The following is a 458,758-nucleotide window of genomic DNA, read 5'->3' as shown; positions in this document are numbered from 1 at the left end:
AAGAACGACTGAGGCTGCGTGGGCATGCCTGCTCCCACAGGGATAGCGTATCCCTGCACTCAACGCGGAACCTGTGGGTGGTCACAGATGAGGCAGCGGCAGGGTGGGCCAAGCCTCAGCGATTGGTCCATTTCTCCAGCAAGATCGAAACGAACTTCTCCGCCGCAGGCGACAACGATGCGCCGCGCCGGTATACCAACCCCAGCGTGCGGCTAACCTGCGGCTCGATCAGCGGCACGCTGACCAGCGTCGGGTGGTCGGCGTCGGGCATGGCCAGGCTGGGCATGGCGGACACACCCAGCCCGGCCTCGACCATGCCCAGCGACGTGGACAGGTGTTGCACTTCGTAGAACCATTTGGGTCGCAGGTTGAGCCCGGACAACGCGTGGTCCAGTAGCATGCGGTTGCCGCTCAGGCGGCCGACGCCGATCAGGCGGTAGTCAGCCAGTTCCGTCCAGGTAACGGAGGCCCGGTTCGCCAGTGGGTGGTCGCGCCTGCAGGCCAGCACAAAGTGCTCTTGCACCAGTGTGACAAACTCGATGTCCGGGTGCTGGCCGCTCATCATGTTGATGCCGAAATCGGCCTCGCCGCGCAGCACGGCTTCGAGCCCGTCGTTGGCGCTAAGGTCCAGCAGGCGAATGCGGATTTTCGGGTATTGCTCGTTGTAATCGCGGATCACCGACGGCAGGAAGTAGAACGCTGCGGTGGGGATGCAAGCAAGGGTAACCTGGCCGGTCTGGCGCTCGGCCAGCTCGCGAATGCTGAGGATCGAGTCTTCAAAATCATCCAGCAGGCGCCTGGCCTTGGGCAGGAAGTCGCGGCCCACGCTGGTCAGGCTGACCCGGCGGGTGGTGCGCTCCAGTAGCGAGGTGCCCAGGCCTTCCTCCAGCTTCTTGATCCGCCGGCTCAAGGCCGGCTGGGACAGGTGAAGTGCTTCGGCGGCTTCGTGGAAACTGCCGAGTTCGGCGATTTTCACGAAAGATCTGATGTCTTGCAGCTCATATTCCATAAGAAAACCCGCTACTGTCGCCGTGTTTGATTGATGTTTGAATCGCAATAATGGCTACGATATTTGCATTGGATTGATTTATCCAGGCCTGTCACTCTTTTGCTCACAGCATCAATGATGTCCATTGATCAACAAGAGTGCAAAATCATGCAACGTATTCCTTGCGTACTCATGCGCGGTGGTACCTCGAAAGGGCCGTTCTTCCACGCCTGGGACCTGCCTGCCAATGTGGTCGAACGTGACGAGTTGCTGATCAACCTGATGGGCTCTGGCCATGAGCTGGAAATCGATGGCATCGGTGGCGGCAGCCCGCAAACCAGCAAGGTGGCGATCGTCAGCCCTTCGTTGCACCCCGAGGCTGATGTCGATTACCTGTTCGTTCAGGTGATGGTTGCCCAGCGCCGTGTCGACACCGCGCCCAATTGCGGCAACATGCTGTGCGCCGTGGGCCCGTTCGCCATCGAGCAAGGCCTGGTCAAAGGGCAGGATGGCAAGACCTTGGTCCGCATCCGTAACCTGAACACCGGTACCTTGGTCAATTCGCTGGTGGAAACCCCCGGCGGTATCGTGCGCTACGAAGGCCGCACGGCAATCGATGGCGTACCGGGCACTGCCGCCCCGGTGCACCTGACCTTTCTCGATGCCGTGGGCAGCAAGACCGGCAAGCTGTTCCCCACCGGCAAGGCCACGGATGTGATCGATGGCGTACCGGTAACCTGCATCGACATGGCCATGCCCATGATGGTCGTGCAGGCCAGTCAACTGGGGGTGACCGGATCGGAAACCCCTGCAGAACTCGACGCCAATGAAAAACTGCTCAAGCGCCTTGAAGCACTGCGCCTGAAAGCTGGCAGGGCCATGGGCCTTGGCGACGTCAGTGGCATGGTAATCCCCAAGCCGGTGCTGGTGTCTGCGCCACGCTACGACGGCACATTGCAGGTGCGTTACTTCATGCCGCACAACTGTCACCGTGCGTTGGCCATCACCGGGGCGGTAGGGCTGGCGACTGCCTGCGTCAGCCTCGGTACGGTAATTGGCGACCTGCTTGGCGAGGGCGCCCGGCAGTTGACCGACGTGCGCCTGGAGCACCCGAGCGGCGGTATCGATGTGGCGCTGTCGCGCAGTGCTGCCGACGGCAAGACAACCCAGGTTTCGGTGGTACGAACCGCTCGGCGGCTCTTCTCAGGCTTTGTCTACGCCCCTACCTTGCGCAGGCTGGCAGGGTAGTCAAAGGCGGCATGCCGCCTGCTTCATACATGCACCAAGCGCATCCGCACAATTTCAACAATGGTGATGCCCCATGAAACTCGCCAAATCGCTGTATTTCCAGATCCTTTGCGCCGTCCTGCTGGGCGTATTGGTCGGCCACTTCTGGGCGCAACAGGCCGTTGCGCTCAAGCCCTTGGGCGACGCCTTCATCAAGCTGATCAAGATGATGATCGCCCCGGTGGTGTTCTGCACCATTGTCACCGGCATCGCCGGGATGACCGACAAGCGCTCGCTGGGGCGTCTGATGAGCAAGACGTTGCTGTTGTTCCTGGGCCTGACGGTGGTGAGCCTGGTGATTGGCCTGGCGGCGGTTTACCTGTTCAAGCCGGGTGTGGGCATGAACATCGACCCCGCCACCCTCAGCACCGAAGGCCTCAGCCAGTACACCGCGTCGGCAGCCAAGCTGGGCGTGGTCGACTTCTTCATGCACATCATTCCCGATACCTTCATTGGCGCCTTCAACAAGGGTGAAGTGTTGCCGGTGCTGTTCATTGCCGTGCTCAGCGGCTTCGCCCTGTCGTCGATGGGGGACAAGGGCAAGCCAGTGCTGGATGTGCTGGAGTCTGCCTCGACCATGGTGTTCCGCATTTTTGGCTACCTGATGCGCTTTGCGCCGGTGGGTGCCTTTGGTGCGCTGGCTTTTACCGTCGGGCAGTACGGCATCACCTCGCTCGGTGCCCTGGCCAAGCTGGTGGGTACGCTGTACATCGCCTGTGCGTTCTTCGTACTGGTCGTACTGGGTGGCATCTGCCGTGCCCATGGTTTCAGCCTGTGGAAACTGCTGCGCTATTTTCGCGAGGAATTCCTGGTGGTGCTGGGTACTTCGTCCACCGAGCCGGTGCTGCCGCGCATGCTGGAAAAGCTCGAAAAGCTGGGTTGCAAGAAAGGTGTGGTAGGCCTGGTGTTGCCAACCGGTTACTCGTTCAACCTCGACGGCACAGCCATCTACCTGTCGCTGGCGGCCATCTTCATCGCCCAGGCCTGCAACATCGACATCACCCTGGGGCAGACGCTGACCATGCTGGCGATCATGTTGCTGTCGTCCAAAGGTGCCGCCGGGGTGACAGGCAGTGGTTTCGTCGCCCTGGCCTCGACCCTGACTGTGATTCACGACATCCCTCTGGCCGGCCTGGCGCTGCTGATCGGCGTCGACCGCTTCATGTCTGAAGCCCGCGCCCTGACCAGCCTTGCCAGCAATGCAGTTGCCACCGTGGTGATCTCGCTGTCCGAGAATGCCTGTGAGCGGGATACGCTGCTGCGCACACTCAACGGTGAACAACCGGTACAGCCGGATTGCGCTACACCTGGCCAGGCCACTTGGCCCGCCGAGCCGCACCGCCAGGGCTGAACGCCCTTCGTACTACTGAACATTGACTTAGAATTCCACTCAGCGTCGCAGCGGTGCCGAGTGGGGTTGGAGGCTGCCTGCCCGGCGGGCGGCCACGCACAATAAAAACAAGAGAGAAAGACCATGCTCGCACTCCTGGGCCTGATCATGGTGGTGACCTTCACCTACCTGATCATGAGCAAGCGCCTGTCGCCTATCGTTGCGCTGACCGTTGTCCCGATCGTGTTCGCCGTCATCGGCGGCTTTGCCCCCGAACTGGGCAAGATGATGCTCGACGGCCTGAAAATGGTTGCGCCATCGGCAGCGCTGCTGCTGTTTGCCATCCTGTTCTTTGGCCTGATGATCGATGCCGGCCTGTTCGACCCGCTGATCCGCAAGATCCTCAAGCGGGTAAATGGCGACCCGGTCAAGATCGCCATCGGCACTGCACTGCTGTCACTTCTGGTGGCGCTGGACGGCGATGGCACGACCACCTACATGATCACCTGTGCCGCCATGCTGCCGCTCTACAAGCGTATCGGCATGAACCCGATGATTCTGGCCACGGTGTCGATGCTGTCGCTGAGCATCATGAGCGGCCTGAGCCCCTGGGGCGGGCCGGCCACGCGGGCCATCGCCGCGCTTGGGCTGGACGCCAGCGAGTACTTCATCCCGATGCTGCCGACCATGATTGGCGGTGCAGCCTGGGTGGTGTTCACGGCCTTCCTGCTGGGGCGCACCGAACGCCGCCGCATCGGCAACATCGCCCTGGAGTCCGGTGGCGGCAACTGCTACATCAAGGAAATCCTCGGCGACAACCCGTACAAGCGCCCGCGCCTGGCCTATGTGAACCTGTTGCTGGTGATCGCCGTCATGACCGCACTGGTGATGGGGCTGATGCATGCCGCCATCCTGTTCATGATCGGCTTCGTTGCCGCGCTGATGATCAACTACCCCCAGCTGGAGCTGCAGAAGGAACGCATTCTGGCGCATTCGGGCAACGCCATGACGGTGGTGCTGCTGGTGTTCGCCGCGGGTATCTTTGCCGGGATCTTCTCGGGTACCAAGATGGTCGACGCCCTGGCGCAAACCCTGGTGGACTGGATTCCCGAAGAATGGAGCCACTGGTTCCCGTTGGTGGTGGCGCTGACCAGCATGCCACTGACCTTCGTGCTGTCCAACGACGCCTATTACTTTGGCGTGGTGCCGATCCTGGCCAACGCCGCAGCGGCTTACGGCATCGACCCGCTGGAAATTGCCCGCGCCTCGGTGCTCGGCCAGCCGGTGCACCTGATGAGCCCGCTGGTGGCGTCGACGTTGCTGCTGGTCGGCATGGTCGACCGCGACATCGGTGACTTCCAGAAGGCGACCTTCAAGTGGGCCGTGCTCACCTCGCTGGTGATCACTGCACTGGCTTTGCTCACAGGGGCCTTGTCCTTCTTCGTCTGAGCGTTACGGGCGCTGCCCGGCGCCCGGCACCTTGTGCATCCTGAAAACAACAACAAGAGTACCGATCATGTCCCGTGCTGTGTTCCGTGGGGCCACGTGTGGCCTGCTCTGCGGCTGGCTGCCTGTTGCCGGCGCTGCCGGTTTCGTCGATGACAGCAAGCTCAAGCTTCAACTACGCAACGTCTACTTCAACGAGAATTTCCGCGACGAACACGGCATGAGTGCACGTGCTGCCGCTAGCGCCAAAAGCGAGCGGGTGGAGTGGGCACAGGGTTTTCTGCTGGACTACCAATCCGGATTCACACCCGGCGCATTGGGCGTGGGGCTGGACGCCCTCGGGCTGGTGGGTGTCAGGCTGGACTCTGGCCGTGGGCGCAGCGGCACCGGGCTGCTGCCGGTTCATGACGACGGCCGTGCGGCGGACGAATTTGCCAGCGCCGGGGTAACGGCCAAGGCCCGCGTCGGGCAGACTGTGGTCAAGCACGGTACCTTGCTGCCGAAAACGCCGGTGCTGGTCTACAACGACGCGCGGCTGTTGCCGCAGACGTACGAGGGTACCCAGCTGACCAGTACGGATATCGACGGGCTGACACTGACAGCGGGCCACCTGGACCGCTTCAAACAGCGTGATTCATCGGACAGCACCGGCCTGTACCTGGATGGGTACGCGGGCGGCAGGTCCGGTGGCTTCAACTTCGCCGGCGCCGATTATGCCGTCAGCAAACAACTGCGCCTGAGCTACTTCCATGGCCAGCTCGAGCACTTCTACCGGCAGGACTTCGCCGGCCTGGTACACGAACTGCCGCTGGCGGGTGGTGTGTTGAGCACTGACCTGCGCTATTTCAAGAGCCGCGACAGCGGTGCCGCCCAGGGCGGCGCAATCGACAACGACATGTTCAGCGGGCAGATGGCCTATGCCCATTCGGGCCATACCCTCGGTGCCGGCTACCAGGTGCTCGACGGTGAGGCAGGGTTGCCTTACATCAGCGGTGCGACGGTGTATTCGTTCAGCAACGTCGGCATCGGCAAGTTCATCGAGGAAGAAGAAAAGACCTGGATGGCAAGCTACGCCTACAACTTTGCGGCAGCAGGCGTGCCGGGCCTGACCTTCATGGCGCGATACCTGAGTGGCGATAATGGCCGCTCGGGTGCCGAGGGCATCAAAGAGTGGGAACGTGACGCCGAGCTTGCCTACGTGGTGCAGGGCGGGCCGCTGAAAGGTTTGGGTGTGAAGCTGCGCAACTATATCTATCGTTCGGATTTTGCCCGCGGGCGCGACAGCAATCGCTTGTACCTTACCTACGATATCGCCATCTGGTGAGGGTGCAGGCCGGACCACATGTCCGGCCCTGAACCGGCTGCTGCGCCCTGGGTCAACGGCGCAGTAGGCGAGAAATCACCAGTGTGACAGCGGCGGTGATTGCCAGCGCGGCGATAGGTTTTTCCTTGACGAACGAAGACACCGTGTCCAGGGCATCCCCATAGGTCTTGGTCACCTGGCCTGCAGCCTGACGCGCATCGCCTTCGGCTTCCAGCGAGGGGTCTTCGACCAGCCGGCCGACAGCGCTCTGCGCCTTGCCTGCAAGGTTCTCTGCAACACCTTCGATCTGTTCGCGTTTCATGATGGCTTAGTTCCTTCCTGTGAGCGGCTAGGGTTAACAGCACAGGCTTAGGGCGTTGGCAGGCCGCAATGGTTCCAAGCGATTGCTTATTACCGTCAGGCCACGCGGTCCCTGTAGGAGCGGCCTTGTGTCGCGATCGGGCCGCAAAGCGGCCCCAGGATCTCAGCAACGACGCACACATTGCCGGGGCTGCCCTGCAGCCCGATCGCGACACAAGGCCGCTCCTACAAGGGATCGCACCTGGCTTGAGAGGGCGAGGCTAGCGGGCCTTCTTCTCAAGAATTCGCGCCCCGCTACCTTCCTTGGCCAGCACATCCTCGGGGTTACGCAGCGGGCAGTCCTCCAGTGACAGGCAACCGCAACCAATGCAGTTGTCCAGGCTGTCGCGCAACGCCTCCAGCGTGCGGATGCGGGCATTGAGGTCTTCGCGCCAGGCCGTGGACATCTCGCCCCACTGCGCCGCCGTAAGCTTGCTGTTGGGCGCATAACGGCTGAATGCCTGCTTGATGTCCTCCAGCGGAATACCGGTGCGCTGTGCCACTTTGATAATCGCCAGTGTACGCAGCACCAGTGAGGGGTAGCGGCGCTGGTTGCCCGCCGTACGGACGCTGGCGATCAGCCCCTTGGTTTCGTAGAAATGCAGCGCAGACACCGCCACGCCACTGCGTTTGGCCACTTCACCCACTGTGAGCATTCGCGTGTTGTCCACCGCCATGCGTGTTGACCTCAAGTTAAGTTGAGCTCTTATAGTCCTGCCCGATCTTCCCCGCAACCGCTTTCCTCATGATCGGAGCTCTGCATGAACAAACGGACGTTATTGGCCTGGGCCGGCGCTGTAGCCGGTGTGCTGGCCGCTGCCTATGCGTTGGTGGGTAGCGGCTCGGCGCCACCCGCTGCGGCGGCGTGGCCGGCGACCAAGGTGGCCTTGGCCACGGCCGAGCAGGTGCAGTTGGCGCGGCAGAACTTTGCGTCGGGGGAGCTGGAGGCGGTCAACCAGGTGCAGGTGGCGGCTGAGACGGCGGGGCGTATTACCCGCATCGCCTTCGAGTCGGGGCAGACGGTAACGGCCGGGCAGTTGCTGGTGCAGCTCAACGACGCGCCGGAGCAGGCCCAGCGGGTGCAGTTGCGGGCAAAATTGCGTAACGCTGAAGTGGTGCTGCAGCGCAGCCGCAAGCTGCGGGCGATGAATGCCGTGTCGCAAGAGCTGCTGGACAACGCCGCCACTGCCGTGGACGTGGCCAGTGGTGAGCTGCAGCATGTCGAGGCGTTGATCGCGCAGAAGGCCATTCGCGCACCGTTTGCCGGCAAGCTCGGCATCCGTCGGGTGCATCAGGGCCAATACCTGGGCGCCGGCGAGGCGATTGTCAGCCTGGCTGACATCAGCCAGTTGCATGTGAATTTTGCCTTGGGCGAGCAGGCTGCCCCCGAAGTGCACGTCGGGCAAGTGCTGGCACTGACGGTGGACGCAGTGCGCGGGCAAGGCTTCCAGGCCCGGGTGGTGGCGGTCGATCCGGTGGTCAGCAAGGCGCGCCTGGTGCAGGTGCAGGCAGCCTTGCCGAACCCGGATGGGCAGTTGCAGCCGGGCATGTACGCTGGCGTGCGCCTGGATGCCGCGCAGCCGTCGACCGTGCTGGCCGTGCCGGAAACCGCGATCACCTACACCGCTTATGGCCAGACGGTATTCGTTGCGACCCAGGACCCGGCGCATGGCACTCGGGTCAGCCGGGTGCGGGTAACCACCGGTGAGCGCTGGCAAGGGCGGGTGGAGGTCACGTCCGGCCTGGCGCCCGGTGACCGGGTGGTGGTTTCCGGCCAGTTGAAGCTCAGTGACGGCATGCCGGTCGAGCCCGTGGCGCAGGACAGCCTGCAGGCCAGCCAGGGAGGGCGGCAGTCGTGAAGTTTACCGATGTCTTCGTGCGCCGGCCGGTGCTGGCGCTGGTGGTCAGCAGCCTGATCATCCTGATGGGGCTGTTTGCCATGGGCAAATTGCCGATCCGCCAGTACCCCTTGCTGGAAAGCTCGACCATTACCATCAGTACCGAGTACCCCGGCGCCTCCGCCGAGCTGATGCAGGGTTTTGTGACCCAGCCGATTACCCAGGCGGTGTCGTCGGTCGAGGGCATCGACTACCTGTCGTCGTCCTCGCAGCAGGGGCGCAGCCTGATCACGTTGCGCATGGTGCTCAACCGCGACTCGACCCAGGCGCTGGCCGAGACCATGGCCAAGGTCAACCAGGTGCGCTATCGCCTGCCGGAAAAGGCCTACGACCCGGTGGTAGAGCTTTCGGCTGGCGACTCCACGGCGGTAGCCTACGTGGGCTTTGCCAGCGACAGCCTGTCGATACCGGAGCTGAGCGATTACCTGTCGCGGGTGGTGGAACCGCAGTTTTCTGGCATCGACGGCGTGGCCAAGGTGCAGTCGTTTGGCGGGCAGCGCCTGGCCATGCGCCTGTGGCTGGACAGTGAACAGATGGCTGGGCGCGGGGTGACAGCAGCGGACGTGGCGCAGGCGGTGCGGGCCAACAACTACCAGGCGACGCCGGGCCAGGTGCGCGGACAATACGTGCTGGCCGACATCCAGGTGGACACCGACCTGACCCGGGTCGAGGACTTCCGTGAGCTGATCATTCGCAACGATGGCACCGATTTGGTACGCCTGCGCGATGTCGGCACCGTCGAGCTGAATGCGGCGGCCACCCAGACCAGCGCCACCATGGATGGCAGGCCTGCCGTGCACCTGGGGCTGTTCCCCACGCCGACCGGCAACCCACTGGTGATCGTCGAGGGTATTCGCCAACTGTTGCCGCAGATTCAGCAGACCCTGCCACCCGGTGTGCATGTGGCGCTGGCCTACGAGACCGCACGTTTCATCGACGCTTCGATCCATGAAGTGCTGCGCACCTTGGTGGAGGCGATGCTGATCGTGGTGCTGGTGATCTGGCTGTGCCTGGGTTCGCTGCGCAGCGTGCTGATTGCGGTGGTTGCCATCCCGCTGTCGATGCTCGGTGCCGCGGGCCTGATGTTGCTGTTCGGCTTCAGCCTCAACCTGCTGACGTTGCTGGCGATGGTGTTGGCCATCGGCTTGGTGGTGGACGATGCCATCGTGGTGGTGGAGAACGTGCACCGGCATATCGAAGAGGGCAGGTCACCGGTCGCTGCGGCATTGATCGGGGCACGGGAAATCGCCGGGCCGGTGATCGCCATGACCCTGACCCTGGCGGCGGTGTATGCGCCGATCGGGCTGATGGGCGGGCTGACCGGCACGCTGTTCCGCGAATTTGCCCTGACCTTGGCGGGAGCGGTGATCGTTTCGGGCATCGTGGCGCTGACGTTGTCGCCGGTAATGAGCTCGTTGCTATTGCAACCCGGACAGCAGCATGGCGCGATGGCCAACATGGCCGATCGGTTGTTCGCTGGGTTGACTGGCGCCTATGGACGGGTGCTGGCCTACACCCTGACACATCGCTGGATCAGTGGCGGCGTGGCGCTGCTGGTGTGCCTGAGCCTGCCCTGGCTGTACCTGCTGCCCCAGCGTGAGCTGGCCCCGGCCGAGGACCAGGCGGCGGTGCTGACCGCCATCAAGTCGCCGCAGCATGCCAGCTTGGAATATGTGGAGCACTTTGCGCTGAAACTGGACGAGGTGATGAAGTCCATCGGCGAAACCACCGACACCTGGATCATCAACGGCACCGACGGCCCGGCCGCCAGTTTTGGTGGCATCAACCTCAGCGCCTGGCAGGTGCGCGAGCGTTCTGCCGCGCAGGTGCAGGCACAGTTGCAGCAGGCAGTGGCGGATATCGAAGGCAGCAGCATCTTCGCCTTCCAGGTCGCTTCGCTGCCGGGTTCCAGTGGCGGCCTGCCGGTGCAGATGGTGCTGCGCAGTGCCCAGGATTACCCCGAGCTGTACCAGACCATGGAGGTGCTCAAGCAGCGCGCCCGCGACAGCGGGCTGTTTGCCGTGGTGGACAGCGACCTCGACTACAACAACCCAGTGGTCAAGGTGCGCGTCGACCGCGCCAAGGCGGCTAGCCTGGGCATCAGCATGCAGGCCATTGGCGAGTCGCTGGGGGTGCTGGTGGGCGAGCAGTACCTCAACCGTTTCGCCCTGTTCGGGCGGTCCTATGACGTGATCCCGCAGAGTATTCAGGACCAGCGCCTGACGCCTGCGGCGCTCAATCGTCAATACGTGCGCGCCGAAAACGGCAGCCTGGTGCCGTTGGCTACGGTGGTGCACCTGGATATCGAGGTGGCGCCCAACCGCCTATTGCAGTTCGATCAGCAGAACGCCAGTACCCTGCAGGCGATCCCGGCGCCAGGAGTGTCGATGGGCAACGCCGTGGCATTTCTCGAACAGCTCACCACCGAACTGCCGCCGGGCTTCAGCCACGATTGGCAATCGGAGTCGCGCCAGTATGTGCAGGAGGGTTTTGCCTTGATGTGGGCGTTTCTCGCTGCCTTGGTGGTGATCTACCTGGTGCTGGCGGCGCAGTACGAAAGCCTGGTCGACCCGTTGATCATTCTGGTGACCGTGCCGCTGTCGATCTGCGGCGCACTGCTGCCGCTGGCGCTGGGCTGGGCCACGTTGAACATCTACACGCAGATTGGCCTGGTGACGCTGATCGGCCTGATCAGCAAGCACGGCATCCTGATGGTGGAGTTCGCCAACGAGATCCAGGTGCGCGACAACCTTGATCGTGCTGCCGCCATTGTCCGAGCTGCGCAGATACGCTTGCGGCCGGTGCTGATGACCACGGCGGCGATGACCTTTGGCGTGCTGCCACTGCTGTTCGCCAGTGGCGCCGGGGCCAATAGCCGCTTCGGGCTGGGGGTGGTGATTGTGTGCGGGATGCTGGTGGGTACGTTGTTTACCTTGTTCGTGTTGCCGACGATCTATGGGTGGTTGGCGCGAGATCATCGGGTGACCACGGGGCGGGCGCAGCAGTTGCTGGAGGCTGAACGCGTTCTGGGTATGTGAAGCGCAGCAGCCCCGATTGCGCGATCAGGATGGCGAACGGTCGCGACGCATCTGGGTGACCAGGGTAAAGCGGTCATCCGGGTGCACGGTCTCGGAAACCGCCATCAGGTCACCGTTTTCCTCGCGGTAATGGCGGGTGATCTTCAGCCCAGGCGAACCCGCCTCGGCCCTTAGCACCCGGGCCATTTCAGCGGTCAGCAACACCGCCCGCACCTGCTGGTCGACCACGGCGATCGACCGGCCATAGTGCTGCTCGATCAGCCCGGCAATCAGCTGGTCGGGGTGTTCGCGCGCCAGCTCGATAACCTCGGCATGGTCGCGCTGTGCATACACATCGGTCCAGCACAGCGGTGCGGCATTGTGCAGGCGGTCGACGCGAATGCTCGACACGCAGAAGTAATGCTCCCCCGGCACCAACCCCAGCCGCGTGGCCTCGCTCAGGTCGGCGACGAAGTGGCGCACGTTCTGGATTTCCCGCTGCTGGGTTTCGGCCAGGTGTGCAAGGTCGGCCACGCTGGCCAGCGATTGCGAATAGCCGCCGCGCGGGCTGCTGGCCTCGACCCGAGTGCCCACGCGCTTGCGCCGCGACACCAGCCCCTGGTTGAGCAGCTGGTCGATCGCTGCGCGCACCGTATGACGGCTCACCTCGTAAAGGTCGCACAGCTCGAACTCGGTCGGCAGCAGGCTGCCTACCGGGTAGCGGCCACTGGCAATGCCTTCCATCAAGTCCTTTGCCACGGTGGAATAGCGCGTCGGGTTCATACCTTTGCTCGGTCTCGCAAACTTCATCGCTTGATAGTGTATCAGCGACAGAATTTCGAACGCTTCACCGGCCCTCTGCAGGTTGGTCGCCCAGTGTCGGTCATGGATCGGCGGGCAAGCTCATGTGCAGCAAAGGGAACGGGCGGCCTTCACCGTCCAGCGGCGAGCGGCCGGTCTGGACAAAGCCATAGTGCTGGTAAAACCCTGTTGCCTGCGGGTTCTGCTCGTTGACATCGACACTCATCGTGCTGCGCGACTGGCGGCCGAAATCCAGCAGTTCGCGGCCAATGCCCTGGCCGTGGCGCGCGGGGTCGACGAAGAGCATTTCCACGTGGTTTTCATTGAAGCCGATGAAGCCCAGGGGCTGGTCATCGGTGTCTACTGCAACCCACAGCTCGACGGCCGGAAAATACAGGTCACGCAGCTGTGGCAACAGCGCGTCGATGTCGCAGGGTTGTAGAAAGTGGTGCGTCGCGCGTACGGCGCGCAGCCAGATGTCGAGCAACTGCGGGTAGTCTGCAGCGATGCCTTGGCGAATGATCATGCGGTCATCCTGAGTGAATTGATGGCGGATGGGCGCGCCAACAGGTGGCGGCCATGCGGGGTCGGCATCATGAATGACCGCTTCGCGAGTTAACGCCTGGGCGGTGCACGGCAGGGGAGGCCGGAAGGGAAGAGTGCGGAAGATTACCCGGATTGCGCAGTGTGGGGCAATGGCGGTGCGCTGCAGGTTTTGACTCGACTAGGCTGCTTGTCGATGCTGGAATTGAACCCGCACAACACGAACGGGCCGGGGGCGCCAATGAACCGCAACGAACTGCGCAAAGCCGATATCAACCTGATGGTGGTGTTCGAAGCCCTGATGCAGGAGCGCAACCTCACCCGTGCCGCGGAAAAGCTGTTCGTCGCCCAACCCACGGTCAGCGCCGCGCTGGCCAGGTTGCGTGCGATGTTCAACGACCCGTTGCTGGTCCGTGTGGGTAACCGCATGGAGCCCTCGGCCAGGGCCGAAGAGGTGATCAAGTACCTCACCCCGGCCCTGGATGCGATGTCCGTCGCCCTCAGCCTGACCCACGATTTCGACCCCTTGACCAGCAAGATGACCTTCCGCATCGGTTTGTCCGATGACGTCGAGTCCGGGCTGTTGCCGCCGCTGTTGCGGGCGTTGCGGGTCGAGGCGCCGAATGTGGTGGTGGTCGTGCAGCATGTGGATTACTGGCGCATCCCCGACTTGCTGGCAGCGGGCGATGTAACGGTCGGCATCAGCCAGACCAAGGGGCTGCCTGCCAATGCCAAGCGCAAGGTACTGCGCACGATGCAGGGCAGGGTAGTGCGCGCCGACAAGTCGGCCACGCCACTGACACTGGATGAGTTCTGCGCCCGCCCGCACGTTCAGGTTTCGCCCACCGCCAACACCCAGGGTGTGGTAGACGATTGGCTTAAAGAGATTGGCCGCGAACGCAAGGTGGTGTTGTCGGTGCCGCAGTTCAGTTCGCTGCCGGCGATTCTGGCTGGCACCGACCTGCTGGCCTGTTGCCCGGACTATGCCGCACAGGGCATGGAGCGTTGGGGCAACCTGCAGGCTGAGCAGTTGCCGTTCGAAACCACGGCGCTGGAGCTGGCGATGGTCTGGTTGAGCACTACCGACAGCGACCCCGCCGAGCGCTGGCTGCGCAGCCGCCTGGAGCACTACATGGGCGGCGTGCGCTCGTTGGACGGTGGCCAGGTTTAGAACGCCCCCTGCAAGGTCACCATGAAGTTACGCGGCTCACCATAGAAGTTACCCCAGCCCGGCGCACCGATGGTGGCGTAGTACTTCTTGTCGAACAGGTTGTTGCCGTTGAGGGCGACGGTCCAGTTCTGGTCCAGGCGATACTGCACGCGGCCGTTCCACACGGTGTAGCCCGCCTGCTCGACGCGGGTGTTGCGGGTGGTGCGGAAGTTCTCGCTCTGGCTGTTCAGACCGGCACCGAGGGTCCAGCGTTCCAGGGCACCGCCCAGCTGGTAGTCACCCCACACTTTGAACATGTGCCGTGGAATGAAGCTGGAGGTGAACGTCAGCTCGGTGGGGTCGCTGTCTTCGATGGTCTTCAGGTATTTGGTCTGGGTGTAGGTGTAGCCCGCCAACAGTTGCAGGCGCTCGATCGGCGAGCCGCTGATCTCGGCTTCGAAACCCTGCGCGCGCACCTTGCCGCTGTCGGTGTAGCAATACCCGTCGCCTGACGGGCAGGTCTCGATGTAGTCGCTTTCCGCGCGGTGGTTCTCGACGGTGCGGAACAGGTTGAACGAGGTATTCAGCGCGCCGCCAAGCAGCTCGCCCTTGATGCCAATCTCGTAGTTGGCACCGGTCTTGGGCTGAAGTGGCTGCCGCTCGGCGTTCACCTTGTCGCTCTGCGGCTGGAAGATGTCGGCGTAGCTGGCGTAGGCGGTCCACTGGTCGTTCAGGTCGTAAAGCACGGCGGCGAACGGCGTGACCTGGCCGTTTTCCTCACTGCGGTTGTTCACCCAGTAATCGTAGAACTCGGTGTAGGAGTCGCTCTTGTTGCGGTACCAGCTGACCCGCGCGCCCAGTACCAGGGTAAGCGGCTCTGCCAGCTTCAAGCGCAGGTTGGCGTAGGTGCCGTATTGGGTGGTGGTGGAATCGGTTGGTACGCTGCCACCACGGGTCGGGTTGACCAGGTAATCGTCCTTGGACGGGCGAGGGAAGTTCGGGGAGGGGTTGAACGGGTTCTGCTTGCCGTCCAGTAGAATCAGCGCGAAGTAATCATGGGTTTTCTGCCGGCTGGCGTTGGCGCCGATGATCAGCTCGTGCTGCAGGCCGAACGCCTCGAACTTGCCATCAATATAGCTATCGAAGCCGTAGTCGTCCTGGTCGTAGTCGAAACGACCGGCGCGGACGGCCATGCTGGCAGTGTTGGCGCCGACCGGCACCGTGCCTTCGGAGTAGGCGTATTCGATGTCCTGGTCGTTGTGGGTGTAGACCGAGGCGAAGTTCAGTGTCCAGTCATCGTTGAAGCGGTGCTTGAAGTCGGCAAAGCCGGTAATACGCTGGCTTTGCAGGTCGTTCCAACTGGCCCCCAGGCAGGTGGAACGCGACAGCTTCAGGTCACTGCCATCGGCGTAGCGTGGCACGCCGGCATAGCACGGTGTGGCATCGACGTCCTCGTAGGCCAGGCCGAAGCCCAGGGTGGTGTCGGCGCTGACGTCCCAGTCGATGGCGCCATACAGTATCTGGTCCTGGCGCTTGGCCGTGTCATAGAAATACTGGCGGTCCTGCAGGGCTGCCACCGCGCGGCCCCGCACGCTGCCCGACTCGTTCAGCGGGCCGCCTACGTCGACTTGGCCGCGATAGTTGTCCCAGCTGCCGGCGGACAGGGTGACAGTGGTCGCGGCCTTGTCCTGGCCGCGCTTGCGCACGAAGTTGACACCACCAGCGGAGGAGCCGGAGCCCTTCATCATCCCGGCCGCGCCTTTGAGGATTTCGACGCGGTCGTAGAACGCCATGTCGCTGGAAAAGCTGTTGGCCTGCACGTAGTTGCCACCCACGTCCAGCGGCACGCCGTCGTACTGGTACTGGCCGTCCAGGTTGAAACCACGGGAGTAGAAGTATTTGCCGCCCATGGGCGAGTCATACACGGTGATGCCAGGGGTCTTGTCCAGTACCTGTTCGAGGGTGTTCAGGTTCTGGTCGTCAAGCATCTTGCGGGTCATCACGGTGACCGCCTGCGGGGTTTCTTTCAGCGTATGGACGCCCTTGCCGATGGTCACTGCGCGGGCGGTGTATGACTGGGTGCCCTCGCTGGTCGCATCCAGCCGATTGGAGTCGATGTTCAGCGGCCCCAGCTCCATGGCCGTGCCGTAGTCTGCCGGCACCAGCACATAACCGCCATTGCCCTGGCGCTGCGCCTGCAAGCCGCTATTGCTCAGTAACCGCACCAGCCCTTCCTCGACGCTGTAGCTGCCTTCCAGGCCTGCGCTGCTCAGGTTGCGGGTCTGCTCGGTGTCGAACGAAATGGTCACACCCGCCTGCACGCCAAACTGGGTTATGGCATTGCCCAAAGGGCCAGCGGGGACATGGTAGGCGGTCTGGCTTTGAGCCATGGCCTGGGCAGGCATCAGCAGCAGGCACGGCGCGCTGGCAAGGGACATGCCGAACAGCACCAGGCGCACGGCCTGGGTCAGTTTGGTTGCAGGGGTGGGGTACAGATGAGGCATTGCGTGATCCTTCCGAGTCATGGCAGAAAGTCGCTGTCGTCGCGGCTTGTGTCAGGGACGGACGAGAATCGAAATCAGCAAGGTTCGCGCGTAGGTTTTTCAGCGCCTGCTCAGGCAGGCTCCACGCTCACCCAATAGCGGCTGAGGTAGTGCACCCTCACAGGGAGGGTTTTCGGCAGGTTGGCCAAAGCGATATCGGTATCATCGATGCGAAATGCTCCGGAGATACTCATGGCCCGGATTGCGGAGGCGCAGCGCAGCACGCCTGGCCGATAGCGCCCCAGTTCTTCGATGAAGTCGCCCAGCCGCCAGTCGTTAACGCTCAGCATGCCCTGCAGCCAGGCCGTGGAATCGGCGGGTAGAGCCTGGGCGGTGGCGAAGTCATCCTGGTCAAAACTCACTTGTTGGCCCGCTTGCAGTTGCAGCAGCCGATCAAGGTGGCGCTGTGGACGTACCTCGACGCTGCCCTGAAGCACGCCCACGCGGGTCTGGCGCGCAAGTTTGCGGATGCTGAACTCGGTACTGCGGGCAAGCACGCTGCCGTCATCGGTGTGCACGATGAATGGGCGCTGCTGAAGGTCGCTGACCGGGCGGACCAGAATTTCCCCTTGATACAGCTGAATCGCCCGCACTTTCGCGTCATAGCGCACGTCCAGCGCGGTGCCCACGTTCAGCTCCAACTGCGAGCCGTCCACCAATTGCAGGGTGCTTCGTTCGCGGCTGCCGGTACGTTGTTGGGCCAGCAGGGAGCGATAGGGCACCTGCTCGGCGGCCAGCCAGCCACCTGCGCCCATCGCCAGCAACAGGCTCAGCACCTTCAGCACTTCGCGCCGCTGCGCCTGTGCCGCGCCGAGGCTGGACAGCGCCGCCTGTGGTGGCAGCATGGCCCACTGTTGCTGCAGCTTTTCTACTCGCGCCCAGGCGGCAGCGTGTTGTGGGCTGGCCTGCAACCACTGCCGCCAGGCCTGGGTGCGGGCCTCGCTGTTGGCGCCGTCGTTGAGCTGTACATACCAGGTGGCAGCGGCTTCGAGTGTCTTGAGATCCATCGGCTCAGCCTTCGACTGCCAGCAGGCAGCGGGTCATGGCCTTGATCAGGTGATTCTTCACGGTGGTCACCGACACGCCGAAGCGCTCGGCCGCAGCACCGTAGGTCAGGCCTTCCAGTTGCACCGCCAGGAAGATGGCGCGGGTCTTGGCGCCGAGTTCGTCGAGCAGGTTGTCCACGGTTACCAGCATTTCGATGATGGACAAGCGCACCTCTGGCGAAACCTCCACCGGTTCCGGGCGCAAGGCCAGGGCCTGCAGATAGGCTTGTTCGATGGTGCGGCGGCGGACCTTGTCGATCAGCAGCGCACGGGCGATGGCGCTGAGGTAGCTGCGCGGCTCGCGGATCGGCAATTGATTGCGCGCGGTCATCACCCGCAAAAAGGTATCGTGCGCCAGGTCGGAGGCATCGGCGGAGTTGCCCAGGCGGGCGCGTAGCCAGCCCTTCAGCCAGCCGTTGTTTTCGCTGTAGAGCTGATGCAGGGCCTGATGATCGAGCGTCGACATGGCGTCAAATTCGCAATATGAATAGGAATTGATCGCATTGTCGCGATGAGCCAGGGCGATTGCAAGGGGGCATTTGGGGCCGCAGGGCGGCCCCCAATGATGCGGCGGTTAAAAGCCCGCTTCCAAGTCCAGGAGGTCCTGCACGGTCTGGCGCCGACGGATCATGCGCAGTGCCCCGTCCTCGATCAGAAACTCCGGCAGCAGCGGCCGGCTGTTGTAGCTCGACGACATCGACGCGCCATAGGCACCGGCGTCGTGGATCACCAGCAGGTCGCCCACCTGTGCCTGGGGCAGCTCCTGCGGGGTCAGTTCCTGGTCATCCTGGGTGAACACGTCACCCGACTCGCACAGCGGCCCGGCCACCACGGTCGGTTGCCGTGGACGGTCCACCGGCTGGCCGTTGGCATCGAGCAGGGTCATGCCGTGGTAAGCGCCGTACATCGCCGGGCGCATCAGGTCGTTGAAGCCGGCGTCGATCATGACGAAGGTATTGCGGCCCACTTGCTTGACGGCACGCACTTCGGCCACGAGGTAGCCCGACTCGGCCACCAGGAAGCGCCCCGGCTCGATTTCCATGCGCACCGGGTGGCCGAGCATCGCTTCGATTTCCTTGCGCGCCACTGCCCAGGTCTGGGCATAGCGTTGCAGGTCGACTGGCTTGTCGGTTTTGCGGTACGGGGTGGACAGCCCGCCACCAATGGAGAAGGCTTCGATGTCCACGCCCAGGCGGCCGATCAGCTCGATCATCGAGCGAGCCACCTGCTCCAGGTGCTGGTAGTCCACTCCCGAGCCAATGTGCATGTGCACGCCCACCAGGTGCAGGCCGTGCGCCTTGATGCACGCCAGCGCCTCGTCCAGCTCTTCGTGCCAGATGCCATGCTTGCTGTTTTCACCGCCGGTGTTGGTCTTGCGGCTGTGGCCATGGCCGAAGCCTGGGTTGATACGGATCCAGACGCGGTGGCCGGGCGAGCGTTCCCCGAGTTGGCGCAGCATGTCGATGGAGCCGGCGTTGACTTCGATTTTCGAGGCCACCACGCGTTCCAGGGTGGGGCGGTCCAGTGCGTCACAGGTCAGCACCACGCCGGCAGGGTCACCGCCCACGCTGGCACCTGCGGCGAAGGCCCGTTCCATTTCGCCCAGCGACACGGCGTCCAGCACCAGGCCATGGGCGCGCATCAGGCGCAGCACATGCAGGTTGGGGTTGGCTTTCTGGGCGAAGCGCACGGTGTCGAACACCTTCAACTGCTCGACACGTTCGGCGATGGTACCGGTGTCGTACGCCCACAGCGGCGAGCCGTGCTGGCGGACGGCTTCGGCCAGGAGGGTGAAGGGTGCGGTCATGGTGGCGCTACTCCTATAAGAAAGGCCACGAGCATGAGGCAAAGCAGGAATTCAGAAAAATAGCTATTTTTCTGATGGCCATTCATATTTGATATGCCCATTGTCGACCCACCGAGTGCTGCCGTGAAACTGTCCGTCCGCCATATCGAAGTGTTCCGCGCCATCATGGCCGCAGGCAGTGTCACCGGCGCGGCGCGGCTGCTGTTCACCTCGCAGCCCACTGTCAGTCGCGAGCTGGCGCGCCTGGAGCAGGTGACCGGGCTGAATCTGTTCGAGCGCGAAGGTGGGCGTTTGGTGGCAACGGCCCAGGCATTGCTGTTGATCGAAGAGGTCGAGCGTGCCTATGTCGGGCTGGAGCGCATCGATCGCTTTGCCCAAGCCATCCGCAATTTCGAGCAGGGGCGGCTGGCCATCACCTGCCTGCCGCTGTTTTCACAGACCTTGTTGCCCAAGGCCTGTCAGCGCTTTCACCAGCAGCACCGGGGCGTGAGCGTGAGCATCCTGGCGCAGGAGTCGCCCTTGCTGGAGGAGTCGCTGGTTGCCCAGCAGCACGACCTTGGCCTGACCGAGGTCGAGCAGATACCGCGCGGCGCTTATGGTGAATTGCTGTTCAGCGCCAACATGGTGTGCGTGTTACCCGAGCATCACCCGTTACAGGCCAAGGCCGAGCTGGAACTGAGCGATTTTCACGAGGTCGATTTCATCAACCTGGCCAGCCTGGACACCTACCGCCAGCGCCTGGACCAGCACTTTCGTGCAGCGGGGGTTAACCGCCGCACCATCATCGAGACCACCAGCGCCGCGTCGGTGTGCGCCATGGTCAGGCAAGGCCTGGGGGTGGCGATCATCAATCCGCTGAGCGGGCTGGAGGCGGCCCAGGGCGGGCTGCCGATCCGCAGGTTACGGGTGTCGGTGCCGTACCAGGTGATGCTGATACGCCCGGACCACCGGCCGGCCTCGGCGGCGGTGGAGCCGTTTTGCGAGGCGTTGCGGGAGCAGGCGCAGGCGATGCAGGCGGCGTTGCGGTAGGTTCGGGCTCAGAGCTCGCAGACGAAGGTCCCGGTCCCGGCCAGGATGTTCTCCAGGGTTTGCTTCACTTCATCCATGTCGCTCAGTGCGCTGGTCAGGTTGATTTCCAGCACCTCGTCCCCCTTCAATGCATCCCGGTCGCCGGCCGCCACTTCGATCAGCAGGTGCTTGGCGCTCAGGGTGACTTTCAGCCCATCCAGCGTCGACGGCTCGTCATCCAGGGTCAGGTCGACGGTGTCTTCGTCCGGGTAGCGGGTAAGCAGAAACATCTGACCCTTGTCGCTGTGGCAGCACAGGGTCGCCATGTTGTCTTCCTCGTCATCGCAAGGGGTGGCGAACAGCAGCGCGGTGTTGATTTGCATGAGCAGGCTCGGATCAAAGGAAACGGAAGGGAATTCTGACAGTCTTGCGTACAGGCATAAACGTAAAGTTACCGCCCCTTGACCGAAATTGTCGCAGCGCTGCAAGCGTTGATGACCGATCAGTCGTTAAGCTTCGGCGAGCCCTGGGCGTGCCTGCGCACGTTCAACGCCTGGTTTTACCGTCCGCCTTGCCACGGGTTGGCTATCGTTGATCCGTACACGGCGCACGCAGCGACGCTTCAACTATTACAAAGCCCAAGCGGAGTACCACAGATGGCGTTCTTCACCGCAGCCAGCAAAGCCGACTTCCAGCATCAACTGCAAGCGGCCCTGGCGCAGCACATCAGCGAACAGTCCCTGCCACAAGTGACGCTGTTCGCCGAGCAGTTCTTCGGCATCATCTCTCTGGACGAACTCACCCAGCGCAGGCTTTCCGACCTGGCCGGCTGCACCCTGTCAGCCTGGCGCATCATCGAGCGTTTCGACCCCGAGTACCCGCAAGTGCGCGTGTACAACCCTGATTACGAACGCAACGGCTGGCAATCGACCCATACCGTGGTCGAGGTGCTGCACCACGACCTGCCGTTCCTGGTCGACTCGGTGCGCACCGAGCTCAACCGCCGCGGCTACAGTATCCACACCCTGCAGACCACCGTGCTCAGCGTGCGCCGTGGTGCCAAGGGCGAGCTGCTTGAACTGCTGCCCAAGGGCACCCAGGGCGAGGGCGTGCGCCACGAGTCGCTGATGTACCTGGAGATCGACCGCTGCGCCAACGCCGCCGAGCTGACGGTGCTGACCCGAGAAATCGAGCAGGTGCTGGCCGAAGTACGGGTGGCAGTGGCCGACTTCGAACCGATGAAGGCCAAGCTGCGTGAAGTGGTGGCGCAAGTGGAGCAGACCGCCTTTGGCCCAGCGCAACACGAAAAGGGCGAAGTCAAAGCCTTCCTCGAATGGCTGCTGGATAACCACTTCACCTTCCTGGGCTATGAAGAGTTCACCGTCAAGGGCGACGCCGATGGCGGCCAGATGGTGTACGACGAGCAGTCGTTCCTTGGCCTGCCGCGCCGCCTGCGTGTGGGCCTGACGACAGAAGAGCTGCGCATCGAAGACTACGCCGTGGCCTACCTCAACGAGCCGCTGCTGCTGTCGTTCGCCAAGGCTGCACTGCCCAGCCGCGTACACCGCCCGGCCTACCCTGACTACGTGTCGATCCGCCAGCTGGATGCCGATGGCAAGGTGGTCAAGGAACACCGCTTCATGGGCCTGTACACCTCGTCGGTGTATGGCGAAAGCGTGCATGCCATTCCGTACATCCGCGTGAAGGTGGCCGAAGTCGAGCGCCGCTCGGGCTTCGATCCCAAGGCCCACCTGGGCAAGGAACTGGCGCAGGTGCTGGAAGTGCTGCCGCGCGACGACCTGTTCCAGACACCAATCGATGAGCTGTTCAGCACGGTCATGGCGATCGTGCAGATCCAGGAGCGCAACAAGATCCGCGTGTTCCTGCGCAAGGACCCGTACGGCCGCTTCTGCTACTGCCTGGCTTACGTACCAAGGGAAATCTATTCCACCGAAGTGCGGCAGAAGATCCAGCAGGTGCTGATGGAGCGCCTGAAGGCCAGCGACTGTGAGTTCTGGACCTTCTTCTCCGAATCGGTACTGGCCCGTGTGCAACTGATTCTACGGGTCGACCCAAAGAACCGCATCGACATCGACCCGCAGCAGCTCGAGCGTGAAGTGGTCCAGGCGTGCCGCTCGTGGCATGACGACTACTCGGCGCTGGTGGTGGAGAACTTCGGCGAAGCCCAGGGCACCAACATCCTCGCCGACTTCCCCAAAGGCTTCCCGGCCGGTTACCGCGAGCGCTTCGCCGCGCACTCGGCCGTGGTCGACCTGCAGCATGTGCTGAACCTGTCTGAAAGCAAGCCACTGGCGATGAGCTTCTACCAGCCGCTGACCCAAGTGGGTGAGCGCATCCTGCACTGCAAGCTGTACCACGCCGACACCCCGCTGGCGCTGTCCGATGTGCTGCCGATCCTGGAAAACCTTGGCCTGCGCGTGCTTGGCGAGTTCCCCTACCGCCTGCGCCATGCCAATGGCCGCGAGTACTGGATCCACGACTTCGCCTTCACCTACAGCGAAGGCCTGAGCCTGGATATCCAGCAGCTCAACGACACCCTGCAGGATGCCTTCATCCATATCGTGCGCGGTGACGCCGAAAACGACGCCTTCAACCGCCTGGTGCTGACTGCCGGCCTGCCGTGGCGCGACGTGGCGCTGCTGCGCGCGTACGCCCGTTACCTGAAGCAGATCCGCCTGGGCTTCGACCTGGGTTACATCGCCAGCACCCTGAACAACCACACCGACATCGCCCGCGAGCTGACCCGGTTGTTCAAGACCCGCTTCTACCTGGCGCGCAAGCTCACCCAGGACGACCTGGACGACAAGCAGCAGCGCCTGGAACAGGCCATCCTGACCGCGCTGGACGATGTCCAGGTGCTCAACGAAGACCGCATCCTGCGGCGCTACCTGGACCTGATCAAGGCCACCCTGCGCACCAACTTCTACCAGCCGGATGCCAACGGCCAGAACAAGTCGTACTTCAGCTTCAAGTTCAACCCCAAACTGATCCCCGAACTGCCCAAACCGGTGCCCAAGTTCGAGATTTTCGTCTATTCACCGCGCGTAGAGGGCGTGCACCTGCGCTTTGGCAACGTTGCCCGCGGGGGCCTGCGCTGGTCCGACCGCGAAGAAGACTTCCGCACCGAAGTGCTGGGCCTGGTCAAAGCCCAGCAGGTGAAGAACTCGGTGATCGTGCCGGTTGGCGCCAAAGGCGGCTTCCTGCCGCGTCGTCTGCCGCTGGGCGGCGGCCGTGACGAGATCGCCGCCGAAGGCGTGGCGTGCTACCGCATCTTCATTTCCGGCCTGCTCGACATCACCGACAACCTCAAGGACGGTGGCGTGGTGCCGCCGGCCAACGTGGTGCGTCACGACGATGACGACCCGTACCTGGTGGTGGCGGCCGACAAGGGCACCGCGACCTTCTCCGACATCGCCAACGGCATCGCCATCGACTACGGCTTCTGGCTGGGTGATGCCTTTGCCTCGGGCGGCTCGGCCGGTTACGACCACAAGAAGATGGGCATCACCGCACGTGGCGCCTGGGTGGGCGTGCAGCGCCACTTCCGCGAGCGCGGCATCAACGTGCAGGAAGACCCGATCACCGTCATCGGCGTGGGCGACATGGCCGGCGATGTGTTCGGCAACGGCCTGCTGATGTCCGACAAGTTGCAGCTGGTGGCGGCGTTCAACCACCTGCATATCTTCATCGACCCGAATCCTGAGCCGGCATCGAGCTTCGCTGAGCGCAAGCGCCTGTTCGACCTGCCGCGTTCGGCCTGGAGCGATTACGACACCAGCATCATGTCCGAAGGCGGCGGGATCTTCCCGCGCAGTGCCAAAAGCATCGCCATCAGCCCGCAGATGAAAGAGCGCTTCGCCATCGAAGCCGACCGCCTGACCCCGACCGAGCTGCTGAACGCGCTGCTGAAGGCGCCGGTGGACCTGCTGTGGAACGGCGGTATCGGTACCTATGTGAAGGCCAGCAGCGAAAGCCACGCCGATGTTGGCGACAAGGCCAACGATGCACTGCGGGTCAATGGCAACGAACTGCGCTGCAAGGTGGTGGGCGAGGGCGGCAACCTGGGCATGACCCAGCTTGGCCGGGTCGAATTCGGCCTGAACGGCGGCGCCACCAATACCGACTTCATCGACAACGCCGGCGGCGTGGACTGCTCCGACCACGAGGTCAACATCAAGATCCTGCTCAACGAAGTGGTGCAGGGTGGCGACATGACCGAGAAGCAGCGCAACCAGCTGCTGGGTAGCATGACCGATGAAGTGGCCGGCCTGGTGCTGGGCAACAACTACAAGCAGACCCAGGCGCTGTCGCTGGCGGCCCGCCGTGCCCGTGAGCGGATTGCCGAATACAAGCGCCTGATGGCCGACCTGGAATCGCGTGGCAAGCTGGACCGCGCCATCGAGTTCCTGCCGTCCGAAGAACAGCTGGCCGAGCGCCTGGCCGCCGGCCAGGGCCTGACCCGCGCCGAGCTGTCGGTGCTGATCTCGTACAGCAAGATCGACCTCAAGGAGCAACTGCTCAAGTCGCTGGTGCCGGACGACGACTACCTGACCCGCGACATGGAAACCGCCTTCCCACCGTCGTTGGTCAGCAAGTTCGCCGAGGCCATGCGCCGCCATCGCCTGAAGCGCGAAATCGTCAGCACCCAGATCGCCAACGACCTGGTCAACAACATGGGCATCACCTTCGTCCAGCGCCTGAAGGAGTCGACCGGGATGAGCCCGGCCAACGTTGCAGGGGCCTATGTGATCGTGCGCGATATCTTCCACCTGCCGCACTGGTTCCGCCAGATCGAGGCACTGGACTACCAGGTGCCGGCAGAAATCCAGCTCACCCTGATGGACGAGCTGATGCGCCTGGGGCGTCGTGCCACGCGCTGGTTCTTGCGTAGTCGCCGCAACGAACAGGACGCCGGGCGCGACACCGCGCACTTCGGGCCGAAGATCGCGCAACTGGGGCTCAAGCTGGACGAGCTGCTCGAAGGCCCGACCCGCGAGCGCTGGATGGTGCGCTATCAGGGCTTCGTCGAGGCCGGTGTGCCGGAGTTGCTGGCGCGCATGGTGGCCGGTACCAGCCACCTGTACACCCTGCTGCCGATCATCGAAGCGGCCGACGTCACCGGCCATGATCCGGCGCAGGTGGCCAAGGCGTTCTTCGCCGTGGGCAGCTCGCTGGACCTGACCTGGTACCTGCAGGAAATCAGCAACCTGCCGGTGGAAAACAACTGGCAGGCGCTGGCCCGCGAGGCGTTCCGCGACGACATCGACCTTCAGCAGCGGGCGATCACCATCTCGGTACTGCAGATGGCCGATGCCCCGCAAGACATGGACGCCCGTGTGGCACTGTGGGCCGAGCAGCATCGGGTGATGGTGGAGCGCTGGCGCGCCATGCTCGACGACCTGCGCAATGCCACTGGCACCGACTATGCGATGTACGCGGTGGCCAACCGCGAGCTGGTCGACCTGGCCATGAGCGGGCAGGCGGCGGTGGTGCCGTCCTGAACACCAGGCTGAAATGAAAAAGCCCCGGCAGTGATGCCGGGGCTTTCTTGTTTTCCTGGGCTGGCCCTTTCGCGGGTAAACCCGCGAAGAGGCCGGTGCAGGCTTACTTGAACCTGCGCTCCACCCCTTTCTCGACCAGAATCTTCGCCGAAATCTCTTCCACCGAAAAATGCGTGGAATTGATGTTGGGAATGTTCTCCCTGCGGAACAGGCTCTCCACCTCGCGCACTTCGAATTCGCACTGGGCAAAGCTGGAATAGCGGCTGTTGGGCTTGCGCTCGTGGCGGATGGCGGTGAGGCGGTCGGGGTCGATGGTCAGGCCGAACAGCTTGTTGTGGTGCTTTTTCAGCACCGCCGGCAACTGCAGGCGTTCCATGTCGTCCTCGGTCAGCGGGTAGTTGGCGGCGCGGATGCCGAACTGCATGGCCATGTACAGGCAGGTAGGGGTTTTGCCGCAGCGCGACACGCCAACCAGGATAAGGTCGGCCTTGTCGTAGTAGTGGGTGCGCGCACCGTCGTCGTTATCCAAGGCGAAATTCACCGCCTCGATGCGTTCCATGTAGTTTGAGTTGCCGCCGATCGAGTGCGATTTGCCCACGGAATACGACGAATGGGCGGTCAATTCTTGCTCAAGTGGGGATAAAAACGAAGAAAAGATGTCGATCATGAAGCCATTCGACGTTGCCAGAATCTCGCGAATGTCCTGGTTGACGATGGTGTCGAAGATGATCGGGCGTACCCCGTCACGCTCGGCCGCAGCGTTGATTTGCTGGACCATGGTCCGCGCTTTGTCTGGCGAATCGATGTAGGGACGGGTGAATTTGTTGAACGGAATGCTCTCGAATTGCGCGAGCAGACTCTGGCCCAGGGTTTCGGCAGTGATACCGGTGCCGTCGGAGATGAAGAACGCGGTTCGTTTCATTTGCGATCTGGGCCTTAAGCTGATGAAGATTCTTGGATATGATAAATTCGGTTTGCCGAATGCGGCTGTCGACATTCTGCCACATTTGCAGAGCCTATTTTCCAGGTACAGGCCACAAACGCCCGGCCAAGTCACAGAAGACAGGCGGGCGCCTTTTGAGCTTTTCCAACACAGTTAGTGGAGAGATCACCTTGGTAGAGTACGTAGTTTCCCTCGATAAGCTCGGCGTCCATGATGTGGAGCATGTGGGGGGCAAGAACGCATCCCTGGGCGAGATGATCAGCAACCTTGCCGGTGCTGGTGTATCGGTGCCGGGCGGCTTTGCCACTACGGCGCAGGCGTACCGCGATTTTCTCGAACAGAGTGGTCTGAACGACAGGATTCACGCCGCGCTCGACGCACTGGACGTGGATGACATCAATGCCCTGACCAAAACCGGCGCGCAGATTCGCCAGTGGGTCATGGAAGCCGAATTCCCGGCACGCCTGGATTCGGAAATCCGTACGGCCTTCGCCGAAATGGCCGCCGGCAACGACAACATGGCCGTTGCCGTGCGCTCCTCGGCCACTGCCGAAGACCTGCCGGACGCCTCGTTTGCCGGCCAGCAGGAAACTTTCCTGAACATCCGCGGCGTCGATAACGTGATCCGCGCGGCCAAGGAAGTGTTCGCTTCGCTGTTCAATGACCGCGCCATCGCCTACCGCGTGCATCAGGGCTTCGACCACAAACTGGTCGCCCTGTCTGCCGGCGTGCAGCGCATGGTCCGCTCCGAAACCGGCACCGCTGGCGTCATGTTCACCCTCGACACCGAATCGGGCTTCCGCGACGTGGTGTTCATCACCGGCGCCTATGGCCTGGGCGAAACCGTGGTGCAGGGTGCAGTCAACCCTGACGAATTCTACGTACACAAGAACACCCTGCAGGCCGGCCGCCCGGCCATCCTGCGCCGCAACCTGGGCAGCAAGGCGATCAAGATGGTCTATGGCGAAGAAGCCAAGGCCGGCCGTTCGGTCAAGACCGTCGAAGTCGACCGTGCCGAACGCGCACGTTTCTGCCTGAGCGATGACGAGGTCAGCGAGCTGGCCAAGCAGGCCATGATCATCGAACAGCACTACCAGCGCCCGATGGACATCGAGTGGGCCAAGGACGGTGACGACGGCAAGCTGTACATCGTCCAGGCCCGCCCTGAAACGGTGAAGAGCCGCTCCAGCGCCAACGTCATGGAACGCTACCTGCTGAAAGAAAAAGGCACCGTGCTGGTCGAAGGCCGTGCCATTGGTCAGCGCATCGGCGCCGGCAAGGTTCGTGTGATCAACGACGTATCGGAAATGGACAAGGTCCAGCCGGGCGACGTGCTGGTCTCCGACATGACCGACCCGGACTGGGAGCCGGTGATGAAGCGCGCCAGCGCCATCGTCACCAACCGCGGTGGCCGTACCTGCCACGCGGCGATCATCGCCCGTGAGCTGGGTATTCCGGCGGTAGTCGGTTGCGGCAACGCCACCCAGGTACTCAAAGACGGCCAGGGCGTGACGGTATCCTGCGCCGAAGGTGACACCGGCTTCATCTTCGAAGGTGAGCTGGGCTTCGACATCAAGCAGAACTCGGTCGATGCCATGCCCGAGCTGCCGTTCAAGATCATGATGAACGTCGGCAACCCGGACCGCGCATTCGACTTCGCCCAGCTGCCCAACGCCGGTGTCGGCCTGGCGCGCCTGGAATTCATCATCAACCGCATGATCGGTGTGCACCCCAAGGCGCTGCTGAACTATGCGGGCCTGCCTGCCGACCTGAAAGACAGCGTCGACAAGCGCATCGCCGGCTACAACGACCCGGTTGGCTTCTACGTCGAGAAGCTGGTCGAGGGCATCAGCACCCTGGCGGCGGCCTTCTACCCGAAAAAGGTCATCGTGCGCCTGTCGGACTTCAAGTCCAACGAGTACGCCAACCTGATCGGCGGCAAGCTGTACGAGCCGGAAGAAGAAAACCCGATGCTGGGCTTCCGCGGTGCTTCGCGCTACATCAGCGAATCGTTCCGTGACTGCTTCGAACTCGAGTGCCGTGCGCTGAAGCGTGTGCGCAACGAAATGGGCCTGACCAACGTCGAAATCATGGTGCCGTTCGTGCGCACCTTGGGCGAAGCCAGCCAGGTGGTCGACCTGCTCGCCGAGAACGGCCTGGCCCGCGGCGACAACGGCCTACGCGTGATCATGATGTGCGAGCTGCCGTCCAACGCCATCCTCGCCGAAGAGTTCCTGGAATACTTCGACGGCTTCTCGATCGGCTCCAACGACCTGACCCAGCTGACCCTGGGCCTGGACCGCGACTCGGGCATCATTGCCCACCTGTTCGACGAGCGTAACCCTGCGGTCAAGAAGCTGCTGGCCAACGCCATTGCCGCGTGCAACAAGGCCGGCAAGTACATCGGCATCTGCGGTCAGGGCCCATCGGACCACCCGGACCTGGCCAAGTGGCTGATGGAGCAGGGCATTGAAAGCGTGTCGCTGAACCCGGACTCGGTACTCGAAACCTGGTTCTTCCTGGCCGAAGGCCAGGGCGCGGCCTGATGCGGTAAAACGCGGGGGGCGTCTGGCGTCCTCCCGCCTGGTTTTTTCCAGGGCGAGCTCCAGCAATGGACCCCGCCCTTTTTTGTGCACCAAGCAACCTTATGCAAAGCAGCAGCATTCTTTTCCCCGTGGCCCTGCTCAGTGCCGAGCGCCGCGGCGACCTCAGCGAAGACGTGTACCGGATCAAGGCCGGCAACGGCCCGGACCCCAGCGTCGAACTGGCCGTCACCCGGCTGGGGCTAGCCGACCAAGGCCAGGCTCAGGGCGTGCCGGTCATTCTCCTGCATGGCAGTTTTTCCAATCGGCGTTTCTGGTATTCGCCCAAAGGGGTTGGTCTGGGCGCCTACCTTGCGCGCGCCGGTTTCGATGTGTGGATCCCGGAAATGCGTGGCCACGGCCTGTCGCCGCGTAACCAGGCCTGGAAGCACAACAGTGTTGCTGCGTATGCCCGTGAAGACCTGCCACTGATCAACGCATTCGTGCGCGAACAGTCGGGCCAGGCACCGCATTGGGTGGGCCATTCTCTTGGCGGCACCACGCTGGCGGCCGCCTTGGGCGGTGGTTTCCTGGCTGCCGAGCAGGTGGCCAGCGTGGCACTGTTCGGTACACAGATCAGCCGCGTCTATTGGCCGCTGAAAGTGCCACCGCTGGCCTGGGGCGCGAAACTGCTGCTCAAGCGCTGGGGGCAGATATCGGGGCCGCGCTTCAAGCGTGGGCCGGAAGACGAGCCCATAGGCCTGGCTCTGGAGAGCATGCGCTGGCACGGTCTGTTCGGGCGTTTTGGCGACAAGAAGCACGATTGGTGGGCGGGGCTCGCAGAGGTGGATGTGCCGTTGCTGGCGGTGGCCGGTGCGGGCGACTTCCAGGACCCAGTATGGGCCTGTCGCAAGCTGTTCGAGCAGTTGGGTGGTGAGCGCAAGCAGTTCCTGCGGCTGGGGCGTGAGGAAGGCTTCGATGCCTTCGGGCATGTCGACATGCTGGTAAGCAAGGCCGCGCAGGTGCAGGTATGGCCGCTGGTGGAACGCTGGTTGCGCGACCCGCTGTTGCCGGTGCATGAGTCCACCTTGGCAGTGGAGCCGGTGCCCGCCAGCTGACTCTGCTCTGCCTGTACCGGCCTTTTCGCAGACGCGCCCGCGAAGAGGCCGGTACAGGATGAATACAAATGACTGCCCGGTCCCGGATGACTGCGACAGCCTCCACGGTGTAGCCTTGGCCGATACCCGCTTTCGTTGTGACTGACAGGAGCTTCCCATGCAGCATTACGTAACGCCCGACTTGTGTGACGCCTACCCGGACCTGGTGCAAGTGCTGGAGCCGATGTTCAGCAATTTCGGCGGCCGCGATTCGTTCGGTGGTCAGATCGTCACCATCAAGTGCTTCGAGGACAACTCGCTGGTCAAGGAACAGGTCGAACTTGACGGCAAGGGCAAGGTGCTGGTGGTCGATGGCGGTGGTTCGCTGCGCCGTGCACTGCTCGGCGACATGCTGGCCGAAAAGGCCGCCAAGAATGGTTGGGAAGGCCTGGTGATCTACGGTTGCGTGCGTGACGTCGACGTGTTGATCCAGACCGATGTCGGCGTGCAGGCCCTGGCCAGCCACCCAATGAAAACCGACAAGCGCGGTATCGGCGACCTCAACGTGGTGGTGGCCTTCGCCGGGGTAACATTCCGCCCGGGCGAATACGTATATGCCGACAACAATGGTGTTCTGGTATCGCCAAGCCCGCTGGAAATGCCGGAGTGATGCGCCGCACGCGCTGATGGAGCTTTGATGTTCGAGGAAGACAACGCGCAGTGGGGGCTGGTGCATGCCCTGGTGCTCGATGGCAGAGGCGGCGCGCGCTCGATTGCCCGTACCGAACTGGACGACCTGCAGCTGCAGCCGGAGCAGAGCCTGTGGCTGCACTGGGACCGCAGCCATCCGCAAACCCGCACCTGGCTGTTGCATGACAGCGGCCTGAGCGAGTTTGCCTGCGACCTGCTGTTGGAAGAAAACACCCGGCCACGCCTGCTGCCCATGGCGGACGAACAGCTGTTGCTGTTCCTGCGCGGGGTCAACCTGAACCCCGGCGCAGAGCCCGAAGACATGGTTTCGGTACGTATCTTCGCCGAGGCTCAGCGGGTCATCTCGCTGCGCCTGCGGCCGTTGCGTGCCAGCGACGAAATTCTGCAGCTGCTGGAGCAGGGCAGGGGGCCGAAATCCGCCTCTGAGCTGTTGCTGTTGATGGGTGAACTGCTGACCGAAAAGGTCCAGGGCCTGGTCAGTGACCTGTCCGAGCTGGTCGACCTGGAGGAAGAAAAGGTCGAATCCGACGAACGGTATACTCCAGAGCAAGGCAGCCTGCAGCAAATTCGCCGCCGTGCCGCCGGCTTGCGCCGCTTCCTCGCCCCACAAAGGGAGATCTACGCCCAGTTGTCGCGCAGCAAATGGAGCTGGTTCGCCGATGCCGATGCCGATTACTGGAACGAGCTGAACAACAGCCTGATCCGCTACCTCGAAGAGCTGGAACTGACCCGCGAGCGTGCCGCGCTGGTGCTGGAAAGCGAAGACCGCCGGCGTAGCGAGCGGATGAACCGCACCATGTACCGCTTCGGCATCATCACCTGCATCTTCCTGCCCATGAGCTTCATCACCGGGCTGCTGGGCATCAATGTCGGCGGCATACCCGGGGCGGATAATCCTTTGGGTTTTTTGTTCGCCTGCATCGTTGTGCTAGGGCTGGCGGTGGGGCAGTGGTGGCTGTTCCGGCGGTTGCGATGGGTCTAGGCGTGCATTTTGAAACATTCGTCCCAATCGGATGTGTGACCCATTGCCGGGCTACCTCGTCTCTTGCTGATACTGCGCGAGGTGCCTATGCACGATCCGTTTGAAGAATCCCTGCGCGACCTGCTCAAAGCGTCACCCTCCGGCAATGACCGGGATGACCGGGACGATGCCGCTTGCCTGGGTCGCGTGCTGAAAACCGCCAACCGCCAAGTTGGCGCGGGCGATCTGTTCAGCCTGCTTGGCCGCTGGTGCCAGGCGCTGCTGATTGCCGTGAACAATGGCTCGGCGCATGTCGCGCCGGTGCGTCGACACTCTTCCCGCAACGCTGCCACTGGCAGCAAAGCAGATAAGGCCGATTGAATATGGAACTCGATCTCTGGACCCAGAGCCTGGTCACCGCGATGACCGCCCTTTGGACCAAGGTGGCGAACTTCATCCCTAACCTGTTCGGCGCGCTGGTCGTGGTGCTGCTCGGTTTCGTGGTGGCCAAGCTGCTCGACACGCTGCTGTCCAAGCTGCTGGCCAAGTTTGGCCTGGACCGCCTGATGGCCGGCACTGGCCTCACCAAGATGCTTGGTCGGGTTGGCATCCAAGTGCCGATCTCGACCTTGATCGGCAAGATCGTCTACTGGTTCGTGCTGCTCATCTTCCTTGTCTCGGCCGCTGAGTCGCTGGGCCTGGAACGGGTTTCGGCCACCCTCGACATGCTCGCCCTGTACCTGCCCAAGGTATTCGGCGCCGCCCTGGTGCTGCTGGCTGGCGTGCTGCTGGCACAGGTTGCCAACGGTCTGGTTCGTGGCGCCGCCGAAGGTATCGGCCTAGAGTACTCGGCGGGGCTTGGGCGTATTACCCAGGGCCTGGTGATCATCATCAGCATCTCGGTAGCCATCAGCCAGCTGGAGGTGAAAACCGACCTGCTGAACCACGTCATCGTTATTGGGCTGATTACCGTTGGTCTGGCCGTTGCGCTGGCCATGGGCCTCGGCAGCCGCGAAATCGCCGGGCAGATCCTGGCCGGTATTTATGTGCGCGAGCTGTACCAGGTAGGCCAGCAAGTGCGGATTGGAGAGGTCGAAGGGCATATCGAGGAGATCGGTACGGTGAAGACGACGCTGCTGACCGATGATGGCGAAATGGTGTCACTGTCTAACCGCGAGCTGCTTGAACAGCGTGTCAATAGCCGCTAACCGCACAAAAGCTGTTAATGTATGCCGCCGCGAAATTCGACCCACGGGGTCGGCGCGGCGACATTGACCTGACTGTCGGCCAGATTCGTTTTGAATAAAGTTCATTCGCCGCCCATGCGTTATGACCCCCGCGAGCTCACCGACGAAGAGTTGGTGGCGCGTTCGCATGAGGAGCTGTACCACGTTACCCGCGCCTATGAGGAGCTCATGCGGCGCTACCAGCGGACCCTGTTCAACGTCTGTGCGCGTTATCTGGGGAACGACCGGGACGCGGACGATGTCTGTCAGGAGGTGATGCTCAAAGTGCTGTATGGGCTGAAGAACTTCGAGGGTAAATCCAAGTTCAAGACCTGGCTCTACAGCATCACCTACAACGAGTGCATTACCCAGTACCGCAAGGAGCGCCGTAAACGTCGGTTAATGGATGCCTTGAGCCTGGACCCTGTTGAAGAGGCGTCTGAAGACAAGGCCCCGAAGCCGGAAGAAAAAGGCGGGCTGGACAAGTGGTTGGTGCATGTGAACCCGATTGACCGGGAAATTCTGGTGCTACGTTTTGTCGCAGAATTGGAATTTCAGGAAATTGCCGACATCATGCACATGGGTCTTAGCGCGACGAAAATGCGTTACAAGCGCGCGCTAGACAAGCTTCGTGAGAAATTTGCTGGCCTCGATGAAACTTAGTGGCGTGCAAATATCTCTAACGGATCGGCGAGTTCTGCTAGACTTGCCGTCGAGTTGTCCCCCTTGTTTGTGGTGGGACTGCTTAACTATCACCAGATGGGGATTTAACGGATGAAATTGAAAAACACCTTGGGCTTGGCCATTGGTTCGCTCGTAGCCGCCACCTCGATTGGCGCTATGGCACAAGGTCAAGGCGCCGTCGAGACCGAAGTTTTCTACAAGAAAGAATTCTTCGACAGCCAGCGCGACTTCAAGAACGACGGCAACCTGTTCGGCGGCTCGATCGGTTACTTCCTGACCGACGACGTTGAACTGCGTCTGGGCTACGACGAAGTGCACAACGCTCGTGGCGAAGACGGCAAGAACATCAAGGGCTCGAACACCGCCCTGGACGCCGTTTACCACTTCAACAACCCGTACGACGCTATCCGTCCGTACGTTTCCGCTGGTTTCTCGCACCAGTCGCTGGGCCAGACCGGCCGTGGCGGTCGTGACCACTCCACCTTCGCCAACGTTGGCGCTGGCGCCAAGTGGTACATCACCGACATGTTCTACGCCCGTGCCGGCGTAGAAGCTCAGTACAACATCGACCAGGGCGACACCGAGTGGGCCCCAAGCGTTGGTGTTGGCCTGAACTTCGGCGGTAGCCCGAAGCAAGCCGAAGCCGCTCCAGCTCCAGTTGCTGAAGTTTGCTCCGACTCCGACAACGACGGCGTTTGCGACAACGTCGACAAGTGCCCAGACACCCCGGCCAACGTTACCGTTGACGCCGACGGCTGCCCGGCTGTTGCCGAAGTCGTTCGTGTTGAGCTGGACGTCAAGTTCGACTTCGACAAGTCGGTCGTCAAGCCAAACAGCTACGGCGACATCAAAAACCTGGCTGACTTCATGAAGCAGTACCCACAAACCACCACCGTGGTTGAAGGTCACACTGACTCCGTGGGTCCAGACGCTTACAACCAGAAGCTGTCCGAGCGTCGTGCCAACGCTGTCAAGCAAGTCCTGACCCAGCAGTACGGCGTAGAATCCAGCCGTGTTGACTCGGTTGGCTACGGCGAAACCCGTCCGGTTGCTGACAACGCCACCGAAGAAGGCCGTGCTATCAACCGTCGCGTTGAAGCTCAGGTAGAAGCTCAGTCCAAGTAATTGGCCTGATGTTTCATGAAAAACCCGGCCTCGGCCGGGTTTTTCTTTGCCTGGGTTTTATCCGGGCTCAAAGGCTGCTCCTGTAAGGACAGGCATTCAGCCCGCGATTGCGTCCAGTCGCAGAATCTGCTGCTCCCCAACCACCTCTCCAATCACCAGCACTGCCGGGCTGCGCAAGCCAAACCCGTGCGCATCCTCGACCATTCTCCGCACGTCACTCCTGTGCGCTCGCTGTTGCAGCAATGAAGCATTCTCGATCATCGCCACCGGCATCCCTGGCGCCATACCGCCATCCAGCAAGCCCTGGCGCACCTGCTCCAGCCGCGCTACCCCCATGTACACCACCAGCGTCGTGCCGCCCTGGGCCAATGCCGCCCAGTTCAGTGCGCTGTCATCCTGGGTATGCGCCGTCACCAGCGTGACGCCCCGGCTGACACCGCGCGAAGTCAGGGAGATCCCGCACTGCGTTGCGCCGGCCAGGCCGGCGGTAATGCCGTTGACCAGCTCTACCTCGATGCCATGCCCGCGTAACCACAGCGCCTCTTCACCGCCACGGCCAAAGATGCAGGGGTCGCCGCCCTTGAGCCTCACCACGCAGCGGCCCTGTCGCGCATGGCGCAGCATCAGGCGCTGGATGAACGCCTGCGGTGTAGAGCGGCAGCCGCCGCGCTTGCCCACGGCAATCACCCGTGCTTGCGGGCAGTGCGCCAGCACCGCCGGGTTGACCAGGTCGTCGATCAGGACCACGGCGGCTTGCTGCAAAGCTCGCACAGCCTTGAGGGTGAGCAGTTCGGGGTCACCAGGGCCGGCACCCACCAACCATATTTTTGCATTCATCGAGGTGTCCTCATCGGCAAGTTCCGTCAGCCCTTGAGCAGGGTAAGCAGCAGTATCAGATTGATCAGCAACGACAGCAGGGCCAGCGTGCGCCACACTTTCACCGGCTCGCGCTCAAGCAGTGGGCGTGGTCGGCTGGGCAGTTCCTGACGGTCGCCGCGTTCGAGCAGCAGCAACCAGTGCTCGGCGGTTTCGAAGCGCTGGGCAGGGTCGACCGCCAGGGCCTGTTGCAGGTTGTGCTGCAACCATTCCGGCAGGTCGGGGCGATAGCGCGAGGCGTTGACCGGCTGGCCGAAGCGCGGGCGTTGAAAGGCTTCTATCTCGCCGTACGGGTAGTGGCCGGTCAGCAGGTGGTACAGCGTCACGCCCACTGCATACAAGTCCTGGCGCGGGCTGGGTGGCAGGCCATCGAACGCTTCCGGGGCAATGTACGAGGGCGTGCCGGGCAGCTCGTGCCGCGGGTCTTCGGACAGGCCCGGGCAATAGGCCAGGCCGAAGTCCAGCAGGCGCAGTTGGCCATCGCGGCCCAGGTGCAGGTTGTCGGGCTTGATGTCGCGGTGCAGCAAGTTGCGCCGGTGCAGCACGCCAACTGCCTGTAGCAGTTGCCGAGCGACCTCCAGCCATTGCGCCAAAGGCAGCGGGCCGTGTGCGGCCAGCAGTGCCGCCAGGCTTTGGCCGGGGTATTCGCGCATCACGTAGTACAGGTGCTGGCGCTGACTGGCGGCGTGCAGCTCGGGGAAGTGCCGGCCAGCGATGCGGCGCAGGAACCACTCCTCCAGCAACAGGCCTTGCGCTGCCCCCGCTTCCTGTTCGCGCGCAGCGGGCAGGGTTTTGAGCAGCCACGGTTGGTTCTGGCTATCGCGCACTTGGTACAGCAGGGACTGGCGGCTGTGTGCATGCAGTTTTTCAACCTGCCAGCCGTCTATCACCTGGCCTTCACGCAGCGGGCCGGGCACTGGCCATTCTTGCAGCTGTGCCAGGGTATCGCCCAGGTTGGCTGGGCCCAGTTGCTCGACGTGCACCAGCAAGGCGCTGGCGTTGTCCTGGCTGCCATTGAGGTGCGCGCTGGCAACCAGGGTGTCGGCGGCCAGTTGCAGATCAGGCTGCTCGCGCAGCACGGCCTGGATGTGTTGCTCGCCCAGGCTGGCCCAGACCCCGTCGCTGAGCAGCAGAAAGCACTCGCCCGGCTGCAGCTCGCCTTCCAGGTAATCCACCAGCAGGTGCTGGTCCAGGCCCAGCGCGCGTTTGAGTACGTGCTGCATGCCCGGCTGGTCCCATACATGGTCTTCGCTAAGGCACTGCAGGTTCTCATCGTGCCAGCGGTACACCCGGCAGTCGCCAACGTGGGCCAGGGTAAAGCGCCGGCCGCGCAACACCAGCGCGCTAAGGGTGGTCAGCAACGGCTGGCCGCTGCCCTGGGCACGCAACCAGCGGTTTTGCGCCAGCAACAGGCGGTCGAGGGCCTGGGCGACGCTCCAGGTGGCCGGAGTGGCGTAGTAATCCAGGGCCAGCGCCTGCAGGCTGGCTCGCGCTGCCAGGCCGCCGTCGGCGCATTGGCTGACGCCATCGGCCAGGGCGAACAGGTAGCCTTTGCTGGCGGCCAGCTCTGGCGCCGGGGTAACCAGGCGCAGGGCGTCCTGGTTTTCCGCGCGAGGCCCAGTGGCGCTGGCTTGGGCAAAGCTCAATTGCAGGCTCATCTCAGACCCGTGCTGCCGTGACTGCAGCCGAGCCCCAGGTGGTGCGCCAGCGCTGTTTCACGCCATGCAGGCCAAACCACGCCAGCAGGCCCAGGCTGGCGAACAGCCACAAGCCAAGTTGGTAGTCGCCGGTGTGCTGCTTGATAGTGCCAAGCCCGGCCGCCAGCAGGAAACCGCCAATGCCGCCGGCCATGCCGATCAGCCCGGTCATTACACCGATTTCCTGGCGAAAACGTTGCGGCACCAGCTGGAACACCGCGCCGTTGCCGGCGCCCAGGCCAAGCATGGCGCTGACGAACAGCGCCAGTGCGGCTGCGGCAGAGGGCAGGTTGAAACCAACTGCGGCGATGCAGATAGCTGCCACGCTGTACATGCCCAACAGGGTACGGATGCCGCCAAAACGGTCAGCCAGCGCGCCGCCGAGCGGGCGCATCAGGCTGCCGGCGAACACGCAAGCTGCGGTGTAATAGCCGGCGGTGATCGGGCTCAGGCCGTACTGGTCGCTGAAATAGCCGGGCAGGGCGCTGGCCAGGCCGATGAAGCCACCGAAGGTGACGCTGTAGAAGAACATGAACCACCAGCTGTCTCGGTCACCCAGGGCCTTGAGGTAGTCGGCCATGGCTTTCGGTTTGGGCCGTTGTGGGGCGTTACGCGCCAGCAGGGCGAACACCGCCAGCGCCAGTGTCAACGGGATCAGCGCAAAGCCGAACACATTGTTCCAGCCAAAGCCTGCAGCCAGCGCCGGCGCCAGCAGGGCGGCGAACACGGTGCCGGAGTTGCCGGCGCCGGCGATGCCCATGGCCTTGCCCTGGTGCTGTGGCGGGTACCACTGCGAAGCCAGTGGCAGCGACACAGCGAACGAAGCACCCGCGAACCCCAGAAACACCCCCAGCAGCAGCGCTTGTTCATAGCTGTGCACGCCCAGGTGCCAGGCTGCGGCCAGTGCGACGATAACCACCACCTGGCCGATCAGGCCGGCGGTCTTGGGTGACAGGCGGTCCACCAGCACGCCCATGGCAAAGCGCAGGATAGCCCCGGCCAGGATCGGCATGGCCACCATCAGGCCCCGTTGTTGTGCGCTCAGTTGCAGGTCGGCAGCAATCTGCACCGCCAGTGGGCCCAGCAGGTACCACACCATGAAGCTGAGGTCGAAGTACAGGAACGCGGCGAACAGCGTGGGCACATGCCCGGATTTCCAGAAGCTGGTACTCATCGAACACCTCACTCGGCAATGCAACGGAACGAAAAAGACGCCGCCACCCGCTCCACGGGGGTGGAGGGGAGAGCGACGTCTTTGTCGGGATTTAAGTGGGGCAACCGCCGTTGGCTACCGGTGATGTTTGTTCAGCAAGAGATGGGCCAAGTGTTGGCGTGCCTATGGGTTTTCAGTGCCTGTGAGGTCTCAGGCCAGGCGCATTACCCCAGCATCTCGTGCATGGCAATGATCTGTTCGGCCACCTGGATCAGCTTCTGCTGCCGGCTCATGGCCTGTCGGCGCATCAAGGTGTACGCCTGCTCTTCGTTGCAATCCTTCATCTTCATCAGCAAGCCCTTGGCCTGCTCGATACGCTTGCGCTCGGCCAGTTGCTGATCGCGCGCCAGCAGCTGCGCTTTCAGTGCCTGGTCGCTTTCGAAGCGGGCCATGGCCACATCCAGGATCGGCTGCAGCCGCGCCGCATGGATGCCCTCTACGATATAGGCGCTCACCCCTGCCTGTATCGCCTGACGCATCACTCCGGGGTCGTGCTCGTCAGTAAACAGCACGATGGGGCGTGGCTGGTCACGGCTGACCAGTACTACCTGCTCCATCACATCGCGGTCGGGTGAGTCGGTGTCGATCAGCACCACGTCCGGGCGCACTGTTTCGACGCAGGCGGGCAGGTCGATGGTCAGGTCTGGGGCTTCGATGACTTCGAAGCCTGCCTCGCTCAATGCTGCCTTGAGGCGGCCGAGTTTGTTCTGGGTGTCGTCGATCAGCAGGATGCGCAACATGCTGGTCTCCCTCACAGGCCGACACGGGCATTGGGCTGGTCGCCCAAGGCGTGCAGGCTGAAACTGCGGGCATAGCCGTAGGGGTCGCTGCCGTCCCAGCGGGTGCCGTCGATCAGCAGGCTGCTGCGCATCGGTAGCTCCAGGCAGGCGATGCCCAGGCTTTGCGCGGCCTCACTGTACAGCCGCAGCTGGTGGACCTGACGGGCCACGCCCAAGTAGTCGGGGTCTTCGCGCAGCAGCCCCCAGCGGCGGAACTGGGTCATGAACCACATGCCGTCGGACAGGTAGGGCCAGTTGGCCCGACCCTGGTCGAACAGGCGCAGGGCGTGCGGGTCTTGCCAATGGTTGCCCAGGCCGTCCTGATAGTGGCCGAGCAGCCGCGGTTCTATGGTGTCCAGTGGGGTATCCAGATAGGCGCTGCCACTGAGCAGTTGCGCGGTGCTGCGGCGGTTTTCCGGGCTTTGCTCGATGAACCGGCTGGCCGCGAGGATCGCCTTGATCAGCGCGCGGGCACTGTTGGGGTATTGCTCGGCAAAGGCGCGCGCGCAGGCCAGGACCTTTTCCGGGTGATCCGGCCAGATCGACTGGCTGGTGGCCAAGGTGAAGCCTTGGCCCTTGGCCACAGCGTCGGCGGCCCACGGTTCACCCGCGCAGAAACCGTCAATGCGCCCGGCCTGGATGTGTGCAGCCATCTGCGCCGGTGGCACCACTACGCTGTCGACGTCGCGCAGTGGGTGGATACCTTGGCTGGCCAGCCAGTAATACAGCCACATGGCATGGGTGCCGGTGGGGAAGGTCTGGGCGAATGTCAGGCGTGCGCCATGCTGGTGCACCAGGCGCGCCAGCGCTTCAGGGTTGGTCACGCCCTTGCGCTGCAGGGCCGGCGACAGGTTGATGGTCTGGGCGTTCTGGTTCAGCCCCATGAGCACGGCCATGTCGTAGGCGGGCACGCCACCGATGCCCAGGTGTACGGCGTAGACCAGGCCATACAGGCAATGCGCGGCGTCCAGTTCGCCGCTGACCAGCTTGTCGCGTAACCCGGCCCACGAGCCCTGGCGCTTGAGATTGAGAGTAAGGCCGTGCTGCTGGGCGAAGCCCTGGGTGGCGGCGACCACTACCGACGCGCAGTCGGTCAGGGCCATGTAACCGATGTTCAGGCTGGGCTTTTCTGGCGCGTCGCTGCCGTTGACCCAGGCCAGGGGCGTTGCTCGGGGTGCGGTGTTCACAAGGGTCCTCGCCAGTACTGATAAGGCTGTGGGTGGATTGGTGCAACCCATGTGCCAAGCGCTCCCACGATTTGCTGTCCTGCCAGGCCCGTGCTGGCTATAATCGCACCCTCACTCACCCTGAGCCTTGCCCGTCCATGTATACCCTGGCCCGCCAGCTGCTGTTCAAGCTTTCCCCGGAAACTTCCCACGACTTGTCCCTGGACCTGATCGGCGCCGGTGGCCGTCTCGGCCTCAACGGCATGCTGTGCAAGCAACCGGCGGCATTGCCGGTTTCGGTCATGGGCTTGAACTTCGCCAACCCGGTTGGCCTGGCGGCTGGCCTGGACAAGAACGGTGCGGCCATCGACGGTTTCGCCCAACTGGGTTTCGGGTTTGTCGAAATTGGCACTGTCACCCCGCGTCCGCAGCCGGGCAACCCTAAGCCGCGGCTGTTCCGTTTGCCGGAAGCCACGGCCATCATCAACCGCATGGGCTTCAACAACCTGGGCGTTGATCACCTGCTAGAGCGGGTACGTGCCGCGCGCTACAACGGGGTGCTGGGCATCAACATCGGCAAGAACTTCGACACGCCAGTCGAGCGTGCCGTCGATGACTACCTGATCTGCCTCGACAAGGTGTACACGGCTGCCAGCTACATTACGGTCAATGTCAGTTCGCCAAACACTCCGGGCCTGCGCAGCCTGCAGTTTGGCGATTCGCTCAAGCAGTTGCTCGATGCCTTGGCCGAGCGCCGCGAGCAACTGGCCGTCACCCATGGCAAGCGTGTACCACTGGCAATCAAGATTGCCCCGGACATGAGTGATGAAGAAACCGCGCTGGTGGCCGCTGCGCTGATGGCGTCGGGCATGGATGCGGTGATCGCCACCAACACCACGCTGGGCCGTGAAGGTGTCGAAGCGCTGCCGCATGGTGGCGAAGCGGGGGGGCTGTCGGGCGCGCCGGTGCTGGCGAAGAGTACCCACATCGTCAAGGTGCTGGCAGGCGAGTTGGGTGGCAAGTTGCCGATCATTGCCGCCGGTGGCATTACCGAAGGCCGCCATGCCGCCGAAAAAATCGCTGCGGGGGCGAGCCTGGTGCAGATCTACTCGGGCTTCATTTACAAGGGGCCTGCGCTGATCCGCGAGGCGGTGGACGCTATCGCCGCCATGCCACGGGTATAATCGGCAGGCAAAAAAAGGGCCCCATCAAGGGGCCCCTGGGCCTTCGCCCGCCGCCCGGATGGGGCGTGCATGGTAAATCGAATTCAGTGTCCTCGATCAGCCAACGGCGTGATTTTCGTTGAGTCTATGGATGCCAGCGGTGCCAGTCATTCCGTCCCAGTTATCACCGCGACCTTCGCGCCAGCCGTTGATCCAGGCTTGGCGAACAGAAGGAAGATTGAACGGGCAAAGTTCGCGGGATTTGCCGGTGACCCCGTATTGGTAGCCACGTGAATATGCTCTTTCCAACGGATCACGCTTAAGTCTTCTCATAGGGTGTTGCCCTCACTTGTTGACTGTAATGTCCCGTCGGCCTCTCCGAGGCCGGGCAGAGTCTTTCTGCCGGTTTGCGCTCGCTGCCGGCGTGGCGAGCTGAAGGTGCCGCCTCGTTGCGATGCGGCCTAAGACCAGTTCTAACGAATGCGAGTCACGGTGTGAATGATCAATTTGTCATAAGCACGTAACCTTTCTGAGGGTGAAAGGATAAGTAAATAAATGCGACTCAACCTTATTTGGCGTTGAGCCCGCTATGATCGGGGTTTGCCGATCAATGACGTCATTTGGCCAGCGGTGCTCGCGGATGACAGAAATAATTTGAAATGCGACGAAGGGTCACATCTGCCCGGCAATCGCCAGAATTTCTCGTACTGCCTGATGATCTAAGCTGTCTTTGCCACTTGGCCAAGCGTGGCTCGGTCAGGCGGCCCGGCCTTTCGCGGCACGCTTTCGTGCCAAAAAGGGTCACCCGCACGTCTGCTGGAAAGGCGTGCGGGCAAACATCGCGGGGCGATGCGTTGCCTCGTCAGTCAAATAGCCCAAGGCTCTGGAATACTCATGTCGGACCGTTTCGAACTTTATCTCACCTGCCCTAAAGGCCTTGAAGGCCTGCTTGCCGAAGAGGCCAAGGGCCTTGGCCTTGAAGAGGTGCGCGAGCACACCTCGGCCATTCGCGGCGCCGCCGACATGGAAACCGCCTACCGCCTGTGCGTATGGTCTCGCCTGGCCAACCGGGTACTGTTGGTACTCAAGCGCTTCAGCATGAAGAACGCCGATGACCTTTACGATGGCGTCAATGCCGTCGACTGGGCCGACCACCTGGCGGCTGACGGCACGCTGGCGGTTGAATTCAGCGGCCATGGCTCGGGCATCGACAACACCCACTTCGGTGCGCTGAAGGTCAAGGATGCGATCGTCGACAAGCTGCGCAATCGCGAGGGCCTGCGCCCGTCGGTGGAAAAGATCGACCCGGACGTGCGCGTGCACCTGCGCCTGGACCGCGGCGAGGCCATCCTCTCCCTCGACCTGTCCGGCCACAGCCTGCACCAGCGTGGCTACCGCCTGCAGCAGGGCGCCGCGCCATTGAAAGAAAACCTGGCGGCAGCGGTGTTGATCCGTTCCGGCTGGCCGCGCATTGCCGCCGAAGGCGGCGCACTGGCCGACCCGATGTGCGGCGTGGGTACCTTCCTGGTCGAGGCGGCGATGATCGCTGCCGACATCGCCCCCAACCTCAAACGTGAACGCTGGGGCTTCAGTGCCTGGCTCGGCCACGTGCCGGCGTTGTGGCGCAAGGTGCATGACGAAGCGCAGGCCCGCGCGCAGGCTGGCCTCGCCAAGCCACCTCTGTGGATCCGTGGCTACGAGGCCGACCCGCGGCTGATCCAGCCGGGCCGCAACAACGTCGAGCGTGCCGGCCTGGGCGACTGGGTGAAGATCTACCAGGGCGAAGTCAGCACGTTCGAGCCACGCCCGGACCAGAACCAGAAAGGCCTGGTCATCAGTAACCCGCCCTACGGCGAGCGTCTGGGTGACGAGGCCAGCCTGCTGTACCTCTACCAGAACCTCGGCGAGCGCCTGCGCCAGGCTTGCATGGGCTGGGAGGCGGCGGTGTTCACCGGCGCACCGCAGCTGGGCAAGCGCATGGGTATTCGCAGCCACAAGCAATACGCGTTCTGGAACGGCGCCTTGCCGTGCAAGCTGTTGCTGTTCAAGGTGCAGCCTGACCAGTTCGTCACTGGCGAACGCCGTGAGGCGCAGCCTGAAGGCACCGAAGTCCGCCAGCAGGCCCCGCAGGCCAGCGAGCCGGCGCGGCTGTCGGAAGGGGCGCAGATGTTTGCCAATCGCCTGCAGAAAAACCTCAAGCAACTGGGCAAGTGGGCCCGTCGCGAGCAGATCGACTGCTACCGCCTGTACGATGCCGACATGCCCGAATATGCCCTGGCGGTCGACCTGTACCAGGACTGGGTCCATGTGCAGGAGTACGCTGCGCCACGTTCGATCGACCCGGACAAGGCCCAGGCCCGCCTGCTCGATGCGCTGGCGGCTATCCCGCAGGCGCTGGGCATTTCGCCGCAACGTGTGGTGCTCAAACGACGCGAGCGCCAGAGCGGCACGCGCCAGTATGAGCGCCAGGCGACCGAGGGCCGTTTCCAGGAGGTCAACGAAGGTGGCGTCAAGTTGCTGGTCAACCTTACCGACTACCTCGATACAGGGCTGTTCCTCGACCACCGCCCGATGCGCATGCGCATTCAGCGCGAAGCGGCCGGCAAGCGCTTCCTCAACTTGTTCTGCTACACCGCCACGGCCACCGTGCATGCGGCCAAGGGCGGTGCGCGCAGCACCACCAGTGTCGACTTGTCGAAAACCTACCTGGACTGGGCACGGCGCAACCTGGCGCTCAATGGCTACTCCGAGCGCAACCGCCTTGAGCAGAGCGATGTGATGGCCTGGCTGGAAGGTAACCGCGACAGCTACGACCTGATCTTCATCGACCCGCCAACCTTCTCCAACTCCAAACGCATGGAAGGCGTGTTCGACGTGCAGCGTGACCATGTGCAACTGCTGGACCTGGCCATGGCCCGCCTGGCACCGGGCGGCGTGCTGTATTTCTCCAACAACTTCCGCAAGTTCCAGTTGGACGAGCATCTGATGGCACGTTATGCCGTGGAGGAAATCACCGCCCAGACGCTGGACCCGGACTTTGCCCGTAACAACCGGATCCACCGCGCCTGGCGCCTGCAATTGCGTTGAGCCGACGAGGTACATTGCGCGGCTAATGGCCAATAGCTATAACTGAGGGCAGGGCAAGATAATCCGCAGGACGCTGACGTGACGAGATGGGTGTATGTCAAAGTATGGCGTGCGTGCGCGGTTGCTTGGCCTGTGCACAGAGGCGGTGTCCGCCTGGGCGGTGGCACTGGTGGCCTTGGTGGCGGGCGGCCTGTTGACGGCCGCCCTGGCGCTTGCCGCGCAGACGTTCTACAAGCAGCAGTTGCGCCAGCGTTTCGAGTTGCTGGCCAGCGAACGCTCCAGCCGCATTGCCGAGCGCTTCGATGAACAAGAGCAACGCCTGGACGGCCTGCGGCGTTTCTTCAGTTTTTCCAACGAAGTTACCCCGCACGAATTTGACGGTTACGCCCGGCCGTTGCTGCAGCGCACCCTGGCCTACGCTTGGGCACCACGCGTCGAAGCCGCGCAGCGCGCCGAGTTCGAGCGTCACGCCAGTGAGCACTCGGGCCCAGGCTATGTGATCCGAGACCAGGACGCACAAGGCCAGTGGCGCCTCGCGCCGCCGCGCGACCATTACTTTCCGGTGCTGTATACCCAATCCGGTGAAATGCCGGGGCTGCCCTATGGGCTGGACCTTGCCGGACAGGGGGCACCCCAGGCAGCACTGGCGCGGGCGCTCGGGCCTGGCAGCATGGCCGTGTCCGAACCCTTGGCCCTGTACGATATCCCTTCGTACGCGCGCGGCCTGCTGATGGTGGCGCCGGTGTTTTCCGATGCCAACCCCCACGGCGCGGCAGCAGGTTATGTGATGGCCTTGCTGAGCATGCGCGAGCTGGTCAGCGACGCTCGACCGGTAGCGGCCGATGACAACCTGGTCGTGCGCATCACCGACCCGTCTGGGTTGCAAGGCCCCGAAGTGATGTTCGATTCGCAGAACCCGGTCGCCTCCCTGGCGCTGGCCAGCAACCAGGTACTGCACCTGGCCGATCACCATTTCCAGCTGAGCATTTTGCCGAGCCAGGCGTTCGTGCAGGCCAACCGTTCCTCGGCGGTGCTGGCGGTGAGTTTGTTGGGCGGGTTGTTGAGCCTGCTGCTCAGCGTGCTGCTCTATAGCCTGTTCAGCCAGCGTCAGCGCGCCCTGGCCTTGGTCGAGCAGCGAACTGCCGAGTTGCAGGTCAGCGAGCAGTCGTTGCGCGGCACCCACAACCAGCTGCGCAGTGTGCTGGATGCCGCAACCCAGGTGGCGATCATCGCCACCAACCTCAAGGGGATTATCAGCACCTTCAATGCCGGTGCTGAACGCATGCTCGGTTACCCGGCCAGCGAAGCGATCGGGCAGTTGCGCCTTGAGGATTTGGTGCTGCCCGAGGAGCTGAACCTGCGTGCCCATGCGTTGAGCTTGCGCTTTGGTCGCCCGATTGCTGGCGGCCAGGCAATGTTCGCCGAAACGGTGCAGGAGCACGGCGCAGAGCCCGGTGAGTGGACCTTGCTACGTGCCGATGGCAGCCAGCTGTTGGCCAACATGCTGGTTACCGCCATGCTCGACGAGCAGGGTTTGTGGGTTGGCTACCTGGCCATCTGTATTGATGTCACCGAGCGGCGTCGGGTGCATGAGGCGCTGGCGGCGCGTGACCGGTTGCTGGAAAAGCTCAGCGCCGAGGTGCCAGGCGGCATCTACCAATACCGCCTGGATGCCAACGGCCATTCGTGCTTCCCGTATGCCAGCATGGGCCTGTATGACATCTACGAGGTTGATCTGCAGCAGTTGCGCGAGGATGCCACGGTGGTGTTCGAGCGCATCCACCCCGATGACCTGGAGCGTGTGCGCCGTTCGGTGCGCTACTCGGCCGAACACCTGTCACCCTGGCGCGAGGAGTATCGGGTCTGCCTGCCTCGGGCCGGATTGCGCTGGGTGCGTGGTGAGGCGACGCCGGAAGTGGGTGAGCAGGGCTGTACCTTGTGGCATGGCTACCTGACGGACATTTCCGACCTCAAGGGTGTGGAAGAAGAGCTGCGGGCGCTGTCGGTTACCGATTCGCTGACCGGCATCCACAACCGCCGTTACTTTCAGGAGCGGCTCAAGGTCGAACTGGAGCGGGCCCAGCGCGATGGCCTGGCGCTGGCGGTGATCATGCTCGACATCGATCACTTCAAGCGCATCAACGACCGTTTCGGCCATGCGGTCGGCGATCGGGTGTTGCGTAGCCTGTGCCAGCGCATCGGCCAACGTTTGCGGCGTACCGATGTGTTCTGCCGCTTGGGCGGGGAGGAATTCATGGTGCTGTGCCCGGGCAGCGATGCCGAGCAGGCGCGGCTGCTGGCGCTCGAGCTGTGGCAAGGCGTACGCAATATGCCGGTGGAGGGCGTGGGCAGGGTAACCGCGAGTTTTGGGGTGGCGGGATGGCGACCAGAGGAGGGTGCCGATGCCTTGCTGTTGCGTGCCGATGCAGGGGTGTATGCGGCCAAGCAGGCCGGGCGGGACCGGGTGGAAGGGGAGTCGGCCTGATAGCTGTTAGGTGTCAATGCCGGCCCTTTCGCGGCTATAGCCGCGAAAGGGCCGGTACCGACCAACCCATCAGTTGGCCGCTGTGCTGCCAGCCAGCTTCGGCTGGCGATACAGGTCCAGCAACACCTGGTCCAGCACCTGCGAGGCGCCCCACGGTTTTGGGTCGTTGAGGATCGCCGCCACCGCCCAGGTATGGCCGTTGCTGTCGCGGCTGAAACCGGCAATCGCCCGTACGGTGTTCAGCGTACCGGTCTTGATGTGCCCTTCACCGGTCATGGCGGTGCGCTTCAAGCGCTTGCGCATGGTGCCGTCCATGCCCACCAGCGGCATCGAGCTCATGAACTCGGCAGCGTAAGGGCTCTTCCAGGCAGCCTGCAGCATGGCAGCCATTTCCCGGGTACTGACCCGTTCGGCACGCGACAGGCCAGAGCCGTTTTCCATTACCAGGTGCGGCGCGGTAATACCCTTTTTGGCCAGCCATTGGCGCACCACGCGCTGGGCGGCGCGGGCGTCGTCGCCATCGGCATCGGTGCGGAACTGCGCGCCAAGGCTCAGGAACAGCTGCTGGGCCATGGTGTTGTTGCTGTATTTGTTGATGTCGCGGATCACCTCCACCAGGTCTGGCGAGAAGGCGCGGGCCAGCAAGCGAGCGCTTTTGGGAACATTCTCGATGCGGTCGCCACCCTGAATGCTGCCACCCAGTTCGTTCCAGATCGCGCGCACGGCACCGGCGGCGTAAGTCGGGTGGTCGAGCAGCGAAAGGTAAGTCTGCGAGTTGCAGCCGTCACCCAACTGGCCGCTGACCGTCACGCTGATGCCGTCGGCCTGGGGCACCGGGTTGTAGCGCACATCACCGGTGCACTGTTTCGATGCCACGGCCTTGACCTGGTTGTCGATACGGATGCTGGCAATCGGTGGTTCCACTGCGATGGTAACTTTGCCGCCGTCGTTACGGGCGACGAAGCGCAGGGCCTTGAGGTTGACCAGCAGCGAGTCGGGCTTGACCAGGAACGGCTTGTTTTCATCCCCGCCGTCGTCGTTGAACTGCGGCAGGTTGGGCTGCACGAAGTGGCTGCGGTCCAGCACCAGGTCACCGGTGACGGTGCGCACGCCATTGGCGCGCAGGTCACGCATCAGCAACCACAGCTTTTCCATGTTCAGTTTGGGGTCCCCGCCACCTTTGAGGTACAGGTTACCGTTGAGCACCCCGTTGCTCAGGGTGCCGTCCGTATAGAACTCGGTTTTCCACTGAAAGGTCGGGCCCAGCAGCTCGAGGGCGGCGTAAGTGGTGACCAGTTTCATGGTCGAGGCCGGGTTCACCGAAACATCGGCATTGAACACGGTCGGGGTTCCGGGGCCGTCCAGCGGCAGCATCACCAGCGACAGCGCAGTGTCCTGCAGCTTGTTGGCCTTGAGTGCCTGCTGCACTTTGGCAGGCAGGGTGGTATTGACGGCGGCGGCGTGGCTGGGCAAGGCAATTGGCAACAGCAAGCCGGCGAGAAAGAGGGGACGAAGCGTTTTGATCATAGTGAGTAAATACCCTGCGGCGAGGGAAAAGGGCTTTGGGGCTGTAAGAGATGATGGCCCCACGACGTAAAGAATACGCATTATGCCCCAAGCGCAGCGTCGATGCGCCACGTTCGACGGAAAAGCATCGCCAATAAAAAGGCCACCTCGGGGGGTGGCCTTTTCAGCAATCAACCTTTCAGCACGAAGCTGACAAGTCTCACTCAGCCTTGTTGATCGGCTTTTCCGGGTACCAGGCGTCCAGCAGCGGGCTGACTTCGATCTTGGTCAGTTCGCTACGGCCTTTGAGCCAGGCTTCAACGGCAGCACGCTGTTCTTCGCTGACCGAGCCACGTTTGACCGAGCAAACCAGGCCGAAATCGTCACCGCCTACATAATCCAGGCCGTTGGCGTCCATGGCTTCTTCCAGGAACGCGTCGAGGAAAGCATCGATTGCCTGGTCATCCAGATCTTCCTTGAATTCCAGGTTCAGCTCGAAGCCCAATTCCTGAAACTCGTCGACACACAGCTTCTTGCGCAGACGACGGGAGCGGTTTGTGGCCATGAAACAATCCTCTTAGGTAATAACGCCGCGCAGTCTACCAGTTAACACGCTTGGCTGCCTGCCTGAGTATCTGTGCTTGTGGCCAACTCCTTGGTCAGCGCACGTTCCACGCGGCACATATGCCGTGCCAGTGCCTGGCGCCGCAAGCGCACCTGGGCAGTGGGCAAACCAGCGGCTTCAAGCGCTTCGCAGGCCGCCATCAGGTAAGGGGCTTTCAGCATGCGCGCGGCGCTCAGCACCTTGTGGGCATGCTCGGTGATCGCGCCGCTGTCATGTTGCGGATGCAGCATCATCAAGCTGGCGAGGTCGGCCTGCAGGCTCTGCTGCAAGGCCAGCAGGAAGCGCTGGCGCTCGAGTGGGTCAGGCCCTACCACGGCGGCCAGGCCGTCCAGCTGGTACAGCTTGCGTCGGGGGCGGTGTTGGCGGCGAGGGCGAATACCCGCCAGTCGCTGGCTGAGGGTGCTCAAGCTGATGGGCTTGAGCAGGCAGTCGTCCATGCCTGCGCTCAGGCACTTGCGGCGTACTTCCGGCTGTGCGTTGGCGGTATAGCCAAGGATGGTGCAGCGTGGCCGCTTGCCATGGCGTTCTTCGGTACGCACGGCCGTCGCCAGTTGGTAACCGTTCATGTGCGGCATGTTGCAGTCGAGTACCACGACATCGAATTCGCCCGCTCGCCAGGTGGCCAGGCCCTCGCGGCCATCGCGGGCGCTGCTGTGTTCCAGGCCCAGGTAGGCAAGCTGTTGCGCCATCAGCTGCAGGTTGGCCGGGTGATCATCGATCACCAGCACGTTCAGCCGTGGGTCGGGGACATCGAGGTGCTCGGGCAACGGTGCCGGCAGCACGGCGCCATCGACCCGTAGCAATGGCATCTTCAGCCGCACCTGGGTGCCGACATCTTCCAGGCTCTTGATGGACAGGTTGGCGCCCATCATGTCGCACAGGTTGCGGCAGATGGCCAGGCCCAGCCCGGTACCTGCACGGGCGCCCTGGCTGTGCGGGTTGGCCTGAATGAACGGGTTGAACAGGCGCTGCAGGTCGTCGGCGTGGATGCCGATGCCACTGTCGCGCACTTCAAGCTCCAGCGTTGCTGGCGTGTCAGCGCCCTCGTTCAGCAGGTCGACGCAAATACGCACCTGGCCGTGCTCGGTGAACTTTATGGCGTTGCTCACCAGGTTGGACAGCACCTGCTTGAAGCGCAGGGGGTCAAGCAGAACGTGGCAACGTGCGGCCGGCGCGATCATCACTTCCAGGACCAGGCCTTTTTGCCGCGCCTGGCCATCGAAAATGCGCCCCACCGATTCGATCAAGGCCGCCAGGTCGACCGCCTCCGGGGCCAGGGACAAGTGCCCGGACTCGATCCGTACGTTTTGATTTTTACCCCAAATCAACCTTCAGATCGTCAACGACCACAGACCTTTACCCTTTACTAATGCTTTCCTTCCCCTCACTCCTGTAGTTAAACCACCACCTCTACAAGGTGCAGTACAGAGGAAGTGGAGTGAAGATCACCCCCTCCAACCCCGCCCCACCATATACCCTCACGTTTTCCCCAGTAGACATCCAGAGTTTTGTTAATGTGTGAGGGTGTGTGAAGGTTTTTTTGTTACCCCATCAAAGCTGGGACTGTAGTGGTCTAATGAAACCGGACACCCATTTAGGCGAGAATGCTCGCCACAGAGAGGTGTCTGATGACCAAGCAACGTCGTACCTTTACCCCTGAGTTCAAGCGCGAAGCTGCCTGCCTGGTGCTCGACCAAGGCTACAGCCATGCTGAAGCAGCCCGCTCGCTCGGTTTGGTCGAGTCGGCCCTGCGCCGTTGGGTCAACCAGCTTCAGCAGGAGCGTGGCGGCATCACGCCGACCAGCCAAGCGTTGACGCCAGAGCAGCAAAAAATCCAAGAGTTGGAAGCTCGGATCACGCGCCTGGAGCGCGAGAAATCGATACTAAAAAAGGCTACCGCGCTCTTGATGTCGGAAGATCTCGAGCGCATACGCTGATCCGTCAGCTTAGCGCCCATGAACCCGTTGATTTCCTGTGCGAAGTGTTTGAAATCACTCGCTCAACTTATTACGCGCATCGCCACAAAAGGCGGACGCCTGACGTTGAGCGCCTGAAGTTGCGCAGTCGAGTGAATGAGCTATTCACACAAGGTCGAGGTGCACCCGGCAGCCGCAGCATCAAGTTAATGCTGCAAGATGAAGGCGAGAAAATCGGACGATTCAAGGTGCGCAGCCTGATGCGTGAGCTGTCGCTGGTCAGCAAGCAGCCAGGGTCACACGCTTACAAGAAAGCAACGGTGGAGCGGCCGGACATTCCGAATGTGTTGAACCGAGCGTTTGATGTCGACGCGCCAAATCAGGTCTGGTGTGGCGACATCACTTACATTTGGGCGCAGGGTAAATGGCACTATCTGGCGGTTGTCCTCGATCTCTATGCGCGGCGCGTGGTGGGCTGGGCTTTGTCAGAAAGACCGGATGCAGAGTTGGTCATCAGGGCGCTGGACGTGGCGTACGAACAACGTGGAAAGCCCCAAGGGCTGCTGTTTCACTCCGATCAGGGATCGCAATATGGTAGCCGTCAGTTCCGCCAGCGATTGTGGCGCTACCGCATGCGCCAGAGCATGAGCCGCCGAGGCAACTGCTGGGATAATGCGCCGATGGAGCGGGTGTTTCGCAGCTTGAAAACAGAGTGGATACCGGTCACGGGCTACCTGACCGGACAGCAAGCTCAGCGAGACATTAGCCAGTACCTGATGGATCATTACAACTGGATAAGACCCCATCAGTTCAACGATGGGCTGGCTCCGGCCAAAGCTGAGGAAAAACTCAAAACTGTGTCCGGGATTAGTTGACCACTACAGAACAACCTTAGGGGTATGCCGTGTCATTGTAAATCCAGAGCTATAATGCCAAGGCCGGCCAGCATTGAGTGGATTTCGGAGGCATCTGTAGCGTATCGCGCTCTGATTGAATCAGGGGGGGCGAAAGCAACAGTCCTATATCGATCTAAGACTTCACGAATCATGTATGTTAACTTCATGTTGTTTTCACGAAGAATGCGTATCTGTTGCTCTAGGTGTGACTTTCCCTTTAACAGCTCAGCTTTTGAATCGCTTCTAGGTATAGGGCTAACCTCTTTAGGTGCCGTCAATTGGCTGTGAATCTCCTTGCGCAAGGAATCCATAGCTAAGAAGCCGCCATCTAATGCTACATCGGCGGTGGCTTTGAGGTTGTTTAGTGAAATCCTATGAAGCAAAAGCTCAGGATATTCAAATGCGGCGAATGACGCTTGAGATTTAACTCCCTCAATGATCTTCCCATCTCCATCAGTAATGCGCGTGCGGTATAGTTCCTTCAGGAACTCCATCTTTCGGACTGCGATTTCAACGCTCGTGATTGAGATTGCCATTAAATGTCCTTTACTTTCAATACTAAGTTGAACTTCGAAATCACCTGGCCGTCTGCTCCTACCACCTCAAAGAAATCTGGTTCAAGAGTGATTTTTCCATCTGTAAGATAGTCAAGGATCTGGCCTTCGCATGTGTAAGTCGAGAGGTATTCATCGAAGCCAGGTTGGGTTTCAATAAGCTTGTCTTCGTGCATAGGGGTAAGGCTGTTAAAAACCTCATTGTATGTTTTGATGTGGATCTGCTTAGTATTGAAATCTTTACGAAGCTTTTGGATTAGCTCGTCCAGACCCTCGATGTCTCGCCTACCTGCTTTGAGACTTGCTTGAATTCGGTTCGCCTTGGCTTCCTGTAGAATGCGTCCCGTCACGTGTTCAGTGACGTAGTGGTAAAAAAGCTTGGCATCTGAGTGCCCGAGCATATAGCTAAGTGTTTCAAACTCAGGATTATCAGTACCCCAAAAGAAGGCGATAGCATAAAAGCGGCGAAGTTGATGCTGCCGGATGTAATAGCGTTTCTCCACTCCGTCATCCATGATGGTGGGGAGTTGGAAGTAATCGCATGCAAGGTTCACTGTGTTGTAATGGGTGAAACGTCCGCCCTCGGTGACAGCGGCATTGATTCTGCTTATGCCCCTGAAGAGCGTACTGACTTTATTGGTTATCACCGCGTCCACTCGGCGGTTAAATTCCTTTAGTTTCCAAATAAATAAAGCTACCACTCGGGGGAGAGGTCGCTTCAACTGTTCTCGCCGACCTGCTGCGCCGAGTTTCGCTGCATCGAATACCAGGTAGTAGTGAGTATTAGCATTTTCGGGGAGAGAGGGATCTGTTCGCGGCTCCAAGCAGATTTTGCTGTCCAGATAGGTAATTTCATCTCGGCGCCTAGCCATCACTGCGCCGGTTACAATTTGTACAGAGCCGATCAATACTTGATACAGCTCAGCAAGCGTTGAATTCGCCCGCAGGAGGTTGTAAAACTCGGGGTTCGAACGTTGTACTGACCAATAGCGAATTCCGCATGCGATAGGATGCTTTGGCGTCATGCCCAGCACGAAATCGTTAAGGCTAATTGAGTCCATCGTCTGATTGGATTTAGCTTCGATAACCCTATAAACAGCATCAAGTACCCAGTCAGTATTTTCGAATAGAAATTCCAAGCTGCACCTAATCGCTTGCAGCGTTACTTCAATCGGAGCAGTTCTGTAGCGCATGGGCTGCATAAACTCTTTTCCCGCGATAACGCGCTGTAATGTGAGGCTTTGAAGCATATTGTTATCGGCGCCGGTTTCGCATTCCTCGATTATGGAAAGTGTTCTGAATGTTTGGATGTAGCTGTTCAATGTTCTATGAGATGGGCCTTCCTTTTCATTGCGCTTTACTTCAACAGATGGGTATTCTGCGTCATATGACGACTCGCCGATATTCAGTTCGCCAAAATGAAGCGGCCTAATGGACTTTCCGTTCAATGTTCCTGAATATATTTCATTCAGTATTGGCTGGGGTCGCAAAAGCAGAGATCCGTTAACTTTTTCATAATAGCCAAGTTTTAGAAAAAGGACGCGTGATCTGATCAGTTCGTGGTCCGTTAGATTAAGTTCTCGATCAACGGTCTCAAAGTCGAGAATGAAGTCGTTATCACTGGCGGCCTCAGCAATCTCGTGTTCGCTGACCAAATGCAGGTGTTGTCTGATCCAGTCGGTCAATTTTGACGAATAGTTATACACTGCTTCGCTTGTAGGCAGAATGGTTATTTCATTCAGTAGATGATAGATGCTATTTGCGCTCAATTGAGAAAGCCCTTGCTCGCAAATTCGGAAGCGCTCGCCGTTAAGGAGCATCCAGTCAGCTATTTGGAGCGTCCTTGTTAGTGTTTGATATGCGTATTCTGGTGCGAATACTTGGCCACCTGTAAACCGATTGTGAACACGATACGCAATCAGCAGGCGGATCGTATTGAGTAAGTTTTCGTTCTTTGGGTCAAGTAAATTAGAGCCATCGTAGAGTTTAATGTCAAAGTCGATTGTTCTTTTGAGGGAGGGCCCTTTCTTGGTCTCAATCAACAGTCTCCATTGTGCATGATTGAACTCGGTGCCTGGAGCAAACCAATAAGGTTTGGTGATCGGGCTTCCTGCCGGCATTGATGAGAATAAGTGGTCTCTCAGTTCCAGAGCTTGTTGGTATGGATTGCTGCCGTTAAACTCATAGCCCAACAGCTTATAGCGATCGAAAAGATCTGGAATGATTTCATGCATGTATAACTCCTTTCAGCTTCTCTTGTAGTTGTGGGGTCGGGTTCGCTTTTGAGAATAGTGTGAGTACGCTTCGAGAACAGTAGCCTTGCAGTAGCCCCTCGCGATAGAGGTGCACTGCTTGATGAATTAAAGTGGCGACGGCAAACCATTTTTCAGCAACAGGTGTGATGCATCTACCCGCTTGCAGCGCTGAGTTTGCAAGCTCATAAATGCACAGTAAAACCTCAACCTTATCAAGGTTTAACTCTATATACATACGGTCAGCAGTTTCGCCAATAGTGGCTGGATTGAAAGGGGCCGAAGTTGGTGAATTCTTGCCAACAATAACGTAGTTGTCTTTATGGATTTTCAGGAACTCATTAAGCTCTTCTTGAGTATTGAAGTCCAACGAGGCTAACAGGTATGGGCTGTCCTTCATTGCCTCATAAAGGATCGCGTTATAGAATAAGCGAACCCATCTCTCCATCATAAAATGTAGAAGGGTGTCGGGGATGTAAACATCTACAAGATGTTTACTACGATCGGCATGTCTTAATTCTATAGTTACAGCGCGCCTGCTTAATGTTCTGACGTAAGTTTGAATCGCAAGTGTGGCCCTGAGGCTTCGCAGCGTTAAATTCATTAATATGCGCTGCGCACGAGCTTCTTGCGCTGCGCAATTAGCATTCTTCAAAATAGTCGCTGCGAGTGGAATACTATTTTCCTCGCTCGAAAGGCGGGGAAGGTTTTCAATTGCAGTAGGTGTGCCAAAGTTTCTACCTCCACTTAGAAATAGCTTTCTGTAGCTGTCGTCTCCTATCGTTTTGAGGTGGTCTCTCGCAGGCTTAGTGATAGCGATTATTTGGTCAAATGCAGCTTTAGTAGCGCTAGTTAAAACGACTCTTTGTTCTTCATGGCCCTTAGCGCGCGGTTTATATCCGATCGCGATCCAATCATCTCCAGCTTGAGTGTAATTGACCTGTCTACCATTCACGTCGAAAAGCTCGAATCCGAGTAGCCATGAAGGCGTAATGAAAGGATGATGGCGTACTAGCAAAAACATAAAGGGGAGCAGAGTATAGGCACCAAGCGGATTTATTATGTTTCTCACCTCTGTCGGACTTATGGCCTCAAATATTCCAGTGTCCGCGATGTTGTAAGTGTATTCGATCCACGTGCGGCATATATCTGACGGTGTGAAGTCTTTTCCGGCCTCTAGGTTTGCAAAACTATCAATCACTCTGCCGTTTGCTGCCTTGTGCAGTGTCGCTTCATGATCGCGAATTGCATTTAAGCATGCTTCGTTGCAGCAGTCCTGGACATATTGTATGTCTCCGTCAATGCCAGCAGAGAAAGCTTTAAAAGCGTCATCGTCGGATACTGTGAGCGGGATATCCATGAGCGCTTTATCATACAGAGTCTTTGTTTTATCTGTGTGGGGTGACGATTTGTAGGTTGGGCAAAATAATGGATAGTGAGGTTCGGCCATTATCGCGGTGCCAAGAAATATATTTTCCATGGTAATGAGAGCCTGCGGCCATTCTTTATAGAAAACCTCCAAGCTATATTCCTTGACAATTACTTCGGACTTCCATTGTGCAAAAAGTATTTCTACGAACTCGTTTACCTTTCTTCCTGATTGCAGGGTTGATAGATCGCTGCGTGTAGGATAGAGCTTGCAGAGGAGGGGTATTATTCTCCTCATGTGCATAGACCGCTGTTTGACGGCGCTGTGAGAGTAACGAAGACATTCGTCCTCTACCAATGTCAATAAATAACTAGTTAACTTTTCGCCATAGCACAAATAGAAAGGGATTAGATTGATAAATTGCTTTTTTCCGTTTCGAGCAGATGCATGCCAGCCCGAGTAATATTTAAGTGTTGATAACGATTTTGGAATGAATTCCCAAAATTTTACGCTTGTGCTCTGGCGTTCTTCTAGTCTAATTTTCTTGCCGTTGTTAGCGGTATTTATTTTTAAACCGGATACTTCAGCAAGTAACTTTCGGGCTCTGTTGTAAAGGCGCGCGACGACAATTTTTAAAAGCTCAGTGTTCTTGATTAAAAATCCTTCAAATCCATAAAGTATGGTGTCGATGTCTTCTGGGGTGTGAATAGCTTCTAGTTTGAAGCCTGTAATGTGGAGGTATGCGTTTGCATATTTTATTGCTCTCAACGAGTCGTTATCGTTTTCAGCAACGTTGAAAAGCTCTTGTTGCATTCCTGGCTCAATGGCCAAGAGTGGGTACTCATTGATGTTGTAGGTGGCGAGCATGGCCGAGGTCCGACAGCAGGGTCAGAAAATTCAAAAGCTTATCGGTATAGAAGTCAATGATTTTATTTGTTCTAAAGTTGGTTTGTGAATTGCATGGCTAGTTGTTAAGTGATTTATTATTGTTTGTTTTGTGTGATTGTTTTTTGTAATTACGTTTTTTGTTTTTTTCTTCTTGTGAGGAATGAGCGGTGTTTGTTGGCTTTGCGGGATAGTGTTTCAAAATCTAGGTGTTATTTTTGATTTGTGACATCAATTAATAAAGTGCAAAGGTTAGTGCGTATTGATGATCGTCAAAATAATTTTTCTAGCAAGAGCCGCAGAATCCGCGGGCTGAGAGGGTGATGATTAGGGAATCTCCGAACAAGCCTTCAGTTATGCGAGAATCCCCGCAACACCTGATCCGAGCCGCCCATGAGCCAGATGAGCTTTTCCGACTTTGAGTACGCCGGCAAGCGCAAGCAAACCCGCCGAGAGCGCTTCCTCGCCGAAATGGATCAGGTGGTGCCCTGGGCAGGCCTGCTGGAGCTGATCGAACCGTTCTACCCCAAGGCCGGCGGCGGTAGAAAACCCTATCCTCTGGAAACCATGCTGCGCATCCATCTGTTGCAGAACTGGTTCTCCCTGAGCGACCCGGCCATGGAAGAAGCGCTCTACGAAATCACGCCCATGCGCCAGTTCGCACGCCTGACGCTGAGCGCGCCAATCCCCGAAGACACCACGATCATGAACTTCCGGCACTTGCTGGAGAAGCATCAGCTCGCACCGGCAATCCTTGCGGTCATCAATGGTTATCTGCAGGAAAAAGGCCTGTCGCTGCGCCAAGGCACCATCGTCGATGCCACCATTATTCATGCCCCCAGCTCGACCAAGAATAAAGAAGGCAAGCGTGATCCCGAGATGCACCAGACCAAGAAAGGCGGTCAGTATTTCTTCGGGATGAAGGCGCACATCGGTGCCGATGTCGAGTCCGGCCTGGTGCATCACGTCCATGGCACCGCTGCCAATGTGGCCGATGTCACGCAGGTGGCTGAACTGCTGCATGGCGAAGAAAACGCCGTGTATGCAGATGCCGGTTACACCGGTGTCGAAAGGCGCGAAGAGCATGAAAATCGGGGGGTGATCTGGCAGATTGCAGCGCGTCGCAGCACCTATTCCAAGCTGAACCAGCGCAGCGTACTGTACAAAGCCAAGCGCAAGATCGAGTTCTGCAAGGCTCAGACACGGGCCAAGGTCGAGCATCCGTTTCGCGTGATCAAGCGGCAGTTTGGTTACGTGAAAGTACGTTTTCGTGGGCTGATGAAAAACACGGCTCAGTTGACCACGCTGTTCGCCCTGGCAAACCTGTGGAGGGTTCGAAAACAGCTCATGGGTATGGGTGAGGTTCGCGTTTAACACGGAGAACCGGTCGAAAAAGCTCTCCGTACATGATTTTTCGGTCACTTTTCGTCCAATGACGCTGTAGGTGCCTGGAAAATTGCAACTTGCCGCGGCTGCACGACAAGTTGATCGGAGCATCCTTAGGTAGGTAAAAAGCAAAACTTACCATATCCAGAATATCGCCGATCAGGCCCAGCAGGTCCTTGGCCGAATGGTGTGCCAGCTCCAGCGCGCTGCGGTCCACCCGGCCCTGGTCGGCACGCTTGACTGCCAGCTCGAGCATGCCGATGACGGCGTTCATCGGGGTGCGAATTTCGTGGCTGATGGTGGCCAGAAACGTGCTTTTGGCGCGGTTGGCATCGTCCGCCTGCTGCTTGGCCTGGCGCAGATCCATGACCAGTTGGCGGCGATCGCTGATGTCTATCCAGCCGCCGATGATGCCCTGCACTTCACCCAGGGAGTCGCGGTACGGCAAGATCCAGTGGTAGATGGTCAGTTCCCGACCCTTGATCCGTAGTGGACGGTCCTTGATCAGCGGTGAGCCCGCGGCCATGACTTCCAGGTGATCAGCCTGGATCTGCCGAGTCTGCTCGCTATCGGCGAACAGGCTGCAGTCCAGCTGTTTGCCGATAACCTGATCAGAGCTGGCCTGCACGGCTTCGAGGTAGCTGTAGTTACAACTTTTCAGGCACCCCTCGCGGTCACGCACATACATCGGGTGGGGGGTGCCGTTAAGCAGGGCACGCATGAATGCCAGCTGGTCGTTCAGCGCACGCTCGGCATGCTGACGCTGGCGAATCTGCAGGCGCAGGCGAGCGTTCCAGAGCAAGGCCAGCAGCAGAAGCAGGGCCGTGCCCAGCACCACCTGCAGGGCAAGCTGGCTATAGTCCCTGACGTTGTTATCTTCATGTCGGCCAAAGCCGCTCCAGCGGTTGTTGATTACCCCCAGCTCCTCCGGTGAGATGCTCAGCAGGGCCTTGTCGAGGATCGACACCAACGCAGGTGACTGGGCAGTGGTGGCCATCGCGAAATTGGCCGGTTCGCTACCGATCGAGGTGCGGATCACCAGTTCGGGGTTGCTGGCCAAGGCGTGGTTAGCATCTATCAGGGTGGTGATCACCGCATCTACGGCACCGCTGTTGAGTAACGCCATCGAGTAGAACGCGCTTTCGGTCTCGACCCAGCCGACCTGCGGATAGTGCCGCGACAGCATGGCGTCCATGGCGCTGTAGCGGGCGATGGCGATGCGATGACCTTGCAGTTGATCCAGCGAATTGAAGGCCGGATTGTCCTTGCAACTGACCAGCACATAGGTGCTTTCCAGGTAGGGACGGCTTAGTTGGAGGTTGTCCTCGCCCACCTCCGTGGTAGCCAATGCAGCAATCACATCCGCCCGGCCATCCTTCAGGCGAGCGATCATGTCGGCGATGCCGCTGGCGCGCTGTACTTCGAAACGCAAACCAGTGCGCAGGCGAATGAGCTCCAGCAGGTCGGCGGTGATGCCGCGAAAATGCCCCGCGTCGTCGAAATAGGATAGCGGGGCAGCTGTGTCGTCGATGACCACACGCATCACCGGGTGATCCTGCAACCATTGTTCCTCGCTTTCGCTCAACTGCAGGTTGCGGTCGGTCAACAGTAGGTCGCTGCCGGCGCTCCAGCGTTTGAAGATGCTGGCGCGCAGGGCTGGGGGCTGGTTGTCGAGGACGGCGTTCACCAGGTCCAACAGCAGGGTATCCTGCTGGCGCAGGGCAAAGCCGAAGCCGATGGCCTCATGCTTGCTGAAGTTGGCCATGCGCAGGCGTGGCAGGTGGCCGCGGTTGAGCAGGTAGTGCGTGGAGATGGTGTCACCGATGAACACGTCGGCCTGGCCGAACGCCACGGCGTTCAATGCCTGGCTGGAAGAACCAAAGGCCAGCAGCTCTGCCTTGGGGTAGGCGCTGAGCACTTCCTGTCTGGGCAGGTAGTGGTAGAGCATGCCCAGGCGCATGCCGGTCAGGTCCAGGTCCAGCGCCCAGTTTTCGTCTTCACGCGTTACCAGTACCGGTTGATCGATGGCATAGGGGTGTGACAGCGCCAGGGCGTCATTGTCCGCCTCGTACCCATTGGCACTGCCCAGCAGGTCGATATCGCCGTTTCTGAGCGCCTCTACCGCAGCCTGTCGGCTGGAGAAGCGCAGCACCCGTACCGGCAACTGCAGGGCCTTGCCGATCAGGCTGGCGTAGTCGGCGGTCAGGCCCTGGTAATCATGGCCGCCACTGGTGATGTCAAACGGCGGATAGTCGGGGGCCGAGGTACCCAGCACCAGTTCCTGACGACCTTCCAGCCATTGCCGTTGTTCGGTCGTGAGCCGGGGCTGAGCCGGGGCGGACGATGTGCGTGCCAGCAACGTAAAGGACGAGGCTTCAAGATGGGCAGCCTGTGTCCCACCGCTGAACAGCAGCAGCGCGAGCAACAGGCGGGCGAGCGCGCAGGTCATGACCACTCTCAGACCAGCGCATTGCGCTTGGCCATCTCGATCAAGTCGACCAGCGTGTTGACCTGTAGCTTGTGCATGAGGCGCTTCTTGTAGGTGCTGACGGTCTTGCTGCTGAGAAACATGCCCTTGGCGATTTCCTTGTTGCTGCGGCCTTGAGCGAAAAGTTGCAGTACCATCAATTCACGGTCATTTACCTGGCGAAAAAGTTGCAAGTCGGTATCGATCACCTGGTTGTGCTTAATGGCCTGGCTGGGGAAATAGTTATAACCGGCCAGTACGGCTTTGATAGCACTGAGCAGTTCACTCAGGTCTTCCTGCTTGCACACGTAACCTGCGGCACCCGAGTGCATGCAGCGTACGGCAAACAATGCCGGGGATTGTGCAGTCAATACCAGCACCTTCAAGGGCAGGGCCATGGACTGAAACCGGGAAAGCACCTCCAGGCCGTCTAGCTTGGGAATGCTGATGTCGAGGATGACCAGGTCGGGGTTGCTCTCGCGGATCATCTGCATGGCGTCTACGCCATTGTCCGACTCGCCGACAATTTTGTAGTTCTGGTTTTCCAGCAGCATACGGACGGCCAGGCGGATGACCGGGTGGTCGTCAACAATAAATATGGAGTGCATGTTCAACTTCCCTGCGGTCGATTGACGGTGACAGGTGGCACCTTATCGCAGTTGGAAGTCGTCTGGCATGGGAGGAAGGGCTGTTAGCGCCATATGGGAAATGGCTTACAAGATAAAACAAAACGGGCTACGAAATAGGCATGCTTAACGCAATGTCAAAGCGCACTTAGTAACTTTTCATTGATATTTATACGTGGTGTTTAGTTTGCAGCCAGCATGCGTAGGAAGTTTCCTGCAACACGCGGAGCAGCGCTGGGCCGAGCCCAGGCTGCACCGACGTGGTTCAGGTCGGGCTGGAGCGCCCGGTCATTTCCCGCGCCATTTCACTGGCGTAGCTGTCGGTCATGCCGGCGATAAAGTCGATCATGCGCAGGAAGGCGCTGTGCAACGAGGCGTGCGGGTCTGGTGCGTTGTTGCCGATCAGGTCCAGCACCCGGCGGCTCTTGAACGATGGCGTGCGCCCTCCGTGCTGTTCGAGTGCCGCACCGCAGAAGGTGTTCAGCAGTATTTCCAGGGTGGTGTAGGCGCCGATTTCGTGCAGGGTCTTACGCTTGTCCTGGAAGATTTTGTTGCGTGCCATGTCCTTGGCCTGCAGCACGCAGCGCTTGGCCGGGCCGTGCATATGCTCGACCAGGTCACCCGGCAGTCGCCCGGCCAGCAACGCCTGCTGCTGTTCGACGAAGGCGTGGGCTGCGGCGTTGGTCAGGTGTTCGATGGCCTTGCCGCGCAGGATTGCCAGCTTGCGTCTGCGGGAGTCGCGCGGGCCGAGCTGGCGGTAGGTTTCCGGCAGGTCTTCGCCGACCAGGTCGAGCAACAGCGCTTCGACTTCGGCGTATTGCAGCAGCTCCATTTCCAGGCCGTCTTCCAGGTCGATCAGCGCGTAACAGATGTCATCGGCAGCTTCCATCAGGTAAACCAGTGGGTGGCGCGCCCAGCGCTGGTGCTCCAGTTGGGGCAGGCCGAGCTTGCGGGCTATCTGCTCGAGCAGGGGTAGCCTGCTACTGGTGATTTGACAACCAAATAATCCAACCCTAAGAGCCTGATTTCATTGGGGTTTTTGGTAAAGCTGCGTTTTGTGGTGATTTTCGTGTGTGTCATAGGTGTTGGCCTACAAGTGCTGCGTTAGAGCGGCCCGGTAGGAACGGTATGACTGGTAGGAACGTTCGCACCAGTAGGAACGGTATGACCAATGCGACGCTGTGAAGCCTCCTACTGGGTAGGAATAGTAAGACCAGTAGGAAGGGTAGGAAAGCTCTTACCGGGTGCGATGGGTAGGAATGGTGGGAAGGGTAGGAATAGTGCTACCCGGTGCGATTGGTAAGAAAGGTAAGAACGGTAGGAATGGTATGACCCGGTAGGAAAGAAAACAAAGAAATGGGCAAAAAGTACAAATTATTTCTAAAGGTTGTTTTGTTGAGAATAAAGCAAAAAATCGGTAGGAAAGGTATGACTGGGTAGGAATAGTAGGAAGTTGGGGCTTGATTTATGTTTATTAAATGTTAAAACAATAGATATACAAACAAACACAAAAGGAGATACATAATGTTAACAATCAATAAGCAATCATTCTTTCAAAAGGCAATCGTAATTCACAATGATAAAGGGGGTGTTGGTAAGTCAACAATGAGCTTAAACATTCACTTCGCCATTCAGCAAATGACTGGCTTGGTAGGCCATTTTGTTGATGCTGATGCACAAGAAACATCTGTGGAATGGATGGATGCTCGTGTTGAACTCGGCTTTGGAACTCCAGAATACATTGGTAAGAAAACAGCATTGATTGCTCATGTTAGTAAGGTTGCTGACAAGCATGACTTCATCACTGTAGATACACCCGGTGCTGATACACCAGCAAGCCGTGAGGCGATGACCTTTGCTGATATTTTGATTATTCCTGTAAATGCTTCCGGTTTTGTCGTGAATAAGCTGGTTCCATTGCTTGAAAAAGTGGCATTAGCGAAGTCAAATAACCCTGACATGAAAGTGTTCATTGTCTTTAATATGGTAGAGAAAAAGAACACCGCACAAATCAGAAAGCACAAAGCCAATGTTCAGGCAATACTTGATGAGTTGTTGGCGAAATACGAAACAACATCAGAAGAAGCTGAAATTTTTATTTGCCAAACCTGTGTTTCACATAAGCCTAGTTTGTATGACCAAATGAGTGAAGGCAGAACAATATTTGAAATAGCCCAAGGAAAAACCCTTGACCCAACACTTGAATACACTGCATTGCTTGGTGAGATTCAAGACAAATTCATTACTAACATTGAGGTGGCAGCATGAGTAACTTATGGAAAAAGAAAGCAGAAGAACAAGGTCTAAATCCTGATGATTTCGTTGACCTTGCATTAGCAGGTGGAAAGCTTACAGAAGAAGAACCAGTTGCTTTGACAGTAGTTGAGAAATTCATAGCACCTGAACCAGAATCTGAAGTTGAAGTTCAAGCTGATGCTGGTAGCCTTGAAGCTCTCTTGAAAGAATTGAAAGATATTGAGAGCGGCAAGAAGAAAGCAGGTAAGCACAAGAAGATTTCTATCAGCATTGATGCAGTAACCCACTTGAAAATTGAAATCATGAAGAAGAAATTTGAAGAAGGTTTCTTCATGGAGGTTCCTTTCTCCAAGGTCGTAGGTTCAGCCATTGATGAGCATTATGATACGAAATACAGAAAGAACAAAAAACCAAAAGCCCCTTAATGGGGTTTTTTGTTGTCTTGATAAAAGGCTTGTTTTTGGCTATATTGTCTGATTGATGAATATGGAAGGGGTGATTATGAGCAGCATGAGTTGGGATAAATTGCTGAATAATACTCGCCTCGGTGGTCGTCCACCAAAATCAGAGATAGGACGTTCACCCTTCCATTCTGACCATGATAAGGTCATCTTCTCAGGGGCTTTTAGACGCCTTGCACGCAAAACACAGGTTCACCCACTCGCTACTAATGACCACGTTCATAATCGCCTCACACATAGCTTAGAAGTCGCTTGTGTGGGTAGAACGCTTGGTGTGAGGGTAGGGCAAGAACTACTAAATGAAAGACTTATTCCAGAATCAATTTCAGCTTCTGACATTGGTGATATCGTACAGACAGCTTGTCTAGCTCATGATATTGGCAACCCTCCTTTTGGTCATACGGGTGAAGAAGCTATTCGTCACTGGTTCTCCAATGATGTTGGAGCCAAGATGATTGAACATCTGCCATTCAATGAAGCTACCGACCTTCGTAGATTTGAAGGGAATGCCCAAGGGTTCAGGGTTTTAACCACATCAGAATATCATCCCTATGATGGTGGAATGCGGCTGACCTATGCGTCACTAGGGGCTTTCATTAAGTATCCTTGGATGGCTGGTGATGCGATGAATCAGCAAAGGCCCATAAAGAATAAATATGGTGTTTATTGCTCTGAATTGGCCTTGTTCGATGAAGTAGCTGATGCAACTGGCTTGTTGAAGCTGGGTGATGGTTGGCGGTGCCGCCATCCACTGGCTAACCTTATGGAAGTCTCTGATGACTTCTGCTACGCCATCCTTGATTTAGAAGATGGTGTAGAAATGGGAATCCTTGAGTGGGACAAGGTTTTTGAAATTTTGTGTCTTGTTCTCGATGACCACCAAAAGAACCAACTGGTCAAAGAGATTCAAGGTATGAAGGTTGGTCGCCGGTTGTCGATGGTGCGGGGCAAAGTCATTTCAGCATTTGTAGATGCTGGTGCTGCAGCGTTCATGAGCAACCACAATGAAATCATGTCTGGTCAGGCACTCGGAATCTTTGAGCTGTGTAGCAAGAACGTTCGTGATTGTGTGAATGCAGCCAAAGCACTTGCCCGAGACGAAATCTTTCAACACCCACGCAAGGTTGAGCTTGAAATAGGGGCATACAGCACCATTTCCACCTTGTTGAACGTGAGCTGTTCAGCGGCTCTCATCTACGCCAGAAACGGCGGTGTAGCTGATTCAAAGACCAAACGTGTAGTTGACCTGCTGGGCCTTGACCTAGCGGCTCTAAACGCTTCTGTGGGCGTCTCCAAGGACTATGCAGCAATAATGCAAGTCTTGGACTACGTGAGCGGTATGACTGATAACTACGCCATGCATCTTGCTCGTCAATTCAATGGCATGGGCATAGAGCGGTGATGGTGTAGGTCATGAAGAAACCCCTTTGCTGGGGTTTTTTATTTTCTTTGCTCTTGCTTTTATTCACCAGAAGCTTTTGATTTTATGTCTTGATTGCAAAATAAAACCCCATCGGAGCTTAGGTCTTACTCAGTGAAGCGTGTGCATTGGTATGAGCTTCAAACCTATTTCATACCAGTATGGCCCCCTATCTGTCACTATCTGATACTGAATAGCGGTTTTAACTGGTGATTGAACAACATCCACTACAAACAGCTTTTTAATTCTGCAATGCATATTTTGGATTTCTTGTATTTGCATATTGTAGATTACAGGAAAAGCATCCAGCCCTTTCTGGCTAAGGTTCAATTCCTTAAACCTATCATGTAATACTTGCTCAAATTTCTTGACTATCATTTGTTCGACCTGTTTTGCTTTTCCCATATTTTTACCTTCGTTGTTTAATTGTTTATTGCTCCTAATCTCAGTAGTGTTTGACGTTCAGTCGATGAGATAATATTCAAGCTTGTTTTCTGTGAAGTGATGAAGCCTTGTCGCTGCTTCATAGCTAATATCAATCCCGTACCTTGTTCTTTTGGCGTGGTTCAAGCTGAACTGAACCAAAGGGCTATCAAGCCCTTTGTACTCGTCCAAATGGCTCTGTAATTCTTCGTTAATCGACTTAACAGCGTGTGCTGGTGCATTCAATTCTTTAAGTTTCAATGCTAGAAGGTTCTTGAATTGCAAGATAACTCTTAGCTCAATTACTTTGTCTTTGTTCATTGTTTTTGTGGGTGTTTGTTATTTCATTGTCTCACGTAACAAATATTCGTCAATGATGCAAGTGAAAAAATAAGGTATTTAAATTGAATAATATGAATGGAATGGTATAACTAACTAAAAAAGGAGAAAATATGAAAGCAACACGCATACAAAAACTAGCACTACTCATCACCCTTTCAATGACAGCCGCTTTGGTTCATGCTGAGGAAAAAGTGACGGTCATTAACCCTGAATGTTTAGAACGAATTGAAGCCACACATCAAGCCCTTGATGCTGCTCACGCAAAAGGGGAATTCATGAAGGTAACAGTCAATAAAGACATGCCAGCCTTCCTTGATGGTGAGGTGTGTAACGTTAATCTAGAAATGGAAGTCAAAAGCTTGGCTGATGCTAAAAAGCTTCAAGCTGAGTTTCGTGAATATTTGTTGTTAAATTCAAAAATAACAACGTCACATCGATCAATTACTAAGATAAAATAATTCGTAATTTATAAAAAATATAAGTAATAACGAAAATAAAAAAAGCCCTCATGTGAGGGTTTTATATTGCCTTGGGTTTGAGCTTGGGGGTCTTGGCTAGTTCTAATTTAACTTCTTGGGCAAAGTTAACAATGGAAAGGGAGCCGCCAATGTGGTTCATTTCTTCAACCATTACTCCTTCGGGGGTCAACAAGAATTCATTATTTCCGTAGGGTATGGTGGTTTGTTCAGCGTTGACTGCAATGAATCCTTGGTTATTAATGATTGCCAAGCAATTTATCTCAGACAGAATAAAAGTCACATTAATGTTATCTGTTGTTCTAATCCTTGTTATACGCTGAATCTTAGTGCTTTCTAGCTCAGGCTCAAATTGACCATGTATTTTCTTCAAGTAGTCTACCGGGCTACCTTCTGTGACTAAGGTGAAAACTGTATTGATTGCTGTGAGCGGTCTTCTATTTGATTTATAGGTGTTGAGGTGATTTAAGCCCCATTGAAGGAAGTGAAAGATAGAGCTATTTACTACTTTAGGTAGGAAATTGAAAAAATCATGGGAATGATAATCGTATTTGTGATTGGCTATACCTAGGCATAGATGCTGGAGCAACGGTGTAGCATCAAAGTTGGTGAGATATTCTATTTGGTTCCTAGAAGCTTTAGAGCGTGGTGTAACGTATGGGAATTTACTTTTAGAAGCCTTGAACCTCCCAGCTTCTTTGATTGTGCTGTATTGCTTGAAAACCTGCAAAAGCGGCTGAGGAATGAAAGCATTGCCATCAGGGCAATTATTTAGAAATTCATCAATACGCAATACTAGCTTGGAAATTTCAGCATTAATCAAATCCTCTGTTAACTGTGATGGTGTTTTTGATTGTTCGCTCATAATGCTCCTTCTGTAATTCATTACTAACATATTAACACTTAATAATTCTTTAGCAATTTATAGCAGGCACAAAAAACCCTCACTCGGAAGGCTTCGTTGTTAGATTTACTGCTTCTATTTCCAGTGCTGTGATTGTTTCTACTCTACCCCCAGCTACTACAAACTGTTGAAGGGAATCACTGTATGTAACGTCTGAGCATCTGATTGACCCTTTGAACGATGGGGTAGGGCTGATGATGTAGGCCATGATGACCGCTCCATTGAGCGTGTTCACGCCTGTGCTAGTGATGTAGTTCCTAGATGTACCATTCTTCGTCAGAACCGCTGTACCAGCGTTGTAGCTAGCTCCGGGGCCATCACTGATGGTTTCGGTCATTGGCTGGTCTGAGCGAGCTGCAAAAGGGCAATAGACGTAAGGTTGTTTGAGTGGGTTGAGTGTCTTCAACATGGCTGCAGGAAGCCTATGATAGTCACCTTGATTCTGACCCATTGGCAGAGCTGGGTAGCGTATGGTTGAATCATCAACTGTTTCTTCATACACAGTAGATAAAACAAGAAGAGAATTTTTAATCATTTGCAATTCTTCCTTGACTTTAATGCTGTCTACAAGAAGATTCTGTGCCCCTAAAGAAGTATAAGCATTCATCATATGAATGCTTAAAGTTATTGCTGCAATTGAAAGTATTACTAAAAGGGCAATCATGATTGCCTCAATTAAATCTGAAAGTTACGTTAGAAAGCGGGAGCGTGATATTCCCTGAGCAGGTGAAGGATAAATTGTATTCATCATGCTTATTTGATGAACCGCCCACTGTTGCAAATGTTTCACCACTTTTGCCACACCCGAGCATTTCACCATTTTGCTCCACATAAATAGTGTTGTAGCTGGTTCTGAAATTAGGCATGTCAATTTGATTTGGGATTTTGTTCAAAGAAGCATAGGTGTAGGTGATAACCGTATTGCTTCCGCTATAAAGAATGGAATATGCCCCTTTAACGTATGGGTCATTCACAGTAACACATTCAGACGTTATGGCAGGGTCGCATGGGTATGCTTCGCGGTTAGGTAATTCACTGTTATTGGATGAATAATCACGGGCATTGTAACCAAGCAAAATAGTCTTGAAGTTAGAGCCAGTTTTCGTTGACTTATAAATAGTTGAAAAAGTAACTGAGCCTCTGTATGTAGGTTCTGTTGGTTCTTCTGGCTCCACTGGTTCTGTTGGTTCTTCGTTTGGGGTTACAAACTGTATGGTGCCATCAGGAAGTGAACCACGTAATTTAACCTCAGTTGGAATATACATTACATAAGCAGCTTGTGCGGATGCAGAAGCTAAAAGTGTTAGTGAGAAAAGACCTTTGATGATGTTGTTCATAAAAAATAGCAAGTTGTTTATTATAGTATTACATGTAAATACCCTTAATGCAAATGATTGGGATTAAATATTAACATGAGGAAAACAAAAAACCCTCATGAGAAGGTCTTTTTAGTATCAGTGATTTTAATTTGAGCAACTTCCAGAATAACTATATCTCCATGTTGTCTCTATTGGTTGCATCACATCAAAGTTTGCCTCTAGGTATGAAACAGCACTTGTTCTGTATGAGTTATTGCTTACGCAAGGCGACATTTTAGAGTTCGGAATGTTAAGCGTCACTGTGCATCTTTCTTTTTCACCGCCTGTTTCGGTAAAGCTCATTCTATAAGCATAACTAGCTACATATATATCGGAATAGCCAGATGAAAGTAGCACTTGACCAATTTGGCTTGCGTTATTACTACATTGAACAACAGGTTCTGTTGGGGTTTCTGGATCAGTTGGCTCTGTTGTCTCTGTTGGCTCTGTTGGCGTAGTAGGGTCTGTTGAGCCATTATCTGTGCCGTTACCGTTTCCATTTGAACCGTTGGTGCCGTCAGGATTCACACCCATGCTTATTGAACCATTGGATAATGGGCCACCTAATGATGATTCCAATGGAATTTTGATTTCAAAGCTTGCTGAAGCAATAGTGCTTAGTGATGACAATATGGTAAATGCTAATGTAGATGTTATTAATTGTTTCATAAATATAATGATGTTGTTTATTATAGTATTACATGTAAATACCCTTATTGCAAGTGATTGATATTAAATATTCATCTCCAGAAAACAAAAAAACCTTCTTAAGAAGGCTTGTTTGTTTATCTGGCTGATTAGATTGTCAATGTATCTAAAAAAAGTTCTTGCATTGACAATTCACGTCTTCTGTTATTGTTGATAGCGAATAGTCTATCTGATTCACTGACAAGCACTCTTGAGAGCGAGCTGTAGTTAGTCTCTTCAAGCATAATCTTCACTGATTCACCATGCTTTGCGTAGCAGCGGCGTATGGCATCTAAGGCTTGCTTCTTGTCGTGGCTTACGGCTATCCCAAGAGCTGATTCAACAGCATCAATGTTGTAGTTGAATTTACCATCAATGAAAATGTTGATAACGGTTTCAAGAAGGTTGTCAGGGTCAGCAATGTCAAGGGTTTGGAAATTGTCAGCGGTTACTGTGAAGAGGTTGAGCTTTCTTTCAAATTCACTTGCATAAACTCTTACAAATAATTCTCCTTCTTCAATGTTATTTAATATTAGGTACATGTTACACCTTTTGTAGTTTGTTATATATTACTATAATACGCATTTATTAAATGTCAATAAGTGTCACGTTGTTTAAGTGCAAAAAATCCAGCATATTGCTGGATGATTTGTTTCTTTCCTATTTAATTGTGCTTCAAATTGAAAGGGTCTTTGTGTTTGGTGTAGTAGGCTACCAAATCTTTATACTCCCACAACACGACATAAAGCTGAGTGACCATGTATTGCTCAGTCAGTGCAATTTCATCTTTGGTCTTGAATTTGAATAAAGATGTTATCCTGTCGAAAATATTATCTAGCCCATTCTCCAAGCCTGAATAAAGCCACTCTGGATGTGATACTGATGTGATGAGTTCTTGATTGACAAATAGAAGGGTAGCGAATCTATTCAATGCATTGATGGTATATGAGTCATGACCTGATGCCTTGAAGCTCATGGTGTCGAATGAAATGAACAAGCTGAATTCATTATTCTTAAAGTAGAATGATTTTCTGTTTTTAGCGGGTTCTTCACTGGTTTTGGTTGGCGTTTCATCGAATTCAGAGAAATCAAAATCATCAGTTTTAACTATCTCATCATCACCACTTGAAGAAGGGGCAGGATTTTCATCAAGCTCATCAAAGTTGAAGTCATCGAAATCATTTATCTTACTGGCTTCTTCATTCGTTGTTTTCTCATCTACAAAGTCATCCAATATAGGAATGTCTTCATTGTCAAAAGAACTGTCACTTTCAAAATCAAAATCACCAGAAAACACATCACCTAAATTTTGAGGTTTAACTGATGTTAATTTTTCCAATGTATCAAGTTCATCAAAATCAAAATCATCATTTATATTATGAGGGTTTGACAGTATCTTTATAGTTATATCATCAATGATATCTTGAAATTCCTTGATAAATTTTTGTCTGTCAGGTTCATTAGGCCCAATCTTTCGTTTGTAGAAGATTCTAAACAGTTCATTGAAATCCTTGTTAACACCATTCAGGAACCTTGTGTTTTTAGTTAATTGCTCATACGACTTTAGCTTGTCTCCTAAATAATCCAACACCGTTTTTCTTGATAAGCCAGTCTCGTTATGCTCAAAGATATTTGATTTGAAACTAAATCTTTTGTATTCGTTAATTAGCTCTAAATTTATCCCATATTTCATAATTATCCTCTTGATAGTTTGTTGATTAACACTTGCTCTTCTTCATTGCTACTGACTAGTAGTTCAGGCAAAATTTCTTCTTCAGGTTTAAGGTCGCCATCCAAAAGACTGAAATAGTCTTCTGCTGACAAACCAGATAGCTCAATAGCATCTTCAATTGTGTAGTATTCTTTACTCATAATAAGTTCCTCATTGGGTTAGTGGTTGATTTGTATTTAGTAGAATCATTAGCCGCATTCTTGTAAGCGTGTTTCGGTGCCAATGCTGCTGGCTCTACCTTCACTGGCTCAGGCTTCTCAGGGTTATGGATAAGGTCATAGACGTTATCAGCCTTGAGCTGTGCATCTATACGGGTCTTCATGGACTCAAAGCACTGTTGTGATTGACGCATAGCTTCAACGATTAGAAGCGGGTCTTTCTTAAAGGCTGGTACAGCCCATCCAAGGTTATAGGCGTCTTCGTTGGCGTTGTAGGCTTGCTGCTGCTCGTTCTGGTCAAGTCCATAGTGTCTAACGAGCTGTTGAGCGGCTACGTTCACAAGAAGCTCTTCAAAGCCCCTGTGAGCGTTACTGATGTGGTAGTCGTTCAATGACTGGCGGTTGAGCTTGGAAGAGTGACCCTGAGCGTGTGCGTCTTCATGGAAGGTAGTAGAAAGCTCTTGTAAGACACTCTTGAAGTTCTCGCTATGTGCAAGGTTGATAGCGTTCTTCTTCGGCATGTAGTAATTGGTAGTGCCGCCCCTAGTGATAGGAATGTCTATGGATTTAAGGTAACAATCTCTGAATTTGATGAGGTCTTCATTATTCATGGCCTTGAACTGAGGCTTCTGGAACTCTTCAAGCCACTTGATTCTAGGGTCAGGCTTGTCTTCATGCTTCCATTCAAGCTGGTCAATGTTGAAAACGGTAACTGTCTTAGCGGCTCTACGCCAGAAATGTTGTGGCTCTCCATTGGTGTCTAGGACTGGTTGAGATTCACCAGATTCATTGGTTGTCTCAATTGCTTTACCTTTCATACCAAAGCGTTGAACAATTTGTGTTCCTTTGGTGCCTTTCGGCATGGCAAAACCTGAGTTGATAGCATCATTGAAGCTCATGTAAAGTGGTGCTTTAAATCCCCTAGATTCAGTGTCATCCATCAACAGAACTTGATTTTCGTTGCCATACTTGTAACCCGATTTAGGGTTCATTCCTAGCTGCTGAAATACAGGGTCTTCCCAGATTGGTATACCTGAGCGGTCATTTGTTTCTAAACGTTCAATTAGACGTTCACCAATTTTCTTGAATAGATTCTCCGTTTCACCCGTGAAATGAATGTCATTTTTCTTGTATTTACCTTCTGTGTATTCACCCGGCTCAAACACAATGTCACTGTGTTCTTGCTTCATTTTTGGGATTTCGTTTTCTTGGATAGCAAGGCTAAGACTTAAAGCTTTATCAACAACAGTTTGTTCGATGAAGCCTGAATATAGATTTGTGAATTTCAATCCTGTATCAGCATAGGCTGTCAAGGTCATGCCTACATCATTTCTGTGTTCGTTGATTTGTTCGGCGTATTTGATGAGATTGCTGAATAAATGCTCATGCCCAGCTAAGGATGATTTGAATTTCTGTAGGGCATACTCCGGTGTACAACCTTTCAAATCCTTAGAGTCAAAATACTTAAACTCTACTCCAAACTCAGTGGAAACAGATTTCTCTTTTTCATCAGGGATAGAGTTAATAAGGTTTTGGTATGTTTCTAGTGCCCTAACTTCTGCTGGTTCAGTTTCTAGGCTGAATCCATATTTTGAGTTGATATAGGCTTTGGTTAGTAAGTGAACGTCATACGGCACTAATGGTTGGGTTAAAACGTTTTTGCTGAATAAGGCTTTGTTTTCATCAAAGAAATCTACAAAGCTTTCTATTTCTGCTCCTAATTTAGATAGGTCAATTCCTTCATACATAGTAAACCTTCAGTTGTTATTTCTATTATTATAATATAACGAGAATACTTTACAAGTTATGTATGTTAATAAGGTTGTTGGTGCAACAAAAAAGCCCTTGTTGGGCTTATCTGATGTTGTATTTTATTTTATGTCGTTCATGTTTTGCTGAATCAACATTTTCAAAGCTCTTAACCAGATGAGCTTTTAATTCATTCATGGTTAAAGATTCACTGGTGTAGTCAGTGTTTAAATTCTTCATGGTTGAAGCTCGTTCAAGGCGTTCCAGCCCTTGCTTCATCAACTGGTCTTTCCCCAACATTTTCTTGTCATCAAGGAATGCAAGGTAAGCAATCACCTGTTCAGTAGCTGCAGGGCAAAACTCATTGACCGGGCCATATTCATACTCAAACTTCTCTACGGCGTTTTGAGCCTGTCTGTGGTAGGTAGATAGGAGTGAGTAGAGTGAGTTCCTATCGCCAGCCATAGCCACCTTCTGAGCGTGTGGGAGGTTGCGTAGAAAGGCGTTCACTGCATCCGGGTCGGTGTAGAGCTGCTTAGGGTCGAATCCTTCCACCTTCATCAATGGGTCTGTCTTACGGTCAAACCTACGCTTGAAATCGGGCTGCTCGAGCACGCTGGTTTCATTGTTGCGGTAGAGTTCGCATAGGTTGACTATGACCTTCTGAACGCTGAATTTACGGGCTGGTAGAGCCTCTGGCGTTGGATCTGGCTGGACTGATGGGGTAGGGGATACCACGGGTTCTGGCCTGTTCTGGTCGTGGTGATACTTGTCCCCTTGTTCAGACAGCATCCCCAGTATCTGCAGGTTGTCGTAGGTGGCTTCAAGCTCTAAGCCAAGCAACGTGGCTTGCTGGCCGGTAGGGGAGGCTATCACCTGACCTGTTTGGAACGTCTCAAAACGCCCGGTAGCGTTCGTGTGCCATAGCTCTCTGTCTCTATCCACTATGACGATGGTGTCACTGGACTGGAAGAAACTGAACCTGTCTTCTAGGCCATTGAGTTTGATGAATGAGAGAGGGTCATTCACATTCTCAAAATGGTGAAATTTTTCCATCAAAAGCGAGCCATAGCTGTGAGCGTAGGCAAGATGACCTTCTTGGAAGGGTTTGATTAGCTGAGCGTTAGCTTGCTCGTTTTCAAGGATGGCTGAAAAGAAGGGTAGGTGCTCGGGTTCAAAATGATTTGGGCTGATGATGATTAGCTTATCATCGGTGATTCTGAAATGAATGTTCTTCTCGCGTCTTTCCTGTGCTTCTTCTTTATTCTGTATAAATTCCTTAGCTGACATAATTTCCTACGATGTTATTACTTAACATTATAATGCTTAAGAAATTTAACGCAAATCATACAGGCATAAAAAAGCCCCCGGTGAAGGAGGCTCTTTTACAACTTAGAGAATGAAAACTTAAAGGTATTTGCTGTATTTGTTAACCTTTGGTTTGTAAACCGTTGAAAGGGCAGAACCAAGAACAGAACCAAGAATGTTACCAATACCTCTGTAAAGTGCCTTATAGAACCCAGCTTTTTCAAGTACCTTACAGAAGCCGTTGAAGAATATCGAATAAATTATACCACCAAACCCAAGGCTAGAAATTAGCAAGATGGTGCCTGCTGCCATGGAAACTACCATCATGGTTGTGTTGAAGTGTTCAATGTCGGTGATGAACAAGAACAAGAAACCCAATGCAATCAAAGTAGCAATACCGCACACATAGAAAAGGCCAGCGTGTTTCGGTTCCAAGTAATCGAATGCGATAAGGAACTTGAGAAGTAAAGAAATGCTGATTAGACTACCAACTATTGCCAATCCTGAGCCAATGTATAATTTTAAACTGTTCATATGTAATGTCCTCTAAGTTGTACTTCAATTATAACATGTAAATAGAAATACTCAAGCGGATAACTGTAGTAAATAATTATCGCCTGTCAAGTACCGATTTGAAAAGCCTATTACTTTAACGAAAATTCCAGACAACGCAAAAGGGCCAGATTAACACCCAGCCCCCTTACAACTAACTATTACACCACTGTCCAACCCCATGCTTTAAGTTGCAATGCTACCCTTATAAGACTTGATTAAAGATTTAGCCTCTCTTTCACCTTGTACTCTCATGTCTTGTTTAGTGACAGTACCGTGCATGTAACCTTCTTGGAAGCCACTTGTCATTTCCATTAACTTAGAAGTTATTTTGTAGATGATGAATATGACCATGATGGACATGATGACTGAAAGGGAAATAGCTCTTAAGCTTTCACTCCATCCGAACAAGGAAAGTGAAAAATCATTCAAGTCACCAATCACTACTTTGAAGGTTGTAGCAAATACATGAGGAATGAGTAAGAAACCTAATGTGGCGTTCAATGCCGCAAAGATTAATTTTTCAGCGTAAAGAACGATAGCTATTCTGTCTAAGTCCTTACGTTCTGCTTTAGCATCAAGGTTAATTAACCAGCGAATCTTGTATGTAACACTATTAAACACCAACTCAAACAATAATCCAGATAGGATAGCAAAGAAAATCAAATAGTCTGATAAAGGTAAAAGGAATATGAACAACTGGCCTAGAGCTGTCATAGCATTAGCTAGTTTCATAACCAAATCAGCCGCATCATCGTTCAATTGGCTTATGAACATGAAGAGATAAAATTCAGAATACGTGTTGGTTACTGAGTGGAAGTCTTCAGCAAATCCATTGTCATTTGCAGCAAAGGAAACCAATGAGCCTGATACATCAGTTAATGCTGGTAAACCCCATGCTATGAATTTCTTAGCAGTACCTACGCTCATGAAGCTCATCATCATCTTCTTCATAGATGTGAATGAAGCATCAGCACTTTGCATTTGTTTCTTGAAGCTGTGGCTGTTGTTTAAAGAGCCAGCCAATTTCAATTGGGTACCAAGGATGGTGAGCTTGATTCCAAACTGGTGCATTTCCTGATAGACGTTGCCGCAATCAAAGCCGTTGTACATCACGTTAGGATGCTGCATACAGGTGATGAACTTTGTGGAACCAGCAAGCCCATCACGGCCAGTAAAGCGGCCTAAGATGGTGTCTATACCGAATCCGCCCATGCCTTCCTTCTTCATTTCATAGCCGATTCTGAACGCATTGGTGAGCTGGTTCAGGGTGTTCGTACCCTTTGTGGTAGTGACCGGGAAGTTAGCTATCTCTGCACCTACGCTGTCGTAATACTCACGCTTCTCCATCACACTGAAATCAGCGTTGAAGGTGTTAATCAACGTTTCTGCTGACGCATTGTCGAAGGTCTTACGTCTCACATCGTTAGCCGGTAAGGTGAAGAATGACTTGGCTTTATCGTCCATGAGCATTGAGTAGCCATTCAAGGCGGTACCACATGCATAAGGTGAGCTTGAGCCGTTGCAATTCTCAGAGACGCATTGCTGGTATAGCTGCTTGATGTTGTCTAAGGAAACCACTGATTTTGGCTCATAGCCGCCTGAGCAAATGAAATTCCTTCTGTGACCTTGGCTAGCCTGTTGGCGGTCGATTGACTCCATGGTGATGCTATGGGTCTTGGTTAGGTCAAAGACGAAATTACGGCTGAGACAGTTCAGAGCAAAGGCTTTGTATTTCTCTAAATCCCTTGCTGGGAAGTATCTTGTATCAATGCTGGTCAATGCATCAACGCTGCAGCTTGCTGTCTGCTCGTTGAATACACCTTTTAAGATGACTGGTGTAAGTCCTACTGAATATTTGGCTGCAACCTTGTCAGCATCAGCAATGAATTTACTAAGGGCTTTCTCAACAGCATCATCTTGAATCTGTGTGTAATCTCCTAGGTTGTATTTCTTCGCTACGGCAATTCCTTTCGTGTCTAAGGCGTATCCTCCTTGCAACTTACATTGACCATAGGATGCAGATAGCATTCTGCCATTCACTACTTTTGAAATTGAGATTGCTGCTGATTGGTCTGAGTATTGAACAGCCGTAGATTTAACACAAATGAGATAGTCAAGGATGTTGGCTAATCGTTCGTTCTTGTATGAGAAATCTGGAATGACTTGAGCTGTTTCTTTCAACTGGGCTGAATCATTTTCCATCTTGATAGCAACGCCTGACCATCCCAAGCCAATTTTGAGTATCAAAAGTAAAATAGAAAAGATGAAGAAGACAATGCAGAATTCAAATATGCTCTTCAAGAATGTTATGGGTGTGTTGTTCACACGTTTAAGGTTCCATCCCATGATGGCTAACACCTTTTGGATAGCGATGATAGCCATTAATACACCAGCTACCCCTGTGATAATCCAATTAATACGGCTCTCGATGGTACCGATTGTCTCGCCAGCGGCTTGTGGTATTGGGTTGTTTTCTTCTTGACAGTTGTAGCCGTTAGAAAGGTCTGTCTTAGTTCCAGTGAAAATATATTGATTGCTGGCTATGGATTCGATTTCTTTGGCTAACGTACATCCACCTAGAACCTCATTGACGTTGTTGTCTATTGCTCTGTCCTTGACCAAAGGGTCTGAGACAACGGCTTGCTTGCTGGCTTCTGCTTGGATGGTGGTTAGACCGTTTTTCCCAGTAGGTTCATCAAAACAACCTGATAGAAGAATTGAAAGCACTGCGATGATTAAATATTTCATGAATAAATCAGATATTATATAGTGTCATTATAATATATAAATAAACTAATTCAAATTATAAGAACAACTAAAAAGAGTGAGTTAATATCCTGATGTGCAAACTTTCAGTAGCAAACAAAAAATAGGTTTTTGCATAAACACTACCGTTCGTCGGATTTAATAAATGTTAGTTTTGATTCTAATGCTCTGCAAGCCACGCAACTAAAGGCTTAGAGAATAAACCTCATTTTTGATTCTCTTTGTTGGCAAAAAATAACTATAGACAAACTAATTTCCAAGCTGTATATTCGCTGCAACTCAACCAATCAAGGTTTTGCTTATGACTCAAAGGAAAAATTAAATGAATGAGAAAAAATCATGTTTAAACAAGGCTAATAAATTCATTAAAGATATTAAGAGGAAGTCCCTAGGGCGTGAAGATTTTCTAAATATGTATATGCTTGGAGCCTACATTGAGCTATATCTTGAAGGCTTTGAGGTAATTTCTGTTAAGGATACGGAAACACGCTTCAGTAGTTGTTATTTGCACATTGCTAAAGATAAACAAGAATTCATCCTTAGTGAGCAAGTAGCTCAGGCGTTTGTTTCATGTCTACGTTACGTCGAAGGTTGTCAGGATAAACTGAATAGCACAAGTGCTAAATTACTGATGAGCTGCTTTGATGCTGAGTCTGTTCTCAGGGATTTTATTTCTTTATATGAATCCATAGAAAGTTTTCACACAAAGGATCAAGTTAGAGAACGGTTGGCTTCAAGGGTTGACCAGTTTTTGAATGATTTGCAACAAGCATATGAAGCAAAGCTGAAACTCAGATCTAATGCTATTTTGTACGCGATTGAAAAACTGGCTTTTGAGCTATAACATTTCGAATATTAAATAATTTAAGGTTTTGCTTATGAACAAACCGTAGGAGAAAAAAATGGTAACTAAGAAAGAATTGATAAATAAACATCTTAAAGTTTCAGAAGTTAAGCTTAAAGAAAAACTCCAGTCACCTGTAGATATTCAGACAATCAAACAGTTGTTCAATGTCTCCTTGCTACGTGCAATAGAGCTGATGGTGACAATTGGTGATTATCGGGGCGATGACTTATACATCAGCGTATCATCAGCAGCATACTTGGAATATGACCTTGATTTTGATACGTCAAATGTTTTGATTGATAACTGCCGTCATTTAGATGAACGCCGTGATTATGATTATGCGAGAGCGGTAACTGACTATTTCTTTGATACTTTGATTAGTGACTATCATTATGTTGAAGATTCATTTGCTTTCTTAGCAATGGAGCTTCCCGATTATTATACTCCGCGAAATGACTTGCCTGAGTTCGATGATGATTACATTGTAGGATTGTTGAAGGAAGCAATTGAAATGGGAGTTTCAAGTGGCTGGAAGTATCTGACTAAGAAGAAAGCAAAAGAGATAGAAGAATTCTTGAAAGCCTTCTAGTGCTCCGTTGTTTTTTTTGTTATTAATTCTAACTAAAGAGAATGATTCATGTAAGCATTCTCTGAGGGGTGCGTGTGTCTATTTAAAATAATCCAAGAGGTGATATATGAATAATGATGATGAAAACGTTGTAAAAATACCAAGTGCTCCAAGTGATGCCAATATTGCATATGAGGTTGATGGCTATAAAGAGCTTTATGATTATGCTTGTAAAGTAGTCAGGTCAGATAGACCAAACGCTGATAAATGCTGGTTTATGGAAAGGGTTATCTGCTGGATGAATCCACTTTGGACATTAGCATTTGATGAAAGCTTTTCTAAGGTGGAAATATTCAATAGAGCAAATCAATCTGTTGGAGAACAAACATTCATCGAGTTGGTTGATGACTTCATGAGTGATGGAATGAAGTCTCTGGTTGATAAAAATAATTCGCCTGAACAGCTAAATTTCATGAGTATGGTTGGTCAAATGATGAGTTATCGTAATCTGTATTGGACTGTTAAAGAAGAAGCATCAAGTCTTTGCGAAGATGATGTATTTGTGCTTATCGAATTGCTCATTTGCACAATGTGTCCGTCAGTCACCATGATTCTAGATGAAGGCACTGTTGAAGTTTTTCAATGTTCAGAGCTTTGGTTAATGGCGGGTGACTTCTCTGATTTGTTGAAGTGTGTGCTTGGGCCAGAATTCTATGAACTGGTTGAAGGTGAGAAAGATTTCACTACTGATGATGTATTGGGTGTCATGGAGCAATATTTTGAATCATCAGGTGGTTGTGAAGTATTCATGATTAATGATTGATTGTATAGTTTTGTATAATAAAAGGAGAATTCTATGTTTGATTGTGCAGGTGAGATTGAGGAATTTTATGATAACTCAAAAATGATAGATGTGTGGTTTGAGTGGGATGGTTGCAAGGGTTTAGTTGTTCATTATAACTGTCATGCTAAGGCGTTTTGTTATGATGATAATGAGTTGGTGAAAATCGTCCGCACCTTAGATGTTGATACAACAGATGGTGAGTTTCTGGAAGCATTAGGTGTATATGACCATAAAGAGGTTTGCACGACCTACCAAAACATAAGTCTGTTATCTGAATCAAAACCAATAAAGTGCTTATTGCCAAGAATTCAGGAAATGTTTAAAAGCATTGGCATTGGTTTTAATGCTAGTGGTGATAGCGTTTATTTTGATTTCAAAGGCGGTAGGATTTTGAAACTGGAATACACTGACTTTGAATTCCTGTTTGAGTTGCATATAGGTCTGATGATTGGGGTTTACCCTGAAAGGGATATGTATGTTGAGTTGAAAAAATGGCAAAAAGAATTAGTGGCTAGAAGACATAAAAGGAGTTGTGTATGAATTCACAAGAAAAACAGAATCTATTGGGTAAATTCAAGAATGAATTGTTGAATGTTTCAAACTACCTGAAAGGTAGTGAAAAGGGCAAATTATCTGAAAGCTATAAATTGTTTATTGAATATAGTTTTCAAATGATTTGTGAAGCTTGGATTGATAAGAACATGAATCGTCGTTTGGACAATGGTGCATGGTTCTATGTCTGTCAAGATTCTAATAGGGCTTATGAGGTCTTCCAAGAGAATCATGCACTTGGTGATGCTTTGATAAGCTACTTTGATTTAGTAGCCGCACATGAGCCATTCACTGACCTGCTGACAATGGTTCATGAAGACCTGCTTCTGACTGGTAAAGGTGGGGATGGAATTGGTCAGTTCTTTACACCATCTGACCTTTCTAACCTACTGTCAGAATTGGCTTTCGTGAGTGGTTGTTTCACAGGAGCTAATCAATCCGATGATTGCTCTGGTGCTGGAAGTCTCACACTGGGCCTGTTGAAGCGTCGTTTCAAGGCCGATCCTGAGTCATTGAAATCACTCACTGTTGAAATGACTGATATTGATGAGCTGGCTTGTAAGGCTGCATTCATTCAAGTAGCAGCGTCTATATTAAGTCATGACATTGCAATGAAAAGAGTCCTTGTGTTCAAAAGCAACGTTCTGACTGAATATGGTGAGAATCGTAGATTGCTGGTCGAGCTGCAAAGCCCGAGTATTGACCTTGGTAGCTCCAACAAGGATGGAATGTTAGCAGCATTCAATAAAATTTGTGAGTTGTGCAATTAAAGTTTTGAACTAAAATTAAATATGAGGAAATGTTATGAATATAAAATCACTGAAAAACAAAATATTTGCAATAACTAAGTCTTTGCCAATGAATGAGCGTGAATCACAAGAGTTAGCTTTGAGAATTTTTATAGATTATTGCTACGGGTCAGCAATTCTTGCATGGCGTAGAATGAATTTTAGAGCATCTATGTTCACTATGTCCAATATACAATGTGAAATGCCTTATGATGCTGATGAGGTTGCTCTGAAAGAAGCTTTTGATATGTATGTAGGAATGGTAGCTAGTTCAAAGCCATTTGCTGATGTTTTCTCAATACTAACAGAAGAGATTGTGCTTTCAGGTCGGAAAGGGAAGAGCAGGGGAAAAGGTCGAGGTCAATTCTTCACGCCAGAAGAGATTGCTTATGCTTTACCTGAGCTGTCATTCCCTGACCCAAATGAAATTAAGGCTTGGGATTCATTAAAGCTTGCTGGTGATATTTGTTGTGGTGCCGGTAGCTTGACGTTGGCCTTCTTGTCACACATTCATGATGTTGATGCAGAAAAATTAAACATGCTTGGCTTGATTCTAAATGATATTGATGAGTTTGCGTGTAAATCTACACTGGTTCAAATTCTATCAACCCTGATGCTCCATCATTTGAATATTAATAATTTGAAAATGTTTAATGCTAATGCTATTACAGAATATTTTGAAGAGGGTCATCTTTATTTCGGTTATACGTCGCCTGATGAATCGGAAATACTTTTTGATGCTGATGTGATGGCTGATATTCCTATTGAAAAGTCTTCTGCTGTGAATAATCACTGTAATCTGTAAAAAAGCCTCTGAGGGGGCTTGTACTCTGGTTCGATTCGATCAACTCTAGCAACAGAAGGATTTACACAAGACAAAATTACTAAGGAGAAATCTATGTCTATGTTCTACGCACAAATCAAACACAAGCTTGTAGAAGCTAATACACCTGACTATCAAATGATTATGACCAACGATGAATTCCTATCGTCGTGTGCTGCAGCTGCTCGGTCTATGGTCAAAGATACCGGATTCAAAATGGTTGGTTTCGCTGACCTTTCCGCAAAGAAATACTTTCTTATCAGCAAGCTTGGCCGTGCTGGTGATGTGATTGAAATTCCAATCTCAACGGATTTTCTAGACATTATCGTCAAGGCAACTGGTGCTGACATTCCAAAGCAACGAATGAAGAAAGCCCTAAAACGGGAAGACTTGGGTAAGTTTTCCATTGAGGTTGCAAAGTTTGCTGATTCCCAAATGGCTAAGCTGGAAGTGTCATATCTTTGATTTGCTTATGGCATAAGATACAGAGGATAAAAAGCAACCTACGAATAGGTTGCTAGTGTTTTAGCGTCTTCTGCGAACTGCTCGGTTTATTCTGATGAATAGAAGCGGTAAGCCAAAGGTGATGACGATTAGGCAAAGCTGCAATGAATCACTCATGATTTCTGCCAATAGGCTGTTACCGCCAAGTCTTTCAGCGTAGGCATCAAGCAATTTGATGACGCCTTGCAACATGCCTATAATCACAAAGTAACAGACTGGTGCAAGTAGTATTGAGCCAAATATAGCTTCTGTTACGCCTTGTTCCATGAAGGTGAGCATATAGAAGCAAACAACCTTCAATGCCCATCCTAACGCTTTGTAGAAAAAGACTTGAACGATGATAAGCACTGATTTGATTGAAACGTCATAAATGAATTCGTTCGCCATTTTTCTGAAATTCATGGTGATATTGTTTCTGTCGTTAGGAAATAGCATCCACATAAATCTGAAAACACTGAGGAAAATTGAGAATAGCAAATAAATCAGTATCAGCAATCCAACAATAACAAAGAACAATGGTATCACTGCTAGGATATACGCAATGAGCCAACCTATGTAGAACATCCAGTATCCATATGTTGAGAATATAGAGAATAAGAACTCAACCACTTTCAATAATTTTTGTTTTACTGAGCTGTGTTTCTTTTCTTTCCCGTCCAAGCTCATCGACTTGTCATCAGCTTTTTTGAATTTAGAAGAAAGAATTGAAGCTGATAAGCTGAATGTTGCTATGTAGAATCCTGAGTCAATCATTTTCTCTGAGACGTTTTGTAGAGCTGGAATCACGTTCTCAGACTTGATGCAACGATACATACTACCTTTGCATTCTTCAGTCCACCCTAAATCTCTTTTGAAAGAGGTGGCTGGGTTGATGATGAACATGATGGTGTCAGTCAATGAATTCACATCACCTAAGTTGCCAGTTATCAAAGTCTCTAAATAGGCATCTTTGTTGGTTTCTCTGAACTCTACTTTTACTTCAACACTGTTGTACATTTCAGTCATGATGGTGTCAAAGCTGCGTATCATCATGCTGTCAGACTGAGAGTTTCTTTTAAGAAGGTAGTTGGTATCAACATAATTTCCTTCACCGTTCCCGGTCATCGTGAAGTTACCAGCGGTCATGTTGATGATTTGTCTGTTGGCTGATGACTCCCTCAAGCATTGTGGGTAGTAGCGGGCAAAGTCAGTGTTAAGACCCTTACGAGCCTTCACGCAAGCACTACCGTTGGTTTCATCAATGGTCACGTTGCTCAAGGCTGTGGCCTGATTCCCGATGATTTCATAGTTGTGGTCTACGAGCTGTTTAAAGGCCGTATTTCGCTCATTGGTGACAGTAGCCATGTCACGACTACCATACAGCTTGAACGCTCCCTGCTTGCCGCCTACGCACTCAATAGCCCCGTCATACTGGTAGAGGTCTGTGGTGCCATTCAAGAATTTAATGTATGTCTCAATGTCCTTCACATAGGTCTTACCTGCAAGTTGTGACTCTGAGATACACATAATTTCTTCGTTTAAGCGTGCTGTCATCCTTATAAAAGTCTGGTTTCTCATTTCTTCAAGGAAGATTGCTTTGACAATCTCATTAGACTGGGCTGTAACCGCATTGTTGATATCAGCATTTGCCTTATCTACACCTACCTTGTTCATGAGAGCGGCTTTGAAGCCCGCAAGCATGGTCTGCTGTTGACCAGATTCAGTAGTGGTGTATTGTGCTCTTAGTGAAACAGCATCTGATTTAACCGTAGGATTCAGGGTGTAAGACTCTTTGATGTTCATGGTAGCTACTTCTGAAATCGTCTGGTCTTGCCTTTGGCTTCCCACTTCTAATCTTCTGATTGAGACAGTGTTACCATCAAAGAAATAGGCGAATGGTTCCTGAAACTCTACTTGTCTTTGACTAGGTGGTACAAGCTGGTTGTTAAGCTTGTAGTAGTGTTTTGCTGTGAGGTTGTCTAGTAGCTGGGCATTGACCTGAGCATAGGCAATGGAGCGAGCATTAGCGTAGGACGGGTCATAGATTCTGGTCTTTTCACCTAGAACTCCACCTAGCTGACCTTTCTGTTCATTAGCTAGATAAGAAGATGCTATTGACGCCTCTAGGGAATCACCCCACATTATTTTAAGAATTGGATAGTAGGTTGAAACCGTAGAGTAACTGTAAGCGTCATCACCTTTGTAGGTCACTGGCAACATGGCTATAATGCCTATGATTGGCAACCAGTAACTCATGAATGGGTATCGTGGCTTGTCAGTTTCATATTGGTCTTTCTCTTGAACAGCTCTTGAAAGAAGTATTCTAGCCACGGTGTAAATTAGGATGAATGCTGAGACAAACCACAAGGACGTAACCCAACTGAATTTAGCTATGCTGGTGGTTGTATTGGCTTGTTGTTGAAGCTTTAAGTGTGATGGGTCTGCATCAATGTCTTTTTGTGTTTCCGTGGCTGCTTCATCACCAGAAGGGATAGAGGCTGTGCCTTCACCTTTTAGCAAGGTCATGTTGAAACGAGCTGAGACACTTTCTTTGCATTGCTCGTTGTTGTATCCAACCACTAGGTTGGCATTACCTTCACTGACTCCACACTTGCCCGGTATCCTATCGCCTTGGTCAGTACAACCAACAAGTAGTGTTAGGCCAAGCAATACTGCTGATAATTTGAACTTATTCATTATGATAATTATGTTTTCATACTATCATACTAACATAATTAAATATTCATTCAATCTTGATTTTGGATATTTATATGTAATACTTGAATATTAGATGAGTTAACTAATATGGATATTATAATGGGTGCAAAAAGAAAGGTGGTTAAAAGAGGAGCAACCACTACTGATAAAAACAAAACCAAACGTTGCAAGAACTTTATATGTTCTGTTGAGTCTGGTGAGTTAGAAAGGTTTGACGTTAGAGTGATGGAGAAATACCCAGCATACTATGACTTCTTCCCTAGGATGTTGATTAATGATTTCATCAGGAAGTATGACATTAAGGATGCTGCATACAGGCACTTCAATTATCTTTGCAGGCTTGTAGTGGATAGAAAGGTGAGTGCTGAGCCAGATTTCACGCCAGAAATCGGAAAGAAGCGTATCAAGGCGGGGAGGTTTGCTAGGGTTCGTTTCTACACAGAACGTTTCCTAATGGCCGTGTATGAGGCAATCAAGATTGCTAATGCTAGAAAGCCTCGCAGAACAACCCGTAGAAGGGTGAAGAGTCAAATGGAAGCCTGTTGATATTAGGAGTATCAGCAAATGGTTTGTCAGGATGATAGACACAAAAAAGCCCCAGTTAAGGGGCTTTCTTGTCATCGACTGGTTAATCAGTCAATTTTGATTTTCTCAACCTTCCAGCCGTCGAACTGAGCGGCTGTCTGTTTTTCGATGGCGTCCATCAGATTCACACGGTTAACCATCACCTCGCCACCAGCTTTAAGCTCAATGGTGCTTGGTTCGACAACGTATTCATCACCATCTTGCTTAACTTCAAAGCCAAGAGCCTTGTAGGCATCTTCTACGGCCTTGTAGTCGGTGTTGCCCTTTGGCCCCATGATGACTGGGAAATCAACAACGGTGCCATCAGGCTTAGTCACTTTGAACATCGACTTTTTACGAGTAGTTTTTTCACTACCAGCATCTTCGCCAGTAGCCTTGGAGCCACGCGGGGCACGGGTCGATTTAGCAGCTTCTACGATGGCAGTGTGGGAGCCAGTCAGAACGTTGTAAGCGATCTCGTAGATGATGGCATCGAATTCAGCACGGAAGGCTTTCAGAACCAGTGGGAAGTCATGCTTGCGAATTTCCTTGATGATGTTGCCATCTTTGGCTTGGTTCGCTTTGACTTCCTTACGCTGAGCCATCAGCGATTCAGCGGTATCCCAATCATCACGGGCAATTGCCGCTTTGATATCAGCATTCAGCTTGATTTCAGCCTTTGGAACCAAAATTTCATTGAAGGTATCAATAACACCCTTTGCAATTTTCTTGGCATTGGGGTTATGCAGATGGGAAGTACCTTCAACAGTAGTGTCTTGGTACAGCTTTTTAAAGTCTTCGGTTTCGGTAGCTGCAGGGGCGTTGGTAGCGGTAGCGTTCATGCTGTAAATCTCCAAATGAATGAAATGATGATGAAGCTTCAAGGCTTATTTTTGTGCCTTGTTGAGACGAATAGTAGAAGGTTTGGGTATCTCTAGCAACCACTAATTCAAGTATTTTTAAAAAAAACTAAGACAATTTGCTGAATGAACACTTATCAAGGCTGAATTAATGCCGTGATGCGGATGATTTGGTTAAAAATTGAACAGGATGCACGCGGGCCATCAAACACCGCTAACACTGTCCAACCCGCTCTTGGCTGGGCTTATGATGCGTTAGCTGGGAAGTGCTTGGTATGGGGAGGGGAGTGCGGTATAGTGCTGTTCTTTACAGTCACACAACCAAATGGTGTGAATGATGATTTTAGGCCCCTAATTGGGGCTTTTTTTTGTCTGGTGATAAAGGCGGTTTAGGCCATTAAATTATTCTCCACGCTGTTGAAGATATTCGTGAAGCTGTATTTTAGTTTCATTTATAGGCTCTGACGGACATGTGTTGTTCATTACCCATTTCATAGATTTTTGATAGTCATATCTAATGTCAGTGCGAACTTTGACGTTTTCGCAGTCACTGAGAACCATGAGTAGCAATTCTAGATGTTGGTTCTCCATGAAGTCATCATCTATACAGAACTCGTTCCCTCTGATGATTAGACTGTCCTTTTTAGATGTATCATATAGGTTGCACATAATTATACCGTTTGGGTCAAAGTCATCTTGATAAATAAGGTGAGCTACTTGGCCTTCTCTTTTTATGAAGATTTCATATTCAATAATATTTTCATCAATCTCTTTTTGCAAAGTTACAGTAGATATTGTTGAGGGATTTGTTCCTAAATACGGTATGCTGGTGTATTTATCGCTGATGAGTTTATAAAATTGACTATTATTCATAGTGCCAATGTCAAGGAAAATGCCGAATAAGAAATTTAGGTCTTCATTTTGATAGGCATAGGAAAATATATGATAAGCCATCAAGTACAGCTTATTTGTATAGGCACTTCCTGCGTAATCATTGGCAATATTTTCTGCTTTGATTCTTGAGTTTGCAGCTAAGCCCGTGAAGTATAAATCTGTTATGTAGCTTAGAGTAAGCCCTATAGCATTTGTATCCATCAATTTTTGAGTTTCTTTTAAATACTCTGAGCTTTGCTTTACAAACAGTTTTCGCATTGATATCACTGGATAACCGAATTCACACAATTTCTTGTATGCATTGTATTCTTTTGAAATGAATGCAGAAACATCAAGTATTAAAATGTTATACCCTTCATTGTTATCTCTCAATTCGCTTCTTAAATCACATGTTGTTCCTATCTGGCTGATTTTGAATTTAATTTCAAATGGATGCCCGAATTCTTGGACTTCCAGCGGGTGATTTTTGAAAGTGTATATCCTACGATTAGATGCAATGCCTCTGTTTAATTTAGCCAGTCTGTTATAGACTTTCTCACGCATGATGATTGCTTTGGTGCCGTCTCTGGTAATGCTGATTATGGCGTTGATAACTTCAAGCTCAAAACTTGAGAATACATCCTTCAATATTTTATTTCTGCTGTTTATGTTTAGTAAGTTCTTCATAATATGGAGTATGTTGTTTATTATATTGTTACATGTAAATATCCTTAAGTAAAATATAGCCAATAAAAAACCCCTATTAGGGGCTGTTTATAAGGCGTATGAATTTCTAATTAGCCAAAAAATAAGTAAGCAGCTATTAATACTGGTATTGTCCACATAACGAACTTTACACTTTTCTTAAACTTACGTTTTTCTTGTGGCTGAGATTCATCAGTTTCATGCTTATCAATGGTGGTCGTGATAATTCCATAATCTTTGACAGATAATGATTCATCAGGTTCTCCACCAAAATTAAAGTCATGAAAGTCTTGCGTTTCTTCCTGTTCTGGTTCAGGTGCGTGTAACTGAGCTGGGGTAGCGTTAAGACGTTGCTGCTCTAAAGCTGATTTTTCTTCTTCTGTTAAGCATATTTCGCCATTCTCACGCAAACGTTCCCTCTCTATACCCTCGACGCTTATTGCGTAGTCATTTTTCAATTTTACTGGCGATTGAATCCAAGCTCCTTTATGCTGAATGAAGTAATTTGATATTTCAGAGTTGAAGTGTTGATAGTGCTCATTTCTACAAAACTCTAATAATGTAGATTCATTTAATTCAAGGTTATCAACGTATCTGATTGGTGTTTCTCCTATCACAAGGCCATTCAGCATTGTGAGTTCTTCTAGGTTGATAGTTCTTTCGCTACCAAACACTGTGGCTACGCTTCCATACTCAATAACCTGAGTGGTGTGGAACCAGTCACGGAAAGGGTAATCAATTTTCAAGTGAACGCTAAAGCAGTCTTTATTTGTGATGAAAAGATACTCACATACGTCTGTGTCTTCTGGTTTGTAGTAATAGACGCCTAATACTTCGGTTTGACCTTCTGTATATGGATAAACTGGTATATCAGTTGTAAGGTGCTTATCAATGTCATCTGAAGTATACAGTCTGGTTGCTTTGTAGATTTCTTTTAGCAAAAAGCTACATGCATCTCTGTCAGCTTCAATATTGTAGTTGATTGAACCGATAACGTTCTGAATGTAGTTTTTTGCTGCATACTGTGAAATAACTTCCAATGGATTGTTTTTCTCAACTTTGAATAGGGCGGTACCATTAGATACAATCTCATATTCCCTGCTGGTTGAGTTTTTAACTAATGAGCTGAGTATAAAATATGAGCTGCAAACATCACAGGGTATCTTGTGTGCCCTTTTGAAATCATAGAATTCATGGAATATCGTTCCAATGTCTGATATGCATGATGGGTGTAGATAGTAGTGAGGGTCTTCACTATGGGATATATCTTCAAAGTAGAAAATGTCATCACATCTATCTGAACCATGAAAATATGGTTCGCTTCGTAAGGTTGCTAGGATATTTTCACTGGTTTGAATCTCTTCGTCAGTTTTGATGAAGTATCTCTTCTGTATTTCAAAAGCCCTTTCACTGAGTGTATACATGCCGTCATCATCATCACTTCGACTGAACCAATCTCTATAAACCTCAATCTTGCTGTAGTCTCTAATCTTGTCTGAGTGTTTTGATATAAGGTCAAATATCTTTTCATGGGTCATAAGAATATAACCTTTATCAACCAACTCTTCAGTTTCTCTTATGATTTCGCCAAACTGTCTGGTGAGTGTTTCATGAAATATTTTTGGTAAATCTTGTTTTTCTCTCATCGGTGATTCTCCTTTAGTTTTGTTATTATTTATGGTTTCACAATCCAACTATATGAATGAGTAAAGCCATAGTACTCATGCCAAAAAAGCAAGCAAGAAGGAAGCTCCAGTTCAATTCTCTTTTAGCTGGCTCTGATTTAATTTCAATTTTCTGTTCAGGTTCTTCGCCATAATAAAAGGCTGTTTCTGGTATTTCATCAAAAGATGAAGTAGGTGTTATTTGTTTGTTTTCCATGGGATACCTAAGTTATTCATATATTATAATTATTGCATATAAGTATCCTAATGCAAGTAAGCTAGATAATTATTTGAATATCACATCCATTTATTTGATTTAAGGGTATTTATATATTATAATAATATTAGATAACTACATAAGGAAACTATGTCTAAGCTAAATGAAAAAATAATAGCTGCAAACTTCGTCGCAAGGGATAACGAGTTTGTTGGTGAAAAGATAAGCCTTGATGTATCAACACATCAAAAGTATATGAAAGAATTTTCTGGTTTTACAAAGAAGATTCTGAAAGAAAATCCTGACATTTCATTTGATTATTCACACTACCCATCTTTAACCATTTCCCACAACTACGCTACGGTAGCGGTCGTAAGAGCTGCTGATGGTGTAAATCTGTCGAATTCATTCTGTGCATTGGTCGATGATGCTTTCAGAAACAAAGACACAATAGATGCTTTGAAAAGGGTTCTCCCATCGTTCGGCGTGGACTTCGATAAGATAACAGCTCGTAAGGATTTGGGTGAAAAGCAACAGCTTGTGAATGAATCATTTGCTGCTATCAAGAATGGCACTGATGAATTCCAGCATTTCACCAACGTAAGACAGGCCAGAAAGCCAGTTAAAAAGGTGGTTGAAGCTGCTCCAGTCGATGCTCCTGAAGATGACTTGTTCACCTTGACTAATCCTGATTTAGTCAAAAAGGAAAATGACGTTAAAGACGCCAATGAAGCTAGGCAAACCCTAGTGACTAATTTTGACCATAATAACGTTGAGGACCAGTTCAAGAAGTCAAAGCTTCATGATGGTATCAAGAAATCCTTGGTTGACCAGAATGGTAGAGCTGCTGATGAAGATGATTGGTTAGAAAAACGTATGAAAGAATTGGGCTTGTATTTCAACCATCACAAAGCCCCAGCTTACAAGAACCTTCCTTTGCCATTCATCCATGATGTGACCATTCACGACAAATACAACCGAGAATTGTTGAGCTGGAGAACGGGTGGCGGCACCATCAAAATACATGAAGCTGGAATCTTCAATGAGGCTGCTGGTCAGCTTGCGTGTGATGCTGCTTACAAGAAGTTTGGACATGACAAGGTGTTCTTCAACGTCAAGCCTGCCGCTGCTGAGCGTTACAAAGACAACCTTGGCATGATTTATGAACAGAAGCTAAATCAATTGATAAAGGCTGGTTTTGAGCCTGAGCAAATCCATTTCCACAAGGATTGGCAATATCTCGTCACCATGAAAATTGACGAAATGAAGAATCTTGCTGAACTCGATCAGGCTACCCCTGAACAGGTTGCCGCTTCCAAGCAAGCTGAAAATGAGTACAGGGCCAAGCAAGAAGCGAATCAGGATGTAGAAGGTGTGAAGCCCGATCAAGCCAAGCCAGCGGCCCCGGTCGCTGCTGATGAGCCTGCTAAGCCTGTTCCTGCTGGATCTACACCAGTAGCTGAACAGTCCATACCCAATGAGCCTGCAGCTGCTGATGGGCCAGCGAAAGCGGCTCCTGCTGAGCCTGCAGCACCTGCTTCTAAACAGGTCATCGTCAACAAATGCATCCTCGTTAAGACTGGCTCACATGAAGACCATAGCAAGGAGCGTTACAACCTCATAGGCGTGAAAGGTGAGGTCGAATCCATGTCAGATAAGACCTTGGAGAAGGTGTTAGCCAAAGTCGTTGAAACGGCTGGAATCGACATAAAACAGGTTGCCGGGTGCTGGTTGAGTGATAAACAGGTCCATAGTTACAGTGATTTCATGAAGGAAGTCAGTGCAAGACATGAAGGTATGTCTGATGAGCAAATCAAGGAATCCAAGGAACAATACAGCTTCCAAGCGGCCTATGACGTTCTCAAAGGTATGAAAGAAGCGGCTAAGCTTGCTGCCGTTCCTGATGTGCCGGTGGCTGACGTTGCGGTTGATGTTGCCTTGGATGTGGCTATTGATGCTGCTCTTAAAGAGTCAGTGCCTTCTGACAAACCATCAGTAGCTGAGCCTGATTTCAGTGATATTCCTGCTCATGTGACAGAGGCTATTCCAGATGTTGACTATGATTTTGACAGAGACATTCTGGAAGGGATTTTCACCAATTCATTCGATGAACCAGCTCCTGTCATGGGTGAGAAGCCGCCTACTGCTGAGGAAATTGAAGAGTTTCTAGCTAAAGAGTTTGGTGCTCCTGAGATACTTGATACACCAGAATACACTGAGTTGAAAGAAGCTAGAGCAACAGCATCTGATAAGGTTGAAGGTCAAAAGAATGATGATTCAGGTATAGATTATGCTTCTGCTACCCGAGATTTGGAAAGTGAGAAACAGAAGATTGAAAATGCTAAGAAAGGGGTAAGAGCTGCTATTGCTAACGAAAACCCTTATGAAAACAAACACACAAAATTAAAATCATGAGGTGATTCTATGGGATTGAATTTAAGAAACGCAAATGCATACAAAACCAGAAAGGCGAAAAGCTTTTCTGAGAAATTAACAGCTTTATCTACTGAGCTTCTAAGTGATTCATACCGCAAGAAACAGGTTGAGTATTATAGTGACAGCTCTAATTTCAGTGCTGGCTTCATGGGTACACCAAACCCTTTCCTTGTGGAGTTAAAGAAATTCTCTGTACAAGAAATTGTGGTGAAGTCTATCGTTGACTCCCTGTCAAAACAAACGTTGGACCTGCTCATAGAAGAGTTCACCAATAGAGTCTGTAAGGTAGAAGCTGACGCCATTAAGGTAGCTAGACCAGACAATGACCAGCGTAAACTGGCTATCATGTTGGCTGAAAAGGTTGATGTGTTAAGAGCGGGTAAGTCATCGCTCATGACTCATGAGGTCTTCAAATTCAACAATGGTCAAGGCTTCGATGATGAAATAACTGTTGCTGAATACGTGTATGAATTGTGTTATGAATTGGTGCTGTCTGACATGGATGAGAAAGCCCAACAAGAAAAGTTCTTGCAAGAAGCTAGAACGCTCTTTGTTGAATTCGCCAAAGCTTATGGCACAAGCATTAAGCAAAAATACCGCTTCAAATCTGAATCCAGTTTGAAAGGTATCATGAGTTCAATTGAATTAAGAAATGAGGCTAATGCACAATCGCCTAGTAAGATAGTGAATAAGGTCTATAAAGACTCTTTCCTATTCGATGATGACTACTGAACAAAACCAGCTACGGCTGGTTTGTTTAATTGAAGTTCAAGGTTGATTTCTTTTCGCCTGTGGTTTCACTGGAACCATCCATGACTACAACACTTTCATCTTTAGTCAAAGCTGGTGGTGTTTCGTTGGATGTTGTAGTGGATGTGTCTTGTTGGGTATCATCAGTCAATATACCTGCATCATATAAATCTTGGACTATTTTTTTCTGAATTTTTTCCAATCTTAAGCCAATGGGTTTCAATAGTTTCTGTCCATTGTCATTCCAATAGACTTCCAGTTCTGGATTAATGCCAGCGGTTATGGGTAAATTTAGCCTGATTAGTTCCTTAGCAATTTTCCGCAAAAGCTCCAAGTGATTCATGTAGCAACGAGACATGAAGTCTTTGCGTTCATAGTTAATGATAAGGTTTATGATTTCAAGCTCATCTTTGTATTGCTCTAGTTCTTCTGGAAGAAATTCACCTTTGTTTTTAATCTCGGCCTGCCGTGCATCCCTAATATCGTAAACATCACCCAGCTTGAATTTAAAAGCATGGTCTAAGAAAATACGTTGAACCTTATCTTCCGTAAGATGAAGGTTACTGACCCTGAGCGTTGTGTTAGGCGTAGGGGTAAAGTCAAAATCATCTGATGATTCTGGTGTTTCTTCAGCCACTGGCTTAGCAGTGGTGAATGAAGCTAGCCATGACTTTAACTTACTCCACATCATCTTGCTTAGGCTGTTGTTCAGCTAGATTCTTCTCAAAGATAGAAGCCATATCTTTAAGGATTTCTTCTTTGTCATCAGGCTTGATGTAGTTTTTATTCTCCTTCAAAAACTCATTCCACTTGTTGAGAAAGTGATTAGTTGATTGGTTCATCATTTGAATTCTCCTTGTCATTGATTATTTGATTTATTATTTCTTCTTTTGCTTCTTCCTTGGCTTCAGGTGAATCAGGAATAGACTTTTCACCCTTGTAGATTTCGTAAGTGCCCAATTTTCCATCAACGCCATGTGCTAGGTCTTTGTAATAAATTGCATCTTTGTAGAGGTCCATTTTACGGCTTTCTCCATTTGAAAATTCAACATTTAAGCCATAGTTGTTAAATATCAAGTCCCTGTAAGATAGTTTCACTAGAGCCTTGGTTGATGGTTTGTCCTTGCTTCTTGAGTATTCAAAGAAGGTGATTGAAGTGATTATAGGCTTTCCGCCATTCTTTTCTTCAAGCTGTTGATGTAGTGCCTCTTTAATCAGGTCTAGGTTAGCTCTTTTCTTACCTTCGTCATCAACAAAGAATGTCTCATATTTTTTCATGAGCAATTCATTTGAGAATACATTTATTGTCTGGTGTTTTAGCTCAATTCTGATTTTTAATATTTTGTTATGAAGCTCAATATGGTTGAATATTTGTGTTAGGTATTCTTCCCTAATTGACTCACTAACATCACTACGCTTTACGATGTAATTCCTCAACGTTGGAATGATGTTTTGTGTATGGTTGTGGTCGTTTGCAGGATTGCATAAGTAGTTATTGAAGACCATAAGGTTTTCATGAAACTTCAATAAGCCTACTGTTTTCGTAAGCAATTTACTTTTTGAATGCACCTGTTCTGCTGAATCTTTTAGCTTCAGTTTTCCTTTACCATGTAACTCTTTTAATTTCTCATAACGCTCATCATTCATGATTCCCTCTTTCATTAAGTGTTGCATTAGCTTGTGTGATAATTTTTTGAAGCTCAATTATCTGAGCATCGTAACGCTTTTTAAATTCTCTTCTGAGAGGGGCCGTCAATGTAAGATAGTCATGCTCAACATCAGTAGAATATTCATCCATAAGGAAGATATTCTCATTGTGTCTGTAACGCTTCGGTGAAACTTCCATCAGTTTACTTTTCGTGATGCTATTGAGTTTATCTTCAATGGGTAGAGTCTTGAATTGTTCAATATCTGCTCTGATTTGAATGTAGAGTTTATTTAGTAAATTCAATGCTTGCTCATGAGAATCTTTGACTTTATGTAGATGCTTCATGTCCCTTAAATCAAATTGCATCTTATCGTAGCATGAAATATTGACTATCTCATAAAGCTTGCTGAGTTTGTCAGATGGTGATTCAAATTCTGAATCATTATAAATTTCTGCAAGATTGTCTAATGTTTCTTGTTTGTATTTCTTTTGTAGTCTCATAGTTAATCCGTTGGTATCTTATTTCAATATAACATATAAATACCCCTAATCAATAATATCGAGTCCAAATTGTTGAAATTGTATTTGCTTTAGGTAAAATGTAAGTAACCAACAAATTTCAAATACCATGAATGCACACAATGAGAAATTCCTAGAAGACGATGATGTAGAATTTTTTGAAAGATTAGCTGCTGAAGAATTAGAATCTGGCACTATAGCTGTATTGTCTGATGCATATGACTATGACCACGACTATGACTATCCCGAAGGTGAATCAGATATTGAATTTGATACAGAAGCCGCTTACAATCTTCTCTTGGAATACAACAAGTCTAAAGAGCTAGAGGCATTGGAAGATTACATTTGGTTAGACGATTTGATTGATAAGATTGAGCGACCATAAAACTAAACCCCATGAAGGGGTTTTCGTTTATTTGGATTTTGGTTTTACTGACTTAGGGTCATCAGGGTTGACCTTGGGTTCTTGTCCAGCACGTTCACTTTCCCTGACTTCACTGAGGTTACGTCTCACAATCTCGGCTTCGATTTCACGCCTAGACCTTGCGGGTGCCGGTGCTGGCTCTGGTGTAGGGGTAGCCTTGTCTTCCGTTGGAGCTGGTATGACTGGTGCTACTGGTGCCACTGGTGTGACCGTTTCTGCTGGTTTTGCCGGGGCTTCTTGAACCTGAACCATTTCCACTGGCTTGAACCTATCCATGAGCTTTTGAGCCTGTTCCAAGCGGGTAGGGCACTCTGATTTCACCAGCTCCAGAATCTGGTGGTACTGGGCCTTAAGGTCGTCTTCTTCTGCTCGATGCTTGGATTTCTTCGGTGGGTTCATGACCATGAGCGGATCTAGACCAGCTTTCAGCAAGTCCACGAAAGCAAAGGCTATGGGGCTTCTGTCTACTGATTTCCACTGGTTTGAGACGGTCTTAATGTCGAAGTCCTGCCCGGTGGCTTTGTAAGCCGTAATGGCACGTTGGTTGGCTTCACGCACGGCCAATGCCTTCTTCTGCAGCTCGACCTTCAACCACTGCTCATCCTCGGGGGTAGGGGTGTACCCTTCGACCTTCAAGCCAAGCATGGATGCCTCACGCCAGATGTTTTGGGCTTTTCTGGTGGTACCTTGGCTGGTGATGATGATGGTGGAGTAACCGTTTTCCAGATACATCTGAGCCAGTGCCCTAGCTGCTGCAGGGCTTTCGCTGGTCAAGCTGGTCTTCAGGGTGTCATCGGTGTATTCCCTTACCACAATGGCTTGCTTCTGGAATCGCTTGTCATAGAAGACGCCACGGTCATAGGTCAGGTAGTTCTTCAACGTGATACCGAATTTACCCCCGGTGTCTGCCATGTACTCAGGGATACCCGCATAGTCATACATGAATTTCTTCTTGTAGCTGAACGTGTGCTCCCATGGTTTACCAGACAGCTCAATGTCAGGCTCTGGTAACAGGCCGGGGTCTTTGCGTGTGGTCTTGGTCTTGCGGTGAAGGTTGGCATCACGCACAGCACGGATAGCGTCCATGGTGGCCGGGTCGTTCAGATCGATCGGTAGGTCTTTCTTGAACGAAATGCCCAGCTTGGACATGGAAACCTCAGTGTCAGTATCAGCTAGGTAGACGGTGAATCCCTGCACGGCACCGGTCTTGGTGATGTTGGGTATCAAGAAGACGTTGTGAGCCTCGAGGGCGGCGTTCAGGTCAGCGAATGACTGATGGTCAGGGTTCTTCAAAATCTCCACCACATCGGCCATCTGAGCCTTGGCTGATGCTGATAGGTTCTCAGAGTGGTAGAGGTTGGTAGCTCGGGTCAACGACTGCTTGCCGAATTTCCCTGAACCTGCACAGTATTTGAGGTTGTAGGTCTTATCACCCCACTTGACCAGCAATTTGTCTTTTGAGCTGGCTGGTGAATTTTCATCGTCTTCAAGAGCTGGGTCTAATGGCTTGAACCAGTTAGGATTAGGAACAATCGTAATCCCAAGCTCGGCCATCATTTTTTTCTGGATGGTTATATCACTGCTTTTGAATACTTTGTTCATCACTGATTGAAAGGCTTTATATTCCTTCTCGCTTGAAGGTATGAAACGTTCCTGAGCTGCTAAGGTGTTTGTCTTGTCAAGATACTGGCTGAACTCTGGTGAATTCTCTAAATGAACCAATGCCCAAAACATTCTGAGCTTGGTATTATTCAAATCAAGGTTCTTACCATCGTAAGACTTACTAAGCATAGGAATGTGTAGGTGAGATTTGTATTCACCATTTTCAATCTTGATGTGTGGAACAGGGAATGTAGGATAATTGTCTTCCTTTTCTCTGGTGAAAAGCTTTGTGAATTCAACACGCATATCAAGTAGTAATCTGACCTGCTGCTTCTCCGTTAACCTACCTGCCTCTGCTGGTGAAAGGGTCAAGAAGTGGTCATAGACATAGTAGGCTTTCATGATTTCAGCACGTTCAGCTTCTGTTGAACCTTTCATGCTCTGGTTCTTTTTCAACTGCTTCAATTCGGCTGGTGTGGCGTGTCTCTCCCACTCGGCAATCAAAGCATCTGCAACAGCATAGCTATATTCATTAAGCTTCTCTTCATAACATGGCTGACCGTAGTACACATGTGGGAAGGGGAGGGCAACAAGCCCGGTTAATTCAGTAGGTATACGCTGGGTTATACCTTGTTCTTTCAGATAGATTGAATCTGATATTAGATATTTGATAACGCCTTTCAAGCCTTCTCTGGTGTGGATGAATTCACGGTTCATGGAGACGAATTTCTTTCCACCTTTGGCTTTCTGTATCTTCTGTTTATTATCGTGGTCAGCTTCCATCGGTGCTGCTGTTGTCATGTGTGTACCTATAGTTATTGATTAGCTTCTTTTTTAAGTGCGGTAATCTCCTTAAACAATTCTGTAATGCCATGTGATGCACCTTCAAGCAAAGCTGTGTTGATTTCTTTATTGATGGCGTTCCACCTTTTCAACAGTTCAAAAGCTTTCTTGAACTGGTCAGGGTTGACATGCTCAATCATGAAGTCAGCTCTGGTAGCTAGTGAGTGTTTTAAAGCTCGACGGTTGTAGGCGTCAGGACGTTCACCAGCTTTGAATACACCATTGTTTTTGAAGTGTTTCGCGTAGGTTGCATCTGTGTGTCTAGAGTAGAAATTTCGCTTGCGGGGTAGCCTACCATTTACATCAATCTCACTGAGACGCCTTTTGAACCTCAAGGCTTCTTTTGACGTATCAGGTTCATATCTGATGTTGTTTGTGATGATGTTGCCAATACCTTTTGCAAGAGACTCAATGTTGTCTTGGAATATTTCAAGTACGTCAGCATTGTCTTCACCATGTAAGACTCTGAACCCAGCTCTAAGCTCGTTAATCTCTTTGATAGCGAGAGGCTTTTTCTTGACCTTGGCATTCTTGATGACGGCCTTCACAAGCTGGATAGACTGAGTAGATTGACTGGCAACGTTACCAGTTATCTTCATGGTGTCTCGGCCTGACTGGCTGCGTGTGAGTGACTTTCCATTAAGCATCATGTCAACAAGGGTGCTGACATTATTTATGCGGTATGTATCTGCAATCTCACTAAGTAAACTGATGTAAGAAGGGTTGACCTTCATTTCAAGTTTCTTGGTTCTTTTCTCTTTGACTTCCTTCATTCATCCCTCTGTTAGTTGTTGTTTGATAGAGCTGATTTCAACTGCTCTACGGTTGAGATACCTTTTTGTTTTAAATATTTCAAAAGCTGCTCTTGGTTCTTCTTGGTGACAATCTTATCTAGGGTGTTGTCGATGAATGACATTACATCATCATAAGCAAGAACGTCATTGCGAACTAACTCAATCTCCAAGCCCTTGCTTTGAATTTGGCCTTTAAGTTTTTCAAGTTCGTCTGGATTTTCTAGAACATCATAAGCCATAGACTTTAGATTTCTTTCTTCTGCTTCAAGCTTGGCTAATGCCTTTTCTTGTTCAGCGATTAGCTTTGTGAATTTAGTCTTGTTTCTGTTTAGCTCGTACTCGCTGGTAGGTGATATATCCTTAATAATATCTTCTGCTAGTAAAGTATGTATTGTCATAGTTGCTCCGTTGTTGTTGTTGGTTTAGAAATTAATGATTAACTCCTATTTTAAATATTATCATACTAATAAAGGTAGTCAATTAATGGTGAGTAAATTGAAATGTTGGTGGTGATAAATATGGTGGGTAGAGTAGGTAATTTAAGCTTGAAATAAAAGACAACTGAAAGGCGTCAGAAAACTATTTGACGGTAGACAAATACATACATCTTGCTTTAATGCTTTCTTTAGCTTGTAGATAGTGTCTACCGGATAGTGTCTACCGTATTGTGTCTACCGTTGCAATTTGGGTTGTCTACCGTGGCGTGTCTACCGTGTTGAGATTTCTGCAGGTCAACAGCTTTTGCTGGGTATTCATTTCTTTCTGTCAATAAAAATTTAGCATTATAATACTTGGTTCATTTGCAATAAATATTGTGCATGGTAATATTAAAGTATAAACATCTTTATCACATATGAATAACCAACCAACTAATCAAGTTAGAAGAGCCAAGCCTAGGTTGTTTGGTGTCATTCTAACAAGCCTAGCTCAATCAGTAGTCTTCACATTTTCTGTTCTTATGGTGGGTGTGTTCTACATAACATCATTCCTTTTCTGTTCTGTGATTCCGTTAATCATAACTATTAACATAATGGTTGTAGTCTACACCGTATCACTTGCCACTCTCAATATTGTATTGAATATACATAACGCTCACTTGATGGCGGCATTATGGATGGCATGTCTTGTATTTTCATACCCTGTGTTCATGATTGTTAAGTTGAAAGTGACAGATATTTTTTTAGAGTTTGTTAGTCCATCTACCAAAGAAAGAAAGGAGGTGGGTCATGAATGATATTAAAAATAGCTTTCTGTTTATATTAGAGTTTGTGAAGCGATTAAGGTTTGTAAAGTCTGACTTCAAGGAGCTTGTAGACTTCGCTCGCAATGACTTGATGATGCAGGACATTCTGAAGTTTATGTGTTGGCCGTTAGTTGCTTGTTTGTATCTAATGTTCGTATGTGCATTGATGATTCTATGGACTACCTTTTCAAATCTTCTTCCTCTGAGTGAAGATGTTATTGAATATCTTACACTTCTTGTCTTGTTAGCTTCGCTTTACATAGTTGCAGTGATTTTTGAGGCGATGAAGGGTAGGGTAGTAAATGCCATTAAGAATTGGTTTGAGGATTCATTGACAAAAGATTGCTCTGATATGGAAGCTGATGAGCAAATTAATTTAAACGTAACTAGAGGTAAAAATGAAATGGATATATAAATTAATGCTGGTAGTGACACTGGCCTTCTCTGGTAGTGTCTATGCAGAAAGAACAGTACAAGAGGTCGCTGCTGAAGCTCGCGTTTCATCTTCTCCGGTGGATACCACTGACCTTAAAAAATTTGCAATTGCTCAAGATGATGCCTCGGCTGGGTTGTTGAATGACCTGAGCCAGAAGACGTTACAACAACCCATAGTCAAAGCATACGCAAGGTGGCTTGGCTATGACCCTGACAAGGCTGAGGGTGGTGGTAACTTCTTTGATGTGTTCTTTGACAACATCTACGTCACGTTAAGTCAATATTTAGCTGCCGTCTTTCTCATAACAGGTGGTTTATACGGTATCTGGTATGCTCGTATGTTAAAAGACAGACAGGCCGAAAAAGAACGTGCTAGAAAGATGTTGGACTTTGCTATCATCATATTAATAAGTGGACTGATGATAGTTCCTACGATAGCTATGGCTGTCTTTGGTGTCTTCATTCTTACCATGATTGCCTCACTTAATTGGATGGCTCTCATCTTTACTCTTTATACAGTGAGTGATGAAGCTGACAACATTGAGCAAACCTACACAACCAATCAACAATTGTCTCAGTGGGATACTGGTGAGGTTGCGGGCCTATGGAATGGTATGGTTGAGAACATTACTAAGAGTGCTGTTGTTAACGTCAACAATGTTCAGCTTGGTAGAAGTGGTTTCTTCTCGTCAAATCTTACTAAGGCTCAAGTGGTTCAGGATATTCAAGATAATGTGAAGCTCAACCTTGTGCCACGCTTCAAAGATGGTGTGGTTACTACACTTGACTTTATGTACAACGAGAATTTCAAAAACTACTCTCCTGAGAAATATGGTAAAGCTAGTAGAGCCTTCTCTGTAAAAGCCAATAACCTAACCAGTTCAAGCCAGATTGGTATGGATAAGGACGTTATTCGTGCTGTTAGATTAAAAGCTCAGGCTGATGGTGAATCTGTCATGAGTGCTGCTGACCATCATAGCAAGTTGGTAGGTTATGAAAATCAGGCGTATCCAGTAGTAGCGGCTGGTAACTGGCGTGAAGCTCAAGCGTTTTATGATGAAGCGTTGATTATGAAAGTCTCTATGAAGATGGATGATGGCTTGAATGAAATCAAGAGCCAATATCTATCTGCTGGGTATGGTGAAAGTATGTTCATACTCTATGAGCTTTATGCTGGTGAATTCTTAAACTCTGCTCAAGGTTTGAATCCATCAATCACCTATGCTGGTAAGTGGCAGTATCAACAAGAAGCGTCCAACTATTTCTGGAAATACAATTGTTCCATTCTCAAAAATCAGGATATCGCTAACATCCATATCAACGGTTTTAACATCCTTGCTGGTGGTTCAGAATGGATGGATATAGGGAATATTTCTGCGTCTCTTCCTACCCAATGCGTTCAGTTCATGGGTGGTCGTGCCTACTATGTGGGTGTCGATGGTGAAACGGATAAGGAGAACGTTACCATGTTCCAACATAAATCCGCTTCTGCTGCCATTGCTCTTGGTAACTTATCCAGCAACATTACTGAGGGTGCTTTGACAGGCCAGTTGAAATTTATGATGAAGAACAACCCATACAAGAATATTGCTTTGTCCTACATTGACCTTGGCTTTGTTCACTTGGGTATTTCTGCTGGTGCTCTTGGTAAGGCCATGAACTACACATCAAGAATGAATGGAGCTATCAGAAACGGACTAACAGTTGAGAAAGCGGCTGGTGGTGAATTCAACATTGGTGCTGATTTGAACATGTTGTTCGGTGATGATTTACAGAAAGCCAAAGATACTGAGGCTTACAAACGTCTAACCACTGACTACAAACCATTCATCTTCAATTCATTAGCTGACCCTTCAATTTCTGCTAGTGCTGAAACAGCACAACAAATGCAAAACTTCAATGAAGCTGATGAAGATGTTAGTGATATGCTCATCAATATCATCCAGAACCAATCTTCATTGCTATTGAATAGAAAGGCGGCAATGGGTCTACCATCAGATAAGTCATTCACACAAGGCGTAGCTGAGTGTAACGCTAATCCTTCTGTTTGTAACAAGCGTGCGACGGGTACCATTTCTGATATTTATAGCAGTGACCCATTGAAATTGGGCATAGGTATAAAAATAGGGACAACCGCGATAGCTGCTATTAGTAAGTTTGACATTGGTGACATTATGTCGAAATTCAATATCAGTGGTGATTCATTCGCTGGTAAATTGATGAGTAAGTTAAGCACTGCAGCAAACTATGTGGGTTGGCTCTTCAAGCTCGGCGTGTTTGTTATGGAAGTCATGGTTGTGCCGATTGACTGGTTTGCAAACTTCTTAATCGCCATTGGTGTGTGGGCAATCGGTCTTAGCGTCATGCCAGCTATCATGTTGATAATGATGGTGATGAGATTGGGTGTGATGTTCATATCAACAATTCTTATTGTCTACTCATCACTCTTCCAAGCGGCTCTTAAAAGAGAGCCAAGATATGTATACACTGGTTGTAAACTTATCCTAAGTGAATGGATGGGTGCTGTATTCTACCTTGTAGGTTTCGCCGTGATGCTTTACTTCATCTACGGTATTGGTACTGGGAAATTAGAAAGAGCTATTTATGGTAGCATAGCGGGTGATGGTGGATTTTTCGCTATGTTAACTGGTCTTTTAGTAAGCCTATTTGTGTTGGCAATGCTTCACACATTATGCTTCAAAATACCTAGCCAATTCATGGATATGAAAAACAGAATCTTTGGTGACTCTTCAAGAATTCTAGATGAAGATGCATCTAATAAAACATTTGAAACGTTAGTGTTTGCTAATGCCGGTGAAAGAGCTGGTGTTAGAATTCTTGATGGTTTCTCAAATTCTGTTAAAGGCAAAGTAGGTAGTATTGTTGATAAGTGGAAAGGTAAGCCAGAAACGCCACCAGCTTCTGGTAAACCAGCAACCGATACAGAAGGGAGGTAAAAATTAGTGAGTTAAAACAAGCCAGCGTATGCTGGTTTTGTTGTTTAATAATCCTTAGATGTAAATTGATTACTTATATATTCATGATAAAATGGTTATTAATAACTATGAGTTTATTATGAATGACAAAGACATTGCTAACACTGAGGAATTTATTGAATTAGATATTTACGATAAATGTGATGAAATATCAGATGACATTGAAGACATAGAAGAAGTTAAAGAACCTGAAGTGATGCATCTGACTGATGATTTCAAGAATTTACAAAAATGGAATAAGGTTGGTGTTCAGTATCTTACTGATGATTTAGATAGAGGCTTGCATTCATTAAATGCGTTTTTCACATGTTATGTTGACATGGAATACTTCGGTGAGTTGAATCTTTCATTGCTTCAAAGAAAGGGGGCTGCAAGCGACAAATTAGCTGCATCCTACTTCGGACTGTCTGTTGATGGTGAAGTGATGTTCAATGGTGTTCAGACTACCATGGCTGGTGAAGTCTTGTTGCATGGGGTTCAAACAAAGAATCTTTACAAGATGGTCAAGTTCATCACTGAAAATAATTTATGGCCAACAATCAAAACATCAAGAAGACGCCTAAGATTCTGGAAGAAGAAAATCATTACTGATAAACGCTTCTCTGATGTGGTTAATGCTCTGGATGATTTGAAAGACCCTGAGCTTACTGAATGCTTGAGGTCATACCCGGCTTACCTTTTTGCGGGTGCTTACACTATGGTAGGTTTGAAAGGTCATGAATACATCATGAATCTTCAAGCTGCTGAGGCTGGAAGAATGGCTTATAGAGACGTTTGTAAGCGTATTTACAGTGTTAAAGGAGAATTCTTTAAGAAGCTGTTCCTATTTGTTGGTGCGGCTACTTTAGCTTATGTTGCTTACTCTGTATTTGCATCTGGTGTTTTAATGACATTATAATTTGATGTAGGATATTTATATGGTATATTGAAATATAAGAACTACCTCAATTTTTATGAAAAGATTTATTTCACTGTTATTCCTTACAGTTCTTTTCTCGTTTAGTTCTCAAAGTTCTGCTGAATCCGCTTGTCAAGCGGGGAAGGGGGCTTTGAGTAGTGATGAGATTGCCGCTTGTGTTCAACAAGAGGCTGAAAGTGGTATGTGGCTTAAGGTCGCATTCGTAAACCAAAACAAACAAACCATAGGGCTTGCTCTAGGTGTCATAGAGCATATATTCAAACAGGACTATTCCAAACAGGCACTTGAACTGGTTGAGAAGAAAGATGCTGGAGCACGCCTGATGCAAGGCATTGAATACGCTCTCAACGTCATAGCCATGGTGTTCTTTGCCATCATTTACGCAGCCATAATTCTCAAAAGCTTGTTTAATGGAGCGTACAAAGGAATGGTCATGGGGTGGAACGTGTTTCCATTCTCTGCCATCACATTTATTCTTGCTATTGCTATTGCAACCGGGCATTTCACTATATTCTGCAAAATACTGATTGCCGTTGTCATCTTTGGTTGTTTCGCCATGGCCTATGGCGTCAATATCTTCATGCACTTAGCAAATGACGTTTCCGGGGTTTCTACTAGGTTCAACGCTAAGGCCAATGAGTTTGCTCAAGGCATGGTCTATGGTGCCGTTGAGTGGCATATTCAAGACATTACCGCTCGTAGAGGGATGTTGGTTGAGACTGGCAACGTCGAGAATACGAACAAAGGCGTGGTTCTGAGGGATAAAGAATTTACTAAGTGTCTCTTATCTGATGCTCATACACCTGCTGGTAAATCCGCACCAAAATACTATCAAGCGGCTGATATTGAAAAGACTCAATACTGTGCTGACAAAGAGCTTGGCTATTCCACCTACCGCATTGGCTATGTAAAAGACCTAAAAGCGACTGATGAAAGTGCTGAGGTTTTCGCAAGGTTCATTGCCAATCAACCCCAGTACAGGGCTGTTGCTGATGACATAGTAACAAACATATGTGGTAGCGTTTACAGACAACATCAAGATTTAATCAATGACTATAACTCTGTATGTCTTGATTTGAAGCCAAACGGTTTCATCTTGGTAGGCAATGATGACATTGTTCAAACTCTTAAAGGTTCTACGGTTGTTGACCCTGATGTGATGAAGTCTAAGCTTGATGCCCTTGTTTCAGATTATGCCACTTTCACCTACACTGAAATGTTGAAGAACGCTAACAAGGTAGATAATAAATTCGATAAAAGTGTTTCTCTTGACGAAATTTTCCAGAATTTCCAAATAGGTGCTGAATACAAGAAGGCGTATGAAGTCGCTGGTATGAAGACAATTGATATTCAGATAATCAATGAAGTGGCTATTAAGAAGAGTAAATTGCAGCAAGCACTTGGCATAGAAGAGAATCTTGATATCTTTGGTGGCAATGGCACGAACGAAACGTTTGGACTCAACAAATACTTCCAAAGTTTGAAGCCTCAATTCAACATGAATTCCGAAATCATCAAGTTGTTAGATGGTATTGCGGGGAATTCTCTAAGTAACATAGGCTTGCAATACGCTGATTGCTTTGAAGAGAAAGGCCGTTGCAATTCGGGTACTGTTAACTTCGTTACTCCATTGATAGAGACAGCTCATACTGCCATTCCATGGATGGCTAGTGCTTATACAATGGCGTTAATGGTGAAAACCTACTACAAGTCAAAATTTGAATCTGCTGAAGAGCATGACCCAAATAGAGAATACTATAAGCAAAACGAAAGATTCTATAATGGTTTTGCTAATGCTGCACTAGGTATGATGCTTGTGTTGGGTGTAGCGTTCCTATTTTTGTTCAAAGTGCTTATTCTCGACTACGCCAACCTAATGATTAAGGGTATCACCACGCCAATTCTTTTACCTTTTGCGGCTGGCTTTGCCTTTATTGTGAGTAGCCACAACCAAATGTTCAGGGATGACGGTGAATCATTCAATGACTTGATGAAAAAATACGGCGTGTATGATGTTATTTTGAGACTGCCGCTAGTCGTAACTGGTTTTATCATTGGCTTATGCGTTATGACTATTGTTATGTTCATAGCCAGCATAACCCTAGCCACAATGTTTGGTGGTTTTGCAGTAGATAATTCTGGTGCTGGAACATTAACCTTAGCATTGAAAGCCATGTATTTTGTCTTTATGTATATTCTTGCTTATCTTGCATCGTTTGTCATCGGTATGCAGGTTGCTTTCAAATCAACTGAAAAAGCAATTAATGAGCTTTGTGGTAACGCAGTTAAGTTTGATGATGGTGTAGGTGAAATCTTGGCAAAAACTAAATCAGTTCTTGCAAAATGATTATAATATTAGACGTGCAACCTTGTGTTGCATTTCTTTTATGTTAACATGGTCATATAGAATATAAATTATGGAGTAGTATGAATGTATTGAAAATAAAGCATCTGGTAAAACAACCAAAATCATTGCTTTGGAATTTGCTAGTCAGTGAAATTTTGTTGGTTTACGTCTTCTTCAACCTAGCTTTACAAGGTTTGGCGTTTTCCATAGATTATAAGTTTTTAGGTTTGTTGGGTGCTGGTCTGTGTTCCATATCGGCCATAGGATTTATGTTCCATGCTTTACTTGTGGCAATATTTATCATGAAAAGATTCAAAAAAGAGCCAGCATGAAGCTGGTTTTTTAATGCCTTTAATTTGCAAGGTGATTTATATGTGATAATATGATATTAAGAAACTACTAAAAAACCCATGAACGATTTAAAACCACTCGCAAAGCTTTATGCTCTACTTTTCATCATTTCTTTCCTAGCTTTTTTCCATCTGCATTTAGCATTTAATCTGAGCGTTGCTGTATCGCTTATTGTTTCATTTTTAATCAGTGCTGTTCCTGCTGTGCATGTGTCATTACTGCTCTATCGTTTCTTCATATCCAAGAGGGTAGGTGATGAATAACCTACCTACCTTTGTGATAAATACGAATGAGCGAAATGTATCATTTGAGCTTGAGCTTTCCATGAGGGCATTCAATATTTTCACGAATTTGATTAAGAGTAAGCATTATCTGTTCAATCCTGAGCTGATGCGTTTAAGAGCTGCCTACATCAAAACCCATGGTAAAGAACCTGCTGAAGAAATTCATGTCATGTCACCTAAGCTGCTGGAAGGTGTTGTTGAGCGTGTGAGCATGAAGACTTATAGGTCAGTTGTAGATGTTGAAGATTTAGAGCTTTTCTACATCAGTGAACGCAACGTTTTTCGTTTGAAGTTTTTAAGCTCAGTTTCAGATGAGTTCGACTACATCCAAATTTTCAAGAAAAGTAAAGGAGCCTGATAGCTCCTACTTTTTACCTCCATGGTTTCAGCTCTTCCTAACCTCTACATCCTTCATCCAGCCGAAATCATTGGCTATTGAATCACTCACATCACCATCATCAATGTCTACCAGCTCGTTACCATTCTCATCAACCTCCACTAAGCCCAGCTCTTCATGCATGGCATCGTCTAAGAAGCTGTCGTTATCAACCTCCACTTCTTCGATGTGAAGCACAATTTCTTCTTCCTGTTCAACCGGCTTTAAAGGCTTTAAAAGCTCTTCTGGTGGGTTAAAAGCGGGTAGAGCTGGTGTGATTGTGGATATCGTCTCATCGACCTTGGCTGTGCTGGCTAGTAGCTCCTGCAGGCGGGCATAGCGTTTGCTCTTGTAGTAGTCCTTGCCCAGTAGGTGCTGGTACTGGAAAGGTCGTTTTGTCTCTACGGCGTTGTAGAAAGCCATAGGGCTGTTGCTGAACCTCACGAATTCACCCGTTTTGCCGCTCGCTTTTGCTTCTAGGTCTTTGGGTATGGCCGATGGGTTAAACCCTTCCAAAAGGCCCATTGCGACGATGAGAGCACCTTGCTCGGTCAGATCGATCACATCCCACAAGTCACCCGGTAGGTCATCAGCAAAAATGTAGGAAATGGCTAGGGCTAGATCCTGACGGTTGTAGTCCCTGATGGCCGTGTAGATAGGTAGGTGAGAGGATATCGGGAACAAGTGGGCTTTCATCAACGCCTCTGCCTTGTCCTTGTCTTCAGGCTTGCTGAATCTGCCGATTTTCTGCATGTAGGCCAATACCTTTGGGATAAAGCCTATCTCTGATGAATCAACGTATTTTTGTAGGATTGATGCTGATTCAACAAGCTTCACTATGTTCATGAAAGCTTCAAAGTTTTCTATCTGTGATGTGTTTGAGGAAAATTCAAGCTTTCCTTCTGCTATGGATATTTTCATGTAATAATATGATGTTTATATCTATAATTCTAACATCGCATGAAAGTTAATCAAGCTGGATAAATAATGGTCCATTCTTTTTAACGGATTATTAGCAATTGCTGACTAATAATGCTGAATTTCAGGCAAAGAAAAAACCCTTTCGGGCTTCTTGTTTGCTTCCTTAAACCTCATTGTCTGTTGCTGAATTCAAACTCTAATTGTGGGTGGTTGCCGGTTGTTTTGATTTTCATGAGTGCGACAATCAAACCAATGTAGTAGGTGGTTATTGAGCCGTATCCAATCACTTGGCTAGTCATGTCAAGATGCATGTTCATGAATAACGTTGTTGCAAATGATGCTGATAGACCTGCTGCAATTATTGTGATGATTGTTACTATCGCTTTTAATGTAGTGGTGTCTTTTATTTTCATGGATAATCTCTTTGTTGGTTATATGCTATCAATGTAACATAATAATATTAAATGTAAATAGGTTTGGCATAATATTTTATAGTTATTATTGAAATTATCTTGTGATTCGGTAATATTTGATTAATAACTTCATGAATTATATGATATCCAAATTTCTTTTATTCTTCTTTTCCATAATCATCTTCTTTGCTTTTGTAATGTTCGTGTCAGGCGGTCACTATCAGCATGATAATCTTCTGGTGTCGTTCAACGGCTGTATTGACATGGTGCTCAGGAAACAGTGGTACTATGCTGCGGGTGGGGCGGTTTGTCTTTGTTTAATCCATAAGCGGATATCAGAACCCCATACTGACCAGAACTAACATCCAAAAAAAAGAAACCCTGATTATCCAACAAATCTAGGGTTTTCCTTCTTTCAATCTACTTCAACTGTGCTCTACGCTTCAATCATCAACAACCTTTCCAGTGCAATTATGTGTTCATCTGGCATGGTCTGTGTGATGTTGATAGCTTCACCTAATTCAGCTTCTGCAACTCCCAGTATGACTTTAAGTTTTTCCACTGCTGGTAGGTAGTATGCGGCTTTGTAGTGATATGCCCTAGCTTCTTTACCATAAGCTACTCTGCCCGATAAGAACTTATATTCACTACCTTTTACTGTGATTGTGTCGGTGTGGTGTCTGCTGAACTTTCTACCATAGTCTTTCAATTCGTTGGTGATGAAGTGATAGTTTGAGCTGGTTCTTTCGACTAAGATGAAGTTTTTACCAATCGAATTTACGTGTGTAGGTAGTTCAACATCAGCAACTATAAGGCTCTTAATCGTTTCTTTTATGGTGATGATTCTTTTGATTCTGTCTCTAAATGTTAGTTTGTCCATTGATGTTCTCATTGTTTCTTAATACTAATTAAATCATGCCTATTCATATTTGCAATAGCATTAGCAAAAAAAAATTTCATAATGCTTTGATTGGTCTTATTCATAACGCAATAGCATTAGCAAAATTAAATAATTTCTCTAATGTTTTGGCTCTTATCACCAGAAGCTTTTTCAGTACAATATAATAGTATTAATTACTAATAATCTTTAATAAGGAAAAAACACCGCTACAAGCCACGTATTTCAAGGCTTCCAGAAAATATACCGGTTTATAATTCCGACTTACCTCGTTATAATTCCGACATACCGGGTTATAATTCCGATTTTTGCAATAGCATTAGCATAATAATATTTATTCCGCCTATATGATGTTCTAGCTGTAGGAAGAAATTCAACAATTGTTCAATTTAACTTTATAGCCATGCAATAGTATTAGCAAAATTACATAAAAGATTTATTGTTTTAAGCTCTTATCACCAGATGCTTTTCGGTACAATATAATAGTATTAATTACTAATAATCTTTAATAATGAAAAAACACCTCTGCAAGCCACGTATTTCAAGGCTTCCAGAAAATATACCGGTTTATAATTCCGACATACCGGTTTATAATTCCGACTTACCGGGTTATAATTCCGATTTTTGCAATGGCATTAGCAAAACATTATAATACTTGTCTTCTTTTCTGGTTAACTTCGCAATAGCATTAGCAAAGCCTAATAAGAGAAAATTAATTCAGCTTCCTTCAATACATGCTAGCTCCATATTAAAAATATATTGCTAATGGTATTGCATTGTTAAATATACATGATAAATTGTATATATAACATAGAGTAGGAGAAATAATGGAAGCTAGCAATCAAACTTTAAGCACAAATGCACTAATGGTCAAAACGGGTGAGGTTGTATTCCCTGACGTTCTAGTTCATCTACCAATCTTTTCACCAGCTAGAACTGATGAAATAGTTAAGTATGAAATAAAGAAATTACACATCAGCAATAGCTGTGACTTCACTGATATAGTCATTGAAGGGAAAAAACTCAATGTTAAATTCCATAAGAAAGCCTACGCCTACTGCTTGAGCAAGGCTCAACAACAGAACAATACAACAGTGACCATTGACCTTCCAGAAATGTTCGCTAGATTTGGTTTTGATGCTAAGGATTTCTCCCACTATACAAAGTCATTTGATGAATTGATGACTGCCTTGTTTGAAATGAAGATAAGCTACACTTCCCCAAGTGGCGTTAAATTCCATGGTCGTTTAATCAATTTCCACACTGAGCCTATGGATGGTGTATCCACCGTTGATTTCGGCGGAATCTTTCAGCAATTGCTCAACTCTCATCCGAATTTTTCAAGGCTCAATTACCTTGAAGATAGAATCAAAGGTGATGTTGCATCAGTTTTGAAAGAGAAGCTTGATATTGAGTACAGAAAGCTATCAGGCACCAACAAGAAGACAATTAGCGTGAAGGCTGAGTATTTGATTCAGTCACTCATGCTCAGTGGTGATAGAGACAGTCAAGTTAAGTCAATCAACAATGCTTTCAAGTATTTCATGGAAAAGAAATATATTGTTGCTGTTGAAAAGAAAACTAGACTCAAGAAGATTTATGAATTCAAAATCACATTCAATACTAACTTTAAGATTGAAGATTTTGATGAGGTGATTACCAAGGGTAAAATTGCTAAAGCTAAGGCTAAGGCAAGCAAACCACTTGCTACTGAATCACAAGCTCCAGTGATTATGAACATTTCAGATGGTGTTGATTTAGTCGGGCCAGAAGAAAAAAGCGATGAAGACTATCAAAGAGAATTTGATGCTCTGTTTGCTGTGGAAGAAGACAAGGAGACAGATGCAACAAGGTCTTCACCAGAACAAGCTGTTGACGTTGTGACCACTGACCCTTGGGAAACTATTTGTGATTTCAATAGCTGGGTAGATGAATCTAACAAAGAAAATTGAAGGCTAATCCGTGCCTTCTTTGACAATTACAAGATTTGTTGTATTTGTAGTAGTTAATGGCATGGAAATTTATGATGATTTATTTAGAGACAAGGATATTGAGCGACATAGACAAAGATTCATTTCAAGATTCGCTGCTCTCCGCATTGGAAGAGCTGAGAAACTTTGGTACCACTCGACCTACGCTCACTGGTGTTGAGCTGACTGAGAAGCTGCTGAAGGCTGATTTCCGCCTAGACGGGGAGGGTAGCCCGCTGGTGTGCATTCACATCGCCGGGTTGGCTGCTTCTGTCGCTGAGTGGGAAGAGGTGACATGCATTAAGTTCCTGATGTTCCCTACGCTCAAAACAGCCTCATTTGAGCTGGTTTACTGAGTTGGATAGGTTACGCCTAGGCTGTCATGATTGTGGCCTTGTAAATGGCTATTATGCGGTGAATCTTCATGATGCATTCCTGACTGAACATGATGCGTTTGGTCTTCACCTCTGGTTCATGCTCAGATGATTCCAGCATTTCAATGTAAAGCTCAAAGAATTTGATGTAGCGTTTGTATTCGTTGATTAGCTTAAAATTGTGTTCATTGTAGTTGAATGCTTGTCTAACGTCTTCTGTTGACCAACGTGTTTTTCTTTTCATGAAAACTACGTGAGGTTTCCTTTTCTTGTAGTGACCTTGGGCGTTAGCTAATCCTTTAGCAAGGCTGGGTGAAACGATGTTCACTGAGTAGCCATCAAACGTTTCATCAAATTCTATCAGCTCATCATAAAAGTGGTTTTCCATAATGATTTAGTAGTTCATTACTATAATACTACCAAAAATTCATCATAAGTAAATGTCACGCCAAAAGGCACAAAAAACCAGCACTAGGCTGGATTTGTTGGTTTTCTGATTTTCTTTATTCCTGCTTCTTTAAGTCTAGCTCTGATAACGTAACTGCTGCAATTGTATTGTTTTGCTATCTGGTTTGCACTCATGTCTTGTGTTATGTACAAATCATAAAGTGTTGCTTTGGGGGCTACTTTAACTCTATTTGGACCTTTCAATATCTTACTGATGCCTGCTTCTCTCAATCTTGCTCTGACAACTGACTTGCTGCATTTGTATTTCATAGCTATCTGACTAGCTGTCATGTCTTGGATTATAAATAAATCATAGAGGGTTTCTCTTGGGACTACAAAGCTCTTACCCGGTCCACTGCTCCTTTTGCACTTAACACCAGCATCTTTCAGTATGTGGTAAATTGAGACTTTTGAGCTACCAGTTTCCCTAGATATATCAGATAATGTTTTATTCTGATTTACACAAAGGTCTATTATTCTATCTTTGTTGACTGGCTTCTTCTTTTTAACCCAAACCTTCAACGTTTTCAATCTGCTGAGCATAACCTGTCTACTAACACCAAACTCTTTTGCTATGTCAGCAATGCTCATGCCCTTACCACGTTTATAAAGTTTCTTTATCTGTGAGTCTTCTTGTGGCGTTCTTGTAAGTATGTCATGTCTTGTTGAACGGCCTTTTGAATCTGATACAACTGTGCTCATCTTATCTCCTGATTATTAATTGTTTATATATTCAGGTTATCATTTATTTGTTAAATGTGAAGAGGTATCATTAATATTTTTGGTTTATTTAAAATTCAGGCACAAAAAAACCAGCATGTGTGCTGGTAGTTTAAGGTGTCAATCTTTCTTAATCAGATTCTCTTTTTGTTTGATTAACTCATCAATTTCAATGTTTCTAATCTTGAGGTCTTCTAACATCCTCGTTTTCTCTTTCACATATTCAGCATAGCGTCTTTCCAATGATTCCAGCTCATCCCTTTTTCCTTCAACGAAACGTTCAATTGGTGTTAGTTTTGTTTTGCAATTCTGGTCAACGCCTATAATCCTTATAATGGTTGTCACGAAAACGTATGGAGTTACGATAAAAATTGCTGTTGCTATTAAATGAAGCAAAATTATTCCTTTCAGCAAATCAAATAAAGCGGTGTTTTCTTGAAAGAAATTATTTATCCACTGAGGCAGGAAAGTAGGGTCTATAAACGGGATTGCCCAAATCAAGACAGAGAAGGCTACAATAATAATCCATCCTACATTAGTAAGTCTGTTAATGCTTCTATCTAGCCTGAATGGCTTGTCAGGATTATTCTGAATATTAGAAAATTTTACTCTCTCTTCATTAACTTTGACATTTGCATCATATAGAGCATATTCTAACTTACCAATATTCTTCATGTTTTCTTTTTTCGTTTCGATTAGCTCGTTCCTTGTTTGGTCAGATGTAGGCTTTGTATTGTTGTTGGATAAAACTATAAGCCATAGAAATGCGATAAGTAAAAGTTCCATGATGCTCCTTTTGTTGTTTGTATGTATATATGTTAACCTTTAATCATTAAATGTAAATAGATGAAAGATAATATTTATCGTTATTAATTGTAGAGGGCACAAAAAAACCAGCTCGTTGGCTGGTCGTTTGTTGGTGATTTATCACTTGTGGTTCTTGATTACGTCTTGTGCTAAAACTTCTGCAAGGTCAGCTATGTTGTGTTTGCATTCTAGGATTTCAACAAATGCACCTTCTTTACAGCTATTCACTTCCTTAGCCACAATGCTGCTCACTGATTTTACTTCTTCGTATGAGTAGCTAGAATTTTCAGCTTCTAGTTTAGCATTCACTTTGTCCATCAATTCGCTGTAACCAGCTTCTGCTTTGATTGCGTCTGCTGCTGGAACAGTGATGAAGCCTGAGTGATTGAATTCAACATCAGCGAAAGCGAAAGTTGATACAGTTAATAAGATAAGAGTTGATAATATTTTCATTGTTATTCCTTTTGTTGTTTGTATAATAATAGTATACTATATAATTATTAAATGTAAATAGCACATACTTAAATACTTGTGAAATAATTGAAATAAAAACCAGCTATTTGCTGGCTTGTTGGTTAAGTATTGTATGTTTGTGGTTGTGTTCTGTATTCTTACTGATGCAGTGAACCGCATTGCTTGCTAACGATATTAGCAATACCATCGTTACGAAAAAGCGGAAATAGTTAAGCAATGATTTTGCCAATGCAGTCTTTGAGAATTTAGCGTTTTTATCAACCAGTAGCTTTAAAGTCTTATAGAGTGCTTTCGCTATATAATAAAATATAGAAATGATGTAGACTAACCATAATAACATCAATGCCCCATTCGCTATGTATGTGTGATTGCTTTGTGGTATGAGTGACGTTCCTGCATAAAATACTAATCCAACACCCAAAACTTTCAGTGTGTTTTTTCCTAATCTGTACATGTTCGCTTTGGTGAAGAATTTTCTGATTGAGGAAATTATACTTTTCTCAAAAGTGAAATATGATTTGAATGTTGATTTTACTCTGGTGTAATTCATGTTGATATTTTGTATGTTGTTTCTTTTATGCTAACTCAAGTATGTTAAATGTAAATACATAGGTGATGATATTTAATAAAAAACCAGCTCAGGGCTGGTCGTTTATTTTCAGAATGGCTTGTTATGGTTATCCATGTATTTTGATTTGAGTTCTTCATAGCTATTCACGCCATAGTAATCAAAAATTGTTTTTTCTTCTAAAAATCTTAGGACAGCACCAAATGTCTTTTCACATCCTGTTCTTTCAGCGGTTTCTTCTATCGGATAGAATTCATCTTTGTATGCTGTACATGACATGTGTTTAACCGCAATTTGTGCCGCTAATTTTTCTTCATAGTCACTCTCATTTAAATACATTTGCCCAAAATCAGCCCAGTTTAGATATCTTGTATTTTCAGTGGTGTTCGTTTCTGCGTTCCATGTTCCTGTTGTGCCAATGCTAGATGACTGTCTATCATTCTCTTTCAAAGAGGCTAGGAGTTGTTCCGTACGTTTTTTAGCTCTTATGTCAGTTATGGCTTGTCTGTATTCATTAATTAAATCTTTCTTCAATTCATCATCAAGTAATATTGAGCCAGAATCTGACATTTCCTTGAGCTTGTAACATGTGCTGTCAAATTTACCACCATATTCACCACCATAATAACTATTATAATTAATGCTTGAATTGTATTTCATGCAGTCTCTAGCATTATCGAGCTGTTTAGAATTAATTCTGGATGATTCTTTTAAGCCAATCTTATATAGACCTATAGTTTCACTTCCAAGGTAATAGTCTGCTTTGTCCTTTAGGACTGAATAAAATAAAGTTCCTTTATCTAAGGTCGGGTCAAATGATGATGGCAAGGTTATTGAGTGTAGTAATAGTGCCGTTGTGAAAAATGATAGAATCAATGAATAGATAATGCTTTTCAATAATTGAATTGGTCTTATGTTCATAATTTCCTTTTTGAAGTTGTTTGTTATATGATAACTCCAGTATGTTAAATGTAAATAGAGGGATATTAAAATACTCAGTCAATTCTTACTTTAAGAAGCTCAGTCCATTTGGTTGTGTAAGCTGGGCTGAGAAATTCACGCTTCATTCCCCAGCTAGACGTTTCAGGTTCGATAGCAAACCTGAGCGTGCCAGCTCCTTGCAGCTTGTTGACCGAATCCATAAGGGCCATCAGCTTGTCATTGTTCCTACGCTCTGGTTTAGCGAAAAGGTCAGGAATGTAGCCAGCTTTTGGCGTGAACTGGCTGAGCATGATTCCAGCTTTCGCATAGGGGAGGCCGGATCTGAATATGCGAGTTAGACCCGCCTGAGCGGCTGCTATCAGCTCGCGGGTGTCGTCTGTTGGTGACTCCAAGCCAATGATTGTGGCATTGCTGTATGGCTTGTCATCAAAGCGACTGGTCTGAATGAACACCTGCAGATAGCTCGTCAACATGCCTTCCTTGCGGAGTTTTACCGCTGCTTTGGCTGCGTATGATGCTACGGCCTGTCGAAGCTCTAACAGCTCGTAAACACGCTTACCAAACATTCTGGTTGAAGCTATGTTCTGCTTGGGTTCCGGGGATTCTTCTAGACCAAAGCACACGGTACCTTCAAGCTCGCGTGCTGTGCGTTCAATGTTGACGTTGAACATCTGGCGTAAGGCTTTCTTGTCATACCGTGCTAGGTCAATGGCCTTGGTGACGTTCATCAATTCCAGACGCTTTTGAGTTCTTGAACCGCACCCCCACACTTCACCTACATCAGCAAAGGATAAGAGCTTGTTCTGACGTTCATCATCGAGGATGACCACCACGCTACCCGTCTTGGCTTTCCACTTCTTAGAAGCCCAATTGTTGAGCTTTGCGAGGGTCTTTGTCTTACCCACTCCTACGCCTACGGGCATTCCAACCTGACGATAGATTTGGCTCTTAATTTCCAGACAAAGCTTTTCTAAGTCTTCATTCACACCTGATAGGTCAATGAATGATTCATCAATTGAATACACTTCATAAGCTGGAACGTATTGACTGATTACTTTTGTGACCCGATTTGATATGTCTTGATACAACGCATAATTTGAAGAGCAAACCCTTAATTGTTTACTTTCTACAAGGTGCTTGATTTCAAAGAATGGAGTGCCCATTTTCACACCCATTGCCTTGACTTCATCAGACCTTGCTACAACCGCACCATCATTGTTTGACAAAACTACAACGGGTTTACCAATCAATTTAGGGTTAAAGATACGTTCACAGCTCACATAGCAGCTATGACAATCAATCAAGCCAAATACTTTTCCAATGCTATTAGTCATGGAGTTTATGAAGATTCCACATGACAACACCCCACACCTCGGATTCTTCAAATTCTCCAATGACAATGGTTTTGTAGTCAGGGTTTGCCGGTTTCAGCACTGGAACGTCATTGACCTTTGCGTAGGTCTTCACAGTGAATTCAGCCCCTATACGGGCTACCACAACGCTTCCTACGGTGGGTTCTACTGCTCGATCTACTACAAGGTAGTCACCATCGTAGACCCCTATACCACTCATGCTGTCACCCCACGCTATCAGCAGGAATAGGGACGGCCTACCCACACCACAAAGCTCGTCGAGGCTCAAAGCGGCTTCTGCGTATTCCTCTGCAGGCGATGGGAAGCCACAAGCGGCACGCCCGAAAACCCGTGCGTTTCGGGGGCTTAGAGCGAATGGGAAGGGTATCGGTTGGCTGAGCATGGATCACTACCAAAAGGGCTGTATGTGCATACAGTACCAGCTACTGAGGATCGATCAAGCTCTGGTGACGGTCGGCGGGGAAGGGGAGGCGTGAAAAAACCGCCTAAGCGGTCTTTAGTTGCGTTTTTCCTTTTGCTCAAATCCTATTTCTTTGCTGAATAACATCATCTTCTGTGCTTCATAGATGATGCTTTTTAATACGTTTTCCTTGAAATACTCCTGCTGGTCAGCTTTCAAAGCTGCGTATGATAGTTTGGTCATTTTGCCGTCTTCTCTCAACTGGTGACAGAACCAGCTAAATCTGAATTCAGGGCGTGAGAATGAGCAACGTAGGAAGTTGATTTGTGCGGCTTCTGACCTGTCGATAATGGCGGCTTCGCTAAGGCTGATGTGGTGTAAGCCGTTGGTGGTTAGGTCTAGGGAGTGTTTAGCTTTATCAACAATGACTGCTGATGTAACGTCTTTTGTTGCGATGTAAGCTGATGTGCTTAATGTGATGGTGGCGAATGTTGCTAATGCCATGACAAGGTTTGTTAGTTTCATAATTTCCTTTTTGTTGTTTATATAGTTACAATGTAGCACGAATTTATTAAATGTAAATACTGCATTGTTTAAATTGTTATATTTTTGATACAAAAAAACCAGCTCTAGGCTGGCTCGTTCTTTATTCTCTTTTAACTTTTGAACTCTATCTTCGTATTTCTCATGTCTGTCTTATCATTCACTGATGCGTCAACCGCACCTAAGACTATAAACGCCATAAACACAACCGCTGTTGCTATAACTACTCTATCTTTTAACTTCTCTAATGCTTTGCTGAATGCTGTTGGTTTTAAAGTAATGTCCTTCATTGTTATCCTCATTGATTGTATAGTATCAATGTATCAAGCATACATTAAATGTCAATAGGTTAATAATGAATTAATTAGCATAGATAAAAAGAAACCAGCACTTGGCTGGCTTTTTTTAGATTTTAGGTTTATTTCTTTTGTTCTTAAAATCTTCATTATTTTCTAGTGATTGCTTGCTAGTGGATGGCTCTAGAAAATCTTTCTTAAATTTTTCTGGTGCTATACCATTTTCTTTCAATCTTGACTCTAAAACGTTGAGTGCTTGATTGTCAAAAGACTTTAATGTTTGTAGCATCACGCCTTTATCACCAGTGTTGCTCTTGTAAGCATTCAATATTTTGTCAATTTCTCTATGTGTGTCTCTGAACTCTGGAGCGAACTTCTCAACTTCGTTCCATACAGGGCGATACTCAGGTTTGTGATTGCTATAACGTCTTTGAACGTTTTGTCTGTATTCTTCTAACCCAGCGGCTGTACCTACAAACTCATTGGTAAAGGAGGTAATGCTATTGTCTCTTGGTGATTTAATAGAGGAACGTATCAAATAGAAGTGTTCTGGTTCAGGCTGAGCTTTTAGCTCTTGTTCAGCCTTCGCACCAAAGTTATCAAGCCTAGTGTTGAATTCATTCTTCAAATGTTCTGGAAGCTTCGCAACAAGGCTATTAATCGTTTCAGGGGCTACTCTATCATTCGACATGGAGTGAGCTAATGCGGCTACGTAAATGGTGTTTACGGCGTTAGAAAGGTAGGTGTTATCTCTGAATGTTAATTCACCTGCAAGCTTTGCTCTAACTTTCGATATGGATTCTACGTTAGATGGGAAGTCTACATGTGCCACTCTGAATGAGTCTTCAACAAGATAAAGTCTATTTTTACGGTCCCTTTGGCTAGTGGCTTGAATTGTATAACCTAGGCTTTCTATCGCGTTAACTATTTCATTCTTGCTGTTTTCTTTGTTGTCAGTGCTATTCATTTAAGCTCCTTTTGTTGTTTATATATAGATAACTTATCATCTGAATAATATAAGTCAAGGGAAGTTAAGGGATATTTTTTGAATAAAAGTAACCAGCTTGGTAGCTGGTCTGTTGTTGAATGTTTTTGTTTTAAGGGATTTGTATTGATTTCACTCTGAGCCTTGATGTTTCTACAGGTGAGTTATCAATCTCTTTTTTCATGGATTGGTAAAGTCTGTTATCAGGTTCATAGCTCATGTGTTCAGTGCGGATGTTGTCAAAGAAAGCCTTGTCTTTAACGATGGTTGAGATTTCGTAACCCCCGCCTAAATTGTTGATTAGGTCAACGCTGGTATTGTGATGAATCAACATGGCTTTGGATGGCAGAATCAGTAAACCATGGTCATAGCTCCACTGGTCTTTCTTATCAGCGTCTCTAAACACAACCCTCATGTTGTCATAACCATCACCCATTTCTTTTAGGATGGTGTGAAGGTGCTTGTTCTCCAATAGGGCTGGGTCTAGTGGTTGTCTAGTGTGGTAGAAATAATCATGTACCAAGGTTTGAGCTAGCTCTACAAATTTCGTGCAATTGTTCGTGAACAGATTCACCTGTTTTTCATTGCATCCTACTTCTTTCAAGAAATTTGCCGCCTGCTCTGTAACAAGCTTGTAGTTGTCAAAGACGTTTTCTTTAATCTTGGCAAAGTCTATATTTACCTCAATGTCTCTATTGAATAAGGTGCTGTATATGGATTTGAATTTGTTATCAGAGAACGTAACCTTGTGATTTTGAATGAAGTCGAACATTTCCTGTCCGTTGGTCTTCCCGAACAAATACATATAATTTGAGCCTAGTTCTAAGACTGACTCAAAATTCATGTCTGAATTGATAAGATGACCATGTGTTTTCTTGATGCTACTGGCGGTTTCATTGTGCTTGTGTTTGGTGTATAGATTTAGAAATATCTCTTCCTTTTTGCTTAGATTATCCATATTGGTCAATATTGTTCATGTACTAGTATTATAATATATAAATAACCAATTACAAGAAATTGCAATTAATTATTTGACTATAGAAAATGCTTTGATAATATGAATGTATAACAGGTATTGTTGTTATCTTAATTTATTGATTCTATGTTTTGTTTCGTAATGCTTGTTATTTATATATTCTATTTTGGAGTTTGTTGCAAATCCCCCTTGATATTATGGGTATGTCATGGGGGTTTTTGCTTCAGGCACAAAAAAGCCCCAATGAAGGGGCTTCGTCGTCTCTGATTGGTCAAATCAGGTAGCAGGCTCTGTTGTAGGCTATGGTAGCTAAATCGTGTAGGTCAGTGCCTTGGAGCTTCACTTGAAGCCGGGAAAGCTGGCTGTAACACCTGATGCTGATGATTTCAGCACTGGTTTTCACCTCGGCATTCACTAGCAGCTCAAACGCTGATTTCAGCTCGTTTAGGCTCGTTTCAGTGGATTGGTCATGGTCGTAGGACTCGATCACCGTTACAGCGTCTTTCAAGGCTTGTAGGGCTTCTGGCTCATTCCAGCCAATGGCTTTGGGGTAGGCTTTCATTGCCAGCTCTACGGCCTTCCTGCTGCCCGTGCTGGTGGATGACTCACTGAACAGAACCAGCTTCAACACCTCAGTCAGTTCTTTTTCCATGTGAGGAACGAACAAGGCCCGCATGAAGATAGAGTAGGGGGCAAAGCTCCCACTGCTCAGAAACCGCTTGTAGGAGCGGGAGTGACTAGGCTCAACAGCTTTTACAGCAACAGCTTCTGAAATGGTCTTTTTCAGCCGGGGCTTTTGCTTTTCAGTAGCAATGTTGTGAAGCCTGCGAATCTCGCTTGAATAGCGTGAATTCCAGTAGGCACGTTTTAATAGGTCATCCACTTGACTTTGAAAATCCCTGTCTTTCATCGTTTCACTGACCTTCCTGTCAATACATCATATGGATATTCCCGATGCGGTGCGTCATCAGGTTCTGCTAGATGAAGCTTATAGAATTCCGTTCCAGTCTGCTCTTCATAGAAGCGGTATTCATCATTGGTTATGTCTTGTGTCATCTTGCAGAGGTTGTCAGGCCCGAGAATATCAAGGAAGCTCAACGCTTCTCGGTTCATTGATTCAATATTGCCTAACGCCCAAAAGCTTTTCATGATGCCGATGACATGAAAAGTAGAAATACCATTGTCCCTGTGCTTTTCGATATGGTCAAAAAGCTCTTCTATTTTCCAGTGGAAGTATTCATAGACTGTATCTAGGAAATCAGGTTCATGTTTATGAACTGCTTCATATTCCAGAATGGCTTTTAAAAGAGCTTCTGACTCTTTCTGAATTTCATGTTGAATCTCAAGCATACCTTATAAATCCCTTGGTTTTTGAATGAGATTGTAGCCAAGGTTTTCTGATGAAATGTCATCAGTTTCAACTTCGCCTTTATAGAACAAGTTTAAGCTGATGTTTGCTGAAATAGCGTCGATGTGTTCAAATATGAATATCGCCTGTGCAATAGTCATTTTTACTCCATGAACCATTATTTCTTTATTTTCGTCTTCACCATCTTCAAGCATTGCACTAAGCGAGCGTATCGGTTTCATAACGTGCAAGATTGCACTGTCAAGGTAGCTATCAATATTTCCTTCAAATGTTTCACCATTATAGCTTTCAATTTTAGATACTAATTGCAGTGCTTGCCTTAAATCACGAAACTGGTCAAGGGTTAGATGCAGTGACGTTTCACCAATAATTTTCTTGGCAAATTCTTCAACGAACTGTTGATAGCGTTCGTCAGGTTCATCACCGTCTTTATGAACCATTACCAGTTCTACCATTTCAGCCGCGAATTGTTGGGCTTGCTCTAAGTAGGTTGTAGTAGTCATTAGTCACCTTTTTTGGATGTATGCAACTAGGCTATATCGGCTAGCTGCTGAAATTCTTTAACTATTCGCCACGCTGGTAGCTTTCAGGCTGAGGTAAGCTACGGTTGATGTATTCTTCTTCAAATACTTCAATGTCACTCATCTTGAAGGCTTTAACAATCTCATAAAGCTTGCCTTCTTTGTAGTTCGTAGAAATTTCTTTCAGATGATTAAGCTTGTCTTGAAAGAGGGTCATTGAATCAGCCGTGCGGGTTGGCTCAATCACCTTTTGGCGACGGTTCATTATCTGAACCTTGAAAAAACCAGCTCCACCAGTCTTTTCAACAGACATGACAATATGGTCTTCTGTGAAGATGAAGAACCCAGCATAACGCTGTTTAACAGCTACTTTGAACGCTACCCGGCCTTCATCATTGGAAATGTCAAAGCTGCTCACATCCTCGCTTTCCATGTATTCAATTGTCTTGTCTCTCTGCAATTGAAGCTCTTTGAGTTGATGGAATTTGAAGTCTTTATCAGATTCCAGCTCAGACAGGAAAGAAAGAGCAATAGAAGGCTTTATGCTTTTATTGGTACGCATTTCTTTTCGGTAGGCTTCAATGTGGTCTTCGATAGACTTGATTTCACCTTCCAGTTCAAGAATTTTTTCGTTGCGTGATTCATTGATGATTTTTGATGCATCACTCAAATGAGCTTCATTGGTTGGCATCACCAAATACTTGACTAGCTCGCGTTCAAGTTCGTGGTAAGGAATCATCTTTGCGTCACAGGCTTTGTGCCGTGCTGCATAGCAGACCAGATAGAAACGCTGATAGGTTCCTTTCTTGGTTGTTCGCTTGCTCTGAATCAAGTGCATTGAATCGCCGCATTTGCCGCAAAACAGAAGGTTTTGAAACAGGTTGGTGTTAGTAGTCCTACCCGCTACCCGGCCTTTCTTTTTGGCGTTAGCTCTGGCACGTAACCCCATGACAACCTTTTTGTCTATCACTGCTGGATAGTAGTTAGGTATGTTTTCAACATGGGTTCGTTTGCCAACCTTTTTCTTAACCATCACCTCTTCATATTCAAATTCTTTTTCAACATAGAAATTGTCATAAAGGGCTAAGTCACCAAAGATGGCATCACTGTTGACAAACTCGTTAACTGCTCTGTTTGTCCAAATGTCTTTGCGTGTGCTTTTCTTGCGATTAGCAGCAAAATCAATCCTTGGAATACCTTCACGGTTAAGAGTGGCTGCAACGTTCATGTAACCGTTGTCATCATTAAGAAGCGACAAGGCATAGCGGATGATTTCTGCCTTTTCTTCACTGATGACAAATTTTCTGAATTTACGCCCGCTGATGATCTCAACCTTTTGGTCAATCCAGAAAGGAACCTGAGAGGAAAACTGAATCTGGTTGATGAGTGGTTCAAGCACCGGCTTTTGACCTACACGGTTCTTTTCCCAGTCTGCCAGCGTTTTCTTTTGCTCTTGGGCCAGTTCCTTCAGGTTCTTGATTTTGGTGGCGTAGGCACCTTTGATGCGGTCAGATTTTTTCAGCGACTCTTGGTGTGCCTGCTCCATCAGGAAGAGGGAATACAGCACCTCCATGAAATTGCTCAGGGATTTTTTTGTGTAAATCCGGTTGTCCATGAGCGTGATGACGTTGACGTTTTTCCTCAGAATTTTCTTGAAAAGGTCTTGTGCCTTGTCAATGTCCTCCCGGCTCAAACGGTCGAACTGCTCAACCGCTAGGTAGGCGGTGCCATCTGTAGGAATCAGACCTTTATCAATGGCGAGTAGGAATCGGCCTAACCCTTGGTCAACGTCAGTGTTGAAGCCATGGAAGCCCGATTTGGCGAAGTCCTTCAGGTCTAGGCTGTCGTCAATCTCGAATCCGTTTTCCTCTGCGTACTTTTCGAGGCGTGCGTTTTGACGGGCGAAGGATGAACCCTTGGCCTGCTGGATCGAGCTGAACCGAATGTATTTGTAGAGGATTTTGCGAGCGGGGAGGGCGTCGTCTTGTGCCATGGATCTTGCTTCGTTCGGGCTGGTCATATACGCTACCACAAATGGTTGCTTAATTGCCCGTAATCATAGTTCGCTCTGGTAGCTGCCGAACTTGTGCTTCTTGTAGCCCAAGGCGTCGGCATGGCGGGCGCTCCAGGGGTACTTGAGGTAGGTGCCGAGGGTGGCATAGGTCAGCCGGGTGCCCCCGTCGAACTGGTGATACTCCAGTTGGGTGAGCACGCGAAAGCCTTGGGCGTTGCCTTCGAAGTTGAGGAAGTCGGCTCGCTCGTCGTCGCTCATGTCGTCCAGCCAGCCACGCCCGGCGGCCTGCTGGAACCAGTGGCGAATGGCGTCTTCGCCGGAGTGGCCGAAGGGCGGGTTGCCGATGTCGTGGGCCAGGCAGGCCGACTGCACGATCATCCCCAGGTCACTGGGGGCGCACCAGTCCGGCAGGCTGTCGCGCAGGGTTTCGCCGACGCGCATGCCCAGCGAGCGACCCACGCAGCTGACTTCCAGCGAATGGGTCAGGCGCGTGTGGATATGGTCGTTGCTGGAAACCGGGTGCACCTGGGTCTTGCGCCCGAGGCGGCGAAAGGCACCAGAGAAGATGATGCGGTCGTGGTCTTTGTGGAAGGGGCTGCGCCCGAGTTCATCGGCGCTGTACAGGGCTTTGCCCAGGCGTTCGCGGGTAAGCAGGGTGTGCCAGTCCAAGGCGCGGTCTCCGGTCGTTCGAAGCCAGCAGCATAGCCTGTAGGGGCAGCACAAGGCAGCTCCTGCAGGCTGCGCGCGTGTTCAGGGGCGGCGGTTGCCTTGCAGGTACAGGCGTACCAGCGGCAGCAGGCTGGTGCCCAACCGTACCAGGCGCGTCAGGTTGCCGCTGCGCACGCCTTTACCCGTGAGAAAGCCCAGCGCTACCACGGCGCCGATGCCCCACAGGGGCGCATGCTTGATTCCCAGGCCATCTTGCAGCGAGCTGCCCATGCCGCGTACGCGGCGCAGCGGCTCAAGCAACTGCCCGGACTCGTGGCGAATTTCCTGGCGGTGCATCTCCATGCGCAGGCGCAACAGCGCCTTGCGCAGTTCTCGCGGGTTACGCGTGTTCGGCAGTTCTGGCAGGCTCATGGCAACAGGCGCTCCCGGTCCTTGGCAAGTTCTTCGAGGGTGGCGCCGAAGGGCGATGACTCGTCGAACACCGCCGCCTTAAGGCGTACACCGCAGTACAGCGCAGCAATGCCATAGAACACGCACAGGCCGATGATCCCGGCCAGTCGATAGCTGTCCCACAGCAGCACCAGCAGCAGCCCGGACAGTGCGGTCAGCAGCAGCAGGGCGAACACCAGGCCCAGCCCGGCGAACAGCAGCAGGCGCAAGGTCCGGCCTTTCTGCTCCTGCAGCTCGATGCCGAACAGCTCGATGTGGCTGTGCAGCAGCCCCAGCGCGGCCGCGCCCAGGCGCCTGCCCGAGGCGCCGGAAGCGTTGGCTTCATTCTCCATGGGAACCCCTTAGCGCCGGTTGGCCAGCAGGCCGATCAACAGGCCGACGCCGGCCGCGATGCCGATCGCCTGCCACGGGTTTTCCTGTACGTACTGCTCGGCGCTGCCCAGCGCCGCCTGGCCGCGATCACGCACCGAGTCCTGGGTCAGTTGCAGGGTTTCGCGGGCCTGGGCCAGACGGTCGTGAATCTGTTCGCGCAATTCGTCGGCCTGGTCTCCGGCCAGGTTCGCGGTGTCCGCCAGCAGCTTCTCGGTGTCGCGCACCAAGGCCTGGAAGTCAGCCATCAATATCTCTTGTGCAGTCTTTGCCGATTTGCTGGCCATGGGTCTCTCCCTGTCGATGAGTGTTGGTAGTTCGAGTAACAGCACGCGTGGAAGGTTCAAGTGCCGGTGCTGGTATGGGCCTTGCTAAGCCTTTGCCACGTTGCGGGGCGCCTCTGGCGGGTTTTGCGCCGTTTCAGGGCGCCATACGCAGCGAATACCGATAAACCTTAACCCAATCCACGACAAACCCAAGAAAAAACCACGCAGGCTTCGCCCGGCTCACCGAAGCAGGGCAGGGGGCTGGCACCGATTCGGTGCAGGGATGCAGGTTCTTGAACTGTCCTGGTGCCTTTTCAGCAGGTCTGCCTATTTCATGGAAAACATGCACAGCGCGATGGACTCCCTGGTCCACGGTTCCAACACCCTGTTCATACTCATGGGCGCCATTCTGGTGCTGGCCATGCATGCCGGCTTCGCGTTCCTCGAAGTGGGCACGGTGCGCCACAAGAACCAGGTCAACGCCTTGTCGAAGATCCTCAGCGACTTTGCCATTTCAGCGCTGGTGTACTTCTTTATAGGCTACTGGATCGCTTATGGGGTCAACTTCCTCCAGCCAGCGGCGACCCTGGCTGCCGACCATGGCTATGCGCTGGTCAAGTGCTTCTTCCTGCTCACCTTCGCGGCGGCGATCCCGGCGATCATCTCGGGTGGTATCGCCGAGCGGGCGCGCTTCGTTCCGCAGCTGTGTGCCACGGCGTTGATCGTGGCGTTCGTCTACCCGTTCTTCGAGGGTGTGGTATGGAACGGTAACCTGGGCGTGCAGGCCTGGCTGCAAGCACGCTTCGGCGCGCCGTTCCATGACTTTGCCGGCTCTGTGGTGGTGCATGCCATGGGCGGCTGGCTGGCGCTGGCGGCGGTGCTGTTGCTGGGTGCGCGCCGTGGGCGCTACCGCGATGGGCGGCTGGTGGCGTTTGCGCCGTCGAGCATTCCTTTCCTGGCACTGGGCTCGTGGATCCTGATCATCGGCTGGTTCGGCTTCAACGTCATGAGCGCCCAGACCTTGCAGGGTGTCAGCGGCCTGGTGGCGATCAACTCGCTGATGGCCATGGTCGGCGGCACACTGTCGGCCCTGCTGGCCGGGCGCAACGACCCGGGCTTCCTGCACAACGGGCCGCTGGCCGGGCTGGTGGCAATTTGCGCCGGCTCCGACCTGATGCACCCGATTGGCGCACTGGCCACGGGCCTGGTGGCGGGTGCGCTGTTCGTCTGGACCTTCACCGCAGCGCAGAACCGCTGGAAGATCGACGACGTACTCGGCGTGTGGCCATTGCACGGCTTGTGCGGTGTGTGGGGTGGCATTGCCTGCGGCATCTTCGGCCAGGTGGCGTTGGGCGGCATGGGGGGTGTCAGCCTGGTCAGCCAACTGCTGGGCAGCCTGATGGGCGTGCTGGTGGCCTTGGTCGGTGGCTTTGCCGTGTACGGGGCAATTCGTGCGCTGCACGGCCTGCGTTTGAGCCATGAGCAGGAGTTCCAGGGCGCGGACTTGTCGTTGCACCGTATTGGCGCCACCAGCCAGGATTGAGCCAGGTCAGGTGCATGACGGGCGCGACAGACCTAGAATAGGTTTCTCTGCATGCCAAACCGGGATCTGCTCCATGCTGCCTGAATGCCAACTGTTCGGCACCCTCGGCTGCCACCTGTGCGAAGTGGCCGAGGCTGTGCTGATGCCTTTCGTCGATCACGGCCTGCTGGTGGAACTGGTCGACATCGCCGAGAGCGAGTCCTTGTTCGAGCGCTATGGCTTGATCATTCCGGTGCTGCGGCGCTGCGACAACAGCGCCGAGTTGCACTGGCCGTTCGATGCCGAACAGGTGGTGGCCTTTCTTGGGCAATGAAGGCCGCAGAGGAGTTGCAACCCTACTCCATGGTCTGTGAAGCGAGCTGATGATCAGGTTCCGGCGCACTGGCGCCCAGACCTTCTCCATCATCGGAATCGCTCGCCATGTTGATCACTCCCCATTTCACCTTCGATGAAATGACCGTTTCCCAGCTCGCCGCCAGGGACGGATTCGATAACACCCCACCCCCTGAAGCCAGGGCCAACCTGCTGTTGCTGTGCTGTGCGCTGGAGCAGGTACGTGCACTGTTCGACGCGCCCATCATTGTCAGCAGCGGCTATCGCAGCGAAAAGGTCAACCGGCTGATCGGCGGTGCCGTGAGCAGCCAGCATGTGCAAGGGCTGGCGGCGGACTTCACGGTGGTCGAGGTCAGCCCGCGTGAGACCGTGCGGCGGATCAGCGAAAGTGGCGTGCCCTTCGATCAACTCATTCTGGAATTCGACAAGTGGGTGCATCTGTCAGTGGCGCGAGACACGCCGCGTAGACAGGTGCTGACCATACGCAAAGGGAGCGGCTACCTGGCGGGGCTGCAATGAAGCGCATTGACGGCAGCAACGGTATGTTCGTATGCTGTATATAAATACAGTATTGAGGTGAAACCATGCTCAACGTCGAGCAACTCAAGTACAGCGTCAACCGCATGCCCGTGGAGCGGGTGGCCGACGCCGTTCTGGAACTGCGCCTCGAAGGCCTGGTGACCGACGACCGCACGCCGTTCGGCAAGGTCCACTTCAATACCTGCTTCGCCGAGATCGAGGCCTTGTTCCAGCGTGCGGGTTATCACCGGGGGCTGGATGTGGTGGGCTACCAGGGGTTGCTCTATGCCCTCTATGACCCTGGCCGCTGGGAACCTGTGCAGGTGCTGCGCTGGCTGAAGGAACGCAGCGAGGCAGTGGCCGAGGCTGGTTGAGGGCGCGGGCTTGGGCGATAATGCGCGGCCGTGAACGTTACGAGCCTTGCCATGACCACGCCTTTCGACCCCGCCCGCCAGCAAGCCAGCACGGTGTGCCTGCCACCCGGCAACTGGGCGACAGTGCTCGATTGCTTGTGTGACCATTTCAAGGCCATCGACCGCGCCCAGTGGCTTGACCGCTTTGCCCGTGGCCGGGTGCTGAATGCCGAGGGGCAGGCGGTTTCCGCCGAGCTGCCTTACAAGCGTGGCATGCGTTTGCACTACTTCCGCGAAGTGCCGAACGAACGGCCAATCCCGGTGCAGGAGGTGGTACTGCATGTGGACGAGCACTTGGTGGTGGCCGACAAACCGCATTTCCTACCGGTGACGCCGACGGGTGAGTATGTCGAGCAGACCTTGCTGCGCCGACTGATCCGTCGTCTGGGCAACCCACATTTGGTGCCGTTGCACCGCATTGACCGGCACACCGCAGGGCTTGTGCTGTTTTCTGCCAACCCGCAAAGCCGCAGCGCCTACCAGCGACTGTTCCCCGAGCGGCGTATCGACAAGCGCTACCAGGCCATTGCCGCTGCCCTGCCGCAGCATGCATTTCCACTTGTGCACAAAAGCCGCCTGGTGCATGGCGAGCCGTTTTTTCGCATGCACGAAGTTGAGGGCGAGGCCAACAGTGAAACCCTGGCCCAAGTGCTGGAAAAGAACGGTGAGCTGTGGCGCTATGGCTTGTCGCCAGTGACAGGCAAGACCCATCAGCTACGCGTGCACATGGCAGCGTTGGGGGCGGGGATCAGCAACGACCCTTTCTATCCGCAGTTGCGCAACGAAGAAGATGACTATCAGCGACCGCTGAAACTGTTGGCGCACAGCTTGCGTTTCGAGGACCCGCTAAGCGGCGAAGAGCGCTTTTTCGAAAGCCGCTTGCAGTTGGACTGGTAACGCAGCAAGCCGGGCTTACGCGGTCCCTGCAGGCAGCCTTGTGTCGCGAAAGGGCGTTCCTACAGGGACGGTGCAAGCCTGCTGCAATCAGCGGTTGAACCGCTCCACCAACGAATACTGGCTCCCTGCCGTGCTGGTCAGTTCCTCGCTCAGCAGTGCCGAGTGCTGCGCCTGCTCGGCGGTCTGGTCGGCCAGTTCGGCAATGGTGCTGATGTTGCGGCTGATTTCGTCAGCCACTGCGGTCTGCTCCTCGGTCGCTGCGGCAATCTGGGTGGCCATGTCGGTGATGTTGGCCACCGCTTCGCTGATCCCCACCAATGCTTCGTCAGCCTGCATCACCCGGTCGACACCTTCCTGCGCCTGGCGGTGGCCGGTTTCCATGGTCAGCACGGCATTGCTGGCGGTTTGTTGCAACTTGGCGATCAGGCCGTGGATCTGCCCGGTGGATTCGGCGGTGCGCTGGGCCAGCTGGCGCACTTCATCGGCTACCACGGCAAAGCCGCGGCCCATTTCACCGGCACGCGCCGCTTCGATGGCCGCATTCAGCGCCAGCAGGTTGGTCTGGTCGGCGATACCCTTGATCACGTCGACCACGCCACCAATTTCATCGCTGTCCTTGGCCAGTTGCGTCACCGTCTGGCCGGTTTCGCCCACCGCCGCCGACAGGCGTTCAATGGCCTCGCGGGTTTCCCCGGCAATCTGCCGGCCCTGGCTGGTCAGGCGGTTGGCTTCCTGGGTGGCGTCGGCAGTACGCTGCACGTGGTTGGCCACTTCCTGAGTGGTGGCGGCCATCTGGTTTACCGCAGCGGCAACCTGCTCGGTCTCCACTCGCTGGCGTTCCAGCCCCGAGGAGCTCTTGTGCGCCAGGGCATCGGACTGACGCGCCTGGTCGCTGAGGTGCTCGGCACTGTCCTGCAGGCGGGTCAGGCAGGTTTTCATGCGGGCATCCTGGCTGAGCATGGCCATTTCCAGGCGCGCCTGCACGCCACGGCTGTCGGTGTACATCTGTGCGATCAGCGGGTCGGAAGTGGTCTGTTCGGCCAGACGCAACAGGCGCTTGAGGCCGCGTTGCTGCCAGCTCAGGCCGAGCAGGCCCAAGGGCACGGATAGCCCGGCAGCCAGGGCAAAGCCCCAGGAATGGCCCAGCCAGTTGCCGATCAGGAAGCCTACCTGGCTGATGAGGATGAACGGCAGCCAGTCCTGCAGCACTGGCAGCCACTTGTCCCTGCGAGGTACGGCCGGCTTGCCCTGGTTGATGCGCTGGTACAGGCCTTCGGCGCGACGGATCTGCTCGGCGGTGGGTTTGACTCGCACCGACTCGAAGCCGACAACTTGGTTGTTATCGAAGATGGGTGTGACGTAGGCGTTGACCCAGTAATGGTCGCCAGACTTGCAGCGGTTCTTGACGATACCCATCCATGGCTGGCCCTGCTTGAGGGTTTGCCACATGTGGGCAAACACTGCAGCCGGCACGTCGGGGTGGCGTACCAGGTTGTGCGGCGCGCCCGTCAGCTCTTCGCGGGTGAAACCGCTGATTTCGATGAAGGCATCGTTGCAGTAGGTGATCACGCCCTTGGCGTTGGTGGTGGAGATCAACCGCTGCTGGGCAGGGAAAGTCCGTTCTCTCTGGGTAATCGGCTGGTTGTTACGCATGGGTTGATAGTCCGCAGGGCTTTGGACGGTTATCGGCAAGCGGCTGGTTTTATTGAATGATTATTTAATGGAGCGTCGTTGGAGCTATGGCGCCTGTGAAATCGAGCGCCGCGCGGGCGGCGCTCGATTTCACAGGCGCTGCATATCTTCAGCCAGGCACCTCAGCCAGCAATCAGCTGACGCAACACATAATGCAGAATGCCCCCGGCCCTGAAATACTCCACTTCATTCAGGGTATCGATCCGGCACAACACGTCGATCTGTTCCTGCTGGCCATCCTCGCGGGTGATGCGCAAGGGCAAGCTCATGCCCGGGCGAATCTGCGTGCCGTTCAAACCCAGCACATCGATTTGCTCCTTGCCGGTGAGCCCCAGCTGCTTGCGGTCGTTCCCGGCCTTGAATTGCAGCGGCAGCACGCCCATGCCGACCAGGTTGGAGCGATGAATACGCTCGAAGCTTTCTGCGAGCACGGCTTTGACACCCAGCAGGTTGGTACCCTTGGCTGCCCAGTCGCGGCTCGAGCCGGTGCCGTATTCCTGGCCGGCGATCACCACCAGCGGGGTGCCTTCCTGCTGGTAACGCATGGCCGCATCATAGATCGACAACTTCTCGCCAGTGGGCACGTGCAAGGTGTTGCCGCCTTCTTCCCCCCCCAGCATTTCGTTGCGGATACGGATGTTGGCGAAGGTGCCACGCATCATCACCTCGTGGTTGCCACGCCGCGAGCCGTAGGAGTTGAAGTCGCGTGGTTCTACGCCTTGTTCGCGCAGGTAGCGCCCGGCCGGGCTGTCGGCCTTGATGTTGCCAGCGGGGGAGATGTGGTCGGTGGTCACCGAGTCGCCCAGCAGCGCCAGCACCCGCGCGCCGTGGATGTCGGCGATGGCTGGTGGCGGCCCGCCGATGCCGTCGAAGAACGGCGGGTGCTGGATGTAGGTGGAGTCAGCCTGCCACACGTAGGTGGCGGCCTGTGGCACCTCGATGGCCTGCCACTGCGCATCACCTGCGAACACTTCGGCGTATTCCTTGTGGAACATTGCCGTGTCGACCTTGGCCACTGCTTCGGCAATTTCCTGCTGGCTGGGCCAGATATCGCGCAGGTACACAGGTTGGCCGTCTTTGCCGGTGCCCAGCGGATCACGTGTGAGGTCCATGCGTACGCTACCGGCCAGCGCATAGGCCACGACCAGCGGCGGCGAAGCCAGCCAGTTGGTCTTGACCAGGGGGTGCACGCGGCCCTCGAAATTGCGGTTGCCCGATAGCACCGAGGCCACGGTGAGGTCGGCGCTGCCGATGGCCTTCTCGATCGCTTCGTCCAGCGGGCCGGAGTTGCCGATGCAGGTGGTGCAGCCATAACCGACCAGGTCGAAACCAAGCTGGTCGAGGTAAGGCGTGAGCCCGGCTGCCTTGAAGTAGTCGGTGACAACCTTGGAGCCCGGCGCCAGCGAGCTCTTGACCCAGGGCTTGCGTTGCAGGCCTTTTTCCAGCGCTTTTTTCGCCACCAACCCGGCAGCCATCATCACGCTGGGGTTCGACGTGTTGGTGCACGAGGTGATTGCGGCAATCACCACGGCGCCATCGCGCAGGGTGTGAGTCTGGCCCTGATGGCTGTAGTCGATCTCACCGGCCTGGTCGGCGTTGCCCACTGCCACACCGCCGCCGCCTTCGCTTTCCAGGCGGCCAACTTCTTTGGCCAGTGGTTTGGGTTGCAGCTCGATGAAATGGTCGAAGGCCTGGCTGACCTGGCCCAGTGCCACGCGGTCCTGCGGCCGTTTCGGCCCGGCCAGGCTGGCCTCGACCTCGTGCATGTCCAGTGCCAGCGTGTCGCTGAACAACGGCTCCTGGCCGGGCAAGCGCCACATGCCTTGAGCCTTGCAGTACTGCTCGACCAACTGTACGGTCGCTTCGGGGCGGCCCGACAGGCGCAGGTAGTCCAGGGTGACCTGGTCGACCGGGAAGAAACCACAGGTGGCGCCGTATTCCGGGGCCATGTTGGCAATGGTCGCGCGGTCGGCCAGGGGCAATTCAGCCAGGCCGTCGCCGTAGAACTCGACAAATTTGCCCACCACGCCCTTCTTGCGCAGCATCTGCGTCACCGTCAGCACCAGGTCGGTGGCAGTGATGCCTTCGCGCAGCTTGCCGGTCAGCTTGAAGCCGATGACTTCGGGGATCAGCATCGACACCGGCTGGCCGAGCATGGCGGCCTCCGCCTCGATGCCACCGACCCCCCAGCCGAGCACGCCCAAGCCGTTGATCATGGTGGTGTGCGAGTCGGTGCCGACCAGGGTGTCGGGGAAGGCATAGGTGCGGCCGTCGGCCTCACGGGTCCACACTGTGCGGCCCAGGTACTCCAGGTTGACCTGGTGGCAGATGCCGGTGCCCGGTGGCACCACGCGGAAATTGTCGAAGGCGCTCTGGCCCCAGCGCAGGAAGGCGTAGCGCTCACCATTGCGCTGCATTTCGATGTCGACGTTTTCGCTGAAGGCTTGCGGCGTGCCGTAGCGGTCGACCATCACCGAGTGGTCGATCACCAGGTCTACCGGAGACAGCGGGTTGATCCGTTGTGGGTCACCACCGGCCTTGGCCATGGCGGCGCGCATGGCGGCCAAGTCGACCACGGCCGGTACACCAGTGAAGTCCTGCATCAGCACCCGCGCCGGGCGGTACTGGATTTCGCGGTCGGAACGCCTCTCGCCCAGCCACTGGGCGAGGGCGCGCAGGTCGTCGCCGGTGACGGTATGGCCGTCCTCCCAGCGCAGCAGGTTTTCCAGCAGCACCTTCAGCGACATGGGCAGGCGCTGCAGGTCACCCAGCTGGCGGGCGGCCTCGGTGAGGCTAAAGTAGTGGTAGGTCTGGTCACCGACCTTGAGGGGCTTGAGCGTGTTCAGGCTATCGAGCGAGGGCATTGCCAACTCCTTCTGCACCGGTGCCCGGCAACTACTCACGGTTTGCCGGTAGCACCGCTCTGTATCGGTCCGCACGGCACGGACCTGGCTGAATGGTCAGGTTAGACCGGTTTCGCCTAACTGACCCTTTTCTGGACCGGCGGGGCATGTCGCAGGTTCCGAACTTCCTTTATCATCGCCGCCCTGCCGGCGCCTGTGGTGCGCCAGCCGTAGTGGAGTGAGAAATGAATACCCTGTTCATGCATTGCCGGCCCGGTTTCGAGGGTGAGGTTTGCGCCGAAATCAGCGAACATGCCGCCCGCCTGGGTGTTTCCGGCTATGCCAAAAGCAAGCCGCAAAGTGCCAGCGCCGAGTTTGTCTGCAGCGAGGAGGGCGGTGCCGAGCGGTTGATGGGGGAGCTGCGCTTCAACCAGCTGATTTTCCCGCGGCAGTGGGCCCGTGGTGGTTTTGTCGAGCTGCCGGAAACTGACCGCATCAGTGTGCTGCTGTCGCAGCTGGCCGATTTCCCGGTGTTCGGCAGCCTGTGGCTGGAGGTGCTGGACAGCAATGAAGGCAAGGAATTGTCCACCTTCTGCCGCAAGTTCGAAGTGCCGTTGCGCAAGGCGCTGGAGAAGGCCGGCCGGCTGGTCGACGATGCCAGTCGGCCGCGCTTGCTGCTCAGCTTCATCAGTGGCCGGCGGGTCTTTGTCGGTGTTGCCCCAGCCAACAACAGCGCGTTGTGGCCCATGGGGATTCCGCGCCTGAAGTTCCCCCGCGAGGCGCCTAGCCGTTCGACCCTCAAGCTGGAAGAAGCCTGGCATCAGTTCATCCCGCGTGAGCAGTGGGAACAGCGCCTGGGTGATGACATGACCGGCGTCGACCTGGGGGCCTCGCCGGGGGGATGGACCTATCAGCTGGTGCGCCGTGGCATGTTGGTGACGGCGATCGACAACGGGCCGATGGCCGAAAGCCTGATGGATACTGGGCTGGTTCAGCACCTGATGGCTGATGGGTTCACCTGGCAGCCGAAGCAGCCGGTGGACTGGATGGTGTGCGACATCGTCGAGAAGCCGGCGCGTACTACCTCACTGATCGAGACCTGGCTGGGGGAGGGACTGTGTCGCGAGGCGGTGGTCAACTTGAAATTGCCGATGAAGCAGCGCTATGCCGAAGTACGGCGGCTGCTCGACCGCATGGAGGCGACGTTCAAGGCACGCAAAATTCGGGTGTCGATTGCTTGCAAGCAGCTGTATCACGACCGGGAGGAAGTGACTTGTCACCTGCGTCGGCTTGATTTGAAACCGCGCTAAGCACAGCGCGCCTAGCTCTTTGCTCTTTGCTCTTTGCTCTTTGCTCTTTGCTCTTGCTTCGGCTTTTGCTTCTAAGCGCGCGATAGTCCAGGCGACGCAGGTTGCGACTTCAGGAGGCCGAGCGCAGGGCTTGCGGAGGGAGGTGACGGGCATGGATGCCCGTCAAGCGCTGGGCCCCAGGATGGGGCCTGCAGCGCGGTCCTCCCGGGAGCAAGCCCGGAGCGAGGGGACCCCGGAGCGCAGCGCAGGGGCCGGATGATGGGAGCGGACGGTTTTTGGTTCCTTTTTGCCACGACAAAAAGGGACCCGCCGTAAGGGCGGAAAGGTGACTTTGCGCCACCTGCGTGAATGAATGTTTACTTGGTGTGAAGGCCCACATCCAAGAAGCAAGAAGCAGAGTTTGTCTGTTTTGACTTGGCGCACAGTCCGTTTGCGATGGCGACACTGACTCACCTTTTCGCCCTTACGGCGAGTCACTTTTTGTCAAACGCGACAAAAAGTAACCAAAAAACGCTGCGCTCCCATCATCCGGCCCCTACGCTGCGCTCCGGGGTTCCCTCACTCCGGCCTTGCTCCCGGGAGGACCGCGCTGCAGGCCCCATCCTGGGGCCCAGCGCTTGACGGGCATCCATGCCCGTCACCTCCCTCCGCAAGGCCTGCGTTCGGCCTCCTGAAGTCGCGAAGATCAAGATCAAGATCAAGATCAAGATCAAGATCAAGATCAAGAGCGAGGCGAGGGAGAGCGGGCGCGTAGCGCGATTCGTAAGCGGTGCTTGGACCGCGTCGCGCTATGCGCGACAATAACGATCATTTTCGGAGCCCCCCATGACCGATTTCACCCCCGACGCCGTCCTCGATGCCACCGGCCTGAACTGCCCGGAACCTGTGATGATGCTGCACCAGCACGTGCGTAACCTGGCCGCCGGCGGCCTGCTCAAGGTCATCGCCACCGACCCGTCGACACGCCGCGACATTCCCAAGTTCTGCAACTTCCTCGGCCATGAGCTGCTACAGCAGCAAGAAGACGCCGGCACGTTCCTGTACTGGATCCGCAAAAAAGCCGACTGAATCGCTCTGGATCAAGCCCGGCGTACCGCCTACACTGCGTTCCCCAGACAGGAGAGCGCCATGCTGATAGTTGCCGACGAGAACATCCCGCTGCTCGATGCCTTCTTCCAGGGTTTCGGTGAAATTCGCCGCTACCCCGGCCGAAGCCTCGATGCCGCCAGCGTCAAGGACGCCGATATCCTGCTGGTGCGCTCGGTGACCAAAGTCGACCGCCAACTGCTCGAAGGCAGCCGTGTACGCTTTGTCGGCACGTGCACCATCGGCACCGATCACCTGGACCTGGACTACTTTGCCCAAGCCAGTATCTCCTGGAGCAGCGCGCCGGGCTGCAATGCCCGGGGCGTGGTCGATTACGTGCTGGGCAGTTTGCTGACCCTGGCCGAGCTGGATGGCGTAGCGCTGGCCGAACGCGTCTACGGCGTTGTGGGCGCGGGAGAGGTGGGGGGGCGCCTGGTGCGGGTACTGCACGGGCTGGGCTGGAAGGTGCTGGTCTGCGACCCGTTGCGCCAAGCCGCCGAGGGTGGAGACTACGTCAGCCTCGAAACCATTGTGCAGCAGTGTGATGTGATCAGCCTGCACACCCCATTGCAGCGCGGCGGCGAACACCCCACCTGGCACCTGCTGGGGCCGGCGCAGCTGGCACAGTTGCGCCCTGGGGCATGGTTGGTCAATGCCAGCCGTGGCCCGGTGGTGGACAACATCGCCCTGCGCGAGCTGCTGCTGGACCGCGAAGACGTGCATGCGGTGCTGGATGTGTGGGAAGGTGAACCGCAGGTCGACTTGCAGTTGGCCGACCTGTGCACCCTGGCTTCGCCACACATTGCCGGCTACAGCCTCGATGGTCGCCAACGTGGCACGGCACAGATCTACCAGGCGCTTTGCCGCTTCCTGGGAGTAGACGAGCAGGTGCAACTGGCCGACCTGTTGCCCCGGCCAGCACTGGCGCAGGTCGAACTGGATGCCAGTACCGACCCGGCCTGGGCGCTGGCCACCCTGTGCCGCGCCGTGTACGACCCGCGCCGCGACGATGCCGATTTCCGTCGTAGCCTGAGCGATGACCCGCAGTTACAGCGAGCAGCGTTCGACCAGTTGCGCAAGCACTATCCGCCACGGCGCGAAATCGAGGGGCTGGCAGTGCGCTTGCGCGGGGAGTCGCCGCAGTTGGCGCAGTTGGTCAGTGCCTTGGGTGGGGCGTTGGTCTAAGCGACCTTGCCGAGCAATAAAAACCCGGCGCAAGCGCCGGGTTGCAAAAAATTCGCCGATCAACCTTTGCGTACGCGCTCGCCCCGGCTTTCTTCCAGGGCCTTGCAGGCCTGCTGGATCATCTGCTCGGTGATGGGCACTTCACGTCCCTTGGCGTCGATGATCGAACCGCATACCTGTGATTGCTGAGTGGTCTGGGGCTTCTGGTTGTCACTGCCATGCTGCAAGCTCATGCACTGTCTCCTCTTCAGGTTCGAGCTCAGGGTAGCCTTGTGCCGTGACTGGCCTGTGACAGCTTCTGTGTCACGGCAGCAACAGTCCAACAGAAACCCTGTGAAAGCTCCATCATCTGCTTAGACCAATGCGTTATAGCACCCTGAAGCCATTCCCCCGCTCGGGATGAATGGTAGTCTGCGGTTTCCCCAGCATTGTGGTCGTCGCCATGCCCGAATCGGTTTCCCCACGTCAACGCCGTGCCTTGCGCCTGGCCTGGCAGTTCGTTCGCCCCTATCGTCGGCAAGTGCTGCTGGCCTTGCTGGCCTTGGTGGTTACCGCCGCCATTACGTTGTCCATGGGCCAGGGTATCCGCTTGCTGGTGGACCAGGGCTTCATGACGCGCTCCGCGCACCAGCTCAACCAGACCATCGGGCTATTCCTGGTGCTGGTGCTGGCCCTGGCAGTGGGCACCTTCAGCCGTTTCTACCTGGTGTCGTGGATTGGTGAGCGCTGCGTGGCCGATATCCGTCGTGCCGTGTTCGACCACCTGATCGGTCTGCACCCAGGTTTTTTCGAAGACAACCGCAGCTCCGAGATCCAGTCACGGCTGACAGCGGACACCACCCTGCTGCAATCGGTCATCGGTTCATCGCTGTCGATGTTCCTGCGCAACGCGCTGATGGTCATTGGCGGCGTGGTGTTGCTGTTCATCACCAACCCCAAGCTCACCAGCATCGTGGTGGTGGCCCTGCCGCTGGTGCTGGCACCGATTCTGCTGTTCGGCCGTCGGGTGCGCAGCCTGTCACGGCAAAGCCAGGACCGGGTCGCCGATGTAGGCAGCTACGTGGCCGAGACGCTTGGGCAGATCAAGACCGTGCAGGCCTACAACCACCAGGCGCACGACCGCGAACTGTTCGCCGGCACAGTCGAAGCGGCGTTTACTGTGGCCCGCAAGCGAATTGCTCAGCGTGCCTGGCTGATCACCTTGGTGATCGTGCTGGTGCTGGGGGCGGTGGGTGTGATGCTGTGGGTCGGGGGCATGGATGTGATCGCCGGGCGTATTTCCGCAGGCGAACTGGCTGCATTCGTGTTCTACAGCCTGATCGTCGGCAGCGCTTTCGGTACGCTCAGCGAAGTGATTGGCGAGCTGCAGCGCGCCGCAGGTGCGGCCGAGCGCATTGCCGAACTGTTGGCGGCGCACAGTGCGATCCTGCCGCCCGCCGTGGTACAGGCGCAACCACAGCAGCGGGCCAGCGGGCGTATCGAGCTGCAGCAGGTGGTGTTCGCCTACCCGTCACGGCCCACGGTGGCGGCAGTGGATGGCCTGAGCCTGGCCATCGAGCCCGGGCAGACCGTAGCGCTGGTCGGCCCCTCGGGGGCAGGCAAGTCGACCCTATTCGATTTGTTGCTGCGCTTCTACGACCCCCAACAAGGGCGCATTCTGCTCGATGGCCAGGCGCTTACCGAATTCGATCCTGACCAACTGCGCCGGCAGTTCGCCCTGGTGGCGCAAAACCCGTCGCTGTTCCGTGGCACGGTAGAGGCCAACATCCGTTATGGCCGGCCCGAGGCAACCTTGGCTGAAGTCGAAGCCGCAGCTCGCGGTGCCCACGCTGACGCGTTTATCCAACAACTGCCGCAGGGCTACCAGACACCGCTAGGGGAAGGCGGCATAGGGCTTTCCGGCGGGCAGCGTCAGCGCCTGGCGATTGCCCGGGCATTGCTGGTCGATGCGCCGATCCTGTTGCTGGACGAAGCCACCAGTGCCCTTGACGCGCAAAGCGAACACTTGATCCAGCAAGCGCTGCCCAGCCTGATGGCTGGGCGCACCACGCTGGTGATCGCCCATCGTCTGGCCACGGTGCAGCATGCCGAGCGCATCGCGGTCATCGACAAGGGTCGGGTAGTGGCGGTGGGCACTCACCGTCAGTTGATCGAGGAAAGCCCGCTGTATGCGCGGCTGGCAGCGCTGCAGTTCACCACCGGTTAGCTTGTCGCGGCTTTGTAATATTTTTGTAGTAATTGCCTGAGAGTATCTGCCTCAACTGTTGCGTAAGTGCTTGACCTGGCTGCCATTGCTTGATGGCAGCCTTTTTTTGGCCTGCCAGTAATGGGGCTGTACAGCGGCCTCAGCCTACCCCTCTGGTTCCGAGACCCTCGATGTTGCGTAAATCCCTCAGAGTGCAAATTCTCTCGCTGCTCGGCGGCAGCGTGGTGGCGATGCTGCTGATCGCCCTGGTGTGTTTCCAGTTTCTGTCGTCCAGCGTGCGTGGTTACGCCGAGTTGGTGGACGGGCCGCTGCGGGCCTCGCAATTGATTGACGAAGCCAACCTGCAGTTCAAGATCCAGGTGCAGGAATGGAAGAACGTGCTGCTGCGCGGGCGCCAACCGGCAGAGATGGACAAGTACTGGCAGCAGTTCCAGGCCCGCGAGCAGCAGGTGCAACAATTGCTCGGGCAACTAATCGACAGCAGCGACGCCAGGCTCAAGGAGCCACTACAGCAATTGCGCGACAGCCACCGCCAGCTGGGCCAGGCCTATGCGCAGGGGCGGCAGGCCTTCCTTGCCGCAGGTGGCGACCCGGTAGCAGGCGACCAGGCGGTGAAGGGCGTGGATCGCGCCGCCAGTGAGCAGATGAGCCAACTGGTCGAGCAACTGCGTGCCGATGCCCGCCAGCGTGCGATGAGCATCAGCGCCAGCGCCGAGCGCACGGTATGGCTGGGCCTGCTGGTGATGCTGGCTTCTGCGGTGCTGGTGGGGCTGCTTAGCCTGTGGTTGGTCAATCGCAGCCTGATCGAGCCGATCCGCCAGTTGATCGAGTATGTTGCGCAACTCAGCCAAGGCCGCTTTGCCGCCCGGGTCGACAGCCGCCGTGAGGACGAACTGGGGCGGCTGGCGCGGGCGGCCAACACCCTGCGCGATTTCCTGGCCGACACGGTTGGCCGGTTGCAGGACAACGCGCAGGAGCTGGAAGGCGCCAGTGGCCAGTTGCGCAGTATTGCCGGCGACATGGCTCGCGGTACTCATGACCAGTTCCAGCGTACCGACCAGGTGGCGACGGCCATGCACGAGATGTCCGCCACCGCACAGGAGGTGGCTCGCCACGCCGCCGAGGCAGCCCGTGCAGCGGATGACGCCGACCACAGCGCCCAGGCGGGCGAGCAGGTGATGCAGCAGACCATCGACATCATCGGTGTGGTCAACCGTGAAATCGCTGGCACGGCGTCGGTGATCCGCGATCTGGAGCATGACAGCACGCGCATTGGCAAAGTGCTGGAAGTGATTCGTGGCATTGCCGAGCAAACCAACCTGCTGGCGCTCAACGCGGCCATCGAGGCGGCCCGTGCTGGTGAAGCCGGGCGCGGCTTTGCGGTGGTCGCCGATGAGGTGCGCAGCCTGGCCCAGCGCACGGCGGCGTCGATTGCCGAAATCAACCAGATCATCGAAGCGGTACAGTCTGGGGCGGTGGAGGCGGTGAAGGCCATCGAAAGCGGCCAGCAGCGAAGCCAGGAAGGGGCTGAACAGGTCGAGCAGGCCGGGCAGATGCTGCAACGTATCACCCAGGCTGTGGAGGCGATACGCGATATGAACCGGCAGATCGCCACAGCAGCTGAAGAGCAGACCAGCGTAGCCGACGATATCTCGCGCAACCTGATCGAGATTACCCGCATTGCCACGGCCAACCAGGAAGCGGTGCAGCATACCGAGCAGGCGGGGCATCGCCTGCATGGTTTGTCGGGGCAACTGGGCGAAGTCACCTCGCGCCTGAGCGCCTGACCTTGGAAAGGGGCCGTCACACGGCCCCTGGGGGAAATCCGCCACCAGACCGCTAAAACCATTGCCCTGTGGCGGGTTGCCGCCATGCGGCCCTTCGTTTTACCCCATATTTGTTAGCCCAACCCCAGTTGGCACATTCCCTGCTCCAGGCGGCGCGCGTGCACACAACAACTGGATAACATCAATGAAGAAATTTCTGCTGACGTTCCTCTGCCTGGGCGTCATCGGCTGCTCCAAACCTGCCGAGCCTGAGAAAACCGTCGACGTGCTGTTGATCGGTGGCGGCATCATGAGTGCCAGCCTGGGCACTTACCTCACCGAGCTGGAACCGTCCTGGAAGGTCGACGTCTACGAGCGCATGGACCAGGTCGCCGAAGAAAGCTCCAACGCCTGGAACAACGCCGGCACCGGTCACTCTGCATTCTGCGAGCTGAACTACACCAGCGTCGGCAAGGATGGCAGCATCGACATCAGCAAGGCCGTGGGGGTGAACGAGCAGTTCGAGGTGTCCAAGCAGTTCTGGGCCTACCAGGTCGAGCAGGGCGTGCTGAACAACCCAAGATCGTTCATCAACAATGTGCCGCACATGAGTTTCGTCTGGGGAGACGAGAACATTGCCTTCTTGCACAAGCGCGTCGATGCCCTGCAACACAGCTCGCTATTCCGCGGCATGGAAATCTCCGAGGACCACGAGCAGATTCGCCAATGGGCGCCGCTGGTCATGGAGGGCCGTGACCCGGGGCAGAAGATCGCCGCCACGCGCATGGCCATCGGCACCGACGTGAACTTCGGCGAAATCACCCGCCAGCTGTTCGCTGCAATGACTCGCAACCCCAACGTGTCGCTGAATGTGCGTCATGAAGTGCGTGACATCGTACGTAACGACGATGGCACCTGGCATGTAGTCGTGGCCGACCTGGCCAACGGCGGCAATGAGAAGGCTGTCAATGCCCGCTTCGTCTTCATTGGTGCCGGTGGCGGCGCACTGAAGTTGTTGCAGAAGTCGGGCATCCCCGAGGCCGAAGGCTATGCGGGCTTCCCGGTGGGGGGCCAGTTCCTGATGACCGATAACCCTGACCTGGTCGCGCGTCACCAGGCCAAACTGTACGGCAAGGCTTCGGTTGGCGCTCCACCCATGTCGGTGCCGCACCTGGACACGCGGATGATCGATGGCAAACAGGTGCTGTTGTTCGGCCCGTTCGCCACGTTCTCCACCAAGTACCTCAAGCACGGTTCGCTGCTGGACATGTTCGCCTCGCTGAACAGCCACAACGTGTTGCCCATGCTCAATGCCGGTATCGACAACATCGACCTCAGCACCTACCTGATGGGGCAATTGATGCTCAGCTTCGATGACCGCATGAACGCGCTGCGCGAGTACTTCCCCAACGCCAAGAACGAAGACTGGAAGCTGCTGCAGGCTGGCCAGCGGGTGCAGGTGATCAAGAAGGACCCGGTACTGGGTGGTGTGCTGCAGTTCGGTACCGAAGTGGTGGCGGCGCAGGACGGCAGTATCGCCGCGCTGTTGGGCGCTTCGCCTGGCGCCTCGACCGCCGCGCCGATCATGCTGACCGTGCTGGAAAAGACCTTCAAGGACCGCATCCAGTCGCCTGCCTGGCAGGCCAGGCTCAAGGAAATCGTGCCGAGCTACGGCCAGAAGCTGAACAACGACCTGGCGCTGACCAACCAGACCCGCGCGTGGAGCAGCGAGCGCTTGCAGTTGTTGCACATGCCCGTAGAAGCTGAAGCCCAAGCCGCGCACTGACGTCGTTCTCGCGCACAACAAAAAGCCCGCGCAAGGCGGGCTTTTTTAGCAGAACCTGGTCGGAGAGACAGGATTCGAACCTGCGGCCTTCTCGTCCCGAACGAGACGCGCTACCTGGCTGCGCTACACTCCGATGAACAAAATCCTACTGCATCCCGTTTTCGCCAGCAAGCCCTTGTTGTTTAAAGGGCCATTGCCAAAACGGGGGCTTGATCAGAGCTCTTTGACGGTGCGGATCTGGTCCTTGTTCAGGCGCGTGCGCTTGCCGTCCAGCTGCTCGAATTCGTAGAAACCGGAGTCTTCGTCGAACTTCGGCGTGTCGGTGGCCTGGATTTCGCGACCATCGTTAAGGGTAATGACAGTCGGCGATGCACAGCCGGCGAGGGCGCCCAGGCCCAGGGCGAGCAGGAAGGCGGGGAGGGTCCGTTTGATCATCGTGTTTCTCCAAGTGCGATGGTGCTAGATGACATTTATGACGCAGGACGTTAGTGCAAGTTCACTCCCAGTGCAGCATAGCGACGATTTCGTCCCCTTGACCCAGGGCAAGGGCGATGGGCGCAACGCCGGAAAAGGTGCGCTGTGATATAACTGCGGCCATCTCATCTTGTTGTGACGGACCCCCATGAAAGCCAAGGCAGATACCCCCTTCGTGGCGTTGAACATCGCCGTGCTCACGGTCAGCGACACCCGTACCTTCGAAACCGACAGCTCTGGGCAAATGTTCGTCGACCGCCTGAGCGCCGCCGGCCATCGCCTGGCCGAGCGCGTGCTGCTCAAGGACGACCTGTACAAGATCCGCGCCCAGGTCGCCACCTGGATCGCCGACGACAGCGTGCAAGTGGTGTTGATTACCGGGGGGACCGGTTTTACCGGCCGCGACAGCACCCCCGAGGCGGTGGCCTGCCTGTTGGACAAGCAGGTGGACGGCTTTGGCGAGCTGTTCCGGCAGATCTCCGTGGCCGACATTGGCACCTCCACCGTGCAGTCGCGTGCGTTGGCCGGGCTGGCCAACGGCACCCTGGTGTGCTGCCTGCCGGGCTCGACCAATGCGGTGCGCACCGGCTGGGATGGCATCCTTGCCGAGCAGCTCGATGCCCGTCATCGCCCGTGCAACTTCGTGGCGCATCTGAAGCAGGCAGCGGTCTGTGACAGCCGTGGCTGAGCTCAGCCAGGCCCGGCCGCTGATGCCGGTGGAACAGGCCCTGGAGCAGCTGCTGGCATTGGCCGAGGCGGCACCGATCCGCGACACCGAGAACTTGCCGCTGGCCGAAGCCGAAGGCCGTGTGTTGGCCACCAACCTGGTGGCGTCGCTCGACCTGCCGCCCTGGCCGAACAGCGCCATGGACGGTTATGCCTTGCGTAAAGCCGACTGGCAGGGCCAGCCGCTGCCGGTCAGCCAGCGTATTTTCGCCGGCCATGCGCCACAGCCGCTGCAACCGGGCACCTGCGCGCGGATCTTCACCGGTGCACCGGTGCCGGAAGGGGCCGACTGCGTCGAGATGCAGGAAAACACCGAAGTACTCGAAGATGGCCGGGTGCGTTTTCTCGAAGCGTTGCAAACCGAACAGAACATACGCCCTCAGGGCCAGGAAACCCGCAAGGGCGAACAGGTAATGAGCGCCGGTACCCGCCTCGGGCCGATCGAGCTGGGCCTGGCGGCGACCCTGGGGTATGGCCGCCTGGATCTAGTGCGCAAGGTGAAAGTGGCGGTGCTGTCTACCGGCGACGAACTGGTCGAGCCCGGCCTACCGCTGGGGCCTGGGCAAATCTACAACAGCAACCGCAGGTTGCTGGTCAGCTGGCTGCAGCGACTGGGCTGCGAAGTGGTCGACGCCGGCATCCTGCCAGATGACCTGGCCCGTACCCGCACCTGCCTGGCCGAGCTGGGGGGCGTAGACCTGATCCTGTCCACCGGCGGTGTCTCGGTGGGCGAGGCCGACTACCTTGGTGCTGCCCTGCGCGAAGCTGGCGAGCTGGCGCTGTGGAAGCTGGCGATCAAGCCGGGCAAGCCGCTGACGTTTGGCCACTTCCAGGGCGTGCCGGTGATCGGCCTGCCAGGTAACCCGGCCTCGACGCTGGTCACCTTTGGCCTGCTGACCCGGCCCTACCTGCTGCGCCGCCAGGGTGTGGCCGACGTCACGCCATTGCGCTTCGATATGCCAGCGGGCTTTGACTGGCCCAAGCCTGGGACGCGCCGCGAATACCTGCGTGCGCGCATCGAGCAGGGCCAGGTGCGCATCTACAAGAACCAGAGCTCGGGTGTGCTGCGTAGCGCGGCCTGGGCCGAGGGCTTGGTAGAGGTGCGTGAGGGCAGCACGCCAAAGCGCGGTGACAGCGTGCCGTTCATCCCCTTCAGCGAGTTACTTGGCTGAGCGACCCAGCCAGGCATTGGCCAGCGGCGCGGCCTCGGCCGGGGCCACCTGGGTCAGGCGCATGTGCACATTCTCCAGTTGCTGGGCGGCCACGCTCCAGTCGTGGCGCTGGCGGGCGAACTGGCGCCCGGCCGCGCTCAACTGGCTCATGCGCCAGGGCTGGTTGAGCAGCTGGGTGATCAGCAGCGCCAGTTGGTCACCGTCGTCGCTGCCCAGGTAATGCTCGCCATTGTTCGCGCTCAGGCCTGAAACGCCCTTGCCGGTGGTGATTACTGGCAGGCCGGCGGCCATCGCTTCGAGGATTTTCACCTTCGAGCCACCGGCATAGCGCAGTGGCGCGAAAAACAGCGCGGAGCGCCGCTGCAGTTCACGCAGGTCGGGTCGGTAGCCCAACCACTCGATGCGCGGGTCGTTCCAGTGCAATTTCCAGTTGGCGGGCATTGCATGCCCGGCAATTGCCAGGCGCACCGCTGGGTTGCTCATCCATACCTGCGGCATGATGTCTTCCAGCGCCCATTCGATGGCCTCCAGGTTGGCGCCATATTCGAAGTTGCCGACGAACAACAGGCGTTGGCTGTGCAGCGCAGGTTGTACCTGCTGGTAAAAATCACAATCCACACCATTGACCACCACGTTCACTGGGCGCCCGCTGATCTGGCCAATCAGTTCGGCATCGTGGGTGCTGACCGCCACCAGCTCGGTGGGCTGGCGCAGTACGCGATGTTCCCAGCGCCGATAGCGCCAGCGGTCGAAGGCGTTGAGCGGGCGTAGCCACAGCGGCAGGCGGTCGTGGCAAGCGCCGCCCATAACCGACTCCAAGGTGTGCTCGCTGAGCATGTAGGGCAGCCCTCGGGCCTGCAGGGCTTTTTCAAACGGCTGGAAGCTGTAGCTGTGCTCGATCTGGATGACGTCCCAGGGCTCGTCCAGCAACTGCTCGAAGCGGTGCCGCAGGCAAGAGGAAAGGCCATTGATGATGGCTCGCATGGGGTAGTCGATGATGGGTGAAGCCAGCAGGTTCAGCGGGCTGTGCAGCGGGCGGCGGGGCAAAACGATCAGGCGTTCGAGCAGTGGTTCCAGGGCATCACGAGCGCCATCGCTGAGGGGGATTTTCGACTGCACCAGCAGGGTGATCCGGTGGCCGCGTTGAGCCAGTGCGCGCAGCAAGTGGTATTGCCGGGTCTTGCAGCCGCTGGTGGTCGGCCAGGGCAAGTAAGGCAGTGTCCAGAGAATGCGCATTACCCGGAATCCTCGTGAAAGGTTGCAGATAGCAAAACGCGCCCATTGGCAGCAGTGGGGGAGCCACTGCCGGGCGCGTCCATGGCAAAAGGTGTATCTGCTGAGCATAGCCGGGCATTCCCAGGCGTGGGAAAAATGACCGGCCTGCACGATTCTTTGCCAGGGTATGCAACGATCCGGGCGTGCCAGTGGTCGAGATCTGGGTTGGCCCATTTTACGGAGACGCGCACATGCAAGGGCGCAAGGCAATGCTGGTGCTGCACGGCAAGCAGGCGATGAACGAAGAGGTCCGCAGCGCCGTGCGCGAGCTGCGCGATAGTGGCTGGGTGCTGGATGTACGAGTCACTTGGGAGGCGGGCGACGCCCAGCGGCTGGTCGCTGAAGCACTGGCTGCGGGTTACAGCCATATCGTCGCCGGTGGTGGTGATGGCACGTTACGCGATGTGGCCGAGGCCATGGGGTTGGCCGCCACCAGCGCTAGCCTGGCCTTGTTGCCATTGGGTACGGCCAACGATTTTGCCAAGGCCGCTGGCGTCCCCCAGGTGCCAGCCTCGGCGCTGGCTTTGCTGAATGTCGCGCCACAACCCATAGACCTGGGGCAGGCTGGTGACCAGCTGTTCCTCAACATGGCCACTGGCGGCTTTGGCAGCCAGGTCACCGCCAATACCTCGGAAGACCTCAAGAAGGTGTTGGGCGCTGCCGCCTACCTGTTCACCGGGTTGTCGCGCTTCAGTGAGCTGCAGGCGGCTTCGGTGGAGTTGCAGGGCCCGGACTTCCACTGGCAAGGGGACTTATTGGCGCTGGGTATCGGCAATGGCCGTCAGGCGGGGGGCGGGCAGGTGCTATGCCCTGAGGCCATCATCAACGACGGTCTGCTTGATATCGCCATCCTGCCTGCGCCACAGGAAGTGGTAGGGGCGCTACGTGACTTGTTGGCCGGTGACGGCCTGTTCATTCGGGCCAGGCTGCCGTGGGTCGAGATCAAGAGCGCGCAAGGGCTGGACATCAACCTCGATGGCGAGCCCTTGCAGGCTGCCAACCTGCGCTTTCAGGCCAGGCCTGCGGCGTTGCGCCTGCACCTGCCGGCCGGGTCGCCATTGCTCAGTCGTCCAGGCTGATGATTTTCTCGCGCACGGCGAACAGCACCAGGCCCGCTACGTCGTGAATTTGCAGGCGCTTCATGATTTGCGACCGGTGGGTTTCAATGGTCTTGATCGACAGGCCCAGGCCTGTAGCAATTTCCCGGGTGGACTTGCCGCGCACGATCAGGCGCAGGATCTCCAGTTGCCGTGCCGTCAGGTTGTGCCGCTCGCCAGCGCTTTGCTTGCCTTGCTTGGTGTGGCGCAGCGCCTGGTTGATGACGGTGTGGGCAATGGCCGGGCTGAGGTAACGCTCGCCGTTGCGCACGGCGCTCAGGGCCTGTTCCAGCTCGGTGGCGCTGGTGTCCTTGAGCAGATAGCCGTGGGCGCCGCTTTCCAGGGCCCGCATGATCAGGTCCGGGTCGGTGTGCATCGACAGGATCAGCACCTTGCACGTGCTGCCGCTGGCCCGCAGCTGGGTGAGAGCGTCCAGGCCGCTGGTCGAACGCATCGAGATGTCCAGCAGGACGATGTCTGGGGCCAGTGTGCGAACCTGTTCGAGCAACTGGCTGCCATCGTCGGCTTCGCCGATCACATCATAGCCGGGGATATCGCAGACCAGCGCACGTACCCCGGCGCGGATCAATGAGTGGTCGTCTACCAGCAGCAGCCTACAGGTCATGGGCGGGCGTACTCCTGGCGCGCTGCTGGGTGCGCGGAGGCCACGGGAACATCGCCTCGATCTGCGTGCCCAGGCCAAGTTGGCTGGTAATGTCGAGCCTGCCCTGCAGCGCGGTTACCCGCTCCTGCATGCCGGCCAGGCCGCGCTGGCCGGCCTCGGCCGGGTGGCGGGCGGGTACGAAACCACAGCCATCGTCGTGGATCGACAAAGTAAGCCCCTCTGGAGTGCGCTGCAGGCGAATGACCAGGTTGTGCGCCTGGGCGTGACGCAGCATGTTGGTCACCGCCTCCTGGGTGATACGGAACACTGCCATGGCTACCGTCTCGTCGATGCCGCCCAGTCGCTGGTTGCACGCCAGGCTCCAGTGCACCCCGCTGCTGGCCAAGGTACGTACCAGGTGCGCACGCAGGCTGGCTTCCAGGCCCAAGCTGGCCAACTGCCGCGGGTTGAGCAGGGCAGATACATCCCGGACGTTGCCCAAGGTGTCATCCAGCGTGCTGCGCAGGGCGTCGCAGTGGTTCTGCAACTCGTCGGGCATGCGCCGCTGCAACCACTGCAATTGCAGCTTGGCGGCGGTGAGCAGTTGGCCGATATCGTCGTGCAGTTCCCGGCCCAGGTGCTGACGCTCATCTTCCTGCACCTTGAGCATGCGCTCGGCCAGCTCGGCCGGACGCAGGCTGATCGACCTGGCGCCCAGGCCCAGTTGCACAGCGGCGCCCAGCGTGGCGACCAGCTGCAGCATCAGCAGGCTGGGCGGGATTGCCTGATGGGTCAGGTACAGCGCCAGGTTGGCAAGCAGCGAGGCCACGCACAGCCCGACCGTCGTCCAACGCAGCAGGGCAGCGCGGGGGCAGCAACGCAGAGAAGTCTTCAAGCGTGGGAACATAGATAGGGAAGCCACTGAAGTCTTGCTGATGGAGGCCTTGCACAATGCTGGTCAGAGGCTTTGGCGCAGTACTTTCGATATTTTTTTAAACACGTGATCTTGCAACCTTGCTTCCGGTAGCAAGCGTTTGTGGGGGCGCATATTACCACTTCGCATTGCATCGGTCGCGGCTGGGTAACGCTTTGAAACGCCTGCTGGTCGGGCAGTTTCGGGTAGCAAAGTGCCACCCTTTAGTCACTCACTGTGCACTTGTGCTGCAACTAGCGCGGTCAAGTTTCAACGTGACACTGAAAAACTTGAAGCACTTTTCAAGTTCGACCATGGTGGTACTTGAACAAGCAGCCTTAGTTGCACTTCATGCAAAGTCAATACGTGGAGGTAGAGCGGCTGGGGTGCGTGCCGGCTGCCATGTGGCTGTGCGGGTGAATGCACTCGCTGCCTTGCTCATTGCAAAATGCGCAGGCTGGCGCAAAGGGCTGTTGCACGACCTTGGCCAACTCGCCCAGTAGCACCAGCTGCTCGCCGATGTCCAGGTTCAACCGCCCGGTCCGGGTATCTACCAGCTCCAGCTGCCAGGCCAGCAGGGTCAGGCAGGCCCCTATCGCAGGTAAGGCGGCACGTTGCAAGCAAGCACCGTGGCAGGCCGGGGCGAGCAACTGTTGCAGGGCAGTGGTGTAGTGGGCGACTTCACGCAGGCCCAGGCGTGTGGCCTGTCGGGCGAGGCTGTCGAGGGCGTTTTCCAGGCAGCGACAGGCGTCCAGGTCATTGTCGATCAGCTCCAGATGCTGCAGGCACTCCTGGGCCTGGGTCAGCAGCACTTGGGCATCCAGCAGGAAGCCCTGCAGGGCGTCATCGAACGATAAGGCAGTGTCCATCATCAGGTCCCCGCGCGTGGATGAGGCGCGGGGGGCGGGCACGCCAAAACGATAGCTAGCAAAAGCCTGACTCCATTCATGCAATGAGAATGGCGTCACATTAATGGCTAAAGGATATCGCGAACATCAGGTTGCACCCGATTGCTGCTAAGGGTTTCCCTGATGCGAGGCTAGGGTGGGGAACTTTTGCCGAAGCCTTGATTTGCGCTGAATGCCCGCAGTAAAGCATGATGGCATGGTGATATCAATTGCCTTCGCAGCATTTTCCCGCAGGGGTCAAGGTGTGTGTGGAGCCGCCGATACAGGGTAGATGATTTCACTTTTTTCGACTTGAGCCTGGGGGCTTTCCAATGGCTGGCATTCTCGACACGGTAGACCAACGCACGCAATTGGTGGGTGAGAACCGCCTGGAAATTCTGATGTTTCGCCTGGCCGGTCGCCAGTTGTTCGCGATCAACGTGTTCAAGGTGCAGGAAGTGCTGCAACTGCCCAAGCTCACACTGATGCCCCAGCGCCATGCCTTCGTCTGCGGTGTAGTGAACCTGCGCGGGCAAACCCTGCCGGTGATCGACCTGTCCCAGGCGATTGGCATGCGCCCGCTGCAACCGGGGCCGGACAGCACGATCATCGTCACCGAATACAACCGCTCGGTGCAGGCTTTCCTGGTGGGCGGTGTCGACCGCATCGTCAACATGAACTGGGAGTCGATCATGCCGCCGCCGACTAGCGCCGGCCGCCAGCATTATCTGACCGCCATCACCAAGGTCGACGAAAAACTGGTCGAAGTGATCGACGTGGAGAAGGTGCTGGCTGAAATCGTGCCATACAACGCTCGGGTCTCTGGCGATAAACTCGCCGACCCGGTGCTGGCCCGGGCCCGTGGCCGCGAGGTGTTGCTGGTGGATGACTCCAGTGTGGCCCTGGCGCAGTTGCGCGATACTTTGTCCCAGTTGGGCATGAAGCTGCACGTGGCCAGTGATGGTCTGAAGGCGCTGCGCATGCTCAAGGGCTGGGCGGATGCTGGCGAGGACGTGTGCGAGAAGCTGCTGATGGTGTTTACCGATGCCGAAATGCCGGAAATGGATGGCTACCGGCTAACCACCGAGATCCGCAGCGATGCGCGCCTGCGGCCCCTTTATGTGGTGCTGCATACCTCGCTGTCGGGCAGCTTCAACGAATCCATGGTGAAGAAGGTGGGCTGCGACAACTTCCTTTCCAAGTTTCAGCCTGATCGCTTGGTCGACGTGGTCAAGCAACGCCTGTTGCTGGATAGCGCCACTGCGTGAACGTTGAGCCGGCCAAGTATAAGCTTGGCTTTTGGCATGACGCGAGGCAGCAGGGATGTTTCTAAGTGAGTTGTATCGATACCCGGTGAAGTCGGGGCGGGCGCAAAGCCTGCAGACCGCAGCCGTGGGGTTGTTGGGCGTGCAAGGCGACCGCCGCTGGATGGTGGTCGAGGAGGAAAACGGACGCTTCCTGACCCAGCGTGCCTGGCCACAACTTTGCCAGATCGACGCGCGCGAAGACGACAGCGGTCAGTTGCTGCTACAGGCCCCTGGGCAGGATCTGTTGCAGGTGCCTGTGCCGCCTGCGGATGACGCCCTGCGCGGCGTGACCATCTGGCGCGATACCCTGCGTGTGCCGGACGCCGGCGATGCCGCGGCGGCCTGGCTGAGCGAGTTGCTGGGTAAAGCCGTACGCCTGGTGCATTGCCCGGAGCCGCGTGCGCGTTACCTGCCCAATGGTTATGGCTTCAACAGTGATCGGGCGGCGTTTCCGGATGGCTTCCCGTTGCTGTTGATTGGTCAGGGCTCGCTGGACGAGCTCAACCGGCGCATCGGCCGGCCCATGGAGATGCTGCGCTTTCGCCCCAACCTGGTGGTGCAGGGGGCAGCGCCGTTTGCCGAGGATGGTTGGAAGCGAATTCGTATAGGCAGCCTGGAATTTCGCGTGCTTAAGCCCAGTGTGCGGTGCATTTTCACCACCATCGATCCGGCTACCGGGGAGCGCAGTGCCGACCGTGAGCCGATGGCGACGCTCAAAACCTTTCGCGAGAAGGAGGGGGATGTGCTGTTCGGGCAAAACCTGGCGGTGGATGGCAGTGGGCGGTTGGAGGTAGGGATGCAGGTAGAGGTTCTGGAATAGCCGTGTTTCCAGCGCCAGCACTGGCCCTTGTAGGCGCGACACCAGGCCGCTCCTGCAAGGGCTGTACAGGCTCAGCAACCCTTACATGTCGTCGAAATACCGCTCATGCCAATCCACTAGCGGCTGTGGCGAATTCAGCTTCTGCCCGTAGATCACCGAATACGACAGCACGTTCTGCACATACTGGCGTGTTTCGTCGAACGGGATCGACTCCACCCATACATCGAAACTCAGGTGCTTGGCGCCTTTGAGCCACTGACGCACGCGCCCGGGGCCGGCGTTGTAGGCCGCCGAAGCCAGCACTCGATTGCCGTTGAATTGGCTGTGGACCTGGCTCAGGTAGGCCGCACCCAGCTGGATGTTCTTGTCTGGGTTCAGCACTTGCGCGGGTGATGCCAGCGGGATGCTGAACTTGCGCGCGGTCTCTTTGGCGGTGGCCGGCATCAGTTGCATCAGGCCGCTGGCGCCCACCGGTGAGCGTGCGTCTTCCATGAAGGCGCTTTCCTGGCGGGTGATGGCGAATACCCAGCTCGAATGCAGGCCGCGAACTTTGGCCTCGCGTACCAGGGTGTCGCGGTGGGCCATCGGGAAGCGGATGTCCAGGTCGTCCCAGTACTGCGCCTGACTGATGGTACGGATAGCCGGGAAATACCAGCGCAGCTCATAGCCCAGGCGTGCCTGGGCAACCATTTCGTCGCGGGTGAAGTGACGGCTGACGTGGTACCACTCGCGGCGGCCTTCGACGATCTGGCCACGGGCGTGGAATTCCAGTGCGCGTTGAATGCCGGGCGTATTGCGCACCTTTTTGACCAGTTGCGGGCTCAGCGGCAGCGGCTTGTTGTTCAGTTGGTAAGGCGTCTGTGCCCGGTCGGCGGCCAGGAAACCATAGAAGTCGCGTTCACGCGCCACGGTCTTGTACAGCAGTGGAATCTGCGGGTTGTTTGGCTGTGCCAGCTCCAGGCTGCGAGCCTGCCAGTACTTCCAGCGGCTGCTGCTGGCCAGGTCCTGGGGCAGGCGTTTGGTCAACTCGTAGGCGTCTTCCCAGCGGCCCAGGCGCAGCAGCAGGCGCAGGCGCCATTCGCTGACGGTGTTGTCGCGCAGCTCGGGGTCGTAGCGGGTCATGAGGTCGAGCGCGCGCGGGTCGTAACGACGCGCCAGGGTCAGGCCGATTTCGCGGGCGATGGCCACCTTTTCGTCGCGGGAGAAGTGCATGCGCTGGGCGTAGTCGTCGAGTAGCGCCATGGCTCGCTCCGGGTCCTGCCGGGCCAGGCGACGAAGGCCGAGGCTGACCACGTCGGACATCGCTTCGTTGACCGGGGTGAAGCGTGACGGCTGGTTGAGCAGCTCGGGCTTCTGCGCCACGTCGACCAGCAGGCTCCCCTGCGGGCCGAGGGTAGTCAGGGTTTTGACCAGGTTGTTAGCCAGGCCATAGTTGCGTGCCTGGGCCGCCAGTTTGGTGCGTTCCCAGCGCTTGGCCTCGGTCAGCTGGCCTTCGGCTGCCCACATGCCGAACAGTGTGTCGCAGGCAGCGGGTTGCGACTTGCCGACGTTCCACAGCTTATCGGCGGTGGCGTAGCCTTCGGCGCGCAGGCCGTGGCTGAGCTGGTACTGGCCGTTGAGGCAGTCCAGTTCGGTGAAGTTGAGCTTGGGGTCGTAGTACTTGACGAAGGTGTCCCACTCGCCGCGCTCGGCCAGCCAGCGCAACCAACGCAGCTTCATCCAGTTGGCCTGGGGCAGGTCGCCATGCTTGGCGAGAAAACCTTCGATCTCCTGGTTGCTGGCGCTTTTCAGGCGGGCGGTGAGCTCGTCGTAGGCCAGGTAGGGCGTCAGCGGGTAGTCGCTCAGGGCCTGGGCATAGCGCAGGTAGGGGCCTTTGTCGCCTTTGGCCAGCGCACGCTTGGCCTCGTCATAATACTGGCGTTGCAGGGTCAGGTCGGTGGCCTGCGCCGCGCAGGTGGCGGCGGTAAGCAGCAGGCAGGATGCAATATGTAACAGGCGGCTGCGCATGATACGTCCGGGCAGTTGAACCATGGGGAAGTGACGGCGGAGCCAGCACTGTTGAAAGCTATTGCCTTAGCTTAGCCGTTTGCCGGCGGCGGGTGAAAGCACTGTGCTTGTATCGGGATATTAAGTACGACCAGATGTCACCTGTCGCTCGCCGGTGGGGCTGGCGGGTGCCGTCGAGGCCCAAGTCAGGTAGAATGCGCGCCCGATTTATGGAGACCAACATGACCCTGCTCAAATTCAGCGATGTGTCCCTCGCATTCGGCGCCATGCCGCTGCTGGACAAAGTGTCCTGGCAGATCGCTCGTGGCGAGCGGGTGTGCATCATCGGCCGCAACGGCACCGGCAAGTCGAGCATGCTGCGCCTGGTCAAGGGCGAGCAGAAGGGCGATGACGGTGAAATCTGGCGTGCCCCTGGCCTGAAGATCGGCGAGCTGCCTCAGGAGCTGCCGGTGGCCGACGAGCGCACGGTGTTCGACGTGGTTGCCGCTGGCCTGGACGGTGTGGGCGAGTTGCTGGCGCAGTTCCATCACCTGAGCATGAACATCCAGGGCGACGAAGACCTGGAAAAACTCATGCACGTTCAGCACGAGCTGGAAGCCCGTGACGGCTGGCGCCTGCAGCAGGTGGTGGAAAGCACCCTGAGCCGCTTGCAGCTGCCGGCCGACAAGACCCTGGCCGAGTTGTCCGGTGGCTGGCGCCGCCGTGTGCTGCTGGCTCAGGCTCTGGTGTCCGAGCCCGACCTGCTGCTGCTCGATGAGCCAACCAACCACCTGGATATCGGCGCCATCGCCTGGCTTGAAGAGGCCCTGCGCGGCTTCAACGGCGCGGTGCTGTTCATTACCCACGACCGTTCCTTCCTGCAGAACCTGGCCACCCGTATCCTTGAGCTGGATCGCGGCGGCCTGATCGACTGGAACGGCGACTACGCCAGCTTCCTGGTGCACAAGGAGGCCGCATTGGCCGCCGAAGAAACCGCCAACGCGCTGTTCGACAAGCGCCTGGCCCAGGAAGAAGTGTGGATTCGCCAGGGTATCAAGGCCCGGCGTACCCGTAACGAAGGCCGCGTGCGTGCACTGAAGGCGTTGCGTGTGGAGCGTGGCGAGCGCCGTGAGCGCCAGGGCAAGGCCAACATCCAGATCGAAGCAGCGGACAAATCCGGCAAGCAGGTGATGGTGCTGGAAAATGTCAGCTTCCATCACAAGGACGGTCCCCTGCTGGTCAAGGATTTCTCCATGGTCCTGCAACGCCAGGATCGTATCGGTCTACTGGGCGCGAATGGTACCGGCAAGACCACGTTGCTCAAGATGATGCTGGGCGACCTTGAGCCCACCGCGGGCAAAGTGGAGCGCGGTACCAAGCTTGAGGTGGCCTATTTCGACCAGATGCGCCACCAGCTCGACCTGGAAAAGACCGTGATCGACAACCTGGCCGAAGGCCGCGATTTCATCGAGATCGATGGTCAGAACCGCCACGTGCTGAGCTACCTTGGCGATTTCCTGTTCAGCCCCCAGCGTGCGCGCACGCCGGTCAAGGCGCTGTCGGGTGGTGAGCGTGCGCGGCTGCTGCTGGCCAAGCTGTTCAGCAAGCCGGCCAACCTGCTGGTACTCGACGAACCGACCAACGATCTGGATGTGGAAACCCTCGAGCTGCTCGAAGAGGTGCTGTCCAACTACAAGGGCACCGTGCTGATGGTCAGCCACGACCGGGCCTTCCTCGACAACGTCGTCACCAGCACCCTGGTGTTCGAAGGCGAGGGCAAGGTGCGTGAGTATGTGGGTGGTTACGAGGACTGGATTCGTCAGGGCGGCTCGCCGAAACTGCTGGGCGTGACCGAGAGCAAAGGTGGCAAGTCCGCACTCAACAGCGCGGTTGTGGAGAAGGTCGAGGCCAAGCCCGCGCCCGTTGCGGCACCAGTGGTGGAAGAGGCTTCGAAAAAGAAACTCAGCTACAAGCTGCAGCGTGAGCTGGAGATGCTGCCAGGGCAGATCGACGAAGTTGAACAGCGCATGGCTGAGGCTCAGGAAGAAGTGAATGCGGCGGGCTTCTACCAGCGGCCGATCGCGGAAACCTCGGCAGTGCTGGCCAACATCGAGAAGCTGCAAGGTGAGCTGGATGCGTTGGTAGAGCGCTGGGCTGAGCTGGAAGGCTGATCGGCGTCAGCCAGATCTGGCCTCCTTGCGGGCAAGCCCGCGAAGAGGCCAGATCTGGTTAAGTCATTCTTTCTTCAGCAGGCGTACCGCCAGCACATCACACGGCGCGCCATGCAGCACGTCATTGGCCGTGGAGCCCAGCAGCAGCGCCAGACCATGACGGCCATGGCTGCCGACCACGATCAGGTCGCAGTTCTGGTCCTTGGCCAGCTGGTGGATTTCCTGGCGCGGTTGGCCGTAGGTCAAGTGGGAGTCGCCGCGCTTGATGTCCGGGTATTTATTGAACAGGCGGTCCATGCGCTCTTTGGCCTGGTCGAACTGCTGCTGTTGCAGTTGCGACAGGTCCATCGGCACGTCACCGCCAAATGCCATGGCCATCGGCTCGACGATGTGCACCAGCGAAACCTTGGCGTTCGAAGGCGCGGCCAGCGCCATGGCGCGCTTGATCACCGGGTCGCATTCTTCGGTCAGGTCGACGGCAACCAGAAGATGTTCGTAGGACATGAGCGGTACTCCTGACAATCGCGATAGAAGAAGTATGGTCGCTTTCGGGCGGGTCTACCGTGAAAAATGGCTAACCAGCTCATTTGCAACGCTTTATGGGATGTACTGATATGACGGTATTGCTGGTGGTGTCAATCCTTGCGCTGATTCTCAGCCCGCTTTCCTGGCTGCGCAGCTCGCGCAAGCAGAGCGAGCAGATGAAGCTGCGCCTGGAGGCGCGGCGCATGGGCCTGGCCATGCAACTGGCGCCGCAGCAGTGGCCGCACTGGCTGGAAAAGGAGCCGCCAAGCCCTTGCCCGCAGTACCACCGGGCCAGGCGCCGTGGGCATGAGGACAGCTTTAGCTTCTGGCAGGTCAGCCCGGGGGTGTGGTGGAACCAGTGGCGCGAACCCTGCGAAGACCCGCGCTTCATGGAGGCGTTGGCGCGCCTGCCGGCGAGCGTCTACAAGGTCGAGGCCGATGCGCGGATGATTGCCTTGTACTGGACCGAACGGGGCGATACGGCTGTATTGCAGGATGTTGCCTACGCCCTCGAAACCCTGGCCTGAGTCCTGCCTTGCTCCCGCAGGGTAGGCGTCACGCGCGATAAACCTGTTCTCAAACGACAAAGCGGCGGCTTGGCAGAACCCTGAAGGGGTGGGGTGCCAAGTCGCCGCTTTGCGTTCTGCTGCGCAGAAAAGGCCAGGCAGGCCGGGTATTCATTCAAGCAAGTGCCAGTGTAGCCGCCCGCGCTTGCCACGCAAGCCGAAAGTTGCAGCACACTGCCAGCGCGTGTGGTCAATCGCTGACATGAATGCTCGGCGATCACTGTCATCATGTTTTGTACCCATCCGATACAAAATGACTGGAAAGTCGCGTTTTCCCCGTGCTCGTGAGCATTTGACAACGCCGATCTTTTCGGAGAATGTGTGCACACCCAAATCAAACGGGCGTATGAATTGAGCGTTTGTATGTCATGACGCCAAGCCATACTTCCGACTAGCGCGCTGACGGGTGTGCCTGGGGCAGGGCAGCTAGGCCTGCTTTTGCTGCAGCGATCGGCGTGTACAGTTCAGCTTCCATATCGTGGAGATCAGTTGATGATTTACGAAGGTAAAGCCATCACGGTTAAGGCTCTTGAAAGTGGCATCGTCGAGCTCAAGTTCGACCTCAAGGGTGAGTCCGTCAACAAGTTCAACCGCCTGACCCTGAACGAGCTGCGCCAGGCCGTCGAAGCCATCCAGGCCGACGCCTCGGTCAAGGGCGTGATCGTCAGCAGTGGCAAGGACGTGTTCATCGTCGGCGCCGACATCACCGAGTTCGTCGACAACTTCAAGCTGCCCGAGGCCGAACTGGTCGCCGGCAACCTGGAAGCCAACCGCATCTTCAACGCCTTCGAAGACCTCGAAGTGCCCACCGTTGCCGCCATCAACGGCATCGCCCTGGGCGGCGGCCTGGAAATGTGCCTGGCAGCCGACTACCGGGTCATGTCCAACAGCGCCAAGATCGGCCTGCCAGAAGTCAAGCTGGGTATCTACCCTGGCTTCGGCGGCACCGTGCGTCTGCCACGCCTTATCGGCTCGGACAACGCCATCGAGTGGATCGCCGCCGGCAAGGAAAACCGTGCCGAGGACGCCCTGAAAGTGGGTGCCGTTGACGCCGTGGTCGCCCCTGAGCTGCTGCTGGCCGGTGCTCTCGACCTGATCAAGCGCGCCATCAGTGGCGAGCTGGATTACAAGGCCAAGCGCCAGCCAAAGCTGGAGAAACTCAAGCTCAACGCCATCGAGCAGATGATGGCCTTCGAGACCGCCAAGGGCTTTGTCGCCGGCCAGGCCGGGCCGAACTACCCAGCCCCGGTCGAAGCCATCAAGTCCATTCAGAAAGCCGCCAACTTCGGTCGCGACAAAGCGCTGGAAGTCGAAGCCGCAGGCTTTGCCAAGCTGGCCAAGACTTCGGTCGCCGAGAGCCTGATCGGCCTGTTCCTCAACGACCAGGAGCTCAAGCGCAAGGCCAAGGCGCATGACGAAATCGCCCATGACGTGAAGCAGGCCGCCGTGCTCGGCGCCGGCATCATGGGTGGCGGCATTGCCTACCAGTCGGCGGTCAAGGGCACCCCGATCCTGATGAAGGACATCCGCGAGGAAGCCATCCAGCTGGGCCTGAACGAGGCCTCCAAGCTGCTCGGCAACCGCGTCGAGAAGGGCCGCCTGACCCCGGCCAAGATGGCCGAGGCACTCAACGCCATTCGCCCGACCCTGTCCTATGGCGATTTCGCCAATGTCGACATCGTCGTCGAGGCCGTGGTCGAGAACCCGAAGGTCAAGCAAGCGGTACTGGCGGAAGTGGAAGGCCAGGTGAAGGACGATGCGATCCTCGCCTCCAACACTTCGACCATTTCCATCAACCTGCTGGCCAAGGCGCTCAAGCGCCCGGAAAACTTCGTCGGCATGCACTTCTTCAACCCGGTGCACATGATGCCGCTGGTGGAAGTGATTCGTGGCGAGAAGTCCAGTGAAGTGGCGGTTGCCACCACCGTGGCCTACGCCAAGAAAATGGGCAAGAACCCGATCGTGGTCAACGACTGCCCGGGCTTTTTGGTCAACCGCGTGCTGTTCCCTTACTTCGGCGGCTTCGCCAAGCTGGTCAGTGCCGGTGTCGACTTCGTGCGCATCGACAAGGTAATGGAAAAGTTCGGCTGGCCGATGGGCCCGGCCTACCTGATGGACGTGGTCGGTATCGACACCGGCCACCATGGTCGCGACGTAATGGCCGAAGGTTTCCCGGACCGCATGAAGGACGAGCGCCGCTCGGCCGTCGATGCGCTGTACGAGGCCAACCGCCTGGGCCAGAAGAATGGTAAAGGCTTCTACGCCTACGAAACCGACAAGCGCGGCAAGCCGAAGAAGGTCTTCGACGCCACCGTGCTCGATGTGCTCAAGCCGATCGTGTTCGAGCAGCGTGAAGTCACCGACGAAGACATCATCAACTGGATGATGGTCCCGCTGTGCCTGGAGACCGTGCGCTGCCTGGAAGACGGCATCGTCGAAACCGCTGCCGAAGCCGATATGGGCCTGGTCTACGGCATTGGTTTCCCTCCCTTCCGCGGTGGTGCGCTGCGTTACATCGACTCGATCGGTGTTGCCGAATTCGTCGCCCTGGCCGATCAGTATGCCGATCTGGGGCCGCTGTACCACCCGACCGCCAAGCTGCGTGAAATGGCCAAGAACGGCCAGCGCTTCTTCAACTGAGCGGTCAACGAGCTAGAGCGAGAGATTTGATATGAGCCTGAATCCAAGAGACGTGGTGATTGTCGACTTCGGTCGCACGCCAATGGGCCGCTCCAAGGGTGGCATGCACCGTAATACCCGCGCCGAAGACATGTCGGCGCACCTGATCAGCAAGTTGCTGGAACGCAACGGCAAGGTTGACCCGAAAGAAGTCGAGGACGTGATCTGGGGCTGCGTCAACCAGACCCTGGAACAGGGCTGGAACATCGCCCGCATGGCGTCGCTGATGACCCAGATCCCGCACACCTCTGCGGCCCAGACCGTCAGCCGTCTTTGCGGTTCGTCGATGAGCGCGCTGCACACTGCCGCCCAGGCGATCATGACCGGTAACGGTGATGTGTTCGTGGTCGGTGGCGTGGAGCACATGGGGCACGTCAGCATGATGCACGGCGTCGATCCCAACCCGCACCTGTCCTTGCATGCCGCCAAGGCTTCCGGGATGATGGGCCTGACTGCAGAAATGCTCGGCAAGATGCATGGCATCACCCGTGAGCAGCAGGACCTGTTCGGCGTGCGTTCGCACCAGTTGGCCCACAAGGCCACGGTCGAAGGCAAGTTCAAGGACGAGATCATCCCGATGCAGGGCTATGACGAGAACGGCTTCCTGAAGGTGTTCGATTTCGACGAAACCATTCGCCCGGAAACCACCCTCGAAGGCCTGGCGTCGCTCAAGCCGGCATTCAACCCGAAAGGGGGGACTGTCACGGCCGGTACCTCGTCGCAGATCACTGACGGCGCATCGTGCATGATCGTCATGTCCGGCCAGCGTGCCATGGACCTGGGGATCCAGCCATTGGCAGTGATCCGTTCGATGGCGGTGGCCGGTGTCGATCCGGCGATCATGGGCTACGGCCCGGTGCCTTCGACCCAGAAAGCCCTCAAGCGTGCCGGCCTGACCATGGCCGACATCGACTTCATCGAGCTCAACGAAGCCTTCGCTGCACAGGCCCTGCCAGTGCTGAAAGACTTGAAAGTGCTCGACAAGATGGATGAGAAGGTTAACCTGCACGGCGGCGCGATTGCCTTGGGCCACCCGTTCGGTTGCTCCGGGGCGCGGATTTCCGGCACCCTGCTCAACGTCATGAAGCAAAATGGCGGTACGCTGGGGGTGGCGACCATGTGCGTCGGCCTGGGGCAAGGTATCACCACTGTCTTCGAACGCGTCTGATCGCGTAGCAGGACAGCAGCCGGGGCCATGTGCCCCGGTTTTGTTTTTTTCAGGTTTTTTTCAAGAGGGTGTGCAACATGCAGATACAACCAGGCGTATACCGGCATTACAAAGGGCCTGAGTACCGTGTCTTCAGTGTTGCGCGGCACTCCGAAAGCGAAGAGTGGATGGTGTTCTACCAATGCCTGTATGGTGATTACAGCTTCTGGGTGCGCCCCCTTTCGATGTTCCAGGAGTGCGTCGAGGTTGACGGCGAGCAGGTGCCACGCTTTGCTTTGGTCAAGGCCGAAGAAGGGCTGCCTGGGTTGCTGGGCAAGTCGCACGAGTGATCGTCCGAGCTTGACCTCACACTTTTGCCACTATATATAGCGGTGCCGCGTCTGGCACCTGACGTGTTTTTCATCTTCAGATTCAGGAATACTCCGATCCATGGGCAAATCGCTGGTCATTGTGGAATCCCCGGCCAAGGCCAAGACCATCAACAAGTACCTGGGCAACCAGTACGTGGTGAAGTCGAGTATCGGCCATATCCGAGACCTCCCCACCAGCGGTTCGGCCAGCGCGAGCAAAGAGCCGGCCGCCAAGCGTGGCAAGGCCGCGGGTGAGGCTCCGGCCCTTTCGCCGAAAGAAAAAGCTCGTCGCCAGCTGGTAGCGCGCATGGGTGTCGACCCCGACCATGGCTGGAAGGCGAAGTACGAAATCCTGCCTGGCAAGGAAAAGGTGATCGAAGAACTGCGCCGCCTGGCCAAGGATGCCGACACCATCTATCTCGCAACCGACTTGGATCGTGAGGGGGAAGCCATTGCCTGGCACCTGCGCGAGGCCATCGGCGGCGACGACACCCGCTACAAGCGCGTGGTGTTCAACGAAATTACCAAGAAGGCCATTCAGGAGGCCTTCTCGCAGCCGGGCGAGCTGGACATCGACCGGGTCAACGCCCAGCAGGCGCGGCGCTTCCTTGACCGCGTGGTCGGTTACATGGTCTCGCCACTGCTGTGGGCCAAGATTGCCCGTGGCCTGTCCGCTGGCCGTGTGCAGTCGGTAGCGGTCAAGCTGGTGGTGGAGCGCGAGCGTGAAATCCGCGCGTTCATCCCGGAAGAGTACTGGGAGATCCACGCCGACCTCGGCACCGCGAAGAACGCCAAGGTGCGTTTTGAGGTGGCGCGCGAGAAGGGCGAGGCCTTCAAGCCGCTGAACGAAGCCCAGGCCATGGCTGCGCTAGAGAAGCTGAAGGCTTCCAGCTACAGCGTGGTCAAGCGTGAAGATCGCCCGACCAGCAGCAAACCGTCGGCGCCGTTCATTACTTCGACCCTGCAGCAGGCAGCCAGTAACCGCCTGGGCTTTGGGGTAAAGAAAACCATGATGATGGCCCAGCGCTTGTACGAAGCCGGCTACATCACTTACATGCGTACCGACTCGACCAACCTGTCGGCTGATGCCCTGGACATGGCGCGCAGCTACATCGAGCGTGAATTCGGCAAGCAGTACCTGCCGGAAGCGCCGCTGGTATACGGCAGCAAGGAAGGCGCCCAGGAGGCGCACGAAGCGATTCGTCCTTCTGACGTGAATACCCACCCGACCAAGCTCAGTGGCATGGAGCGTGACGCCGAGCGCCTGTACGAGCTGATCTGGCGCCAGTTCCTGGCATGCCAGATGCCGCCTGCGCAGTACCTGTCCACCAGCGTTACCGTGGCTGCCGGTGATTTCGAGCTGCGTGCCAAGGGTCGTATCCTCAAGTTCGACGGTTACACCCGTGTGCTGCCACAGCAGAGCAAGCCGGGCGAAGACGACGTGCTGCCAGAAATGGTTCAGGGTGAAGCGCTAAAGCTGATCCAGATCGACCCGAGCCAGCACTTCACCAAGCCACCGGCGCGCTTCACCGAAGCCAGCCTGGTCAAGGAAATGGAAAAGCGCGGCATCGGCCGCCCATCGACCTACGCGGCGATCATTTCCACCATTCAGGACCGTGGCTATGTGACCCTGCACAACCGCCGCTTCTACTCCGAGAAGATGGGCGATATCGTCACCGAGCGCCTGTCGGAGAGCTTCTCCAACCTGATGGACTATGGCTTTACCGCCGACATGGAAGAGAACCTCGACGACGTGGCCCAGGGCGAGCGTGACTGGAAGAACGTGCTCGACGAGTTCTACGGCGACTTCAGCAAGAAGCTGCAGACTGCCGAGTCCAGCGAAGACGGCATGCGCGCCAACCAGCCGACCATGACCAACATTCCGTGCAAGGAATGTGGCCGGCCAATGATGATCCGCACCGCGTCCACCGGTGTGTTCCTGGGTTGCTCGGGTTACACCTTGCCGCCAAAAGAGCGCTGCAAGGCCACCGTCAACCTGGTGCCGGGCGACGAAATTGCCGCTGATGACGAGGGCGAATCGGAGTCGCGCGTGCTGCTGGGCAAGCACCGTTGCCCGATCTGCGCCACGGCGATGGACGCTTACCTGCTGGATGAGAAGCACAAGCTGCACATCTGCGGTAACAACCCCGATTGCGTTGGCTATGAGATCGAAGAGGGCAGCTACCGCATCAAGGGTTACGAAGGGCCTAGCCTGGAGTGCGACAAGTGCGGCAGCGAGATGCAATTGAAGACCGGTCGTTTCGGCAAGTTCTTCGGCTGCACCAACCCGGCATGCAAGAACACCCGTAAGCTGCTCAAGAGTGGCGAGGCGGCACCACCGAAGATGGACAAGGTGGACATGCCGGAGCTCAAGTGCGAGAAGGTCGACGACACCTATGTGCTGCGCGACGGTGCTTCGGGGTTGTTCCTGGCTGCCAGCCAGTTCCCTAAAAACCGCGAAACCCGCGCGCCGCTGGTGCTCGAGATCGTGCCGCACAAGCATGAGATCGACCCGAAGTACCACTTCCTGTGCGATGCGCCGCAGAAAGACCCAGATGGCCGCCCGGCGGTAATTCGCTACAGCCGCAAGACCAAGGAGCAGTACGTGCAGTCCGAGGTCGATGGCAAGCCGACCGGCTGGAAGGCGTTCTACGACGGTAATGCGTGGAAGGTTGAAGACAAGCGCTGATCGTTTGGCGTTGTAATTGGGGCCGCTCTTCGCGGCCCCAATCATTTATGATGCAGCTATCCGCCTTGCAGCCTCATGGGAGCACACTGAAATGGCCCAGGAACTCTATACCCGCACCAATCAGAAACTGTTTTTTGCCGGTCTCGCCCTGGAATCCATGGCCAAGGCCGAACAAAGCCAGGCCATGAATGCCCAGGGCCTGGTCCAGGCCGAGCGCGAGTCGGCGCTGTTCCATCTGTATGGTGCGCTGCTGGGGCTGTGCCATGAAATTGGTGGCTTCTACCGCTTGCCGGTGGTTGCAGGGGTCGAGCAAGCCCTGGCTGACGACGCCCTGAGCGGCATCGCCATTCCGGAAGTGGCAGAGTTGCTGGAATTGGCTCGCCAGCGTGAAACGTGGCTGGCGCAAATGCTCGGTGCTTATGCCGATTTGTTCCGACCACCGGTCGCCAGGAAAGCGCCGAAAACCGACGTTACCCAACCCCTGATTCAAGCGGTCAATCTCGATGAACCTGAGCCTGCAGCGCTGTCGCGTGCCGAGCTGGAAAGCTGGCGCAACAACCTCAAGGGCTTGGTGAGACGTTTCCGCGACGCGTTGAGTGAGTGCTGATAGCCGCAGCGGCTGGTACAATAACGGCCTTTCGCGGAGAACTGCCATCTATGTCTACGTCTTTTCTGGAAATTGTCGAGTTGCCTGATGGCCGCATCGAACTGCGTCGCGCCGAGGATGAGGGCTCTCTGGTAACCCTGGATTTCTCGGAAGACGCCAAGGTGTTCCTGCAGGGGCAGCATGTGGAAGTGGCCAAGGCCATGCTCAGTGTGGGCGTGCAGATGGCCGGTCGCCTGATGGATGGCGAGCTCGAGCGTGATGAAGGGCCGCGCGTGCTGCACTGAGGGTGCAGCGGCGTATCAAGCTTTTTGAATTACCAGGCAAAGCCTGGACATCAGCCGAGGCGGATGTTCAGGCTTTGTGCGTTTCCGGTGCTGGCTGCGCGCAGAAGTTGCTGGCGTGAGGTGGCGTTGACGTTGCCCAGCCAGCTGACCACGGTGTGACTGAGGCCAAGGCGCAAAGCTTCGCAGGCCAGTTGCAGTGGGCTTTGATTGCTGCGGGGTTGCAGCAGCAGAATACGTTCACGGTTGAGCCCAGCATCGCGTAACCAGGCCTGTGTCAGGCTCGATGGCGGAGCGATCAGGGTCAGCCAGCGGGCCTCATCTTCTTCGCTCAGCTCGCGCAGGACGGGTGCCAGCAGGCTTTGGCAGTGCTCTGGGGCACCGCGTAGCGACAATTCGCTGAAGAGGTCCGGCTGGCTGCTCTTGCGTGCCAGTTCACTGGCTTTCAGGCCAGGTAGCACGGGTTGGGCGAGGAATGCTTCGAACAGGGGCAACTGGGCTTGCTCGGGTGCGTGAATGAACTGCTGCATGACGCCTCCTGGATCAGCGGCGAATGACGCCGACGCTCAAGCCCTCGATCACCAGCTCCTGTTCTTTCAGGTCGACTTCGATGGGGGCGAATTCGGGGTTTTCGGCAAGCAGCCAGACCTTGCTGCCTTCGCGCTTGAAGCGCTTGACGGTGACTTCGTCGCCGATGCGCGCTACCACGATTTGGCCGTTACGCGCTTCGCGGCAGGTGTGTACCGCCAGCAGGTCGCCATCGAAGATGCCGACGTCCTTCATGCTCATGCCGTGTACGCGCAGCAAATAGTCGGCCTGGGGGTGGAAGAAGGCAGGGTTGATGTTGCAGGATTGCTCGATGTGCTGTTCGGCAAGAATCGGCGCGCCAGCAGCAACCCGGCCGATGATCGGCAGGCCGCTTTCTTCGGCTTTGGTTTCCAGGCCAGGAATGCGGATGCCGCGCGAGGCGCCTGGCGTCATTTCGATCGCGCCCTTGCGGGCGAGGGCCTTGAGGTGCTCCTCGGCGGCGTTGGGCGATTTGAAACCCAGCTCCTGAGCGATTTCGGCGCGGGTCGGCGGGAAGCCGTTGTCTTCCAGGCAGCGCTTGATGAACGCGAGAATTTCGGCTTGGCGTGGCGTCAGTTTCAACATGGTGAGCGCTCTGTCTTTTTGTACAGTGACTGGGATTATATACAGTGCTGGATGCGCTGCAAGCCAAAAGGCGCAATAAACAGTACAGGTGGCGCTTGCAGCCGGGCGTCTGGCACTTTTAAATGGCGACCGCCCGGTCACCGAGCCTTGACAGAAGCAGGGCTGAAACGTATGTTTCAAACACTTGTTTGTCTGGCGGAGTAGTCGGAGTAGTCATGGCCCAATCGGAAACCGTTGAACGCATTCTCGATGCTGCCGAGCAGCTGTTCGCGGAAAGGGGGTTCGCCGAAACCTCGTTGCGGCTGATTACCAGCAAGGCCGGGGTCAACCTGGCGGCCGTCAACTATCACTTCGGCTCCAAGAAGGCACTGATTCAGGCGGTGTTCTCGCGCTTCCTCGGCCCGTTCTGCACCAGCCTCGAGCGTGAGCTGGAGCGGCGCCAGGCCAAGCCGGAGCACAAGCCGACCCTCGAAGAACTGCTGGAAATGCTGGTAGAGCAGGCGTTGGCCGTGCAGCCGCGCAGCAACAACGACCTGTCGATCTTCATGCGCCTGCTGGGCCTGGCGTTCAGCCAGAGTCAGGGCCACCTGCGGCGTTATCTGGAAGACATGTACGGCAAGGTGTTCCGCCGCTACATGCTGCTGGTCAACGAGGCTGCGCCACGCATTCCGCCACTGGAGCTGTTCTGGCGCGTCCACTTCATGCTTGGTGCTGCGGCCTTCAGCATGTCCGGTATCAAGGCCCTGCGGGCGATTGCCGAGACCGACTTTGGTATCAACACCTCGATCGAGCAGGTGATGCGCCTGATGGTGCCGTTCCTGGCCGCAGGCATGCGCGCCGACAGCGGTGTCACCGACGATGCCATGGCCACTGCGCAGTTGCGCCCGCGCACCAAGATCAGTAGCGCCACAGCCAAGGCCTGAAGGCTGGGCGAGGCAGGGCGCTTCGGCTAAGCTAGCGCTCATGCCCGATCTCGATCTGCTGCACATCTCCCTTGCTGATCAATGCCTGTACGGTTTTGCCCGTGGCCAGCTGCGCGTGCGTGTGCCGGTTTCCACGGCGCGCAACGGTGCCGGTGAGCGCAATGGTTCAGGCTGCACGCCGCGTGGCATGCATCAGGTGCGGGCGAAGATTGGCGCGGGGCTGCCGCTGAATGCGGTATTGGTCGGGCGGCGCTGGGCTGGAGAGGTGTGGTCGCCGGAGTTGCATGCGAAAAATCCAGATCGCGACTGGATCCTCACTCGCATCCTCTGGCTCAGCGGCTGTGAACCCGGTGTCAACCGCCTGGGCGCGGTCGATACGTTTCGCCGCTATATCTACCTGCACGGCACCCCTGACACGGAACCCATGGGTATAGCGTTGTCCCATGGCTGCATACGCCTGCGCAACACCGACTTGCTAAGCCTGTTCGAGCGGGTGCCGGCCCATTGCCCGGTACGTATCGAGCAAGCCGCCTGCCCCCAGTGGGCGTCTCTGAAGTTTTCAATGAAGGATTACCCATGACCGTCAGCCTGCAAGGCTCCCTGATGGTGGATATCGCCGGTAAATGGCTGACCGCCGAAGACCGTCACCTGTTGCGTCAGCCCGAAGTGGCTGGCCTGATCATCTTTGCCCGCAACATCGACAGCCCGCGTCAGGTGCGCGAGTTGTGCGCGTCGATCCGCGCTATTCGCCCCGAGCTGATCCTGGCGGTGGACCAGGAAGGTGGCCGCGTACAGCGCCTGCGCCAGGGCTTTGTGCGGCTGCCATCCATGCGCGCGCTGGCCGACAATGACAATGCCGATTACCTGGCAGAGCAGTGTGGCTGGCTAATGGCGACCGAGGTATTGGCGGTTGGCCTGGACCTCAGTTTTGCCCCTGTGCTCGACCTGGATCACCAGCGTAGTGCCGTGGTTGGCAGCCGAGCTTTCGAGGGTGACCCGCTGCGTGCCACGCAACTGGCCGGGGCGTTCATTCGTGGTATGAATGCGGCCGGCATGGCGGCCTGTGGCAAGCACTTCCCTGGGCACGGCTGGGCCGAGGCGGACTCGCATGTGGCGATTCCTACCGATGAGCGCAGCCTGGAGCAACTGCGCCAGGCCGACCTGGTGCCGTTCACCCGCCTGAGCGGGCAGTTGGCGGCAGTGATGCCGGCGCATGTCATCTACCCGCAGGTCGATAACCAGCCAGCTGGCTTCTCGCGGCGTTGGCTGCAGGACATCCTGCGTGGTGAGCTGGGCTTTGACGGGGTGATTTTCAGCGATGATCTGTCGATGGCCGGTGCGCATGTGGTGGGGGACGCGGCCAGTCGTATCGAGGCGGCGTTAAGCGCCGGCTGTGACATGGGCCTGGTATGCAATGACCGGGCGGCGGCAGAGCTGGCGCTGAGTGCGGCACAGCGCATGAAGGTCAAGCCGTCGCCGCGGATTGCGCGCATGCGCGGGCAAGGGTTTGCGCGGACCGATTACCGTCAGCAGCCGCGCTGGCTGGAGGCATTGGGTGCGCTGAAGGACGCTCAGCTGGTCGATTGATCGCGCTGGCCTCTTCGCGGGCACGCTCGCGAAGAGGCCGGTACAGGCAGCAGAAGGTGCGGCCTCAACGCCCGCGCTTTCCAGGCAGCGGCGCAAACAGTGCCTCGATTTCTTCGTCGCCAAGCCGCCACTGCCCGGCTTGGCCGCCGTCCAGCAAGCTGGCCGCCAGCGCCGCCTTTTCCTGCTGCAACAGCTGAATCTTCTCTTCCACCGTCCCCCGGGTAATCAGCTTGAACACGAACACCGGCTTGTCCTGGCCAATGCGGTAGGCGCGGTCGGTGGCCTGGTTTTCGCTGGCCGGGTTCCACCAGGGGTCGAAGTGGATCACGGTGTCCGCAGCTGTCAGGTTCAAGCCCACGCCCCCCGCCTTGAGGCTGATCAGGAACACTTCGCTGTCACCCTGCTGAAACTGCCGCACGGGTGTGCGACGGTCGCGCGTGTCGCCGGTCAGCAAGCTGTAGCGGATCTTGCGCTTTTCCAGCTCCTGTTCGATCAGCGCCAGCATCGAGGTGAACTGCGAGAACAACAGCACGCGGCGGCCTTCGCTGAGCAGCTCTTCGAGCATTTCCAGCAGTGCACCCAGCTTGCCCTTGTCGGCCTGGTTGCCTTTGCTTTCCACGCCCTTGACCAGGCGCAGGTCGCAGCATACCTGGCGCAGCTTGAGCAGCGCGTCGAGGATGACGATCTGGCTGCGTGCGGCGCCATTGCGGGCAATTTCGTCGCGGACCTTCTGGTCCATGGCCACGCGCACGGCCTCGTAGGTATCGCGCTGGGCGTCGCTGAGTTCGACCCAGTGCACCATCTCGGTCTTGGCCGGCAGTTCGGTGGCCACCTGTTCCTTGGTGCGGCGCAGCAGGAACGGGCGGATGCGGCTGGCCAGGTGGGCCATGCGCTCGCTGTCGCCGTGGCGCTCGATCGGCGTGCGGTAGTCCTGGTTGAAGCGTTTGAGGTCGCCCAGCCAGCCGGGCATCAAGAAGTGGAAGATCGACCACAGCTCGCCCAGGTTGTTTTCCATCGGCGTACCGGTCAGGCACAGGCGCTGGCCGGCCTGTAGCTCGCAGACGGCGAGGGCGGCCTTGCTGGTGCTGCTCTTGATGTTCTGCGCCTCGTCCAGTACCAGGACGTGCCAGGCCTGCGTGCGCAGGTGTTCGAGGTCGCGTGGCATCAGGGCGTAGGTGGTCAGGACCAGATCGTACTCATGCAGCGTGGCAAAATGCTTGCTGCGCCCCGGCCCATGCAGTGCCAGTACGCGCAGATCGGGGGCGAAGCGCTGGGCTTCGTCGAGCCAGTTGGGTATCAGGCTGGTGGGCATGACCGCCAGTGCCGGTGTACTCAAGCGCCCGGATTCTTTCTCCAGCAGCAAGTGGGCCAAGGCCTGCAGGGTCTTGCCCAGGCCCATGTCGTCGCCCAGGATGCCACCGGTGCCCATCTCGCGAAGGGCCTGCAACCAGTTCAGGCCTTGTTGCTGGTAGGGGCGCATGCTGGCCTGCAGCCCTGTCGGTGGTTCAACCTGCAAATCACGGGCATCGCGCAGGCGCCGGCCCAGGTCGCGAACGTGCTCGCCGCCTTCCCATAGCAGGGGCAGGCCTTCGATTTCGTTCAGGCGCGCGGCGTCGGCACGTTCCATGCGCAGGGACGGGCCGGTTGTGTGTTCGTGCAGGTAGAGCTCGCCCAGGGTGGCCATGACCGCTTTGACGCGGCCATACGGGAGGGCGACGCGCAGGGCCGGGCTGTCCAGGCGACCACGGTTGAGGTCGATCAGCAGGTGCTCGTCGTCACTGCGCCGGGCCAGTTCGCTGGGGCGCAGCAGCTCTGGGCTGCTGCGTAGCAGTTGCAACACGATCGGCAGCAGGCTGTGACGCTGGCCATCGACCACAATGCCAAGCTCCAGGTCGAACCATTCATGGCCGGGCGCCTCGTCGATGCTCGCATACCAGTCGTCCACCTCCTGCAGGTTGAAGGCGAAGTCGCGCTGGACGTCTATGTTCCAACCGGCTTGGCGCAAGCGCGGCAGGCCTTCGCGGGCGAAACGCAGCCAGGCCTCGTCGTCGGGCAGCTGGAACATTTCGCCGGCGCTGTCGGGCAGCGCCTTGCTCTGCCGGGTGGCGGCCTTGAAGCCCAGGTCGCGTAATACCTTGCGCAGGGCCTGTTCGGCTTGCGGCTGGCGGCGGATGCGCTGGCTGGTGTTGCCGACCAGGCGGGTCAGCGGCTTTTCGTCGTTACCGCTGGTACGCAGGTCGTCGTAGTCGAATGCCAGCGCGGCACGGTGTTGCAGTTGTCGCTGCATACGGCCGGTCTTGGGCATGTAGGCGCTGAATTCGAGGCTGCCCAGCGTCAGTCGCCCTTTTGGCGTGATGTCTTCGATATGTTCGGTGCTCACGGCAGTGGGCGTGGGGACGTGACGGTTCAAGGCGTTCAATCGGTGACTCAAGGGGATGACCAGATGCTCCGGCACGATGGGCGCGCGCGCAAGCTGGCTGGCAATGAAGGGGTCGAGGTCGTGGCGCAGCTTGCCGGTCAAATGCCGCTGTCGGTCGACATAGTGCATGGGCTCGATGGGCACTGCCCGCAACTGCTGGTGATCATCGTGGTACCAGGCGCCACGGTAGCTGCCATTGTCCAGCCTGACCCAGCGAAACTCGGCATGCAGCTCCGGCCCAGGGGACAGTGGCGCCAAGTCGTCCTCAAATAGCAGGCGACCGGTGGCCAGGGCATAGCTGTAGAGCTCCCCGCCCTGCTTGCCTTCCAGTTGCGCCATGGGCGTAGTGGTTTCGCTGCGCGAATCAATCAGGCGCAAAAGCCGCGCATCGTCTTCTGTGACGTAGCGAGGTGTGTAGTAGAGCATTTCGGGCATCGATGTGATGCGACCGATCTTCAAGGTGTCGTCTGCCTGTCGGGTGCCCTTGATCGGCTCGAGTCGCCAGACGCCGTGATCCACGTGAATGCGGTAATAGATTGCCGGGCCTTTGCGTGCTGGCCCTTGAGGCGATGCAGGTTGGGAGGGGGACTCAAGGGTTTGCACCCACAGGTTGAGGTCCGGTGGCAGCGACAGGGCGGATTGTTCATGGGGGCCTGCGGCGTCGAGGCCGTCCTGCAATTGCAGCAGCGCCGCGACGCAGTGTTTGCAGTTGAGCCCAACTGGGCAGCTGCAGCGCCCAAATACCCGCAGGTCCCCGTAGTTAACGACCAGCCGGATGTTCTGCTGGTAGGTCTCGCCTGTGGAGCCCTTGCAGATGGCTTCGATCGTTGCGCCGTGCAGCGACAGGATGCGTGCTCGCTCTTGCGCAGCATAGCTGCGGCCTCGTGCCATCGTGCCGGCTTCGATGAAGTCGACCCACCCCGGATAGGCCCTCAGCAGTTGCTGCGCATCGCCATCGCTCACATCACTGCTCCATCATCTCCGGGTCCATCACCGGCATTTTCGGCGTGCCCGGCGGTGTCACCTTCAGCAGCACCGCCAGGTGCCCACCGTCGAGGAAGGTCAGCTGGCCGCCCTTGACGTTGCTGTTGCTCTGCTTGAACTGCTCGCTTTGCAGTACGTTGCCGTTGCTGTCCAGCTGGTTGACCCAGAAGTTGGCCTCGACCGCGATGAAGCGGCCTTCAGCGACGCTGAGGTTGCCCTCGATAGGGAAGTGGCCGAACCGCTCGGCGCCTTCGCCCAGCGCGATGCGGCTGGGCTCGCTGCCTACTTGCTGTTGCCAGGCCTTGTGCAGCAGCACGGTGTAGTCGGCGGTGGCTTCCAGGCGGGTGGCTTCGTCTTCCAGCGCCAGGCGGCGTTCGGCGTCTTTTGCCAGGCGCGGGGCGCCGGCGCTCCAGTCTTCGGGGGCGAACGGGCTGGTGAAGGCGGGCACACTGTTCTGCCGCACCAGAATCATTTCTACCTGATACAGGCCTTCGGCGAAGGCAGCTGGGGCGAACAGCGCCAGCAGCAAGGTCAGGCAACGGATGGCACGCATGGGTCTTCCTTAGGCAGGCTGTGGGGTCAGGCGCTCGAACAGCGCCTCCAGGGTATTGAAGCGTTCGTCGGGGCGTTCCATCGGCACCAGGAAACGGAACTGGGTAGCACCTTCGAACTTGTATCGTTTGGGCTGGCCCTGGATCAGCTTGATCAGGGTCAGCGGGTCGACCGGGGTTTCGGCTTCGAACTCGAGCTTGCCGCCATTGGGGCCGGCATCGACTTTCTTGATGCCGAGCTTTTCCGCGTGCAGCTTGAGCGAAGTCAGGCGCATCAGGTTCTTGGTTGGCTCGGGCAGCAAGCCGAAGCGGTCGATCATCTCGACCTGCAGGTCCTTGAGGCCTTCCTCGTCGGCAGCCGAGGCGATGCGTTTGTACAGGATCAGCCGCGCATGCACGTCGGGCAGGTAGTCCTCGGGGATCAGCGCCGGCAGGCGCAGGTTGATCTCCGGGCCGCCGCCCAGTGGTTGTTCAAGGTTTGGCTGGGTGCCTTTACGGATTGCCTTGACCGCGCGCTCGAGCATTTCCATGTACAGGGTGAAGCCCACGGCCTGGATCTGCCCGCTCTGGCCTTCGCCCAGCAGCTCGCCGGCACCGCGGATTTCCAGGTCGTTGGTGGCCAGCACAAAGCCCGCGCCCAGGTCCTGGGTGTTGGCGATGGCTTCCAGGCGCTTTTCGGCGTCGGCACTGACCTTCTGCCGGGTCGGCGTGAGCAGGTAGGCGTAGGCCTGGTGGTGGCTACGGCCAACTCGGCCGCGCAGCTGGTGCAACTGGGCCAGGCCGAACTTGTCGGCACGTTCGATGACGATGGTGTTGGCGCTGGGCACGTCGATGCCGGTTTCGATGATGGTCGAGGCTACCAGCACGTTGAAGCGCTTGTGGTAGAAGTCGCTCATCACCTGTTCCAGCTCGCGTTCGCGCATTTGCCCATGGCCAATGCCGATGCGTGCCTCGGGCACCAGCTCGGCGAGGTCGGCGGCGCATTTTTCGATGGTTTTCACATCGTTGTGCAGGTAGTAAACCTGGCCGCCGCGCAGCAACTCACGCAGCAGCGCTTCCTTCACCGTGCTCTTGTTCTGCTCCATGACGAAGGTGCGCACGGACAGGCGGCGCGCCGGCGGCGTGGCGATGATGGACAGGTCGCGCATGCCCGCCACAGCCATGTTCAGCGTGCGCGGAATCGGCGTGGCGGTCAGGGTGAGAATGTCGACCTCGCTGCGCAGGGCCTTGAGCTGTTCCTTCTGGCGCACGCCAAAGCGGTGTTCTTCGTCGATGATGGCCAGGCCCAGGTCCTTGAAGCGCACATCGTCCTGCAGCAGCTTGTGGGTGCCGATGAGAATGTCGATCTTGCCTTCGGCAAGGTCGGCGGCAGCGGCGGCCACTTCCTTGGCCGACTTGAAGCGGCTCATCACCTCCACCGTCACCGGCCAGTCGGCGAAGCGGTCGCGGAAGCTGTTGTAGTGCTGCTGGACCAAAAGGGTGGTGGGCACCAGTACGGCCACCTGGCGGCCGCTGTGCACGGCGATGAATGCCGCGCGCATGGCCACTTCGGTCTTGCCGAAGCCCACATCGCCGCAGACCAGGCGGTCCATCGGCTTGGGCGCCAGCATGTCGGCACGCACGGCTTCGATGGCGGCCTGTTGGTCCGGGGTTTCCTCGAACGGGAAGCCAGCGCTGAAGGTGGCGTAGTCGGCTGACGGGTCGGCAAATGCATAGCCCTTGCGTGCGGCGCGACGGGCATAGATGTCGAGCAGCTCGGCGGCCACGTCGCGCACCTGTTCGGCGGCTTTTCGCTTGGCTTTCTGCCAGGCCTCCGAGCCCAGCCGGTGCAGCGGTGCCAACGCATCGTCGCTGCCGGTGTAGCGGGCGATCAGGTGCAGGTTGGCCACTGGCACGTACAGCTTGGCGTTCTCGGCGTATTCCAAGGTGAGAAATTCGGCGGCCTGGCCGTCGATTTCCAGCGTGGCCAGGCCCAGGTAGCGACCAACGCCATGGTCGATGTGCACCACCGGTGCGCCTTCGCGCAGCTCGGTGAGGTTCTTGATGACTGCATCGTTGGCGGTTTCGCCACGTTTGTCACGGCGCCGGCGTTGCATCACCCGCTGGCCGAACAGCGGGCTTTCGGCGACCAGGGCCAGGCCTGGGTCGTCCAGCAGCAGGCCGTCGTCCAGCGGCGCGATGGTGATTGCCAGGCGCTCGCTGCCGGTAACGAAGTCGTCCCAGCCGTCGACGGTATGCGGGCGCAGCTTCAGCCGCTCGAGCAGCTCCAGCAGCACTTCACGGCGCCCCGCTGATTCGGCGGTGAACAGCACGCGGCCGGGGAACTGGTCGAGGAAGTTGGCCAGCTCGGCCAGCGGCTGGTTGGCCTTGGCTTCGATGGCCAGGTTGGGTAGCGCGCGTGCCGGAAAGCGTTCGCGACCCGCACCTGGGTCGAGGTCTTCGCTGCTGACCACCACCCGAGGCCATTGTTTGAGCTGGGCGAAGCAGTCCTCCACCGGCAGGAACAGTTCGGCCGGTGGCAGCAGCGGCCGGCTGAGGTCGCCACGGCGGTCTTCATAGCGCCCACGCACGTCGTTCCAGAAGTGTTCGGCGGCCTGTTCCACGCCAGGCAGCGAGAACACCTGGGTGTCGGCCGGCAGGTAGTCGAACAGGGTCGAAGTTTCTTCGAAGAACAGCGGCAGGTAGTACTCGATGCCAGCGGGAATAATGCCGCTGGCCAGGTCCTGGAAGATCGCGCTGCGGCGGAAATCGACATCGAAGCGCTCGCGAAAGCGTGCCTTGAAGCGGGTCACTTCCTCTTTCTGCATCGGGAATTCACGCGCCGGCAGCAGGCGCACCGAATCCACCTTGTCGATCGAGCGTTGGGTCTCGGGGTCGAAGGTGCGCAGCGTCTCGATCTCGTCATCGAACAGGTCGATGCGGTAGGGCAGCTTGCTGCCCATCGGGAACAGGTCGATCAGCGCGCCGCGCACGGCGAACTCGCCATGCTCGTAGACGGTGTCGACGCAGCGATAGCCGCTGGCCTCCAGGCGCGTGCGCATCTGTTCCACATCGATGGTCTGGCCCACATCCAGCACCAGGCTGCTGCCCAGCAGGAAGCGCGTGGGTGCCAGGCGGTGCAGGGCGGTGGTGATCGGCACCACGAGGATGCCGTGGCTCAGTTCCGGCAGGCGGTACAGGCTGGCGATGCGCTGGGAAATGATGTCCTGGTGCGGCGAGAACAGGTCGTAGGGCAGGGTTTCCCAATCGGGGAACGGCAGCACCGGCAGGTCCGGGGCGAAGAAGCGCAGCTCCTGCTCCAGACGGTCGGCGGCCTGGCTGTCGGCTGTCAGCAGCAGGGTGAAGCGGCCAGCGCTGGTGGCGGCCTCGGCGATGGCAAGGCTGAGGGCGGCACCGGGCAGGTTGCCCCAGGTTTGTTTGCCGGCCGTGGCCGACATGTGCGGAAGGCGCAGAACTGACACGGGAGATTGCACTCCAAGCGTTGCGGCAAAGAGACCGATTGTACCGGTGACGGTGCCGGCTGTCAGGCTCGAAAGGGCGTGAACGCTGGCTTGCGTCACTGCGACAGGCGCTCATTGCCGGTTCTGCGTTGGGGCGTCATAATGTAGCCCCTTTTTTCTGTCCCTACATGTGGAAGGTTCCCGTGACTCAGAAGCCCGACCAGTGTCTTGGTGAGTGGATTGATCGTGAAGCTCTGGCTGAAGCGATGATCCCGCTTATCGGTCAGCTCTACCGCAACAACAACGTGGTGAGCTCGATTTATGGCCGTAGCCTGATCAACCGTTCGGTTATCTCGATCCTCAAGGCGCACCGCTTTGCGCGTCATCGTCAAACCGACGAAACCGAACTGTCCGTCCACGAGACATTCCCCCTGCTCAAAGCCATGAGCGAGCTGAAACTGGGCGCCGCTTCGGTCGACCTGGGCAAGCTGGCCAACAAGTTCAAGCAGGAAGGCAATGGCCGCACTGCCGAGCAGTTCGTCCGTGAAGAGCTGGCCGACGTGGTTGGCCAGCAGAACGCTTCGGCGCGCAAAGGCACCGACGTCGTGCTGTACGGCTTCGGCCGCATCGGCCGCCTGCTGGCGCGCATCCTGATCGAGAAGACCGGTGGCGGCGACGGCCTGCGCCTGCGTGCCATCGTCGTGCGCAAAGGCGCCGAGAACGACCTGGTCAAGCGTGCCAGCCTGCTGCGCCGTGACTCGGTGCACGGCCCGTTCGATGGCACCATCACCATCGATGAAGCCAACAACACCATCACCGCCAACGGCAACCTGATCCAGGTTATCTACGCCAAGAGCCCGAGCGAAGTCGACTACACCCAGTACGGCATCGACAACGCGCTGATCGTCGACAACACCGGCGTATGGCGTGATGCCGACGGCCTGGGCCAGCACCTGGCCTGCCCGGGCGCTGCCCGCGTGATCCTCACCGCACCTGGCAAGGGCGCGCTGAAGAACATCGTGCATGGCATCAACCACGGTGACATCGCTGCCGATGACAAGATCATCTCGGCTGCTTCGTGCACCACCAACGCCATCGTGCCGGTGCTCAAGGCCATCAACGACCAGTACGGCATCGTCAACGGCCACGTCGAAACCGTTCACTCGTTCACCAACGACCAGAACCTGATCGACAACTTCCACAAGGGCAGCCGCCGTGGCCGTGCCGCGCCGCTGAACATGGTCATCACCGAAACCGGCGCCGCCACCGCTGCTGCCAAGGCTCTGCCAGTGCTGAAGGGCAAGCTGACCGGCAATGCCATTCGCGTACCGACGCCGAACGTTTCGATGGCCATCCTGAACCTGAACCTGGAAAAGGCCACGACTCGCGACGAGATCAACGAGTACCTGCGCCAGACCGCCATGCACTCGGAACTGCACAAGCAGATCGACTACGTGGCCTCGCAGGAAGTGGTTTCGACCGACTTCGTGGGCTCGCGCCACGCCGGTGTGGTTGACGCAGAGGCGACCATCGCCAACGACAACCGCGTTGTCCTGTACGTTTGGTACGACAACGAATTCGGTTACAGCTGCCAGGTGGTTCGTGTGATGGAAGACATGGCCGGTGTGAACCCGCCAGCGTTTCCACGCTGATTCGCTTGTAAGGCAATAAAAAAACGGGAACCTTCGGGTTCCCGTTTTTTTTGCCTGGAGTAAGTTGTGTGGCGCCTGTGAGATCGGGCGCCGCCCGCGCGGCGCTCGATATGTGCCACACCACAAAACTCAAGCCAAGCACCCAGGAACCGAATTTTTGCGCACAGCCTTACTGTTCATCTTCCTGCTGCTCACCGCCTGCAACCAAGGCCCCACCCTGGAGCGCCTGGGCGGCCCGACCATGGGCAGCAGCTACAGCATCCAATACGTCCGCGAGCCCGGCGGCCCGGCGCCGGCCCAGGTGCAGGCAGCGGTCGAAGCCATCCTGAGCGACATCGACCAGCACTATTCGACCTATCGCGGTGACTCCGTCGTCAGCCTTTTCAACCAGTTACCGGCCAATCAGTGCCTGGCCCTGCCGCCCGACATGCTCGAACTGGTAGCCCTTGGCCAACAGCTGGCCGAGCAGAGCGAAGGCGCCTTCGACCTCACCGTCGAGCCGCTGCTCGACCTGTGGGGCTTTGGCCCCCAGGCCCGCCACGAGCAGGTGCCCGACCCGCAAACCCTGGCCCAGGTACGCCTGCGCGTGGGTTACCAGCACCTGCATGTCAAAGGCCAGTCTCTGTGCAAGGATGCCCCGGTACAGCTCGACTTCAACAGCATCGCCGCCGGCCACGCTGTCGACCTGATCGCCGCACGCCTTCAGGCCATGGGCGTGGCCAGCTTCGTCGCCGAGGCTACCGGCGAATTGAAGGCGGTCGGCCGCAAGCCCGATGGCAGCCCCTGGCGCATTGCCCTGGAGCTGCCCCGCGAAGACCGCCAGATCGCCCGCCAGATCATCCCGGTCAATGGCCTTTCAGTATCGACCTCGGGTGACTATCGGCACTATTTCGAGCAGAATGGCCGGCGCTATTCGCACACCTTCGATGCCCGCCTGGGGCGCCCGGTCGAGCATGACCTGGCGGCCGTTACAGTGCTGAGCGCCTCGGCGCTGCAGGCCGACGGCTATTCGACGCTGCTGTTGATCCTTGGCCCTGAGCGTGGCTGGGATTTTGCCGTGGCGCATGGCTTGGCCGCGGTATTGGTGACTCGAGCCGAGGGTGGCTTCGTCTCCCGAGCTACGCCCGCGTTCGAACGGGCGGTGAAAGGCGAGCGAAAGCACAAGCAGGGATGATTGCCGCCAGGGAATGGGTGAACCATATGTAGTGCGGGCGAAATTGGCCTACGACGCGACCAAGGGTTAATGTGCGCGGCGTTCACGCTTGATTAGACTGCACCCGAATTTTCTCATGACGCCCCGGCGGCATGATCGCGCCCCGCGAGCGACCGTGGCTTGCGGGCCAGTTCTGAAGGAGTACGCATGGCTGTCTACAACTACGACGTAGTGGTGCTGGGTTCCGGCCCGGCCGGTGAAGGCGCGGCAATGAACGCCGCCAAAGCAGGGCGCAAGGTGGCAATGGTCGATGACCGTCGCCAGGTCGGTGGCAACTGCACGCACCTGGGTACCATCCCGTCCAAGGCACTGCGTCACTCGGTGCGGCAGATCATGCAGTTCAACACCAACCCGATGTTCCGTGCCATCGGCGAGCCGCGCTGGTTCTCGTTCCCGGACGTGCTGAAAAGCGCCGAAAAGGTGATTTCCAAGCAAGTTGCATCGCGCACCGGCTACTACGCCCGTAACCGCGTCGACGTGTTCTTCGGCACCGGCAGCTTCGCCGACGAGCAAACCGTGGAAGTGGTGTGCCCGAACGGTGTGGTCGAGAAACTCAACGCCAAGCACATCATCATTGCCACCGGCTCGCGCCCCTACCGCCCGGCCGACATCGACTTCCACCACCCGCGCGTTTACGACAGCGACACCATCCTCAGCCTCAGCCACACCCCACGCAAGTTGATCGTCTACGGTGCCGGTGTGATCGGTTGCGAATACGCATCGATCTTCAGTGGCCTGGGTGTATTGGTGGAATTGGTCGACAACCGTGGCCAGCTGCTGAGCTTCCTCGATTCGGAAATCTCCCAGGCGCTGAGCTACCACTTCAGCAACAACAACATCACCGTGCGCCACAACGAAGAGTACGAGCGCGTCGAAGGCCTGGACAACGGGGTGATCCTGCACCTGAAGTCGGGCAAGAAGATCAAGGCCGACGCCTTGCTGTGGTGCAACGGTCGTACCGGCAACACCGACAAGCTGGGCTTGGAAAACATCGGCATCAAGGTCAACAGCCGCGGCCAGATCGAGGTCGACGAGGCCTACCGCACCACCGTGCCGAACATCTACGGTGCCGGTGACGTGATTGGCTGGCCTAGCCTGGCCAGTGCCGCCCATGACCAGGGCCGCTCGGCCGCTGGCAGCATCGTCGACAATGGCAGCTGGCGCTTCGTCAACGACGTGCCGACCGGTATCTATACCATTCCGGAAATCAGCTCGATCGGCAAGAACGAGCAAGAGCTGACCCAGGCCAAGGTGCCATACGAAGTGGGCAAGGCGTTCTTCAAAGGCATGGCGCGTGCGCAGATTGCCGGCGAACCGCAGGGCATGCTGAAGATCCTGTTCCACCGCGAAACCCTGGAAATCCTCGGCGTGCACTGCTTCGGCTACCAGGCTTCGGAAATTGTCCACATCGGCCAGGCGATCATGAACCAGCCGGGTGAGCACAACAACCTGAAGTACTTCGTCAACACCACCTTCAACTACCCGACCATGGCCGAAGCCTATCGGGTAGCAGCCTACGACGGCCTGAACCGGCTTTTTTGAGCGGCTCCGACCGGTGGCCTGAGCCGGTCGGAGAGACCGATTTCAACCCTACCCGAGGGTGGTCTTGGCCAAACCGGGAAAGTCTGTAATCAGGCTGTCCACACCAAAGTCAGCAAGCCGGCGCATCAGTGCCGGCTCGTTGACTGTCCATACCGACACGTGCAAACCCTGGCCCTGTGCTTTGAGCAGGCGCTCGGGGGTGCACAGTGTCCAGTTCAATGCCAGCAGCTCGCAGCCATAGTTCTGTGCCACCTTCAGGGGGTCGAGCCAGGCGTATTCGGCCACCAGCCCGCGCTTCACGTCCGGCACCAGTTCCAGGGCAGCGCCCAGTACTTCACGTGAGCTGGAGGTGATGGTGACCTTGTCCAGCAGGCCATACGCCTGGGCCAGTTCGCGAATCGCCAGCACGGTGGTGGCGGCACGGGTACGCGAGGCACTTTTTACTTCCAGCTGCCAGTGATCGAACGGGCATTTTTCGAACAGTTCTTCCAGTTTCGGAATCGGGCAGGGTTGCACATGGCCCGGGCCGCCTTTGCGGGCATCGATCTTGATCAGGTCGGCGGCCGGGTGTTCGACCACTTTGCCGCGCCGCCCAGTGGTGCGCTTGAGGGTGGCGTCGTGGATGACCATCAGCTCGTTGTCGGCTGACAGGTGCAGGTCCAGCTCGCAGCGGGTCACGCCATGGGCCAGGCATTGCTGAAAGCTCTTCAGGGTATTCTCGGGCGCTTCGCCCTTGGCGCCGCGATGGCCGTAGATCAGGGTCACGTTCGTTCCTTCAAATCAGAGAGAAATGGGCTCAGGAGGCAGGGTCGTTCTGCCCCAGTTGCTGGCGCCGCTGCTGTTGCTGGCGCTGCAGGATATAACGGGCCAGCAATTGCCGTTGGGCGTCGGTCATGTCGATGAATTCGGTGCCGACCTCGAAGCCGCCCTCCGGGCGCGGGTCGCAATGGGTGACCTTGCCGCGCAGCAGCAGGCCATGGGCGCGTGGCATCAGCACCATTTTCACTTTGACCCGAGTGCCGGGGGCAATCTGCGTGGCCTGGGTGAACTCGATGCCGCCTTCGGAAATGACCACCGGCAACGGCTGGCCGACTTCACCCAGCAGGGTTTGTGCAACCACCGCGCTGAGCAGGTCGAGGCGCTTGTTCTGCGCCCGCAGGAAGGCGGCAAGGGTGCGGTCCTTGTCGCTCAGCTGGCGCAACAGGTGCTGCGACTCGAAGTCGGACAGGTGCAGCTCGCTGAGCAGGTTGAACAGCGGGGAATCATCTTGCAACACATCTGGGTCAAGGGCTTCGGCCGCGCTGAGGGGGCTTATTTGAAGTGCGATCCGATCTTCGATGCGGTAGTATTCGCGGCGATCTTCTTCGTCTAATGTCGTCATGGCGAACCCAAGGTAGCGGCGGTGGTCCGAGTGTAAAGCCGCCGTAGGCGCCTCGCCACAAGGACGTTCCCTTTCATCCGAACAAGCCCCGACATGTTCAGACCTCTTTTCGCATTCATCGGTACGCGTTATACCCGTGCCAAACGCCGTAATCACTTCGTCTCGTTCATTTCCCTGACCTCGATGATCGGCCTCGCCCTGGGCGTGGTGGTGATGATCGTGGTGCTGTCGGTGATGAACGGTTTCGACCACGAGATGCGCACCCGCGTGTTGGGCATGATCCCCCATGCCACGCTGGAGAGCGGCCAGCCCATTGCCGACTGGCCGGCCCTTGCCCAACAAGTAAAGCAGAATCCGCAGGTGGTGGCGGTTGCGCCGTTCACCCAGATGCAGGGCTTGCTGACCCATGATGGCAAGGTGCAGAAGGTGCTGCTCAACGGCATCGACCCGGCTCGCGAGCGCGAGGTGTCAATCATCGACAACTTCGTCTTGCAAGGCCGCCTGGACCAGCTGGCGCCGGGCGAGTGGGGCATCATGATCGGCGACAAGGCCGCGGCCAAGCTGGGCGTGGCCATCGGCGACAAGCTCACCTTCGTCGCCCCGGAAGTCAGCGTGACTCCCGCCGGCATGTTCCCGCGCATGAAGCGCTTCACCGTGGTGGGTACCTTCCATGTTGGCGCGGGCGAAATCGACGGCTATCTGGGCTTGACCAACATCAGCGACCTGTCCCGCCTGCACCGCTGGAAGCCCGACCAGGTACAGGGCCTGCGCCTGAAGTTCGACGACCTGTTCCAGGCGCCGCGCGTCGCCTGGAGCATTGCCCAGCAGCTGGGCGACCAGGAGTTCTACAGCCGTGACTGGACCCGTACCCACGGCAACCTGTACCAGGCGATCCGCATGGAAAAGGCCATGATCGGCCTGTTGTTGCTGCTGATCGTGGCGGTGGCGGCGTTCAACATCATTTCCACCCTGGTGATGGTGGTCAACGACAAGCGCGGCGACATCGCCATCCTGCGCACCCTGGGCGCCACGCCTGGGCAGATCATGCTCATCTTCATGGTCCAGGGCACGGTGATCGGGGTGATCGGTACCCTGATCGGCGCCGTGGTCGGGATCGTCGCCGCGCTGAACGTGAGCGCGGCGATCGCCGGCATCGAGAAACTGATCGGGCACAAGTTCCTCAACGCCGACGTGTACTTCATCGATTACCTGCCGTCGCAGATCCAGGCCCAGGACGTGTACATGGTCTGCGGTGCGGCGCTGGTCCTGAGTTTCTTCGCCACCCTGTACCCGGCCTGGCGTGCGGCCCGCACCCAGCCTGCAGAGGCGCTACGTTATGAGTGAGTCGCGCATGAGTGATAAAGCCGTTCTGAGTTGCCGCAACCTGGGCAAGTCCTACGACGAGGGCCCGGAGTCGGTGCAGGTGCTGTCCGGCCTCAACCTGGAGCTGCACGCCGGTGAGCGTATCGCCATCGTCGGCAGCTCGGGCTCTGGCAAGAGCACCTTGCTCAACCTGCTGGGTGGCCTCGACCGGCCGACCCAAGGCAGCGTGTGGCTGGCGGGCGAAGAGCTGTCCGCGCTAGGCGAGCGTGCCCGTGGCCTGCTGCGTAACCGTGAGTTGGGCTTTGTCTATCAGTTTCACCACCTGCTGCCAGAGTTCACCGCCATCGAGAACGTGTGCATGCCGCTGCTGATCGGCCGCACGCCCATCCCCGAGGCCCGTGAGCGTGCCGAGGCGCTGCTCAAGCGCGTAGGCCTGGGCCACCGTTTGAACCACAAGCCGGCCGAGCTGTCCGGTGGCGAGCGCCAGCGCGTGGCGATTGCCCGAGCGCTGGTCAACCGCCCTGGCCTGGTGATGCTCGACGAGCCGACCGGCAACCTCGACCACCATACCGCTCAGGGCATTCAGGAACTGATGCAGGAGCTGTCCAGCGCCTCGCGCACGGCATTCCTGGTGGTTACCCATGACCTCAACCTGGCGCGGCAGATGGACCGTGTATTGAAGCTCGACGACGGCCATCTGGTGGCGATCTGATCGACTGCTCGGGGTGGCTGGTGCCGCCCCGTTTTCCTGTTTTCATTGGGTGATTTCGTACATGTTCAGACCCTTGCCCATTTTTATCGGCGCGCGCTACACCCGAGCCAAGCGTCGCAACCACTTCATCTCGTTCATCTCGATGACGTCGATGATCGGCCTGTCGCTGGGCGTGCTGGCGATGATTGTGGTGCTGTCGGTGATGAACGGCTTTCAGCGCGAAATGAGCTCGCGCATTCTCGGGTTGGTGCCGCATGCCGCCATCCTTGGCGTGCAGCCATTGGACGATTGGCACAAGGTGGCCGACGCTGCCATGCAGAACCCGGCGGTGATGGCGGTGGCGCCGATTACCGAGATGGAAGGCATGCTGTCGTACAAAGGTGCGATGCAGCCGATTCAGGTGGGTGGTATCGACCCGGCCGAGGAGGGCAAGGTCTCGATCGTTGGCCAGCACATCGTGCAGGGCCGCTTGCAAGACCTGCAGCCAGGTGAGTTCGGTGTGGTCATCGGCGAGCTGACGGCGCGGCGTTTTCGTCTGAACACTGGCGACAAACTGACCTTGATCGTGCCGGAAATCAGCAAGGAGCCGGGTGGCATTACCCCGCGCATGCAGCGCCTGAACGTGGTCGGGATCTTCAAGGTGGGCGCCGAGCTGGATGGCTCGCAAGCCTATATCCATGTGGCTGATGCTGCCGAGATGCAACGCTGGGCGCCGGGCCAGGTGCAGGGCGTGCGCCTGAAGCTGCATGACCTGTATGCCGCGCCGCAGGTGTCCAAGGCAATTGCTGCAGGGCTCGGCGACGCCTACCGCGCCGATGACTGGTCGCACACCCAGGGCAGCCTGTTCAGCGCCATGAAAATGGAGAAGACCATGATCGGCCTGCTGCTGATGATGATCATCGCGGTGGCGGCGTTCAATATCATCGCCACCCTGGTGATGGTGGTGAACGACAAGGGGCCGGACATTGCCATCCTGCGTACCTTGGGCGCCACGCCAGCGCAGATCATGGGCACGTTCATGGTTCAGGGCAGCCTGATTGGTGTTGTCGGGACGCTGATCGGCGGCGTGCTGGGCGTGATTGCGGCGTTCAATGTCAGTCAAATCGTTGGTTGGCTGGAGCGGGTGAGCGGGCAGCACATCTTTACCTCGGATGTGTACTTCGTCAGCAGCTTGCCGTCGCAATTGCAATGGGGTGATGTGGCCATGATTTGCACGGCTGGCCTGGTGATGAGCTTCCTGGCGACCATTTACCCGGCTTACCGGGCGTCGCAGGTGCAGCCGGCGATCGGTCTGGCGGTTTGATGCTTGCCTGAAATTATGGGGCTGCAAAGCAGCCCCAATTTCACCGGCCTTCAGTGAACTCGATCACAAACCGCGTCCACCCATCCCCGCACTCTGCCCGAATGCACCCGCCATGGGCCTGCACGATCGACCGGGTAATCGCCAAGCCCAACCCCGCATGCTCACTGCTGCCTTCCCGCCGCGCCGGGTCCACTCGGTAGAAGCGGTCGAACAGTCGCGGTAACGCAGTCGGCTCGATAGCCTGCCCGGTATTGGCCACACTGATTTTCGCTCCCGGTTCCAGCGTCACCCTTATCTGCCCTCCCGCCGGGGTAAAGCGCAAGGCATTGTCCAGCAGGTTGGACAGCGCCCGGCGCAGCATATGCCGGTCGCCCTGCAGCATCGCCTCGCCTTCGCGCAGCATCCGTACGCCGCTGTCCTCGGCCAGTGGCGCGTAGTACTCCAGCAGTGCATCCACTTCGTCATGCAGCGCCAAAGGCGCTTGCCCCGGTACCAGCAGGCCGTGGTCGGCCTTGGCCAGGAACAGCATGTCGTTGATCATCTGCGCCATCCATTGCAGCTCTTCCAGGTTGCCATGCAGCGCTTCGCGGTATTCCTCGAGGCTACGTGGGCGGGTGAGGGTGACCTGGGTGTGGGTCAGCAGGTTGGAAAGCGGTGTACGCAGTTCGTGGGCGATGTCAGCTGAAAACGCTGACAGGCGTTGGAAGGCATCGTCCAGGCGCTGCAGCATCGCGTTCATGCTGCCGGCCAACTCGGCCAGTTCTTCGGGCATCTGCGCCAGCGGCAGGCGGGTGGTGAGCGAACGGGCTGACACGCTGGCGGCCACTTGGCCCATCTGCCGCAGTGGGCGCAGGCCGCTGCGGGCGGCCCAGGCGCCGAGCAGCGCAGTGGCCAGCGCCGATAGGCCGACAGTCAGCCAGATCAGCCGCTGCATGCCCTGCAGAAAATGCTGGTGGTGGGTGATGTCGAGGTACAGGGTCAGTTGCGGCGACTGCGCGGCGCCCTGCGCCAGGTGTACAGCCAGGCTGCGGTAGTCGGTGCCTTGCGCGTGCAAGGTGGCCAGCCCGGCGGGCAGCGGTGCCTGCGGTAGCCCGCTGCGGCTTTCGAACCACGTGGCGCCGTCGCTGCCGCTGATGCGCAGGGCCAGGTCGGCCTGGTGGCTCAATTCGTCGCGCAGCGCGGGCAGGCGCGCCTGTAGCTCATCCGGCGTGCTGACGCCGGCCAGTTGTGTACGGAACAGCGACAGGCGCGAGTCCAGCAGTTGTTGGTCGAGTTCGACGAAGTGCTGCTCGCTGGCCCGGCTGAAGAGCAGGCCGGCGCCCAGCGATACGGTGGCGGTGCAGGCGGCGAACAGCAGCGCCAGCCGGCTGCCCAGGGATACCCGGCGCATCATTCAGTGCGTTCTTCGAGTACGTAGCCCATGCCGCGCACCGTGTGGATCAGCTTGTTGGGGTGCGGGTCGTCGATTTTCAGGCGCAGGCGGCGGATTGCCACTTCGATCACATTGGTATCGCTGTCGAAGTTCATGTCCCACACCTGCGAGGCGATCAGCGATTTTGGCAACACCTCACCCTGGCGGCGCAGTAGCAGTTCGAGCAGGCAGAACTCCTTGGCGGTCAGGTCGATACGGGTGCCTGCGCGTTCGGCGCGGCGGCGGATCAGGTCCAGGCGCAGGTCGGCCAGGCTCAGGGTGGTGTCCTGGCTTGGGCTGGCGCCCCGGCGCAGCAGGCTGCGTACCCGGGCCAGCAGTTCGGAAAAGGCGAACGGCTTGACCAGGTAATCATCGGCGCCCAGCTCCAAGCCATGCACGCGGTCCTCGACGGCGTCGCGGGCGGTCAGGAACAGCACGGGTGTATCCAGGCCAGCCTGGCGCACGGCCTGAAGGATTTGCCAGCCGTCGCGCCCGGGCAGCATCACGTCGAGGATCAGCAGGTCGTGGTCGCCGGTCAGGGCGAGGAACTGCCCGGTCTCGCCATCGGTGGCCAACTCGGTGGCAAAGCCGGCCTCGCTCAGGCCCTGGCTCAGGTACTGGCCGGTGCGGGCCTGGTCTTCGACGATCAGCAGTTTCATGCACTGTCCATAATCTGAAGGTTTGTGCCTACCCTGTGGGAGCGGGCGATGCGGTGGCTGAAATGATACGTGACGATGCGCCGGCTCGCCCAAGCTGACAAAGTTGTAATCTTCCCGTCAGGTAGCTGCCAGTCGCCCCTGACTAAGGTGGCACTCTCTCGTTGTGTATTCCCGGAGTCATCATGAAGCGCCTGTTCATTGCCGCCACCCTTGCCCTGGCCAGCCTGCCGACCTTTGCCGGCGAGGCGCAAACCTTCGCCTTTGGTGAGCCGGCTGCAGCGGCCAAGGCCACCCGCACGGTCAACGTGGTGCTCAAGGACATTGCTTTCGAGCCTAAGAGCCTGCAGGTAAAAGCCGGCGAGACCGTGCGTTTCGTGCTGGTCAACGAGGGCAAGCTGCCACACGAGTTCAACCTGGGCGACAAGGCCATGCATGCCGAACACCAGAAGGAAATGGTCGCCATGCAAGGCAAGATGTTCACCGAGGCCATGAACCACGAAGGCATGGACCACGGTCAGATGGCGAACCACGGGCAAATGATGGGTCACGGCGGTGGCCATGGCCACGGTGGTGGCAACACCGTGCTGGTAATGCCCGGCCAGCGTGCCGAGCTGACCTGGACCTTCCGTAAGTCGGCACCCATCGAGTTTGCCTGCAACGTGCCGGGGCATTACCAGGCCGGCATGGTCGGGGCATTGACCATCGAGTGACTGGCCCTGCAAGGCGGGGTGCAAAACCGGTAGACTAAGGGCAATTTCGAACCTGTAGGTCAGTTTCCATGCATCCCGCTGCCGAACACTCCCCGCTGGGCAAATCCAGCGAATACATCGCCACCTACTCCCCGGAGCAGCTGTTCCCGATCCCGCGTACTGCCAAGTGGGCCGAGCTGGGCGTCACTGCACAGACCTTGCCCTGGCAGGGCGTGGATTACTGGAACTGTTTCGAGCTGAGCTGGCTGCTGCCTTCGGGCAAGCCTGTGGTGGCGATCGGCGAGTTCGCCATCCCGGCCGATTCGCCGAACATCATCGAGTCCAAGTCGTTCAAGCTGTACCTCAACTCACTGAACCAGACAGTGTTCGCCTCGCTGGGCGAGTTGCAGGCATGCCTGGAGAAAGACCTGTCCGCCGCTGCCGGCAAGCCTGTGGGCGTGAAGGTGCGCACCTTGGCCGAAGTTGAAGCCCAGGGGGTGGTAGCGTTGCCGGGGCAGTGCATCGATGGGTTGGACGTGGCCATCAGCAACTACGAGCAGCCGCAGCCAGAGCTGCTGCGCTGCAACACGGCGCAGGTGGTGGAAGAAACCCTGCACAGCCACCTGCTCAAGTCCAATTGCCCGGTCACTGGCCAGCCGGACTGGGGCAGCGTGGTGGTCGAGTACAAGGGCAGGGCGCTGGACCACGCCAGCCTACTGACTTACCTGGTCAGCTTCCGCCAGCATGCCGACTTCCACGAACAATGCGTGGAGCGAATTTACCTGGACTTGAAGAACCTGCTGCAGCCAGAGCATTTGACGGTGTATGCGCGCTATGTGCGCCGCGGTGGGCTGGACATCAACCCGTACCGCAGTACCGGGGTAATCAAACCGGATAACAAGCGTTTGGTTCGGCAGTAAGTTCAAGGAATGCGGGGGCCGCTTTGCGGCCCCGCTACTTCAGATACCCATGCTGTGCAGTGAGTTGGCGATGCTGCGCAAGGTAGCGGTGAGGTCAGGGTGGTCGGCCTCGAAGCGCTCGATCGCCAGGTTCACCCCGTCCACCAGGTTATTGTCGGGCGTGGCTTCTTCGAGTTTCAGTTGCGCCTCGATCTGGCGCGCTTCTTCGTGCAACGCGGCCAGTTCGTCTTCCGAAAGCGGTACGTTGCGGTCCAGTTGCTCGCGCAAGCTGTTCAGGCGCTCTTGCAATTCGCGGGCAGGCATTGGCATTTCTCCATCAAGGGCTTGGCAAGCCATGGACCTCAGCGAAGCGGCAAAGGTTCTGGCCTGTCTTCAGCGTAATCCACCTGTCGCCAATTTGCATGATCCGCGTCAAAGGTGCTGTATCAGGGTTTTTCACCCTTGCGCCGGCGCTGGGCGATGTCCTGCAGGCAGGTGTCCAGCGCTTCCAGGTGGTCGATCACCGAATGCACGCCCAGGCTGAACAGCTCCAGCGTGGCCTTGCCGCGGGCCTGGTCCTGTTCCTTTGGGGTCATGCCTTGCCATTGCTCGGAGCCTCGGTCACAGAACGGGCTGCAGGCTGCCAGGCCAACCGTCCATAGCCCCGCGTTCAAGCCTGACTGCAGCAAGCGCGGGTCACCACTCACCAGCACGCAGCCGTCCAGGCGTTCGCTGTCCAGGGTCATCAGCGCCTGCCAGCAGGCGTTTGGCGCCGGCCAGCGCACGCCGTTGACCGAATGCCCTGGCAGCCAGGCGGGCAACACATGGGCCAGGCGCTTGCTTTGCGTGCTGTTGAGGTCATCCAGCCAGATGCAGGGCACCTGGCGCTGGCGCAGGCTGGCGAGGGTGGCCAGAGCGCCGGGGGCGGGCGAGGGTGCGCCATTGGTGGCCTGCACCAGGCAGCCGCGCAAGCCGAACAGCACAGCAGTGAAGGCGGGTGCAGCGTCCATGGCAACTTCCCCCAAATAGTCCGCAGGCTATGCGCTGATTGTTACCGCACTGTGACATCGATCATTGCGCAACAGTTGTTCACAAAATATTGAGCAAAAATGTGTAAAGCTGTTTATCAGCCCGCAAGCCTCTATACTGCCGCCTTGATAGCAGCGCGCCTGTCGCGCTTGCGGCCGAGAAATTCGATGGAGAAACATCTATGCGTAGGATCGGTGCCAGTGTGATCGAACGAGTCACCCAGGCCTGTGTCTGCGCCAGCATGCTGCTGGCGCCCGTGGCAGCTACCCAGGCCGCCACCGAGGAAGATCCCTGGGAAGCGGTCAACCGCCCGATCTTTCGCTTCAACGATACGGTCGACACTTATGCCCTCAAGCCATTGGCCAAGGGCTACCAGGCTGTCACCCCGCAGTTTCTTGAAGATGGCATTCACAACATCTTCCGCAACCTGGGCGACGTGACCAACCTGGCCAACAACCTGCTGCAGCTCAAGCCCCACGCGGCGGGCGTGGATACTGCGCGGTTGATCGTCAACACCACCTTTGGCCTGGGTGGCTTCTTCGATGTGGGTACCAAGATGGGCCTGCAGCGCAGCGACGAAGACTTCGGCCAGACACTGGGCTACTGGGGCGTGCCAAGCGGCCCGTACGTGGTCATTCCGCTGCTGGGCCCAAGCACCGTGCGTGACGGTGTGGCCAAGTACCCGGACACCTACACCGAACCCTACCGCTACATCGACCACGTGCCGACGCGCAACTCGATCTTCGCCCTGGACGTGATCGACACCCGCGCCAGCCTGCTCTCGGCCGAGAAGCTGATTCAGGGTGACAAGTACATCTTCATTCGCAATGCTTACCTGCAGAACCGCGAGTTCAAGGTCAAGGATGGCGAGGTCGAAGACGACTTCTAATCGGTGAGCTTGGGGCCGCTGTGCGGCTCCAGGTTCAATGCATGGCCAGAATCCGCAACCCGAACTTTTGTTGCCCGCCCGGCTGGTCGGCAATCCATACCACTTCGGTGCTGGCATGCAGCCCCTTGAGCGCCGGGTGGTCGGAGTCGATCCGTACCTCGATCCGATCCCCCACCGCAAAGCGCTGCGGCGCCTGTACCTGCATGCCGCCGCTGGACAGGTCCAGGCACACCGCCGCAATTACCAGGCCTTCGTGCACAAGGCTGACTTCGGTATCGATACGCATGCGAATGAAGTCGCGTTTCTCGCTGTGGCTGGAGGGCGTGTGGGGCATGCTGCATCCTTCCCATCGGGTTGCGCTGGTCGACTTTCTTATAACTCCCGGTGATTTGCCCTGTAAAGAGCGACAAGGTCGACCCTTGCATGCTTGAAACCCCTGGCGGATGGGAGTACCGTCTGCGCCTTACAAGGTACCTCTGACAGTTGCCGGGCAAGTGTTCTTGTCCTACAACTCAAGTAGAGTGTGACTATAAAGAATTCCCGTAGCTGGCCGTCTGCCTTGCCGACACCGCTGCACCAACCCAAATCGGCGCCGTTCGCCCACATGCAGAAAACCAGTGCAACGCTGCTGATCATCGATGACGACGACGTGGTCCGTGCGAGCCTCGCCGCCTACCTTGAAGACAGTGGCTTCAGCGTCCTCCAGGCCGGTAATGGCCAGCAGGGGCTTCAGGTCTTCGAAGAACACCAGCCCGACCTCGTGATCTGCGATCTGCGCATGCCGCAGATGGGCGGCCTCGAACTGATCCGCCAGGTCAGCGAGCGGGCGCCGCAGTTGCCGGTGATCGTGGTTTCCGGTGCCGGCGTCATGAGCGATGCGGTGGAAGCGTTGCGCCTGGGCGCCGCCGACTACCTGATCAAGCCGCTGGAAGACTTGGCCGTGCTTGAGCATTCGGTACGCCGTGCCCTCGACCGCTCGCGCCTGGTGCTGGAAAACCAGCGCTACCGCGACAAGCTCGAAGCGGCCAACCGCGAACTGGAGGCCAGCCTGCACCTGCTGCAGGAAGACCAGACCGCCGGTCGCCAGGTGCAGATGAACATGTTGCCAGAAAGCCCTTGGGTGGCCGGTGAGTTTGCGTTCGAGCACCAGATCATTCCGTCGCTGTACCTGTCGGGTGATTTTGTCGATTACTTCCGCGTGGACGAGCGGCGCATTGCCTTCTACCTCGCCGATGTTTCCGGGCATGGCGCATCGTCGGCCTTTGTCACGGTGCTTTTGAAATTCATGACCACGCGGCTCATGTTCGAGCTCAGGCGCAGCAAGATGCGCGAGTTCAAGCCGTCGGAAGTGCTCAGTCACATCAACCGCGGCCTGATCAATAGCAAGCTGGGCAAGCACGTAACCATGGTCGGTGGGGTGATCGACGAAGAGTCTGGTCTGTTGACCTACGCCGTCGGCGGCCACTTGCCGCTGCCCGTGCTGCATACCCCCGAGCACACTCGCTACCTGGAAGGCCGTGGCCTGCCGGTGGGGCTGTTCGATGAGGCCACCTACCAGGACTTGGTCGTGGAGCTGCCCCCGCAGTTCAGCCTCAGCCTGATGTCCGATGGCATTCTGGACCTTTTGCCGGGTGATACGCTCAAAGATAAAGAAGCCGCCTTGCCGGAAATCGTCAAGGCAGCAGGTGGCAGCCTGGATGGGCTGCGTCAACGATTTGGATTGGCTACGCTTGGGGAGATGCCGGATGATATCGCCCTATTGGTGTTGAGCAGGAACCTTCAATGAGTACCGGTAGAATCCAGTTCGCCGAGCAGAGCGGTACCTTCGTACTGAAATTCGTCGGTGAAGTGCGCCTGACCCTGTGTTCGGCGCTGGATGCGACGATCGAGAAGATTTTCACCGCGCTGAACTTCTCGGCGATTGTCATCGACCTGACCGAAACCGAAAGTATCGACAGCACCACCCTGGGCCTGCTGGCCAAGCTGTCGATTCTGTCGCGGCAAAAAGTGGGCCTGCTGCCGACCGTGGTCACCACCAACCCGGACATTTCCCGGCTGCTGCAGTCAATGGGCTTCGATCAGGTGTTCAACATCGTCGATCGACCGATACCGTGCCCCGAATGCCTGACTGACCTGCCGTCGCAGGACCAGAACGAAGATGTGGTGCGTTCCAAGGTGCTGGAGGCGCACAAGATTCTCATGGGCCTGAACGACTCCAACCGTGAAGCCTTCCATGACCTGGTCAATGCGCTGGAGCGCAGCTGATCTGTAGCCTGTCCTAGCCCTTTAGCGGGTATACGCACAAAAGGGCCGGTACAGGTTTTAGGGCCTTCTCTGGACTACTCTCGGCCGACAAACTCGGTCGCCTTACCCCCGCCTGCATCCAGCTGAAACACCCGCGCAGGCCGCCCCTGTTCATCGAAGAACACTTGCCCCAACCCTGCGCCGTTCCATAACCGCTCCCCAGCCTTGCTGTGGCTGGGCGTACGCGGCACCACTTCCATCTCGCGACGCTTGGTAAACCAGTTGAGCGGCGAGCGTGGCGCATACAGCCAGCGGTTGAGCCGATCGAGCACGTCCAGCAAGCGCCGGGGGAACTCGTTCTTGATCCCGCTGCTGGTCACCTGCCACAAATGCGGGCTGCGCTGGCGATGGCGGATCAGTACTTCATAGACGAACGAGTAATGCACATCTCCAGACAGCACCACGTAGTGCCCCGGTGTGCGCGAGTGGCGGAAGATGTTCAGGATGACCTGCGCCGCACCGCGGTGGGCCATCCAGTTTTCGGCATCCACCAGCAGCGGGTAGCCCAGCCAGCTGAACACCTTCTGCACCGTTTCTATCAGCTTTACACCGAAAATTGGCGCAGGCGACACGATGATTGCTGACGGGTGGTCAAGCAGCGCTTGCTGCAGTTCGCTCAGCGCCTCCCAATCGAGCAGGCCGGATGGCTTTGCCAGGTTGCTCTCGCTACGCCAGCGACGGGTGCGGGTGTCCAGTACCAGCAGTGGTGGTTCTGTGGGCAGGCTGTACTGCCAGCCCTGAAAGCGCAGCAGCTCGCCGATCAGCTCATCCTGGTTCTGGCGGGTCAATGCCTGGCATTGCTCGATCAGCGGGTTGCACCCGTCCGGGTTGTTACCCCAGGCCTGGCAGAGCAGGTAGCCGAGCAGGGCATTGCCGATGATTCTTCGCGAGAACGGGTGGCCGTAGGCGGTTTCTTCCCATTGCGCCGAGAGGTTCCAGTCGTCGGTGATGTCATGGTCGTCAAAGATCATCAGGCAGGGCAGGTGGGCCATCACCCGCGCCACCTGGCCGAGGTTGTCGGCAAATCCCTGGACCAGCGGCAGCTCCTGTTGGTAACGGGCTTGATGCTCGTCGCTGAGCCCGCTGGGCATGCCCATGTTCACCAGCTGCCAGGGTACTGGCGACCATACCAGCAGGTACATGGCCATGACTTCGGCGAAGGTCACCAGATGGTTGTCGGCGTTGCTGGACGAGAAGATCGGCTTGCGCTTGCCGCCAAAAAAGCGTTCGCGCAGGGTGTCGTTCAGTGCTTGCGCCGGTAGCAGGTCGGCGCGGTGGTAGTAGCTGGCCGGGTGCTGGTAAAGCGCCTGGCTGTCGGCCACCACTGCGCCCTCCAGCTGCTCTTCGAGCAGGCCCAGGCGCGTGATCAGGCTATGGATGGCGCGCAGCATGGGGCCGGCGACATCGTCGGCATACACCTGGTCGCCGCTCATCAGCAGCACGGCGGGGCGGTCTTCGGGCCTTGCGCAGCCCTGTAGCAGGCGGTCGGCGCAAAGCAGGCCGTCGGCCGCGGGGTGATGCGGCTTGCGGCAGGAACCGTGCAGCAAGTGGTCGAGGCGCTCGCGCAGTACCAGGTTTGGGCGCTGGGTGCCGGGGTAGAGCAGGTGCGGTGCCCAGCCCGCGATGCCCTGGCCGTTGATGATCAGGTCGTAGTCCAGCAGTTGGTTGCAGGGCAGGGGGCGGGCGAAGTGGATGTCCAGCAGATGAATGAATGCATGCTGGCCGGCCACGACCACTTGGCAATCGACCTGGGCTTCGCTGGTCGGGCAGATGAATTCGGGTTGCAGCGGTTGGGTAGCGACCAGCCAAATGGCCAGGCGCTGCGGTTCCAGGCGGCGCAGTACCGGGCCGGCGAGTACGAGGGGCAAGGAGGTAGAGGAGGTCATCGACAGCTCGGGTGGCTATACACAACTAAGGCCAGGCAAAACAAAACGGGCGGAAAATGCTGAACACTTCCCGCCCGTCGGGCAAACCAGAACTGTATCAGGCCTTTTCAGCCATCAACTTCTCCAGCTTCTCCTGGTCCCGCGCAAACTGGCGAATACCCTCGGCCAGCTTCTCGGTGCCCATGGCATCTTCATTCATCGCCCAGCGGAATTGGCTTTCGTTCAACGGCTGCTTGGCTTCACCGGCATTGCCTGGCTTCAGTACCTGCGGTAGTTCGCCCTGGTCATCGCTAAGCTGTTGCAGCAGTTCCGGGCTGATGGTCAGGCGGTCGCAGCCGGCCAGTTGCTCGATTTGGCCGATATTACGGAAGCTGGCGCCCATGACCACGGTGTTGTAGCCATTGGCCTTGTAGTAGTTGTAGATACGCGTGACCGACTGCACGCCCGGGTCCTCGGCGCCGACGTAGTCCTTGCCGGTGCTTTTTTTGTACCAGTCGTAGATACGGCCCACGAACGGCGAAATCAGAAACACCCCGGCATCGGCGCAGGCCTGGGCCTGGGCGAAGGAGAACAGCAGGGTGAGGTTGGTCTGGATGCCTTCCTTCTCCAGCTTCTCGGCGGCGCGAATGCCTTCCCAGGTGGAGGCCAGCTTGATCAGCACTCGGTCTTTTGGCACACCGGCCGCTTCGTAAAGGGCGATCAACTGGCGTGCCTTGTTCAGCAGGGCCGGCTCATCGAACGACAGGCGTGCATCAACCTCGGTGGAGATACGCCCTGGGATGACCTTGAGAATGCCCGAGCCCACGGCCACGGCAAACTTGTCGCAGGCCAGGTCGACATCACCCTTGGCGTCGGCCTTCACTTGCTTGAGCAGATCGGCATAGCCCGGGATGGCAGCGGCCTTGAGCAGCAAAGACGGGTTGGTGGTGGCATCGACCGGCTTCAGGCGGGTGATGGCGTCCAGGTCCCCGGTGTCGGCGACCACGGTGGTGAACTGCTTGAGTTGTTCCAGCTTGGAGGTCATGGGCGTGCTCTGTCCTGTGCATTTACTCGACATTACCCGAGCCCCGACAGCCGCTCAAGGGCCTCGGAGCCCTGCGGGCCAGCTGCGGGAGCGGGCTTGCCCGCGAAGGGCTGTACGAAGGGTGAAGTTTCGAGTCGCAAGCAAGCCTGAGGTTCCCTCGCCCTTGGGGTCACCGCCCTTGCAACAACTCCATCGCCTGATCAAATACCGCCAGCGGCTCTGCCGCCTTGTGGATGTCCGCCGACAGTAGTTGGCGGAAACGCCGCGCGCCTTTGAACCCTTGGGCCAGCCCCAGAATATGCCGGGTAACGTGGTGCATCGCGCCACCGCTTTCCATGTGCGCCACGATATAAGGCCGCAACTGCGCCAACGCCTCGCTACGGCTGACCACCGGCGCATCGCTGGCAAACAGCTGCTGGTCCACTTCGGCCAGCAGATAAGGGTTGTGATACGCCTCACGCCCCAGCATTACGCCATCGAAGGTTTCAAGGTGCTTCTGGCATTCGTCCAGGGTCTTGATCCCGCCGTTGAGCACGATCTCCAGGTCCGGGAAGTCCGCCTTCAACTGCGCGGCCACGTCATAGCGCAGGGGTGGAATTTCGCGGTTTTCCTTCGGCGACAGCCCCTCCAGAATGGCGATACGCGCATGCACGGTGAAGCTCCGGCAGCCGGCCTCGCGCACCTGGCCGACGAAGTCGCACAGCTCGGCGTAGCTGTCGCGGCCATTGATGCCAATGCGGTGCTTCACCGTCACCGGGGTCGACACCGCATCACGCATGGCTTTCACGCAGTCGGCCACCAGCGCCGGGTGAGCCATCAGGCAGGCGCCGATCATGTTGTTCTGCACCCGGTCGCTCGGGCAGCCGACGTTCAGGTTGACCTCGTCGTAGCCAGCGTCTTCGGCCAGGCGCGCACAAGCGGCCAGGTCGGCCGGCACACTGCCGCCCAGTTGAAGGGCCAGCGGGTGCTCGGAGGCATCGTGACGCAGGAAACGCTGGGCGTCGTTGTGCAACAGGGCGCCGGTGGTGACCATTTCGGTGTAGAGCAGGGTTTGCTTGGAGAGCAGGCGCAGGAAGAACCGGCAGTGGCGGTCTGTCCAGTCCATCATCGGTGCAACGCTGAAGCGGCGTGACGGCTCAGGGCGCGTGGTTTGTTGGTTTGAAGCTAACTCTAGGGCCATTCTGGTCTACGCATACTTGTGCCATTTTTCGGGTTTTTGAGGCGTTTCTGGTGTGGCAGTGGTACGGCGTACCACCGCTAGCCACGCTTGTACCACTGAAAACCATGGCAACGATCAGAGCAAGGGAAAAGGCCGATGGAACGGTCAGCTATACCGTCCAGCTCCGCCTCAAGAAAAAGGGTGTCCTAGTTTACCAAGAGTCCCAGACGTTCGCCTGTAAACACGCTGCGCAGGCCCGAGCGAAGCGGCAGACGTTCTCAAAACCCTCGATTTAGGGTGACTGACCTCCTCAGGGCGTGAAGCGGTCATTCTATGCTTTCAGGTAGTAAGCCCTGATTGAGCAGCGGATGAAGAGGGCGCGGTAGCTCCGAGGTTGGACACGCGATGCCACACACGCGTCAACGCTTATGTTAACTGTCGACCTCATACACCCTCTTAAGCACTTATCCGTCTGCATGGCATAAAGCGTCTGCGATAGCGCAAGCGCTTTTATTGGATCAACTCGAATGGCGGGGCTTAATTGCCGCCGAAAACCTCAGAGACAGACGAGAGCGGATAGTGCGTTGGGTACGGGAGCGTTGCGACACCCGACTCGATCGCAGCACGTGCCACCGCATCGGATACGGCGCTGATCAGGCGAGCGTCCAGCGGCTTCGGAATGATGTACTCACGACCGAACTCCAGGCCTTCGACACCGTAGGCTTCGCACACTTCCTTAGGCACTGGCAGCTTGGCCAGGTCTTTCAGGGCGATAGCAGCGGCGATCTTCATTTCTTCGTTGATGCGCTTGGCGCGAACGTCCAGGGCACCACGGAAGATGAACGGGAAGCCCAGTACGTTGTTGACCTGGTTCGGGTAGTCGGAACGACCGGTAGCCATGATCACGTCGCTGCGAGTGGCGTGCGCCAGCTCTGGCGAGATTTCCGGGTCCGGGTTCGAGCAGGCGAACACGATCGGGTTGGCCGCCATCGACTTCAGGCCTTCCGGGCTCAGCAGGTTCGGGCCGGACAGGCCTACGAACACGTCGGCACCGTCAAGGGCGTCAGCCAGGGTGCGCTTGTCGGTAGCGTGGGCGAACTGCACCTTGTACTGGTTCAGGTCGTCACGGCCAGCGTGGATCACGCCGCTGCGGTCGACCATGAGGATACTGCTAGCGCCCGCGCCCATGCTTATAAGCAGCTTCATGCAAGAGATGGCTGCAGCGCCAGCCCCCAGGCAGACGATCTTGGCGTCTTCCAGCTTCTTGCCGGCGATTTCCAGGGCGTTGATCATGCCGGCGGCGGTAACGATGGCGGTACCGTGCTGGTCATCGTGGAACACCGGGATGTCGCACTGCTCGATCAAGGTGCGCTCGATTTCGAAGCACTCAGGGGCCTTGATGTCTTCAAGGTTGATGCCACCAAAGGTGATCGAAATGCGGCGAACGGTGTCGATGAACGCTTGTGGGCTTTCCGACTCGACTTCGATGTCGAACACATCGATACCGGCGAAACGCTTGAACAGAACACCCTTGCCTTCCATGACCGGCTTGGAAGCCAGTGGGCCGAGGTCACCCAGACCGAGGATGGCGGTGCCATCGGAAATCACCGCGACCAGATTGCCCTTGCCGGTGTACCTGTAGGCCAACTCAGCATCACGAGCAATTTCACGTACTGGCTCTGCAACACCTGGGCTGTAGGCCAAAGATAGGTCCCGGGCGGTGGCGGTAGGCTTCGAAAGCTCTACGCTGAGTTTTCCTGGTCGTGGCTGGGCGTGGTATTCGAGAGCGTCGTTTTTGAGACTCATTGCAGCATCCTAAAAGGGTCTGGCCCCGAGCATTCGGCTGCGCAGACTGGTTTTATTTTTATCAGGAGTTGCCGCGCAAGGACGCTACAGGTGTGCGTGGCACCCGTGTCACCCTCACGCGGCAAACGAGGTGCTTAGAAGATTCGGTCGCTTTTCGCGTAGTGTTCAACTACGTCGATCAACGCTTGGTGAACAACGCTGTGGTCTTGGGTGACCAAGGCCGTGTCCAGCTGGTTCATATACTCCAGCAGCTGGCGGTGGTTTCGTCTGGCGAAGTCAGCCTCTAGCGCTTGGTCTTCATAGATGAGCACGTATGTGCGGCAGAAACCGGCAATCAAGAACGCTGCACAGGATTGGAATGGCTCATTTTGGATGATGGCTTCGCAATGAGCGTTGGCGTGTTTGAACGAGTCGGTACCTGGGAGAGCGGCGGCGAATCGTTGCACCATTTCTGAAAAGTTCATGCTTACCTAAACCTCTTGTTGCTGCACTAAGCACGGTCAGCGCGGGGAGTGAAAGAAAGCCGCTGGCCACGTACCGAACTGTCTACCGCTGTCCCGTCCCACACACGCTCGCCATTTACAAAAGTGGCGACGATGCTCGAAGAAAATGCGGTGTCATCGAAAGGCGTCCAGCCGCACTTGGAAAGCACCTGATCATTGGTTACGTAGTGCGGACGCTGAGGGTCAACAAGAACCAGGTCCGCAGCGTAGCCTTCACGAAGGTAGCCGCGGCGGCTTACGCGGAACAGCTCAGCCGGCGCATGGCTCACGACTTCAACCAGTCGTTCGAGCGTCAGCGCTCCTTGGAATACACGCTCCAGAGCGGTTTGAAGTGCATATTGGACAAGCGGGATACCTGATGGCGCTTGGCTGTAGTTGCCTTGCTTCTCTTCAAGCAGGTGCGGCGCGTGGTCAGTCGCCAATACGTCGAGGCGGCCTTCAGCTAGCGCCCTCACGATGGCATCCCGGTCACGGGCAGTCTTGATGGCCGGGTTGCACTTGATCAAGAAACCGAGACGGTCATAGTCGTGCTCGGTGAAGTGCAGGAAATGCACACAGGTCTCAGCGGTAATGCGCTTGCCTGCGATTGGCCCTGGTTCAAACAGCTCAAGCTCTTCTGCGGTGGAGATGTGCAGCACGTGGAGCCGAGTACCGTGCTTGCGCGCCAACTCAATGGCCAGCCGAGTAGATTTGATGCATGCCTCGCGCGAACGAATCAGCGGGTGCTCTCGGGCTGGAATGTCGTCGCCGAAGCGTGCTTTGGCTTTTTCCAGTTCCGCGTTGATCATCGGGGTATCTTCACAGTGCGTGATGATCGGCACCGGGGACACACGGAAGATCTCGTTCAACACGTCTGGGTTGTCGACCAGCATGTTACCGGTCGAGGCACCCATGAATACCTTCAGGCCGGGTGTGCTGGCCGGGTCGATGTCACGAATTGCGTCCAGGTTGTCGTTGCTTGCCCCCATGTAGAAGGCGTAGTTGACAACACTCGAGCCAGCCGCAATATCGTACTTCGCTTCCAAGGTTGCACGATCCAGCGCGGCTGGCTTGGTGTTCGGCATTTCCATGAAGCTGGTGATACCACCCGCTGCACAGGCGCGAGACTCACTGGCGATGTCAGCCTTGTGGGTCAAGCCAGGCTCCCGGAAGTGCACTTGATCATCAATCATTCCCGGTAACAACCACAGCCCAGTAGCGTCGATCAGTTCCTCTCCGGGCAGCTGTTCTAGGGCTTCGCCGATGGTATCGATGCGACCATTTCGCACTCGAAGATCACCGACCCAACGAAGTCCTTCATTGACCAGGGTTGCATTACGGATCAGCCAAGCGTTATCTCGAACGGTCATGGTTTCAGCTCCAATGTTGAGTGATACAGCACCTCTGTCGCTGCCAGGAAGTCGTCCAACCCCATCGCCTCGTGAGGGTTGTGGGACCCATGCTGGTTTCGGATGAAGATCATTGCGCTAGGGATGCCGACGTTTGCGAAAACCGCTGCGTCGTGGCCAGCACCACTAGGCGTGAGAACGCCTTTCCAACCCTTATCACGGGCTTGTCGAACGAAAACGTCCGTCCAGGGACCATGCATGGCGGCGGGGGCGGTATCGATCCGCTTGTCGAACTCGAATCGAACCTGGCGAGACGTCTCGATTGATTTGGCCTCGGCCAGCGCAGCCGAGTAAAACGCCTTGAGCGTGTCATGATGCAGGCTGCGCATTTCGAGGCTGAAGCTGACTTCGCCTGGGATACGCGAGACAGCGTGGTGGGCAGCATTTGTACCCAAGGTACCAACGGTAACCACCAGGTCGCGCTCCGCCGCGACGTATTCACTCCACAGCTCGTCAATTCGAGCAACGAGCTCACTCACGGCAAATACGGCGTCGTGGCGGTCTTCGCGCGCGACGGCCCCCGAGTGGCCGTCTTCACCTAGGCAACGGACTTGGTTATGACGGAAATTTCCGCGAATGCCGGGAACGATGCCCAGAGCTTGCCCCATACGTTCCAACGACTCGGCTTGCTCAATGTGGATTTCAAGGTAGCCGGCAAATTGCGAGCGATCGATAAGCCACTCTTGGCGACGAATTGCCTCAAGGTCTGCGCCCACCGCCTCCATGGCTTCAGCAAGCGTGCGCTTGCTAAAGCGGTTGGTAAGGCAAAGGTCCTGATCAGTCAGCCCACCAAACAGCGCTCGTGATCCGATGTACGACTTGCCGTACCAGGCGCTTTCCTCGCCTCGCAAGCCGATTACACGAATGGGTCGCGCCGTCTCTACTTTTTCCTGGTCCATTCGGCACAGGCAAAGCAGACCCGCCACAACGCCGGCCAGCCCATCGTAATTACCACCTTGCGGGACGGAATCAAGGTGCGAGCCATACCACAAAGCAGGCTCACCATTGTCGCTCTTGCGTTTGAAGATCACGTTGCCAGCGCGGTCAGGCACCACATCAAGACCATGCGTCAAAGCGAAATCGCTCAGGTAAGCGATGGTGTCGTTTTCGCCCGGGCCGTAGCTTTCACGAGTGATGCCTTCGTGGGGATCACGAGACAGTGATGCGACATCGTTGAACAGCTTTTCGGCCTGCTCACGCCATTGGGCAGTCATGGCAGGGCTCCGAAGGGTTCTGCAGGCGAGTCATCCAGAGCCCCGATCAGCGAACTAATAGAAGAAACACCTTTACGCTCACAGAAGGCCGCCAACTCACCCACCATCGTGTTCATGGTCTTGGGGTGAAGGAAGGTGGCCGTACCCACCTGAACAGCCGATGCACCGGCATAGATGAACTCCAGGGCATCATCGGCCGTGGAAATACCACCGCAACCAATGATTGGGATTTCCAGAGCCTGGGCGCACTGATAGGTCAGACGCACCATCAGCGGTCGAATAGCGGCACCTGAGATACCACCCATGAAATTCCCGAGCCTTGCACGACCACGCTCGATGTCGATGGAGAGCCCGAGCAGCGTGTTACCGACCACTACGGCATCAGCACCGGAGTCTTGCGCAGCCAGGGCAACCGGTACGACTTCACCAGCATTAGGGGTCAGTTTGACCCACAGGGGGAGGGAGGTGGCCTGCCGCATCAGTGCGACAACATTACGTGTACTTTCGGCCTGCATGCCAAACGACTGGCCGTGGGCTTCCAGGTTGGGGCAGGAAATGTTGGCTTCGATACCCGCCACACCCGGCACGTCACTCAGCCGGGCAGCCAGCTCGGCGAAGCCTTGAGCCGTTGGCGCCGAGATGCTCACGATCAGCGGTGAATCGAAATTCCGGTAGAAGGGAACGACCTTGTCGATGAACAGATCTGCACCCTTACTTGGGATACCGATCGCGTTCATCATCCCGTCCGCCAGCTCACAAACGCGTGGCATCGGGTTTCCGGTTCGCTTATCCGAAGTGATGGTCTTGGTGACCAAGGCGCCAAGCTGGTTGAAATCCAGCAGGTGGATCAGCTCCTCTGCGAAGGTACCCGAGGCTGGCATTACCGGGTTTTTCAGGCGCAGTCCGCCCACTTGTACGCTGAGATCGATCATCACACCACCTCCGCCAGGTCAAATACAGGGCCTTCAAGGCATACCCGCTTACCCACCCTGAGCCCGTCGACTTCGAATACTTCGACGCAGCACTGGCACATCCCTAGGCCACACACCATTTGCTGCTCAAGTGCCACTTGGCCTACCAGGCCAAGCTCTGCGCTGAGCTTTTTCAGCAGACGGGTCAGCCGCTTCGAGCCGCAGGTAAAGAGCGCGCTGGTCTTTTCACGAGCGATGATTTGTCTGAGCAGGTGCTCCAGTTGGTCTGGTGCACTGCTGCCGTCTTCGTCCAGGACTACCTGTACGTCGGCGCCGAGCGAGGCGAATCGCTCACGTGAAAGCAGGCTTTTTTCGCTGCGGGCACTCAGCACGGCGGTCAGTCGGATACCCAGCTGATGCGCAGCTTCCGCCAGTGGTGCGAGCGTTGCCAAGCCGACACCGCGAGCCACGATGATCATGTGATCCCAGGAAGAGTCCAGGTCAAATCCCTTACCCAGTGGGCCCAGAATCTCCAACGTTTGCGCTTCGCGGAGTGTTTCCAGGCCGTAGGTGCCTTTGCCGGTCACCTTGTACAAGAATTCGACCTGACCCTTGCTGGGGTCGGCCTTGTAGGTGCTCATTGGCCGGCGGAAGTACGGTTTGTTGTCGCCTTCGTTTGGGCACAGCAGGTTGAAGAACTGCCCCGGCAGCGACTGGCATGCAGCACCGTCGGCTTGAAGCACTAGGCGCTTGTACTCATCGTTGACCCATTCGTTGGAGATGACGACCGCCAACGTGTCGTTAGGGGGGGTGATGGCAGTGGCCTGGCAGCAACCGGAAATCACGTTCATTGTGGGTGGCCTCGCATTTGTCTAATTTTTTATACAGCATGGTCAATAGAAATTGCCGCCTCAGTGTTGAGGCGGCGGGTAACTCGGTGTTTCAGGGATTGCGTGAGTTGAATCTACCGCAGTCGATTTATTCTGTCTAATTTTTGATACGAATCAGGCGAGGCAGGCTGATAGCCGGCTTCGATGATTAAGCCGGCTGAGCCTTTTTCAGCTGTTCACTCTGACAGGCAGGAAGCAGAAAGACCGTAGCGGCCATCGCCACGACGTAAAGCGACGAGAGCAACATGATCGCGGCAGTGAAGGAGTAATGAAGTGCTACCGCCCCCACAACTAATGGACCGAACCCGCCCGCAGCACGGCCAATGTTGAACAGCACGTTCTGGGCCGTGGCGCGTATCTGCGCCGGGTAGAGATCAGAGATCAACGCCCCATAACCGCCGATCATACCGTTCACAAAAATCCCCATGATCGCGCCGGCGAACAGCATGACGGTCGGGTTATCAAGGTTGGCATAAGCAATGACCATGATCGCTGCGCCTGCTTGGTAGAGCAGGAACATCTTCTTGCGGCCAAAGCGATCCGCCAGTTGGCCGAACAGCCAAATCCCGAATGCCATGCCCAGCACAGTGACTGCAGTCCAAGTACCAGATGCCATGAGCGAAAAGCCGAATTTCTTGGACAAGTAGCTGGGCATCCAGATCATCAGGCCGTAGTACCCAAAGTTCTGCACAGAAGTCAGGACCATCACCCCAACACTGGCCTTGGTGGTCTGCCGGTCTTTGAAAAGGTCAGTGAATCGCCGAGCAAACGGAACAGGATCAGCTGCAGCCTTCACGAACTCAGCCGGCTCACTCATCGTGTGACGGACAATCAAAGAAACGAAAGCAGGCAGCAAGCCGACCAGGAACATGCCACGCCAGCCGATGTAAGGCAGAAGCAATGGTGTGAGAAGAGCCGCCGCAAGAACACCGGCTTGCCATCCCATGCCCACATAAGAGGAGGCTCGGTTGCGCCGGTGTGCCGGCCAGGTCTCGGCGATCAGCGCCATGCCGATACCGAACTCACCACCCAAACCGAAACCGGCGAGGGTCCTGTAGATCAACAGATCCCAATAGCCCTGAGCGATTGCGCAGAGACCAGTGAAGATGGAGAAGGTCAGGATGCACAGGGTCAGCATTCGAACCCGGCCATAGCGATCGCTCAATTGGCCAAATATCAGCCCGCCTGCCACAGCTCCCAATAACGTCCAAGTCACCAGCGAGCCGGCCTCCGATGATGTCAGCGCAAGGCCGATCGTAATCGCAGGCAGCATAAACCCGAGAATCAGTAAGTCGAAGCCGTCCATTGCATAACCCGTCACACTGGCTATCAAAGCCTTGCGCGGTGACGCATCCTTTTTTTGAACCATGTCGGACGAAGCCATCATGCTTTACCTCTTGTTTTTGTATAGTTTTTTAGACGACCTGACAGAGGGACTCGCCAGACCCGCCACCTGCTGGCACCTCAAGGGCTGACCACAGGTTACTGCTAGCGCCGGATTTTGTCTAAATATTTAGATTTCACAAAAAGCCCGAAACAGCGAATGCACTAAAGGTGCCATTCGAGGTTGATGGAAAGTGCATCGACATCAATCCCATCGCCCGTGCGGTTGCCGAATTTGTTCCGCCAATACTCGTATCCGGGCCCAACCCAGAACACGTTCTTCTTGGCCCCGACGAGCTGACCTGCGTCGACCATCAAGGAGGTACGCATCAGTTGCTCATCTGCGGTGGGGTTGTTGCGGTAGTCATCACCCTTTTCAGTGTTGTAGCTGTAGAAGCCCTGGAATTTCATCGGCACACTGCCAACCGTGAACGGGACACCCCATGTCAGGTTCAGTTGGTAGAAGGGGTCGAACAGCATCGATGAGTGGTTCCCGGGTAGGTCACAGCTGTCTAGGCCGCAGTGGTTCCATTCCCGTGCGTAATACAGGCTCAGGTCGAGAAAACCCGCCGGCAGCGCAAATTTGAGGGTTGGACCGATCACCACCATTCGCTTGCGTGACTGGAATGCGTTGTTCTTTGTATTCCAGTCAAAACCCAGGGTCAGCGCGACATCCTTGACCGGGCCGAAGGCCAGGGGCTTATCGAAAATCCGGCCGTACTGCAGTTGATTGCGATAAGTCAGGTAGATTTCGGTGGCGCCACTGTCGCTCTCCTTTTTGGGGTCATTGTGATCTGACTTGAACACATCAAGGTTCGCAAATTGCTGGCCCAGCGCGTAGGTGCTGACATGGGTGAGCTGGACGATGTGCTTAGCCACGTCTTTCTTTTTGCCTGGGTCGGAGAAATGACTGCTGTAGCGATATCCAATGAAGGTATCGCTGAACGCTGGGGGTTGAGCTGCCATGACAGCTGGGGTCAAAAAAAGGGCGAGTACGGGCGCGCCGATTCTGGTCTTCATTACCGAAGCTCCAATCAGAGTGTTGTTATTACGCGTTGGGCAGGAAAAAACTGCCTAGCTGTCAGGTCCTAGGACCAAAGCCAAGCAAGCAGGCAAGGAAGTGCTACAAAACGGTGCGGAGTGTGTGCTGAGATACCTAGCCGCGGGTCGGCGCGAGGGGAGTTGAGTAGACATGAGCCGGCCTTTTTTTGTATTTTTTAGACGAACAACTTCACCTGTCTAAATATTGATACACTTGCAGCATGACTTCGTCAAGCCGATCTGGTCGGACACGCGCACTCATCCAATAATGATAAGGATTCTCATTGAACCAGATTGATTACCAAGCAATCGGCGAACGTCTCAGGGCTTTTCGAATTGGCCGTCAGCTGAATGCCGATCAGGTTGCAGAAAAGCTCGGCATCTCGCGTGCTGCGGTTTATCGCCTCGAACTCGGCAAAATCGTAAAGCTCGAAACGCTGGAGCGGTTGGCGGAGCTGTTGAAGGTCTCGCTGACCAGCCTGCTGGGTTCAGACACGGAGTACTTCGACAATGCGCTGGGTTACTTCGAGCGCATGAGGCAGCTGGAAGCGAGGTCCAGCAGCATCATCTCCTACTTCGATCCGTTCTCTTATCTCCTGACAACGCCTGAGTACTCTGAGCTGTTCAAAACGATGCTCTACGAGGCCAGGCCTCGGGTTTTCAGCGGTGCTCAAGAAGCGATGGAAGACCAGATACTGAGTATCCTGGACGAGCGGAAATCCACCTTCTTCCGCCAAAAATTCGAGGTCAAGTCCATCGTCGGTCTGCGCCAGATCGAGCGCTATTTGCACATTGGCCTAGTAGGTCGTTTGGACTTACCGCCCAGTGTTCGTATGGAGCGGGCTTTGCTCGCCCGCCGAGAGATCGAAAACCTGATCAGCATCGTGGAATCGAACAGCGATCATCCGAACATCTATCTGATCGACGAAGCGCTCCCAAGCGCCACCTTCCAGATCTTCGAACAGAAAAACACAAGCTACGTAGCAGTCAGCCCGTACCGACTGGGCGAATTGCCCAATCTGCATGTAGGCATTGCTAGCGTGACGTCATCGGCCCAGGCGGTAGACATGTACAAAGCCATGTCTACCGACTTGTTGAGCCGAGCATATTCAGGCCGAGACGCTATGAGGAAGCTCCAGCAGCTGCTAGCAAAGTTGTAACTAGACGTGCGTTGCCCTGGCTTTCCTGGACACTTTTAAGCGACTGATTTTGGTCGTTAGCCAAGCTCGGCAAACGGCCACCTCAACGCCCAGAGGAAGTCAGTCGAGCTAAATCGAGGCTTCTGGGGCACGTATCTGATACCCGGCTCGGTTGCCCGGCGCCGGGTGGATTTGGGGAACGGGCATAGCCCACCAACTTGGCCCAAACATACGTCCGGGCCGGTGATGATCGGTGTTGATCGCTGCCCAAGGCCCCACTTACTTCAGCGGCACGTAGATATCCGTTTGCCACTGCTCCAGCGGCGTTTCCGGGTACACGCTCAGGTACTGGAAGAACAACGGATGGTCGCGCAATTCTTCATTGCTCGATGGCAGCCAGTCACGATAAAGCGGGTAGATGGTTTCGCCGATGTAGTCAGGCGAGCCGATATGCCGGATCACGGCGCAACGCCCGGCCGGGATGACCCGCTCATGCACGGCGAAATCGTTGGGCTGCACAGCCTCATCAATCTCACCGCAAACGGCAAAGCGAAAAGCGTCGGGCGGGGTGGTGTCGGGGTTGTCGTAGGGAATGCCGAACGTGCGGCTGCTGGCCACCGGCGACTGGCCGCTGTGCATGCGCCATTGGCGAAAACGCGCGACGCTTTCGCCGACCAGGCCGGGTGGCCCTCGGTGCTCGAGCGCGGCTACGCGGGTTTCGGCGAAATCCACGATACGGATCTGCATGGTGATACTCCTGGAAAGGTGTGGAACAACGAATACCGCACTCCAGGCCTGCCAGTTCGGCGCCTTGGCGAACACGCTGGGCGCCATGCCAAAGGCACGCTTGAACGCTCTGGAAAAGGCTTCGGGGCTTTCGAAACCGGCGCCGAATGCGGCTTCCAGGACGGGCATTGCGGGTGAGGCGACCAGCTGGTGCGCCGCGCGTCGAAGCCTCATCAGTTGCACATACCGCGAAACCGGAATGCCCATGTATGCCGTGAACTGCCGATGGAAGTGAAACGCCGAGAAGTTGGCGATGCGGCTCAGGGCATTCACCGACAGGTCGCCTTCAAGGTGGCTGTCGATGTAGGCAAGCACGGCTTCGAACCGCTTTGCGTAGGTAGGGTTGTGCTGTGAGTCAGTCAACGAACGGAATCTCCGGAAGGTGCGGTGAGCGCTAGCATCCGTTGTTCAGGCATCGAGGTGCCTAGCCGTGATTGCTCAATCGGGGATTGTCTTGACCATGCCGTGGATGACGCCAGTGTTGACGGGTGTACCGCGCTACCGGCCAGTTAAGCAAGTTGGGCCGCAAAAGCGGCCCCTGTAACGCTAGCTGACAGGTGGGTCAATCCACCCGCACGAACTCGTTCTTGGCCATTTCACTGCCGCCGACGGCTTCCAGGCGCTTGCCACCCTCCAGTACGCGCACATTGATCAGTGCAAGCCCGTCCTTGTTGCGCGCCGTGACCACATCATCCTTGCGCTCCCACTCTTCGACCTTGACCTTGCTGCCATTGGCGATGATGTAGTCCTTGGAGAACTCCCACTTCTGCTTGGGGCTTTTGAAACCCATCACCGTGGTGGTGGCTTCGTAAGTCCCTTCCAGGGCGTCGTTGCCGCAGCCGGCCAGTACAAAGAATGGCAGCGCTGCGAGTACCAGTTTGAACGTACGCATGTGATTTCCTTATCGGTTGGTTTTGATGGTGACGCATCATGAAGGCGGAGTGCCTGTAGCAGGTCCATGGACATCCGCATGGGCGCTACGCCGCGGGATTATACAGACCGGGCCTGATCAGCAAAGTTGCATGCGCCAGGGTGCTTGAAACCTTGACGAAGTTGTCTGGGCTGGTGGGGTAGAGCAGCCGTGTTTTTCAGGCAAGGCTGCAGGGTGAGTACCAGGGGGCCGCGGAATCGATGTGAACGTGTTTCTGCTTCTTGGGCAGGAACGGGGTATCAAGTGTGCCCAGGGCTATCGAAACCCAGTCGGCAAAATCACCTTGGGACCGTGACCAGAACAAGCTTGAGCCGCACGCGACGCAAAACTCGCGCACTACCGTCGGTGAAGAGGCGAAGGTCTTGATGTAGGTAGCACCGCGTAGTATTCGCAGCATATTGCGCGGCACGCTGCCGTACGAAGCGAATGCGGCGCCATGACCTTTACGGCATTGGCTGCAATGGCAATGGCTCACTGCCTTGGGTGGGGTGAGTAGCAGGTAACTGACCGCTGTGCATAGGCAGCTTCCTTGGTATACCTCTGTCATTGGTGCTTCCGTGCAGGATGAAAACGCCAGCCTAAACGCCCAGGCCTGATCAGTCGACTGGCCGTAACTGACGTCCATCGTGCACAGGGTGCTTGACCCTGAAGTGGCTATAACCCTCAGTCTGGTCGTTAGTTTGCCTCTACTAGGAATTCATCATGGACAACCGTATTCCTCCGCCCCTGGTTGCAACCCTGTTCGGTCTATTGGCCTGGTTCGCGGCTCGACACTTACCGGGAACCTTGGAGGTGACTGTCGAATGGCGCATTGGCCTGGCGCTCGTGGTATTGCTAGTAGGCGTAGCTGTTTGTCTGGCCGGCGTGCTTTCCTTCCGTCAAGCACGCACTACGGTCAACCCGCTGAAGCCTGAAACAGCTTCGGCACTGGTCACCGGGGGCATCTACACCTATACACGCAACCCCATGTACCTAGGCTTCGCCACAGCCCTGATTGCTTGGTCAATCTTTCTCGCCTGGCCGCCAGCACTTCTAAGCGTGCTGGGCTTCGTAATCTATATGAACCTCTTCCAGATCGGTCCGGAGGAACGGGCCCTTGCCAGTCGTTTCGGCAGAGCGTTCACGCAGTACTGCAAACAAGTAAGGCGTTGGCTTTAGATAACGAAACGTCTGCCAGCCGAGGCGAGTTCTCGATGGGATTGAGCCTTTTTGATGCGCCCTGTCAGTGCTGCGCGCTATCCACCGCGATGCCTTCGCCGGATACCTCGGTGTAGCGGGCACTGCGATCGGCAATGGCGTAATGAATCAACCCGCCCAAACCTGCCCCAAAGAACCACGAAAACTGCGACAGCGTATCGAACGCCGGCACCAGCGCCAGCACGATGGCGATCAGCGCAGCCGGGATGAACGCCGCTACAGCGCGCAGGTTGACCCCACGGTTGTAGTGATAGGCAGCCTCTGTACTTTCGCTGTACAGCTGCGGCAGGTTTACCCGGCTGCGGCGAACCAGGTAGTAGTCGGTGACGATGATTCCGTACAGTGGGCCGAGCAGGGCACCCAGGCCGCCGAGGAAATACACGATCACCGACGGGCTGTTATACAGGTGCCAAGGCAGGATCAGCACCGCGATGGCGGCGCTGAGCAAGCCGGCGCGGCGGAAGTTCAGCAGGTTCGGCGCGAGGTTGGCGAGCACGTAGGCCGGGGCGACGAAGTTGGCCATGATGTTCACCGCGACGGTGACGATCAGGAAGGCCAGGCAGGCCAGCACCAGGCCGGCGGTGTTGGGGATGGCGGCGACGATTTCGGTCGGTCCCTGCACCAGCTTGCCGTCGATGCTGAACTGCGCGCCGGCCAGTACCACGGCGATCAGCGCGAAGCCGAGCATGTTCACCGGCAGGCCCCAGAAGTTGCCCACGCTGATGGTGCGACGGTCTGGGCAGTTACGGGTAAAATCGCAGAAGTTGAGAATCATGGTGCCGTACAGCGAGACCCACAGCGCGGCGGCACCGAGCACTTTCAGCCACATAGTCGAACCGGTTGGCGCGTTGCCGCTGGACCATGAAATCGACAGGCCACTGCGCCAGTACATCCAGCCCGCCAGGCAGGCAAAGGCGACCAGAATGATCGGCCCGGTGATGGACTCGAAGCGGCGCACCATCTCCATGCCGTAGGCAAAAATCGCCACCTGCACGCACCATATGCCTAAGAAGGTGATCCAGCCCAGCGTCGACAGACCGAGGATCGAGTTCTGGTCGTAGGCTTTGAGGTCTGGAGCGATGGCGGTCAGCAGCACGCGCAGCACGACCGAGGCGAGGTAGGTTTGTATGCCGAACCAGGCGATAGCGATCACCGCGCGGATCAGTGCCGGGATCTGCGCACCATGAATGCCGAAGCTGATACGGCACATGACGGGGTAGGGCAGGCCGGTCTTCTGGCCCATGTAGCCCGACAGGTTCATCAGGCCGTAGATCACCAGCGCACCAAGCGCGAAGGCGGCGAGGATCTGCGCGCCGCTCATGCCCAGTGCGAACAGGCCGATGGCGAAGGAATAGTTGGCGATGTTATGCACATCGTTGGTCCACAGCGCGAACAGGCTGTAACGCCCCCAGGTGCGATTGGCCGCGCGGGTCGGGGCAAGGTCGGCACTGTACAGACGCGGGCTCAACGCCAGCTGATTGGGCTCGGCCGTATCGGCGGGGAGAACATCAAGCTGACCAACATCGGAACGTGAAATCGACGCCATCGGGACTCCATGATGGTTGTGTACTTTTATTATTGAATTTGTATACACACAAGATTCATACCAACCCACGCGTTCGGTTGAGGCCAGCCTTCTATAGCCTTCATTCGGCATTTTTGCGTGATACGCCTCGCCGAGAAGTGGGTATTTTGTGCACATTTTTTGTGCAAAGTTGTTACCGCACGCGCCAGGCGGGGATGCTTACCTGTTCACCAGGTTGAGCTGACGCGCTGAACGGGTGGCTTTCAAGGGAATGTTCGGACTAATCTGCCAACAGGATTCTATGGGGGCTTTTCGATGTCGAATGTATCGCTCGGACTGGGTCTGTTACTTGCCGCTGCCTTGGTCGAAGCAGCCCCATTGCAGGTGCCCACCCCGGCCGCACTGAGGAGCCAGCTCGAAAGCCTCAAGCCTGGCCAGTTTCTCTGGTACCCGCAGGTTTCGCCGGTAGGGCCGGTGACCGTGGTGGTGAGCCTTACCGAGCAACGTGCCTACGTCTATCGCAATGGCATTGCCATTGGCGTCAGTACCGTGAGCAGCGGCAAGCCAGGCCGGGAAACCCCCACCGGGGTATTCAGCATTCTGCAGAAGAAGGTCGAGCACAAATCCAGCCTCTACAACAGCGCGCCGATGCCCTATATGGAGCGCCTGACGTGGGACGGCATTGCCTTGCACGCTGGCCATCTGCCGGGCTACCCCGCTTCGCATGGTTGTGTCCGGTTGCCGATGGACTTTGCCAAGAAGCTGTACGAAGTCACCGGTTTCAGTTCGACGACTGTCATCGTTTCCGATACCAACAGTGCGCCGGTGGAGGTCTACCACCCCGGCGTGCTGGCGCCTACGGTCAGCGATGGCAAGGCCCAAGGCCCGCTGGTATTGAACAACCAACAGTTCTGGAACGACCCAGACCCGACGGCTGGGCCACTGTCGATCCTGATCAGCCGCGCCGACTTGCGGGCCTACGTGTTCCGCGGTGGCCAGTTGATCGGTTCGGCGCCGGCACTTTCGGCTGAAAGCGGCCAGCATCGCAGTGGCATGGCGGTGTATTCCCTGTTGCAAAAGCCATCCAGCTTGGCACTCGATGGCGGGCTACCCTTACGCTGGTCAGTGGTGGGCTTGAGCAACCCGGAGTATGGGAATACGCCTTATGAACAATTGGGGCAATTGAACATCAACCCGGAATTTCGCCGTCATCTACGAGCGGCAATGGACGTTGGCACGATGCTGGTGATCACTGACTGGGCGTCTACTCGGGATACCCGCAGCAATGGACAATTCACGGTGATCAGCACCGAGGGCAGTGAAGAATCTAAACCATTGGTCAAGAAATGATCGGCAATCTTCAGTAAATCAAGCAAAGTAGCGGTTTTTGGCTGCAAACAAGGCAGATAAGACACGTTTTCAACAGGGTACCTATGTCGATGCTTGAACCTTTGCGCGGAGCCGTCCGGCTCTCGGTGGCCAGTATTGGCCTGTTTTTCTTGAGCGCCTGGCCTGCTGCCTACGCGCAATCTCTGCCTAGTGCTGCCGAGCTGCAGCAGTTGGCGCCGAACGCCAACCTGTCCACCTTGGCCCTGGCCCTTACTGCCTATTCATGCGCCAGTCACAACGACGCGAACAAGTTGCTGACGGTGATCGATTACTCCAAGGCCTCGCGTGACAAACGCCTGTGGGTGTTCGACCTGCGGGCCCGGAAACTGCTGTTCGAAGAGTGGGTCGCCCATGGCAAGAACAGCGGCGCCGATGTGCCGACCACGTTCTCCAACGCGCCGAACAGTTACCAGTCCTCCATCGGCCTGTATGAAACCGGCCAGACCTACAGCGGCAAGCATGGCCGCTCGCTGCGCCTGCAAGGGTTGGAGCCGGGGTTCAACGACAACAGCATGTCGCGGGCAATCGTGATGCATGCCGCCGCGTATGCCGACCCCAAGGTTGTGCCCGGCCTAGGGCGCCTGGGGCGCAGCCAGGGCTGCCCTGCCGTTCGGCCGGCCATTGCCGGCAAGCTGATCGAGACGTTGCAACGCGGTAGCTATGTGTTTGCCTATTACCCGCAGCAGAACTGGCTGAAAACATCACGTTTTCTCAACGCACAGAGCTGCCCGCTGGCAAATCAGTCGCTCGCCAGCAAGTAGAGGCAACGGTGGGTAGTTACTGATTACCCTTGGCCTGTTGCTCCAGGTGCACCTGCAACGTCGGATCGATTTGCAGTGCGCTGGCCAGTTCGTCCAGGTAGGCCCGCTCTGCGGGCTGCTGGTCATCCACCAGCATCACGCTAGCCAGGTACATTTCGGCAGCCATGGCGGGGTCCTGGGCAGACTGTGCCACCTCGGCTGCATCGAGTGGTTTGCTGACCTCCTCATCCAGCCATTGCTGCAGTTGCGGGTCGCTGGTGTGGCGTTTGATTTCGGCGTAGATCAACTGTTCTTCTTGCTCGTCGATGCGACCGTCAGCCTTGGCTGCCGCGATCAATGCGCGCAGTACCGCATGGCTGTGGCCTTCGGCTTCGGCGCCCGACAGTTGATCGACCGTACGCATGGCCTGTTGCGGGGCGGCTGCCTGGCTGCGTTGCCAGCTTTGATAGGCCTGGAACGCCATCATGCCCAACGACGCCAGCGCGGCATAATTGGTGCCACCCGCAGAGCGGCCCTGGGTAGAGCCAAGCGCGCTGCCGCCACCCAAAAGCCCGCCCAGTAAACCACCAAGACCGCCAGCGCCACCCGTTGCACTGCCGCCGCCAAGCAGCCCTCCCAGCAAGCCGCCCAGGCCGTCTTGCGATGCCAGGCCGCCGTTCCCTTGTTGCGCTCGCGAGCCTTGTCCGGCGCGCAGCAGCTGTTCGAGTAGATCAGTCGTGTTCATGGCACCGCCCTCGGTCGGTAGTCGTTGCCCAGACAAGCAACGATAGCCCCCTCGAGGCGAACTGCCATGACCGTTTGGCAGACTTGGCCCAGAAGGGCCAAGGTCGGGTCAGGCACCCATATGGCAGGTGCTGCAGCCAGGGTACTGGCTCAGCCTCTCATCACTTCGTCCAATGCCTGCTCAAGGGTGCTGACCGTGCGCTCGATATTGTGCAGCTTTTCGAGCCCGAACAGGCCGATGCGGAAGGTCTGGAAGTCGGCTGGCTCGTCACATTGCAACGGCACGCCGGCGGCTATCTGCAGGCCGTGATCGGCAAATTTCCTGCCGCTCTTGATATCGGCATCATCGGTGTAGCTCACCACGACGCCCGGTGCCTGAAAGCCCGATGCGGCCACGCTCTTGATGCCTTTACCAGTCAACAGGGCGCGCACCCGATCACCTAGCGCCTGTTGTTCCGCGCGGACCTTGTCGAAGCCGTAGGCTTGCATCTCGTTCACCACGTCGTTGAACCGTGCGAGCGAATCGCTGGGCATGGTCGCATGGTACGCATGCCCACCTTGCTCGTAGGCCTGCATGATCTGAAGCCACTTTTTCAGGTCGCAGGCAAAGCTGCTGCTCTGTGTGTGCTCGATGCGTTCGAGGGCCAACGCGCTGAACATCACCAAGGCGCAGCAAGGTGAGGCGCTCCAGCCTTTTTGCGGTGCGCTGATCAGCAGGTCGACCGCGCACTTGTGCATATCGACCCAAATCGTGCCGGAGGCGATGCAGTCCAGTACGAACAGGCCACCCACTGCATGCACGGCATCGCCGACGGCCCGCAGGTAATCGTCGGGCAGGATAATCCCTGATGAGGTTTCAACGTGGGGCGCGAAGACAATCTGAGGCTTGTGCGCCTCAATTGCCGCCAGCACTTGCTCCAGAGGCGGTGGCGCGTAGGCCGCCTGGCGCCCCGTGTCGACCGGTCGGGCTTTCAGCACCGTGGTGGCCGCCGGGATGTTGCCCGTATCGAGGATTTGGCTCCAGCGATAACTGAACCAGCCGTTGCGTATCACCAGGCATTGCTGGCCAGTGGCAAACTGGCGCGCAACTGCTTCCATGCCGAATGTACCGCTGCCCGGCACTACCGCAACAGCCTGGGCGCCATAGACCTGTTTCAGGGTCTTGGAAATGTTCTTCATCACGCCTTGAAATGCCTGAGACATGTGATTGAGCGAGCGGTCGGTGTACACCACCGAGTACTCGACCAGCCCCTCAGGATCAATACTGGAGTAGAGCGTTGACATGGGGTGACTCCTTGGCAGAGATGTCCGTGGTATCGACCCTGCCCTAAGCCCTGGCAAATGACAAGACGGGGCAGGGCGGTGTGCGGCTTCGGTCGACCTTATCAACAGCCTCACCGGTACCGGTGACCGCTAAACTTTGCTCTAACCGTAGATTAACTATTGCCTGTCTGTTGCTTCAGCCAGTGTTGCACGACGCCAAGCGACTCAGGCTGCTGCAGCTTGCGTGGCCACACCAGATAGAACGACTTGTCGAGCCTGAGCTGCTGAGCGAAGACTTGAATCAGCCTGCCGGCGACGATGTCATCACTGACGAACGCCAGGCTGGCCAACGCAATGCCCTGGCCACTGATGGCCGCATCAATGGCCAATGAGGTCTGATTGAACCGCAGGTTCTTGGCGGTCGGTTGCACGTGTTGCGGAAACACTGCAGCAAGGAACTGAGGCCAGAAGTTATGGGCATCGTGGAGCATGATGAAATCTTGCAGTTGCTCGAAGCTGGCGGGGACTTGGCTGCCCTCGAACAACGCAGGGCTGGCCACTGCGACGATGCGATCCTCCATCAACAGTTCGCTGTTCAGGCCTGCGCCGATTTCGGGCTTGCCATAGCGGACGGCGATATCCACGCCATCGGTGTTGAAGTGGGACAGTCGATCTGTAGCCAGCACACGTAAATCGATGTCCGGGTGGCTTTGCGCAAAACTGCCCAGCCTGGGAATAAGCCATTTGGAGGCAAAGGTCGGGGTAACGCTGACCGTAAGGTGCGCTGATTGTGGCCGCAGCAGGCGTGTCGCCTCATCGATCATGGCCAGGGCACTGCGGATGCTGCCGCTGTAACCCAGCCCTGCATCGGTCAGTGCCAGGCCCCGGGGCAGGCGCTCGAACAGGCGAAGGTTCAGGCTTGCCTCCAGCCCGCGTATCTGTTGTGCAACTGCCGCCTGGGTCACGCCCAATTCTTCGGCGGCCAGGCGGAAGTTAAGGTGGCGGGCGACCACTTCAAACACGCGTAGCGCATTAAGCGAGGGCAATTCAGGGAAACCGTTTGGCATGACGTTGGCAATGGCCGGGCTGGAAAAATTCATTGCCGAGGCTACTCCCTGAGCACCTTTAAAGAAACCCGCGCCAGCGCCTTCAATTCAAGCGCCTGAACCTCAAGCGCTCTTTTCGCGGCAGCGGTTTTTCATCGTGCAGCTTGACTCGTGAAATTTTTAGTGTAATTTTTCATGAAAAATAAACATAAAAATTTCACGGCAGTCCGAAACGATGAAGATGCACGAAGAGGTTGAAGCCCTCGCGATCCTTATTCACGACCTGCGCAAATTCAAGAACCTGACCTTGGGTGAACTGGCCGAGCGCATCAACCGCTCTGTCGGTTTTCTCTCCCAGGTCGAACGCGGTGTTTCACGCCCGACCGTGGCGGACCTCACCGCTATCAGCGAAGCGCTCGGCGTATCCACCGCGTACTTCTACAACCTGAGCAAGCCCCGCAGCATCGGCTGGGTCACGCGCCCCCATGAGCGGCGCACGCTGTACCTGGAGTCGGGCATTACCGACGTGCTGGCCTCGCCGACCATCGCCGGCGCGTTCGCCATGCTCGACAGCCATCTCGAGCCCGGCGCCACCAGTGGCGAGGACTACCTGAGCGATCGTTCCGAGCAGGGCTGCTTCGTGCTCGAAGGCGAGCTCACGGTATGGCTGGACCAGGGTGACGCCGTGACCCTGCACGCCAACGACTGCTTCCAGCTGCAACCCCACGCGCAATTCCGTTACGCCAACCTGACGGAAAAGACCACCCGTGTGCTCTGGGTCTTCAATTGAATTCGTTCACCTCACAAGGATAAGAAGATGAGTGTCATCTTTCCGGATCTGCTGGCTGAAGTGCGCTCGTTCCGAGCAGAACACCCGGCATTACGCTATGTCGACTTGATTGCACTGGATATCCCCGGGCATTTCTATGGCAAGCGCTACCCCATCGACATGCTGGAGAAAGTCGCAGCCGGTGCGCCTTTGAAGCTGCCGCAGAACTGCGTGCTGCTGGGCACCCAGGGTGGGCTCTACCCGATTGGTGACTACTGCTTCGCCGACGGCGACCCGGATGCCGCGCGGCGCCTGGTACCGGGCACCCTCAAGCCGGTGCGCTGGGAAAAGGAAGTGATCGCCCAGATGCTCATCACCTCCGACGGCACTGCCAAGCCGATCGAGTTCGAACCCCGAGAAGTGCTGGCTCGCGTGCTTCAGCGCCTGGCCAAGCGTGGTATCCGCCCGGTGGTGGCGTTCGAACTGGAGTTCTACCTGTTCGACCGCAAGCTCGATAACGGCCTGCCGCAGTACCCGCGCGACACGGCGACCGGGGACGAAGACGACCAACCGAACATGCACATCGAGCGGCTGTCGCGCTTCTCGTCGGTGCTGCACGAGATGGTCGATGGCGCCAACGAGCAGGGCGTGCCGGCGAACGTGATCACCGCAGAGCTAGGCCCCGGCCAGTTCGAAATCAACTTCTCCCACAGCGACGATGCCCTGAGCGCGGCGGACTGGTCGGCGCTGTTCTGCCGCAGTACCCGGGGTATCGCGATGAAGCACGGCTACCGCGCCAGCTTCATGAGCAAGCCGTACCTGGACGCGCCAGGCAGCGGCATGCATGTGCATGTCAGCCTGTACGACGACGCCGGCAACAACATCCTGGCCGGTGCCGAGCAGCGCAAGCTGCGTCATGCGGTGGCAGGGTGCCTGGAGCTGCTGCCGCACTGCATGCCGATCTTTGCCCCCAACCACAATGCCTACCGCCGTTATGGCGCGATGGTCAACGCGGCGAGCAAGGCCAGCTGGGGCTTCGAGGACCGTGATGCGTGCATTCGCATCCCTGAATCCGACCCGCGCAACCTGCGCATCGAGCACCGCCTCGCGGGCGCCGATGCCAACCCGTATCTGGTGCTGGCGGCCATCCTGACCGGGATGGAGCATGGCCTGGACCGTGGCGTGGAACCCATTGCGCCGTTGAACGACAACCGCCAGAGCGGCATCGACTTCCCCAAGGATGCCCTCAGCGCTCTGGCCGCCATGCGTCACCACCCGGTGGTCAACGAAGGCCTGGGCAGTGAGTTCGTGATGGTTTATTGCGAAAACAAATACCAGGAGCAACTGGACTTCATGCGCCACATCGATGCCCGCGAATACCGCTGGTTCCTTTGACTGCTGCGGTCCGAACAGACGCTTTTTCAACGTTTGAATACCACGCGCAATACCGATTTGCCGGAGGAAGATATGCCACGTGTGCCCGTTATTGGCATTACCGCATGCACCAGCATGATTGAGCAGCATGCCACCCAGACCATCGCCGAGAAGTACGCACGCGCGGCCGCCAAAGCGGCGTGTGGGCTGCCCATCGTGATCCCCAGCCTCGGTGACCTGATGGACAGCGCCGATATTCTCGACGTGGTGGATGGGCTGATCTTCACCGGTTCGCCGTCCAACATCGAGCCGTTTCACTACAACGGCCCGGCCAGTGCGGTAGGCACCCATCATGACCCTTTGCGTGATGCCACCACGTTGCCGCTGATGCGTGCGGCCATCGCCGCCGGTGTGCCCGTACTTGGCATTTGCCGTGGCTTTCAGGAAATGAACGTGGCGTTGGGCGGCACCCTGTACCAGAAGGTCCACGAGGCTGGGGTGTTCATGGATCACCGCGAAGGCAAGGGCGAGCCCATCGAAAAGCAGTATGGCCCGCGTCACACCATGCATGTGGAGCCCGGTGGCCTGCTCGACCGCATGGGCTTGCCGGCGATCTTCGACGTCAATTCCATCCACGGCCAGGGCATTGATGTACTGGCCCCGGGGCTACGGGTGGAAGCATTGGCACCAGATGGCCTGGTGGAAGCGATTTCGGTCGAGAACAGCAAGGGGTTTGCCCTGGCCGTGCAATGGCACCCGGAGTTCCAGGTCATGGACAACCCGCAGTACCTGGCCATCTTCCAGTCATTCGGCAAGGCCTGCCGGCAGCGCTCGGTGCTGCGCCAGAGGCTGTTGCTGTCCGCCTGAACAGCCACCTTGCCCACCTACGAAAATACCCGCGCAGCACCGCTGCGCAACTTGATGGAGTGAAGTCAATGAGTGAACAGAATTCGCAGACCCAGGCCTGGCAAGCGCTGAGCCGCGACCACCACCTGGCCCCGTTCAGCGATGTCAAACAACTGGCCGAAAAAGGCCCGCGCATTATCACCTCGGCCAAGGGCGTGTACCTCTGGGACAGTGAAGGTAACAAGATTCTCGATGGCATGGCGGGCCTGTGGTGCGTGGCGGTCGGCTATGGTCGCGACGAGCTGGCCGAGGTCGCCAGCCAGCAGATGAAGCAGCTGCCTTACTACAACCTGTTCTTCCAGACTGCCCACCCGCCTGCGCTGGAGCTGGCCAAGGCAATCGCCGATGTGGCGCCGCAAGGCATGAACCACGTGTTCTTCACAGGCTCCGGCTCCGAAGGCAACGACACCGTACTGCGCATGGTTCGCCATTACTGGGCGTTGAAGGGCAAGAAAAACAAGAACGTCATCATCGGCCGCATCAACGGTTACCACGGCTCTACCGTGGCGGGCGCGGCCCTGGGCGGCATGAGCGGTATGCACCAGCAGGGCGGGGTGATCCCGGATATCGTGCACATCCCGCAGCCCTACTGGTTCGGTGAAGGCGGCGACATGACCGAGGCCGACTTCGGCGTGTGGGCGGCCGAGCAGTTGGAGAAGAAGATCCTCGAAGTTGGCGTGGACAACGTTGCCGCCTTCATCGCCGAGCCGATCCAGGGCGCCGGCGGTGTGATCATCCCGCCGCAGACCTACTGGCCGAAGGTCAAGGAAATCCTGGCCAGGTACGACATCCTCTTCGTCGCCGACGAAGTCATTTGCGGTTTCGGCCGTACCGGTGAGTGGTTCGGTACTGACTACTACGACCTCAAGCCCGACCTGATGACCATCGCCAAGGGCCTGACCTCCGGTTACATCCCCATGGGCGGAGTGATCGTGCGTGACGAAGTGGCCAAGGTCATCAGCGAAGGCGGCGACTTCAACCACGGCTTCACCTATTCCGGCCACCCGGTAGCGGCTGCGGTGGGCCTGGAGAACCTGCGCATTCTGCGCGACGAGCAGATCATCCAGCAGGTGCACGATAAAACCGCACCTTATCTGCAGCAACGCCTGCGCGAACTGGCCGACCACCCGCTGGTAGGCGAAGTCCGCGGCTTGGGCATGCTCGGTGCGATCGAGCTGGTGAAGGACAAGGCCACCCGCGCCCGTTATGAAGGCAAAGGTGTCGGCATGATCTGCCGCCAGCACTGCTTCGACAACGGCCTGATCATGCGCGCCGTGGGCGACACCATGATCATCGCGCCACCGCTGGTGATCAGTGTCGAAGAGATCGACGAGCTGGTGCAGAAGGCTCGCAAGTGCCTGGACCTGACGTACGAAGCTGTTCGGTAAGAAAGGGGCTGCTTCGCAGCCCATCGCCGGCAAGCCAGCTCCCACAGGGTTGAGACATGCATTGCAACTGTGGGCGCTGGCTTGGCTGACAGCCAGCGAACCCTGAAGCATTTTGCTTTGTGAGATGAATCATGTACTTTTCAGGGCATTCATCACCCATCCGAAAGTCGCGATTCAACTATGAAAGTGCACGAAGAAATCGAAGGCCTGGCAGTACTGATTCGCGACCTGCGCAAATTCAAAGGCCTGACATTGGGCGAGCTGGCCCAGCGCATCGGCCGTTCGGTAGGCTTTCTGTCCCAGGTCGAACGCGGCGTATCGCGCCCGACCGTGGCCGACCTCACTGCCATCAGCGAAGAGCTCGGTGTCTCGACCGCCTACTTCTACAAGCTGGACAAACCCCGCGAGCTCGACTGGGTCACCCGCCCTCACGAGCGCCGCACGCTGCATCTGGCCGGCGGCATCACCGATGTGCTGGCATCCCCCACGATAACGGGGGCGTTCTCCATGCTCGATAGCCATTTGCAGCCGGGGGCCAGCAGTGGCGAAGAGTACCTGGACGACAGCTCGGAGCAAGGCTGCTTCGTGCTCGAAGGCGAACTGACCGTCTGGCTGGACGGCGGTGAGCCGGTCACGCTGCGCGCCAGTGACAGTTTTCAGTTGCAACCCCATGCCAGTTTTCGTTACGCCAACCTCACCGACAAGCCCACGCGCGTGCTTTGGGTGTTCAGCTGAGGGGCTTGTGCGTCGCATCCGGCTGGCCGGGAAAGTTGGCCTGCAAGCAATATGCTGGCTGCATGGGGTATCCTTATGCCACGCAAACAACTTCGAAGCAGTGAATGAACGATGGGTTTTGAACAACTAGCTGAGCTACGTGACCGCCTGCGGGCGGAAAAAGGGCAGACCAAGGCCGATAGCCCGAAACCGCCCAAGCGCAAGTCGCCCGCGCAGGCGAAGCCGCGTGAGCAGGACCCGGCGGTGGCAGCGATTTGGCCTCTGCAGAAGCATTTTCCCTTGGCTTTCCCGGTCAATCCTGCCCCCAAGGTGCCGCTCAAGGAGGGCATTTTCAAGGATGCCGAGCAACACTTGGAGCTGCTTGGGTTAACCCGTGAGCAGCTGAAACTGGGCATTTCTACGTGGTGCCGGGGTGCTCGATACTGGGCAAGCATGGTGGAAGATGCACCGCGTCTGGACCTGAACGGGCAGGCAGCTGGCGTTGTGACCGCCGCCCAGGCACTGCATGCGAAGCAGCAAGCCTCGCGGCAACGTAGCCAGGACCGCCGCAACCGGGCGAAGTCCAAAGCGCAGTCGCAGTCGCAGTCGCAGTCGCAGGCCTCCGCCGCCGACACCGCAGCAGTGCAGACTACCGACTGAATTAAGCCGCGCGTTGCCCTGTCGCCACGCTGGAGGGCAGCCCCTTGCGGGGGCTGCCGCCTGCGTTAGGTGTGTGGCAACTTACCTTCAGATCAAAAATCCTGGATTTACCCTGTTCCGGCCCGCCACGCACACTGCGTGTTCGGTCCAATCACTCAGGGTTTCTCATGGTTTTCGAGGGTGAACGCAATAGGGTCGTGTCAAAGCCCCTGTTCAGCGTGTTCTGTTTTGCCAGTTACTTGCTGTCGTTGTCTTATGGCTCGACCTTCCTGCTTGCATTGCTGGTGGCTACCCAAGGTGGCAACGAGCAGGATGCGGGCCATGTGATCTCAGCCGCCATGTTGAGTACGTTTGCTGCCGTGCTGGTTTCCGGGCACTTGTCAGATCGCCTCGGCGCTGCACGCTCGATTGCTTATTGCGGTCTGGCACTGGTGGCTGCGAACGTGGGGTTTGCCATGAGTGCCAGCCATACAAACCTGATGATGATGTTCGGCTTGCTGCTGGGCATAGGCTGGGGCGTTTTCTATACCCTGGGCCCGATCATCGTGGCAACGATCGTTCCCCCGGCACAGCGCTCGCGCTATTTTGCATTGCTCTCGGGCAGTATGATGAGCGGCATTGGCTCGGCGCCCTTGGTCGGGCGCCTGGCTAGCCAAATGGGTTTGCCGGTCACTGCCACCTTTTTTGTTGCAGCACTGGCTAGCCTGATCGGCGTAGTGCTGTTCTGGCGCATGGCCAATGCGTTCGTCCAATTACCCAATCGCTTTAGCGCATCAGTGTCCAGACTGTCCTGGCAGGCAACGCAAAAAGTCCTGGGCTCAAGGGCTGTATTCCCGATCCTGATGGTAGGCCTGGGCGGTGCGATCTTTGGCGGGCTTTCAAGTTTTCAAACCAGCTATGCCCATGAAAAAGCCCTCGACTACTCGGTTTTCTTCATAGGTTTCATGAGTGCTGCCATTGCCGGGCGCATGTTTGTAGCGGGGGTGGTGGTAAGGCGCGATCCCTATCGGATGTCGTGTCTGCTGTCCGGGCTGATCGTAGTGGCGTTATTGATGTTCAAATACGTTGTTGCCGGGAACCTTGGGTACATCCTGGCAGCGGTCATTCTGGGCGTTGGCTATGGCCTGACCTATTCGGTGATCAACGGCCTCGCGGCGAACGAGGCACCAGAGGGCACAACCACGCAGTCTCTGCTGCTGTTCAGCCTTTCTTATTTTGTTGGTGTATTCGGGTTCCCGTTCCTTGCCGGCAAAATCATCATCGACAAAGGTTTGTCGATGATGCTGTTGATCCTGCTGGGGGTATCCGTGCTCAATTGGTCGATTACGCTCGGACGGCTGGTGTGGCGCAAGGGCAACTTGCACAACGCCATGGCGTAGACCTCACTCGATCAACTCAAGCCATGGCCAGCGCTCCCGGTAGCTGGCAGCTTTTGCCTTGAACAAGTCGGGGCGTGGATTCAGTTCGTTCATCCTCAAAAGGTTGTTCTGCAAGTCTTCCAGGCCATGGGTGCTGTACAACGAGCCCGTGAGCACATCGACGCCCAGGCAGGTCGAGCGGATCAGGTAGCGGTCAATGCCATCGGTAACCTTGTGCAATGCCGAGTAGGTGCCGCCGAATTTCGCTTGGTACCACAGGTGAACGCGGGCCTGATTGCGCACTTCGACGTTGACGCCCAGGTGCGCACACGCCTGCTGAACCTTGGCGATAACCCGGTCTTCTGCTTCCCAGGACAAGTCGGTGTCGAAATAGGCGATGTCGTAGTCCTTGATACCCCACGCGACAGGCCGCCCGGCGCGTTGGTTCCAGAAGGTCTGGAACAGCGCGCCGGCCGTTAGCATGGAGTGAGGCATATCCAGCGTTGGCAAGATGGCCAGCAGTGCCCGGTTTATCGGGTTTTCCTGGATGGTCGCCAGAACCTGTTCATCAGTCAGTGAATACATGGGTGTCGTCCTTGAAGGCTGCTTGCCAAGGAGCGAGTTTACCCTGTGATAGTGGGCACATCCGCGAAGCATGCGATGCACGCAAGCAGCAGCTCCAGTGCTAGGCATCCACCCTCTGCCCCTTGTGCGCCTGGCGCCATTGTTTGGGGCTGACATCGAACCAGCGGCGAAACGCCCGCGAGAACGCGCTGATTTCCGAGTACCCCAGCAGCAATGCCAACTCGGAAATCGGCAGCGCCGACTGCTGCAGGTAATAGGTCGCCAGCTCCTGGCGCACGGTGTCGACCAGGGTCGAAAAACTCAGCCCCTGCTCCTGCAGGCGGCGTTGCACGGTCCAGCTGGGCAGGCGCAATTGCTCGGCTACCTGCTCCAGGCTCGGGTAGCCGTCGCCCAACAGGGCGCGAACCTGGGTTTTCACATCATCGACAATGCCTGGGCGGTTGAGCTGTCGTTTTCAGAAGACGGCTGCACTGAACGTCAGAAGCCGACTGCACTATAGCAGCGGAGGGGTTGGATCCATCAGGCAACGACGGGCTGCTGCCGGCCATCAGCGGACGCAGGGAGGACTTTCCGCAACCGGCCGTTCGATGCGGCACCGATGGCCTTCGCGCAGGGGTAGTGAATCCGCCAGGATTGACTTGCGCTGCCCTACCTCTCACTAGTGAGGGGCGGCAGCGCATCAAGCGGTGAGCGCACTCCGGCACCGCCAACTTTCAGCACATGCGTGTAAATCATCGTCGTAGAGACGTCGGAATGGCCGAGCAGATCCTGCACGGTTCGAATGTCGTAACCGCTGCGGAGCAAGGCCGTCGCGAACGAGTGGCGGAGGGTGTGCGGTGTGGCGGGCTTCGTGATGCCTGCTTGTTCTACGGCACGTTTGAAGGCGCGCTGAAAGGTCTGGTCATACATGTGATGGCGACGCACGACACCGCTCCGTGGATCGGTCGAATGCGTGTGCTGCGCAAAAACCCAGAACCACGGCCAGGAATGCCCGGCGCGCGGATACTTCCGCTCAAGGGCGTCGGGAAGCGCAACGCCGCTGCGGCCCTCGGCCTGGTCCTTCAGCCACCATGCCCGTGCACGCGACAGCTGCTCGCGCAGGCTGGGTGCCAAGCTCTCGGGTAACATCAAGGCCCGATCCTTGGAGCCCTTGCCCTCCCGCACGATGATCGTGCCGTGATCGAAATCCAGATCCTTGACCCGCAGTTGCAAACCCTCACTGATCCGCATGCCCGTTCCATACAGAAGCTGGGCGAACAAACGATGCTCGCCTTCCAGAAAACCGAGGATGCGAACCACTTCATCCGGGGTCAGCACCACCGGCAAGCGCCGCGACGGCCGAGGTCTTCCGATCTCCTGAAGCCAGGGCAGATCCGTGCACAGCACCTTGCCGTAGAAGAACAGCAAGGCCGCCAATGCCTGACGATGCGTGGAGACCGAAACCTTGCGCTCGTTCGCCAGCCAGGACAGAAATGCCTCGACTTCGCTGCTGCCCAAGGTTGCCGGGTGACGCACACCGTGGAAACGGATGAAGGCACGAACCCAGTGGACATAAGCCTGTTCGGTTCGTAAACTGTAATGCAAGTAGCGTATGCGCTCACGCAACTGGTCCAGAACCTTGACCGAACGCAGCGGTGGTAACGGCGCAGTGGCGGTTTTCATGGCTTGTTATGACTGTTTTTTTGTACAGTCTATGCCTCGGGCATCCAAGCAGCAAGCGCGTTACGCCGTGGGTCGATGTTTGATGTTATGGAGCAGCAACGATGTTACGCAGCAGGGCAGTCGCCCTAAAACAAAGTTAGGCATCACAAAGTACAGCATCGTGACCAACAGCACCGATTCCGTCACACTGCGCCTCATGACTGAGCATGACCTTGCGATGCTCTATGAGTGGCTAAATCGATCTCATATCGTCGAGTGGTGGGGCGGAGAAGAAGCACGCCCGACACTTGCTGACGTACAGGAACAGTACTTGCCAAGCGTTTTAGCGCAAGAGTCCGTCACTCCATACATTGCAATGCTGAATGGAGAGCCGATTGGGTATGCCCAGTCGTACGTTGCTCTTGGAAGCGGGGACGGATGGTGGGAAGAAGAAACCGATCCAGGAGTACGCGGAATAGACCAGTCACTGGCGAATGCATCACAACTGGGCAAAGGCTTGGGAACCAAGCTGGTTCGAGCTCTGGTTGAGTTGCTGTTCAATGATCCCGAGGTCACCAAGATCCAAACGGACCCGTCGCCGAGCAACTTGCGAGCGATCCGATGCTACGAGAAAGCGGGGTTTGAGAGGCAAGGTACCGTAACCACCCCAGATGGTCCAGCCGTGTACATGGTTCAAACACGCCAGGCATTCGAGCGAACACGCAGTGATGCCTAACCCTTCCATCGAGGGGGACGTCCAAGGGCTGGCGCCCTTGGCCGCCCCTCATGTCAAACGTTATGCCGCACTCACCCCCATGGAGTTTTGATGTTCAAACTTTTGAGTAAGTTATTGGTCTATTTGACCGCGTCTATCATGGCTATTGCGAGTCCGCTCGCTTTTTCCGTAGATTCTAGCGGTGAGTATCCGACAGTCAGCGAAATTCCGGTCGGGGAGGTCCGGCTTTACCAGATTGCCGATGGTGTTTGGTCGCATATCGCAACGCAGTCGTTTGATGGCGCAGTCTACCCGTCCAATGGTCTCATTGTCCGTGATGGTGATGAGTTGCTTTTGATTGATACAGCGTGGGGTGCGAAAAACACAGCGGCACTTCTCGCGGAGATTGAGAAGCAAATTGGACTTCCTGTAACGCGTGCAGTCTCCACGCACTTTCATGACGACCGCGTCGGCGGCGTTGATGTCCTTCGGGCGGCTGGGGTGGCAACGTACGCATCACCGTCGACACGCCGGCTAGCCGAGGTAGAGGGGAACGAGATTCCCACGCACTCTCTAGAAGGACTCTCATCGAGCGGGGACGCAGTGCGCTTCGGTCCAGTAGAACTCTTCTATCCTGGTGCTGCGCATTCGACCGACAACTTAGTTGTGTACGTCCCGTCTGCGAGTGTGCTCTATGGTGGTTGTGCGATTTATGAGTTGTCACGCACGTCTGCGGGGAACGTGGCCGATGCCGATCTGGCTGAATGGCCCACCTCCATTGAGCGGATTCAACAACACTACCCGGAAGCACAGTTCGTCATTCCGGGGCACGGCCTGCCGGGCGGTCTAGACTTGCTCAAGCACACAACGAATGTTGTAAAAGCGCACACAAATCGCTCAGTCGTTGAGTAGCAGGCAGATGCGGCATAACATGAAGTTGCAGCCGACCATCACTCCGCTGCGCTCCGTTCTGGCGGCTGAACTTCGGCGTTAGACATCATGAGGGTAGCGGTGACCATCGAAATTTCGAACCAACTATCAGAGGTGCTAAGCGTCATTGAGCGCCATCTGGAATCAACGTTGCTGGCCGTGCATTTGTACGGCTCCGCAGTGGATGGCGGCCTGAAGCCATACAGCGATATTGATTTGTTGGTTACTGTGGCCGTAAAGCTTGATGAAACGACGCGGCGAGCATTGCTCAATGACCTTATGGAGGCTTCGGCTTTCCCTGGCGAGAGCGAGACGCTCCGCGCTATAGAAGTCACCCTTGTCGTGCATGACGACATCATCCCGTGGCGTTATCCGGCTAAGCGCGAGCTGCAATTTGGAGAATGGCAGCGCAATGACATTCTTGCGGGTATCTTCGAGCCAGCCATGATCGACATTGATCTAGCTATCCTGCTTACAAAAGCAAGAGAACATAGCGTTGCCTTGGTAGGTCCGGCAGCGGAGGAATTCTTTGACCCGGTTCCTGAACAGGATCTATTCGAGGCGCTGAGGGAAACCTTGAAGCTATGGAACTCGCAGCCCGACTGGGCCGGCGATGAGCGAAATGTAGTGCTTACGTTGTCCCGCATTTGGTACAGCGCAATAACCGGCAAAATCGCGCCGAAGGATGTCGCTGCCGACTGGGCAATAAAACGCCTACCTGCCCAGTATCAGCCCGTCTTACTTGAAGCTAAGCAAGCTTATCTGGGACAAAAAGAAGATCACTTGGCCTCACGCGCAGATCACTTGGAAGAATTTATTCGCTTTGTGAAAGGCGAGATCATCAAGTCAGTTGGTAAATGATGTCTAAAACAAAGTTAGCCACCAAGAAGGTGCCATGAAAACATTTGCCGCATATGTAATTATCGCGTGTCTTTCGAGTACGGCATTAGCTGGTTCAATTACAGAAAATACGTCTTGGAACAAAGAGTTCTCTGCCGAAGCCGTCAATGGTGTCTTCGTGCTTTGTAAAAGTAGCAGTAAATCCTGCGCTACCAATGACTTAGCTCGTGCATCAAAGGAATATCTTCCAGCATCAACATTTAAGATCCCCAACGCAATTATCGGCCTAGAAACTGGTGTCATAAAGAATGAGCATCAGGTTTTCAAATGGGACGGAAAGCCAAGAGCCATGAAGCAATGGGAAAGAGACTTGACCTTAAGAGGGGCAATACAAGTTTCAGCTGTTCCCGTATTTCAACAAATCGCCAGAGAAGTTGGCGAAGTAAGAATGCAGAAATACCTTAAAAAATTTTCCTATGGCAACCAGAATATCAGTGGTGGCATTGACAAATTCTGGTTGGAAGGCCAGCTTAGAATTTCCGCAGTTAATCAAGTGGAGTTTCTAGAGTCTCTATATTTAAATAAATTGTCAGCATCTAAAGAAAACCAGCTAATAGTAAAAGAGGCTTTGGTAACGGAGGCGGCACCTGAATATCTAGTGCATTCAAAAACTGGTTTTTCTGGTGTGGGAACTGAGTCAAATCCTGGTGTCGCATGGTGGGTTGGGTGGGTTGAGAAGGAGACAGAGGTTTACTTTTTCGCCTTTAACATGGATATAGACAACGAAAGTAAGTTGCCGCTAAGAAAATCCATTCCCACCAAAATCATGGAAAGTGAGGGCATCATTGGTGGCTAAAACAAAGTTAGGCATCACAAAGTACAGCATCGTGACCAACAGCAACGATTCCGTCACACTGCGCCTCATGACTGAGCATGACCTTGCGATGCTCTATGAGTGGCTAAATCGATCTCATATCGTCGAGTGGTGGGGCGGAGAAGAAGCACGCCCGACACTTGCTGACGTACAGGAACAGTACTTGCCAAGCGTTTTAGCGCAAGAGTCCGTCACTCCATACATTGCAATGCTGAATGGAGAGCCGATTGGGTATGCCCAGTCGTACGTTGCTCTTGGAAGCGGGGACGGATGGTGGGAAGAAGAAACCGATCCAGGAGTACGCGGAATAGACCAGTTACTGGCGAATGCATCACAACTGGGCAAAGGCTTGGGAACCAAGCTGGTTCGAGCTCTGGTTGAGTTGCTGTTCAATGATCCCGAGGTCACCAAGATCCAAACGGACCCGTCGCCGAGCAACTTGCGAGCGATCCGATGCTACGAGAAAGCGGGGTTTGAGAGGCAAGGTACCGTAACCACCCCAGATGGTCCAGCCGTGTACATGGTTCAAACACGCCAGGCATTCGAGCGAACACGCAGTGATGCCTAACCCTTCCATCGAGGGGGACGTCCAAGGGCTGGCGCCCTTGGCCGCCCCTCATGTCAAACGTTGAACGACAGCTTTCCCAAAAGCTCTACGGCTGCTCTGGGTCGACACCGGTAATCGGATCGTTGCCGCACTGAACAGCGCCCCGTTCCAGGTCGCCTCCATTTATGCGGCTGAACCGAGGGAGAGCAGCTTTACGCCGTCTGGCCGCAGTTCGCCCTTGGGCGACACGTGCCGGTAGAGCGTCTGCCGGGTAATCCCGAGTTCTTCGCAGAGATCGCCCACCTTGGTTTCCGGTTGCCCCATGCTGGCCATCGCCAGGCGTAGCTTGGCGGCGGTCATCTTGAAGGGGCGCCCCCCTTTCCTGCCGCGAGCGCGCGCCGAGATAAGTCCAGCGACTGTTCGCTCGGAAATCAACTCACGCTCGAACTCGGCCAGCGCGGCAAAAATACCGAACACAAGCTTGCCGGCGGCAGTCGTCGTGTCGACCGCCGCACCGTGACCGGTCAGGACCTTCAGGCCCACGCTACGCGCAGTTAGGTCGTGCACGGTGTTGATCAGGTGGCGCAGATCACGGCCAAGCCGATCGAGCTTCCACACGATCAGCGTGTCCCCTTCACGAAGCGCCTTCAGGCAAGCAGCCAACCCTGGGCGATCATCGCGCCTGCCCGAGGCCAGATCCTCGTAAAGGTGCGCAAGGCTCACACCAGCGGCGATGAGCGCATCGCGTTGCAAATTGGTGGACTGGGATCCGTCCGCCTTCGATACCCGCATGTAGCCGATCAGCACCTTTTCACCCGTCACGTATACGTTCGATTATGTGACAGTGTGAGCCAGAAAGTTCTCGCCGTCAAAAACTGTCACTTAACCCGTCATTTAGTCTAAGACCTGCAAACGGCCATTCAGGCTCGTAATGTGACAAAAACTCCGGCGGGATGCCCTCCTTGGTGAACGTGGCGCGCAAACGTTCCAGGGATTCGGGGTCGCGTCGCCCGTAGGACGCCAGTGTGAACAGCAAGCGGGCCGTCTCCGGGTTGTGTCGCGCTTCAATGATGGCCTCATCGATGGCCTGGGCTGCTCGTTGCCAGTGGTTGATGGGTTCCGGCTTCGGCACCTTCGCCGGCAGGCCGTTGGTGAAACCAGTGTGCGGCTCCGTCTGAAACAGCGCGGCCTGTTCCCCGCGCGGGATCAGCGCCTTTGACTCGATCAGCGTGATGGCGGTGGCCGCCGCCTCCAGCATCTGCCACTGCACCGCCGGGGCCAGAATCTCGTAGGGACGCCACAGACTCTGCCCGGCGCGCAGCGGATGGCCGCAGCGCTCCCAGACATGGCGGATGCTCGCCGAGCAACTGCCGCAGTGCGAGAGCGGCGTGTTCAGCTCATCAAGCAGGGTGCGCAGCAGCCGGAACCACAAGCCGGCGTGGACACGCCGACGCGGCAGCTCCACAAAACCCGTCGTCAGCGCCTGCCAGGTGCGCCGGTCCATGCAGGCGATTGCGTCATCGGCAGGGCGCGGCGCAGCATCGGCGATTTCCCACTGAAGATACCGGCCGTGCATGCCCCAGTAGGACTCCAGCCAGCAGCCATGCTGCGGGCAGCTCAGCATCAAGGGGAGCTGCCAGACGAGTAGCACAGCTTGATTCGTTGGATCGTTCAGACACTGCGGACACGCCCGGCGAATCGTCTGGCTCGGTAGCCAGGCACGCCAGCGAGTGATGGACCGCACCTTGCGGGTGCGCTTGGGCAGGAGCACCGCGCATTGGAATGTATAGGTTTCCAAGGCTGCTGGTACCGAATCGTCGAGACTGTCGAGCAGCCACGGCACCCAGCCTGCAAGACTCATGCTGCGCAACCGCTCCAGCTCGACGCCACTGCGCTGGCAGAGCGCCGTCAGCAACGACAAGGATGGTGCGGTATCCAGGTCATCAAGTTGGCTGTGACCAAGATCGTGGGCCAGCAGCTCGTGCACGTCCATCTGGTAGCAGGCGGCGACCCGGTTGAGCCATGAGGACAGGGCTTCGCCTTCCTTGGGTGCCGGATGCAGCGGCCAGCGCGGCGCGGACTTCACATCAGTTCCCGCTCGAACTGTCGCCGCCGCTCACTGGGGCCGATGTAGTCGGCCATGCTGAGCGTGCGGTGGTTGATCGCTTCCTCGCCACTCTCCACGGCGGCGACGGCCGCCGCCACCAGCAGATGTGCAAGCTCGCCGATGGTGCCTTCGCTCCGGGTGAGCAGGTAGCGGGCCATGTCCAGCGTGGCAATCGGGGATGGCCGCCGTAGCGGGAGTGACGCCGCGAAGCTGGCCAGCAGCGAGCAGCAGTCCTCATTGGCCTCCCACGGCGGCAGCAGCATCGGCTCGAAGCGGTTTTCCAACTGATCGTCCGAACGGATGGCCAGGTACGCCTCGCGCGTGCCGACCCCGACCAGGGGGATACGCAGCTCGTTGCCGAGGAAGCGCAGCAGGTTGAGGAACTCGCGCCGGTTAACGCTGTTGCCAGCCAGTACATTGTGCAGTTCGTCGATCACCAGCATGCGCACGCCGACCTTGCGCAGCAGGGCCAGCGCCAGTTGCTCCATTTCCGGCAGCCGTGGGCGCGGGCGCAGCGGCGCGCCCATCGCAGCCAGCAGCGCGACATAGAAGCGGATCACCGATGGCTCTGACGGCATCTGCACGACCAGCACCGGGATATGTTCTTGGTCAGCGTCGGTGCCGACCGGGTGCGCCCGCCGGAATTTCTCGACGATCATCGACTTGCCGTTGTTGGTGGGGCCGACCAGCAGCAGGTTTGGCATGCGTTGCTTGTTCGGCCACGCATACAGAGTTTCCAGCCGGTTCAGCGCCTCGACCGCGCGCGGGTAGCCGATCCAGCGGTCGGCGCGAATGCGCTGGATGCGCTCGTCTGCCGGCAGCCTGGCCAAACCCTGTGCCGCTGGCAGCAGGTGGGACAGGTCAATGACGGGATATTCGTCCACGGCTACCACTCCTCGATCTGATCGAACGGTTTGGCCGGCGGCAGGTTGTCTGCCTGCGGGTCAGCCATGTCCACATCCGGCGGTATGGGCTTGGCCGGTGGCTCCGACGTCTTGAGGTGCTGGCGGCGATCAGCGTCGCGCCGCGCCTTGCGCGTGGCCTTCTGGGCGGTGGTCACGATCTCGCGCATCTGCCCGATCATGCGGAACAGCGCCGACTCGTCCACCTGCTCGCGCCCGAGCTGACGCAATTTGGCCAGCGCCTGGCGTTGTTCCCAGAGGGTGACGGCCGGATGGGACAAGGTGCGGTAGTGGATCTCCAGATAGTGCTGACCTTCCGGTTCCAGTACCCAGATGCGGCTGATGTCGCGCGGATCGCGCCGGATCAGGAAGGCGGGCAAGCGCTCGCGCCGGGCAATCCACGGCTTGAGGGCGTCGGCGTAGTAGTGGATGTGGTCGATGACAAAGCCGGTGCGGGTCAGGGTGCGGCGGATCACCGGCAGGAAATCGACCAAAAACGCGGTGGGGCGGGTAACGACGGCCGGGACGCCAACGCGCTCCACGGCCTCGGCCCAGCGCGCGGCCGGCGGCTGGAGCAGGCCGTTGTGCACGGAGCCGTGATAGGTGCCTACCGCCAACGCGAGCCAGCGCTCCAGCTCGCGCAGCGTCAGGGTGGCCATCTTCTCGGAATCGTACTCGCCGCGCTGGCCGGGATTGGAGAAGGTCGTCCCCGGTAATTCGTCGTGGATCATCTGCATCGCCGTGCCGATGATCCGTTCCACGATGCCGCCGTAGTGCGGCTGGCCTGGTGGGCGATAGTCCAGCCGGATGCCATGCTGTTCGCAGCCACGGCGCAGCGCTTCGCTTTTGAACTCGGCCGCGTTGTCCAGATAGAGCAGCCTGGGCTTGCCGCTCATCGGCCAGTCCATTTCCACATTCAGCCCTTCCAGCCAGGGCCGCTTGTCGCAGGCGGCATGCGCGAGGCATAGGCCGACCGAGACGGCGGACGGCGCTTCCAGCGTGACCACCATGCCGAGTACGCAGCGCGTGAACACGTCGATGGCGAGGGTCAAATATGGGCGGCCAATCGGTTGCCGGTCGCGCTCGTCGACCACGATCAGGTCGATGACGGTGTGGTCGATCTGCACCTGTTCCAGCGGCATGGTGACTTCGGGCGGAATGCCACCCGCGCCTTGCAAGGGACGGGCAGCGTCCTGCCCGCCCCGGCTGCGGGCTATTTTCGCCGGGTGTAGTCCGGCAATCCGCTGGGCCACGGTGTTGCGCGCCGGCACCGGCAGCTTCTGGGTTTTGCACGCCTGCGCGACTTCGCGGTGGAACGCCGCCAGGCTGCGTTTCTGCTTGGTCAGGAAGCGCTTTTGCAGCAGCTCGCGGATGATGCGCTCGACCGGTTCCGGCAAGCGCCCCTTGCCTTTGCCGCCGCCGGATCGGCCGGGCGTCAGGTCTGTTACCAGGCCAGTACCCTGCCGGGCGCGACGGATCAGGACATATACCTGTCGCCGGGACAGGCCCAGCGCTTGGGCTGCCTCATCGGCGGCTTCATGCCCGACCACCTCAAGCGCTGCCAGTGGCCCGATGATTTCCGTCCGGTGCCGGGCTTGCGCCCATGCCTCGTCGGGCAGGGTGGCCACGCCTTGCGCGGCAATCGGTGGAGTGTCTGATGTCATGCCCAAACCTCGCTTTGGTGCACACGAGTATTGAGCATAGTCGAGATTGGTGCAGACGACTCCTGATATTGGGCTGTCAGGAGCCGTATGCACACCAGGCGTTACATCCAGTCAGATGGTGCGGTCGTCTTCTGAAAACGACATGAGCGTGCCGGCCTGGCCGCGGAGCAGGTGCATGCTTTCGATGACGATGGCCAGCAAGCGTGGGTCGCGGCCGGGCATTGGCCGGTCGAGCACGCTGCGGCGAAACACCAGCGCATTACGCTGCTGACCAAACAGCACCGGGGCGTCGAACACTTTGCAGTGCTCATGCCAGGCCTCGGGTTGCGGGTGCTCGAACAACACCTTTTCGGGTGCCCAGTTTTGCCCCAGCGCATGGCGCATCAGGTTGAAGAACATGCCCAGCGACAGTTCGGCGTCCTGCCGCTTGCGCAGGATGGCGCCGTATTGCACCTGGTAGTCCAGGCGGTAGAACTCGCCCATTTCCTCCAGCCGCAACAGGCTGCTCTGCTGGTGCACCGGGAAGGTGTTGACCACGTTGCGCAGGGCATCGCCCAAGGTGGCAGAGCACATGCCCACGTAGCCGAGCAGCCCGAGCGCGTCGGGCTTGAACTGCTGGCCGAAGCGCAGGCCGAAGTTGTCATTGCCGGTTTGCCGAGCCGCCTCCTCGAATACCTGGCAGTACTGGTTCAGGTCCAGGGTGAGGGTAGGGTGCTCCAGGCGCTCGCTGTCGATGCCGGCGCGCCCCAGGATGCGTTCGGCATCGCCACCTTGCTGGCCGATGAAGCCGACCAGGCCGGTCGCCGCCGAGGCCAGAATGCCTATCGAGTTGCCAGGCGGGGCACTCGCTGGTTGGCGCGAGCCTGTATGGATAACGTGCACGAAGCTTCCTCCTCGGTCGTTTACCGGCTGTTGCTGGGTAAATGAAGGAGCAATTTTCATTCCACGCCGGGCCAACGGCCGTACGCCAGCCTGTCGACCGCTCAAGGGCAACTCATTGCGGCGCTGCCGGGGGCCCTCATGGCGCAGGCTGCGCACCAGCACGGTGCGTAGCCTTTGGTTACAAAACTGTTTCGATCATGCCCGTGCGAGTGCGCCCACCGGCCGCTCCTGCAAGTAACGCTGGCACAGGCCCACGGTCTGCTCGACCCATTGCGGGCCCAGGCACTCCACTTGTGGCGTGCCGCGGTGGGTGCCGGTCCAGGCCAGCAGTTGCAGACGCCGCTGCATGATCAGCGTCGGCAGCATGGCGATGTCGCTGGCATCCAGGCTGGCCACGCTGCTGTAACCCGCCAGCCAGTTGTCGATCCACTGCGGCAGGTCGGGGTGGTGTTCGAAGAAGCTCAGGGCCGCTGCCAGGTCGTGCAGGTACCAGCCCATGCCGCAGTCGTCGAAGTCGATGATGCGGGTGCGATCACCTTGCACCAGCAGGTTGGTCAGGCGTAGGTCAGCGTGGATAAGGCCAAAGCGTGATGGGTCTTCGCCATAGCCGGCCAGGTGCGCGCCGATCACCTGTACCGCTTCGCTGATCAAGGCGCTGCCCCGGGCATCCAGGTAGGGCGCTTCGCGCCAGCTGCCCCAGTGGCCGTGCTCACCCAGCATGCTTTGGTGGTTCCAGGTCAGCCGTTGAAAATTGTCGGGGCGTTGCCAACTGCGGGCGTGGCGATGCAGGTGGGCATTGATGGCGCCAAGCCGGCGGAACGAAGCATTCAACTGTTGCTGGTCGGGCTCGCCGCCCTCTATCCAATGAAACAGCACCACGTAACGATGGCCAAGGCCGGGCAGCTCGACCCTTTGAATCGCTTCGCCGTCCACCCCGGCGATGGGCACTGGTACCTCCAGGCCGGCCTGCTCCAGCGCGGCCAGCCAGGCCAGTTCACTGGCGATGTCGGCGTGTTGGTGATAGCCGGCGCGGTGCACACGCATCACATACCGTTGCCGCAAGCCCCGTACCCGATACGTGGCGTTCTCGGAGTGCACCAGCAACTCGATCTGGCCCTGGTAGGTATCGGCATAGCCAGCCAGCGCGTGCTGGGCGAAACGTTCAAGCACGGCAGGGCTGGTGTGAGATGGGTGATCGTTGGTCATCAGGCACGCTCCGTTGGCAGGGGTCTGGCTGCCAGCATGAGTCGAGCCCCGCGCCACTGGCTTGACCGCAAACCGCGAAATCTTGACCACACGCCACAAGCCGCCTGGGCCGCTTCGAGAATTTGATCCTGCAGCCCTCAACTTGTGCCCTGCGGTCAAGTCGCCACCTGCCGGCCGGCCCACCATCGGCCCCCATCACTGGCGTAAACAGCGCATCGAGGGCTAGAGCATGCTGACTTCACTACAAGGCAAAAGCGTATTGGTCACCGGCGGTACCAGCGGTATCGGCCTGGGCATCGCCGTCGGCTTCGCCCGCCAGGGCGCCAAGGTGGCGATCAGTGGCCGGCACCGGGACAAGGTTGAGGCTGTCGCCAGCCGCTTGCGTGATCAAGGCCTGGCCGTCATCGGCCTGGTGGCCGATGTGGGTGACCGCGCGCAGGTGCTGCGGATGATCGAAGAGGTGGCGCAGGCCCAGGGCGGGCTCGATGTACTGTGCGCCAATGCCGGGGTCTTCCCCTCTGCCGCACTGGCCGAGATGAGCGATACCGACTGGGACAAGGTGCTCGGCACCAATGCCAAAGGCACCTTCCTCTGCGTGCAGGCGGCGCTGCCGTATTTGCGCAGGGCCGAGTACGGCCGGGTGATCCTGACCTCGTCCATCACCGGGCCAGTCACCGGCTTTCCAGGCTGGGCGCACTACGGCGCGAGCAAGGCAGCGCAGCTGGGTTTCATGCGTACCGCAGCGATCGAGCTGGCCCGCGATGGCATCACCATCAATGCCCTGCTGCCAGGCAACATCGTTACCGAAGGCTTGCAGGGCATGGGCGAGGACTACCAGGCCAGCATGGCCGCGTCCATTCCGCTCAAGCGCCTCGGCCAGGTCGAGGACATTGCCAATGCCGCGTTGTTCTTTGCTTCCAGAGAGGCCGGCTACATCACTGGGCAAAGCCTGATCATCGATGGTGGGCAGATCCTGCCCGAGTCCCTGCAAGCACTGGCCTGACCCTTTTCCACCAAAACCATAAAAGCACGGAGTGGATCCTGATGAGCGAGACCTACAGCGGTGAACTGGAGCGCCGGCTTGACAGCCAGGCACAGCCCCATGAGGTGCAGCGCCTGCGCAAGAATGCAGTGGGCTTGATGGGTGTGCTGTTCATGACGGTTGCCACTGCGGCGCCGATCACCGCCATGCTTGGCAACGTGCCGATCGCCATCGGCAGCGGCAATGGTCAGTACGCGCCGGCGGGCTACCTGGTGGCCACGATCATCCTGGCGCTGTTCGCCATTGGCTATGCACAGATGGCCAAGTACATCACCGCCACAGGGGCGTTCTACGGCTTCATTTCCCATGGCTTGGGCCGGGTGGTGGGCATGGCCTCGGGGCTTGCCGTAACGCTGACCTACATCGTTTTCGAAGCGGCGTTGGTGGGCATTTTCGCCTTCTTCTGTGAAGACCTGCTGGCCAGTGTCGTCGGCCTGCATGTGCCATGGATCGTGTTTGCCCTGGCCATGCTATTGGCCAACGGCGTGCTCAGCTACTTCGACATCTCCCTCACTGCCAAGGTGCTGGGGCTGTGCCTGGTGCTGGAGATCCTGATGCTGGGGCTGATGGCCTTTGCCGTGCTGTTCCACGGCGGTGGGCCGCAGGGCATGGCGGTGGAGTCGATCAACCCGCTCAACGCCTTCCGGCCAGCCGAGGGGGTGATAGGTGCGAACGCTGGCATCGGCCTGTTCTTCGCCTTCTGGTCCTGGGTGGGTTTCGAGTCCTCGGCCATGTACGGCGAGGAATCGCGCAACCCGAAAAAGATCATCCCCTTGGCGACGCTGCTCGCGGTGATCGGCATCGGCGTGTTCTATGTGTTCGTCTCGTGGATGGCCATCGCCGGTTCCGGCCCTGCCGAAGCCATTCGCCTGGCGCAGGACCCGGCCAGTGCCGCCGAGGTGTTCTACGGGCCGACCCGCCTGTACCTGGGCGAGTGGGCCGTGAGCCTGTTCAAGCTGTTGGTGGTGACCGGCTCGTTTGCCTGCGGCATGGCCTTCCATAACTGTGCCGCGCGCTACCTCTATGCCCTGGGCCGGGAGAACCTGTTCGTGTTCCTAGGCCGCACCGTTGGCCGTACTCATGCCCGCCATGGCTCGCCGCATGTAGCCTCGACCGTGCAAAGCGTGATCGCCACGTTGATCGTGCTGGCGTTCCTGTTCACCGGTAAAGACCCGTATGCCGACTTGTATGCCTTGCTGGCAATCCTCGGCACCATGGGCATTCTGATCGTCCAGGCGCTGTGCGCCTTCGCCGTGATCTGCTACTTCCATGTCGGCACCCAACGCCGTGCCCAGGCCCATTGGTTCAAGACCTTCCTCGCGCCCCTGCTGGGCGGCATCGGCATGCTGTACGTGGTTTACCTGCTGTTCGCCAACCTCAGCTTCGCCGCTGGCAGCGCGGCCGAATCGCTGTTGTTCCGGCTGATCCCGTGGATCGTCGCCGCCAGCTTCGCGTTGGGTGGCTCGATCGCCTTGTACTTCCGTTACTTCGACCGCCGCAAGTACCACATCATCGGCAGCATCGTCATGGACGACGCCCGCCAGGACACCTGAGGAGACCGACCATGTTGAAAGTAAATGCCTTCCAGCCCGAGCAGGCTGCTGCCCTGGATGCCGCCGAGCGCCGCCTGATCGAGCGCCGCCAACGCCTGCTGGGGCCGGCCTACCAGCTGTTCTACGACAACCCGCTGCACCTGGTGCGCGGCGCGGGTACGTGGCTGTACGACACGGCAGGGCGGGCCTACCTCGACCTGTACAACAACGTCGCCTCGGTGGGCCATAGCCACCCTCGTGTGGTCGAAGCCCTGGCCGGGCAGGCGGCTGCGCTCAATACCCATACCCGCTACCTGCATGAAGGCGTACTCGATTATGCCGAGAAGCTGCTGGCGACCATGCCGGCGCAGTTGGGCAACGTGATGTTCACCTGCACCGGCAGTGAGGCCAATGACCTGGCCCTGCGCATTGCCCGGGACTACACCGGGGGCACAGGCGTGATCGTTACCCGCTATGCCTACCACGGTATGACGGCGGCCATCGCCGAGCTGTCGCCGTCGGTGGGCGACTACGTGCCGCTGGGCCGTGATATCCGCGTGGTCGACGCCCCGTTGCACCTGCCGCACGCCCCGCACCAGGTTGGCCAGCAGTTCGCCGCCCAGGTGCGTGCTGCGCTGGCCGACATGCAGCGTCATGGCATCCGCCCGGCTGCGTTGTTGGTCGACACGTTGTTCACCAGCGATGGCGTGTTCGCCGACCCTGCCGGCTTTCTTGTCGAAGCGGTGGAGGCGGTGCGCGCTGCGGGTGGCCTGTTCATCGCCGACGAGGTGCAGCCAGGTTTTGGCCGCACCGGCACGCACATGTGGGGCTTCCAGCGCCATGGCCTGGTGCCCGACCTGGTGACCATGGGCAAACCGATGGGCAATGGTCACCCGCTGGCAGGTTTGACGGTGCGCCCTGAAATCCTGGAGCGCTTCGGCCGCAACGCCAGTTACTTCAACACGTTTGGCGGCAACCCGGTGTCTGCGGCCGTGGGCCTGGCAGTGCTGCAAGTGATCGAGGACGAAGGCCTGCAGGAGAATGCCCGGCAGGTGGGGGGCCAACTGAAGGAGGGCCTGGAGGGCCTTGCACGCGAGCATGCCTGCCTTGGCCAGGTACGTGGCGCGGGGTTGTTCATTGGGGCGGATGTGGTAGCGCCGTCGGGGGCTGCCGATGGCGCCACGGCCCGGCGTATCGTCAACCTGCTACGGGAAGAAGGCATGCTGATCGGCGTTTCGGGGGCCGACAACAATGCCCTGAAGATCCGCCCGCAGTTGTGCTTCTCGGCGCAGAACGTCGAGCAGTTCCTCAGCGCCTTGCAGCGTGTGCTGCACCAGCTGTGACGGTGTGACCCCGGTTGTACGCGCGCCCCGCCAAGGTTTGCCTTGGCGGGGTTTGTTTTTTCAGCCTGGTCAGTGCCCGGTGGCAGTCTTGCGTCCCTGGGCGGCGTCATAGCAACCTGCCTGTTCGAACACCGCGCGCACTTCATCCAGCACGGCCGGGTCTTCGATGGTCGCAGGCATGGCCACTTCGGGGTTGGCGGCCAGGCTGCGCAGGGTCTTGCGCAGAATCTTGCCAGAGCGGGTCTTGGGCAGGCGCTTGAGGATGAACACCCGCCGTAGCGAAGCGACAGCGCCGACCGCATCGCGCACCCTGGCGACCAGTTCGCGTTCCAGCAGCGCCGGGTCGGGCTGCTGGCCGTGCTTGAGCACCACGAACCCCACCGGCACCTCGCCCTTGAGCTCCTCGGCCAGTGCCACCACCGCGCACTCGGCAACGGCCGGGTGCTCGCCCAGGGCTTCTTCCAGGCTACCGCTGGACAGCCGGTGCCCGGCCACGTTGATCACATCGTCCACCCGGCCCATGACGAACAGGTAGCCGTCTTCGTCCAGGTAGCCGCCGTCGCCGCTGCAATAGTAGCCGGGGAAGCTGCTCAGGTAGCTGTCGGCAAAGCGCTGCGGGTCGCCCCACAGGGTGGTCAGGGTGCCGGGCGGCAATGGCAGGCGCAGGGCGATGTTGCCCGGCTGGTTGCAGGGGACAGGCTGGCCTTCGTCGTCCAGAATGTCCAGCCGGTAGCCCGGCATCGGTACGCTGGCCGAGCCGGTCTTCATCGGCAAGTCATCCAGCCCGCGCGGGTTGCCGGCAATCGCCCAGCCGGTCTCGGTCTGCCACCAGTGGTCGACAACCGGGCAGGGCAGAAACCCCTGCAGCCATTGGCTGGTTGGCGGGTCCAGGCGCTCGCCGGCCACGTACACGGCCTTCAGGCAGGACAAGTCGCGACCGGCGGCCAGCTGTACCTGCGGGTCTTCGCGCTTGATGGCGCGGAAGGCAGTGGGGGCAGTGAAGAACACATTCACCTGGTGTTCGGCGATCACCCGCCAGAACGCCCCGGCGTCGGGCGTGCGCACCGGCTTGCCCTCGTACAGCAAGGTGGTGCAGCCACGGATCAGCGGGGCATAGACGATGTACGAATGGCCCACGACCCAGCCGATGTCCGAGGCGGCCCAGAACACCTCGCCGGGGTGTGCGTCGTACAGGGCCTGCATGCTGAAGTTGAGCGCCACGGCATGCCCGCCGTGGTCACGCACTACTCCTTTGGGTTTACCCGTGGTGCCCGAGGTATAGAGGATGTACAGCGGGTCAGTGGCATTCACTGGCACCGCAGGTACGGCTTCGGCTTGGGCCTGCAGTTGTTGCCAGTCGTGCTCGCGGGGGCCGTGCAACGGGGCCAGGGCCTGTTCGCGTTGCTCGATCACCAGGTGCGGGCTATGCCCGTTGGCCAGTTGCAGGGCCTGGTCGAGCAGCGGCTTGTAGGGCACCACCCGGTCGTACTCGATGCCGCAGCTGGCGCTGAGCAGCACCTTGGGCTGGGCATCGCGGATTCGCACCGCCAGCTCGGCGGCGGAGAAACCGCCAAACACCACCGAATGCACGGCACCCAACCGCGCACAGGCCAGCATGCCGACGAGCGCCTGGGGGATCATCGGCATGTAGATGATCACTCGGTCACCACGCCCCACCCCAAGGGCGCGCAGCATACCGGCGCACCGGGCCACGCGCGCTTGCAGCTGCTGGTAGCTGATGCGCTCCTGCACGCCTGTGGCGGGTGAGTCGTAAAGGATGGCGCAGCGCTCGCCTGCGCCATCCGCGACGTGGCGGTCCACGGCCAAGTGGCAGGTGTTCAGTTGGCCATCGGCGAACCAGCGGCCGCTGCCATCAGCCTGGGCAGTGAAGATCTGTTGCGGAAAGCGATGCCAGTCCAGTGCGGCGGCCTGTTCGCGCCAGAAACCTTCGGGGTCGTCGGCAGCGTGGGCATAGGCCTGCAGGTAGCTAGTCATGGGGTTCTCCTGGTTGCTGTTATTGTTTTGCCGGCCTTGCGGCCTGCTGTAATCCTCCCAGTCAGCGCGGAGAGTCGCTTGACCATCGGGCACAATTACTTGACCGCCGAGCGCTTGGCTGGCGCCTTCTGGCGTGCTGTTGCAGGGGCAACAGTGGTTTTACAGTCTGCTGTCTGCCATGCACTCGGACAGCAGGCGAACTTCGTGCAACTTGTTGATATTTTTGGGTTTGTCGATTGGCACGGTTGCTGCTCCTGTCTCCTCGAACCCCAAGGACTCTCAAGGAGCCTCCCCATGAGCCACGCCCCAATCAAGTTCGCCTACTGGGTCCCCAACGTCAGCGGTGGCCTGGTGGTCAGCACCATCGAGCAGCGCACCAGCTGGGACATCGACTACAACCGCAAGCTTGCGCAAATTGCTGAAAAGGCCGGCTTCGACTACGCCCTGTCGCAAATCCGTTTCACAGCCGGTTACGGCGCCGACAACCAGCATGAGTCGGTCACCATCAGCCACGCGCTGCTGGCTGCCACAGAAAAACTCAAGGTTATCGCCGCCATCCTTCCAGGCCCCTGGAACCCGGCGCTGGCGGCCAAGCAGCTGGCCAGCATCGACCACTTCACCCATGGCCGTATCGCCATCAACGTGGTCTCGGGCTGGTTCAAGGGCGAGTTCCATGCCATCGGTGAGCCTTGGCTGGACCACGACGAGCGCTATCGCCGTTCCGAAGAGTTCATCCGCGCGCTGAAGGGCATCTGGACCCAGGACAACTTCACCTTCAACGGCGACTTCTATCGCTTTCGCAACTACAACCTCAAACCCAAGCCGCTGCAGCAGCCACACCCGGAGATTTTCCAGGGTGGTAGCTCGCGTGCTGCGCGGGACATGGCGGCGCGCGTGTCGGACTGGTACTTCACCAACGGCAACAGCGTCGAGGGGATCAAGGCCCAGGTCGACGATATCCGCGCCAAGGCGGCGGCCAACGGCCACTCGGTAAAGATCGGGGTCAATGCCTTCATCATCGCCCGCGACACCGAGGAACAGGCGCGCGCAGTGCTGCAGGAAATCATCGACAAGGCCAACCCCGAAGCGGTGCGGGCGTTCGGTCAGGAAGTGAAGCATGCGGGGTCGGCCAGCCCGGAGGGCGAGGGTAACTGGGCCAAGTCCAGCTTCGAGGACCTGGTGCAGTACAACGATGGTTTCAAGACCAACCTGATCGGCACGCCTCGGCAGATTGCCGAGCGAATCGTTGCTCTGAAGGCGGTGGGCGTCGACCTGATCCTTTCCGGGTTCCTGCATTTTCAGGAAGAAGTGGCGTATTTCGGTGAGCACGTGCTGCCATTGGTGCGCGAGCTGGAAGCCACGCACGGCGCGGAAAAAGCGGTGGCCTGAAGCCGGGGCAGGGCGGCCTTGGCACCCTGCCAGTATTGTCGGATTGTCGTGCAGGGGTTAGGTTTGCCGGCTCACTTCAAGGAAGACAACCCCATGAAACGGACCTTACCGCTGCTGTTCGCCTGCGCGATTTTCCCCCTGCAAGCCTGGTCGGCGCTTGAAGTCGGCCAGTTCACCCTGGGCATGCCCAAGCCCCAGGTCCTCGCCATTCTGCAGCAGCAGTTCGGTGAGGTAGAGCAATTCACCGGCTATCACTATCAGGTGCCTACCGAGTTTTTTCAGGGGGCCGGCCCGAAGGGAAATTACAACCTCGGCGGTATACCCGTCTCGAAAGTGAAGGCGTCCTTCAACGAGGCCGACCAGCTTCGCCAGGTGCAGGTGCAGTTGGACACCACCGACGAGGCGCGGGTCCAGCAGTTGCTGCCGATGACCAAGGACGCCAAGCGGGTGCCGCGTTCCGGTGGCCGGCTAGAAGCGTTTTCCGCAGACGGTGAGTTGGTTTACTGGGTGTCCAAAGACTGGGGCTGGACAGTGGTGACCATCGCCGACAAGGCCAGCTCGGCGAACAACATCAAGGCGCGGGCCAAGAGCGATGAGACCTTTGCCCAGCTCAATCGCAAGTTCGACAAGCTGATTGAAACGGCCAAGGCGGTGGAGGGGAAGGGCACGCCTTGAACTTTTGTGGGCATTGCTTTGTGTCGCGATGGGCTGCGTAGCAGCCCTCGTTGACCGTCAATACCGCTGCAGGTGCTCGGCGAACGTAGCCCCCTGATAGCGCTCACGGAACAACCCACGCTCCACCAGTCGCGGCACCACCTCATCCAGAAAGCTGTACACCGAGCCAAACGAGCCTCCTGGCGCGGCGATAAAGCCATCCATTACCCCTGCCTCAGCCCAGTCGGCAATCTCGGCCACGGCATCATCGACCGTGCCGATCACCTGCCAGTGCGCCGCCGACAGCACTTCCGGGCGCATCAGCAGCTCTTCTGGCAATAGCGACTCGCGCTCGATCAGCCGCCGCAGCAGGCTTACATGGGTGCGGCTGGCACCGGGCAGCAACTGTAGCGGCGGCAGGTCGGTCGCTTGAATGCGCCGGTCGCTCGGCCAGTTGGTCAGGTCGATGCCGATCATCTTCTCGATAGCAGCAAACTTGCGCGGCTTGTCCACCTGGGCGTGGGTGTCCATGAACAGCTCGCGGGCCTGCTGACGGGTGGGCGCCAGGTACAGACTCAGGCCTGGCAGCAGGCGAATGTCATCGGCCTGGCGACCATGCTTTTGCGCACGGCGCGACAGATCGCGGCGCAGGTCGGCGGCGGCGGCCTGGTCGGGGGTAGGGGCAAACACGATGTCCGCGACACGGGCGGCAAAGTCGCGGCCGCTGTCGGATGCACCCGCCTGGATCAGTGGAATGCGCGCCCCCTGTTCGGGCAAGTTCAGTGGGCCCTGCACCTGCAGGAAGTCACCTTGGTGGTTGATCGGCAGGACCTGCGCCGGGTCGGCATACATCCCGTTCTCGCGGTCGATGCGCAGGGCCTGCTGCGGGAAGCTGCGCCATAGCCGCTGGACCACTTCGGTGAACTCGGCGGCGCGGGCGTAGCGTTGTTCTGCGCAGGGCATGGCCGCCAGGCCGAAGTTTTCGTGGCCCTGCAAGGCTGTGACGATGTTCCAGCCAACCCGGCCCTGGCTCAGCCAGTTCAGCGACTGTAGCTGACGCGCGACCAGGTAGGGCGGGAAGAAAGTGGTCGAGACCGTGGACACCAGGCCAATATGGTGGGTCTCGCGGGTAAGCGCGGCCAGTAGCACGGTGGGGTCGAGGCTGGTAAAGCCCGAGCCACTTGCCAGGGCATCGGCGACTACGCAACTGACATCAGGGCGGAACACGAAGTCCAGGTGCGCGGCTTCCGAGCGGCGCGCGATGTCCATGGCGAAATCGCTGCCGAACAGGGTTTCGACGCGGCTGTCGACGCGCCGCCAGCCCTCGCCGCTGAGCCAGGTGGGGGCGAGCGACATGCCGATGTGCAGGCCTTTTTTCAATTTCATCAGGGTCTCCGGTTGCTGGCTGTTGCGGGTTGGGGCCGCGAAGCGGCCCGGTTGACATCAGAAGGCGCCTTTGACACCCACTCCCACGGTACGCGGCTCGGTCATGCTCGCTTCGATACCGCCTATCCCCCGGTTGGTTTGCATATAGGTAGGGGTGCGTTCGTCGAACACGTTTTTCACGTAGGTGTACACCTGCACCTGGTCGCTGAAGCGGTAGCTCATGCGCGCGTCGGCCACGGTGTAGCCGTCGATGGCATAGCTTTTGGTGTTGGCAACGTCCGAGTAGTAACCGTCGATGTGCCGCACCTGGGCATTGAGGTTGACGCGGTCAGTGATGTCCCAGCTCGGGCCGAAGCTGACGGTGTAACCGGGCGAACGGGCAAATTCGTTGCCGGCATAGCGGTTGTTGGCGTCGATGTCGTCGATGCGGGTTTGCAGGGCACCCGCGCTGGCCTTGAGGGTCAGGTTATCCAGCACGCGGTAGTCCGCCGACAGCTCGAAGCCATAGGCATGGGCCTTCTCGGCGTTGATGGTGTAGGACTGGGTCAGGCCCGAGGCCAGCACCACCGGGATGTTGTACTGGGCATCTTGCATGTCCATGTAGAACAGGTTGGCGTTCAGGTGCAGGCGGTCGTCCAGCAGGCTGGCGCGGGCGAACAGCTCGTAGTTCCACATGCGCTCATCGTCGAACGCCTCGAAGCGCTTGCTGCTTAGGTTGAGCGACACACCACCCGGGTTGTAGCCGCGGCTGACCATGCCGCCGACGGTCCATTGCGGGGTCAGGGCGTAGGCCAAAGACACCTTGGGTAGGAGCGCGGTGAAGGTCTTGTCGTAGTCCAGCCCATTGGCGGCGAACGGCGAAGTGCCGCTGCGCTGGATCTGGTCCTGCTGCAGGCGCAGGGCAGTGGTGAGCGTCCAGCGGTCATTGAGGCGGTAGCTGACCTCACCGAATACGCCCAGGTTGCGCTTGGTGTCGTCGAAGTCCGAGATGCCGCCGTAATACAGGATTTCGTCCGAGTCGGTGCGCGCCAGGTACAGGCCAGCCATACCGCTGAGGGTGTCCTGTTGCTCGCCGAAGGTGATGCGGCTTTCGTTGGAGAAGTTTTTCTGGCGAATGTCGGCATCTCCGCCGTTCGCCACGCCAATCACCCGATGCACGTTGGACAGCGAATACTGGGTCTGGTTGAACAGCTTCATGCCGTTGTCCAGTTCGTAATCCACGTCGACGATGTGCGTGTTGCTCTGTTGGTGCCAGCTGGGCATGGTGGCGCCGGTGTGGTCCAGCTTGTGGAACGGCCGCGAGGCTGCTTCCTGGGTGGGGCGATTGGAGTCGCCGTGGGCGAAGGTGTACTTCAGACCCAGGCCGGGCACCGCATCAGGCAGCCACAGCAGCTTGCCACGCAGGTTCAGGGCGCGGAAATCCTGGTCGGTGTTGTGGCTGGCAAACGAGGGGTTGGTGTAGTCGATGAAGGTGTCGCGCGCTGCATAGTCCAGTGCCAGGCGCCCGGCCAGGTTGTCGCTGAGTGGGCCGGAGACTGCCAGCGAAGAGCGCCGTGAGTGGTAGCTGCCGATCTCGGCCTGGTAGGCCGCCTCCGGGGTGAACGTCGGGTCCTTGGTCTTGACCACGATGGCGCCGGCAATGGCGTTGGCACCCTGGCTGGTGGTCTGCGGGCCGCGGTACACCTCGATGCTGTCCACGTCCCACACCGATGGCGCGCCAAAGTACATCTCGTTGTAGTTCAGGTAGTGCCCGTCAAGGTTGATGGTGGCGCGCGGCACAGTACCGCCCCAGAACACGTTGGCGCCGTTGTTCGGGCCCTGGGTGTCCTGGCCGCGAATGATCGGCGCGCCCACCGTGTCGGTGTAGATCACATTGGGGACGTCATTGAGCACTTCGTGTACCGAGGCATTGCCGGTCTTGAGGCTGTCGATTTCGCTGGCGCTTTTCACCGACACCGACGAAGCGGTGTTGCGCAGGTCACGTTCGACCTTTTCGCCGCTGACCAGCACGGGGGTGAGCACCAGCTGCGAGCTGCCGGCAGTGGTGGGCTGGTCGGCCAGGGCGTGGGGGGCTGCGAGCAGGGTAGACAGGGTCAGCACACCGAATCCATGGCTGAACGAGCGTTGCGCAGGGTACTTCAAGACAACCTCCAAATGAGAACGATCCTCGTTTGCGCTGCAAGGTATCACGGTGCCATTGCGTTCCGCAATAAAGAATCTATTCCTCAGAGTGGTATGCTGATGCTTGGCCTAGCCGGCGTGCGCGCCAGGCCGGGGCCGCTGGCGGTATGATGGGCAGCCGCGCTTGCCGGCCACCCTAGTGATGCCTGGCGGAAAAACCAGAAATGAGGAGATAGCCCCGTTGAACACTTTGCAGTCCCCCGCCGACACGGAGCCGGAGAGCCCGGGCGAGAAGCGTTCCGGCACCATTCAGTCGGTGTCTATCGCTGCGCGGTTCCTGAATGTACTGGCCAATGCGGAGAATGAACTGAGCCTGGGTGAGGTGGCCCGGCGCACAGGCACCGGCGGTTCCACGGCGCACCGCTACCTGCAGAGCCTGGTCAAGGAGGGGCTGGCCAAGCAGGACCCGGCCAGTGCGCTGTATGACCTGGGCCCGGCCGCGCTCAGCATCGGTATCGGCGCCCTCAAGCGTGTGGATGCCGTGGAAATTGCCGCCCAGCACATGAAGGGGCTGGCCCAGCGGCATGCCGCCAGCGGCGGGGTGGCGATCTGGACCGACCGGGGCCCGACACTGGTGCGTTGGTACCGCAGCGCTTACTTCTCGATCAACCCCCTGGCTCTGGGCGATATCCTGCCGATCGACAACACGGCCTGCGGGCTGATTTTCCAGGCGTTCCTGCCCAAAGCTACCATCGAGGCGGCGCGCAAGCTGCAGCCGGCGCATTTTCGTGGCACCCCGCCCAGTGCCAAAGTGCTGGAGCAGATCCGCCAGCATTGCTGGGCCGAATTGACCAGCCACTTGCTGTCCAGCGTGACCGGGCAAGCGGCGCCGGTGTTCGATGCGCAGCAGGAGATTGTTTGTGTGATGACTACGGTGACCGACCTGGGGCAGTTGCGTACACCGGAGGATCGCCAGGCGTTGTTCCATGAGGCAGGGTTGGTCAACCAGGCGACCGGTGGGCGCATGCTGGGTGCGCCGGCGCCGGTGCTGCCGGCATGAGCGCAGGTCTTACTGTTCGTCGGGTTGAGGCTCGCGTCGCCCTCGTGGCACCAGCATAGGCGTCCCGCTCACCGGGTCGTCAATCACCAGCCCGGATAACCCAAAGACCTGCTGCACCAGCGCCTCGGTGAAGATCTGCGCCGGCGCCCCCTGGGCGACGATGGCGCCTTCACGCATGGCCACCAAGTGGCTGGCATAACGGCAGGCCTGGTTCAGGTCGTGTAGCACCGCCACGATGGTGCGCCCCTGTCGGTTCAGGTCGCGCAGCAACTCCAGCAATTCATACTGGTGGGCGATATCCAGGTAAGTGGTGGGCTCATCCAGCAGCAACAGTGGGGTGTCCTGCGCCAGCACCATGGCAATCCACACGCGCTGGCGCTGGCCGCCAGACAATGCCTGCACCGGGCGCTCGGCCAGCGCCTCGATGCCGGTCGCATGCATCGCGCGCTGTACCGCCTGTTCATCCTCGGGTGACCACTGTTGCCACAGACGCTGGTGCGGATAGCGGCCGCGCGCGACCAGTTCGGCTACGCGAATGCCGTCCGGTGCGCTGGCACTTTGCGGCAGCAGGGCCAGGCGCCGGGCCACGTCCTTGGCCGGGCGCTGCTGAATGTCCTGGCCATCGAGCAGCACCTGGCCGCAGCTGGGCACCAACAGCCGCGACAGTGCTGCCAGCAGGGTCGATTTACCGCAGGCGTTGGGGCCGATTATCACAGTGAAGGCACCGTCCTGGATGTCCAGCGACAGATCGTGCGACAGGGTTCTTTGGTCGCGGCGCAGGGTCAGCGCGCGGGCTTGCAGGCGAGGGCTCATGGCGGGTCCTTGGCAATCCGGTATTTTGCGGAACGTATTCTACATGATGGAATTATCTGTATGAGAAGTATTATCATGCGCAGCTGATTCCCTCTGAGCGAAGCCGAGCAATGAAGCGTTTTCGAGTTTGTGCAGCACTGGCCGCCGTCGCCCTGGCGCTGGCTGGGGTGATCCCGAGTGCAATAGCCGCGCCCGCGCGAATTGTCTCTACCACACCGAGCGTGACCGGCATCCTGCTGGCCATGCAGGCCCCCTTGGTGGCCAGCGCCGCCGCCACGCCTAGCCGCCTGACCGATGACAAGGGCTTCTTCTCGCAATGGGCAGCTGTGGCCGACCAGCGTGATGTGCAGGTGCTGTACCGTAACCTGCAGTTCGACATCGAGGCCGTGGTGGCCAGCGCCCCCGACTTGCTGGTGGTGTCTGCCACCGGTGCCGACAGCGCCGCGCCGCACCTGGCCGAGCTGAAAGCCCAGGGCGTGCCGACGCTGGTGGTCAACTACTCCAACCAGTCCTGGCAGGACCTGGCTACCGAGCTTGGAGAAAAGACCGAACTGCAACAGCAGGCCAAGGCGGTGATCCAGCGGTTCGACGACTACACCCGCGAAACGGCAGCCCGCCTGACCCCCTCGCCAAGGCCGGTCGTCCTGATCGGCTACAACATCGGTGGCAGTTATTCCATCGGCCGCACATTCAGCCCGCAGGCAAGGCTGCTGACCGCACTCGGCTTTCAAGTGCGTGAACTGCCCGAGGCGATGGCGGGGCAGGTGATTCGCGCCACCGAATTCCAGTTCATTTCCCGCGAAAACCTGGTCGCCGCCATCGGTGATGCAGATGTGTTCCTGCTCAGCGCCGACGACAAAGATGCCCAAGCCTTCCTCCACGACCCAGTGCTGGCCAACCTGCGCGCGGTGCAGCACAAGCGCGTGTACCCGTTGGGGCCCAGTTCGTTCCGCATCGACTACTATTCCGGGCGGCAGATGCTCGACACCGTCGCCGGCTACTTCCACTGACCATGGCTGGCCCGACTTTGCGCCCTGCGCTGCTGGCAGGGCTATTGCTGCTGTTCATGGCGGCGCTGGCGAGCCTGCTGATTGGCTCGCATCCGATTACCGTCGGCGTGGTATTCGACGCCCTCTACCAGCCCGACCTGCTGAACGATGAGCACCTCATCGTGCGTGAGTTACGCGTGCCACGCACGTTGGTGGCGCTGCTGGCTGGCCTCGCGCTGGGGGCAGCGGGTACTTTGATGCAGGCACTGACACGCAACCCGCTGGCCGAACCGGGGCTGCTGGGCGTGAATGCCGGCGCCGCGCTCGCGGTCATCCTAGGCGTAGCATTGTTTGGTCTGACCCAGGTCAGCCAGTACATCCCGCTGGCCTTTTTCGGCGCTGGCATCGCCGGAGTTGTCGTGTTTCTGCTTGGCCAGGCCGGCGCTGCCGACAGCAGCCCGGTGCGCCTGGTACTGGCCGGGGCAGGGCTGAGCATGCTGCTGGCCTCGCTCACGGCCATCCTCGTGCTCAACACCCCACCTCAGGTCTATGACCATTTCCGCAATTGGGCGGCCGGCTCGTTGGCCGGCAGCAGTACGGCTGCGCTGCCATTGCCGACCTTGGCGATCGCCTTGGGCCTGGCCCTGGCCGCCGCCTTGATGCCACAACTCAATGCCTTGGCGCTGGGTCGAGATCTGGGCCGGGCGTTGGGCGTGAATGTGCGCCTGACCTGGGCGCTGGCCTGCGTGGCGCTGATGTTGCTGGCCGGCAGTGCTACCGCCATTGCCGGGCCGATCGGTTTCGTCGGGTTGGTGGCGCCGCACCTGGCACGATCGCTGGTGGGGCCGGACTACCGGCGCATGCTGCCCTATGCCGCGCTGATCGCTGCGCTGTTGCTGCTGGGCGCCGACCTGCTGGGCCGCGTGCTGGCGGCACCCGCGGAGCTGGCCGCCGGGACCCTGGCGCTGTTGCTTGGTGGGCCGGCCTTTATCGTATTGATTGGCAGGTTTCGCCTATGTCAGCTGTGAATGGGTTGCGTGTGCTTCGATGCGGGCCCCTGAGCCTGCGTTTCAGTTTGCGGGCCGTGCTGGTCGGCAGTGCACTGTCGCTGTTGGTGATGGGCCTGGCGGTGTTGCTGCTGGGTACGGGTAGCCTGCCGATCCATGCAGGCCAGGTGTTGACCAGCCTGTTTGGGCAGGGTGACAACGAGATGGCCAGCCGCATTGTCATCCGCGTGCGTTTGCCGCGGGTACTCACGGCAATGCTGGTGGGCGCGGCGCTGGGCATGGCTGGGGCAATCTTCCAGTCGATCGCGCGCAATGCTCTGGGTTCGCCCGATGTCATTGGCTTTACCACAGGCGCTGCGAGTGGTGCCATCGTGCAAATCATCCTGTTCGATGCCGGCCCGTTGGCCACGGCGTTGGCCGCTGTTGCAGGCGGCATGCTTACCGCGTTGCTGGTGTTGCTGTTGGCGCGTCGCGGGCAGGGCGGCCAGGGTTACCGGCTGGTGCTGGTGGGTATAGGCATGGGCGCCACGCTGTCGGGCCTCAACCAGCTGCTGCTGGTCACCGGCGACCTCGACCAGGCACTGTTCGCCCAGCTGTGGCTGGCCGGTTCGCTCAACACTCGTACCTGGGCCCATGTGTTGCCTGCCACGCTGGGGTTGGCACTGATGGTACCGGTGGCCCTGCTGTACAAGCGTGAACTGGCACTGATGGAAATGGGCGATGGCATGGCTGGCCAGTTGGGCGTGGCGGTGGAGCGTTCGCGGTTGCGCCTGGTGCTTGCAGCGGTAGGGCTTACTGCCATTGCCACTGCCGCAGCCGGGCCGATTGCTTTCATCGCCCTGGCTGGCCCGCAATTGGCGCGGCGGCTTACGCGTACTGCGGGGGTGCCATTGCTGTGTGCCGCCTTGATGGGCGCGGCGCTGCTGCTGGTGGCCGATTGGCTGAGCCAACGCCTGGCGGCCACGGCGCAGTTGCCGGTGGGGTTGGTGACCGGAGTATTGGGTGGTTGCTACCTGCTGTGGCTGATTACGGCTCAGCGTCAAGGGTCTGGAGCAGGGTGAAGCCTGGCTGGCCGGCCTCCTGACCACAGGTCGGTTTCAGGATGCGCCTGGTCGCTCGCACGCAACCCCTCGACGCCACAAGTGCCATGCTTGCAGGATGCCCAGGGACCAGCGCGCGCAGATGTGCGGCCATGGGCAAGGAGGCCGCCAGTACCACGCAACCGTGACGTGGCCGGCGCGCCGCAGCAGAACACGCCGGACACCTGCCCTCACAATCATTCAGGCAGGGTCCGTGATGCCGAGGTCCGCTGTATGCCTGATGAATTGCTCCACCTGCCCGATATCCAGCGCATTCTGGCCCGCGACAAGGCCACCCCGGGGGCCCTGTTGCCGATCCTGCATGCCATCCAGCACGACATCGGTTACATCCCCGATGCGGCTGTCCCCGAAATCGCTCATGCCCTGAACCTTAGCCTGGCCGAGGTGCGCGGGGTGATCAGCTTCTACCACGATTTCCGCACCGCGCCGCCTGCTCGTCATACTCTGCGCCTGTGCCGCGCCGAGTCGTGTCAGAGCCGTGGCGCCGAGGCCCTGGCCGCGCAGCTGCGTGAACAGCTGGCACTGGACGATCATGGCACCAGCGCCGACGGCGCCATCAGCCTTCGGCCGGTGTATTGCCTGGGCGCCTGTGCCTGCTCGCCGGCGCTGGAGCTGGACGGCCAAGTGCACGCGCGCCTCACCCCCGAGCGCCTGCGCGCCCTGGTCAATGGTTGCCGGGAGGACGCTGCATGCTGACCCTGTACATTCCCTGCGATTCGGTCGCCCGTGCCGTGGGTGCCGATCAGGTCGTCGAGGCCTTGCAGCGCGAGGCCGAGCGCCGCCAGTTGCCTCTGGACATCCAACGCACCAGCTCACGCGGGTTGTACTGGCTGGAGCCGCTGATCGAGTGCGACAGTGCGCAAGGGCGCCAGGGCTTCGGCCCGGTTACCCCGCAGGACGTGCCGTCCCTGCTCGATGCCCTGGCCGGTGATCCTGGTGGCCACTCACTGGCACTGGGCGCGGTCGAAGAAATACCTTACCTCAAGACCCAGCAGCGCCTGTTGTTCGCCCGCGCCGGCATCACCCGCCCGTTGTCGCTGGATGACTACCGCGCCCACGGCGGTTTCGCAGGGCTGGAGGCAGCCGTGGCCCTGGACGGTGCCGACGTGGTCGCTGCGGTACTCGATTCCGGTCTGCGTGGCCGTGGTGGCGCGGCGTTCCCGGCCGGCATCAAGTGGCGCACCGTGCGTGACGCCGGTGCCGGGCAAAAATTCGTGGTGTGCAACGCCGACGAGGGTGACTCCGGCACCTTTGCCGACCGCATGCTGATGGAGGGCGACCCCTTCCTGCTGATCGAGGGCATGATCATTGCCGGCCTCGCCGTCGGGGCCGACAAGGGATACATCTATGTACGCTCGGAATATCCCGACGCTATCCGCTCGCTTGACCAGGCCTTCACCATTGCCCGTGATGCGGGGTACCTCGGCACTGACGTAGCCGGCAGTGGCCAGGCGTTCGACCTGGAAGTGCGAGTGGGCGCCGGCGCCTATATCTGCGGCGAAGAAACCGCGTTGCTCGAATCCATCGAAGGCAAGCGCGGCATCGTCCGCGCCAAGCCCCCACTGCCCGCGCTGCAAGGCCTGTTCGGCTTGCCGACGCTGGTGCACAACGTGCTTACCCTGGCTTCGGTGCCCATCATTCTGGCCAAGGGCGCGGCGTTCTATCGCGATTTCGGCATGGGCCGCTCGCTGGGCACCATGCCGTTCCAGCTGGCCGGTAACATCCGCCAGGGTGGCTTGGTGGAGCGTGCGTTCGGCCTGACCCTGCGCGAACTGGTGGACGGTTACGGCGGTGGCACGGCCAGTGGCCGGCCGCTGAAGGCCGCGCAGGTCGGGGGGCCGCTTGGTGCCTGGGTACCCCCCAGCCACTTCGACACGCCGCTGGACTATGAAGCCTTCGCCGCCATGGGCGCGATGCTCGGCCACGGCGGTGTAGTGGTGGCCGACGACACCCTGAACATGGCCAGCATGGCGCGTTTCGCCCTGCAGTTCTGCGCCGAGGAGTCCTGTGGCAAGTGCACCCCATGCCGCATCGGCTCGACGCGGGGCATGGAAGTGGTCGACCGGCTGATCGCCAGCAGCGACCTCGCTGAACGCCACGACCAGGCGCTGTTGCTGCGCGACCTGTGCGACACGATGCAGTACGGCTCGCTGTGCGCCATGGGGGGCATGACCGCTTACCCGGTGGCCAGTGCGCTCAAGTACTTCCCTGCCGATTTTGGGCTGACCACCACGGAGGCCGCGCAGTGATCAATTTCTTCGACCCCGCTTCTGATAAAAACAGCGACCTCGGCACCCCGGCCCGTGACAGCGACGTGCAGGTCAGCCTGAGCATCGACGGCCGCGCCATCAGTGTGCCCGCCGGCACCTCGGTGATGCGCGCCGCCGCGATGCTCGGCACCAGCATCCCCAAACTGTGCGCCACCGACAGCCTTGAAGCCTTCGGCTCGTGCCGCATGTGCATGGTGGAAATCGAAGGCATGCGCGGCTACCCGGCGTCCTGCACCACGCCGGTCAGCGAAGGCATGGTGGTACGTACCGAAACCCCGCGCCTGGCCGGCCTGCGCCGCAACGTGATGGAGCTGTACATTTCCGACCACCCGCTGGACTGTCTGACCTGCTCGGCCAACGGTAACTGCGAGCTGCAGACCGTGGCTGGCCAGGTGGGCCTGCGCGAGGTGCGCTATGGCTATGACGGCGCCAACCACCTGGCCGAGAAAAAGGACGTTTCCAACCCGTATTTCGACTACGAGCCGAGCAAGTGCATCGTTTGCAGCCGCTGCGTGCGCGCCTGCGAGGATATCCAGGGCACCTTTGCCCTGACCATTACCGGGCGTGGTTTTGAATCGCGGGTAGCGGCAGCGGGTGGTGATGACTTCCTCACTTCCGAGTGCGTGTCGTGCGGCGCCTGCGTGCAGGCCTGCCCGACTGCGACCCTGACGGAAAAGAGCCTGGTGCAACTTGGCCAGCCTGAGCGTTCGGTCATTACCACGTGCGCCTACTGCGGCGTTGGCTGTTCGTTCCGCGCCGAAATGAAGGGCGACCAGCTGGTGCGCATGGTCCCGGACAAGAACGGCGGCGCCAACCATGGCCACGCCTGCGTCAAAGGCCGCTTCGCCTGGGGTTATGCCACCCACCCGGACCGCATTACCAAGCCGATGATTCGCAAGCGCCTGGAAGACCCGTGGCAGGAAGTGAGCTGGGACGAGGCGGTGACCTATGCCGCCAGCGAGTTCCGCCGCATCCAGCTCAAGTACGGGCGCGACGCCATTGGCGGCATCACCTCCAGCCGCTGCACCAACGAAGAAGCCTACCTGGTGCAGAAATTGGTGCGCACGGCATTCGGCAACAACAACGTCGATACCTGCGCGCGGGTGTGCCATTCGCCCACTGGCTATGGCCTGAAGCAGACCCTGGGTGAATCGGCGGGCACGCAAAGCTTCGATTCGGTGATGCAGGCCGACGTGGTGCTGGTGATCGGCGCCAACCCCACCGATGCTCACCCGGTGTTTGGTTCGCAACTCAAGCGTCGCTTACGCCAGGGGGCTCGGCTGATCGTGATCGACCCACGGCGTATCGACCTGGTCGACTCGCCGCACGCCCGTGCCGAGCTGCATCTGCAACTGCGCCCAGGCACCAACGTGGCCATGCTCAACGCCCTGGCCCACGTGATAGTCACCGAGGGCCTGCTGGCTCAACGCTTCATCGATGCCCGCTGCGAAACCGAAGACTTCGCCCGCTGGCGCGACTTCGTCAGCCTGGCAGACAACGCCCCCGAGGTGCTCGGCCCGGTCTGTGGTGTGCCTGCCGAGCAGATCCGCGCCGCTGCGCGGTTGTATGCCACCGGCGGCAACGCAGCCATCTATTACGGCTTGGGCGTGACCGAGCACAGCCAGGGTAGTACTGCGGTGATGGGCATCGCCAACCTGGCCATGGCCACCGGCAATATCGGCCGCGAGGGGGTAGGGGTGAACCCGTTGCGCGGGCAGAACAACGTGCAGGGTTCGTGCGACATGGGTTCGTTCCCCCACGAGCTGCCCGGCTACCGGCATATCTCCAACGAGGGCGTGCGCGCCGAGTTCGAACGAGCCTGGGGCGTGACCCTGCAGCCCGACCCTGGTCTGCGCATTCCCAACATGTTCGAGGCTGCGTTGGACGGCAGCTTCAAAGCGTTGTACTGCCAGGGTGAGGACATCGCCCAGAGCGACCCTAACACCCAGCACGTCACGGCAGCCTTGCACGCCATGGAGTGCGTGGTGGTGCAGGATATTTTCCTCAACGAAACCGCCAAGTTCGCCCATGTTTTCCTGCCGGGCAGTTCATTCCTGGAAAAGGACGGCACTTTCACCAATGCCGAGCGGCGCATTTCGCGGGTGCGCAAGGTCATGGAGCCGCTGGCCGGCAAGGCCGACTGGGAAGCCACCGTGGCCCTGGCCAACGCCCTGGGCTACCCGATGAACTACCGCCACCCGTCCGAGATCATGGACGAGATCGCTCGCCTGACGCCGACCTTCCGCCGGGTAAGCTACGCCGAGATCGACCGCCATGGCAGCTTGCAATGGCCATGCAACGATGCTGCACCCGATGGCACACCGACCATGCACATCGACCAGTTCGTGCGTGGCAAGGGCCGCTTCATGCTTACCGGCTACGTGCCCACCGACGAAAAGGTCAACAACCGCTATCCGCTGCTGCTGACCACCGGGCGCATCCTCAGCCAGTACAACGTCGGGGCTCAGACCCGACGTACCGGCAACGTCGCCTGGCATGATGCCGACCGTTTGGAGATCCACCCGACCGACGCCGAAAGCCGTGGCATTCAGGACGGTGACTGGGTGGGAATCGGCAGCCGCGCCGGGCAGACCGTGCTGCGTGCCAAGGTCAGCGCACGGGTGGCGCCGGGCGTGGTGTACACCACGTTCCACTTCCCTGAATCGGGGGCGAACGTGATCACCACCGACAACTCCGACTGGGCCACCAACTGCCCCGAGTACAAGGTGACGGCTGTGGAAGTGGTGAAAGTGTTCCAGCCATCACAATGGCAAAAGCGCTACCAGGACTTCAGTGATGAACAGCGGCGGCTGCTGATAGAGCGCCGCACAGCGGAAAAAGCCGAGGTGCGCCGATGAGCAGTGACAACCTGGTCAAGATGGCCAACCAGATTGCCCATTACTTCGACAGTGAGCCAAACCGGGCGTTGGCGGTGCAGGGGGTGCGGCAGCATTTGCAAAGCTTCTGGACGCCGGCCATGCGCCGGCAACTGGCGGAGTGGATCGAGGCCAACGCAGGGGAGGGCCTGGACCCGAAGGTGCGCGAGGCGATGGCCTAGCGGGCCTGCGCGGTCCCTGTAGGAGCGGCCTTGTGTCGCGAAAGGGCCGCGAAGCGGCCCCAGATTTCAGCTTTGATGCATAAATTTCTGGGGCCGCCTTGCGGCCCTTTCGCGACACAAGGCCGCTCCTACAGGGACCGCGCCAATCGTGGCAATTGCGTCAGCCGCGGGCCAGTTCGGCCTGGTGGGCGATGGCTTCTTCGCTCTTGAGCACCAGCACATCGCCCTCCAGTTCATCCAGCACCACCTCCGAAGTATTGCCAATCAACGCCCCGGAAATCCCCGTGCGGCATACGGTGCCGATCACCGTCACCACCGCATCAAGCTTCTTCTCGGTAAACGGGATCAGCACATCCGCCGGCCCTTCAGCCACATGCAGGCAGTCTTCGCTGATGCCGTATTCGGCCTGGAACGCCTTGCAGGCTTCGCGGTAGCGGTTTTCGATGGTCTCGCTCAACTGGTACGTCGGGTCCGAGGCCGACAGCATTGGCGACGGGTGGGCACTGATGACATGCAGTTCGCCCTTGGCCAGCCCGGCGATGGCATAGCCATGGTCGATGATGCTGGCATGCAGGCGGCGGTGGTCCTCGTCCTGGTTGCCCACGTCCACTGCAGCCAGGATCTTGCCCCCGGTCCACGGCCGTTCGCTCTTGACCATCAGCACAGCGCACGGGCACTGGCGCAGCAGCTTCCAGTCGCTGGGGGTGAGCAGGGCCTTCTTCAGCGGGTTGTCCGGGCGGTGCTCCTTGATCACCAGCTCGCAGCCCTCGGCCTGCTGCACATAGATGATGGTGTCGTGCAGGTTGTCGCGCCAGGCCTCTTCGTGGGTGATGTTGTCGTACCCGTCATCATGCAACTGGCTGCTCAACAGGCTCAGTAGTGCACTGTGATCATGCCGTTTGTCGCACATCAGCAGGTGCAGGCGTGCGCCAGTGACGCCAGCGATCAGCTTGGCCCGGGTCAGCGCCCGGCTGTGGGCGTGCTCAGGGTCGAGGACGACGAGGATGCTGCGGACGGCTTGCATGGGCGTGAACTCCCTCAAAGGTGGCGACCAATGCCTGACTATAGTCGGCGCTTCCCCCGCTGGCGCTTGATATACGTCAAGCATAGTCACTGGCGCCACCCGCCGCCGTCGGTATAATCGCCGCCTCTGCCTGTTCCTGTGGTTGCACGTTTATGTCCCTGATCCCCGAAATCGACGCTTTTCTTGGTTGCCCGACGCCAGATGCCTGGATCGAAGCGGCGCTCGCCGACCAGGAAACCCTGCTGATCGACCACAAGAACTGCGAGTTCAAGGCCGCCAGCACGGCCTTGAGCCTGATGGCCAAATACAACACGCACCTTGATCTGATCAACATGATGTCGCGCCTGGCCCGCGAGGAGTTGGTGCACCATGAGCAGGTGCTGCGCCTGATGAAGCGCCGTGGTGTGCCGCTGCGCCCGGTGTCGGCGGGGCGCTATGCGTCGGGGCTGCGCCGCCTGGTGCGTGCCCACGAGCCAGTGAAACTGGTGGATACGCTGGTGGTGGGGGCGTTCATCGAGGCGCGCAGCTGTGAGCGCTTCGCTGCGCTGGTGCCGCACCTGGATGAAGAACTGGGCCGCTTCTACCACGGTTTGTTGAAAAGTGAAGCGCGCCACTACCAGGGCTACCTGAAACTGGCGCACAACTACGGCGATGAGGCGGACATCGCCCGCCGCGTGGAACTGGTGCGCGCTGCGGAAATGGAACTGATCCAGTCACCGGACCAGGAACTGCGCTTCCACAGCGGTATACCGCAGGCACTAGCCGCCTGAGTCGCAGCAGGCGGCGCAGGTCCTAGTCGCGCCGGCCCAGCAACAGGCCGATCACCAGGCCGAGGCCGGCGGAAATGGCCACGGTCTGCCAGGGGTGGCCGCCAATATAATCCTGAGTGGCGTCCACCACCGGTTGCGCCTTGTCCCGCACATTGCCTGCGGCCTGGCGCGCCTGTTTCAGTTTGAGGCTGACCTGCGCCCGCAGGGTTTCTGCTTCTTCGCCCACCAGGGCGGCACTGTCGTTCAGCAGTTTTTCCGATTCTTCGATCAGCGATTGCAGTTCGCTGAATACCTGGTCCTTGATCTGATCGCTGTCCGCCAGCGTGGCGTTTTTCCGGGCCATGAACTCGTCCTCGTCGATGGGGGGTGTGAACAATGGATACCGCCACGTCGGGAAAGTTGCGGCGGCTTTCCGATGTTGCGTTGCCTGGGTGTAAGATAGCGGCCATTTTCAAACCTGCAGGTACCTTCATGAGTTTCAATCTGGCCAACATGAGCTTCGAGGAACGGGCGCAGATCGAGGCAGAGAAGGCTCGGCTGTTCGAGATGTGGCAGAACAACCTGGGCAAGGCCAAGGGCGATGCGGCCCGGCTGATTGCCGAAAAGCCACGGCGCAAGGGCAAGTGGGCCGAGTGGGTACGCGCCGAACTGGACGCCATGACGCCGCCCGAGTACGCCAGCATGGTGCGCAGCGAAGTCAACAAGCTGATGGCCGCGGCCAGCGCCAACCGCTGAGCACACCCCACCGGGCGTTTACCAGTAAGCGCCCTTGGGCAGGTCCAGCTTGCCCTCGTCGGTAAAGCGCACGGTGCCCAGCGGCCCGCCGGCCAGCTTGCCGCGCAGCGTGTAGGGCAAACCCTGCAGCGACTCTACCTTGCCCAGCCCATAGGCCTGGCGCAGGAAGGAAAACGCCGTGATGCTGACGGGCACCACGATTACCGCTTCGTCATATCGGCCAATATGGCCCTGCTGGTCGCTGACCCCGGCCGCTAGCGGCTGGCCGTTGACTTCCAGGTTGATGGCGACACCGTTGTAATCGATCGGCGCCTCGTTGGGGTTCTGTACCCGCATTTTCACCGCCATGCGCAGCTCCAGCTCCTGGCCGGGCAGTGGCTCGATGCCGATCACGCTGATGTTGACCGGGTCGCGTGGCTGGAACAGGGCGCAGGCACCTAGGCCATACGCCATCAGCAGGACGAGAAACAGGCGGATACAGTGGTGCAGGCGGGCAGTCATTGAGGGCGACCTTGCCAAAGTGAGCGAACGGTGAGTGTGGCAAATGCGCGTCGGCGTTGAAAGTATCCTTGCAGATGAAAGATACTGTTTCTCATTAACGTCCGATAACTCATCTTACTGGCAGTTTCCAAACCCATGCTGACGTCACCCGTGTCGGGCCTGCTGGCGACTTTCCAGGAGCACTACGACGACCTGTTGCAGTTCCTGACCCGGCGCATGAGCGACCGCCAGCGCGCCGCCGACGTGGCGCAGGAAACCTATCTGAAACTGGTGAACATCGACGAGCAGGCGGTGCCGGTGTTGCATGCGCGCAGTTTCATCTTTCGCGTGGCCGGCAACCTGGCAATCGATGCCTTGCGCCGCGAGAAGCGCATCGCCGCCAGCCACGACGACAGTGACGGCGCCTGTGAGGTGGCCTGCCCGGCACCGGCGCCCGAGGCGGCATTGCTGGCCCGCGAGCGCCTGCGGATTCTTGACCAGGCGCTGTTGCAACTGCCCGACAACGCCCGCCGGGCGCTGTTGCTCAACCGCGTCGAAGGCCTGACCCAGAAGCAGATCGCTCAACGCCTGGGCGTTTCCGAGAGCATGGTGGCGAAGTACATCGGCCAGGCGCTGCGCCATTGCCGCGGTTGGCTTAAGCAGGCGGGTGTGGCGGCGTCCGTGGTGGTGCTGGTCGCCGCCGTGGCGGGTTGGCGGCAGGCGCCGATGCTGCTGGCGGATTACCACACTGCTGTCGGCGAGCGGCAGATCATTACGTTGGCTGATGGCACGCGGGTGACGCTGAACAGCGCCAGTGCCATGAGCGTCGTTTTCAGTGAGCATGAGCGGCGTGTGGTGCTTGATGCCGGTGAAGCATTGTTCGAGACCGCTGCTGATTCACGGCCGTTTGTGGTCGATACCGCCGGTGAGCGGGTGCAGGGCACTGCCGCGACCTTCAGCGTGCGCCGCGATGGCCACGTGGTGTTGGCGCACGGTGAGGCCAAGGTAGGTCAACGCGAACTGGCGGTAGCGGCCGATGCCGGCATGCAAATGGCCTGGCAGCGCGGCAAGCTGATCTTCAACGGCAAGCCGCTGGGGCAGGTACTGGAGGAGCTTGAGCGATACCGCCATGGGCGCATTGTGCTGTCCGACAGCAAGCTGGCGGCGATGGAGGTGAGCGGGGTATTTGATCTGGATGAGCCTGAGGCCCTGTTGCGGACGCTTGAGCAGCGATATGGCCTGAAGGTTACCTACCTGCCGTGGTTGGCCGTGGTGTATTGATCGGCCTGCAGCGATCTCGTCGCAGTACAGAAATAAAAATATTTTCCATTTGGCACTGCAAGTTCGTGCAAGCCAGATCGTCGTAGTGGGACTGATCAGCAACCCATTCTCATTTACGACTTGTCAGGAAGCTCATACGTGCCTCTGATGCTCAAGCCCTTGCACCGCCGTCGCGGTTCTCTTCACCACGCCCTGATGTCCTGCAGTGCCCTGGCCATGCTGGTCGGTCCGCTGCATGTGTGGGCCGCGACGACCACCGAACAGACCCAGATGCAGGCTCGCCAGGTTCAGCTCGACGTGCCAGCCCAACCGTTGGGCCAGGCCCTGACCACTTTCGCCGACCAGGCTGGCCTGCACCTGTTGTTCACCACGGGTGATGTCGCAGATCAGGCCAGCCCGGCGTTGCAGGGCAGCTACAGTGTCGAGCAGGCCCTGCAGCAGCTGCTGGCCGGCAGCGGCATGAGCTGGCAGTTCAGCGATGCCCGTACGGTCACCCTGCGTAAAACCGAGGCCGCGCCGCAGGCGGTCAACCTCAAGCCGATCGAAGTCAGCGTGGCCTCGCGCACCAGCACCGCAATCAGCGAAATCCCCGGCACCGTCTGGGTGGTCGAGCAGCAGCAGTTGCGCGAGCAGATCGACAGCGGTGTCAGCCTGAAGGAAGCCATCGGCAAGCTGGTGCCGGGCCTCGACCTGGCGCCGGAAGGGCGCACCAACTACGGCCAGAACATGCGCGGGCGCAACGTGCTGGTGATGATCGACGGGGTCAGCCAGAACAGCTCGCGCGGCCTGTCGCGCCAGTTCGACAGCATTTCGCCGTTCAACGTCGAGCGCGTCGAAGTGTTGTCGGGTGCCAGCGCCATCTACGGCGGTGGCGCCACCGGCGGCATCATCAACATCGTGACCAAGAAGGGCGAGCCCGGCCCGGCGCGGTTCGAGACCCAGCTGGGCGCCAGCAGCGGCTTCAACAACAGCGACGACCTGGCCACTCGCTTCGCCCAGTCGATCAGCGGCGGCAACGAGCGGGTCAATGCCCGGCTGGGTATCTCCGGTGAGCAGAACGAAGCCTTTTACGATGGTGCAGGCGACCAGATCTTCATCGACAACACCCAGACCGACCTGCAGTACAACCGCACCATCGATGTGCTCGGTACCTTGGGCCTGCAGTTGAACGACCAGCAGAGCCTCGACCTGTTGGCCCAGTACTACGACTCGGGCAACCACGGCAGCACGGGTATCTACTTCCCCAACCTCAACTACAACGCGCCGTCAGACCTGGAAGACGCCGAGCTGCGCAGCGGTTATTCGTCGGACCTGGAGCCGCGTACCCGACGCTTGTTGCTGAACGCCAATTACCACCACAACGACGTGCTGGGCCAGGATTTCTACCTGCAAGCCTCGTACCGCAAGGAAGACGACAACTTCTACCCGTTCCCGTACTACAACCGTGCCACGCCCACCGGTTCGCGCGGGGTGTACTTTGCTGCCTCGCAGCAGAACTTCGAGGTCACCAGCCTCAAGGGGCTGTTCGCCAAGCAATGGGCCACGCTGAAGCTGACCTACGGCGTCGACCTGGACCGCGAGCGGTTCAACGCCGAGCAGACCACCTTCAATGCCCTGACTTCGTCCGAGTCGGGCGGCCTGGAGATGGAAAAGGACAGCAAGGCGGCGCGTTACCCCAGCTATCGGGTCGATGGTGTGTCGGTGTATGCCCAGCTGGACTGGCACGCCACCGACAACCTGACGTTCTCGGGCGGCGCTCGTCGCCAGCAGATGGACGTGGATGTCAGCGACTTCAAGGGCGTACCGGGCGGCAGCAACGACTACCAGGTGAACCTGTTCAACGTCGGTGCCATCTACGATTTCAAGAACGGCCACCAGGTGTGGACCAACTACGGCGAAGGCTTCGACCTGCCGGACCCAGCCAAGTACTACGGCAAGCCGGGCCTGAGCGTGGCCGACAACCCGCTGGCTGGCATCAAGAGCCGCCAGGTGGAGCTGGGCTGGCGCTATGCCGACCTGGACTGGGATGCCCAGGCAGCGCTGTACTACATCTGGTCGGACAAGATCATCAACGTCGATTCGCAAACGCTGACCATCAACGTGGAAGAGCAGAAGAGCCGCGACTTTGGCTTTGAAGGTGCGCTGACCCGGCACTTCCAGGCCGGTTGGGAAACCGGCGGCACCTTGCACCTGACCCGCTCCGAAGAAGAGGCTGCAGACGGTGGCTGGATCAAGCGTGATGCCCGCTATGCTTCGCTGTCCAAGGCCACCGCGTTCGTCGGCTGGAAGGGCGATGGCCGCAGCGCGCGGTTGCAGGCCAACCATGCTCTCAGCCTGAAGGACGATGCCGACCATGAGATCGACGGCTACACCACCTTCGACTTGCTTGGCAGCCAGGACACCGGTTTCGGTACCTTCAGTGCCGGCATCCAGAACCTGCTGGACAAGCAGTACAGCACGGTCTGGGGGCAGCGTGCGACGCTGTTCTATTCACCGACCTACGGGCCAGCGTACCTGTATGACTACCAAGGGCGTGGGCGCACCTACACGCTGACCTGGAGCATGGCTTACTGAGTGTTGCAGCCTGAACTGGCCTCTGTGGGCGCGGGCCGGTTCAGGCAAATGCTGCCAGCAAGTCCTGCGCAAACGCCTGCTGTGCTTCACCAACCCCCTGTGCCCGGTGCCGGGCCAGGGTAAACGGCACCACGAAATCCAGCCCCGGGTCCAGCGCCCACAACAACCCCTCGGCCTCCCAGTCCTGCGCGCAGTGGCATGGCAGGTAGCCGATATGCCGCCCCGACAGAATGAACGTCAGCACGCTCTCGATCTGCTCTGCCACCGCCATGCTGCGCTGGCTCTGGAACGGCTCACCGCCTTTGAGAAAACGGTACGGATGGCGCACCTGGTCCATGTCCAGCAGCCGCTCAAGCCCAACCCCCGACTCGCCGAACAGCACATGCCCTTTGCCGCAATACAGCCGTTGCCGCTCCTCGAACAATGGCTGGTAATCAAAGGCCGCCTGTTTGCCGGAAAAGTAGCTGATGGCACAGTCCAGCCGCTGCTCCAGCAACAACCGCTCAAGCTCCGCTGGCGGTGCACTGATCAGCTCCAATTGCACCGATTCCTCTCGCTTGCGAAACGCCGCAATGGCCGCCGCCAGCTTCAGGCTGACTGCCTTGTCCTGGTTTTCCGCCAGACCGATGCGCACGTTGCCCAGCAACCGCCCAGCAACGCCGTTGGCCTGCTGGCGGAACTGCTCGATGTTCAGCAGCAGGCCACGCGCCGCCTCCAATAACAATTCACCTTTGTCCGTCAGGCGAAAACCACCCTTGCCACGGCTGCACAGGCGGTAACCCAGGCGAGCCTCCAGCTGTGCCATGCGCTGGCTGATGGTGGGCTGGCTCAGGCCCAGCACGCCTTGCGCGGCGCTGAAGCCACCGGCCTGGACTACAGTGACGAACAGCCGCAGCAGGTGCAGATCGGGGTCGTGCAATTGTCCGAGCATTACATTGGTCCTGGTGAATGTCAGCTTTGCAAACTTGCCATTTCTGCAATGTAACCCGGCTGGCATGCTCGCGGCATCCACCCATTAGCCGAGGTGTCCGCCATGCGTCGATCGTTGTGCTTGTTGTCCCTGGTCCTGGCCTTGCCGTTACAGGCGCAAGAAAAGGTCGTGAACCTCTATAGCTGGGCCGACTACGTTGCCCCGCAAACCCTTCAGCGCTTCGAGCGAGAAACCGGCTACAAGGTGCGCTACGACACCTTCGACACCACTGAAGTGCTGGAAACCAAGCTGCTGACCGGTGGTAGCGGTTACGACGTGGTGGTGCCGTCAGCTACCGTGCTGGCCAGGGCGCTCAAGGCCAATGCCCTGCAACCGCTCGATCCCCAGGCCATGCCCGGCTACAGCAATCTCGACAAGGACCTGCTGGCCAAGCTCGCCGAGGCCGACCCCGGCAACCGCCATGCCGTGCCGTACACCTGGGGAACGCTGGGCCTTGGGGTGAATGTGGAGGCCGTGCGTCAGCGCCTGGGCGATGTGCCGCTCGACAGCCTCGACCTGCTGTTCAAGCCCGAGTACGCCAGCCGTCTGAAGGACTGCGGCATTGCCATGCCCGATTCGCCACAGGAAGTGATCGGGGTTGCCCTGAACTACCTGGGCAAAGACCCTTACAGCCAGAACAAGGATGACCTGGCTGCCGCGCAGAACCTGCTCAGCCAGTTGCAGCCGTCGATCAGCTATGTCGCCAATGGCCGGCAGATCAGCGACCTGGCCAATGGCAGCGTGTGCCTGGCGCTGACCTATAACGGTGATGCGGCAATGGCCGCCGACCAGGCCCGCCGTGCCGGCAAGCCGTTCGAGCTGATCTACCGCATCCCCCGCGAAGGCACGCTGGTGTGGCAGGACAACCTGGTCATTCCAAAAGACGCCCCGCACCCCGAGGCCGCGCGAGCGTTCATTGCCTTCATGCTCAAGCCCGAGTCGGTGGCGGCGCTGACCAACACGCTGTTCTTCGCCAATGCCAACCAAGCCGCCACACCGCTGGTGGACGAAGCGGTGCGCAACGACCCGGACATCTACCCACCCGCCGAGGTACGCCAGCGCCTGTTCGCCGACCGCAGCATGGCCTTGGCCGATTTGCGCCAGCGTAACCGCCTTTGGACGGCTTTCCGCAGCCGCCAATGAGACATGACAACCAAGGAGCCCGACCGTGGAGCAAGCCGCAAGCAACGACCAGGCGATGACCCGCGACAGCCTGTATGGCACTGCCGCCGAAAGTACCTACGCCGGTATTACCAGTTTCTCTCGCCGCCGCTACAGCCGCGATTTGCGGGGTGTGGATGTGGTGGTCAGCGGTGTGCCGTTCGATACTGCCACCAGCAACCGCCCCGGCGCGCGTTTCGGCCCACGGGCGATCCGCGCCGCTTCGGTGCAGCAGGCCTGGGCCCGGCACTGGCCGTGGGCGTTCGACCCCTTCGACCACCTGGCGGTAATCGACTTTGGCGACTGCCCCTTCGACAGCGGCACGCCGCATTCGGTGCCGGACAGCATCGAGGCCCATGCAGAGCATATCCTGCAGGCGGGTTGCGCCATGCTCACCCTCGGTGGCGACCACTTCATCAGCTACCCGCTGCTAAAGGCTCACGCCCGCCGCCATGGCCCGCTGGCGCTGATTCACTTCGATGCCCACAGTGATACCTGGCCGGACGAGGAGGGCAAGCGCATCGACCACGGCACCATGTTCTGGCATGCCGCCCGCGAAGGCCTGGTGGACCCGGCTCACTCGGTGCAGATCGGCCTGCGCACCACCAATGACGACAGCCAGGGCTTTGCCATTCTCGACGCCCGACAGGTGCACCGCCAAGGCACCGAGGCGGTGATTGCAGCGATTCGTCAGCGGGTGGGCGAGCGCCCGGTGTACCTGACCTTCGACATCGACTGCCTCGACCCGGCCTATGCGCCTGGCACCGGTACGCCGGTGTGTGGCGGGCTGAGCACGGTGCAGGCGCTGGAGATCCTGGGTGGGCTGCGCGGTATCAACCTGGTGGGCATGGACCTGGTGGAAGTGGCGCCGGCTTATGACCATGCCGATATCACGGCGCTGGCGGGGGCGACGCTGGCGATGGAGATGCTGTGTCTGTATGCCGCCCGGCATAAAGTGGATAAGGGCCAGTAACTTGGAGCCGCGTTGCGGCCCATCGCGATGCTAGGCCGCTGCTAGAAGCGAGCGCGTGCCCCCTGTAGGAGCGTCCTTGCGTCGCGATGGGCTGCAATGCAGCCCCATGGGCGCATACTGAAACATCAGGAATCATCTCCATCCATATTCACACTTTTGCCGCGAACCCTTCGCGCCTTAGGCTATCAAACCGACCAGGCGCGGCATTTTCGTACAGGAGGTGAAGCATGACCCCGACATTGCCCATCCTGGCCCTCGGCCTGGCTTTGTGCCTGCCCGCGCACGCAGCCCTGCAGCAGCCTTTGCAGCTCGCCGCCGGCAACAACAACCCCTACAACAGCCCGATCCAGCGCGCCAACCCCAACAGCCGCCAGGGCAGCATGCCGGCCACGCCACCGGTGCGCGGCCCGTCCACCGACCCGTACCAGCGTCCCCCCACGCTGGACAACCGCGGCATCGGCAACGGCGACAACCTGCGCCGCCAGCAGCAAACCCCGAACCTGGAACCCACCCGGCCACCGCGCGACAATCCGCGTGCGCCATAAGCCCGATTGAAAGGAATCCTGCATGCTTCGAGCACCCTGGCTAGCCACCCTGACTGCCGCCGCGTTGCTGCCCTTGTTGGCGCAGGCGGCAGCGGAACAGCAGTTTCGCAGTGAAGAAGGCACCTTGACCGTCAGCACCGTTGCCGATGGCCTGCGCAACCCTTGGGCACTGGCGTTTCTGCCGGGCGGCAAGGACATGCTGGTGACCGAACGCACCGGCAACCTGCGGCTGGTCAATGCCGAGGGCAAGGTTGGCCCGCCGATCAGTGGCGTACCCAAGGTCTGGGCCGAAGGCCAGGGCGGCTTGCTGGACGTAGTGCTGTCGCCGGAGTTCGGCAAGGACCGCACCGTGTACCTGTCGTACGCCGAGGAGGGCAGTGATGGCAAGGCCGGTACCGCCGTGGGCCGTGGCCAGCTGTCTGAAGACCGTGCCCGGTTGGAGAACTTCACGGTGGTTTTCCGCCAGCAGCCCAAGCTGTCGGTGGGTAACCACTTCGGCTCGCGCCTGGTATTCGACCGCAACGGCTACCTGTTCATTGCCTTGGGCGAGAACAACCAGCGCCCCACTGCCCAAGACCTGGACAAGCTGCAAGGCAAGATCGTGCGCATCTTGCCGGACGGCGAAGTGCCCAAGGACAACCCCTTTGTCGGCAAGAGCAATGTGCGGCCGGAGATCTGGTCGTACGGCCACCGCAACCAGCAAGGCGCCGCGCTCAACCCTTGGACCGGCAAGCTGTGGACCCACGAGCACGGCCCGCGTGGCGGCGACGAAATCAACATACCCGAACCCGGCAAGAACTACGGCTGGCCGATTGCGACCCATGGCATCAACTACTCGCTGCTGCCGATCCCCGAGGCCAAGGGCAAGCACGTCGACGGCATGGTCGACCCGCACCATGTGTGGGAAAAGTCACCCGGTATCAGCGGCATGGCGTTCTACGACAGCCCGACGTTCAAGGCCTGGGACCACAACCTGTTCATTGGTGCGTTGGCCACTCAGGAACTCATCCGCTTGCAGCTGAAGGGGGACAAGGTGGTGCATGAGGAGCGTTTGCTGGGTGACTTGAAGGCGCGTATTCGCGATGTGCGGGTGGGGCCGGATGGGTACCTGTATGTACTGACCGATGACAAGGATGGGGCGTTGCTGAAGGTGGGCTTGGACGGCGACGCCTGACGCGCTCTCTTTGTGGGGGCGGTCAGTGCCAGCTCTGGAGTTTCATACACAACAGTTGCACCCACAATGTGTGCTCTGCACCCGCTGTGTAGAATGCGGCATGGCTACCGACCCCCAATCCTGCTACCAGCAAGCCCTGAACACCCAGGGCTTTGTCGCCGAACCCGCCCAGGCCCGCGCCGTCGAGGCCCTGCAAGCTTGCTTCCAGGCCGTCGAGCAAGGCCGCCCCACCCAGGGTATCTACCTCTGGGGGCCGGTGGGCCGGGGCAAGACCTGGCTGATGGATCAGTTCCACCGCTGTCTGCGCCTACCCAGCCGGCGCCAGCACTTCCACCACTTCATGGCCTGGGTCCATCAGCGCCTGTTTCAGCTTAACGGCACTGCCGACCCGCTTCTGGCCCTGGCTCGGGACTTGGCCGGGCAGATCCGTGTGCTGTGCTTCGATGAACTGTTCGTCAACGACATCGGTGATGCGATCATCCTCGGCCGCCTGTTTCAGGTTCTGTTCGACCAGGGTGTGGTGATTGTCGCCACTTCCAACCAGCCACCCGAGCAGCTCTACCGCGATGGCTTCAACCGCGAGCGGTTCCTGCCGGCTATTGCCGCCATCCAGCGGCACATGCAGGTACTGCCGGTGACGGGCGAGCAGGACCACCGTCTGCACCCCGGTGCAGAGCGGCAGCGCTACTGGGTAGCGGAGGCGGGGCAGGCCAGCCAGTTGGGCGGGGTGTTCTGCCAGCTTAGCCCGGAAGACAGCGGCACTGATCGGCCATTGGTGATCGGCTCCAGGCAGGTTCAAGTGGTGCGGCGCAGTGAGCAGGCTATCTGGTGCCGCTTCGCCGATCTGTGCGAACAACCTTTGGCGGCCATGGAGTTCATGGCCTTGTGCGATCAATTTCCCGCGATTTTGCTATCCGGCATACCGGCGCTGGGTGGTGAGCAGCGGGCGGGGCGTATTGCCCGCGGCACCGAGGATGGCGCGGCGCGGGTGGTGGCAGGCGACCGTGAACTGCCGGCACTGTCACCCAAGGATGACGCGGTACGCCGCTTCATTGCCCTGGTCGACGAATGCTACGACCGCCGTGTGGCCTTGTACCTGGAAGCACAGGTGCCGCTCGATGCCCTCTACACCCAAGGGTACTTGGCCTTTCCGTACCAACGAACCCTGAGCCGGCTTCGGGAGATGCAACTGCAACGCTTTGCCTGAAAAGGCGCCCAAGCATGCACCCGACTACGGGCTTACTTGTTCAGCCACTCGACCAAGGTACGGTTGAACCGCACCGGCTCCTCGATCTGCGGTGCATGCCCCATGCCTTCGAAGGTGATCAGTTCACCTTTGGGGATCAGCTTGGCCACCTGTGGCCCCAGCTCTGCATACTTGCCCAGCTTCGCCTTTACTTCCGGCGGCGCGATATCGCTGCCGATGGCCGTGGTGTCCTTGTCGCCTATCAGTAGCAAGGTCGGCATCTGCAGGTCGCTGAACTCGTGGTACACCGGCTGGGTGAAGATCATGTCGTAGATCAGCGCCGAATTCCACGCCACGGCTTCATGCCCCGGCCCTTTGTTCAGGCCCACCAGCATCTGTACCCAACGCTCGTATTCCGGCTTCCAGCGGCCGGCGTAGTAGGTCTTGCGCTCATATTCGCGCACCCCCTCGGCATCCAGCTTGAGCTCGCGGGCATACCACTGGTCCACGGTGCGGTAGGGCACGCCCAGGGCTTTCCAGTCTTCCAGGCCGATCGGGTTGACCATGGCAAGGCGTTCAACTTGCTGTGGGTACATCAGCGCGTAGCGGGTGGCGAGCATCCCGCCGGTGGAGTGGCCGAGCACGGTGGTTCGCTTCACGCCCAGCTGTTCGAGCAGGGCATGGGTATTGTCCGCCAGTTGCTGGAAGCTGTACTGGTAATGCGCCGGTTTGCTCGATGTACAGAAGCCGACCTGATCGGGGGCGATGACCCGGTAGCCGGCCTTGCTCAGGGCGTCGATGGTGGTTTCCCAGGTGGCGGCGCAAAAGTTCTTGCCGTGCATCAGCACCACGCTGTGGCCGTTGGCCTGGCCCTGGGCGGGCACGTCCATGTAGCCCATCTGCAGGGCCTGGCCCTGAGACTTGAAGTCGAAATGCTTGAGGGGGTGTGGGTAGTTGAACCCTTGCAGTTGTGGGCCGTAGGTGGGCGACTCGGCGGCGATGGCCGAACTGCCGGCCAGGCAGGCCAGAGCCAGGGCGGTTGCGCGCAGCATGGGGGCACTCCGTGTAGGGCCATGTAGGAATGGGCGACTTTAGCAGCCAGGCGCGGGCTGGAAACGTGAAAGGTGTTACCAGCCGTGAAACCAGCCCAGGGTAATCATGGCCAGCACCGCATAGCGGCCGGCCTTGGCCAGGGTCACCAGCAACAAAAAGCGCCAGAACGGCTCACGCATGATCCCGGCGATCAGCGTCAGCGGGTCGCCGATCACCGGCATCCAGCTGAGCAGCAATGACCATTGCCCCCAGCGCTGGTAGCGCTGCTGCGCACGCTCCAACTGGGTAGCACTGAACGGGAACCAACGCTTGTCACGCAGGTGCTCAATGGCCCGCCCCAGCAGCCAGTTGACTACCGAACCCAACACATTGCCCAGGGTGGCGACCAGCAGCAGCGTCGCCCAGGCCTCGGGCTGGCGCAGCAACAGGCCGACCAGTACGGCCTCCGATTGCAGCGGTAGCAGGGTGGCGGCGCCAAAGGCGCTGAGGAACAGCGCCCACAGGCTGAGCATCAGTAGTTGGCTACAACGGTGTCCTGGCCCTCCTGGGTCACACCGATAACCTGGTAGGCATCCTTGTGGTCACCCATTTCCATGCCCGGCGAGCCCATGGGCATGCCCGGCACGGCCAGGCCCTTGAGGTCGCTGCGCTTGGTCAGCAGGCGTACCTGCTCGGCCGGTACGTGGCCTTCGACGAACTTGCCGTCGATCACCCCGGTATGGCACGACGCCAGCCGTGGCGCCACGCCCAGACGTTGCTTGACCGCGCTCATGTTCGGCTCGACGTGGTCGTTGACGGTGAAGCCGTTGTCCCGCAGGTGGCTGATCCAGGCCTTGCAGCAGCCGCAGTTGGGGTCGCGGTAGACGTCGATGGTCTCGGCGGCCTGGGCCAGGCCGGTGACGGCCAGCAGGCCCAGGGTCAGCAGGTGTTTGCGCAGCATGGTGAAGCACTCCTTTAGAAACGCAGGCGGATACCGGCGACCAGGCGGGTCTGGCCTTGGTCTTCGCCGTCTTCGCGGGCCTGGTCGGCACGCGTGCCGTGCAGGCGGTTGAAACTGACCCCGACGTAGGGGGCGAAGCCGCGCGTGATTTCGTAGCGCAGGCGCAGGCCCACTTCGCTGTCGGCCAGCCCCGCGCCTTGCTCGCGCCCGGCGTCATTGCGGCCGTAGAGGTTGGCTTCCAGGGTCGGTTCCAGTATCCAGCGGTTGGTCAGCAGCATAGCGTAAGCGGCTTCCAGGCGCAGCGCGGTCTGTTGCCGCTCGCCGGCATAAGCGGTGGTTTGCAGCTCCAGGCCGTACAATGGCGTGCCCTGGATACCGAAGGCGGCCCAAGCCTGGCCGCTGGCTGGCTTGAAGTCCTGGCGCACGCCGGCCACCAGCTCCCACCACGGGCTCACCGCATGGCCCCACAGTGCCTGCAGCTCGGCCTTGTGGGTCTTGCCCTGTTCGCGCTCGCCTTCACTGCGTAGCCACAGGCGGTCGATATCGCCGCCGACCCAGGCGGTGGCATTCCAGTTCAGGGCACTGCTGCTCTCGAAGTTCTGGTATTCGAGTTTGTCCACGACCACCGCCCAGTTCAGCGCCCTGTCATGCACCTGGTGCCCGGGCAAAGGTGGGAAGGCGGCGCGGCGGTCGGCGTCGGTGATGGCTGGCAGCGGCGTGCGAGGCTGGCTGGGGGTTGCCTGGCCATGGCCCATGCTTTCATGGTTCATGGTGCCGTGCTCCATGCTGGCGTGGTTCATGTGTGCCATGCCAGCGGCCATCGCCCGTTCGCTGGCGAGCAAGGTCAGCAGCGTCACGCCAGCCATGATGCTTTTGCGGGTGTCATTCATCGACGCGTACCTCGCGGAACATGCCGGTCTCCATGTGGTAGAGCAGGTGGCAGTGATAGGCCCAGCGGCCCAACGCATCGGCGGTCACCCGGTAGGAACGGCGGCTGCCGGGCGGGATGTCGAGGGTGTGCTTGCGCACCAGGAACTGGCCGTGCTCGTCTTCCAGGTCGCTCCACATGCCGTGCAAGTGGATGGGGTGGGTCATCATGGTGTCGTTGACCAGGGTGATGCGGACCCGCTCGCCGTAGGTCAGGCGCAACGGCTCGGCATCACTGAACTTGATGCCGTCGAACGACCAGGCGAAGCGCTCCATGTGGCCGGTCAGGTGCAGCTCGATGTCTCTTGATGGCGTGCGGCCGTCGGGGTCGGGGTAGGGGCTGCGCAGGTCGGCATAGGTGAGTACGCGGCGGCCATTGTTGCGCAGGCCGATACCAGGGTCGGCCAGGTTGGCGCGTGGGGCCATGGTCTGCATGTCCACGAGCGGGTTGTCGGTTTCGCTGGCCGGGTGTTGCTGCATGGCCGACATGGCGGCGTGGTCCATGCCGGCCATGTTGCTGTGGTCCATGCTGGCCATGGCGCCCATGCCACCGTGGCCCATGTCATCCATGCTCAAGACCGGGCGCGGGTCGGGTGCAGGCACTGGCGCCTGTAGCCCGGCGGCGCGAGCCAGGGTGCCGCGGGCGAAGCCGGTGCGGTCCATGCTCTGGGCGAACAGGGTGTAGGCAGGTTGGTCGCCCACGGTCACCAGCACGTCGTAGGTCTCGGCCACGGCAATGCGCAGTTCGTCCACGCTCACCGGCGTCACCGGCAAGCCGTCGGCGGCGATCACCGTCAGCTTAAGCCCAGGGATGCGGAAGTCGAAATAGGTCATGGCCGAAGCGTTGATCAGCCGTAGACGCACGGTCTCGCCCGGCTGGAACAGGCAGGTGAAGTTGCCCTCCGGCGGCTGGCCGTTGAGCAGGTAGGTGTAGGTGGCGGCGCTGATATCCGCCAGGTCGGTGGGGCTCATGCGCATGCGTGCCCAGGCCGTGCGCTCGGCGACGGTCGGGCTCCAGCCCTTATCGGCAACGTCGTCGATGAAGTCGCCGACGGTGCGCTTGTGGTAGTTGTACGCGTCGGACTGTTTCTTCAGCGTGGCCATCAATTGCTCCGGCGCCTGGTCGGACCAGTCGCTGAACAGCAGCACATGGTCGCGCTGGTAGCGATGCGCTTCGGGCTCGCGGGGTTCGATCACGATCGCCCCGTATACCCCGGCCTGTTCCTGCAGCCCCGAATGGCTGTGGTACCAGTAGGTGCCGCTTTGGCGCAGGGTGAACTGGTACCGGTAGTCGCCGCCGGGCTCGATGCCGGCGAAGCTCAGGCCAGGTACGCCGTCCATGTTGGCCGGCAGGATGATGCCGTGCCAATGGATCGAGGTGTCCTGTGCCAGGCGGTTGCGCACGCGCAGGGTCACGGTGTCGCCTTCGCGCCAGCGCAGCAGAGGGCCGGGCAGGCTGTTGTTGATGGTCAATGCGGTGCGCGGGCGGCCAGTGATGTTCACCGGCGTCTGGCCGATGAACAGCTCGAAGTGCTGGCCGGCCAGGTCACGGCCTTCGGCGGCCTGGGCCAGCGGGCGCCACAGCCCCAGGCCCGCCAGTGTGCTGGCGGCGCCCAGGCCTTTGACGAAGGTACGGCGGGAGGGGTTGCGCAACATGGCGTGGCCTCATGCGGGAGAGCCACGATGTTCGCTGCCGCCGCCTGTCAGGCAGCTGAGGTGCACATTACAGCGCTGTCAGCTTGCGGCCTCGTCGGCGCCGAGGTCGCGCATCAGCAGGCCGTAGTCGAGGGTTACCTGCTCCGGGATCGGCAGATACACCACATGGCCATCGCCCGGCGCCACCTCGATGGTCTGCTGCTGGCGGTCGCACAGGCGGTGCAGGTCGAAGTGGTAATTGCCGCGCGGGGTCATCAACTCCAGGTGGTCGCCCACGGCGAAGCGGTTTTTCACCTTGACCTCGGCCAGGCCGTCGACGCGCACGCCGGTCAACTCGCCAACGAACTGCTGACGCTCGGACACGGAATTGCCGCGCTGGTAGTTTTGGTACTCGTCGTGCACGTGGCGGCGCAGGAAGCCTTCGGTGTAGCCGCGTTGTGCGAGCGATTCGAGGTTGCCCATCAGGGCGCGGTCGAATGGCCGCCCTGCCACCGCGTCGTCGATCGCCTGGCGATACGACTGCACTGCGCGGGCACAGTAGAAGTGCGATTTGGTGCGGCCCTCGATTTTCAACGAATGCACGCCCATCCCGGCCAGGCGCTCGACGTGCTGGATGGCGCGCAGGTCCTTGGCATTCATGATGTAGGTGCCGTGTTCATCTTCGAACGCCGGCATTTCAGTGCCAGGGCGGTTGCTTTCCTGCAGCAGGAATACCTGCTCGGTAGGGGCGCCCAGGCCCAGGGTGGGCTGCACTTCGCGCACGATATCGCCGGTGGCGTTCTCGGTGGCGGGCGTGGCGTCGTACTTCCAGCGGCAGGCGTTGGTGCAGGTGCCCTGGTTGGCGTCACGCTTGTTGAGGTAGCCCGACAGCAGGCAGCGGCCGGAGTAGGCCATGCACAGGGCGCCGTGGACGAACACCTCCAGCTCCATGTCCGGCACCTGCTGGCGAATTTCTTCGATCTCTTCCAGCGACAGCTCCCGTGACAGGATCACCCGGCTCAGGCCCAGTTGCTGCCAGAATTGCACACTGGCCCAGTTGACTGTGTTGGCCTGCACCGACAGGTGTACCGGCATCTGCGGGAAGTGCTGGCGCACCAGCATGATCAGGCCGGGGTCGGACATGATCAGCGCGTCTGGCGCCATCTCGATCACGGGCGCCAGGTCCTTGAGGAATGTCTTGAGCTTGGCATTGTGCGGGGCGATGTTGACCACCACGTAGAAGCGCTTGCCCAGGGCGTGTGCCTCCTGGATGCCCAGCGCCAGGTTGGCGTGGTCGAATTCGTTGTTACGCACTCGCAAGCTGTAGCGCGGCTGGCCGGCGTAGACCGCGTCGGCGCCGTAGGCAAAGGCGTAGCGCATGGTCTTGAGGGTGCCGGCGGGGGCCAGCAATTCGGGCTTGGCGGTAGGGTTCATGTGCGCACCGGGGCAAAAGGCGCGGATGCTAGGGCCAGTGGCAAACACGCGTATTGATTTGCATCAAGGGAGTAACGGCACTTTTAGCCAGCCGGTGAGCACTAATATCCCAGAAGCCACGCGAGAACCTGCGATGAACGAAACCGCGCTACAGAACAAAGCCCTGGCCGTACTCCTGGCGCTGGTGACCATCGCCTTCTTCTGGATCCTGCTGCCGTACTACGGCGCCATCTTCTGGGCGGTGATCCTTGGCATCCTGTTCGCCCCGCTGCAGCGCCACCTGCTGATACGTTTCGGACGGCGGCGCAACCTGGCCGCCGCCGCGACCACACTGGTGTGCCTGCTGGTGGCGATCCTGCCGGTGATCATCACCAGTGCGCTGCTGGTACAAGAGGGCGCCACGCTGTACCAGCGCATCGAAAGCGGGCAACTGGACATCGCCGGATACGTCGAGCACGGCAAGGACATGCTCCCGGCATTCGCCCAGCATGGCCTGGACAACATGGGCATGGGCAACCTCGACGGGTTGCGCGACAAGATCACCAAGTGGGCAACCCAGGGTAGCCAGGCACTGGCTAGCCAGGCGTTCAGTTTTGGCCAGGGCACATTCGAGTTCGTGATCAGTTTTGGCATCATGATGTACCTGCTGTTCTTCTTCCTGCGTGAAGGGCCCGAGGTGGCCCGTCGGGTGCGGCTGGCCGTGCCACTGCCTGAGCACCAGAAGCGCCGTTTGCAGCTGAAGTTCAACCGTGTGGTGCGGGCGACCGTGAAAGGCAACGTGCTGGTGGCCATTACCCAGGGCGCGCTGGGCGGTTTAATCTTCTGGGTGCTGGATATTCCGAGTGCATTGGTGTGGGCGGTGCTGATGGCGTTCTTGTCGCTGCTGCCGGCGGTAGGCGCTGGGATCGTCTGGGCGCCGGTGGCCGCGTATTTCCTGCTGACTGGGGCGATACTGCCTGGGGTGATCCTGACCGCGTTCGGTGTGCTGGTGATCGGCCTGGTGGACAACCTGCTGCGGCCGATCCTGGTGGGCAAGGACACACGCATGCCAGACTATCTGATCCTGGTGTCGACCCTGGGCGGGCTGGCGGTGTTCGGCCTCAACGGCTTCGTGATCGGGCCATTGATCGCGGCGCTGTTCATGTCCAGCTGGGGGATCTTCGCGGCAACCAAACCCCAGGTGCAATTACCCCAGTAGGGGTTTACCGACGTGCCCAAGGTTGGGTTCAATGCCGTCTCTGGCGCCGTTATGGAAAACAGCCAAATCGACAAGCCCAACTTTACCTACCAGGCGGTCTACCGCTACTTGCTCGACAGGATCGAGGCCGCACCTGCCGATGTGGAGCAGCGTCTGCCGTCGCTGCGCCAACTTGCGCGGCAATTGCATGTTTCGGTATCGAGTACCCAGTACGCCTATGCGCTGCTCGAAGACGAAGGGCGGGTGTATGCTCGGCCAAAGCAGGGCTACTTCAGCCGAGCCCGTCCCACCACCATCTGTGTGCAGCATTCGGAAAACCTGCTCGACACCGTATTCGCCAGCGCCCGACAGCCGGGTATGTTGGCCTTGGGCAGCGATGCGCCGGCCATGTTGCTGTCGCTGCAGCAGCCGCTGCTGATGATCGAGCGCGAACTGGCGCGTCAATACCCGCATTCTTTGGCGCCGCTGTATCAGCCCTTCGGTGAGCCCGAGTTGCGCACGGTACTGGCCGACCGCTACACCCGCTCGGCACAGCAGTATTGGAGCGCCGATCACGTGTTCATCGGCGCGGACCTGCGCAGTGTGCTGGAAGTGTCCTTACGCGCCCTGGGCCTCGAAGGCCAGCTGGCATTGGTGGAGTCGCCCTGCAACTGGGCAGTGCTGAGGCAATTGCAGGCTGCGCGCATGACCATCATCGAAGTGCCCTTGGGTGATGACGGGCGTTTCGACTTGCAGCAGGTTCACCGGCTGTTGCGCGATCAGCCAATACGCCTGGCCGTGCTGTCGTCGGCGGCCAACGTACCCCAGGGTGGTCTGATGCCTGCGTCAGACAAGCAGCTGGTCTGCCGCTGGCTTGCCAAGCACGCTGTGTGGCTGTTTGAAAACGATGGCTACGGCGAGTTGTGCTTCCACGCCGGAGCACCGCGCTACCGGGACTTCGCCGACCCTGACCGGCTGCTGGTGTTTTCGACCTTCGACAAACTGATTGGCGCAGAGGCGCCCTTTGGCTACCTGCTTTGTCGCAAGCAGACCGAACGCTTTCAGCAGCTGTTCCTGGAACGAGCCTTTCGCTTGTCGCCGATCCGCCAAAGGGCCATCGCCCGGCTTTTCACCTCGCGTCGGGTCGAGTTGCATGTGCAGCGTTTGCTGCCGAAGTTGCGCGAGCGTTTACAGCAGATGAGGCGGCTACTGGAAGCGCACGGCCAGGGCTGCCTGCGCATCGCCGAGTCGCAGGGCGGGGCCAGCCTGTGGCTGCAGGCGACCCGGCCGGTGGATATGCGCCGGGTCTTCGAGCGGTTGCTGGCGCAGCGTATCGTCATTGCGCCCGGTGAAATTTTCAGCCAGTGCGGCCTTTGGCGCAGTCATCTGCGGCTGTGCTGCACGGTGGACTGGAGCAAGGATATCGCCCAGGCGCTGCAATGCCTGGTCAAGGCCATCGAGGATGAACTTCACACTCCGTAACAATGGTGCATGGCAGGGAAGGTGCCGTCGCGCACCTCATCAGCGTAGCGGGCGCAGGCTTCACGGATTGCCAGGCCGAGGTCGGCATACTGCTTGACGAAGCGTGGCACGTGCGCGCCACCGAGCCCTAGCAGGTCTTCGGTGACCAGCACCTGGCCATCGCAGGCGGGGGAAGCGCCAATGCCGACAGTGGGTTTGTCGGTGGCCTGGGTGATGGCGCGGGCCACGGGTTCGGCTACGCCTTCCAGCAAAAGGCTGAAAGCGCCAGCGTGCAGGTTGGCTTGCGCGTCGGCCCGTAACGCTGCAGCGCTGTCCGGGCTCAACCCCTGGGCTTTGTAGCCGCCCATGGCATTGACGAACTGCGGCATCAGGCCGATGTGCGCCATGATCGGTATCCCTCTTGCGACCAGGAACTCGACGGTGCTGGCCAACGCCTGGTTCGCTTCCAGCTTGAGTGCGTCGCAGCCGGTGCTGGCCAATACTTGGGCACAATTGCGAAACGCCTGCTCGTGGGATTCCTGATAACTGCCGAACGGCATGTCGGCGATCACGCAGGCCAGGCGGGTGCTGTCGACCACGGCGCGGGTATGGGCGATGGTTTCGTCCAGGCGCATACCCAGTGTGGACGGGCGGCCATAGCCGACCATGGCGGTGGAGTCGCCGACCAGGATGAAGTCGACCAGCGGATCGATCAGCCGTGCGATCGAGCTTGAGTAAGCGGTGAGCGAAACGATCTTCTGTCGGCCTTTCATGGCCACCAGTTGCGGCACGGTGAGACGGCTGTTGCGGGTGTGTGTGCTCATCGGGGGTTGGGCATCTCAGAACAGGGATGGCCCATTTTTGGCAACTTGCGGCGGCAACTCAATGTACAGATTCAGGCTGAAAAGCAACCCAGATCAGTCCCGAGATGGTTGACTGAAAAGGGCCGCGAAGCGGCCCCATGGACGGGTCAGAAGGTTTGCGGCATCTCGCCTTTGGCCAGGCGCCGGTTGATGTCGGCAATCACTTCGGGCAGTTCATTGATGGTGTCGATCAGGTAGTGCGGGCGGGAACCGGCGAACAGCGCATGGATGCGTTGACGCTCGCCTTCCAGTTTCTCGGCACTCAGTGCCCGGAAACCTTCCCAGGTCAGCCCCAGCGCGTTGCCCGAGCACACCAGCGCCACGGTCCACATGCCGGCACGGCGGCCTTCGAGAATGCCTGGCACGGTGTCGTCGACCTTCACGCAGGCCGCTACATCGTCGATGCCCAGCGCGATCACGTTGGCCAGGGCCTGGGCCGGCCACGGCCGGCCGTTCGGGGTTTCGTCGGTGGCCACCACGTGGTCCGCCACGTAGCCGTTCTGTGCTGCCAGTTCCACCACCTTGTCCATGACCACTTTCGGGTAGCCCGAGCATGAGCCGATCTTCAGCCCGTCCTGGCGCAGACCGGTCAAGGTCTCAAGGGCACCAGGGATCAGTGCCGAATGTACGGCGATCTTCTCGATTTGCAGCGGCATGAAGCGGTTGTAGATGGCCGTGACGTCATCGTCGGTCGGGGTACGGCCAAACACCTTGCGGTAGCGCTCGGCAATTTCCGGCACGTCGCACAGGGTGCGGATATGGTCCCATTTGCCCATGCCCATCGGGCCACGGGCTTCTTCGATGGACACCTGCACATCGAATTCGGCGAAGGCTTCGACGAAGATCTGGGTTGGAGCGAAGGAGCCGAAATCGACCACGGTGCCGGCCCAGTCGAGGATGGCGGCTTGCAGCTGGGTTGGGTTGCTGTAGTTCATGTGCGCTAATTCCTGAATTCGGGTGGGCAAAGGGTCAGATGTCCAGCACTTCCATTTCCCGCAGCACTTGGGCTACGGCATTCACGGCGGCCTGCATGCCGTCCGCCCCGACCACACCGATGCAGCCGACGCGGAAGGTTTCGACTTGGGTCAGCTTGCCTGGGTAGAGGATGAAACCCTTGGCCTTGACCCGCTCATAGAAGTCCTTGAACTGATAGCGGGCATCGTTCGGTGCGTGGAAGGTGACGATGATCGGCGCCTGGATCTCGGCTGGCAGGAAGCTGCGCAGGCCAATGGCAGCCATGCCGTCGAGCAGGGTCTTGCAGTTGTCGGCGTAGCGCTGGTGGCGAGCCGGCAGGCCACCTTCCTCGTTGTATTGCTGCAGCGCTTCATGCAGGGCCGCGACCACGTGGGTGGGCGGGGTGAAGCGCCACTGGCCGGTCTTGGCCATGTAGGCGTGCTGGTCGTGCAGGTCCATGGCCAGCGAGTGGGCATTGCCTTCGGCAGCGGCCAGAGCGGTTTTTTCGGCGAAGACGAAGCCCATGCCTGGGACGCCTTCCAAGCACTTGCCGGAAGCGGCGATCAGCGCCTCGAAGGGAATTTCGCGGGCGTCGATCGGCAGCGCGCCGAACGAACTCATGGCATCGATGATCAGGCGTTTTCCGTGGCGTTTGATCACCTGAGCGATTTCGGGCAACGGGTTGAGAATGCCGGTGCTGGTTTCGCAGTGGATCAGCGCAACGTGGGTCACGGCGGGGTCGGCGGCCAGCAGGCGGTCGACGTCGGCGGCGGTGGTCGGCTGGTCTTCGGCGGTTTCGAAGGTGCTGTAGGGACGGCCCAGCACTTTGCAGATCTTCGCCAGGCGCTGGCCATAGGCGCCATTGATCAGCACCAGCACCTTGCCATCGCGTGGCACCAGGGTGCCGATGGCCGCTTCCACGGCGAAGGTGCCGCTGCCTTGCAGCGGCACGCAGTGGTGGCTGGCGCTGCCGTCGATGATCGCCAGCAGTTGCTCGCACACACTGGCGGTCAGTTGATTGAAGTCGCGGTCCCAGGAGCCCCAGTCCACCAGCATGGCTTGGCGGGTGCGGATTGATGTGGTCAGGGGACCTGGGGTCAGCAGAATCGGGGCGTTGCTCATTCCGTTATTCCTCACAAGCGGTGGGCTGAAACTACGGGGCCTAGGTTGCAATTCACGCTGCCATCAATCAAATTGTTTGTTGTTATCCCAGCTATAAGTCAGGCCGATAATTATGAACCTGTTCCAGTTGCGCGCTTTCGATGCCGTAGCCCGTGAGGGCAGCTTTACCCGTGCTGCCGAGCGTCTGTTCATCAGCCAGCCGGCGGTGACCGGGCATGTGAAGGCACTGGAGGAGCATTACCAGATCACCTTGCTGCGGCGTACTGCACGGCGAGTGGAACTGACCGAAGAGGGTACCCGCCTGGCGGCCATTACCCGCGCCATGTTCGGTCTGGCTGAAGAAGCGCAAGCCATGCTCGAGGCCAACCGCCAGTTGCTGACCGGGCGCCTGGAGGTCGCCGCCGACGGTCCGCACCGGGTCATGCCCATGCTGGCGCAGTTGCGCGAACGCTACCCTGGCATCACCGTCAACTTGCGCCTGGGCAACGCACAGGAGACGCTGGCTGCGCTGTTGTCCGAACATGCCGATGTGGCGGTGTTGACCGAAATCGAACCGCGCAAGGGCCTGTATCTGCAGAACCTGTGCGAATCGCGACTATGCGCGCTGTTGCCAGCGGGGCATGCCTGGGCCGATGGCGAAGGTGACTTACCCCTGGCCGAGCTGCACCAGCAGATCATGGTGCTGCGCGAGCCCAGTTCGACTACCCGACGCACCTTCGACAAGGCCTGCGGCACTGCCGGTGTGCAGCCACGTGTGCAACTGGAGCTGGACAGCCGTGAGGCGGTTACCGAGGCGGTGGCATCGCAGCTTGGCATTGGTGTGGTGTCGTCCACGGAAGTGGCCAACGACCCCCGAGTGGTGGCGCGGCCGCTCGCCGGGCAGGGCCTGGTCAACCAGCACATGGTCAGCTGCCTTGAGCGGCGCCGTGAGTTACGCTTGATCCAGGCATTCCTGGGCCTGGCGGCCAGCCTCTGAGCCGGCCTAAGATGGCGACATAACCTGATGGACTGCTGATGAGCGAGAAAGACACCATTTCCATGCAACTGGTGCGCGAGGCCCTGTTGCAGACCTGCCCGGCAGGCGAGCCGGATGCTGCGTTGCTGGCGCGCGCCGGTATCGATGCCGGGCAGTTGCAAGCCCCGGATGCTCGCGTCAGTGCCGAGGCCTATGCCCGGCTCTGGCGCTTGCTGGCGCGGCGTTGCAATGACGAATTCTTCGCCATGGACCCGCGCGGCCTGCGCAGCGGCAGCCTGGCGTTCCTGTGCCGGGCGAGCATGGCACAGCCAACTTTGGGCGAGGGCCTGGAAACCGCGCTGGCGTTTCTTTCGCTGATGCTCGAAGACCTGCAGCCAAGCCTGGTGCGTCAGCAGGGCCTGGCGGAAATTGTCATCAATGAGCCGCGCGACCTGCCACGGCGTGCGTTCACCTATTTCACATTCTGGATGATCGTGCATGGAGTGGCCTGCTGGCTGGCCGGGCGACGCATTGCCATTCTGGCCATTGAGCTGCGCTGTGCCGAACCACCGTATTGTGACGATTACCGGGTGATGTTTTCCGAGAACCTGCAGTTCGAGCGGCCACGTACTCGCATGATCATCAGTGCCGACTGCCTCGACGTGCCGCTGCGCCGCAGCTCTGAGGACCTGCAGCGCTTTCTGGCCGAGGCGCCCGGCAACATCCTGGTCAAGTACCGTGACCCGGCCAGCCTGGGGCGGCGTATCCGCGCCGACTTGCTGCAATTGGACCCGTCCTGCTGGCCGGATGCCGATGCCCTGGCACGACAATTGTGCCTGTCCCCGTCCACCTTGCGCCGTCGGCTGGCGGAGGAGGGGCAGAGTTACCAGGTGCTCAAGGACAGTGTCCGGCGTGAGCTGGCCATCGCCTGGTTAAGCCAGGTCGAAGCGCCCATGGGGGAAATTGCTGAGCGCCTTGGGTTTGCCGATGGCAGTTCGTTCTACAAGGCATTTCGCAAGTGGTTCGGTTGCAACCCTGGGCACTACCGTGCACTGATTCAGGCCCAAGGGGCGGCGGGTTGAAGGGTGGTGGTTCCCACTGCCGCTGACACTGGCGTGCAGGCAGGTTGTCGGTTTTTCCATCGTAAGGAGACCGACATGCCGCAGACTCAAGTCAATCCCAAAGAACAGAATGCCGATAGGGAGTTCATTGCCGAGCAACTGCCCGCTTGGCTGAGCAATGCCACGCCACGGCAACTCAATACACTGCGCAGCAAGGTGGCAGCGCACCATGCGAGCCAGCGCCGCGTGGCTGCCGTGACGCGGCAACTCCAGCCTTTGCACACGTTCGCCAAGCAGCAGCTCGAACAGGCCATGCAGGCCCGGATGGGGTTGACGCTCGACCTTGACCAGGCGACTTGGCGAGAAGAGCGCAGGCGCTTGAAAATCGTGCAAGGGACGGTGCGGGAGTTCACCTCTTACTTCGTCAGGGTACCTGCGCTGCAAAAAATGATGCAGAACTTCAAGGAGGCTGAATCGTTCTTCTCCGACACTGCGCTGGTGCAGGCCGCCCAACAGGGGGCTAGCGGCGAAGCGACTCTGAGCAGTGACATTGACGGCCTTGTCAGCCTGTGCCGGCAAACGGATGTAGGCGCAGCCTACCAGCGACATTTGGCGCAGGTGTTGACCAGTGACTTCGAGCGCGATCTGGTCGCGGACAAACGTTGCGAACTGGCGTTGGCGCTCGAGATAGCGGCCATGAAGCGCCAGCTGGGTGACGATGAATTGCGCCTACTGCGCCAAGCGCTAGCGGGTACACCCATCACGCACCCCCGTAGCACGCGCGTAGTGGTCGGTGGCCTGAAGGTGCTGGGGTGCCGGGTGGATGGCGCGCTTGCATTTGAACTGCTCTTTTCGTGGGGTAAACCCAGCAGCCCGTTTCCGTCGCCGGAACAGACTGTTGGGGTATTGTTGTACCTGCCTGATGATGTTGAGCAGCCACTGCGTTACTTCGATGGGTGGCAGGCGGCCAATCAGGCATTGGTCGCGGCTTTTGCAAATGAAGGTTACCGGCAGGGCATCGAGCGCCGTATCACCCTTGAAGACCGGGTGAAGTACATGACATTGCTCGGGACGCGTCTGCTCGATAGCAGCCCCGATCTGGATCCCGCCGTGGAACGAGGTTCGGCTGCGGGAATCAGTGACATGGCTGCCTGGCACGTGCGGCGAATCAAGAGCGACGCACGCTTTATGGCCGTACCCACGGCACAGGCCGATGCCGCCGCGGCTGCCCAGCGTCTGAAGGACCTTGAAAGCGCAGGCCTTGCGCTGCTCGGCCTGGCGAGTTTTTTTGTGCCAGGAATAGGCGAACTCTTGCTGCTTGACTGGGGGCGGCAGCTGCTTGGCCACGTCTATGAGGGCGTCAAGGACTGGAGCCAAGGGCATCAGCACGAAGCCGTTGACCACCTGCTGCAACTGGCCAGCGACCTTGCCGCCACGGGGCTGGTGGCGGGAGGCGTCGCCCTTGCCCGCAGCCCGTTTTTCGATGTGCTGGAGCCGGTCACCACCGAAGCGGGCGGGCAACGTTTGTGGCGATGCGATCTGCAACCCTACCGCCAGGCCAAGCCCAGCGAGCCGCTGATCGAGCAGGATAACGGGTTGTACAGCGATGGTAGCGGCCACTGGTGGCGTGACGAGCAGGGTTATTACCGCGTGCGGCAGGACGCCAGGGGGAACTGGCGTCTTTTGCATCGGGACGGCCATGATACCTATGGGCCGGCCTTGCGAGGCAATGGCGAACGTGCTTGGCGCCTGACCTTCGAACGCCCATTGGAATGGCAGGGTGAGACGAAGCTGCTGAGCCGTCTATGGCCATCGGCAAGGGATTTGGGTAGCGAGCGTGTTACGCAGATTCTCAAGGTTGCCGATGTCGATGAGGCGCACCTGCGTGGCCTGTTGGTGGAGGGGCGACGTCTGCCAGTCTGCTTGCGCGATACGCTGGAACGATTTTCGGTGGATGCGCGAGCACAACGTTTCTTCCAGGCGATGACGCCGAACGAAAGCGATACTGAGCTCTGGCAGTGGTGTGTCGATAGGCTGCAATTGGCAGGCTTGCCACTGGATGAGCAGGTGGCTTCGCTCCACGCGCGTGAAGTTAGCCTGCGAGGGCCGCTGCTGGAGCACTTCTCCACCCAGTACCTCGGCGATGACGAGGCGCTGAGCCTGGTGAAAAGAGACTTTTCGACACTCCCTGATGCCTATGCGCTCGAGGTGCTGCAACAGGCCGATGAAACGATGCGCACACGCATGCGCACCGAAGCGCGGCTGCCACTGGCCTTGATGGAGCGAGCGCGTAGCCTGCTACAGGAAGCCCGTCTGGTCCGACTGCGCGAGGCGCTGCACCTGAGGGGCAGTTACCACGCCGATGCAGTTGAACTGCTGTTTGTGTTGCTACGACGACATGGCCTGACGCAGCTCCCGTTCAATCTGATACAGCGTGACCAGTCCGAGAACGGTCGAGTGCTGGCGATGCTGTTTCCCGAAACGCGGGGTCAGCGCAGCCTGGTACTGGTATGGCGAGAAGGCGCCTTCGATCTATACGACGAAAACGGGCTGCGCAGTGGGCTGGAAGCCGCCGAGCCACGAGGCATCTTCGAAGTGTTGGCCGCTTGCCTTCCTGAAGCCTATCGGCAGCGTCAGGGCTGGGTGGGTGATGATGTCCCGGCACGTATCCGGGCGTCGATGCAAGGCTGGGTGCCAGCGCAACGGCAGGCGTTGCTGCGTCTGCTTGGCTGGCGCGAAGCACGCCCGCTCGCGTCGTCCTTGCAGCGCCTTGCTGACGGCCGGGTCGGTTACCTGCTCAGTGGGCGGGCCACATCGTCAGTGCCGTCAGGGCAGGTCATGCGCCAGCGGATTCGCAGCCTTTACCCAGCTTTCGACGAGCAAGAGGTCGAGCGCTTCCTGCGGACGCTCATGCGCTCTGCTGGCTCGGCCTATTCGAGCCTGCTGCGCATGGAGCAGGAATATCAGCGCCTGGATGAGCATTTGCAAACCTGGACGGAGGCCGTCTCGGCCCGTGCGAGAAACACCCGGCAGGAGGTTGCCGATGCTTTCCGGCGTGTCTGGCGGCTGGAGGGTGAGGAGGTAGTCGATGGCAATGGTGAGACGGCCGGCTTGCGCCTGAGTATCGTCGCGTGGTCGGTGGGGGAGCTGCCAAGCATACCCGCCGGTACCGACTTCGCTCATGTGATCGACCTGCTGCTGGTGGGGTTGCGTCTGGAGGCGCTGCCGCCAGGTTTTCTACGCAGCTTCCCTGCCGTGCGGCGTCTGGACCTGAGCAACAATGCCTTGAGTGCGTTGCCTGAACATCTAACCCAGCTGCGTGGCTTACGGCACTTGCATCTGCGGCGCAACAGGATCCGTGTGGCGGCAAACCAGTCCAGTGCCTTGGCTGCTCTGCCTGATTTGCGAACGCTTGATCTGAGCGAGAATCCGTTGGGTGCAATCAGCCTTGATTTCAATCAGTTGTCCCGTCTACGTGATTTGCGGCTGTTTCGTTGCGGCTTGCGGCGGGTGCCGGCAGGGTTGGAGTGGTTGGGGATGCTGGAGCATGCCGATCTGCGCAACAACCAGCTCAACGACCTGCCAGAGGCCCTGCTCAATGCCCCGGAACCTCTGCGTCGAGTAATAGCTGTGCAAGGGAACGCGTTGTCGGCGCAGGTCACCGAGCGCTTGTATGCTCAACCTGCACACGTGGGCGTAAGCGGCAACAGGGTGGAGGTGAGGGAGGGTGAGGCTGGCTGGCTGGCTACCCTGGAGGGGGAGGATATTGAAAATCGACGCCGCCAATGGCAAGCACTGCAGCGTGAGCCGGGAAGCAATGCGTTCTTTCAACTGCTCGATGAGCTAACCAGGAGCTCGGACTACCGTCTGGTGCGCTCCGATCTAAGCCGACGTGTCTGGGCGATGGTCGAGGCGCTCAACCAGGACACACGCATGCGCGAGGAGCTGTTCGAACTGGCGGCCGATCCGCGTACTTGCGTAGACAGTGTTGCCAGTTGCTTCGGTCATTTGGAGGTGCGCCAACAGGTGCTCCAGGCCACTGACGGGGGTGATCCGTTGACCACACGTGATGCGCGGCTGCTGTTGGCCCGGCGCCTCTTCCGGCTCGACCGGGTGGAAGCGTTTGCGCGGCAGGACTTCCAGTCCCGATCGCAACTGGCGAATGCTGAAGACGTGGACGAGGTGGAAGTCAGCCTTGCCTATCGCGTCGGGCTCTCGGTGCGGCTCGATCTGATCGGGCAGCCACGGACCATGCAGTTTCGCGCGATTGCCGGGGTGAGCCGCAGTGACCTGGACAGGGTCTACCAAGCTGTGCAGGAGGCGGAAGCGAGTGACGAACTTGCGCTGTTCATCAGCCAACGTGACTTCTGGTTGCCAGTACTGCGCGCGCAGCGGGCCGAAGATTTCGCGGCGTTGGAGGAACAGTTCGACACGCAACTGCAGGCACTGGATGAGCGAAAGGAGACGCTTGGCAGTGCCGCGTACGTGCAACAAGCCAACCAGATAGGCAAGGACCGTGAAGTGGCGCTGAATGCATTGGCCCTGCGCTTGACTCGCGAAGCGCTGCTGGCGCGGCCGTGAATGTAACCGGGGGCGAATCACGGGCATGGCTGCATTTCCTTGTGCCTTGCCCAGAGCAGGTTGGCGAGCATGCCAGCCTCATTCTTCGCTCCCGGGATTGCCATGATTTCCAGCACCTCCAACCTTGAAACCAGCCATCAGAAAGCAACTGATGATTTCATTGCCGCCAGGCTACCTGACTGGTTGAAACGGGCCAGCCAGGCCCAGATCATCGCCCTGCGCACCAGCCTCAACACACATCAGGCCAGCCAGGCCCGTTTGCGTGGGCTCACGCAGACCCTGCAACCCCTGCAGGTGTTCGCCCAACAGCATCTGCAGGGTGTGCTGGTGAAGCCACTGCCAGTAGGCATGACCCTCGCAGGGCTGGAATGGCTGCAGGTTTCACCGCGCATCGGTACCTTCCCCGGTACGCTTCAGCAGACCTATCACTACTCGGCCACCCGCCGGGATGGTTTGCTGAGGCTGATGGGTAATTTCGGCCCTGACGAATCGTTTTTCCTGGGCACCGGGCTGGTTCTCCCGGGGCGAGATGACTTGCTGACCGGCACGCCCGAGCAATTGGTTGCAGCATGCCGTGCGCTGGATGTGGGTCGGCTTTACCAGGACGAGCTGGCGCGGACGTTCAATGCCACCACCGAGGGCATCCTTGCCCAGGACAAACGTTCGGGCCTGGCATTGGCTGCGCAAGTCGCGATGCTCAAGGGTGACATCGACGAGCAGGTACAGCATGCCTTGCTGCAGGTGGTGGAGGGCGGTGGCCCCCATTCTGACACAGGCCTGCATGGTTACCCTGGCCTGCTGGAGGTGTTGGGCCAACGTGTGGCTGACGGGCTGTTCATTCGCCTGCGAGACTCTGTTGGCCAGGACCGAGGGGTGGTGCTCTACCTGCCCAGTGATCCCGTGCAGGCGCTGCGCCGTTTCGATTCCACAGAGGCCATGAACGCTGCAATGGCTGCAACGTTGCAAGAGAAGGGCTACCGAGACTACTTCACCCAGCTCATCAGCTTGCGACAGCGGGCGAGCTTCGCTGGTCTGCTGAGTGCGCGCCTCTCGGATCCACAGCCCGACCTGGCGTTGAGGGGCCCTACAGCCTTCGGGGACCTGTTCGCTGCGCTGGCTGCGCAACAGGTGCAGCGAGTCAAGGACGATGCTCGCCTGTTGCTGGTACCCACCGCGGACGCCGATGCTGCAGCGGCCCGTGCGCGTCGGGCTGCCTGGCGTGCCGCGGGCCTCGATCTGCTCAACCTGGCGGGGCTTTTCATCCCTGTCGTAGGGGCGATATTGCTTGGTCAGCTGGTGGTGCAGACGCTTGGCGAGGTTTTCGAGGGCGTCAGGGATTGGGCCCGTGGGCACCAGCACGAAGCCCTGGAGCATATGCTGGGTGTAGCTGAAACGGTGGCTGCGACGGCGTTGACCGTGGCGGGTGTGAGCGTTCTGCGCAGCGCCTTCGTCGATGGCCTGCAGCCTGTGAGCGTGGGCGGGCGGCGTGGCCTGTTGGGTTCCGATGACATTACGGCCTATGAGTCGACCCCAGGCACCATCGCCCTACGTGACGATGGGCTCTACGGCGACGAGAGCAGGCGCTGGATGCGCAGGGGCCAGCGTTACTATGAGGTACAGCGCAGCGAGCCTGAAGCCCCTTACCGCTTGTGTCACCCCAGTGGCGAAAAGGCGTATGGGCCGGCCGTGCTGCACAACGGCGAGCGTAGTTGGCGCCTGATGCAGGACCAGCCGCAGCGCTGGAGCGACGTGGCCATGATGCTCGATACCCTGTGGCCGCAGCATCCTTCCATTGACGCACAGCGGGCTGCGCAGGTGCTGCGGGTAGCCGGTGTGGATGCCGAGGAGTTGCGGGGCGTGCTGGTGGAAAACCGACCGGCGCCTGTCAACTTGCGAGAGACCTTGCGGCGCTTCGAAGCCCATGCCCGTATCGAGGCGTTTTTCACTCGTCTGGCCAGCTACTCGCTTGTCACCCAAGACAGTGCATTGCTCGCCTGGTGTGAGGCTCGTGCTGGCAGCACCAACAGCGACGTCCTGCTGCGCCAGCAAGCTGCCCTGTGGGGGCCTCTTCTCGACCACCTGAGCAGTTCGCCAGCTGGCGATGACGCTCTGCTGACGTTGATAAGGCGGGACTTTGCCGGTTTGCCGGAAGCTTATGCGCAGTCGCTGGCGGCGCAGTTCAGCGAAGGCGAGCGGTTCCTGGCAATGTCAGGTGGGCGTGTGACGCTGAATTTAGCAAGCAAGGCCCGCGCGCTGCTGCGTCTGGCCAGATTGAACCGTGCACTCGAAGGGCTTTACCTGCCCGGCAGCTACTGCAACGAAACCGGCGAACTGGCTTTCGCGCTGCTTCAGAAGGAAGTGGAAAGCAGCAACGGTGTGTCTGCCAATGCCCTTGACCTGCAATTGCGTGAAAGCGCACCGGACGGGCATTTGCTCAAGGCCGTGGGCCCCGCTGGCGTCCCCCGGATGCGTCGGGTAGTGGTGCGCAAAGACGGGCGCTTCCATCTCTATGATGGCTTGGGCCGTGCGTTGCCGTTCGGCGCTGGTGATTCGGCAAACCTGTACGACATGCTTGCCGCGGCCTTGGCACCTGAGCACCGCACGGCGCTTGGCATGGCTGAAAACGATATGGGAACGCAGCTACGTCAGAGACTGCTGGCACGACTTCCCGCTACGCACCAGGAGGTTGTCGAACTGTTGCAATGGCCAACCCAGGTGCAGTGGTTCAACCCTGGGCGACGCTTGGCTGATGGCCGGGTTGGCTATCTGCTCAGTGGCCGTGGTACGGGCGACAGCCACTCACTGCCGGCACGTGTTCGTGAGCGCTTGCGCCAGCTTTATCCAGGGCTGGATGAGGCACAGCTGGATCAGGAACAGGCACTGCTGATGAATAGGCAGCAATCCGCCTATGAGCGCATCGTAGAGCTTGAAGACGACCAAGATCAGTTGAGCCGCCACCTCAACCGCTGGGTCAGCGCAGAGCTGAGCGAAAGGCGCCAGCGGCTGCGCCAGCGATCAGCCGACGCTATTCTGCGTGCCTGGCGCTTGCAGGGCGACTGTATTTACGACCATGCAGGCATGGTGACCGGCCAGCGTCTGTCGCTGAGTGGCGTGCAGCTCAGCAGTTTGCCGGAGTTACCGGCGGCCATCGATTTCCACCGTATTACCAGCCTGCGCTTGCAGGAGTCGGCGGTTGATAGGGTGCCAGTGAGTTTCTTGTGCCCGTTTACCGCGCTGACCGAGTTGGACATGAGCCTCAACCAACTGCGCAACATTCCGCTCGGGATTGCTTATCTGCCGCAATTGCAGCGTTTGCGCCTGGCACATAACCAGATCCGCCTCAATGCCCAAGCAGTCGGTATTCTGCAGGCTCTGCCTGGCTTGTTGCATCTAGACTTGAGCTACAACCGTCTGGAAGACCTCGACCTACGCTTCAACCATCTCTCGGCCCTGACTCACCTGAACCTGCGCCACTGCCGGCTGGGGGCCTGGCCCAGCCGCATCGAACTGTGCGGCCTGCTGGTGCACTGTGATCTGCGCGACAACCAATTGCCGACGCCACCGGAAGCGGTGATTGCAATGCCCTATGCCTGGCGCCGGGGGCTTATCGTTGATCGCAACCCACTGAGGGGGGTTCAACTGCAACGCTTGTACGCGCTGGATCCCATTGAGGAGCATGGGCATCTGCCAGAGTCGATGGGCAAGGTCGACTTGCCTCATGCGCGCAGCCTGTGGCTGCAGCATATTGCCGAAAACGACCGCGCTGCGCGCGCAGTGCTATGGGACGGTCTGCTGGCCGAACCAGACAGTGCGGGTTTTTTTCGTATCCTGGCGTGGTTGGAGCATACCGCTGATTATGCTTCAGCAGTTGCCGGGGGCGGTCGGGAAGTACTTGTGCGTGATGTGTGGGCCATGCTGCAGGCGATGGACGTCAGCCCAGCGCTGCGGTTGCGCGTTTTTGAAGCGGCCAATCAACCGGTTTCCTGCTCGGACATGGTCAGCGATCGCTTCAGCCACATGAATGTACAGGTCTTGTTGGCCAAGGCTGAAGCGGACGCACAAGACCTGACGCAACGGGCGCAGCTCATGGCGTTCGGTCGGCAGCTGTACCGTCTTGACCAGGTGCAGCAGCAGGCCCGCCAGGCGATCCTGCGCCAGGGTGTCGAAGGTGAGCAGGTGGGGCGCTCTGCCTGGTCACTGGCATACCGTGTGCGCTTGCGCGAGCGTCTTGATTTGCCTGGTCAGCCATGGGCGATGCGTTACCCGAACGCTGTCGCGCTGAGCGATCAACACATCAACGATGTGGCTGCGGCTGTCCTCGCCAACGAGACGATCGAGGCGCGCACTCAAAGCCTGGTGAGTCAAGCGTTCTGGGAGACTTTTCTTGGTGAGCAGCACCGGAACTTGTTCGAGTCGCTCAGAACCGACTATCTCCAGCGCAGGGCGAACCTGCGCGCTATCCAGCCACCGCTCTCGGCTGAGCAGCTTCGTTCGCAGGTCGCGGATCTGGAGGATCAGGAGCAACGCGATAGAGAACGATTGCAGGCAGGCCTGACCGAGTCCTACTTGCGTGGCGAGAGTCGGGGCGACGGCTGACCTGCAAGGCGGCCAAACCGGTCATCGAGATTGACAGCTTTGGCCATTGCCGCCGTGCTTGAGCGGCGCGAACATCGTCGGACCGATGGTTCAACTCCAAAAACAAGAAACCAGGAGTCCGACGATGCGTGATTACGCCGAGGCCGCTCGAGCGTTCGACCTTGCGCAGGCCGCTACTGCGGCACTGCATGGCAACCTCGAAGCCCTCAATGCCTGTGTCGAATGCTGCGACCGCCATGCCGGTGGCGGCAAGCTGGCGCTGATCCACGAAGACCGGGACGGCCACACTGAGCGGTACAGTTTCGAGCAACTCAAGGTGCAGGCTGCCCGTTTTGCCAATGTACTCAAGGCGCAAGGCGTGAGTGCCGGGGACCGGGTGGCGGGTCTAATGCCCCGTACACCTGAGTTGCTTGTCACCATCCTCGCCACCTGGCGCCTGGGGGCGGTGTATCAGCCGTTGTTCACTGCGTTCGGCCCCAAGGCCATCGAGCATCGCCTTGAGCAGTCGCACGCCCGTGTCGTCGTCACCGACAGCCAAAACCGTGCCAAGCTGGACGACGTGCATGCCTGCCCGACGATCATCACGGTCAAGGCTCGCGTTGGCGAGCTGGATTTCCAACAGTGCCTTGAGCGTGCGGCAGACGACTGTGAACCGGTCATGCGCGCGGGTAACGACCCGTTCTTGCTCATGTTCACTTCAGGCACGACTGGCCCGGCCAAGCCACTGGAAGTGCCTCTGCGTGCCATCGTCGCGTTTCAAGGCTACATGCGCGACGCCATCGACCTGCGCCCCGAAGACAACTTCTGGAACCTGGCCGACCCGGGGTGGGCCTATGGCCTGTACTACGCGGTCACCGGCCCGTTGTCGCTGGGCCATGCCACCACGTTCTACGATGGCCCGTTCAGCGTCGAAAGCTGCGCGCGAGTCATCGACAAGCTTGGCATCACCAACCTGGCAGGCTCGCCCACCGCGTACCGCCTGTTGATCGCCGCCGGCAGTGCTTTTTCGGCGCCCGTCAAAGGCCGCCTGCGGGTAGTCAGCAGTGCCGGTGAGCCGCTTAACCCGGAAGTGATCCGCTGGTTTGCCGACGAGCTTGGGGTCACCATCCACGACCATTACGGCCAGACCGAACTGGGCATGGTGCTGTGCAACCACCATGGCCTGCAGCACCCGGTGCATCTGGGCTCGGCCGGCTTCGCCATCCCCGGTCATCGCATTGTCGTGCTGGACGAGCAGGGTAGCGAACTACCTGCCGGCCAGCCGGGCATCCTTGCGGTCGATCGCGAGCAGTCGCCGCTGTGCTGGTTCGGTGGTTACCACGGTTTGCCGACCAAATCGTTCGTCGGCAAGTACTACCTCAGTGGCGACACCGTCGAGCTGAACCAGGATGGCAGCATCAGTTTCGTCGGCCGTAGCGACGATGTGATCACTACCTCCGGCTACCGGGTCGGCCCATTCGATGTGGAGAGTGCGTTGATCGAGCACCCGGCGGTGATCGAGGCGGCCGTGATCGGCAAACCGGACCCGGAGCGCACCGAGCTGATCAAGGCCTTCGTGGTCTTGGCCAGCGGCGTCGCCGGCAACGCCGAGCTGGAAGAAACCTTGCGCCAGCACGTGCGCCAGCGCCTATACGCGCATGCCTACCCCAGAGAAATCGAATTCGTCAGCGAGCTGCCCAAGACCCCGAGCGGCAAGCTGCAACGCTTCATCCTGCGTAATCAGGAAGTCGCCAAACAACACGCGCAACAGGCCACCCCTGTCAGCGCCTGAAAGGAACCGATCATGCACATAGCCAACAAACACTTCATCGTCAGCGGCGCCGCTTCCGGGCTGGGTGCCGCTACTGCTCAGATGCTGGTCGAGGCCGGCGCCAAGGTCATGCTGGTCGACCTCAATGCCCAGGCCGTCGAGGCCAAGGCTCGCGAGCTGGGCGACAACGCCCGCTTCGCGGTGGCCGACATCAGCGACGAGCAGGCTGCCCAGGCGGCGGTCGATGCAGCCGTCAACGCCTTTGGCAGCTTGCATGGGCTGGTCAATTGCGCCGGCATCGTCGGTGCTGAGAAGGTGTTGGGCAAGCAGCTCCCGCATGGCCTGGGCAGCTTCGCCAAGGTCATCAACGTCAACCTGATCGGCAGCTTCAACCTGCTGCGTCTGGCTGCTGCGGCCATGGCCGAAGGGGCTGCCGACGAGGGGGGCGAACGCGGGGTGATCATCAACACTGCGTCCATTGCCGCCTATGACGGGCAGATCGGCCAGGCCGCCTACGCGGCCTCCAAGGGCGCTATCGCCAGCCTGACCTTGCCGGCCGCCCGCGAACTGGCGCGCTTCGGTATCCGTGTGATGACCATCGCCCCAGGCATCTTCGAAACACCGATGATGGCCGGGATGACTGAGGACGTGCGTGCTTCGCTGGCTGCCGGCGTGCCGTTCCCGCCGCGTCTGGGTCGCCCCCAGGAATATGCCGCACTGGCCCGTCACATCATCGAGAACAGCATGCTCAACGGCGAGGTGATCCGCCTCGACGGTGCACTGCGCATGGCTGCCAAGTAAGGAGAACGAACATGACCCTCGCCAATGACCCGATCGTTATCGTCAGCGCCGTGCGCACGCCCATGGGTGGGCTGCAGGGCGACCTCAAAAGCCTGACAGCGCCGCAACTGGGCAGCGCGGCCATTCGCGGCGCCGTGGAGCGCGCCGGCATCGACGCCGCCAGTGTCGAGCAAGTGTTGTTCGGCTGCGTGCTGCCGGCCGGGCAAGGCCAGGCCCCGGCGCGCCAGGCCGCGCTGGGCGCCGGGCTGGACAAGCACACCACCTGCACCACCCTGAACAAGATGTGTGGCTCGGGCATGCAAGCCGCGATCATGGCCCATGACTTGCTGCTGGCCGGCACTGCAGACGTGGTGGTAGCGGGGGGCATGGAAAGCATGACCAATGCCCCGTACCTGCTGGACAAAGCCCGTGGTGGTTACCGCATGGGACACGGCAAGATCATCGACCATATGTTCATGGACGGCCTGGAAGACGCCTACGACAAAGGCCGCCTGATGGGTACCTTCGCTGAAGACTGCGCTCAGGCCAACGCCTTCAGCCGCGAAGCCCAGGACCAGTTCGCCATCGCCTCGCTGACCCGTGCCCAGGACGCGATCAGCAGCGGCCGCTTTGCCGCCGAGATCGTGCCGGTGGAAGTCGCCGAGGGCAAGGAAAAACGCGTGATCAAGGATGACGAGCAGCCGCCCAAGGCGCGCTTGGACAAGATCCCGCAGCTCAAGCCGGCGTTCCGTGAAGGTGGCACCGTGACGGCGGCCAACTCCAGTTCGATTTCCGACGGCGCTGCCGCGCTGGTGCTGATGCGCCGCTCCGAAGCTGACAAGCGCGGCCTCAAGCCCCTGGCAGTCATCCATGGCCATGCTGCCTTCGCCGACGCCCCGGCGTTGTTCCCGACCGCGCCGATCGGGGCCATCGACAAACTGCTGAAACGCACCGGTTGGAACCTGGCAGAAGTCGACTTGTTCGAGATCAACGAGGCCTTTGCGGTGGTCACGCTGGCGGCCATGAAGCACCTCGACCTGCCCCACGAAAAGGTCAACATCCACGGCGGCGCCTGCGCACTCGGGCACCCGATTGGCGCTTCTGGCGCTCGCATCCTGGTAACCCTGTTGTCGGCCTTGCGCCAGAACAACCTGCGCCGAGGTGTGGCCGCCATCTGCATCGGCGGTGGCGAGGCCACGGCCATGGCTGTCGAATGCCTGTACTGAGGTGAACCATGCTGGTAACTGACGAGCAACAACAGATAGCCGATGCGGTACGTACCTTCGCCCAGGAGCGCCTGAGACCGTTCGCCGAACAATGGGACAAGGAACATCGGTTCCCGAAAGAGGCCATTGACGAAATGGCCGAGCTGGGCCTGTTCGGCATGCTGGTGCCGGAGCAGTGGGGCGGCAGCGACACCGGTTATGTGGCCTATGCCATGGCCCTGGAAGAGATCGCCGCCGGTGATGGGGCCTGCTCGACCATCATGAGCGTGCACAACTCGGTCGGTTGCGTGCCGATCCTGCGTTTCGGCACCGAGCAGCAGAAAGCACGGTTTCTCACCCCGCTGGCCAGCGGTGCGATGCTCGGCGCCTTTGCCCTGACCGAACCGCAGGCGGGCTCCGATGCCAGCAGCCTGAAGGCCCGTGCGCGTCTGGACGGTGACCACTATGTGCTCACTGGCAGCAAGCAGTTCATCACCTCCGGGCAGAACGCCGGGGTGGTGATCGTGTTTGCCGTGACCGACCCGGACGCCGGCAAGCGCGGGATCAGCGCCTTCATCGTGCCCACCGATTCGCCGGGCTACCAGGTGGCGCGGGTGGAGGACAAGCTCGGCCAGCATGCATCCGACACCTGCCAGATCGTCTTCGACAACGTGCGTGTGCCGGTGGTCAACCGCCTGGGTGCAGAAGGCGAGGGCTACAAGATAGCCTTGGCCAACCTTGAAGGTGGCCGCATCGGTATCGCCTCGCAGGCGGTTGGCATGGCCCGGGCCGCGTTCGAAGTGGCGCGCGACTACGCCAACGAGCGGCAAAGCTTCGGCAAGGCGTTGATCGAGCACCAGGCTGTGGCCTTCCGCCTGGCCGACATGGCGACGAAAATCGCCGTTGCCCGGCAGATGGTGCTGCACGCCGCCGCGCTGCGTGACGCCGGGCGCCCGGCGTTGGTGGAGGCGTCGATGGCCAAGCTTTTTGCCTCGGAAATGGCCGAAAAGGTCTGCTCGGATGCCTTGCAGACCCTGGGCGGTTATGGCTATCTGAGCGACTTCCCGCTGGAGCGGATCTACCGTGACGTTCGGGTTTGCCAGATCTACGAAGGCACCAGCGACATTCAGCGCATGGTCATTGCGCGCAATCTTTGAAGGAGCAGACTGCATGGCATTCGAAACCATCCTGTTGGACATCCACGGCAAGGTCGGCCTGATCACCCTCAACCGCCCGCAAGCCCTCAATGCGCTGAACGCGCAGATTGTCGGCGAGATCAACCAGGCCCTTGACCAGCTCGAGCGTGACCCGAATATCGGTTGCGTGGTGCTGACAGGTTCGGCCAAGGCCTTTGCCGCTGGCGCCGACATCAAGGAAATGGCCGAACTGCAATACCCGCAGATCTACGTCGACGACCTGTTCAGCGATGCTGACCGCATTGCCAACCGGCGCAAGCCGATCATCGCGGCGGTCTCCGGCTTCGCGCTGGGCGGCGGCTGCGAGTTGGCGATGATGTGTGACTTTATCCTCGCCGCCGACAACGCCAAGTTCGGTCAACCGGAAATCAACCTTGGCGTGTTGCCGGGCATGGGCGGTACCCAGCGTCTGACCCGTGCCGTGGGTAAGGCCAAGGCCATGGAACTGTGCCTGACTGGCCGCCTGATGGGGGCTGAAGAGGCTGAGAGGGCTGGCTTGGTGGCGCGAATCGTGCCGCAGGCGGAGTTGCTGGAAGAGGCGCTTAAGGTGGCTGCGACCATTGCCAGCAAATCGATCCCGGTGAGCATGATGGTCAAGGAGAGCGTTAACCGAGCGTTTGAAGTTACCCTCAGCGAGGGCGTGCGCTTTGAACGCCGGGTCTTCCATGCGGCTTTCTCCACTGAAGACCAAAAAGAAGGCATGGCCGCCTTCATCGCCAAGCGCGAGGCGCAGTTCAAGGATCGTTGATGCCAGCTGGGAATTTGGGCTGGGCCTCCAGGTGCATGCCTTGAGAGGTCTGGTCGCTGTGAGATCGAGCGCCGGGCGGGTGGCGCTCGATCTCATGGGCGCTGAAAAGGTTGTGGCGAGCCTCCCAAGACCAGCCATCCCTGCACCGACCGGCGGATTGTAAGCACTGGAAGCAAATTCGCACCCATTTGCAGTTGCTCCACGCGACGTGGCGCCTTAGACTGCCGCCCCCTGTAAAAGAGTGCCGGTTGGCGCTTGAAGAATTCCGCTGCCGATGCCAAGGCGTCGGCGGCACATGAATCGCCCAAATGCACATTTTTTCATAGAGAAATCGATGACCAAGGAACAGTTGCTGGCCATGTCGGCCGATGACTACATGAACGCCGACCAGCTGGCCTTCTTCACTGAGCTGCTGCAGGCGATGAAAGTCGAAACCCATGAACGCATCGAGCTCAGCCGCACCACCATCGAAGGCCTTGACACCCCGTCGGACCCTGCCGACGTGGCTTCGGTCGAAGAAGAACGTAGCTGGCTGGTAAATGCCATCGACCGCGACCAACGCCTGCTGCCACAGCTGGAAATGGCCCTGGACCGCATTACCGACGAAAGCTTCGGCTGGTGCGATGACAGTGGTGAGCCAATCGGCCTGAAGCGCCTGCTGATCAGCCCGACCACCAAGTACTGCATCGAAGCCCAGGAGCGCCACGAGCAGCTCGACCGCCACCAGCGCCAGGTATAACCCGCGCCAGGTGCAAAGCCCCACGGAGCGATCCCTGGGGCTTTTTGCGCTTGTCGTCGCCGCCGTTTTTGTTGCGCCATAAGAAACACTGCTGTACTGGCATGCGCTGTTTTCTCTTCGCAGGCAGGCGTATCATGGCCTTATCGTTAGGGTGCTAATTAAATTCCGGAGGGAATGATGAATAGCCGAGTCGATGTAGCCGTGATGATTGGTTCGGGTGTGCCGGCCACCCTGCAGGCACTGGGTAAGCGCATTTGCTGGGTGGTGCTGGTCAATGGCGAGCGCCGTGGCACCGCGTTTGCCACGCGTGAAGAAGCGCTGGAGTGCCAGGCTGCCTGGCAGCAGCAGCTGAAGAAGGGGTTGGCAGCCTGAAAATGTTTATTGCCTCTCGACGTGTTTCAGTGTTTTCGGGCATATTTGTCCTACAGTAATGCGCACATGGATGCCAGGGCTTGTTTTCTTGCAGGCTCACTCCCATGGTTGCGTTTTCTGGCGAGTGATCTCAGGCATCACACTTCCCTAACCGGGGATGAGCCAAACGCCTTCGGTTGAAGGCGAATCTGGCAGACCAGAGTAAAGATTCCTGCACGCTGCATCGTCAGCGAGCACAGACATTTCGCATATCGCTTTATTACTCTTTTCGCCTATCGATAAGAAGTGGCCGTGCCTCCCCGAGCTTGGGAGAGGGCGGGTTGTAACCGGTTGAGGATTACTTCATTGGCAGTCAGCACACTTGATACTCATGCGTTGTTCGCCTTGGGCGACTTGCGCGGTAAATTGGCCCAACTGTTCCAGGGTCGCTTCATCTATGTCACCGAACAGAATCCCGAAGGCCTGTACATGGCCGAAATCGACACCGAAAGTGCACTGGTGGTCGATGACAAACAGCGCCTTGAGCTGAAAGTCGGCGACCACTTCCGCGCTGCCGTATTGCCCAGCCGCGAAGGCGGCAAGCTGGAAATGCGCTTTCGCGAAATAAAGTTGAATGTGTATGGCGTGGGCGATTACGCCTTCGTTTCGGTGCCGGAAGGCGATGGAATCGTGTTTCGGGAAGGGCATGGCGTGATGCTGGTGTTCGCCGCGCAGCAACAAGTGCAGGAAGGCCTGGGCAAGTTGCTCAAAGCGGTGACCGGCAAAGTTGCCAAGTGGCGCAAGGGTGAACTGACCACGTTCAAGGCCAGTGAATGACCGACGCTGACGCCGGTCCTGCCTCGCGGTCCGAGTTTCATCGGCAGCACCAAGCACATGCCGTGGCCGAGGCCGAACGCATGCTGGCCAAGCGCGAGGAGCTGAAAGGCACCTGGTTGAACTGGGTGGCGGCTGAGCTCTATGGCCTCAGCCCGCCGCCATATGCCGCCATGGTTCGGCGCGAGTTGCAGCGCCTCAGCCAAGGCTGAGGCGGCAACCCTTCAGTTACCTCGGTCGCTGCCGCTGCTGACCTCTTCAGGGACCGGCTCTTTCGACATGCGCTTGCGGAACAGCGCCGCCCGCGCCAGCAGTAGCGTGGTGACCGGCACGGTGATCGACAGCAGTATCGGGATCAGCCAGGCATGCAGCACCGGGGCGTCCTTGAGCCACGAGAAATAGATGATCGAGGCCAGTGCCACGCACCAGGCGCCAATGGTCGAGGCCAGTGCGGGCGGGTGCATGCGTTGGAAGTAGTCTTTCAGGCGCACCAGGCCTATCGCACCGATCAGGGCGAACAGGCTGCCGGTCAGCAGCAGCGCGGCAGTGACCAGTTCCAGCCAAAACGGCAGTACCAGGGTTTCAGTCATTCGATCACCTCACCGCGCAGCAGGAACTTGGCCAGGGCAAACGAGCCGACGAAGCCGAACAGCGCAATCAGCAGGGCACCCTCGAAATAGGTGTCACTGGCATAGCGGATACCCAGCACCAGCATGGTCAGCATGGCCAGGATGTACAGGTAGTCCAGCGCCAGCACACGGTCCTGGGCGGATGGGCCACGGAACAGCCGGATCAGCGCCAGGCCCATGGCCAGGGCGAAGATGAACAGGCTGGCGAGAACAGCATTGGCGAGCAGGCCTGTCATTGGAAAATCTCCATCAGCGGGCGTTCGTAGGTGTCCTTGAAGTGTTGGATGAAGGCCGCTTCATCCTCCAGGTCGAACACGTGCAGCAGCAAGACACTGCGGTCCAGCGCCAGTTCGGACCAGACGGTGCCCGGTACCACCGTGGTAATCATCGACAGCGCTGCCAGGCCGTGCGCGTCGCGCAGTGCCAGCGGTATGTGGACGAACGCGGAGCGTGGAGGCTGCTTGCCGGCACGCAGCACGCCACGAGCAACCAGCAGGTTGGAGATGATTACATCCAGGCCGACCCGGGCGATCAGCCTGGCGATGACCAGTGGCCGGCGTACGTGGGCATGCTGCGGACGCAGGGGCGCCATCAGCAGCGGCGCCAGCACGCCGAGTGCGGCGCCTAGCAGCAGGTTGCCAGGGCTTACCGAGAGGTTCAGCAACAGCCACAGGCCGAACAGCGAGACCGACAGCAGTGGGGCGGGGAACAGTCGGTTCATGGCTGCACCTGTACGTCGAGCGTGGTGGGGCCAGGAATCGGCCGGGCGGCCATCACGGCTTCGATATAGGCGTCCGGGGCCTGCAGGCTGGCAGCTGTGTCCTGGGTGTAGCGCAGCAACGGCTCGGCCTTGAGGCTGAGTATGATGCACAGGCCGAGCAGGATGACGATCGGCAGGCACTCATAGCGGCGCAGTACCGGCGAGGGCCGTTCTTCGGGTTTCCAGAAACGCTGGATGCCAACGCGGCCGAAGGCGATCAGCGAAGCCAAACCGGAGAGGATCAGCAAGGCCACGAGACCCCAGCCGGCCACACTCAGCGGCTGTTCGGCGGGCACGCCGAGGCCCAGTGGGTTGAATAGCGCGCTGATAAGGTTGAGCTTGGCGACAAAACCCGACAGCGGCGGCATGCCGATGATCAGCAGCGCACAAGCGATGAAGCTGAGGCCAAGGAAGGCCATGGTCCACGGGATGATCTGGCCGATCACCGCCTTCTGCTCATCGTCGAGGTTGATGCCTTTGGGCGGGTGCAGCGATTCCAGCGGTGGGGGCATGGCGTCTTCTTCTTCGTCCAGCGGTGCTTCATTGGCCGAGCGCGAACGCTCGACCAGTTCAGCGAGCAGGAACAGTGCGCACAGCGCGAGGGTCGAATTGACCAGATAGAACAACGCCGCGCCGGTCAGCGCCGACTGGGCAAAGCCGACGGCGCCGAGCAGGGTGCCGGCCGAGACCAGTATGCTCAGGGCCGCCATGCGCTCCAGGCGCTGTGCGGCAAGGATCGATACTGCTGCCACCGCCAGAGTGACCAGGCCGCCGTACACCAGCCACTCGCCGCCGAAATGCGCCGAGGCTCCGGCCTGCCCGGAGAACAGCAGCGTCCACAGGCGCAGCACGGCGTACAGGCCGACTTTGGTCATGATGGCGAACAGCGCAGCCACCGGCGCACTGGCCGAGGCGTAGGCTGGCACCAGCCAGAAGTTCAGCGGCCAGATACCGGCCTTGACCAGGAAGGCCATGGCCAGGATTGCCGCGCCGGCATGCAGCAGGCCACGGTCGGCCTCCGGTACCAGTGGAATCTTCAGTGCCAGATCGGCCATGTTCAAGGTACCGGTCACGCCATACAGCATTGCTGCGCCGATCAGGAACAACGATGAGGCGAACAGGTTGATGGCGATGTAGTGCAGGCCGGCGCGCACCCGAGCGCGACCCGAGCCATGCAGCAGCAGGCCATAGGAGGCGGCCAGCAGCACTTCGAAGAACACGAACAGGTTGAACAGGTCGGCGGTGAGGAAGGCCCCGTACAGGCCCATCAGCTGGATCTGGAACAGCGCATGGAAGCTGGCCCCGGCGCCGTCCCAGCGGGCACGGGCAAACAGTAGCGCACTGAAACCGATCACCCCGGTCAGGGTCAGCAAGAGCGCAGACAAGTGGTCCACCACCAGCACGATGCCGAATGGCGCCGGCCAGTTACCCGGCAGGTACACGCCTATCGACTCTGCCTGGCCCTGGGTCCGCACCCACAGCAGCAGAGAGACCGCGATGACCAGGCCGGCGAAGGTTGACAGCAGGTTCAGCCTGGCCTTGATATGCCTGTGCTTTTCACCCAGCAGCAACATCACCGATGCAGTAATCAGCGGCAGCAGAATGGGGGCGACGATCAGTTGACTCATGCCACTCATTCGTCACGCTCCCGGCCATCCACGTGGTCGGTACCAGTCAGGCCACGCGAGGCCAGCAGCACCACCAGAAACAGCGCAGTCATGGCGAAACTGATGACGATGGCGGTTAACACCAGCGCCTGCGGCAGTGGGTCGGTGTAATGCAGCAGGTCCTGAGTGACGCCGTCCTTGATGATCGGCTCCTTGCCAATGAACAGGCTGCCCATGCTGAAAATGAACAGGTTGACCCCGTAAGACAGCAGGCACAGGCCCATGATTACCTGGTAGGTACGCGGGCGCAGGATCAGCCACACCCCCGAGGCGGCCAGCACGCCGATGGCGACTGCAATCACTTCTTCCATCAGGCGGCTCCTGCTTGGCTGGTTTTCGCCGGGTTGCCCGGGCGGTAGGCGCGCACCGACTGGTGCGCCAGGGCCGTGAGGATCAACAGCGTCGAGCCGACCACCACGGTGTACACGCCGACATCGAAGAACAGCGCGCTGGCCACGTGCACGTCACCGAGCAACGGCAGGTGCAGGTGGGCGGTATGAGTGGTGAGGAACGGATAGCCAAGCAACATGGCACCGACCCCAGTCAGGGTCGCGCACAGCAGCCCGGTGCCCATCCAGCGCAGCGGCCGCAGGCTCATCTGTGCTTCGACCCACTGGGTGCCGGCCACCATGTACTGCAGGATGAACGCCACCGACATCACCAGGCCGGCGACAAAGCCACCGCCCGGCTGGTTGTGCCCGCGCATGAACAAGTACATCGACACCAGCAGGGCGATTGGCAGCAGCAGGCGCACCAGTACCGCCGGCACCATCATGAAACCGAGTGCGGTGTCGGTGGCGTGCCGCGGGTTGATCAGGTCGGTGACCACGTCGGGCGCCAGCTGGCGCTGCTGCGCCGGCAGTTGCATGCTCTCCTTCGGTGGGCGGAAGCGCCGCAGCAGGGCGAACACGGTCAGCGCCACGGCCACCAGCACGGTAATTTCACCGAGGGTATCGAAGCCGCGGAAGTCGACCAGCATGACATTGACCACATTGGTACCACCGCCCTGAGGCAGCGCCCGACTCAGGTAGAACGAGGAAATATCGTTGGGCGTCGGCCGGGTCAGCATCGCGTAGGACAGCACGGCCATGCCGCCCCCTACCAGCACCGCCAGCAGCAGGTCGCGCAGGCGGCGCATGCGCGCGCGCTCCAGGCTGCCGGGCAGCGGCGACACACCTTCGATCCGCCGCGGCAACCAGCGCAAGCCGAGCAAGATCAGCACAGTAGTCACCACTTCCACCACCAACTGGGTCAGGGCCAGATCGGGCGCGGAGAACCAGACGAAGGTGATGCAGGTCATCAAGCCGCAGACGCTGACCATGATCAGTGCTGCCAGACGGTGGTATTTGGCCTGGTAGGCGGCGCCGATGGCGCAGGCAATGGCGATCAGCCACAGGGCGACGAACACACCCGAGCCCGGAATCTTCGGCCGGTCGCCCCAGCTCAGGCCGCTGTAGAGCATGGGCGTGAGGCCAGCAAGAAACGCGGCGACGACCAGCATGAACAGCTGCGACTGCAGGCGACGGGTGGTGAACAGGCGCTCGATGCGACGTGCCAGCAGCATCAGGTGCACTTGGCCGTGCTCGAACAGGCGCTTGCCGTTGAAGCGCTCGATCAGCGGTGGGTAGGGGAAGCGGCCCAGGCGCAGCTGCTTGCGCAGCAGCAGGTACAGGACGATGCCGCCGCTCATGGCCACCAGGCTCATGATCAGCGGTGCGTTCCAGCCATGCCAGATGGCCAGGCTGTATTCCGGCAGTGTGCCGCCTACTACCGGCAGGGCCGCAGCGGCCAGCAGCGGGCCGACCGACTGAGCAGGGAAGATGCCCACTACCAGGCAGGTGAGCACCAGCAGCTCGACCGGCGCACGCATCCAGCGTGGCGGCTCGTGCGGGGTATGGGGCAGGTCCTGGGCTGGCGGCCCGAAGAACACATCGACCGTGAAGCGCAGGGCATAAGCCACGCTGAAGGTACCGGCCAGGGTGGCGATCACCGGCAACGTCGTTTCGACCCAGGCGGTGGAGCTGATGAATACGGTTTCGGCGAAGAACATTTCTTTCGACAGGAAGCCGTTCATCAACGGGACGCCGGCCATCGAGGCGCTGGCCACCATGGCCAGGGTGGCGGTGTATGGCACCAGGCGGATCAGGCCACTGAGGCGGCGGATGTCACGCGTACCGCTTTCGTGGTCGATGATACCGGCGGCCATGAACAGGGAGGCTTTGAAGGTGGCATGGTTGAGAATGTGGAACACGGCGGCAACGGCCGCCAGCGGGCTGTTCAGACCTAGCAGCAGGGTAATGAGGCCCAGGTGGCTGATGGTCGAATAGGCCAGCAGGCCCTTGAGGTCGTTCTGGAACATGGCGGCGAAAGCGCCGAGCAGCAGAGTGAGGGCGCCGGCGCCGCCGACGATCCAGAACCACTCATCGCTGCCCGACAGCACCGGCCAGAAGCGCGCCAGCAGGAACACGCCCGCCTTGACCATGGTGGCGGAGTGCAGATAGGCCGATACCGGGGTGGGCGCTGCCATGGCGTGGGGCAGCCAGAAATGGAAGGGGAACTGTGCGCTCTTGCTCAGGGCGCCGATGAGGATCAGGGGCAGCAGCACCGGGTACAGCGCATGCTGGCGGATGGTGTCGCCGGCAGCCAGGACCTTGTCCAGGTCGTAGCTGCCGACCACATGGCCTAGCAGCAGGGCCCCTACCAACAGGCACAAACCGCCCGCGCCGGTGACCATCAGCGCCATGTAGGCGCCGCGGCGGGCGTCGGCGCGGTGGTGCCAGTAGCCGATGAGCAGGAAGGAGAACAGGCTGGTGAGTTCCCAGAAGAACACCAGCTGGATCAGGTTGCCGGAGATCACCAGGCCGAGCATGGCGCCCATGAAGGCCAGGAAGAAGGCGAAGAAACGCGGTACCGGGTCTTGCGGCGACATGTAGTAGCGGGCATACAGCGACACCAGCGTACCAATGCCCAGCACCAGCAACGAGAACAGCCAGGCAAAGCCGTCCATGCGCAGCACCAGGTTCAACCCCAGGCTGGGCAGCCACAGGAATTCTTCGCGAATTACGCCACCGTGGGCAATCTGAGGGTACAGAAGTGCTACCTGGACGGTACCGACCAGGGCTACGAGCCCGGCAAGAATGGACTCGGCGTTACGTGCGTTGTGCGGCAGCACGGCTGCCAGGCAACTGCCCACGAACGGCAGAAGCAGTAGCACTATCAAAGACATAGCGGCCTATTCTGGAGAAGTTTGCAAAGATCATACGTGCCGAGTGGATGATCACCAACACGCAAGCTGTCGCAGAATCCTACAAACAGGCTGTGACAAGCTGTTTTTTTATAACAGTTTTTTACAAAGCATAGTCGTAGTTGGCGGCTTTACAGCCCTGCCTGGCGCTCGCCTGAATTTTGCACGTCCTGTGCGGCATCGGCTTCGCGCGGGCGGCGCACCTTGAGTTCGCTGACCACCACCGCGATCACGATCAGCAAGCCGCCAAGCAGCGCCACGCCCGGCAGGCGCTCGCCGGCTAGGCGCCCGACGATACCGGCCCACACCGGTTCACCGGCATAGATGAGGGTCGCGCGGGTGGGGGAGACCGACTTTTGCGCCCAGTTCATTGCCACCTGAATGACTGCGCTCATGGCGCCCAGGCCCACTGCGCTGGTCAGCAGCAGCCAGGAGAAGTCGGGGATGCGCTCCTGGGTCGGCACGATCATCAGGAACGCTAGCAGTGAAGCAGTCGCCAGTTGCACGACGGTGACCCGTCGCACATCGACCTGGCCTGCATAGCGGCTGATCAGGATGATTTCGCCTGCAATGGCCACCGCGCTGACCAAGGTGACCAGTTCGCCTTCGCTGAAGTGCAGGCTGCCGCCTTCGGGCCCGGCCAGCAGCATCAGGCCGATGAACGCCAGGCAAATGCCGATGCTGGGCATCAGGCCAGGCCGCCGGCCCAGCACCAGCCACTGCAGCAGCGGCACGAACGGCACGTAAAGTGCGGTGATGAACGCCGACTGGCTGCTGCTGATGGTTTGCAGGCCCATGGTCTGCAAGCCGTAGCCGAGCATTATCGACACACCGATCAGCATGCCGGCCTTCAGTTCGGTAAAGGTCAGCCCAGGCAGCGCTCGTGCCGACACCACGGCTACGAACAGCGCGGCTGCCGCAAAGCGCAGGCCGACGAAGAACATCGGGCCGCTGACGGTCATCACGTTGTGCACCAGCAGGAAGGTGCCGCCCCACAACATGGTGATGAACACCAGCACCAGTTCGGCCTTGCTCAGGCGAAAGGTAACGGTGGAGGTCGACTTGCTGCTGGGCTGGCTCATGGTCTTGCACACTCGGCGGGGGGCGGCGCACAATCGCCGCAAAAGTGGGCAGTATACTGCGCAATCTTGACCAGTGAGCAATATAGTGCACAAAGATTCTTTGCACCGGGCATCGGTGCTGCAACATGTCAGCCTCAATGTGCGCAGCCTGCGCAACGCTGCCGGAATGAGCCAGACGGCGCTTGCCGAGCGCTCCGGGGTCAGCCGCCGCATGCTGGTAGCGATCGAGGCGGGCGAGAAGAATGTCAGCTTGACCACCCTGGACTTGATCGCTGAAGCCTTGGGCGTGGCCTTCAGTACCCTGATCCAGGCGCCAGACCTGCGCGACCCCGGGCGCATCGAAGAGCTGGCCTGGGCTGGCGAACATCCGCAGAGCAGGGCGGTGTTGCTTGGCACCAGTGCGGCACGGCGCGAGGTGGAGCTGTGGGAGTGGACCCTCGCACCGGGCGAGTGCTATTCCAGCGAGGCTGATGCCGAAGGCTGGAGCGAGCAGATTTATGTGGCCGAAGGGCAATTGACGCTGATCATCGAAGATGTCGAGCATCGCTTGCAGGTGGGGCAGTTCCACGTGTTCCCCAGCAATTGCCGGTATGCCTACCGTAACGATGGCGCGGTGGCGGTGCGGTTTGTGCGCAATGTGGTGATTTGAGCTTGCAGCTTTAGGGGCTGCACAGCAGCCCCCAAAGCTCTCGAGCTGATCAATCTTTCAGCAGTTCTTCGGTCTTCACCACCTTGGCGTAGGCAAACGCCAACGCCGCCATCGCCGAATCATGCACCTGCGCCGCCGGCACCTGCTTGCCGTCGAATTCCAGTGGTAGGGTCGCGCAGGCATCGTGCGCCACGGTCACCGTATAGCCCAAATCTGCCGCGGCGCGGGTAGCGGCGTCGATGCACATGTGGCTCATGCTGCCGGCAATGGTCAGGGCCTCGACACCATGCCGGTCCAGCGTGTGCTCAAGCTCGGTGCCTAGGAAGGCATTGACCTTGTGCTTGAGCACCACCGGCTCGCCTTTTACCGGCGCGACCTTGGAGTGGATTGCCGCACCCTGCGAGCCTGGGGCGAAGAATGGCGCATCGGCGCTGTCGAACTCATGCCGCACGTGCACCACCAGGTCGCCACGCTGGCGCGCTGCTGCCAACAAGCGTGCAGCGTTGTCGGCCGCCTGGTCGGCGCCATCAAGTGTCCACTTGCCGCCCGGGAAGTAGTCGTTCTGGATGTCGATGATGATCAGTGCCTGCTTGCTCATGCTGCCTCCTGTGGCAGTAGTCGTGGATAGACGTTAGTTATAGGCTGTGTGCACTGACATGAGGATTGGCGCGAACGACACTATGCGGGCAAAAACTGACACCCCAGCCAGCCTGGACATCGGTCTGCTGCTGTACCCCGGCGTGCAGCGCGCCGCCGTGCATGGGCTGGCCGACCTGTTCCTGGTGGCCAACCGGGTTGCGGCCGAGCTGGGTGGCGTTGGGTTGCCGACTATTCGCGTCAGCTTCTGGCAGGCAGATGAATTGGGACGATTGCTGCCTGCCCCGGATAGCCCGGCTGATGCCGGGCTGGGCTTGCGCGTTTTGATCATTCCGCCGAGCCTGGAGTCGGCTCCGCAAGCCGAGCTGCTCGAACGTCACCGCGCGTTGCTGTGCCAACTGCACGTGCAGGGTACGGTGCTGGCGTCAGTATGTATCGGGGTGTTTTTCATTGCCGCCAGCGGCCTGCTGGACGGGCGCCCGGCCTGCACCCACTGGAACTATGTACAGGCGCTTGCACAGCGCTTCCCCAAGGTGCGGGTAGAGGCCCAGCAGCCGTTGCTGGATGACGGGGACATCGTGACCTCGGCCGGGCTCATGGCCTGGACCGACTTGGGCTTGCGCCTGCTGGAGCGCTTTCTGGGGGCTACGGTGGCACGGGAGACCGCCCGCTATCTGGCCGTCGATCCGGTCACGGCGACGCTGCCCGGGGCTGTATTCAGCCCGCGCCTGGATCACGGTGACGAGGCCGTGCTGAAAGTACAACACTGGTTGCAGGGCAATGGTGGGCAGGATGCCGACCTGGCCGCGATGGCTGCCTGCGCGGGGCTGGAGGCGCGGACCTTCTTGCGGCGATTTCGTGCTGCTACCGGGCTACGCCCGACCGAGTACTGCCAGCAGGTCAGGGTAGGGCGGGCGTGCCGTTTGCTGGAGTTTACCCGGCGCAACGTCGAACAGATCGCCTGGGGTGTGGGCTACCAGGATCCGGGCGCCTTCCGCAAGGTGTTCCAACGCGTCACCGGCTTTACCCCGAGCGACTATCGGCGGCGGTTTGCGGTGTCCGATCAGGGTATGTAGAAACCACTTGACCTTGACTTTGCTTGAGGTTTTACCCTGCTCGGCATCGCGCTGCATGCGTCCTTATCCAGGAGACCGTCGATGTCGGCAAACGCTCATGCCTTGTGGTTCACCCAGATGATCGAATATGAAGTGCCCAGCGTGTGCCAGCACGCACTGGCCCAGGCCCTGGTGGCGCGTAGCGAAGTGTTGGCCACGCGTTGCGAAGGCTTGCAGGGTGTGAGCATCCAGGCCAGTGACGATGGCAGCCGGGTGTTGCAGTACCTGCAATGGCAGTCACGCCAGGCCTGGGCGGAGGCGGCAGTGCACTTCGTCGAAGAATCGTTCCTTGACCTGCTGGGGCAGCATCAGGCCCGGGGCGTCAACTTCGCCGCCTACCAGGCCCTGCGCAGCCTGGTGCGCGGCACGGATGGCGGCCTGCATTGCCAGGTAGGCGAGCCTCAGGCATACCACGGTGCATAGTGCGGGTAGCGGTCCAGACGGGCACCGATGACCATTTCGCCGATCCATGCCGCCAGGATCGAGCTGTAGGCTTTCTGGCTTTCTTCGCTGGACAGTGCGTGGTCGGCGCCGTCGACGATGCGATGGGTGAGCGAGTGGGCACTGACGAACGCCGAGCGGTAGCTCATCAGTGTGCTGTGCGGTACGTAGTCGTCCTGCTCGGACTCCACCAGCAGTACATCCCCGCTGAATTCGGCGCAGGCGGCCAGCGCGCGGTTGTCCGCCGGGCCGAGCGGGCGTCGGCGGTAGTCGTTCAGGCGTTGACGGTCGAGCGTTTGCTTGGGGCTGCCCCATTCATCGTCCCAATACATGGCAGGTACCCGCAGGGCCAGCCATCTGACTGACCGTTCGCGGGTCAGCAGGGTGGCCAGGTAACCGCCATAGCTGCTGCCGATGATGGCGATGGCGCTGCTATCGACGGCCGGGTGACTGACCAGTCGATCGTAGGCCGCCAGCAAGTCCTGCAAGTTTTGCTCACGTGTGACCGTGAGGCGCTGGCTCTCGGTTTTTTCGTGGCCGCGCAGGTCGAACGTCATGCACACGCAACCCAGCCCGGTAATATGCCGGGCGCGGGCGAGGTCGCGTTGCTGGCTGCCGCCCCAGCCGTGGACGAAGAGAATACCTGGCATCTTGCTGCCCGGGCTGACCAGGGTGCCGACGATGCGATCATTTTCGACCTGCAGTTCAACGGTTTCACTCTGAATGGTCATGTTCGCGAATCCGCGCAAATTTGCTGAGTTGTCCGAGTTCACTGTCGTTTCCTTGGTAGAAGAGGGTGGCGTCAGTGGGCAGGTCGGGGGTGCCGAACACTTCATGGGTAGAGGCTCGCACCCGCTGTAATGCCGGGTCATCGGCAAAAGCCTGCAGGGCCAACAGCTCGGCGCTGCTGGCACCGCCCAGGCGCCAGGATTGTTCGAGTACGCCGCTGCGCAGGTGGCCCTGCGAATCGAGGCCGCGGGCGATGTCGTAGTTGCGCCGGGAGGCAATGAAACCAGGGAAGTGCTGCTCGGCAGCCTGCTCGTAGGTGATGGCCTGGTTGATGGCCAGTCGCAGGTGCTCTTCCATGGGGAGCTGGAGGAGTGCCTGGTAGTCGCCGCGTACCACCACCAGGTCGGAACCTCCGTACACCTCGGTGCCTTGATGGTCGCGGGTCAGTTGTTGAGTGCCGTGATAGCTGCAGGTCAGGCCGGCGACGCGCACCTGGCCGACGCTGAAGGTTTGCACGTCGCTCAAGTCCTCTTCGAGTACCAGCCCCCACCGTGCCAACTGCTGGTCGTCCATGGCGGCCAGCAGGGGCTCCAGCGCGTCTGCCAGGGTGATGACTTGCTGCCCGCGCCCTGCGCAGGCCAACACGGGCTTGACCCGCACGGGGCCGTCGAGCAGCAGTAGCTGTGCAGCAGTGCGCGCATCGGCTTTGCTGAATACGGTATAGCCGCGCAGCAAGGCGTCACTGGCCTGCCGGGCGAAGTCATCGGTCCAGCCCGGCGGAAAACTGGCCCCGGCCGGTAGCGGGTGAGAGATCGCCTTGGTTGCCATGTAGGGCTGGTCGACCAGCCCGCCAAACAGATCCTGCTCGCTGCGGATACCTCTAGCGGCCTGACGTCTGGCGTCGATCAGGGTTTCGGTGGGCAGGTAGTAGTAGCCATCGACGGCGGTTGCTGAGGGGGTGGGTTTCACGTGCGGGCAGCCCAGCAGGCCGGCCAGGCCATCGGCAAGCTTGAGGTGCACGGCATGCTCATGTTCGGGGGTGTGATCGCGGGTATCGAGCAGCACCACGCCGGCTTTCGGTTCGCTGGCACTGGGCATGGTCATTTGCCTGTGTGCAATGAATGTACTGTGTGTGAAGCCGGTGCCTTGGGTAAGTTCAGCAAAACTGGATCGGTGGTCCAGGCCCAGCTGTAGGAAGTGTCCTGTTTGTGCAGCGGCGATTGCAGGGCTCTGGCGGCTGTTCCATTATCGGTGTATTGGATCAATTCTGATGTAACCGCAGGAGAGCGCATGAACGTCCAGACCACCCTTGAGCAAAGCGTGCCACAGCGACTGGCGCACGTGCGCGAGGCCATGGCGGCAGGGGGCATCGATGCCTTGCTGGTACCCTCGGCCGACCCTCACCTTTCCGAATACCTGCCCGGTCACTGGCAGGGGCGCCAGTGGCTGTCGGGGTTCCATGGCTCGGTCGGTACGCTGGTGGTCACCTCTGGGTTCGCCGGGCTGTGGGTCGATAGCCGCTACTGGGAGCAGGCGGATCACGAGCTGGCGGGCAGCGGCATCGAACTGATGAAACTGTTGCCAGGCAAGCCAGGGGCGCTGGAGTGGCTGGGTGATAACGTCAAGCCCAACGGTAGCGTCGCGGTAGATGGTGCGGTCATGGCTCTGGCTTCGGCGCGCCAGCTAGGTGAGCGGCTGAAGGCACGTGGGGCGCGGCTGGTGACCGACAAGGACCTGCTGGCCCAGGTCTGGGACGGGCGCCCGGCGCTCCCAGCCAACCCTGTGTACCAGCACTTGCCGCCACATGCCACGGTGAGCCGGGCGGAAAAGCTCGCGCAACTGCGCCAGGGCATCCAGGACAAGGGGGCCGACTGGCACTTTATCGCAACCCTCGATGACATTGCCTGGTTGTTCAACCTGCGCGGTAGCGATGTCTCCTACAACCCGGTTTTCCTGGCCTTTGCCTTGATCAACCAGCAGCAGGCCATTTTGTTCGTAGGCCAGGACAAGGTGGATGCGCACCTGCGCCAGGTGCTGGCGGTCGACGGCATCGAGGTGCGCGACTATAGCGAGGCAGGCAAGGCCCTTGCCGCTGTTGCGGCGGGTGGGCGGTTGCTGGTGGATCCTGCCCGTGTCACCTGCGGCCTGTTGGCCAACCTGGCGGCAGAGGTGGTGCTGGTCGAGGGGCTAAACCCCACCACGCTGAGCAAGTCCTGCAAAGGCGGCGATGACTTGGTGCATATCCGCCAGGTCATGGAGCAAGACGGCGCAGCCTTGTGCGAGTTCTTTGCCTGGTTCGAGGCGAACCTTGGGCGAGAGGTTGTCACTGAGCTTACAGTTGACGAGCAATTGAGTGCCGCACGTGCCCGGCGCCCGAATTTCGTGTCGCTGAGCTTCTCGACCATTGCCGCCTTCAATGGCAATGGCGCCATGCCGCATTACCGTGCCACCGAGCAGTCGCATGCGGTCATCGAAGGTGATGGCTTGCTGCTGATCGACTCGGGTGGGCAATACCTGGGCGGCACCACCGACATCACCCGCATGGTGCCAGTCGGTAACCCCAGCCATGCACAGAAGCAGGACTGCACGCGGGTACTGAAGGGCATGATTGCCCTATCGCGTGCCACGTTCCCGCGGGGGGTACTGTCGCCGTTGCTCGACGCTATCGCCCGGGCGCCGATCTGGGCTGACCAGGTCGACTATGGCCATGGCACCGGGCACGGGGTGGGCTACTTCATGAACGTACACGAAGGGCCGCAAGTAATTGCCTATCAGGCAGTGGCTGCACCGCAGACGGCGATGCAAGCGGGCATGATCAGCTCGATCGAGCCGGGTACGTACCGGCCGGGGCAGTGGGGGGTACGTATCGAGAACCTGGTGGTCAACCGCGAAGCGGGCAGGAGTGCGTTCGGCGATTTCCTGTGCTTCGAGACCTTGACCCTGTGCCCGATCGATACCCGCTGTCTGCTGCCCGCGCTGCTGGTAAAGGAAGAGGTGGAGTGGCTGAACGGCTATCATGCCAATGTGCGAGAGCGCCTTGCGCCTCTACTCAAGGGTGATGCACTGGCCTGGCTGGAGGCACGTACTGCGCCGCTGTAAGGCAAATGAAAAAGGGCAGCTTACGAGCTGCCCTTTTCACTACTTGCACATGACGATCATGCTGCGGCTGGTGTAACCCGCCGGGTTGATGCCGAACAAGTAGTCACCGGCCTCTTCATCGCTATCGCCCGAGCGTGCAATGACCCGGTAGCCCCGCGTGCTGCAGGAGCTTGCGGCCTTGCTATAGCAATTATCCCACGAGGAGGAAAGGCCGGAGCAATTGATATGCAGGCCCTTTTTGCCCCTTTTGACCTCGGTCTTGGCTGTGGCGGCACATCCAGCAATAGCCAAGATGGCCAGGATGAGAAAAATACGTTTCATTCCTGTCCTTAAATGCAGGGCAAATCAGTTGTCACGCCCTGTCGTTATCGCTTCGGTTCTTCCTGAAACTTCCCCAGCTTCCGTGTTCGGTCCAGTAGATAGCGTAAAGATGATGATTCTGTGACAGCTTAATCAGCGAGGCGGGCCGCTACAATCATTAATCCTGTCTCAAATGAAAATATTTCTCATATCAGTCTGCCGCGATGGCCGGTTTGGACGTGTTGCGCATGGACAGGGTGGTGCCGACCGATGCGGTAATGATCGCCAGGATCGCCAGCCACTGTGTAACCGTCAGCACCTCGCCGAGGAACAGCAGGCCGGACAATGCGCCAAATGCCGGTTCGATGCTCATCAGAGTCCCGAAGGTGCGCGCCGGGATGCGCGTGAGGGCAACCATTTCCAAGCTGTAGGGCAGGGCGGTGGACAGCACTGCAACGGCCAGGGCCATCGGGATCACGGCAGGTGTGAGCAGTGCGCTACCAGCGTGGGCGATACCAATGGGGGCGACGAACAGGGCGGCGACTACCACCCCCAAGGCCGCACTCTGGATGCCGTGCTCTGCTCCCGCACGTTGCCCGAACAGGATATATAGGGCCCAGCACACACCCGCGCCCAGTGCATAGGCAGCGCCCAGTGGGTCGAGTGTCTGGCCGCTTTGGCCTGCCGGCAGCAATAGCAGCAAGCCGGCGATGGCCAGGGCAATCCATAGGAAGTCGATCGGTCGGCGCGAGGAGAAAATCGCCACGGCCAGTGGGCCGGTGAACTCCAGGGCCACGGCAATACCGATAGGCAGCGTTTGCAAGGCCATATAGAAGAGGAAGTTCATGCCACCCAGCGCCATGCCGTAGATGACCACGTTACGCAACGTGTTGGCGGTCATGCGTACCCGCCACGGGCGCAGTATAAGGAGCATGATGATGCTGGCGAAGATCAGGCGCAGGGTGGTGGTGCCTTGGGCGCCAATAATGGGGAACATGCTTTTGGCCAGGGAGGCCCCGGACTGAATCGATGCCATGGCGATTAGCAGCAGGCCGATCGGGAAAAGGGTAGCGGCCAGGCTGCGGGGTTGGGTGTTCATTTAGGTGCGGCGATCCTTGGGCGGGTGGGAGGTGAGCAATATAGTGCGCAATTGCAGGGGCGCGTGGTAGCCCTGAGGTGTTTGCAGCAGATATATTTCAAATCATTGAAATTAAAGGTTGACCTCCGTGAAGGCCGCCCTATAATGCGCACCACTCCAACGCGGTAGCGAAGTAAAGCTAGCCACCCTGTTGAGTCAAGTGTTTGAAGCTAAACGAGTTTCTCGCAAAAAACTTCAAAATAAACGCTTGACAGGCCCTGAGGAAAGCGTAGAATGCGCGCCTCGGTTGAGACGAAAAGCTCTTAACCAAACGCTCTTTAACAAATTGAATCAAGTAATTCGTGTGGGTGCTTGTGAGTACGGACTGATAGTCAAAAAGATTATCAGCATCACAAGTGGCCATGCGAGAAATCACATAGTCATTTGAGATTGCTGAGCCAAGTTTAGGGTTTCTTAAAAACCCAAGCAGTATTGAACTGAAGAGTTTGATCATGGCTCAGATTGAACGCTGGCGGCAGGCCTAACACATGCAAGTCGAGCGGATGAGAAGAGCTTGCTCTTCGATTCAGCGGCGGACGGGTGAGTAATGCCTAGGAATCTGCCTGGTAGTGGGGGACAACGTTTCGAAAGGAACGCTAATACCGCATACGTCCTACGGGAGAAAGCAGGGGACCTTCGGGCCTTGCGCTATCAGATGAGCCTAGGTCGGATTAGCTAGTTGGTGGGGTAATGGCTCACCAAGGCGACGATCCGTAACTGGTCTGAGAGGATGATCAGTCACACTGGAACTGAGACACGGTCCAGACTCCTACGGGAGGCAGCAGTGGGGAATATTGGACAATGGGCGAAAGCCTGATCCAGCCATGCCGCGTGTGTGAAGAAGGTCTTCGGATTGTAAAGCACTTTAAGTTGGGAGGAAGGGCAGTAAGCTAATACCTTGCTGTTTTGACGTTACCGACAGAATAAGCACCGGCTAACTCTGTGCCAGCAGCCGCGGTAATACAGAGGGTGCAAGCGTTAATCGGAATTACTGGGCGTAAAGCGCGCGTAGGTGGTTTGTTAAGTTGGATGTGAAAGCCCCGGGCTCAACCTGGGAACTGCATCCAAAACTGGCAAGCTAGAGTACGGTAGAGGGTGGTGGAATTTCCTGTGTAGCGGTGAAATGCGTAGATATAGGAAGGAACACCAGTGGCGAAGGCGACCACCTGGACTGATACTGACACTGAGGTGCGAAAGCGTGGGGAGCAAACAGGATTAGATACCCTGGTAGTCCACGCCGTAAACGATGTCAACTAGCCGTTGGAATCCTTGAGATTTTAGTGGCGCAGCTAACGCATTAAGTTGACCGCCTGGGGAGTACGGCCGCAAGGTTAAAACTCAAATGAATTGACGGGGGCCCGCACAAGCGGTGGAGCATGTGGTTTAATTCGAAGCAACGCGAAGAACCTTACCAGGCCTTGACATGCAGAGAACTTTCCAGAGATGGATTGGTGCCTTCGGGAACTCTGACACAGGTGCTGCATGGCTGTCGTCAGCTCGTGTCGTGAGATGTTGGGTTAAGTCCCGTAACGAGCGCAACCCTTGTCCTTAGTTACCAGCACGTTATGGTGGGCACTCTAAGGAGACTGCCGGTGACAAACCGGAGGAAGGTGGGGATGACGTCAAGTCATCATGGCCCTTACGGCCTGGGCTACACACGTGCTACAATGGTCGGTACAGAGGGTTGCCAAGCCGCGAGGTGGAGCTAATCTCACAAAACCGATCGTAGTCCGGATCGCAGTCTGCAACTCGACTGCGTGAAGTCGGAATCGCTAGTAATCGCGAATCAGAATGTCGCGGTGAATACGTTCCCGGGCCTTGTACACACCGCCCGTCACACCATGGGAGTGGGTTGCACCAGAAGTAGCTAGTCTAACCTTCGGGAGGACGGTTACCACGGTGTGATTCATGACTGGGGTGAAGTCGTAACAAGGTAGCCGTAGGGGAACCTGCGGCTGGATCACCTCCTTAATCGACGACATCAGCCTGCTGATGAGCTCCCACACGAATTGCTTGATTCACTTGTATAAAGACGATGCTGTAACGCGACCCTGTTATAGGTCTGTAGCTCAGTTGGTTAGAGCGCACCCCTGATAAGGGTGAGGTCGGCAGTTCAAATCTGCCCAGACCTACCATCACATGGTTAAGGCGTAAAATACGGGGCCATAGCTCAGCTGGGAGAGCGCCTGCCTTGCACGCAGGAGGTCAGCGGTTCGATCCCGCTTGGCTCCACCACTTTCGCAGTAAGCAGTTACTTGTCAGAACTTAGAAATGAACATTCGTTGATGAATGTTGATTTCTGACTTTTGTCAGATCGTTCTTTAAAAATTCGGATATGTGATAGAAATAGACTGATGGCCAGTTTCACTGCTGGTTAATCAGGCTAAGGTAAAATTTGTGAGTTCTGCTCGAAAGAGCGACGTGCGAATTTTCGGCGAATGTCGTCTTCACAGTATAACCAGATTGCTTGGGGTTATATGGTCAAGTGAAGAAGCGCATACGGTGGATGCCTTGGCAGTCAGAGGCGATGAAAGACGTGGTAGCCTGCGATAAGCTTTGGGGAGTCGGCAAGCAGACTGTGATCCAGAGATCTCTGAATGGGGGAACCCAGCCAGCATAAGCTGGTTATCTTGTACTGAATACATAGGTGCAAGAGGCGAACCAGGGGAACTGAAACATCTAAGTACCCTGAGGAAAAGAAATCAACCGAGATTCCCTTAGTAGTGGCGAGCGAACGGGGACCAGCCCTTAAGTTGGTTTGAGATTAGTGGAACGCTCTGGAAAGTGCGGCCATAGTGGGTGATAGCCCCGTACACGAAAATCTCTTATCAATGAAATCGAGTAGGACGGAGCACGAGAAACTTTGTCTGAATATGGGGGGACCATCCTCCAAGGCTAAATACTACTGACTGACCGATAGTGAACCAGTACCGTGAGGGAAAGGCGAAAAGAACCCCGGAGAGGGGAGTGAAATAGAACCTGAAACCGTATGCGTACAAGCAGTGGGAGCCTACTTTGTTAGGTGACTGCGTACCTTTTGTATAATGGGTCAGCGACTTATATTCAGTGGCGAGCTTAACCGAATAGGGGAGGCGTAGCGAAAGCGAGTCTTAATAGGGCGTTTAGTCGCTGGGTATAGACCCGAAACCGGGCGATCTATCCATGGGCAGGTTGAAGGTTAGGTAACACTGACTGGAGGACCGAACCGACTACCGTTGAAAAGTTAGCGGATGACCTGTGGATCGGAGTGAAAGGCTAATCAAGCTCGGAGATAGCTGGTTCTCCTCGAAAGCTATTTAGGTAGCGCCTCATGTATCACTGTAGGGGGTAGAGCACTGTTTCGGCTAGGGGGTCATCCCGACTTACCAAACCGATGCAAACTCCGAATACCTACAAGTGCCGAGCATGGGAGACACACGGCGGGTGCTAACGTCCGTCGTGAAAAGGGAAACAACCCAGACCGTCAGCTAAGGTCCCAAAGTCATGGTTAAGTGGGAAACGATGTGGGAAGGCTTAGACAGCTAGGAGGTTGGCTTAGAAGCAGCCACCCTTTAAAGAAAGCGTAATAGCTCACTAGTCGAGTCGGCCTGCGCGGAAGATGTAACGGGGCTCAAACCATGCACCGAAGCTACGGGTATCACCTTTTGGTGATGCGGTAGAGGAGCGTTCTGTAAGCCTGTGAAGGTGAGTTGAGAAGCTTGCTGGAGGTATCAGAAGTGCGAATGCTGACATGAGTAACGACAATGCGAGTGAAAAACTCGCACGCCGAAAGACCAAGGTTTCCTGCGCAACGTTAATCGACGCAGGGTTAGTCGGTCCCTAAGGCGAGGCTGAAAAGCGTAGTCGATGGAAAACAGGTTAATATTCCTGTACTTCCAGTTATTGCGATGGAGGGACGGAGAAGGTTAGGCCAGCCTGGCGTTGGTTGTCCAGGTTTAAGGTGGTAGGCTGGAATCTTAGGCAAATCCGGGATTCTAAGGCCGAGAGCTGATGACGAGTTGCCTTTAGGCGACGAAGTGGTTGATACCATGCTTCCAAGAAAAGCTCCTAAGCTTCAGATAACTGGGAACCGTACCCCAAACCGACACAGGTGGTTAGGTAGAGAATACCAAGGCGCTTGAGAGAACTCGGGTGAAGGAACTAGGCAAAATGGCACCGTAACTTCGGGAGAAGGTGCGCCGGCGAGGGTCAAGGACTTGCTCCGTAAGCCCATGCCGGTCGAAGATACCAGGCCGCTGCGACTGTTTATTAAAAACACAGCACTCTGCAAACACGAAAGTGGACGTATAGGGTGTGACGCCTGCCCGGTGCCGGAAGGTTAATTGATGGGGTTAGCGCAAGCGAAGCTCTTGATCGAAGCCCCGGTAAACGGCGGCCGTAACTATAACGGTCCTAAGGTAGCGAAATTCCTTGTCGGGTAAGTTCCGACCTGCACGAATGGCGTAACGATGGCGGCGCTGTCTCCACCCGAGACTCAGTGAAATTGAAATCGCTGTGAAGATGCAGTGTATCCGCGGCTAGACGGAAAGACCCCGTGAACCTTTACTATAGCTTTGCACTGGACTTTGAATTTGCTTGTGTAGGATAGGTGGGAGGCTTTGAAGTGGGGACGCCAGTTCTCATGGAGCCATCCTTGAAATACCACCCTGGCAACTTTGAGGTTCTAACTCAGGTCCGTTATCCGGATCGAGGACAGTGTATGGTGGGTAGTTTGACTGGGGCGGTCTCCTCCCAAAGAGTAACGGAGGAGTACGAAGGTGCGCTCAGACCGGTCGGAAATCGGTCGTAGAGTATAAAGGCAAAAGCGCGCTTGACTGCGAGACACACACGTCGAGCAGGTACGAAAGTAGGTCTTAGTGATCCGGTGGTTCTGTATGGAAGGGCCATCGCTCAACGGATAAAAGGTACTCCGGGGATAACAGGCTGATACCGCCCAAGAGTTCATATCGACGGCGGTGTTTGGCACCTCGATGTCGGCTCATCACATCCTGGGGCTGAAGCCGGTCCCAAGGGTATGGCTGTTCGCCATTTAAAGTGGTACGCGAGCTGGGTTTAGAACGTCGTGAGACAGTTCGGTCCCTATCTGCCGTGGACGTTTGAGATTTGAGAGGGGCTGCTCCTAGTACGAGAGGACCGGAGTGGACGAACCTCTGGTGTTCCGGTTGTCACGCCAGTGGCATTGCCGGGTAGCTATGTTCGGAAGAGATAACCGCTGAAAGCATCTAAGCGGGAAACTTGCCTCAAGATGAGATCTCACTGGGATCTTGAATCCCCTAAAGGGCCGTCGAAGACTACGACGTTGATAGGTTGGGTGTGTAAGCGCTGTGAGGCGTTGAGCTAACCAATACTAATTGCCCGTGAGGCTTGACCATATAACACCCAAGCAATTTGCGCGTCAGCCAAATTGCGGTGGTGAAGATGATACGAACCGAAAGTTCGCAACGAACCACACAATCACATATCCGAATTCGCTGGGCTGTCCATCTGGACATTCTGGCTACAGAATTTCTTGACGACCATAGAGCATTGGAACCACCTGATCCCATCCCGAACTCAGCAGTGAAACGATGCATCGCCGATGGTAGTGTGGGGTTTCCCCATGTGAGAGTAGGTCATCGTCAAGATTCATTTCGCAAAACCCCTATCTGCGCATGCAGGTAGGGGTTTTGTCTTTGTGGCTTGAAATCCAAGCCCCACACATTGTCGCTTCTACAGTTCATGAAATGTGCGTCATCTATGCCTGACGTATCGCGGGACAATGCTACGCTCGCGGAAATACTCATCACGGATACCTACCATGGAAATGAACTGGCACCAGGCCCTGCAAGAGAGCCTGAGCTGGCTGGCGATCGCCTCGTTCATCACCCTTGTCTGCTTCACTGCAGCCGCAGCACTGGCTGTGCGTTGCACGCGCTGGGGTAGCCAGTTCTGGCAGCTCGCCGGGCCCTATTTCAGTTTCAGGCGCAGTTGGCGACCGTTGCTGGTGTTTGCCCTTCTGCTGGTACTGACGCTGTTCTCGGTTCGGCTCAATGTGCTGTTTTCATTCTGGTACAACGGCTTCTACAGCGCCCTGCAGGGCCTCGACCAAGCCGCTTTCTGGTACCTGCTCGGGGTCTTCGCGGTACTGGCCACCATCCACGTGCTGCGCTCGTTGTTTACCTTCTATGTAAGCCAGGCATTCAGCATCAAGTGGCGGGTCTGGTTGACCGAGCGCCTGACCCACGACTGGATGCAGGGCGATGCCTACTACCGTGGCCAGTTCCTCGCCGAGCCGGTGGACAACCCCGACCAGCGTATCGAACTGGACGTCAATGCCTTCGTCACCAACTCGGTCACCCTTGCCCTGGGTGCGGTCAGTGCGCTGGTTTCACTGGTGGCGTTCACCGGTATCCTCTGGGGGCTCTCAGCACCGTTGACAGTGGCCGGGGTGGAGATACCTCGGGCGATGGTGTTTGCCGTGTACCTGTATGTCATCGTCGCCACCTGGGTCGCCTTCCGCCTCGGGCGCCCGCTGATCCGCCTGAACTTCCTCAACGAAAAACTCACCGCCAACTTCCGTTACGCGTTGATGCGCCTGCGTGAGAACGCAGAGAACATTGCCTTCTATCAAGGTGCGCAAGTGGAGCGGGGCACGTTGCTGGGCCGTTTTGCTGCCTTGATCGTCAATGCCTGGGCATTGGTGTTCCGGAACCTGAAGTTCAGTGGCTTCAACCTGGGGGTCAGCCAGGTTGCCGTGGTGTTCCCGTTCATTCTCCAGGCGCCGCGCTTCTTCAGTGGTGCGATCAAGCTGGGCGATGTCATGCAAACGTCCCAGGCCTTTGGCCAGGTGCAGGACTCTTTGTCGTTCTTCCGAGAGTCGTACGATGCGTTTGCCCAGTATCGCGCTACCCTCGACCGTCTGACTGGTTTTCTCGATGCTAACGAGCAGGCAAGTGGGTTGCCGCGAGTGACTACCGAAGACCAGGCGCATGCGCTGCAGATCATGGGGCTGCAGGTACTACGCCCGGACGGACACGCCCTTATCGCCGACCTGGACTTGAGCTTGCATGCCGGTCAGGCGCTGTTGATCAAAGGGCCATCGGGCAGTGGCAAGACCACGCTGCTGCGCGCCCTGGCAGGGTTGTGGCCGTATGCCGAAGGTGAAGTCAGGCGGCCGACGGGTCACCAGGCGTTGTTCCTGTCGCAGCGCCCGTACCTGCCGCTAGGTGATTTGCGTACCGTCATTGCCTACCCGGCAGCCGGCAAGCCCGAGGATGAGGCGCGAATGCAGCAGGCGTTGCGCCAGGTCAACCTGGCCCACCTGGCCGAACGCCTGGACGTCAGCAGCGACTGGTCACACATCCTCTCGGTGGGTGAGCAGCAGCGCCTGGCGTTCGCCAGGGTGCTGTTCAACCGGCCGCAGGTGGTGTTCCTCGACGAGTCCACCTCAGCGATGGATGAGGGGCTCGAGCATGCCCTGTATGCGCTGCTGCGCTCAGAAATGCCGGGTGCATTGCTGGTCAGTGTCGGCCACCGCAGCACGCTGGCAGGGTTCCATACCCACCGGCTGGAGGTGAACGGGCAGGGCGGCTGGACGTTGCTGGAGCAGCAGGCAGCGATGGCCTAGCCCGGATCGATCCAAGCATGTATCCGCCAGCCCCACCACCAGAGGCTGGCGGTCATGGACATGGCGGTGGTAGTGATCATGATCCTGTCACCTTCATTAGCGTCAGTCCCGCCAGGGTGGCGCCGGCAAACCCCGCCCCGACCAGGAACGTTGCCTGGAACCCCACACCATCCCACAACAACCCGGCTACTACGCTGGCCGCCAGCAGCGCCATACCGGTCAGCAGGTTGAACAGGCCGAAGGCGGTACCACGCAGGTTGGCCGGGGCACTGTCGGCGATCATGGCCGCGAAAATGCCTTGGCTGAAGCCCAGGTGCAAGCCCCAGGCCGCTACCCCAAGGGCCAACCCGGCCCAGCCCGGCAGCAGGGCCAATAGCAGGTCGGCAGTGATCAGCAAACCCAGCCCGACCATCAGCACGCCACGGCGCCCCACCCGGTCCGACAGCACCCCGGCGGGGTAGGCCGACAGTGAGTAGGCCAGTGCCATCAATACCAGCACCGCCGGCGCCCACAAAGGTGCCAGGCCCATGTCTTGCGCACGCAGCAGCAGGAATGCCTCGCTGAAGCGGGCGAGGGTGAATAACGTGGCCAGGCCGATCAGGCGCCAATAGGGCGGCCCAAGGCGCCCCAGTTCGTGCAGTGCCAACGGTGAGCGTACCGGCCGCCCCGTGGCCGGCGTTTCAGGTTCGCGAACGAAGGCGATGAGGATGTACACCGCCACGAAAGCAGGGATCACCGCCACCCAGAATACGGTCTGGAAATGGCTCGCGGTCAGCCACATCAATACGATCGCCAACAACGGTCCGAGGAAGGCGCCCACGGTGTCGAGGGCCTGGCGCAGGCCGAACGCCGCGCCACGCAACTCGGCTGGCGTAACATCGGCCACCAGCGCATCGCGCGGCGCCCCACGAATGCCTTTTCCGACCCGGTCGACGAAGCGTGCCGCCGTCAGCCACTCAAGCCCCGAGGCCATGGGAAATACCGGTTTGGTCAGCGCACCCAGGCCGTAGCCGAGTACCGTCAGCAGCTTGCGTTTGCCCAGCCGGTCGCTGAGAGCACCGGAAAATACCTTGGTGATCGATGCAGTCGCCTCGGCGATGCCTTCGATAAAGCCCACAGCTACTACCGAAGCACCAAGCACACTGACCATGTACAAGGGCAACAGGGCGTGGATCATTTCCGAGGAGATGTCCATGAACATCGACACGAAGCCCAGTGCCCAGACACTGCGAGGGATTTTCGTCAGGCCCCTGGCGGGGCTGCTGTCTTCATTGCTGCGCATCTGGGCTCTCGGCAGAGTTGTACGTTCGAAACTGTAGGAGCCCCTACGCAGGATGCAAATCGGATGTCGCAAGTGAAAGCAGGTACATGCTCAGGCAGATAACCCCCACAGCTCTTAGACGGGCTGCGCACCAATCAACAGCTGCGCCGTCTGCAAACAGCACTTTTCTGCCTTGCGGGCGCTGAAAGCCCTATGGTCCAGTGCCCACTCCAACCAGAAGCCATCAATCAAAGCGGTGATAATCAGCGCGCTGCCCTTGGCATCTAGCGCCAGGTCTCGCTCGGCTGCGATGGCTTTGAACACCCCCTCAAGCTCCTTGCGGTAGTCCGCGTAGAGTTTGCGATTGAGCTCCCGCAGTTGCTCGGAAGACACCGCCGCGCTCCAGAAGCCGAGCCAAGTGGTGAGGATGAACTCATTGAAAATGCTGCCCCTGAACGAGGAGCGGATGATCGCGGTGAGACGCTCCACAGGCGTACTGCCCTTGGTTTCCAGATAGCGGCGGGTCTCCTCGCGCAACTGGTTGGTGAGCTCCTGATAGGTGGCGAGCATCAGTTCGTCCTTGCTGGAGAAATGATGACCGATCAGCCCGACCGACACCTCGGCCTCGTCGCAGATGCGTTCGATGGTAGTGCCGGCGTGGCCGAAGCGCGTGATGCAGCGCATGGTCGCTTCGACGATGGCCTTGCGCCGTGTCTCTGGATCGACTCTGGTCCTGCGCTTTCGGGGCTTATCGTTCTGGCTGTCCACGCTCATGGCTGAATCCGTTTCTCTCACTGGAATGGCAAGCCCGCCCGATGCAGAGCACCGGGCGGGGACGCCAATCTAACAAGATTTACCGATGCGTGCAGGTGCCGAAGCTCAACCTCAAGCTGTTGCGCCGTTTTCCAGGTCCTGATCGAGGCGGCCGACCTGACTGAGCTCTTGTTTAATGTTTTGCGAGCGGCACAGCCACCAGTAAGCGAGCGCCGATACCGCAAGGCCGATCGGCATGCTGATGTCGGCGCCGTCCAGTTGCCGCGCCACGTAACCGGTGTACAGCCCAGTCGCGGAGAATGGCAGCATGACCACGAAGCCCACCAGGTAGGCACCAATGCCCCGCAAGTTCCAGCGTCCATAGATGCCTTTGGGCTTGAAAATTTCCCGGATAGAGAACTTGCCGTGACGCACTACGTAGAAGTCCACCAGGTTGATCGCCGTCCAAGGCGTGAACAGGTACAGCAGGATTGCGAGGAAGTCACCGAAGTCCTTTACGAAGTTGTCGGAGGCGGTCATCGCGATATAGATCGCCGCGCCGCCCACTGCCAGCATCGATAGCACACGCTTGAGCAGGGTCGACGTCTGGGGCTTCACCGTGTCGACGATGCTCAAGAGCGTGATCGACGCGCCGTAGAAGTTCTGTGCGGCACTGGTCACCAGGCTCAGCACGGCGAGAATCAGGACAAACTCGCCGAAACCGTGGAACACCATGTCGCCCAGCAGCACCAAGCCCTTGGCGAGATTCTGGCCGGGACTCAAGGCGGCGGCCAACGCGCCGAGGAGCATCATCCACACGCCACCGATCATCGCGCCCAGGTACGTCCACCAGAACGATGAGCGGACACTGACATTCGGCGGCAGGTAGCGCGAGTAGTCCGACACATAGATCGCCCAGCTCAACTGGTACGCGGCGGCAACAAAAAACTGCGCAAGGAAGGGCGTGGCTTTGAAACCGCTGAGGGTCAAGTGCTCCTGCGGCAGTTTCACGTAGACGCACAGGCCGACGGTAAACACCGCCATGACCCCGATCAGCAGGAACGCCAGCCAGCGCTGCACCTTGTGGAAGGTGTTGTAGCCGGCGATGGCCATGGCGATGGCCACTAGCGAGAAGAGGATCGCCGAGGGCTCCTGCGGGGCGTCGAACAGCTCGTGCAGGGTCTGCCCCACCAGCAGTTGGTTGAAGGCGTTGTAGCCAACGTAGGTGACGATGGCCACCACGTACACCAACAGCGCTCCCAAGTAGCCGAACTGCGGCCGCGACTGGATCAGTTGCGGCAGCCCCATCTGTGGCCCCTGGGTGGAGTGCCCGGCCATGAACAGGGTGCCGAACGCACACCCGAGGAAGATGGCGATGGCGGACCACATCAGGTTGGCGCCCAGGCCGATGCCGATGATGCCTACCGCCAGGGTGGTCAGGTGCGCCTCGCCACAGAACCAGATTGGCCACAGGTGCCAAGCCTTGCCGTGGCGCTCGGCGAGGGGCACGTAGTCGATGGAACGGGTTTCCAGATTCAGCCGTCCGTTGGCGGAGGCAGTCTTGGGAGCTGACATGGGGTTCGTACCTTTATTGATATTGTTGTGAGCACAGCAAAGTCGTCGCTTCCCGCGACTAGGCCCGTTTCTCTTCCAGGGCTTGATGCAGCAGCGCTTCCAGGTCTTCGAGACTGCTTGGGCGCGGGTTGGTCTGCCGCGCCGGATCGCCCATGGCTTTGCGCGCAATGGCTGGAATGTCATCGCTGCGTAAGCCCAGCGAGGCCAGGGAAACCGGGATGGCAAGGCGGTCCAGGCACGCACAGATCGCCCGTTGGAAGCTCTCGAAGTCTTCGCCCGCCAACCCCATGGCGCGACACACCGGCCCCAGGCGCGGCTCGATGGCCGCGCGGTTGAAGCGCAGCACCCTGGGCAGAATCATGGCGTTGGTCAAACCATGATGGCTGTTGTAGGTGGCACCGACCATGTGGCTGAGCGCATGGACCAGGCCAAGCCCTTTGAGGAAGGCCACGCCCGCCAGGCACGAACCGATCAGCATGCGTCCGCGTGCTTCGAGATCGTCGCCCTGTTCCACAGCTTGCTCCAGGGAACCCCAGAGCAGCTCCAGCGCCTGCAGCGCGGCGCCGTCGCAGAGCGGATTGAAGGTTGGCACGAAGTAGGCTTCCAGGGCATGGATGACCGCATCCAGGCCGGTCCAGGCCGTCAGGTGCGCCGGCAGGCTGAGGGTCAGTTCGGGGTCGAGGATCACCGCCTGGGGACGCGCCAGCGGATGCCAGACGCAGCCTTTGATAGCGCGCTCGCTGTCGGTAAGCATCGCCGTGCTCTCGGTCTCGGCACCGGTGCCGGCGGTGGTCGGGATGCAGATCACCGGCGGGAAATCGTTGGCGACCAGGCCTTCGGGTACCGGCTTGTCGAAATCGAACGCCCACAACGGCAGACGTGTCTGCCGGGCCACCAGGGCCACGGCCTTGCCGCCGTCCAGGCCACTACCGCCACCGAGGGCGATGATGCCGTCGGCGCGCCACTCGCGAAACGCCGCGGCGCCTTTGAGCACGGCGCGATCACTGGGGTTGGGCTCGACCTCGCCGAACAGCCCGCATGCCAGGCCCGCATCGTTCAGCAAGTCCTGCAGCTCGGCCACGAAGGGCAGGCGCATCGAGCCCTGGTCGGTCACGATCAACGGCCGGGAAATGCCATGCCGTTTGCACAGCTCGACCAGCGCGGTCCGCGCGCCAGGGCCGTACTCGATGGGAAGTGGCAGGCTCCAGCTCTGCCGCGACAGGGGGGAAAGATTGTCAATCACGGTATTGCACCTTCAGCAGCGGATGATGGTCGACTTGAGTTCGCTGTACTTGTCCAGGGCGTGCACGGAGTTGTCCCGGCCATTGCCGGACTCCTTGAAGCCACCGAACGGGAAGTTCATGTCGAGCAGCTCGTCGTAGCAGTTCACCCACACGGTGCCGGCACGCAGGCGTCGCGAGGCACGGCGGATGGCGCCGAGGTCGGCCGACCAGAAGGCCGCCGCCAGGCCGTATTCGCTGGCATTGGCGACAGCGATGGCGTCGTCCAGCCCATCGAATTCGATGACGCTCAGCACCGGCCCGAAGACCTCTTCGCGGGCGATGCGCGAGGTGGCGTCAGTGGCGAAGATGGTCGGTTGCAGATAGTGGCCGCCGGGGACCGCCGCGCAGTCCTCGCCCCCCAGCAGCAGGCGCGCTTCACGCTTGCCCAGCTCGATGTATTGGCGTACACGCTGGTACTGGGCTTCATCGATCAGGCTGCCGGTGACGCTGGTCGGGTCCAACGGGTCGCCGGGCAGGTAGGCGCGCGCGGCCTCCAGCAGTTCGGCGATGAAGGCCCCGGCGATAGGGCGTTGCACCAACAGGCGCGAACCTGCGCTGCACACCTGGCCCATGTTGCTGAACACCGCAGCCGCGGCAGCCTCAGCCGCACGGCGCAGGTCCGGGCAGTCGGCCATGACGATGTTCGCCGATTTGCCGCCCAGCTCCAGCCAGACGCGCTTGAGATTGCTGTCCGCCGCATTGCGGCTGATCTGCCGGCCAACAGCGCCGGAGCCGGTGAAGGCCAGGCAGTCGATCTGCGGGTGCAGGCTGAGCAGGCGACCGGTCTCGCCATCGCCCGGCACCACGTTGAAAACGCCCTCGGGAATACCCGCCGCGCGGGCAAGGCCGGCAATGCGCAAGGCGCTCAGCGGGCTCTTCTCCGAAGGCTTGAGGATTAGGCTGTTGCCGGCGGCCAGGGCTGGGGCGAACTTCCAGGTCGCCATCAGCAGCGGGTAGTTCCAGGGCACTATTGCCGCCACCACGCCGACCGGCTCGCGGGTCACGGTGCCGAGGAACTGCGGATCGCAGGCGGGCACCTCGCCGGTGACCTTGTCGACCAGCTCGGCGAACCATTCCAGGCAGTAGATGGAACTGGGAATATCCACCGCCGTGGTATCGGCGATGGGTTTGCCAGTGTCCAGGGTTTCCAGCAGCGCCAGCTCCTCGGCGTGCTCCCTCATCAACGCAGCCCAGCGCAGCAGAACGGCCTTGCGCTGGCGTGGTACCAGGTCGGCCCAGCCACCGCGCTCGAATGCCCCGCGGGCGGCAGCCACGGCGCGTTCTACGTCAGTCCCACGGCACAACGCAACCTGCGCCAGCTCGCGGCCATCAATCGGGCTGCACACAGCAAACGTCTCGCCTTCGCTGGCCCCCACATAGGCACCGGCGATGAACGCACGCGCCTCCACCACCAGGTCGGTGCTTCGTCCACGCCAATAGACGGCATCTCTGAGTTGCGGCATGCGCATCTCCTCATGTTGTTTTTGTTTAGGCTCGGAGATCCTATGGCATACTGAAAATCTATTCAATAGTGAGGCGGTTGCTATTGAAGACTTTTTCAGTAATGACCGAAAATGGTAGCGCTATTTTTCCCGCCAAGGTCACCAGAGGGCTCGGTGACAAATAGCGAGCTCGGCGTTGCCGAGTCCGCCGCGAGCCTAAAGCGGCGCTCTATTCCGCGGTTCAGCAAAGTTCCGTTACAAACATGTAAAGTTCGTAAATAAGATTTACTCGCATTTGCGATTCCCTATATTTACCACCCCTGTTGGCCGCCAAACTGTGTTTGCGGGGCCGGTGGGCGAGGGCTCCCGGTTTCCGACAGGGATGTGCCTTTTTGCTCATGAATCGCAGGAGATGTACCCATGCAGTGCAGAACTTCACCCAACAGCCTGGCCCTGGCGTTCGTCGCGCTGGCGTCGCCGGCCATGATGGCCACCGCGGCAGAAGCCGAGGAGCAGCGTGCGGGTGAGGTGCTGGAAGTGCCGGTTGCCGACAATGCGTTGGTGATCCAGGACACCCTGATCACTGCCGAGCGCGAAGCGCGACAGGCCCTGGGTACGTCGATCATCACCGCCGAAGACATCAAGCGCCACCCGCCGGCCAATGACCTGTCCGACATTATTCGCCGCGAGCCCGGCGTCAACCTGACCGGCAACAGCGCCAGTGGCGCACGCGGCAACAACCGCCAGATCGACCTGCGCGGCATGGGCCCGGAAAACACCCTGATCCTCATCGACGGCAAGCCGTCCAGCGCGCGCAACGCCGTGCGCTATGGCTGGAACGGTGACCGAGATACCCGGGGTGAAACCAATTGGGTGCCGGCCGAAGCGGTCGAGCGCATCGAGATCCTGCGGGGCCCGGCCGCCGCACGATACGGCTCCGGCGCTATGGGCGGGGTGGTCAACATCATCACCAAGCGCCCTTCTGACGAGCTGAAAGGCAGCGTCAGCCTATACACCCAACTGCCCGAAGACAGCGCCGAAGGCGCCAGCCGCCGGGCCAACTTCAACCTCGGCGGTGGGCTTACCGATAACCTCGGCTTCCGCCTGTATGGCGGCCTGGCCAAGACGGATGCCGACGACCTGGACATCAACGCCGGGCATGCCACCAGTGCACTGGTGGCGGGGCGTGAAGGGGTGCGCAACAAGGACATCAACGGGCTGCTGAGCTGGAAACTGAACGACGAGCATCGCCTCGAAGCCAGCGCCGGTTACAGCCGCCAGGGCAACATTTTTGCCGGCGACACCATGAACAGCAATGGCGGCGGCGACGTCGATTTCGTCTCCAGTCTGTACGGCCACGAAACCAACGTCATGCAGCGCAGCACCTACGACCTGACCCACCTCGGTGATTTCACCTGGGGCACCAGCAAGACCACGCTGGCCTACGAGTACGTGCGCAACTGGCGGCTCAACGAGGGCCTGGCAGGCCGCACCGAAGGTGCGCCAAGCGACGAGGGTGGAGCCATGTCACGCTTGCGCAACACGCGCCTGAGCAGTGAAGTTAACCTGCCGTTCGCCATGGGCAGCACCGAGCACGTGCTCACTTTGGGCGGCGAGTACCTGTATGAAGCCCTCAACGACCAGGGTTCGTTGCGCCCGCAAAGTTCCGACCCCACCAGCAATGGCGGGCTTGTCGGCTTCGATCGCAGCAGCTCGAAGATGACCGCACGCAGCTATGCGCTGTTCGTCGAAGACAACATCATTGTTGGCGACACCACCATTACCCCTGGCTTGCGCTTCGACCACCACGAAACCTTCGGCGACAACTTCAGCCCCAGCCTCAACCTGTCCCACAAGCTGACCGAAGCGCTGTCGGTAAAAGGCGGCATTGCCCGTGCCTATAAGGTTCCGAACCTGTACCAATCCAACCCCAACTACTTGCTGTACAGCCGCGGTAACGGTTGTAGTGTGCAGCAGACCAACAACGGTGGCTGCTACCTGCAGGGCAACGCCGACCTCAAGCCCGAGATCAGCGTCAACAAGGAGATCGGCCTGCAGTACGACCGTGGTACCTGGCGCACCAGTGCCACCTACTTCCGCAACGACTACAAGAACAAAATCATCGGTGATACCGATGTGCTTTACACCATCGGTACCGGCAGTCGCGTGACCCAGTGGGATAACGCCGGCAAGGCGCGGGTCGAAGGTATCGAAGGCAACCTCTTCATCGAGCTGACCCCGACCCTGGACTGGAACACCAACCTGACCTGGATGCTCGACAACGACAACCGCGAGACGGGCGAGCCGCTGTCGGTGATCCCGGAATACACCGTCAACACCACCCTCGACTGGCGTGCCACCGAGCAGCTGTCGTTCCAGGTGGCAGGTACCTATTTCGGCAAGCAGAAATCGCCGACCTACAACTACCGCACCCAGCAAGACTACGACAAGACCGCACAGCAGGACGTCGAGGCCTATGGCCTGGTGGACGTGAGTGCCGGGTACAAGTTCAACGCCAACTACGACGTGCGCGTGGGGGTGAACAACGTGTTCGACAAGCAGATCCTGCGGGGTGGCAATGCCAGCAGCTCGGGGGCAAACACTTACAACCAGCCGGGCAGGGCGGTGTTCGCTGCGCTGAACATCAATTTCTGAGACCCGGGCCGCTTTGCGGCCCATTCGCGGCGGACACGTTTTTCCAGGAAGCCAAATGTTTAAATTTCCCGCCTGGCTACAAATCCTCTCCCGCAGCGGCGCCGCGCTGCTCGGCGGCTATGCCCTCAGCTACGCCGCCAGTGCGTGCCTGGCTCGTACCCTGCCGCTGTCCGCCACCGACGCGGTCATCGTCGCAACACTGCCGGCCTTCATCTTCTACACCGCCGCCATCCTCTGGGCGTTTGCCTGCCGTGATGCCCTGCGCGCCTGGGCGCCGCTGGCGCTGGCAGTGCCCCTCAACCTGATCGGCTTCTGGCCGCAAGTGCTGGGGTGGCTGGCATGAAGAACACCTTCACCCAATCGATGGCCTGGCTGCACACCTGGGCCGGGCTGATCTTCGGCTGGCTGCTGTTCGCCATCTTCGTCACCGGCACCCTGGCGGTGTTCGACAAGGAGCTCAACCACTGGATGCAGCCGGAAATCCCGGCCACCCAGGTGTCCCAGGCCGACGCCGCCCGGCGCGCCATCACCTACCTGCAGGCCCATGAGCCGCAGGCGGGCAACTGGGGTATCAGCCTGCCGAGCGAGCGATCGCCTGGGTTGCGCGTATCCACCGGTGAGCGGCGCCACGGCGGTGGCGTGCAGCTTGACCCGAGCACTGGCGAGGCCATCGAGGTGCGCGACAGCGTGGGCGGCAACTTCTTCTTCCGCTTCCACTTTACCCTCGACCTGCCACGCAACTGGGGCATCTTCGTGGTCGGTGCGCTGGCGCTGGTGATGCTTGCTGCGTTGGTCACCGGTATTGTCATTCACAAGAAGATCTTCAAGGAGTTCTTCACTTTCCGGCCAAACAAGGGCCAGCGTTCGTGGCTGGACTTTCACAATGCCAGCGCTGTGCTGTTGCTGCCGTTCCACTTGATGATCACCTACACCGGCCTGGTGATTTTCATGCTCATCTATATCCCTGCCGGGGTCGATACATTGTTCGCCGGCGACACGCGCGCCTACTTCCAGGCCCAGGGCAATGCACGCCTGGAACAGCCCCGTGGCGCGACAAGGCAGCCAGCGCCGCTGGTCGATGTGGTGCCGTTGCTGGCCCAGGCCGAAGCGCGCTTGGGGCCGATTGCTGGCTTGAATATTCGTAACCCCAACACTGCGGCAGCGCGTATCGAAATCCGCCCCGAGTTGGGCAACCGCATTGCCCTGGCCAAGGGGCAGGCGATGGTCTTCGATGGCGTCAGCGGGCAGTTGCTCAGCGACGTGCCGCAGTGGCGCGCGGTGCCTTTGACCCAGCGAGTCATGGTCGGCCTGCACTTCGCCCAGTTCGGCGGTTACCCGATGCGTTGGTTGTACTTCGTTTGCGGGCTGGTCAGCTGCCTGATGATCGCCAGTGGTCTGGTGCTGTTCTGCGTGAAGCGCGGGCGCAAGTACACCAGCACCACGGCCGATGCTTCGGCGCGACGATGGTACCGGGTGGCCGAGGTGTGCAACGTCGGCTTCATCAGCGGCCTGTTGCTGGCGTGCGTAGGGCTGCTGTGGGCCAGCCGGTTGCTGCCGGTTGACCTGATACAGCGGGAAAGCTGGGAGGTGCGTGCGTTCTTTGGCATCTGGCTACTGGCGCTGTTGCATGCCGGCGTCAGGCCGGCACGCCGGGCCTGGGCCGAGCAACTACTGCTGGCGGCAACGCTGTGCATTGGCCTGGGTGCGTTTGGCGGCTTTGAAGACTCGATGCGCCAGGGGGTTGCGACATGTGCGCTGGTGCTGGGGGTAATGCTTGGGCTGGCGGCCTGGCGGGTGCGGCAGGCGCAACCGGTGCCACAGAAGGCCAGGGCGGGGCGGCGCATGGAGGCCGAGGCATGACGATGTGGGTCATAGGCGGCGTGCTGTTCGCCTACGCCGGCATGCTCGGGCTGTGCCAAGGGCTGGAGCGGCACTACAAGCAGGTGTGGAATCGCACCTGCCCACGCGTGTTGCGTATCGGCCTGCGCAGTGCAGGTTGGTTGGCGTTGCTGGCTAGCCTGACGCTGTGCGCCCAGGCCTGGGGCTGGGCCATGGGGCCGGTGGCCTGGTTCGGCGTGCTGTCGCTGGCGGGCTTGTTGCTGGTGATGCTACTGCCGTACTGGCCGCGGCTGGCAGTGGGGCTGGTGGGGGCGCTGCCGGTATGGGGATTGGTGCAAGGGGTTTCTTCGCTGTGAACTGAACGCTCCTGCAAGGGGTACGCGTTTGTTCAGTCGACGACATTGTTGCAGCCAAAAGCCTCGCAGCATGCTAAACCATTGGCCCCAGCCTGCTGCGAGAGAGCCCCGGTGAAAGCCATTCGCCTTACCTTTATCTGCCATGCCCTGACCCAGGCTCAGAAAACCGGAAGCCTGCACTGTGCAGATGATGGCATCTTGCCGTTGACCCAGAAAGCCGACGTTCTTCTGCCCGGCATGCGCGTGCTGACTGCGCCAGAACGGCGAGCCTGCGAGACGGCGGCGTGGTTGTCGGGGCAGGTGCAAATCGAGCCGGCATTGGCCGATTGCGACCTGGGGCGCTGGCAAGGGTTGTCGTTGAAACAGTTGCAAGCCGAGCAACCGCAGGCGTTGGCCGAATGGCTGCACGACCCGGCCAGTGCGGTGCATGGTGGGGAGTCGTTCGCTGCGCTGTGCCAGCGCCTGGCCGCCTGGCTGGCGGCCTTCGACAGGCCGGGTGAATGGTTGGCGGTGACCCACCCGATGGTCATGCGCGCGGTACTGGTGCAGTTGCTAGGGTGCCCGTTGACTGCTGGTCAGCGTATCGATGTGCTGCCACTGTCACGCCTGGTGTTGAGTTTCACCGGGCAGTGGCGACTGCGCCTGGGCTAAGGCTCAGAACGCGAGCTTGTAACCGATCAGTAACAGCATGGCGGCCAGGCACGGGCGCAGCACGCGGTCGGAGATGCGTCCGGTGAGGTGGCTGCCCAGGTAGATACCCGGCAGCGAGCCCAACAGCAGGTAGCCCAGCAACGACCAGTCCATGTTGCCCATGCCCGCGTGGCCCAGGCCTGCTACCAGTGTCAACGGTACGGCGTGGGCAATTTCGGTGCCGACCAGCCGGCGGGTGACCAGGAACGGGTAAAGCAGGAACAGCGCCACGGTGCCCAATGCGCCAGCACCGATGGACGTGAGGGTAACCATCACGCCCAGCACCACACCGGTCAGCACAGTGAGGATATTGAGGCTGCGGTCACTGAGGTGGTAGTGGTCACCGGCATGGCGGCTGGCGAAGGCCTGCAGGCGCGATTTGAACAGGATGGCCAGCGCAGTGAGGATCAGCACCACCGCCAGGCCTTGCTTGATGATCGCATTTAGCGCCGAGGTGTCGGTGTGCAGGGTGCTGAGGAACCACAAGGTCAGCGCCGCAGCGGGCACGCTGCCCAGGCTGAGCAGGCCGGTGATCTTCCAGTCGATGTTCTTTTGGCGCGCATGCACCCAGACGCCACTGGCCTTGGTGATGGCCGCATAGAGTAGGTCGGTGCCGACTGCTGTCGCCGGGTTGATGCCAAACCACAACAGGATCGGGGTCATCAGCGAGCCGCCACCGACGCCGGTCATACCGACGATGAAACCCACGACCAGGCCAGCAATGGTGAAACCGAAAGAACCTACATCCATACGCTACTCGACTGCCCAACTTTGCCCGTTATCGGATGCAAGCCAGCATATAGATTTTTTTATAGCCAAATAGACTTGTTCGTTATTAGGTTATAACTGGGTGCACCCAATCACCGATCGGTCATCACCACCATGACATGCGCATCACCCCCGTCATCGCTTTCCGACAGGTAGATGTGCCCTACCTGGCTGTCAAAATAAGCGGTCTCCTGCGGCCCGATGCTCACCGCTTCTCCGGTTTCGAACTCGATGCGCACACGCCCGCTCAGTACCAGGGCGAACTCTTGCCCTGGGTGGCGGATAAAATCGTCGAACTGGCCGCGTTCGCGGGCAATGATGCGGGCATAGGCCGGTGTCATGCGCCGTTCGGGGAAGTCACCGGCAATCGGGTGATAGTCATAGGTACCGGTCGAATAGCCCGCCGCCGCCGGCAATGAATCGACCACTACGGTCACCGGCACCGGGGCGCTGACCGTGCCGCTGGCGCGAAACAACTGGGCGATGTCGACATTCAACGCCCGCGCTGCGGCGGCGAGCTTTTCATAGCTGACCGACACCTGCGCCAGTTCCATCTTCGACAAGGTGGATACCGGCACGCCACTGGCTTCGGACAATTGCTTTAGGGTCATCTGGCGCGCCTTGCGCACCTGGCGCAGGCGCTGACCGACTACGGCGCGGTCGAGCAGGGGTAGGGCAGCGGGCATTCAGGGTTCTCGGTATACGGCGTTGGTCGGGCATCTTACCTTGGACCCTTGCGCATTTCTAAATTCTCATATATTAGAATTCTCATAAATGATAATTTGCCTGACAGGAGCGTGCATGACCCCGACCTACGACACCCTGATCATCGGTGCCGGCATTGCCGGCGCCTCGCTGGGCTATCGCTTGGCCGGCCAGCAGCATGTGCTGTTGCTCGAACGCGAGTCACAGCCTGGCTACCATTCCACCGGGCGTTCGGCGGCCATGTTCATGGAAGCCTACGGCACGCCACAGATACAGGCGTTGACCCGCGCCAGCCGGGCCTTTTACGAAGCGCCGCCGCAGGGCTTCTGCGAGCACCCGCTGCTGGAACCGCGTGGCTGCCTGTATGTGGCCAGCCTGGAGCAGCACGCGCTGCTGGAGCAGACCCACGCGCAGAACCTGGCCAATGGCACCGAAGTCAGCCTGCTGGACCGTGACGCCGCCCTGGCCCTGGTGCCCAGCCTGCGTGGCGAAACCCTGGCCGGCGCAGTACTTGAGCCGGGCGCGATGGACCTGGATGTGCACGCCCTGCACCAGGGCTTCTTGCGCGGTTATCGCGCGGCCGGCGGTGAGCTGCGCTGCAACGCCGAGCTGATCCAGGCCTGGTACTTGGACGGCCTGTGGCAGGTGGAACTGGCTGATGGCAGCCGCGTGCAGGCACGCCAACTGGTCAATGCCGCAGGTGCCTGGGCCGACCGCGTGGCCGAGCAGTGCGGTGTGGCGCGCATCGGCCTGCAACCGTGCCGACGTAGCGCCTTTACCTTCCCAGGCCCTGCGGACCAGGACTTCGCCCGCTGGCCAGCGGTGATCGGCGTCGACGAAAGCTTCTACTTCAAGCCTGATGCCGGCCAGTTGCTTGGGTCGCCTGCCAATGCCGACCCGGTCGAACCGCAGGACGCCGCGCCCGAGGAGCTCGACGTGGCCTTGGGTATCTACAACATCGAAGCCATGACCACCTTGGCGATCCGCCGCCCCAGCCACACCTGGGCCGGGTTGCGCTCGTTCGTTGCCGATGGCGACCTGGTGATCGGTTTCGATGCACACGCTCCCGCGTTTTTCTGGCTGGCGGCGCAAGGTGGCTATGGCATCCAGTCGGCAGCGGGCGCTTCGCGCCTGGCCGCCGACCTGCTGCTTGGCCAGCCCTTGTGTCCTAGCCTTGTCAGCCAGGGCGTGGCGCCCGAGCGCCTGTCCCCGGCCCGTTTCCAACACCCTTGAAGGAGTACCCCATGAGCAATGACATCCAGCGTTTCCCCAGCAGCCTGCCGTTCCCTTTCTCCCGCGCGGTAAAGGCAGGTGGCTTTCTGTTCCTCTCTGGCCAGGTGCCGATGAGCGCCAGCGGTGAAGTGGTACGCGGTGATATCCAGGCCCAGACCCGCGCAGCCTGCGAGCGCATTGCCGAAAGCCTGGCCGCTTGCGGGGCGCGTTTCGACCAGGTGGTCAAGGCCACGGTCTGGCTGTCGGACATGAGCCATTTCGCCGGTTTCAACGAGGTGTACAAGGAATTCTTCGGCGCGGCGCTGCCGGTGCGTTCTACCGTAGCCTCGGCGTTGGCGCTTGGGGTGGATGTAGAGATTGAAGTGCAGGCGTTCGTCGGCGACCTGTGACCGAACAAAGCGCTTTTGTAGGCGCAGCGCAAGGCTGCGCCAACAAGAGATAGGCGGCGCCAATGACACAACAACAATAAATCCAGAGGTTCACATGCAAGAGCAGCTGAAGATTGCCGGCGCATTTGTCGGCGTGATCGTGGGGGCGGGGTTCGCTTCGGGGCGGGAACTGTTGTTGTTCTTTGTCGATTTCGGCGTGTGGGGGCTGGTTGGCGCGTTGGTCAGCGCCGCCTTGTTCACCTTCCTTGGCATGGCCTTGGCCGGCTTGGGCAACCGCCAGCAGGCCACTTCGCACAAGGACGTAATCCAGGCCATCTGTGGCCGTCACCTGGGCCTGTTCGTCGACTGGCTGATCACCTTTTTCATGTTCGCGGTCACCGTGGTCATGCTGGCCGGCGGTGGTGCGTTGCTGGAGCAGCAGTTCGGTATTCCGGCGCTGACCGGCAGTGTACTGGTGACGCTGGTGGTGGTTGCCATCGTGTGCCTGGACGTGCGCAAGGTGATCCTGGCGATTGGCGCCATTACCCCGCTGCTGATTCTGGTGGCCTCGGCAATTGCCTTGTACGCCGTGTTCACCCGTGAACAGAGCTTCGCGGCGCTCGACCAGCTGGCCAGCCAGCAACAGGCCGGCACCCGCCACTGGCTGCTGGGTGCGTTCCTGTATGTGTCGTACAACATCGTGGCCGGTGCGCCGATCCTGGCCATTCTGGGCGGTTCGGCCAAGGGCGAGAAAACTGCAATATGGGGTGGCCTGCTGGGTGGTGCGGCACTGGGAGGCCTGATGCTGGTGATGAGTGCCGGGCTGTTGTCGCGGCTGGACAGTGTGGCCGACCTGCCCATGCCGATGCTGTCGATTGCCAACGAAGTGTCACCGCTGCTGGGGCTGGTGATGTGCCTGATCATCTTCGGCATGATCGTCAACACTGCAGTGGGCACGCTGTTTTCGTTCCTCTCGCGGCTGTTGCCGGCAGGCACGGCGAAGTTCCGTTGGGGCTCGGTAGTGACCGGGGTGGTGGCGTTCGGCTGCAGCCTGGTGGGGTTCATCAGCCTGGTGGGCCAGGTGTACCCGCTTTTCGGTTATTTGGGCTTTGTACTGATGGCAGCGGTGTTGCTGGCGTGGGTGCGGCGGGGTAGGGCCGTTAAAGCGGCGCTCACTGCTGACGCATGATTTGCTGCTGACGCGATCCCCTGTAGTAGCAGCCTTGTGTCGCGAAAGGGGCGCGTTGCGGCCCCGGACTTTCAGCTAAGCCGCAGAAATTGCCGGGGCCGCTCTGCGGCCCTTTCGCGACACAAGGCCGCTCCTACAGGGTGTGTTCCGATTTAGATCCTGAAGCTGCCTACCAGCTGTTTCAAGCGCCCGGCCTGCTGGGCCAGCTGATCGCAATGGCGCAGGGTGTCGTTGAGGTTCTCCACCCCTTGCTGGTTCAGGGCGTTGATCTGGGTAATGTCCAGGTTAAGGCTCTCGACCACGGCGGTCTGCTCTTCAGTAGCCGTGGCCACCGACTGGTTCATGCCATCGATTTCGCCAATACGCTGGGTCACGCTGGCCAGGCGTTCGCCGGCCTGGTTGGCCACCTGCACGGTCTGCTCGCTGGAAACCTGGCTGGTGTTCATGGTGTGCACCGCTTCGCGCGAGCCCACCTGCAGGCTGGTGATCATGCGGTGGATTTCTTCCGCCGATTCCTGGGTCCGGTGCGCCAGGTTACGCACTTCGTCGGCCACCACGGCAAAACCACGGCCGGCTTCACCGGCACGGGCCGCTTCGATGGCGGCGTTCAGCGCCAGCAGGTTGGTCTGCTGCGAGATGCCCTTGATCACGTCGAGTATCTTGCCGATTTCGTCGGTGCTGGCGTTGAGCGTTTCGATCTGCGCGCACGACTCGCTGATGCGCTGCGACAGGGCCGTCATGGCGCTGATGGCTTCTTCAACCACTTCACGGCCACCGTGCGCCTGTTCGCTGGCACCGCTGGCATGTTGCGAAGCATCGGCGGCATTGCGGGCGATTTCCTGGGTGGCTGCGCCCAGTTCGTTGATGGCCGCAGCCACACTGTTGGTGCGCATGCTCTGTTCTTCAGAGCCGCTGATAGACGCATTGGACGCACTGACCACTTTCTCCGACAGGTCATGCACCAGGCGGGTGGCCGAGGACACTTCGCTGATCGAGGCATGGATACGCTCGACAAAGCGGTTGAACGAGGTGGCCAGTTCGCCGAACTCATCCTTGTTCTGCACGGCCAGGCGGCGGGTAAGGTCACCTTCGCCTTCGGCGATGTCACGCATGGCGCGGCCCATGGTGGTCAGCGGGCTCATCAGCACAGGGATCAGCAGGCCGAGCAGGCCGGCAATGGCGGCCACGGCAATCAGCATGGCAATGATCGCCGAGGTGCGGAACTGGCTGAGCGCGGCGTAGGCTTTGTCCTTGTCGATGGACAGGCCGATGTACCACTGCGCCGACGGCAGGCCGTTCACCGGGGCGAACGAAATGATGCGGTCCTGGCCGTTGAGGGTGACATCCTGCATGCCGGCGGCAACCCGCAGGTTGCTGCCTGGGTAGATGTCCTTGAGGTTCTTCATCACCTGGTCTTTGTTGGGGCTGACGATCACCTGGCCGTTGGCGTCGGCCAGGAAGGCGTGACCGATGCCACCGAAGTCGACCGAGTTGATGATTTCTACCAGGGTATCGAGGGTCACGTCACCGCCGACCACGCCGATCAGTTCGCCATTGCTCTTGCTCTTCACCGGGGTGGCGATGGTTACCATCAGGCCACCGACCGCACCCTGGTATGGGGCGGTCAGCACGGTTTGCCCGGCGCTGGCGGCGGCGCCATACCAGGGGCGCTGGCGCGGGTCGTAACCGGCGGGCATCTGGGTATCCGGGCGCTGGGTGAATACGCCGTTGGCCTGGCCCAGGTAGGTGAACAGGAAATTACGCGTGTAGGACGGCTGCTCGATCAGCCCGGCCAGGGTGTCGCCGGCGCCTTGCTGGCCGATGTCCTGGGCCAGGTTTTCCAGCACCAGGATGCGCCCGCTCATCCAGTTCTGCACGCTGCTGGCAGTCAGTGCACCGGACTGCTGTACCGAGGCTTCGATGTTCTGGCGGATGGTGTTGCGTTGCAGGTAGTCGTTGTAAAGCGTGAACAGGGCAAATGCCAGGACCACGACGCCGCAGGCGCTGAGCAGGATCTTGTGGCGAAATTTCAGGTTCATGTTTCGAGACCTTGAGCCAATGAGGGGAGGGCGCAGCGCGCTCATGACGCACTGCGGGGCCTATCGACCGAGATATCGGCTCAAGGGGTAAAAGATTGAAGCGCTTACAGAAATTTCTTACGGTCGTTTCGACAGACGGCAGTCACTGCTCAGCCAACTGCTCGATCAGCAGCCGTGCGGCCTGCTGCAGCGGCTGTTGTTTGCGCCACAGGATATGCACCGGCAACTGCAATTCGTTGCGGGTATTGCGAAAATCCAGGCGTACCAGGCGCCCGCTGGCCAGCAGCGGCGCGACCCGCGACAGCGGCAAGTCGCCCCAGCCCAGGCCGGTTTCCACCATCTGCAAAGCCAGGTCGAAGCTGTCGGTGAACCAGTGGGTGGCGCCGATCAGCGGGCGAGGGTCAGCCAGTGGCAGGTCGCGGCTGCGCACCAGAATCTGACGCACTTGGGTCAGGTCCTCAAGGTAGTGGATACGCCCCTCACGCAAGGCCGGGTGGGCCGGTGACAGCGTAGCCACCAGCGTCTCCATGCCGATGTGCTGGAAGCCGCGCCGGGCATCGACCTGCAGGCCGGCAAAGGCCACGCAGAGGTCGGCGCGGCCGCTGTCCAGCAACTGCAGGGCTTCCTCCTGCGGGGCGCTCAGCAGGGCGATGTCCAGCAGAGGGTGGCGCTCGCCGAGGTTGGCGATGGCCGCCAGCAACGGGCGGTGATCGATGTCGGGTGCCACCGCCAGCGTCAGGCTGCTCTCCAGCCCCTGGGAAAGCTCCAGGGCATGCACCTGAAGCAGCCCCAATTGCTCGGCAATCAGCCTGGCGTGTGGCTCCAGGGCCAAAGCTTGTGCAGTTGGACGAACTTCACGCGGACCGCGTTCGAATAGGTTGTAGCCAAGTTCCGCCTCAAGGTTGCCGATGGCCATGCTCACGGCCGACGGCACGCGTTTGAGCGCGCGCGCAGCGGCGGAAAAGGAACCGCGGTCGAGCACGGCAAGAAACAGCTGGATGTTGTCGCTGGAAAAATTCATGGCAGCCTCCTGTCAGTAGATCTGACAGCTGCTTACTTTTGATGTCAAGTGCATTGAAGCATGATCGCCCCCATCGCTTTTCTCATTGGAGGTAATCCCGCGTGCAGGGACTGAAACGCAAACTGGTCTACGTGACGTTCTATGAACTCATCGGGCTGTGCATGTCGACCCTAGGGCTGGCTTACCTGTCGGACACGCAGGCGTCGCACACCGGGCCGCTGGCGGTGATGATCACCACCATCGCCATGCTCTGGAACCTGGTCTACAACAGCCTGTTCGAGTATTGGGAGAGCCGCCAGGCCAAGCGTGGTCGCAGCGTGGCGCGGCGGGTGGCGCACGCCATCGGCTTCCAGTTGACCCTGGTGGTGTACCTGATCCCGCTGATTGCCTGGTGGCTGGACATGACGTTGCTGGAAGCGCTGCTGGTGGACATGGCGTTCATCATTCTGGTGCCGTGCTACACCTTTGCCTATAACTGGGCGTTTGATCGGGTGTTTGGGTTGCCCAACTCGGCCATGGCTACAGCTTGATCTAGCGGGTACTGGCCTCTACGCGGCACAAGGCTGCTACGGCGGCAGGCGAATGATCAATGGCGCCTGCTGTTGTTTCACCTGCTGCACCGGTTGTTCCACCGGTCGCGGCGCACTGGCCAGCAAGCTGTCCTCAACCTGCCCCGACAGGTAGTACACCCCCGCCATGGCCCCGCTCTGGCGGTTCTCCATCAACTCCTGCCACTCCTGGTTCAACGCCACGTTGAGGATCACCCGCAGTTGCTCGACCATCTGTGGTTGTTCACGGTCATGGGTCATCATCCCGTAACCGGCCGCTGCAATCGAAATCATCGCCCCTGCCACCTTGCCCACTGCCGATGCCACGGCACTGGCAATACCGCGTGGGGCCAGGGTGGCGCCGAGTTTTTCGCTTGCCTGGGTGGCCACCGAGTTCAGCCCGACATCGGTCTTGCCGGGGCCTTTGCTGGCTTGCTGATGCAAGTGCTGGCGCATGGCTTGCCATGCCGGTTGCTGGTCCAGCGACTTGGCCCGCAGCAGCTGATAAAGGCTGGCATTGCGCGCATCCGGTGGCCCCAGGGCGATGACGGGAATACGGTTCAGGCGCTGGCTGAACTGCTCGGGCGGCGCGTTGTAGCGGCTGATGATGGCCGGCAGTTGCTGGCCGAGCAGTTGCAGGTACAGCTCGCAGGCCCGGTCGCGAATGCCCTCGGGGTTGATCTGCTCGGCCACCGGCTCGATCACCCGTGCGTGGTACTGCTCCTGCAGGTACAGCGCCAGGCGCTTTTCTGCCGGTTCCCGGCCCTCACCACTGTCGAGCTTGTACCAGGCCACCTTGAGGGTGAGCCACTGCTGGGTCCAGTAGCCAGTGAACCAGGGGATGAAGTCGCTTTCGGTACGTTGCTGTACCTGTTCTTTCCACACCCGCATGGAGCGCCGGGCATAGTCATTAGCCGAGCCGGCGGCGCCCACCGAGGCATCGATCAACTCCTGGTCGATGCGTTGCCAGGCAGCGGGGGTGAGTACTGCAGGTGGCGGCGGGGCAGGTGGGCGCTTGCTGGCACAACCGCCGAGGGCCAGCGAAAGGCACAGCAACAAAAGCATTCGAGAGCTCACGCGACCGCCTCCCTGGTAGAGGCTGGGGTGGTTCTCGCAGTATAGGGTGGGGTGCGAGCTGCTGCCGTGCAGCCCATCGCCAATCGCCTGCCCAACGCGCTCCCAAAGGAACCCGCGTAATCACTTCAGGACGAGCTTTTCTTCCAGGCGGTCGAGGTGTTTGTGCATCAGCCCCAAGGCCGCCTCGGCATCACCTTGCTCGACGGCATCGATGATTGCTGCATGTTCTTGCCACGCGCAGTGGTCACAGCACGGCGACTCGTAGCGGGCGATGATCAGCGAGGTCATCGGCACCAGCCCATTGAGAAAGCGTGCCAGTGGTGCGTTGGCCGCCACTTGCGCCAGTTTCAGGTGGAACTCGCCGCCCAGGCGGATCGCCGAACAGCGTTCACCACTTTCATGGTGCTGGCGCTCGCGCTCCACCAGTTGCCGCAGTTGGCGAACCTGCGCCGGCCGGGCGCGTTGCGCGGCCAGGGTAATCAGCGTGGTCTCGGCCAGGCGCCGGGCGCTGAGTACCTGGCGTGCCTGGTCTGGGTCGGGCGCGGCCAGGTGTGCGGTGTGGCTGGGGCGCTGCACCACCACTTGCTGGTCGGACAGGCGCCCGAGCACGCGGCGGATCACCGTGCGGCTGACACCAAAGGCATGGCCCAGGGCCTCCTCGGGCAGCAGGCTGCCGGGTGGCAGGCGCTGTTCCAGAATGGCATCGAACAGGCGCGGGTATATCTGCTCGGCCGACAGGCGGGTTTCACCGGCCGCGAGCAGGGCAGGCAAGTGGTGGGCGGCGTTCATGGTCGCTCTCCTGAAGTCATGGATGCGGATGTTCGTCCGGGATATTCAGCGCAATACCCATGCGCAGCCCTTCGGCCACGATATGCTGACGCATCTGGGCACTGGCCTTTGCGCTGCTGCGCTCGCGAATGGCGCGTACCACCGCTTCGTTCTCCTTCAGCCGCGCGGCCAGGTGCTCTGGCGAGTTGCGCAGCATGTCGGCGCTCTGCTTCAGGGCATTGCCGGTTTGCTGCACCACACTCTGGAAGATCGGGTTGGTGGTCAGGGCGAACAGCGCCTCATGGAAGGCGATGTAGGCCTTGACCCCGGCTTCGCTGTCATCGGCCTCCAGCGCTTCACGCATGTCCATCAGGGTCAGCCGCAGTTGGCCAATGTCCTGGCTGTTGGCCGATTGCGCCACCAGGCCGACGATGAAGGGTTCGAGGGTGTAGCGCAGTTCCAGCACGTCGGCCAGGCTGGCCGCGGCGCTGGTGTCCACGCCTGCTTCATGGCTAATGGCATCGGCATCCAGCACCAGCACGCCTTTGCCCGGCATTGAGCGCACAAGGCCCAGGGTTTCCAGCACGGTCACCGCTTCGCGCAGGCTCGGGCGGCTGATACCCAGTTGTTCGGCCAGCTCGCGCTGGCCTGGCAGCATGTCGCCGGTGCGCCATTGGCCGCGGGCCAGGGCCTGGCGCAGTTTTTCCACCACTGAGTTGACGACGGTCGATGAGCTGATCACGGTTCGCTCCTGCTAGGGCCGGCGTCTTCGCCGGCCACTTTCGGTCAAAATTCCTGTTGATGGTGTGTGTTGGGCTGTTTGCGCTGCGTGGGGTTAAAACCAAGTTTGCCATCGAGCACGTTCTGCGCGCGTTCCAGGTCAATGTCTTTTTCCCAGCGGGCGATGGCCACGGTAGCCACGCAGTTGCCGATCAGGTTGGTCAGCGCCCGGCCAATACCCATGAACCAGTCCACCGCCAGTACCAATACCAGCCCGACCACCGGAATGGCCGGTACGGCGGTCAGGGTGGCAGCGAGAATCACCAGCGCCGAGCCTGGGATGCCGTGAGCGCCTTTGGAAGTCACCAGCGACACCAGCAGGATGGTCAGCAGGTCGGTCATTTCCAGCGGTGTGCCGGTGGCGTTGGCGATGAACACGATGGCCAGGGTCAGGTAGATGGAGAAACCATCGAGGTTGAACGAGTAGCCGGTCGGAATCACCAGGCCGACCGTGGAACTGCCAATGCCTAGGTGCTCCAGCTTGCGCATGATTTGTGGCAGTACGGCGTCGGAAGAAGCGGTGCCGAGAACGATGGTCAGCTCCTCACGCAGGTACTTGATCAACGGCAGCAGTTTGAGGCCCGACAGGCGCATGACGGTGCCCAGCACGATCAGTACGAAGCCGGCGCAGGTCAGGTAGAACAGCGCGACCAGGCCGCCCAGGTGCTGCAGCGATTCCAGGCCGTATTTGCTGGTGGTGAAGGCAATGGCGCCGAACACGCCGATCGGCGCCAGGCGCACGATCATGCCCATGATGCGGAAGATTACATGGCTCAGTTCGTTGATCAGCCGCGAAATGCCGGCGGCCGAGTCACCCACCAGGTTCAGCGCGCTGCCGAACAGTACCGAGAACAACAGCACCTGGAGAATGTTGTTGTCGGCGAAGGCGCCGATCACCGAAGTGGGGATCAGGTCCATGAAGAACGCCGTGGCGCCGTGAATGTGCTGGCCGCGCTCGGCCAAGCCGTTGGCATCAGCGGTGGACAGCTGGTCCAGGTGAATGTTGGCACCGCTACCAATGCCACTGCTGAAGGCGAACACCAGGCCGATCACCAGCGCCAGGGTGGTCAGCACTTCGAAGTAGATCACCGATTTCAGGCCGATGCGCCCGACCTTTTTCAGGTCGCCCGCTCCTGAGATGCCGCTGACCACCACGCAGAACACGATCAGGCCGATGAGCATCTTGATCAGCTTGATGAAGCCGTCGCCAAGAGGTTTGAGTTGCAGGGAGAGGTCGGGGAAGCTCAGACCGCAGGCGATGCCGAGGGCAAGGCCGAGTACGACTTGCAGGAAAATCGAACGCGAGCACCATTTGAGCATGGGAGGAGTCTCTGATCGGTGTCCTTGCTTCGGTAGCCGCACGGGGCGAAAGAGCGCAGGACTTAATTATTGTGGTCTTACCGGTTTGTTCAGCGCGAAGCCATAAAAGCGCGAAAAAACCCTGAGTGCAAGGTTTTTTGGCCTTACCGGTCTGACCAGTTATGGGGCAATCCGGCCTGCCAGGCTCTAGTTCGGTGCGTACCGTAGAGGGGGGGCGCGTGAACAGGTCAGGGCTTGGCCAGTGCCTGCTCCACTGCTGCAATCAGCTTGCCAAGATCCTTGGGCGGGGCGTTGTGAATGACACCGAACAGGTAGGCGCGCTGCTCCTCTTCGTCGTCCGGTTCGGCGAAGAAGTCCTTGGGTTTTACACCCAGCACCTGAGCGAACTCCATCAGTGCATCAATGCTGGGGGTATAGGTGCTGGTTTCGAAGCGGCTGATGGTCTTGGGGTCGAAGCCGGTCCGTTCGGCCAGTTGTGCCTGGGTCAGGCCCGCCAGCTTGCGGTAGCGGCGCAGGGCGAAACCCAAAGCTGATCTCGTCATCACTTAATTCCCATTTAGAATCAAGAACTTAACGATATCTATCGGCATGGCGCAACGCCATGATTGATCACCTTTGTTTTATTTATGTGATGAATTTCGTAGAATTCACGGCTTGACTGGCCAGTCATCGTCAACTTCCTTGCTTCGGTCGGCCTCGTGCCCCAACGGCGGGAAGCGCATTTGCCAATTGGAGCGGATCGCCATGGATCGGTTCCGGCGGCTGTCGATGAGCTGGGTACCGGTTCGTCAGTGAATGGAGTCTCATCGTGCGCCTCAACTTGCCGGTAACCCCGGTCGAGCAACGTTTCCCCTCAGATCAGCGGCTGATTTCTGCTACCGATACCGCCAGCCTGATCACCTACTGCAACCCTGAATTCGCTGCCATCAGCGGCTATAGCGAGGCCGAACTGATCGGCAGCCCGCACAACCTGGTGCGCCACCCGGACATGCCGCCGGCGGTGTACGAGCTGATGTGGCGCTACCTGAAAGCCGGCAAGAGCTGGATGGGTATCGTCAAGAACCGCTGCCGTAACGGCGACTACTACTGGGTCAACGCCTACGTCACGCCCATCCTCGAAGGCGGGCGGGTAGTGGGCTACGAGTCGGTGCGGGTGTGCCCCACCCGCGAGCAGGTGGCCCGTGCCGAGGCTTTGTATGCGCGGCTGCGTAACGGTCAAGCGGCATTGTCGGCGCCGCGCCGGTTGAGCTTGCTGGCGCAGGCCCTGGCCTTGCCACTGGCCGGGGGAGTGCTGGCAGTTGGCGCCCATCAGCTGTGGCCTGGCCTGGTGGGGCAGGGGCTGACGGTGGGGCTGTTCGTGGCCTATGGCTTGTGGGTGCGCAACGCCCTTGGGCGACAGCTTCAGCAGGTTGTGCAGGGCGCGCAAGGCACGTTTGCCGACCCGGTCGCCGCCTTGACCTACAGCGACCTGCCGGGTGCCGCCGGGCAGTTGCAACTGATGCTGATCAGCGAAGAGGCACGCCTGAAAACCGCATTGACGCGGCTAAGTGACCTGGCCGGGCAAATGGCGGTAGCCGCCCACGATGCCGGGCAGTTGTCGCGCAGCACCGAGGCGGCCTTGCTCAAGCAGCGTGCCGAAACTGACCTGAGCGCCACGGCAATGAATCAGATGGCCGCCTCTATCGGCGAAGTGGCCAATCACGTCCAGTTGACCGCCGCCGAGGCACACACCGCACACCTGCTGGCCGAGCAGGGTAGCCAGGTGGCCGATGCCAGCGGCGCGGCCATTCGGACCCTGGCCAGCACCGTGACGCAGATCAACCAGGCGGTCAGCCACCTCGCTGGTCAGACCGGTGCCATCGCCGAGGCTGCTGGGATGATTCGCGGCATTGCTGAGCAGACCAACCTGCTGGCCCTCAACGCCGCCATCGAGGCGGCGCGTGCAGGCGAGCAGGGCCGCGGTTTTGCCGTGGTCGCCGATGAGGTGCGGGCATTGGCCGACAAGACTCGCCAGTCGACCCTGCACATTCAGGCGATCATCGATGCCCTGCGCAGTGGCGCCGAGGAGGCCGTGGCGATCGCCAGCCAAGGCATCGATGGCGCCGAGCAGGGCGTTGCCCAGGTACAGGAAGCCCGGCAGGCGCTGCACGGCATTCGTGACGCGGTGCAGCGCATCAGTGACATGAGCCAACAGATGGCCACCGCCTCGCAGCAGCAGTCGGCGGTGGCCGAAGACGTTTCGCGGCAGATCAACGGCGTAGCCGGTATTGCCCAGCACAGCGCCCACAGCGCCAACGCCGCCGCCTCGCGCGGCGCCGAACTGGAACAGGTGTGCGCCGGATTGCGCGCCCTGGTGGAGCGCTTCAACCGCTAAGGCAGGATGCTTTATGGATGACAACTATCGCGCGGCCGTGGACGCGGCCGCGATCTTTTCCGAAACCGACCTGCGTGGGAACATCACTTACGTCAACCAGCAGTTCTGCAGCATCTCGGGCTACAGCCGTGAGGAGCTGCTGGGCGCCAACCACCGCATCCTCAACTCGGGCCTGCACGAGCCGGCGTTCTTCGTTGGCATGTGGCGTGCCCTGGCTGCCGGGCGGGTATGGAAGGGCGAGATCTGCAACCGGGCCAAGGACGGTTCGCTGTATTGGGTCGACAGCACCATGGTGCCATTGATCGACCCGCTGACCGGCCAGGTGCGCAAGTATGTGTCGATCCGCTTTGACGTCACCGAGAAACGCCAGCTGCTGCATACCCTGCAGTGGCGGGTGGGCCACGATGTGCTCACCGGCCTGCCCAACCGCGCCTACCTGTCCGACCTGCTGAATCAGGCCCTGGCCTACTCGCGCCGCGAAGACATTCCGCTGGCGGTGTGCATGCTCGACCTGGATGGGTTCAAGGCGGTCAATGACGGCTATGGGCATGCCGTGGGCGACTTGCTGCTGGTGGAAGTGGCGCAGCGCTTGAAGAGCATCCTGCGTGGTGGCGATGCCGTGGCCCGGCTTTCGGGCGACGAATTCGTGCTGATCCTGCGCGATGTCGATGATGAGCAGCAGTTGCATGCAGCTCTGCGGCGGGTGTTGCGGGCATTGGCGGCGCCCTGTGTGGTACGTGAACACAGGCTTTCGCTCAGCGCCAGTATCGGCGTGACCCTGTACCCGCAGGATGACGAAGATGCCGACACCTTGGTGCGCCACGCCGACCAGGCCATGTATGTGGCCAAGCAGCGCGGGCGCAACCGCTATCACCTGTTCGACGTGTCGCAGGAGCAGGAGCTCAAGGCCACTCACCAGACTGTAGCGCGCGTGCGCCGGGCACTGCACAACAGTGAGCTGTGCCTTTACTACCAACCCAAGGTCAACCTGCGCAGCGGCCAGGTGCTGGGCTTCGAAGGGTTGTTGCGCTGGCAACGGCCAGGCCGTGGCGTGGTGCCGCCCGGCGACTTCCTGCCTTGGGTAGAGCAGACCGACCTGATCGTCGAAATCGGCGAGTGGGTGGTCGGCCAGGCGCTGAGCCAGCTGCAGGCCTGGCAGCGCCAAGGGCAGCCCTGGTCGTTGAGTGTGAATATCGCCGCACGGCATTTGCAGCGCAATGACTTCGCCGAGCGCCTGCAGCAGCTACTGGCAGCGTACCCGGAGGTGGACCCGGCGCGGCTGGACCTGGAAATCGTCGAGTCGGTTGCCATCGACAACCTGCAGCACGTCAGCCGCTGCCTGGACGCCTGCCGTGCACTGGGCGTGCGTTTCTCGCTGGACGATTTCGGCACCGGTTATTCGTCGTTGAGTTACCTGAAACGCTTGCCGACCCAGACGATCAAGATCGACCAGTCGTTCGTGCGTGACATCCTTCACGACCAGGATGACCTGGCGCTGACGGCGGCGGTGATCGGCCTGGCCCGGGCGTTTGGCCGCGAGGTGATTGCCGAGGGGCTGGAGAGTGTCGAGCACGGCCGGGTGCTGATGGGCCTGGGCTGTGAGCTGGCGCAGGGTTACTGCATTGCTCGGCCGATGCCGGTCAGTGAGGTGCAAGCCTGGGCACAGGCCTACCGGCAGCCGGAGCAATGGCGGGCCACGTGAACGCCCATTAGCGGGCCATGGTCTTGACCTCGGCCAGCACGGGGTGCGCCACCAGCTTGTCGATGTGCAAGGTGTCGTCGTTCATCCAGCGTTCGCTGAGCAGTCGGTAGTGTTCCATGTCGCGGCAGTGCAGGCGCAGGCTGTAGTCGAAGTGGCCACTGATCAGCTGGCATTCATGCACCTCCGGGCAGTTGTGCAAGGTGGCTTCGAAGGCCTTCTGTGCCGCGCGCCCGCTTTGGTTGGACAGGGCCGCCAGCACCAGCAGTGACACCCCGGGCGCCACTTTGTGCTGGTCGATGATTGCCCCATAGCCACGAATCACGCCACGTCGCTCCAGCTTGCGCACGCGCTCCAGGCAGGGGCGCGGGGTGAGGTGGACGAGGGTGGAGAGTTTTTCGAACGTGATACGACCGTTGTGGCGCAGGATGTCGATGATCGCTTCGTCGATGCGGTCGAGGGGTGGGCATTGGTGTCCATGCGCGTGGGCTTCTTTCAGAAGTGGGCATGGACAGGTTAGGCGGTAAAGGGCGCTGCTGCACAGCAGCCCCCAGGTCTGTCAGGCGCATACGGAATCAGCCTTGGGCACCGCTCGCAACTCAACCTTGCGCGGCTGTAAAAGCGCATACAGATCCTTCGGATCCTCCAGCACCGGCACCAGCCCGATGTCCTTGCCGATACCCAGCGCCTGCGCCGTATCCAGCACATAACGCAGCGCCGAAAAGTCCTCCAAGGCAAACCCGACCGAGTCGAACAGCGTCACCTGCTCGGCGTGCTCGCGGCCCTTGGCCTCACCCGCCACCACCCGCCAGAACTCGGTCACCGGCGAATCCGCCGGCATCTGCTGAATCTCGCCTTCAACCCGGCTTTGCGGCTCGTACTCGACAATCACCCGAGCCCGCTCGACTATTGCCCGGTGCAGTTCGGTCTTGCCTGGGCAGTCACCGCCCACGGCGTTCAGGTGCATGCCCGGCTCGATCATCTCGGGGGTGAGGATGGTGGCGTAGGCTTTGTCGGCGGTCACCGTGGTGACGATATCGGCACCGCGCACCGCATCGGCCACGGAGCGTGCGATGGTCAGCTTGAGGCCGGGGCGGTTGGCCAGGTTGGCGACCAGCTTGGCCGAGGCGGCGGGGTCGATGTCGAACAGGCGTATTTCGTCAATGCCCAGCAGGGTATTGAAGGCGATGGCCTGAAACTCGCTTTGCGAGCCATTGCCGATCAGCGCCATGCTGCGGCTGTCCTCTCGCGCCAGGTAGCGGGCGGCCAGGGCCGAGGTGGCCGCCGTGCGAATGGCCGTGGTCAGGGTCATCTCGCTGAGCAGCAACGGTGCGCCGGTATCGATGCTGGCCAGTGCGCCGAAGGCCATCACCGTGGGCAGGCCGTGGCGGGTGTTCTTCGGGTGGCCGTTGACGTACTTGAAGGCGTAGCGACTGGCATCGGCAACCGGCATCAGCTCGATCACCCCGTCCGCGCAATGGTTGGCAACCCGGGCGCATTTCTCGAAGGCGGGCCAGCGCAGGTAGTCCTGGCGGATGTATTCGGCCATTTCCAGCAGGCAGGTAGGCAGGCCTTTGCGGTTGACCAGGCGGGCCAGGTCTTGCACATCGATAAAGCGGGTCATGAGGGGTCTCCCTGCGGCGACGCTTCCAGAGTGGGCACTGGGTTCATTGTGCGGTGGGCAGGGAGGTAAAGCTGGCTGTAATGGGCCCTGGCGGCAGCGGCTACGGCTGACTTGGAGACACTGACAGCCGAAACGGCTGTGGGGAGCCTAAACCTGCCAATGGATTCAGTGCGCCCGCAAACGCTTGTACAGCGTAGTGCGGCTGATACCCAGCCCCCGCGCCACCGCCGACAGGTTGCCATTGGCTTGCTCGACCAGGGTCTGCAGGTCCGTCTCTTCGGTCGTCACCCGTACCGGTAGCTGCGACTCGGCCAGAAAGCCCGCAGGCAGGTGCTCGATGCCGACCGGTCCGTTGCCCGCCAGCGCCAGTGCCACCTGCAGCACGCTCACCAGCTCGCGCAGGTTGCCTGGCCATGGGTGTCGATCGAGCAGGTCGATAATGGCCGGGGGCAGCCGCGCAGGTTGCCCGGGGTCGCGGTAGCGGGCATGTAGCTGCTCAATCAACTGACGCCGGTCACTGCGCTCGCGCAGCGCAGGCAATACCACGGCCAGCCCGGCGATGCGGTAGTACAGGTCCTGGCGAAAGCGCCCGGCGCGCACTTCTTCGGCCAGGTCGCGGTTGCTCGCCGACACCACGCGGATATCTACCGCTACCGGCTCGCCGCTACCCAGTGGCTGGATAGTGCGTGACTGCAGCACACGCAGCAGGCGGGCTTGAGTGGGCAGTGGCATGTCGCCTATTTCGTCGAGAAACAGGATGCCGTGGTCGGCTTTGCGGATCAGCCCCAGGTTGCCCTTGTGGTGGGCGCCGGTGAACGCGCCTTTGTCGTAGCCAAACAGTTCCGACTCCACCAGTTCGGCTGGGATCGCCGCACAGTTGACGGCAATCAGCGGCTGATTGGCGCGGCTGCTGGCCCGGTGCAAGGTTTCGACGAACACTTCCTTGCCTACGCCGGTTTCACCCTGCACCAACACCGGGATGTCCTTTTCCAGCAACAGGCCGGCCTGTTGCAACGCTTTATCCAGGCGCGCCTCGCCACTGCCAGCCTCGCGGCGGCGTGTGGCTTCGCGCGCAGGGTGCCACTGGCAATGGAAGCGGTTGCGCCCCGTGGCCTGCAGGGCGAAGGGCTGTTGCTGGGGATGGCTGAGCAGCTGCTGCAGGGGCAACTGGAACAGTTGCTCGATGTTCTGTTGCAGCGGGTTGCCGCCGAGCAGGCTGTCGGCCCGGTGATTGGCAGCCATGACCTGCCCGCGCTCATCGAATACCAGCAGGCCGGCCCAGGGGCTGTCGAGGTTGTCAGAGGCGCTGTTGAAGATCAGCTGTGCATGCTGGTCGGCATGTTCGGCGAGGATCAGGCGGTTTTCCAGGCTTTGGCCCATCATGCGCACCAAGCCAAGCGTCTGGCTGGCCGGCAAGTAGCCGTCGCTCGCTACGTCGAGCACCCCGACCAGTTGTCGTGCGGCGTCGAACAGGGGGGCGGCGGCGCTGGACATGTAGCGGTTCTGCCGCAGGAAGTGCTCGTCCTGGCCGACGTGAATCGCCTCGGCGCAAATCAGTGCGGTGCCCAGGGCATTGGTGCCCACGCCACGCTCGTGCCAATGGGCGCCTGCGCTGAAGCCGTGCTGTTGGTGCGGTTCGATGAAGCGTCGCGAGCCCCAGCTGTCGAGCAGGCAGCCACCGGCATCGGCCAGCATCACCAGGTAGCTGGCATTGCCCAGCAGGTGCGCGTATTGCGGCAGCACTTCCTCGCGGGTCAGGCGTAGCAGCGCCTGGCGCCGCTCCAGCAGGGCGCTTAGCTCGGTACGGGTCAGGCAGTCGAAGTCCGGTGCGTGCTGTGGTTGCAGGCCGTGATCGCGGCAGCGGGCCCAGGACGCCTGGATCAGTTGGGTGTGGGTCGACGCGGATGCGGCCATGGGCCTGTCCTGGGTGGTTGTTGTTATGGGCGGACCGCTGTTCAGTGTTGTTCACCGCTGTTCATTGTCAAACCGGCAAGTGTTCAGTTGTTCAGTGATTGTGTTCACTTGTGAACCCGCGATTTGCCCGTTCTGCCATCCAGGCCCCGGACCAGAGCGCCGGGGAATGACTGGCACGAAACTGGCTGTGCTCGGCGGACAACCATCACAAAAAGGCCACGCCATGTCCCTGGTGCTGGAGCAGGTCAGCCGCAGTGTCGACAACCAGCCCTGGGTCGTCGATGCCTCACTGCGTTTCGAGCCCGGTTCGTTCAACGTGCTGTTGGGCCGTACCCTGGCGGGCAAGACCAGCTTGATGCGCCTGATGGCCGGGCTCGACCGCCCGGACCGGGGGCGGGTGCTGATGGACGGCCAGGACGTCACCGGCGTGCCGGTGCGCCAGCGCAATGTGTCGATGGTGTATCAGCAGTTCATCAATTACCCGACCTTGAGCGTGTACGAGAACATCGCCTCGCCGCTGCGCCAGGCGCGCATGGCCGAGGACCAGATCCGCCGCCGGGTGCAGGAAACCGCCGAGATGCTGCGCATCGAAACCTACCTGCAGCGCCTGCCGCTTGAGCTTTCCGGTGGCCAGCAGCAGCGCACGGCGATGGCCAGGGCGTTGGTCAAGGACGCCTCGTTGATCCTGTTCGACGAGCCATTGGTCAACCTCGACTACAAGTTGCGCGAGGGCCTGCGCCAAGAGCTGCGTGAGCTGTTCGCGGCCCGCCATTGCATTGCTGTGTACGCTACCACCGAGCCCAACGAGGCGCTGGCGCTGGGCGGCACCACTACCCTGGTGCACGAAGGCCGCATCGTGCAAAGCGGGCCCACCGCCGAGGTGTATCAGCGCCCGTGCAGCGTGCTGGCTGCCGAGTTGTTTTCCGAGCCGCCGATCAACCTGGTGCCCGGCCGTATCAGTGGCAACGAGGTGAGCCTGGCCCAGGCCGTGCACTTTGCCCGCAATGCCGATTTGCAGCCGTTGGCCGAGGGCGACTACCGCTTTGGCGTGCGCCCCAGCCATATCACCCTGGTGCCGGCCCATGACGATGACCTGGAATTGGCGGTGCTGGTGGAACTGGCAGAGATCAGTGGTTCAGAAACCTTTCTGCATGTGCGCAACGAATTCTGGCGCATGGTCCTGCACCTGCCTGGGGTGCACGAATACCAGGTGGATACGCCGATCCGTGTGTTCATCCCCATGCACAAGCTGTTCGTCTTCGACAGCGCCGGGGTGTTGGTGCAGGCCCCGGGGCTGCGCCAGGCAAGGAGAGGGTAATGGCCGAAATTCGCCTGCACCAACTGGCGCACAGTTACAGTCGCCAGCCCGCCAGCGAGGCAGACTATGCCCTGCACGCGCTGGAACATGTGTGGGAGCAGGGCGGTGCTTATGCCTTGCTCGGGCCATCGGGCTGCGGCAAGTCGACGTTGCTCAATATCATTTCCGGGCTGCTGACGCCGTCCCATGGCGAGGTGCTGTTCGACGGCAAACCGGTCAACCAGTTGTCACCGCAGGCGCGCAACATCGCTCAGGTGTTCCAGTTTCCGGTGGTGTACGACACCATGACGGTGTTCGACAACCTGGCTTTTCCCCTGCGCAACCAGGGGCTGGACGAAGCGCGTGTGCGTGCCCGGGTGGAAGAAATTGCCGAGGTGCTCGACCTGGCTGGCGTGCTGCGCAAGAAGGCACGCAACCTCAGTGCCGACGAAAAGCAAAAGGTCTCGATGGGGCGTGGCCTGGTGCGCGATGACGTATCGGCAATCCTGTTCGACGAGCCGCTGACGGTGATCGACCCGCACCTGAAATGGAAGCTGCGGCGCAAGCTGAAGCAGATCCATGAGCAGTTCAACATCACCATGATCTACGTCACCCATGACCAGCTGGAGGCCTCTACCTTCGCCGACAAGATCGCAGTGATGCACGGTGGGCGCATCGTCCAGTTCGGCACCCCGCGCGAGCTGTTCGAGCGACCGCGACATACGTTTGTCGGCTACTTCATCGGCAGCCCCGGGATGAACCTGATTGACGTGCGCGCCGAGACAGATGCAGTGGTGTTCGGTGATGTCCGCCTGGCGCTGCCCGATGGCCTGCGCGAGCGCCTGGCGGCGATGGCGGGTGGGCGATTGCAAGTGGGTATTCGCCCGGAGTTCGTGCAGCTGTGGGACGGCCCGTTCGATGATGCCCACCCGGCGCGGGTGCTGGATGTCGAAGACCTGGGTACCTACCGCATCGTCACCCTCGAACTGGGCGGTGTCGCGCTCAAGGCGCGGCTGAGCGAGGATCGCCCGTTGCCCGTGGAGCTGGCCTGGGTCAGCCTGCCCGCGCAGTGGCTGATGCTGTACGTCGACGATGTGCTGCTGGAGGCCGGGCCATGATCAACAAGGTGCCGAACAACAAGGCGTGGTGGCTGGTGCTGCCGGTGTTTCTGCTGGTGGCATTCAGTGCGGTGGTGCCGATGATGACGGTGGTCAACTATTCGGTGCAGGACATCTTCGACCAGTCCAACCGCTACTTCGTCGGCGCCGACTGGTACCGCCAGGTGCTGCGCGACCCGGCGCTGCACGATGCGTTGCTGCGCCAGTTCATCTACTCCGCCTGCGTGCTGCTGATCGAGATCCCGCTGGGTATCGGCATTGCCCTGACCATGCCAACCAAAGGCCGTATGGCCTCGGTGTGCCTGATCATCATGGCTATTCCGTTGCTGATTCCGTGGAACGTGGTTGGCACTATCTGGCAGATTTTCGGCCGTGCCGACATCGGCCTGCTCGGCGCCACCCTGGCCAAGCTTGGGGTCAGCTACAACTACGCCGGCGACCCGTTCGACGCCTGGCTCACCGTGCTGGTGATGGATGTGTGGCACTGGACCTCGTTGGTGGCGTTGCTGTGCTATTCGGGGCTGCGTGCCATCCCCGACGTGTACTACCAGGCCGCGCGCATCGACCGTGCCTCGGGCTGGGCCGTGTTCCGCCATATCCAACTGCCCAAGCTGAAGAACGTGCTGCTGATCGCGGTGATGCTGCGCTTCATGGACAGCTTCATGATCTACACAGAGCCATTCGTGCTGACCGGTGGTGGGCCTGGCAACGCGACCACGTTCCTCAGCCAGACCCTCACACGCATGGCCGTGGGGCAGTTCGACCTGGGCCCGGCAGCGGCGTTCTCGCTGGTGTACTTCCTGATCATCCTGCTGGTGTCGTGGCTGTTCTACACAGCCATGACCCATGCCGACAAGGACTAGGCCATGAGCACGCGCAAATCGCTGGCCCTGCTGCTGTACTTCTTCTTTCTGCTGGTGCCGATCTACTGGCTGCTGAACATGTCGTTCAAGAGCAACACCGAGATCCTGGGTGGCCTGACCCTGTGGCCGCAGGCGTTCACCCTCGACAACTACCGGGTGATCTTCACCGATGCCAGCTGGTACAGCGGCTACATCAACTCGCTGTACTACGTGTGCCTGAACACGCTGATTTCCTTGCTGGTGGCGTTGCCGGCGGCCTATGCCTTCTCGCGCTACCGCTTCCTTGGCGACCGGCACCTGTTCTTCTGGCTGCTGACCAACCGAATGGCGCCACCTGCGGTGTTCCTGCTGCCGTTCTTCCAGCTGTACTCGTCAATTGGCCTGTTCGATACCCATATCGCCGTGGCCCTGGCCCATTGCCTGTTCAACGTACCGCTGGCGGTGTGGATTCTGGAGGGGTTCATGTCGGGGGTGCCGAAGGAGATCGACGAAACGGCCTACATCGACGGCTACAGCTTTGCGCGCTTTTTCGTGAAGATTTTCATTCCGCTGATTGGCTCCGGTATCGGCGTCACGGCGTTTTTCTGCTTCATGTTCTCCTGGGTCGAACTGCTGTTGGCGCGCACCCTGACGTCGGTGAATGCCAAACCGATTGCCGCAGTGATGACCCGCACCGTGTCGGCATCAGGTATCGATTGGGGCGTGCTGGCGGCGGCGGGGGTACTGACCATCTTGCCGGGCATGCTGGTGATCTGGTTCGTGCGCAACCATGTGGCCAAGGGCTTTGCCCTGGGCCGGGTGTGAGGAGGGCGACGCATGGAGTGGATGGCCTGGACCTTGCCGACGGCGCTGTTTTTCGTCGCCATAGGCATGCTGCTGCTGAGCATGACCCTGCTTGAACTGCGTCGCCCGTGCGTGGAGCGACGGGGCTTCTTGCCGCTGGTCACCAGCCGTGGTGACCGCTTGTTCATCGGCCTGCTGGCCAGCGCCTACCTGCACCTGCTGGTGGTCGGCGTCAGCGACTGGCCATTGTGGGTGGCCTCGCTGCTGTCGCTGGCGTGGCTGGTGGTGGTACTGCGCTGGGGCTGAGCGAGCGGCCCTGTGGGATAACTGAAACGGGAGATCACAATGTTCGATAACAAGCACAACAGGCGACATTTGACCCTGGCCGCATTGCTGGTACTGGCCAGCGTGCAAGGCTCAGCCTGGGCCGACCAGTACGAAGATGCGGCCAAAAAATGGATCGGCAGCGAGTTCAAGCCTTCGACCCTTACCCCAGAGCAGCAGTTGGCTGAACTGCAGTGGTTTATCAAGGCCGCCGAACCGTTCCGTGGGATGAAGATCAATGTGGTGTCGGAAACCATCACCACCCATGAATACGAGTCCAAGGTGCTGGCCAAGGCTTTCAGCGAGATCACCGGCATCCAGCTGACCCACGACCTGCTGCAGGAAGGCGACGTGGTGGAAAAGCTGCAGACACAGATGCAGTCGGACAAGAACATCTACGACGGCTGGGTCAATGACTCCGACCTGATCGGTACGCACTTTCGCTACGGCAAGGTCGAATCGATCACCGACCTGATGGCTAACGAGGGCAAGGACTACACCTCGCCGACCCTCGACCTGAAGGACTTCATCGGTATTTCGTTCACCACCGCGCCTGATGGCAAGGTCTATCAGTTGCCCGACCAGCAGTTCGCCAACCTGTACTGGTTTCGTGCCGACTGGTTCGAAAGGCCTGAGCTGAAAGCCAAGTTCAAGGAGAAGTACGGCTACGAGCTGGGTGTGCCGGTGAACTGGTCGGCCTACGAGGACATTGCCAAGTTCTTCACCGAAGACGTCAAGGAGATCGACGGCAAGCGCGTCTATGGCCATATGGACTACGGCAAGAAAGACCCATCGCTGGGCTGGCGCTTTACCGATGCCTGGTTCTCCATGGCCGGTGGCGGCGACAAGGGGCTTCCCAACGGTTTGCCGGTGGATGAATGGGGCATTCGCGTGGAGGACTGCCACCCGGTGGGCTCCAGCGTGACCCGTGGCGGCGACACCAATGGGCCAGCCGCCGTCTATGCCACGCAAAAGTATGTGGACTGGATGCGCGCCTACGCGCCCAAGGAAGCCCAGGGCATGACCTTCTCCGAAGCCGGCCCGGTGCCGGCGCAGGGCAACATCGCCCAGCAGATCTTCTGGTACACCGCGTTCACCGCCGACATGACCAAGCCCGGCTTGCCGGTGGTGAATGCCGACGGCACACCGAAGTGGCGCATGGCGCCCTCGCCGAAGGGGCCGTATTGGGAGGAGGGGATGAAACTGGGCTACCAGGACACCGGCTCGTCGACGTTCTTCAAGTCCACCCCCGAGAAGCAACGGCTGGCGGCATGGTTGTATGCCCAATTCGTCACCTCCAAGACCGTGTCGCTGAAAAAGACCATCGTCGGCCTGACGCCGATTCGTGAGTCGGACATCAACTCCCAGGCCATGACCGAGCTGGCGCCCAAGCTCGGTGGGCTGGTCGAGTTCTATCGCAGCCCGGCGCGGGTGCAGTGGACGCCAACCGGCACCAACGTGCCGGACTATCCGCGCTTGGCGCAGTTGTGGTGGAGCCATATTGCCGAAGTGGCCAGTGGCGAGAAGACCCCGCAGGAGGCGCTGGATGGCCTGGCCCGCGACCAGGATCGCATGATGGAACGCTTGCAACGCTCCAATGCCCAGGCGACCTGTGCACCGAAGCTGAACCCAGAGAAGGACGCACAGTACTGGTTCGACCAGCCGGGTGCACCGAAGCCCAAGCTGGCCAACGAAAAGCCCAAAGGCGAGACGGTCAGCTACAACGAACTGTTGAAGTCGTGGGAGGCGGCCAGGAAGTGATTGGCTGAACATCGCGAAGAGGCGGTGCAGCTACCGAAAAATCACAGGCAAAAAAAACGGCACCTGCCAGAGGTGCCGTTTTCACATCACGCGGTATTACTTATGCAGCTCTTCTGCCGCATACAGCGTGTTTTCCAGTAGGCACGCCCGGGTCATCGGCCCGACGCCACCCGGCACCGGCGTGATCCAGCCGGCGCGCGGCAGGGCGGTCTCGTAGACCACGTCGCCAACCAGTTTGCCGTCTTCCTGGCGGTTGATGCCCACGTCGATGACGATGGCGCCTTCCTTGACCCACTCACCCTTGACCAAGCCCGGCTTGCCGGCAGCCACCACCACCAGGTCGGCACGGCCTACATGGCCGGCCAGGTCCTTGGTGAAGCGGTGGCAGACAGTCACGGTGCAGCCGGCCAGCAGCAATTCCATGGCCATCGGGCGGCCAACGATGTTGGACGCGCCGACAATCACGGCGTTCATGCCGTACAGGTCCTGACCGGTGCTTTCCAGCAGGGTCATGATGCCTTTTGGCGTGCACGGACGCAGCAGCGGAATACGCTGGGCCAAGCGGCCAATGTTGTACGGATGGAAGCCGTCCACATCCTTGTCCGGGCGAATGCGCTCGAGCAGCAGCGAGGCGTCCAGGTGCGCCGGAAGTGGCAGCTGCAGCAGGATGCCATCGACGGCCGGGTCATCATTGAGGCGGTCGATCAGCTCGGTCAGGGCTTGTTGCGTGGTCTCGCTGGGCAGGTCGAATGCCTGCGAAATGAAGCCGACCTCTTCGCAGTCCTTGCGCTTGTGCGAAACATAGACTTGGGAGGCGGGGTCGGTGCCGACCAGGATCACCGCCAGGCCCGGCGTACGCAGGCCTTGCTGGCGACGCTCCACGACACGTTGAGCGATCTGCTGGCGCAGGCTGGCGGCGATCGCCTTGCCATCGATTAGGTGTGCAGTCATAGACGCGTGATTAACCATCGAGAAGGAAACAATTAAGAACGCGCATTCTCGCACGACATGGGCCAAGGGCAAAGGCGGGTGGTCGGGCAAATCCCCTAAGCCCTTAAATAATTTAAATTTTTTTTAAAAAGGTGTTGACGACTTTCGGGGTCGCCTATAAGATTCGCCGCACTTGTCGGGCACAGCCTAGCACTGGTTGGCTAAGTCGGGCAGAATGAGTGGTTTAACAATTACTTGTTAACGTCTTGTTCGGTTAGGCTTCAAGCTTAAGCGCCCGTAGCTCAGCTGGATAGAGCATCCGCCTTCTAAGCGGATGGTCGCAGGTTCGAGTCCTGCCGGGTGCGCCATTAGGCAGCTTTGGCAAGCAAGTAGGCAGTAATGCAATATGGTGGGCGTAGCTCAGTTGGTAGAGCGCTGGATTGTGATTCCAGTTGTCGTGGGTTCGATTCCCATCGTCCACCCCATATTCTTCAAGGGCGCCTCGATAGCATCTGGCGCCTTTGTTTTAAGCGTTACGCGGACGTGGTGAAATTGGTAGACACACTGGATTTAGGTTCCAGCGGCGCAAGCTGTAAGAGTTCGAGTCTCTTCGTCCGCACCATGCTTCTGTAAGGTTGTACCGCAACATCGCAAGACCGCAATATGGTGGGCGTAGCTCAGTTGGTAGAGCGCTGGATTGTGATTCCAGTTGTCGTGGGTTCGATTCCCATCGTCCACCCCATATTCTTGAAAGGCGCCTTGATCGTGAGATCGGGCGCCTTTTTGTTTTGGGTTCTGCGTGGCTGTGGTTGTATGCCTTGGGTGCGTCGGCGCTCGATCTCGGAGGCGCCGAAAATGTCGTGGCGAGCCCCTTCCCGCCAAATCGCATTCCTCGCCCTTGCAATCCACTGGTGACACCCCAATAAAAGCTGTTAGATTTCAGCCGGTTGAAACACCGGCCCGTTTGGCTGGCAGAGGACACCACGATGATTGCAAAAGAAGCCCGTCAGGCCCTGGCGCTGCAGCGCTTTGCCGAAGCCAATCCGCAGTTGCTCGAGGAGATCCGTGAGCTGGACGCGCGTGAGCAGGCTCAGCAGATCGAGTGGGCGTTCGAGGATGCAGCCGACGAGCAGGGTATTCAGCCCTGGGAGCTGGCGCTGCAATTGATTGCCGAAACCCCGGAGCAGCTGAACGCCATGCGTCTGGAGACGCACCGAGAGGTGGCCGAGGCGCTGGGGCTGGAATGGGAAGAGTACTGCCAGTTCAACGAAATCGATCCTGAATAAAGGAAGCGAATTCGCCACAGGCAGTTGTTTGACAAGGTATTTCGGCTGCACGTCGCCTCGGGTGTCGTGCAGCCCTTATTGAAGCAGGCCCGGCGGTGTGCCGTGCGGGCCTTGAAAGTTAATCGACCGGCGTTGTTTCCCGTCGTCCCGAGTGGGGTGACTTCTGCTGCGTGACTCACTAGAATGCTTGCCCTTGATTCTTGGAGTCGGGCTAACGCCGGCTAACGTCTGTGCAACGAGGAATATCCATGCAAGTTTCTGTTGAAAACACTTCCGCTCTCGAGCGCCGCATGACCATCGCCGTTCCGGCCGAGCGCGTCGAGAACGAAGTCAACAAGCGTCTGCAGCAGACTGCCAAGCGCGCCAAGATTGCGGGCTTCCGTCCTGGTAAAGTGCCGATGAACGTGATCCGTCAGCGTTTCGAAGCTGACGCCCGTCAAGAGGCTTTCGGTGACCTGGTCCAGGCTTCCTTCTACGAAGCCATCGTCGAGCAGAAGCTGAACCCGGCTGGTGCCCCGGCTGTAGAGCCGAAGTCCTTCGAAAAGGGTAAGGACCTGGAATTCGTCGCCATCTTCGAAGTGTTCCCAGAGTTCACTGTTTCCGGCCTCGAGTCGATCAACGTCGAGCGCCTGAGCGCCGAAGTGGCTGACGCCGACCTGGACAACATGCTGGAAGTGCTGCGCAAGCAGAACACCCGTTTCGAGGCCGTCGAGCGCGCTGCGCAGAACGACGACCAGGTCAACATCGACTTCGTCGGCAAGGTCGACGGTGAAGTATTCGCCGGTGGTTCGGCCAAGGGCACCCAGCTGGTACTGGGCTCCGGCCGCATGATCCCAGGCTTCGAAGATGGTCTGGTTGGCGCCAAGGCGGGTGAAGAGCGCGTTGTGAACGTGACCTTCCCAGAGGATTACCAGAACCTGGACCTGGCTGGCAAAGCCGCCGAGTTCACCATCACCGTCAACAGCGTTTCGGCACCTGTGCTGCCAGAGCTGAACGAAGAGTTCTTCGCCCAGTTCGGCATCAAGGAATCGACCCTGGAAGGCTTCCGCGCCGAAGTTCGCAAGAACATGGAGCGTGAGCTGCGTCAGGCGATCAAGACCAAGGTGAAAAACCAGGTCATGGACGGTCTGCTGGCTGCCAACCCGATCGAAGTGCCGAAAGCCCTGCTGGAAAACGAAGTCAATCGTCTGCGCGTGCAGGCTGTTCAGCAGTTCGGTGGCAACATCAAGCCTGAGCAGCTGTCAGTCGAGCTGTTCGAAGAGCAAGCCAAGCGCCGCGTAGTGCTGGGCCTGATCGTGGCCGAAGTGGTCAAGCAGTTCGAGCTGAAGCCAGATGACGCCAAGGTTCGCGAGATGATCGAAGAAATGGCTTCGGCTTACCAAGAGCCTGAGCAGGTCATCGCCTGGTACTACAAGAACGATCAGCAACTGAACGAAGTGCGTTCGGTTGTGCTGGAAGAGCAAGTTGTAGATACTGTTCTGCAGAAAGCGACTGTGACCGACAAGTCGGTCTCGTACGAAGATGCCGTTAAGCCAGCTGAGGCTCCTGCCGCTGCTGAGTAACGGGCTTCTCTCGTAGGAAACCCCCACAAGCCAGCCTTCGAGCTGGCTTGTGCGTATTCAAGCCATGACTATTTGGGAGTGAGCGCAGGACATGTCCCGCAATTCTTATATTCAGCAGAGCTCTGACATCCAGGCCGCAGGCGGTCTGGTCCCGATGGTTATCGAGCAGTCCGCCCGTGGCGAACGCGCCTACGACATCTACTCGCGCCTGTTGAAGGAGCGAGTGATCTTCCTGGTGGGCCCTGTAGAAGACTACATGGCCAACCTGGTAGTGGCGCAGATGCTGTTCCTTGAGGCGGAAAACCCGGACAAGGATATCCATCTTTACATCAACTCCCCAGGCGGTTCGGTGACGGCTGGCATGTCGATCTACGACACCATGCAGTTCATCAAGCCGGATGTCTCGACCATCTGCATCGGCCAAGCCTGCAGCATGGGTGCCTTCCTGTTGACCGCTGGCGCCAAGGGCAAGCGTCACTGCCTGCCTAACTCGCGGGTGATGATTCACCAGCCGCTGGGCGGCTTCCAGGGCCAGGCTACCGACATCCAGATCCACGCCCAGGAAATCCTCAGCATCAAGGCGCGTCTCAACGAGCTGCTGGCCTACCACACCGGCCAGGACCTCGAGACCATTCAGCGCGATACTGAGCGTGACAACTTCATGAGCGCCTCGCGCGCGGCCGAGTACGGCCTGATCGACTCGGTCTACGACAAGCGGCAACTGGCCTCCTGAACCGGGGTGCCAGAGCAGGTAGGCGCCGAAAGCGCCTACCTGCGGACTTGAAAAAGCCCGCAATTGCCTTCATCTTGTGTTGCAAGCCTACCGGATTGGATCGATCGAATGACTGACACCCGTAACGGCGAGGACAGCGGCAAATTGCTCTATTGCTCCTTCTGCGGCAAAAGCCAGCACGAAGTGCGCAAATTGATTGCCGGGCCCTCGGTATTTATCTGCGACGAGTGCGTCGACCTGTGCAATGACATCATCCGTGAGGAGGTGCAGGAAGCCCAGGCCGAAAGCAGCGCGCACAAATTGCCTTCGCCGAAAGAAATCAGCGGCATCCTGGACCAGTACGTCATTGGTCAGGAGCGCGCGAAGAAGGTGCTGGCCGTAGCGGTGTACAACCACTACAAGCGCCTGAACCAGCGTGACAAGAAGGGTGACGAAGTCGAACTGGGCAAGAGCAACATCCTGCTCATTGGGCCGACTGGCTCGGGCAAGACCCTGCTCGCCGAAACCCTGGCACGCCTGTTGAACGTACCGTTCACCATTGCTGACGCCACCACCCTGACCGAGGCCGGTTATGTGGGTGAGGACGTCGAGAACATCATCCAGAAGCTGTTGCAGAAGTGCGACTACGACGTGGAAAAGGCCCAGATGGGCATTGTCTACATCGACGAAATCGACAAGATCTCGCGTAAGTCGGACAACCCATCCATCACCCGTGATGTTTCGGGCGAGGGTGTGCAGCAGGCGTTGCTGAAATTGATCGAGGGCACCGTGGCCTCGGTTCCGCCGCAAGGTGGCCGCAAACACCCGCAACAGGAATTCCTGCAGGTTGATACCCGCAACATCCTGTTCATTTGCGGTGGTGCGTTCTCGGGCCTGGAAAAGGTCATCCAGAACCGTTCCACCAAGGGTGGCATCGGTTTTGGCGCCGAAGTGCGTAGCAAGGAAGAGGGCAAGAAGGTTGGCGAATCCCTGCGTGAGGTCGAGCCGGACGATCTGGTCAAGTTTGGCCTGATCCCGGAGTTTGTCGGCCGTCTGCCGGTATTGGCTACACTCGACGAGCTGGACGAGGCTGCGTTGATGCAGATCCTCACCGAGCCGAAGAACGCCCTGACCAAGCAGTATGCCAAGTTGTTCGAGATGGAAAGCGTCGACCTCGAGTTCCGCAGTGATGCGCTCAAGGCCGTAGCGCGCAAAGCCCTGGAGCGTAAAACCGGCGCCCGTGGCCTGCGTTCGATCCTCGAAGGCGTGCTGCTCGACACCATGTACGAGATTCCTTCGAAGAAGGAGGTCAGCAAGGTGGTGATTGACGAGAGCGTCATCGAGGGCACCTCGCAGCCGCTGATGATCTACGAGAACAGCGAGCCGCAAGCCAAGGCCGCGCCAGACGCCTGATTCAGGTAATGGCCGGTTCTCGGTTGCAAGCAAGAAGGGGGCCTACGGGCCCCTTTCTGCTTTTCCTGCGCAAGCGCTTGTAATTTCCCAGGCGTGCCCCCACATTAGGTCCAAGCATCATTTCCACCGGTTTCCGGCCATAAGGCCGCTGTAGAGGCGAAATCATGAAGACCACCCTCGACTTGCCTCTTTTGCCATTGCGCGATGTCGTTGTTTACCCGCACATGGTTATCCCGCTGTTCGTGGGGCGTGAAAAGTCCATCGAAGCCCTCGAGGCAGCGATGACGGGCGAAAAGCAGATCCTCCTGCTGGCCCAGAAGAATCCAGCCGACGACGACCCGGGTGAGGACGCCCTGTACCGCGTCGGTACCGTTGCCACCGTGCTGCAACTGCTGAAGCTGCCTGATGGCACCGTGAAGGTGTTGGTCGAAGGCGAGCAGCGTGGCGCCGTCGAGCGTTTCACCGAAGTAGAAGGGCACATCCGTGCCGAAGTCTCCCTGATCGACGAAACCGATGCCGCCGAGCGCGAGTCGGAAGTGTTCGTGCGCACGCTGCTGTCGCAGTTCGAGCAGTACGTTCAGTTGGGCAAGAAAGTCCCTGCCGAAGTGCTGTCTTCGCTGAACAGCATCGAAGAGCCTGGGCGCCTGGTCGACACCATGGCCGCGCACATGGCCCTGAAGATCGAGCAGAAGCAGGAAATTCTCGAAATCGTCGACCTGACTACCCGTGTCGAACACGTGCTTGCGCTGTTGGACGCCGAAATCGACCTGCTGCAGGTCGAAAAGCGCATTCGCGGCCGGGTCAAGAAGCAGATGGAGCGCAGCCAGCGCGAGTACTACCTGAATGAGCAGATGAAGGCCATTCAGAAAGAGCTGGGCGATGGCGACGAAGGCCACAACGAAGTCGAAGAGCTGAAAAAGCGTATCGAAGCCGCTGGCCTGCCCAAAGATGCCCTGGCCAAGGCCCAGGCAGAGTTGAACAAGCTCAAGCAGATGTCGCCGATGTCGGCCGAGGCCACCGTGGTACGTTCGTACCTCGACTGGCTGGTGCAGGTGCCGTGGAAGGCGCAGAGCAAGGTGCGCCTGGACCTGACCAAGGCCGAGGAAATCCTCGACGCCGACCATTATGGTCTGGAAGAGGTCAAGGAACGTATCCTCGAGTACCTTGCCGTACAGAAACGCGTCAAGAAAATCCGCGGCCCGGTGCTGTGCCTGGTCGGCCCACCCGGCGTCGGCAAGACCTCGTTGGCCGAGTCGATCGCTGCCGCCACCAACCGCAAGTTCGTGCGTATGGCCCTGGGTGGTGTGCGTGACGAGGCCGAAATTCGCGGCCACCGCCGTACCTACATCGGCTCCATGCCGGGCCGTCTGATCCAGAAGATGACCAAGGTGGGGGTGCGCAACCCGCTGTTCCTGCTCGATGAAATCGACAAGATGGGCAGCGACATGCGCGGCGACCCGGCCTCGGCGCTGCTTGAAGTGCTCGACCCGGAGCAGAACCACAACTTCAACGACCACTACCTGGAGGTCGACTACGACCTTTCGGACGTGATGTTCCTGTGCACCTCGAACTCGATGAACATCCCGCCGGCGCTGCTCGACCGGATGGAAGTCATCCGCCTGCCGGGTTACACCGAGGACGAGAAGATCAACATCGCGGTCAAGTACCTGGTGCCCAAGCAGGTCAAGGCCAACGGCTTGAAGAAGGAAGAGCTGGAAGTCGACGTCTCGGCGATCCGCGACATCATCCGCTACTACACCCGCGAAGCCGGTGTGCGGGGCCTCGAGCGGCAAATCGCCAAGGTCTGCCGCAAGGTGGTCAAGGAACATACCGGGCAGAAGCAGGTCAAGGTCAAGGTGGCCAGCGAGCAGCTGGAGCACCTGCTGGGCGTGCGCAAGTTCCGCTACGGCCTGGCCGAGCAGCAGGACCAGATCGGCCAGGTGACCGGCCTGGCCTGGACTCAGGTTGGCGGCGAACTGCTGACCATCGAGGCCGTGGTCATCCCCGGCAAAGGCCAACTGATCAAGACCGGCTCGCTGGGCGATGTCATGGTCGAGTCGATCACCGCCGCGCAGACCGTGGTTCGCAGCCGCGCCCGCAGCCTGGGGATTGCAGCCGACTTCCACGAGAAGCACGACGTGCACATCCACATGCCTGAAGGCGCCACGCCGAAGGACGGCCCAAGTGCCGGTATCGGCATGTGCACCGCGCTGGTGTCGGCGCTGACGCAGATTCCGGTACGTGCCGACGTGGCCATGACCGGCGAAATCACCCTGCGTGGCCAGGTGTTGGCCATTGGCGGGCTGAAGGAAAAACTGCTGGCGGCACACCGTGGCGGGATCAAGACGGTGATCATTCCAGAGGAAAATGTGCGCGATCTGAAGGAGATTCCGGAAAATATCAAACAGGATCTTCAGATCAAACCGGTCAAATGGATTGACGAAGTCCTGCAAATTGCGCTGCAATACGCCCCGGAGCCCTTGCCAGATGTGGCTCCTGAGATTGTCGCGAAAGATGAAAAGCGCGACGGCGATGCTAAGGAAAGAATCAGCACGCATTAGTAGTTTTTGGCTGGGGGGCTTTCCTTGACAGTTTTTTCGGGGCCTTGCTATAAAGCGGCACGCTATTGTCAACAGGCCACCCAGCGCACGTTTCATAAGCTTTTCATTACATACTTAGAAACAAACTCAATAGAGAAATAAGGGGACTTAGAGTGAACAAGTCGGAACTGATTGACGCTATCGCCGCATCTGCAGACATCCCGAAAGCTGTAGCCGGCCGTGCGCTGGATGCAGTCATCGAATCCGTCACCGGCGCCCTGAAGCAAGGTGACGATGTAGTACTGGTTGGCTTCGGTACCTTCTCGGTCAAGGATCGCGCCGAGCGTACCGGCCGCAACCCGCAAACCGGCAAGGCGATCAAGATCGAAGCCGCCAAGGTTCCAGGTTTCAAGGCAGGCAAAGGCCTGAAAGACGCCGTCAACTAAGTCGTCTTTCAGCCGGACCCGGCCTGGCCTGGTCCGAGCACGGTGACGGCGGGGCGCAAACGTTCCCGCCTGACACGTTTGCTAAGAAAAGGCGCATCCTCGGATGCGCCTTTCTTTTATCAGGATTCTACCCACGCTCCGCGGTTGTCGACGCAGTGGTACAGCCGTTTCTGGGGGACGCATGCTGCAAAATATCAGGGACAATTCACAAGGTTGGATTGCCAAGACCATCATCGGCCTTATCGTCGTGTTGATGGCGTTGACCGGCTTCGAAGCCATTTTTCAGGCCGCCACCCATAGCCAGGACGCCGCCAAGGTGAACGGCCAGACCATCAGCCAGAACGAGCTGAGCCAGGCGGCCGACATGCAGCGCCGTCAGCTGATGCAACAGTTGGGCAAGGATTTCGACCCAGCGCTGCTGGATGACAAATTGCTGCGTGAAGAGGCCCTCAAGGGCTTGATCAGCCGCAAGCTACTGCTGCAAGGCGCCGAAGATGCCAAGTTCGCCTTCTCCGAGGCCGCGCTTGATCAGGTGATCCTGCAGACGCCGGAGTTTCAGGTGGACGGCAAGTTCAGTGCCGACCGTTTCGACCAGGTCATCCGCCAGATGGGCTACGGTCGCATGCAGTTCCGCGAGATGCTCGCCGAGGAAATGCTCATCGGCCAGCTGCGCACCGGTCTGGCTGGCAGCAGCTTCGTGACCGATCAGCAGGTTGACGCCTTTGCTCGCCTCGAGAAGCAGACGCGCGACTTCGCCTCCCTGACCTTCAAGGCCGACCCGGCTGCGGTCAAGGTCAGCGAAGAAGAGGTGAAGGCGCACTACGACCAGCACGCCAAGGAGTTCATGTCGCCTGACCAAGTAGTGATCGACTACATCGAGCTGAAGAAGTCGGTGTTCTTCGACCAGGTCAAGGTCACCGACGAAGAACTCAAGGCCCAGTACGAGAAGGAAATCGCCAACCTCGCCGAGCAGCGCCATGCCGCGCACATCCTCATCGAGGTCAACGACAAGGTCACCGAAGCGCAGGCCAAGGCCCGCGCCGAAGAGATCGAGCAGCGCCTGGCCAAGGGTGAAGACTTCGCCGCGCTGGCCAAGGAGTTCTCCCAGGACCCAGGCTCGGCCAACAACGGCGGCGACCTCGGCTTTGCCGGCCCGGGTGTATACGACCCAGCCTTCGAAGACGCGCTCTACAAGCTGCAGGATGGCCAGGTATCGACGCCGGTGCGTACCGAGTTTGGCTACCACCTGATCAAGCTGCTGGGCGTGCAGGCGCCAGAAGTACCAAGCTTCGCCAGCCTGAAGGACAAGCTGACCCGCGACCTGAAGATTCCGTTGGTCGAGCAGCGTTATGTCGACGCCAGCAAGCAACTGCAGGATGCAGCCTACGAGGCTTCCGACCTGGCCCAGCCGGCCCAGGACCTGAACCTCAAGGTGCACACCTCTGCAGCGTTTGGCCGCGAAGGCGGTGAGGGCATCACGGCCAACCGTTCAGTGGTGCAGGCCGCGTTCTCCGAAGAAGTGCTGGATGAGGGTGCCAACAGCACCGCAATCGAACTCGACCCGGAAACCACTGTAGTGCTGCGTGTCAAGGAGCACCGCAAGCCAGAGCAATTGCCGCTGGAAGCTGTGGCCAAGAACATCAGCGAACACCTGGCCAAAGAGAAGGCGACTGCCGAGCTCAAGGCCAAGGCGGACAAGCTGATTGCCGGCCTGCGTGATGGTTCCATCGCAGCAGGTAGCGTGCATGAAGGGCAAGGCTGGAAAGCTTATGAAGCAGTTACCCGTGGTGAGGACGGCATTGACCCGGCCGAGCTGCAGGCGCTGTTCCGCCTGGGCAAGCCGCAAGCCAAGGACAAGCCGGTTTATGGCAGCGTAGTGCTGCGCGACGGTAGCCTGGTAGTACTGCAGCTCAAGGGCGTCAACGAAGGCGCAACTGCCACCGACGAAGAGAAGCAGCAGATCCGCCGCTACCTTGCGTCGCGCGCTGGCCAGCAGGACTTCGCGGCCTACCGCAAGCAGCTGGAAGCCAATGCGGATATCACCCGTTACTAAGGTGATCGCTGCATGAACAAACAGGCCGCCTCGTGCGGCCTGTTTCATTTCGGTTCACGTGAAGGCATGCACGGTCATCGTGTTAGCGCTTCACCCCTTCATAGTTATCCAGCGTATCCCGCGCAATCTCCCGCCCTAGAGCAATCAGCTCCGGCGCCTTGTAGAACTCGAAAAACCGGCAGACCCGTTTAGGCACGTTGATCAGCACGTCCGGCGGATAGCCGGCGATTTTGTACTGTGCCAACGAGGTCTGCATGACCTCGAAGCTCTGGTTGATCAGGTCCAGCAGCGAAGCAGGCCCCACGTTATCGATGATGAACGAACCGGTAGCCGACTTCGGTGCACCCTCGCGCTCCGGTGCCGCCGCCGGTTGCTGGCTTTCCGGGTCGGCGGCATCGTTCAGCCATGGGCTGGGTGGAGCCAGCCCTTCGGCGACGATCTCCTGCTCGATGCGTATCAGCTCCTCGGCCGGCTTGCGCCGAAACGGCAAGCGTGAACCCAGTGAACTCAACAAAGCATCAAAACGCATCTTGAATGCCGCCGGGCGTTCGATCACCGGCAACTGATAGTGCTTCTGGTTGGTGGCGTTGAGGTTGACCGCGATGATCAGGTCGCAATGGCTGGACACCACCGGGACGATTGGCAAGGGGTTGAGGATGCCTCCGTCGACCAGCATGCGGTTGCCTTGCATCACCGGTGTGAACAGGCTGGGGATGGCTGCCGAGGCGCGCATGGCCTGATGCAGGCAGCCCTCCTGGAACCAGATTTCCTGCTGGTTGGTGAGGTCGGTGGCCACTGCTGTGTAAGGAATACGCAGTTGCTCGATGTTGATTTCGCCGACGATCTTGCGGATCTGCCCAAACACCTTGTCGCCGCGAATGGCACCCAGTCGAAAGCTGACGTCGACTAGGCGCAATACATCCAGATAATCCAGGCTTTCGATCCAGTTGCGGTAGTCGTCCAATTTGCCGGCGGAGTAGATGCCGCCAATCACCGCGCCCATGGAGCAGCCGGCGATACAGGCGATGTCGTAGCCGCGGCGCTCGATTTCCTCGATGACGCCGATGTGTGCATACCCCCGGGCTCCGCCCGATCCCAGTACCAGCGCTACGCGTTTACTCATGAACATTCCCCGGCCATTGCCACCATGGTCCTACAATGCACCCATCGCTGCCTGTGCTTCAATGTAGATCGCGCTGAGCTACTGTATTAAAACCGGCCGGAGCCCGCTGGCCGGGCAGGGCACTTTTCAGCTGCCGGGGCGTCGAACAGCCACCGAATTTTCCATTGAGGTATTACTGATGAAAGCCTGGATCTGCCTTCCACTGATTGCCTTGGCCCTTGCCGGCTGTGCGGGCAAGACGGCCTACCGTGACAGCTGCGCGACCCAGCTGGATGCCGCCTGGAAGGAACTGGACCTGGCCAAGGCAGAAGGCTTTGCCGGTGCCGTGAGCTATTCCAAGGCTTTGTCGCTGCTCACCGGGGCCAAGACCCAGCAGCAGTTCGAAGGTTACGAAAGCTGTACCCGCAAAGCTGAAAAGGCGCGCTTCTACATTCGTGAATCGCGCGCCGGGCGTTGACCAAGGAGCGTCCAATGTCTGCCATGCTCGATCATGTCGTAGCTCAGATTCTGGCCGTGCAGGTGCGCCTGCTGGCCTGTCGCGAGCGCTTGGCTGCCAATACCGACAGCGAGGCCTTGCACGACCTGCGTATCACCTTGCGCCGGCTGCGCAGTCTGCTGCGGCCGCTGCGCGGCCTGCCTGGCGTGGAGCAACTGGAAGATGCCGCCAGCGCGCTGGGTACCCTGACCACGCCGCTGCGTGATCGCGAGGTGCTGGCGGCTGAGCTGATCGGGCGCGGCCAAACCGCGGCCGGCCAGCGGCGCCTTCAGGGGCGTGACAGAACCTTCGCCAGTGTCGCTGCTAGCCCACAGCTGGCAAGGGTGCTGGCGATTGTCGACGCGTTTCCACTGTTTCTGCGTGCGGCAGGCCGTGAGGGTTTGGTCAAGTCGCTGGGCAAGCGCATCGACAAACGCCTGGTCAAGCAATGGCGCAGGTTGAACGAAGCGCTGCAGGACCCGGCCCACGATCGTCACCGGCTGCGTTTGCTGATCAAGCGTGCGCGCTATGGCGATGAGGCATACCCGCAGCTCAACCATGCAGGCAAGAAACTGCAGCGTTTGCTGAAGCAGGCGCAGGGCGACCTTGGCAACTGGCACGACCGCCTGCAATGGCTGCTGCAAGTGCGCGATCATGCCGACCTGGCCCCCTGCAAGGCGGCTTGGGAGCATGAGCTGCACGAGGCTGAGCGCCAATCGGATGTGACCCTCGATGCCCTGCAACGGGCGCTGGCGCGGCGCCAGCCCGAAAAATGACCGAAATGCGGGCTGATCCCCCGAGGTTTGCTGGCTAGGATGGGCAGACCTTTTTCGCTGCAGGCAGGAGCCGGCCAATGAATTTCAACCAACTGCTCGACGCCGTGCGGGCCAACCCGAACTCCGTCAGTATCCCGCCCAGCTGGGCCCAGGGCCGCGCTGCCTTTGGCGGGCTGATGGCGGCATTGGTCTATGAAACCATGCGCCTGAAACTCAGCGACAGCCGCCCGGTACGCTCGCTGGCCATCAGCTTTGTGGCGCCAGCGGCGGCAGATGTGCCGATCCGCTTCGAGGTGGAGGTGCTGCGTGAAGGCAAGGCAGTCAGCACCTTGCTGGGCCGCGCCGTTCAGGATGGCCAGGTGGTGACGCTGGTACAGGGCAATTTCGGTGCAGGCCGGCCTTCGGTGGTCGAAGTGCCAGCATTACCGGCGATGGAAATGCCGGCACTCGATGATGCAGCTCCCGAGTTACCGTACATCAAAGGCGTTACCCCGGAGTTCATGCGGCACGTGGCATTGCGCTGGGCAGTGGGCGGGTTGCCGTTTAGTGGCAATCAGTCGCGCAAGATGGGGGGCTGGGTACGGTTGCGGGATGTGGCAGAAGAACAGGTCAACGAAACGCACCTGCTGGCGTTGGTCGATGCCTGGCCACCGAGCCTGATGCCGTTTCTCAAGCAGCCCGCAGCGGGCAGCACGCTGACCTGGACCATCGAATTCATTCAGCCCACGGCGAAGCTATCGACCCTGGACTGGTGCCGGTATTGCGTAGAGACCGAGCATGCGCGGGATGGTTATGGGCATGCTGCTGCGGCATTGTGGACCGCAGGGGGTGAATTGCTGGCCTTGAGCCGCCAGACCGTCACCGTGTTTGCCTAACCCGTAACCACAGCGATTGCGCGCATGATCGTCACGTCAATGGCGGTGCTTGTGCCGCTCCCGCCAGGCCTTCCACCAAGCCCCGCTGAGTACAAAGCGCGGGAAGGTGATGAACTGCTCGGTCAGTAAGCGTTGCATGGCATCCTGGCGGTTGGCGAATGGCTCGGGCTGTTCGGCTTCCAGGCGGTGGCCATGGCGCTGCAGGCCGAGGCCGGCGATCAAGGCAATGATACCCAGCGCGATCTGGCCCAGGTCGAGACCGAAGAGGCCGGACAGCACCAGCAGAGCCCCCAGGATGAACAACGGCACGGCAATCAGGTGCAGCACCAGATTGGTCGGGTGGCGGTGGTTATGGTGGTAGCCGCGCCATTGCCAGGCGGGCAGGTTGGGCAGGCGTTTGCTCATGGGTAATTCCTCCCGGTCATGCCCAAAGCTTAGTGCGGCCCCCGAGCGGGGGCCAATCGAGGCTGGCTATGGTGGCTATAGCTTGAGCTGGCCAATGGCTTTGCTCAGTTCGCCTGCCAGGGTCGCCAGTTCGCTGCTGGTGGTCGCCGAGCTCACTGTCTGCTGCACGGTCTGCTCGGTGACATCGCGGATGCTCACCACCGCGCGGTTCATTTCCTCGGCCACCTGGCTTTGCTGCTCGGCCGCCACAGCAATCTGGGTATTGCTTTCGCGCATTTGCGCCACGGCACCGGTGATTTCGGCCAGCGCCTCACCGGCTTCCTGTGCCTGGCGCACGCAGTCGTCGGCCTTGTACGAGCTTTCCTGCATGAACTCCACTGCATCGCGGGTGCCCGACTGCAGGGCCGAAACCATGGTGGTGATCTCGTCTGTGGAGGATTGCACGCGTTTGGCCAGGTTGCGCACTTCATCGGCCACCACGGCAAAGCCGCGCCCCAAGTCACCGGCGCGCGCTGCTTCGATGGCGGCGTTGAGCGCCAGCAGGTTGGTCTGTTCGGCAATACTGTGGATCACACTGACCACGCCGTTGATTTTCTGGCTGTCTTCAGCCAGCTGACGAATCATCTCGGCAGTTTGCTGCACGCCGCTGGAAAGCCCGGAAATCGAATCCTGCACCCGGCTGACCACCTCTTTGCCACTGCCGGCCAGGGTGTCGGCGGATTGTGACAAGTCGCGGGTGGCGCCGGCGTGCTGGGCAATGTGGTGCACCGTCGCCGACATTTCGTTGATGGCGGTGGCCGCTTGATCGGTTTCGCTCTGTTGGCCAAGCATGCCGTGGCGCACGTCGCTCATGCTGGCGGCCAGGCGTGCGGCACCTGAGTCCAACTGTGCAGCGGTATGGGCGACGGTGCTGACCACGCGGTGATAGGTTGCCTGCATGGCGTTGAAGGCCCCGGCCATCTGGCCGACCTCGTCGCCACAGGCTAGCGGTACCCGAGCCGCCAGTTCGCCGGTTTTTTCCACGTGCAGCATCACGTCCTTGAGGGTATTGAGCTGGCTGAGCAGGAAGCGGATCAGCAGTTGTGAGGCGCCGAGCATGGCCAGCATCAATATCAGCACGCACACCGCGTAATTGCTGAAGCGATCGAAGAATACCTGGCGCAGGCTGGGCGACTGGGCCAGCACGGCAACCTGCTGGTCGCCGTTGCGCAGTACCTGTGCGCCGCGCAGCGGGTTGTCACCGAGGATCCAGGCGCTGGGCAGTGCAACCCAGCCCTGGGCGTTGCGCAGGGCTTCAAGGGCCTCACCGGCGAAGGTTGGCGTTTGCCCGGCCGACCAGCTGATGACGTTGGCCGGGCGCGGCAGTGTTTGCCCGGCTGGCCAGGTGGCCAACAACTGGGCTTGCGCGGCCGCTTGCTCCTGCGCTGCCTCGGCGCGTGCGCGTTGCTCAAGGTGCACGGCATACAGCACCAGCAGCAAGGTGGTCACAAAGGCCACCGCGTTGACGGCCCAGAACTTGTACTTCAAGGAAACGTTGCTAAGCCAGGCACCCATGGGCAGGTCTTCTCTGAGTTGAGCGGAAACAATATTGGCAAGGTGCCATCATTGTGCCTGTATCACTCAGGTCCGTTGTTGATATGCGTCAAATTCAGATTTGGAAAAATGCCCGCGCCGTCGCTGTGGTATGCGCCGCGGTCTGCTCGGCCGACTCACCTCGATGCAGGGCCACTTCGCGCAAGACCTCCGGCAGAAACGCCGGCTCGTTACGGCCGTTTTTTGGCTTGGGCCGCAGGCTACGCGGCAGCAGGTAGGGCGCGTCGCTTTCCAGCATCAGCCGGCCTTGCGCAATGTTGCCTACCAGAGGGTGCAGGTGGGTGCCGCGGCGTTCGTCGCAAATCCAGCCCGTAATGCCGATATGCAAGTCCATGTCCAGATAGGCGAACAGTGCTTCGCGCTCACCGGTAAAGCAGTGCACCACCGCGCCGGTCAAGTGGTCGCGGTAATCCTTGAGGATTGCCAGCAAGCGTTCGCTGGCATCACGCTCGTGCAGGAACACCGGCAGGCGCAGCTCCACAGCCAGGGCCAGCTGGGCTTCCAGGGCTTTTTCCTGCAGCGGGCGAGGGGAGAAGTCGCGGTTGAAATCCAGGCCGCATTCGCCCACGGCGCGCACGCGCGGTTCATTCAGCAACAGGCGCAGCTGGCGCTCGCTGTCGGCATCCCAGGCTTTGGCGTCATGAGGGTGCACGCCGGCCGTGGCGAACAGGTGCGCACTGTTCGGGTCCAGCTGCTGGCACAGCGCCAACGCCTGTTCGCTGACGGCCAGGCTAGTGCCTGTCAGCACCATTTGCGTAACCCCGGCCTCAAGTGCGCGCTCGACGATTGCTGCCTGTTGGTCGTGGAAACTGCTGTTGGTCAGGTTGACGCCGATATCGATCAGTTGCATGGTGCTATCTCGTGCCGCGGGGCGGCCAGCATAGCAAAAACCGCGTTTTTCTGAAAAAACCAAGAACTTCATGCTGTTGCCGTGGTCTTTTACCGTCATTTATCACTTGGCGGTGCAACCCATGGATGCCGCCCACCGACCACGGACACGTTTGCGCATGCTGCGATGCTGGCTTGTTTTCCTGCTGACGCTTGGGCTGGTCCTTGCCGGTCCGGCACAGGCGCGCGCGCCGGGGCCGCAGCAGAATATTCCGCCAGCCAAGGTGCGTGACCTGCAGCAGATTCGCACCAGCAAAGTGCTGCGGGTGCTGGTCAACCAAAGCCGCAACAGCTCGGGTGAAGTCAAGGGCGAGCCGGTCGGCATTGAGTATTATCGCCTGCGTGCCCTGGAGCATTACCTCAATGCTCGTACCGACGACGACCAGCAGATCCAGCTGAAACTCATCCCAAGGGCCAAGGAGCAGTTGCTGGGCGCCTTGGCCCGTGGCGAGGGTGACCTGGCTGCGCCTGGCGAACTGCTCGACCCCAGCACGGTGCGCGGCGTCAGCAGCAGTGCGCCGATACTCGACCAGGTGCCGTTGATGCTGGTCGGGCGTAAAGGCGAGCGAAGCTTCAGCAAGGTCGAGCAGTTGTCCGGGCGTACCGTGGCCTTGACCAGCGCCAGCGCCGCCGGGCCAATGATCCAGCAGGTCAACCAGCAACTGGCGCTGCGCAAGCGGCCGCCAATCAAGGTGGAGTGGGTCGATTCGACGCTGGCGGTGGAGGACGTGCTGGAGATGGTACAGGCTGGCATCTACCACCTGACCGTAGTCGAGCAGCCTATTGCCCGCCGATGGGCGCGGGTTATGCCGCGGCTGCGCCTGGACAGCCGGGTGCACCTGGGGGCGCCGCAAGCCATGCGCTGGTATGTGGGGCGTGATGCGCCGCAATTGTTGGCGACAGTCGATCACTTCCTGCAAGGTTACCGCGCGCCTGACAACCAGGATGCCGCGTTCGAGCGCATCTACCGCCGTCAGTATCGGGTGCACAACCCGTTGGCCAGCAAGGACCGCCAGCGCCTGGCCTCGGTGCGGGCGGTGCTGCAGAAGCATGGTCAGGCGCAGCAGATCGACTGGCTCAACCTGGCTGCGCTGGCCTTCAAGGAGTCGACGCTCAACCCGGCTGCACGCGGCACCGGTGGTGCCCATGGCCTGATGCAGATCACCCCTTCGGCCGCCCAGCGCGTGGGGGTGAGCAACACCGCGACGGTGGATGGCAATGTCCAGGCCAGTGCTCGATACCTGGCGCTTATCCGGCGCAAGTTCTTCGCCAGTGCCAAGATCAACGAGCGTGAGCGCATGGCCTTTGTGCTGGCAGCCTACAATCTTGGCCCCGAGCGGGTCCAGGCCATGCGCGCCGAGGCTCGGCGGCGTGGGCTCAACGGTAACCAGTGGTTTTTCCAGACCGAACGCATCGCCATGGAGCAGGTGGGTATGGGGCCAGTCAATTTCGTCAACAGCGTCAACAAATACTACCTGGCGTTCAACCGCGAACGGGTCGCGCTGGAGCGCGTAGCGAAGCGTTGATGTATCGAATTTGTAGATTGTTATGTTGGGCTTTTTGCGATTTTCATATCAGTAGAATTGATTATGATGGCGCTCATCCCAACACAACTTCCTCGCTTCAAGGACGCTCCGACATGAACAACACTACCCTCAACGCCCTGTTCTCTACCCGTGCTGGCGCTGGCCTCAGCGTTATCCGCATCCTGGTCGGCATCATTTTCATGGCGCATGGTGCGCAAAAACTCTTCGGCCTGTTCGGTGGCTATGGCCTGGAAGGCACCGGCCAATGGATGGAAAGCATCGGCCTGGCCCCGGGTTACCTGATGGCCCTGCTGTCCGGTAGTGCCGAGTTCTTCGGCGGCCTGGCTCTGGTGGTTGGCCTGCTGGCTCGTCCAGCGGCGCTGGCGCTGACCGTGACCTTGGTGGTGGCGATCTTCTCGGTGCACATCGGCAATGGCCTGTTCATGTCCAACAACGGCTATGAGTTCGCCTTGGCGCTGCTGGCCGGTACCGTTGCCGTCATGATCGAAGGCGCAGGCCGCTTCTCGCTCGACCGCCTGATCGCCCGCTGATACTGCGCAAGCGGCAAGATACAAGCCTCAAGCCGAAAGTGATCGGTTTGAGGCTTGTATCTTGCCGCTTGTAGCTCTAGCATACCGCCTGCGCCGATTTAAACAGCTACTTGCGGGGCGCAGGAAAGCCCCACCTCCGGGCCATCCGAAATACCGCTAAAGCGCTGGTTCGGTGACGCCTCCCACCGCTGCCCAGCGGGATTCGCGAGGCGGAGAGAAGCTCCATGAGTTGCCCACGTACCAGTGTCTGTTTGAGCCCTTTGCCTGCCAACCAGGCGTCCCGCACACCGCGCATCCTGCTCGGTGGCCAGCATCAGCCCACCCTTTTGCGTCATCTCGAAGGCCTGTCACGGCGCAAGGGCCAGGCGCGTGCCTTTCTGATTCAGTTCGCCGATAGCGGCTGCTACCTCGCGCAGTATGGCACTGACCGTTTCGACCTGGCCGTGATCCAGGCGCCAGCGCTGGAGGAGGCTGCCGAAGTCATCGGCCACCTCACCCGCATCGCGCGCCAAGGCCTGATTACCCGCCGCTGAGGAGTGCGCTGTTGAGCACCAACATCATCACCACGGAAGGCCATGAGGCGCTGAAGAAGGAGCTGGACCACCTGTGGCGGGTGTATCGGCCGGAAATCACCCAGAAAGTCGCCTGGGCGGCGTCGCTGGGAGACCGTAGCGAGAACGCCGACTGGAAGGAAGAACCCCAAGCTCGTGTACTATTTGGTCTTATACATTGATTTTGCTGGTTTTTCGGAATAGTACTGTACTTTTGCGTCGTACTATTCATTGTCGGCCATCACTGTAGCTGGTTTTGACATAGTGGTGGCCGATTTGGAGGCACCTCAGGGTTTAATGAACCGGGGTGCGTCTTCCGCCTCCCTGTACTCAATTTCGGTGACTTCCCAGTAGGCATCGCCAGCTGGAGTCCGAACAACAATCTCATCACCTGCACACTTGCCAATGCATGCGCGTGCCATCGGGGAATCAATTGAGATGAAGTCTTTCCTATCGTAAATTTCATCAGCACCTACAATGCGGAATTTCTTGCTTGTATCATCCCCGTTGGCAATAGTTACCCAAGCCCCAAAAAATACCTTGCCTTCCTGAGTTGGGGAATAAGGGACTACCCGAAGGTCTTCGATACGCTTACGGAGGTATCTTACGCGCCGATCTATTTCCCTTAGCCTCTTTTTATTGTACTGGTAGTCAGCATTTTCACTTCTGTCACCCAAAGACGCAGCCCAAGTGACTTTTCTGGTAATCTCCGGTCGCTCTTCGCGCCAGAGCCAATCTAGTTCATCTTTCAAGGACTGATAGCCAGCTTCAGTAATGAGATTGGTAGCCATTTTATGCCTGTTTGCTAATTCAAAGAGCGGTCACAATGCTCTGAGAGCCTTCTGTATTGCATCAAAGGTTCCTGGGCGAAACACCTTTGCTCCCTTCTTGTCAATCAAATCGCCGTGCTTGCCCAGTGTACAGCCCCATTGTAGCCTGAACTCTTCTGACATTAAATACAAAAGAGCTCTGCGTTCTATTTCTGATAATTTATTCTCGGATGAAAACGGAGTGCGATCATCAACCCGGATTTCGAGATTGGGCGGCGTAATTTCTCTCAGCAGTCTTCGGAGGCGATGATTCTCAGCCTCTTGGGCTCGCGCCAAAAATTTAGCCTTACCATCTTTTATCGCGTCTATCCAATCTGACGGTGCTCGGTCATGGTGGGCCGGACCTGCCGCCTCTTTGAATGCCTGTATTAGCACGCGATATGCTTGGCCCGAACTATTTCGCATGCTTTGAGCGTTTGGTACTCCACAATCAATGCCTAGGCGTGCAATGGCTGAAAATGAAAAGTTCTTTTCGCCGTTCGATAGCATCTCATTGCATACCTCGTACACTGCGTCCAGAGTATGCTGTTTTTTTAAGCTGCAATTTTGCTTTAGTTTACTCAGAGTTTCAGATGGCGTCATGGTTTTAAACCTGAGGAAAGTTTCTTGCGTTATTTATAAAGACATCGCTGATTTCTTTAAGAGAGATGCTCTCAAGTCCAACCAGTTCGGCCAGCCTGAATTTCCCTTCAATTAGTGAGTCGATACGTTCCCAGCTTCTGAGTCGTGATATCAAGAGTCTTGCGATCTGATTGCCAACTAAAAGCTGCTGCTCCTTATTTAGCCTGAACATTCGCTGCGGGGAATTATTGTCTTCAAGCATTTTGTCCAATAGCTGGGATCTTGCGGCCAAGGCAGAGTGGGCAGAAGCGCATTCATATATCTCGGCATTTTCACATACCTCGCTTAACTGATGAAAGTGAGTGGTTTCTTCTAGCGCGAGCCTAAGCTCATGACCCTCTTGTACAATAAGCATGAGTGAGTCTTGAGGCTCGGACTTGGATTTTGTAAGGGTTGCCTGCTCGATTTGCTTTATTAGGCTTGCGCTAGCCTGCACATCACAAATCAATACATCAAGTTTTTTAGCTGCACTCTCAGCTTCGGCTAGCAGTTTTCGATGCTTAGCCTCTAGACTTAGGTCTCGGGCTTCAATGTCTTTTCCGTATTTGCTTAATTCATACTCTCGCTCATCCCGACTGTCAATTTCGGATCTTAACTCTTCAGCTTTGGCTTGGAGTTCGTCGTATTTTGTAAATTGAAGATTTACTTCTAACGATATTTCATTACCTAGAGCTAGCAGGCCACCTATGAATGCAGGGCCGGTTACGAAGTGGCGACATCTTATGCAGTTCTGACTGCCTAGATACCCGCCTGGCACCGGCAACCAAATATCACCTTTACCGAGCGATCCTCCGTCATCACACCTAGCACCTGCATATGGGCAAAAGCCGTAGTCTCGAAATAAATAGCTGCCTGGAGATTTTTGCCTATATATCAGCTCGAGGGCATCTTGGTTGTTTGCGACTAATTGCCCTTGGATTTGATCGATTCTGCCCTGTTCGATCATGCTCTGTGCAACAAATACTTGATTCTGAAGCGCACGCTTCTCACCTTCTGAAAATCGACGTTGTAATTCAATGCCTCCGATTTTTACATAGTACAAATTCATCACGATTGAACTGTGTCCAGCAATCTTCATGGTGATTTCAATGGGTAGCCCGAACTCATGGACGTATGCCGTGATAAGACTTACCCTCATACTGTGTGGAGTATAAATAGACGAATAGCAACTTAGTTTCTCTCTGGGGCCTGTCAGCGTGGCTAATGGTAAGTCCCGAGGTTGTGAGTAATAAAGTGCGGCTGCGAGTCGAGGGGTTAGTATATTTGTTGGGGATCCAGGTTCTTCAGCCCCGAAGAGACGAAACAAGAAGCAATTAGCACCTTTGGCATGACGCTGGCTTTCATTCAGGTTGGTGCGAATACATTCAATCCATGGCATAGGGCGAATTATTGGGTTATATTTTGCCTGCCACTGACGGAGCTTAATGATCCATGGGAGCAAATGAGGGGGTATCCATGGCACACTGTAACCGCTATACCCAATACTGGTCTTGTTGCTAGTAACAAACATTCCGCATTGATCGCCAGGATATCGTTTTATGAAGCCTTGATTTTTTGTTATGCCTGAAAGCGGGCCTTCATTTTTAGCCCAGACAACCTTGCAGTCATTATGAATTGGGATGTACTCATCGCCTTCCCCTGAGTCGCAGTATGCAATTTGTCTACCTCTGGAGGGGACTGAAACTAGGGTGAGTACCTGCATCCAATACATTGGAAACCATGCCTTAAACTTTCCTCCAATCCAACGTGTAATGAGATCAGGATCGCTGTTATCCAATTTGAAATTATTTAGATCGATCTCTACCCAGTCAGCGTCGAAATTATGGAGGTGGGTTAAGTCAGAGAAGCTGGTTGCAGTATCTGGAACTATCCATTTTTGCAGGGCTGCAACATATTGATAGGCCAAAGCTGGTTTAGATGTTTCGCCAGGGCCGCTACTGCTTGTCGTGCCTGAGTATTCTGTTTCGCTGCCGCGTAATGGGTTGCTTATTCCGTCTGCGATTATCAATTCACCAGTCTCGTCATCCTCAAGCGTGAATTGCTCGCGGATAATGAATCGCATGAATTCGTTTATGGCCATGACGAAGCTTCGTCTAAGATATTCTGGGGTTGTGGAGGTTACATAGTTTTTGAAATGTTGTAATTCTATAGACTTGTTTGAGAGGAATTTTCCTGGTGTGGTTCCGTATGCGTTTGGCTGCACATAAGTTGCCAAAAAACGGCAGATTGCTAGCTGTTTTCCCCGTCCGCCACGAGCTTCTTTCATGAAGCTATTTAAATCCTCCAGCCACTTCGAATGGTCAGCATCTATCGAGCTTTCTGAAAATGGCTCCGTCTTTCCGAGGAACGCATACGAGGTGGTCCAGTCTCTGTAATATACTTTGTCCGGAGTGTACGGTAATCTATTGTCTCCTGAGGACTTCACATGTTCTCTATATTCTCGTAAGGAGTTAAGATTAAGAGGCTGAATTAGTTTTACTGTTTCATCGAAAGTGTAAAACGTTCTGATAGAGCATAAATCATACCAGCTTTTCCATTCGTCTCGGAATGCCCGTTCAGGGTGGGCGGGTAATGGAGGGTAGAGTTTATAGCGGTTGCGGTAATCCTGACTGTCTTTTATGTCGAGCCGAGTTACTGCTATTCTAATGTCGTCAAGGCAGTCGTAAGCAACGGGCAAGAAAAAGTGAATCCACGACTTCCATTCATTTTTGAATTGTTCCGGGTTGCTTGGAAGGCGCGGGTCGTTATGGTAATTTAATTCATACTGTCGCTTTGTGCTGATGCCTAATCTCTGTGCAGCTATGCGCACTTCATGTAGCGTTTCATATTGTACTGTTAGGTCTAAATAGTCCTTCCATGACGTCCATTGATCCGTATAAACACTCGTTGGATCTCTGCGCAGACGCCAGTCTTCTTTAAATTTTGTGTAGTAATCTGTTCGTGACTTGCAATTCAGGTTGCGGGCTGCAGCTCTAGCCTGTTCAAAGGTCTCGTAAACTTTCCTAGTTTTACCAGGATGGAGGAAATTTACCCAGCCCTCCCATCGCTCTTTGTAGCGGGTCTGGGGGTGAATAGGTAATTTCGGGTCTTCCTCTCGGCGAGTGAAATACTCACTTGAGTGTTGGATTCCTAAGGATATAGCGGCTGCAGAGGCCAGTTCATAACTTTCATAAACTGGGACTAAATGATTTGTTCCGAAAAAATGCTTCCAGTTCTGCCAGTCTGGATAGATGGTGCTAGGGTTTGCAGGCAGTTTTGGGTCTGCTTTGTATCTTTTTAGCGTAGTGTATTGGTAGTAGCTATTGATGCCGAGCGCAAGCGCTGCTCTACTAGCTTCGCTGAGTGTTTTATAGAAATCTTTATATATGCTTTTGCCAATAAACTCTGGCCACCCTTTAAAGTTCGGGTAAAAGCGCAAGTCGCCTGGGAGCTTTGGGTCTTTATGGTGATCAGTTGAATAGTGGGCCACTGTCCATATACCTAGGCGAGCTACGGCCTCACGTGCCTCTGCGAGCGTCAGATATTTCTCAATTGGCCTTTCACTACCACAGAGGTCGTACCATGAGAGCCATTCGCTGGCGTAATCAATATAAGGGTTGGCCGGTAGCCTAGGATCTTCTTGCCAGCGAAGTCTGTAGGCTCTGCTATTTTTTATACCAAGCTTTCTAACTGCGGCTTTAACTTCGAGTAAGGTTGCGTATTTTGTTTTTTCTGGCATGGAGCCTCACCTTGAGTCCGCAGAAATAATGATTCAGTGTAGGCTGCTTTTATCGATTATTGACATTTTTTGTCGTATCTCTTCATGTGTCGGCTGAATATAAACTAAGCATGAATCGGGGCTTCTATGGTGCATGCACTTTTGGATTTCAATTTGATTGAATCCATTTTCTCGAAGCCTGTATCCATAGCTGTGCCGATGCCCGTGCTCGCTTGTGCCAACTAATTTTCGGTGCAGTAGGCCAATTCGCTCCACGGCCGACTTATGTAGGCGTTGGGCGTTTTTTAGAGTTTCAGGCTCTCCCTTTGAATTGGTGAATGCATAAGGGTGGTCGTGTGATGAATCTGGGTCGGTGCGCTGTTCTTTAAGATACTTAATCCATACACTCAAGAACTCTGCGGCTTTATGGGGTGGGAAGAACTGAACTGAAAAGTAACCATCTTTGTTGTCAAGTACTGGGTTTTTCCACCCTAAATGCAGCCGTTCTGTTTTCAGGTATTCAGTTCGGGGCAATAGCCCGTAATGTATTGCTAAAAATTGCTTTCTGGTAGGGTATTGCTCGTCAGGTGACTTTCCGTTAGACGGATGATAGACCCTTACAATGGCCTCGTTTTTTTTCTCGTCTAGAATGATATCTGACAAGTAAAGGTGCAGTGCTTCAGATTTGCGCAAGCCTCCGTAGTGCATGAGCAGCGTTAATGCCTGGCCCTTGTAGTCAGGGCGCGGTATGTCGGACTTTTTGGTGTTCAGAATAATAAATCCTGCTTTCATCAAGAGATCAATTTTGTCTTCAGGAAATCTTTTCGCGGGTGCAATGTTTTCGGTGGGGCGCTGTGGTCCTGTTACTTCGCGAATGGTGCTTAACGCTTCGACGTGTTTGTCCGGGTCCACAATGTGATTCAAAAAGACTCTGTTTCGTTTATTGTGGAAGGCGCACCAGTTCATCCGCTGCTCCGTAGAGGTAGCTTGTCTGAAAGGATTGGCAAGCTTTATTTTAAAGTCACTTTGACGGGTTATCCAGTCGGTATAGTCTGTTATTAGGAACAGGAGGTCTGAGCAGTGTTCGCTAGATTTTGGTAGCCAAAAGAGTTGCGAGGGGTCTTTTAATGTTCTTGGATCTACGGTGCCCTCTTCTAAAGCTCTTGCAAATGATGCGAGAAGTTTTGTTGTTTTCTTAAATAATCCTACATTGGCATTAATATACTCTATTAGTAGCTTAACGGCTTGTGTGGACTTCTCTTTCCAGGATGAGCTCTTCTTGCTGTTGTCAGCCAGGTAGCGAAGGTGTGATACTAATACGCCGCTTTCGGTCCATAAAGCAGGGAGCTTAATGGTACGGCCGGTTTGATCGTTTTGGTAGCGTGCTTTAATCTTTATGATGTAAGCCATCGCAATTACCTGACAAGTATCGTTAGGATCGTAAGCAGGTTTGTATCTAGGTTTTCAAAAGCTTATTGCAAACCGATGTTCGCAGAGCTGCACTCATAGTCTAGACTAGTTCTTGGTATGCGCAATTGTGTAGTCTGGCTAGTTTTAAGGCTCGCTCTAATCTAAGTCTATGAGATTTCTAACAGCTCGGCTCGAAACTGTGACGATACGCTCAATTCGTAGCTCGTTGATGAGTGCGAATTTGGAGCAGATTCAAGGTAATCCACTTTGGAGGGGCGGCCAGTATCGGCTGTGAGGATCGGCCAGGTGTCGATACCTTTGTTTTCTCCGCCTGTTAAAGCTTCTTTCTCCTGGGGTCGCGGTACAGTCTGCATGCTGATAACAGCCAGGTCTTGAGGCAGATCATCAGAGAGCCGTCGCGAGTATTCTATAAGTGAAGGTTCGGCTACCACAAATAACCAAGCTTGATCATCGTTGACCCCTGTTCGTCTGAGAATTCTGCCCAAGACCTGACGATAGTGCAGTTCTGTGCGAATGCGACTCAGGTAACAGCATACTTGTAAGCGAGGAATGTCAGTGCCCTCGCTAATCATGCCTACCGCAACAATCCAGCAACCAATCCCAGATCTAAACTCGTTGATTTTATCTTGAGCGCTACCAGTTTTCGACGTAGCCACGCGACAGTTTTCGCCGCGGCGTTTGAGCTTGCTCTCGATTAACTTAGCGTGATTAGTGTCAGATGCAACGATAAGTCCAGCAGCAGATGGGTTTCCTTTCCTGATTTTAGATAGTTTTCGACAGCCTAGGTCGAGAATGTGATCTATTACGTCTTCATTCCATAGAATGTCTTCAAAGCAAAGCGGTGAGCTTTCAAGTAAATGGGCGAAGCTGTCGTAATTAGATGTTAGTCGGCTCTGTTGGTTTTTTTGGGTTAACTGTAGGTTGTGGTTGTCAACTAAGGTTATTCTCGGGGATCTACAAATCTTGTCGTCAATAGCCTGTTGAAGTCCATAGTGATAATCACGGGCCAACGCTCCAGCAGGCGCTGAGTAGCGTCCAAGTGCAATGGCTTTATCATCTGTTCTCCAAGGCGTGCCTGATAAAGACAAAGTGAATGTCGCTTGATTTTGTATTTTGGATATAATTGTCGCTCCCCAAGTGTTGCCGGATTGAAGGTCATATCCCGCGCAGTGGTGAATTTCGTCAAATATCGCTAATATCCGATACTGTTCAAATAGCTCCCAAAATTCCTCACCTTTCGCATCCATGCCTTGGTAAGTAGAAGCGTCACCAATTGCTCCCACATATCCGTCCATTCGACGCCCAAGTATTTTTGAGAACGTAGCCCTGAAGCCATCGACTACTTGGCAGGACGGCGCGAAGCACAACACAAGATCGATAACATTTTTTTTGAGCAGCTCTTTTGCCAATTCGCCAGCCATTCTCGTCTTGCCTGCTCCTGGCGTTGCTTGGCAAAAGAAATGCCTATTTACCTGAAAGTGTCGTAGTGCTTTCTCGATACATGAGGTCTGCCACTCTCTTAGAACTCTGCTCATTCAATACCTAGTATTTTTAGGGTTTTTTCAACCGCTTTAAGGTGACCTAGCAGGCGGGAGCTACGATCTCTCGCTTCCACGTAGTCGCTTTCCAGCTTCGAGTGGAGGTGTGGCAGGTCTTCCAACAGTTGCTTGTACCTTTCCGCTTCGCCCATTGAGGTGAGGAAGTCCAATCGGGTTTCTTTGACCATTGCCTGGAGACGTCGAGCTGTGTGCTCGTTGGTCGAGGCACCTTTTTCGGTGTCCTCCGCAGGTAGCTCGGCACGAGGGGCGAAGAATTGATACCCCTCGTCAATCAAGCGGAGGTTGACTGAAGGTGGTAGATCCTGGAGGTGATAGAGCTGGTCGCGGCCGCGCTTTTCTGGGTCTCGTACGACCCATTCGATCCTTTCGAGGCGGAGGATCTGCCTAAAAATATAGCGCCGGAGATCAGAAGTATGCTCGCGCGCTACGCCATATGACCGGGCATAGGCGTCTCGAAGGCCGCGACAGGTGAAGCTGTCTAGCTCGCCGCTTTGTAGAAGCTCATAGACGTGCCTGTCGAGAGCGAATGAAGCCGGTTTCATACAGGCACCTAGCTAGCAGAAATACATCAAATGCGGATTATAATCCGTCGCCGATCAACCCGCAAACGCTGATAGTCCCGCCTTATGTACACCGAGGCGGATATGCAAAAGTTGGCGAGGGCTCTAGGACGCAAAGTCCGAGAGCAGAGAGTGATGGTTGGGATTTCGCAAGACGCTTTAGCTTTCGCCTGCCAGATGGATCGGAGCTACATAGGGCGGATAGAGAGAGGGGAGGTAAATCTGACTATTGAGAAGCTCTATCGGATAGCGACCGAGCTGAGATGTACCCCGCAATCGCTTCTGCCCACAGACCTGTGCGGCTAGGATGCAAGCTGGTCAGGGTAAATCGATCGGTTGATGTAATCCTCCGCCTGCTTGACCTCTTGAAAAATACCCTCAAGGTGACATTCGCTCCAGGCTTCTGGCTCCAGACTTATCTGAGTTAACATGCTGCTCCTATGGTTTTTTGGCCTGACCTAGAGGAGCTTTGACAATGGTACCGACTCGCCTCATCGGCCCTAACGAGGCTGCTCAATTGGGATGTTGGGCCGCTGATCAGCGCTATTACGAATGGCGAAAAGCTTGGATTTTATCTGTGGCGCAACGAGTGTTCGGACGGCGAGCCATTGCGACGCGTTGGATCTCTGATCGGGCGTTAGGCCTTGGCTGGAGTTCACCTTGTACGTTGCTTGTTAGTCATTCTGGGTTCGAACAAGTAGTGGATTTTTTACTACGAATCGAATATGGCGTGTACTGGTAACTGGATGTGTTATGTTCTCAATCCAGACGCGGCGGTTCCGGTAGTGATTTTTTTGATGGTTAAATTGCTATTGGGTCAATAATCACGCTTGAGCGGAACCCTCAAGAACATCAACATTGGCTGTATCGGTACTCGTCGGGCGAGAATCGTCCATTAGGGCCAAATAGTAGACGACTCGTACATTGCTCCAAATAAGTTATAGCTTGCTCCTGAACATTGCATTCGTAGTAACGGCGTCTGGCAGGCGGGATTGTCGCTCGATTCTTTAAGCATAGCTTCACAAGTTCCGCCAGCAAATAGCCGCGTACGTCATAGCGGGCGTCAACTGCCCTGATCACTGTCGAATAGCAATCGCGGAAGAGAGGTCGTTGAATGTGGTGCCTCGGAGGTGCTTGTTTGCTGCTCATCTTACATTCCTTCAAGTGCCATTCGGCAGCTGTATGGTGCTTCAGGCGCCGAGCGTCGCATACGCATATGGCAGAGCGCCCTCAAAAACATCGTCGGCCACGGACACCGGGTCGAGACACGTCTTAAACCCTTACACGGGATCTGAATACAATTATCTGCTCACACGATTCCGTCTAGGTTTGCCCTTTGCCGCCGCCAGGACCTTGTCTGGTGCGAACGCCAGCAATACTTTCGGCGCGACACCGCCGAGAGAAATATTTTCGGACTGGAACCTTACTGCGATTGACCAGGCGTTCATCCTGGCAGATAGCACCGACAACACATCGCAAAGGATGTGGATCGGTTGGTATCCATTGCGACCGTCTAAGCCGTATGTAGGGAAAAATCAACCTTACCCGGTCTTAGAGAAAAAATCTTCCCATTGGCCAACAACTCATCAGGGTCTATCTCGACGCCAGGGTTGGAGGACGATGCTAGATAAATCCACTGCTTGGCTGATATCCAGTCTCCGGTTTGGAAAAGCTTAGAGCGGATTCTGCCTGCAGAAACGCCTTTCTCCAAAATCGATTGGGGTACCGATTCTGCGGGGAGGAAGCAGTCGATAATGAGGTCGAGCGCTTTTTTGGGATATACGTTCAGCCTCCACTCGAAAAGGTCGTTGTACATCTGCAGCCCGCCGAGGTACGCATCGATCGTACGGTCTGAATTGGCCTCAATCGCCAAGGTGGCAATCAAGGCTACCTTGTTCTCAGTCGTGTCCGATGCAGTAGCAGGCTCGCACTTAGATTGGATGCGCGCAAAGGGAGTGCTCATAAGCACCTCCAGCTAAGGGGCTACAGACCGCAGCATCAAAGAGGGCTGGAATCCATCAGGGATTTTCAAAGCGCAGATAGCAGTATGCGGCACTCAGCTTAAGATGCTTGTTTTTCCGATCAACCGCGAGTGTTTTGGCTCGGATGCCGCATCCCACTGCCTCCGGCGACAGATGAAGGTCCCATAGGCGAGCCTCCCTACGACGAGTTTCGAAGGTATCGACCGGTTCGAATACGACAGCCGCTTTGGCAGGTGGATACAGCGGTCAGGATTACGATGTGAGCGGCGACAACCCGTGGAATCGAGAGTACTTCGTATCTGCCAAAGCTAGCAGCGACAACTCCAACTTCCCAGGGGCTCCCCGCAGCGCTAGCCTTGGGGTCGATTACCGTTTCTGACTACGCATCACTCCGGTTATTGCTAGCACTCAAGATTGAGCCGGATCGCTCAGGTCCTGCGCATCTTCACTGGCCCACACCAGACCTTGGCAGGCATGGTGACGCAGACGGTAAGTGACCGGCGGTGGCTGCTCGCTGACTCGTTTGCTATCCCACACCGTCACAGAAACAAAATAGTCTTTCGGCCAAGCGCGCCAGTCGCCTGGTCGGGACCATCGATCGCTAGTAGGGGCTTGCTTAAATCGCGAGTGGTACTCAAGTTGTTCCTCCTGCCTTGGCGCATCACCATGGGGGCATCGAATGATGCTCAATGACGTGGAAAAAGAGTTCTTCCCAGCTTGGCTGCGGCCCCGACACCGTTCTGGGCCTCATTAAGAATGTCACGAGAGAAGTAGTCTGCGAGCCGTGCGCGGCTCTCTATCTCCTGCCGGATATCTTCTGGATCAATGTTTGGAAGATCCACACGATAGGCCGCGTGATGAACCAATGCGGCAGCCTGGAAAAGCGCGTCGGAAAGTCGGTATCGATCGAGTCCCAGTGCTGCGCATGCTTCGAGGATGGTGACCGCATCGCTTTCGGTTCCTCCAGTGATACGCTGGTCTGGCAAGGTGGAGTGTCTACGAAGATGCTCCACGTACTGACGTAGCGAAGGAATCGAGAGACCTATGGAGTAATGCTTAATGTACCAAGGACCGATAATGTCGATTTCGTCCTGAGTGATGGCCATTTCCTGGAAGTACCCGGCCCATGCTTCCTGCATGTCCTCATCTATGCGCTCCTGACCAAGGCTGGCTAGATGTTCGTTGAGGCGTTTGACTAAGCGGAAATAGTCGAGTCGTACAGGCGGGTCGCGATGCTCATCCATAATCAGCTCCAAGGTTGAAGTCGCCGATGAGTTTCCGCCGGTACGGTGATGGTGGTCAAGATCGCGATCAGGTGAGGCCTCCAGGACAGACTGGCTGAGCGGCTAAAAGTCCGACCCTTTTCGCTTTCACACCTACAATCTGTCAACTGTATGCGCTTAACCGATACCACTAAGCAAGGCGGTGTATTTCCATGGATTTGATGGTACTGATTCAGCAGGCGCTTGAAGCGTCAGGGAAGCTGCGAGACCTCTCGAAAAAGCTCGAAGATGCGGACTTCAAAATGATACTGGCGGATCTTCACAGCGCCTTGGCTGATGCGAAGCTTGAGTCTGGGGAAGTGAAGATGAAATTAGCATTGGCGCAAGAGGAGATAGTCAGGCTCAAGCAGGTGATTGAGCAGCGAGACAAAGGTAAACCCACCTACAATGTCAGCTCTAAAGGAATTTGCGAAAAACATCGCCAAGTGGAATATTCCATTGGTAAATGGAAATTAGCTATGACTGGATGGATCAGTACAAAGCAGGCCCCCTCAAGAAACTCAAGGGTTTCTGGCGTGTAGACGGCGTTTCACAGGTTGCTGAATCTGAGAAAGGATTAAAGGTGAGAATGGTGCTTTCTCGCCTGAAAGATGACTTTGCTGATCCTTATAGAATTGATGCCCGCCTTGGCACGCCGCCCAAGACCCTCACCCTTCATTCCAAATGGCTTTGCATCCTCACCATTGGGTCCGTCTGGCACTCGGGCAAATTCCATAGCAAGCCTGAGCCACTGAATGAGCTTCTGACCGTTGAAACAACACAGGGCTGCAATTACCCATATCAAAGAGCAGTAAAGCTTAATGACGCCTGGACCAAGGCTGGAATAGCGGCGGCCGATTTTCTGCCCAAGGATAACTACGAAGACCTTTACGCCACGCTATACGCCTTGATTCGGATCGTTGGCCACCCCGTTTACAAGTGGATGGTAGTTCCTGCTTCTGAGCTTCTGAGCTTCTACGATTCTACATGGGGGTCTCAGGAAGACTTTTAACAGCCGTCTTGAGAGGTGAGATGGGTGAGTTTTTAAAGTGGCCGCTCGGGGGGCGAACCAATCTAATCGTGGCAAGATTAATCTATACGAAATCAAACAGCTCAAAAGACTAGAGATTGAAGTGCTAGGGCGAGCACTTGCAAGCTCAGCCTTTAAAGAGGAAATTTTTGCGGTAAACAAGCGAATCACAAAAATCAGGGCGACCAACTCTCTGGGTGGTCCGCAATCTGCATTGGCCATTGACGTAAATTTTCCATTTAAAGGCGTGACGAATCTAAGTGTTTCCGGTCAGCCCATGCAGCTGGCTAATGATCAAGCAATCTTCGCCATGGAGATACATCACTGCACATTCCCTTTGGAGTTTTCATCACTAACCGTACATGGAGCTGGCAGCACGAAGGCTGAGGGTGGCGAAGCTGGTACACAGAATACCCACCAGCACTATGTCGTGTCTGATCATGATCCGGATGATGAAGATGACGAGATCGACGACACCGATACGGACGCGACATTACAGCACCGCGAGTTAGCACAAAGCGCCTCGCCATTCGCTGGAAGCTCCGAAGTAAACATCGACTATGACCGCGCCAACAAGGAGCGCTCTGGGAGCGGCTCTTCGTCTCCGACCGATACACCCGGCAATGGCCTGGGCATGGGAGACGGAGACTATAAATCGTCGTCAAAGGGGATTCTCTGCGTCGATGAATTTAAAACCCCAGAACCTTTGACCTCTTCTAAGTTATTAGAATTTCTTGAGATGATAGAAGAGTTTAGGAACAAAACCCGGCCTCAAGGATGGATCGCCACATCTATTGAGATAAATGGCGAAATCCCCATAAAAGTTAAGCGCAAAAAATCCGATCCACACGAAGAAGGCGACGCCGGTAACGCCAAGGAGAAGATCACTTCTTTTCCACCCATGGATAAGAGGCGAAAGTGGAATCTTGTAACATCAAAGGACGGGGTTCGAGCTCGACAGCTCGCCTGCATTGAGGTCTCCTCAAGCGTGAGGAGTGGTAGACTCTTCTATATCTTAGAGATTGAACTTAAAGATGAGGAGACTGGACAGTGCACGGCGATAATCAGAGACAGAAACTATCAGCAATTGACCTCGACTGAGATTAACAAACTACTGAAGCTCACCTGCTATCTGGGACGTTGGCCAAACCTGATTACGGACAAGTGGGATAAGAAGCGTCATCGGAGTCTTTCGGCAGACGTCAGCCGGACGATCATTATCTCCAAACTAATACACCCGAAGAATCGAAGCGTGTGGGTTGCGAAGTTAATAGGTCATATCAATCGTTGGATGAAGCAGGAAGAGCCCCCAATCCTCGAGGAGTAAGGGGCGACATCCAACTCACGATCTAGACGCGATGCTGGTTCTACACTACCCCTACTGTCGAGTGAAGTACGCCGTTCCCGTTGCGCGAGTTTGGCCGATGCAGCAGATGACCTTCACCGACGCCGGGTACGCCGGCAGGCAAGGTCGCGTTCCAGTTCAGCCAGCGCTCAGGAGGGGCAGCAATTCCCCCTTGCGATCCAGCGCTGCCAGGTCGTCGAAGCCGCCCACGTGGCGCCCGTCAATGAAAATCTGCGGCACGCTACGGCGGCCGCCGCTGCGCGCGAGCATTTCGGCAAAGCGTGATGGACTCGATTCGACATTGAACTCTTGCGGCTCGATGCCCTTGCTGCGCAGTAACGCCTTGGCGCGAACGCAGTAGGGGCAGGTACTGGTGCTGTAAATAATCACGTCGCTCATGGTTGGTTCTCCGAGTCTGCGGGCAGTAGAGCTGCCGGCAGGTTTTGCGTTATCGGGCTGCCGGGGGGAAGTCGATGTCGGTGACAGCGATGTTGTTGACGTAGTTGCTCTGGGTCATGACGCCAACTTCGGCCGCCACGGCAATCAGCTTCGTGTCGGAAAAACCGGCGGCGCGCGCAACGGCGATCTGTTCGTCGTTCAGGTGACCGCGCCCTTGGGCTAGCTGACGGGCCAGGACGGTCAGGGCATTCAGGCTGCCTTTGCGCGCTCGTCGGATCTCTTCGGGCGTCAGGCCGGTCTTCTCGCAGAAGGTATGCGCGGCCGGGCAGTAATCGCAGCCGTTGGACTCGGACACGGCCAGCGCGATGTACTCACGCTCTACGGCGCTCAGGGAGCCTTTTGCCAGGGCCTGGGATAACCGCAGGTAGCCGGCCAGCGCGGCGGGGGCGTTGGCGAGGGTCTTGAAAAATTTGGGCACGAAACCCACCGTTTTCTGCACGCCCGCGAGTAAGGGGAGGGCGGCGGCGGGAGTCTGGAGGGGGGTAAGGGCAGCGATGCAGGACATCAAGTATCTCCGGGCTAACAAAGTGCCGCGACTTGGACACGGGGCCAATTTACCCAATGAAATCGATCAATCGAGCGCAGAAGCTCTCTAATATGCGACTGATCGTCCAAACCTGATTTGAAGTGAGTGAGGAGCTGAGGAAACGCCGAACGAGTCCCACCCGATTTGCCGAAATCGTGCCGTCGATGAGTCCGAGCCCTGCCGCATGACCCAGATGAGCCTTTCCGATACCGAGTACGCCGGCAAACGTAAACAGACCTGGCGCGAGCGCTTTCTGGCAGAGATGGAGTAAGTGGTGCCTTGGGCCGGGCTGTTGATGCTGATCGAACCGTTCTACCCCAAGGCTGGCAATAGCTGCTTGCCCTGGGGCGCCAGCGAGCTGATGAGGTGACTCAGGTTGTCCATTTTCCCCATTGAACCGTTCAGCCCCCCCCGCGAAAGTTCCGCACTTCAGCGGCGAGCGCCCTCGTTCAGGGAGGCGCCATTCGCTCTGACGGACTTCATCCAGTCACGAGGATTCAAGCCAGTTCTGCGCCGGAATGCACGAGCCAAGGCAGAAGGGCTTTCATATCCCACCTGCTCGGAAATTAAGGCCATAGGGCGGCCTTCTCGCAACAGCTTCTGAGCAAGACTGATCCTCCAGCTCAACAGATACTCGGCCGGGGTCTGTCCTACGACATCCTTGAAATGCGCTGCATAGCTGGCCCGCGACATATTCGACTCGCCGGCCAGTTCCGAGATCGACCATGGATAATGCGGCTCTTCGTGAATTCTTACCAGCGATCGGGCAAGACGAACATCCGACAAGCCCGCCATCATCCCGGTTTTGAGCTGCTGATGATCAAGCAGATGTCGCAACAATTGGATGACTGTAAGCTCGAACAGTCGATCCAGTGTCGCGTGGCGACCGCAATGATCACCGGCAGCCTCAGCGAACAACCATTTAACCGTGTCTGAAAGCATCGGAAGTTCGCTCAGAGGCTGCACGATCAGATCAGGCAGCGACGCTGCCAATGGATTGTTCGCGCCGCCTGCGAACTCCAGAGATGCACATTGCAAGCGAGCACCGCCGGACTCAGTGCCAACCAACTGGTGCTGACTCGGCCGGGGAAAGAAAATCAGGCTCGGCTCGGTCAGAAGCAAAAGCGGCCGCCCCGCAATGGCCAACCCCAACTCGCCCTCCTGCAGCAGATGAATGTGCCCTCTCCGATTCGCTCCGTCGAACGAGCTCACCCCACAAAACCCACCGCTGTAAAATAGGTCGGCGCGGACACCGAATAGCGTCAATAGCGTGGATAAACGATCCATGGCTCACCTCAGTGTGGACGATCTGCAGCATATCATGGACTGACTGCATCCAAAATGATTGTTTTCCGTTGCATTATGGCACCGTACTCAACGTGCAATGCGCATCGTCACTGGAGGACGACGGTGTTACGTAATCCTGCACTCGCTTTGAAAAAGCTGCTCGATTCATACGTCAAACGATGCAGCAGTTGGAGCCAAGAAAACATCAGGGTTCACGCTTTTGCTGATGTTTTATAAGGCACTTCCTGTCACTCACTTGCTCATGAGTTCGATTCATTGCTGCACTAAAGGGCACATTTCGGAAAGGTCGTGCAAAAGGTGCACGATACACCGAAATAATCGGCAAAACATCCATTAATATTCCGGAGATACATTATGACAACCTCTACCATCAGCCACGTTAATGCACTCAGCCCCTTCAAAAAAGGTATAGGTGCACAAGTAACCCGCTTCGGAGTGGGGGGGGTTTATTTTGCCATGACCATTATTTACCTGTGGTTCGGCGGAATGAAATTTTCCGGGTATGAAGCGAACGGCATTCACGGGTTTGTCAGCAATAGCCCGCTTCTTTCCTGGATGTACAGCTTCATGAGTATTCAGGGCTTCTCGAACTTTCTCGGCGTTCTGGAGATTTCCATCGGCGTGCTAATCGCAGCTCGAATCTTCTCACCCAAGTTGTCGATTTTGGGTGGTATCCTGTCCGCCGGTCTGTTCATTACAACGCTGTCATTCATGTTGACCACTCCAGGTGTATTCGAACCTACTCTCGGCTTCCCGGCGATTTCAGTGGTTCCAGGCCAGTTCTTGCTGAAGGATTTGGGTCTTCTTGCGGCTTCTATTTTTATTGCCGGCACCTCGATTACTGCGCTTGAACAGGAAATCGGTTAGGGCGAAAGCGGTAAACGCTTAAAAAAGGCCTTCTAGTTTTACTAGAAGGCCTTTTTTGTTCAATGCTTTTTAAGCGATATCTCAGAAGATCAGACTGCAAAAAAACATAGGGATCTATACCAGCGTCAAGCCAAGTTTTAAGTGGGAAAGATTGTAAAGATCCATGGTGCGTGGCGGAAATACTTAAGGCAGTTAGCTTCGCAAGTGGTGTTTGAAGGTGTGCATAGCATTTCTGTTTGCAGGTGTGATTTGTTGCGTCTGGTAACTAATTAGCGGAGCGCATTCCTGATGGGCATGTTGGTCTTGAGCACTATCCTGGCATTCGTAACGGGTTTCGCGATCAAGCGGGGAAATATTTGTGCCGTGGCAGCGGTGCATCAATGGGTGGTACACCGTAATGCATTTCATCTAAGAGCGTTTATTACCGGCATGTGTTGTTCTGGGCTCATGCTTGTGGCCATTGCCTGGCTCTTTCCAGGCGCCGGCGGTATGTCCGCCGAGTACGCGGCGACACTAGTCACCGTAGTGGGGGGCGCACTCTTCGGTGTTGGAGCTTGGTTAAATAGGGCCTGCGTCTTGGGTACCATCGTATTTTTATCCAAGGGCGATCTAAACTATGTAGGCACACTATTTGGTATGTTTATCGGTGCGCTCATCGGCCAGTTCACGTATAAGCCGGCGTTGTCCACCAACGTTTCGCCTCTGCAGATGCCCACGTCGTTGGCCGTGAGCATTGTCAGTGTTTATGCGCTCGTTTTATTGCTGGACGTTTGGAGGTACTTTCGCAATCATCGGGTGACTGACACAACAAAACCCACTCGCCTAGATTCTTATTACCTTCTACCCATGATCATAGTAGTAGGAGCGTGCTGCGCGATCCTTCACGCGTTGAATGGAGAATGGACTTACCTGGCAATCCTTATTCGAATAGCTGAAGGTTTGGTAACAAATTCGAGCAAACCACAATCATCAGTCCTGATTTATTCAATCGCCACATTTCTCGGCGCCCTGTTGGCGGCAAGATACAGTGGCGAAATAAAACTGTACGCTCTGGATATCAGGTTAATTGCTCAACGATTAATAGGTGGTGCGCTTATGGGGTTGGCGGCTTGCATGATTCCTGGCGGAAATGAATCAATGATGTTCAGTGGTGGCCCATCATTGGCGATCCACGCAATAGTTGCCTATATATCAATGACATTGACATTGCTAATTGTGACCCATGTCTTTCAGCGCCGGGCTGATATATAGATAGGAAGTCAATATTTAAGAATGAGTTTCTTAAACAATTAGATTGACGGGGCATTGTCTTGAATGCTAGCTACTTCGCCGCCCGAGATTCATTGCGCGCGCCCTACCAAGCAGCGCTCGCCATGGCGGGCCCTGTGCGGAGACCGCTTAGTTTCAGTTTCGAGGGCTATCCGCAAAATAACCTCGCGACGCACCTGACCGATACGTCGATTAATTTGATCCAAGCTTGCGGTATAGGAGGAAAAAGCCTCGGTAATTTCGAGTTCGATTACAGCCTCAGGAATCTCGAAAGGTATGATTCATGCCGCCGGCCATTTATGGGACCGATGGGAAGTTCGAGGGAAAAAGTGCGCGCCGGGTCTCCTCATCATTTACCGTCTTAAATTCGACACCGGACGCGACCATCCGCGCGCGCTTGACAGCCGGCCTGGCATCAATCTGTTGGAACCAACGTATAATGTTCGGGTAGGGCGCTAACGGGTTCTCGGTGCCTTTCATAACTCGGGATGCTCTGTCTAGCCAGCCCCAGGCAGACATATCGGCTATAGTGTATTCACTGCCGACTATGAACTCCCGATCTGTCAAATGATCGTCCAAGACCTTGTAATGACGTTCAGCCTCGCGACGATAACGATTGACGGCGTAGTCCAAGCCTGCAGGTGCCGCATACTGGAAATGTACGGCTTGTCCCGAGAACGGACCTAGGCCACTTCCTAGAAATAGCAACCATGACAGGAGCTGTGGGCGATCGTGCGCTTGACCGAGGAAGCACCCCGTCTTCTCGGCGAGGTATATCAAGATCGCCGTGGAGTCGAAGAGTGTTGCAGGACGCCCGTCTGGACCATCCGGATCTACAATCGCTGGGACCTTGCCGTTCGGGTTGATCTTGCGAAATTCCGGGTCGTGCTGCTGTCCCTTGCTGGTATCCACCGGCACGACCTTGTAATCCAACCCAGCTTCTTCGAGAAAGAGCGCAATCTTGGCCGGATTAGGCGTCGGGTGATAATAGAACTGGATCATTTGCAATACCTCCTACTGGCAGTTTCAGAAATCCCAAACGGCATCGACTGGCAATGATTTCTTTGAAGTTTGTCCTCTCATCTGGCAAGTAGACTCCGTTGCATTCAGCAATGAAGATTGCACTCTTCGGTGCTGCTTTAGAAGATGCTACACTTTTCTACTCACGGAGTACGTCCGGCGATAGAGACTAGGGTCCATGCCGTAAAGTTGGCTAAATGCTTGTGAAAAATTACTCCTACTGGAGAAACCAACTCGCCTCGTGATCTCAGTTACTGGAAGTGAAGTAGTGATCAATAGTTCACTGGCGCGACGTAATCGCACCAACTTGACCAAGCTCATCGGCGATTGACCAAAAGCGGTCCGGAATGCGGAAGCAAAAGCCGAACGGCTCATGCCTGCGATTTGCGCGAGACTGTCTACCGTGTATGCGACGGCGGGCTGCTCAAAAATAGCGAGCAAAGCTCGACTTAGTCGCGTATCAGCCATAGCGGCCAACCAGGGTAATGGCGAGGAATCATTTTCGATCCAGCGCCGCAAGGCCAATATTAGACATTGCTTAAGCAATGCCTCAGTCAATACACGTGAACCGACTCCCGGACGAGCCGACTCCGCCAACAGCATCACAAATTGGTCCCGCAACCCGCCTGTATCACCAAAGTGGACAACCAGTGGCTTTCCCAAAGTGGCGAAAAGGTCCGCTCCATCAGCCAATCCGACGCGGAGCTCTCCGCACGCCGTAGTGACACCCTGCTGACCTTCTCCGGCGGTTACTGTCGGGACGGATTCCTGTACTGGCACCCCGTGCATGCGCGCCCTCCATTCAAGCTGCACCGGTTTTGGTGACGCGCTTTCAAGATGGTACGCAACTCCCGGTGGCAAGAGTACGAAGCTGTGCGGCTCAAGTTGAATGGATGGCCCTCCACGAACAGCCAATATGCCAGCCCCTTCCAGGCAATAATGCAGACTTGCTTTCTCACAGGAATCGAAGCGTATTCCCCAGCCGCTGCGTATGTCGCAAACGGTGAAATGGGTAACACCGATATCAAGTACTGCTAGCAAATGATCCAGGATCACGTGCGCCGATAAGAACGATTCGAGCATCTGGGTAAATACTAGTGCTGCTAGGGGATGACCGAAATTTAAGACCAATTTGAATGTTAATGCAACTAAATGAATAAAATCTGAAGTTAAAGACGAATCGGAACCTATTCGAGACCAATCGGCACGTCTGTAGGGTTAGCGTCACACCCCCTACCGTTCGTCGACTAGAAGGAGTTACCTATGCGTATTCCCTTGCTAATTGCTGTCGCGGTTTCCAGTTCTCTTGTCATGACCGCCGCACTCTCCCAGTCCTCATCTGAGGACGGGAGTATGCAGGCTAGAAAGCGATACCTCCCCGAATATACGATGTCGGGTGAGTTGATACTTCCGAAAAATTTCAATGAATGGATATTTGTTGGCTCTCCCCTTACTCCCAATGGGCTTAACGGCGGGAAGGCAAATTTTCCAGAGTATCACAACGTCTATATAGAGCCGGGGTCATACGAGATATACAAGAGGACCGGTGAGTTTCCGGAAGGAACAATTTTTTTCAAAGAGCTGCAGTTGACTATCCCGGGTGATAACCCGGATGGATCACGCACCGAGGCCTCCGGGCGGGGTTACTTTCCCGGGAAGTTGAATGGCGCCGACGTGACCGTAAAAGACTCTAAGCGATATGCCGACACTGGAGGCTGGGGTTACTTTAACTTCAACCACCATGAACCGAAGGCTGCAACAGCCAAGGCGAAGCCTAAGGCTGAATGTGCTTCCTGCCACATGGCGAGCGCCAAAAAAGACGACGTCTGGACACAATTCTACCCGCTGCTGGACAAGTGAAATCGTCAACAAACGTCTTCAGTTCACCAACACGAGGAACAGTACCATGAGAGTCGTCAGGCCCTTGCTTGCCGTACTGGCAGGACTATTCATGATAGTTGTCGTCAATGTCTACGGGCAGTCTGATATGCGCTCACCGTACGGAGAAAGCACCGCAGCCATAGTCGACGACAAAGGAAATATGCAAGTTCCCTCCAACTACCGGACCACCTATCAGGTATTGGGCACTTGGGCAGTTGCTGCGGACGGTAGTCCAGGCTCAAAGGAGATGCACGTGGTCTATGCATCTCCTGGAACCATCGCCGCATACCGTAAGGCTGGGCACTTTCCCGATGGCACTGTCCTCGTGAAGGAGGTGTTCAAGACGACAACTAAACCTATGACAACCGGAACAGTAAGCAGTGCTGGCACCCTAGCTGGCTGGTTCGTCATGGTGAAAGACGACGTCGGCCGATACCCGAATAACAAACTTTGGGGTGACGGATGGGGTTGGGCTTGGTTCGAGGCAACTGATCCCAAGAATACTAGCTCAACGGACCACAAGCTGGACTGTCAGGGCTGCCACGTACCGGCCCAAGCATCTGACTGGATTTATACCCACGGCTATCCACCTCTAAGCCAATAAACGAAAAGAGCCTCGTTGTGCAGAGGCTCTACACTCAGTAATTCGGCAGATGAGCTCATGTTGCTCCTTTGCAAAGCGTGATGCTGAATGGCTCTTCTGTCCCACCGAGGTTTCCTTCGAAGGGGCAAACGAGCGGTAAGCAGCTTTCCGCGAATTCCTTTAGAGGTCTTGCCTGCGCTGCTGAATTTGATGGCGGGTATCAAGAATGGTGCGCGCACTTTCATAGTTGCGAAGCACCGCAAGAGTTTCATTTCTACGGACAACATTGACCACTTGCTGTCGCGCTGCGTCGATACGAACGGTGCCGCTGCGATTAGATCGACTTTGATCGGCCGTTACCTAGTTCCAGAGCCTTGAGTTACGGCAGCTCTGCATAGTGAGCAAGCACTTCAAATTCCAGAGGTCCTATGCCCCATATCGACTGGTTGAGCCATCTCCTGCAAATGATCACCATCACCGGTCAGTTGGAAGTGCGCTGTGTCTACGGTTCGCCATGGCGAATGGTTTGGGCTCAGTCCTCGGCGCACGAGATTCCCTACCACGTCGTGCTCAAGGGCCGGGCCATTATCGAAGTTCCGGAAAAGGAGACGGCCAGGGAGCTGGGGAGTGGAGATATCGTGCTGTTGCCGCGCGGGTCGGCGCACGTGCTGCACGATGGCAGCGGACATGCGCCAGGGCTTACCTGCAATCGCCAAGGTTCAGCTAGATCGAGGCACTGCGAGAATGATGGCCAGGGCGAGCATCTGGACCTGTTGTGTGGACGATTCTTTATCGGACCGCCCCATGATCGGCTGATTCGGAATTTTCTACCCTCGAGTCTGGTGGTACGGGTCATGGACAGCCATGGTGAAGAGGACATCGAGCCCGCTTCGAATCATCTGGCTAGTCTCTTGGGGCTGTTGCGCATGGAGTCCACAGGCGACAAACCCGGTAGATATGCCATCCTCAATGCGCTTAGCTCGGCGCTGTTTACCCTAGTACTGCGTGCGGCAAGTGAATCCGCGCAAGTCTCGACGGGCTTGGCGCTGACCAGCCGCCCACGGTTGACCCCGGCAATTTCGGCCATGTTCGCCGATCCGGCGCGACCATGGAACCTGCCTGATCTGGCTGACTTGTGCAGCATGTCTCGCGCCACCTTCATGCGGCACTTTCAGGACGCGCTGGGGCGCTCGGCCGTCGAACTGTTGACCGATATCCGGATGAGCCTGGCCGCGAACGAGTTGAAGAAGCCTGCGATGACCACCGAGGCGGTGGCCGAGTCTGTCGGATACCAATCCGTATCGGCATTCCGGCGTGTGTTCACCGACAGGATGGGGATGACACCGGGGCAATGGCGCAGTCTAGTAAACGAAGTCGAGTAATTCCCTCCACTTTCGGTGTGTAGCCCGGACGAGGCGCTAGTCGCCCATATCTTCAGATAGTCCTTTTCCGGGGACTCGATCCTGAATCGTTTGATAGCTGTGCTTGATATCGGTGTTATCCATTCCCCGATTTGCGCCTTACGTAGCTGCGGGTAGCGGGCTTCGACTTCTGAGAGACGGCGAATCTCGCATTAATTCCAGGGAGGCACCGGCGCACTAGCTGTTCGAGGTGTGCCGCCCATTCCAAAAACCATTCCGGTGGGAAGCGCGCCGTGAACGACGCTCTGCAGTTCCGCGGTTTAGCGATGGCTTGACACGTTCTCTTGATCCTTTTGAGCATTTTATTGAGCAAATCGCGTCTCGATATCAGCATCCGGCAGACCTAAAGTGGAGACACCTAATCACCTGATGAAGGAGTCACCAATGTCAAATGCCGTCATCGAATGCATCCTAAGCCGCAGCGCCGCCAAGTATTACGACCCTGCAGCCACCCTGATCGGTTTCGACGCAGAAGCGGTGCACCGCGAGTTCGGCCTGGCCGAGGACGAAGTGCCGGTCATGCTGTTGTCCATAGGCGCCGAGCGTCCAGGTAACTGGGCACAGAAGCCGCGCCGTCCGCTGGATGAGGTGTTGGATCTGATCTAGATACTCGCGGCGACCGTGATCGCGCCTAACAACTATTCGGTCTTTAAGTGGGAAGTAACCTTAAGGGAACTTCCACTTGAAAGCCTAACCAACTTCGACCCAAGACTTGGGCACGAAGTAACCCAATGGATAGTTCCTACGTGAACTTTCCTCAATTAGTGAAACCAGTAACTGAAAGGAAGACAACGATGCAAAGATCTACTGCTCTGAAACCGGAACAGGTTCCGGCTGATTCGAAAGCGACTCTCGATATGTTCACCAAGAACATCGGATTCACCCCAAATATGATGGCGATCTTCGCCAAGAGTCCGATCGCCTTCAACGCGTGGGCCACCCTGCTCGGTTCCTTGAGCAAGGCGCTTGACGTGAAGACCCGTGACAGCATCGGGCTTGCTGTATCCGAGGCGAATGGCTGCAACTACTGCCTGGGGGTTCACAGCTTTACGGCCGAGCACATGGCCAAAATGCCGGCCGATGAAGTCATTCTCGCTCGTCAGGGCCATGCTCGCGACCTGAAGCGCGACGCCGCGATCCAGTTTGCGAGCAAAGTTCTCGAGGCCCGCGGCAAAGTCACCGACGCCGATCTCGGAGCAGTCCGCGAGGCCGGCTACACAGATGCGAATGTCATGGAGATCGTCGCATTGGTTGCCATGTACTCCCTGACGAACTTTTTCAATAACGTGTTCGACCCCGAGAAGGACTTCCCCGTCGTTACTCCGGCAGGGGCGATCTGACCTCTATACGCTCGCATCGACCATCTCCGCGAGTCGTGGAAGGTGTCATCTCATGCGAGCGTAAAACCAAAGCCCGGAGGCACCCAGGAGCGAATCTTGGAAACGCATCCGGGCTTTACGTATGACCCAACAGGTCTAGGAGGAAGAAAGTGACACTCCATCATCCAGTTTTTACGCGCTGGCCTGCGCAGTACCCCGATCGGCTCCAGCTCTTTTCCTTACCGACGCCCAACGGAGTGAAGGTCAGCATCATGCTGGAGGAGACGGGCCTTGCCTATGAGCCGCACCGCGTCGACATCATGGCGAACGAGAACCACCATTCGGCGTTCCTCGCGCTCAACCCCAACGGTAAGATTCCAGCGATCTACGATCCTGCCGGTCCGGGCGGACGGCCGGTGGCGTTGTTCGAATCGGGAGCAATCCTGATCTATCTCGCCGACAAGACAGGGCAGTTCCTCTCCCTCGATCCCAACACGCGCTACGAAACGATCCAGTGGTTGATGTGGCAGATGGGCGGTGTCGGGCCGATGTTCGGCCAAGTCGGCTTCTTCAACAAATTCGCAGGCAAAGCCTATGAGGACAAGCGTCCGCTCGACCGCTACGTAACCGAGTCAGTTCGGCTGCTCGGTGTCCTCGACGAACGGCTTGCGGGCCGCGACTGGATTATGGGCGCTGCCTATAGCATCGCCGATATTTCGCTGCTTGGCTGGGTACGTAACCTGATCGGCTTTTACGAAGCGCGCGAGCTTGTCGGCTTCGACCGCTTTCGTCATGTGCAGGCGTGGCTTAACCGTGGCCTCGCGCGTCCGGCGGTGCAGCGCGGACTGGCAGTGACAGCGGCCTAAAGCAAGGCCAGCTGGAAGCAATGAAGGACAAAGACAAACCGATACTCAGAGAGACTCAGTCCATGACGATCCGAAACTTCATCGCCGCCACCTGTGCGACCCTCGCCACTTCGATTGCAGTCCCCGTTTTGGCCCATGATGACCAAGCGGAGACCGTCAAGAAGAACTTCGAAGCGGCCATTCCTAATATCCCGGGCAAGTCGCTGATTGCCGTGGAAGTCGATTACGCACCCGGGGCGGCCTCCCCGTCCCACACCCATGCGAGGTCGGCCTTTATCTACGCATACGTGATCTCGGGGGCGATCGAGTCGAAGGTGAATGATGGCGAGACGATCATCTATCGGGCAGGCGACACCTGGTCCGAACAGCCGGGTGCGATCCATTCGATCAGCCGCAACGCGAGCAAGACCAAGCCGGCAAAGCTTCTCGCCGTCTTCGTCCTCGACACCAATGACAATCCGTTGACCACACCGGTTAAATAACGTCAAGAACGCAAACCTTGCGAAGGTTCACGTGGTTATCAAGGAAAGATCTAGGAACAACCTGAATACGTGTTCGGTCTGCAACACACGGAACCGAACCAGGGCCTGTTCGTGCCGCTCTACACCCACTTCCTGCACAAGTGGAACGAGCCAGGTCACTGGGAGTACGACTTCGATACGACCGAGCTGGTCAGACGGGATGCGGCAACCGGCACGGAGATAGAGCGCATTCCGTTCGGACTCCAGGCACTCGCGTCGGGATATGTCGAGAAGCGACTTCCGGTGGCCGGGCAGGGTGCTTGAGGCGAATTCAGGATGTCTGGCGCACTGGAGGAGGCGCGAAATCGTGTCTGGTCAACCTTCAAATCGGAGGACGAACTATGGTGTATTGGCTTTGTGCATTGCTGTGGGGTTTGGCAAACTTTGCGAAGGGTTCACATGGTTATCAAGGAAAGACCTATACGGACCAAACGACTGGATATAACCAAGTGCCCCGAACTGGCGGAGTTAATGGCCATGTCCTGCAGGCGGCTGCCTGCATAACTGGTATAGCTAGTCTAGCTTCGTGTCTCACAGATCAAGAACTTCGTTTATTGGCTCGACAAGCATACTCACGATGTCACGAAGACAGACGAGTCGATCGAGAAGCTCACCTTGGGATTAACAATTAGTCAGTTCTGGTGAGCAAGGCATGGAGCATGCTCAAATTCTTTTCAAGCGAGGGTATATGACCGAGATCAATGCCGACATAGAGTCGATCATCAAACAGGCAATATTATCGTTCGTCGCGACAGTCAACCCGGACGGAACGCCTAATCTTTCGCCGAAGGCGTCCTTGACGGTCAGGAACGGCGCTCTCTACTTCGCCGATATCGCATCGCCCGGGACGATACGGAACTTGAGGCGCAATCCCGCCGTAGAAATTAACGTAGTCGACATCTTCCAGAGGCGTGGTTATCGATTCAGGGGCCGTGCGTTGATACTACCGCCAGGCAATGACGAGTATTTGATGATCGCGGACTGGGTTCGTGCGACAAATGGCGTAGAGTATCCTGTCAATCACGTTGCCAAAATCGAAACCACTTCGATTACGGCATTGCTTTCGCCGGCCCATGTCTATGCCCACCCTCTTCGAAGTCAGGACGAGATCAGGAGCACCTACTACCACAAGTACGGTGTGACCCCCATCAGACGCGGTGAATGACGCAGAGACTCGTATCTATCGGGGCGAATAAGTGTTGGTCCGAACAACTAGACGCGATCCATTCGATCTCCCGTTACGTGCACAAGACCGAGCCGGCACAGCAGACTGCACTCTTCGTCGTCGACACCAATGGCAATGCGGCCATGCCTAACAAGGCGTCACGATGAGCCCTCTTTTCTCGCCAGTGATCAATGCGGAAATGGGCGATGTTACCACAATCTAGGTGGCAGCGACGGCCGCCACGCGTAGCAGCTAAGGAAATCCTGAAAAAGACTTCCTGATTTGGCAAAATCCCCGGACACCAATCGCCGAGCTTTTCGATGATGAAACAAATGACCTTCGCCGATGCCGAGTACGCCGGTAAGCGCAAGCAGACCCGCAAGGAGCTGTTCCTGATAGAGATGGATCGGGTCGTACCCTGGGAGGGTTTGATTGCTCTGATCAAACCTCATTACCCAAAGGGCGAAGGGGGCCGTCCAGCCTATCCGCTGATGGCGATGCTGCGGATTCATCTAATGCAGAACTGGTTCGGTTACAGCGATCCGGCGATGGAAGAGGCGCTGTACGAGACGACGATCCTGCGCCAGTTTTCCGGTCTGAGCCTGGAGCGAATCCCGGATGAAACCACCATCCTCAACTTCCGTCGCCTGCTGGAAAAGCATGAGTTGGCCACCGGTATTCTCGGCGTGATCAATGGCTATTTGGGCGACCGTGGCTTGTCACTGCGACAAGGCACCATCGTCGATGCCACTCTGATTCATGCGCCCAGTTCGACCAAGAACAAGGACGGCAAACGCGACCCGGAAATGCATCAGACCAAGAAGGGCAACCAGTATTACTTCGGTGCCAAAGCTCACATTGGTGTCGACGATGAGTCCGGGCTTGTGCACAGCGTGGTGGTCACTGCGGCCAACGTCGCGGACGTAACCCAAGTCGACAAACTGCTGCACGGTGGTGAGAACGTGGTCTGCGCTGATGCGGGCTATACCGGTGTAGAGAAGCGTGAAGAGCATGAGGGGCGCCAAGTCATCTGGCAGATTGCAGCCCGGCGCAGCACTTACAAAAAGCACGGTAACCGCAGCGCGTTATACAAAGCGATACGTAAGATCGAAAGAGCCAAGGCCCAGGTTCGCTCCAAGGTTGAGCATCCATTTCGGGTGATCAAGCGCCAGTTTGGTTATACGAAAGTGCGCTTCCGAGGCTTGGTGAAAAACACTGCTCAGATGGTGACGCTGTTCGCCCTGTCGAACATTTGGATGGCGCGTCGACATTTGCTCTCCAATGCAGGAGAGGTGCGTCCGTGAAGAGTGAAGTGACTGCTGCGAGGTGCTTGCAGCGGCAAAAAAGGCTGAAATAGACGGCAGGTTTGACCGGGATTTGAGCGGCTACCGTTTTTTGAAAGTGTCGATGGCGAAGTAGCCGGAAAACAGGGGCTACTTCAGACCATCCCTAAGTAAAGGGTTGCGGGGCTCGCACGGTGAAAGACTTGTGAGCACTGGGTGAGTAGGGCGATGAGGCAGCTGCGTCACCCCTCTTTTCGGCCGACGAATCGGCGCCGGACGGATTGTCGGTGCAGATTGCTTCGATTGCCCGCTGGAGGTGTTCGGCCATGTCCGCTCAACTGTCTCTATACAGCAGAGGGCAGCTTTCCAATTTTCAGGAGCATTTAATGCAATCAGTCGAGATAAAAGCCGTTGATAACAGCGATTTTGATATTTGGCTTCCGCTGTGGAAGGGCTATCAGCGATTTTACGAAGTGGATATCCCCGAGTTCGTGACATTGAATACTTGGGCCCGCTTCTTGGACCCGGTCGAACCGATGCATGCGGCACTTGCCATGGTCGACGATCAAGCGTTGGGGCTGGTGCATTCGATCTACCATCGATCTTCCTGGACAACAGAAGACTATTGCTATCTTCAGGACCTGTTTGTTGCTGCCGATGCACGCGGCAAGGGTATCGGCCGGGCGCTAATTGAGCATGTCTATGATGATGCGAAACGTCGTGGGGCGTCCCGTGTGCACTGGCTGACACACGAATCCAACCATAACGGCATGCAGCTTTACGACCGCATCGCTGCTCGCTCGGGTTTCATCCAGTACCGAAAACTATTTGCCTGACACGTTGATGCCTGTCCGTCCGAGGATCTGTTCGGTGCATCGCTACCCTCTGCGATCCCGGCTATTTCGCAATAGAAAGTTGCTAGGTTGGCGCGCAACTTTCATGACGGCGCCGCCCGCGAGAAAGAACCCGGCGCCGACCAGTTTCCGCAAAGTTCGCGCGCCGTTGGTCTAATCAGCGCACGCACTCGGACCTGGGGCGTACAACCGGTGTGCAACTGCAATAAGATGCTTTAGCGTTTCAAGTTCCCCGAGGTCTTATGTCCCAAATCGACTGGCTGAGCAATCTCCTGCAAATGATCACCATCACCGGTCGGCTGGAGGTGCGCTGTGCCTACGGTGCCCCATGGCGCGTGGAGTGGGCTCAGTCCGCGGCGCACGAGATTCCCTACCACGTCGTGCTCAAGGGCCGGGCCATTATCGAACATCCGGAGAGGGAGACGGCCAGGGAGCTGGTGAGCGGAGATATCGTGCTGTTGCCTCACGGGTCGGCGCACGTACTGCACGATGGCAGCGGCCATCCGCCAGGGCTTACCCGCAATCGCCAAGGTTCTGCAGGATGGATACTCAGCGAGAATGATGGCCAGGGCGAGCATCTGGACCTGTTGTGTGGGCGATTTTTCATCGGACCACCCCATGATCGGCTGATTCGCAATTATCTCCCCACCAATCTGGTGGTACGGGCCATGGACAGCCAGAGTGAAGAGGGCATCGTGTCCGCTTCGAATCACCTGGCCAGTCTCGTCGGGCTGATGCGCATGGAGTCCACAGGCGACAAACCAGGCGGACGCGCCATCCTCAACGCGCTTAGCTCGGCGCTGTTCACCCTGGTACTGCGCGCGGCGAGCGAATCCGCGCAAGCCTCGGCAGGCTTGTTGGCGCTGGCCGGCCATCCACGGCTGGCCCCGGCCATTTCAGCCATGTTCGCCGATCCGGCCCGGGCGTGGAATCTGCCTGATCTGGCCGACTTGTGCAGCATGTCACGCGCCACCTTCATGCGGCACTTTCAGGACGCGCTGGGGCGCTCGGCCGTCGAACTGTTGACCGATATCCGAATGAGCCTGGCCGCAAACGAGCTGAAGAAGCCTGCGATAACCACCGAGGCGGTGGCCGAGTCTGTCGGATACCAATCCGTATCGGCATTCCGGCGTGTGTTCACCGACAGGATGGGGATGACGCCGGGACAATGGCGCAGTCAGGCACGCAAGGGCGAGTAATTCACTTCGCTTTCGGTGGGTAGTCTTGATGAGGTGTTAAATGCTGAGCAGGCCATCCGTCTGAGCAGAGCTCGTTCAGTTCTTGTCTAACAACGGCGCGCTGTCAGACATGCAGACCCACGAGCAACTGTCCTGGGGTCAAATTGGATGGGAATGAATCGCTTCCAGATCATTCCGGAAGAACGCGCACTGGCGTCCCTGTTTGGAAAGGACTTAATGACCTATCAAGCGCGGGGTCGCAGGTGGCTGTAGGGCCGGACCGGGCCGTTCCCGCTGCCGTTGCCGTTGCCGATCTGGGCGTATAGAGCTAATTGGCGAAAAGCGGATTCACCAGCACGGAGTGCAAGCGATGCCGATGGAGAGGTAGTCTGGTTTGCAGGCGAGACGTGGTGAACATTCTGTCGCGCAGCGATCTCGCCACGGGAGATGCTGAAGGTGTCTGTGCAGTGGCTTCTACCACCCAAGGCTCCTCGCGCTGGCCGGCTAAACCAGTACTTGGCGGGTGCTGGCAATCAGTTCATGCACCTGGCGTACAACATGCGCCTCCGTCGGCGTTTCCGGCCCACGACCGCGTGGGCAGGGCAAGCTCGGGGTAGTCCCGAATAGGCGACAGATCAACGGGCGCTGCTCGTAGGCTTCGCAGCCTTGCGTACCGAGATGCACGCAGTTCCATTGCGCTAAAGCTGCGTCATGCTCAGCGTCACTTTTTGCGGGTAGTCGCGACATTTCCTCGGACGACACGGTCACTGGGCCGCAGCAATCGTGGCAGCCGGGCTCGCAGGCGAATGCCGGGATCTGTCGACGCAACTGGTCGATCTTGCGGCTGGTCGTACAGCTCACTTGATGGACCAACCCGTGCCGGTGTTCACCATGCGCGGATAGCTATGCGGCGCCTCAATCCGTTCCTTCAGTTTGGCCGCGAACTCCCTGGCGCAACGCTCGTGGCGAAACTGCACCCGGCGGATACCAAAGCGGACCGTCCAGCTCTCTTCACTCTGGCTGGTCAGATGCTCGACTTTCACTGACATGACGGTGCCTCCAAATTGGCCGGCGGTAGTGAGGATCCAGATCAAAGGACGTTGCGTGCCGAAGCCTGAGGAACACGAACAGCACCGGGTTGAACACTTCGACCTTGATGTCCAGCTCGACCAGCGCGGCCAGACCGTTGATGGATTTGCGGAAGTCGACGGGCTTGGGATAGAGGTAGACCTTCTGCACCTTGGCGTCGGGACGCATCATGGTGGTGAGCTCCAGCGAGAAATGGGGGCTCAGCATCGACGGTGCTGTGGGGCATTTGTAGGTGGGGTTTCCCTGCTGGAGTTGCTCAGTGGCAAATTTGTCATAAGCGGCGTGTGTGCTGCGGTAATTGTAATTCAGCTCAGCGATATCCCTGACGTATACCAGGCGCGTGAGCTTTCCACGCGAGGCGCGGATGTCGGCGATTAAGCTACCTAATGAGCACACGCTCCTCGGGCCGCGAATAGGCTCGACCTCTACGAGTCTGCGGATACCCTGCATAGTTCCTGCCCAGAATCCGCTAGCTAGCATGTCCATGATCAAAACGTTCAGCTGTTTTTCACCGCAGACCGTGGGGGCCTGGCGCACCATTTCTACGACACATGAATACGTCGCGATGTCCCACGCCATTTGATTCAACGCCTTAGTGATGGCGTTCTCTTCGGTCTCAAAAACTCGCTTCCATTCCGCGATTCGCTTACGCATTGATTTCACCCCTTGGTTCCACGCGTACAAACCACTTAGTCGCAGTAGCTTCGAGGATTACGAACGCCTCAAAAAACCAACTGCTTTGGAGCAAGGTCCCATGAGGTGTCATCGACTTCGAGCTGATGAACCGGGCAGTTAAGAATTTGGAGTTCAAGACGTGCAACAGGGTCGCTGGCTAACGAATTTTTTGCACCTAGGTAAACGGCCTTGATGGGAACTTTTTGCCGATACAAGTGCAAGCCAAGGGGCAAGCCTTCACCTGAAACGTAAGCACGAAGTGGGTCTCCTAGAAAAACCTCGTTTTCTTCGAGCAGGTTGTCCGCGATCTTTACGACGCGTACTTCTTCCTCGTAAACCCAACTGGCATGCTTTGTCAGGAACAAACGCCGAGCCAGTGCTTGCTGCTCGTAGGTCTGGGTAGCCGGTGCTCCAAAGCCTTGCTGGTAGACGCGCTGCAGTGTATCCATGGTTTCGGGTGTCATTTTGAATGGCGATTTTGTGTGCGTGTAAATGACGTCTCCCGTATCCGCAGGGATTAGGTTGTACTCCTGCGAATTCAGGAACTGACCGCTAACGTCATAGGCGATGACCACGCCGGTATGTTCTTTGCCATAGTGAGCCCACATCAGGGGGTTAAACGGGCTACGGGTCAAGCTGAGGATCACGATCTGGTTCTTCAATTGCTCAATCTGATCGCGCAAGGTGTGCATCTTCGATAGCGGCCCATCGCCGTTGGATAGAGCGGTTAGTTCAAAAGGATCATTGAAGTTCGAAGGGGTACGAAATCCCAGTCTGCGGCTTTTCAACGCCTCGCGACCGCCGCGTGCATCGTAGTATTTATACAGAATCATCGATCTGTCTCCTTGAAGTTTTCGAACAACATCTCACTACTAACCTGCTCTTGCTCTGATTGACCTGATAATTCAGGTTGACGGCTTTGATTTTGTCAAGTTTGTATGTTGGTGGTGCAGTGCTAAGGTGTGCAGTTTAGTGCGGTTGCATCAATTCCTGCTCGTATTTTAGGGGATGACCAGTAACGCTTTAGCTCTAAGTTGGCAGATATGGCGTCTAGAGCGGTTGTTAGTTCAGGTATGGTTTCTTGTACGAATCTGACCTTTGCTGGTGTCGTATCCTCGCCGTGTATGGCTGCGGAACATATTGCATATATTTCCATAATTGGTGATACGAGCTCTTGGGGCAATATTCCAAGTCCGGCCAATTCTCGAATGATTCGGTTTATCGGTTCTTTGCGATTTGTAATGTTCTGAGCATACGGTCTGTAAATCTCCCTGATTCGACTTTCCAGTGCATATCTGCCAGCGAACAGGGTTTTAGCATCATCGGGGATGTCTTCGTTGTCGCGAGAATGCTTTTCGGTTGGATTTTTCTTAGGGGGTTCTCCAGATTCTGACATGTATTCAGATACCGCCCGTTTAACCGCTTCACCTATATCGTGTAGCTTAGAATCTGGTGCGGGAGTCAAAGGGAATCCAATATTGGTTATCTGGCGTTGATCGTTGCTTTGTTGTATGGACGATTTAATGGATGCAATCTCTGCTGACATGTTTTCTTTTAATTGTGTTACTTCTTTTTTGAGTTTTACTCCTGGTAGCTCAATTTCGGAGTAAAACGGCCCGATACTCAGCGCTACCCAAACCACGAAAGCAAGAGCGTCGAACCATGAGGGTGTCCCTGATTGGAGTTTGTCTAGCCGGCTGAATAAGTAGTAGCCGATTAGCGCTAGCAAAGCTAGCCACCACAGTGTCTTGAAATGCTTATGGATATCCATATTGCCAGTACTCGAAAATACAAATTTGTGCGAGAGGCTAGGGCTACTTAAGCTTTAGCCCTAGCTGACGCTCTCTGCTTAGTCTTTATGGTCCCGTACAGCTACAGTAAAGTCTTCAATAATTTTTGTGGCGGTAAGGCCATAGGCATTTAAGTTTTCATTAATTTGCCGTTCAGACAGGTCTTTAAAGTCCTGGTGCTCAAAAGTTTTAAAGAAGTTAGAGATCTGGATCTTGAGTTTATTCAGTGGTTTTTCTTTCAGGACTACCACTTCATTTAGAAACGCACCTGCACTCTCAAGGTTGTTGCTTGGGTGGACGATGATATTCAGGGACTTGCCGCCGTTATAATGCTTAGTGAACCAGGCGCAAGATCTGTTCATTTGTTCTGATTCGCGCTTGTCGATTTTCGCTTTGTTAGGGAGTGCATCGTTCTTGCACTCCCATAGCAAATAATCAGTGTCGTTAACTGCCCAAAGGTTGTCGGGACCTTCTTTCCAAATCTTGTCGGGGCGCTCACCTTTGAAGCCTAATGCAAAGCTGAGTTTGTCTAGCGCATCTTCGAATTTGTCTGCTTTCTTACCAAAGCTTAATGTGTCCAAGATTTCTGTTAGGTGTAGGTTTAATTGCTCGTAGGAGCCAAAGTTGGCAGTCCAGGACTTAATGCGCTCCAGCCTGCCTTGGCTTGACGTTGTGAGCTTGCTGAATGAGACTCCAGATATCGGTGCAAGTAATAAAGGATTTGAACGGTGAGCGACGACTTGGTACTTATTCGATTGATCGCGCTGATGCAAATAGCTATACCGAGCCATGAGCTGGAGATACCAGCCCCGGTCTTCCTGTCCCAAAATATTGGAGTCAACGATCGCTTGGATGGCAGCAACGGCTTCGGTATGTTTACCTTGCTGGTAGAGTAGCTCCGCGTCCAGCTCGTCTTTATAGATTTTGAGCAGCAGCTGGTTTGCGCCTCGTTCTTTTACTGACTGCATTCGTTGAACGTAATAATTTTTCCAGCCGCTATCTCTTTGTAAGCTTTGACTGAGCATTCCGATAAATGCTTTTCGAGGGTCTGAAGCGCTGACATCCTCTCGAGCCATCATCGAAATTTCGATGCCGATTTCTAGTTGCGTAGCAACCTGAGACGAGAGGTATTTTCTAGAGTTTTTATCTCGGATGAGTCGTATTAGCTCGGGTCCAGTTAGGACTGCGGCAGCGTAATCTTTTTCCCCCCGTACGCATCTACCGAGACCCTGCTCGACAGATCGTACCGCTCGCATCATTGTGGCCTCAGCATCTGGGCGACAATCTTCTTCGTACAAATCAACAAGGTTTTGGGAGTACGGCTTCCCATCAAAAATCAAGATCCGACAGTCATTATCTGGTAGGTCAATTCCATCGTACCTATTGACTAGCACCAAGGCTTTCTCATAATTCTTATTTTTGAGCTCAGCCAATCGTAACTGGATGCTTTCCGCATCCGCAATTAATGCCCCGTAGCTACTCCAGTCTCTACTATTATTAAAGCTGTTGACTAATGCAACTCGGCCAAAGTCTGTCTTGGGCCAGGCGTTGCCAAAATATTTCACCAGAGTCTCTCTATCCAAAGACTCGTCCATGAGGGACGGGATAAGGACCATTTTTTCCCCGGACCATTTTTCTTTGGCATAGGTTAGCGGTGATGTAATTGTCCCTGGAGTGAGCCTTAGCCCCTTAACAAGAAAAGCGTCATCAGTAACTGTAGCCGACATGAAAATTCGGTGGTTGGCCTTCCAGTAGGATCCAAACATTTCGAGTGGTGCTATATATGGCTCAATTTCAATGCTGGAGCCGGAAATTATACACTGGCACTGATTTAGTCGGTCTTTAATAAGTGGCCAAGTATATCGAATGCTTTTTTTATCCTGGTGTCGAGACAGTATTCTTGCGATTTCTTCAATGTTGTCTAACCATGCCCAATATGGAACGGGAAGGTATGAGCCGTACCTCTTGTTTTCGATGTCTGCAAAAGTCCCTTCACCCTGTCTTGTTAAATGATGAGCGAATAAAGATAACAACTCGCTGTAAGCGTGCTCGTCTTGAGGTATTTTAAGGGAGCATGCGCTTCGGATTCTGTCGGCGCAGGCATGGGCATCATCCATTAAGATGGATTCAACTTTGAGGGATCTAGCTCCAAGTGAGAATTTTGTGACGCCATTGAAAAGCTTTTGGACAGATGTGACGTAAATTTTTTCGCCGCTTGTAAATTCGTCAGGTATGTCGTCGGAGTCATCGCATACTTTAATGCCGAATAACTTCGCTTGCTCTTTTGTCTGGCTTATAAGTAAGTTGTCAGGGCATATGTAGAGTGCGGGGCCTTTTTTTTCATTTATCAAAGACTGCAGCATCAGCAGTCCTATTAATGTTTTGCCTTGGCCAGTATGCAGCTTAACAATTGTGTCTCGTTGAGTGCGATGGTTTGTGTGCCATTCGGTAAGAACTTCTTGCTGTGCCTCTCTCAGAGGACCTTTGTCGCTAGCTCTGTCCAACGTTTCATAAAGCTCGAGCGGGTCAATTTTGCTCTCTTGTGAGATATTCAAAAGCTTCGAATTGAAGTCGACCATCTGACAATTCCTGCTCCATGTGCGCTGCCTGCACGGTTGATGTAAAGCACGGTCGCCTTCAGCCTCAATAGACGTCCCTGCCTAATAGCAGCGTCAAGCTATCATTTCGAGTGGCACATGGCCATTGCTAGCTTTTTGCTTGTATCACTCTCTGTGAGGGCATTGTCAATAGTCAGCAGGGGCTGAGCGTCCAATGCGAGGGGCTGGATTTAGAAAACCTGCTTGCCTTATGTCAGGCGATGCAAGCGGCCAGCAGTGTCATGGATGGGCTAGCATGGCTGGATCATCTCGGATGCTGAGCGGATGGAAGCTTTTTGGATCGCAGGGGTGGAGGGTGCAAGTCACTCCCAAGCCACTCTCCCACTTTCCCAAAAAGTCGAATGCAGCGATTTTGCAGGCTTAGCAATGACATAGATGATCGCTCGTTTGAGCGCGTGATGGTCCGGCCGCAACAATTTTGGTTCTCCTGATCAGCCACCAGCGTATTAATGCGTGGATGTTGACTCTGAAGCCCTACCCGGAAGAAATCCAAGGACCGTTTTAGGCGAGCTGGCTCCGCGTAGCCCCGCAGGAGCAGTCATGCGGGGCTGTGTGTATCAATCCTCGCCTGGCCCTTTGGGTTCGCTATCTATCTTGCGCTTGATGATCCGCACTGCCTCATCGACCGACTTGCCCTCATTGATCAGTTGAACGAGGTCAGTGTGCAGGTCGGAGCGTAGTTTTGGGAGACGTTTGAGGGCCGCCGCGACATCCCGCTCCTTGGAGTCAAAAGAGAAGTTGGGGTTGATCACCGTCAACCCAGGCGTCGGGAGCGAGTCGTCTTTTTTGTCAGGGGTGTTGCTTTCGTTGCTGGAGGACATCAGGTTTCTCCGTTGAGGGAACCCGTAGGCTACAAACTATCTTGCCCTGCCGGCAAGGCGCGTTGAGCGCTGCCGATTTGCCGCGAGCTGGCCACCTACATGCGGGAGGAGGGCCGGAGGGTAGTTGCGATCATTCGACCATCTGTTTGCATTCGACTCGACCACCCAATTGCATTCGGCTTGATCAGTCGGTTGCGAACAGTGCCACTTAGTGTGCCTGAGCTGGGTATGGCTTTGGTTAGAATTCAGCTCCGCTTTCTGAAATGATGTTCCCCATCACTGTTTCGAAGGGGGTTGGAATGACGGCTTATGGAGAGCGGGTGTGGGATGTAGTCATCATTGGCGGGGGCAAGCGGCTTTGGCAACTGCCTATTTCCTTCGCCGCACGGAGCTTTCGTTCATCGTGCTCGATGCCGAGGAGGCGGCCGGCGGGGCTTGGCGACACGGTTGGAATTCCCTGCGGCTGTTCTCGCCGGCCACGTGGAGCTCCATTCCCGGTTGGATGATGCCAGCTGTCCAGGATGGCTATCCGTCTCGCGAGCATGTCATCGACTACCTGACCCAGTATGAGGCGCGCTATCAGTTTCCAATCGAACGGCCAGTGCGCGTCACCTCAATCGAGCGCGTTACCGGCGCGTTACGTGTCCATTCAGAGTCTAGCCATTGGGATGCCAAAGCTGTGGTCAGTGCCACAGGTACTTGGAGCAATCCGAACATACCTTCCTACCCAGGCGCTGAGCTGTTCCGTGGCCAACAGCTGCATTCGGCTGACTACGTTGAACCGCAGGCCTTCTCTGGTAAACGCGTGCTGGTCGTCGGCGGTGGCAACTCCGGCGCGCAGATTCTCGCAGAGGTTTCAAAAGTAGCGGATGCGACCTGGGTAACACCCACCGATCCACTCTTCCTACCTGACGATGTGGATGGCCGAGTGCTGTTCGAGCGGGCTACGGAGCGCTGGAAAGCGCAGATGGAGGGACGTGTTATTGAGCAGCCGGTCGGCGGTTTGGGCGATGTGGTGATGGTCCCGCCTGTAGTGGAGGCGCGAGAGCGAGGCGTTCTGCACGCGGTGAGACCCTTCGCTCGTTTCACCCCTGACGGTGTGGTCTGGGCAGACGGCTCGGAGACCGCAGTCGATGCGGTGATCTGGTGCACCGGGTTCAAACCCGCCTTGGGACACCTCCAGCCTTTGGGTTGTTACTGAGCAAGGGCGTGTAGAAGTCGAAGGGACCCAATCTGTGAGTGAGCCTAGACTGTGGCTGGTCGGCTATGGCGAGTGGACTGGTTCTGCCTCGGCGACCTTGATCGGAGTGACCCGTACAGCCCGCAGCACCGCTGCTGAGATCGAGCGTTTTTTGGTGAAGGTGGAGGCCTGAGCTCCCCCATTTTTCCAATGTGATCATCTGGAAAGCTGGGAGTTTTGTTGGGATAGGTGGTCATCTGCTGCCCAACTCCCGAGCATTGCTCGGGAATTGCCTATGGCGATCAGTGCTGTGGGCGGTTTCTCGCTGATAGTTATGGGCTAGACGATTTACTCCTTACGGATATCAACAATCGTCGCGCTGCTGCCGTCCATCCTGAAGTCAAACGCTACCTTATCTCCCACCTTCAACTTTTCCAGCTGCTGCGCGGTGGCCTTGAAGCCCATGGTCATGGCTGGCCATTTCAGCGCCGCCACCGGCCCATGCATTAGGGTCACTTTGCCGCCCTGGGCGTTTATGGCCTTTACCGTCCCTTCAGCGTGAGCGGCAGGTGATGATTGGACTTCCTTCATATCCATACCATCCATGTTCATCCCGGCCATGGGGTCTTGAGCTTGTGCGCCTGATGCAAAGGCGACGAGCAGTGCAACACTGAGGTAGAGCTTCTTCATCGGATTTCTCCTGGTGTGGAATCGTGAGTGACTACAAGAGCGCGGCGCTGGATCAGCCAATACGCTGCGGGAATAACGAAGAGAGAGAGCAAGGGGGCGGTCAGCATTCCGCCTACCATGGGTACGGCGATGCGGCTCATCACTTCGCTGCCGGTCCCGCTGCTCCAGAGAATGGGCAGCAAGCCTGCAACGATCACTGCCACGGTCATCGCCTTCGGCCGGATGCGCTGTACCGCGCCCTCGCGAATGGCTTTAAGCAGAGCTGGCTGAGTGGGCTCACCATTGGCCTGTCGCTCGGCCCAAGCGTTATTCAGGTAGATCAGCATGATCACCCCGAACTCCGCCGCGACCCCGGCCAAGGCAATGAAGCCAACGCCGGTGGCTACCGACAGGTTGAAACCCATCAGGTACAGCAACCACACACCGCCGGTGAGGGCGAAAGGCAGAGTGCCCATGATCAGCAGCGCCTCACCTAGGCGCCCAAAGGTCAGATACAGCAGGACGAAGATGATGGCCAATGTCGCCGGCACCACCCAGGCCAACCGAGCGTTGGCGCGCTCCAGATACTCGAACTGGCCTGAATAGCTCAGACTGACGCCTGGATCGAGCTTCACTTCGCGGTCAACTGCCTGACGCAGGTCGGCGACCACAGACGACAGATCACGGCCGCGAACGTCGATGTACACCCAGCCAGAGGGGCGGGCGTTCTCGCTCTTGAGCATCGGCGGGCCTTCGGCAATTCGCACACGGGCCAAGGTGCCGAGGGTTATCTGGCCACCTTGAGCGGTGTAGATTGGTAGCTGACGCAGTGCCTCGACTGAATCGCGCCATTCGCGGGGGTAGCGGACGCTGATCGGGTAACGCGCCAGGCCTTCCACCGTCTCCCCGATGGTTTCGCCACCAATGGCGCCGGCGACAATGGCTTGCACGTCGGCGATGTTCAGGCCGTAACGGGCAGCAGCCTGGCGATCGATGTCGAGATCGACGTACCGTCCGCCGGTCAACCGCTCGGCCAGTGCCGAGGTCACGCCAGGTACAGTCTTCGCTACCCGTTCGACGGCCAGGGTCGTGCGGTCGATCTGCGCCAGGTCGCTGCCGGCCACCTTTACGCCAATCGGACTCTTGATGCCGGTGGCGAGCATGTCGATACGGTTGCGGATCGGCGGAATCCAGATATTGGTCAGGCCCGGTACGCGTACGGTGCGGTCGAGTTCCTCGACCAGTTTCTCGCTGGTCATTCCTGGCCGCCACTGATCCTTGGGCTTGAGCCGCACGATGGTCTCGAACATCTCCAACGGTGCAGGGTCGGTGGCCGACTCTGCGCGACCGGCCTTGCCGAACACACTGACGACTTCCGGCACCGTGCGGATCAGTCTATCGGTGCGCTGAAGAAGCTCCGAGGCCTTTTGCGCCGACAGGCCTGGCAGGGCCGAGGGCATGTACAGCAGGTCACCTTCGTCCAGCGGCGGCAGGAATTCTCCACCCAAGTGGCTCAATGGCCACAGGCTGCTGAGCAAGATCGCCAGCGCGCCCAACAGCGTCAACCACGGCCTACGCAGTACGACCTCCAGCGCCGGCCGGTACACGCGAATCAGCCCACGGTTGAGTGGATTACGCTGCTCGGCAGGCAATGGCCCACGGATCCAGTAGCCCATCAGCACCGGCACCAATGTCACGGCCAGCCCCGCTGCGGCCGCCATGGCGTAGGTCTTGGTGAACGCCAGGGGCGCGAACAGCCGTCCCTCTTGGGCCTGCAAGGTGAACACCGGCACGAAAGACAGGGTGATGATCATCAGGCTGAAGAACAGCGCCGGCCCGACCTCCACGGCGGCATCTGTCATGACCCGCCAGTGCTCGGCTCCTCTCAGCACCTGCCCCGGATGACGGGCATGCCAGGCCTCGACCCGTTTGTGCGCGTTTTCGATCATCACCACAGCGGCATCGACCATTGCGCCAATGGCGATGGCAATGCCGCCCAGAGACATGATGTTGGCGTTGATGCCTTGGTGCCGCATGATGATCAGCGCGATCAGCACCCCCACCGGCAATGACACGATCGCAACCAGCGACGAGCGCAGGTGCCACAGGAAGGCCGCACACACCAGTGCGACCACGATGAACTCCTCGATCAACTTATGACTGAGGTTGTCCACGGCGCGGTCGATCAATTGGCTGCGGTCATAGGTAGTCACCAGCTCGACGCCGGCGGGCAGGCTTTTCTTCAGTGTTTCGAGCTTTTCCTTCACACGGGTGATGGCTTCCCGGGCATTCTTGCCGCTGCGCAGGATCACCACGCCGCCCACGGCTTCGCCTTCGCCGTCCAGCTCCCCAATGCCCCGCCGGGCTTCCGGCCCGAGTTGTACTCTGGCAACGTCGCCCAGCGTCACCGGCGCACTGTTGGCAGCCAAGCGCAGGGGGATGGCGCGAAAGTCGTCCAGCGTCTTCAGGTAGCCTGAGGCCCGCACCATGAATTCCGCCTCACCCTGTTCCAGCACGCCACCGCCCGTTTCCTGATTGGCCTTGCCGATGGCGTTTGCGACCTCGCCCTGGGTGATGCCGAGACTGGCCATACGCAGCGGGTCGAGTACCACCTGGTACTGCTTGACCATGCCGCCAATGCTTGCCACTTCAGCGACATCCGGTACGGTCTTGAGCTCAAAGCGCAGGAACCAATCCTGCAGGCTGCGCAGCTGTGCCAGATCATGCCTGCCACTGCGGTCGACCAAAGCGTACTGGTAGATCCAGCCAACGCCTGTGGCGTCAGGCCCAAGTGCTGGCTTGGCTGAGGCCGGCAGGCGCGACTGAACCTGACTCAGGTACTCCAAAACGCGAGAGCGCGCCCAATACAGATCGGTGCCATCCTCGAACAGCACGTATACGAAGCTGTCGCCGAAGGCGGAAAAACCGCGCACGGTCTTGGCTCCCGGTACCGAGAGCATGGTGGTGGTCAGCGGGTAGGTGACCTGGTTTTCGACGATCTGGGGTGCTTGTCCTGGGTAGGAGGTGCGGATGATCACTTGGGCGTCTGACAGATCGGGCAAGGCATCGATCGGCAGGCTGCGTAGCGAAAATATCCCCCAGGCCACCAGGAACAAAGTGGAGAGCAGAACCAGTATGCGATTGCTCACTGACCAACGAATCAGTTTTTCGATCATGGCTGGTTCTCCAGCGCATTGATCTGCTCGATGACCATGCCATCGTCGCGCTCCCGAATACCAAAGTGGATACGCTCACCCACCTTGAGCCCGGTAATCAGCGTGGGGTCGGCCACTGGAAAAGTCATGGTCATCCCAGGCATTCCCAAGGTGACAAAAGGCCCATGGGCGATGGTCAGCTGATTACCTTCAATTTGTACAATTTGACCGTCTGCTTCATGCAACTCGGGCATTTGCGAGGCGGCCGATGAGTCCGAGGCGGTGGTCGCCTCGATACCTTTTAGGCTGGCTTCGGAGTCGATCAAGAACTGTCCGGATGCCACGACTTTTTGCCCGGCCTGCAGGCCTTTCAAGATGGCAACCTGGCCGCCGTTCTCCTGGCCTAGCACCACCTCCACTGGGCGGAAACGGCCTTGGTCTTCGGCCACCATCACCAGATCACGTTTGCCCGTGCGGATTACGGCCTCGGCGGGTAGCAGCAGGTCATCGGCGTTCTCGCCTGAGCGCAGCGCAACCTGCGCGGTCATTCCCGGCCGTAGCCGACCATCTTTGTTGGGTAGCTCAATGCGCAGGCGCAAGGTACGGCTTTGCAGGTCTGCATCCGCGAGCAGAGCTGTCAGTTTGCCTAGAACGGTCTCGCCGGGATAAGCCGGCAAGTGGGCCTCTACTGCTTGCCCCTCGCGCAGGCCACTTGCCTGAGCTTCCGGCACAGCGGCTTCGAGCCACACATTCGCTATGCCATTGATGCGGACCAGGGTTGCGCCAGGTGCCACGGTCATTCCTGGACGCAGGTCCAGCGCCTGGATGACCCCGGCGCTCGGTGCTACCAGTGTTACCAGGTTCTGCACCTTGCCGCTGCGTGCGACCCGGTCGACCAGTTCACCCGGCATACCGGCCAGCAGCAGCCGCTGGCGTGCTGCAGCTAGCAACTGCACATCACCCAAGTGGCGCAGCGCGAGAAACTCTTCCTGCAGCCCAGCCCATTCCGGAGCCAGTACATCCGCCAGAGGCGCGCCTTTGGCCACCACATCCCCCGTGGCTCGGCCATAGGTGCGCTCAACGAAGCCTGCGGTGCGTGCCTGGAGCACACTGAAATCCCGCTCATCGAAGGCCAGTACGCCGCTGACCTGCAGGCTGCGCTGCAGCCGGCCACGGCTCACCGTCGCCAGGCGTACCCCAAGGTTCTGTTGTACGCCTTGGCTGATTTGCACCGTAGGCTGCACGGGATCTGTGCCTTCTTCGGCGTATTTCGCTTCCAGTTGCATGTCCATGAACGGCGACTTGCCGGGCGCTGGGAAGTGTTGCTGCGGGTACATCGGGTCGTACCAATACAATGGCTTCTGTTCCGCTGTTGCTGCGGGTGCTTGTGCAGGTTGCCCAGGATGCCCCAGCCAATAGCCTGTCCCGGTGCCAATGGCCAGGGCGAGTGCTGTGATCAAACCGATAGACGTGTTGTTCATGCACGCACCTCTCCATATACGAAGTGCAGGCGAGCGGCGGTCGCCGCCAGCTGCCCTTGCAGGTCGATATCCTGTAACCGTGCTTCGATGCGTTGACGCCGCGCTGTGACTACCTCTTCCAGCGCCGACTTGCCTGCCCGGTAGGCGGCCAAGGCCAGGCTGACGCGTTGTTCGGCCAGCGGCAGCAAGGTTTCGCGGCTGCGCGTCACCGCCCTTTGCAGGCGTTGGTACTCCGCCAGGTCAGCTTCGAGCTGCGCGGTGTGCTCACGCAGTGCTGCTTGCTGTTCGTCCTCCAGTTGCCTTACCTGGGCCTGGCGAGCGGCAATCATCGGGTCTTGCCGCGACCCGCTGAACAGTGGCAGCTGGAAACTGACCTGCACGCTGACCATGTTGCTGAATTCGGGCCCGCGGCGTTGGTAGTCAACCTGCCAGCCCCAATCCGACTTTTTCTCGGCGATGGCCTGCTGCACCTGAGCTTGGGCCTCACGGGTCATGGCCCCATAGGCGGCCAACTCCGGATGGGCGTGCAGGGTGTGCAGGTAGTCAGGTGCGCGTACCGGCCACTGCGGAAACGTCGGCGCTTGTAATGCGTCGGCATCCTGTCCGATCCAGCGTTTAAGTGCGGCGCGGGCCTGGGTGGCTTGGGTCAGTAGTTGGTCCTTCCGCTCTTCCAGCTGCGCGGCCTCCTGGCCCGGGGCCAGGGCATCGGCGGAAGCGCCGCCCCCTGCGGCCAGGCGTGCACGTACCGCCGCTGCCAGCAGGCGGTTTTCGTTGAACAGATTGTCGAACTGCTGCAGTTTGCGTTGCAGGGTGTACGCGGTAATCCAAGCTTGTGCCGTGGCTGCACGCACTTTCAGACGCTCGAACAGCGCTTCGGCACCCGCCCGCTCGACCGTGGCCTGAGCGGTTTCGACCCGCGCTTTTCGTTTGTCGCGATTGGGCACCTCCTGAGAAAAACCGACTACCTGCATGGTCATGAAGTCTCGATTGGTACTCCATCGATCGCTGCCGTCCACCGGCAGGTTCTGCACGCCAAGATTCAGTCGTGGATCGGGTAGTTCACCCGCTGGCACAACGGAGTGACGTGCAGCGGAAGCCTGTTCCTGGCGTGCTTGAAGCGAAGGTGCGTTGCGCTCGGCAAGTTGCAGCGCATCGTCCAGCGTGAGCGAATTCGCCTGCGCCGATAGCACCGGCAGCAGGAGTGCCAGGGCGGCAGAAAGCATCCGCCCTGAATGGGAACATAGGGGAGTCATGAAGATGATTCCTCGAAAAAACCAGCGCACAGGCGCATGTCATCGTTCAGCCGCCGAGGCAGAACGATGGTGTGAGGTTTACGAAGGAATCAGGTGCGGGGAGGACGCCAATGATCGGGGGGAGCCCTGGTCAGAAGGCCTTCGCCATAGGTATCGACGGGGCGGGGAGTCGAGAAGGTGAGCGCGGGCTCGAGCATGCTGACCTGCAATGTGCTTGCAGTACTGCATTCCTGGCCGATTTTGCAGGCCTTGTTGGCGTGCTGAGAGGTTTTCCCCTGATCCTGGTCCTGACAGCAGTCGTGCTCCATCCCTGCCATCATCTGCATGCCCATGGTTTGCATGGGGCAAGGCTCGATGGCTGAGTCGACTCCCGCCATCCCGTTGAGAGGAAGCGAAAGTACGAGCATCAGGATAGTGAACAGTCGCAGGATGCGGATCATAGGGGCGAGTGTAGGTGATATTGGTTAGCGCAGCATTAACTGCGCCTTTCTTAAGAAAAACGCAATTACTTCTGTTTACTACTGCGACGTTGCAATCACCTCAACGTGCTTGGGTAAAGCAATAGAGATCAGGGCTGCGAGTAGCACGAAGGCCGAGGAAATCCATAAACAAGCTCCCAGCCCGTAGGCTTGGAATACCCAGCCCGAGAGCAGCGTACCAACCAGGCGACCCAGGGCGTTGGACATGTAGTAAAAGCCCACATCCAGCGAGACCCCATCTTCCTTGGCATAGCTGACGATCAGGTAGCTGTGCAGCGATGAGTTCACCGCGAATAGCACACCAAACAGCATCAACCCACCCAGCAGCACTACTTGAGCTGACCAGCCTGCCGACAGGCCCACGGCGATGAGCGCAGGTAGCCCGGCCAGGGCGATTGCCCAGATGAAGGCTGCTCGGCCGTCGGGTACATGACCACGCTTCTTGCCGGTGATATGGGGGGCAAACGACTGGACAATGCCGTAGCCGATTACCCACGCGGCCAAGAAGCCCCCGACCAGCCAGAAATCCCTGGACAGCATGTCGCGGAACTTCGGCTTGGCCTTGGCCTTGCCCAAGTCCTTTTTCAGCAGGATCAGACTGCCGATCCATATCAGGGCCAGCACCGCCGCCATGGCCAATACCGCCTGGGTAAAACCGAGCAGCGCAAGCAGTGCTCCCCCGAGGAAGAAGCCCACGCCTTTGAGCGCGTTTTTCGAGCCCGTCAGGATGGCTACCCATTTGTAGAGGGTGCCTTGCTGGCTGTCCGGCACCAAGAGCTTGATGGAGCTCTTGGCGCTCATCTTGTTCAGGTCCTTGGCGATGCCGGAGAGCGCCTGGGTGGCCGTCACCCATGGCACCGTCAGCGAGGCTGCTGGTACCGTGAGCATCAGCAGGGCAACCACCTGCATTCCAAGGCCGAGTTCATCGTGCGGTTTAACCCCAGGCGGACGCCGAGGTAAGGGGCTTACAAATTGGCTGCTTACGGTCCAAAAACAGAGGGGGCCGTACTGATCGGCTCCAACCCACGGCGGCCGCTAAGCCGGCGTAATCGCACCGAAGCTAGGTAGCTTCTGCTTTGATCTACGACGAAGCCAACCGAAGATGATCTGGAGCGTTTGTATCGTAGGGCCATCCTACGAGGACTAAGCCCTGTGAATAGTATGCTTCGATCTGGGGCCCTAATATCAGTACAACAAGAAGCTACTGCGCGAAATCGACCGCCGAGTGCGTTACCTGCGCAAGCGCCTTGAAGATGTGAAGGTGGTGGCGTACTCGCCGCAGCAGGAGGGCAAAGTGTTTTTCGGTGCCTGGGTCGAAATCGAGAACGATGAGGGCGAGACCATGAAGTTTCGCATTGTCGGCTATGACGAGATCTACGGGCGCAACGATTACATTTCGATCGACTCGCCCATGGCCCGTGCCTTGTTGAAGAAGGAGGAGGGCGATGAGGTGGTGGTGCATACACCTACTGGTGAAGCGACCTGGTATGTGAACAGCATCAGCTACGGGTGATGAGTTGACGTTACCTGTGCCCGCCTCTTCGCGGGCACAGGCAGCCATCAAGTGTCGCGTAGAACCGCCAGCGGGCTAGCATTCAAGGCCCGTCGCGTCCCCAGTACCCCCGCACCCCCCACCAGCAACGCCCCCGCAAGCGGCAACACCAGCAACCACGGATGTGGGCTCCATTGCAGGTCAAAGGCGTAGCGGTACAGCACCAGGGTAATCAGTTCGCAGCCCACTGCAGCCAACAGCCCGCTGGCCGCTCCCAGCAAACCGAATTCGATACGCCGAGCCTTGACCAGCAACGGCCGCGCCGCCCCCAGGGCGCGCAGCAAGGCGCCCTGGCGAATGCGTTCGTCCAGTGTGGCCTGCAAGCCTGCGAACAGCACCGCCAGCCCGGCCGCCAGTACGAACAGCAGCACATACTCGACCGCCAGGGTCACCTGGGCGAGGATGCTGCGCAGCTGGTCGAGCAAGGCATCCACCTGCAGGATGGTCACTGCCGGAAACGCCCGTGACAGCGCCACCACATCCAGGTCATGCCCCGGTGCCAGGTAGAAGCTGGTCAGGTAGGTGGTCGGCAGCCCTTGTAGCGTGCCGGGCTGGAAGATCATGTAGAAATTCGGCTGGAAGCTGTCCCAGTGCACGCTACGCAGGCTGCTGACGCGGGCCTGGCGCTGCTGGCCGCCGATGTCGAAGGTCAGCAGGTCGCCCATGTGCAGTTTCAGGCTGCTGGCCAGTTCCGCTTCCACCGATACCCCGGGGATTTCGTTGTCGGCTGGCAAGGCTTGCCACCAGCTGCCGGCGGTCAGCGCGTTGCCTTCGGGCAATTCGGCGGCCCAGGTCAGGCTGAGGTCGCGCTGTACGGCGCGCTCGCCTGCCGAGTCCTTGCTGACGATCTGCTGTACCGGCTGCTCGTTGATCTGCACCAGGCGCCCGGGCGTCACCGGGTACAGCGGCGCTGAAGTGGCGTTGACCTGGTGCAGGCGTTGAGCGAACGGTTCGCGGTCATCCGGCAGGATGTTCAGGGCGAAATGGTTCGGCGCATCCTTGGGCAACTGCGCTTGCCAGGTGTCGAGCAGTTCTGCGCGCAGCAGGGCGACCAGGGCCATGGCCAGCAAAATCAAGCCGAAGGCCAGGGCCTGGCCGGCGGCAGCCATGGGGTGGCGTAACAGCTGGCCGAGCCCCAGGCGCCAGGTGAGTGGCGCGCCGGCCAGCAGCTGGCGCAGGCTGCGCAATCCGAGTAACAGCAGGCCACCGAGCAATAGTGCAGCGACCAGGCCGCCGCCGAGCAGGGCGAAAGTGAGCAGCAAGTCGAGGCTCAGGCGCCACATGATCAGGCCCAGGGCAAACAGAGCGGCGCCGTACACCAACCAGCTGCTGGGTGGTATCGGTAACAGATCACGGCGCAGTACCCGCAGTGGCGGAACTTGGCCCAGGGCGGCAATTGGCGGCAGGGCGAAGCCGGCCAGTGCAACCAGCCCGGTACCGATACCGGCCAGCGCCGGGATGATGCCACCGGCCGGTACCACGCTTGGCAGCAGGCCGTGCAGCAAGCGGAACAGGCCCAACTGAGCCAGCCAGCCGAGCAGGGCGCCGGCAAAGGCGGCGACGAGGCCGAGCATGGCCAACTGCAGGCAATACAAGCCCAGAGCCTGGCGGCGTGAGAGCCCCAGGCAGCGCAGCAGGGCGCTGGCGTCCAGGCGGCGTGCGGCGTAGCGGCTGGCCGAGAGGGCCACAGCCACGCCGGCCAGCAGCACGGCCACCAGGCTGGCCATGTTCAGGTAGCGTTCGGCCTTGCCCAGCGCGCCGCCGATCTGTTGGTTGCCATCGCGGGTGTCGCGCAGGCGCTGGTTGGCGGCCAGGTCTTTTTCCACGGCTTGGCGGTACCGGGCCAGTGCCTCGGCATCACCGCGCCACAGGTCGCGGTAGGTGACCCGGCTGCCCGGCTGGATCACGCCGGTTGCCCCCAGGTCGGCCAGGTTCATCATCACGCGCGGGGTAAGGCTGTAGAAGTTGTTGGCGCGGTCTGGCTCGTAGGTCAGCACGCGGCTCATGCGCAGGGTTTTCATGCCTACGTCGATGCTGTCACCAATCGCCAGCCCCAGTGCCGCCAGCAGGCGTGGTTCGACCCACGCCTCGCCAGGAGCAGGGCCGCCGCCAGGCGTTTCCTCGGCGTAAGGTGCCGGCGCGCTGCGTACTTGCCCGCGCAATGGGTAGGTGCCGTCGGCGGCCTTGACGCTGGACAGTTGGATGCCGTTATCGCCGCCCACCACACTGGTGAACTCGACCACCTGCGCGTGGCGCAAGCCAAGTGCCGTGCCGGTATCGATCTGTTGCTCGCGGGCGGGGGCACTGCCCTGCAGCACCAGGTCGGCACCCAGGAATTCGCTGGCGCGCAGTTGCATGGCACCGTTAAGGCGGGCGCCGAAATAGCCGATGGCGGTGCTGGCTGCCACCGCCACCAGCAGGGCAAAGAACAGCACGCGTACTTCGCTGGCGCGAATGTCGCGCAGCAACTGGCGCAGGGCCAGGCCGCACAGGCGGGATAACGGCATGTGGTTCATCAGGCTTCCACCGAGGTCACCAGGCGCCCCGCGTCCAGGCGGATCTGGCGGCGGCAGCGCCGGGCCAGGCGTTCGTCATGGGTGACCAGCACCAGGGTGGTGCCGCGCTCCTTGTTCAATTCAAACAGCAAGTCGCTGATGCGCTCACCCGTGTGGCTGTCGAGGTTGCCGGTGGGTTCGTCGGCAAACAACACCGCAGGCTGTGCGGCGAAGGCGCGGGCGATGGCCACCCGCTGCTGCTCGCCGCCCGACAGTTGGCGTGGGGTGTGGCTCAGGCGCTTGCCGAGGCCGACCCGTTCCAGCAGGGTGCGCGCCTGTTCGCGTGCATCGCGGCGGCCGTCCAGCTCCAGTGGCAGCATGACGTTTTCCAGCGCATTGAGGCTGTCGAGCAGTTGGAACGACTGGAACACGAAGCCCACATGTTCGGCGCGCACACGGGCGCGCTGGTCTTCATCCAGTGGCCCCAGGTCATGGCCGGCGAGAATGACCTTGCCAGCGCTGGGCTGGTCGAGGCCCGCGAGCAGGCCGAGCAGCGTCGACTTGCCAGAGCCCGAGGCGCCGACGATGGCCAAGCTGTCACCCTGGGTGAGATCAAGGGAAAGTGCGTGGAGGATGGTCAGGTCGCCTTCCGCGCTGGGGACCACTTTGCTAAGGTTCTGCGCAACGAGAATGCTGGGGCTCATGGAGAATCCGATGCGAGTGTGGTGGTTGAGTGCCGGTCTGGCCCTGTATTGCCTGGCCCAGAGCGCGGCGGCGGGAACGCTGCTGATTGTTGGCGATAGTATCAGCGCCGGTTTTGGCCTGGATACCCGCCAGGGTTGGGTGTCTCTCTTGCAGACCCGCCTCAAGGACGAAGGTTTCGATGACAAAGTGGTCAATGCATCGATCAGCGGCGACACCAGCGCAGGCGGCCAGGCACGGCTGCCGGCGCTGCTTGCAGCCCATAAACCCAGCCTGGTGGTGTTGGAGCTGGGCGGTAACGATGGCCTGCGCGGGCAGCCGCCCGCGCAATTGCAACAAAATCTTGCGTCGATGATCGAGCGTTCGCGCCAGGCTGGTGCCAAGGTACTTTTGTTGGGCATGCGCCTACCGCCCAATTATGGTGTGCGCTACACCACCGCATTTGCCAACGTGTATGAACAGCTGGCAGCGGACAAGCAGGTGCCCTTGGTGCCGTTTTTCCTTGAAGGGGTAGGGGGCGTGCCTGAGCTGATGCAGGCCGACGGCATCCATCCGGCGCAGGGTGCCCAGCAGCGCCTGCTGGAAAATGCCTGGCCAGCGATAAAACCCTTGCTGTGAAGCTTTAAACGAGGGCGCCTTTCGGCTAATGTTGCGCCCCCCGTTTCGAGTGCCCCCAATGCCGCGCCCTGCCTGGTCCCTGTTTGCCTACCAACTGATCGAGCCTGACGAGCAGCTCGACTTGTTCGCCTGCCAGGAAATCCGTGTTCACCTCGTGGCCCGCCAGCTTGAGCTGGGTGTGCCAGTCGACCGTACCTTGTGCGGTGGTCTGCTACCTGCGCAGCCGCGCTGGTCGGGGGTGCCGCGCTCGATCTACCGCGATGGCCGCCTGTGTGACCTATGCCGTGCCATCCTCGATGCCCAGCGACGCGGCATGCGCCCGGTGTGGCCTGAGCTGCATGGCAGCTGAACGGCAAGCACCTTTCATCATCTGAAACGCTTGCATGACGCCAATGCCTCCCGCTTGCACTGGCGCGGGTGTACAATCGATCCTCTTGACCCACCTTTCGAAGGATTTACCGGATGTTGCCGCGCTTTCCTGCCGTCACCCGTAGCCTGTCCCTGGCCGCCCTGCTGGTAGCGGGCCCCGCTGCTGCGCTGGAGCTGCCACTGCCACCGCCCGGTGAAGACATCGTCGGCCAGGTGCATGTGATCAAGGCAAAGTACGAGGACACGTTCGCCGATATCGGCACCGCCAACGACCTCGGCTACCTGGAAATGATTGCCGCCAACCCGGGCGTCGACCCCTGGCTGCCGGGCGCCGGCACCGAAATCATCCTGCCGACCCGTTACGTCTTGCCGCCGGGCCCGCGTGAAGGCATCGTCATCAACCTGGCCGAGTACCGCCTGTATTACTTCCCGAAAGGGCAGAACGTGGTACATACCTTCCCGCTGGGTATTGGCCGGGAGGGTTGGGGTTCGCCGATCGCCAACACCAAGATCACTGCCAAGACGCCAAACCCGACCTGGACGCCGCCTGCCTCGATTCGCAAAGAGCACGCAGCGGACGGTGACATCCTGCCCGCCGTGGTGCCGGCTGGCCCGGACAACCCGCTGGGGCCGTTCAAGTTCACCTTGGGTGTGCCGGGCTACCTGATCCACGGTTCGAACAAGAAGTTCGGCATTGGTATGCGTACCAGCCACGGTTGCTTCCGCATGCTCAACAACAACGTGCTGGAACTGTCGAAGATGGTGCCGGTGGGTACTCCGGTACGCATCATCAACGAGCCGTACAAGTTTGGTATCAGTGGCGGCAAGGTCTATCTTGAGGCACACACGCCGCTGGATGACCAGGGTAACCCGTCAGTGGTGGACAAACACACCGCCGTTATCAATGCCTTGCTCAAGCGCGAAGACCTGGCCAATAACCTGCGCATGAACTGGGACATGGTGCGAGACGTGGTGGCTGCAGAAGATGGCATGCCGGTAGAAATTGCCGTGCCCGTGGAAAACCAGGGTGGCACACCAATGGTTACGAGCATTCCGCCCGAACTGCAGTAAGGTAATCGCGACACACCCGGGCCTGCCTTAGTGCAGGCCTTTTCGTACCCGCCTGACGTGTTTGCCCGTTTCACAGGCAATAAAAAAGCCGACCCACAAGTGGGTCGGCTTCTTAACAATCCGTGAGGATTATTACTTGCGGCTGGCTTTGTCCAGCATACGCAGAGCGCGCTCGTTGGCTTCGTCAGCGGTCTGCTGAGCCTTCTGAGCGGCTGCCAGTGCGTCGTCAGCCTTACGGTAGGCTTCGTCAGCACGAGCTTGAGCGCGAGCTGCTGCGTCTTCAGTCGCAGTCAGACGAGCTTCGGTTTCTTTGGATACGCTGCTGCAACCGGTAGCCAGAACTGCGGCCAGAGCCAGAGCAGAGAATTTCAGAACGTTGTTCATCGTGTTCCCCTTCAAGGACTTTCTATTAAATAGCCATCTCTCAGGAAAGAGAAACTGGCCGGCGTACATAGTACCCATTACTTGTAGTAAGTAAACTGACAGAGCGCAAGAACTGCAAAAAAAATGTTGCTTGACCCTGCGCCGACAAGATTTGCGACGCTTCTGTGAAAAAAACGTGCAGGGTTCGCAAGCGATTGTAGTACAGGAACTTTTTTGTTGAACTAAGGGTGACTTTAACTGTCCCTCAGCGTCTTAAGCCCTAGAACATCCGGCGGCTGTTGGGTGGGATGGGGAAAGTCGCCCTGATGCCATTTTGGCCATTTTTAACCGCCGCCACCTTGAGCAATCACGCTCGCGGCGCCTACTATCTTGTGAGTGCCAGAGGATCCGAACGATTACAATCGTCCAGTGGTCGAAGGGGCAACAGGTGGCGTAGAGATTCTGTGCCGGATAAACAACCATCGGTTAAGGTATGGGTCTGCCGAGAAGACCTGCAAGGAGTAGTGATGAGCGAAGCGCTGACCATCCACCATGACCAGGCGGGTCATCAGTTCGAGACCAACGTGGACGGTCATCGTGCCTATCTGACGTACATGGATTTGGGCAAGCAGACGCTGGACATCTATCGCACCTTCGTGCCCAACGCCCTGCGCGGCCGCGGGATCGCTGCCGCTTTGACCGAACGAGCCCTGGAGTACGCCGAGCAGATGGGCTACACGGTGATTCCGTCCTGCTCGTATGTGGAGCGCTACATGGAGCGCCAGCAGCGGCATTCGAGCAAAGCCTGAGCAGGCACCAGACACCAAAACGCCGGGCATTGCCCGGCGTTTTTCGTTGTTGCAATGCTTAGCCGCGCTTGCGCTGCGGCAGCACATCTTTCAGCTTGGTACGCATGCTGCGCAGGGTCTTCTCGGTAGCCGACCAGTCGATGCAGGCGTCGGTGATCGACACACCATACTGCAGCTCGTCCAGGTTTTTCGGTATCGACTGGCAGCCCCAGTTCAGGTGGCTTTCGACCATCAGGCCGATGATCGACTGGTTGCCTTCGAGGATCTGGTTGGCAACGTTTTCCATGACCAGCGGTTGCAGGGCCGGGTCCTTGTTGGAATTGGCATGGCTGCAGTCGACCATGATGTTGGCCTTGATCTTGGCCTTGGCCAGGTCCTGTTCGCACAGGGCAACGCTGACCGAGTCGTAGTTCGGCTTGCCGTTGCCGCCGCGCAGTACCACGTGGCCGTAAGGGTTGCCCTTGGTGGTAACGATCGATACACCGCCTTCCTGGTTGATACCCAGGAAGCGATGCGGCTTGGACACCGACTGCAAAGCGTTGATGGCAACGGTCAGGCCGCCGTCGGTGCCGTTCTTGAAGCCGACCGCCGAGGACAGGCCCGAGGCCATCTCGCGGTGGGTTTGCGACTCGGTGGTGCGAGCACCAATGGCCGACCAGCTGATAAGGTCTTGCAGGTATTGCGGGGAAATCGGGTCGAGCGCCTCGGTGGCAGTCGGCAGGCCCATTTCAGCCAGGTCCAGCAGCAGCTGGCGGCCGATGTGCAGGCCGTCCTGGATCTTGAACGAGTCATCCAGGTATGGGTCGTTGATCAGGCCTTTCCAGCCGACGGTGGTGCGTGGCTTTTCGAAGTACACGCGCATGACCAGGTACAGCGTATCGGACACTTCTTCGGCCAGCACTTTCAGGCGCTCGGCATACTCGTGGGCGGCCTTGATGTCGTGGATCGAGCAAGGGCCGACCACGACGAACAGGCGATGGTCCTTGCCGTCGAGAATATTGCGCACCACTTCACGGCCGGCAGTCACGGTCTGCAGGGCCTTGGCGCTGAGGGGGATTTCCTTCTTGAGCTGATCAGGGGTGATCAGGGTCTCGTTGGAGGCAACGTTCAAGTCATCGATCGGTAAATCAGCCATCGTGTTACTCGTCAGGTCACGGGTGCCGGCCGCCAACAATCCCCGTGCGGCCCAGCAGCAAGAATAATCGCAGCGGGGAGCCGAACCTTAGCGCGTTACAGGTGGCGCGACAATGGGCTAAGCCCAGTCATTGTGGGGTTTTTCCCTGTTCGAGGGGGTTGCGCGCGAATGGGCTGCCCAGCGCGGCTCAACCTGTGTAAAAAGAGGGCTGACCCTATAGCTGGAGATTGGCATGCATTCGAACACCCCGCGCATCGGCATCATCGGCAGTGGCGCCATTGGCGGCTTTTATGGGTTGATGCTGGCCCGGGCCGGTTTCGATGTGCATTTTCTGCTGCGCAGCGAGTATCAGGCCGTTCGCGAGCAGGGGCTTAGCCTGGACAGTGCCGTGCATGGCACGCTGCAAATGAAGGTGCAGGCTTACGTCAATGCCGCCGACATGCCGCCGTGTGACTGGCTGCTGATCGGTGCCAAGGCCACCAGCAACGCGCAGCTTGCGCCGTTGATCGTCCAGGCCGCTGCGCCCGGCGCCAAGGTGGTGCTGTTGCAGAATGGCCTGGGTGTGGAGGAACAGTTGCGCTCGGCCTTGCGCAGCGACATGCATCTGCTTGGCGGCCTGTGCTTCATCTGTGTCAATCGCCAGGCACCGGGTGTAATCCGTCACCAGGCTCTAGGTGCGGTCAATCTGGGGTACCACAGCGGGCCGGCCATTGATGGTGGCGCCGCGCTGGTCGCGGAAGGCGCCGGGTTGTTCCAGGCCGCGGGCATCGATTCGCAGGCCATGCCGAACCTGGCCCTGGCTCGCTGGCAGAAGTTGGTGTGGAACGTGCCTTACAACGGCCTGTCGGTGCTGCTGGGGGCGAGCACCACGCCGCTGATGGCCGAGCGCCATAGTCGCGAGCTGATCCAGGCCTTGATGGCCGAGGTGGTGCAGGGGGCGGAAGCCTGTGGTCATGTGTTACCGGAGGGCTACGCCGAGCACTTGTTCCAGGTGACCGAGCGCATGCCCGACTACTGGCCGAGCATGTACCACGACCATGCCCACCAGCGCCCCCTTGAACTGCAGGCTATCTATGCCGAGCCGCTGGCACGCGCTCGGGCGGCGGGGTGCAGCCTGCCACGCATGGAGATGCTGTATCAGGCGCTGAGTTTCATCGACAGCAGTGATCGGCCCCACTGAAGGCGGCTTCGGCCTTGGCGGCACTCGCTGTGGGTCGCTCCAGCCCACGCCAGCAGCGCGCCGGACGGCAAAGCGTGCATCCGGCGCGCTGCTAAGCTGAAGCTTGCTCTGCCGCTGCGGCAGTCGAGGAGGTCGAATGATCCGCTCCATGCTGTACGCCACCGACCTCGGTGTCTACGCCCCTTTCGTGATGCAGCACGCGCTGGCGTTGGCGCGCACGTTCAACGCCGAATTGTATGTGATTCACGCGGTAGAGCCGATGGGCCAGTTCGCCGAATCCCTCCTGCAAAGCTACCTCGATGAGCAGACGCTCGACCAGTTGCATAGCCAAGGCGTGAACACGGTGATGGCGAATATAGAGCAGCGGGTGCTGGAAAGCTTTCGCGACGAGCTAGGTGAAGAAGCCGATCTGGCGGTGATCAGAGCCGTGCGGGTACGGCAGGGCGACCCGGCCCAAGTGATTCTCGACCAGGCGCAGCGGCTAAGCGTCGACCTGTTGATATTCGGTAGCCACAGCGCCGGTGCCGGGGTGGACGTACCGCTGGGGCGCACGGCGGTGCGGCTGCTGCAATTGTCGCCGGTGCCGGTGTACATGGTGCCTTTGGCGCAGCACCTGGGGCGTAGGAAAACATGAAGATGGCTGTAGGCCATTTCCGGCTGGCGCGTAACAAAATAGTTCTAGATTTATTTCCAGAACCACTAATATAGTTATATATCGTCGCTGCCTGCTGCCGCGGACTCATCGCTGAACCGAGGGGAACCTATGAAGCTTCAACAACTGCGCTACATCTGGGAAGTGGCGCACCATGACCTCAACGTCTCCGCGACGGCGCAGAGCCTGTATACCTCCCAGCCAGGTATCAGCAAGCAGATCCGCCTGCTCGAAGACGAACTGGGTGTTGAAGTCTTTGCCCGCAGTGGCAAGCATCTGACCCGCGTTACTCCGGCCGGTGAGCGCATCATCAATACCGCAGGCGAAATCCTGCGCAAGGTCGAGAGCATCAAGCAGATCGCCCAGGAGTTCTCCAACGAGAAGAAGGGCACGCTGTCCATTGCCACTACCCATACCCAGGCGCGTTATGCACTGCCGCCGGTAATCAGCAGTTTCATCAAGCAATACCCGGAAGTGTCCCTGCACATGCATCAGGGCTCACCCATGCAGATTGCCGAGATGGCTGCGGACGGTACGGTCGACTTCGCTATCGCTACCGAGGCGCTGGAGCTGTTCGGCGACCTGATCATGATGCCGTGCTACAAGTGGAACCGTTGCGTGGTGGTGCCGCAAGGTCACCCACTGGCCAAGCTGCCGAAGCTGACCCTGGAAGCCGTTGCCGAATACCCGATCGTTACCTACGTGTTCGGTTTCACCGGGCGTTCGAAGCTGGACGAAGCCTTCAACCACCGAGGCCTCACGCCGAAAGTTGTATTCACCGCGGCTGACGCCGACGTGATCAAGACCTATGTACGCTTGGGGTTGGGCGTGGGCATCGTTGCTGGCATGGCCGTGGATGCCAAGCTCGACAGTGACCTGGTGGCCCTGGACGCCAGCGAGCTGTTCGAAGCCAGCATTACCAAGATCGGCTTCCGCCGTGGCACCTTCCTGCGTGGCTTCATGTGCGACTTCATCGAGAAGTTCGCCCCGCACCTGACCCGCGAAGTGATGGCCAAGGCGATTCAGTGCCATAACAAGCAGGAGCTGGAAGAACTTTTCGAAGGCGTCGAACTGCCAGTGCACTGATTCAAGAATGCTGGGGCTGCATAGCAGCCCCGGCTATTTCAAGCCTTGCTGATCAGGTTGCCCGCGTGCAACCCGCATTCCTTCTGCGTCGACTCTTCCCACCACCAACGCCCTTCACGCTCATGCTGGTTCGGCAGCACCGGCCGGGTGCACGGCTCGCAACCAATGCTGATGAAGCCGCGCTCATGCAGGCTGTTGTACGGCAGTTCAAGCATGCGGATATAGCCCCACACCTCTTCACTGCTCATCTGCGCCAGCGGGTTGAACTTGTACAGCGTACGTTCAGGGGTGGAGAAGGCACTGTCGATTTCCAGTGCCGCCACCTGGCTGCGGGTGCCCGGGCTCTGGTCGCGGCGCTGGCCGGTAGCCCAAGCGCTGACGGTGGCCAACTTGCGGCGCAACGGCTCGATCTTGCGAATGCCGCAGCACTCCCCATGGCCATCCTTGTAGAAGCTGAACAGGCCCTTTTCCTTGACGAACGGGTCGAGCTTGGCCCGATCAGGGCTGAGGATTTCGATCGGCAGGTTGTACTGCTCGCGTACCTGGTCGATGAACCGGTAGGTCTCCGGGTGCAGGCGACCGGTGTCGAGGCTGAACACCTTGACTTGCTTGTTCAGCTTCCAGGCCATGTCGACCAGCACCACGTCCTCGGCGCCGCTGAAGGAGATCCACAGGTCATCACCAAAATGCTCGAACGCGAGCTTGAGAATGTCCTGTGGGGACTTGTTGGCGTAGGTCGCGGCCAGGGCGGCGACGTCGAAGGGTTGGCTCATCAGGCGGTTTCCATCTTGGCTGTGGCGCTGTGCGCTCGTAATGAGGTGATGGTAACAAAAAAACGCGGGCTAGACGGACTCACAAGCCCTGCAAGGTTTGCATCAGCACCCGCACTTTGGCGATCGACTCTTCATATTCGGCCTGCCACTCGGAGTCGGCTACCACCGCGCCGCCGCCCCAGCAACTGACCTGGCCGTCCTTGACCAGCAGGCTGCGAATGGCGATGGAGCTGTCCATCTCGCCGCGCACATCCACATACAGCAGAGAGCCGCAGTACAGCGCACGGCGCGATGGCTCCAGCTCGTCGATGATCTGCATGGCGCGGATTTTCGGTGCACCGGTGATCGAGCCGCCGGGGAAGCTGTCGCCGATCAGGTCCAGCGCGTCCTTGTCGCTGGCCAGCTGGCCGGTGATGCTGCTGACCAGGTGGTGGACGTTGGGGTAGCTCTCCAGGCTGAACAGCTCCGGTACCTGCACTGAACCGATTTTGCAGGTGCGCCCCAAATCGTTGCGCAGCAGGTCGACGATCATCAGGTTTTCCGAGCGGTCCTTGGGGCTGTGCAGCAACTCTTCGGCATTGCGCGTGTCTTCGGTCGGGTCGCTGGCGCGTGGGCGGGTGCCCTTGATGGGGCGGGTTTCCACCTGGCCCTGGTTGACGCGAATGAAGCGTTCAGGCGAAAAGCTCAGTAAGGCGCTGCCGTCGGCCAGTTGCTGGTAGCCGGAGAACGGCGTTGGGCAGGCCTGGCGCAGGGCCTGGTAGGCGCGCCACGGGTCGCCCTGGCAGGGGGCGCGGAAGCGTTGGGTGAGGTTGATCTGGTAGCAGTCACCGGCCTGGATGTAGCGTTGTACCTGGTCAAAGGCTGCTTTGTACTGCTCGGGCTGCAGGTCGCCGGCCATCGGCGCGAGCAGCTGGAACTCGCCGGCTTCGGCGTTGATTTCGCCTTGGAACAGGCTGATCAGGCGTTGGCGTTCGTCAGCTGCCAGGTTTGGGTGAAACACCAGTTGGCTGGTGCCGAGCAGATGGTCGCTGACCAATGCCCAAGCGTACAGGCCCAGTTGGGCGTCTGGCAGGCCGAGGTCGTCCACGGCATGGCTTGGCAGGTGTTCCAGGCGGCGTCCGAAGTCATAGCTCAGGTAGCCGATCAGGCCGCCGGCGAAGGGCAGTTCTACACCGTCGGGCAAGTCGGCGTAACCCAGTTGAGCCAGGCCGACCCGCAGGCGCTGAAGGAAGGCGCGGCCTTCTTCGTGCGGGTGCGCTCGCAACTGTTGCAGCGGCCAGGCGCTGAGCAGGTCGAAGCGGCCGCGTTCGGCGCCAGGGCGGGCGCTGTCGAGCAGAATTGCGCCGGGGGCCTGGCGCAGGCGGGCGAAATAGGCGGCAGGGTCGGGCTGGTAGGGCAGGGGGTAAAGCGTACAGGTCGGCATCAGTGTGGACGGCGATGTAAAAGCGAGGAGGGCGATTGTAGACCTGTGTAGGAAAAGCGCCTAGCACTGGGCGCGACATTCAACATTGTGTTTGGCCCATTCGCAGCACAAGGCTGATCCTGCATTAGGGGCTGCAATGCAGCCCCCCGGTATCTCAGCGGTTGGGTACGTGCCCAAACAGCCCTTGCGCGACCCGTACCCGCTGCTCGGCATCCTCGGTCACGCCGTCCTTGGCCAGCGCTTCGATATGCGCCTCGATGGCATGGGTACGCTGGGTCAAACCGCAGTCGTTGGCAATCTGGATGTTCAGTCCCGGGCGGGCATTGAGCTCCAGAATCAACGGCCCCTTTTCCTGGTCCAGCACCATGTCCACGCCAATGTAGCCCAAGCCGCACAGCTCGTAACAGCCGGCGGCCAGCTTCATGAAACCGTCCCAGTTCGGCAGCTGCACGCCGTCCACCGCATTGGTGGTGTCCGGGTGTTTGCTGATGATGTTGTTCAGCCAGGTGCCACGCAGGGTCACGCCGGTGGCCAGGTCCACACCCACACCAATGGCGCCCTGGTGCAGGTTGGCCTTGCCACCGGACTGGCGGGTTGGCAGGCGCAGCATGGCCATTACCGGGTAGCCCATCAGCACGATGATGCGGATATCCGGCACGCCTTCGTAGCTGATGCTCTTGAAGATCTGGTCCGGGGTCACCCGGTACTCGATCAGCGCGCGGTCGCGGTGCCCGCCGAGCGAGTACAGGCCAGTGAGGATGCTGGAAATCTGGTGCTCGATTTCCTCATGGCTGATGATCTTGCCCGACACCGTGCGGTAGCGGTCTTCGAAGCGGTCGGCGATCACCAGGATGCCGTCACCGCCGGCGCCCTGCGCCGGCTTGATGACGAAATCGTTGCGCCCGCCAATGATCTGGTCGAGCTTCTCGATCTCTTTTTCGGTCTCGATGATGCCGTACATTTCCGGCACATGGATGCCGGCCGCCAGGGCGCGCTCCTTGGTGATGATCTTGTCGTCGACGATCGGGTACAGGTGGCGCTTGTTGTACTTCAACACGTAGTCCGCGTTGCGCCGGTTGATACCCATGATGCCCCGGGCCTCCAGGGCTTTCCACGTCTTGATCAGGCCAAACATCAGGCGTCAGCCTTCTTCAGAAAAGCCTTGAAACGCACGAGCTCGGTCAGGCGGTAGCCGCGATAACGGCCCATCGCCAGCATGAAGCCCACCAGGATCAGCAGTACGGCCGGGAAGGTGAATACGAAGTACACCAGTTCCGGCACCATCATCAGCAGGTGTGCCACCGAGGCGGCGAACAGGGTGCCGATGGCCACTTTCATGGCATGGCCGCCGCCACGCTCTTCCCAGGTGATCGACAGGCGTTCGATGGTCATGGTCAGGATCACCATCGGGAACAGCGCCACCGACAGCCCGCGCTCCAGGCCCAGTTTATGGCTGAACAGGCTGATGGCGGCGATCAGTACCACGACGAAGGTCAGCACCACCGACAGGCGTGGCAGCATCTGCAGCTTGAGGTGTTCCAGGTACGAGCGCAGTGACAGGCCCAGGGCGGTGATCACCGTGAACAGCACGATGCCAAAGCCTAGCTGGGTCTCGCGGAAGGCCAGGGCAATCAGTACCGGTGTGAAGGTACCCAGGGTCTGCAGGCCGATGAGGTTGCGCAACACCAGGATCACCAGCACGCCGATCGGGATCATGACCATGATCATGAAGGTTTGCTGGGTTTGCAGCGGCAGGCCGTACAACGAGTACTCGAGGAAGTCGGCGTCGGTGTTCTCGTCGGTCAGCTTGGCCAGGCGAATGGCGTTCATCTCGCTGTTGTTCATGCTGAAGGTGACGTTGGCCTTCTTGCCGCCATCGACGGTGATCAGGTTGTCGTCACCCGTCCACCACAGCAGGCGGTCGCTCGGCAGGCCTTGCTCGCCGGTGTCCGGGTTGAAGTACAGCCAGTCGTTGCCGTTGAAGCTGCGCAGCCACAGTTCCGGGGTCTGCGGGGTGTCGGCGACCAGGCGGATGGTGTGCACCTTTTCCATCGGCACGTGGGCGATCGACAGCAGCAGGTCGATGATCTGGGCCTTCTTCATGGCCGAAGTGTCGCCGGCCAGCAGCAGCTTGACGTTGTCATCGTTGAGGTTGTTGACCCGCTTGATGGTCTCGCTGACGAAGGTTTCGACGTCGGCCGAGTGCTGGCGGATCGGTGCCATCAGGGCTTCAGCGGCGATCTTCTCGGGGCCTTCGACGGCCAGGCTGTCACGGAAGGTCGGGCCTTTGACCGTGGTCTTCTCGTTGCTGTAGCGCTTGGTCAGCACCAGGCGGTAGTAGAGGGTCTGGTTGCCACTGGCGCGGCGGGCCGACCAGGTGACCTTGCGGTTGCCGTCGGCGCGGTTGACGCTGACCCCGTAGTTGTTGGAGATGAAGCTCTCGTTCAGGCTGACGTAGTCGCGGTTCAGCGGCGGCACGAACATCTGCACCTTGACCGGGTCCTTGGTGCTGGCCACGAACTCGACCTTGGCGTCGATGTTCCACAGGTCGTCGGTTTCATCCTCGGTCACCGGGATGCCGAGGAAGAAGATCTGATAAGCCGTGACCGCCACGCCCAATAGCACCAGTACGGTGATCAGGACTTTCAGATGGAGGGTAAGAGAGCGCATCGGGATTACTCTGCTTTGGGAGCGTCGGTGGCACAGGCAGGTTTGCCGGCCGCATATTTAAGGCTTGGGTCAACCAGCGCGTCGAAGTGCTTGAGCGCCTCGGAGCCGATCAGCAGCGGGAACTGGAAGGCGCTGCGGTCGGTGAGGTTCACTTCGATGGTGCGCATGGCCTGGCCCATGCAGATTTCGAGTTCGATGACCGGGCGGGCCGTGTAGGCCTTGCCCGATTCGGCATCATAGTCGCCAGCCCGGCGCTTGATCTTGCTTACGCGTGCCAGTGGGCGCTCGATCGGGTGCGAATGGGCCGCATCGATGGCGAGGTAGAAGCGTACCCAGCTTTCGCCGTTGCGCTTGAACCGCTTGATGTCGCGGGCGCTGAGCGACGCGGTCTTGGCACCGGTGTCGAGCTTGGCGGCCACTTCCAGGTTCAGGTCGCCCAGCTGTGCGTATTCGTTGAGACCATACACGGTCTTGCCCGCAGCCTGGCCAAGGGCCGGCAGCAGGGTGAGGCATAGCAGCAATAAAACGGGTGTAAGTCTCATAATCCTGGCGCGGTGCAGTGCAAGGTTCTAGGCAAGGTTCGGGTCAAGGCGACTGGCAACGGCTGCGCAAGCTTCCTCGTGTATCTGTCAACAAGCATGAATGTATGACAGACAGGCTATCCATACCCCATTGGAGGCGCGGCATTCTATCACGCCGACGTCTTGACGCCAGCGGTGCGCGATCTGACAGCATCAAGGCGGTGATAGTTCGTTCTTAGACGATTGTCGACAATATTCATTTTGTCTTTGACTTGATGGGCTCTGTTGGTTAATTTCTGGCGAAGAGTTTTTCAAGGTGTCGACAATATGCAGGACCTTTCCACCCCTGGCCCAGTGCTGGCAGACGAAACGGAAACACTTTCCGAAAACGTCTTCCGGCGCATCCAGGCGGCCATCGTCAAGGGTGAAATCGCCCCCGGCAGCAAGATTTCCGAGCCGGAACTGGCGCGCACCTATGGCATCAGCCGTGGGCCGCTGCGCGAGGCTATCCACCGCCTTGAAGGCCAGCGCCTGCTGGTGCGCGTGCCGCATGTAGGGGCGAGGGTAGTGTCGCTCAACCACGCCGAGCTGATCGAACTGTACGAAATTCGCGAGTCCCTGGAAGGCATGGCCTGCCGGCTGGCGGCCGAACGCATGAGCCAGGCCGACATCGACGAGTTGCGCCGGGTGCTCGACACCCACGAGCGCGACGCTGCGTTCCAGGCCGGCCTGGGTTACTACCAGCAGGAAGGCGACTACGACTTCCACTACCGGATTATTCAGGGTAGCGGTAACCAGACCCTGGTCAAGATGCTCTGCGGCGAGCTGTACCAGCTGGTGCGCATGTACCGCATCCAGTTCTCCGCCACGCCCAACCGGCCGCGTCAGGCCTTTGCCGAGCACCACCGCATTCTCGATGCCATCGCCGACCGTGACGGCGAACTGGCCGAGCTCCTGATGCGCCGCCATATCGGTGCATCCAAACGCAATATCGAGCGCCACTATCTGGACGCCCACAACAACAGCCCACGAGGTGAGAAATGACTGTGAAGAGCACCCCCGGTCAGCGTTTCCGCGATGCCGTTGCCGCTGAACATCCGCTGCAGGTGGTTGGCGCCATCAATGCCAACCATGCCCTGTTGGCCAAGCGTGCCGGCTTCAAGGCCATCTACCTGTCCGGTGGAGGCGTGGCCGCAGGCTCCCTGGGCCTGCCGGACCTGGGCATCAGTGGCCTGGACGACGTGCTCACCGACGTGCGCCGTATCACCGATGTCTGCGACGTGCCGCTGTTGGTGGATGTCGACACTGGCTTCGGTGCCTCGGCCTTCAACGTTGCCCGTACCGTGCGCTCGATGAGCAAGTTCGGCGCTGCCGCGATCCATATCGAGGACCAGGTTGGCGCCAAGCGTTGCGGCCATCGCCCGAACAAGGAAATTGTCACCCAGCAGGAAATGGTCGACCGCATCAAGGCTGCCGTGGATGCCCGCAGCGATGACAGCTTCGTGATCATGGCGCGTACCGACGCGTTGGCCGTCGAAGGCCTGAACGCTGCCCTGGACCGTGCCGAGGCCTGCATCGAGGCCGGCGCCGACATGGTCTTCCCGGAAGCCATCACCGAACTGCAGATGTACAAGACTTTCGCCGATCGGGTGAAGGCACCGATTCTGGCCAACATCACCGAGTTCGGCGCCACGCCGCTGTACACCACCGAAGAACTGGCTTCGGTCGACGTGTCGCTGGTGCTGTACCCACTGTCGGCGTTCCGCGCCATGAACAAGGCGGCCGAGAACGTGTACACCGCGCTGCGTCGTGACGGCACGCAGAAAAACGTGATCGACACCATGCAAACCCGCATGGAGCTCTACGATGCCATCGGCTATCACGCCTTCGAGCAGAGCCTTGATGCGTTGTTTGCCCAGAAGAAGGGCTGAGCGACATCTCCCGAATTAGCCAGAAAGCATCCATAACAAATTCAAGAAAGGAGAAACACCATGGCCGAAGCAAAAGTACTCAGTGGCGCAGGCCTGCGTGGCCAGGTGGCCGGCCAGACTGCACTGTCGACCGTGGGCCAGGCCGGTGCCGGGCTGACCTATCGGGGTTACGATGTACGTGACCTGGCGGCCGGTGCCGAATTTGAAGAAGTCGCCTACCTGCTGCTGTACGGCGAGCTGCCAACCCAAGCCGAGCTTGCCGACTACAAACGTAAGCTCAAGGGCCTGCGTGACCTGCCGCAAGCATTGAAGGAGGTGCTGGAGCGCATCCCGCGCGACGCCCACCCGATGGACGTGATGCGCACTGGCTGTTCGGTGCTGGGAACCCTCGAACCCGAACTGACCTTCGAGGCCCAGCGCGACAAGACCGACCGCCTGCTGGCGCTTTTCCCAGCCGTGATGTGCTACTGGTACCGCTTCACCCACCATGGCGTGCGCATCGACTGCACCAGCGAAGAAGACACCCTTGGTGGCCACTTCCTGCACCTGCTGCACGGCAAGAAGCCAAGCGAGCTGCACGTCAAGGTCATGAACGTGTCGCTGATTCTCTACGCCGAGCACGAGTTCAACGCCTCGACCTTCACTGCGCGTGTCTGCGCCTCGACCCTGTCCGACCTGTACTCCTGCATTACCGCTGCCATCGGCTCGCTGCGCGGCCCGCTGCACGGCGGTGCCAACGAAGCCGCGATGGAGCTCATCGAGCGCTTCCAGAGCCCGCAGGAAGCCACTGCCGAGCTGCTGCGCATGCTCGAGCGCAAGGACAAGATCATGGGCTTCGGCCATGCCATCTACAAAGAGTCCGACCCGCGCAACGAGGTGATCAAGGGCTGGTCGAAGCAACTGGCCGACGAAGTGGGCGACAAGGTGCTGTACCCGGTTTCCGAAGCCATCGACAAGACCATGTGGGAGCAGAAGCGCCTGTTCCCGAACGCCGACTTCTACCATGCTTCGGCTTACCACTTCATGGGCATCCCGACCAAGCTGTTCACCCCGATCTTCGTCTGCTCGCGCCTGACCGGCTGGGCGGCGCACGTCTTCGAGCAGCGCGCCAACAACCGCATCATCCGCCCGAGCGCCGAGTATGTCGGCGTCGAGCAGCGCCAGTTCGTGCCGATCGAGCAGCGCTGAGTCAGAGATTGCTGGGGCTGCTGCGCAGCCCTTTCGCGACACAAGGCCGATCCCACAGGGACGGCGCAGTACCTGTGGGGGCGGCTTTGTGTCGCGAAAGGGGCGCGTAGCGCTCCCGAGGCCTGAGCCGCACCTGCCCCCGAATACCGTGACCGAGCCTGATAACGATATGAACACAGCATTCCGCAAGCACCTGCCAGGCACCGACCTGGACTACTTCGATGCCCGTGCGGCGGTCGAGGCGATCAAGCCCGGCGCCTACGACGGCCTGCCATACACCTCCCGCGTGCTCGCCGAAAACCTGGTGCGTCGCTGCGACCCGGCCACGCTCGACGCCTCGCTGAGCCAGCTGATCGAGCGCAAGCGCGACCTCGACTTCCCGTGGTTCCCGGCCCGGGTGGTGTGCCACGACATTCTCGGCCAAACCGCGCTGGTCGATCTCGCCGGCCTGCGTGATGCCATCGCCGATAAAGGTGGTGACCCGGCTGCCGTCAACCCGGTGGTGCCGGTGCAACTGATCGTCGACCACTCGCTGGCCGTGGAGTGCGGTGGTTTCGACCCGCAGGCTTTCGAGAAGAACCGCGCCATCGAAGACCGCCGCAACGAAGACCGCTTCCACTTCATCAACTGGACCAAGAAGGCGTTCAAGAACGTCGACGTGATCCAGCCGGGCAACGGCATCATGCACCAGATCAATCTGGAGAAGATGTCGCCGGTGATCCATAACGACCGTGGCGTGGCCTATCCGGACACCTGCGTCGGCACCGACAGCCACACCCCGCATGTCGATGCCCTGGGCGTGATCGCCATCGGCGTGGGCGGCCTGGAGGCCGAGAACGTGATGCTCGGGCGCGCCTCCTGGATGCGCCTGCCGGAAATCGTCGGTGTCGAGCTGACCGGCAAGCTGGCGCCGAACATCACCGCCACCGACCTGGTGCTGGCTCTGACCGAGTTCCTGCGCAAGCAGAAGGTGGTCGGCGCATATCTGGAGTTTCACGGTGAGGGTGCCCGCGCCCTGACCCTGGGCGATCGCGCCACCATTTCCAACATGGCCCCGGAATACGGCGCCACTGCAGCGATGTTCGCCATCGACCAGCAGACCATCGACTACCTGCGCCTGACCGGCCGTGAAGAGCAGCAGGTCAAGCTGGTGGAGACCTACGCCAAGGCCGCCGGCCTGTGGGCCGACAGCCTGGGCGCTGCCGTTTATGAGCGTACCCTGAGCTTCGACCTGTCGAGCGTGGTGCGCAACATGGCCGGCCCGTCCAACCCGCATGCTCGCGTGGCCACCAGCGACCTGGCGGCCAAAGGCATCGCCGGCAGTTGGGAAGAGGTACCGGGGCAAATGCCTGATGGCGCGGTGATCATCGCCGCCATCACCAGTTGCACCAACACCAGTAACCCGCGCAACGTGATTGCCGCAGGCTTGATTGCACGCAATGCCAACCGGCTGGGGCTGGCCCGCAAGCCGTGGGTCAAGTCATCGCTGGCGCCAGGCTCCAAGGCCGTGCAGTTGTATCTGGAAGAGGCCGGCCTGGAGAAGGAACTGGAGCAACTCGGCTTTGGCATCGTCGCCTTCGCCTGCACCACTTGCAACGGTATGTCCGGCGCCCTCGACCCGGTGATCCAGCAAGAGATCATCGACCGCGACCTGTACGCCACCGCCGTGCTGTCGGGTAACCGCAACTTCGACGGGCGTATCCATCCGTATGCCAAACAGGCTTTCCTGGCTTCACCGCCGCTGGTGGTGGCCTACGCCATCGCCGGTACCATCCGCTTCGACATCGAGAAGGATGTGCTGGGTGTGGTCGATGGCAAGGAAATCCGCCTGAAGGATATCTGGCCCAGCGATGAAGAAATCGATGCCGTGGTGCGTGCCGCGGTCAAGCCGGAGCAGTTCCGCAAGGTGTATATCCCGATGTTCGCCATCGAGGAGGACCGTGGGCCGAAAGTGGCGCCGCTGTACGACTGGCGCCCGATGAGTACCTACATCCGCCGCCCACCCTACTGGGAAGGCGCCCTGGCGGGCGAGCGCACGTTGCGTGGCATGCGCCCGCTGGCGGTGCTGCCGGACAACATCACCACCGACCACCTGTCGCCATCGAACGCCATCATGCTCGACAGCGCCGCCGGTGAGTACCTGGCAAAAATGGGCCTGCCGGAAGAGGACTTCAACTCCTACGCTACCCACCGTGGCGACCACCTCACCGCCCAGCGCGCCACCTTTGCCAACCCCAAGCTGTTCAACGAAATGGTGCGCAAGGAAGATGGCAGCGTGAAGCAGGGCTCGCTGGCGCGTATCGAGCCGGAAGGCAAGGTCACCCGCATGTGGGAGGCGATCGAAACCTACATGCAGCGCAAGCAGCCGCTGATCATCGTTGCCGGTGCGGACTACGGCCAGGGCTCGTCCCGTGACTGGGCGGCCAAGGGTGTGCGCCTGGCGGGTGTCGAGGCAATCGTCGCCGAAGGCTTCGAGCGTATTCACCGCACCAACCTGGTGGGTATGGGTGTATTGCCGTTGGAGTTCAAACCCGGCACCGACCGCAAGACCTTGGGCCTGGACGGCAGCGAGACCTACGATGTGCTCGGTGCGCGCACGCCGCGGGCAACGCTGACGCTGGTGGTCACTCGGGCCAATGGCGAGCGGCTGGAAGTGCCGGTCACTTGCCGCCTGGACACTGCCGAGGAAGTGTCGATCTACGAAGCGGGTGGTGTGCTGCAGCGCTTTGCCCAGGACTTCCTCGAAGCGACCGCCTGAGTATGAAGCGGGGCCGCTTTGCGGCCCCAGGGTATTTCACCGGACTATCAGGATGCCCAAGACAATGGCACATGTACCGCAAGTAAAAATCCCCGCCACCTACATCCGCGGCGGCACCAGCAAAGGCGTGTTCTTCCGCCTGCAAGACCTGCCCGAGCAGGCGCAAATCCCCGGCCCCGCCCGCGATGCACTGCTGCTGCGGGTAATCGGCAGCCCCGACCCCTACGGCAAGCAGATCGACGGCATGGGCGGTGCGACGTCCAGCACCAGCAAGACCGTGATCCTGTCGCGAAGCATCAAGCCCGAGCACGATGTCGATTACCTGTTCGGCCAAGTCAGCATCGACAAGGCCTTCGTCGACTGGAGCGGCAATTGCGGCAACCTGTCCGCTGCGGTCGGTTCGTTCGCCATCAGCAGCGGCCTGGTCGACCCGGCGCGCATACCGCGCAACGGTATCGCCACCGTGCGCATCTGGCAGGCGAACATCGGCAAGACCATCATCGCCCATGTGCCGGTCACCGAAGGCGAGGTGCAGGAAACCGGCGATTTCGAGCTGGACGGGGTGACCTTCCCGGCGGCCGAGGTGCAGCTGGAGTTTCTTGACCCGGCCGCCGACGAGGACGGCGACGGGGGTGCCATGTTCCCTACCGGCAAGCTGGTCGATGACCTGGAAGTGCCGGGTGTGGGCACCTTCAAGGCGACCTTGATCAATGCCGGCATCCCGACCATTTTTGTCAATGCTGCCGATATCGGCTACACCGGTACCGAACTGCAGGACGCTATCAATGGCGACCCGCAGGCACTGCTGCGTTTTGAGACCATTCGCGCCTATGGCGCCTTGCGCATGGGCCTGATCGACAATGTCGACCAGGCTGCCGGGCGTCAGCACACACCAAAAGTGGCGTTCGTTGCGCCACCGAGCACCTACACTGCGTCCAGTGGCAAGCCGGTGCAGGCAGGCGATATCGACCTGCTGGTACGGGCCCTGTCGATGGGCAAGCTGCACCATGCCATGATGGGTACGGCGGCGGTGGCAATCGGCACCGCAGCGGCCATTCCGGGCACGCTGGTCAACCTCGCCGCTGGCGGGGGCGAGCGCAGCGCCGTGCGTTTCGGTCATCCCTCGGGCACCCTGCGGGTCGGCGCCGAGGCGCGTCAGGAGAAGGGTGAGTGGACGGTGACCAAGGCAATCATGAGCCGCAGTGCTCGCGTGCTGATGGAGGGCTGGGTTCGCGTGCCTGGCGACAGCTTCTAACGCACCAGCGGCGCTCGGCTTTAGTCAGTTGGGGCTGCTGTGCAGCCCCGGCAATTCTGAAGGGAGCTGGATATGAGCGCCAACGTAGACCTCAATGACCGCCCGGACTACGACCGGGTGCTGCAAACCCTGGCCGACTACGCCCTCGGTTATCGGGTCGATTCCGCTGAAGCCCTGGACACCGCGCGCAACTGCCTGATGGACACCCTGGGCTGCGGTCTTCTCGCCTTGCGCTTCCCTGAGTGCACCAAGCTGCTGGGGCCATTGGTGGAAGGTACCGTGGTGCCCCATGGGGCTCGCGTTCCTGGCACCGCCTACCGCCTCGATCCGGTCAAGGCTGCCTGGGATATCGGTTGTGCCGTGCGCTGGCTGGACTATAACGACACCTGGCTGGCCGCCGAATGGGCTCACCCTTCAGACAACCTTGGCGGCATCCTGGCCGTTGCTGATCACCTGTCACAAAAGCGCGTGGCCGCTGGTGAAGCGCCGTTGCTGATGCGTGATGTGCTCGAAGCCATGGTCATGGCCCACGAGATTCAGGGTGTGCTGGCGCTGGAAAACTCGTTCAACCGTGTTGGGCTCGACCACGTGATTCTGGTGAAGGTAGCCTCGACCGCCGTGTGCGCCAGGCTGATGGGGGCCAACCGCGAGCAGATGCTCTCGGCCTTGTCCCACGCCTTCGTCGACGGCCAGGCCCTGCGCACATACCGCCATGCGCCCAACGCGGGCTCACGCAAGTCTTGGGCCGCGGGTGATGCGTCCAGCCGGGGCGTGCGCCTGGCCGATATCGCCTTGCGTGGCGAGATGGGCGTGCCGGGTGTGCTTACGGCGCCGCAATGGGGCTTCTACGACGTATCGTTCAGCCATACCAACAAGGACTTGGCGCTCAAGCCTGCTGGGCAGTACGAGCTGCGTCTGCCCCAGGCCTTGGGCAGCTATGTGATGGAAAACGTGCTGTTCAAGGTCAGCTTTCCTGCCGAGTTTCATGCTCAGACCGCCTGTGAGGCGGCCGTCACCCTGCATCCGCGTGTACGAAACCGCCTGCACGAAATCGACCGCATCGTCATCACCACCCAGGAGTCGGCGATCCGCATCATTTCCAAAAGCGGCCCGCTGGCCAACGCCGCCGACCGCGACCATTGCCTGCAGTACATGGTGGCGGTGCCGCTGATCTTCGGCCATTTGGTGGCTGAGCATTATGAGGATGCCTTCCATGCCAACCACCCGAGCATCGATCGTTTGCGCGAGAAGATGGAGGTGGTGGAAGACCCGCGCTTCAGCCGCGAGTACCTGGAACCGGACAAGCGTTCGATCGCTAACGCGCTGCAGGTATTCTTCAAGGATGGCAGCAGCACCGAGCAAGTGCTGGTGGAGTATCCGATCGGGCATCGGCGGCGGCGTGGAGAAGGCATACCGTTGCTGGAGGCCAAGTTCAGGGCCAACCTGGCGACCCGTTTCGCGCGGCAGCGGTGTGGCGAGATTGGAGAGCTGTGCAAGGACCAGCAGCGGCTGGAGCGCACAGCGGTGCACGGGTTCGTGGATTTGTTCGTGATCTGAGGTCGGAGTGGGGTTGAAACAAGAAAGCCCTGGCATCACTGCCAGGGCTTTCTTTACAACCTGTGACTCAGCTTACGCCTGCACCACCGGGATCTTGGCGTTGGCTGCCGCTTCGCGGAACTCGGCGATCTGGTCGAAGCTCAGGTAGCGGTAAACGTCGGCAGCCATGCTGTCGATGTCTTTCGCGTACTGCATGTACTCTTCGACGGTCGGCAGCTTGCCGATGATCGAAGCAACAGCAGCCAGCTCGGCCGATGCCAGGTACACGTTGGTAGCGTCGCCCAGACGGTTCGGGAAGTTACGGGTCGAGGTGGAAACCACGGTCGAACCGGTCTGTACACGTGCCTGGTTACCCATGCACAGCGAGCAGCCTGGCATTTCCATGCGTGCGCCGGCCTTGCCGTAGATGCCGTAGTAGCCTTCTTCGGTCAGCTGGTGAGCGTCCATCTTGGTTGGCGGAGCCAGCCACAGACGGGTTGGGATGCCACCCTTGACCTTGTCCAGCAGCTTGCCGGCAGCGCGGAAGTGACCGATGTTGGTCATGCACGAACCGATGAACACTTCGTCGATCTTCTCGCCCTGTACCGAGGACAGCAGGCGGGCATCATCCGGGTCGTTCGGCGCGCAGAGCACAGGCTCCTTGACGTCGGCCAGGTCGATTTCGATGATTTCGGCGTACTCGGCATCGGCGTCGGCCGACAGCAGCTCAGGCTTGGCCAGCCAGGCTTCCATGGCCTGGGCGCGACGCTCCAGGGTGCGGGCATCGCCGTAGCCTTCACCGATCATCCAGCGCAGCAGGGTGATGTTGGAGGTCAGGTACTCGGCGATGGCCTTCTCTGGCAGCTTGATGGTGCAACCGGCAGCGGAACGCTCGGCCGAGGCGTCGGACAGCTCGAAGGCTTGCTCGACGGTCAGTTCGTCCAGGCCTTCGATTTCCAGGATGCGGCCGGAGAAGGCGTTTTTCTTGCCCTTCTTCTCGACGGTCAGCAGGCCCTTCTGGATGGCGTAGTAAGGGATGGCATGCACCAGGTCACGCAGGGTGATGCCTGGCTGCAGTTTGCCCTTGAAGCGCACCAGGATCGACTCTGGCATGTCCAGCGGCATGACGCCGGTGGCGGCGGCGAAAGCCACCAGGCCGGAACCGGCCGGGAACGAGATACCGATCGGGAAGCGGGTGTGCGAGTCGCCACCGGTACCCACGGTGTCAGGCATCAGCATGCGGTTCAGCCAGCTGTGGATGATGCCGTCGCCTGGGCGCAGCGACACGCCGCCACGGGTGCGGATGAAGTCTGGCAGGGTGTGGTGGGTGGTGACGTCGATCGGCTTTGGATAGGCCGCGGTGTGGCAGAACGACTGC

406 protein-coding genes, 7 tRNA genes, 3 rRNA genes and 11 pseudogenes (2 of these 427 running past the window's edge) are annotated in these 458,758 nt (G+C 58.1%); 217 read left to right on the top strand and 210 right to left on the bottom strand.

Annotation, left to right across the window (positions count from 1 at the left end; genetic code table 11):
- On the top strand, positions 1-12 hold the 3' portion of the coding sequence (locus tag Q9451_RS22640; RefSeq protein ID WP_012271243.1) for a DUF3144 domain-containing protein. 285 nt of this gene lie to the left of the window's left edge; only the last 12 of its 297 coding nucleotides appear in the window; its start codon lies off the left edge, out of view; it ends in the stop codon at positions 10-12.
- Positions 13-115: 103 nt separating this feature from the next.
- Here the strand turns inward: Q9451_RS22640 and Q9451_RS22635 are convergent, their stop codons facing one another.
- Positions 116-1,009: a LysR family transcriptional regulator gene (locus Q9451_RS22635; protein ID WP_012271244.1), complete on the bottom strand. Its 894-nt coding sequence runs from the start codon at positions 1,007-1,009 to the stop codon at positions 116-118.
- 147 nt (positions 1,010-1,156) lie between these two features.
- On the opposite strand from Q9451_RS22635, the gene Q9451_RS22630 reads away from it, so the two are divergent.
- The 4 genes from Q9451_RS22630 to Q9451_RS22615 all read left to right on the top strand — a co-directional run bounded on the left by Q9451_RS22630 (position 1,157) and on the right by Q9451_RS22615 (position 6,375).
- On the top strand, positions 1,157-2,236 hold the full coding sequence (locus Q9451_RS22630; RefSeq protein ID WP_012271245.1) for a 4-oxalomesaconate tautomerase: 1,080 nt from the start codon (positions 1,157-1,159) through the stop codon (positions 2,234-2,236).
- Between the two features lie 73 nt (positions 2,237-2,309).
- Complete coding sequence (locus Q9451_RS22625; RefSeq protein WP_012271246.1) at positions 2,310-3,626, top strand: dicarboxylate/amino acid:cation symporter; 1,317 nt, start codon at positions 2,310-2,312, stop codon at positions 3,624-3,626.
- Positions 3,627-3,749: 123 nt separating this feature from the next.
- On the top strand, positions 3,750-5,054 hold the full coding sequence (locus tag Q9451_RS22620) for a citrate:proton symporter (RefSeq protein WP_012271247.1): 1,305 nt from the start codon (positions 3,750-3,752) through the stop codon (positions 5,052-5,054).
- Positions 5,055-5,121: 67 nt separating this feature from the next.
- A complete protein-coding gene (locus tag Q9451_RS22615) occupies positions 5,122-6,375 on the top strand; it encodes an OprD family porin (RefSeq protein WP_012271248.1) in 1,254 nt (417 codons plus the stop codon).
- 52 nt (positions 6,376-6,427) lie between these two features.
- On the opposite strand, the gene Q9451_RS22610 is transcribed toward Q9451_RS22615, so the two are convergent.
- On the bottom strand, positions 6,428-6,676 hold the full coding sequence (locus Q9451_RS22610; protein WP_012271249.1) for a CsbD family protein: 249 nt from the start codon (positions 6,674-6,676) through the stop codon (positions 6,428-6,430).
- A gap of 259 nt (positions 6,677-6,935) precedes the next feature.
- Positions 6,936-7,391: a redox-sensitive transcriptional activator SoxR gene (gene soxR / locus Q9451_RS22605; protein ID WP_012271250.1), complete on the bottom strand. Its 456-nt coding sequence runs from the start codon at positions 7,389-7,391 to the stop codon at positions 6,936-6,938.
- Positions 7,392-7,475: 84 nt separating this feature from the next.
- Between soxR and Q9451_RS22600 the strand changes: the two genes are divergently transcribed.
- Together Q9451_RS22600 and Q9451_RS22595 are read left to right on the top strand one after the other, a co-directional pair.
- Complete coding sequence (locus tag Q9451_RS22600) at positions 7,476-8,573, top strand: efflux RND transporter periplasmic adaptor subunit (protein WP_012271251.1); 1,098 nt, start codon at positions 7,476-7,478, stop codon at positions 8,571-8,573.
- Positions 8,570-11,650 (top strand): MexW/MexI family multidrug efflux RND transporter permease subunit, encoded by a 3,081-nt coding sequence (locus Q9451_RS22595; RefSeq protein ID WP_012271252.1) that lies wholly within the window; start codon positions 8,570-8,572, stop codon positions 11,648-11,650. The genes Q9451_RS22600 and Q9451_RS22595 overlap by 4 nt, the downstream gene beginning before the upstream one ends.
- A 24-nt stretch (positions 11,651-11,674) precedes the next feature.
- Here Q9451_RS22595 and Q9451_RS22590 read toward each other — a convergent pair whose 3' ends face one another.
- Together Q9451_RS22590 and Q9451_RS22585 are read right to left on the bottom strand one after the other, a co-directional pair.
- Positions 11,675-12,412: a GntR family transcriptional regulator gene (locus tag Q9451_RS22590; RefSeq protein ID WP_012271253.1), complete on the bottom strand. Its 738-nt coding sequence runs from the start codon at positions 12,410-12,412 to the stop codon at positions 11,675-11,677.
- 100 nt (positions 12,413-12,512) lie between these two features.
- Positions 12,513-12,956, bottom strand: coding sequence for an acetyltransferase (locus tag Q9451_RS22585; RefSeq protein WP_012271254.1), 444 nt, complete (start codon positions 12,954-12,956; stop codon positions 12,513-12,515).
- A gap of 213 nt (positions 12,957-13,169) precedes the next feature.
- Here Q9451_RS22585 and Q9451_RS22580 point away from each other — a divergent pair, with 213 nt between their 5' ends.
- Positions 13,170-14,144: a LysR substrate-binding domain-containing protein gene (locus Q9451_RS22580; protein WP_012271255.1), complete on the top strand. Its 975-nt coding sequence runs from the start codon at positions 13,170-13,172 to the stop codon at positions 14,142-14,144.
- Here Q9451_RS22580 and Q9451_RS22575 read toward each other — a convergent pair.
- The 4 genes from Q9451_RS22575 to lysA form a co-directional block, all read right to left on the bottom strand.
- Positions 14,141-16,627: a TonB-dependent receptor gene (locus tag Q9451_RS22575; protein ID WP_012271256.1), complete on the bottom strand. Its 2,487-nt coding sequence runs from the start codon at positions 16,625-16,627 to the stop codon at positions 14,141-14,143. The two genes, Q9451_RS22580 and Q9451_RS22575, sit on opposite strands and share 4 nt — an antisense overlap.
- 110 nt (positions 16,628-16,737) lie before the next feature.
- The gene (locus Q9451_RS22570) at positions 16,738-17,673 is read right to left on the bottom strand and encodes a FecR domain-containing protein (RefSeq protein ID WP_012271257.1); all 936 of its coding nucleotides are present in this window, start codon (positions 17,671-17,673) and stop codon (positions 16,738-16,740) included.
- Between the two features lie 4 nt (positions 17,674-17,677).
- The gene (locus tag Q9451_RS22565; protein ID WP_012271258.1) at positions 17,678-18,178 is read right to left on the bottom strand and encodes a sigma-70 family RNA polymerase sigma factor; all 501 of its coding nucleotides are present in this window, start codon (positions 18,176-18,178) and stop codon (positions 17,678-17,680) included.
- A 108-nt stretch (positions 18,179-18,286) separates the two neighbouring features.
- Positions 18,287-19,519: a diaminopimelate decarboxylase gene (lysA, locus tag Q9451_RS22560; protein ID WP_012271259.1), complete on the bottom strand. Its 1,233-nt coding sequence runs from the start codon at positions 19,517-19,519 to the stop codon at positions 18,287-18,289.
- A 123-nt stretch (positions 19,520-19,642) separates the two neighbouring features.
- On the opposite strand from lysA, the gene Q9451_RS22555 reads away from it, so the two are divergent.
- Positions 19,643-20,548, top strand: coding sequence for a LysR family transcriptional regulator (locus Q9451_RS22555; protein ID WP_041166660.1), 906 nt, complete (start codon positions 19,643-19,645; stop codon positions 20,546-20,548).
- 8 nt (positions 20,549-20,556) lie between these two features.
- Here the strand turns inward: Q9451_RS22555 and Q9451_RS22550 are convergent, their stop codons facing one another.
- The gene (locus Q9451_RS22550) at positions 20,557-20,910 is read right to left on the bottom strand and encodes a hypothetical protein (protein WP_012271261.1); all 354 of its coding nucleotides are present in this window, start codon (positions 20,908-20,910) and stop codon (positions 20,557-20,559) included.
- A gap of 273 nt (positions 20,911-21,183) precedes the next feature.
- Between Q9451_RS22550 and Q9451_RS22545 the strand changes: the two genes are divergently transcribed.
- Entirely contained in the window at positions 21,184-26,049 is a 4,866-nt protein-coding gene (locus Q9451_RS22545; protein ID WP_012271262.1) for an NAD-glutamate dehydrogenase, read from the top strand.
- Positions 26,050-26,152: 103 nt separating this feature from the next.
- On the opposite strand, the gene Q9451_RS22540 is transcribed toward Q9451_RS22545, so the two are convergent.
- Positions 26,153-26,971: a pyruvate, water dikinase regulatory protein gene (locus Q9451_RS22540; RefSeq protein WP_012271263.1), complete on the bottom strand. Its 819-nt coding sequence runs from the start codon at positions 26,969-26,971 to the stop codon at positions 26,153-26,155.
- A gap of 191 nt (positions 26,972-27,162) precedes the next feature.
- Here Q9451_RS22540 and ppsA point away from each other — a divergent pair, with 191 nt between their 5' ends.
- The 8 genes from ppsA (at position 27,163) to Q9451_RS22500 (ending at position 35,318) form a co-directional block, all read left to right on the top strand.
- Positions 27,163-29,538 (top strand): phosphoenolpyruvate synthase, encoded by a 2,376-nt coding sequence (gene ppsA / locus Q9451_RS22535; RefSeq protein ID WP_012271264.1) that lies wholly within the window; start codon positions 27,163-27,165, stop codon positions 29,536-29,538.
- 101 nt (positions 29,539-29,639) lie between these two features.
- Entirely contained in the window at positions 29,640-30,632 is a 993-nt protein-coding gene (locus Q9451_RS22530) for an alpha/beta fold hydrolase (protein WP_223296400.1), read from the top strand.
- 157 nt (positions 30,633-30,789) lie between these two features.
- Complete coding sequence (rraA, locus tag Q9451_RS22525; RefSeq protein WP_012271266.1) at positions 30,790-31,281, top strand: ribonuclease E activity regulator RraA; 492 nt, start codon at positions 30,790-30,792, stop codon at positions 31,279-31,281.
- Positions 31,282-31,308: 27 nt separating this feature from the next.
- A complete protein-coding gene (locus tag Q9451_RS22520; protein ID WP_012271267.1) occupies positions 31,309-32,304 on the top strand; it encodes a zinc transporter ZntB in 996 nt (331 codons plus the stop codon).
- An 87-nt stretch (positions 32,305-32,391) separates the two neighbouring features.
- Positions 32,392-32,664, top strand: a complete 273-nt coding sequence (locus Q9451_RS22515; protein ID WP_012271268.1) for a hypothetical protein — start codon at positions 32,392-32,394, stop codon at positions 32,662-32,664.
- 2 nt (positions 32,665-32,666) lie between these two features.
- The gene (locus tag Q9451_RS22510) at positions 32,667-33,491 is read left to right on the top strand and encodes a mechanosensitive ion channel domain-containing protein (RefSeq protein WP_012271269.1); all 825 of its coding nucleotides are present in this window, start codon (positions 32,667-32,669) and stop codon (positions 33,489-33,491) included.
- Positions 33,492-33,605: 114 nt separating this feature from the next.
- Complete coding sequence (gene sigX, locus Q9451_RS22505; protein ID WP_003248665.1) at positions 33,606-34,172, top strand: RNA polymerase sigma factor SigX; 567 nt, start codon at positions 33,606-33,608, stop codon at positions 34,170-34,172.
- 111 nt (positions 34,173-34,283) lie between these two features.
- Positions 34,284-35,318 carry an OmpA family protein gene (locus Q9451_RS22500; protein WP_012271270.1) on the top strand — a complete coding sequence of 345 codons (1,035 nt, stop codon included), beginning with the start codon at positions 34,284-34,286 and terminating at the stop codon, positions 35,316-35,318.
- A gap of 96 nt (positions 35,319-35,414) precedes the next feature.
- On the opposite strand, the gene cobA is transcribed toward Q9451_RS22500, so the two are convergent.
- From cobA to Q9451_RS22475, 5 genes are all read right to left on the bottom strand, one after another.
- Positions 35,415-36,155 (bottom strand): uroporphyrinogen-III C-methyltransferase, encoded by a 741-nt coding sequence (cobA, locus tag Q9451_RS22495; RefSeq protein ID WP_012271271.1) that lies wholly within the window; start codon positions 36,153-36,155, stop codon positions 35,415-35,417.
- A gap of 26 nt (positions 36,156-36,181) precedes the next feature.
- Entirely contained in the window at positions 36,182-37,852 is a 1,671-nt protein-coding gene (locus Q9451_RS22490; protein WP_012271272.1) for a bifunctional protein-serine/threonine kinase/phosphatase, read from the bottom strand.
- 1 nt (position 37,853) lies between these two features.
- Positions 37,854-39,065 carry a nitrate/nitrite transporter gene (locus tag Q9451_RS22485; protein ID WP_012271273.1) on the bottom strand — a complete coding sequence of 404 codons (1,212 nt, stop codon included), beginning with the start codon at positions 39,063-39,065 and terminating at the stop codon, positions 37,854-37,856.
- Between the two features lie 203 nt (positions 39,066-39,268).
- Complete coding sequence (locus Q9451_RS22480; protein WP_012271274.1) at positions 39,269-39,844, bottom strand: ANTAR domain-containing protein; 576 nt, start codon at positions 39,842-39,844, stop codon at positions 39,269-39,271.
- 11 nt (positions 39,845-39,855) lie between these two features.
- A complete protein-coding gene (locus Q9451_RS22475) occupies positions 39,856-41,070 on the bottom strand; it encodes a CmpA/NrtA family ABC transporter substrate-binding protein (RefSeq protein ID WP_041166425.1) in 1,215 nt (404 codons plus the stop codon).
- 137 nt (positions 41,071-41,207) lie between these two features.
- On the opposite strand from Q9451_RS22475, the gene Q9451_RS22470 reads away from it, so the two are divergent.
- Positions 41,208-42,233, top strand: a complete 1,026-nt coding sequence (locus tag Q9451_RS22470) for a quinone-dependent dihydroorotate dehydrogenase (RefSeq protein ID WP_012271276.1) — start codon at positions 41,208-41,210, stop codon at positions 42,231-42,233.
- Between the two features lie 96 nt (positions 42,234-42,329).
- On the opposite strand, the gene Q9451_RS22465 is transcribed toward Q9451_RS22470, so the two are convergent.
- On the bottom strand, positions 42,330-42,545 hold the full coding sequence (locus Q9451_RS22465) for a ribosome modulation factor (protein WP_003248687.1): 216 nt from the start codon (positions 42,543-42,545) through the stop codon (positions 42,330-42,332).
- Positions 42,546-43,106: 561 nt separating this feature from the next.
- On the opposite strand from Q9451_RS22465, the gene rlmKL reads away from it, so the two are divergent.
- Complete coding sequence (gene rlmKL, locus Q9451_RS22460) at positions 43,107-45,299, top strand: bifunctional 23S rRNA (guanine(2069)-N(7))-methyltransferase RlmK/23S rRNA (guanine(2445)-N(2))-methyltransferase RlmL (RefSeq protein WP_012271277.1); 2,193 nt, start codon at positions 43,107-43,109, stop codon at positions 45,297-45,299.
- Positions 45,300-45,393: 94 nt separating this feature from the next.
- Positions 45,394-47,784, top strand: a complete 2,391-nt coding sequence (locus Q9451_RS22455; RefSeq protein WP_012271278.1) for a diguanylate cyclase — start codon at positions 45,394-45,396, stop codon at positions 47,782-47,784.
- Between the two features lie 69 nt (positions 47,785-47,853).
- Here Q9451_RS22455 and dacB read toward each other — a convergent pair whose 3' ends face one another.
- The 3 genes and pseudogenes from dacB to Q9451_RS22440 all read right to left on the bottom strand — a co-directional run.
- Positions 47,854-49,311: a D-alanyl-D-alanine carboxypeptidase/D-alanyl-D-alanine-endopeptidase gene (gene dacB, locus Q9451_RS22450; RefSeq protein WP_012271279.1), complete on the bottom strand. Its 1,458-nt coding sequence runs from the start codon at positions 49,309-49,311 to the stop codon at positions 47,854-47,856.
- Between the two features lie 199 nt (positions 49,312-49,510).
- The gene (locus Q9451_RS22445; RefSeq protein ID WP_003248695.1) at positions 49,511-49,855 is read right to left on the bottom strand and encodes a YggL family protein; all 345 of its coding nucleotides are present in this window, start codon (positions 49,853-49,855) and stop codon (positions 49,511-49,513) included.
- A gap of 41 nt (positions 49,856-49,896) precedes the next feature.
- A pseudogene (locus Q9451_RS22440) lies at positions 49,897-51,219 on the bottom strand (ATP-binding protein); the annotation flags it as partial.
- Between the two features lie 324 nt (positions 51,220-51,543).
- On the opposite strand from Q9451_RS22440, the gene Q9451_RS22435 reads away from it, so the two are divergent.
- Positions 51,544-52,706 (top strand): IS3 family transposase gene (locus tag Q9451_RS22435; RefSeq protein WP_176704564.1). Its coding sequence is split into 2 segments (ribosomal slippage): positions 51,544-51,799 and positions 51,799-52,706, totalling 1,164 coding nucleotides; the frame shifts between segments, so codons are not numbered across the junction.
- Positions 52,707-52,738: 32 nt separating this feature from the next.
- On the opposite strand, the gene Q9451_RS22430 is transcribed toward Q9451_RS22435, so the two are convergent.
- Genes Q9451_RS22430 through Q9451_RS22420 form a run of 3 tightly spaced genes read right to left on the bottom strand, consistent with a single transcriptional unit; the run spans position 52,739 to position 57,769 of the window.
- A complete protein-coding gene (locus Q9451_RS22430; protein ID WP_012271305.1) occupies positions 52,739-53,263 on the bottom strand; it encodes a hypothetical protein in 525 nt (174 codons plus the stop codon).
- Positions 53,263-55,515 (bottom strand): hypothetical protein, encoded by a 2,253-nt coding sequence (locus Q9451_RS22425; protein WP_012271306.1) that lies wholly within the window; start codon positions 55,513-55,515, stop codon positions 53,263-53,265. Before Q9451_RS22425 ends, Q9451_RS22430 begins: the two co-directional genes overlap by 1 nt.
- Positions 55,508-57,769, bottom strand: a complete 2,262-nt coding sequence (locus Q9451_RS22420; RefSeq protein ID WP_012271307.1) for a hypothetical protein — start codon at positions 57,767-57,769, stop codon at positions 55,508-55,510. The genes Q9451_RS22425 and Q9451_RS22420 overlap by 8 nt, the downstream gene beginning before the upstream one ends.
- A 411-nt stretch (positions 57,770-58,180) precedes the next feature.
- Here Q9451_RS22420 and Q9451_RS22415 point away from each other — a divergent pair, with 411 nt between their 5' ends.
- Complete coding sequence (locus Q9451_RS22415; RefSeq protein ID WP_014003920.1) at positions 58,181-59,161, top strand: IS5-like element ISPa41 family transposase; 981 nt, start codon at positions 58,181-58,183, stop codon at positions 59,159-59,161.
- Between the two features lie 148 nt (positions 59,162-59,309).
- Here Q9451_RS22415 and Q9451_RS22410 read toward each other — a convergent pair.
- The 3 genes and pseudogenes from Q9451_RS22410 to Q9451_RS22400 form a co-directional block, all read right to left on the bottom strand.
- Positions 59,310-61,622 (bottom strand): annotated as a pseudogene (locus tag Q9451_RS22410) (transporter substrate-binding domain-containing protein); the annotation flags it as partial.
- A gap of 8 nt (positions 61,623-61,630) precedes the next feature.
- Positions 61,631-62,248 carry a response regulator transcription factor gene (locus tag Q9451_RS22405; protein ID WP_012271309.1) on the bottom strand — a complete coding sequence of 206 codons (618 nt, stop codon included), beginning with the start codon at positions 62,246-62,248 and terminating at the stop codon, positions 61,631-61,633.
- A gap of 283 nt (positions 62,249-62,531) precedes the next feature.
- Positions 62,532-63,242 (bottom strand): annotated as a pseudogene (locus Q9451_RS22400) (deoxyguanosinetriphosphate triphosphohydrolase); the annotation flags it as partial.
- Positions 63,243-63,790: 548 nt separating this feature from the next.
- On the opposite strand from Q9451_RS22400, the gene Q9451_RS22395 reads away from it, so the two are divergent.
- From Q9451_RS22395 to Q9451_RS22385, 3 genes are all read left to right on the top strand, one after another.
- Positions 63,791-64,534, top strand: a complete 744-nt coding sequence (locus Q9451_RS22395) for a ParA family protein (RefSeq protein ID WP_345960785.1) — start codon at positions 63,791-63,793, stop codon at positions 64,532-64,534.
- A complete protein-coding gene (locus Q9451_RS22390) occupies positions 64,531-64,947 on the top strand; it encodes a hypothetical protein (protein ID WP_345960784.1) in 417 nt (138 codons plus the stop codon). Before Q9451_RS22395 ends, Q9451_RS22390 begins: the two co-directional genes overlap by 4 nt.
- 76 nt (positions 64,948-65,023) lie before the next feature.
- Entirely contained in the window at positions 65,024-66,385 is a 1,362-nt protein-coding gene (locus Q9451_RS22385) for a deoxyguanosinetriphosphate triphosphohydrolase (RefSeq protein WP_345960783.1), read from the top strand.
- 129 nt (positions 66,386-66,514) lie between these two features.
- Here the strand turns inward: Q9451_RS22385 and Q9451_RS22380 are convergent, their stop codons facing one another.
- Together Q9451_RS22380 and Q9451_RS22375 are read right to left on the bottom strand one after the other, a co-directional pair.
- On the bottom strand, positions 66,515-66,808 hold the full coding sequence (locus Q9451_RS22380; RefSeq protein ID WP_345960782.1) for a hypothetical protein: 294 nt from the start codon (positions 66,806-66,808) through the stop codon (positions 66,515-66,517).
- 57 nt (positions 66,809-66,865) lie between these two features.
- Positions 66,866-67,147 carry a hypothetical protein gene (locus tag Q9451_RS22375; RefSeq protein ID WP_192440632.1) on the bottom strand — a complete coding sequence of 94 codons (282 nt, stop codon included), beginning with the start codon at positions 67,145-67,147 and terminating at the stop codon, positions 66,866-66,868.
- 131 nt (positions 67,148-67,278) lie between these two features.
- Between Q9451_RS22375 and Q9451_RS22370 the strand changes: the two genes are divergently transcribed.
- Positions 67,279-67,626, top strand: a complete 348-nt coding sequence (locus Q9451_RS22370) for a hypothetical protein (protein ID WP_345960781.1) — start codon at positions 67,279-67,281, stop codon at positions 67,624-67,626.
- Positions 67,627-67,687: 61 nt separating this feature from the next.
- Here the strand turns inward: Q9451_RS22370 and Q9451_RS22365 are convergent, their stop codons facing one another.
- From Q9451_RS22365 to Q9451_RS22315, 11 genes are all read right to left on the bottom strand, one after another.
- Complete coding sequence (locus tag Q9451_RS22365) at positions 67,688-68,509, bottom strand: hypothetical protein (protein ID WP_192440628.1); 822 nt, start codon at positions 68,507-68,509, stop codon at positions 67,688-67,690.
- Positions 68,510-68,588: 79 nt separating this feature from the next.
- Positions 68,589-69,212: a hypothetical protein gene (locus Q9451_RS22360; protein WP_345960780.1), complete on the bottom strand. Its 624-nt coding sequence runs from the start codon at positions 69,210-69,212 to the stop codon at positions 68,589-68,591.
- A 7-nt stretch (positions 69,213-69,219) separates the two neighbouring features.
- A complete protein-coding gene (locus Q9451_RS22355; RefSeq protein ID WP_345960779.1) occupies positions 69,220-69,885 on the bottom strand; it encodes a hypothetical protein in 666 nt (221 codons plus the stop codon).
- A 126-nt stretch (positions 69,886-70,011) separates the two neighbouring features.
- Complete coding sequence (locus Q9451_RS22350; protein WP_345960778.1) at positions 70,012-70,575, bottom strand: hypothetical protein; 564 nt, start codon at positions 70,573-70,575, stop codon at positions 70,012-70,014.
- 128 nt (positions 70,576-70,703) lie between these two features.
- The gene (locus Q9451_RS22345) at positions 70,704-71,135 is read right to left on the bottom strand and encodes a hypothetical protein (protein WP_192440623.1); all 432 of its coding nucleotides are present in this window, start codon (positions 71,133-71,135) and stop codon (positions 70,704-70,706) included.
- 122 nt (positions 71,136-71,257) lie between these two features.
- Entirely contained in the window at positions 71,258-72,286 is a 1,029-nt protein-coding gene (locus Q9451_RS22340) for a hypothetical protein (protein ID WP_345960777.1), read from the bottom strand.
- Positions 72,287-72,288: 2 nt separating this feature from the next.
- Positions 72,289-72,465 carry a hypothetical protein gene (locus Q9451_RS22335; protein ID WP_345960776.1) on the bottom strand — a complete coding sequence of 59 codons (177 nt, stop codon included), beginning with the start codon at positions 72,463-72,465 and terminating at the stop codon, positions 72,289-72,291.
- Positions 72,462-74,231, bottom strand: coding sequence for a zincin-like metallopeptidase domain-containing protein (locus Q9451_RS22330; protein WP_345960775.1), 1,770 nt, complete (start codon positions 74,229-74,231; stop codon positions 72,462-72,464). The genes Q9451_RS22335 and Q9451_RS22330 overlap by 4 nt, the downstream gene beginning before the upstream one ends.
- Before the next feature lie 106 nt (positions 74,232-74,337).
- Complete coding sequence (locus Q9451_RS22325; RefSeq protein ID WP_345960774.1) at positions 74,338-75,522, bottom strand: hypothetical protein; 1,185 nt, start codon at positions 75,520-75,522, stop codon at positions 74,338-74,340.
- 117 nt (positions 75,523-75,639) lie between these two features.
- Entirely contained in the window at positions 75,640-76,074 is a 435-nt protein-coding gene (locus tag Q9451_RS22320; RefSeq protein WP_345960773.1) for a hypothetical protein, read from the bottom strand.
- A gap of 204 nt (positions 76,075-76,278) precedes the next feature.
- Positions 76,279-78,843, bottom strand: a complete 2,565-nt coding sequence (locus Q9451_RS22315; protein WP_345960772.1) for a hypothetical protein — start codon at positions 78,841-78,843, stop codon at positions 76,279-76,281.
- 340 nt (positions 78,844-79,183) lie between these two features.
- Here Q9451_RS22315 and Q9451_RS22310 point away from each other — a divergent pair, with 340 nt between their 5' ends.
- The 7 genes from Q9451_RS22310 (at position 79,184) to Q9451_RS22280 (ending at position 83,748) form a co-directional block, all read left to right on the top strand.
- A complete protein-coding gene (locus Q9451_RS22310; RefSeq protein WP_143486314.1) occupies positions 79,184-79,705 on the top strand; it encodes a hypothetical protein in 522 nt (173 codons plus the stop codon).
- 58 nt (positions 79,706-79,763) lie between these two features.
- A complete protein-coding gene (locus Q9451_RS22305; protein WP_143486317.1) occupies positions 79,764-80,297 on the top strand; it encodes a hypothetical protein in 534 nt (177 codons plus the stop codon).
- A 106-nt stretch (positions 80,298-80,403) separates the two neighbouring features.
- Positions 80,404-81,099, top strand: coding sequence for a hypothetical protein (locus Q9451_RS22300; RefSeq protein ID WP_143486320.1), 696 nt, complete (start codon positions 80,404-80,406; stop codon positions 81,097-81,099).
- 33 nt (positions 81,100-81,132) lie between these two features.
- Positions 81,133-81,660: a hypothetical protein gene (locus Q9451_RS22295; RefSeq protein ID WP_143486323.1), complete on the top strand. Its 528-nt coding sequence runs from the start codon at positions 81,133-81,135 to the stop codon at positions 81,658-81,660.
- Complete coding sequence (locus tag Q9451_RS22290; protein ID WP_345960771.1) at positions 81,657-82,442, top strand: hypothetical protein; 786 nt, start codon at positions 81,657-81,659, stop codon at positions 82,440-82,442. The genes Q9451_RS22295 and Q9451_RS22290 overlap by 4 nt, the downstream gene beginning before the upstream one ends.
- Before the next feature lie 34 nt (positions 82,443-82,476).
- On the top strand, positions 82,477-83,265 hold the full coding sequence (locus Q9451_RS22285; protein ID WP_345960770.1) for an N-6 DNA methylase: 789 nt from the start codon (positions 82,477-82,479) through the stop codon (positions 83,263-83,265).
- A gap of 93 nt (positions 83,266-83,358) precedes the next feature.
- Entirely contained in the window at positions 83,359-83,748 is a 390-nt protein-coding gene (locus Q9451_RS22280) for a hypothetical protein (RefSeq protein WP_345960769.1), read from the top strand.
- 60 nt (positions 83,749-83,808) lie between these two features.
- On the opposite strand, the gene Q9451_RS22275 is transcribed toward Q9451_RS22280, so the two are convergent.
- Entirely contained in the window at positions 83,809-86,463 is a 2,655-nt protein-coding gene (locus tag Q9451_RS22275) for a hypothetical protein (RefSeq protein ID WP_345960768.1), read from the bottom strand.
- A gap of 108 nt (positions 86,464-86,571) precedes the next feature.
- Between Q9451_RS22275 and Q9451_RS22270 the strand changes: the two genes are divergently transcribed.
- Positions 86,572-87,030 (top strand): hypothetical protein, encoded by a 459-nt coding sequence (locus Q9451_RS22270; protein WP_345960767.1) that lies wholly within the window; start codon positions 86,572-86,574, stop codon positions 87,028-87,030.
- 86 nt (positions 87,031-87,116) lie between these two features.
- Here Q9451_RS22270 and Q9451_RS22265 read toward each other — a convergent pair whose 3' ends face one another.
- The 4 genes from Q9451_RS22265 to Q9451_RS22250 form a co-directional block, all read right to left on the bottom strand.
- On the bottom strand, positions 87,117-87,890 hold the full coding sequence (locus Q9451_RS22265; RefSeq protein WP_345960766.1) for a hypothetical protein: 774 nt from the start codon (positions 87,888-87,890) through the stop codon (positions 87,117-87,119).
- A 420-nt stretch (positions 87,891-88,310) separates the two neighbouring features.
- Complete coding sequence (locus Q9451_RS22260) at positions 88,311-89,429, bottom strand: hypothetical protein (RefSeq protein WP_345960765.1); 1,119 nt, start codon at positions 89,427-89,429, stop codon at positions 88,311-88,313.
- A gap of 149 nt (positions 89,430-89,578) precedes the next feature.
- Positions 89,579-91,132: a hypothetical protein gene (locus Q9451_RS22255; protein ID WP_345960764.1), complete on the bottom strand. Its 1,554-nt coding sequence runs from the start codon at positions 91,130-91,132 to the stop codon at positions 89,579-89,581.
- A gap of 37 nt (positions 91,133-91,169) precedes the next feature.
- Entirely contained in the window at positions 91,170-91,367 is a 198-nt protein-coding gene (locus Q9451_RS22250) for a hypothetical protein (protein WP_345960763.1), read from the bottom strand.
- 150 nt (positions 91,368-91,517) lie between these two features.
- Between Q9451_RS22250 and Q9451_RS22245 the strand changes: the two genes are divergently transcribed.
- Both Q9451_RS22245 and Q9451_RS22240 read left to right on the top strand, forming a co-directional pair.
- Entirely contained in the window at positions 91,518-93,782 is a 2,265-nt protein-coding gene (locus Q9451_RS22245) for a hypothetical protein (protein ID WP_345960761.1), read from the top strand.
- 9 nt (positions 93,783-93,791) lie between these two features.
- Entirely contained in the window at positions 93,792-94,535 is a 744-nt protein-coding gene (locus Q9451_RS22240; protein WP_345960760.1) for a hypothetical protein, read from the top strand.
- A gap of 25 nt (positions 94,536-94,560) precedes the next feature.
- Here the strand turns inward: Q9451_RS22240 and Q9451_RS22235 are convergent, their stop codons facing one another.
- From Q9451_RS22235 to Q9451_RS22220, 4 genes are read right to left on the bottom strand one after another with little or no spacing between them, the layout of a single operon-like run.
- Positions 94,561-95,190 carry a hypothetical protein gene (locus Q9451_RS22235; RefSeq protein ID WP_345960759.1) on the bottom strand — a complete coding sequence of 210 codons (630 nt, stop codon included), beginning with the start codon at positions 95,188-95,190 and terminating at the stop codon, positions 94,561-94,563.
- Positions 95,191-95,230: 40 nt separating this feature from the next.
- On the bottom strand, positions 95,231-95,398 hold the full coding sequence (locus Q9451_RS22230) for a hypothetical protein (protein ID WP_156351108.1): 168 nt from the start codon (positions 95,396-95,398) through the stop codon (positions 95,231-95,233).
- The gene (locus Q9451_RS22225; protein WP_345960758.1) at positions 95,379-96,200 is read right to left on the bottom strand and encodes a hypothetical protein; all 822 of its coding nucleotides are present in this window, start codon (positions 96,198-96,200) and stop codon (positions 95,379-95,381) included. The genes Q9451_RS22230 and Q9451_RS22225 overlap by 20 nt, the downstream gene beginning before the upstream one ends.
- Entirely contained in the window at positions 96,193-96,702 is a 510-nt protein-coding gene (locus tag Q9451_RS22220; protein WP_345960757.1) for a hypothetical protein, read from the bottom strand. The genes Q9451_RS22225 and Q9451_RS22220 overlap by 8 nt, the downstream gene beginning before the upstream one ends.
- A gap of 127 nt (positions 96,703-96,829) precedes the next feature.
- Between Q9451_RS22220 and Q9451_RS22215 the strand changes: the two genes are divergently transcribed.
- Complete coding sequence (locus tag Q9451_RS22215; RefSeq protein WP_054889080.1) at positions 96,830-97,105, top strand: hypothetical protein; 276 nt, start codon at positions 96,830-96,832, stop codon at positions 97,103-97,105.
- Between the two features lie 27 nt (positions 97,106-97,132).
- Here Q9451_RS22215 and Q9451_RS22210 read toward each other — a convergent pair whose 3' ends face one another.
- Genes Q9451_RS22210 through Q9451_RS22200 form a run of 3 tightly spaced genes read right to left on the bottom strand, consistent with a single transcriptional unit; the run spans position 97,133 to position 100,781 of the window.
- Complete coding sequence (locus Q9451_RS22210) at positions 97,133-99,547, bottom strand: hypothetical protein (protein WP_345960756.1); 2,415 nt, start codon at positions 99,545-99,547, stop codon at positions 97,133-97,135.
- 14 nt (positions 99,548-99,561) lie between these two features.
- The gene (locus Q9451_RS22205; protein ID WP_192439769.1) at positions 99,562-100,362 is read right to left on the bottom strand and encodes a hypothetical protein; all 801 of its coding nucleotides are present in this window, start codon (positions 100,360-100,362) and stop codon (positions 99,562-99,564) included.
- An 11-nt stretch (positions 100,363-100,373) separates the two neighbouring features.
- Entirely contained in the window at positions 100,374-100,781 is a 408-nt protein-coding gene (locus Q9451_RS22200) for a hypothetical protein (RefSeq protein ID WP_345960755.1), read from the bottom strand.
- 828 nt (positions 100,782-101,609) lie between these two features.
- Here Q9451_RS22200 and Q9451_RS22195 point away from each other — a divergent pair.
- From Q9451_RS22195 to Q9451_RS22170, 6 genes are all read left to right on the top strand, one after another.
- A complete protein-coding gene (locus Q9451_RS22195; protein ID WP_345960754.1) occupies positions 101,610-102,041 on the top strand; it encodes a hypothetical protein in 432 nt (143 codons plus the stop codon).
- On the top strand, positions 102,025-105,018 hold the full coding sequence (locus Q9451_RS22190) for a hypothetical protein (protein ID WP_345960753.1): 2,994 nt from the start codon (positions 102,025-102,027) through the stop codon (positions 105,016-105,018). The genes Q9451_RS22195 and Q9451_RS22190 overlap by 17 nt, the downstream gene beginning before the upstream one ends.
- 118 nt (positions 105,019-105,136) lie before the next feature.
- Positions 105,137-105,955: a hypothetical protein gene (locus Q9451_RS22185; RefSeq protein WP_345960752.1), complete on the top strand. Its 819-nt coding sequence runs from the start codon at positions 105,137-105,139 to the stop codon at positions 105,953-105,955.
- Positions 105,956-106,010: 55 nt separating this feature from the next.
- The gene (locus tag Q9451_RS22180) at positions 106,011-108,323 is read left to right on the top strand and encodes a hypothetical protein (RefSeq protein WP_345960751.1); all 2,313 of its coding nucleotides are present in this window, start codon (positions 106,011-106,013) and stop codon (positions 108,321-108,323) included.
- 80 nt (positions 108,324-108,403) lie between these two features.
- Entirely contained in the window at positions 108,404-108,655 is a 252-nt protein-coding gene (locus tag Q9451_RS22175; protein WP_345960750.1) for a hypothetical protein, read from the top strand.
- A gap of 274 nt (positions 108,656-108,929) precedes the next feature.
- On the top strand, positions 108,930-109,316 hold the full coding sequence (locus Q9451_RS22170) for a hypothetical protein (protein ID WP_345960749.1): 387 nt from the start codon (positions 108,930-108,932) through the stop codon (positions 109,314-109,316).
- A 27-nt stretch (positions 109,317-109,343) separates the two neighbouring features.
- Here Q9451_RS22170 and Q9451_RS22165 read toward each other — a convergent pair whose 3' ends face one another.
- The 3 genes from Q9451_RS22165 to Q9451_RS22155 all read right to left on the bottom strand — a co-directional run bounded on the left by Q9451_RS22165 (position 109,344) and on the right by Q9451_RS22155 (position 111,548).
- Complete coding sequence (locus Q9451_RS22165; protein ID WP_345960748.1) at positions 109,344-110,255, bottom strand: hypothetical protein; 912 nt, start codon at positions 110,253-110,255, stop codon at positions 109,344-109,346.
- A 170-nt stretch (positions 110,256-110,425) separates the two neighbouring features.
- Positions 110,426-110,668 carry a hypothetical protein gene (locus Q9451_RS22160; RefSeq protein ID WP_345960747.1) on the bottom strand — a complete coding sequence of 81 codons (243 nt, stop codon included), beginning with the start codon at positions 110,666-110,668 and terminating at the stop codon, positions 110,426-110,428.
- Positions 110,669-111,104: 436 nt separating this feature from the next.
- Positions 111,105-111,548 carry a hypothetical protein gene (locus Q9451_RS22155; protein ID WP_345960746.1) on the bottom strand — a complete coding sequence of 148 codons (444 nt, stop codon included), beginning with the start codon at positions 111,546-111,548 and terminating at the stop codon, positions 111,105-111,107.
- A gap of 845 nt (positions 111,549-112,393) precedes the next feature.
- On the opposite strand from Q9451_RS22155, the gene Q9451_RS22150 reads away from it, so the two are divergent.
- Positions 112,394-113,518 carry a hypothetical protein gene (locus Q9451_RS22150; protein WP_345960745.1) on the top strand — a complete coding sequence of 375 codons (1,125 nt, stop codon included), beginning with the start codon at positions 112,394-112,396 and terminating at the stop codon, positions 113,516-113,518.
- A gap of 74 nt (positions 113,519-113,592) precedes the next feature.
- Positions 113,593-113,892, top strand: a complete 300-nt coding sequence (locus tag Q9451_RS22145; RefSeq protein ID WP_345960744.1) for a hypothetical protein — start codon at positions 113,593-113,595, stop codon at positions 113,890-113,892.
- Between the two features lie 16 nt (positions 113,893-113,908).
- On the opposite strand, the gene Q9451_RS22140 is transcribed toward Q9451_RS22145, so the two are convergent.
- The 19 genes and pseudogenes from Q9451_RS22140 to Q9451_RS22050 form a co-directional block, all read right to left on the bottom strand.
- Positions 113,909-114,298: a hypothetical protein gene (locus Q9451_RS22140; protein ID WP_345960743.1), complete on the bottom strand. Its 390-nt coding sequence runs from the start codon at positions 114,296-114,298 to the stop codon at positions 113,909-113,911.
- Positions 114,299-114,381: 83 nt separating this feature from the next.
- On the bottom strand, positions 114,382-115,059 hold the full coding sequence (locus tag Q9451_RS22135) for a hypothetical protein (protein WP_345960742.1): 678 nt from the start codon (positions 115,057-115,059) through the stop codon (positions 114,382-114,384).
- A 138-nt stretch (positions 115,060-115,197) separates the two neighbouring features.
- The gene (locus Q9451_RS22130; RefSeq protein WP_345960741.1) at positions 115,198-115,863 is read right to left on the bottom strand and encodes a hypothetical protein; all 666 of its coding nucleotides are present in this window, start codon (positions 115,861-115,863) and stop codon (positions 115,198-115,200) included.
- Positions 115,864-116,004: 141 nt separating this feature from the next.
- A complete protein-coding gene (locus Q9451_RS22125; protein WP_192439785.1) occupies positions 116,005-116,337 on the bottom strand; it encodes a hypothetical protein in 333 nt (110 codons plus the stop codon).
- A 679-nt stretch (positions 116,338-117,016) separates the two neighbouring features.
- Positions 117,017-117,847, bottom strand: coding sequence for a hypothetical protein (locus Q9451_RS22120; RefSeq protein ID WP_345960740.1), 831 nt, complete (start codon positions 117,845-117,847; stop codon positions 117,017-117,019).
- Positions 117,848-117,921: 74 nt separating this feature from the next.
- Positions 117,922-119,202 (bottom strand): translesion error-prone DNA polymerase V subunit UmuC, encoded by a 1,281-nt coding sequence (umuC, locus tag Q9451_RS22115; protein WP_345960739.1) that lies wholly within the window; start codon positions 119,200-119,202, stop codon positions 117,922-117,924.
- On the bottom strand, positions 119,195-119,509 hold the full coding sequence (locus tag Q9451_RS22110) for a S24 family peptidase (RefSeq protein ID WP_345960738.1): 315 nt from the start codon (positions 119,507-119,509) through the stop codon (positions 119,195-119,197). The genes umuC and Q9451_RS22110 overlap by 8 nt, the downstream gene beginning before the upstream one ends.
- Positions 119,510-119,737: 228 nt before the next feature.
- Positions 119,738-120,166 (bottom strand): hypothetical protein, encoded by a 429-nt coding sequence (locus Q9451_RS22105; RefSeq protein WP_345960737.1) that lies wholly within the window; start codon positions 120,164-120,166, stop codon positions 119,738-119,740.
- 131 nt (positions 120,167-120,297) lie between these two features.
- Complete coding sequence (locus Q9451_RS22100) at positions 120,298-120,474, bottom strand: hypothetical protein (protein WP_192439796.1); 177 nt, start codon at positions 120,472-120,474, stop codon at positions 120,298-120,300.
- A gap of 115 nt (positions 120,475-120,589) precedes the next feature.
- Positions 120,590-121,447 (bottom strand): hypothetical protein, encoded by an 858-nt coding sequence (locus tag Q9451_RS22095; RefSeq protein ID WP_345960736.1) that lies wholly within the window; start codon positions 121,445-121,447, stop codon positions 120,590-120,592.
- Positions 121,448-121,577: 130 nt separating this feature from the next.
- On the bottom strand, positions 121,578-122,237 hold the full coding sequence (locus Q9451_RS22090; RefSeq protein WP_345960735.1) for a hypothetical protein: 660 nt from the start codon (positions 122,235-122,237) through the stop codon (positions 121,578-121,580).
- 475 nt (positions 122,238-122,712) lie between these two features.
- On the bottom strand, positions 122,713-123,351 hold the full coding sequence (locus Q9451_RS22085) for a hypothetical protein (protein ID WP_345960734.1): 639 nt from the start codon (positions 123,349-123,351) through the stop codon (positions 122,713-122,715).
- The gene (locus Q9451_RS22080) at positions 123,348-123,791 is read right to left on the bottom strand and encodes a hypothetical protein (protein ID WP_345960733.1); all 444 of its coding nucleotides are present in this window, start codon (positions 123,789-123,791) and stop codon (positions 123,348-123,350) included. The genes Q9451_RS22085 and Q9451_RS22080 overlap by 4 nt, the downstream gene beginning before the upstream one ends.
- Positions 123,792-123,794: 3 nt before the next feature.
- Positions 123,795-124,313 (bottom strand): hypothetical protein, encoded by a 519-nt coding sequence (locus Q9451_RS22075; protein WP_345960732.1) that lies wholly within the window; start codon positions 124,311-124,313, stop codon positions 123,795-123,797.
- Between the two features lie 61 nt (positions 124,314-124,374).
- Entirely contained in the window at positions 124,375-126,324 is a 1,950-nt protein-coding gene (locus Q9451_RS22070; RefSeq protein WP_345960731.1) for a recombinase family protein, read from the bottom strand.
- 66 nt (positions 126,325-126,390) lie between these two features.
- Positions 126,391-127,014, bottom strand: a pseudogene (gene dgt, locus Q9451_RS22065) (dGTP triphosphohydrolase); the annotation flags it as partial.
- Positions 127,015-127,095: 81 nt separating this feature from the next.
- Positions 127,096-127,425 carry a hypothetical protein gene (locus Q9451_RS22060; protein WP_012271311.1) on the bottom strand — a complete coding sequence of 110 codons (330 nt, stop codon included), beginning with the start codon at positions 127,423-127,425 and terminating at the stop codon, positions 127,096-127,098.
- Positions 127,422-127,796, bottom strand: a complete 375-nt coding sequence (locus Q9451_RS22055) for a phage holin family protein (RefSeq protein ID WP_012271312.1) — start codon at positions 127,794-127,796, stop codon at positions 127,422-127,424. The genes Q9451_RS22060 and Q9451_RS22055 overlap by 4 nt, the downstream gene beginning before the upstream one ends.
- A gap of 9 nt (positions 127,797-127,805) precedes the next feature.
- Complete coding sequence (locus Q9451_RS22050) at positions 127,806-128,120, bottom strand: YqjD family protein (RefSeq protein ID WP_012271313.1); 315 nt, start codon at positions 128,118-128,120, stop codon at positions 127,806-127,808.
- A 313-nt stretch (positions 128,121-128,433) separates the two neighbouring features.
- Between Q9451_RS22050 and Q9451_RS22045 the strand changes: the two genes are divergently transcribed.
- The 5 genes from Q9451_RS22045 to Q9451_RS22025 all read left to right on the top strand — a co-directional run bounded on the left by Q9451_RS22045 (position 128,434) and on the right by Q9451_RS22025 (position 131,804).
- Complete coding sequence (locus Q9451_RS22045; protein WP_012271314.1) at positions 128,434-129,642, top strand: ammonium transporter; 1,209 nt, start codon at positions 128,434-128,436, stop codon at positions 129,640-129,642.
- A 73-nt stretch (positions 129,643-129,715) separates the two neighbouring features.
- Positions 129,716-129,955 carry a glutaredoxin family protein gene (locus Q9451_RS22040; RefSeq protein ID WP_012271315.1) on the top strand — a complete coding sequence of 80 codons (240 nt, stop codon included), beginning with the start codon at positions 129,716-129,718 and terminating at the stop codon, positions 129,953-129,955.
- 107 nt (positions 129,956-130,062) lie between these two features.
- Entirely contained in the window at positions 130,063-130,494 is a 432-nt protein-coding gene (locus Q9451_RS22035; RefSeq protein ID WP_012271316.1) for a D-Ala-D-Ala carboxypeptidase family metallohydrolase, read from the top strand.
- Between the two features lie 65 nt (positions 130,495-130,559).
- Positions 130,560-130,868, top strand: coding sequence for a hypothetical protein (locus Q9451_RS22030; RefSeq protein ID WP_012271317.1), 309 nt, complete (start codon positions 130,560-130,562; stop codon positions 130,866-130,868).
- A 51-nt stretch (positions 130,869-130,919) separates the two neighbouring features.
- Positions 130,920-131,804 carry a pseudouridine synthase gene (locus Q9451_RS22025; protein WP_012271318.1) on the top strand — a complete coding sequence of 295 codons (885 nt, stop codon included), beginning with the start codon at positions 130,920-130,922 and terminating at the stop codon, positions 131,802-131,804.
- 87 nt (positions 131,805-131,891) lie between these two features.
- On the opposite strand, the gene Q9451_RS22020 is transcribed toward Q9451_RS22025, so the two are convergent.
- A complete protein-coding gene (locus Q9451_RS22020) occupies positions 131,892-133,457 on the bottom strand; it encodes a PAS domain-containing methyl-accepting chemotaxis protein (RefSeq protein WP_012271319.1) in 1,566 nt (521 codons plus the stop codon).
- 161 nt (positions 133,458-133,618) lie between these two features.
- Positions 133,619-136,360 carry an aconitate hydratase AcnA gene (gene acnA, locus Q9451_RS22015; RefSeq protein ID WP_012271320.1) on the bottom strand — a complete coding sequence of 914 codons (2,742 nt, stop codon included), beginning with the start codon at positions 136,358-136,360 and terminating at the stop codon, positions 133,619-133,621.
- 224 nt (positions 136,361-136,584) lie between these two features.
- Between acnA and rlmM the strand changes: the two genes are divergently transcribed.
- From rlmM to pdxB, 3 genes are all read left to right on the top strand, one after another.
- Positions 136,585-137,649 carry a 23S rRNA (cytidine(2498)-2'-O)-methyltransferase RlmM gene (gene rlmM, locus Q9451_RS22010; RefSeq protein WP_012271321.1) on the top strand — a complete coding sequence of 355 codons (1,065 nt, stop codon included), beginning with the start codon at positions 136,585-136,587 and terminating at the stop codon, positions 137,647-137,649.
- 825 nt (positions 137,650-138,474) lie between these two features.
- Positions 138,475-138,717 carry a sulfurtransferase TusA gene (gene tusA, locus Q9451_RS22005; protein WP_012271322.1) on the top strand — a complete coding sequence of 81 codons (243 nt, stop codon included), beginning with the start codon at positions 138,475-138,477 and terminating at the stop codon, positions 138,715-138,717.
- A gap of 60 nt (positions 138,718-138,777) precedes the next feature.
- A complete protein-coding gene (gene pdxB / locus Q9451_RS22000; protein WP_012271323.1) occupies positions 138,778-139,920 on the top strand; it encodes a 4-phosphoerythronate dehydrogenase PdxB in 1,143 nt (380 codons plus the stop codon).
- 59 nt (positions 139,921-139,979) lie between these two features.
- Here pdxB and Q9451_RS21995 read toward each other — a convergent pair whose 3' ends face one another.
- Positions 139,980-140,153, bottom strand: a complete 174-nt coding sequence (locus Q9451_RS21995; RefSeq protein ID WP_012271324.1) for a PA1571 family protein — start codon at positions 140,151-140,153, stop codon at positions 139,980-139,982.
- A 209-nt stretch (positions 140,154-140,362) separates the two neighbouring features.
- Between Q9451_RS21995 and Q9451_RS21990 the strand changes: the two genes are divergently transcribed.
- From Q9451_RS21990 to mqo, 3 genes are all read left to right on the top strand, one after another.
- A complete protein-coding gene (locus Q9451_RS21990; protein ID WP_041166434.1) occupies positions 140,363-142,126 on the top strand; it encodes an ABC transporter transmembrane domain-containing protein in 1,764 nt (587 codons plus the stop codon).
- 170 nt (positions 142,127-142,296) lie between these two features.
- Positions 142,297-143,913 carry a methyl-accepting chemotaxis protein gene (locus tag Q9451_RS21985; RefSeq protein WP_012271326.1) on the top strand — a complete coding sequence of 539 codons (1,617 nt, stop codon included), beginning with the start codon at positions 142,297-142,299 and terminating at the stop codon, positions 143,911-143,913.
- Positions 143,914-144,097: 184 nt separating this feature from the next.
- The gene (gene mqo, locus Q9451_RS21980) at positions 144,098-145,678 is read left to right on the top strand and encodes a malate dehydrogenase (quinone) (protein ID WP_012271327.1); all 1,581 of its coding nucleotides are present in this window, start codon (positions 144,098-144,100) and stop codon (positions 145,676-145,678) included.
- Between the two features lie 56 nt (positions 145,679-145,734).
- On the opposite strand, the gene Q9451_RS21975 is transcribed toward mqo, so the two are convergent.
- Together Q9451_RS21975 and Q9451_RS21970 are read right to left on the bottom strand one after the other, a co-directional pair.
- Positions 145,735-145,811 (bottom strand) — tRNA-Pro (locus Q9451_RS21975).
- Between the two features lie 80 nt (positions 145,812-145,891).
- On the bottom strand, positions 145,892-146,113 hold the full coding sequence (locus Q9451_RS21970) for a YgdI/YgdR family lipoprotein (RefSeq protein ID WP_012271328.1): 222 nt from the start codon (positions 146,111-146,113) through the stop codon (positions 145,892-145,894).
- 187 nt (positions 146,114-146,300) lie between these two features.
- Between Q9451_RS21970 and moaB the strand changes: the two genes are divergently transcribed.
- Together moaB and glp are read left to right on the top strand one after the other, a co-directional pair.
- Positions 146,301-146,840 (top strand): molybdenum cofactor biosynthesis protein B, encoded by a 540-nt coding sequence (moaB, locus tag Q9451_RS21965; RefSeq protein WP_012271329.1) that lies wholly within the window; start codon positions 146,301-146,303, stop codon positions 146,838-146,840.
- Positions 146,824-148,050 carry a gephyrin-like molybdotransferase Glp gene (gene glp / locus Q9451_RS21960; RefSeq protein WP_049773228.1) on the top strand — a complete coding sequence of 409 codons (1,227 nt, stop codon included), beginning with the start codon at positions 146,824-146,826 and terminating at the stop codon, positions 148,048-148,050. Before moaB ends, glp begins: the two co-directional genes overlap by 17 nt.
- Here the strand turns inward: glp and Q9451_RS21955 are convergent.
- Entirely contained in the window at positions 148,039-149,286 is a 1,248-nt protein-coding gene (locus tag Q9451_RS21955) for a glycosyltransferase family 4 protein (RefSeq protein WP_012271331.1), read from the bottom strand. The two genes, glp and Q9451_RS21955, sit on opposite strands and share 12 nt — an antisense overlap.
- 230 nt (positions 149,287-149,516) lie before the next feature.
- Between Q9451_RS21955 and yegS the strand changes: the two genes are divergently transcribed.
- Entirely contained in the window at positions 149,517-150,404 is an 888-nt protein-coding gene (gene yegS / locus Q9451_RS21950) for a lipid kinase YegS (RefSeq protein ID WP_012271332.1), read from the top strand.
- Here the strand turns inward: yegS and Q9451_RS21945 are convergent.
- From Q9451_RS21945 to Q9451_RS21935, 3 genes are all read right to left on the bottom strand, one after another.
- Positions 150,388-151,047 carry a response regulator transcription factor gene (locus Q9451_RS21945; protein ID WP_012271333.1) on the bottom strand — a complete coding sequence of 220 codons (660 nt, stop codon included), beginning with the start codon at positions 151,045-151,047 and terminating at the stop codon, positions 150,388-150,390. The genes yegS and Q9451_RS21945 overlap by 17 nt on opposite strands.
- Positions 151,037-151,933, bottom strand: a complete 897-nt coding sequence (locus Q9451_RS21940) for a sensor histidine kinase (protein ID WP_012271334.1) — start codon at positions 151,931-151,933, stop codon at positions 151,037-151,039. The genes Q9451_RS21945 and Q9451_RS21940 overlap by 11 nt, the downstream gene beginning before the upstream one ends.
- A 365-nt stretch (positions 151,934-152,298) precedes the next feature.
- Positions 152,299-152,808 carry a hypothetical protein gene (locus Q9451_RS21935; RefSeq protein WP_041166667.1) on the bottom strand — a complete coding sequence of 170 codons (510 nt, stop codon included), beginning with the start codon at positions 152,806-152,808 and terminating at the stop codon, positions 152,299-152,301.
- A gap of 350 nt (positions 152,809-153,158) precedes the next feature.
- On the opposite strand from Q9451_RS21935, the gene Q9451_RS21930 reads away from it, so the two are divergent.
- The gene (locus Q9451_RS21930) at positions 153,159-154,094 is read left to right on the top strand and encodes a chemotaxis protein CheV (protein WP_012271336.1); all 936 of its coding nucleotides are present in this window, start codon (positions 153,159-153,161) and stop codon (positions 154,092-154,094) included.
- A gap of 55 nt (positions 154,095-154,149) precedes the next feature.
- The gene (locus tag Q9451_RS21925) at positions 154,150-154,953 is read left to right on the top strand and encodes an MOSC domain-containing protein (RefSeq protein WP_345960730.1); all 804 of its coding nucleotides are present in this window, start codon (positions 154,150-154,152) and stop codon (positions 154,951-154,953) included.
- 81 nt (positions 154,954-155,034) lie between these two features.
- Here the strand turns inward: Q9451_RS21925 and Q9451_RS21920 are convergent, their stop codons facing one another.
- Complete coding sequence (locus Q9451_RS21920; protein WP_012271338.1) at positions 155,035-156,960, bottom strand: transglycosylase SLT domain-containing protein; 1,926 nt, start codon at positions 156,958-156,960, stop codon at positions 155,035-155,037.
- Positions 156,961-157,181: 221 nt separating this feature from the next.
- Between Q9451_RS21920 and Q9451_RS21915 the strand changes: the two genes are divergently transcribed.
- The gene (locus Q9451_RS21915) at positions 157,182-159,110 is read left to right on the top strand and encodes an ATP-binding cassette domain-containing protein (RefSeq protein ID WP_012271339.1); all 1,929 of its coding nucleotides are present in this window, start codon (positions 157,182-157,184) and stop codon (positions 159,108-159,110) included.
- A 63-nt stretch (positions 159,111-159,173) separates the two neighbouring features.
- Here the strand turns inward: Q9451_RS21915 and Q9451_RS21910 are convergent, their stop codons facing one another.
- Positions 159,174-159,614: a universal stress protein gene (locus tag Q9451_RS21910; RefSeq protein ID WP_012271340.1), complete on the bottom strand. Its 441-nt coding sequence runs from the start codon at positions 159,612-159,614 to the stop codon at positions 159,174-159,176.
- A gap of 110 nt (positions 159,615-159,724) precedes the next feature.
- Here Q9451_RS21910 and Q9451_RS21905 point away from each other — a divergent pair, with 110 nt between their 5' ends.
- The 7 genes from Q9451_RS21905 to Q9451_RS21875 all read left to right on the top strand — a co-directional run bounded on the left by Q9451_RS21905 (position 159,725) and on the right by Q9451_RS21875 (position 167,978).
- Positions 159,725-160,162, top strand: coding sequence for a hypothetical protein (locus Q9451_RS21905; protein ID WP_012271341.1), 438 nt, complete (start codon positions 159,725-159,727; stop codon positions 160,160-160,162).
- 531 nt (positions 160,163-160,693) lie between these two features.
- On the top strand, positions 160,694-162,841 hold the full coding sequence (gene fadB / locus Q9451_RS21900) for a fatty acid oxidation complex subunit alpha FadB (RefSeq protein WP_012271342.1): 2,148 nt from the start codon (positions 160,694-160,696) through the stop codon (positions 162,839-162,841).
- Between the two features lie 31 nt (positions 162,842-162,872).
- Positions 162,873-164,048, top strand: a complete 1,176-nt coding sequence (fadA, locus tag Q9451_RS21895; RefSeq protein WP_012271343.1) for an acetyl-CoA C-acyltransferase FadA — start codon at positions 162,873-162,875, stop codon at positions 164,046-164,048.
- Positions 164,049-164,125: 77 nt separating this feature from the next.
- Positions 164,126-164,377: a DUF1653 domain-containing protein gene (locus tag Q9451_RS21890; RefSeq protein ID WP_012271344.1), complete on the top strand. Its 252-nt coding sequence runs from the start codon at positions 164,126-164,128 to the stop codon at positions 164,375-164,377.
- Positions 164,378-164,477: 100 nt separating this feature from the next.
- Entirely contained in the window at positions 164,478-167,087 is a 2,610-nt protein-coding gene (gene topA, locus Q9451_RS21885; RefSeq protein WP_012271345.1) for a type I DNA topoisomerase, read from the top strand.
- A 91-nt stretch (positions 167,088-167,178) separates the two neighbouring features.
- Positions 167,179-167,694 (top strand): DUF6586 family protein, encoded by a 516-nt coding sequence (locus Q9451_RS21880; protein ID WP_012271346.1) that lies wholly within the window; start codon positions 167,179-167,181, stop codon positions 167,692-167,694.
- 50 nt (positions 167,695-167,744) lie between these two features.
- Positions 167,745-167,978, top strand: a complete 234-nt coding sequence (locus Q9451_RS21875) for a hypothetical protein (RefSeq protein ID WP_003248777.1) — start codon at positions 167,745-167,747, stop codon at positions 167,976-167,978.
- Between the two features lie 50 nt (positions 167,979-168,028).
- Here Q9451_RS21875 and sulA read toward each other — a convergent pair whose 3' ends face one another.
- On the bottom strand, positions 168,029-168,505 hold the full coding sequence (gene sulA / locus Q9451_RS21870; RefSeq protein WP_012271347.1) for an SOS-induced cell division inhibitor SulA: 477 nt from the start codon (positions 168,503-168,505) through the stop codon (positions 168,029-168,031).
- 13 nt (positions 168,506-168,518) lie between these two features.
- The gene (gene lexA, locus Q9451_RS21865; protein ID WP_012271348.1) at positions 168,519-169,127 is read right to left on the bottom strand and encodes a transcriptional repressor LexA; all 609 of its coding nucleotides are present in this window, start codon (positions 169,125-169,127) and stop codon (positions 168,519-168,521) included.
- A gap of 215 nt (positions 169,128-169,342) precedes the next feature.
- Here lexA and Q9451_RS21860 point away from each other — a divergent pair, with 215 nt between their 5' ends.
- Genes Q9451_RS21860 through nagZ form a run of 3 tightly spaced genes read left to right on the top strand, consistent with a single transcriptional unit; the run spans position 169,343 to position 171,637 of the window.
- Complete coding sequence (locus Q9451_RS21860; RefSeq protein ID WP_012271349.1) at positions 169,343-170,050, top strand: TetR/AcrR family transcriptional regulator; 708 nt, start codon at positions 169,343-169,345, stop codon at positions 170,048-170,050.
- Positions 170,051-170,090: 40 nt separating this feature from the next.
- Positions 170,091-170,630, top strand: coding sequence for a L,D-transpeptidase (locus tag Q9451_RS21855; protein ID WP_012271350.1), 540 nt, complete (start codon positions 170,091-170,093; stop codon positions 170,628-170,630).
- An 8-nt stretch (positions 170,631-170,638) separates the two neighbouring features.
- Complete coding sequence (nagZ, locus tag Q9451_RS21850; RefSeq protein ID WP_171577287.1) at positions 170,639-171,637, top strand: beta-N-acetylhexosaminidase; 999 nt, start codon at positions 170,639-170,641, stop codon at positions 171,635-171,637.
- 64 nt (positions 171,638-171,701) lie between these two features.
- On the opposite strand, the gene Q9451_RS21845 is transcribed toward nagZ, so the two are convergent.
- Genes Q9451_RS21845 through mfd form a run of 3 tightly spaced genes read right to left on the bottom strand, consistent with a single transcriptional unit; the run spans position 171,702 to position 179,052 of the window.
- Positions 171,702-175,019 (bottom strand): DEAD/DEAH box helicase, encoded by a 3,318-nt coding sequence (locus Q9451_RS21845; protein ID WP_012271352.1) that lies wholly within the window; start codon positions 175,017-175,019, stop codon positions 171,702-171,704.
- Between the two features lies 1 nt (position 175,020).
- Entirely contained in the window at positions 175,021-175,593 is a 573-nt protein-coding gene (locus tag Q9451_RS21840) for a CsiV family protein (RefSeq protein WP_012271353.1), read from the bottom strand.
- A gap of 9 nt (positions 175,594-175,602) precedes the next feature.
- Positions 175,603-179,052 carry a transcription-repair coupling factor gene (gene mfd, locus Q9451_RS21835; protein WP_345960729.1) on the bottom strand — a complete coding sequence of 1,150 codons (3,450 nt, stop codon included), beginning with the start codon at positions 179,050-179,052 and terminating at the stop codon, positions 175,603-175,605.
- A 167-nt stretch (positions 179,053-179,219) separates the two neighbouring features.
- Between mfd and Q9451_RS21830 the strand changes: the two genes are divergently transcribed.
- From Q9451_RS21830 to sthA, 3 genes are all read left to right on the top strand, one after another.
- Positions 179,220-180,683, top strand: coding sequence for a glyceraldehyde-3-phosphate dehydrogenase (locus tag Q9451_RS21830; protein ID WP_012271355.1), 1,464 nt, complete (start codon positions 179,220-179,222; stop codon positions 180,681-180,683).
- 157 nt (positions 180,684-180,840) lie between these two features.
- Positions 180,841-181,857, top strand: a complete 1,017-nt coding sequence (locus tag Q9451_RS21825) for an FAD:protein FMN transferase (protein WP_012271356.1) — start codon at positions 180,841-180,843, stop codon at positions 181,855-181,857.
- A 186-nt stretch (positions 181,858-182,043) separates the two neighbouring features.
- Positions 182,044-183,438 carry a Si-specific NAD(P)(+) transhydrogenase gene (gene sthA / locus Q9451_RS21820; RefSeq protein WP_012271357.1) on the top strand — a complete coding sequence of 465 codons (1,395 nt, stop codon included), beginning with the start codon at positions 182,044-182,046 and terminating at the stop codon, positions 183,436-183,438.
- A gap of 48 nt (positions 183,439-183,486) precedes the next feature.
- Here the strand turns inward: sthA and Q9451_RS21815 are convergent, their stop codons facing one another.
- Together Q9451_RS21815 and Q9451_RS21810 are read right to left on the bottom strand one after the other, a co-directional pair.
- On the bottom strand, positions 183,487-184,203 hold the full coding sequence (locus tag Q9451_RS21815; RefSeq protein WP_012271358.1) for a glycerophosphodiester phosphodiesterase: 717 nt from the start codon (positions 184,201-184,203) through the stop codon (positions 183,487-183,489).
- 31 nt (positions 184,204-184,234) lie between these two features.
- Complete coding sequence (locus tag Q9451_RS21810; RefSeq protein ID WP_012271359.1) at positions 184,235-184,819, bottom strand: PilZ domain-containing protein; 585 nt, start codon at positions 184,817-184,819, stop codon at positions 184,235-184,237.
- Between the two features lie 93 nt (positions 184,820-184,912).
- Between Q9451_RS21810 and Q9451_RS21805 the strand changes: the two genes are divergently transcribed.
- The 3 genes from Q9451_RS21805 to Q9451_RS21795 all read left to right on the top strand — a co-directional run bounded on the left by Q9451_RS21805 (position 184,913) and on the right by Q9451_RS21795 (position 188,157).
- Complete coding sequence (locus Q9451_RS21805) at positions 184,913-186,163, top strand: lipoprotein-releasing ABC transporter permease subunit (RefSeq protein ID WP_012271360.1); 1,251 nt, start codon at positions 184,913-184,915, stop codon at positions 186,161-186,163.
- 7 nt (positions 186,164-186,170) lie between these two features.
- Entirely contained in the window at positions 186,171-186,854 is a 684-nt protein-coding gene (gene lolD / locus Q9451_RS21800; RefSeq protein WP_171577286.1) for a lipoprotein-releasing ABC transporter ATP-binding protein LolD, read from the top strand.
- A 61-nt stretch (positions 186,855-186,915) separates the two neighbouring features.
- The gene (locus Q9451_RS21795) at positions 186,916-188,157 is read left to right on the top strand and encodes a lipoprotein-releasing ABC transporter permease subunit (protein ID WP_012271362.1); all 1,242 of its coding nucleotides are present in this window, start codon (positions 186,916-186,918) and stop codon (positions 188,155-188,157) included.
- A 40-nt stretch (positions 188,158-188,197) separates the two neighbouring features.
- Here Q9451_RS21795 and Q9451_RS21790 read toward each other — a convergent pair whose 3' ends face one another.
- Positions 188,198-189,550: a heavy metal sensor histidine kinase gene (locus tag Q9451_RS21790; protein WP_012271363.1), complete on the bottom strand. Its 1,353-nt coding sequence runs from the start codon at positions 189,548-189,550 to the stop codon at positions 188,198-188,200.
- Complete coding sequence (cinR, locus tag Q9451_RS21785) at positions 189,547-190,227, bottom strand: two-component system response regulator CinR (RefSeq protein ID WP_012271364.1); 681 nt, start codon at positions 190,225-190,227, stop codon at positions 189,547-189,549. The genes Q9451_RS21790 and cinR overlap by 4 nt, the downstream gene beginning before the upstream one ends.
- 182 nt (positions 190,228-190,409) lie before the next feature.
- Between cinR and Q9451_RS21780 the strand changes: the two genes are divergently transcribed.
- Together Q9451_RS21780 and queF are read left to right on the top strand one after the other, a co-directional pair.
- The gene (locus Q9451_RS21780) at positions 190,410-190,937 is read left to right on the top strand and encodes a cupredoxin family protein (protein WP_060493946.1); all 528 of its coding nucleotides are present in this window, start codon (positions 190,410-190,412) and stop codon (positions 190,935-190,937) included.
- Positions 190,938-191,005: 68 nt separating this feature from the next.
- Positions 191,006-191,836: an NADPH-dependent 7-cyano-7-deazaguanine reductase QueF gene (queF, locus tag Q9451_RS21775; RefSeq protein ID WP_012271366.1), complete on the top strand. Its 831-nt coding sequence runs from the start codon at positions 191,006-191,008 to the stop codon at positions 191,834-191,836.
- 39 nt (positions 191,837-191,875) lie between these two features.
- On the opposite strand, the gene Q9451_RS21770 is transcribed toward queF, so the two are convergent.
- Together Q9451_RS21770 and Q9451_RS21765 are read right to left on the bottom strand one after the other, a co-directional pair.
- Positions 191,876-192,139: a DUF4404 family protein gene (locus Q9451_RS21770; RefSeq protein WP_019471256.1), complete on the bottom strand. Its 264-nt coding sequence runs from the start codon at positions 192,137-192,139 to the stop codon at positions 191,876-191,878.
- Positions 192,140-192,261: 122 nt separating this feature from the next.
- Positions 192,262-192,825 carry a hypothetical protein gene (locus tag Q9451_RS21765; protein WP_012271368.1) on the bottom strand — a complete coding sequence of 188 codons (564 nt, stop codon included), beginning with the start codon at positions 192,823-192,825 and terminating at the stop codon, positions 192,262-192,264.
- 200 nt (positions 192,826-193,025) lie between these two features.
- On the opposite strand from Q9451_RS21765, the gene Q9451_RS21760 reads away from it, so the two are divergent.
- The gene (locus Q9451_RS21760) at positions 193,026-193,733 is read left to right on the top strand and encodes a VacJ family lipoprotein (RefSeq protein ID WP_012271369.1); all 708 of its coding nucleotides are present in this window, start codon (positions 193,026-193,028) and stop codon (positions 193,731-193,733) included.
- Between the two features lie 34 nt (positions 193,734-193,767).
- Here the strand turns inward: Q9451_RS21760 and Q9451_RS21755 are convergent, their stop codons facing one another.
- Positions 193,768-194,067, bottom strand: a complete 300-nt coding sequence (locus tag Q9451_RS21755) for a PilZ domain-containing protein (protein ID WP_012271370.1) — start codon at positions 194,065-194,067, stop codon at positions 193,768-193,770.
- 270 nt (positions 194,068-194,337) lie between these two features.
- Between Q9451_RS21755 and rssB the strand changes: the two genes are divergently transcribed.
- Positions 194,338-195,519, top strand: a complete 1,182-nt coding sequence (rssB, locus tag Q9451_RS21750) for a two-component system response regulator RssB (RefSeq protein ID WP_012271371.1) — start codon at positions 194,338-194,340, stop codon at positions 195,517-195,519.
- Positions 195,516-195,998 (top strand): anti-sigma factor antagonist RssC, encoded by a 483-nt coding sequence (rssC, locus tag Q9451_RS21745; protein ID WP_009686305.1) that lies wholly within the window; start codon positions 195,516-195,518, stop codon positions 195,996-195,998. The genes rssB and rssC overlap by 4 nt, the downstream gene beginning before the upstream one ends.
- A gap of 74 nt (positions 195,999-196,072) precedes the next feature.
- On the opposite strand, the gene Q9451_RS21740 is transcribed toward rssC, so the two are convergent.
- The 3 genes from Q9451_RS21740 to dusA form a co-directional block, all read right to left on the bottom strand.
- Positions 196,073-197,923: an alkaline phosphatase D family protein gene (locus Q9451_RS21740; RefSeq protein ID WP_012271372.1), complete on the bottom strand. Its 1,851-nt coding sequence runs from the start codon at positions 197,921-197,923 to the stop codon at positions 196,073-196,075.
- A 97-nt stretch (positions 197,924-198,020) separates the two neighbouring features.
- Entirely contained in the window at positions 198,021-198,947 is a 927-nt protein-coding gene (gene tal, locus Q9451_RS21735) for a transaldolase (protein ID WP_012271373.1), read from the bottom strand.
- Positions 198,948-199,116: 169 nt separating this feature from the next.
- Positions 199,117-200,127 (bottom strand): tRNA dihydrouridine(20/20a) synthase DusA, encoded by a 1,011-nt coding sequence (dusA, locus tag Q9451_RS21730; RefSeq protein ID WP_071984315.1) that lies wholly within the window; start codon positions 200,125-200,127, stop codon positions 199,117-199,119.
- Positions 200,128-200,231: 104 nt separating this feature from the next.
- On the opposite strand from dusA, the pseudogene Q9451_RS21725 reads away from it, so the two are divergent.
- A pseudogene (locus Q9451_RS21725) lies at positions 200,232-200,378 on the top strand (site-specific integrase); the annotation flags it as partial.
- Positions 200,379-200,643: 265 nt separating this feature from the next.
- On the opposite strand, the gene Q9451_RS21720 reads toward Q9451_RS21725, so the two are convergent.
- The 8 genes from Q9451_RS21720 to Q9451_RS21685 all read right to left on the bottom strand — a co-directional run bounded on the left by Q9451_RS21720 (position 200,644) and on the right by Q9451_RS21685 (position 209,221).
- Entirely contained in the window at positions 200,644-201,912 is a 1,269-nt protein-coding gene (locus Q9451_RS21720; RefSeq protein WP_012271427.1) for a malic enzyme-like NAD(P)-binding protein, read from the bottom strand.
- 134 nt (positions 201,913-202,046) lie between these two features.
- The gene (locus tag Q9451_RS21715; RefSeq protein WP_012271428.1) at positions 202,047-202,376 is read right to left on the bottom strand and encodes a hypothetical protein; all 330 of its coding nucleotides are present in this window, start codon (positions 202,374-202,376) and stop codon (positions 202,047-202,049) included.
- A gap of 26 nt (positions 202,377-202,402) precedes the next feature.
- The gene (locus tag Q9451_RS21710; RefSeq protein ID WP_012271429.1) at positions 202,403-203,764 is read right to left on the bottom strand and encodes a dihydroorotase; all 1,362 of its coding nucleotides are present in this window, start codon (positions 203,762-203,764) and stop codon (positions 202,403-202,405) included.
- Complete coding sequence (locus tag Q9451_RS21705) at positions 203,761-205,017, bottom strand: Zn-dependent hydrolase (protein ID WP_012271430.1); 1,257 nt, start codon at positions 205,015-205,017, stop codon at positions 203,761-203,763. The genes Q9451_RS21710 and Q9451_RS21705 overlap by 4 nt, the downstream gene beginning before the upstream one ends.
- On the bottom strand, positions 205,014-205,949 hold the full coding sequence (locus Q9451_RS21700) for a dihydroorotate dehydrogenase (protein WP_012271431.1): 936 nt from the start codon (positions 205,947-205,949) through the stop codon (positions 205,014-205,016). Before Q9451_RS21700 ends, Q9451_RS21705 begins: the two co-directional genes overlap by 4 nt.
- Positions 205,949-206,779 carry a dihydroorotate dehydrogenase electron transfer subunit gene (locus Q9451_RS21695; RefSeq protein WP_012271432.1) on the bottom strand — a complete coding sequence of 277 codons (831 nt, stop codon included), beginning with the start codon at positions 206,777-206,779 and terminating at the stop codon, positions 205,949-205,951. Before Q9451_RS21695 ends, Q9451_RS21700 begins: the two co-directional genes overlap by 1 nt.
- Before the next feature lie 187 nt (positions 206,780-206,966).
- Entirely contained in the window at positions 206,967-208,205 is a 1,239-nt protein-coding gene (locus Q9451_RS21690; RefSeq protein ID WP_012271433.1) for an MFS transporter, read from the bottom strand.
- Positions 208,206-208,366: 161 nt separating this feature from the next.
- A complete protein-coding gene (locus tag Q9451_RS21685; RefSeq protein WP_012271434.1) occupies positions 208,367-209,221 on the bottom strand; it encodes a hypothetical protein in 855 nt (284 codons plus the stop codon).
- A gap of 305 nt (positions 209,222-209,526) precedes the next feature.
- Between Q9451_RS21685 and Q9451_RS21680 the strand changes: the two genes are divergently transcribed.
- Positions 209,527-210,402, top strand: a complete 876-nt coding sequence (locus tag Q9451_RS21680) for a helix-turn-helix transcriptional regulator (protein ID WP_012271435.1) — start codon at positions 209,527-209,529, stop codon at positions 210,400-210,402.
- A gap of 258 nt (positions 210,403-210,660) precedes the next feature.
- Here the strand turns inward: Q9451_RS21680 and Q9451_RS21675 are convergent, their stop codons facing one another.
- The 3 genes from Q9451_RS21675 to Q9451_RS21665 form a co-directional block, all read right to left on the bottom strand.
- Entirely contained in the window at positions 210,661-211,530 is an 870-nt protein-coding gene (locus tag Q9451_RS21675) for an AraC family transcriptional regulator (RefSeq protein WP_012271436.1), read from the bottom strand.
- Positions 211,531-211,729: 199 nt separating this feature from the next.
- On the bottom strand, positions 211,730-212,059 hold the full coding sequence (locus tag Q9451_RS21670) for a hypothetical protein (protein ID WP_012271437.1): 330 nt from the start codon (positions 212,057-212,059) through the stop codon (positions 211,730-211,732).
- 196 nt (positions 212,060-212,255) lie between these two features.
- Entirely contained in the window at positions 212,256-212,645 is a 390-nt protein-coding gene (locus tag Q9451_RS21665; RefSeq protein ID WP_071984316.1) for a GFA family protein, read from the bottom strand.
- Positions 212,646-212,800: 155 nt separating this feature from the next.
- Here Q9451_RS21665 and Q9451_RS21660 point away from each other — a divergent pair, with 155 nt between their 5' ends.
- The gene (locus Q9451_RS21660) at positions 212,801-213,256 is read left to right on the top strand and encodes an isoprenylcysteine carboxylmethyltransferase family protein (RefSeq protein WP_012271439.1); all 456 of its coding nucleotides are present in this window, start codon (positions 212,801-212,803) and stop codon (positions 213,254-213,256) included.
- A 64-nt stretch (positions 213,257-213,320) separates the two neighbouring features.
- Here Q9451_RS21660 and Q9451_RS21655 read toward each other — a convergent pair whose 3' ends face one another.
- A complete protein-coding gene (locus tag Q9451_RS21655; RefSeq protein ID WP_012271440.1) occupies positions 213,321-214,841 on the bottom strand; it encodes an NCS1 family nucleobase:cation symporter-1 in 1,521 nt (506 codons plus the stop codon).
- 294 nt (positions 214,842-215,135) lie between these two features.
- Between Q9451_RS21655 and Q9451_RS21650 the strand changes: the two genes are divergently transcribed.
- Both Q9451_RS21650 and Q9451_RS21645 read left to right on the top strand, forming a co-directional pair.
- Positions 215,136-216,170 (top strand): L,D-transpeptidase, encoded by a 1,035-nt coding sequence (locus Q9451_RS21650; RefSeq protein ID WP_012271441.1) that lies wholly within the window; start codon positions 215,136-215,138, stop codon positions 216,168-216,170.
- Between the two features lie 89 nt (positions 216,171-216,259).
- Entirely contained in the window at positions 216,260-216,970 is a 711-nt protein-coding gene (locus Q9451_RS21645) for a murein L,D-transpeptidase catalytic domain family protein (protein ID WP_041166678.1), read from the top strand.
- 16 nt (positions 216,971-216,986) lie between these two features.
- Here Q9451_RS21645 and Q9451_RS21640 read toward each other — a convergent pair whose 3' ends face one another.
- From Q9451_RS21640 to Q9451_RS21630, 3 genes are all read right to left on the bottom strand, one after another.
- Positions 216,987-217,694: a tellurite resistance TerB family protein gene (locus tag Q9451_RS21640; RefSeq protein ID WP_012271443.1), complete on the bottom strand. Its 708-nt coding sequence runs from the start codon at positions 217,692-217,694 to the stop codon at positions 216,987-216,989.
- A gap of 149 nt (positions 217,695-217,843) precedes the next feature.
- Positions 217,844-218,977, bottom strand: coding sequence for an aminotransferase class V-fold PLP-dependent enzyme (locus Q9451_RS21635; protein ID WP_012271444.1), 1,134 nt, complete (start codon positions 218,975-218,977; stop codon positions 217,844-217,846).
- Between the two features lie 152 nt (positions 218,978-219,129).
- Positions 219,130-220,023: a LysR substrate-binding domain-containing protein gene (locus Q9451_RS21630; RefSeq protein ID WP_049773292.1), complete on the bottom strand. Its 894-nt coding sequence runs from the start codon at positions 220,021-220,023 to the stop codon at positions 219,130-219,132.
- Positions 220,024-220,237: 214 nt separating this feature from the next.
- Here Q9451_RS21630 and Q9451_RS21625 point away from each other — a divergent pair, with 214 nt between their 5' ends.
- The 7 genes from Q9451_RS21625 to Q9451_RS21595 all read left to right on the top strand — a co-directional run bounded on the left by Q9451_RS21625 (position 220,238) and on the right by Q9451_RS21595 (position 227,192).
- Entirely contained in the window at positions 220,238-220,792 is a 555-nt protein-coding gene (locus tag Q9451_RS21625) for an XRE family transcriptional regulator (protein WP_012271446.1), read from the top strand.
- A 27-nt stretch (positions 220,793-220,819) separates the two neighbouring features.
- Positions 220,820-222,166: a glutamine synthetase family protein gene (locus Q9451_RS21620; protein WP_012271447.1), complete on the top strand. Its 1,347-nt coding sequence runs from the start codon at positions 220,820-220,822 to the stop codon at positions 222,164-222,166.
- Positions 222,167-222,238: 72 nt separating this feature from the next.
- Positions 222,239-223,012, top strand: a complete 774-nt coding sequence (locus tag Q9451_RS21615) for a gamma-glutamyl-gamma-aminobutyrate hydrolase family protein (RefSeq protein WP_012271448.1) — start codon at positions 222,239-222,241, stop codon at positions 223,010-223,012.
- 68 nt (positions 223,013-223,080) lie between these two features.
- Positions 223,081-224,439 carry an aspartate aminotransferase family protein gene (locus tag Q9451_RS21610; protein ID WP_012271449.1) on the top strand — a complete coding sequence of 453 codons (1,359 nt, stop codon included), beginning with the start codon at positions 223,081-223,083 and terminating at the stop codon, positions 224,437-224,439.
- 180 nt (positions 224,440-224,619) lie between these two features.
- Positions 224,620-225,174: an XRE family transcriptional regulator gene (locus tag Q9451_RS21605; protein ID WP_012271450.1), complete on the top strand. Its 555-nt coding sequence runs from the start codon at positions 224,620-224,622 to the stop codon at positions 225,172-225,174.
- A 111-nt stretch (positions 225,175-225,285) separates the two neighbouring features.
- The gene (locus tag Q9451_RS21600; RefSeq protein WP_123108894.1) at positions 225,286-225,813 is read left to right on the top strand and encodes a ProQ/FinO family protein; all 528 of its coding nucleotides are present in this window, start codon (positions 225,286-225,288) and stop codon (positions 225,811-225,813) included.
- 197 nt (positions 225,814-226,010) lie between these two features.
- Positions 226,011-227,192, top strand: a complete 1,182-nt coding sequence (locus Q9451_RS21595; RefSeq protein ID WP_223296405.1) for an MFS transporter — start codon at positions 226,011-226,013, stop codon at positions 227,190-227,192.
- Positions 227,193-227,195: 3 nt separating this feature from the next.
- Here the strand turns inward: Q9451_RS21595 and Q9451_RS21590 are convergent, their stop codons facing one another.
- The 3 genes and pseudogenes from Q9451_RS21590 to intI1 all read right to left on the bottom strand — a co-directional run bounded on the left by Q9451_RS21590 (position 227,196) and on the right by intI1 (position 229,418).
- Complete coding sequence (locus Q9451_RS21590; RefSeq protein ID WP_012271453.1) at positions 227,196-227,756, bottom strand: nucleotidyltransferase family protein; 561 nt, start codon at positions 227,754-227,756, stop codon at positions 227,196-227,198.
- Positions 227,757-227,856: 100 nt separating this feature from the next.
- Positions 227,857-228,192: pseudogene (locus Q9451_RS21585) on the bottom strand (AraC family transcriptional regulator); the annotation flags it as partial.
- A 212-nt stretch (positions 228,193-228,404) separates the two neighbouring features.
- On the bottom strand, positions 228,405-229,418 hold the full coding sequence (intI1, locus tag Q9451_RS21580) for a class 1 integron integrase IntI1 (RefSeq protein WP_000845048.1): 1,014 nt from the start codon (positions 229,416-229,418) through the stop codon (positions 228,405-228,407).
- Positions 229,419-229,578: 160 nt separating this feature from the next.
- Here intI1 and aac(6')-Ib point away from each other — a divergent pair, with 160 nt between their 5' ends.
- The 5 genes from aac(6')-Ib to Q9451_RS21555 all read left to right on the top strand — a co-directional run bounded on the left by aac(6')-Ib (position 229,579) and on the right by Q9451_RS21555 (position 233,324).
- On the top strand, positions 229,579-230,133 hold the full coding sequence (gene aac(6')-Ib / locus Q9451_RS21575; protein WP_012695458.1) for an AAC(6')-Ib family aminoglycoside 6'-N-acetyltransferase: 555 nt from the start codon (positions 229,579-229,581) through the stop codon (positions 230,131-230,133).
- Between the two features lie 90 nt (positions 230,134-230,223).
- Positions 230,224-231,024 carry a subclass B1 metallo-beta-lactamase VIM-2 gene (locus Q9451_RS21570; RefSeq protein WP_003108247.1) on the top strand — a complete coding sequence of 267 codons (801 nt, stop codon included), beginning with the start codon at positions 230,224-230,226 and terminating at the stop codon, positions 231,022-231,024.
- Positions 231,025-231,111: 87 nt separating this feature from the next.
- Positions 231,112-231,903: an ANT(3'')-Ia family aminoglycoside nucleotidyltransferase AadA2 gene (locus Q9451_RS21565; protein WP_001261740.1), complete on the top strand. Its 792-nt coding sequence runs from the start codon at positions 231,112-231,114 to the stop codon at positions 231,901-231,903.
- A 34-nt stretch (positions 231,904-231,937) separates the two neighbouring features.
- Complete coding sequence (locus tag Q9451_RS21560; protein ID WP_000846390.1) at positions 231,938-232,738, top strand: oxacillin-hydrolyzing class D beta-lactamase OXA-10; 801 nt, start codon at positions 231,938-231,940, stop codon at positions 232,736-232,738.
- Between the two features lie 31 nt (positions 232,739-232,769).
- Positions 232,770-233,324: an aminoglycoside N-acetyltransferase AAC(6')-Ib3 gene (locus tag Q9451_RS21555; RefSeq protein ID WP_032488579.1), complete on the top strand. Its 555-nt coding sequence runs from the start codon at positions 232,770-232,772 to the stop codon at positions 233,322-233,324.
- Between the two features lie 162 nt (positions 233,325-233,486).
- Here Q9451_RS21555 and Q9451_RS21550 read toward each other — a convergent pair whose 3' ends face one another.
- The 6 genes from Q9451_RS21550 to Q9451_RS21525 all read right to left on the bottom strand — a co-directional run bounded on the left by Q9451_RS21550 (position 233,487) and on the right by Q9451_RS21525 (position 240,064).
- Positions 233,487-234,110, bottom strand: a complete 624-nt coding sequence (locus tag Q9451_RS21550; protein WP_003155741.1) for a recombinase family protein — start codon at positions 234,108-234,110, stop codon at positions 233,487-233,489.
- 61 nt (positions 234,111-234,171) lie between these two features.
- The gene (locus Q9451_RS21545) at positions 234,172-235,389 is read right to left on the bottom strand and encodes a TniQ family protein (protein ID WP_054471483.1); all 1,218 of its coding nucleotides are present in this window, start codon (positions 235,387-235,389) and stop codon (positions 234,172-234,174) included.
- The gene (locus Q9451_RS21540) at positions 235,386-236,294 is read right to left on the bottom strand and encodes a TniB family NTP-binding protein (RefSeq protein WP_003465065.1); all 909 of its coding nucleotides are present in this window, start codon (positions 236,292-236,294) and stop codon (positions 235,386-235,388) included. Before Q9451_RS21540 ends, Q9451_RS21545 begins: the two co-directional genes overlap by 4 nt.
- 2 nt (positions 236,295-236,296) lie before the next feature.
- Positions 236,297-237,976, bottom strand: a complete 1,680-nt coding sequence (locus tag Q9451_RS21535) for a DDE-type integrase/transposase/recombinase (RefSeq protein WP_003465068.1) — start codon at positions 237,974-237,976, stop codon at positions 236,297-236,299.
- Between the two features lie 111 nt (positions 237,977-238,087).
- Positions 238,088-238,858, bottom strand: a complete 771-nt coding sequence (locus tag Q9451_RS21530) for an AraC family transcriptional regulator (protein WP_345960727.1) — start codon at positions 238,856-238,858, stop codon at positions 238,088-238,090.
- 195 nt (positions 238,859-239,053) lie between these two features.
- Entirely contained in the window at positions 239,054-240,064 is a 1,011-nt protein-coding gene (locus Q9451_RS21525; RefSeq protein ID WP_012271455.1) for a phosphotransferase, read from the bottom strand.
- Positions 240,065-240,293: 229 nt separating this feature from the next.
- On the opposite strand from Q9451_RS21525, the gene fabG reads away from it, so the two are divergent.
- The 3 genes from fabG to Q9451_RS21510 are packed head-to-tail and all read left to right on the top strand — an operon-like array spanning position 240,294 to position 243,981.
- Entirely contained in the window at positions 240,294-241,067 is a 774-nt protein-coding gene (fabG, locus tag Q9451_RS21520) for a 3-oxoacyl-ACP reductase FabG (RefSeq protein ID WP_012271456.1), read from the top strand.
- Positions 241,068-241,108: 41 nt separating this feature from the next.
- Positions 241,109-242,659 (top strand): APC family permease, encoded by a 1,551-nt coding sequence (locus tag Q9451_RS21515; protein ID WP_012271457.1) that lies wholly within the window; start codon positions 241,109-241,111, stop codon positions 242,657-242,659.
- A gap of 11 nt (positions 242,660-242,670) precedes the next feature.
- Positions 242,671-243,981, top strand: a complete 1,311-nt coding sequence (locus Q9451_RS21510; protein ID WP_012271458.1) for an aspartate aminotransferase family protein — start codon at positions 242,671-242,673, stop codon at positions 243,979-243,981.
- Positions 243,982-244,050: 69 nt separating this feature from the next.
- On the opposite strand, the gene Q9451_RS21505 is transcribed toward Q9451_RS21510, so the two are convergent.
- The gene (locus Q9451_RS21505) at positions 244,051-245,976 is read right to left on the bottom strand and encodes an AMP-binding protein (RefSeq protein WP_012271459.1); all 1,926 of its coding nucleotides are present in this window, start codon (positions 245,974-245,976) and stop codon (positions 244,051-244,053) included.
- A 294-nt stretch (positions 245,977-246,270) separates the two neighbouring features.
- Here Q9451_RS21505 and sfnG point away from each other — a divergent pair, with 294 nt between their 5' ends.
- Positions 246,271-247,365: a dimethylsulfone monooxygenase SfnG gene (gene sfnG / locus Q9451_RS21500; protein WP_012271460.1), complete on the top strand. Its 1,095-nt coding sequence runs from the start codon at positions 246,271-246,273 to the stop codon at positions 247,363-247,365.
- 93 nt (positions 247,366-247,458) lie between these two features.
- Complete coding sequence (locus Q9451_RS21495) at positions 247,459-248,040, top strand: hypothetical protein (protein ID WP_041166440.1); 582 nt, start codon at positions 247,459-247,461, stop codon at positions 248,038-248,040.
- Between the two features lie 57 nt (positions 248,041-248,097).
- On the opposite strand, the gene Q9451_RS21490 is transcribed toward Q9451_RS21495, so the two are convergent.
- Positions 248,098-249,405, bottom strand: coding sequence for an NtaA/DmoA family FMN-dependent monooxygenase (locus tag Q9451_RS21490; RefSeq protein ID WP_012271462.1), 1,308 nt, complete (start codon positions 249,403-249,405; stop codon positions 248,098-248,100).
- A 57-nt stretch (positions 249,406-249,462) separates the two neighbouring features.
- Complete coding sequence (locus Q9451_RS21485) at positions 249,463-251,547, bottom strand: TonB-dependent receptor (RefSeq protein WP_012271463.1); 2,085 nt, start codon at positions 251,545-251,547, stop codon at positions 249,463-249,465.
- Between the two features lie 220 nt (positions 251,548-251,767).
- Between Q9451_RS21485 and Q9451_RS21480 the strand changes: the two genes are divergently transcribed.
- Positions 251,768-252,586, top strand: coding sequence for an IclR family transcriptional regulator (locus Q9451_RS21480; protein ID WP_041166441.1), 819 nt, complete (start codon positions 251,768-251,770; stop codon positions 252,584-252,586).
- A gap of 9 nt (positions 252,587-252,595) precedes the next feature.
- Here Q9451_RS21480 and Q9451_RS21475 read toward each other — a convergent pair whose 3' ends face one another.
- On the bottom strand, positions 252,596-253,399 hold the full coding sequence (locus Q9451_RS21475) for an ABC transporter ATP-binding protein (RefSeq protein WP_012271465.1): 804 nt from the start codon (positions 253,397-253,399) through the stop codon (positions 252,596-252,598).
- 110 nt (positions 253,400-253,509) lie between these two features.
- Here Q9451_RS21475 and fepB point away from each other — a divergent pair, with 110 nt between their 5' ends.
- The 7 genes from fepB to Q9451_RS21440 all read left to right on the top strand — a co-directional run bounded on the left by fepB (position 253,510) and on the right by Q9451_RS21440 (position 261,823).
- Entirely contained in the window at positions 253,510-254,409 is a 900-nt protein-coding gene (gene fepB / locus Q9451_RS21470) for a Fe2+-enterobactin ABC transporter substrate-binding protein (protein ID WP_012271466.1), read from the top strand.
- 2 nt (positions 254,410-254,411) lie between these two features.
- Positions 254,412-255,416 carry an iron ABC transporter permease gene (locus Q9451_RS21465; RefSeq protein ID WP_012271467.1) on the top strand — a complete coding sequence of 335 codons (1,005 nt, stop codon included), beginning with the start codon at positions 254,412-254,414 and terminating at the stop codon, positions 255,414-255,416.
- Positions 255,413-256,456, top strand: a complete 1,044-nt coding sequence (locus Q9451_RS21460) for an iron chelate uptake ABC transporter family permease subunit (protein ID WP_123108947.1) — start codon at positions 255,413-255,415, stop codon at positions 256,454-256,456. Before Q9451_RS21465 ends, Q9451_RS21460 begins: the two co-directional genes overlap by 4 nt.
- A gap of 252 nt (positions 256,457-256,708) precedes the next feature.
- Positions 256,709-257,191 carry a formate dehydrogenase subunit gamma gene (locus tag Q9451_RS21455; RefSeq protein WP_012271469.1) on the top strand — a complete coding sequence of 161 codons (483 nt, stop codon included), beginning with the start codon at positions 256,709-256,711 and terminating at the stop codon, positions 257,189-257,191.
- Positions 257,185-258,744 carry a formate dehydrogenase beta subunit gene (locus Q9451_RS21450; protein WP_012271470.1) on the top strand — a complete coding sequence of 520 codons (1,560 nt, stop codon included), beginning with the start codon at positions 257,185-257,187 and terminating at the stop codon, positions 258,742-258,744. The genes Q9451_RS21455 and Q9451_RS21450 overlap by 7 nt, the downstream gene beginning before the upstream one ends.
- Positions 258,741-261,623 carry a formate dehydrogenase subunit alpha gene (gene fdhF / locus Q9451_RS21445; RefSeq protein ID WP_012271471.1) on the top strand — a complete coding sequence of 961 codons (2,883 nt, stop codon included), beginning with the start codon at positions 258,741-258,743 and terminating at the stop codon, positions 261,621-261,623. Before Q9451_RS21450 ends, fdhF begins: the two co-directional genes overlap by 4 nt.
- Complete coding sequence (locus Q9451_RS21440) at positions 261,620-261,823, top strand: formate dehydrogenase subunit delta (protein ID WP_012271472.1); 204 nt, start codon at positions 261,620-261,622, stop codon at positions 261,821-261,823. Before fdhF ends, Q9451_RS21440 begins: the two co-directional genes overlap by 4 nt.
- 160 nt (positions 261,824-261,983) lie before the next feature.
- On the opposite strand, the gene Q9451_RS21435 is transcribed toward Q9451_RS21440, so the two are convergent.
- Complete coding sequence (locus Q9451_RS21435; protein WP_012271473.1) at positions 261,984-262,847, bottom strand: universal stress protein; 864 nt, start codon at positions 262,845-262,847, stop codon at positions 261,984-261,986.
- A 152-nt stretch (positions 262,848-262,999) separates the two neighbouring features.
- Here Q9451_RS21435 and miaE point away from each other — a divergent pair, with 152 nt between their 5' ends.
- Entirely contained in the window at positions 263,000-263,617 is a 618-nt protein-coding gene (gene miaE, locus Q9451_RS21430) for a tRNA isopentenyl-2-thiomethyl-A-37 hydroxylase MiaE (RefSeq protein ID WP_012271474.1), read from the top strand.
- Positions 263,618-263,639: 22 nt separating this feature from the next.
- On the opposite strand, the gene Q9451_RS21425 is transcribed toward miaE, so the two are convergent.
- Positions 263,640-263,960, bottom strand: a complete 321-nt coding sequence (locus tag Q9451_RS21425) for a DUF883 family protein (protein ID WP_012271475.1) — start codon at positions 263,958-263,960, stop codon at positions 263,640-263,642.
- A gap of 128 nt (positions 263,961-264,088) precedes the next feature.
- Between Q9451_RS21425 and Q9451_RS21420 the strand changes: the two genes are divergently transcribed.
- Entirely contained in the window at positions 264,089-264,352 is a 264-nt protein-coding gene (locus Q9451_RS21420) for a hypothetical protein (protein WP_012271476.1), read from the top strand.
- Between the two features lie 18 nt (positions 264,353-264,370).
- Here the strand turns inward: Q9451_RS21420 and Q9451_RS21415 are convergent, their stop codons facing one another.
- Complete coding sequence (locus Q9451_RS21415; protein ID WP_012271477.1) at positions 264,371-264,853, bottom strand: LEA type 2 family protein; 483 nt, start codon at positions 264,851-264,853, stop codon at positions 264,371-264,373.
- A gap of 135 nt (positions 264,854-264,988) precedes the next feature.
- Between Q9451_RS21415 and Q9451_RS21410 the strand changes: the two genes are divergently transcribed.
- Together Q9451_RS21410 and Q9451_RS21405 are read left to right on the top strand one after the other, a co-directional pair.
- Positions 264,989-266,113, top strand: coding sequence for a sigma-70 family RNA polymerase sigma factor (locus Q9451_RS21410; protein ID WP_012271478.1), 1,125 nt, complete (start codon positions 264,989-264,991; stop codon positions 266,111-266,113).
- A 147-nt stretch (positions 266,114-266,260) separates the two neighbouring features.
- Positions 266,261-268,687, top strand: a complete 2,427-nt coding sequence (locus Q9451_RS21405) for a TonB-dependent receptor (RefSeq protein ID WP_012271479.1) — start codon at positions 266,261-266,263, stop codon at positions 268,685-268,687.
- A gap of 40 nt (positions 268,688-268,727) precedes the next feature.
- On the opposite strand, the gene Q9451_RS21400 is transcribed toward Q9451_RS21405, so the two are convergent.
- Positions 268,728-269,618 (bottom strand): LysR family transcriptional regulator, encoded by an 891-nt coding sequence (locus Q9451_RS21400; protein ID WP_012271480.1) that lies wholly within the window; start codon positions 269,616-269,618, stop codon positions 268,728-268,730.
- 102 nt (positions 269,619-269,720) lie between these two features.
- Here Q9451_RS21400 and Q9451_RS21395 point away from each other — a divergent pair, with 102 nt between their 5' ends.
- From Q9451_RS21395 to zapE, 5 genes are all read left to right on the top strand, one after another.
- The gene (locus tag Q9451_RS21395) at positions 269,721-270,800 is read left to right on the top strand and encodes a polyamine ABC transporter substrate-binding protein (RefSeq protein ID WP_012271481.1); all 1,080 of its coding nucleotides are present in this window, start codon (positions 269,721-269,723) and stop codon (positions 270,798-270,800) included.
- A 25-nt stretch (positions 270,801-270,825) separates the two neighbouring features.
- Positions 270,826-271,791: an agmatinase gene (gene speB, locus Q9451_RS21390; RefSeq protein ID WP_012271482.1), complete on the top strand. Its 966-nt coding sequence runs from the start codon at positions 270,826-270,828 to the stop codon at positions 271,789-271,791.
- Positions 271,792-272,018: 227 nt separating this feature from the next.
- Positions 272,019-272,336, top strand: a complete 318-nt coding sequence (locus Q9451_RS21385) for a hypothetical protein (RefSeq protein WP_012271483.1) — start codon at positions 272,019-272,021, stop codon at positions 272,334-272,336.
- A gap of 22 nt (positions 272,337-272,358) precedes the next feature.
- Positions 272,359-273,510 carry a PQQ-dependent sugar dehydrogenase gene (locus Q9451_RS21380; RefSeq protein WP_012271484.1) on the top strand — a complete coding sequence of 384 codons (1,152 nt, stop codon included), beginning with the start codon at positions 272,359-272,361 and terminating at the stop codon, positions 273,508-273,510.
- 100 nt (positions 273,511-273,610) lie between these two features.
- Complete coding sequence (zapE, locus tag Q9451_RS21375) at positions 273,611-274,717, top strand: cell division protein ZapE (RefSeq protein ID WP_012271485.1); 1,107 nt, start codon at positions 273,611-273,613, stop codon at positions 274,715-274,717.
- Positions 274,718-274,749: 32 nt separating this feature from the next.
- Here zapE and Q9451_RS21370 read toward each other — a convergent pair whose 3' ends face one another.
- From Q9451_RS21370 to yegQ, 6 genes are all read right to left on the bottom strand, one after another.
- Entirely contained in the window at positions 274,750-275,748 is a 999-nt protein-coding gene (locus Q9451_RS21370; RefSeq protein ID WP_012271486.1) for an alpha/beta hydrolase, read from the bottom strand.
- A 75-nt stretch (positions 275,749-275,823) separates the two neighbouring features.
- A complete protein-coding gene (locus tag Q9451_RS21365) occupies positions 275,824-276,261 on the bottom strand; it encodes a YqaA family protein (protein WP_012271487.1) in 438 nt (145 codons plus the stop codon).
- On the bottom strand, positions 276,261-276,689 hold the full coding sequence (locus Q9451_RS21360; RefSeq protein ID WP_012271488.1) for a DUF411 domain-containing protein: 429 nt from the start codon (positions 276,687-276,689) through the stop codon (positions 276,261-276,263). The genes Q9451_RS21365 and Q9451_RS21360 overlap by 1 nt, the downstream gene beginning before the upstream one ends.
- 14 nt (positions 276,690-276,703) lie before the next feature.
- A complete protein-coding gene (locus tag Q9451_RS21355) occupies positions 276,704-277,579 on the bottom strand; it encodes a copper resistance protein B (RefSeq protein WP_012271489.1) in 876 nt (291 codons plus the stop codon).
- Positions 277,572-279,272, bottom strand: a complete 1,701-nt coding sequence (locus Q9451_RS21350) for a copper resistance system multicopper oxidase (protein ID WP_012271490.1) — start codon at positions 279,270-279,272, stop codon at positions 277,572-277,574. Before Q9451_RS21350 ends, Q9451_RS21355 begins: the two co-directional genes overlap by 8 nt.
- Before the next feature lie 78 nt (positions 279,273-279,350).
- Complete coding sequence (yegQ, locus tag Q9451_RS21345; RefSeq protein WP_012271491.1) at positions 279,351-280,685, bottom strand: tRNA 5-hydroxyuridine modification protein YegQ; 1,335 nt, start codon at positions 280,683-280,685, stop codon at positions 279,351-279,353.
- Positions 280,686-280,818: 133 nt separating this feature from the next.
- On the opposite strand from yegQ, the gene Q9451_RS21340 reads away from it, so the two are divergent.
- Together Q9451_RS21340 and Q9451_RS21335 are read left to right on the top strand one after the other, a co-directional pair.
- Positions 280,819-281,883 (top strand): AI-2E family transporter, encoded by a 1,065-nt coding sequence (locus Q9451_RS21340; RefSeq protein WP_012271492.1) that lies wholly within the window; start codon positions 280,819-280,821, stop codon positions 281,881-281,883.
- A 51-nt stretch (positions 281,884-281,934) separates the two neighbouring features.
- A complete protein-coding gene (locus Q9451_RS21335; RefSeq protein ID WP_041166443.1) occupies positions 281,935-283,344 on the top strand; it encodes a PLP-dependent aminotransferase family protein in 1,410 nt (469 codons plus the stop codon).
- Here Q9451_RS21335 and panB read toward each other — a convergent pair.
- The 3 genes from panB to Q9451_RS21320 all read right to left on the bottom strand — a co-directional run bounded on the left by panB (position 283,332) and on the right by Q9451_RS21320 (position 286,262).
- Positions 283,332-284,147, bottom strand: coding sequence for a 3-methyl-2-oxobutanoate hydroxymethyltransferase (gene panB / locus Q9451_RS21330; protein ID WP_012271494.1), 816 nt, complete (start codon positions 284,145-284,147; stop codon positions 283,332-283,334). The two genes, Q9451_RS21335 and panB, sit on opposite strands and share 13 nt — an antisense overlap.
- Positions 284,148-284,293: 146 nt before the next feature.
- Positions 284,294-285,121 carry a phosphonoacetaldehyde hydrolase gene (gene phnX, locus Q9451_RS21325; RefSeq protein WP_012271495.1) on the bottom strand — a complete coding sequence of 276 codons (828 nt, stop codon included), beginning with the start codon at positions 285,119-285,121 and terminating at the stop codon, positions 284,294-284,296.
- Positions 285,122-285,155: 34 nt separating this feature from the next.
- Positions 285,156-286,262 carry a 2-aminoethylphosphonate--pyruvate transaminase gene (locus tag Q9451_RS21320; protein ID WP_012271496.1) on the bottom strand — a complete coding sequence of 369 codons (1,107 nt, stop codon included), beginning with the start codon at positions 286,260-286,262 and terminating at the stop codon, positions 285,156-285,158.
- A 112-nt stretch (positions 286,263-286,374) separates the two neighbouring features.
- Here Q9451_RS21320 and Q9451_RS21315 point away from each other — a divergent pair, with 112 nt between their 5' ends.
- The 13 genes from Q9451_RS21315 (at position 286,375) to Q9451_RS21255 (ending at position 305,270) form a co-directional block, all read left to right on the top strand.
- Complete coding sequence (locus tag Q9451_RS21315) at positions 286,375-287,238, top strand: LysR substrate-binding domain-containing protein (protein ID WP_012271497.1); 864 nt, start codon at positions 286,375-286,377, stop codon at positions 287,236-287,238.
- A 38-nt stretch (positions 287,239-287,276) separates the two neighbouring features.
- Positions 287,277-288,299 carry an AraC family transcriptional regulator gene (locus Q9451_RS21310; protein WP_012271498.1) on the top strand — a complete coding sequence of 341 codons (1,023 nt, stop codon included), beginning with the start codon at positions 287,277-287,279 and terminating at the stop codon, positions 288,297-288,299.
- 6 nt (positions 288,300-288,305) lie between these two features.
- The gene (locus Q9451_RS21305; protein WP_345960725.1) at positions 288,306-292,859 is read left to right on the top strand and encodes an NEL-type E3 ubiquitin ligase domain-containing protein; all 4,554 of its coding nucleotides are present in this window, start codon (positions 288,306-288,308) and stop codon (positions 292,857-292,859) included.
- Between the two features lie 69 nt (positions 292,860-292,928).
- On the top strand, positions 292,929-297,455 hold the full coding sequence (locus Q9451_RS21300) for an NEL-type E3 ubiquitin ligase domain-containing protein (RefSeq protein ID WP_012271500.1): 4,527 nt from the start codon (positions 292,929-292,931) through the stop codon (positions 297,453-297,455).
- A 124-nt stretch (positions 297,456-297,579) separates the two neighbouring features.
- The gene (locus tag Q9451_RS21295; RefSeq protein WP_012271501.1) at positions 297,580-299,226 is read left to right on the top strand and encodes an acyl-CoA synthetase; all 1,647 of its coding nucleotides are present in this window, start codon (positions 297,580-297,582) and stop codon (positions 299,224-299,226) included.
- A 12-nt stretch (positions 299,227-299,238) separates the two neighbouring features.
- On the top strand, positions 299,239-300,006 hold the full coding sequence (locus Q9451_RS21290; RefSeq protein WP_012271502.1) for an SDR family NAD(P)-dependent oxidoreductase: 768 nt from the start codon (positions 299,239-299,241) through the stop codon (positions 300,004-300,006).
- A gap of 11 nt (positions 300,007-300,017) precedes the next feature.
- Complete coding sequence (locus Q9451_RS21285; RefSeq protein WP_012271503.1) at positions 300,018-301,211, top strand: acetyl-CoA C-acyltransferase; 1,194 nt, start codon at positions 300,018-300,020, stop codon at positions 301,209-301,211.
- Positions 301,212-301,219: 8 nt separating this feature from the next.
- Positions 301,220-302,347: an acyl-CoA dehydrogenase gene (locus tag Q9451_RS21280; RefSeq protein WP_060492964.1), complete on the top strand. Its 1,128-nt coding sequence runs from the start codon at positions 301,220-301,222 to the stop codon at positions 302,345-302,347.
- Between the two features lie 13 nt (positions 302,348-302,360).
- Positions 302,361-303,134, top strand: coding sequence for an enoyl-CoA hydratase (locus Q9451_RS21275; RefSeq protein ID WP_012271505.1), 774 nt, complete (start codon positions 302,361-302,363; stop codon positions 303,132-303,134).
- A gap of 334 nt (positions 303,135-303,468) precedes the next feature.
- Positions 303,469-303,873: a TraR/DksA family transcriptional regulator gene (locus tag Q9451_RS21270; protein WP_012271506.1), complete on the top strand. Its 405-nt coding sequence runs from the start codon at positions 303,469-303,471 to the stop codon at positions 303,871-303,873.
- Positions 303,874-304,050: 177 nt separating this feature from the next.
- The gene (locus Q9451_RS21265; protein WP_012271507.1) at positions 304,051-304,245 is read left to right on the top strand and encodes a hypothetical protein; all 195 of its coding nucleotides are present in this window, start codon (positions 304,051-304,053) and stop codon (positions 304,243-304,245) included.
- Positions 304,246-304,590: 345 nt separating this feature from the next.
- On the top strand, positions 304,591-305,061 hold the full coding sequence (locus Q9451_RS21260) for a hypothetical protein (protein WP_041166445.1): 471 nt from the start codon (positions 304,591-304,593) through the stop codon (positions 305,059-305,061).
- On the top strand, positions 305,058-305,270 hold the full coding sequence (locus tag Q9451_RS21255) for a hypothetical protein (protein WP_012271509.1): 213 nt from the start codon (positions 305,058-305,060) through the stop codon (positions 305,268-305,270). Before Q9451_RS21260 ends, Q9451_RS21255 begins: the two co-directional genes overlap by 4 nt.
- A gap of 12 nt (positions 305,271-305,282) precedes the next feature.
- On the opposite strand, the gene Q9451_RS21250 is transcribed toward Q9451_RS21255, so the two are convergent.
- From Q9451_RS21250 to Q9451_RS21220, 7 genes are all read right to left on the bottom strand, one after another.
- Positions 305,283-305,648, bottom strand: coding sequence for a Na+/H+ antiporter subunit G (locus Q9451_RS21250; RefSeq protein ID WP_012271510.1), 366 nt, complete (start codon positions 305,646-305,648; stop codon positions 305,283-305,285).
- Complete coding sequence (locus Q9451_RS21245) at positions 305,645-305,923, bottom strand: K+/H+ antiporter subunit F (protein WP_003250109.1); 279 nt, start codon at positions 305,921-305,923, stop codon at positions 305,645-305,647. The genes Q9451_RS21250 and Q9451_RS21245 overlap by 4 nt, the downstream gene beginning before the upstream one ends.
- Complete coding sequence (locus Q9451_RS21240; RefSeq protein ID WP_012271511.1) at positions 305,920-306,408, bottom strand: Na+/H+ antiporter subunit E; 489 nt, start codon at positions 306,406-306,408, stop codon at positions 305,920-305,922. Before Q9451_RS21240 ends, Q9451_RS21245 begins: the two co-directional genes overlap by 4 nt.
- Positions 306,405-308,084: a monovalent cation/H+ antiporter subunit D gene (locus Q9451_RS21235; RefSeq protein ID WP_012271512.1), complete on the bottom strand. Its 1,680-nt coding sequence runs from the start codon at positions 308,082-308,084 to the stop codon at positions 306,405-306,407. Before Q9451_RS21235 ends, Q9451_RS21240 begins: the two co-directional genes overlap by 4 nt.
- The gene (locus tag Q9451_RS21230; RefSeq protein WP_003250128.1) at positions 308,081-308,425 is read right to left on the bottom strand and encodes a Na+/H+ antiporter subunit C; all 345 of its coding nucleotides are present in this window, start codon (positions 308,423-308,425) and stop codon (positions 308,081-308,083) included. The genes Q9451_RS21235 and Q9451_RS21230 overlap by 4 nt, the downstream gene beginning before the upstream one ends.
- Complete coding sequence (locus tag Q9451_RS21225) at positions 308,425-311,340, bottom strand: monovalent cation/H+ antiporter subunit A (RefSeq protein ID WP_012271513.1); 2,916 nt, start codon at positions 311,338-311,340, stop codon at positions 308,425-308,427. The genes Q9451_RS21230 and Q9451_RS21225 overlap by 1 nt, the downstream gene beginning before the upstream one ends.
- A gap of 149 nt (positions 311,341-311,489) precedes the next feature.
- Positions 311,490-312,440, bottom strand: coding sequence for a DMT family transporter (locus Q9451_RS21220; RefSeq protein WP_012271514.1), 951 nt, complete (start codon positions 312,438-312,440; stop codon positions 311,490-311,492).
- A gap of 85 nt (positions 312,441-312,525) precedes the next feature.
- On the opposite strand from Q9451_RS21220, the gene Q9451_RS21215 reads away from it, so the two are divergent.
- Positions 312,526-313,089 carry an XRE family transcriptional regulator gene (locus tag Q9451_RS21215; RefSeq protein WP_041166446.1) on the top strand — a complete coding sequence of 188 codons (564 nt, stop codon included), beginning with the start codon at positions 312,526-312,528 and terminating at the stop codon, positions 313,087-313,089.
- A 49-nt stretch (positions 313,090-313,138) separates the two neighbouring features.
- Here Q9451_RS21215 and Q9451_RS21210 read toward each other — a convergent pair whose 3' ends face one another.
- Positions 313,139-313,687, bottom strand: coding sequence for a cysteine hydrolase family protein (locus tag Q9451_RS21210; protein WP_012271516.1), 549 nt, complete (start codon positions 313,685-313,687; stop codon positions 313,139-313,141).
- Positions 313,688-313,769: 82 nt separating this feature from the next.
- On the opposite strand from Q9451_RS21210, the gene Q9451_RS21205 reads away from it, so the two are divergent.
- A complete protein-coding gene (locus Q9451_RS21205) occupies positions 313,770-314,762 on the top strand; it encodes a helix-turn-helix domain-containing protein (protein ID WP_041166447.1) in 993 nt (330 codons plus the stop codon).
- Between the two features lie 81 nt (positions 314,763-314,843).
- Positions 314,844-315,224, top strand: a complete 381-nt coding sequence (locus tag Q9451_RS21200) for an antibiotic biosynthesis monooxygenase (protein ID WP_012271518.1) — start codon at positions 314,844-314,846, stop codon at positions 315,222-315,224.
- Here the strand turns inward: Q9451_RS21200 and Q9451_RS21195 are convergent.
- Positions 315,203-315,973, bottom strand: a complete 771-nt coding sequence (locus Q9451_RS21195) for an alpha/beta fold hydrolase (RefSeq protein WP_012271519.1) — start codon at positions 315,971-315,973, stop codon at positions 315,203-315,205. The two genes, Q9451_RS21200 and Q9451_RS21195, sit on opposite strands and share 22 nt — an antisense overlap.
- Positions 315,957-317,075 (bottom strand): DUF3182 family protein, encoded by a 1,119-nt coding sequence (locus Q9451_RS21190; RefSeq protein WP_012271520.1) that lies wholly within the window; start codon positions 317,073-317,075, stop codon positions 315,957-315,959. Before Q9451_RS21190 ends, Q9451_RS21195 begins: the two co-directional genes overlap by 17 nt.
- Before the next feature lie 186 nt (positions 317,076-317,261).
- Between Q9451_RS21190 and Q9451_RS21185 the strand changes: the two genes are divergently transcribed.
- Positions 317,262-319,070, top strand: a complete 1,809-nt coding sequence (locus Q9451_RS21185) for an aminopeptidase P family protein (protein WP_012271521.1) — start codon at positions 317,262-317,264, stop codon at positions 319,068-319,070.
- A gap of 39 nt (positions 319,071-319,109) precedes the next feature.
- Here the strand turns inward: Q9451_RS21185 and Q9451_RS21180 are convergent, their stop codons facing one another.
- Both Q9451_RS21180 and rhtA read right to left on the bottom strand, forming a co-directional pair.
- Complete coding sequence (locus Q9451_RS21180; protein WP_012271522.1) at positions 319,110-319,391, bottom strand: hypothetical protein; 282 nt, start codon at positions 319,389-319,391, stop codon at positions 319,110-319,112.
- Positions 319,392-319,581: 190 nt separating this feature from the next.
- Positions 319,582-320,469 (bottom strand): threonine/homoserine exporter RhtA, encoded by an 888-nt coding sequence (gene rhtA, locus Q9451_RS21175; RefSeq protein ID WP_012271523.1) that lies wholly within the window; start codon positions 320,467-320,469, stop codon positions 319,582-319,584.
- 473 nt (positions 320,470-320,942) lie between these two features.
- Here rhtA and Q9451_RS21170 point away from each other — a divergent pair.
- The 6 genes from Q9451_RS21170 to Q9451_RS21145 all read left to right on the top strand — a co-directional run bounded on the left by Q9451_RS21170 (position 320,943) and on the right by Q9451_RS21145 (position 328,114).
- Positions 320,943-322,479, top strand: a 16S ribosomal RNA gene (locus Q9451_RS21170).
- 87 nt (positions 322,480-322,566) lie between these two features.
- A tRNA-Ile gene (locus Q9451_RS21165) sits at positions 322,567-322,643 on the top strand.
- Positions 322,644-322,667: 24 nt separating this feature from the next.
- Positions 322,668-322,743: transfer RNA gene (locus Q9451_RS21160), tRNA-Ala, on the top strand.
- Between the two features lie 244 nt (positions 322,744-322,987).
- Positions 322,988-325,880, top strand: a 23S ribosomal RNA gene (locus tag Q9451_RS21155).
- A gap of 136 nt (positions 325,881-326,016) precedes the next feature.
- A 5S ribosomal RNA gene (gene rrf, locus Q9451_RS21150) occupies positions 326,017-326,132 on the top strand.
- Together the 16S, 23S and 5S rRNA genes with 2 tRNA genes alongside form the textbook arrangement of a ribosomal RNA operon.
- A 173-nt stretch (positions 326,133-326,305) precedes the next feature.
- A complete protein-coding gene (locus tag Q9451_RS21145; RefSeq protein WP_071984324.1) occupies positions 326,306-328,114 on the top strand; it encodes an ABC transporter ATP-binding protein/permease in 1,809 nt (602 codons plus the stop codon).
- A 76-nt stretch (positions 328,115-328,190) separates the two neighbouring features.
- On the opposite strand, the gene Q9451_RS21140 is transcribed toward Q9451_RS21145, so the two are convergent.
- From Q9451_RS21140 to Q9451_RS21120, 5 genes are all read right to left on the bottom strand, one after another.
- Complete coding sequence (locus Q9451_RS21140; RefSeq protein WP_012271525.1) at positions 328,191-329,396, bottom strand: MFS transporter; 1,206 nt, start codon at positions 329,394-329,396, stop codon at positions 328,191-328,193.
- Between the two features lie 114 nt (positions 329,397-329,510).
- Complete coding sequence (gene betI / locus Q9451_RS21135; RefSeq protein ID WP_012271526.1) at positions 329,511-330,149, bottom strand: transcriptional regulator BetI; 639 nt, start codon at positions 330,147-330,149, stop codon at positions 329,511-329,513.
- A gap of 111 nt (positions 330,150-330,260) precedes the next feature.
- The gene (locus tag Q9451_RS21130) at positions 330,261-331,703 is read right to left on the bottom strand and encodes a cytosine permease (protein ID WP_012271527.1); all 1,443 of its coding nucleotides are present in this window, start codon (positions 331,701-331,703) and stop codon (positions 330,261-330,263) included.
- A gap of 58 nt (positions 331,704-331,761) precedes the next feature.
- Positions 331,762-332,946, bottom strand: a complete 1,185-nt coding sequence (locus tag Q9451_RS21125; RefSeq protein ID WP_012271528.1) for an iron-containing alcohol dehydrogenase — start codon at positions 332,944-332,946, stop codon at positions 331,762-331,764.
- Between the two features lie 12 nt (positions 332,947-332,958).
- Positions 332,959-334,449: an aldehyde dehydrogenase gene (locus Q9451_RS21120; RefSeq protein ID WP_012271529.1), complete on the bottom strand. Its 1,491-nt coding sequence runs from the start codon at positions 334,447-334,449 to the stop codon at positions 332,959-332,961.
- A 399-nt stretch (positions 334,450-334,848) separates the two neighbouring features.
- Here Q9451_RS21120 and Q9451_RS21115 point away from each other — a divergent pair, with 399 nt between their 5' ends.
- From Q9451_RS21115 to Q9451_RS21095, 5 genes are all read left to right on the top strand, one after another.
- The gene (locus Q9451_RS21115; protein WP_012271530.1) at positions 334,849-337,083 is read left to right on the top strand and encodes a TonB-dependent siderophore receptor; all 2,235 of its coding nucleotides are present in this window, start codon (positions 334,849-334,851) and stop codon (positions 337,081-337,083) included.
- A gap of 55 nt (positions 337,084-337,138) precedes the next feature.
- Positions 337,139-337,426 (top strand): hypothetical protein, encoded by a 288-nt coding sequence (locus Q9451_RS21110; RefSeq protein ID WP_012271531.1) that lies wholly within the window; start codon positions 337,139-337,141, stop codon positions 337,424-337,426.
- Positions 337,423-338,943 (top strand): PepSY-associated TM helix domain-containing protein, encoded by a 1,521-nt coding sequence (locus Q9451_RS21105; RefSeq protein WP_012271532.1) that lies wholly within the window; start codon positions 337,423-337,425, stop codon positions 338,941-338,943. Before Q9451_RS21110 ends, Q9451_RS21105 begins: the two co-directional genes overlap by 4 nt.
- Entirely contained in the window at positions 338,940-339,278 is a 339-nt protein-coding gene (locus Q9451_RS21100) for a DUF3325 domain-containing protein (RefSeq protein WP_041166449.1), read from the top strand. Before Q9451_RS21105 ends, Q9451_RS21100 begins: the two co-directional genes overlap by 4 nt.
- Before the next feature lie 111 nt (positions 339,279-339,389).
- Positions 339,390-339,929, top strand: a complete 540-nt coding sequence (locus Q9451_RS21095) for a histidine phosphatase family protein (protein ID WP_012271534.1) — start codon at positions 339,390-339,392, stop codon at positions 339,927-339,929.
- Between the two features lie 3 nt (positions 339,930-339,932).
- Here Q9451_RS21095 and Q9451_RS21090 read toward each other — a convergent pair whose 3' ends face one another.
- Together Q9451_RS21090 and Q9451_RS21085 are read right to left on the bottom strand one after the other, a co-directional pair.
- Positions 339,933-340,718, bottom strand: coding sequence for a sulfite exporter TauE/SafE family protein (locus tag Q9451_RS21090; RefSeq protein ID WP_012271535.1), 786 nt, complete (start codon positions 340,716-340,718; stop codon positions 339,933-339,935).
- Positions 340,719-340,828: 110 nt separating this feature from the next.
- Positions 340,829-341,422: an XRE family transcriptional regulator gene (locus Q9451_RS21085; protein WP_012271536.1), complete on the bottom strand. Its 594-nt coding sequence runs from the start codon at positions 341,420-341,422 to the stop codon at positions 340,829-340,831.
- 115 nt (positions 341,423-341,537) lie between these two features.
- On the opposite strand from Q9451_RS21085, the gene Q9451_RS21080 reads away from it, so the two are divergent.
- From Q9451_RS21080 to Q9451_RS21070, 3 genes are all read left to right on the top strand, one after another.
- Positions 341,538-342,674: an FAD-dependent oxidoreductase gene (locus tag Q9451_RS21080; protein WP_012271537.1), complete on the top strand. Its 1,137-nt coding sequence runs from the start codon at positions 341,538-341,540 to the stop codon at positions 342,672-342,674.
- Between the two features lie 11 nt (positions 342,675-342,685).
- Complete coding sequence (locus tag Q9451_RS21075; protein ID WP_012271538.1) at positions 342,686-343,063, top strand: RidA family protein; 378 nt, start codon at positions 342,686-342,688, stop codon at positions 343,061-343,063.
- Between the two features lie 94 nt (positions 343,064-343,157).
- Complete coding sequence (locus Q9451_RS21070) at positions 343,158-344,231, top strand: membrane protein (RefSeq protein WP_012271539.1); 1,074 nt, start codon at positions 343,158-343,160, stop codon at positions 344,229-344,231.
- A gap of 152 nt (positions 344,232-344,383) precedes the next feature.
- On the opposite strand, the gene mcpA is transcribed toward Q9451_RS21070, so the two are convergent.
- Together mcpA and Q9451_RS21060 are read right to left on the bottom strand one after the other, a co-directional pair.
- The gene (mcpA, locus tag Q9451_RS21065; RefSeq protein WP_012271540.1) at positions 344,384-346,270 is read right to left on the bottom strand and encodes a methyl-accepting chemotaxis protein McpA; all 1,887 of its coding nucleotides are present in this window, start codon (positions 346,268-346,270) and stop codon (positions 344,384-344,386) included.
- A 142-nt stretch (positions 346,271-346,412) separates the two neighbouring features.
- On the bottom strand, positions 346,413-347,291 hold the full coding sequence (locus Q9451_RS21060) for a LysR family transcriptional regulator (RefSeq protein ID WP_012271541.1): 879 nt from the start codon (positions 347,289-347,291) through the stop codon (positions 346,413-346,415).
- A 101-nt stretch (positions 347,292-347,392) separates the two neighbouring features.
- On the opposite strand from Q9451_RS21060, the gene Q9451_RS21055 reads away from it, so the two are divergent.
- A complete protein-coding gene (locus Q9451_RS21055) occupies positions 347,393-347,821 on the top strand; it encodes a PACE efflux transporter (protein ID WP_012271542.1) in 429 nt (142 codons plus the stop codon).
- 36 nt (positions 347,822-347,857) lie between these two features.
- Here Q9451_RS21055 and Q9451_RS21050 read toward each other — a convergent pair whose 3' ends face one another.
- The 5 genes from Q9451_RS21050 to Q9451_RS21030 form a co-directional block, all read right to left on the bottom strand.
- A complete protein-coding gene (locus Q9451_RS21050; protein WP_041166450.1) occupies positions 347,858-348,916 on the bottom strand; it encodes a hypothetical protein in 1,059 nt (352 codons plus the stop codon).
- Positions 348,917-349,036: 120 nt separating this feature from the next.
- The gene (locus tag Q9451_RS21045; protein ID WP_012271544.1) at positions 349,037-349,705 is read right to left on the bottom strand and encodes a GntR family transcriptional regulator; all 669 of its coding nucleotides are present in this window, start codon (positions 349,703-349,705) and stop codon (positions 349,037-349,039) included.
- 16 nt (positions 349,706-349,721) lie between these two features.
- The gene (locus Q9451_RS21040) at positions 349,722-350,426 is read right to left on the bottom strand and encodes an FCD domain-containing protein (protein WP_012271545.1); all 705 of its coding nucleotides are present in this window, start codon (positions 350,424-350,426) and stop codon (positions 349,722-349,724) included.
- A gap of 44 nt (positions 350,427-350,470) precedes the next feature.
- Positions 350,471-351,784 (bottom strand): C4-dicarboxylate transporter DctA, encoded by a 1,314-nt coding sequence (locus Q9451_RS21035; protein ID WP_012271546.1) that lies wholly within the window; start codon positions 351,782-351,784, stop codon positions 350,471-350,473.
- A gap of 227 nt (positions 351,785-352,011) precedes the next feature.
- Complete coding sequence (locus Q9451_RS21030) at positions 352,012-352,326, bottom strand: helix-turn-helix domain-containing protein (RefSeq protein ID WP_012271547.1); 315 nt, start codon at positions 352,324-352,326, stop codon at positions 352,012-352,014.
- A gap of 266 nt (positions 352,327-352,592) precedes the next feature.
- On the opposite strand from Q9451_RS21030, the gene Q9451_RS21025 reads away from it, so the two are divergent.
- Positions 352,593-354,158 carry a PAS domain-containing methyl-accepting chemotaxis protein gene (locus tag Q9451_RS21025; protein ID WP_012271548.1) on the top strand — a complete coding sequence of 522 codons (1,566 nt, stop codon included), beginning with the start codon at positions 352,593-352,595 and terminating at the stop codon, positions 354,156-354,158.
- Positions 354,159-354,171: 13 nt separating this feature from the next.
- On the top strand, positions 354,172-355,860 hold the full coding sequence (locus tag Q9451_RS21020) for an EAL domain-containing protein (RefSeq protein WP_012271549.1): 1,689 nt from the start codon (positions 354,172-354,174) through the stop codon (positions 355,858-355,860).
- Positions 355,861-355,867: 7 nt separating this feature from the next.
- On the opposite strand, the gene Q9451_RS21015 is transcribed toward Q9451_RS21020, so the two are convergent.
- From Q9451_RS21015 to Q9451_RS21005, 3 genes are all read right to left on the bottom strand, one after another.
- Positions 355,868-356,356: an Lrp/AsnC family transcriptional regulator gene (locus Q9451_RS21015; protein ID WP_041166451.1), complete on the bottom strand. Its 489-nt coding sequence runs from the start codon at positions 356,354-356,356 to the stop codon at positions 355,868-355,870.
- A gap of 60 nt (positions 356,357-356,416) precedes the next feature.
- Positions 356,417-357,481: an ornithine cyclodeaminase gene (locus Q9451_RS21010; RefSeq protein ID WP_012271551.1), complete on the bottom strand. Its 1,065-nt coding sequence runs from the start codon at positions 357,479-357,481 to the stop codon at positions 356,417-356,419.
- A 165-nt stretch (positions 357,482-357,646) separates the two neighbouring features.
- A complete protein-coding gene (locus Q9451_RS21005; protein WP_012271552.1) occupies positions 357,647-359,395 on the bottom strand; it encodes a sigma-54-dependent Fis family transcriptional regulator in 1,749 nt (582 codons plus the stop codon).
- A 223-nt stretch (positions 359,396-359,618) separates the two neighbouring features.
- Between Q9451_RS21005 and Q9451_RS21000 the strand changes: the two genes are divergently transcribed.
- The 6 genes from Q9451_RS21000 to Q9451_RS20975 are packed head-to-tail and all read left to right on the top strand — an operon-like array spanning position 359,619 to position 365,541.
- Complete coding sequence (locus tag Q9451_RS21000) at positions 359,619-360,713, top strand: ABC transporter ATP-binding protein (RefSeq protein ID WP_012271553.1); 1,095 nt, start codon at positions 359,619-359,621, stop codon at positions 360,711-360,713.
- A complete protein-coding gene (locus Q9451_RS20995) occupies positions 360,713-361,810 on the top strand; it encodes an ABC transporter ATP-binding protein (RefSeq protein WP_012271554.1) in 1,098 nt (365 codons plus the stop codon). Before Q9451_RS21000 ends, Q9451_RS20995 begins: the two co-directional genes overlap by 1 nt.
- Complete coding sequence (locus Q9451_RS20990; protein ID WP_041166682.1) at positions 361,810-362,673, top strand: sugar ABC transporter permease; 864 nt, start codon at positions 361,810-361,812, stop codon at positions 362,671-362,673. The genes Q9451_RS20995 and Q9451_RS20990 overlap by 1 nt, the downstream gene beginning before the upstream one ends.
- A gap of 3 nt (positions 362,674-362,676) precedes the next feature.
- Positions 362,677-363,477: a carbohydrate ABC transporter permease gene (locus tag Q9451_RS20985; protein ID WP_012271556.1), complete on the top strand. Its 801-nt coding sequence runs from the start codon at positions 362,677-362,679 to the stop codon at positions 363,475-363,477.
- Positions 363,478-363,489: 12 nt separating this feature from the next.
- Positions 363,490-363,762, top strand: a complete 273-nt coding sequence (locus Q9451_RS20980; protein ID WP_012271557.1) for a DUF2160 domain-containing protein — start codon at positions 363,490-363,492, stop codon at positions 363,760-363,762.
- 39 nt (positions 363,763-363,801) lie between these two features.
- Complete coding sequence (locus Q9451_RS20975; RefSeq protein ID WP_345960724.1) at positions 363,802-365,541, top strand: ABC transporter substrate-binding protein; 1,740 nt, start codon at positions 363,802-363,804, stop codon at positions 365,539-365,541.
- Positions 365,542-365,637: 96 nt separating this feature from the next.
- Here Q9451_RS20975 and folD read toward each other — a convergent pair whose 3' ends face one another.
- The gene (gene folD / locus Q9451_RS20970) at positions 365,638-366,492 is read right to left on the bottom strand and encodes a bifunctional methylenetetrahydrofolate dehydrogenase/methenyltetrahydrofolate cyclohydrolase FolD (protein WP_003250234.1); all 855 of its coding nucleotides are present in this window, start codon (positions 366,490-366,492) and stop codon (positions 365,638-365,640) included.
- A 270-nt stretch (positions 366,493-366,762) separates the two neighbouring features.
- Between folD and Q9451_RS20965 the strand changes: the two genes are divergently transcribed.
- The 11 genes from Q9451_RS20965 (at position 366,763) to Q9451_RS20915 (ending at position 376,483) form a co-directional block, all read left to right on the top strand.
- Positions 366,763-366,839 (top strand) — tRNA-Arg (locus Q9451_RS20965).
- A 41-nt stretch (positions 366,840-366,880) separates the two neighbouring features.
- A tRNA-His gene (locus Q9451_RS20960) sits at positions 366,881-366,956 on the top strand.
- A 52-nt stretch (positions 366,957-367,008) separates the two neighbouring features.
- Positions 367,009-367,093 (top strand) — tRNA-Leu (locus Q9451_RS20955).
- A gap of 44 nt (positions 367,094-367,137) precedes the next feature.
- Positions 367,138-367,213, top strand: a tRNA-His gene (locus Q9451_RS20950).
- A gap of 244 nt (positions 367,214-367,457) precedes the next feature.
- Positions 367,458-367,757, top strand: coding sequence for a DUF6388 family protein (locus Q9451_RS20945; protein ID WP_012271560.1), 300 nt, complete (start codon positions 367,458-367,460; stop codon positions 367,755-367,757).
- A gap of 248 nt (positions 367,758-368,005) precedes the next feature.
- Entirely contained in the window at positions 368,006-369,319 is a 1,314-nt protein-coding gene (tig, locus tag Q9451_RS20940) for a trigger factor (protein WP_345960723.1), read from the top strand.
- A 91-nt stretch (positions 369,320-369,410) separates the two neighbouring features.
- Positions 369,411-370,052: an ATP-dependent Clp endopeptidase proteolytic subunit ClpP gene (gene clpP, locus Q9451_RS20935; protein ID WP_012271562.1), complete on the top strand. Its 642-nt coding sequence runs from the start codon at positions 369,411-369,413 to the stop codon at positions 370,050-370,052.
- A gap of 108 nt (positions 370,053-370,160) precedes the next feature.
- A complete protein-coding gene (clpX, locus tag Q9451_RS20930; RefSeq protein ID WP_012271563.1) occupies positions 370,161-371,444 on the top strand; it encodes an ATP-dependent Clp protease ATP-binding subunit ClpX in 1,284 nt (427 codons plus the stop codon).
- Between the two features lie 164 nt (positions 371,445-371,608).
- On the top strand, positions 371,609-374,005 hold the full coding sequence (lon, locus tag Q9451_RS20925) for an endopeptidase La (protein WP_012271564.1): 2,397 nt from the start codon (positions 371,609-371,611) through the stop codon (positions 374,003-374,005).
- A gap of 152 nt (positions 374,006-374,157) precedes the next feature.
- Positions 374,158-374,430 carry an HU family DNA-binding protein gene (locus Q9451_RS20920; protein ID WP_012271565.1) on the top strand — a complete coding sequence of 91 codons (273 nt, stop codon included), beginning with the start codon at positions 374,158-374,160 and terminating at the stop codon, positions 374,428-374,430.
- A gap of 181 nt (positions 374,431-374,611) precedes the next feature.
- Positions 374,612-376,483 carry a SurA N-terminal domain-containing protein gene (locus Q9451_RS20915; RefSeq protein ID WP_012271566.1) on the top strand — a complete coding sequence of 624 codons (1,872 nt, stop codon included), beginning with the start codon at positions 374,612-374,614 and terminating at the stop codon, positions 376,481-376,483.
- A gap of 82 nt (positions 376,484-376,565) precedes the next feature.
- Here Q9451_RS20915 and Q9451_RS20910 read toward each other — a convergent pair whose 3' ends face one another.
- Positions 376,566-377,606, bottom strand: a complete 1,041-nt coding sequence (locus tag Q9451_RS20910) for a patatin-like phospholipase family protein (RefSeq protein ID WP_012271567.1) — start codon at positions 377,604-377,606, stop codon at positions 376,566-376,568.
- Positions 377,607-377,784: 178 nt separating this feature from the next.
- On the opposite strand from Q9451_RS20910, the gene Q9451_RS20905 reads away from it, so the two are divergent.
- From Q9451_RS20905 to Q9451_RS20895, 3 genes are all read left to right on the top strand, one after another.
- Positions 377,785-378,063 (top strand): lipoprotein, encoded by a 279-nt coding sequence (locus tag Q9451_RS20905; RefSeq protein ID WP_003250254.1) that lies wholly within the window; start codon positions 377,785-377,787, stop codon positions 378,061-378,063.
- Positions 378,064-378,077: 14 nt separating this feature from the next.
- Positions 378,078-378,857 carry a CHAD domain-containing protein gene (locus tag Q9451_RS20900; RefSeq protein WP_012271568.1) on the top strand — a complete coding sequence of 260 codons (780 nt, stop codon included), beginning with the start codon at positions 378,078-378,080 and terminating at the stop codon, positions 378,855-378,857.
- A gap of 77 nt (positions 378,858-378,934) precedes the next feature.
- The gene (locus Q9451_RS20895) at positions 378,935-379,732 is read left to right on the top strand and encodes a thioesterase family protein (protein WP_012271569.1); all 798 of its coding nucleotides are present in this window, start codon (positions 378,935-378,937) and stop codon (positions 379,730-379,732) included.
- 36 nt (positions 379,733-379,768) lie between these two features.
- Here Q9451_RS20895 and Q9451_RS20890 read toward each other — a convergent pair whose 3' ends face one another.
- The 3 genes from Q9451_RS20890 to Q9451_RS20880 form a co-directional block, all read right to left on the bottom strand.
- On the bottom strand, positions 379,769-380,137 hold the full coding sequence (locus tag Q9451_RS20890; RefSeq protein ID WP_012271570.1) for an Mpo1-like protein: 369 nt from the start codon (positions 380,135-380,137) through the stop codon (positions 379,769-379,771).
- 75 nt (positions 380,138-380,212) lie between these two features.
- Positions 380,213-381,691, bottom strand: a complete 1,479-nt coding sequence (locus Q9451_RS20885; RefSeq protein WP_012271571.1) for a methyl-accepting chemotaxis protein — start codon at positions 381,689-381,691, stop codon at positions 380,213-380,215.
- 94 nt (positions 381,692-381,785) lie between these two features.
- Positions 381,786-382,580 carry a TatD family hydrolase gene (locus Q9451_RS20880; RefSeq protein ID WP_012271572.1) on the bottom strand — a complete coding sequence of 265 codons (795 nt, stop codon included), beginning with the start codon at positions 382,578-382,580 and terminating at the stop codon, positions 381,786-381,788.
- 157 nt (positions 382,581-382,737) lie between these two features.
- Between Q9451_RS20880 and Q9451_RS20875 the strand changes: the two genes are divergently transcribed.
- From Q9451_RS20875 to greB (Q9451_RS20860), 4 genes and pseudogenes are all read left to right on the top strand, one after another.
- Entirely contained in the window at positions 382,738-384,144 is a 1,407-nt protein-coding gene (locus tag Q9451_RS20875; protein WP_012271573.1) for a transglycosylase SLT domain-containing protein, read from the top strand.
- Positions 384,145-384,257: 113 nt separating this feature from the next.
- Positions 384,258-384,695, top strand: coding sequence for a DoxX family protein (locus Q9451_RS20870; RefSeq protein ID WP_012271574.1), 438 nt, complete (start codon positions 384,258-384,260; stop codon positions 384,693-384,695).
- A gap of 224 nt (positions 384,696-384,919) precedes the next feature.
- Positions 384,920-385,228, top strand: coding sequence for a hypothetical protein (locus Q9451_RS20865; protein ID WP_012271575.1), 309 nt, complete (start codon positions 384,920-384,922; stop codon positions 385,226-385,228).
- Positions 385,229-385,239: 11 nt separating this feature from the next.
- Positions 385,240-385,386: pseudogene (gene greB, locus Q9451_RS20860) on the top strand (transcription elongation factor GreB); the annotation flags it as partial.
- Positions 385,387-385,533: 147 nt separating this feature from the next.
- On the opposite strand, the gene greB (Q9451_RS20855) reads toward greB (Q9451_RS20860), so the two are convergent.
- From greB (Q9451_RS20855) to Q9451_RS20830, 6 genes are all read right to left on the bottom strand, one after another.
- Entirely contained in the window at positions 385,534-386,037 is a 504-nt protein-coding gene (greB, locus tag Q9451_RS20855; RefSeq protein ID WP_311165499.1) for a transcription elongation factor GreB, read from the bottom strand.
- Positions 386,038-386,067: 30 nt separating this feature from the next.
- Positions 386,068-386,658 carry a gamma-mobile-trio protein GmtX gene (gene gmtX, locus Q9451_RS20850; RefSeq protein ID WP_311165500.1) on the bottom strand — a complete coding sequence of 197 codons (591 nt, stop codon included), beginning with the start codon at positions 386,656-386,658 and terminating at the stop codon, positions 386,068-386,070.
- A gap of 4 nt (positions 386,659-386,662) precedes the next feature.
- Entirely contained in the window at positions 386,663-390,415 is a 3,753-nt protein-coding gene (locus Q9451_RS20845; RefSeq protein WP_311165501.1) for a VPA1269 family protein, read from the bottom strand.
- A gap of 33 nt (positions 390,416-390,448) precedes the next feature.
- Complete coding sequence (gene gmtY, locus Q9451_RS20840; RefSeq protein WP_311165503.1) at positions 390,449-391,804, bottom strand: gamma-mobile-trio recombinase GmtY; 1,356 nt, start codon at positions 391,802-391,804, stop codon at positions 390,449-390,451.
- Positions 391,805-391,971: 167 nt separating this feature from the next.
- Positions 391,972-393,360 (bottom strand): DEAD/DEAH box helicase family protein, encoded by a 1,389-nt coding sequence (locus tag Q9451_RS20835; protein WP_311165504.1) that lies wholly within the window; start codon positions 393,358-393,360, stop codon positions 391,972-391,974.
- On the bottom strand, positions 393,357-393,926 hold the full coding sequence (locus Q9451_RS20830; protein WP_311165505.1) for a hypothetical protein: 570 nt from the start codon (positions 393,924-393,926) through the stop codon (positions 393,357-393,359). The genes Q9451_RS20835 and Q9451_RS20830 overlap by 4 nt, the downstream gene beginning before the upstream one ends.
- A gap of 102 nt (positions 393,927-394,028) precedes the next feature.
- On the opposite strand from Q9451_RS20830, the gene Q9451_RS20825 reads away from it, so the two are divergent.
- Positions 394,029-394,250, top strand: a complete 222-nt coding sequence (locus Q9451_RS20825) for a helix-turn-helix transcriptional regulator (RefSeq protein ID WP_110994395.1) — start codon at positions 394,029-394,031, stop codon at positions 394,248-394,250.
- 1,207 nt (positions 394,251-395,457) lie between these two features.
- On the opposite strand, the gene Q9451_RS20820 is transcribed toward Q9451_RS20825, so the two are convergent.
- Positions 395,458-395,907, bottom strand: coding sequence for a hypothetical protein (locus tag Q9451_RS20820; RefSeq protein WP_311165507.1), 450 nt, complete (start codon positions 395,905-395,907; stop codon positions 395,458-395,460).
- A gap of 705 nt (positions 395,908-396,612) precedes the next feature.
- Positions 396,613-397,170, bottom strand: a complete 558-nt coding sequence (locus Q9451_RS20815; RefSeq protein ID WP_210172150.1) for a hypothetical protein — start codon at positions 397,168-397,170, stop codon at positions 396,613-396,615.
- A 191-nt stretch (positions 397,171-397,361) separates the two neighbouring features.
- On the opposite strand from Q9451_RS20815, the gene Q9451_RS20810 reads away from it, so the two are divergent.
- The 3 genes from Q9451_RS20810 to Q9451_RS20800 are packed head-to-tail and all read left to right on the top strand — an operon-like array spanning position 397,362 to position 399,545.
- A complete protein-coding gene (locus tag Q9451_RS20810; RefSeq protein ID WP_311165509.1) occupies positions 397,362-397,730 on the top strand; it encodes a hypothetical protein in 369 nt (122 codons plus the stop codon).
- Positions 397,655-398,200 (top strand): hypothetical protein, encoded by a 546-nt coding sequence (locus Q9451_RS20805; RefSeq protein WP_311165510.1) that lies wholly within the window; start codon positions 397,655-397,657, stop codon positions 398,198-398,200. The genes Q9451_RS20810 and Q9451_RS20805 overlap by 76 nt, the downstream gene beginning before the upstream one ends.
- 37 nt (positions 398,201-398,237) lie before the next feature.
- Complete coding sequence (locus tag Q9451_RS20800; protein WP_345960722.1) at positions 398,238-399,545, top strand: hypothetical protein; 1,308 nt, start codon at positions 398,238-398,240, stop codon at positions 399,543-399,545.
- Between the two features lie 156 nt (positions 399,546-399,701).
- Here the strand turns inward: Q9451_RS20800 and grxC are convergent, their stop codons facing one another.
- The 3 genes from grxC to Q9451_RS20785 all read right to left on the bottom strand — a co-directional run bounded on the left by grxC (position 399,702) and on the right by Q9451_RS20785 (position 401,835).
- Complete coding sequence (gene grxC, locus Q9451_RS20795) at positions 399,702-399,962, bottom strand: glutaredoxin 3 (protein ID WP_280290913.1); 261 nt, start codon at positions 399,960-399,962, stop codon at positions 399,702-399,704.
- A 49-nt stretch (positions 399,963-400,011) separates the two neighbouring features.
- The gene (locus Q9451_RS20790) at positions 400,012-400,527 is read right to left on the bottom strand and encodes a carboxymuconolactone decarboxylase family protein (protein ID WP_311165512.1); all 516 of its coding nucleotides are present in this window, start codon (positions 400,525-400,527) and stop codon (positions 400,012-400,014) included.
- Between the two features lie 450 nt (positions 400,528-400,977).
- On the bottom strand, positions 400,978-401,835 hold the full coding sequence (locus tag Q9451_RS20785; RefSeq protein WP_311165513.1) for an AraC family transcriptional regulator: 858 nt from the start codon (positions 401,833-401,835) through the stop codon (positions 400,978-400,980).
- Positions 401,836-402,210: 375 nt separating this feature from the next.
- Between Q9451_RS20785 and Q9451_RS20780 the strand changes: the two genes are divergently transcribed.
- Positions 402,211-402,723 (top strand): DUF417 family protein, encoded by a 513-nt coding sequence (locus Q9451_RS20780; RefSeq protein WP_311165515.1) that lies wholly within the window; start codon positions 402,211-402,213, stop codon positions 402,721-402,723.
- A 288-nt stretch (positions 402,724-403,011) separates the two neighbouring features.
- Complete coding sequence (locus Q9451_RS20775) at positions 403,012-403,974, top strand: YeeE/YedE thiosulfate transporter family protein (protein ID WP_345960721.1); 963 nt, start codon at positions 403,012-403,014, stop codon at positions 403,972-403,974.
- A gap of 315 nt (positions 403,975-404,289) precedes the next feature.
- Here the strand turns inward: Q9451_RS20775 and Q9451_RS20770 are convergent, their stop codons facing one another.
- Positions 404,290-404,994 (bottom strand): glutathione S-transferase C-terminal domain-containing protein, encoded by a 705-nt coding sequence (locus Q9451_RS20770; RefSeq protein ID WP_311165517.1) that lies wholly within the window; start codon positions 404,992-404,994, stop codon positions 404,290-404,292.
- A gap of 147 nt (positions 404,995-405,141) precedes the next feature.
- Positions 405,142-406,095 carry an AraC family transcriptional regulator gene (locus Q9451_RS20765; protein WP_311165519.1) on the bottom strand — a complete coding sequence of 318 codons (954 nt, stop codon included), beginning with the start codon at positions 406,093-406,095 and terminating at the stop codon, positions 405,142-405,144.
- A gap of 180 nt (positions 406,096-406,275) precedes the next feature.
- Here Q9451_RS20765 and Q9451_RS20760 point away from each other — a divergent pair, with 180 nt between their 5' ends.
- From Q9451_RS20760 to Q9451_RS20700, 13 genes and pseudogenes are all read left to right on the top strand, one after another.
- Positions 406,276-406,872, top strand: a complete 597-nt coding sequence (locus Q9451_RS20760) for a cytochrome P460 family protein (RefSeq protein WP_311165520.1) — start codon at positions 406,276-406,278, stop codon at positions 406,870-406,872.
- A gap of 91 nt (positions 406,873-406,963) precedes the next feature.
- Positions 406,964-407,497 (top strand): cytochrome P460 family protein, encoded by a 534-nt coding sequence (locus tag Q9451_RS20755; RefSeq protein ID WP_345960720.1) that lies wholly within the window; start codon positions 406,964-406,966, stop codon positions 407,495-407,497.
- 407 nt (positions 407,498-407,904) lie between these two features.
- Positions 407,905-408,858 carry an AraC family transcriptional regulator gene (locus Q9451_RS20750; RefSeq protein ID WP_311165522.1) on the top strand — a complete coding sequence of 318 codons (954 nt, stop codon included), beginning with the start codon at positions 407,905-407,907 and terminating at the stop codon, positions 408,856-408,858.
- Positions 408,859-409,281: 423 nt separating this feature from the next.
- Complete coding sequence (locus Q9451_RS20745; protein WP_311165523.1) at positions 409,282-409,503, top strand: hypothetical protein; 222 nt, start codon at positions 409,282-409,284, stop codon at positions 409,501-409,503.
- A 188-nt stretch (positions 409,504-409,691) separates the two neighbouring features.
- A complete protein-coding gene (locus Q9451_RS20740) occupies positions 409,692-410,237 on the top strand; it encodes a carboxymuconolactone decarboxylase family protein (RefSeq protein ID WP_311165524.1) in 546 nt (181 codons plus the stop codon).
- Between the two features lie 149 nt (positions 410,238-410,386).
- Positions 410,387-411,082: a glutathione S-transferase N-terminal domain-containing protein gene (locus Q9451_RS20735; RefSeq protein ID WP_311165525.1), complete on the top strand. Its 696-nt coding sequence runs from the start codon at positions 410,387-410,389 to the stop codon at positions 411,080-411,082.
- Positions 411,083-411,102: 20 nt separating this feature from the next.
- Positions 411,103-411,564 (top strand): cupin domain-containing protein, encoded by a 462-nt coding sequence (locus tag Q9451_RS20730; protein WP_311165526.1) that lies wholly within the window; start codon positions 411,103-411,105, stop codon positions 411,562-411,564.
- 69 nt (positions 411,565-411,633) lie between these two features.
- Entirely contained in the window at positions 411,634-411,867 is a 234-nt protein-coding gene (locus Q9451_RS20725; RefSeq protein WP_311165527.1) for a hypothetical protein, read from the top strand.
- A gap of 424 nt (positions 411,868-412,291) precedes the next feature.
- Positions 412,292-412,768 carry a pyridoxamine 5'-phosphate oxidase family protein gene (locus Q9451_RS20720; protein ID WP_311165528.1) on the top strand — a complete coding sequence of 159 codons (477 nt, stop codon included), beginning with the start codon at positions 412,292-412,294 and terminating at the stop codon, positions 412,766-412,768.
- Between the two features lie 323 nt (positions 412,769-413,091).
- Positions 413,092-414,072: an IS5-like element ISPa26 family transposase gene (locus Q9451_RS20715; RefSeq protein ID WP_024086516.1), complete on the top strand. Its 981-nt coding sequence runs from the start codon at positions 413,092-413,094 to the stop codon at positions 414,070-414,072.
- A 365-nt stretch (positions 414,073-414,437) separates the two neighbouring features.
- Positions 414,438-414,887, top strand: a complete 450-nt coding sequence (locus Q9451_RS20710) for a GNAT family N-acetyltransferase (protein WP_311165571.1) — start codon at positions 414,438-414,440, stop codon at positions 414,885-414,887.
- A gap of 260 nt (positions 414,888-415,147) precedes the next feature.
- Positions 415,148-416,104: an AraC family transcriptional regulator gene (locus Q9451_RS20705; RefSeq protein ID WP_311165529.1), complete on the top strand. Its 957-nt coding sequence runs from the start codon at positions 415,148-415,150 to the stop codon at positions 416,102-416,104.
- A 147-nt stretch (positions 416,105-416,251) separates the two neighbouring features.
- Positions 416,252-416,356, top strand: a pseudogene (locus tag Q9451_RS20700) (isoprenylcysteine carboxylmethyltransferase family protein); the annotation flags it as partial.
- Between the two features lie 231 nt (positions 416,357-416,587).
- On the opposite strand, the gene Q9451_RS20695 reads toward Q9451_RS20700, so the two are convergent.
- The 7 genes from Q9451_RS20695 to Q9451_RS20665 all read right to left on the bottom strand — a co-directional run bounded on the left by Q9451_RS20695 (position 416,588) and on the right by Q9451_RS20665 (position 423,076).
- On the bottom strand, positions 416,588-416,944 hold the full coding sequence (locus tag Q9451_RS20695) for a YkgJ family cysteine cluster protein (protein ID WP_311165530.1): 357 nt from the start codon (positions 416,942-416,944) through the stop codon (positions 416,588-416,590).
- Complete coding sequence (locus Q9451_RS20690) at positions 416,941-417,132, bottom strand: hypothetical protein (RefSeq protein WP_311165531.1); 192 nt, start codon at positions 417,130-417,132, stop codon at positions 416,941-416,943. Before Q9451_RS20690 ends, Q9451_RS20695 begins: the two co-directional genes overlap by 4 nt.
- Positions 417,095-417,826, bottom strand: coding sequence for an IS66 family insertion sequence element accessory protein TnpB (gene tnpB / locus Q9451_RS20685; protein WP_311165532.1), 732 nt, complete (start codon positions 417,824-417,826; stop codon positions 417,095-417,097). Before tnpB ends, Q9451_RS20690 begins: the two co-directional genes overlap by 38 nt.
- A gap of 68 nt (positions 417,827-417,894) precedes the next feature.
- Complete coding sequence (locus Q9451_RS20680) at positions 417,895-418,680, bottom strand: DUF2971 domain-containing protein (protein ID WP_311165533.1); 786 nt, start codon at positions 418,678-418,680, stop codon at positions 417,895-417,897.
- Positions 418,681-418,802: 122 nt separating this feature from the next.
- Entirely contained in the window at positions 418,803-419,618 is an 816-nt protein-coding gene (locus tag Q9451_RS20675; protein WP_311165534.1) for a hypothetical protein, read from the bottom strand.
- Between the two features lie 78 nt (positions 419,619-419,696).
- The gene (locus Q9451_RS20670; RefSeq protein WP_311165535.1) at positions 419,697-422,216 is read right to left on the bottom strand and encodes a DEAD/DEAH box helicase family protein; all 2,520 of its coding nucleotides are present in this window, start codon (positions 422,214-422,216) and stop codon (positions 419,697-419,699) included.
- Between the two features lie 596 nt (positions 422,217-422,812).
- Positions 422,813-423,076 (bottom strand): hypothetical protein, encoded by a 264-nt coding sequence (locus Q9451_RS20665; protein WP_210172144.1) that lies wholly within the window; start codon positions 423,074-423,076, stop codon positions 422,813-422,815.
- Between the two features lie 299 nt (positions 423,077-423,375).
- Here Q9451_RS20665 and Q9451_RS20660 point away from each other — a divergent pair.
- A pseudogene (locus Q9451_RS20660) lies at positions 423,376-424,449 on the top strand (ArsO family NAD(P)H-dependent flavin-containing monooxygenase).
- Between the two features lie 155 nt (positions 424,450-424,604).
- Here Q9451_RS20660 and Q9451_RS20655 read toward each other — a convergent pair.
- The 6 genes and pseudogenes from Q9451_RS20655 to Q9451_RS20630 form a co-directional block, all read right to left on the bottom strand.
- Positions 424,605-424,946, bottom strand: a complete 342-nt coding sequence (locus Q9451_RS20655; RefSeq protein WP_311165536.1) for a copper-binding protein — start codon at positions 424,944-424,946, stop codon at positions 424,605-424,607.
- On the bottom strand, positions 424,943-428,101 hold the full coding sequence (locus tag Q9451_RS20650) for an efflux RND transporter permease subunit (protein ID WP_345960719.1): 3,159 nt from the start codon (positions 428,099-428,101) through the stop codon (positions 424,943-424,945). The genes Q9451_RS20655 and Q9451_RS20650 overlap by 4 nt, the downstream gene beginning before the upstream one ends.
- A complete protein-coding gene (locus Q9451_RS20645) occupies positions 428,098-429,561 on the bottom strand; it encodes an efflux RND transporter periplasmic adaptor subunit (RefSeq protein WP_311165538.1) in 1,464 nt (487 codons plus the stop codon). Before Q9451_RS20645 ends, Q9451_RS20650 begins: the two co-directional genes overlap by 4 nt.
- On the bottom strand, positions 429,558-430,814 hold the full coding sequence (locus Q9451_RS20640) for a TolC family protein (protein WP_311165539.1): 1,257 nt from the start codon (positions 430,812-430,814) through the stop codon (positions 429,558-429,560). The genes Q9451_RS20645 and Q9451_RS20640 overlap by 4 nt, the downstream gene beginning before the upstream one ends.
- 89 nt (positions 430,815-430,903) lie before the next feature.
- Positions 430,904-431,254 (bottom strand): hypothetical protein, encoded by a 351-nt coding sequence (locus Q9451_RS20635; protein ID WP_311165541.1) that lies wholly within the window; start codon positions 431,252-431,254, stop codon positions 430,904-430,906.
- Between the two features lie 78 nt (positions 431,255-431,332).
- Positions 431,333-432,252 (bottom strand): annotated as a pseudogene (locus Q9451_RS20630) (MFS transporter); the annotation flags it as partial.
- 224 nt (positions 432,253-432,476) lie between these two features.
- Here Q9451_RS20630 and greB (Q9451_RS20625) point away from each other — a divergent pair.
- A pseudogene (gene greB, locus Q9451_RS20625) lies at positions 432,477-432,806 on the top strand (transcription elongation factor GreB); the annotation flags it as partial.
- A 47-nt stretch (positions 432,807-432,853) separates the two neighbouring features.
- Here the strand turns inward: greB (Q9451_RS20625) and Q9451_RS20620 are convergent.
- Together Q9451_RS20620 and Q9451_RS20615 are read right to left on the bottom strand one after the other, a co-directional pair.
- Positions 432,854-435,361 carry an ABC transporter permease gene (locus tag Q9451_RS20620; RefSeq protein ID WP_012271577.1) on the bottom strand — a complete coding sequence of 836 codons (2,508 nt, stop codon included), beginning with the start codon at positions 435,359-435,361 and terminating at the stop codon, positions 432,854-432,856.
- Positions 435,361-436,044 (bottom strand): ABC transporter ATP-binding protein, encoded by a 684-nt coding sequence (locus Q9451_RS20615; protein ID WP_012271578.1) that lies wholly within the window; start codon positions 436,042-436,044, stop codon positions 435,361-435,363. The genes Q9451_RS20620 and Q9451_RS20615 overlap by 1 nt, the downstream gene beginning before the upstream one ends.
- Before the next feature lie 10 nt (positions 436,045-436,054).
- Here Q9451_RS20615 and Q9451_RS20610 point away from each other — a divergent pair, with 10 nt between their 5' ends.
- From Q9451_RS20610 to Q9451_RS20600, 3 genes are all read left to right on the top strand, one after another.
- The gene (locus tag Q9451_RS20610) at positions 436,055-436,660 is read left to right on the top strand and encodes an arylesterase (RefSeq protein ID WP_041166452.1); all 606 of its coding nucleotides are present in this window, start codon (positions 436,055-436,057) and stop codon (positions 436,658-436,660) included.
- Between the two features lie 58 nt (positions 436,661-436,718).
- Complete coding sequence (locus Q9451_RS20605) at positions 436,719-437,009, top strand: hypothetical protein (protein WP_012271580.1); 291 nt, start codon at positions 436,719-436,721, stop codon at positions 437,007-437,009.
- Positions 437,010-437,122: 113 nt separating this feature from the next.
- Positions 437,123-438,100: a L,D-transpeptidase family protein gene (locus Q9451_RS20600; RefSeq protein WP_012271581.1), complete on the top strand. Its 978-nt coding sequence runs from the start codon at positions 437,123-437,125 to the stop codon at positions 438,098-438,100.
- Positions 438,101-438,232: 132 nt separating this feature from the next.
- Here Q9451_RS20600 and oprI read toward each other — a convergent pair whose 3' ends face one another.
- A complete protein-coding gene (gene oprI, locus Q9451_RS20595) occupies positions 438,233-438,484 on the bottom strand; it encodes an outer membrane lipoprotei OprI (protein WP_003259780.1) in 252 nt (83 codons plus the stop codon).
- Between the two features lie 506 nt (positions 438,485-438,990).
- Here oprI and Q9451_RS20590 point away from each other — a divergent pair.
- Positions 438,991-439,272, top strand: coding sequence for a GNAT family N-acetyltransferase (locus tag Q9451_RS20590; protein ID WP_003250290.1), 282 nt, complete (start codon positions 438,991-438,993; stop codon positions 439,270-439,272).
- A 58-nt stretch (positions 439,273-439,330) separates the two neighbouring features.
- On the opposite strand, the gene Q9451_RS20585 is transcribed toward Q9451_RS20590, so the two are convergent.
- A complete protein-coding gene (locus Q9451_RS20585) occupies positions 439,331-440,407 on the bottom strand; it encodes a 3-deoxy-7-phosphoheptulonate synthase (protein WP_012271583.1) in 1,077 nt (358 codons plus the stop codon).
- Positions 440,408-440,639: 232 nt separating this feature from the next.
- On the opposite strand from Q9451_RS20585, the gene Q9451_RS20580 reads away from it, so the two are divergent.
- The 3 genes from Q9451_RS20580 to cysB all read left to right on the top strand — a co-directional run bounded on the left by Q9451_RS20580 (position 440,640) and on the right by cysB (position 443,325).
- The gene (locus Q9451_RS20580) at positions 440,640-441,587 is read left to right on the top strand and encodes a putative 2-dehydropantoate 2-reductase (protein WP_012271584.1); all 948 of its coding nucleotides are present in this window, start codon (positions 440,640-440,642) and stop codon (positions 441,585-441,587) included.
- 136 nt (positions 441,588-441,723) lie between these two features.
- Positions 441,724-442,221, top strand: a complete 498-nt coding sequence (locus Q9451_RS20575; protein WP_012271585.1) for a universal stress protein — start codon at positions 441,724-441,726, stop codon at positions 442,219-442,221.
- 129 nt (positions 442,222-442,350) lie between these two features.
- On the top strand, positions 442,351-443,325 hold the full coding sequence (gene cysB / locus Q9451_RS20570) for an HTH-type transcriptional regulator CysB (protein ID WP_010953293.1): 975 nt from the start codon (positions 442,351-442,353) through the stop codon (positions 443,323-443,325).
- A gap of 38 nt (positions 443,326-443,363) precedes the next feature.
- On the opposite strand, the gene Q9451_RS20565 is transcribed toward cysB, so the two are convergent.
- From Q9451_RS20565 to Q9451_RS20545, 5 genes are all read right to left on the bottom strand, one after another.
- Positions 443,364-444,098, bottom strand: coding sequence for a phosphoadenylyl-sulfate reductase (locus Q9451_RS20565; RefSeq protein ID WP_003250299.1), 735 nt, complete (start codon positions 444,096-444,098; stop codon positions 443,364-443,366).
- Positions 444,099-444,177: 79 nt separating this feature from the next.
- On the bottom strand, positions 444,178-445,521 hold the full coding sequence (pabB, locus tag Q9451_RS20560) for an aminodeoxychorismate synthase component I (RefSeq protein WP_012271586.1): 1,344 nt from the start codon (positions 445,519-445,521) through the stop codon (positions 444,178-444,180).
- Positions 445,522-445,675: 154 nt separating this feature from the next.
- A complete protein-coding gene (locus Q9451_RS20555) occupies positions 445,676-446,656 on the bottom strand; it encodes an alpha-L-glutamate ligase-like protein (protein WP_012271587.1) in 981 nt (326 codons plus the stop codon).
- A complete protein-coding gene (locus Q9451_RS20550; RefSeq protein WP_012271588.1) occupies positions 446,656-448,191 on the bottom strand; it encodes an inactive transglutaminase family protein in 1,536 nt (511 codons plus the stop codon). The genes Q9451_RS20555 and Q9451_RS20550 overlap by 1 nt, the downstream gene beginning before the upstream one ends.
- 5 nt (positions 448,192-448,196) lie before the next feature.
- Positions 448,197-448,733 carry an ATP-dependent zinc protease gene (locus Q9451_RS20545; RefSeq protein ID WP_012271589.1) on the bottom strand — a complete coding sequence of 179 codons (537 nt, stop codon included), beginning with the start codon at positions 448,731-448,733 and terminating at the stop codon, positions 448,197-448,199.
- 306 nt (positions 448,734-449,039) lie between these two features.
- Between Q9451_RS20545 and Q9451_RS20540 the strand changes: the two genes are divergently transcribed.
- From Q9451_RS20540 to prpD, 6 genes are all read left to right on the top strand, one after another.
- A complete protein-coding gene (locus Q9451_RS20540) occupies positions 449,040-449,756 on the top strand; it encodes a GntR family transcriptional regulator (RefSeq protein ID WP_012271590.1) in 717 nt (238 codons plus the stop codon).
- On the top strand, positions 449,753-450,643 hold the full coding sequence (gene prpB / locus Q9451_RS20535) for a methylisocitrate lyase (RefSeq protein WP_041166453.1): 891 nt from the start codon (positions 449,753-449,755) through the stop codon (positions 450,641-450,643). The genes Q9451_RS20540 and prpB overlap by 4 nt, the downstream gene beginning before the upstream one ends.
- Positions 450,644-450,703: 60 nt before the next feature.
- Positions 450,704-451,831, top strand: a complete 1,128-nt coding sequence (prpC, locus tag Q9451_RS20530) for a 2-methylcitrate synthase (RefSeq protein WP_012271592.1) — start codon at positions 450,704-450,706, stop codon at positions 451,829-451,831.
- 169 nt (positions 451,832-452,000) lie between these two features.
- Positions 452,001-454,589, top strand: a complete 2,589-nt coding sequence (gene acnD, locus Q9451_RS20525) for a Fe/S-dependent 2-methylisocitrate dehydratase AcnD (RefSeq protein ID WP_012271593.1) — start codon at positions 452,001-452,003, stop codon at positions 454,587-454,589.
- Positions 454,590-454,653: 64 nt separating this feature from the next.
- Positions 454,654-455,844: a 2-methylaconitate cis-trans isomerase PrpF gene (gene prpF / locus Q9451_RS20520; RefSeq protein WP_012271594.1), complete on the top strand. Its 1,191-nt coding sequence runs from the start codon at positions 454,654-454,656 to the stop codon at positions 455,842-455,844.
- A 72-nt stretch (positions 455,845-455,916) separates the two neighbouring features.
- Positions 455,917-457,401: a 2-methylcitrate dehydratase gene (prpD, locus tag Q9451_RS20515; protein ID WP_012271595.1), complete on the top strand. Its 1,485-nt coding sequence runs from the start codon at positions 455,917-455,919 to the stop codon at positions 457,399-457,401.
- 72 nt (positions 457,402-457,473) lie between these two features.
- Here the strand turns inward: prpD and acnB are convergent, their stop codons facing one another.
- On the bottom strand, positions 457,474-458,758 hold the 3' end of the coding sequence (acnB, locus tag Q9451_RS20510) for a bifunctional aconitate hydratase 2/2-methylisocitrate dehydratase (RefSeq protein ID WP_041166454.1). Its footprint extends 1,325 nt past the window's final position; 1,285 of the gene's 2,610 nt are visible here — the last part of the coding sequence; the start codon falls outside the window, past its right edge; its stop codon occupies positions 457,474-457,476.

Source organism: Pseudomonas sp. NY8896 (assembly GCF_039634505.1).
The sequence above is the reverse complement of the archived record's forward strand: the minus strand, read 5'-3'. Positions and strand labels throughout refer to the sequence as shown.

Coding starts and splice junctions, on each gene's coding strand:
- Q9451_RS21425 (WP_012271475.1), bottom strand. CDS start 263,960: ATGGCCCGGAAAAACGCCACGCTGGCGGACAGCGATCAGATCAAGGAC.
- Q9451_RS22175 (WP_345960750.1), top strand. CDS start 108,404: ATGAATGTATTGAAAATAAAGCATCTGGTAAAACAACCAAAATCATTG.
- Q9451_RS20895 (WP_012271569.1), top strand. CDS start 378,935: ATGAATTTCAACCAACTGCTCGACGCCGTGCGGGCCAACCCGAACTCC.
- Q9451_RS20710 (WP_311165571.1), top strand. CDS start 414,438: ATGCAATCAGTCGAGATAAAAGCCGTTGATAACAGCGATTTTGATATT.
- Q9451_RS21070 (WP_012271539.1), top strand. CDS start 343,158: ATGCAAGAGCAGCTGAAGATTGCCGGCGCATTTGTCGGCGTGATCGTG.
- Q9451_RS21010 (WP_012271551.1), bottom strand. CDS start 357,481: ATGACCCGCTTTATCGATGTGCAAGACCTGGCCCGCCTGGTCAACCGC.
- Q9451_RS21665 (WP_071984316.1), bottom strand. CDS start 212,645: ATGACAGAGGTATACCAAGGAAGCTGCCTATGCACAGCGGTCAGTTAC.
- cobA (WP_012271271.1), bottom strand. CDS start 36,155: ATGAATGCAAAAATATGGTTGGTGGGTGCCGGCCCTGGTGACCCCGAA.
- Q9451_RS22545 (WP_012271262.1), top strand. CDS start 21,184: ATGGCGTTCTTCACCGCAGCCAGCAAAGCCGACTTCCAGCATCAACTG.
- Q9451_RS21245 (WP_003250109.1), bottom strand. CDS start 305,923: ATGACAGGCCTGCTCGCCAATGCTGTTCTCGCCAGCCTGTTCATCTTC.
- Q9451_RS21295 (WP_012271501.1), top strand. CDS start 297,580: ATGCGTGATTACGCCGAGGCCGCTCGAGCGTTCGACCTTGCGCAGGCC.
- Q9451_RS21685 (WP_012271434.1), bottom strand. CDS start 209,221: ATGAAGACCAGAATCGGCGCGCCCGTACTCGCCCTTTTTTTGACCCCA.
- Q9451_RS21640 (WP_012271443.1), bottom strand. CDS start 217,694: ATGAACACGACTGATCTACTCGAACAGCTGCTGCGCGCCGGACAAGGC.
- Q9451_RS22485 (WP_012271273.1), bottom strand. CDS start 39,065: ATGAGTACCAGCTTCTGGAAATCCGGGCATGTGCCCACGCTGTTCGCC.
- Q9451_RS21365 (WP_012271487.1), bottom strand. CDS start 276,261: ATGCTCAGCCTGTGGGCGCTGTTCCTCAGCGCCTTTGGCGCCGCCACC.
- Q9451_RS21060 (WP_012271541.1), bottom strand. CDS start 347,291: ATGAATTTTTCCAGCGACAACATCCAGCTGTTTCTTGCCGTGCTCGAC.
- folD (WP_003250234.1), bottom strand. CDS start 366,492: ATGACTGCACACCTAATCGATGGCAAGGCGATCGCCGCCAGCCTGCGC.
- Q9451_RS21475 (WP_012271465.1), bottom strand. CDS start 253,399: ATGAGCCCTCGCCTGCAAGCCCGCGCGCTGACCCTGCGCCGCGACCAA.
- Q9451_RS21045 (WP_012271544.1), bottom strand. CDS start 349,705: ATGAACGCCGCCCACCACTTGCCTGCCCTGCTCGCGGCCGGTGAAACC.
- Q9451_RS21005 (WP_012271552.1), bottom strand. CDS start 359,395: ATGGCCGCATCCGCGTCGACCCACACCCAACTGATCCAGGCGTCCTGG.
- panB (WP_012271494.1), bottom strand. CDS start 284,147: ATGAGCACACACACCCGCAACAGCCGTCTCACCGTGCCGCAACTGGTG.
- Q9451_RS22335 (WP_345960776.1), bottom strand. CDS start 72,465: ATGAGTAAAGAATACTACACAATTGAAGATGCTATTGAGCTATCTGGT.
- Q9451_RS22360 (WP_345960780.1), bottom strand. CDS start 69,212: ATGATTGCCCTTTTAGTAATACTTTCAATTGCAGCAATAACTTTAAGC.
- Q9451_RS21645 (WP_041166678.1), top strand. CDS start 216,260: ATGCTTGAACCTTTGCGCGGAGCCGTCCGGCTCTCGGTGGCCAGTATT.
- Q9451_RS20740 (WP_311165524.1), top strand. CDS start 409,692: ATGCAAAGATCTACTGCTCTGAAACCGGAACAGGTTCCGGCTGATTCG.
- Q9451_RS21515 (WP_012271457.1), top strand. CDS start 241,109: ATGAGCGAGACCTACAGCGGTGAACTGGAGCGCCGGCTTGACAGCCAG.
- lexA (WP_012271348.1), bottom strand. CDS start 169,127: ATGTTGAAACTGACGCCACGCCAAGCCGAAATTCTCGCGTTCATCAAG.
- Q9451_RS21880 (WP_012271346.1), top strand. CDS start 167,179: ATGGCCCAGGAACTCTATACCCGCACCAATCAGAAACTGTTTTTTGCC.
- prpD (WP_012271595.1), top strand. CDS start 455,917: ATGAGCGCCAACGTAGACCTCAATGACCGCCCGGACTACGACCGGGTG.
- gmtY (WP_311165503.1), bottom strand. CDS start 391,804: ATGGCTTACATCATAAAGATTAAAGCACGCTACCAAAACGATCAAACC.
- Q9451_RS21945 (WP_012271333.1), bottom strand. CDS start 151,047: ATGACCTGTAGGCTGCTGCTGGTAGACGACCACTCATTGATCCGCGCC.
- acnA (WP_012271320.1), bottom strand. CDS start 136,360: ATGCCCTCGCTCGATAGCCTGAACACGCTCAAGCCCCTCAAGGTCGGT.
- Q9451_RS20680 (WP_311165533.1), bottom strand. CDS start 418,680: ATGATTCTGTATAAATACTACGATGCACGCGGCGGTCGCGAGGCGTTG.
- Q9451_RS22600 (WP_012271251.1), top strand. CDS start 7,476: ATGAACAAACGGACGTTATTGGCCTGGGCCGGCGCTGTAGCCGGTGTG.
- Q9451_RS21185 (WP_012271521.1), top strand. CDS start 317,262: ATGAACGTCCAGACCACCCTTGAGCAAAGCGTGCCACAGCGACTGGCG.
- Q9451_RS21905 (WP_012271341.1), top strand. CDS start 159,725: ATGACGGTATTGCTGGTGGTGTCAATCCTTGCGCTGATTCTCAGCCCG.
- Q9451_RS22340 (WP_345960777.1), bottom strand. CDS start 72,286: ATGAAATATGGGATAAATTTAGAGCTAATTAACGAATACAAAAGATTT.
- Q9451_RS20635 (WP_311165541.1), bottom strand. CDS start 431,254: ATGATCCGCATCCTGCGACTGTTCACTATCCTGATGCTCGTACTTTCG.
- Q9451_RS21180 (WP_012271522.1), bottom strand. CDS start 319,391: ATGAAACGTATTTTTCTCATCCTGGCCATCTTGGCTATTGCTGGATGT.
- Q9451_RS20820 (WP_311165507.1), bottom strand. CDS start 395,907: ATGAGCACTCCCTTTGCGCGCATCCAATCTAAGTGCGAGCCTGCTACT.
- Q9451_RS20540 (WP_012271590.1), top strand. CDS start 449,040: ATGCAGGACCTTTCCACCCCTGGCCCAGTGCTGGCAGACGAAACGGAA.
- Q9451_RS21120 (WP_012271529.1), bottom strand. CDS start 334,449: ATGCCGCAACTCAGAGATGCCGTCTATTGGCGTGGACGAAGCACCGAC.
- Q9451_RS20915 (WP_012271566.1), top strand. CDS start 374,612: ATGCTGCAAAATATCAGGGACAATTCACAAGGTTGGATTGCCAAGACC.
- Q9451_RS21355 (WP_012271489.1), bottom strand. CDS start 277,579: ATGAATGACACCCGCAAAAGCATCATGGCTGGCGTGACGCTGCTGACC.
- Q9451_RS21970 (WP_012271328.1), bottom strand. CDS start 146,113: ATGATCAAACGGACCCTCCCCGCCTTCCTGCTCGCCCTGGGCCTGGGC.
- Q9451_RS22295 (WP_143486323.1), top strand. CDS start 81,133: ATGTTTGATTGTGCAGGTGAGATTGAGGAATTTTATGATAACTCAAAA.
- Q9451_RS22205 (WP_192439769.1), bottom strand. CDS start 100,362: ATGAAGGAAGTCAAAGAGAAAAGAACCAAGAAACTTGAAATGAAGGTC.
- Q9451_RS21225 (WP_012271513.1), bottom strand. CDS start 311,340: ATGTCTTTGATAGTGCTACTGCTTCTGCCGTTCGTGGGCAGTTGCCTG.
- Q9451_RS20550 (WP_012271588.1), bottom strand. CDS start 448,191: ATGCGCTCTCTTACCCTCCATCTGAAAGTCCTGATCACCGTACTGGTG.
- Q9451_RS22380 (WP_345960782.1), bottom strand. CDS start 66,808: ATGGGAAAAGCAAAACAGGTCGAACAAATGATAGTCAAGAAATTTGAG.
- phnX (WP_012271495.1), bottom strand. CDS start 285,121: ATGAACTACAGCAACCCAACCCAGCTGCAAGCCGCCATCCTCGACTGG.
- Q9451_RS20760 (WP_311165520.1), top strand. CDS start 406,276: ATGCGTATTCCCTTGCTAATTGCTGTCGCGGTTTCCAGTTCTCTTGTC.
- Q9451_RS21705 (WP_012271430.1), bottom strand. CDS start 205,017: ATGACTGCCCAATGGCGTGAGCAGGCCGAAAAGCTGTTCAACGATGTC.
- Q9451_RS20575 (WP_012271585.1), top strand. CDS start 441,724: ATGATCCGCTCCATGCTGTACGCCACCGACCTCGGTGTCTACGCCCCT.
- Q9451_RS21265 (WP_012271507.1), top strand. CDS start 304,051: ATGAATAGCCGAGTCGATGTAGCCGTGATGATTGGTTCGGGTGTGCCG.
- Q9451_RS22365 (WP_192440628.1), bottom strand. CDS start 68,509: ATGAGCGAACAATCAAAAACACCATCACAGTTAACAGAGGATTTGATT.
- Q9451_RS21380 (WP_012271484.1), top strand. CDS start 272,359: ATGCTTCGAGCACCCTGGCTAGCCACCCTGACTGCCGCCGCGTTGCTG.
- Q9451_RS21450 (WP_012271470.1), top strand. CDS start 257,185: ATGCTGACCCTGTACATTCCCTGCGATTCGGTCGCCCGTGCCGTGGGT.
- Q9451_RS21875 (WP_003248777.1), top strand. CDS start 167,745: ATGTCTACGTCTTTTCTGGAAATTGTCGAGTTGCCTGATGGCCGCATC.
- Q9451_RS20730 (WP_311165526.1), top strand. CDS start 411,103: ATGAAGGACAAAGACAAACCGATACTCAGAGAGACTCAGTCCATGACG.
- Q9451_RS21535 (WP_003465068.1), bottom strand. CDS start 237,976: ATGACATCAGACACTCCACCGATTGCCGCGCAAGGCGTGGCCACCCTG.
- Q9451_RS22320 (WP_345960773.1), bottom strand. CDS start 76,074: ATGAACAGTTTAAAATTATACATTGGCTCAGGATTGGCAATAGTTGGT.
- Q9451_RS22080 (WP_345960733.1), bottom strand. CDS start 123,791: ATGCTTGAGATTCAACATGAAATTCAGAAAGAGTCAGAAGCTCTTTTA.
- Q9451_RS20645 (WP_311165538.1), bottom strand. CDS start 429,561: ATGAACAACACGTCTATCGGTTTGATCACAGCACTCGCCCTGGCCATT.
- Q9451_RS22530 (WP_223296400.1), top strand. CDS start 29,640: ATGCAAAGCAGCAGCATTCTTTTCCCCGTGGCCCTGCTCAGTGCCGAG.
- Q9451_RS20815 (WP_210172150.1), bottom strand. CDS start 397,170: ATGGATGAGCATCGCGACCCGCCTGTACGACTCGACTATTTCCGCTTA.
- Q9451_RS21590 (WP_012271453.1), bottom strand. CDS start 227,756: ATGTATTCACTGACTGATGAACAGGTTCTGGCGACCATCCAGGAAAAC.
- Q9451_RS22055 (WP_012271312.1), bottom strand. CDS start 127,796: ATGGAGAATGAAGCCAACGCTTCCGGCGCCTCGGGCAGGCGCCTGGGC.
- Q9451_RS20985 (WP_012271556.1), top strand. CDS start 362,677: ATGAGCACGCGCAAATCGCTGGCCCTGCTGCTGTACTTCTTCTTTCTG.
- Q9451_RS22045 (WP_012271314.1), top strand. CDS start 128,434: ATGGAAAACATGCACAGCGCGATGGACTCCCTGGTCCACGGTTCCAAC.
- Q9451_RS20610 (WP_041166452.1), top strand. CDS start 436,055: ATGCGAGTGTGGTGGTTGAGTGCCGGTCTGGCCCTGTATTGCCTGGCC.
- Q9451_RS22345 (WP_192440623.1), bottom strand. CDS start 71,135: ATGTACCTAATATTAAATAACATTGAAGAAGGAGAATTATTTGTAAGA.
- Q9451_RS21210 (WP_012271516.1), bottom strand. CDS start 313,687: ATGAGCAAGCAGGCACTGATCATCATCGACATCCAGAACGACTACTTC.
- Q9451_RS21790 (WP_012271363.1), bottom strand. CDS start 189,550: ATGATGCGCCGGGTATCCCTGGGCAGCCGGCTGGCGCTGCTGTTCGCC.
- Q9451_RS22350 (WP_345960778.1), bottom strand. CDS start 70,575: ATGAAACAATTAATAACATCTACATTAGCATTTACCATATTGTCATCA.
- Q9451_RS20905 (WP_003250254.1), top strand. CDS start 377,785: ATGAAAGCCTGGATCTGCCTTCCACTGATTGCCTTGGCCCTTGCCGGC.
- sigX (WP_003248665.1), top strand. CDS start 33,606: ATGCGTTATGACCCCCGCGAGCTCACCGACGAAGAGTTGGTGGCGCGT.
- Q9451_RS22130 (WP_345960741.1), bottom strand. CDS start 115,863: ATGGAACTTTTACTTATCGCATTTCTATGGCTTATAGTTTTATCCAAC.
- Q9451_RS22040 (WP_012271315.1), top strand. CDS start 129,716: ATGCTGCCTGAATGCCAACTGTTCGGCACCCTCGGCTGCCACCTGTGC.
- Q9451_RS22625 (WP_012271246.1), top strand. CDS start 2,310: ATGAAACTCGCCAAATCGCTGTATTTCCAGATCCTTTGCGCCGTCCTG.
- Q9451_RS21715 (WP_012271428.1), bottom strand. CDS start 202,376: ATGAACTTTTCAGAAATGGTGCAACGATTCGCCGCCGCTCTCCCAGGT.
- Q9451_RS21205 (WP_041166447.1), top strand. CDS start 313,770: ATGCGGGCAAAAACTGACACCCCAGCCAGCCTGGACATCGGTCTGCTG.
- sfnG (WP_012271460.1), top strand. CDS start 246,271: ATGAGCCACGCCCCAATCAAGTTCGCCTACTGGGTCCCCAACGTCAGC.
- Q9451_RS20830 (WP_311165505.1), bottom strand. CDS start 393,926: ATGAAACCGGCTTCATTCGCTCTCGACAGGCACGTCTATGAGCTTCTA.
- Q9451_RS21090 (WP_012271535.1), bottom strand. CDS start 340,718: ATGGATGTAGGTTCTTTCGGTTTCACCATTGCTGGCCTGGTCGTGGGT.
- Q9451_RS20775 (WP_345960721.1), top strand. CDS start 403,012: ATGGGCATGTTGGTCTTGAGCACTATCCTGGCATTCGTAACGGGTTTC.
- Q9451_RS21650 (WP_012271441.1), top strand. CDS start 215,136: ATGTCGAATGTATCGCTCGGACTGGGTCTGTTACTTGCCGCTGCCTTG.
- Q9451_RS22330 (WP_345960775.1), bottom strand. CDS start 74,231: ATGTATGAAGGAATTGACCTATCTAAATTAGGAGCAGAAATAGAAAGC.
- Q9451_RS20880 (WP_012271572.1), bottom strand. CDS start 382,580: ATGCAACTGATCGATATCGGCGTCAACCTGACCAACAGCAGTTTCCAC.
- Q9451_RS22390 (WP_345960784.1), top strand. CDS start 64,531: ATGAGTAACTTATGGAAAAAGAAAGCAGAAGAACAAGGTCTAAATCCT.
- Q9451_RS21190 (WP_012271520.1), bottom strand. CDS start 317,075: ATGACCATGCCCAGTGCCAGCGAACCGAAAGCCGGCGTGGTGCTGCTC.
- Q9451_RS21290 (WP_012271502.1), top strand. CDS start 299,239: ATGCACATAGCCAACAAACACTTCATCGTCAGCGGCGCCGCTTCCGGG.
- Q9451_RS22420 (WP_012271307.1), bottom strand. CDS start 57,769: ATGCTCGCCACCTACAACATCAATGAGTACCCACTCTTGGCCATTGAG.
- Q9451_RS21510 (WP_012271458.1), top strand. CDS start 242,671: ATGTTGAAAGTAAATGCCTTCCAGCCCGAGCAGGCTGCTGCCCTGGAT.
- acnD (WP_012271593.1), top strand. CDS start 452,001: ATGAACACAGCATTCCGCAAGCACCTGCCAGGCACCGACCTGGACTAC.
- Q9451_RS22430 (WP_012271305.1), bottom strand. CDS start 53,263: ATGGCAATCTCAATCACGAGCGTTGAAATCGCAGTCCGAAAGATGGAG.
- Q9451_RS21280 (WP_060492964.1), top strand. CDS start 301,220: ATGCTGGTAACTGACGAGCAACAACAGATAGCCGATGCGGTACGTACC.
- Q9451_RS21955 (WP_012271331.1), bottom strand. CDS start 149,286: ATGCGCATTCTCTGGACACTGCCTTACTTGCCCTGGCCGACCACCAGC.
- Q9451_RS21235 (WP_012271512.1), bottom strand. CDS start 308,084: ATGAGTGGCATGAGTCAACTGATCGTCGCCCCCATTCTGCTGCCGCTG.
- Q9451_RS22375 (WP_192440632.1), bottom strand. CDS start 67,147: ATGAACAAAGACAAAGTAATTGAGCTAAGAGTTATCTTGCAATTCAAG.
- Q9451_RS21605 (WP_012271450.1), top strand. CDS start 224,620: ATGAAAGTGCACGAAGAAATCGAAGGCCTGGCAGTACTGATTCGCGAC.
- Q9451_RS22280 (WP_345960769.1), top strand. CDS start 83,359: ATGTCTATGTTCTACGCACAAATCAAACACAAGCTTGTAGAAGCTAAT.
- Q9451_RS21255 (WP_012271509.1), top strand. CDS start 305,058: ATGACCGACGCTGACGCCGGTCCTGCCTCGCGGTCCGAGTTTCATCGG.
- Q9451_RS20620 (WP_012271577.1), bottom strand. CDS start 435,361: ATGAACCACATGCCGTTATCCCGCCTGTGCGGCCTGGCCCTGCGCCAG.
- Q9451_RS22100 (WP_192439796.1), bottom strand. CDS start 120,474: ATGAAGGACATTACTTTAAAACCAACAGCATTCAGCAAAGCATTAGAG.
- Q9451_RS22510 (WP_012271269.1), top strand. CDS start 32,667: ATGGAACTCGATCTCTGGACCCAGAGCCTGGTCACCGCGATGACCGCC.
- cysB (WP_010953293.1), top strand. CDS start 442,351: ATGAAGCTTCAACAACTGCGCTACATCTGGGAAGTGGCGCACCATGAC.
- Q9451_RS22445 (WP_003248695.1), bottom strand. CDS start 49,855: ATGGCCACAAACCGCTCCCGTCGTCTGCGCAAGAAGCTGTGTGTCGAC.
- Q9451_RS21840 (WP_012271353.1), bottom strand. CDS start 175,593: ATGCGTGCCATCCGTTGCCTGACCTTGCTGCTGGCGCTGTTCGCCCCA.
- greB (WP_311165499.1), bottom strand. CDS start 386,037: ATGGCTACCAATCTCATTACTGAAGCTGGCTATCAGTCCTTGAAAGAT.
- Q9451_RS22170 (WP_345960749.1), top strand. CDS start 108,930: ATGAATAACCTACCTACCTTTGTGATAAATACGAATGAGCGAAATGTA.
- Q9451_RS21760 (WP_012271369.1), top strand. CDS start 193,026: ATGCGTAGGATCGGTGCCAGTGTGATCGAACGAGTCACCCAGGCCTGT.
- Q9451_RS22105 (WP_345960737.1), bottom strand. CDS start 120,166: ATGAAACTAACAAACCTTGTCATGGCATTAGCAACATTCGCCACCATC.
- Q9451_RS21940 (WP_012271334.1), bottom strand. CDS start 151,933: ATGTTCCCACGCTTGAAGACTTCTCTGCGTTGCTGCCCCCGCGCTGCC.
- Q9451_RS21035 (WP_012271546.1), bottom strand. CDS start 351,784: ATGCTCAAATGGTGCTCGCGTTCGATTTTCCTGCAAGTCGTACTCGGC.
- Q9451_RS20590 (WP_003250290.1), top strand. CDS start 438,991: ATGAGCGAAGCGCTGACCATCCACCATGACCAGGCGGGTCATCAGTTC.
- gmtX (WP_311165500.1), bottom strand. CDS start 386,658: ATGACGCCATCTGAAACTCTGAGTAAACTAAAGCAAAATTGCAGCTTA.
- Q9451_RS21030 (WP_012271547.1), bottom strand. CDS start 352,326: ATGACGAGATCAGCTTTGGGTTTCGCCCTGCGCCGCTACCGCAAGCTG.
- tusA (WP_012271322.1), top strand. CDS start 138,475: ATGACCGATTTCACCCCCGACGCCGTCCTCGATGCCACCGGCCTGAAC.
- Q9451_RS20720 (WP_311165528.1), top strand. CDS start 412,292: ATGACCGAGATCAATGCCGACATAGAGTCGATCATCAAACAGGCAATA.
- Q9451_RS22590 (WP_012271253.1), bottom strand. CDS start 12,412: ATGAACCCGACGCGCTATTCCACCGTGGCAAAGGACTTGATGGAAGGC.
- lolD (WP_171577286.1), top strand. CDS start 186,171: ATGAGTGATAAAGCCGTTCTGAGTTGCCGCAACCTGGGCAAGTCCTAC.
- Q9451_RS22305 (WP_143486317.1), top strand. CDS start 79,764: ATGGTAACTAAGAAAGAATTGATAAATAAACATCTTAAAGTTTCAGAA.
- Q9451_RS22290 (WP_345960771.1), top strand. CDS start 81,657: ATGAATTCACAAGAAAAACAGAATCTATTGGGTAAATTCAAGAATGAA.
- Q9451_RS21140 (WP_012271525.1), bottom strand. CDS start 329,396: ATGCGCAGCAATGAAGACAGCAGCCCCGCCAGGGGCCTGACGAAAATC.
- fadA (WP_012271343.1), top strand. CDS start 162,873: ATGAGCCTGAATCCAAGAGACGTGGTGATTGTCGACTTCGGTCGCACG.
- Q9451_RS22465 (WP_003248687.1), bottom strand. CDS start 42,545: ATGAGAAGACTTAAGCGTGATCCGTTGGAAAGAGCATATTCACGTGGC.
- mcpA (WP_012271540.1), bottom strand. CDS start 346,270: ATGAACCTGAAATTTCGCCACAAGATCCTGCTCAGCGCCTGCGGCGTC.
- Q9451_RS20690 (WP_311165531.1), bottom strand. CDS start 417,132: ATGTCAGTGAAAGTCGAGCATCTGACCAGCCAGAGTGAAGAGAGCTGG.
- Q9451_RS21020 (WP_012271549.1), top strand. CDS start 354,172: ATGGATGACAACTATCGCGCGGCCGTGGACGCGGCCGCGATCTTTTCC.
- Q9451_RS22395 (WP_345960785.1), top strand. CDS start 63,791: ATGTTAACAATCAATAAGCAATCATTCTTTCAAAAGGCAATCGTAATT.
- Q9451_RS22200 (WP_345960755.1), bottom strand. CDS start 100,781: ATGACAATACATACTTTACTAGCAGAAGATATTATTAAGGATATATCA.
- Q9451_RS20810 (WP_311165509.1), top strand. CDS start 397,362: ATGGATTTGATGGTACTGATTCAGCAGGCGCTTGAAGCGTCAGGGAAG.
- Q9451_RS21195 (WP_012271519.1), bottom strand. CDS start 315,973: ATGACCATTCAGAGTGAAACCGTTGAACTGCAGGTCGAAAATGATCGC.
- Q9451_RS21435 (WP_012271473.1), bottom strand. CDS start 262,847: ATGCAAGCCGTCCGCAGCATCCTCGTCGTCCTCGACCCTGAGCACGCC.
- Q9451_RS21300 (WP_012271500.1), top strand. CDS start 292,929: ATGCCAGCCTCATTCTTCGCTCCCGGGATTGCCATGATTTCCAGCACC.
- Q9451_RS20670 (WP_311165535.1), bottom strand. CDS start 422,216: ATGGTCGACTTCAATTCGAAGCTTTTGAATATCTCACAAGAGAGCAAA.
- Q9451_RS22565 (WP_012271258.1), bottom strand. CDS start 18,178: ATGTCGACGCTCGATCATCAGGCCCTGCATCAGCTCTACAGCGAAAAC.
- Q9451_RS22455 (WP_012271278.1), top strand. CDS start 45,394: ATGTCAAAGTATGGCGTGCGTGCGCGGTTGCTTGGCCTGTGCACAGAG.
- zapE (WP_012271485.1), top strand. CDS start 273,611: ATGGCTACCGACCCCCAATCCTGCTACCAGCAAGCCCTGAACACCCAG.
- Q9451_RS21795 (WP_012271362.1), top strand. CDS start 186,916: ATGTTCAGACCCTTGCCCATTTTTATCGGCGCGCGCTACACCCGAGCC.
- Q9451_RS21930 (WP_012271336.1), top strand. CDS start 153,159: ATGGCTGGCATTCTCGACACGGTAGACCAACGCACGCAATTGGTGGGT.
- sthA (WP_012271357.1), top strand. CDS start 182,044: ATGGCTGTCTACAACTACGACGTAGTGGTGCTGGGTTCCGGCCCGGCC.
- Q9451_RS21915 (WP_012271339.1), top strand. CDS start 157,182: ATGACCCTGCTCAAATTCAGCGATGTGTCCCTCGCATTCGGCGCCATG.
- betI (WP_012271526.1), bottom strand. CDS start 330,149: ATGAGCGTGGACAGCCAGAACGATAAGCCCCGAAAGCGCAGGACCAGA.
- Q9451_RS22245 (WP_345960761.1), top strand. CDS start 91,518: ATGTCTAAGCTAAATGAAAAAATAATAGCTGCAAACTTCGTCGCAAGG.
- Q9451_RS21100 (WP_041166449.1), top strand. CDS start 338,940: ATGACGATGTGGGTCATAGGCGGCGTGCTGTTCGCCTACGCCGGCATG.
- Q9451_RS21110 (WP_012271531.1), top strand. CDS start 337,139: ATGTTTAAATTTCCCGCCTGGCTACAAATCCTCTCCCGCAGCGGCGCC.
- Q9451_RS20835 (WP_311165504.1), bottom strand. CDS start 393,360: ATGAGCAGAGTTCTAAGAGAGTGGCAGACCTCATGTATCGAGAAAGCA.
- Q9451_RS21720 (WP_012271427.1), bottom strand. CDS start 201,912: ATGAGTCTCAAAAACGACGCTCTCGAATACCACGCCCAGCCACGACCA.
- Q9451_RS21525 (WP_012271455.1), bottom strand. CDS start 240,064: ATGACCAACGATCACCCATCTCACACCAGCCCTGCCGTGCTTGAACGT.
- Q9451_RS22225 (WP_345960758.1), bottom strand. CDS start 96,200: ATGAATGATGAGCGTTATGAGAAATTAAAAGAGTTACATGGTAAAGGA.
- Q9451_RS21275 (WP_012271505.1), top strand. CDS start 302,361: ATGGCATTCGAAACCATCCTGTTGGACATCCACGGCAAGGTCGGCCTG.
- Q9451_RS22480 (WP_012271274.1), bottom strand. CDS start 39,844: ATGTTGCGCATCCTGCTGATCGACGACACCCAGAACAAACTCGGCCGC.
- Q9451_RS20865 (WP_012271575.1), top strand. CDS start 384,920: ATGAGTTGCCCACGTACCAGTGTCTGTTTGAGCCCTTTGCCTGCCAAC.
- Q9451_RS20890 (WP_012271570.1), bottom strand. CDS start 380,137: ATGAGCAAACGCCTGCCCAACCTGCCCGCCTGGCAATGGCGCGGCTAC.
- Q9451_RS20745 (WP_311165523.1), top strand. CDS start 409,282: ATGTCAAATGCCGTCATCGAATGCATCCTAAGCCGCAGCGCCGCCAAG.
- Q9451_RS22025 (WP_012271318.1), top strand. CDS start 130,920: ATGACCACGCCTTTCGACCCCGCCCGCCAGCAAGCCAGCACGGTGTGC.
- Q9451_RS21565 (WP_001261740.1), top strand. CDS start 231,112: ATGAGGGTAGCGGTGACCATCGAAATTTCGAACCAACTATCAGAGGTG.
- Q9451_RS22515 (WP_012271268.1), top strand. CDS start 32,392: ATGCACGATCCGTTTGAAGAATCCCTGCGCGACCTGCTCAAAGCGTCA.
- Q9451_RS22325 (WP_345960774.1), bottom strand. CDS start 75,522: ATGTCAGCTAAGGAATTTATACAGAATAAAGAAGAAGCACAGGAAAGA.
- Q9451_RS21285 (WP_012271503.1), top strand. CDS start 300,018: ATGACCCTCGCCAATGACCCGATCGTTATCGTCAGCGCCGTGCGCACG.
- intI1 (WP_000845048.1), bottom strand. CDS start 229,418: ATGAAAACCGCCACTGCGCCGTTACCACCGCTGCGTTCGGTCAAGGTT.
- rlmKL (WP_012271277.1), top strand. CDS start 43,107: ATGTCGGACCGTTTCGAACTTTATCTCACCTGCCCTAAAGGCCTTGAA.
- Q9451_RS21985 (WP_012271326.1), top strand. CDS start 142,297: ATGTTGCGTAAATCCCTCAGAGTGCAAATTCTCTCGCTGCTCGGCGGC.
- Q9451_RS22030 (WP_012271317.1), top strand. CDS start 130,560: ATGCTCAACGTCGAGCAACTCAAGTACAGCGTCAACCGCATGCCCGTG.
- Q9451_RS22185 (WP_345960752.1), top strand. CDS start 105,137: ATGAATGACAAAGACATTGCTAACACTGAGGAATTTATTGAATTAGAT.
- Q9451_RS22145 (WP_345960744.1), top strand. CDS start 113,593: ATGATTTATTTAGAGACAAGGATATTGAGCGACATAGACAAAGATTCA.
- Q9451_RS22315 (WP_345960772.1), bottom strand. CDS start 78,843: ATGAAATATTTAATCATCGCAGTGCTTTCAATTCTTCTATCAGGTTGT.
- prpC (WP_012271592.1), top strand. CDS start 450,704: ATGGCCGAAGCAAAAGTACTCAGTGGCGCAGGCCTGCGTGGCCAGGTG.
- Q9451_RS22405 (WP_012271309.1), bottom strand. CDS start 62,248: ATGCACTCCATATTTATTGTTGACGACCACCCGGTCATCCGCCTGGCC.
- Q9451_RS21890 (WP_012271344.1), top strand. CDS start 164,126: ATGCAGATACAACCAGGCGTATACCGGCATTACAAAGGGCCTGAGTAC.
- Q9451_RS21855 (WP_012271350.1), top strand. CDS start 170,091: ATGCCCGATCTCGATCTGCTGCACATCTCCCTTGCTGATCAATGCCTG.
- sulA (WP_012271347.1), bottom strand. CDS start 168,505: ATGCAGCAGTTCATTCACGCACCCGAGCAAGCCCAGTTGCCCCTGTTC.
- Q9451_RS20845 (WP_311165501.1), bottom strand. CDS start 390,415: ATGCCAGAAAAAACAAAATACGCAACCTTACTCGAAGTTAAAGCCGCA.
- Q9451_RS21230 (WP_003250128.1), bottom strand. CDS start 308,425: ATGGAAGAAGTGATTGCAGTCGCCATCGGCGTGCTGGCCGCCTCGGGG.
- Q9451_RS20545 (WP_012271589.1), bottom strand. CDS start 448,733: ATGAGACTTACACCCGTTTTATTGCTGCTATGCCTCACCCTGCTGCCG.
- Q9451_RS21830 (WP_012271355.1), top strand. CDS start 179,220: ATGTGGAAGGTTCCCGTGACTCAGAAGCCCGACCAGTGTCTTGGTGAG.
- Q9451_RS22615 (WP_012271248.1), top strand. CDS start 5,122: ATGTCCCGTGCTGTGTTCCGTGGGGCCACGTGTGGCCTGCTCTGCGGC.
- Q9451_RS21455 (WP_012271469.1), top strand. CDS start 256,709: ATGCCTGATGAATTGCTCCACCTGCCCGATATCCAGCGCATTCTGGCC.
- Q9451_RS20705 (WP_311165529.1), top strand. CDS start 415,148: ATGTCCCAAATCGACTGGCTGAGCAATCTCCTGCAAATGATCACCATC.
- Q9451_RS20995 (WP_012271554.1), top strand. CDS start 360,713: ATGGCCGAAATTCGCCTGCACCAACTGGCGCACAGTTACAGTCGCCAG.
- Q9451_RS21440 (WP_012271472.1), top strand. CDS start 261,620: ATGAGCAGTGACAACCTGGTCAAGATGGCCAACCAGATTGCCCATTAC.
- Q9451_RS22310 (WP_143486314.1), top strand. CDS start 79,184: ATGAATGAGAAAAAATCATGTTTAAACAAGGCTAATAAATTCATTAAA.
- mqo (WP_012271327.1), top strand. CDS start 144,098: ATGAAGAAATTTCTGCTGACGTTCCTCTGCCTGGGCGTCATCGGCTGC.
- yegS (WP_012271332.1), top strand. CDS start 149,517: ATGCAAGGGCGCAAGGCAATGCTGGTGCTGCACGGCAAGCAGGCGATG.
- Q9451_RS21780 (WP_060493946.1), top strand. CDS start 190,410: ATGAAGCGCCTGTTCATTGCCGCCACCCTTGCCCTGGCCAGCCTGCCG.
- Q9451_RS21405 (WP_012271479.1), top strand. CDS start 266,261: ATGCTCAAGCCCTTGCACCGCCGTCGCGGTTCTCTTCACCACGCCCTG.
- Q9451_RS22425 (WP_012271306.1), bottom strand. CDS start 55,515: ATGCATGAAATCATTCCAGATCTTTTCGATCGCTATAAGCTGTTGGGC.
- Q9451_RS20910 (WP_012271567.1), bottom strand. CDS start 377,606: ATGAGTAAACGCGTAGCGCTGGTACTGGGATCGGGCGGAGCCCGGGGG.
- Q9451_RS20580 (WP_012271584.1), top strand. CDS start 440,640: ATGCATTCGAACACCCCGCGCATCGGCATCATCGGCAGTGGCGCCATT.
- Q9451_RS22540 (WP_012271263.1), bottom strand. CDS start 26,971: ATGAAACGAACCGCGTTCTTCATCTCCGACGGCACCGGTATCACTGCC.
- Q9451_RS20780 (WP_311165515.1), top strand. CDS start 402,211: ATGACAACCTCTACCATCAGCCACGTTAATGCACTCAGCCCCTTCAAA.
- Q9451_RS22240 (WP_345960760.1), top strand. CDS start 93,792: ATGGGATTGAATTTAAGAAACGCAAATGCATACAAAACCAGAAAGGCG.
- Q9451_RS22630 (WP_012271245.1), top strand. CDS start 1,157: ATGCAACGTATTCCTTGCGTACTCATGCGCGGTGGTACCTCGAAAGGG.
- Q9451_RS21770 (WP_019471256.1), bottom strand. CDS start 192,139: ATGCCTGCCCGCGAATTGCAAGAGCGCCTGAACAGCTTGCGCGAGCAA.
- Q9451_RS22125 (WP_192439785.1), bottom strand. CDS start 116,337: ATGAAAATATTATCAACTCTTATCTTATTAACTGTATCAACTTTCGCT.
- Q9451_RS22575 (WP_012271256.1), bottom strand. CDS start 16,627: ATGCCTCATCTGTACCCCACCCCTGCAACCAAACTGACCCAGGCCGTG.
- Q9451_RS22075 (WP_345960732.1), bottom strand. CDS start 124,313: ATGACTACTACAACCTACTTAGAGCAAGCCCAACAATTCGCGGCTGAA.
- Q9451_RS20770 (WP_311165517.1), bottom strand. CDS start 404,994: ATGATCCAGTTCTATTATCACCCGACGCCTAATCCGGCCAAGATTGCG.
- rraA (WP_012271266.1), top strand. CDS start 30,790: ATGCAGCATTACGTAACGCCCGACTTGTGTGACGCCTACCCGGACCTG.
- Q9451_RS20885 (WP_012271571.1), bottom strand. CDS start 381,691: ATGGGTGCCTGGCTTAGCAACGTTTCCTTGAAGTACAAGTTCTGGGCC.
- clpX (WP_012271563.1), top strand. CDS start 370,161: ATGACTGACACCCGTAACGGCGAGGACAGCGGCAAATTGCTCTATTGC.
- Q9451_RS21600 (WP_123108894.1), top strand. CDS start 225,286: ATGGGTTTTGAACAACTAGCTGAGCTACGTGACCGCCTGCGGGCGGAA.
- Q9451_RS20870 (WP_012271574.1), top strand. CDS start 384,258: ATGAACAACACTACCCTCAACGCCCTGTTCTCTACCCGTGCTGGCGCT.
- Q9451_RS20765 (WP_311165519.1), bottom strand. CDS start 406,095: ATGCTCGAATCGTTCTTATCGGCGCACGTGATCCTGGATCATTTGCTA.
- Q9451_RS20565 (WP_003250299.1), bottom strand. CDS start 444,098: ATGAGCCAACCCTTCGACGTCGCCGCCCTGGCCGCGACCTACGCCAAC.
- Q9451_RS22190 (WP_345960753.1), top strand. CDS start 102,025: ATGAAATGGATATATAAATTAATGCTGGTAGTGACACTGGCCTTCTCT.
- Q9451_RS22085 (WP_345960734.1), bottom strand. CDS start 123,351: ATGAAAGACAGGGATTTTCAAAGTCAAGTGGATGACCTATTAAAACGT.
- prpF (WP_012271594.1), top strand. CDS start 454,654: ATGGCACATGTACCGCAAGTAAAAATCCCCGCCACCTACATCCGCGGC.
- Q9451_RS22050 (WP_012271313.1), bottom strand. CDS start 128,120: ATGGCCAGCAAATCGGCAAAGACTGCACAAGAGATATTGATGGCTGAC.
- tnpB (WP_311165532.1), bottom strand. CDS start 417,826: ATGCGTAAGCGAATCGCGGAATGGAAGCGAGTTTTTGAGACCGAAGAG.
- Q9451_RS21465 (WP_012271467.1), top strand. CDS start 254,412: ATGGCTGGCCCGACTTTGCGCCCTGCGCTGCTGGCAGGGCTATTGCTG.
- Q9451_RS22275 (WP_345960768.1), bottom strand. CDS start 86,463: ATGAATAAGTTCAAATTATCAGCAGTATTGCTTGGCCTAACACTACTT.
- Q9451_RS21695 (WP_012271432.1), bottom strand. CDS start 206,779: ATGAACGTGATTTCCGGTTGCTGCCAGGCCACTGCCATCACCCCCCCT.
- Q9451_RS22020 (WP_012271319.1), bottom strand. CDS start 133,457: ATGCGTAACAACCAGCCGATTACCCAGAGAGAACGGACTTTCCCTGCC.
- Q9451_RS20640 (WP_311165539.1), bottom strand. CDS start 430,814: ATGACTCCCCTATGTTCCCATTCAGGGCGGATGCTTTCTGCCGCCCTG.
- Q9451_RS21810 (WP_012271359.1), bottom strand. CDS start 184,819: ATGACGACATTAGACGAAGAAGATCGCCGCGAATACTACCGCATCGAA.
- Q9451_RS22635 (WP_012271244.1), bottom strand. CDS start 1,009: ATGGAATATGAGCTGCAAGACATCAGATCTTTCGTGAAAATCGCCGAA.
- Q9451_RS22300 (WP_143486320.1), top strand. CDS start 80,404: ATGAATAATGATGATGAAAACGTTGTAAAAATACCAAGTGCTCCAAGT.
- Q9451_RS21495 (WP_041166440.1), top strand. CDS start 247,459: ATGAAACGGACCTTACCGCTGCTGTTCGCCTGCGCGATTTTCCCCCTG.
- Q9451_RS21805 (WP_012271360.1), top strand. CDS start 184,913: ATGTTCAGACCTCTTTTCGCATTCATCGGTACGCGTTATACCCGTGCC.
- Q9451_RS21610 (WP_012271449.1), top strand. CDS start 223,081: ATGAGTGAACAGAATTCGCAGACCCAGGCCTGGCAAGCGCTGAGCCGC.
- Q9451_RS20675 (WP_311165534.1), bottom strand. CDS start 419,618: ATGGATATCCATAAGCATTTCAAGACACTGTGGTGGCTAGCTTTGCTA.
- dacB (WP_012271279.1), bottom strand. CDS start 49,311: ATGATCAAAACGCTTCGTCCCCTCTTTCTCGCCGGCTTGCTGTTGCCA.
- Q9451_RS21315 (WP_012271497.1), top strand. CDS start 286,375: ATGAACCTGTTCCAGTTGCGCGCTTTCGATGCCGTAGCCCGTGAGGGC.
- Q9451_RS21145 (WP_071984324.1), top strand. CDS start 326,306: ATGGAAATGAACTGGCACCAGGCCCTGCAAGAGAGCCTGAGCTGGCTG.
- Q9451_RS21360 (WP_012271488.1), bottom strand. CDS start 276,689: ATGCTGCGCAAACACCTGCTGACCCTGGGCCTGCTGGCCGTCACCGGC.
- Q9451_RS21570 (WP_003108247.1), top strand. CDS start 230,224: ATGTTCAAACTTTTGAGTAAGTTATTGGTCTATTTGACCGCGTCTATC.
- Q9451_RS22035 (WP_012271316.1), top strand. CDS start 130,063: ATGTTGATCACTCCCCATTTCACCTTCGATGAAATGACCGTTTCCCAG.
- Q9451_RS22180 (WP_345960751.1), top strand. CDS start 106,011: ATGAAAAGATTTATTTCACTGTTATTCCTTACAGTTCTTTTCTCGTTT.
- Q9451_RS21505 (WP_012271459.1), bottom strand. CDS start 245,976: ATGACTAGCTACCTGCAGGCCTATGCCCACGCTGCCGACGACCCCGAA.
- Q9451_RS21350 (WP_012271490.1), bottom strand. CDS start 279,272: ATGTTGCGCAACCCCTCCCGCCGTACCTTCGTCAAAGGCCTGGGCGCC.
- Q9451_RS21995 (WP_012271324.1), bottom strand. CDS start 140,153: ATGAGCTTGCAGCATGGCAGTGACAACCAGAAGCCCCAGACCACTCAG.
- Q9451_RS22060 (WP_012271311.1), bottom strand. CDS start 127,425: ATGAGCCTGCCAGAACTGCCGAACACGCGTAACCCGCGAGAACTGCGC.
- Q9451_RS21655 (WP_012271440.1), bottom strand. CDS start 214,841: ATGGCGTCGATTTCACGTTCCGATGTTGGTCAGCTTGATGTTCTCCCC.
- Q9451_RS21635 (WP_012271444.1), bottom strand. CDS start 218,977: ATGTCAACGCTCTACTCCAGTATTGATCCTGAGGGGCTGGTCGAGTAC.
- Q9451_RS21130 (WP_012271527.1), bottom strand. CDS start 331,703: ATGTCAGCTCCCAAGACTGCCTCCGCCAACGGACGGCTGAATCTGGAA.
- Q9451_RS21080 (WP_012271537.1), top strand. CDS start 341,538: ATGACCCCGACCTACGACACCCTGATCATCGGTGCCGGCATTGCCGGC.
- Q9451_RS21630 (WP_049773292.1), bottom strand. CDS start 220,023: ATGCCAAACGGTTTCCCTGAATTGCCCTCGCTTAATGCGCTACGCGTG.
- pdxB (WP_012271323.1), top strand. CDS start 138,778: ATGCTGATAGTTGCCGACGAGAACATCCCGCTGCTCGATGCCTTCTTC.
- Q9451_RS21415 (WP_012271477.1), bottom strand. CDS start 264,853: ATGACTGCCCGCCTGCACCACTGTATCCGCCTGTTTCTCGTCCTGCTG.
- Q9451_RS21395 (WP_012271481.1), top strand. CDS start 269,721: ATGCGTCGATCGTTGTGCTTGTTGTCCCTGGTCCTGGCCTTGCCGTTA.
- Q9451_RS20665 (WP_210172144.1), bottom strand. CDS start 423,076: ATGTCCTCCAGCAACGAAAGCAACACCCCTGACAAAAAAGACGACTCG.
- Q9451_RS22355 (WP_345960779.1), bottom strand. CDS start 69,885: ATGAACAACATCATCAAAGGTCTTTTCTCACTAACACTTTTAGCTTCT.
- Q9451_RS22095 (WP_345960736.1), bottom strand. CDS start 121,447: ATGAATAGCACTGACAACAAAGAAAACAGCAAGAATGAAATAGTTAAC.
- rlmM (WP_012271321.1), top strand. CDS start 136,585: ATGAATACCCTGTTCATGCATTGCCGGCCCGGTTTCGAGGGTGAGGTT.
- prpB (WP_041166453.1), top strand. CDS start 449,753: ATGACTGTGAAGAGCACCCCCGGTCAGCGTTTCCGCGATGCCGTTGCC.
- Q9451_RS20805 (WP_311165510.1), top strand. CDS start 397,655: ATGGAAATTAGCTATGACTGGATGGATCAGTACAAAGCAGGCCCCCTC.
- Q9451_RS20785 (WP_311165513.1), bottom strand. CDS start 401,835: ATGGATCGTTTATCCACGCTATTGACGCTATTCGGTGTCCGCGCCGAC.
- Q9451_RS21910 (WP_012271340.1), bottom strand. CDS start 159,614: ATGTCCTACGAACATCTTCTGGTTGCCGTCGACCTGACCGAAGAATGC.
- lon (WP_012271564.1), top strand. CDS start 371,609: ATGAAGACCACCCTCGACTTGCCTCTTTTGCCATTGCGCGATGTCGTT.
- yegQ (WP_012271491.1), bottom strand. CDS start 280,685: ATGAACCCTACCGCCAAGCCCGAATTGCTGGCCCCCGCCGGCACCCTC.
- Q9451_RS22230 (WP_156351108.1), bottom strand. CDS start 95,398: ATGATGAACCAATCAACTAATCACTTTCTCAACAAGTGGAATGAGTTT.
- grxC (WP_280290913.1), bottom strand. CDS start 399,962: ATGAGCGACGTGATTATTTACAGCACCAGTACCTGCCCCTACTGCGTT.
- Q9451_RS21000 (WP_012271553.1), top strand. CDS start 359,619: ATGTCCCTGGTGCTGGAGCAGGTCAGCCGCAGTGTCGACAACCAGCCC.
- Q9451_RS20825 (WP_110994395.1), top strand. CDS start 394,029: ATGCAAAAGTTGGCGAGGGCTCTAGGACGCAAAGTCCGAGAGCAGAGA.
- Q9451_RS21420 (WP_012271476.1), top strand. CDS start 264,089: ATGAGTTTCAATCTGGCCAACATGAGCTTCGAGGAACGGGCGCAGATC.
- Q9451_RS22585 (WP_012271254.1), bottom strand. CDS start 12,956: ATGATCATTCGCCAAGGCATCGCTGCAGACTACCCGCAGTTGCTCGAC.
- fabG (WP_012271456.1), top strand. CDS start 240,294: ATGCTGACTTCACTACAAGGCAAAAGCGTATTGGTCACCGGCGGTACC.
- Q9451_RS21670 (WP_012271437.1), bottom strand. CDS start 212,059: ATGCGTACGTTCAAACTGGTACTCGCAGCGCTGCCATTCTTTGTACTG.
- Q9451_RS21250 (WP_012271510.1), bottom strand. CDS start 305,648: ATGACTGAAACCCTGGTACTGCCGTTTTGGCTGGAACTGGTCACTGCC.
- Q9451_RS22385 (WP_345960783.1), top strand. CDS start 65,024: ATGAGCAGCATGAGTTGGGATAAATTGCTGAATAATACTCGCCTCGGT.
- fepB (WP_012271466.1), top strand. CDS start 253,510: ATGAAGCGTTTTCGAGTTTGTGCAGCACTGGCCGCCGTCGCCCTGGCG.
- tig (WP_345960723.1), top strand. CDS start 368,006: ATGCAAGTTTCTGTTGAAAACACTTCCGCTCTCGAGCGCCGCATGACC.
- Q9451_RS20605 (WP_012271580.1), top strand. CDS start 436,719: ATGCCGCGCCCTGCCTGGTCCCTGTTTGCCTACCAACTGATCGAGCCT.
- Q9451_RS22500 (WP_012271270.1), top strand. CDS start 34,284: ATGAAATTGAAAAACACCTTGGGCTTGGCCATTGGTTCGCTCGTAGCC.
- Q9451_RS21615 (WP_012271448.1), top strand. CDS start 222,239: ATGCCACGTGTGCCCGTTATTGGCATTACCGCATGCACCAGCATGATT.
- pabB (WP_012271586.1), bottom strand. CDS start 445,521: ATGCCGACCTGTACGCTTTACCCCCTGCCCTACCAGCCCGACCCTGCC.
- rhtA (WP_012271523.1), bottom strand. CDS start 320,469: ATGAACACCCAACCCCGCAGCCTGGCCGCTACCCTTTTCCCGATCGGC.
- rssB (WP_012271371.1), top strand. CDS start 194,338: ATGCAGAAAACCAGTGCAACGCTGCTGATCATCGATGACGACGACGTG.
- Q9451_RS21935 (WP_041166667.1), bottom strand. CDS start 152,808: ATGGACACTGCCTTATCGTTCGATGACGCCCTGCAGGGCTTCCTGCTG.
- Q9451_RS22490 (WP_012271272.1), bottom strand. CDS start 37,852: ATGAGCCTGCAATTGAGCTTTGCCCAAGCCAGCGCCACTGGGCCTCGC.
- Q9451_RS21115 (WP_012271530.1), top strand. CDS start 334,849: ATGCAGTGCAGAACTTCACCCAACAGCCTGGCCCTGGCGTTCGTCGCG.
- Q9451_RS20900 (WP_012271568.1), top strand. CDS start 378,078: ATGTCTGCCATGCTCGATCATGTCGTAGCTCAGATTCTGGCCGTGCAG.
- Q9451_RS21075 (WP_012271538.1), top strand. CDS start 342,686: ATGAGCAATGACATCCAGCGTTTCCCCAGCAGCCTGCCGTTCCCTTTC.
- Q9451_RS21105 (WP_012271532.1), top strand. CDS start 337,423: ATGAAGAACACCTTCACCCAATCGATGGCCTGGCTGCACACCTGGGCC.
- Q9451_RS22285 (WP_345960770.1), top strand. CDS start 82,477: ATGAATATAAAATCACTGAAAAACAAAATATTTGCAATAACTAAGTCT.
- Q9451_RS21710 (WP_012271429.1), bottom strand. CDS start 203,764: ATGACCGTTCGAGATAACGCTTGGCTGATCCGTAATGCAACCCTGGTC.
- Q9451_RS20790 (WP_311165512.1), bottom strand. CDS start 400,527: ATGTCCTGCATCGCTGCCCTTACCCCCCTCCAGACTCCCGCCGCCGCC.
- Q9451_RS20615 (WP_012271578.1), bottom strand. CDS start 436,044: ATGAGCCCCAGCATTCTCGTTGCGCAGAACCTTAGCAAAGTGGTCCCC.
- Q9451_RS22580 (WP_012271255.1), top strand. CDS start 13,170: ATGCTGGAATTGAACCCGCACAACACGAACGGGCCGGGGGCGCCAATG.
- Q9451_RS21340 (WP_012271492.1), top strand. CDS start 280,819: ATGAACGAAACCGCGCTACAGAACAAAGCCCTGGCCGTACTCCTGGCG.
- Q9451_RS22265 (WP_345960766.1), bottom strand. CDS start 87,890: ATGAACGCTACCGCTACCAACGCCCCTGCAGCTACCGAAACCGAAGAC.
- Q9451_RS22550 (WP_012271261.1), bottom strand. CDS start 20,910: ATGCAAATCAACACCGCGCTGCTGTTCGCCACCCCTTGCGATGACGAG.
- Q9451_RS21660 (WP_012271439.1), top strand. CDS start 212,801: ATGGACAACCGTATTCCTCCGCCCCTGGTTGCAACCCTGTTCGGTCTA.
- Q9451_RS21700 (WP_012271431.1), bottom strand. CDS start 205,949: ATGATCGATCTCAGCGTACAAGTGGGCGGACTGCGCCTGAAAAACCCG.
- Q9451_RS20975 (WP_345960724.1), top strand. CDS start 363,802: ATGTTCGATAACAAGCACAACAGGCGACATTTGACCCTGGCCGCATTG.
- Q9451_RS22370 (WP_345960781.1), top strand. CDS start 67,279: ATGAAAGCAACACGCATACAAAAACTAGCACTACTCATCACCCTTTCA.
- Q9451_RS22210 (WP_345960756.1), bottom strand. CDS start 99,547: ATGACAACAGCAGCACCGATGGAAGCTGACCACGATAATAAACAGAAG.
- Q9451_RS22165 (WP_345960748.1), bottom strand. CDS start 110,255: ATGAAAATATCCATAGCAGAAGGAAAGCTTGAATTTTCCTCAAACACA.
- Q9451_RS21740 (WP_012271372.1), bottom strand. CDS start 197,923: ATGACCTCCTCTACCTCCTTGCCCCTCGTACTCGCCGGCCCGGTACTG.
- queF (WP_012271366.1), top strand. CDS start 191,006: ATGCATCCCGCTGCCGAACACTCCCCGCTGGGCAAATCCAGCGAATAC.
- Q9451_RS20650 (WP_345960719.1), bottom strand. CDS start 428,101: ATGATCGAAAAACTGATTCGTTGGTCAGTGAGCAATCGCATACTGGTT.
- Q9451_RS21335 (WP_041166443.1), top strand. CDS start 281,935: ATGGAAAACAGCCAAATCGACAAGCCCAACTTTACCTACCAGGCGGTC.
- Q9451_RS22470 (WP_012271276.1), top strand. CDS start 41,208: ATGTATACCCTGGCCCGCCAGCTGCTGTTCAAGCTTTCCCCGGAAACT.
- Q9451_RS20750 (WP_311165522.1), top strand. CDS start 407,905: ATGCCCCATATCGACTGGTTGAGCCATCTCCTGCAAATGATCACCATC.
- Q9451_RS21370 (WP_012271486.1), bottom strand. CDS start 275,748: ATGCTGCGCGCAACCGCCCTGGCTCTGGCCTGCCTGGCCGGCAGTTCG.
- Q9451_RS22160 (WP_345960747.1), bottom strand. CDS start 110,668: ATGAAAATAAAAGACACCACTACATTAAAAGCGATAGTAACAATCATC.
- Q9451_RS22610 (WP_012271249.1), bottom strand. CDS start 6,676: ATGAAACGCGAACAGATCGAAGGTGTTGCAGAGAACCTTGCAGGCAAG.
- miaE (WP_012271474.1), top strand. CDS start 263,000: ATGTCCCTGATCCCCGAAATCGACGCTTTTCTTGGTTGCCCGACGCCA.
- Q9451_RS21400 (WP_012271480.1), bottom strand. CDS start 269,618: ATGCTCGGACAATTGCACGACCCCGATCTGCACCTGCTGCGGCTGTTC.
- Q9451_RS20555 (WP_012271587.1), bottom strand. CDS start 446,656: ATGTTTGGCCTGATCAAGACGTGGAAAGCCCTGGAGGCCCGGGGCATC.
- Q9451_RS20585 (WP_012271583.1), bottom strand. CDS start 440,407: ATGGCTGATTTACCGATCGATGACTTGAACGTTGCCTCCAACGAGACC.
- clpP (WP_012271562.1), top strand. CDS start 369,411: ATGTCCCGCAATTCTTATATTCAGCAGAGCTCTGACATCCAGGCCGCA.
- Q9451_RS22155 (WP_345960746.1), bottom strand. CDS start 111,548: ATGGACAAACTAACATTTAGAGACAGAATCAAAAGAATCATCACCATA.
- Q9451_RS21085 (WP_012271536.1), bottom strand. CDS start 341,422: ATGCCCGCTGCCCTACCCCTGCTCGACCGCGCCGTAGTCGGTCAGCGC.
- Q9451_RS21270 (WP_012271506.1), top strand. CDS start 303,469: ATGACCAAGGAACAGTTGCTGGCCATGTCGGCCGATGACTACATGAAC.
- Q9451_RS21755 (WP_012271370.1), bottom strand. CDS start 194,067: ATGCCCCACACGCCCTCCAGCCACAGCGAGAAACGCGACTTCATTCGC.
- Q9451_RS20945 (WP_012271560.1), top strand. CDS start 367,458: ATGATTGCAAAAGAAGCCCGTCAGGCCCTGGCGCTGCAGCGCTTTGCC.
- Q9451_RS20755 (WP_345960720.1), top strand. CDS start 406,964: ATGATAGTTGTCGTCAATGTCTACGGGCAGTCTGATATGCGCTCACCG.
- Q9451_RS22270 (WP_345960767.1), top strand. CDS start 86,572: ATGGATATTATAATGGGTGCAAAAAGAAAGGTGGTTAAAAGAGGAGCA.
- soxR (WP_012271250.1), bottom strand. CDS start 7,391: ATGGCGGTGGACAACACGCGAATGCTCACAGTGGGTGAAGTGGCCAAA.
- Q9451_RS22520 (WP_012271267.1), top strand. CDS start 31,309: ATGTTCGAGGAAGACAACGCGCAGTGGGGGCTGGTGCATGCCCTGGTG.
- Q9451_RS21220 (WP_012271514.1), bottom strand. CDS start 312,440: ATGAGCCAGCCCAGCAGCAAGTCGACCTCCACCGTTACCTTTCGCCTG.
- fadB (WP_012271342.1), top strand. CDS start 160,694: ATGATTTACGAAGGTAAAGCCATCACGGTTAAGGCTCTTGAAAGTGGC.
- Q9451_RS21320 (WP_012271496.1), bottom strand. CDS start 286,262: ATGAGCAACGCCCCGATTCTGCTGACCCCAGGTCCCCTGACCACATCA.
- rssC (WP_009686305.1), top strand. CDS start 195,516: ATGAGTACCGGTAGAATCCAGTTCGCCGAGCAGAGCGGTACCTTCGTA.
- Q9451_RS22570 (WP_012271257.1), bottom strand. CDS start 17,673: ATGGATCTCAAGACACTCGAAGCCGCTGCCACCTGGTATGTACAGCTC.
- Q9451_RS21560 (WP_000846390.1), top strand. CDS start 231,938: ATGAAAACATTTGCCGCATATGTAATTATCGCGTGTCTTTCGAGTACG.
- oprI (WP_003259780.1), bottom strand. CDS start 438,484: ATGAACAACGTTCTGAAATTCTCTGCTCTGGCTCTGGCCGCAGTTCTG.
- Q9451_RS21385 (WP_012271483.1), top strand. CDS start 272,019: ATGACCCCGACATTGCCCATCCTGGCCCTCGGCCTGGCTTTGTGCCTG.
- Q9451_RS21765 (WP_012271368.1), bottom strand. CDS start 192,825: ATGGACGCTGCACCCGCCTTCACTGCTGTGCTGTTCGGCTTGCGCGGC.
- Q9451_RS21690 (WP_012271433.1), bottom strand. CDS start 208,205: ATGATGGCTTCGTCCGACATGGTTCAAAAAAAGGATGCGTCACCGCGC.
- Q9451_RS21925 (WP_345960730.1), top strand. CDS start 154,150: ATGTTTCTAAGTGAGTTGTATCGATACCCGGTGAAGTCGGGGCGGGCG.
- Q9451_RS21490 (WP_012271462.1), bottom strand. CDS start 249,405: ATGAAATTGAAAAAAGGCCTGCACATCGGCATGTCGCTCGCCCCCACC.
- Q9451_RS21860 (WP_012271349.1), top strand. CDS start 169,343: ATGGCCCAATCGGAAACCGTTGAACGCATTCTCGATGCTGCCGAGCAG.
- moaB (WP_012271329.1), top strand. CDS start 146,301: ATGAAAGCCAAGGCAGATACCCCCTTCGTGGCGTTGAACATCGCCGTG.
- Q9451_RS21625 (WP_012271446.1), top strand. CDS start 220,238: ATGAAGATGCACGAAGAGGTTGAAGCCCTCGCGATCCTTATTCACGAC.
- dusA (WP_071984315.1), bottom strand. CDS start 200,127: ATGGCCCTAGAGTTAGCTTCAAACCAACAAACCACGCGCCCTGAGCCG.
- topA (WP_012271345.1), top strand. CDS start 164,478: ATGGGCAAATCGCTGGTCATTGTGGAATCCCCGGCCAAGGCCAAGACC.
- Q9451_RS22220 (WP_345960757.1), bottom strand. CDS start 96,702: ATGAGACTACAAAAGAAATACAAACAAGAAACATTAGACAATCTTGCA.
- Q9451_RS21200 (WP_012271518.1), top strand. CDS start 314,844: ATGTCGGCAAACGCTCATGCCTTGTGGTTCACCCAGATGATCGAATAT.
- Q9451_RS22140 (WP_345960743.1), bottom strand. CDS start 114,298: ATGGAAAACCACTTTTATGATGAGCTGATAGAATTTGATGAAACGTTT.
- Q9451_RS21990 (WP_041166434.1), top strand. CDS start 140,363: ATGCCCGAATCGGTTTCCCCACGTCAACGCCGTGCCTTGCGCCTGGCC.
- Q9451_RS20655 (WP_311165536.1), bottom strand. CDS start 424,946: ATGAAGAAGCTCTACCTCAGTGTTGCACTGCTCGTCGCCTTTGCATCA.
- Q9451_RS20715 (WP_024086516.1), top strand. CDS start 413,092: ATGAAACAAATGACCTTCGCCGATGCCGAGTACGCCGGTAAGCGCAAG.
- Q9451_RS22120 (WP_345960740.1), bottom strand. CDS start 117,847: ATGAACATAAGACCAATTCAATTATTGAAAAGCATTATCTATTCATTG.
- Q9451_RS22195 (WP_345960754.1), top strand. CDS start 101,610: ATGAATGATATTAAAAATAGCTTTCTGTTTATATTAGAGTTTGTGAAG.
- Q9451_RS22215 (WP_054889080.1), top strand. CDS start 96,830: ATGAATGCACACAATGAGAAATTCCTAGAAGACGATGATGTAGAATTT.
- Q9451_RS20600 (WP_012271581.1), top strand. CDS start 437,123: ATGTTGCCGCGCTTTCCTGCCGTCACCCGTAGCCTGTCCCTGGCCGCC.
- Q9451_RS22255 (WP_345960764.1), bottom strand. CDS start 91,132: ATGAGAGAAAAACAAGATTTACCAAAAATATTTCATGAAACACTCACC.
- Q9451_RS20875 (WP_012271573.1), top strand. CDS start 382,738: ATGCTGCGATGCTGGCTTGTTTTCCTGCTGACGCTTGGGCTGGTCCTT.
- tal (WP_012271373.1), bottom strand. CDS start 198,947: ATGACCTCCAAGCTGGAACAACTCAAGCAGTTCACCACCGTGGTCGCC.
- Q9451_RS22135 (WP_345960742.1), bottom strand. CDS start 115,059: ATGAGCACAGTTGTATCAGATTCAAAAGGCCGTTCAACAAGACATGAC.
- Q9451_RS21920 (WP_012271338.1), bottom strand. CDS start 156,960: ATGCGCAGCCGCCTGTTACATATTGCATCCTGCCTGCTGCTTACCGCC.
- Q9451_RS22090 (WP_345960735.1), bottom strand. CDS start 122,237: ATGTTCGACTTCATTCAAAATCACAAGGTTACGTTCTCTGATAACAAA.
- Q9451_RS22070 (WP_345960731.1), bottom strand. CDS start 126,324: ATGGCACAAGACGACGCCCTCCCCGCTCGCAAAATCCTCTACAAATAC.
- Q9451_RS21310 (WP_012271498.1), top strand. CDS start 287,277: ATGAGCGAGAAAGACACCATTTCCATGCAACTGGTGCGCGAGGCCCTG.
- Q9451_RS20980 (WP_012271557.1), top strand. CDS start 363,490: ATGGAGTGGATGGCCTGGACCTTGCCGACGGCGCTGTTTTTCGTCGCC.
- Q9451_RS22150 (WP_345960745.1), top strand. CDS start 112,394: ATGGAAGCTAGCAATCAAACTTTAAGCACAAATGCACTAATGGTCAAA.
- Q9451_RS21240 (WP_012271511.1), bottom strand. CDS start 306,408: ATGAACCGACTGTTCCCCGCCCCACTGCTGTCGGTCTCGCTGTTCGGC.
- umuC (WP_345960739.1), bottom strand. CDS start 119,202: ATGACTAATAGCATTGGAAAAGTATTTGGCTTGATTGATTGTCATAGC.
- Q9451_RS22250 (WP_345960763.1), bottom strand. CDS start 91,367: ATGGAAAACAAACAAATAACACCTACTTCATCTTTTGATGAAATACCA.
- Q9451_RS21410 (WP_012271478.1), top strand. CDS start 264,989: ATGCTGACGTCACCCGTGTCGGGCCTGCTGGCGACTTTCCAGGAGCAC.
- Q9451_RS22415 (WP_014003920.1), top strand. CDS start 58,181: ATGAGCCAGATGAGCTTTTCCGACTTTGAGTACGCCGGCAAGCGCAAG.
- Q9451_RS21620 (WP_012271447.1), top strand. CDS start 220,820: ATGAGTGTCATCTTTCCGGATCTGCTGGCTGAAGTGCGCTCGTTCCGA.
- Q9451_RS22620 (WP_012271247.1), top strand. CDS start 3,750: ATGCTCGCACTCCTGGGCCTGATCATGGTGGTGACCTTCACCTACCTG.
- cinR (WP_012271364.1), bottom strand. CDS start 190,227: ATGAAACTGCTGATCGTCGAAGACCAGGCCCGCACCGGCCAGTACCTG.
- lysA (WP_012271259.1), bottom strand. CDS start 19,519: ATGACCGCACCCTTCACCCTCCTGGCCGAAGCCGTCCGCCAGCACGGC.